This window comes from Shewanella sp. GD04112, assembly GCF_029835735.1.
Taxonomy (GTDB): domain Bacteria; phylum Pseudomonadota; class Gammaproteobacteria; order Enterobacterales; family Shewanellaceae; genus Shewanella.
Genome location: NZ_JAOEAL010000001.1, coordinates 2,420,022 through 2,881,394, shown reverse-complemented (window position 1 = coordinate 2,881,394; position 461,373 = coordinate 2,420,022). Strand labels below are relative to the sequence as shown.

382 protein-coding genes, 15 tRNA genes and 7 pseudogenes (2 of these 404 running past the window's edge) are annotated in these 461,373 nt (G+C 47.0%); 200 read left to right on the top strand and 204 right to left on the bottom strand.

What is annotated here, in order from left to right:
* Positions 1–866 carry the 3' portion of an alpha/beta fold hydrolase gene (locus N7386_RS12755; RefSeq protein WP_126511503.1) on the top strand. The gene continues 601 nt to the left of window position 1, outside the view, so the window shows 866 of its 1,467 coding nt (coding positions 602–1,467); the start codon falls outside the window, past its left edge; it ends in the stop codon at positions 864–866.
* Here N7386_RS12755 and N7386_RS12750 read toward each other — a convergent pair.
* Positions 863–3,043 (bottom strand): diguanylate cyclase, encoded by a 2,181-nt coding sequence (locus N7386_RS12750; RefSeq protein ID WP_279768837.1) that lies wholly within the window; start codon positions 3,041–3,043, stop codon positions 863–865. The genes N7386_RS12755 and N7386_RS12750 overlap by 4 nt on opposite strands.
* Before the next feature lie 365 nt (positions 3,044–3,408).
* On the opposite strand from N7386_RS12750, the gene N7386_RS12745 reads away from it, so the two are divergent.
* A tRNA-Pro gene (locus tag N7386_RS12745) sits at positions 3,409–3,485 on the top strand.
* A 228-nt stretch (positions 3,486–3,713) separates the two neighbouring features.
* Here the strand turns inward: N7386_RS12745 and N7386_RS12740 are convergent.
* Positions 3,714–4,145, bottom strand: a complete 432-nt coding sequence (locus tag N7386_RS12740; protein ID WP_279768835.1) for a hypothetical protein — start codon at positions 4,143–4,145, stop codon at positions 3,714–3,716.
* Positions 4,146–4,746: 601 nt separating this feature from the next.
* Positions 4,747–5,199: an Lrp/AsnC family transcriptional regulator gene (locus N7386_RS12735; RefSeq protein ID WP_279768833.1), complete on the bottom strand. Its 453-nt coding sequence runs from the start codon at positions 5,197–5,199 to the stop codon at positions 4,747–4,749.
* 109 nt (positions 5,200–5,308) lie between these two features.
* Between N7386_RS12735 and rarD the strand changes: the two genes are divergently transcribed.
* The gene (gene rarD, locus N7386_RS12730) at positions 5,309–6,208 is read left to right on the top strand and encodes an EamA family transporter RarD (RefSeq protein ID WP_279768830.1); all 900 of its coding nucleotides are present in this window, start codon (positions 5,309–5,311) and stop codon (positions 6,206–6,208) included.
* 265 nt (positions 6,209–6,473) lie between these two features.
* Here the strand turns inward: rarD and N7386_RS12725 are convergent, their stop codons facing one another.
* Both N7386_RS12725 and N7386_RS12720 read right to left on the bottom strand, forming a co-directional pair.
* Positions 6,474–7,424 carry a GGDEF domain-containing protein gene (locus tag N7386_RS12725; protein ID WP_279768827.1) on the bottom strand — a complete coding sequence of 317 codons (951 nt, stop codon included), beginning with the start codon at positions 7,422–7,424 and terminating at the stop codon, positions 6,474–6,476.
* A gap of 194 nt (positions 7,425–7,618) precedes the next feature.
* Positions 7,619–8,485: a LysR family transcriptional regulator gene (locus N7386_RS12720; protein ID WP_279768825.1), complete on the bottom strand. Its 867-nt coding sequence runs from the start codon at positions 8,483–8,485 to the stop codon at positions 7,619–7,621.
* 101 nt (positions 8,486–8,586) lie between these two features.
* On the opposite strand from N7386_RS12720, the gene N7386_RS12715 reads away from it, so the two are divergent.
* Positions 8,587–9,699 (top strand): NADH:flavin oxidoreductase/NADH oxidase, encoded by a 1,113-nt coding sequence (locus N7386_RS12715; RefSeq protein ID WP_089067631.1) that lies wholly within the window; start codon positions 8,587–8,589, stop codon positions 9,697–9,699.
* 128 nt (positions 9,700–9,827) lie between these two features.
* On the opposite strand, the gene N7386_RS12710 is transcribed toward N7386_RS12715, so the two are convergent.
* The gene (locus tag N7386_RS12710; protein ID WP_279768822.1) at positions 9,828–11,618 is read right to left on the bottom strand and encodes a DUF3413 domain-containing protein; all 1,791 of its coding nucleotides are present in this window, start codon (positions 11,616–11,618) and stop codon (positions 9,828–9,830) included.
* Between the two features lie 66 nt (positions 11,619–11,684).
* A complete protein-coding gene (locus tag N7386_RS12705) occupies positions 11,685–11,903 on the bottom strand; it encodes a YejL family protein (protein ID WP_011622981.1) in 219 nt (72 codons plus the stop codon).
* A gap of 77 nt (positions 11,904–11,980) precedes the next feature.
* Here N7386_RS12705 and yejK point away from each other — a divergent pair, with 77 nt between their 5' ends.
* Positions 11,981–13,009 carry a nucleoid-associated protein YejK gene (yejK, locus tag N7386_RS12700; RefSeq protein WP_011622980.1) on the top strand — a complete coding sequence of 343 codons (1,029 nt, stop codon included), beginning with the start codon at positions 11,981–11,983 and terminating at the stop codon, positions 13,007–13,009.
* A 138-nt stretch (positions 13,010–13,147) separates the two neighbouring features.
* Here the strand turns inward: yejK and N7386_RS12695 are convergent, their stop codons facing one another.
* Entirely contained in the window at positions 13,148–14,149 is a 1,002-nt protein-coding gene (locus N7386_RS12695) for a cytochrome-c peroxidase (RefSeq protein WP_086904216.1), read from the bottom strand.
* Between the two features lie 582 nt (positions 14,150–14,731).
* Here N7386_RS12695 and N7386_RS12690 point away from each other — a divergent pair.
* Both N7386_RS12690 and N7386_RS12685 read left to right on the top strand, forming a co-directional pair.
* Positions 14,732–15,607, top strand: coding sequence for a 6-carboxytetrahydropterin synthase (locus N7386_RS12690; RefSeq protein WP_279768820.1), 876 nt, complete (start codon positions 14,732–14,734; stop codon positions 15,605–15,607).
* Between the two features lie 68 nt (positions 15,608–15,675).
* Entirely contained in the window at positions 15,676–16,587 is a 912-nt protein-coding gene (locus tag N7386_RS12685) for a M23 family metallopeptidase (protein WP_279768818.1), read from the top strand.
* 70 nt (positions 16,588–16,657) lie between these two features.
* On the opposite strand, the gene N7386_RS12680 is transcribed toward N7386_RS12685, so the two are convergent.
* From N7386_RS12680 to N7386_RS12670, 3 genes are all read right to left on the bottom strand, one after another.
* Positions 16,658–16,918 (bottom strand): DUF5062 family protein, encoded by a 261-nt coding sequence (locus N7386_RS12680; RefSeq protein ID WP_011626406.1) that lies wholly within the window; start codon positions 16,916–16,918, stop codon positions 16,658–16,660.
* A gap of 236 nt (positions 16,919–17,154) precedes the next feature.
* Positions 17,155–17,763, bottom strand: coding sequence for a VOC family protein (locus tag N7386_RS12675; RefSeq protein WP_279768816.1), 609 nt, complete (start codon positions 17,761–17,763; stop codon positions 17,155–17,157).
* Positions 17,764–17,846: 83 nt separating this feature from the next.
* On the bottom strand, positions 17,847–18,362 hold the full coding sequence (locus N7386_RS12670; protein ID WP_086904218.1) for a L,D-transpeptidase family protein: 516 nt from the start codon (positions 18,360–18,362) through the stop codon (positions 17,847–17,849).
* A 157-nt stretch (positions 18,363–18,519) separates the two neighbouring features.
* Between N7386_RS12670 and N7386_RS12665 the strand changes: the two genes are divergently transcribed.
* Positions 18,520–19,389: an ion transporter gene (locus N7386_RS12665; protein WP_109285798.1), complete on the top strand. Its 870-nt coding sequence runs from the start codon at positions 18,520–18,522 to the stop codon at positions 19,387–19,389.
* Positions 19,390–19,468: 79 nt separating this feature from the next.
* On the opposite strand, the gene ppx is transcribed toward N7386_RS12665, so the two are convergent.
* Both ppx and ppk1 read right to left on the bottom strand, forming a co-directional pair.
* Complete coding sequence (gene ppx, locus N7386_RS12660) at positions 19,469–21,025, bottom strand: exopolyphosphatase (RefSeq protein WP_279768813.1); 1,557 nt, start codon at positions 21,023–21,025, stop codon at positions 19,469–19,471.
* 42 nt (positions 21,026–21,067) lie between these two features.
* Entirely contained in the window at positions 21,068–23,230 is a 2,163-nt protein-coding gene (ppk1, locus tag N7386_RS12655; protein ID WP_011626401.1) for a polyphosphate kinase 1, read from the bottom strand.
* Between the two features lie 324 nt (positions 23,231–23,554).
* Between ppk1 and yegD the strand changes: the two genes are divergently transcribed.
* Both yegD and N7386_RS12645 read left to right on the top strand, forming a co-directional pair.
* The gene (gene yegD / locus N7386_RS12650) at positions 23,555–25,009 is read left to right on the top strand and encodes a molecular chaperone (RefSeq protein WP_279768811.1); all 1,455 of its coding nucleotides are present in this window, start codon (positions 23,555–23,557) and stop codon (positions 25,007–25,009) included.
* Positions 25,010–25,036: 27 nt separating this feature from the next.
* Positions 25,037–25,534, top strand: coding sequence for a CreA family protein (locus N7386_RS12645; RefSeq protein ID WP_279768808.1), 498 nt, complete (start codon positions 25,037–25,039; stop codon positions 25,532–25,534).
* A gap of 112 nt (positions 25,535–25,646) precedes the next feature.
* Here N7386_RS12645 and N7386_RS12640 read toward each other — a convergent pair whose 3' ends face one another.
* The 3 genes from N7386_RS12640 to pdsR all read right to left on the bottom strand — a co-directional run bounded on the left by N7386_RS12640 (position 25,647) and on the right by pdsR (position 29,855).
* The gene (locus tag N7386_RS12640; RefSeq protein ID WP_126511489.1) at positions 25,647–26,846 is read right to left on the bottom strand and encodes a cystathionine beta-lyase; all 1,200 of its coding nucleotides are present in this window, start codon (positions 26,844–26,846) and stop codon (positions 25,647–25,649) included.
* Positions 26,847–26,970: 124 nt separating this feature from the next.
* Positions 26,971–29,130: a proteobacterial dedicated sortase system histidine kinase gene (pdsS, locus tag N7386_RS12635; RefSeq protein WP_109285803.1), complete on the bottom strand. Its 2,160-nt coding sequence runs from the start codon at positions 29,128–29,130 to the stop codon at positions 26,971–26,973.
* A 32-nt stretch (positions 29,131–29,162) separates the two neighbouring features.
* Positions 29,163–29,855: a proteobacterial dedicated sortase system response regulator gene (gene pdsR, locus N7386_RS12630; protein ID WP_011622965.1), complete on the bottom strand. Its 693-nt coding sequence runs from the start codon at positions 29,853–29,855 to the stop codon at positions 29,163–29,165.
* Positions 29,856–30,100: 245 nt separating this feature from the next.
* On the opposite strand from pdsR, the gene pdsO reads away from it, so the two are divergent.
* The 3 genes from pdsO to N7386_RS12615 are packed head-to-tail and all read left to right on the top strand — an operon-like array spanning position 30,101 to position 33,919.
* Positions 30,101–30,895 carry a sortase-associated OmpA-like protein PdsO gene (gene pdsO / locus N7386_RS12625; protein WP_279768805.1) on the top strand — a complete coding sequence of 265 codons (795 nt, stop codon included), beginning with the start codon at positions 30,101–30,103 and terminating at the stop codon, positions 30,893–30,895.
* Between the two features lie 45 nt (positions 30,896–30,940).
* Positions 30,941–33,226 carry a marine proteobacterial sortase target protein gene (locus N7386_RS12620; protein ID WP_279768803.1) on the top strand — a complete coding sequence of 762 codons (2,286 nt, stop codon included), beginning with the start codon at positions 30,941–30,943 and terminating at the stop codon, positions 33,224–33,226.
* Between the two features lie 9 nt (positions 33,227–33,235).
* Positions 33,236–33,919, top strand: coding sequence for a class GN sortase (locus tag N7386_RS12615; protein WP_279768801.1), 684 nt, complete (start codon positions 33,236–33,238; stop codon positions 33,917–33,919).
* Positions 33,920–34,147: 228 nt separating this feature from the next.
* On the opposite strand, the gene N7386_RS12610 is transcribed toward N7386_RS12615, so the two are convergent.
* Positions 34,148–35,173 (bottom strand): GGDEF domain-containing protein, encoded by a 1,026-nt coding sequence (locus N7386_RS12610; protein WP_126511484.1) that lies wholly within the window; start codon positions 35,171–35,173, stop codon positions 34,148–34,150.
* A gap of 160 nt (positions 35,174–35,333) precedes the next feature.
* Here N7386_RS12610 and N7386_RS12605 point away from each other — a divergent pair, with 160 nt between their 5' ends.
* A complete protein-coding gene (locus N7386_RS12605) occupies positions 35,334–36,959 on the top strand; it encodes a M28 family metallopeptidase (RefSeq protein ID WP_279768799.1) in 1,626 nt (541 codons plus the stop codon).
* Positions 36,960–37,016: 57 nt separating this feature from the next.
* Here the strand turns inward: N7386_RS12605 and N7386_RS12600 are convergent, their stop codons facing one another.
* The 3 genes from N7386_RS12600 to N7386_RS12590 form a co-directional block, all read right to left on the bottom strand.
* A complete protein-coding gene (locus N7386_RS12600; RefSeq protein ID WP_279771016.1) occupies positions 37,017–37,880 on the bottom strand; it encodes a DUF481 domain-containing protein in 864 nt (287 codons plus the stop codon).
* A gap of 299 nt (positions 37,881–38,179) precedes the next feature.
* Positions 38,180–39,196 (bottom strand): RimK family alpha-L-glutamate ligase, encoded by a 1,017-nt coding sequence (locus N7386_RS12595; RefSeq protein ID WP_279768797.1) that lies wholly within the window; start codon positions 39,194–39,196, stop codon positions 38,180–38,182.
* Positions 39,197–39,216: 20 nt separating this feature from the next.
* Positions 39,217–39,669, bottom strand: coding sequence for a DUF413 domain-containing protein (locus N7386_RS12590; RefSeq protein WP_086904201.1), 453 nt, complete (start codon positions 39,667–39,669; stop codon positions 39,217–39,219).
* Between the two features lie 108 nt (positions 39,670–39,777).
* Here N7386_RS12590 and hdfR point away from each other — a divergent pair, with 108 nt between their 5' ends.
* Positions 39,778–40,635 carry an HTH-type transcriptional regulator HdfR gene (gene hdfR / locus N7386_RS12585; RefSeq protein ID WP_279768796.1) on the top strand — a complete coding sequence of 286 codons (858 nt, stop codon included), beginning with the start codon at positions 39,778–39,780 and terminating at the stop codon, positions 40,633–40,635.
* Positions 40,636–40,803: 168 nt separating this feature from the next.
* Here the strand turns inward: hdfR and N7386_RS12580 are convergent, their stop codons facing one another.
* Positions 40,804–41,175, bottom strand: coding sequence for a diacylglycerol kinase (locus N7386_RS12580; protein ID WP_279768794.1), 372 nt, complete (start codon positions 41,173–41,175; stop codon positions 40,804–40,806).
* Between the two features lie 252 nt (positions 41,176–41,427).
* On the opposite strand from N7386_RS12580, the gene N7386_RS12575 reads away from it, so the two are divergent.
* The 5 genes from N7386_RS12575 to N7386_RS12555 all read left to right on the top strand — a co-directional run bounded on the left by N7386_RS12575 (position 41,428) and on the right by N7386_RS12555 (position 48,842).
* Positions 41,428–42,342: a DNA ligase gene (locus N7386_RS12575; protein ID WP_279768792.1), complete on the top strand. Its 915-nt coding sequence runs from the start codon at positions 41,428–41,430 to the stop codon at positions 42,340–42,342.
* A 101-nt stretch (positions 42,343–42,443) separates the two neighbouring features.
* Complete coding sequence (locus N7386_RS12570; RefSeq protein ID WP_086904197.1) at positions 42,444–43,466, top strand: hypothetical protein; 1,023 nt, start codon at positions 42,444–42,446, stop codon at positions 43,464–43,466.
* Positions 43,467–43,537: 71 nt separating this feature from the next.
* Complete coding sequence (locus N7386_RS12565; RefSeq protein WP_164717958.1) at positions 43,538–43,987, top strand: low molecular weight protein-tyrosine-phosphatase; 450 nt, start codon at positions 43,538–43,540, stop codon at positions 43,985–43,987.
* Between the two features lie 942 nt (positions 43,988–44,929).
* Positions 44,930–45,745, top strand: coding sequence for a Hachiman antiphage defense system protein HamA (locus tag N7386_RS12560; protein ID WP_279768789.1), 816 nt, complete (start codon positions 44,930–44,932; stop codon positions 45,743–45,745).
* On the top strand, positions 45,735–48,842 hold the full coding sequence (locus N7386_RS12555; RefSeq protein ID WP_279768787.1) for a DEAD/DEAH box helicase: 3,108 nt from the start codon (positions 45,735–45,737) through the stop codon (positions 48,840–48,842). Before N7386_RS12560 ends, N7386_RS12555 begins: the two co-directional genes overlap by 11 nt.
* A 530-nt stretch (positions 48,843–49,372) precedes the next feature.
* Here N7386_RS12555 and N7386_RS12550 read toward each other — a convergent pair.
* Genes N7386_RS12550 through N7386_RS12530 form a run of 5 tightly spaced genes read right to left on the bottom strand, consistent with a single transcriptional unit; the run spans position 49,373 to position 54,501 of the window.
* Positions 49,373–49,783 carry an ion channel gene (locus N7386_RS12550; RefSeq protein ID WP_086904866.1) on the bottom strand — a complete coding sequence of 137 codons (411 nt, stop codon included), beginning with the start codon at positions 49,781–49,783 and terminating at the stop codon, positions 49,373–49,375.
* A 1-nt stretch (position 49,784) separates the two neighbouring features.
* The gene (locus tag N7386_RS12545; protein ID WP_086904867.1) at positions 49,785–50,810 is read right to left on the bottom strand and encodes a DUF2955 domain-containing protein; all 1,026 of its coding nucleotides are present in this window, start codon (positions 50,808–50,810) and stop codon (positions 49,785–49,787) included.
* An 8-nt stretch (positions 50,811–50,818) separates the two neighbouring features.
* Positions 50,819–51,913, bottom strand: coding sequence for an HlyD family secretion protein (locus tag N7386_RS12540; RefSeq protein WP_086904103.1), 1,095 nt, complete (start codon positions 51,911–51,913; stop codon positions 50,819–50,821).
* Positions 51,906–53,459, bottom strand: coding sequence for an efflux transporter outer membrane subunit (locus tag N7386_RS12535; protein ID WP_086904104.1), 1,554 nt, complete (start codon positions 53,457–53,459; stop codon positions 51,906–51,908). Before N7386_RS12535 ends, N7386_RS12540 begins: the two co-directional genes overlap by 8 nt.
* On the bottom strand, positions 53,449–54,501 hold the full coding sequence (locus tag N7386_RS12530) for an AI-2E family transporter (RefSeq protein WP_256657287.1): 1,053 nt from the start codon (positions 54,499–54,501) through the stop codon (positions 53,449–53,451). The genes N7386_RS12535 and N7386_RS12530 overlap by 11 nt, the downstream gene beginning before the upstream one ends.
* Before the next feature lie 672 nt (positions 54,502–55,173).
* Here N7386_RS12530 and N7386_RS12525 point away from each other — a divergent pair.
* Positions 55,174–55,614, top strand: a complete 441-nt coding sequence (locus N7386_RS12525) for a hypothetical protein (protein ID WP_086904106.1) — start codon at positions 55,174–55,176, stop codon at positions 55,612–55,614.
* Positions 55,615–55,950: 336 nt separating this feature from the next.
* Here N7386_RS12525 and ylqF read toward each other — a convergent pair whose 3' ends face one another.
* The gene (gene ylqF / locus N7386_RS12520) at positions 55,951–56,892 is read right to left on the bottom strand and encodes a ribosome biogenesis GTPase YlqF (RefSeq protein WP_279768780.1); all 942 of its coding nucleotides are present in this window, start codon (positions 56,890–56,892) and stop codon (positions 55,951–55,953) included.
* A gap of 135 nt (positions 56,893–57,027) precedes the next feature.
* The gene (locus N7386_RS12515; protein ID WP_011622948.1) at positions 57,028–57,867 is read right to left on the bottom strand and encodes a 2OG-Fe(II) oxygenase family protein; all 840 of its coding nucleotides are present in this window, start codon (positions 57,865–57,867) and stop codon (positions 57,028–57,030) included.
* A 377-nt stretch (positions 57,868–58,244) separates the two neighbouring features.
* Here N7386_RS12515 and N7386_RS12510 point away from each other — a divergent pair, with 377 nt between their 5' ends.
* Positions 58,245–59,150 carry a bifunctional methionine sulfoxide reductase B/A protein gene (locus N7386_RS12510; RefSeq protein WP_279768776.1) on the top strand — a complete coding sequence of 302 codons (906 nt, stop codon included), beginning with the start codon at positions 58,245–58,247 and terminating at the stop codon, positions 59,148–59,150.
* A 92-nt stretch (positions 59,151–59,242) separates the two neighbouring features.
* Here the strand turns inward: N7386_RS12510 and hemB are convergent, their stop codons facing one another.
* Complete coding sequence (gene hemB / locus N7386_RS12505; RefSeq protein ID WP_279768774.1) at positions 59,243–60,241, bottom strand: porphobilinogen synthase; 999 nt, start codon at positions 60,239–60,241, stop codon at positions 59,243–59,245.
* Between the two features lie 389 nt (positions 60,242–60,630).
* Here hemB and tsaB point away from each other — a divergent pair, with 389 nt between their 5' ends.
* From tsaB to rnd, 7 genes are all read left to right on the top strand, one after another.
* Positions 60,631–61,341 (top strand): tRNA (adenosine(37)-N6)-threonylcarbamoyltransferase complex dimerization subunit type 1 TsaB, encoded by a 711-nt coding sequence (tsaB, locus tag N7386_RS12500; RefSeq protein ID WP_279768772.1) that lies wholly within the window; start codon positions 60,631–60,633, stop codon positions 61,339–61,341.
* 141 nt (positions 61,342–61,482) lie between these two features.
* Entirely contained in the window at positions 61,483–61,791 is a 309-nt protein-coding gene (locus N7386_RS12495) for a hypothetical protein (RefSeq protein WP_126513206.1), read from the top strand.
* Positions 61,784–62,491: a M50 family metallopeptidase gene (locus N7386_RS12490; protein ID WP_089067654.1), complete on the top strand. Its 708-nt coding sequence runs from the start codon at positions 61,784–61,786 to the stop codon at positions 62,489–62,491. The genes N7386_RS12495 and N7386_RS12490 overlap by 8 nt, the downstream gene beginning before the upstream one ends.
* A gap of 130 nt (positions 62,492–62,621) precedes the next feature.
* Positions 62,622–63,434: a class I SAM-dependent methyltransferase gene (locus tag N7386_RS12485; protein ID WP_011717317.1), complete on the top strand. Its 813-nt coding sequence runs from the start codon at positions 62,622–62,624 to the stop codon at positions 63,432–63,434.
* A gap of 21 nt (positions 63,435–63,455) precedes the next feature.
* Positions 63,456–64,322, top strand: coding sequence for an alpha/beta hydrolase (locus N7386_RS12480; protein WP_279768771.1), 867 nt, complete (start codon positions 63,456–63,458; stop codon positions 64,320–64,322).
* A 199-nt stretch (positions 64,323–64,521) separates the two neighbouring features.
* Positions 64,522–66,195: a long-chain-fatty-acid--CoA ligase FadD gene (gene fadD / locus N7386_RS12475; RefSeq protein ID WP_086904114.1), complete on the top strand. Its 1,674-nt coding sequence runs from the start codon at positions 64,522–64,524 to the stop codon at positions 66,193–66,195.
* A gap of 71 nt (positions 66,196–66,266) precedes the next feature.
* Positions 66,267–67,376, top strand: coding sequence for a ribonuclease D (gene rnd, locus N7386_RS12470; protein ID WP_041413058.1), 1,110 nt, complete (start codon positions 66,267–66,269; stop codon positions 67,374–67,376).
* Between the two features lie 162 nt (positions 67,377–67,538).
* Here rnd and minE read toward each other — a convergent pair whose 3' ends face one another.
* From minE to minC, 3 genes are read right to left on the bottom strand one after another with little or no spacing between them, the layout of a single operon-like run.
* Complete coding sequence (gene minE / locus N7386_RS12465) at positions 67,539–67,796, bottom strand: cell division topological specificity factor MinE (protein ID WP_011622938.1); 258 nt, start codon at positions 67,794–67,796, stop codon at positions 67,539–67,541.
* A 2-nt stretch (positions 67,797–67,798) separates the two neighbouring features.
* Positions 67,799–68,608 carry a septum site-determining protein MinD gene (minD, locus tag N7386_RS12460; protein WP_011717313.1) on the bottom strand — a complete coding sequence of 270 codons (810 nt, stop codon included), beginning with the start codon at positions 68,606–68,608 and terminating at the stop codon, positions 67,799–67,801.
* 27 nt (positions 68,609–68,635) lie between these two features.
* Entirely contained in the window at positions 68,636–69,301 is a 666-nt protein-coding gene (minC, locus tag N7386_RS12455) for a septum site-determining protein MinC (RefSeq protein ID WP_011717312.1), read from the bottom strand.
* Positions 69,302–69,424: 123 nt separating this feature from the next.
* Here minC and N7386_RS12450 point away from each other — a divergent pair, with 123 nt between their 5' ends.
* The 3 genes from N7386_RS12450 to N7386_RS12440 are packed head-to-tail and all read left to right on the top strand — an operon-like array spanning position 69,425 to position 71,226.
* Complete coding sequence (locus N7386_RS12450; protein ID WP_011717311.1) at positions 69,425–69,703, top strand: YcgL domain-containing protein; 279 nt, start codon at positions 69,425–69,427, stop codon at positions 69,701–69,703.
* 24 nt (positions 69,704–69,727) lie between these two features.
* Positions 69,728–70,729 carry a lytic murein transglycosylase gene (locus N7386_RS12445; RefSeq protein ID WP_011717310.1) on the top strand — a complete coding sequence of 334 codons (1,002 nt, stop codon included), beginning with the start codon at positions 69,728–69,730 and terminating at the stop codon, positions 70,727–70,729.
* Between the two features lie 56 nt (positions 70,730–70,785).
* A complete protein-coding gene (locus N7386_RS12440) occupies positions 70,786–71,226 on the top strand; it encodes a YcgN family cysteine cluster protein (protein ID WP_041413056.1) in 441 nt (146 codons plus the stop codon).
* A gap of 244 nt (positions 71,227–71,470) precedes the next feature.
* Here N7386_RS12440 and N7386_RS12435 read toward each other — a convergent pair whose 3' ends face one another.
* Positions 71,471–71,971 (bottom strand): peptidylprolyl isomerase, encoded by a 501-nt coding sequence (locus N7386_RS12435; protein WP_011717308.1) that lies wholly within the window; start codon positions 71,969–71,971, stop codon positions 71,471–71,473.
* Positions 71,972–72,016: 45 nt separating this feature from the next.
* On the bottom strand, positions 72,017–73,492 hold the full coding sequence (locus N7386_RS12430; RefSeq protein WP_279768770.1) for a DEAD/DEAH box helicase: 1,476 nt from the start codon (positions 73,490–73,492) through the stop codon (positions 72,017–72,019).
* A gap of 311 nt (positions 73,493–73,803) precedes the next feature.
* On the opposite strand from N7386_RS12430, the gene N7386_RS12425 reads away from it, so the two are divergent.
* The gene (locus N7386_RS12425; protein ID WP_279768769.1) at positions 73,804–75,594 is read left to right on the top strand and encodes a DUF885 domain-containing protein; all 1,791 of its coding nucleotides are present in this window, start codon (positions 73,804–73,806) and stop codon (positions 75,592–75,594) included.
* Between the two features lie 202 nt (positions 75,595–75,796).
* Here N7386_RS12425 and N7386_RS12420 read toward each other — a convergent pair whose 3' ends face one another.
* Entirely contained in the window at positions 75,797–76,117 is a 321-nt protein-coding gene (locus N7386_RS12420; RefSeq protein ID WP_279768768.1) for a hypothetical protein, read from the bottom strand.
* A gap of 219 nt (positions 76,118–76,336) precedes the next feature.
* Between N7386_RS12420 and N7386_RS12415 the strand changes: the two genes are divergently transcribed.
* Genes N7386_RS12415 through N7386_RS12405 form a run of 3 tightly spaced genes read left to right on the top strand, consistent with a single transcriptional unit; the run spans position 76,337 to position 79,356 of the window.
* Positions 76,337–76,831, top strand: coding sequence for a putative 4-hydroxy-4-methyl-2-oxoglutarate aldolase (locus N7386_RS12415; RefSeq protein WP_279768766.1), 495 nt, complete (start codon positions 76,337–76,339; stop codon positions 76,829–76,831).
* Positions 76,832–76,873: 42 nt separating this feature from the next.
* Positions 76,874–78,694: an AsmA family protein gene (locus tag N7386_RS12410; protein WP_279768764.1), complete on the top strand. Its 1,821-nt coding sequence runs from the start codon at positions 76,874–76,876 to the stop codon at positions 78,692–78,694.
* 2 nt (positions 78,695–78,696) lie between these two features.
* Positions 78,697–79,356 (top strand): BsuPI-related putative proteinase inhibitor, encoded by a 660-nt coding sequence (locus tag N7386_RS12405; RefSeq protein WP_011717302.1) that lies wholly within the window; start codon positions 78,697–78,699, stop codon positions 79,354–79,356.
* Positions 79,357–79,619: 263 nt separating this feature from the next.
* Here N7386_RS12405 and N7386_RS12400 read toward each other — a convergent pair whose 3' ends face one another.
* Complete coding sequence (locus N7386_RS12400; RefSeq protein ID WP_011717301.1) at positions 79,620–81,167, bottom strand: LysM peptidoglycan-binding domain-containing protein; 1,548 nt, start codon at positions 81,165–81,167, stop codon at positions 79,620–79,622.
* Between the two features lie 252 nt (positions 81,168–81,419).
* Positions 81,420–82,223: a hydroxyacylglutathione hydrolase gene (gene gloB, locus N7386_RS12395; protein ID WP_011717300.1), complete on the bottom strand. Its 804-nt coding sequence runs from the start codon at positions 82,221–82,223 to the stop codon at positions 81,420–81,422.
* Positions 82,224–82,398: 175 nt separating this feature from the next.
* On the opposite strand from gloB, the gene N7386_RS12390 reads away from it, so the two are divergent.
* Together N7386_RS12390 and N7386_RS12385 are read left to right on the top strand one after the other, a co-directional pair.
* Positions 82,399–83,133 (top strand): class I SAM-dependent methyltransferase, encoded by a 735-nt coding sequence (locus N7386_RS12390; RefSeq protein ID WP_011717299.1) that lies wholly within the window; start codon positions 82,399–82,401, stop codon positions 83,131–83,133.
* Positions 83,134–83,156: 23 nt separating this feature from the next.
* Positions 83,157–84,056, top strand: coding sequence for a LysR substrate-binding domain-containing protein (locus N7386_RS12385; RefSeq protein ID WP_011717298.1), 900 nt, complete (start codon positions 83,157–83,159; stop codon positions 84,054–84,056).
* A 36-nt stretch (positions 84,057–84,092) separates the two neighbouring features.
* On the opposite strand, the gene rnhA is transcribed toward N7386_RS12385, so the two are convergent.
* Complete coding sequence (gene rnhA, locus N7386_RS12380) at positions 84,093–84,569, bottom strand: ribonuclease HI (RefSeq protein ID WP_011717297.1); 477 nt, start codon at positions 84,567–84,569, stop codon at positions 84,093–84,095.
* Positions 84,570–84,639: 70 nt separating this feature from the next.
* On the opposite strand from rnhA, the gene dnaQ reads away from it, so the two are divergent.
* The 5 genes from dnaQ to N7386_RS12355 all read left to right on the top strand — a co-directional run bounded on the left by dnaQ (position 84,640) and on the right by N7386_RS12355 (position 89,635).
* Entirely contained in the window at positions 84,640–85,368 is a 729-nt protein-coding gene (dnaQ, locus tag N7386_RS12375) for a DNA polymerase III subunit epsilon (protein ID WP_011717296.1), read from the top strand.
* A 10-nt stretch (positions 85,369–85,378) separates the two neighbouring features.
* Entirely contained in the window at positions 85,379–86,959 is a 1,581-nt protein-coding gene (locus N7386_RS12370; RefSeq protein ID WP_279771013.1) for a TIGR03503 family protein, read from the top strand.
* A 167-nt stretch (positions 86,960–87,126) separates the two neighbouring features.
* A tRNA-Asp gene (locus tag N7386_RS12365) sits at positions 87,127–87,203 on the top strand.
* Positions 87,204–87,259: 56 nt separating this feature from the next.
* Positions 87,260–87,336: transfer RNA gene (locus tag N7386_RS12360), tRNA-Asp, on the top strand.
* Positions 87,337–87,622: 286 nt separating this feature from the next.
* Positions 87,623–89,635, top strand: a complete 2,013-nt coding sequence (locus tag N7386_RS12355) for a sodium:proton antiporter (protein WP_279768752.1) — start codon at positions 87,623–87,625, stop codon at positions 89,633–89,635.
* Between the two features lie 138 nt (positions 89,636–89,773).
* On the opposite strand, the gene fadE is transcribed toward N7386_RS12355, so the two are convergent.
* On the bottom strand, positions 89,774–92,221 hold the full coding sequence (gene fadE / locus N7386_RS12350; protein ID WP_248968403.1) for an acyl-CoA dehydrogenase FadE: 2,448 nt from the start codon (positions 92,219–92,221) through the stop codon (positions 89,774–89,776).
* A 243-nt stretch (positions 92,222–92,464) separates the two neighbouring features.
* Between fadE and N7386_RS12345 the strand changes: the two genes are divergently transcribed.
* Positions 92,465–93,244 (top strand): class II glutamine amidotransferase, encoded by a 780-nt coding sequence (locus N7386_RS12345; protein WP_279768748.1) that lies wholly within the window; start codon positions 92,465–92,467, stop codon positions 93,242–93,244.
* A 159-nt stretch (positions 93,245–93,403) separates the two neighbouring features.
* Here the strand turns inward: N7386_RS12345 and N7386_RS12340 are convergent, their stop codons facing one another.
* Both N7386_RS12340 and N7386_RS12335 read right to left on the bottom strand, forming a co-directional pair.
* Positions 93,404–94,216: a DUF3108 domain-containing protein gene (locus tag N7386_RS12340; protein ID WP_279768746.1), complete on the bottom strand. Its 813-nt coding sequence runs from the start codon at positions 94,214–94,216 to the stop codon at positions 93,404–93,406.
* A gap of 129 nt (positions 94,217–94,345) precedes the next feature.
* Complete coding sequence (locus N7386_RS12335; RefSeq protein WP_279768743.1) at positions 94,346–94,783, bottom strand: MGMT family protein; 438 nt, start codon at positions 94,781–94,783, stop codon at positions 94,346–94,348.
* A 214-nt stretch (positions 94,784–94,997) separates the two neighbouring features.
* Between N7386_RS12335 and def the strand changes: the two genes are divergently transcribed.
* The 5 genes and pseudogenes from def (at position 94,998) to N7386_RS12310 (ending at position 102,431) form a co-directional block, all read left to right on the top strand.
* Positions 94,998–95,489 carry a peptide deformylase gene (gene def, locus N7386_RS12330; RefSeq protein ID WP_011626351.1) on the top strand — a complete coding sequence of 164 codons (492 nt, stop codon included), beginning with the start codon at positions 94,998–95,000 and terminating at the stop codon, positions 95,487–95,489.
* Between the two features lie 210 nt (positions 95,490–95,699).
* Positions 95,700–96,547, top strand: a pseudogene (rhlP, locus tag N7386_RS12325) (rhombotarget lipoprotein).
* Positions 96,548–96,843: 296 nt separating this feature from the next.
* Positions 96,844–99,000, top strand: a complete 2,157-nt coding sequence (locus N7386_RS12320) for an AAA family ATPase (protein WP_279768741.1) — start codon at positions 96,844–96,846, stop codon at positions 98,998–99,000.
* A 152-nt stretch (positions 99,001–99,152) separates the two neighbouring features.
* Positions 99,153–100,708, top strand: a protein-coding gene (locus tag N7386_RS12315) for an IS3-like element ISSpu6 family transposase (protein WP_086937296.1) whose coding sequence is annotated in 2 segments (ribosomal slippage) — positions 99,153–99,615 and positions 99,615–100,708 — 1,557 coding nt in all. Because the reading frame shifts where the segments join, the coding sequence is not laid out codon by codon here.
* Between the two features lie 167 nt (positions 100,709–100,875).
* Positions 100,876–102,431, top strand: a protein-coding gene (locus N7386_RS12310; RefSeq protein WP_086937296.1) for an IS3-like element ISSpu6 family transposase whose coding sequence is annotated in 2 segments (ribosomal slippage) — positions 100,876–101,338 and positions 101,338–102,431 — 1,557 coding nt in all. Because the reading frame shifts where the segments join, the coding sequence is not laid out codon by codon here.
* Between the two features lie 41 nt (positions 102,432–102,472).
* Here N7386_RS12310 and N7386_RS12305 read toward each other — a convergent pair.
* The 6 genes and pseudogenes from N7386_RS12305 to N7386_RS12280 all read right to left on the bottom strand — a co-directional run.
* A pseudogene (locus N7386_RS12305) lies at positions 102,473–103,582 on the bottom strand (IS4-like element IS10A family transposase); the annotation flags it as partial.
* A gap of 520 nt (positions 103,583–104,102) precedes the next feature.
* Positions 104,103–104,399, bottom strand: coding sequence for a hypothetical protein (locus tag N7386_RS12300; protein WP_279768740.1), 297 nt, complete (start codon positions 104,397–104,399; stop codon positions 104,103–104,105).
* Positions 104,400–104,521: 122 nt separating this feature from the next.
* Positions 104,522–104,905, bottom strand: coding sequence for a VOC family protein (locus N7386_RS12295; RefSeq protein ID WP_279768739.1), 384 nt, complete (start codon positions 104,903–104,905; stop codon positions 104,522–104,524).
* Between the two features lie 117 nt (positions 104,906–105,022).
* Positions 105,023–107,152 (bottom strand): alpha-amylase family protein, encoded by a 2,130-nt coding sequence (locus N7386_RS12290; protein WP_279768738.1) that lies wholly within the window; start codon positions 107,150–107,152, stop codon positions 105,023–105,025.
* An 87-nt stretch (positions 107,153–107,239) separates the two neighbouring features.
* The gene (locus tag N7386_RS12285; protein ID WP_279768737.1) at positions 107,240–109,237 is read right to left on the bottom strand and encodes a glycoside hydrolase family 13 protein; all 1,998 of its coding nucleotides are present in this window, start codon (positions 109,235–109,237) and stop codon (positions 107,240–107,242) included.
* Between the two features lie 129 nt (positions 109,238–109,366).
* Positions 109,367–112,186: a TonB-dependent receptor gene (locus tag N7386_RS12280; protein WP_011622897.1), complete on the bottom strand. Its 2,820-nt coding sequence runs from the start codon at positions 112,184–112,186 to the stop codon at positions 109,367–109,369.
* A 498-nt stretch (positions 112,187–112,684) separates the two neighbouring features.
* On the opposite strand from N7386_RS12280, the gene N7386_RS12275 reads away from it, so the two are divergent.
* The 4 genes from N7386_RS12275 (at position 112,685) to N7386_RS12260 (ending at position 119,483) form a co-directional block, all read left to right on the top strand.
* Positions 112,685–114,307 (top strand): alpha glucosidase, encoded by a 1,623-nt coding sequence (locus N7386_RS12275; RefSeq protein WP_279768734.1) that lies wholly within the window; start codon positions 112,685–112,687, stop codon positions 114,305–114,307.
* Between the two features lie 126 nt (positions 114,308–114,433).
* Entirely contained in the window at positions 114,434–115,705 is a 1,272-nt protein-coding gene (locus N7386_RS12270; RefSeq protein ID WP_086903252.1) for a sugar MFS transporter, read from the top strand.
* Between the two features lie 152 nt (positions 115,706–115,857).
* A complete protein-coding gene (locus N7386_RS12265) occupies positions 115,858–117,072 on the top strand; it encodes an RsmB/NOP family class I SAM-dependent RNA methyltransferase (RefSeq protein ID WP_279768732.1) in 1,215 nt (404 codons plus the stop codon).
* Positions 117,073–117,224: 152 nt separating this feature from the next.
* Positions 117,225–119,483 (top strand): EAL domain-containing protein, encoded by a 2,259-nt coding sequence (locus tag N7386_RS12260; protein WP_279768731.1) that lies wholly within the window; start codon positions 117,225–117,227, stop codon positions 119,481–119,483.
* A 78-nt stretch (positions 119,484–119,561) separates the two neighbouring features.
* On the opposite strand, the gene N7386_RS12255 is transcribed toward N7386_RS12260, so the two are convergent.
* Positions 119,562–120,572, bottom strand: coding sequence for a D-alanine--D-alanine ligase (locus N7386_RS12255; RefSeq protein ID WP_011717239.1), 1,011 nt, complete (start codon positions 120,570–120,572; stop codon positions 119,562–119,564).
* A 264-nt stretch (positions 120,573–120,836) separates the two neighbouring features.
* Positions 120,837–122,237, bottom strand: coding sequence for an asparagine--tRNA ligase (asnS, locus tag N7386_RS12250; RefSeq protein WP_220055373.1), 1,401 nt, complete (start codon positions 122,235–122,237; stop codon positions 120,837–120,839).
* 151 nt (positions 122,238–122,388) lie between these two features.
* Here asnS and N7386_RS12245 point away from each other — a divergent pair, with 151 nt between their 5' ends.
* Positions 122,389–122,724: a hypothetical protein gene (locus tag N7386_RS12245; RefSeq protein ID WP_088211276.1), complete on the top strand. Its 336-nt coding sequence runs from the start codon at positions 122,389–122,391 to the stop codon at positions 122,722–122,724.
* A 24-nt stretch (positions 122,725–122,748) separates the two neighbouring features.
* On the opposite strand, the gene N7386_RS12240 is transcribed toward N7386_RS12245, so the two are convergent.
* The gene (locus N7386_RS12240; protein WP_279768725.1) at positions 122,749–123,336 is read right to left on the bottom strand and encodes a CoA pyrophosphatase; all 588 of its coding nucleotides are present in this window, start codon (positions 123,334–123,336) and stop codon (positions 122,749–122,751) included.
* Between the two features lie 25 nt (positions 123,337–123,361).
* The gene (pabB, locus tag N7386_RS12235) at positions 123,362–124,765 is read right to left on the bottom strand and encodes an aminodeoxychorismate synthase component I (protein ID WP_279768722.1); all 1,404 of its coding nucleotides are present in this window, start codon (positions 124,763–124,765) and stop codon (positions 123,362–123,364) included.
* A gap of 121 nt (positions 124,766–124,886) precedes the next feature.
* Here pabB and N7386_RS12230 point away from each other — a divergent pair, with 121 nt between their 5' ends.
* The 5 genes from N7386_RS12230 to N7386_RS12210 all read left to right on the top strand — a co-directional run bounded on the left by N7386_RS12230 (position 124,887) and on the right by N7386_RS12210 (position 131,501).
* The gene (locus N7386_RS12230; protein ID WP_011622887.1) at positions 124,887–126,431 is read left to right on the top strand and encodes a fumarate hydratase; all 1,545 of its coding nucleotides are present in this window, start codon (positions 124,887–124,889) and stop codon (positions 126,429–126,431) included.
* Between the two features lie 274 nt (positions 126,432–126,705).
* Entirely contained in the window at positions 126,706–128,757 is a 2,052-nt protein-coding gene (locus tag N7386_RS12225; protein WP_176370314.1) for a S9 family peptidase, read from the top strand.
* Positions 128,758–128,894: 137 nt separating this feature from the next.
* Positions 128,895–129,353 (top strand): GNAT family N-acetyltransferase, encoded by a 459-nt coding sequence (locus tag N7386_RS12220; RefSeq protein WP_011717233.1) that lies wholly within the window; start codon positions 128,895–128,897, stop codon positions 129,351–129,353.
* 55 nt (positions 129,354–129,408) lie between these two features.
* Positions 129,409–130,344 (top strand): M14 family metallocarboxypeptidase, encoded by a 936-nt coding sequence (locus N7386_RS12215; RefSeq protein ID WP_279768715.1) that lies wholly within the window; start codon positions 129,409–129,411, stop codon positions 130,342–130,344.
* A 419-nt stretch (positions 130,345–130,763) separates the two neighbouring features.
* On the top strand, positions 130,764–131,501 hold the full coding sequence (locus N7386_RS12210; RefSeq protein WP_279768713.1) for a hypothetical protein: 738 nt from the start codon (positions 130,764–130,766) through the stop codon (positions 131,499–131,501).
* A 127-nt stretch (positions 131,502–131,628) separates the two neighbouring features.
* Here N7386_RS12210 and N7386_RS12205 read toward each other — a convergent pair whose 3' ends face one another.
* Complete coding sequence (locus N7386_RS12205; protein ID WP_011717230.1) at positions 131,629–133,005, bottom strand: L-serine ammonia-lyase; 1,377 nt, start codon at positions 133,003–133,005, stop codon at positions 131,629–131,631.
* Positions 133,006–133,389: 384 nt separating this feature from the next.
* Between N7386_RS12205 and nagZ the strand changes: the two genes are divergently transcribed.
* The 3 genes from nagZ (at position 133,390) to N7386_RS12190 (ending at position 135,909) form a co-directional block, all read left to right on the top strand.
* Entirely contained in the window at positions 133,390–134,418 is a 1,029-nt protein-coding gene (gene nagZ / locus N7386_RS12200) for a beta-N-acetylhexosaminidase (RefSeq protein WP_279768711.1), read from the top strand.
* 81 nt (positions 134,419–134,499) lie between these two features.
* Positions 134,500–135,039: an alpha/beta hydrolase YcfP gene (ycfP, locus tag N7386_RS12195; protein ID WP_279768708.1), complete on the top strand. Its 540-nt coding sequence runs from the start codon at positions 134,500–134,502 to the stop codon at positions 135,037–135,039.
* 597 nt (positions 135,040–135,636) lie between these two features.
* Positions 135,637–135,909, top strand: coding sequence for an acylphosphatase (locus N7386_RS12190; protein ID WP_011622502.1), 273 nt, complete (start codon positions 135,637–135,639; stop codon positions 135,907–135,909).
* Positions 135,910–136,036: 127 nt separating this feature from the next.
* Here the strand turns inward: N7386_RS12190 and N7386_RS12185 are convergent, their stop codons facing one another.
* The 3 genes from N7386_RS12185 to N7386_RS12175 form a co-directional block, all read right to left on the bottom strand.
* Entirely contained in the window at positions 136,037–137,062 is a 1,026-nt protein-coding gene (locus N7386_RS12185; RefSeq protein WP_279768706.1) for a peptidoglycan binding protein CsiV, read from the bottom strand.
* Complete coding sequence (gene mfd, locus N7386_RS12180; protein ID WP_279771012.1) at positions 137,062–140,544, bottom strand: transcription-repair coupling factor; 3,483 nt, start codon at positions 140,542–140,544, stop codon at positions 137,062–137,064. Before mfd ends, N7386_RS12185 begins: the two co-directional genes overlap by 1 nt.
* Before the next feature lie 86 nt (positions 140,545–140,630).
* A complete protein-coding gene (locus N7386_RS12175; RefSeq protein ID WP_279768704.1) occupies positions 140,631–141,251 on the bottom strand; it encodes a hypothetical protein in 621 nt (206 codons plus the stop codon).
* 94 nt (positions 141,252–141,345) lie between these two features.
* Between N7386_RS12175 and N7386_RS12170 the strand changes: the two genes are divergently transcribed.
* The 3 genes from N7386_RS12170 to lolE all read left to right on the top strand — a co-directional run bounded on the left by N7386_RS12170 (position 141,346) and on the right by lolE (position 144,618).
* On the top strand, positions 141,346–142,578 hold the full coding sequence (locus N7386_RS12170) for a lipoprotein-releasing ABC transporter permease subunit (RefSeq protein WP_011622506.1): 1,233 nt from the start codon (positions 141,346–141,348) through the stop codon (positions 142,576–142,578).
* 97 nt (positions 142,579–142,675) lie between these two features.
* Positions 142,676–143,371: a lipoprotein-releasing ABC transporter ATP-binding protein LolD gene (gene lolD / locus N7386_RS12165; protein ID WP_041412654.1), complete on the top strand. Its 696-nt coding sequence runs from the start codon at positions 142,676–142,678 to the stop codon at positions 143,369–143,371.
* The gene (gene lolE / locus N7386_RS12160) at positions 143,368–144,618 is read left to right on the top strand and encodes a lipoprotein-releasing ABC transporter permease subunit LolE (protein ID WP_086903269.1); all 1,251 of its coding nucleotides are present in this window, start codon (positions 143,368–143,370) and stop codon (positions 144,616–144,618) included. The genes lolD and lolE overlap by 4 nt, the downstream gene beginning before the upstream one ends.
* Positions 144,619–144,742: 124 nt before the next feature.
* On the opposite strand, the gene suhB is transcribed toward lolE, so the two are convergent.
* On the bottom strand, positions 144,743–145,546 hold the full coding sequence (gene suhB / locus N7386_RS12155; protein WP_011622509.1) for an inositol-1-monophosphatase: 804 nt from the start codon (positions 145,544–145,546) through the stop codon (positions 144,743–144,745).
* Between the two features lie 154 nt (positions 145,547–145,700).
* Between suhB and trmJ the strand changes: the two genes are divergently transcribed.
* The 14 genes from trmJ to N7386_RS12085 all read left to right on the top strand — a co-directional run bounded on the left by trmJ (position 145,701) and on the right by N7386_RS12085 (position 155,992).
* A complete protein-coding gene (gene trmJ / locus N7386_RS12150; protein ID WP_086903270.1) occupies positions 145,701–146,426 on the top strand; it encodes a tRNA (cytosine(32)/uridine(32)-2'-O)-methyltransferase TrmJ in 726 nt (241 codons plus the stop codon).
* A 45-nt stretch (positions 146,427–146,471) separates the two neighbouring features.
* A complete protein-coding gene (cysE, locus tag N7386_RS12145) occupies positions 146,472–147,293 on the top strand; it encodes a serine O-acetyltransferase (RefSeq protein WP_011626050.1) in 822 nt (273 codons plus the stop codon).
* Between the two features lie 350 nt (positions 147,294–147,643).
* Positions 147,644–148,105, top strand: coding sequence for a Fe-S cluster assembly transcriptional regulator IscR (gene iscR / locus N7386_RS12140; protein WP_006081858.1), 462 nt, complete (start codon positions 147,644–147,646; stop codon positions 148,103–148,105).
* 78 nt (positions 148,106–148,183) lie between these two features.
* Positions 148,184–149,398 carry an IscS subfamily cysteine desulfurase gene (locus N7386_RS12135; protein ID WP_086903271.1) on the top strand — a complete coding sequence of 405 codons (1,215 nt, stop codon included), beginning with the start codon at positions 148,184–148,186 and terminating at the stop codon, positions 149,396–149,398.
* A 37-nt stretch (positions 149,399–149,435) separates the two neighbouring features.
* The gene (iscU, locus tag N7386_RS12130; protein WP_011072277.1) at positions 149,436–149,819 is read left to right on the top strand and encodes a Fe-S cluster assembly scaffold IscU; all 384 of its coding nucleotides are present in this window, start codon (positions 149,436–149,438) and stop codon (positions 149,817–149,819) included.
* 14 nt (positions 149,820–149,833) lie between these two features.
* Positions 149,834–150,157 (top strand): iron-sulfur cluster assembly protein IscA, encoded by a 324-nt coding sequence (iscA, locus tag N7386_RS12125; RefSeq protein ID WP_011072278.1) that lies wholly within the window; start codon positions 149,834–149,836, stop codon positions 150,155–150,157.
* Between the two features lie 15 nt (positions 150,158–150,172).
* Positions 150,173–150,697, top strand: a complete 525-nt coding sequence (hscB, locus tag N7386_RS12120) for a co-chaperone HscB (RefSeq protein ID WP_279768696.1) — start codon at positions 150,173–150,175, stop codon at positions 150,695–150,697.
* 67 nt (positions 150,698–150,764) lie between these two features.
* The gene (gene hscA, locus N7386_RS12115; RefSeq protein ID WP_279768694.1) at positions 150,765–152,627 is read left to right on the top strand and encodes a Fe-S protein assembly chaperone HscA; all 1,863 of its coding nucleotides are present in this window, start codon (positions 150,765–150,767) and stop codon (positions 152,625–152,627) included.
* 8 nt (positions 152,628–152,635) lie between these two features.
* A complete protein-coding gene (fdx, locus tag N7386_RS12110; RefSeq protein WP_011622515.1) occupies positions 152,636–152,971 on the top strand; it encodes an ISC system 2Fe-2S type ferredoxin in 336 nt (111 codons plus the stop codon).
* Positions 152,972–153,126: 155 nt separating this feature from the next.
* Entirely contained in the window at positions 153,127–154,026 is a 900-nt protein-coding gene (gene rimK / locus N7386_RS12105) for a 30S ribosomal protein S6--L-glutamate ligase (RefSeq protein WP_011622516.1), read from the top strand.
* A 68-nt stretch (positions 154,027–154,094) separates the two neighbouring features.
* Positions 154,095–154,292: a Fe-S cluster assembly protein IscX gene (iscX, locus tag N7386_RS12100; RefSeq protein ID WP_011622517.1), complete on the top strand. Its 198-nt coding sequence runs from the start codon at positions 154,095–154,097 to the stop codon at positions 154,290–154,292.
* A gap of 197 nt (positions 154,293–154,489) precedes the next feature.
* A complete protein-coding gene (locus N7386_RS12095; RefSeq protein ID WP_041408760.1) occupies positions 154,490–154,657 on the top strand; it encodes a hypothetical protein in 168 nt (55 codons plus the stop codon).
* A 220-nt stretch (positions 154,658–154,877) separates the two neighbouring features.
* The gene (gene ndk / locus N7386_RS12090) at positions 154,878–155,309 is read left to right on the top strand and encodes a nucleoside-diphosphate kinase (protein WP_011622518.1); all 432 of its coding nucleotides are present in this window, start codon (positions 154,878–154,880) and stop codon (positions 155,307–155,309) included.
* A 239-nt stretch (positions 155,310–155,548) separates the two neighbouring features.
* Positions 155,549–155,992, top strand: a complete 444-nt coding sequence (locus N7386_RS12085) for an Hsp20 family protein (RefSeq protein ID WP_011622519.1) — start codon at positions 155,549–155,551, stop codon at positions 155,990–155,992.
* Positions 155,993–156,124: 132 nt separating this feature from the next.
* Here the strand turns inward: N7386_RS12085 and ilvN are convergent, their stop codons facing one another.
* From ilvN to N7386_RS12070, 3 genes are all read right to left on the bottom strand, one after another.
* Positions 156,125–156,619 (bottom strand): acetolactate synthase small subunit, encoded by a 495-nt coding sequence (gene ilvN, locus N7386_RS12080; protein WP_011622520.1) that lies wholly within the window; start codon positions 156,617–156,619, stop codon positions 156,125–156,127.
* Positions 156,619–158,337, bottom strand: coding sequence for an acetolactate synthase 3 large subunit (locus N7386_RS12075; protein WP_279768688.1), 1,719 nt, complete (start codon positions 158,335–158,337; stop codon positions 156,619–156,621). The genes ilvN and N7386_RS12075 overlap by 1 nt, the downstream gene beginning before the upstream one ends.
* 467 nt (positions 158,338–158,804) lie before the next feature.
* Positions 158,805–159,959, bottom strand: coding sequence for a multidrug effflux MFS transporter (locus N7386_RS12070; protein ID WP_279771011.1), 1,155 nt, complete (start codon positions 159,957–159,959; stop codon positions 158,805–158,807).
* A gap of 562 nt (positions 159,960–160,521) precedes the next feature.
* Here N7386_RS12070 and N7386_RS12065 point away from each other — a divergent pair.
* Positions 160,522–162,396: a choice-of-anchor I family protein gene (locus N7386_RS12065; protein WP_011717215.1), complete on the top strand. Its 1,875-nt coding sequence runs from the start codon at positions 160,522–160,524 to the stop codon at positions 162,394–162,396.
* Between the two features lie 132 nt (positions 162,397–162,528).
* Here N7386_RS12065 and N7386_RS12060 read toward each other — a convergent pair whose 3' ends face one another.
* Positions 162,529–163,887 (bottom strand): PLP-dependent aminotransferase family protein, encoded by a 1,359-nt coding sequence (locus N7386_RS12060; protein WP_041413048.1) that lies wholly within the window; start codon positions 163,885–163,887, stop codon positions 162,529–162,531.
* Between the two features lie 92 nt (positions 163,888–163,979).
* On the opposite strand from N7386_RS12060, the gene N7386_RS12055 reads away from it, so the two are divergent.
* Positions 163,980–164,606, top strand: a complete 627-nt coding sequence (locus N7386_RS12055) for a LysE family translocator (protein ID WP_011717213.1) — start codon at positions 163,980–163,982, stop codon at positions 164,604–164,606.
* A gap of 193 nt (positions 164,607–164,799) precedes the next feature.
* Positions 164,800–166,557, top strand: coding sequence for a SulP family inorganic anion transporter (locus tag N7386_RS12050; RefSeq protein WP_279768684.1), 1,758 nt, complete (start codon positions 164,800–164,802; stop codon positions 166,555–166,557).
* Between the two features lie 90 nt (positions 166,558–166,647).
* Here N7386_RS12050 and N7386_RS12045 read toward each other — a convergent pair whose 3' ends face one another.
* Together N7386_RS12045 and N7386_RS12040 are read right to left on the bottom strand one after the other, a co-directional pair.
* Positions 166,648–166,872, bottom strand: a complete 225-nt coding sequence (locus tag N7386_RS12045) for a hypothetical protein (protein ID WP_011717211.1) — start codon at positions 166,870–166,872, stop codon at positions 166,648–166,650.
* 121 nt (positions 166,873–166,993) lie between these two features.
* Positions 166,994–167,665: a glutathione S-transferase gene (locus tag N7386_RS12040; protein ID WP_011717210.1), complete on the bottom strand. Its 672-nt coding sequence runs from the start codon at positions 167,663–167,665 to the stop codon at positions 166,994–166,996.
* 273 nt (positions 167,666–167,938) lie between these two features.
* On the opposite strand from N7386_RS12040, the gene N7386_RS12035 reads away from it, so the two are divergent.
* The 3 genes from N7386_RS12035 (at position 167,939) to N7386_RS12025 (ending at position 170,330) form a co-directional block, all read left to right on the top strand.
* On the top strand, positions 167,939–168,931 hold the full coding sequence (locus N7386_RS12035; protein WP_011717209.1) for a rhodanese-related sulfurtransferase: 993 nt from the start codon (positions 167,939–167,941) through the stop codon (positions 168,929–168,931).
* Between the two features lie 484 nt (positions 168,932–169,415).
* Entirely contained in the window at positions 169,416–169,880 is a 465-nt protein-coding gene (locus N7386_RS12030; protein ID WP_041413047.1) for a hypothetical protein, read from the top strand.
* Between the two features lie 93 nt (positions 169,881–169,973).
* Positions 169,974–170,330 carry a hypothetical protein gene (locus N7386_RS12025; RefSeq protein WP_244096561.1) on the top strand — a complete coding sequence of 119 codons (357 nt, stop codon included), beginning with the start codon at positions 169,974–169,976 and terminating at the stop codon, positions 170,328–170,330.
* Between the two features lie 142 nt (positions 170,331–170,472).
* Here N7386_RS12025 and crr read toward each other — a convergent pair whose 3' ends face one another.
* The 5 genes from crr to N7386_RS12000 form a co-directional block, all read right to left on the bottom strand.
* Entirely contained in the window at positions 170,473–170,982 is a 510-nt protein-coding gene (gene crr / locus N7386_RS12020; protein WP_011622534.1) for a PTS glucose transporter subunit IIA, read from the bottom strand.
* A 72-nt stretch (positions 170,983–171,054) separates the two neighbouring features.
* The gene (gene ptsP / locus N7386_RS12015; protein ID WP_011717206.1) at positions 171,055–172,758 is read right to left on the bottom strand and encodes a phosphoenolpyruvate--protein phosphotransferase; all 1,704 of its coding nucleotides are present in this window, start codon (positions 172,756–172,758) and stop codon (positions 171,055–171,057) included.
* A gap of 32 nt (positions 172,759–172,790) precedes the next feature.
* Entirely contained in the window at positions 172,791–173,048 is a 258-nt protein-coding gene (locus N7386_RS12010) for an HPr family phosphocarrier protein (protein ID WP_011717205.1), read from the bottom strand.
* Positions 173,049–173,071: 23 nt separating this feature from the next.
* A complete protein-coding gene (locus tag N7386_RS12005) occupies positions 173,072–173,467 on the bottom strand; it encodes an ACT domain-containing protein (protein ID WP_011717204.1) in 396 nt (131 codons plus the stop codon).
* 160 nt (positions 173,468–173,627) lie between these two features.
* Positions 173,628–175,265 carry a methyl-accepting chemotaxis protein gene (locus tag N7386_RS12000; RefSeq protein WP_011717203.1) on the bottom strand — a complete coding sequence of 546 codons (1,638 nt, stop codon included), beginning with the start codon at positions 175,263–175,265 and terminating at the stop codon, positions 173,628–173,630.
* Between the two features lie 349 nt (positions 175,266–175,614).
* Between N7386_RS12000 and N7386_RS11995 the strand changes: the two genes are divergently transcribed.
* Positions 175,615–176,331, top strand: coding sequence for a DUF3334 family protein (locus N7386_RS11995; RefSeq protein ID WP_011717202.1), 717 nt, complete (start codon positions 175,615–175,617; stop codon positions 176,329–176,331).
* A gap of 217 nt (positions 176,332–176,548) precedes the next feature.
* Positions 176,549–177,595, top strand: a complete 1,047-nt coding sequence (locus N7386_RS11990; RefSeq protein WP_279768675.1) for a LacI family DNA-binding transcriptional regulator — start codon at positions 176,549–176,551, stop codon at positions 177,593–177,595.
* 104 nt (positions 177,596–177,699) lie between these two features.
* On the opposite strand, the gene N7386_RS11985 is transcribed toward N7386_RS11990, so the two are convergent.
* From N7386_RS11985 to rmuC, 18 genes are all read right to left on the bottom strand, one after another.
* Positions 177,700–178,338, bottom strand: a complete 639-nt coding sequence (locus N7386_RS11985; protein ID WP_041412652.1) for a 3'-5' exonuclease — start codon at positions 178,336–178,338, stop codon at positions 177,700–177,702.
* 170 nt (positions 178,339–178,508) lie between these two features.
* Positions 178,509–179,816: a PAS domain-containing methyl-accepting chemotaxis protein gene (locus tag N7386_RS11980; RefSeq protein WP_279768670.1), complete on the bottom strand. Its 1,308-nt coding sequence runs from the start codon at positions 179,814–179,816 to the stop codon at positions 178,509–178,511.
* 533 nt (positions 179,817–180,349) lie between these two features.
* A complete protein-coding gene (locus tag N7386_RS11975) occupies positions 180,350–181,003 on the bottom strand; it encodes a class I SAM-dependent methyltransferase (protein ID WP_011717198.1) in 654 nt (217 codons plus the stop codon).
* A gap of 80 nt (positions 181,004–181,083) precedes the next feature.
* Complete coding sequence (locus tag N7386_RS11970; RefSeq protein ID WP_011717197.1) at positions 181,084–181,479, bottom strand: hypothetical protein; 396 nt, start codon at positions 181,477–181,479, stop codon at positions 181,084–181,086.
* Positions 181,480–181,546: 67 nt separating this feature from the next.
* The gene (gene recD / locus N7386_RS11965) at positions 181,547–183,652 is read right to left on the bottom strand and encodes an exodeoxyribonuclease V subunit alpha (RefSeq protein ID WP_011717196.1); all 2,106 of its coding nucleotides are present in this window, start codon (positions 183,650–183,652) and stop codon (positions 181,547–181,549) included.
* On the bottom strand, positions 183,649–187,440 hold the full coding sequence (recB, locus tag N7386_RS11960) for an exodeoxyribonuclease V subunit beta (RefSeq protein ID WP_279768666.1): 3,792 nt from the start codon (positions 187,438–187,440) through the stop codon (positions 183,649–183,651). The genes recD and recB overlap by 4 nt, the downstream gene beginning before the upstream one ends.
* Complete coding sequence (recC, locus tag N7386_RS11955) at positions 187,440–191,147, bottom strand: exodeoxyribonuclease V subunit gamma (protein WP_279768664.1); 3,708 nt, start codon at positions 191,145–191,147, stop codon at positions 187,440–187,442. The genes recB and recC overlap by 1 nt, the downstream gene beginning before the upstream one ends.
* Positions 191,148–191,256: 109 nt before the next feature.
* Positions 191,257–193,401, bottom strand: coding sequence for a DUF3488 and transglutaminase-like domain-containing protein (locus N7386_RS11950; protein WP_279768661.1), 2,145 nt, complete (start codon positions 193,399–193,401; stop codon positions 191,257–191,259).
* Positions 193,398–194,483, bottom strand: coding sequence for a DUF58 domain-containing protein (locus N7386_RS11945; protein ID WP_279768658.1), 1,086 nt, complete (start codon positions 194,481–194,483; stop codon positions 193,398–193,400). Before N7386_RS11945 ends, N7386_RS11950 begins: the two co-directional genes overlap by 4 nt.
* Positions 194,484–194,533: 50 nt before the next feature.
* The gene (locus tag N7386_RS11940; RefSeq protein ID WP_011626077.1) at positions 194,534–195,445 is read right to left on the bottom strand and encodes an AAA family ATPase; all 912 of its coding nucleotides are present in this window, start codon (positions 195,443–195,445) and stop codon (positions 194,534–194,536) included.
* A gap of 446 nt (positions 195,446–195,891) precedes the next feature.
* A complete protein-coding gene (locus tag N7386_RS11935) occupies positions 195,892–196,326 on the bottom strand; it encodes a hypothetical protein (protein WP_011717190.1) in 435 nt (144 codons plus the stop codon).
* Positions 196,327–196,408: 82 nt separating this feature from the next.
* Entirely contained in the window at positions 196,409–196,825 is a 417-nt protein-coding gene (locus N7386_RS11930) for a hypothetical protein (RefSeq protein WP_041412650.1), read from the bottom strand.
* A gap of 91 nt (positions 196,826–196,916) precedes the next feature.
* Positions 196,917–197,714 (bottom strand): hypothetical protein, encoded by a 798-nt coding sequence (locus N7386_RS11925; protein ID WP_041412649.1) that lies wholly within the window; start codon positions 197,712–197,714, stop codon positions 196,917–196,919.
* Positions 197,715–197,858: 144 nt separating this feature from the next.
* On the bottom strand, positions 197,859–198,311 hold the full coding sequence (locus tag N7386_RS11920; RefSeq protein WP_011717188.1) for a GNAT family N-acetyltransferase: 453 nt from the start codon (positions 198,309–198,311) through the stop codon (positions 197,859–197,861).
* 126 nt (positions 198,312–198,437) lie between these two features.
* Complete coding sequence (locus N7386_RS11915; RefSeq protein ID WP_011717187.1) at positions 198,438–198,806, bottom strand: ribonuclease E inhibitor RraB; 369 nt, start codon at positions 198,804–198,806, stop codon at positions 198,438–198,440.
* Positions 198,807–199,626: 820 nt separating this feature from the next.
* On the bottom strand, positions 199,627–200,328 hold the full coding sequence (locus N7386_RS11910) for an EAL domain-containing protein (RefSeq protein ID WP_279768651.1): 702 nt from the start codon (positions 200,326–200,328) through the stop codon (positions 199,627–199,629).
* A gap of 222 nt (positions 200,329–200,550) precedes the next feature.
* Positions 200,551–202,476 carry a transglycosylase SLT domain-containing protein gene (locus N7386_RS11905; protein ID WP_279768649.1) on the bottom strand — a complete coding sequence of 642 codons (1,926 nt, stop codon included), beginning with the start codon at positions 202,474–202,476 and terminating at the stop codon, positions 200,551–200,553.
* A gap of 93 nt (positions 202,477–202,569) precedes the next feature.
* Positions 202,570–204,135 (bottom strand): DNA recombination protein RmuC, encoded by a 1,566-nt coding sequence (gene rmuC / locus N7386_RS11900; protein WP_279768647.1) that lies wholly within the window; start codon positions 204,133–204,135, stop codon positions 202,570–202,572.
* Between the two features lie 274 nt (positions 204,136–204,409).
* Here rmuC and msrP point away from each other — a divergent pair, with 274 nt between their 5' ends.
* Together msrP and msrQ are read left to right on the top strand one after the other, a co-directional pair.
* The gene (msrP, locus tag N7386_RS11895) at positions 204,410–205,444 is read left to right on the top strand and encodes a protein-methionine-sulfoxide reductase catalytic subunit MsrP (RefSeq protein WP_011626083.1); all 1,035 of its coding nucleotides are present in this window, start codon (positions 204,410–204,412) and stop codon (positions 205,442–205,444) included.
* A gap of 113 nt (positions 205,445–205,557) precedes the next feature.
* A complete protein-coding gene (gene msrQ, locus N7386_RS11890) occupies positions 205,558–206,205 on the top strand; it encodes a protein-methionine-sulfoxide reductase heme-binding subunit MsrQ (RefSeq protein ID WP_279768644.1) in 648 nt (215 codons plus the stop codon).
* Positions 206,206–206,297: 92 nt separating this feature from the next.
* Here the strand turns inward: msrQ and gloA are convergent, their stop codons facing one another.
* Positions 206,298–206,708, bottom strand: a complete 411-nt coding sequence (gloA, locus tag N7386_RS11885) for a lactoylglutathione lyase (RefSeq protein WP_011626085.1) — start codon at positions 206,706–206,708, stop codon at positions 206,298–206,300.
* Positions 206,709–207,436: 728 nt separating this feature from the next.
* Here gloA and dmeF point away from each other — a divergent pair.
* The 8 genes from dmeF (at position 207,437) to N7386_RS11845 (ending at position 217,894) form a co-directional block, all read left to right on the top strand.
* The gene (dmeF, locus tag N7386_RS11880) at positions 207,437–208,645 is read left to right on the top strand and encodes a CDF family Co(II)/Ni(II) efflux transporter DmeF (RefSeq protein WP_279768642.1); all 1,209 of its coding nucleotides are present in this window, start codon (positions 207,437–207,439) and stop codon (positions 208,643–208,645) included.
* Entirely contained in the window at positions 208,645–209,106 is a 462-nt protein-coding gene (locus N7386_RS11875) for a MarR family transcriptional regulator (protein ID WP_279768640.1), read from the top strand. Before dmeF ends, N7386_RS11875 begins: the two co-directional genes overlap by 1 nt.
* Positions 209,107–209,367: 261 nt before the next feature.
* Positions 209,368–211,461, top strand: a complete 2,094-nt coding sequence (locus tag N7386_RS11870) for a prolyl oligopeptidase family serine peptidase (protein ID WP_279768639.1) — start codon at positions 209,368–209,370, stop codon at positions 211,459–211,461.
* A gap of 258 nt (positions 211,462–211,719) precedes the next feature.
* Positions 211,720–213,345, top strand: a complete 1,626-nt coding sequence (locus tag N7386_RS11865) for a phosphoethanolamine--lipid A transferase (RefSeq protein ID WP_011717178.1) — start codon at positions 211,720–211,722, stop codon at positions 213,343–213,345.
* A gap of 155 nt (positions 213,346–213,500) precedes the next feature.
* Entirely contained in the window at positions 213,501–214,529 is a 1,029-nt protein-coding gene (locus tag N7386_RS11860) for a GGDEF domain-containing protein (RefSeq protein ID WP_011717177.1), read from the top strand.
* 240 nt (positions 214,530–214,769) lie between these two features.
* Positions 214,770–215,204 (top strand): MarR family transcriptional regulator, encoded by a 435-nt coding sequence (locus N7386_RS11855; protein WP_011717176.1) that lies wholly within the window; start codon positions 214,770–214,772, stop codon positions 215,202–215,204.
* A gap of 57 nt (positions 215,205–215,261) precedes the next feature.
* On the top strand, positions 215,262–216,317 hold the full coding sequence (locus N7386_RS11850; RefSeq protein ID WP_011717175.1) for an HlyD family secretion protein: 1,056 nt from the start codon (positions 215,262–215,264) through the stop codon (positions 216,315–216,317).
* Positions 216,314–217,894 carry a DHA2 family efflux MFS transporter permease subunit gene (locus N7386_RS11845; RefSeq protein ID WP_011717174.1) on the top strand — a complete coding sequence of 527 codons (1,581 nt, stop codon included), beginning with the start codon at positions 216,314–216,316 and terminating at the stop codon, positions 217,892–217,894. Before N7386_RS11850 ends, N7386_RS11845 begins: the two co-directional genes overlap by 4 nt.
* A gap of 123 nt (positions 217,895–218,017) precedes the next feature.
* Here N7386_RS11845 and N7386_RS11840 read toward each other — a convergent pair whose 3' ends face one another.
* Positions 218,018–220,732, bottom strand: coding sequence for an acetate--CoA ligase family protein (locus N7386_RS11840; protein WP_011717173.1), 2,715 nt, complete (start codon positions 220,730–220,732; stop codon positions 218,018–218,020).
* 274 nt (positions 220,733–221,006) lie between these two features.
* Here N7386_RS11840 and N7386_RS11835 point away from each other — a divergent pair, with 274 nt between their 5' ends.
* Genes N7386_RS11835 through N7386_RS11790 form a run of 10 tightly spaced genes read left to right on the top strand, consistent with a single transcriptional unit; the run spans position 221,007 to position 231,665 of the window.
* Positions 221,007–222,143, top strand: a complete 1,137-nt coding sequence (locus tag N7386_RS11835; protein WP_011717172.1) for a methyl-accepting chemotaxis protein — start codon at positions 221,007–221,009, stop codon at positions 222,141–222,143.
* 14 nt (positions 222,144–222,157) lie between these two features.
* Positions 222,158–222,451 carry an STAS domain-containing protein gene (locus tag N7386_RS11830; protein WP_011717171.1) on the top strand — a complete coding sequence of 98 codons (294 nt, stop codon included), beginning with the start codon at positions 222,158–222,160 and terminating at the stop codon, positions 222,449–222,451.
* 24 nt (positions 222,452–222,475) lie between these two features.
* A complete protein-coding gene (locus tag N7386_RS11825; protein WP_244096560.1) occupies positions 222,476–224,149 on the top strand; it encodes a fused response regulator/phosphatase in 1,674 nt (557 codons plus the stop codon).
* The gene (locus N7386_RS11820) at positions 224,150–224,515 is read left to right on the top strand and encodes a response regulator (RefSeq protein ID WP_011717169.1); all 366 of its coding nucleotides are present in this window, start codon (positions 224,150–224,152) and stop codon (positions 224,513–224,515) included.
* Between the two features lie 18 nt (positions 224,516–224,533).
* Positions 224,534–226,648: a chemotaxis protein CheA gene (locus tag N7386_RS11815; protein WP_011717168.1), complete on the top strand. Its 2,115-nt coding sequence runs from the start codon at positions 224,534–224,536 to the stop codon at positions 226,646–226,648.
* Between the two features lie 14 nt (positions 226,649–226,662).
* Positions 226,663–227,175, top strand: a complete 513-nt coding sequence (locus tag N7386_RS11810) for a chemotaxis protein CheW (RefSeq protein ID WP_011717167.1) — start codon at positions 226,663–226,665, stop codon at positions 227,173–227,175.
* A gap of 5 nt (positions 227,176–227,180) precedes the next feature.
* Positions 227,181–229,154, top strand: a complete 1,974-nt coding sequence (locus N7386_RS11805; RefSeq protein WP_011717166.1) for a methyl-accepting chemotaxis protein — start codon at positions 227,181–227,183, stop codon at positions 229,152–229,154.
* Positions 229,155–229,985, top strand: a complete 831-nt coding sequence (locus N7386_RS11800) for a CheR family methyltransferase (RefSeq protein WP_011717165.1) — start codon at positions 229,155–229,157, stop codon at positions 229,983–229,985. It abuts the gene before it with no gap.
* Positions 229,986–230,606 (top strand): chemoreceptor glutamine deamidase CheD, encoded by a 621-nt coding sequence (gene cheD, locus N7386_RS11795; RefSeq protein WP_011717164.1) that lies wholly within the window; start codon positions 229,986–229,988, stop codon positions 230,604–230,606.
* A gap of 3 nt (positions 230,607–230,609) precedes the next feature.
* Positions 230,610–231,665, top strand: coding sequence for a chemotaxis response regulator protein-glutamate methylesterase (locus tag N7386_RS11790; RefSeq protein ID WP_279768630.1), 1,056 nt, complete (start codon positions 230,610–230,612; stop codon positions 231,663–231,665).
* Positions 231,666–231,833: 168 nt separating this feature from the next.
* Here N7386_RS11790 and N7386_RS11785 read toward each other — a convergent pair whose 3' ends face one another.
* A complete protein-coding gene (locus tag N7386_RS11785; RefSeq protein WP_011717162.1) occupies positions 231,834–233,465 on the bottom strand; it encodes a diguanylate cyclase in 1,632 nt (543 codons plus the stop codon).
* Positions 233,466–233,782: 317 nt separating this feature from the next.
* Here N7386_RS11785 and N7386_RS11780 point away from each other — a divergent pair, with 317 nt between their 5' ends.
* On the top strand, positions 233,783–234,844 hold the full coding sequence (locus N7386_RS11780; protein WP_011717161.1) for a nuclease-related domain-containing protein: 1,062 nt from the start codon (positions 233,783–233,785) through the stop codon (positions 234,842–234,844).
* Between the two features lie 98 nt (positions 234,845–234,942).
* Positions 234,943–235,392, top strand: coding sequence for an SRPBCC family protein (locus tag N7386_RS11775; RefSeq protein ID WP_011717160.1), 450 nt, complete (start codon positions 234,943–234,945; stop codon positions 235,390–235,392).
* Between the two features lie 157 nt (positions 235,393–235,549).
* On the opposite strand, the gene N7386_RS11770 is transcribed toward N7386_RS11775, so the two are convergent.
* The 3 genes from N7386_RS11770 to N7386_RS11760 all read right to left on the bottom strand — a co-directional run bounded on the left by N7386_RS11770 (position 235,550) and on the right by N7386_RS11760 (position 242,196).
* Positions 235,550–237,142: an ABC-F family ATPase gene (locus N7386_RS11770; protein ID WP_011622847.1), complete on the bottom strand. Its 1,593-nt coding sequence runs from the start codon at positions 237,140–237,142 to the stop codon at positions 235,550–235,552.
* Between the two features lie 232 nt (positions 237,143–237,374).
* Entirely contained in the window at positions 237,375–239,336 is a 1,962-nt protein-coding gene (locus tag N7386_RS11765) for a phytase (protein WP_279768625.1), read from the bottom strand.
* Positions 239,337–239,361: 25 nt separating this feature from the next.
* Positions 239,362–242,196, bottom strand: a complete 2,835-nt coding sequence (locus N7386_RS11760; protein ID WP_279768623.1) for a TonB-dependent receptor — start codon at positions 242,194–242,196, stop codon at positions 239,362–239,364.
* Between the two features lie 630 nt (positions 242,197–242,826).
* Here N7386_RS11760 and N7386_RS11755 point away from each other — a divergent pair.
* The 8 genes from N7386_RS11755 to N7386_RS11720 all read left to right on the top strand — a co-directional run bounded on the left by N7386_RS11755 (position 242,827) and on the right by N7386_RS11720 (position 252,181).
* Positions 242,827–243,792, top strand: a complete 966-nt coding sequence (locus N7386_RS11755) for a GGDEF domain-containing protein (protein WP_347815252.1) — start codon at positions 242,827–242,829, stop codon at positions 243,790–243,792.
* Positions 243,792–244,946, top strand: coding sequence for an AraC family transcriptional regulator (locus tag N7386_RS11750; protein WP_279768620.1), 1,155 nt, complete (start codon positions 243,792–243,794; stop codon positions 244,944–244,946). Before N7386_RS11755 ends, N7386_RS11750 begins: the two co-directional genes overlap by 1 nt.
* A gap of 394 nt (positions 244,947–245,340) precedes the next feature.
* Positions 245,341–246,549: a multidrug effflux MFS transporter gene (locus N7386_RS11745; RefSeq protein WP_279768618.1), complete on the top strand. Its 1,209-nt coding sequence runs from the start codon at positions 245,341–245,343 to the stop codon at positions 246,547–246,549.
* A 217-nt stretch (positions 246,550–246,766) separates the two neighbouring features.
* Entirely contained in the window at positions 246,767–246,964 is a 198-nt protein-coding gene (locus tag N7386_RS11740) for a hypothetical protein (RefSeq protein WP_166485356.1), read from the top strand.
* Complete coding sequence (locus N7386_RS11735; RefSeq protein WP_279768616.1) at positions 246,927–247,895, top strand: helix-turn-helix domain-containing protein; 969 nt, start codon at positions 246,927–246,929, stop codon at positions 247,893–247,895. Before N7386_RS11740 ends, N7386_RS11735 begins: the two co-directional genes overlap by 38 nt.
* A complete protein-coding gene (locus N7386_RS11730) occupies positions 247,892–249,094 on the top strand; it encodes an EAL domain-containing response regulator (RefSeq protein WP_011717152.1) in 1,203 nt (400 codons plus the stop codon). The genes N7386_RS11735 and N7386_RS11730 overlap by 4 nt, the downstream gene beginning before the upstream one ends.
* Positions 249,095–249,381: 287 nt before the next feature.
* Complete coding sequence (locus N7386_RS11725; protein WP_011717151.1) at positions 249,382–251,307, top strand: ATP-binding protein; 1,926 nt, start codon at positions 249,382–249,384, stop codon at positions 251,305–251,307.
* 91 nt (positions 251,308–251,398) lie between these two features.
* On the top strand, positions 251,399–252,181 hold the full coding sequence (locus tag N7386_RS11720) for a CLCA_X family protein (RefSeq protein ID WP_011717150.1): 783 nt from the start codon (positions 251,399–251,401) through the stop codon (positions 252,179–252,181).
* 10 nt (positions 252,182–252,191) lie between these two features.
* Here the strand turns inward: N7386_RS11720 and N7386_RS11715 are convergent, their stop codons facing one another.
* Entirely contained in the window at positions 252,192–253,142 is a 951-nt protein-coding gene (locus N7386_RS11715; protein WP_041412646.1) for a hypothetical protein, read from the bottom strand.
* Between the two features lie 292 nt (positions 253,143–253,434).
* Positions 253,435–254,331 carry an MBL fold metallo-hydrolase gene (locus tag N7386_RS11710; RefSeq protein WP_011717148.1) on the bottom strand — a complete coding sequence of 299 codons (897 nt, stop codon included), beginning with the start codon at positions 254,329–254,331 and terminating at the stop codon, positions 253,435–253,437.
* Positions 254,332–254,533: 202 nt separating this feature from the next.
* On the opposite strand from N7386_RS11710, the gene N7386_RS11705 reads away from it, so the two are divergent.
* From N7386_RS11705 to N7386_RS11680, 6 genes are all read left to right on the top strand, one after another.
* A complete protein-coding gene (locus tag N7386_RS11705) occupies positions 254,534–255,703 on the top strand; it encodes a PepSY-associated TM helix domain-containing protein (RefSeq protein WP_011717147.1) in 1,170 nt (389 codons plus the stop codon).
* Entirely contained in the window at positions 255,703–256,167 is a 465-nt protein-coding gene (locus tag N7386_RS11700) for a hypothetical protein (protein ID WP_011717146.1), read from the top strand. Before N7386_RS11705 ends, N7386_RS11700 begins: the two co-directional genes overlap by 1 nt.
* Positions 256,168–256,263: 96 nt before the next feature.
* Positions 256,264–256,530: a hypothetical protein gene (locus tag N7386_RS11695; protein ID WP_011717145.1), complete on the top strand. Its 267-nt coding sequence runs from the start codon at positions 256,264–256,266 to the stop codon at positions 256,528–256,530.
* 1,037 nt (positions 256,531–257,567) lie between these two features.
* A complete protein-coding gene (locus tag N7386_RS11690; RefSeq protein ID WP_011717144.1) occupies positions 257,568–257,870 on the top strand; it encodes a hypothetical protein in 303 nt (100 codons plus the stop codon).
* Positions 257,871–257,892: 22 nt separating this feature from the next.
* Positions 257,893–258,120 (top strand): hypothetical protein, encoded by a 228-nt coding sequence (locus N7386_RS11685; protein WP_279768611.1) that lies wholly within the window; start codon positions 257,893–257,895, stop codon positions 258,118–258,120.
* A 27-nt stretch (positions 258,121–258,147) separates the two neighbouring features.
* Positions 258,148–259,703, top strand: a protein-coding gene (locus N7386_RS11680; protein ID WP_086937296.1) for an IS3-like element ISSpu6 family transposase whose coding sequence is annotated in 2 segments (ribosomal slippage) — positions 258,148–258,610 and positions 258,610–259,703 — 1,557 coding nt in all. Because the reading frame shifts where the segments join, the coding sequence is not laid out codon by codon here.
* A gap of 229 nt (positions 259,704–259,932) precedes the next feature.
* Here N7386_RS11680 and N7386_RS11675 read toward each other — a convergent pair.
* Together N7386_RS11675 and N7386_RS11670 are read right to left on the bottom strand one after the other, a co-directional pair.
* Positions 259,933–260,146, bottom strand: a pseudogene (locus N7386_RS11675) (transposase); the annotation flags it as partial.
* Positions 260,147–260,300: 154 nt separating this feature from the next.
* Positions 260,301–261,194 (bottom strand): WYL domain-containing protein, encoded by an 894-nt coding sequence (locus N7386_RS11670; RefSeq protein WP_011717142.1) that lies wholly within the window; start codon positions 261,192–261,194, stop codon positions 260,301–260,303.
* 191 nt (positions 261,195–261,385) lie between these two features.
* Here N7386_RS11670 and N7386_RS11665 point away from each other — a divergent pair, with 191 nt between their 5' ends.
* Genes N7386_RS11665 through N7386_RS11655 form a run of 3 tightly spaced genes read left to right on the top strand, consistent with a single transcriptional unit; the run spans position 261,386 to position 265,726 of the window.
* Positions 261,386–262,189 carry a hypothetical protein gene (locus N7386_RS11665; protein WP_011717141.1) on the top strand — a complete coding sequence of 268 codons (804 nt, stop codon included), beginning with the start codon at positions 261,386–261,388 and terminating at the stop codon, positions 262,187–262,189.
* Positions 262,182–265,193: a hypothetical protein gene (locus N7386_RS11660; RefSeq protein WP_011717140.1), complete on the top strand. Its 3,012-nt coding sequence runs from the start codon at positions 262,182–262,184 to the stop codon at positions 265,191–265,193. Before N7386_RS11665 ends, N7386_RS11660 begins: the two co-directional genes overlap by 8 nt.
* Before the next feature lie 2 nt (positions 265,194–265,195).
* The gene (locus N7386_RS11655) at positions 265,196–265,726 is read left to right on the top strand and encodes a hypothetical protein (RefSeq protein ID WP_279768607.1); all 531 of its coding nucleotides are present in this window, start codon (positions 265,196–265,198) and stop codon (positions 265,724–265,726) included.
* A 21-nt stretch (positions 265,727–265,747) separates the two neighbouring features.
* Here the strand turns inward: N7386_RS11655 and N7386_RS11650 are convergent.
* Positions 265,748–267,303 (bottom strand): IS3-like element ISSpu6 family transposase gene (locus N7386_RS11650; protein ID WP_086937296.1). Its coding sequence is split into 2 segments (ribosomal slippage): positions 265,748–266,841 and positions 266,841–267,303, totalling 1,557 coding nucleotides; the frame shifts between segments, so codons are not numbered across the junction.
* A 217-nt stretch (positions 267,304–267,520) separates the two neighbouring features.
* On the opposite strand from N7386_RS11650, the gene N7386_RS11645 reads away from it, so the two are divergent.
* The 7 genes from N7386_RS11645 to N7386_RS11615 all read left to right on the top strand — a co-directional run bounded on the left by N7386_RS11645 (position 267,521) and on the right by N7386_RS11615 (position 278,012).
* A complete protein-coding gene (locus N7386_RS11645) occupies positions 267,521–268,270 on the top strand; it encodes a hypothetical protein (RefSeq protein ID WP_279768605.1) in 750 nt (249 codons plus the stop codon).
* The gene (locus N7386_RS11640; RefSeq protein WP_041412645.1) at positions 268,267–268,824 is read left to right on the top strand and encodes a hypothetical protein; all 558 of its coding nucleotides are present in this window, start codon (positions 268,267–268,269) and stop codon (positions 268,822–268,824) included. Before N7386_RS11645 ends, N7386_RS11640 begins: the two co-directional genes overlap by 4 nt.
* A gap of 378 nt (positions 268,825–269,202) precedes the next feature.
* Positions 269,203–270,675 carry a hypothetical protein gene (locus N7386_RS11635; protein WP_263189160.1) on the top strand — a complete coding sequence of 491 codons (1,473 nt, stop codon included), beginning with the start codon at positions 269,203–269,205 and terminating at the stop codon, positions 270,673–270,675.
* Positions 270,675–274,085 carry a hypothetical protein gene (locus N7386_RS11630; RefSeq protein ID WP_011717136.1) on the top strand — a complete coding sequence of 1,137 codons (3,411 nt, stop codon included), beginning with the start codon at positions 270,675–270,677 and terminating at the stop codon, positions 274,083–274,085. Before N7386_RS11635 ends, N7386_RS11630 begins: the two co-directional genes overlap by 1 nt.
* Entirely contained in the window at positions 274,085–276,856 is a 2,772-nt protein-coding gene (locus tag N7386_RS11625; RefSeq protein WP_011717135.1) for an RNaseH domain-containing protein, read from the top strand. Before N7386_RS11630 ends, N7386_RS11625 begins: the two co-directional genes overlap by 1 nt.
* A gap of 48 nt (positions 276,857–276,904) precedes the next feature.
* Positions 276,905–277,693 (top strand): HNH endonuclease, encoded by a 789-nt coding sequence (locus N7386_RS11620; protein WP_041412644.1) that lies wholly within the window; start codon positions 276,905–276,907, stop codon positions 277,691–277,693.
* A gap of 112 nt (positions 277,694–277,805) precedes the next feature.
* Positions 277,806–278,012 (top strand): hypothetical protein, encoded by a 207-nt coding sequence (locus tag N7386_RS11615; RefSeq protein WP_279768602.1) that lies wholly within the window; start codon positions 277,806–277,808, stop codon positions 278,010–278,012.
* Here the strand turns inward: N7386_RS11615 and N7386_RS11610 are convergent.
* Positions 278,009–279,564 (bottom strand): IS3-like element ISSpu6 family transposase gene (locus N7386_RS11610; protein WP_086937296.1). Its coding sequence is split into 2 segments (ribosomal slippage): positions 278,009–279,102 and positions 279,102–279,564, totalling 1,557 coding nucleotides; the frame shifts between segments, so codons are not numbered across the junction. The two genes, N7386_RS11615 and N7386_RS11610, sit on opposite strands and share 4 nt — an antisense overlap.
* Positions 279,565–279,864: 300 nt before the next feature.
* On the opposite strand from N7386_RS11610, the gene N7386_RS11605 reads away from it, so the two are divergent.
* The gene (locus N7386_RS11605) at positions 279,865–280,161 is read left to right on the top strand and encodes a hypothetical protein (protein WP_041412643.1); all 297 of its coding nucleotides are present in this window, start codon (positions 279,865–279,867) and stop codon (positions 280,159–280,161) included.
* 145 nt (positions 280,162–280,306) lie between these two features.
* Positions 280,307–281,212, top strand: a complete 906-nt coding sequence (locus N7386_RS11600) for a hypothetical protein (protein ID WP_011717132.1) — start codon at positions 280,307–280,309, stop codon at positions 281,210–281,212.
* Between the two features lie 229 nt (positions 281,213–281,441).
* Here the strand turns inward: N7386_RS11600 and N7386_RS11595 are convergent, their stop codons facing one another.
* The 17 genes from N7386_RS11595 to N7386_RS11515 form a co-directional block, all read right to left on the bottom strand.
* On the bottom strand, positions 281,442–281,864 hold the full coding sequence (locus N7386_RS11595) for a hypothetical protein (RefSeq protein ID WP_011717131.1): 423 nt from the start codon (positions 281,862–281,864) through the stop codon (positions 281,442–281,444).
* Positions 281,865–281,873: 9 nt separating this feature from the next.
* A complete protein-coding gene (locus N7386_RS11590) occupies positions 281,874–284,192 on the bottom strand; it encodes a hypothetical protein (protein ID WP_041412642.1) in 2,319 nt (772 codons plus the stop codon).
* Entirely contained in the window at positions 284,189–285,835 is a 1,647-nt protein-coding gene (locus tag N7386_RS11585) for a hypothetical protein (protein ID WP_279768598.1), read from the bottom strand. Before N7386_RS11585 ends, N7386_RS11590 begins: the two co-directional genes overlap by 4 nt.
* Entirely contained in the window at positions 285,832–286,959 is a 1,128-nt protein-coding gene (locus N7386_RS11580) for a site-specific integrase (RefSeq protein WP_279768596.1), read from the bottom strand. Before N7386_RS11580 ends, N7386_RS11585 begins: the two co-directional genes overlap by 4 nt.
* 308 nt (positions 286,960–287,267) lie before the next feature.
* Positions 287,268–287,903 (bottom strand): endonuclease III, encoded by a 636-nt coding sequence (nth, locus tag N7386_RS11575; protein ID WP_279768595.1) that lies wholly within the window; start codon positions 287,901–287,903, stop codon positions 287,268–287,270.
* 66 nt (positions 287,904–287,969) lie between these two features.
* Positions 287,970–288,668 carry an electron transport complex subunit E gene (locus tag N7386_RS11570; protein ID WP_011622832.1) on the bottom strand — a complete coding sequence of 233 codons (699 nt, stop codon included), beginning with the start codon at positions 288,666–288,668 and terminating at the stop codon, positions 287,970–287,972.
* The gene (gene rsxG, locus N7386_RS11565) at positions 288,661–289,299 is read right to left on the bottom strand and encodes an electron transport complex subunit RsxG (protein ID WP_083757899.1); all 639 of its coding nucleotides are present in this window, start codon (positions 289,297–289,299) and stop codon (positions 288,661–288,663) included. The genes N7386_RS11570 and rsxG overlap by 8 nt, the downstream gene beginning before the upstream one ends.
* A 53-nt stretch (positions 289,300–289,352) precedes the next feature.
* Positions 289,353–290,402, bottom strand: a complete 1,050-nt coding sequence (gene rsxD, locus N7386_RS11560; RefSeq protein WP_011622830.1) for an electron transport complex subunit RsxD — start codon at positions 290,400–290,402, stop codon at positions 289,353–289,355.
* Between the two features lie 80 nt (positions 290,403–290,482).
* Entirely contained in the window at positions 290,483–293,083 is a 2,601-nt protein-coding gene (rsxC, locus tag N7386_RS11555) for an electron transport complex subunit RsxC (protein WP_264888134.1), read from the bottom strand.
* 3 nt (positions 293,084–293,086) lie between these two features.
* Positions 293,087–293,668, bottom strand: coding sequence for an electron transport complex subunit RsxB (rsxB, locus tag N7386_RS11550; protein WP_011717122.1), 582 nt, complete (start codon positions 293,666–293,668; stop codon positions 293,087–293,089).
* Complete coding sequence (rsxA, locus tag N7386_RS11545; protein WP_011717121.1) at positions 293,669–294,247, bottom strand: electron transport complex subunit RsxA; 579 nt, start codon at positions 294,245–294,247, stop codon at positions 293,669–293,671.
* Positions 294,248–294,372: 125 nt separating this feature from the next.
* Complete coding sequence (locus N7386_RS11540) at positions 294,373–296,277, bottom strand: GGDEF domain-containing protein (RefSeq protein WP_264888129.1); 1,905 nt, start codon at positions 296,275–296,277, stop codon at positions 294,373–294,375.
* Between the two features lie 208 nt (positions 296,278–296,485).
* Positions 296,486–296,561, bottom strand: a tRNA-Asn gene (locus N7386_RS11535).
* A 46-nt stretch (positions 296,562–296,607) separates the two neighbouring features.
* Positions 296,608–296,683, bottom strand: a tRNA-Asn gene (locus tag N7386_RS11530).
* Between the two features lie 46 nt (positions 296,684–296,729).
* Positions 296,730–296,805, bottom strand: a tRNA-Asn gene (locus N7386_RS11525).
* Between the two features lie 31 nt (positions 296,806–296,836).
* Positions 296,837–296,912: transfer RNA gene (locus tag N7386_RS11520), tRNA-Asn, on the bottom strand.
* 47 nt (positions 296,913–296,959) lie between these two features.
* Positions 296,960–297,035, bottom strand: a tRNA-Asn gene (locus N7386_RS11515).
* Positions 297,036–297,549: 514 nt separating this feature from the next.
* Between N7386_RS11515 and N7386_RS11510 the strand changes: the two genes are divergently transcribed.
* Both N7386_RS11510 and uvrB read left to right on the top strand, forming a co-directional pair.
* Complete coding sequence (locus N7386_RS11510) at positions 297,550–297,753, top strand: hypothetical protein (protein WP_041412641.1); 204 nt, start codon at positions 297,550–297,552, stop codon at positions 297,751–297,753.
* A gap of 695 nt (positions 297,754–298,448) precedes the next feature.
* A complete protein-coding gene (gene uvrB, locus N7386_RS11505; protein WP_088212331.1) occupies positions 298,449–300,470 on the top strand; it encodes an excinuclease ABC subunit UvrB in 2,022 nt (673 codons plus the stop codon).
* 140 nt (positions 300,471–300,610) lie between these two features.
* On the opposite strand, the gene rrtA is transcribed toward uvrB, so the two are convergent.
* Together rrtA and queC are read right to left on the bottom strand one after the other, a co-directional pair.
* Positions 300,611–301,228 (bottom strand): rhombosortase, encoded by a 618-nt coding sequence (gene rrtA, locus N7386_RS11500; RefSeq protein ID WP_264888123.1) that lies wholly within the window; start codon positions 301,226–301,228, stop codon positions 300,611–300,613.
* Entirely contained in the window at positions 301,225–301,944 is a 720-nt protein-coding gene (gene queC, locus N7386_RS11495) for a 7-cyano-7-deazaguanine synthase QueC (RefSeq protein WP_279768584.1), read from the bottom strand. The genes rrtA and queC overlap by 4 nt, the downstream gene beginning before the upstream one ends.
* Positions 301,945–302,132: 188 nt before the next feature.
* Between queC and queE the strand changes: the two genes are divergently transcribed.
* Positions 302,133–302,801, top strand: coding sequence for a 7-carboxy-7-deazaguanine synthase QueE (gene queE / locus N7386_RS11490; RefSeq protein ID WP_248967990.1), 669 nt, complete (start codon positions 302,133–302,135; stop codon positions 302,799–302,801).
* 178 nt (positions 302,802–302,979) lie between these two features.
* On the opposite strand, the gene N7386_RS11485 is transcribed toward queE, so the two are convergent.
* The 3 genes from N7386_RS11485 to N7386_RS11475 form a co-directional block, all read right to left on the bottom strand.
* Positions 302,980–303,064: transfer RNA gene (locus N7386_RS11485), tRNA-Tyr, on the bottom strand.
* Positions 303,065–303,194: 130 nt separating this feature from the next.
* A tRNA-Tyr gene (locus N7386_RS11480) sits at positions 303,195–303,279 on the bottom strand.
* Positions 303,280–303,318: 39 nt separating this feature from the next.
* Positions 303,319–303,403, bottom strand: a tRNA-Tyr gene (locus tag N7386_RS11475).
* Positions 303,404–303,528: 125 nt separating this feature from the next.
* On the opposite strand from N7386_RS11475, the gene N7386_RS11470 reads away from it, so the two are divergent.
* The 3 genes from N7386_RS11470 to N7386_RS11460 all read left to right on the top strand — a co-directional run bounded on the left by N7386_RS11470 (position 303,529) and on the right by N7386_RS11460 (position 306,947).
* Positions 303,529–304,017 carry a VC2046/SO_2500 family protein gene (locus tag N7386_RS11470; protein WP_086904921.1) on the top strand — a complete coding sequence of 163 codons (489 nt, stop codon included), beginning with the start codon at positions 303,529–303,531 and terminating at the stop codon, positions 304,015–304,017.
* Positions 304,018–304,287: 270 nt separating this feature from the next.
* Positions 304,288–304,575: a DUF406 family protein gene (locus N7386_RS11465; RefSeq protein WP_279768579.1), complete on the top strand. Its 288-nt coding sequence runs from the start codon at positions 304,288–304,290 to the stop codon at positions 304,573–304,575.
* Positions 304,576–304,763: 188 nt separating this feature from the next.
* Positions 304,764–306,947, top strand: coding sequence for an EAL domain-containing protein (locus N7386_RS11460; protein ID WP_279768577.1), 2,184 nt, complete (start codon positions 304,764–304,766; stop codon positions 306,945–306,947).
* A gap of 77 nt (positions 306,948–307,024) precedes the next feature.
* Here the strand turns inward: N7386_RS11460 and N7386_RS11455 are convergent, their stop codons facing one another.
* Complete coding sequence (locus tag N7386_RS11455; RefSeq protein WP_279768575.1) at positions 307,025–307,519, bottom strand: YchJ family protein; 495 nt, start codon at positions 307,517–307,519, stop codon at positions 307,025–307,027.
* Positions 307,520–307,546: 27 nt separating this feature from the next.
* Positions 307,547–308,125 carry a hypothetical protein gene (locus N7386_RS11450; RefSeq protein ID WP_011717111.1) on the bottom strand — a complete coding sequence of 193 codons (579 nt, stop codon included), beginning with the start codon at positions 308,123–308,125 and terminating at the stop codon, positions 307,547–307,549.
* A 132-nt stretch (positions 308,126–308,257) separates the two neighbouring features.
* On the opposite strand from N7386_RS11450, the gene smrA reads away from it, so the two are divergent.
* Positions 308,258–308,848, top strand: coding sequence for a DNA endonuclease SmrA (gene smrA, locus N7386_RS11445; RefSeq protein ID WP_089067744.1), 591 nt, complete (start codon positions 308,258–308,260; stop codon positions 308,846–308,848).
* 169 nt (positions 308,849–309,017) lie between these two features.
* Here smrA and N7386_RS11440 read toward each other — a convergent pair whose 3' ends face one another.
* A complete protein-coding gene (locus tag N7386_RS11440; RefSeq protein ID WP_279768573.1) occupies positions 309,018–310,877 on the bottom strand; it encodes a M2 family metallopeptidase in 1,860 nt (619 codons plus the stop codon).
* A 218-nt stretch (positions 310,878–311,095) separates the two neighbouring features.
* Here N7386_RS11440 and N7386_RS11435 point away from each other — a divergent pair, with 218 nt between their 5' ends.
* Complete coding sequence (locus tag N7386_RS11435; protein WP_011622813.1) at positions 311,096–311,734, top strand: TetR/AcrR family transcriptional regulator; 639 nt, start codon at positions 311,096–311,098, stop codon at positions 311,732–311,734.
* 15 nt (positions 311,735–311,749) lie between these two features.
* Positions 311,750–314,029, top strand: coding sequence for an acyl-CoA dehydrogenase (locus tag N7386_RS11430; protein ID WP_279768570.1), 2,280 nt, complete (start codon positions 311,750–311,752; stop codon positions 314,027–314,029).
* Between the two features lie 140 nt (positions 314,030–314,169).
* On the opposite strand, the gene pyk is transcribed toward N7386_RS11430, so the two are convergent.
* Together pyk and N7386_RS11420 are read right to left on the bottom strand one after the other, a co-directional pair.
* Positions 314,170–315,609, bottom strand: a complete 1,440-nt coding sequence (gene pyk, locus N7386_RS11425) for a pyruvate kinase (RefSeq protein ID WP_011717107.1) — start codon at positions 315,607–315,609, stop codon at positions 314,170–314,172.
* 184 nt (positions 315,610–315,793) lie between these two features.
* A complete protein-coding gene (locus N7386_RS11420; protein WP_011622810.1) occupies positions 315,794–316,648 on the bottom strand; it encodes a MurR/RpiR family transcriptional regulator in 855 nt (284 codons plus the stop codon).
* 312 nt (positions 316,649–316,960) lie between these two features.
* Between N7386_RS11420 and zwf the strand changes: the two genes are divergently transcribed.
* From zwf to N7386_RS11400, 4 genes are read left to right on the top strand one after another with little or no spacing between them, the layout of a single operon-like run.
* The gene (gene zwf / locus N7386_RS11415; protein WP_011717106.1) at positions 316,961–318,433 is read left to right on the top strand and encodes a glucose-6-phosphate dehydrogenase; all 1,473 of its coding nucleotides are present in this window, start codon (positions 316,961–316,963) and stop codon (positions 318,431–318,433) included.
* Positions 318,434–318,442: 9 nt separating this feature from the next.
* Complete coding sequence (pgl, locus tag N7386_RS11410; protein ID WP_011622808.1) at positions 318,443–319,141, top strand: 6-phosphogluconolactonase; 699 nt, start codon at positions 318,443–318,445, stop codon at positions 319,139–319,141.
* Between the two features lie 12 nt (positions 319,142–319,153).
* Complete coding sequence (edd, locus tag N7386_RS11405) at positions 319,154–320,980, top strand: phosphogluconate dehydratase (protein ID WP_279768568.1); 1,827 nt, start codon at positions 319,154–319,156, stop codon at positions 320,978–320,980.
* A 20-nt stretch (positions 320,981–321,000) separates the two neighbouring features.
* Positions 321,001–321,642 carry a bifunctional 4-hydroxy-2-oxoglutarate aldolase/2-dehydro-3-deoxy-phosphogluconate aldolase gene (locus N7386_RS11400; RefSeq protein ID WP_011622806.1) on the top strand — a complete coding sequence of 214 codons (642 nt, stop codon included), beginning with the start codon at positions 321,001–321,003 and terminating at the stop codon, positions 321,640–321,642.
* Between the two features lie 70 nt (positions 321,643–321,712).
* On the opposite strand, the gene N7386_RS11395 is transcribed toward N7386_RS11400, so the two are convergent.
* The 3 genes from N7386_RS11395 to N7386_RS11385 form a co-directional block, all read right to left on the bottom strand.
* The gene (locus tag N7386_RS11395) at positions 321,713–323,053 is read right to left on the bottom strand and encodes an anti-phage deoxyguanosine triphosphatase (RefSeq protein ID WP_279768567.1); all 1,341 of its coding nucleotides are present in this window, start codon (positions 323,051–323,053) and stop codon (positions 321,713–321,715) included.
* 25 nt (positions 323,054–323,078) lie between these two features.
* A complete protein-coding gene (yfbR, locus tag N7386_RS11390; protein ID WP_089067750.1) occupies positions 323,079–323,666 on the bottom strand; it encodes a 5'-deoxynucleotidase in 588 nt (195 codons plus the stop codon).
* Between the two features lie 253 nt (positions 323,667–323,919).
* The gene (locus tag N7386_RS11385) at positions 323,920–325,134 is read right to left on the bottom strand and encodes a pyridoxal phosphate-dependent aminotransferase (RefSeq protein WP_279768566.1); all 1,215 of its coding nucleotides are present in this window, start codon (positions 325,132–325,134) and stop codon (positions 323,920–323,922) included.
* Positions 325,135–325,873: 739 nt separating this feature from the next.
* Here N7386_RS11385 and N7386_RS11380 point away from each other — a divergent pair.
* Positions 325,874–327,256, top strand: a complete 1,383-nt coding sequence (locus N7386_RS11380) for a Na+/H+ antiporter NhaC family protein (protein WP_011717101.1) — start codon at positions 325,874–325,876, stop codon at positions 327,254–327,256.
* 269 nt (positions 327,257–327,525) lie between these two features.
* Here N7386_RS11380 and efp read toward each other — a convergent pair whose 3' ends face one another.
* The 6 genes from efp to N7386_RS11350 all read right to left on the bottom strand — a co-directional run bounded on the left by efp (position 327,526) and on the right by N7386_RS11350 (position 331,358).
* Entirely contained in the window at positions 327,526–328,086 is a 561-nt protein-coding gene (gene efp, locus N7386_RS11375; protein ID WP_011622801.1) for an elongation factor P, read from the bottom strand.
* Between the two features lie 44 nt (positions 328,087–328,130).
* Complete coding sequence (earP, locus tag N7386_RS11370; RefSeq protein ID WP_279768565.1) at positions 328,131–329,312, bottom strand: elongation factor P maturation arginine rhamnosyltransferase EarP; 1,182 nt, start codon at positions 329,310–329,312, stop codon at positions 328,131–328,133.
* 79 nt (positions 329,313–329,391) lie between these two features.
* Complete coding sequence (fldA, locus tag N7386_RS11365) at positions 329,392–329,919, bottom strand: flavodoxin FldA (RefSeq protein ID WP_011622799.1); 528 nt, start codon at positions 329,917–329,919, stop codon at positions 329,392–329,394.
* Between the two features lie 55 nt (positions 329,920–329,974).
* Complete coding sequence (ybfE, locus tag N7386_RS11360) at positions 329,975–330,247, bottom strand: LexA regulated protein (RefSeq protein ID WP_011622798.1); 273 nt, start codon at positions 330,245–330,247, stop codon at positions 329,975–329,977.
* An 11-nt stretch (positions 330,248–330,258) separates the two neighbouring features.
* A complete protein-coding gene (locus tag N7386_RS11355; protein WP_007648263.1) occupies positions 330,259–330,480 on the bottom strand; it encodes a DUF2788 domain-containing protein in 222 nt (73 codons plus the stop codon).
* Positions 330,481–330,581: 101 nt separating this feature from the next.
* Positions 330,582–331,358 (bottom strand): alpha/beta fold hydrolase, encoded by a 777-nt coding sequence (locus N7386_RS11350; protein WP_279768564.1) that lies wholly within the window; start codon positions 331,356–331,358, stop codon positions 330,582–330,584.
* A gap of 295 nt (positions 331,359–331,653) precedes the next feature.
* Here N7386_RS11350 and seqA point away from each other — a divergent pair, with 295 nt between their 5' ends.
* Positions 331,654–332,205 carry a replication initiation negative regulator SeqA gene (gene seqA, locus N7386_RS11345; protein WP_279768563.1) on the top strand — a complete coding sequence of 184 codons (552 nt, stop codon included), beginning with the start codon at positions 331,654–331,656 and terminating at the stop codon, positions 332,203–332,205.
* 71 nt (positions 332,206–332,276) lie between these two features.
* Entirely contained in the window at positions 332,277–333,929 is a 1,653-nt protein-coding gene (pgm, locus tag N7386_RS11340; protein WP_279768562.1) for a phosphoglucomutase (alpha-D-glucose-1,6-bisphosphate-dependent), read from the top strand.
* A gap of 118 nt (positions 333,930–334,047) precedes the next feature.
* On the opposite strand, the gene msrA is transcribed toward pgm, so the two are convergent.
* Positions 334,048–334,527, bottom strand: coding sequence for a peptide-methionine (S)-S-oxide reductase MsrA (msrA, locus tag N7386_RS11335; RefSeq protein WP_011717096.1), 480 nt, complete (start codon positions 334,525–334,527; stop codon positions 334,048–334,050).
* A 278-nt stretch (positions 334,528–334,805) separates the two neighbouring features.
* Here msrA and astE point away from each other — a divergent pair, with 278 nt between their 5' ends.
* From astE to N7386_RS11315, 4 genes are all read left to right on the top strand, one after another.
* A complete protein-coding gene (gene astE / locus N7386_RS11330; protein WP_279768560.1) occupies positions 334,806–335,840 on the top strand; it encodes a succinylglutamate desuccinylase in 1,035 nt (344 codons plus the stop codon).
* Positions 335,841–336,002: 162 nt separating this feature from the next.
* Entirely contained in the window at positions 336,003–337,181 is a 1,179-nt protein-coding gene (locus tag N7386_RS11325; RefSeq protein WP_279768557.1) for a thiamine pyrophosphate-dependent dehydrogenase E1 component subunit alpha, read from the top strand.
* 3 nt (positions 337,182–337,184) lie between these two features.
* A complete protein-coding gene (locus N7386_RS11320; protein ID WP_011622791.1) occupies positions 337,185–338,162 on the top strand; it encodes an alpha-ketoacid dehydrogenase subunit beta in 978 nt (325 codons plus the stop codon).
* Between the two features lie 9 nt (positions 338,163–338,171).
* Positions 338,172–339,776 carry a dihydrolipoyllysine-residue acetyltransferase gene (locus tag N7386_RS11315; RefSeq protein WP_279768556.1) on the top strand — a complete coding sequence of 535 codons (1,605 nt, stop codon included), beginning with the start codon at positions 338,172–338,174 and terminating at the stop codon, positions 339,774–339,776.
* 64 nt (positions 339,777–339,840) lie between these two features.
* Here the strand turns inward: N7386_RS11315 and N7386_RS11310 are convergent, their stop codons facing one another.
* Positions 339,841–341,172 carry an IS4 family transposase gene (locus tag N7386_RS11310; RefSeq protein WP_218211666.1) on the bottom strand — a complete coding sequence of 444 codons (1,332 nt, stop codon included), beginning with the start codon at positions 341,170–341,172 and terminating at the stop codon, positions 339,841–339,843.
* 185 nt (positions 341,173–341,357) lie between these two features.
* Between N7386_RS11310 and nadA the strand changes: the two genes are divergently transcribed.
* The gene (nadA, locus tag N7386_RS11305) at positions 341,358–342,431 is read left to right on the top strand and encodes a quinolinate synthase NadA (protein ID WP_279768554.1); all 1,074 of its coding nucleotides are present in this window, start codon (positions 341,358–341,360) and stop codon (positions 342,429–342,431) included.
* A gap of 291 nt (positions 342,432–342,722) precedes the next feature.
* Entirely contained in the window at positions 342,723–343,235 is a 513-nt protein-coding gene (gene sodC, locus N7386_RS11300; RefSeq protein WP_011622788.1) for a superoxide dismutase family protein, read from the top strand.
* Between the two features lie 124 nt (positions 343,236–343,359).
* On the opposite strand, the gene gap is transcribed toward sodC, so the two are convergent.
* Together gap and N7386_RS11290 are read right to left on the bottom strand one after the other, a co-directional pair.
* The gene (gene gap / locus N7386_RS11295) at positions 343,360–344,370 is read right to left on the bottom strand and encodes a type I glyceraldehyde-3-phosphate dehydrogenase (protein ID WP_011622787.1); all 1,011 of its coding nucleotides are present in this window, start codon (positions 344,368–344,370) and stop codon (positions 343,360–343,362) included.
* Positions 344,371–344,583: 213 nt separating this feature from the next.
* The gene (locus N7386_RS11290; protein WP_279768551.1) at positions 344,584–345,474 is read right to left on the bottom strand and encodes a DUF2989 domain-containing protein; all 891 of its coding nucleotides are present in this window, start codon (positions 345,472–345,474) and stop codon (positions 344,584–344,586) included.
* A 206-nt stretch (positions 345,475–345,680) separates the two neighbouring features.
* On the opposite strand from N7386_RS11290, the gene N7386_RS11285 reads away from it, so the two are divergent.
* The 6 genes and pseudogenes from N7386_RS11285 to N7386_RS11260 all read left to right on the top strand — a co-directional run bounded on the left by N7386_RS11285 (position 345,681) and on the right by N7386_RS11260 (position 350,068).
* Positions 345,681–347,114: a glyceraldehyde-3-phosphate dehydrogenase gene (locus N7386_RS11285; protein WP_011622785.1), complete on the top strand. Its 1,434-nt coding sequence runs from the start codon at positions 345,681–345,683 to the stop codon at positions 347,112–347,114.
* Positions 347,115–347,227: 113 nt separating this feature from the next.
* Positions 347,228–348,003 (top strand): annotated as a pseudogene (locus N7386_RS11280) (IS3 family transposase); the annotation flags it as partial.
* Between the two features lie 269 nt (positions 348,004–348,272).
* Positions 348,273–348,348, top strand: a tRNA-Gly gene (locus N7386_RS11275).
* A 23-nt stretch (positions 348,349–348,371) separates the two neighbouring features.
* Positions 348,372–348,445 (top strand) — tRNA-Cys (locus N7386_RS11270).
* A 49-nt stretch (positions 348,446–348,494) separates the two neighbouring features.
* Positions 348,495–348,581: transfer RNA gene (locus N7386_RS11265), tRNA-Leu, on the top strand.
* 293 nt (positions 348,582–348,874) lie between these two features.
* Positions 348,875–350,068: an aspartate/tyrosine/aromatic aminotransferase gene (locus tag N7386_RS11260; protein WP_279768547.1), complete on the top strand. Its 1,194-nt coding sequence runs from the start codon at positions 348,875–348,877 to the stop codon at positions 350,066–350,068.
* Between the two features lie 164 nt (positions 350,069–350,232).
* On the opposite strand, the gene N7386_RS11255 is transcribed toward N7386_RS11260, so the two are convergent.
* Complete coding sequence (locus tag N7386_RS11255; protein ID WP_011626149.1) at positions 350,233–351,156, bottom strand: YvcK family protein; 924 nt, start codon at positions 351,154–351,156, stop codon at positions 350,233–350,235.
* A gap of 317 nt (positions 351,157–351,473) precedes the next feature.
* On the opposite strand from N7386_RS11255, the gene N7386_RS11250 reads away from it, so the two are divergent.
* The gene (locus N7386_RS11250) at positions 351,474–352,286 is read left to right on the top strand and encodes a glucosaminidase domain-containing protein (RefSeq protein ID WP_011622782.1); all 813 of its coding nucleotides are present in this window, start codon (positions 351,474–351,476) and stop codon (positions 352,284–352,286) included.
* Entirely contained in the window at positions 352,279–352,902 is a 624-nt protein-coding gene (locus N7386_RS11245) for a DUF2987 domain-containing protein (protein WP_011622781.1), read from the top strand. The genes N7386_RS11250 and N7386_RS11245 overlap by 8 nt, the downstream gene beginning before the upstream one ends.
* A gap of 59 nt (positions 352,903–352,961) precedes the next feature.
* Here N7386_RS11245 and ttcA read toward each other — a convergent pair whose 3' ends face one another.
* The 11 genes from ttcA to ccoN form a co-directional block, all read right to left on the bottom strand.
* Entirely contained in the window at positions 352,962–353,930 is a 969-nt protein-coding gene (ttcA, locus tag N7386_RS11240; RefSeq protein ID WP_011622780.1) for a tRNA 2-thiocytidine(32) synthetase TtcA, read from the bottom strand.
* Between the two features lie 77 nt (positions 353,931–354,007).
* The gene (gene uspE, locus N7386_RS11235) at positions 354,008–354,940 is read right to left on the bottom strand and encodes a universal stress protein UspE (RefSeq protein WP_011622779.1); all 933 of its coding nucleotides are present in this window, start codon (positions 354,938–354,940) and stop codon (positions 354,008–354,010) included.
* 142 nt (positions 354,941–355,082) lie between these two features.
* Complete coding sequence (etrA, locus tag N7386_RS11230; protein ID WP_011622778.1) at positions 355,083–355,835, bottom strand: electron transport transcriptional regulator EtrA; 753 nt, start codon at positions 355,833–355,835, stop codon at positions 355,083–355,085.
* Positions 355,836–355,890: 55 nt separating this feature from the next.
* Positions 355,891–356,583 (bottom strand): sulfite exporter TauE/SafE family protein, encoded by a 693-nt coding sequence (locus N7386_RS11225; RefSeq protein WP_011717086.1) that lies wholly within the window; start codon positions 356,581–356,583, stop codon positions 355,891–355,893.
* Positions 356,584–356,591: 8 nt separating this feature from the next.
* Positions 356,592–356,792, bottom strand: coding sequence for a cbb3-type cytochrome oxidase assembly protein CcoS (ccoS, locus tag N7386_RS11220; RefSeq protein WP_011622776.1), 201 nt, complete (start codon positions 356,790–356,792; stop codon positions 356,592–356,594).
* 20 nt (positions 356,793–356,812) lie between these two features.
* On the bottom strand, positions 356,813–359,212 hold the full coding sequence (locus tag N7386_RS11215) for a heavy metal translocating P-type ATPase metal-binding domain-containing protein (RefSeq protein WP_279768539.1): 2,400 nt from the start codon (positions 359,210–359,212) through the stop codon (positions 356,813–356,815).
* A gap of 22 nt (positions 359,213–359,234) precedes the next feature.
* Entirely contained in the window at positions 359,235–359,714 is a 480-nt protein-coding gene (locus N7386_RS11210) for a FixH family protein (protein ID WP_011622774.1), read from the bottom strand.
* A gap of 110 nt (positions 359,715–359,824) precedes the next feature.
* Entirely contained in the window at positions 359,825–360,793 is a 969-nt protein-coding gene (ccoP, locus tag N7386_RS11205) for a cytochrome-c oxidase, cbb3-type subunit III (protein WP_248967962.1), read from the bottom strand.
* On the bottom strand, positions 360,793–360,969 hold the full coding sequence (locus N7386_RS11200) for a CcoQ/FixQ family Cbb3-type cytochrome c oxidase assembly chaperone (protein ID WP_011072349.1): 177 nt from the start codon (positions 360,967–360,969) through the stop codon (positions 360,793–360,795). The genes ccoP and N7386_RS11200 overlap by 1 nt, the downstream gene beginning before the upstream one ends.
* A gap of 11 nt (positions 360,970–360,980) precedes the next feature.
* Positions 360,981–361,607: a cytochrome-c oxidase, cbb3-type subunit II gene (gene ccoO, locus N7386_RS11195; protein ID WP_011622772.1), complete on the bottom strand. Its 627-nt coding sequence runs from the start codon at positions 361,605–361,607 to the stop codon at positions 360,981–360,983.
* Between the two features lie 12 nt (positions 361,608–361,619).
* Positions 361,620–363,056 carry a cytochrome-c oxidase, cbb3-type subunit I gene (gene ccoN, locus N7386_RS11190; RefSeq protein ID WP_011072351.1) on the bottom strand — a complete coding sequence of 479 codons (1,437 nt, stop codon included), beginning with the start codon at positions 363,054–363,056 and terminating at the stop codon, positions 361,620–361,622.
* Between the two features lie 223 nt (positions 363,057–363,279).
* On the opposite strand from ccoN, the gene N7386_RS11185 reads away from it, so the two are divergent.
* Positions 363,280–363,765, top strand: a complete 486-nt coding sequence (locus N7386_RS11185) for a hypothetical protein (RefSeq protein ID WP_279768536.1) — start codon at positions 363,280–363,282, stop codon at positions 363,763–363,765.
* Between the two features lie 108 nt (positions 363,766–363,873).
* On the opposite strand, the gene N7386_RS11180 is transcribed toward N7386_RS11185, so the two are convergent.
* Complete coding sequence (locus tag N7386_RS11180) at positions 363,874–365,451, bottom strand: DUF3369 domain-containing protein (RefSeq protein WP_011717081.1); 1,578 nt, start codon at positions 365,449–365,451, stop codon at positions 363,874–363,876.
* 170 nt (positions 365,452–365,621) lie between these two features.
* Between N7386_RS11180 and N7386_RS11175 the strand changes: the two genes are divergently transcribed.
* Both N7386_RS11175 and N7386_RS11170 read left to right on the top strand, forming a co-directional pair.
* The gene (locus N7386_RS11175) at positions 365,622–365,840 is read left to right on the top strand and encodes a hypothetical protein (RefSeq protein WP_041412636.1); all 219 of its coding nucleotides are present in this window, start codon (positions 365,622–365,624) and stop codon (positions 365,838–365,840) included.
* A gap of 61 nt (positions 365,841–365,901) precedes the next feature.
* Complete coding sequence (locus N7386_RS11170) at positions 365,902–367,197, top strand: site-specific integrase (RefSeq protein ID WP_011717080.1); 1,296 nt, start codon at positions 365,902–365,904, stop codon at positions 367,195–367,197.
* 297 nt (positions 367,198–367,494) lie between these two features.
* Here N7386_RS11170 and N7386_RS11165 read toward each other — a convergent pair whose 3' ends face one another.
* From N7386_RS11165 to N7386_RS11155, 3 genes are all read right to left on the bottom strand, one after another.
* Positions 367,495–367,716: a hypothetical protein gene (locus N7386_RS11165; RefSeq protein WP_279768532.1), complete on the bottom strand. Its 222-nt coding sequence runs from the start codon at positions 367,714–367,716 to the stop codon at positions 367,495–367,497.
* A 79-nt stretch (positions 367,717–367,795) separates the two neighbouring features.
* Positions 367,796–368,101, bottom strand: coding sequence for a hypothetical protein (locus tag N7386_RS11160; RefSeq protein WP_279768530.1), 306 nt, complete (start codon positions 368,099–368,101; stop codon positions 367,796–367,798).
* 396 nt (positions 368,102–368,497) lie between these two features.
* A complete protein-coding gene (locus tag N7386_RS11155) occupies positions 368,498–368,701 on the bottom strand; it encodes a hypothetical protein (RefSeq protein ID WP_279768528.1) in 204 nt (67 codons plus the stop codon).
* Between the two features lie 134 nt (positions 368,702–368,835).
* On the opposite strand from N7386_RS11155, the gene N7386_RS11150 reads away from it, so the two are divergent.
* The 8 genes from N7386_RS11150 to N7386_RS11115 all read left to right on the top strand — a co-directional run bounded on the left by N7386_RS11150 (position 368,836) and on the right by N7386_RS11115 (position 375,362).
* Entirely contained in the window at positions 368,836–370,980 is a 2,145-nt protein-coding gene (locus N7386_RS11150) for a replication endonuclease (RefSeq protein WP_279768527.1), read from the top strand.
* 59 nt (positions 370,981–371,039) lie between these two features.
* A complete protein-coding gene (locus N7386_RS11145; RefSeq protein WP_279768525.1) occupies positions 371,040–371,360 on the top strand; it encodes a hypothetical protein in 321 nt (106 codons plus the stop codon).
* A gap of 12 nt (positions 371,361–371,372) precedes the next feature.
* Complete coding sequence (locus tag N7386_RS11140) at positions 371,373–371,588, top strand: hypothetical protein (RefSeq protein WP_279768523.1); 216 nt, start codon at positions 371,373–371,375, stop codon at positions 371,586–371,588.
* A gap of 15 nt (positions 371,589–371,603) precedes the next feature.
* On the top strand, positions 371,604–371,807 hold the full coding sequence (locus N7386_RS11135) for a major capsid protein (RefSeq protein ID WP_279768521.1): 204 nt from the start codon (positions 371,604–371,606) through the stop codon (positions 371,805–371,807).
* 70 nt (positions 371,808–371,877) lie between these two features.
* A complete protein-coding gene (locus N7386_RS11130) occupies positions 371,878–373,449 on the top strand; it encodes a virulence factor TspB C-terminal domain-related protein (protein WP_279768519.1) in 1,572 nt (523 codons plus the stop codon).
* A gap of 9 nt (positions 373,450–373,458) precedes the next feature.
* On the top strand, positions 373,459–373,809 hold the full coding sequence (locus tag N7386_RS11125; protein WP_279768517.1) for a DUF2523 family protein: 351 nt from the start codon (positions 373,459–373,461) through the stop codon (positions 373,807–373,809).
* The gene (locus N7386_RS11120) at positions 373,809–375,137 is read left to right on the top strand and encodes a zonular occludens toxin domain-containing protein (protein WP_279768516.1); all 1,329 of its coding nucleotides are present in this window, start codon (positions 373,809–373,811) and stop codon (positions 375,135–375,137) included. The genes N7386_RS11125 and N7386_RS11120 overlap by 1 nt, the downstream gene beginning before the upstream one ends.
* 51 nt (positions 375,138–375,188) lie before the next feature.
* A complete protein-coding gene (locus N7386_RS11115; RefSeq protein WP_279768514.1) occupies positions 375,189–375,362 on the top strand; it encodes a hypothetical protein in 174 nt (57 codons plus the stop codon).
* 461 nt (positions 375,363–375,823) lie between these two features.
* Here N7386_RS11115 and N7386_RS11110 read toward each other — a convergent pair whose 3' ends face one another.
* The 3 genes from N7386_RS11110 to N7386_RS11100 all read right to left on the bottom strand — a co-directional run bounded on the left by N7386_RS11110 (position 375,824) and on the right by N7386_RS11100 (position 377,030).
* Entirely contained in the window at positions 375,824–376,045 is a 222-nt protein-coding gene (locus tag N7386_RS11110) for a hypothetical protein (RefSeq protein WP_279768532.1), read from the bottom strand.
* Positions 376,046–376,124: 79 nt separating this feature from the next.
* Positions 376,125–376,430 carry a hypothetical protein gene (locus tag N7386_RS11105; RefSeq protein WP_279768530.1) on the bottom strand — a complete coding sequence of 102 codons (306 nt, stop codon included), beginning with the start codon at positions 376,428–376,430 and terminating at the stop codon, positions 376,125–376,127.
* Positions 376,431–376,826: 396 nt separating this feature from the next.
* On the bottom strand, positions 376,827–377,030 hold the full coding sequence (locus N7386_RS11100) for a hypothetical protein (RefSeq protein WP_279768528.1): 204 nt from the start codon (positions 377,028–377,030) through the stop codon (positions 376,827–376,829).
* A 134-nt stretch (positions 377,031–377,164) separates the two neighbouring features.
* On the opposite strand from N7386_RS11100, the gene N7386_RS11095 reads away from it, so the two are divergent.
* From N7386_RS11095 to N7386_RS11060, 8 genes are all read left to right on the top strand, one after another.
* Entirely contained in the window at positions 377,165–379,309 is a 2,145-nt protein-coding gene (locus N7386_RS11095; protein WP_279768527.1) for a replication endonuclease, read from the top strand.
* Positions 379,310–379,368: 59 nt separating this feature from the next.
* A complete protein-coding gene (locus tag N7386_RS11090; protein WP_279768525.1) occupies positions 379,369–379,689 on the top strand; it encodes a hypothetical protein in 321 nt (106 codons plus the stop codon).
* Positions 379,690–379,701: 12 nt separating this feature from the next.
* Positions 379,702–379,917 (top strand): hypothetical protein, encoded by a 216-nt coding sequence (locus tag N7386_RS11085; RefSeq protein WP_279768523.1) that lies wholly within the window; start codon positions 379,702–379,704, stop codon positions 379,915–379,917.
* Positions 379,918–379,932: 15 nt separating this feature from the next.
* Entirely contained in the window at positions 379,933–380,136 is a 204-nt protein-coding gene (locus N7386_RS11080; protein WP_279768521.1) for a major capsid protein, read from the top strand.
* A gap of 70 nt (positions 380,137–380,206) precedes the next feature.
* Positions 380,207–381,778 carry a virulence factor TspB C-terminal domain-related protein gene (locus tag N7386_RS11075; RefSeq protein WP_279768519.1) on the top strand — a complete coding sequence of 524 codons (1,572 nt, stop codon included), beginning with the start codon at positions 380,207–380,209 and terminating at the stop codon, positions 381,776–381,778.
* Between the two features lie 9 nt (positions 381,779–381,787).
* Entirely contained in the window at positions 381,788–382,138 is a 351-nt protein-coding gene (locus N7386_RS11070) for a DUF2523 family protein (RefSeq protein ID WP_279768517.1), read from the top strand.
* Positions 382,138–383,466, top strand: coding sequence for a zonular occludens toxin domain-containing protein (locus N7386_RS11065; RefSeq protein WP_279768516.1), 1,329 nt, complete (start codon positions 382,138–382,140; stop codon positions 383,464–383,466). Before N7386_RS11070 ends, N7386_RS11065 begins: the two co-directional genes overlap by 1 nt.
* A gap of 51 nt (positions 383,467–383,517) precedes the next feature.
* Positions 383,518–383,691: a hypothetical protein gene (locus N7386_RS11060; protein ID WP_279768514.1), complete on the top strand. Its 174-nt coding sequence runs from the start codon at positions 383,518–383,520 to the stop codon at positions 383,689–383,691.
* A 426-nt stretch (positions 383,692–384,117) separates the two neighbouring features.
* Here the strand turns inward: N7386_RS11060 and N7386_RS11055 are convergent, their stop codons facing one another.
* The 5 genes and pseudogenes from N7386_RS11055 to N7386_RS11030 all read right to left on the bottom strand — a co-directional run bounded on the left by N7386_RS11055 (position 384,118) and on the right by N7386_RS11030 (position 388,317).
* On the bottom strand, positions 384,118–384,588 hold the full coding sequence (locus N7386_RS11055) for an HNH endonuclease signature motif containing protein (RefSeq protein ID WP_049795964.1): 471 nt from the start codon (positions 384,586–384,588) through the stop codon (positions 384,118–384,120).
* Between the two features lie 259 nt (positions 384,589–384,847).
* Positions 384,848–385,711: pseudogene (locus N7386_RS23505) on the bottom strand (restriction endonuclease); the annotation flags it as partial.
* Between the two features lie 48 nt (positions 385,712–385,759).
* A complete protein-coding gene (locus N7386_RS11040; protein WP_011717078.1) occupies positions 385,760–386,101 on the bottom strand; it encodes a hypothetical protein in 342 nt (113 codons plus the stop codon).
* Positions 386,102–386,244: 143 nt separating this feature from the next.
* Positions 386,245–387,800, bottom strand: a protein-coding gene (locus N7386_RS11035) for an IS3-like element ISSpu6 family transposase (RefSeq protein WP_086937296.1) whose coding sequence is annotated in 2 segments (ribosomal slippage) — positions 386,245–387,338 and positions 387,338–387,800 — 1,557 coding nt in all. Because the reading frame shifts where the segments join, the coding sequence is not laid out codon by codon here.
* 208 nt (positions 387,801–388,008) lie between these two features.
* Positions 388,009–388,317 (bottom strand): HD domain-containing protein, encoded by a 309-nt coding sequence (locus N7386_RS11030; RefSeq protein ID WP_279587704.1) that lies wholly within the window; start codon positions 388,315–388,317, stop codon positions 388,009–388,011.
* 78 nt (positions 388,318–388,395) lie between these two features.
* On the opposite strand from N7386_RS11030, the pseudogene N7386_RS11025 reads away from it, so the two are divergent.
* A pseudogene (locus tag N7386_RS11025) lies at positions 388,396–388,569 on the top strand (transposase); the annotation flags it as partial.
* A 286-nt stretch (positions 388,570–388,855) separates the two neighbouring features.
* Here N7386_RS11025 and N7386_RS11020 read toward each other — a convergent pair.
* The 5 genes from N7386_RS11020 to N7386_RS11000 all read right to left on the bottom strand — a co-directional run bounded on the left by N7386_RS11020 (position 388,856) and on the right by N7386_RS11000 (position 397,956).
* Entirely contained in the window at positions 388,856–390,166 is a 1,311-nt protein-coding gene (locus tag N7386_RS11020) for a hypothetical protein (protein WP_011717075.1), read from the bottom strand.
* 190 nt (positions 390,167–390,356) lie between these two features.
* Positions 390,357–391,304: a Wadjet anti-phage system protein JetD domain-containing protein gene (locus tag N7386_RS11015; RefSeq protein WP_041412634.1), complete on the bottom strand. Its 948-nt coding sequence runs from the start codon at positions 391,302–391,304 to the stop codon at positions 390,357–390,359.
* On the bottom strand, positions 391,304–395,860 hold the full coding sequence (gene mukB, locus N7386_RS11010; RefSeq protein ID WP_166485354.1) for a chromosome partition protein MukB: 4,557 nt from the start codon (positions 395,858–395,860) through the stop codon (positions 391,304–391,306). Before mukB ends, N7386_RS11015 begins: the two co-directional genes overlap by 1 nt.
* The gene (locus N7386_RS11005) at positions 395,850–396,632 is read right to left on the bottom strand and encodes a chromosome partition protein MukE (protein WP_011717072.1); all 783 of its coding nucleotides are present in this window, start codon (positions 396,630–396,632) and stop codon (positions 395,850–395,852) included. The genes mukB and N7386_RS11005 overlap by 11 nt, the downstream gene beginning before the upstream one ends.
* Complete coding sequence (locus N7386_RS11000; protein ID WP_041412633.1) at positions 396,625–397,956, bottom strand: hypothetical protein; 1,332 nt, start codon at positions 397,954–397,956, stop codon at positions 396,625–396,627. The genes N7386_RS11005 and N7386_RS11000 overlap by 8 nt, the downstream gene beginning before the upstream one ends.
* Positions 397,957–398,132: 176 nt before the next feature.
* Between N7386_RS11000 and N7386_RS10995 the strand changes: the two genes are divergently transcribed.
* Positions 398,133–398,999, top strand: a complete 867-nt coding sequence (locus N7386_RS10995) for a WYL domain-containing protein (protein ID WP_041412632.1) — start codon at positions 398,133–398,135, stop codon at positions 398,997–398,999.
* Between the two features lie 627 nt (positions 399,000–399,626).
* On the opposite strand, the gene N7386_RS10990 is transcribed toward N7386_RS10995, so the two are convergent.
* From N7386_RS10990 to N7386_RS10955, 8 genes and pseudogenes are all read right to left on the bottom strand, one after another.
* The gene (locus N7386_RS10990) at positions 399,627–399,797 is read right to left on the bottom strand and encodes a hypothetical protein (RefSeq protein WP_166485353.1); all 171 of its coding nucleotides are present in this window, start codon (positions 399,795–399,797) and stop codon (positions 399,627–399,629) included.
* Positions 399,798–400,745: 948 nt separating this feature from the next.
* A complete protein-coding gene (fdhE, locus tag N7386_RS10985; protein WP_279768504.1) occupies positions 400,746–401,645 on the bottom strand; it encodes a formate dehydrogenase accessory protein FdhE in 900 nt (299 codons plus the stop codon).
* Positions 401,646–401,647: 2 nt separating this feature from the next.
* Positions 401,648–402,271, bottom strand: a complete 624-nt coding sequence (locus N7386_RS10980) for a formate dehydrogenase subunit gamma (protein WP_023265795.1) — start codon at positions 402,269–402,271, stop codon at positions 401,648–401,650.
* Complete coding sequence (gene fdxH, locus N7386_RS10975) at positions 402,268–403,170, bottom strand: formate dehydrogenase subunit beta (protein WP_088212379.1); 903 nt, start codon at positions 403,168–403,170, stop codon at positions 402,268–402,270. The genes N7386_RS10980 and fdxH overlap by 4 nt, the downstream gene beginning before the upstream one ends.
* A 2-nt stretch (positions 403,171–403,172) precedes the next feature.
* Positions 403,173–406,190, bottom strand: coding sequence for a formate dehydrogenase-N subunit alpha (fdnG, locus tag N7386_RS10970; protein WP_279768500.1), 3,018 nt, complete (start codon positions 406,188–406,190; stop codon positions 403,173–403,175).
* Positions 406,191–406,817: 627 nt separating this feature from the next.
* Entirely contained in the window at positions 406,818–407,714 is an 897-nt protein-coding gene (locus N7386_RS10965; protein ID WP_279768499.1) for an SMP-30/gluconolactonase/LRE family protein, read from the bottom strand.
* A 99-nt stretch (positions 407,715–407,813) separates the two neighbouring features.
* A pseudogene (locus tag N7386_RS10960) lies at positions 407,814–408,678 on the bottom strand (DMT family transporter).
* Positions 408,679–408,776: 98 nt separating this feature from the next.
* Positions 408,777–412,142: a LamG-like jellyroll fold domain-containing protein gene (locus N7386_RS10955; protein ID WP_279768497.1), complete on the bottom strand. Its 3,366-nt coding sequence runs from the start codon at positions 412,140–412,142 to the stop codon at positions 408,777–408,779.
* Between the two features lie 586 nt (positions 412,143–412,728).
* Here N7386_RS10955 and N7386_RS10950 point away from each other — a divergent pair.
* Both N7386_RS10950 and N7386_RS10945 read left to right on the top strand, forming a co-directional pair.
* Positions 412,729–415,566, top strand: coding sequence for a TonB-dependent receptor (locus N7386_RS10950; protein ID WP_279768496.1), 2,838 nt, complete (start codon positions 412,729–412,731; stop codon positions 415,564–415,566).
* A gap of 179 nt (positions 415,567–415,745) precedes the next feature.
* Entirely contained in the window at positions 415,746–416,501 is a 756-nt protein-coding gene (locus N7386_RS10945; RefSeq protein ID WP_011717060.1) for a sulfite exporter TauE/SafE family protein, read from the top strand.
* A 179-nt stretch (positions 416,502–416,680) separates the two neighbouring features.
* On the opposite strand, the gene N7386_RS10940 is transcribed toward N7386_RS10945, so the two are convergent.
* Entirely contained in the window at positions 416,681–418,585 is a 1,905-nt protein-coding gene (locus N7386_RS10940) for a family 43 glycosylhydrolase (protein ID WP_011717059.1), read from the bottom strand.
* Positions 418,585–419,655 carry an arabinan endo-1,5-alpha-L-arabinosidase gene (locus N7386_RS10935; protein WP_011717058.1) on the bottom strand — a complete coding sequence of 357 codons (1,071 nt, stop codon included), beginning with the start codon at positions 419,653–419,655 and terminating at the stop codon, positions 418,585–418,587. Before N7386_RS10935 ends, N7386_RS10940 begins: the two co-directional genes overlap by 1 nt.
* Before the next feature lie 208 nt (positions 419,656–419,863).
* On the opposite strand from N7386_RS10935, the gene N7386_RS10930 reads away from it, so the two are divergent.
* Together N7386_RS10930 and N7386_RS10925 are read left to right on the top strand one after the other, a co-directional pair.
* A complete protein-coding gene (locus N7386_RS10930) occupies positions 419,864–421,309 on the top strand; it encodes an MFS transporter (protein WP_011717057.1) in 1,446 nt (481 codons plus the stop codon).
* 106 nt (positions 421,310–421,415) lie between these two features.
* Entirely contained in the window at positions 421,416–423,803 is a 2,388-nt protein-coding gene (locus N7386_RS10925; RefSeq protein WP_279768492.1) for a glycoside hydrolase family 127 protein, read from the top strand.
* 269 nt (positions 423,804–424,072) lie between these two features.
* Here N7386_RS10925 and N7386_RS10920 read toward each other — a convergent pair whose 3' ends face one another.
* The 10 genes from N7386_RS10920 to N7386_RS10875 all read right to left on the bottom strand — a co-directional run bounded on the left by N7386_RS10920 (position 424,073) and on the right by N7386_RS10875 (position 435,566).
* Positions 424,073–424,663 (bottom strand): DUF4303 domain-containing protein, encoded by a 591-nt coding sequence (locus tag N7386_RS10920; protein ID WP_279768489.1) that lies wholly within the window; start codon positions 424,661–424,663, stop codon positions 424,073–424,075.
* Positions 424,664–424,944: 281 nt separating this feature from the next.
* Positions 424,945–425,946 carry a family 43 glycosylhydrolase gene (locus tag N7386_RS10915; RefSeq protein ID WP_279768487.1) on the bottom strand — a complete coding sequence of 334 codons (1,002 nt, stop codon included), beginning with the start codon at positions 425,944–425,946 and terminating at the stop codon, positions 424,945–424,947.
* A gap of 61 nt (positions 425,947–426,007) precedes the next feature.
* Entirely contained in the window at positions 426,008–427,144 is a 1,137-nt protein-coding gene (locus N7386_RS10910) for a family 43 glycosylhydrolase (RefSeq protein ID WP_279768485.1), read from the bottom strand.
* Positions 427,119–428,081 (bottom strand): galactofuranose ABC transporter, permease protein YjfF, encoded by a 963-nt coding sequence (gene yjfF, locus N7386_RS10905; protein ID WP_011622755.1) that lies wholly within the window; start codon positions 428,079–428,081, stop codon positions 427,119–427,121. Before yjfF ends, N7386_RS10910 begins: the two co-directional genes overlap by 26 nt.
* The gene (locus N7386_RS10900; RefSeq protein ID WP_279768482.1) at positions 428,078–429,295 is read right to left on the bottom strand and encodes an ABC transporter permease; all 1,218 of its coding nucleotides are present in this window, start codon (positions 429,293–429,295) and stop codon (positions 428,078–428,080) included. The genes yjfF and N7386_RS10900 overlap by 4 nt, the downstream gene beginning before the upstream one ends.
* Positions 429,296–430,795 carry a sugar ABC transporter ATP-binding protein gene (locus N7386_RS10895; protein WP_011626167.1) on the bottom strand — a complete coding sequence of 500 codons (1,500 nt, stop codon included), beginning with the start codon at positions 430,793–430,795 and terminating at the stop codon, positions 429,296–429,298.
* Between the two features lie 31 nt (positions 430,796–430,826).
* The gene (locus N7386_RS10890; RefSeq protein ID WP_011622752.1) at positions 430,827–431,768 is read right to left on the bottom strand and encodes an ABC transporter substrate-binding protein; all 942 of its coding nucleotides are present in this window, start codon (positions 431,766–431,768) and stop codon (positions 430,827–430,829) included.
* Positions 431,769–431,866: 98 nt separating this feature from the next.
* Positions 431,867–432,922 carry a galactose mutarotase gene (locus tag N7386_RS10885; protein WP_279768479.1) on the bottom strand — a complete coding sequence of 352 codons (1,056 nt, stop codon included), beginning with the start codon at positions 432,920–432,922 and terminating at the stop codon, positions 431,867–431,869.
* Positions 432,923–433,001: 79 nt separating this feature from the next.
* Complete coding sequence (locus N7386_RS10880; protein ID WP_011717047.1) at positions 433,002–433,772, bottom strand: SDR family oxidoreductase; 771 nt, start codon at positions 433,770–433,772, stop codon at positions 433,002–433,004.
* 60 nt (positions 433,773–433,832) lie between these two features.
* Positions 433,833–435,566 (bottom strand): IlvD/Edd family dehydratase, encoded by a 1,734-nt coding sequence (locus tag N7386_RS10875; RefSeq protein ID WP_041412631.1) that lies wholly within the window; start codon positions 435,564–435,566, stop codon positions 433,833–433,835.
* Between the two features lie 176 nt (positions 435,567–435,742).
* Here N7386_RS10875 and N7386_RS10870 point away from each other — a divergent pair, with 176 nt between their 5' ends.
* Complete coding sequence (locus N7386_RS10870) at positions 435,743–436,690, top strand: glycoside hydrolase family 43 protein (RefSeq protein WP_011717045.1); 948 nt, start codon at positions 435,743–435,745, stop codon at positions 436,688–436,690.
* A gap of 109 nt (positions 436,691–436,799) precedes the next feature.
* Here N7386_RS10870 and N7386_RS10865 read toward each other — a convergent pair whose 3' ends face one another.
* The 5 genes from N7386_RS10865 to N7386_RS10845 all read right to left on the bottom strand — a co-directional run bounded on the left by N7386_RS10865 (position 436,800) and on the right by N7386_RS10845 (position 442,348).
* The gene (locus tag N7386_RS10865) at positions 436,800–437,516 is read right to left on the bottom strand and encodes a FadR/GntR family transcriptional regulator (protein WP_011622747.1); all 717 of its coding nucleotides are present in this window, start codon (positions 437,514–437,516) and stop codon (positions 436,800–436,802) included.
* 235 nt (positions 437,517–437,751) lie between these two features.
* Complete coding sequence (locus tag N7386_RS10860; RefSeq protein ID WP_011622746.1) at positions 437,752–438,360, bottom strand: beta-phosphoglucomutase family hydrolase; 609 nt, start codon at positions 438,358–438,360, stop codon at positions 437,752–437,754.
* Positions 438,361–438,436: 76 nt separating this feature from the next.
* Positions 438,437–439,939, bottom strand: a complete 1,503-nt coding sequence (araA, locus tag N7386_RS10855; RefSeq protein WP_088212400.1) for an L-arabinose isomerase — start codon at positions 439,937–439,939, stop codon at positions 438,437–438,439.
* A 38-nt stretch (positions 439,940–439,977) separates the two neighbouring features.
* A complete protein-coding gene (locus N7386_RS10850) occupies positions 439,978–440,673 on the bottom strand; it encodes an L-ribulose-5-phosphate 4-epimerase (RefSeq protein ID WP_011626173.1) in 696 nt (231 codons plus the stop codon).
* Position 440,674: 1 nt separating this feature from the next.
* Positions 440,675–442,348, bottom strand: coding sequence for a ribulokinase (locus N7386_RS10845; protein WP_011717042.1), 1,674 nt, complete (start codon positions 442,346–442,348; stop codon positions 440,675–440,677).
* A 369-nt stretch (positions 442,349–442,717) separates the two neighbouring features.
* Between N7386_RS10845 and N7386_RS10840 the strand changes: the two genes are divergently transcribed.
* Positions 442,718–443,248, top strand: coding sequence for a hypothetical protein (locus tag N7386_RS10840; RefSeq protein WP_011717041.1), 531 nt, complete (start codon positions 442,718–442,720; stop codon positions 443,246–443,248).
* 403 nt (positions 443,249–443,651) lie between these two features.
* Here N7386_RS10840 and N7386_RS10835 read toward each other — a convergent pair.
* Both N7386_RS10835 and punC read right to left on the bottom strand, forming a co-directional pair.
* Positions 443,652–443,742 (bottom strand) — tRNA-Ser (locus tag N7386_RS10835).
* Between the two features lie 80 nt (positions 443,743–443,822).
* Positions 443,823–445,094, bottom strand: a complete 1,272-nt coding sequence (gene punC / locus N7386_RS10830; RefSeq protein ID WP_279768472.1) for a purine nucleoside transporter PunC — start codon at positions 445,092–445,094, stop codon at positions 443,823–443,825.
* A 115-nt stretch (positions 445,095–445,209) separates the two neighbouring features.
* Here punC and punR point away from each other — a divergent pair, with 115 nt between their 5' ends.
* From punR to N7386_RS10800, 6 genes are all read left to right on the top strand, one after another.
* Positions 445,210–446,112: a DNA-binding transcriptional activator PunR gene (gene punR / locus N7386_RS10825; protein ID WP_041412630.1), complete on the top strand. Its 903-nt coding sequence runs from the start codon at positions 445,210–445,212 to the stop codon at positions 446,110–446,112.
* 259 nt (positions 446,113–446,371) lie between these two features.
* Positions 446,372–447,031, top strand: coding sequence for a Bax inhibitor-1/YccA family protein (locus tag N7386_RS10820; RefSeq protein WP_011717039.1), 660 nt, complete (start codon positions 446,372–446,374; stop codon positions 447,029–447,031).
* A 59-nt stretch (positions 447,032–447,090) separates the two neighbouring features.
* Positions 447,091–447,480 (top strand): sulfurtransferase complex subunit TusD, encoded by a 390-nt coding sequence (tusD, locus tag N7386_RS10815; RefSeq protein ID WP_037419061.1) that lies wholly within the window; start codon positions 447,091–447,093, stop codon positions 447,478–447,480.
* Positions 447,481–447,494: 14 nt separating this feature from the next.
* Positions 447,495–447,851, top strand: coding sequence for a sulfurtransferase complex subunit TusC (tusC, locus tag N7386_RS10810; protein ID WP_011622737.1), 357 nt, complete (start codon positions 447,495–447,497; stop codon positions 447,849–447,851).
* Positions 447,851–448,132: a sulfurtransferase complex subunit TusB gene (gene tusB / locus N7386_RS10805; protein ID WP_011622736.1), complete on the top strand. Its 282-nt coding sequence runs from the start codon at positions 447,851–447,853 to the stop codon at positions 448,130–448,132. The genes tusC and tusB overlap by 1 nt, the downstream gene beginning before the upstream one ends.
* Positions 448,126–448,464, top strand: coding sequence for a TusE/DsrC/DsvC family sulfur relay protein (locus tag N7386_RS10800; RefSeq protein ID WP_011622735.1), 339 nt, complete (start codon positions 448,126–448,128; stop codon positions 448,462–448,464). The genes tusB and N7386_RS10800 overlap by 7 nt, the downstream gene beginning before the upstream one ends.
* 67 nt (positions 448,465–448,531) lie before the next feature.
* On the opposite strand, the gene N7386_RS10795 is transcribed toward N7386_RS10800, so the two are convergent.
* The 7 genes from N7386_RS10795 to lrp form a co-directional block, all read right to left on the bottom strand.
* On the bottom strand, positions 448,532–448,654 hold the full coding sequence (locus tag N7386_RS10795; RefSeq protein ID WP_011622734.1) for a hypothetical protein: 123 nt from the start codon (positions 448,652–448,654) through the stop codon (positions 448,532–448,534).
* Positions 448,655–448,672: 18 nt separating this feature from the next.
* Positions 448,673–449,959: a serine--tRNA ligase gene (serS, locus tag N7386_RS10790; protein WP_011622733.1), complete on the bottom strand. Its 1,287-nt coding sequence runs from the start codon at positions 449,957–449,959 to the stop codon at positions 448,673–448,675.
* Positions 449,960–449,977: 18 nt separating this feature from the next.
* Positions 449,978–450,352, bottom strand: a complete 375-nt coding sequence (crcB, locus tag N7386_RS10785; protein WP_011622732.1) for a fluoride efflux transporter CrcB — start codon at positions 450,350–450,352, stop codon at positions 449,978–449,980.
* Entirely contained in the window at positions 450,345–451,676 is a 1,332-nt protein-coding gene (locus N7386_RS10780) for a replication-associated recombination protein A (protein ID WP_279768465.1), read from the bottom strand. Before N7386_RS10780 ends, crcB begins: the two co-directional genes overlap by 8 nt.
* Before the next feature lie 8 nt (positions 451,677–451,684).
* Complete coding sequence (gene lolA, locus N7386_RS10775; RefSeq protein ID WP_011717033.1) at positions 451,685–452,305, bottom strand: outer membrane lipoprotein chaperone LolA; 621 nt, start codon at positions 452,303–452,305, stop codon at positions 451,685–451,687.
* A 69-nt stretch (positions 452,306–452,374) separates the two neighbouring features.
* Entirely contained in the window at positions 452,375–455,128 is a 2,754-nt protein-coding gene (locus N7386_RS10770; protein WP_011717032.1) for a DNA translocase FtsK 4TM domain-containing protein, read from the bottom strand.
* Positions 455,129–455,449: 321 nt separating this feature from the next.
* Entirely contained in the window at positions 455,450–455,956 is a 507-nt protein-coding gene (gene lrp / locus N7386_RS10765; RefSeq protein WP_007647640.1) for a leucine-responsive transcriptional regulator Lrp, read from the bottom strand.
* A 180-nt stretch (positions 455,957–456,136) separates the two neighbouring features.
* Here lrp and ald point away from each other — a divergent pair, with 180 nt between their 5' ends.
* Together ald and trxB are read left to right on the top strand one after the other, a co-directional pair.
* Complete coding sequence (gene ald, locus N7386_RS10760) at positions 456,137–457,252, top strand: alanine dehydrogenase (protein WP_011717031.1); 1,116 nt, start codon at positions 456,137–456,139, stop codon at positions 457,250–457,252.
* 250 nt (positions 457,253–457,502) lie between these two features.
* Positions 457,503–458,456, top strand: a complete 954-nt coding sequence (trxB, locus tag N7386_RS10755) for a thioredoxin-disulfide reductase (RefSeq protein WP_011717030.1) — start codon at positions 457,503–457,505, stop codon at positions 458,454–458,456.
* A gap of 193 nt (positions 458,457–458,649) precedes the next feature.
* Here the strand turns inward: trxB and rplT are convergent, their stop codons facing one another.
* From rplT to thrS, 4 genes are all read right to left on the bottom strand, one after another.
* Entirely contained in the window at positions 458,650–459,006 is a 357-nt protein-coding gene (gene rplT, locus N7386_RS10750) for a 50S ribosomal protein L20 (RefSeq protein WP_006081652.1), read from the bottom strand.
* Positions 459,007–459,022: 16 nt separating this feature from the next.
* Positions 459,023–459,217 carry a 50S ribosomal protein L35 gene (gene rpmI / locus N7386_RS10745; RefSeq protein ID WP_011072303.1) on the bottom strand — a complete coding sequence of 65 codons (195 nt, stop codon included), beginning with the start codon at positions 459,215–459,217 and terminating at the stop codon, positions 459,023–459,025.
* An 85-nt stretch (positions 459,218–459,302) separates the two neighbouring features.
* Entirely contained in the window at positions 459,303–459,845 is a 543-nt protein-coding gene (gene infC, locus N7386_RS10740; protein ID WP_084294816.1) for a translation initiation factor IF-3, read from the bottom strand.
* 3 nt (positions 459,846–459,848) lie between these two features.
* A protein-coding gene (gene thrS, locus N7386_RS10735; protein WP_011622724.1) for a threonine--tRNA ligase crosses the window boundary here: on the bottom strand, positions 459,849–461,373 show its 3' portion. It continues 404 nt past the right edge of the window; the window shows 1,525 of its 1,929 coding nt (coding positions 405–1,929); the start codon falls outside the window, past its right edge; it ends in the stop codon at positions 459,849–459,851.

The window sequence follows — 461,373 nt, the reverse complement described above, 5'->3', positions numbered from 1 at the left end:
CGGGCGCCGCGGTAGCGCTAAACCATGAACTTGAGCTTATCAATCAAGAAAAAGCGCCCGATTACGCGGGGATGATTTTTATGTCGCCCGCCATTGGGCTTGCTCCGATTGCGGCAGCGGCCCGTTGGCAAAGCTGGATTGGCCGTTTACTCGACTTAGATAAGTTGCAGTGGAACAGTATTCAGATGGAATACGATCCCTTTAAATACACTTCTTTTGCGGTAAACGCGGGTGATGTGGTTTACCAATTAGCGCTGCGTAATCAGAGCCTATTGAGTGGCTTAACGCCTTCGCAGCGTGGGCAGATCCCTGACATTTTAACCTTTCAATCCGTCGCCGATGCTACTGTTTCAAGTGCCGCCGTGGTGGATTTGCTTTACCAAGTTCTGCCCGAGAAGGGCCATGAATTAGTACTGTTTGATATGAACCGAACCGTGATAAACAGTAAGTTGATGGTCAATGATCCGTTGCCGAGTTTATTACCGACGTCGCGCGATAGCATCCATTACCGTGGCACCTTGATTGAAAATCAAGACAGCGAGACGACGCAGGTTCAAGCGCGGGAGTTTGGGGTTATGCCGCAGGATAACAGCGAACCTGAGGTGGAGTCGTTATCCTTGCACTGGCCAGCGGGTGTGTATTCCTTGTCCCATGTGGCCTTGCCATTCGATGAGGATGATGGGCTGTATGGCATTAAAAATAATGAAAAATTACTCAGGATCCAAATTGGCGCGGCTGCATCCCGTGGCGAGCGAGGGGTGTATAGCGTGCCCGCCTCGGAAATGTTACGCCAAAAATGGAATCCGTTTTTCCCCTACATGCTAACGCGGATTGACCAGTATCGCGCCGCGCACATGCCGAACTAAGCGCTGATAAGGGTGCAAACCACGCAGTTGCGCCCTTGCTCCTTAGCCTTATACAGGTTCTCATCCGCCTGCTTTAACCAGACTTCAAGCGTTGAGCTGTAAGCTGCATCGGCAATGATGGCGCCTATGCTTACGGTGACGCTAAAGGTTACTTGATCGGCCGGGTTAGTAATCACCACCCTAGCGAGTTTCTCACGGAAATCATTAAGATGTTGCTCAACTTTCAAGGTATTACACATAGGTAATATCAACACGAACTCTTCACCACCGTAACGGCAGAGCAAATCGACATCGCGCTTAAAGTGACTCGATAATACTTCCGCCATTACCCGTAGGCATTCATCGCCGGCAAGGTGGCCGTAGGTATCATTCACTTTTTTGAAGAAGTCGAGATCCAGTAGCACCACGGCAATCGCATCTTGGCCACGCTCACACAGATCTTGAATATGCAGGAACTGTTTCTCGGTATAACGGCGGTTATACAGATTGGTGAGTGAATCGCGCTCCGCCATGTCTTTGAGTTTGCGATTCGCGATTTCCAAGTCCATGGTGCGCTGTTTGACTTTATCCTCTAACTCGAGTTGATAACTGAGCAGTGCTTGTTGATTGGCTTCTAAGCTCTCGTACAGGCTGTAGATTTCTTTAGGGGTACTATTATCTAACAGCTCATGCTCAAACTTTTCTTCATTAAAACTGCCATCTTTGGTCTGGCTAAAGTGCTGTGCGAGTAAGGCGAGGGGCGTCGTGGTTAAGCGACTGATAGCCTTAGCGATAATCACGGCACCTAACATACTCAGCAAGAGCAGCACTATGGTCTTGGTATACTGTTCCTGAGCCAAGGTGAGTAGCGGGACAAACGGCTCAACCACATACAGATGCCAGCCATTATTCAGTTGGTGATGAGCGTAAATATACTCAGGGGTATCCGCCTCGGTTTGATTGATATCCATCAGTTTTAATCGCGTGCGGTACTCAGTGCTGCCGGTGACGAAATTAAAGGGGGCTAATGGGGTGAGCCCGAGCCTTTCGGAGGCATAAACGATATTTTTCTTCTCATCTAATAAGATGATGGATTGTGTCTCATGGTGTTGATTTTGTTTATCAATACTCGAGAAAAAGCTTAAGTCGAGACTGCCTTGCACTATGCCTACGGTGTCATTTGTGCCTTCTTTGAAAATCGGTGCACTGATGGCAATGATAATTTCTTTGCCAATAAATCGCCCCACAAATACTGGCGACACAAAGGTGTTGTGGTGATTAAAGGATTGAATAAAGTAGTCCCTATCCTTCACTGTAAACATTTTTCCCATTTGCTTTAATTGCTGAAACTTTTCGATTGGGCTACCCGCGACTATCTCACCCCGTTCATTGGCAATAAACATGGTGGTAAAGCTTTGCGTGAGTCCTTGTACACTGCTAAGTGTGGTTTGCCACTGTTCAAAGGGAATGCCAGACTCACTGATAAATTTACCGACACTGGCAATGGTTCGGGTGTTGACCGCGATATAGCTCTCGGTGGCATGCCCGAGAGATATGCCAGTGTCATCGAGATTCCGATTAATTAACACCTGTTGTTTATCCATAAAATAATGGTTAAACACTAAAGATGAGGTCAGTAAGCTGATGGTAGTGATCAAAATAAACAGATAGCTAAGCTGCGCACTCATAGTGCGACGAGTGTGATTCACTAACTTATCTTTTAAATGCCACAAACTGGGGAGCGCCACCACGCAAAGCTCGCCGAGAGTGGTGTAAAAAATCCCATTAAAGGCTTGTTTTATCGTGGTGAAGGGGATGTGGTAACTCGGCATGCCAGTAATTAACCACAGGTACAAACTCATCAATGGCAAGCCGAGCAGTAACCAATAACCTATGCTGGCATACAAGATAGGCACATCTTTGCGCCTAGCAAACCCTAACCACAGCGCTTCGAGCAAAAAGACCAGATACACGTGGGCACTCGACCAGGCCAACATCAAGCCCGTTGCCGTAAATAAGGCGGTAAACAGGGCATACCAAGGCCCAAGCAGAATGGCCACTATCACCACCGCCGCATTACCTAAAATAAGCTGGACGTTGGCAAAGAGCGGAATAGGGTAGATGTTGAGCACTAAACCCAGTAGGCCTAGAAAGGTGGCTAACTTTAAATGGGCGCTATTCACAGCAGGTAGACGCAATGATAATTCCTTTTCATCAAAAATTTATGCTTAAAAAGCAATCTATTGCATTGAAACGATTAATGATAACTAGCTTAGCAGATGTTTCTTAATTTGATATTGAATGCGAAAACTTAAGTTTCGCCTCAGGTCACAGTCTGGGCCTCTCCGCCGCATTTAGGGGCAAAAGAGGCGATGGTTTTTGTAAAAACTCACCATTCAGACCAGAAACTAAGCAGTTGGTCAAACTCATTTCACTAAGCACTTGCGTTGATGCAATCCACTTGATAAAGTCTGCGTCACTTAAGGTGAACCCCACTCGATAGCATCTTAAGTAACAAGTGCTTAAGCTTAACCAAGTCAGTTTATTTAAGCACGAAAATTTTCGGTATGTAGCGCAGCCCGGTAGCGCACTGTCATGGGGTGTCAGGGGTCGGAGGTTCGAATCCTCTCATACCGACCAAATTCATAAACAATAAAGCCTGCAATCTAAATCAGTTGCGGGCTTTTTTGTGTCTGTAATCTGGCTTTTTACTGCTATCTAGAGATTGAAAGGAAGTAATGGGTTTAACCAGTAAGGCGATAAACTTAGCAATAACTTTAATTAATCGAGTGCGACTTTCAACTTTAGCTAGGTGTTGTAACACTGAAGGTTGCTGAATACGAAGCAGCTCCAGTGTCCTGACTGTTTTTACAGGATCACCAATTCCCCAGTTTGTGTTATGCCACATGGCCACACACCGCTATTATATAATGCTAAAATTGCTACCCACTTTCCTGGCTGATTGGAAAGGACCTCTTTAGCTGCGTGTTTGCAAGCGAACAGCGCGCTACCTTTCATTGCCTCAGTGTAGTTATGGGGGCCATCGACGAGTTTAGGATGAGCCTTACCAACGCTTCGCAACGATCTCAATGCGGCTTTATAAACCATTTTCTCAGCCTCTTTGTCGTAGATCAGTTCGTCTGGTTTAGTAGGATATGTTCCTTCGAAAGGATCGGATTGATCTCTGCTGCTCGGTAACCAATCCCATTCAATTTGTAATTGAGAAATCGCTAAGATGTGCTCTGCTTGGCTAAGCCAATCAGTATTCTCTATTTGTTCAATTAGTGCTTTGATGTCCATTAGCTGTTACGCCTGAGTCGGTTCTAGGTTTGCAAAAATAAAGTCCTAACACTCATTTGGATTAACCTCTGTTACCCTTGGAAAGCGATAGCAAATTTGGCGATGAGCACAAGCGGTTTTCAACTCCGTTGGGGCGTCTTGGAGTATCCAAGGGCTAAGGTTAACGGTCATTTTGAGCGTGAGATAGGGATATCGAACTGGTAGTTTAACATGGACGTTTTTGATAGGACGAGCAGTCCTCCTTGGTCGGCTCTTGATTATAAATCAGGGGGGAAGGCCTCACGACTTTGATTAAAGCATTCAAACTACAAAAAGATGGAATGCATAACTTCTAAGTTGAACCATCAACTTTTTTATAGGCAAAACGTTACTTGGCCAATACCCTTTTGAACTGCAAAACACACTTTGGGGCATTCCTGATGTAAATGGAAAATATCAATGAAATACAGCCGCTTAAGTGGATGCAGTAATACTTAGTATGAGATATTATGGCGCTGCACTATTACTGGCTATCCGGTTGGAGCAATTGACGCCGTAAACAATGGATGAGCCCATTGTAATGTCGTAGCAAATTTAATAAAAAACAATATATTATGCGACGTTACAATACATTTAACGTCGTCTTAACTCGGTCTAACGCCACTATGGTTCTGAACCATTTTACATTCGGATTATTGTGGAACATTTGATCACAAAGTGCTTGGAAACGTTGCATGTGCGGTACTAGCAGTACCAGCATAAAATCGGCATCCCCAGTAACGTAGTAGCATTGCTGAACTTCTGGACCAGAAAAGTCTTGTTTCAATTGCCTGAGCGCATTGATATCGGTTTTCTCAACCTGAACTTCAACGAAAATGGTTATGACTTTATTCAGTTTATCAGGGTTTAAAATAGCGACTGTAGATTGGATATAACCGTCGTCTTTCAGCTTTTGAATGCGGCGCTGAACTGAAGCCGTAGACAAGTGAACCGATTCTGCCAACTCTCGTAAAGAAGTTTGACAGTTCACTTGCAGCAAGGCTAGAAGAGCATGATCGTATTTATCGAGCGACATATTAGCATCCAAGTGAGAAATTTTATCGAAAATAGCATCAATTTAGAGAAATAATCCCTAAGTTAACACAATAAAATACCACTCAATTACCCATTTTCTGTTGGACGTTATGAAATCAGCTCCTAATACCTTGTTCGGTGTCAGCTTAAATGTGGCCGCTTCGGCGCTCTTTGCGATAATGTTTGCTTACACGGCTCTGCTCGACGCGCTCAGCGGTGAAGAAATCTATGGTTGGCGCATTTTATTCACCATGCCAATGTTAACCCTCTTCATCCTTGTTCGTGGCTACTGGTCGCAAGTCATCGTTATTTATCAGCGAGTCATTCACGAAAAACACTTTTGGTTAACTCGAATCGCATCCAGCTTTTTAATCGGCATTCAACTTTGGTTATTTATGTGGGCTCCTGGCAATGGGTACGGCTTAGCTGTATCACTGGGATATTTTATTATGCCTATTACCATGGTGTTGGTTGGCCGATTCGCCTTTAATGACAAGATGTCTAAAATGCAGTGGATCGCCTGTCTGTTAGCTTTACTTGGGGTAGTGAATCAGGTTGGTATTTCTCAAACCTTGACTTGGCCAACACTGGCTATCTGCTTAGGATATCCAATCTATTTTTGGCTAAGGCACAAAACCGATACCAATAATATTGGTGGCGTCTGGTTTGATATGCTGCTCAGCGTACCATTCTGCATTTACTTCATCTTAAATGGCGGCTACGTGATTGGCAGCTTTGGCGAGAGCAGCTTGCCGCTGTGGTTAGCCATAGGTTTAGGTGCCATCAGTGCTTTAGCCCTTGGGTTGCAATCATTATCTGCGCCGCACTTGAATCTGAGCCTGTTCGGGTTACTTATCTATGTTGAACCCTTATTGTTACTCGTTGTTGCAATCATGCTGGGCGAGACAATTAGCCGAAGTGAATGGCCGACTTATATCGGTATTTGGTTTGCCGTTATTGTATTGATGCTAGAAGGTGGGCTTAAGATCTTTAAATCAAGAAACTTTTAGAGCTGGATCATGAGCTAAATAAGGGCTATTCCTTGCGACGACATTAAATTTAGTTGATTACGCACCAGCGCAATGGAGACAAGCTTTTAAGCCGTTTAGCCATGCTTTGGGGTCTTAAACTGAACCCAATGGCGGCCAAAACGGCTTTATTGGTCATCAAGTGAAAGCTTTTTATCTCATCACGTGTCTTACAGCGTCTTAAATGGCTTAACTTCCTTAACTTCCTTGCAAAGGACATGTTTGCAATGGACATGTTTGCAATAGGTCAAGCCGCATCACAGACTTGATTCCTACCAGCGCGCTTAGCTTGCATCATGGCCTGATCGGCATTATTGAAAAGGGTCTCTAACAGGGTTTGTGCCTCATCGGGATGATTGACTTGAGGCAAGCTTAAGGATGCAATGCCAAAACTTGCGGTGCAGTGAATGCTGTGGCCGTCAAGCTGCAGTGGCTGCGTATCAAACCCGTGGCGAATCGACTCCGCAACTTGACATGCTTGCTCATGGTGAGTGTTGGGTAAAATCAGGCCAAATTCTTCACCCCCGAGGCGGGCGAGAATATCCTGGGATCTCAGTTTGGTTTGCGTCAATTTTGCGATATGGATAAGCGCTGCATCCCCCATCGCATGGCCCCAGTGGTCGTTAATTCGCTTAAAATGGTCAATATCGAACATGATAAAGGCCAGCGGTTGTTGGGCTTGCTGCGCGATTTGACGACCGAGATTGAAAAAAGCCCGGCGATTATAGAGCTGGGTCAGTTCGTCTGTATCGGCAAGGCGTTCGGCCGTGGATTTTGCCTCTATTAGCGCTTGCTCCATCTGCTTGCGTTCGGTGATATCGGTGGCGATTTCTATTCTCACTAATCGGCCATCGGTCCAATGAATGGCTTGATCGCGACATTGGTACCAACGCTTATTTTGTGTATTTTGAAACTCCCACACATGGACGCCAGCAGGGTTTCCCTTGTCATCCAGCAGCTTAGGGTTAGTACAAAATTGACAAGGTGAACTTTGTCCAGATTGCAGCACTTGATAGCATTTTTTCCCTTTTGCCTCACCCCAAGCCGATACACCGTAGTCATTGAGATAGAGCAGATCATAGGTCGCTAAATCAGAGACATAAACCAGCGCATCGAGGCTATTCAAAATAGTATCAATGGCCTGACTATGGTTGGAATCGGGACCCGCTTCTGTGTGTTGTGGGGCATTTTTTGTCATGGATCGCAGCCGTGCAATGAATGAGTTCTAACAACATGGGGTACTCTTTATGGTTATTAATATAACCCATTAAAATAAATCTGTCCGATATTCAATTAATTATGTTGCTCTAAAATGGCTAGTTTTTTATTGCGAGGCGTTCAGTTTGCCGTTTAACGCCTTTCGCCGTGGCATTTCTATCTCTCTGTTTTTGGTTAAATCAGGCTTTTTAAGTAAGCGATGGCCGTTTGTGCCCGGCGAGACAAAGGCCACTCGGCTCTGTGGATCAGCCAAATGGTGTCCACCACTGGACTGCCACACTCAACCACATAGATTTCATCTTGTCGTTCAAAGGCTTTACGGGCATAACGAGGGATCACGGTAAAGCCGAGTCCCTTGGCGACGGGCTCGAGAATTAAGCTGATCTGATTGATAAACCCTTTACAGGGGATCTCTTGGATGCCTGGACTTCCTGGATATTTGCGGCTCAATAAACGGGTGGCCATGGCTTCGCCATCGGGGTGGGAGATAAATCCGAGGCGCTGCAAATCTTGCCAACGGATAATTTTTTGCCCCGCAGGCACAACCAGCTCGAGGGGTTCTTCAGTAAAATGGCTGCTGCTGATACAAGGATCCGACGGTTTAAAGGTCACCATCCCTAACTCATGTTGATTAGCGAGAATGGCTGAGAGGATTTCATTATCGGGGGCAAAACGATGATGAATTTTTAGCTGCGAAAACTCCGTTTGTAGCTGTAACAGTAACGGGTAGAGCGTTAAGCCAATACTGCCAGGCGTGATAAGGCTTATCTCGCCAATATGGGCATCGTCTTGAATGAGTTTTTGCTGTAATCGCTTCTGTGCGCAGTTTATATCTTTGACGTAACTCAACAAATGCTCACCAACGGGGGTGATTTCGAGTTGGCGGCTACGGCGCAAAAAGAGAGTGCCGTATTCTTCCTCTAAGCGACTGATATGTTGGCTGACTGCTGCTTGGGTGATACCTATGGTTTCGGCCGTGCGGGTAAAGTTTCCCTTTTCCACTAACACTGCAAAGGTATTGAGCCATTGTGGGTTTATCATAATGAAATTTTATAGAAGCTATAATATGGTGATGCTTTTAATTATGGCACGTTCGTTTTAGTCTGTCCTCATCATAGTTAACCCATGGTTAGGACTGTCAGATGACCCAGCTATTTTCTCCTTTCAGATTAAAAGATATCACGCTTAAAAACCGGATTGCTGTGGCACCTATGTGCCAGTATCAGGCTCACGACGGGCTGAGTAACGATTGGCATCAAGTACATTACACAAGTCTTGCTCGCGGCGGCGCAGGCTTAGTGGTGGTTGAGGCGACCGCCGTATCGCCAGAGGGGCGGATCACTCCGCGCTGCTTAGGATTGTGGAACGAGGAACAAGCAGCAGGCTTAGCCAACATCGCCTCGGCGATTAAAGGCGCTGGTGCGGTGGCGGGGATCCAAATCGCCCATGCTGGTCGTAAAGCCAGTGCCAACATTCCTTGGGAAGGGGATGACCATATTGAGGGGGAGCAAGGCTGGCAAACGCTGTCGCCATCGGCCGTGGCATTTGGCGCTAACCTTGGCAAAGTACCGACAGCCATGACGATTGATGATATTCAACGCGTGAAAGCCGATTTTGTGGCGGCGGCCAAGCGGGCGCTCGACGCTGGATTTGAATGGTTAGAGCTGCACTTTGCCCACGGCTATTTAGCGCAAAGCTTCTTCTCTACCTATGCCAACCAAAGAACCGATGAATACGGTGGCGATGCCGAAGGACGAGGCCGTTTTCTTATCGAGACAGTGGAGGCGGTGAGGGCGGTTTGGCCTGAGCATTTGCCGTTAACGGCGCGCTTTGGTGTGATTGAATTTGACGATAAAGACGAGCAAACCCTGAGTGAGTCCATCGCCTTGGTGAAGCAATTTAAGCGCGCGGGCCTCGATATGCTCAACGTCAGTATTTGTTTTTCAACCCCCACGGCGAACATTCCTTGGCGCCCGGCCTTTTTGGCGCCTATTGCCGAGCGAGTGCGTCGAGAAGTAGGTTTCCCGGTGGCAACGTCTTGGGGCATGGATAATCCTCACCATGCGGAGCAAGCGATTCAAGATCAGCAAATGGATTTAGTGATGATAGGTAAAGCGTTCTTGGCTAACCCTCACTGGCCTTATCAAGCGGCACAAACCTTAAAGGTCTCCCGTCCATCTTGGGTGTTACCTTCCTCCTACGCCCATTGGTTAGAACGTTATTCCACCGTGAAAGTGGAATCATCCATAGATTGAGATGAGTTGTTCGCCAAACAAAAAGCCCCACGATTAAGGTGGGGCTTTTTGTTTATTCTCGCTTTAACGCAAACTTTTACAGGGGGGATATCGGCCTGTAAAAGTTTGCTCGCTTAGTGACGCTTTACTTAATGATTGTAGAGGCGACGGCCTTCTCGCATCACTTGGATAAGCTCAGGTGCACTCATCTTCTTGTGCAGTCTGTGCTCAAAGTTTTCATCGTATATACGGTATTTACCATGACGGTCGATGACGGTGATTTCCGACTGTTGGTAAATGGCAAATATGCGACTGTCGCCGATGTAAATCCAGGTTTCTTGGCTTGGTTGCAACAAACTACGTCCCGCGCTGTAGTCGGTGGTGTTATTGGTGCAACCTAAGATATGGGTCATCAAGGTAGGCACTACGCCATAGTGACTCGTGCGGTATTTAACCTTACTGGCACCGACATTGGGCCAATGGATGACCATAGGCACTCTGACACTCTCGGGAGACAGATTGCGCTGGGCTTCGTCGCTGTTGCTGGTGAATATCTTGCCATTAACGCCGGTGATTACCACTAAGGTATCGCTCGGCAACTCACTCACTATCGCTTGGATTTGCTTATCAATAAAATTCAACGATTGGCGATATTGGTTAAACAGCACCTTTTGCGCTGGTTTCAAATTTGCATCGGCCTTGACGGTTTCGATGCCAAGGAAGCCGACTGGGGTATCAAAATTCTCCGGCGCCTTCAGGTTGACGAGGGCAAACCATGGGCTCTGCTGCACGCTTTGCCATTGCTTAAAGTGGCTTACGCTGCGTAAATCCGCATCGGCACTGCCATTGGTTTCTTTGGCGATGACGGGGGTAAAGTCATTAAACATGGCCTGCGCCGAGCGTAAATTCAGATTGGTTTCGGGGATAAATAAGCCAAGCTGATAACCCGCCTGTCTAAAGCTTTGGGTCATGATTGGGCTAGTGCTATTGAAGATGCGCGCATCGCCATAGCTGCCTTGTAAGCCATAGAGCAGGGAGAACATGCCGGTTCTAAATTGATTGCCGCCACTGTAATGCTGAGTAAAACTCTGATTCTGCTCAGTGTATTGATGCAAAAACGGCATGGTCTTAGCGTCCACCATGTCGGCACGTAAGCTATCCATAGTCAGCATTAACACATTGGGTTTGCTGTCGGCTTGGCATTGTAGTGGCTGTGCGGGGTAACTGAGCGTGCTTGTCGCATGATTGGCTTCATCATCCGATTGCGAAGAACCATCAATCCCATGACTTTCCATAAAAGAGCGAGCCGTGGCGGGGTATGACAGCGGATAAGTATCATCGAAACGGGTAATTTCGGTGATATCGGCCGCGTCGGCCCAAATGTGGATCAAATGGCTGCTGACAAAACACACCCCAATCAAGGTAATGACCTTATTGCCAAGATTCAGCTTTTGGATTTTCTCAATCCGTTTCCACAGGAAGTTAGCCGCCGTTAGCTCAATCACCAAAATGGCAATGGGCGTGACAATATAAGAGGTGCCGTGGAGCAGCGCATTTAAATCAGCCCAGGCTAAGTCAAAGGCGAAGGGGCTCAAGTGCATGCCATAATCGGCATACACTATGGTGTCATACAATAAGATACACAGGCTTAAGGTGGCGATAACTGCCGCTAAGCCCCTTAAAATCTTGGAGTAAGGCAAGATTAAGGTCAGCGGGAATAGGCAGATCAAGTAGGCGATAAAAGCAAGAAAACTGAACTGGCCAATGGTGCTGACGGCGAGGTAACCCCAGCCAAACCAGGTTTCGGGATAACCCACACTGCTCAGATAGCGTGTGCCGACAATCATGGCCAACAGGCCATTAAAGAAGGCGAACCAATGTCCCCAGTTGATGAGTCGTGACACGCGATCGCGGCTCATTTGCTTTTTTCGCTCGACCATAGTGATCCGCTTATTCCTAAAAGACGTTGTATCTTATGTTGTTTTAACGATTGTTACTCGACTAACTTAATTGGATTTCACCGATTGTGCGAGTGCTTTCGCAAATTGTTCAGCGACTGCTTGGCGAGATTCGCTTGGCACTTTGCGCTCCAGCAGGTGAGTGACACAGTTGCCCAGTGCCATCAGGCTTAAGTCAGTAGGGGCTTTGTGCTTTTCAAGTACCGCTAAAATCTCGGCGATTAATGATTCAACTTGTGCGTTTGAGTATTTCGATTGGATTGCCATAATCAAAAAATGTTTCACTTTGGAATGGATTAGCGGCATATAATAGCGGATTTATTCCAGCATCACTATCAGGGCTTATGAGTATTAACATCGAACAAGCAATTATTCACGAGATTTCCCAGGACAGTCAGGGGCAATTACGCTGCCGTTTACGTCCTCAACCTCTGCTGAACAGTCAGGCTGTCGAGATGATGCTGGAAGAATTGCATCAGACTTATACCAGCAAATCCGGCAAAGGATTTGGCTATTTTGGTATCCATGGTGATGACGGTGAGGCTAATCCGGCGTTTTCGAATGCGCTGCAGGAATACCGTGCAGGGGATTTAGGCTTCGTCGAATTTACCGGCCAAGCCAGTAAGTTGTTGCAGGAAGAGTTGGCAAAATATGATTTTAGCCAAGGCGGATTCCTGTTGATGTCCTGCTATACCAGCATGGCGAGTGACTTTTTGTTTGTGGCGCTGCTGAGTGCCAAGTCATCGATGACGGTACTCGATGATATGGAACTGTCGCAAAACAACCACTTAGATTTAAGCAATATTCAATTAGCGGCGCGTATCGATCTTACCGAATGGCAGGCCGATAAGGATTCCCGCAAGTACATCTCCTTTATCCGTGGTCGAGCGGGCCGTAAGGTGGCGGACTTCTTCCTCGATTTTATGGGCTGTGTCGAAGGCGTAAATACCAAGGCGCAAAATAAGACCCTAATGAACGCGGTGGAAGATTTTGTTGCCAGTAGCGATCTTACTAAAGAAGAACGTCAGCAATGCCGTAACAAAGTGTTTGAGTATTGCTCTGAGCGTTTCGATGAAGGCGCTGACATTGAGATCAAAGATTTAGCCGATGAACTCGCCGACCAAGGTATGGAGTCTTTCTATGACTTTGCCCGTGGCGGTAGCTATGAACTGGATGAAGAATTCCCCGCCGATAAATCGACCTTAAGACAGCTAAAGAAGTTTTCGGGTACCGGTGGCGGCGTTACTATTAGTTTCGATGGTGGCCATTTAGGTCAGCGGGTGATTTACGATCCGATTTCCGACACGCTCTTGATTAAAGGCGTGCCCGCAAACTTAAAAGATCAGTTAGATAGACGTCTTAAGGGCGAATAAGCCGTCTTGGATAATATCGCTTAAGCTTTAAGCGTTAGTTTTTTTAGCATCAAACATTAAACACAAAGGCCGGGGATGAATCCTCGGCCTTTAACTTTTGTGCGAAAGCGACTTATCTGAAGTGCCGCTTAGCTCGACTTACTTGGAAGCTGCTGCAAATGGCACAGGACGTGGAGTCGCTTTATTCGATGGTGGCAGGATTGGTAGGGCAATCTGCGGCTGTTCACCCGTGAGCGAATTTAAGAAGGCCACCATCTCCTTAGTTTCTTTGTCGGTAAGCTTTTGTCCTAACTGAATATCCGCCATGGTATTTACCGCTTCTTCGAGCGTCCAAACACTGCCATCGTGGAAGTAGGGATAAGTGAGCTCGATATTACGCAGCGTCGGTACTTTAAACACATATTTATCGGCTTCTTTGCCCGTCACGCCTTTACGCCCTTCGGCAGGATTATTGGTGTGGAATGGTTTGATGAGGCCCATCTTCATAAACATAGTGCCACCGACCGCGGGGCCATTGTGGCAGCTGACACAACCTTTGTCCTTAAACAGTTGGTAACCCGCTTTGGCCTCGCTGCTAATCGCATCCTGTTTACCTAAGAGATATTGATCGAATGGGCTATTCGGCGTGACTAAGGTTTTTTCGAAGGCGGCAATGGCATCGGTTAAACGATCGATATCGACTTTTTCATCGCCATAAACCTTAGCGAAGCGGGCACGGTATGCGGGCATTGAGGCAATGGTTTCGGTGGCAAGTTCATGGGTAAAGCCCATTTCCTTTGGATTGGCAATCGGTCCTGCGGCTTGCTCTTTTAAGTCGCTGGCGCGGCCATCCCAGAATTGCGCCAGCATAAAGTCGGCGTTCAGCACGGTTGGGGAGTTAATTGGACCTTCTTGCCAATGGTGGCCAATCGATGTGGGCAGGGCATCCACGCCGCCAGTAGAAAGATTGTGGCAAGAATTACAGGAGATAAAGCCTGATTTCGACAGTCTGGGTTCGAAAAACAGCATCTTACCTAGCTCGACTTTTTCTGGCTCAGTGATTTTAGCTGGCGTAATCACTTCAATCGGTTCGGCAGCAACCGCGTAGTGTCCGCCTAACATGGCCATAATACTGATCGCGATAGCGGTGAGTTTTATCATCTGGTCTCTCCCTTATTAACCTTGTTTTATGTATGGTTTATAGGGCGATACTAACGGCTTAATCGCCTTAGGGATAACGCCTTGTTTCGATTGGGTCTATCGCAGTTGTGGATTAAGTTTTTGTGAGCTAATTCTCTGTTTTTATTTGATTATCTCGATAGGGTGAGTGGTGTGTCGTTTAGCCATTTATTTGCTAATCGCGAGTATCTATTAACCAGCCTGTATTTACGCTTGTCTATTCATCGCTATTGGCTCCGCGGTGATATCCTTGACGCCTTTATCGAGATTTTTCCGCGTTGTTTGGCGGGGCGAGTGACGTAAGTGCATTTTGCTTTTTGCTCACTCAGTCATCGAATTAGCCAGCGAATTGGCTAACTCATACGCGATGCTTGTGCATTTGTTGTGTCATCCAGATAAAAAGCGCCTAACAGCGGATTCATTTGTCGCGGGGCGAGGCAGAATTGATTAGAATCCTTATTTACTGTTTGGGTAAGCTTGGTTATGGCCAAGTGAGCGTGCTCGGCCATCGCTAAGTGGCGCAATCCCTATTAAGGCGGACTGTTTTTCTGCCGAGGAGAGTCAATGCAACTGTTTGTAAAAGATTTAACCGTGATCGATTTTTCCTATCTTTGCCCAAAGCGTGGCATGGTAGGGGAAAGCTGGATTGTCGATGTGGTATTAGAAGGCGGTTTAGACGAGCAAAATATGGTGCTCGATTTCGCTAAAGTGAAACGGACCATCAAGCAGACAATTGATGCGGTGGCCGATCATCGTTTATTGGTACCGACCGCCTACAGTGGTGTGCGTTGGCAGCAACAGGGCGATCGGGTATGGATGGATTTCGATAGCGCGCTCGGTGAGATCCACTTAGCTTGTCCTTCTCAAGCCTTTGCACTCGTTCCATCTGAACAGATTGATATTCCAAGCGTTAACGCCTTTTTACAAAAAGCACTGCGGGAAACTCTGCCCGATAATGTTGAAGGTATTAGCCTCACCTTAAGGCATGAGATCCTCAATTCGCCTTACTATCATTACAGCCATGGTTTACGTAAACACGATGGCAATTGCCAGCGGATTGCCCATGGTCATCGCAGCCCAATTCAAGTGTTTGAAAACGGTATTCCGGCACCGAAATGGGATGAATATTGGGCCAAGCGTTGGCACGATATCTACCTCGGTAGCGAGGAGGATTTAGTGTCAGTGAAGACCTTAAACCTATCGCCACAAACGCGGATCAGTGATGACAGCCATTATGGTTTCCACTATCAAGCGCCGCAGGGGGATTTCCAACTGGCCATGCCCAAGGAATGTTGTGATTTGATCCCGCACGATACCACGGTTGAATTGCTGGCCGACTATATGGCGACCACGTTAGTAGCAAAAGTGCCATCGAGCCAATTTACTGTGATTGCCTACGAAGGTGTGGGTAAAGGTGCCATAGTGAGCAAAGGCAATTAACCCTGTCGATTTTTTTATAACGCCCTAATCTTTAGGGCGTTATTGTTTGAATAAGGATTTTTGAGAAGATGCTAAACGCCGTACCCAATGCCCTACCTAAGTTGTTAAAAACTTTACCGAATACACCATCGCTTAGTTGTAAGGCGGCAGTCTTGTCGCTCTTAAGCCTGTTTAGCTTATCGGCTCAGGCGCAGGTGAGCTTTGAAGGGCAATTTGAGCAGGGCGCGTTAATTCGTGGTAAAGCGCCGGCGGGCACGCAGATAAGTCTTAACGGTGAGGCTTTAAAAGTGACGCCAGATGGTCATTTTGCCTTTGGTTTTGATAGGGATGCGCAGCTGAGTCAAGAACTACGCTTGGTCTATCCCGATGGCTTAACCGAAGTCAAACCGCTCAGTGTCACTAAGCGCGAATACAATATTCAGAGCGTTAAGGGCATCAGCAATAAAATCATGAAGCCCGATCCCGTAGCGCAGGAGCGAGCGGCCAAAGATACGGCGCAGGTGAAAGCGGCCCGTGGCACGTTTAGCGAGCAAACGGCATTTTTACAGTCGTTTATTTGGCCATTAACCGGCAGGATCTCAGGCGTCTATGGCAGTCAGCGGATTTATAACGATGTGCCTGGCACCCCCCATTTTGGGGTGGATGTCGCTGCGAAAACCGGTACTGTGGTCGTCGCGCCTGCCGATGGCGTGATCAGCCTGTCGGTTCCCGATATGTTTTATTCGGGCGGCACTATGATTATCGACCATGGCTATGGCGTGAGTTCAAGCTTTTTGCACTTAAGCAAACTCTATGTCTATGCGGGCGAAACCGTTAAGCAGGGCCAAGCCGTGGCAGAAGTCGGCGCGACAGGGCGAGCGAATGGCCCGCATTTAGATTGGCGTGTGAACTGGTTTCAAATGCGACTCGATCCGACAACCATAGTGCCATCTATGGCGACTGTGCTGGCGGCGGAAAAAGCACAAAAAGTCGCGAAGTAACTCCCGAGTCTATCTCTTATTTACATACAGGGCGCCCAATCATTGGCGCCCTGTTTTTATGTTTGAGTGCTTATTGCAATAACGGGTGATCCGTCGGCAGATGGCGGATGATCCACAGTACCAGCTTGTGCTTCATATTTGGGCCATCTTCCTTATCTTTGGCTAAGGGTTGGATCAAATTATCGGTCACTAACAGCCGATAAATACATTCCACTTTATCCTTGGGCGACACACCTTTGTCAAAGTCATCAAAACCGCGTTTTTTAGCGTAGCCGATACCAATCTCCAAGGCGAGTTTGAGTAGCTGTGCTTCATGCTTGTGGGGTTTCATGCGCTGCGTCCTTATGGATATCACGGGAAGCCTGCTGGCATTCCCGTGGTCGATAACACAAAACTCGATAAAACCTAATGGCGAATCAAAGCGTTAATAGTCATACACTAGACTATTTCCCCCTTTATTGTTGCTGACTTTTTCTCAAACTGCCTGTTTTGTGCAAGCGATTGTCAGTAATTGGTATAGGGCTCACACTCCCTGCGAGAAGGAGCGCACATAGATTGCGGTTTCCGTTAGTCCTGTTCGCTGGCGATAACTGCTTTAATGCTGTGCGGGTGAATTTTGATACAGACATCGGCTTGTTTAAAGGCAATGGTGGGGTTGGCTAAGCGTTCTTTATCACCCTTGGGCGAGCTGAATTTCACTTTTATCGGCGCTTCGGTTAAGGATGCCGCTTGCCCTTGGAGTAAGGGCACAAGTGATGGACTCAACTGAGCCAGCTCTTGGCTTAGACCGTCGCAGTCCTGTGCCGTCGATGGCAGTACCAGTTCGATATGTTCCCAGCCTTCTTGTGGATAGAGGGTATCGCCGGGATAGGGCAGCTCGACGCAGTCAATGCTAAAGCTGCCTAATTTTAGGGGCTTATCCAGTTCGATGATAAGGATCGTGCGGCCATTAATTTGATTATCCGAGATGATCCGCCCGTGTGCGCTAAAGGCCTGCTTGAGTGCATCGGCAGCTGCGATGCTGTTCACTCTCAAGGCGACATGATCGCAATGCAGTGCCTTGTCCGCTAAGCCTAATCTGCCAAGAAACGTGAGGATCTTCGCCTCAAACTCTGGCCATGTCTGTTCTAAGGTGGTGTAGCCGAATACCGCAGCCTCTGTAGTGATTGTTGACATAAAACATCCTTAAAGCGGGGAATACAAATAAAAACGCCCATTTGACTGGGCGTTGAGTCGCATAGGCTAATCAAGCTTAGCGCTTAGGGCCAAATCTCAATGGGCGTGCCTTCATCGACGGCTTTCCACACTTCATCCATCTCGGCGTTGGTAATGGCGATACAACCGTCGGTCCAGTTGTATTGCTGCGCCTGCTCGGGCGAGAGAGGTGAACGAGGGTTCTGGCCGTGGATCATGATCATGCCGCCCGGGCGGATCCCCAGCGCCTTGGCTCTTAACTTATCTTCTTCATTGGGATAAGAAATGTGGATCGACTTGTAATAGGCGCTATCGGATTTTTTATAGTCCAGAATATAACGGCCCTGCGGCGTACGTTGGTCGCCTTCAGTTAACTTGTGGCCCGTCGGCAAGTCACCCATGGCAATACGATATTGCTTGAGGATTTTGCCGTCCCTTAACAGCGCCATATTGGACTCAGACTTAGTGATCACCACTAAATCGACTTTACCTATACCCGATGAGGCGAGCACTTGGGGTGAAATCAGTGCGGCGAGAGTCATGGCCACAGTAATTGTTTTAGTGAGTAGGGGTACGCGCATGTCTTCCTCTAAAAATGACGCAGATATAGGTTTTTCGCGCATCATACCGCAATTTTATGTCTATGTGAGTAGATAATTTTGAGCTAGTGGCAATTGCATGGCAGACTTTGGGGATTTGGAAAAGATAACGCTTTTTATCGCAAGGAAGTTTTCCCCTATGTCAGATCTGTCGCCTGAAAAACCAGACACCGAAAGCCCATTAAAACGCCAGCTACGCACTATTATTTTTGGCACAGATACGCCCGCAGGGCGCTATTTTGATATTGGCTTAATGGTCTGTATTGTGCTGAGTGTTGCGCTGGTGTTCCTCGATACAGTCGAAGCGGTTCACCAAGATTATGGGCACATCATTCGCGTCTTAGAGTGGGTGTTCACGCTGATTTTTACCATTGAATATGGTTTAAGGTTGTACTGCGCGACCCATCCTGTGTTGTATGCCCGCAGCTTTTACGGTTTAGTGGATTTATTGTCAGTATTGCCGAGTTATCTGGCGCTGTTTATTCCAGGGGCGAATTTCACCTTAGTGATCAGGGTGCTGCGCCTCTTTAGGATCTTTAGGGTACTGAAACTACTGCGCTATTTAAGCGAAGGTAATCTGCTGCTCAAGGCCATGTTGCAATCGAGCCGCAAGGTGTTTTTGTTTTTCTTCTCGGTGAGTTTAATCATCATGGTGTTAAGCGCCGTGATGTATGTAGTCGAAGGTCCTGAGAATGGCTTTAGCTCTATTCCCAAATCCGTCTATTGGACAATTGTGACAATCACCACTGTGGGTTACGGCGATATCACGCCGAAAACCGAATTAGGTCAAGCGATTGCGGCTTTTACTATGTTGCTGGGTTATTCGATTATTGCGATCCCAACGGGGATTTTAACCGCGGAAATTTCCCAAGAAGTGGGCCGGCATAGGGATCTGCGTTCCTGCAATCAATGTCATAAGATGGGCCACGATCTCGATGCCACCTATTGTAATCGTTGCGGTTGTGAGTTGGATAAGCTCGAAGCGCCCCACGGGAAAGGGGATAAGTAATTGGAGAGTCTTTCATTCCTTAGTGCGTTAACGGCACTAAGGGATGAAGGATTAGAAGGGATGAGAAAGGACGAATAGATTAGCTGGCGACGGCGTTCAGTGTGTCGTCTTTTACCTCGAGATTTTTATCCTGATTCAGCCCAAGGCTAGAGACTAAACGCAGCTGCATCCCTAAAGCCGCCATCTGTTTTTGTTCACGCTGCAAATCTTTCATAAACAAACTGATTTTACGTTTATGGCTGGGTAGCACTAGCATGAGGCCATCAGGAACCACTTGGATTTTCTCAAGCACTAGGGCTTTGGCAATTCGGCCTAAATGCACTAACACCGCCAAGCGCAGCAGACAGGCGAGACGAATGAGGGTGAGTTTGTGGCTAGGTTCTAATTCGGCCAGTAGTAATTCATTGGGTTTCTTACGGTGGTTGGCAATCAGTCTGGCTAAATCCTGTTGCAGCGCCTCGCTAAAGCCGGGTAAGTCGCTGTTGCTAATGATATAAGCGCCGTGTTTATGCAATGCCTTTGAGTTAATGTGCAGCCCTATCTCATGCAAGGTGGCGGCGTAGGAGAGCAAACGTGCATGGGGCCTTAATCCCCATTCATCGGCGACCTGCTCAAACAGCGCCATGGCGGTGTCCCGCACTTTGGCCGCATGGGGCATATCCACATGGTAAAGCTGGGCGATGCTTTCAACTGTACGGTGGCGAATATCTTGATATTGGCCGATTTTCGCTAATTCGTAGAGTACGCCTTCGCGCAGGGCGCCCGGACTAAACTCCAATTGCTCAATGGGTAAGCGCCTAAAAAAGCTGATTAAAATGGCAAGGCCAGCGGGCACGAGCGGCGTGCGTTTATCATCGACATTAGCAAATTGCACTTGGCTGATGTGTCCGCACTTAATCAGTTTCAGCTTTAATTGTTTGAGGCGGGCGAGGGTGACGATTTCATCGCCATGGTCTTCCTGAATCGCTTCGCAAATGGCTTTGACTGTGCCTGAGCTACCAAGCACTAGGTCCCAATCGCCGCTGAAATATTCCTTTGAGAGCGAGGCAAATTGTTTATCGGCGGCGCTTTGGGCTCCGCGAAATGAGGCTGGCGTGATTTGGCCATCGATAAAAAAGCGCTCGTTAAAACTCACGCAGCCACAGCGCAGGCTCGATAAATGGGTGGGGGTATTTTTTTGCCCGAGAACCACTTCGGTCGAGCCGCCACCAATGTCGATCACGATATTGCGTTTACCAAGCACTTGGCTTTGGGCAATGCCGTTATAGATAAGGCGCGCTTCCTCGTGGCCAGAAATCACCTCCACCGGATAGGGCATTATGCTGAGCGCCGCTTCAATAAACTGCTCACGGTTTTTGGCTACCCTCAGGGTGTGAGTGGCGACTAAACGCACTTGGGCTTGGTCGAGATTGGAAAAACGCTGATTAAAGTCCCGCAGGCAATTGAGGCCGCGCTCGATAGCATCCACGCTGAGGATGTTCTGCGTATTGAGGCCTGTCGCTAACTGAACTTGTTGTTTTTCTTTGTGCAATATTTGCAAGCTGCCGTCTTGCTCACGGGCGATAACCAGATGAAAACTGTTCGAGCCCATGTCGATAGCGACAAAGTGTCGCGGTTGTGAATGTGTGGCAACCAATCGGATTATCCTTAGGCAATCGAGACGATGATAAAGCCAGCATTAGCTGGCTTTGGCCTGTAATTCGGGGTTGTGGGCAAGTTCCGCCGCGTGCTCCGCTTCAAGCTTTGCGGCTTCGCGCTGGGCACTAAATTCTTGCTGCAACCGCTTCTCATAATTAATCAGATATTGATAAATGGCAATTTGAGAACGCACTTTACGTTTATTACCGCGGTTACGATAAGGATTGCTCTGTTCCTTATTGATGATGCGCGCCTTAGTGTTGTCATTGAACTGTAACGATAAAATATCCATCACCATTTGTTTTAGACGCGGATCATAAATAGGCACACTCACTTCGACGCGGTTATCTATGTTGCGGCTCATCCAATCGGCGGAGCTGATAAATAATTTATTTTCACCACCGGCGTGGAATAGCATTACCCGCGAATGTTCTAAAAATCGGTCGACAATACTGTAGATCTCGATGTTGTCGCTGATCCCAGGAATTTGTGGAATAAGCGAGCACATACCGCGGATCAACAGTTTGATTTTGACCCCCGCAGCCGAGGCCTCGTAAAGTTTTTGGACTAAGGATTCATCGAGCAGGTTATTCAATTTTAAGGTGATCGCCGCCTTAATATGGCTCTGGGCGTTGACGATTTCGTTATCAATCAAATGGGTGAGTTTTTGTCTCGCATCATAGGGCGACACAATCAAATGCTGGAAGTTATCGCGGCGGTAAGGATGTTCAATCAAGTCGAACACTTGCTCCACTTCGCGGGCGATTTCCTGATTGGCAGTAAACAGCGATAAGTCGGTATAGACCCGCGCCGTGCCTTCGTTGAAGTTGCCTGACCCCACGTGGCAATAGAGTTTCATCTCGCCTTGCTCTTCGCGGCCAATCAAACACAACTTAGAGTGTACTTTTAAGCTGGTGATCCCATGGTGAACCTTCACCCCCGCCTCGGCGAGCACCCGTGTCCACTCAATATTGGATTGCTCGTCAAAGCGTGCCCGCAGTTCAATCACGGCGGTGACTTGTTTACCATTTTTCACCGCATCGATAAGCGATTGCATCACATGGGATTTTTTCGCAACACGGTAAAGGTTGATCCGAATAAAACGCACCGCAGGATCGTAGGCGGCCTGACGCACCATTTCGGTAAAGTGGGAGAACTTATGGTACGGGTAGTTAACCATAATATCGCCCATCTTGATCGCATCGAAACTGTTGGCGCTGCGGCCAAAGCCCGAGCTATTAAGCGCGGGCAATTTTTCATTTTCGAGGTAATCACGGCTAGGGTTAGGGAAACCGATAAAGTCCTTAAAGCTATGGTAACGCCCGCCCGGGATCAAACACTCTGTCGAGCTGATGTTTAAATTTTCTTTTAGCATTTCGAGCATGTGCTCGGGCATTTCTTTGTCGTACACCAAACGCACTGGTTCGGCGGTCAGGCGTTTTTTCAAACCCTTAGTCATTTTCTCGAGCTGGGTTTGTTCAAGTTCGTCGGTAATATCGAACTCGGCGTCGCGGGTCAGCTTCATCGAATAGACTTCAATGGCTTCGTACTCGAAGAAGGGACCAAAGAGGTCGTCCACACAGTGGCGAATAATGTTATCCAGCAGGATCAAGTATTTTTTCGCCTTCGATTTTTCGGCGGGTAACTCGATGAAACGCGGCACATTTTTAGTGGGCACTTCCACGAGGGCATATTGTCTGCGGGATTTAGTGAATAAACACACGCACAGATAGGTGGCGTCGTCGTTGATATGCTTCACTAGGTCGCGATTGTTGTTGACGATAAGCGGCGCGATATGGCGTTTAAAGTGATCGCGAAAATGTTTTTTAAGCCAGTTACTGTGGAACTCGCTTAATTGTTTCTCGTTGATTAATAAAATATTGCGGCGGACTAACTCACGCATCAGCTCGACGTAAATGCTGTCGAAACGTTCCTGCAATGCCATCACTTTGGTCTGAATTTTGGCCATTAGGTGGCGGCTATTGCTGCGACCTTCCTGCAGCGCGGAGAGCAGAATTGAGCGTCTGACCGCGGCCACCCGCACTCGGAAGAACTCATCCATATTATTGGAGAATATGCCTAAAAAGCGCACCCGCTCCACGATAGGCACATTGGGATCACAGGCCTCCTGCAGCACCCGCTCGTTGAATGACAACCAAGAGATTTCTTTATCGATCGACAGTTTATCGGTATTCGGGGACACTGCACAGCTCCTTTAAGCAAGCGTCATGGCGCAATATACAATAGCATTCATCCATCGGAGTGCAATCAGATTTGCTACTGAAAAATGAAGGGATTTACAGACCATTTCCCCTTCAGGCGAAAGTGATATGCGCTCAAAGATACGAGCTGAATATGTCAGATTGATGACAAGTGTGACAGAAATGTGACTTTAAAATGAACTTGCATTTAGCCGCAAATTTACAAGGTAAAGCAGGGGAACTGTGCGGGGCTTCCTTTGGGATTGGGGCAAACTGTGTTACCTTGCTCGGCTTTTTGATTGTGGTTTGACTGTAGGGGTAAGCGGATGTTTGTCGGATTTGATTATGGCAGTGCCAACTGTGCCGTTGGGATCATGCAGGGAGATGAAGTTTCACTGTTACCCTTATCGAGCGATTCAGCTTATTTACCTTCCACTGTGTATGCAATGGATAGAGAGCTTATTGCCGAGGCCGTTTACCGTGGCTTGCCGCAGGCGTTGAAAGCGGATTATGCCAAGAAGCGCGCCGCGCAATTGAGCCGCGCCCGTATGGTGCGCCATGAATTAGATCTCGATGCTGAAACCCAAGCGGTGTTTGTGGGTGAGCAGGCCGTGGCAGCTTATCTTGAAATGCCGGAAGAAGGTTTTTATGTCCGTTCGCCAAAATCCTTCTTAGGGGCAACGGGCCTGAGACCCGAACAAGTCGCCCTGTTTGAAGACATAGTCACCTTAATGATGCAGCATATTAAAGTGCGCGCCGAAGCCGTACTCGCTGAAAAGGACGTCACATCAGAGGGAGAGACAAGCATTACCCATGCGGTGATTGGTCGCCCTGTGAACTTTCAAGGCATTGGTGGGGAAGAGAGCAACCGCCAAGCCGAGGCCATTTTAACCTTAGCCGCGAAACGGGCAGGGTTTGTCGATGTGGCATTTCTGTTCGAACCACTGGCAGCTGGGATGGACTATGAAGCCAGCCTCAGTGCCGACCAAACCGTGCTGGTGGTCGACGTGGGTGGCGGTACGACCGACTGCTCCGTGGTCAAAATGGGGCCAAAGCATCAGGGGAGTTTCGATCGCAGTGCCGATTGCCTCGGCCACAGCGGCCAGCGGATTGGCGGGAATGATTTGGATATTGCGCTGGCGATGAATGCCTTTATGCCGCACTTTGGTTTAGGCTCGCTAATGAGTAACGGTAAGCCTATGCCGAGCAATCCCTTTTGGAATGCGGTCGCCGTCAACGATATTAGCGCTCAGCGTGAGTTTGCCACCCTAAGCACTCGCAAGTTGATTGATGAACTCATTAAAGAGGCCGAGCAGCCGCAGCTGCTAAAAAGATTGCTCAAAGTGCAGCAACAACAGTTAAGCTACCAAATTGTACGACTCGCTGAGCGCGCCAAAATTGCCTTGTCGGAGGTGCAAACGACTGAGAGTGCGCTGGACTTTATTGAAGCATCACTTCAGGCAGAAGTGAGCCGCACGGGGTTTGAAACGGCGATTGAGCCTTCGCTCACCAAGGTTGAGGCGTTGATGCACCAAGCGCTGACTCAGGCGGCAAAGAGTCTTGCGGGTAATGGTTTAGCGCCAGAGGAGCTGTCCGTGGATGCCGATAGTCTAGAGTGCAAACCCGATGTGATTTATGTGACGGGCGGCACCGCGCGCAGCCCCGCGATTTACGCTAAAATCACTAGCCTTTATCCCGAAACCCCAGTGGTCGTCGGGGACCACTTTGGTTCGGTGACGGCGGGATTAACGCGCTGGGCACAAAAGTGTTTTGCTCAATAGGGAAGGATGATGAATAAGGATAAACAGATGAAAAGAGTCAATAAGGCTTTAATGTCTTTGCTGGCCGTGACGCTGGCGGGGACGCTACTCACAGGCTGCGGCGATGACGTAGGTAAAGTGAGCCTTGGGTTATTTACCACTAAAGATGTGATTATCGATGCCAAGCAGGACCCAAAAATCCCTGGGGTCACTTGCCATATTAGCCGTATTGAAGCGAACCTCGATTTTGCCGATCCTTCGGATATGGGCATTAGTTGTCGTCAAACGGGGCCGATTTCCGCCGCCGATATTGCTAACATCGATAAGAGCAAACACGGTGAAGTGGTCTTTACCGAATCCTTAAGTATCTTATTTAAGAGCTTAAAAGTGCGCCGAATTTACGATGCGCCTAATCAAACCCTGCTGTATTTATCCTATTCGACCAAAGAGACCAATGGCAGCCACAAACATGCCTTATCGACCGTGCCTCTATACGGTTCTCAGGCGTGGATTGACCCCGCAATAAGTGTGGCGCAGCCCAAATAGTAAAGGTGAATTGAAGGTTTACTAACGACGAACGTAGAACAAAACGAAGGCGGGGCAAAATGAAGGCGGGTAAGCTCCCGCCTTCGTTGTTTTCACATAATTTGTGTAAGCTTTATTTGGCCTTGGCGGCGAGTACGGCATTAAAGCGATCGAAGCCTGCGCTGAGATCGGCAATTAAATCATCGGGATCTTCGAGGCCAATATGCACACGGATCAACGGCTTGCTTGCATCCCACTGAGTGGCGCTGCGGATTTTTTCAATCCCGAAAATCCCTAGGATCAGACTCTCATAACCGCCCCAAGAAAACCCCATTTTAAAATGCTGCATATTTTCAACGAGCGCGGTCACCGCCTCCTGGTCCCCTTGCTTTAACACAAAGGAGAACAGGCCATTGGCGGCACTAAAGTCGCGTTTAAAGAACTCATGTCCTGGGCAGGTATCAAAGGCGGGGTGACGTAAATGGTCAACCTCGGGGCGAGTTTTCAACCAGTTAGCCACTTTAAGGGCATTTTTCTCATGCTGCGCCATGCGCACGCCTAGGGTGCGTAATCCGCGCGTGGCGAGATAGACATCGTCGGGGGAAGTCGTTTGCCCCAATAAATAACTGCGCTCACGCAGCTGCGGCCAGTGCTTTTCGTTGGCAGTCGCGGTGCCAATCATCACATCAGAGTGACCGACGATATATTTGGTCGCGGCTTGAATCGACACATCGACGCCCATCTCGAAGGGCTTGCTATTGATTGGCGAGGCCCAAGTGTTGTCGAGAATGGTCACTAATCCATGTTCATGGGCGATACGGCACAGGGTCGGGACATCCTGCACTTCCATGGTGATGGAGCCGGGAGACTCTAAAAACAGCACCTTAGTATTGGGGCGGATAAGCTCGCGAATACCTTCACCAATCAGGGGATCGTAATAGGTGGTCTCAATATTAAAGCCCGCCAGAATATGGCTACAGAGATCGCGGGTTGGCTCGTACACACTGTCGACCATCAGCAGGTGATCGCCCGCCTGTAAAAACGATAACAAAGCCGCGCTAATCGCCGCCGCACCCGAGGGATACAGCGCCGTACCTGCGCCACCTTCGAGCTCACTGATCGCCGCCTGAAACGCAAAATGGGTCGGGGTGCCACGGCGGCCATAAAACATTTCGCCATTGGTTTTGTTTTTGGCGGCGTGACGCATATCTTCCATTGTGTCGAAGACGATAGTCGATGCGCGAAATACGGGTGGGTTAATCACACCCTTGGTCCATTTTTTATCTCGACCGACGCTGACGATTTGGGTGGCTAGCTGATGTTTATCTGTCATAGGGCTTACCTTGGCGAGTCAGTTTTTATGTTGTTATCCATTGTGATGGCCGTCATCTTAGCATCTGCCCGTGAAAATGGCAGGAGGCAAACAGATGAGTTTGCCTCAAGTTGCAGAGCGTGGATTAGCTCAGCGGTAGGGTGACCAGAATATCGACCCCATCGTTTTCGCTGCGGTTGCGAGCCAAAATTTTACCCTGATGGAACTCAGTCACGAGCCGCGCAATATACAAACCTAAGCCTAGGTGAGGTTTGTCTTGGGCTTGATTGATCCGCACCGAAACCATGGAGTCGAAGATCTGCTCCGACATATCCACTGGCAACTGTGGTCCTAAGTTGCTGATAAGCAAAGTGGCTTGTTTGCCAACTTGGGTGAGGGTGACTTCGATCGCACTGCCTTGATGACAAAACTCGATGGCGTTGGCGATAAGCTTGTCCATCAATTGGGCGATGTATTCGGGCACGCCCTGCATCATCAAAGGTTGCTCGGGCACTTTGACGCTAAATTGCTGCTCAGGGTAGGTCATTTGATAGCCCTGCATACAACCGCTCACCACTTGGGATAGCGGGAACTTAGCCACATCGGCCTGAGTAAGGCTCTGCTCAAGGCGCGTTGCCTCACTCATGTTGTTTAAAATCATGCTTAATCGGCTCACCCCTTCTTGGGCACGGTCGACGTACTTTTGCGTGTCTTTATCTAAGGTTTGCAGATTTAAATGCTCTAAAGAGGAGCGCACCACGGCCACCGGCGTACGTAACTCATGGGACAGGCGCGACGACATATTCTCTAAATAATGGGTGTATTGGCCCAAACGGCCAACAATGCTGGCAAAACTGCGGGATAAGTCGCCAATCTCGTCCCGCGCCTTAGAGGGTTTTAAATGGTTACGCACGCGGCCTTGGCTGTCGATGGCATTCTCGGCCTCATCGCGCAGTTTGCGGATACGATTGGAAATACTCGAGGCGAAGAAAAACAATGCTAAGGTGCCCATGCTCATAATGGTCAAGATCACGTTAAACAGTTTTTCCAGCGCACGGTTACGCAGGGTGCGAATACCGTGGGTGGTTTCTTCGGCCACCACGGCGCCCATCACATTGTTATCAATCCAAATGGGGCTCGCGGCCGCAAGCACCACTGCTTTATTGTCCGGCGTAAGTCGCCAGGTCGAGCTTTGTTGTCCCGCGAGCGCCTTTTGAATATGGCTGCCGTCGAGTTCGGTTGAGTCTTGCAGGGAATCGATAAAATCCTTCGGTGGTTTGGTGAGGATTTTATAGTAGAGCGGGTGCAGGTAGTCGCGCTGAAAACGCTGCCACATCGAGTTGCTGTTTTCATCATCGAGGGTGCGCGTCCACACACTGTTGCTGTCACGGATATCGCCAGACTTCGCGAGCACACGGCCGTGTTTATCGACCACCCAAATTCGTGAGCTGTAGTGGCTCATCCCTTTGATAATATTCTCAATTTCGGGTGATGGCACTAGGACTGTACCGAGTTTATCTACGGTATCTAAGGCGGAGGTGCCGACAACCGCGGTCACATCGCGGTATTTGCTGTCGTTGACATCGGAAATCGCAAATCCCAGTTTGCTGCCCACCATATCTAAGGGGATACGCAGCTCGATATTGTAACCCACATCCGTGGTGGCCCATTGTCCTTGAATCCGGACTTCGGGTGTCACTGGCACGGTTTGCTTAGGGTTGGCGGGCAGCTCGAAGGCACTGATCCAGCCGGGCTGGGTCGTGGCAACGATATAGCGTTTAAATTTATTGTCGGGGGCAAGGGTCGCAATCGACAGGTGATCGTTTCTATCAACGCTTAAGGCATTCTTGCCGCGAAACACCACATTGGGATCGACCACCTGAAAAAAGGCATACAGATAACCATCGTACTGACCCACCATATGGGTAAAACTCAAGGTGAGCGGCGTGCTGGGATCGGCGCGCATGATGAGATTCGCCTCGCCGTACTGGATAAATCTGTGCTGATATTCCTGCCATTCATTGAGTTTGCCATCGAGCAGAATCGCGCCCGCTAAGGGGTAAGCATAGAGATCGCGACTCTTTTCAACCTGCTTTAAAAAGCTCGCCTGACCGTCGAACAGCTTGGGCCGCTCGTGCAAGGCGGTCGCTAAGGCTTGGGTGGTGCCCTCTAAGGTGCGCTCCTGACCGTGGCGCAGGTATTTTTCCATCTCCCACACATATTGGTACCCCAGCCAAGGTAGGCAGAGTAAAAACAGGCTGAGGCCAATAACTTTAGTGCGAAGGCCGAAGGGAAAACGTGTCATAGAATGCTGGCTAATCTGCTACTTGGCATGGTTTAGGCTAGGCTGTCCCAGCGATAGCCCATGCCATAAACGGTATCAATACAATCAAATTCGGGCGCGGCGGCCATAAACTTCTTACGGATGCGCTTCACATGGGAAGTAATAGTGCTGTCATCGACAAAAATCTTCGCCTCTTGCATCAGCTCATGGCGACTACGGACGTGCCCCGGGTGCTTGGCAAGGGCGTGCACCATCCAAAACTCGGTAACGGTTAACTCAATCGGGATCTGGTTCCAAGAAACCTGCATCCGATTGGCGTCGATAGTAAGCGGTCCGCGCTCCAGTAAATTTTCCTGCGGCGTTTGGCTGGTGGCTAACTCAGAGCGGCGAAACAGCGCGGCTAAACGCGCGGTCAAATGGGGGAAGCTCACTTCTTTGCTCAGGTAATCATCGGCGCCTAAACGCAGGCCGCACACAGTATCAAAATCGCTATCCCGCGCGGTTAAGAAGATGATTGGCAATGTGTTCGACATGGCACGCAGGGACTGACACAGCATAAAACCGCCGTCAATCTCATTGCCAAGGCCGATATCGATAATGGCTAGATCCGGCAGACGGGTATTAAACGCCAACATGGCAGATGGCCTGTCGGCATAGGTTTGCACACTGTAACCGTGTTGCTGCAACACATCCTTGTAATTTTCGCGAATGGCCGCTTCATCTTCCACAATGGCGATACGTTTCATTAGCCATCTTCCTATTGACTGCTGGGACTAAGTGTCTGGGGATAAGTTTTCGTGACTATACAGGAATTTATTTCTGAGAAAAGCTCCCAAATGCAATTGCCATTTTGTTGCCACAATTGATAGTCGCATTGCCATTTTCCATCCCCGCTTATGCCATGGCGCTTGTGTTTAATAAGCTCATTCCGTTTTACCCGCCGCGCTAATGACTTAGGCGGGTAAGCGCAGCACAAATCAAAAGGAATGAGATGATGAAAAAGACGCTGATTAATATCTTGGTACTGAGTGTATTCGCCGCGCCCATCGCTAGCGTATCGGCAAGGGTTTCCTTGCAAAATCAACCTGTGCTCTCCGAGCCACAGACTGAGATGCTTGAGCAAGATGAGGATGATGGCGAAGCGCTGATAGGTCTTGGCGGCGGAGCGTTACTTGGCGCCCTAGTGGGCGGGCCCGTTGGCGCCATTATCGGTGGATTTACCGGCACCTTAATTGGCCAATCGGTCTCCGATACCGACACGGTTAAAACCCAGCAACAGCATATTGCCCTGCAGCGCCAACAACTGGCGAGCTTATCGGCCAAACAACAGGCCAGCGAGCAACGCGCCGCCGAATACGCCTCAACCCAAAAGCAACTGGATGAACTGCTCGCCGAGCAACAACAACTGTTAAGTGAGTTGGCGCTGGGTATGAATGTGCAGTTTCGTACAGGTTCGTCGGAGCTTGAAAGCCATTTTTTGCCCCAATTAGACAATGTCGCCAAGATGATGAAGCGCTCGAGCGAGTCCAATCTCGAGCTGAAAGGTTATGCCGACCGTCGCGGTGATCTGGCCTACAACCAAGCGCTCTCGGAGCAACGTTTGTTAGAAGTGCGGGGATATTTGATTAAGCAAGGCGTAGCCCCTGAGCGGATCACCACCCAAGCCTTCGGCGCCAGAATGCCACTCAATGATCAGCAAGATAGTGAATCCGATGTGTTCGATCGCCGAGTCACTCTGACTATGCAGCCTAACCAAGGGCTGATGGCGAGCCGTGTGACCGAATAATTCAACAATATCAATCGTATTCAATCAAGATCAGGAGCCTTCGTGATGATCACAGGGAAAAGGGTAAAAGAAGTTTGTCAAACACTGGCGATGCTAGTGATCGGCGCCTCCATTTGTTGGGGGCTACCATTTGCGGTGTTAGCCTCACCGAACAGTGTGGGCACCTTATCGGCGTCGCAAAATATTGCCGCAACCTTTGATGAACACACGGCGAGCACATTGCCAGCGTTTAGTTTCGACGATGTCACCCAAGGGATGCTGGTGTATCAAACCGCCAGCGGCCGTTTAATGCCGTCCTTACCCGTGGACACGCAAGTGTCGATGCTGGTCTCGGGGCTGACCAATAGGGTGAGCGTAAAGCAGGTTTTCAGTAATCAAACGGGATTTGTCCTCAATGGTCGTTATCTGTTCCCTTTACCCAATGAGGCGGCTGTGGACTCACTGCGTTTGCACATTGGTGAGCGGATCATCGAAGGTCAAATTCACCCAAAACAGCAAGCAAAACAGATTTTCGAGCAGGCCAAAGCCGAAGGGAAACGCGCCAGTCTAGTCAGCCAAGAACGGCCCAATATGTTCACGACCGAAGTCGCTAACCTCGCTCCCGATGAGGAGTTGGTGGTCGAAATCAGCTATCAAGAAACCATTCATTATGAAGATGGTCTCTTTAGCCTACGTTTTCCGTTGGTGGTGGCGCCGCGCTATATCCCTGGGTTAACGCTAGGCGGAAACAATGGTGAGCGCGTGACCAGCAGCCAAGTCTTCGATGCTGACCGAATTATTGCCCCGATCCGCGATGCCAATAGTGAGGCCGATCCCGTGCTTAAAGCCGATATTAAGGTCAAGCTCGGTGAAGGCGTGGATAAATCCGCCGTAGTGAGTCCGTATCATCCCATTACGATTGATGAAAAACAGGGCCAACTGACGGCGGCCTTGGCTAATCGCGTGCCCGCTAATCGTGACTTTGTGCTGCAATGGCGTCTTAAGCAGGGCACCAGTCCCATGGCTTGGGTATTCAACCAAGCGGGCAAAACCCATGTTTCGCAGGACGATAATGCGAGTGCGGATAGTCATTCAACTGCCAGTGTCGATGGGAATAGCAATAGCAACAACACAGATAACTACAGCTTAGTGATGGTCCTGCCGCCCAAAGTCGATGCAAGTGAACAACTGAACTTGCCCCGTGAGCTTATTTTAGTGATTGATACTTCGGGGTCGATGGCGGGAGATTCCATCATTCAGGCGAAAAATGCCCTGCGTTATGCGCTGCGCGGTTTAAGGCCACAGGATAGTTTTAACATTATCGAATTTAATTCCGATGTGTCTTTATTATCGACAACACCACTGCCCGCGACCACGACTAATCTCGCCATGGCACGTCAGTTTGTGAATCGTTTGCAGGCCGATGGCGGCACCGAAATGGCGCAGGCTTTAAATGCCGCGCTGCCAAGACAGGCGTTTAACACAGCGTCGGCTGAGGATAAGTCGCTAAGACAAGTGATCTTTATGACTGATGGCTCCGTCGGCAATGAGTCGGCGCTATTTGAGTTAATCCGCAATCAAATCGGCGACAATCGTCTTTTCACCGTTGGCATTGGCTCGGCGCCGAACTCCCATTTTATGCAGCGTGCGGCTGAACTTGGGCGCGGTACTTTTACTTACATTGGTGATGTGGATGAAGTGGAGCAAAAGATCAGCCAGTTGCTAGCCAAAATCCAGTATCCGGTACTGACCGATTTGCAGGTGCGCTTTGACGATGGTTCTGTGCCTGATTACTGGCCCGCACCTATACCCGATCTTTACCGTGGTGAGCCGGTATTGATCAGCCTAAAGCGCCACCCTCGTGAGCCTCAGGAACTGGTGATCTCCGGTCGTCAGGGCCATAAAAACTGGCAACAGTCGTTATCTTTGCAAGCCAATGACACAAGTCATTCTGCAACTGATGTAGCGCAGCCAGCTGCGGGACTCGATTTACTCTGGGCCCGCAAACAGATTGCGGCCTTAGAGCTGAGTAAAAACGGCGCTAACGATGACAAGGTCAAACAACAGGTCACGGCGTTGTCGATGAACTATCACTTAGTCAGCCCCTATACCAGCTTGGTTGCGGTGGATTTAACCCCCATCACCAGCAATGCCATGAGCCGCGATGCTGTGGTGCGCCAGCATTTACCTTTGGGGTGGCAGCCAATGGGCGTTTTGCCACAAACATCGACCTCGAGCCGTTTCGACATGCTCTTAGGGGGCAGCGTGTTACTGCTTGCCTTGATGTTGGCACTGTCGATTCGTCGCCAGCAGCGGCAGCAACGCGCGCTGTCATTAGCGCTGAACGGCTGAGTCATGTCCATGAGTAGGCGCATGACTCAACAGATACAAATAGGGTTGCTGGTGGGATTGGTATTACTCGGCATCACGTTGTTTGGAAAAGGATTCTATATGCAAGCGAAAGCACACTTTGCCCAATATTTGATTGAACAAGCCTGGGCTAAAACCTTAATCGATGGTCAATCCCATAAACCTTGGTCCTGGGCCGATACCTATCCCGTGGCTAAGCTCTCCATCGAGCAGGCTAAAAGACCGAATCACTTCGATGGTCCGGCATCCAACGACAGCTTATATGTGCTGGCGGGCGCATCTGGTCGTAATTTGGCCTTCGGGCCAGCTTTAGTGCTATCGAGTGCGCCCGCTGGCGCGCAAGGTAACACTGTGATTGCAGGGCACAGGGATACGCATTTTGCGATGTTAAATGGCATCAGTGTTGGACGCCGTTTGGCGCTGCAAACCGCGACGGGCAAAGAAATTGTTTACCAAGTGGTGGCGACCGAAGTAGTGCACGAATCACAAACTGAATTGATGGCGCCAAGTGAGGATAATCGTTTAACCCTGATCACTTGCTATCCCTTCGATGCGCTGCAAGGCGGGGCTGAACTGCGTTTTGTGGTGCAGGCTATTCCGATCGAACCCGAGCCCGCTGCAGTACAATCCGCTGAAACGATGGCCACTCAGGCGATGGTTCAAAAGGTGGCCTAGCGGCAACGCTTTTATCCAAAAAATTATTTAAAAGCGTTGAGTTGACAGCTTTGTGCAAGTTCTAACATGAAGATAAGCATGTAAATAAGTCGGTGAGATAAGGGGAGGGAGCTAAGCTGCTAAAGCTCACGACAATCAAAGCATGATAACCATGGTGTGATGGGCATGGCGTGAAAACCGGCGTGATGAACAAAAAGGCAGAACCAGAGTTCTGCCTTTTTGTTCGAGCTAGTTGCTCATCGGCATCACCCGATTTCGACCTAAGCGTTTGGCTTCGTAAAGTAGCATATCCGCTCTTTCGATGAGGTGAATAGCGACTTGTTTTTCCTGCCACTGGGCGACACCGAAGGAGGCGGTGATATTGTCGATACGTTGGTCTTTGCGCCTATCCTTGAGGCTGAGTTTCTCGAGCCCACGGCGCATGGCCTCGGCCAGTTGCCGCGCAATACGCAGTTGGCTTTTCGGCACGATAATCGCAAACTCCTCGCCGCCGAAGCGGTACAACTTACAGCCATCCCGACAGGCTTCCTGCAAACGCTTTGATACAGCTCTTAATACTTGATCGCCCAGCTGGTGGCCATAGTTGTCGTTAAAGGCTTTAAAGTGATCGATATCGACCAAGATAAGACAGGTGCCCTCGGGGGCCTGTGCCAACATGCCGGCGAGGTCGGCGTCGAAGGCGCGGCGGTTTAAACAGCCCGTGAGTGCATCGTAAAGTACATCTTTCTCTGATTTTTCAAGCTTTTGTTTTAACGCATCAATCTCAGTCTGCGCTTTTTGTAACTGGGAAGTGAAATACTCAGTGCTCGAGCGAATATTCTCGGACTCTTTCACCAAATTACGCACTAAATCCAGCACTTGCTCGACGCTAAGCGCGCCTTCTTCAATGCCATTGAGTTTGGCAAAGTTGTTGTTAATACAGGTCTGGAACTCAGTTGCATCGAGATTGGTATCCCGAATCGATTGCGACAGCTCAGTGGCCATGGCCTCAAGGTTGAGCCGCATATCGCGAACATCCAACTCAACCGGATCGGCGACATACTGGCGAAACAACAACTCGCTACTGACTGGCGGGCAAGTGTTGTAGTGGGCGATAACCGTATCAAGCTGTGCGTTTAACGCTGGGTTTTGTTCGCCCACGTAGGTATACCACAGGGCATAATTGATTGGAGTGGTGGGAATTTGATGCTTGAGCATTAAGGGAACCGCTTTTTTAAGATTTAAGGCTGCGGTTTGTAATAAATCTCGTGACATGGATACATCCCAATAAAAATAACTCGATAAACTTGGTATACCACATTTGGGTAAAAAGTTTTGCTCGTTAAATCCCGTTACAACTAATGCCCAAATGCAGGCTGAATTACCTGCCAAAAGCGTTGGGGGATATGATAGAGTTTATCGCTAAAATTAAATAATGATAATAACTTGGGAGAAAGTCTTGAAAAATTTCATCCTTGCCGGTGCCCTAGGTTCCTTACTGTCACTGCCTGCTATGGCCGCATCTTCCTTCAGTGACAGCTTGGATCTCGGCCAGTATCGCACCGACGTTAAAACCTTAGCCAGTGATGCCTTCGGCGGTCGCGCGCCCTTATCTGAAGGCGAGCAGCTGACGATTGATTACCTTGAGAAAGCCTTTAAAGAGATGGGGCTTAAGCCGGGGTTTGGCGACAGCTATTTGCAGGCGGTACCGCTAGCGAAAATCACCGCCGATCAAAACATGCAACTGGATATCGGCGGACTCAAGTTTGCCAATGGCAGTGAATTTACGGCTAGAACCCAGAGAATTAGCGATAAAGTCAACCTCAGTAATAGCGATGTGGTGTTTGTCGGTTATGGCATTAATGCGCCTGAATATGGTTGGAATGACTATCAGGGCCTAGATGTCAAAGGCAAAACCGTGATTGTGCTCGTCAATGACCCAGGTTTTGCTACTCAAGATCCCAAGGTATTTAAAGGTAATGCCATGACCTACTATGGTCGCTGGACTTACAAATACGAAGAGGCCGCGCGTCAAGGCGCCGAAGCGGTATTTATCGTCCATGAGACGGCACCTGCCGCCTATGGCTGGGGCGTGGTGCAAAACTCCAATACCGGCACTAAATTCACCTTGATCGATGCCAATAATAATCAAGGGCCGGTGGGCGTGATGGGCTGGGTGCAACATGATGTCGCCAATAAGATTTTTGCTAAGGCCGGCATGGACTTCGATACCTTAAAGCAACAAGCCGCCAAGCCAAACTTTAAGGCCATTCCCTTAAAGTTAAAGGCGAATGTGAGTTTAAATAATACGATTGAGCGCGCCGAATCCCACAATGTGGCGGCACTGTTGCCCGGCAAGAGTCGCCCCGATGAAGTGGTGATGATGCATGCCCATTGGGATCATCTGGGTACAGTCATTGAAGATGGTAAGCCTGAGATCATCAATGGCGCCGTGGATAACGCCAGTGGCGTGGCGGGTGTGTTGGCGCTGGCACGTTACTTTGCCAAACAAGCGCAAAGTGCGCCGCTTGAGCGTTCGATTCTGTTTAGTGCCTTTACTGCCGAGGAAACCGGCTTAATTGGCGCCCAGCATTTCGCTCAGCATCCGAGTGTGCCGACCAAAAATATCGTGTCGTTTTTGAATATCGACGGCATGAATATGAACCAAGGTGTGGATTATATTCTGCGCTATGGTGAGGGGGTATCTGAGTTAGAAACGTATTTGGATAAGGCCGCTAAGGCGCAGGGACGGGTGGTGAAGGGCGATCCAAGACCACAAAATGGTTTGATGTTTAGATCGGATCACTTCGCGCTGGCCCAACAAGGCGTGCCCGGCTTGTTATTTATGAGCCTTGGGGATACGGATCCTGACTATATTGCCCACAAATACCACAAGGGCGCCGATGATTATGATCCTAACTGGACCCTCGAAGGGGTAAAGCAGGATTTAGAGCTGATGGCGAGCATGCTAACCACCTTAGCCAATGGCACCGATTGGCCACATTGGGTAGAGGCATCAGACTTTAAGACCAAGCGTGAGCAAGACGGTCGTAAAAAGTAATCATATTAAGCATAAAAAAGGACGCCTAGGCGTCCTTTTTTTATGCTTATCAATCTATTAGAAGGTATAGCTGACCGAAAGCATCGGGCCGATAAAACTGTAGTAAATGTTGTAGTCGGCGATTTGAGTATCTTTATTCGGTGATTTTTGGGCGATATCCACATCGACCTTGTAGTAGTTGTAGGCCACGCTCATGCGCCAGTTATCGGTGATATTGGCATCGATGCCGAGTTTAACATCTACCAGTTCGCCCTTTACATCATTGAGTTTGATGTAGAAATACTGGGCATGGGTCGTCAGCTTCCAGCCGGGGATAAATTCATAGTTGGCATAGATGCCAAAATCCGGCAAAGGTGCGGTGACATTTTCATCGACGATGCGGGGGATGGCTTGGCTACCACAAACATTGTTCAGCAGCTCAGAGGCATGGCAGACACCGATGACGCCTTCAAAGCCTGTCTTGATAAACATGGTGTGCAAACCAAGGGAAATGCCCACATCGTAGTCGCTGCCTTGGATGGCATCGTAACCGTAACCGAGGCGCAGAATATCAATATTTAAGGTGGAGTTGAGCTTGCCGCCAGCTTTAATGTCGTAAATGGTGTCGTTTATTTCGATTTGAAAGGGTTTGGATAAGGCTTGGGTTTCGGCGCTGCGGTGAAGTTGTTTCCAGTCGAGGTAAATATTATGCCGCTCGTTAAAGTGATAATTGACTTCAACAAAGGGTAAAAACTCATTCTCGGCCAGTTGCAGATCGGATTCATAGTCTAAGGTGAAGTTATTGCCCGTGGTCGGGTTCGTCACCTCCATATTGGTATCAGACTGTGAATAAAATCCCCCTAACTCAAGGCTCAATTCCCCCGCCAGCACAGGACTGCTGCCGAGTAGAGCGATCAATAGGGGTGTTAGACGAGTAGAAATCAACGTTACTCCAGTATTCTTCTTATTATATCCAGCGATAACATCAGACTTTTGTGCCATAAGCCATGGACATTTGGAGTGTAACAGCAAATTTCAAAATGTGAATAAAATGTTTTATAAATTGCCGTGTTTTGTGATTTAAAACAAAAGTAGTACGGCTAATAAGCTTGGTATGATGAGCTTGTGGGGCGGATCACGGTAATTTGCATCCCAGTGATTTGTGACGAAAATGTATAATCAGGCCAAAAAATGCGGCCCAGTAAAGACTGGGCCGCAGATAAGAGCTTAAGGATGCAGCATCACTTGCTATGCGTGTTAGCGGTAGGTGTCGAGGCGCTGGTATTCGTCGCGGTGTTCACTTCTGGCTCTGCCATTTGAGCGGGTGTTGACTCGCTGCTTTTCTCGTCCTTGTTAAACATGCCTAAACGGATGCGGATAAAATGCAGGATTTGTGCAGCAATATCCACGTTTAAGCAAGATTCTAGACCCTCGAAACCAGGGGATGAGTTGGCTTCACAGATTTTGTAGTGGCCGTTATCGAATAACAAATCGATACCCGCAACATCTAAATCCAGAATATTAGCGGTTTGTGTCGCCAGCCATTCGATTTCAGGTGTGATCTCGAAGGGGCGCGCCGAACCTCCCGCGCTGACATTGGCTTTAAAGCTGTCTTCTTGCCCACGGCGCTCATAGCAGCCGGCTACGCGTCCACCAATGGTAAATACCCTGAGATCGCGGCCGTGGCTGTTGGCGATAAACTCCTGCAAAATAATGTTGGCGTTTTTATTGGTCGCTTCGATTAATTGCATTAAATCATCAAATTCGCGGGCCTTATGGGACAAAAATACGCCGCTACCCTGAGAGCCCGAGAGGGTTTTAATCACCACGGGAAAACCTAAATGGCGTTCAACCAGTTCGATATCGACGGGGAACTTCACCAACATGGTTTTGGGCGTGGGTAAATTCTTCTCGGCCAGTAATTGCTGGGAAAAGAGTTTATCTTTAACGATTTCAATGGCTTTTGATGGATTTAAGCAGTACACCCCTAAGCGTTCTAAATGGCGAATGATCGCCAACGCAAAGTAAGTGGTGCCGGAGCCCATTCTCGGGATGATAAAATCGGGTAATTCAACGGGTTGACCGTTTAACAAAATACTCTTGTTGTCTTCTCTCGTCACGGTGAGATCGAACTCATCCGGAGCATACACTTCTAACTCAATATTGTCGGCCTTGGCTGCTGCCAATAGACGTTCAATTTCATACAATTCAGGTTTTAGCTGAGTCGCGGTTTCTTTATATAAAATCCACCCACGCATTTAATCGCAAACCTTCATTTTCATTCTTTATCCTCGGGTTCAGCTTCATCCTGAACATCATCGTCAATTTCGACATCCACATCGAATGCCGCTTCGGGCTCGGCCTCAGGCTTAGTGGGGGGCAAATGTACTGTGCCAACCACGGCATAAAAGGGTTTACCTAGGGCGAGTTTGCGGTACTTTAACCAGATCTGCTCTAACAAGCTACTGGGAGCGATGTTTCCTTTGATGACTTCGACAAATTGCGCTTCATCGGCGGTGACGGGGAGTGTCTTGCCTTCGTCGAGATTTTTCATGGCATGACCATGTATTTCAAGTAGTTCGGCTTCTTTACTGGTGAAGTCGCCACTGCGCTTAAAACCTTTCGGGAAATTTGTATCATCATAAAAACGTTTATGGGATACAAAGCTGGCAGCTGAGCCGTTCACCGTCTCAGAACCCTTGTTAGCGTTTGAAAAAGACTGTTCAGACATGGCTGTTACCTTCTAGTTTTTGATATACAAAGATTTGCAACTGGAGTATTGGCTAGTATTATTGATTTATAAATCAAAAAAATTTGCCAATGTTGGTCAAGAATTTTTATGGATACCGATTTACTTAAGACCTTTTTGGAAGTCTCCCGTACCCGTCATTTTGGCAAGGCCGCGGAAAATCTATACCTTACCCGCAGTGCGGTGAGCTTTCGGGTCAAGCAGCTTGAAAGCATTCTTGGCGTCGCTTTGTTTGAGCGCCAACGCAACAATATTCAGCCCACGCCAGCGGGCGAACGTATGCTTGGACATGCTGAAGCGGTATTAACCGCTTGGGAGCGCGCCAAGCAGGATGTCTCCCTCAGTCAGTTACAATCGACTCAACTCGCCATTGGCGCGGGACCAAATATTTGGGATGCCTATTTGCAAGGGCATTTACAGCATTTGCATGTGGGATTACCCGGCGTTGCCCTGCGGACCGAAGTGTTGCCATTAACTGTGATGACACGGCAATTGATGGACCGCACCCTTGATTTGGCGATTTCCTTCGACCCACCCAAACTCGACCAATTCGAGCTGGTGCAATTAGGCCAAATTAATCTTCTATTGGTGTCCAAGACCATGGATGTGGGGGTGAATGCGGTGCAGGCCGGACAATATGTCAAAGTGGATTGGGGGACGGCCTTTAATATCCTGCATGCGCAGGAATACGCCGCCTTACCCGTGCCGACTTTACATACCAGTTCGGCACGTATCGCCTTGGATTTTATCTTGAATAACGGTGGCTGCGCGTTTTTACCCGAGCATTTGGTTCAGCCATTGTTGAATCGCGGCGAGTTACATTTAGTTTCAGGAGCGAGCCCCATTTCACGCAGCGTGTATGTTGCCTATTGGGCCGAGAATGACCGCTTAGAACAAATCAAACAAGCGATTGGCTTTTTAGCCGATAAGTCAGCGGAAAATCGCTAATCAGTTAAAGCGATACATAAAAAATGCCGCATAAAAAACGCCTTTAGATGCTAATCCAAAGGCGTTTTTTGCAGCAGAACAAACGGCTAATAAGTGATACTTGGCTTTGCCAGATAAAAGCGCTCGTTAAAGACTGCGCTACATAACAGGCATAAAATCAACAGCGTATTAAATAACTAGCGGTAGCAGTACGACAAGCCAAGTAATACCGCAGAGCGCTAGGCTCATAAACACAGCGGCGGAGGCGATATCTTTTGCTTGCCCACTGAGGTGATGGATTTCACTGCCAACACGGTCAACCACGGCTTCAATCGCCGAGTTCAATAGCTCCACAATCAACACGATAAACAAGGTTAAGATCAGCATTAGTCGTTCCATGGTACTGATATCGACCAACAGGGCGATTGGTAGCATGACTACGGCCAGCATCAATTCCTGTCTAAAAGCGGCTTCGTGGATCCAAGCGGCTTTTAAGCCCTTCATCGAAAATCCCGTCGCTCTAAAGATGCGTTTAATACCGTGGTTGTTTGCTGGTTTCATAATAATTCCATCGACTTGGGCGATTGTTCGCGAAGCTTTTACCCATTCAAATCGCCTACGACTCGCGTGTTAACATTTGAACGAGCTTAAAAAAGAGGCCGCAGTATAGCCCGATAACCCCAGCGTATAAATAGCTAAGCCGACAAATTCGCAGTCCTGCTAGGGTGTTAGTGGGGCATTGCAGGATTCGCCGTCGCTCAGGCTTACGGCTAAGCTTGAAATTCCATACCGCTTTATTGAAGAGGCAAAGGAATGACTCTTACAACTCGCTTACCTTTTTTAACATTTGCATTTGTGCTGCGTTTCGCTGTTTTATTCGGAAATTACTGCGGAATTTGCGCTTTATTCATGGCCGTGAGTTACGCCAATCCCCAAGCGCCGAATATTCAATTAGCGACTGAGTTTTCAAAGGAGAATAGTGCCCATATCAGTGATTTTCTCGTCAGCGAAAAACTCGATGGTGTGCGCGGTTATTGGGATGGAAAACGTTTAGTGACTCGTCAGGGGAATCCCATCTTAGCGCCACGTTGGTTTACTGCGGATTTTCCGACCAGCCCAATGGACGGTGAGTTATGGATCGGGCGAGGGCGATTTGAAGCCATATCTGGCCTTATCCGCCAAGCATCAGCGAATGAGAGCGAGTGGCAGAATGTGCGTTTTATGGTGTTTGATTTACCCAAGGCAAAAGGAAGCTTTGAAGCGCGGTATCAGCAGATGCAAACTTTGCTTGCAGGTAAATCGGTTTACCTGCAAGTGATTAAGCAAGTGAGCATAGAAAGTGTCGAGGCGCTCTACCAGACATTAGACACTATAGTGGCGCAAGGCGGTGAAGGCTTAATCTTGCATCGACGCACGGCGTTATATATGCCGGGTCGTAATCCTAACGTGATGAAGTTAAAGCCCTATTTAGATGCCGAGGCCAAAGTGATTGGGCATATTGCGGGTAAAGGGCAATTTGCTGGGCAACTGGGGTCATTGAGAGTGCAAACCGCAGATGGCCGTGTCTTTAGTATTGGCACGGGTTTTAGCTTGGCCGAGCGTCAGCATCCGCCCGCAATTGGCACGCTTATCACTTACAAATATCTTGGATTAACCGTCAATGGCTTACCGCGCTTTGCGAGCTTCTTGCGGATAAGAAGCGACATACCGCCAGAGGATAAAGAATAGGTTGCGAAATTGTTGAATTTTGATAAAGATCGAATGCTTAACAATCGTTTTGCCGAGTATCGTATTGATTATTAATGGGCAATCAAATCAAGGAGTGAGTTTTGGTCGACAGTCAACATGGATTAACCCTTTGGAAGCAGCGTGTGCAGCAAGCCTTGACTGTGCCTAAATGGCTTAAACATCCATTCGTGACACTTAAGCAATTTTGGCTGAGCTTAAATCTTGCCCAGCGTTGTTACCTGTTAGCGTTACTGGCGTTAATGCTATTCCAGCCCGAAATTTGGATAGCCGCCATCATCACCGCTGTTGCCTTGATTATTGAGTTTTGGCCCAGATTTGCCATGGCTTGGCATACGCTAGCGGGCAAAGCTATTTTCCTGCTGTTTTATGCGGTTATTGCAAACTTCGCCCTCGCGGCCAGCGGCAGTGTCGTGAACGAAATCACCGGTGTATCGGCCTCGCATTTGTCCTACACCCATAACTTTGCCATTCTGCTGTATCTGCCGATTTGGTTTGTGTGTATCTCCATCCTTGCCTTACTCCTGCTGCAATTGGTGATCCCTTGCTATTTGTTTTTCCATATCGGATTGCGGATTTTAGGACTCGAAGCCAAGCAGCAAGGCAGTAAAAAACGATTTGTGGTGACAACCGCGCTGGTGCGGATGATTCTGTCTGTGGTGTTGTTATTAAACCTAGTTGCGATTACCGATGGTGAAAACTGGGTAGGGGATTTAGCTAAGAAAACCCAAGCGTTAAAACATGATTCGCTCGATAAACGGGTGGTTAATGAAGGCGAAACTATTCTCAAAGCCGAGGATAGTATTGAACAAGCGGGAACTGAACTCTCGCAGCAACCCAATCAAACCGACACCACCGAGACACTTAAGGCCTTTGGTCATAGTTATTACAAAGGGATCCGAGATTTAATTGCCTTATTTGCCTATAAATTTGAAGCCGATGGTCGCAGTCGTTGTGATAAATTGGCCGACTCAGTGGTGATTGAGCTAAATGACTATGAAATATTGGAAATCACCGAGTCTGCCCATGAGCAGTATGGTTACCATTTTGAAGTCAAAAAATGTATTTCCCCCGCCTTTGGACAGATGGCATCAACAGCTAAGTAGTAACACGAGAGGATGTTAAGTTGTTAGAAGATAAAGCGTTAGCAAAAGAGCAGCATGTACGACGTATCTTAATGGTCTGCATGGGCAATATTTGTCGTTCGCCCACCGCCGAGGCCGTTTGCCGCGCTAAAATTCGCGAACGCCGTCTTAATATCGAAGTCGATTCGGCGGGTACTATTGGTTATCACCAAGGGGATAACCCCGACAGTCGCTCGATGGCGGCAGGTAAAAAACGCGGTTTGAGTTTCGACGGCATGCGCGCAAGACAAGTGATTGATGCCGATTTTGAGCATTTCGATCTTATTTTAGCGGCAGATAATAGCAACCTCGCGGATTTACGCCGCCGTTGCCCACCCGAATATCAATACAAATTAAAGCTGATGTTGTCCTACGGTGATTGCGACACGGATGAAGTACCGGATCCCTATTACGGTGGTACGCAAGGATTCGAATTAGTCCTCGATCTACTCGAACAGAGTATGGATGCCTTATTAGATCAGTTAGCTGGAAAAACAAATTAGCCAGCAACAAATGCGTTGGGAAGGATTTAAGGCTTAAGTACGGTTGGATGCGGTGCAATTAATCGAAGCCAGAAAGCGTAATTCTTTATCGCGTGATAGGCATGGCTGTGTTTCTCCTGTGACACGCCGCCGTTTTTTTAAGTAGAAGCATCCCTGAGGCTTCTACTTAAACATCCTCGTTTTATAAGGTCACTGTGCCAACAATGTCAGTTTGTCGACTATTAAACTGTTTTTGTCTGGCTAAAAAGCATTTGTTCCAAAGCGAGATAAGTTTGTCGTCAGGTGTGTAGGATGAATTGTCATTGTTTCCCCAGTGACACGCCGTCCTTTTATTTTACAAGAAGTATCCCTATAGGCTCGGCGGCGGCATCTGCAACACATGGAAGTGTAAATGCCGCGTTCACAGCGGCCATGTCGCCAACGGTCACTGTTGCAACAATGGCTATTTTAATAACCATTGAACTGTTCATCTGGCTAAAAGCTTTAATGCCTCAAAGTGAGTTAACAAGTTGTCTGTGGTGCAGTCAAAAGCAGGCTTTCTTGCCGAAAAATTTTCATCCTTAATAACTCAACTATTGCAATTCATACCGATGACTAAAGGCTGGATAGGTATACAGTCATATTTAAAAAATGATAATTTTTATCCTAACTTTGTGAGCATTTTCACATTTGACTACAAATAAATTTTTTTAAAATCATGCATATATAAACAGTATGGATTAGATAATAGGTTTGGAAAATGCGCATGCGCGTTTTTCCAGATGGAGTATTTGGTAGAAAGCTGATAAGTTCTTTGCATACAGATAGTTAACTGTGCGCGTTTTCACTGGTCTAACGTGATAAACGCGCATGCGCACTAATAAAATGTTACACGGCACCTATCGAGATTGGCACTCTGGTCAACACGAATAATTAAACGTAGAAGGGCTCGGTATACTGCAAATGCCATGGACTAAAGAACATATTCAGTGGCTTCACGATACTGGTGAAGTAATCGCTATTTCAACAGGTGAGAACGTCCCTGTATATGAGTTCGCTTACGATGTAGCCAATAAAGAGGTCATGTCACACTGGGCAAGGCATTTCAGGAATCACTATTGTAGTGATGATGAAATAGAGATACTCAAACCTGAAGGGCAGACAAAAAAAGACTATTTGTTAAATCTAAAGTTTCCGCATAAAACTAAAAGCCCTGGACCAAGTATCCGTGCTGGAGATTTTGCTGAAATTTTGGTTGCTGACTATTTGATGTTTCTCCACGATTACTATGTTCCAAGAACTCGCTACGACCGGAAAATAATTGGTAATGAGTCATCCAAGGGTTCAGATGTTTTGGGTTTTAAGCAAAAGAATGAAACCCCATCCAGAAAAGACGAATTATTAATATACGAGGTCAAGGCTCGTCTTTCTGAGAACAATGTCAAAAACACTTTGCAAACCGCAATTGACGACAGTTCAAAGGATGAGGCTAGACTTGCGGAGTCATTAAACGGTGCAAAGCAAAGGCTGTATGATCAGAGAGATTTAGCTGGAATGGCTATCATCTCAAGATTCCAAAAAAATGTTGACCACCCATATAAAACAAAATTTGGGGCCGCAGCGGTTTTAACTGATAGTTCATGTTGCGTCGAAACTTTAGCTGAAGCTTCAACTAATGAGCATTCATACCCAAAGCATTTGGAGATGATTGTGATTAGAGGCCCTGTATTGATGTCTTTGGTTCATGCTCTATACGAGAGGGCAGCAAATGAAGCTTGAGTCGTCCTCAAAGAAAATGCTGGCAATTACAAAGTCGAAAGCAAAGATGTATGAATTTGCTATTGATGAAGCATCTCATATTGAGTTACCTGTTGACCCGCGTAAATTATTGATTACGACTATAGGGATATTGGGCGACCTGTCAGCTCTCGAAGCTCGTGGAGAACAACAGGTTGAAGAGACGGATGAGCATGAAGAGCTAAAGTCTGAGCTAATCTCAGTTGGGCAATATTTTGATGCTTTGATTCAGTCTCATCTGGCTGATGAGATGACTATTTATCTAAAGATTATAGGTTCGGCGGCTTACTATTTAGCGAACATGCCCGGTAGCTCCATCGTTCTGGCCAAAAGTTTGGCCTATAAGACAGAACTGCTCACTGATACTAATCTTGAGGGAATTCTGATATGGATATTGAAGTCTAACTTCGAAGAGGATTGGTATCGCGTTAAAGAAACCTATTTAACTCAGGCAATAGATGATGTCGGCTACGCCACTCGTAGTTTCTTTGGTTTAACACTTGATGCCCAGAGCTTTAAACAGAAAATACAGACCTTGAGGAATGAAGTGTACGAGAAAGGTTCTGATAGAGAGCTTCTATTTGCCGACATTATTTCTTCTATCTTGCTACGAAAACTAGAAAACTCGTCAATAGTCTGTTTGCCGAAATACACACAAATTCCAATAAAACAATGGTTTAATTTAATTGTTAAACCGACATTTGTTCAAGAGTTTTGGCCTGCTCAGAGGTTGCTGGGCGAGCAAGGAGTTTTTTCTGGTGTATCTGCTGTTGTGCAAATGCCTACGAGTGCAGGAAAGACAAAATCTACAGAATTAATAATTAGAAGCTCGTTTTTGTCTGGGCGCTCTGACGTTGCTGTAATAGTGGCGCCATTCAGAGCCTTATGTCGGGAGATTACAGCGACATTTGAACTGGCATTCGAAAGTGAAGATGTAAATATCAATGAATTGCAAGATGTTCTGGATATTTCCGCAAGTGATGACGAGCTTATAAGACTTTTAATCGGAGAAACTGATCAGGATGGATTAGCTACCAAGTCTATAGTTGTTACCACACCGGAGAAACTTGTTTATCTTCTTAGACATGAACCCGCTTTAGCAGACTCAATCGGCTTGCTTATTTTTGACGAAGGGCATCAGTTTGACACTGGAAGGAGAGGTGTCACCTACGAGCTATTGATGGCCTACCTCAAATCTCGCGTAGGTGATGATGTTCAGAAGGTATTGATCTCCGCTGTAATGGCGAACGCAAACTCAATTGGTGAATGGCTTAATGGAGAGACTGGTATTGAGATTCAAGGAGCAGGATGTTTACCAACAGTACGAAGTACAGCCTTCGCAAGCTGGCAAACAGCAATAGGTCAACTTCAATATATCGATCAAGATCGTGAGGCAGATAGAGATTTTTTCGTTCCTAGAGTGATTGAGCAAATAAACCTTGGAACGAGAGGCCGAGAGAGGAACGCTCGGCTTTTTCCCGCCAAAAACGACAACCCCAGCGTCGCAGCTTATTTAGGGGTAAAATTATGCCATCAAGGACCTGTTGCTATCTTCTGCGGTGTAAAGAGTACTGTTACGTCAATATGCGAGCTTTTAGTTGATTACTACGAAAGAGGGCTTCCTTTACCGCCACCTAGCACTTCTAGCGAACAAAGCGAATTAGACAAAATTGCTTACCTTTCCAGTTTGCATTTTGGAGATGAGTTTATACTTACTCGTTCGATTTCCCTTGGAATATTGCCGCATAGCTCAAACATTCCCAATGGTATCCGCGTTTCTGTAGAGTGGGCAATGGAATCCAATAAGTCAGTATTGGTAGTATGTACCTCAACCCTTGCCCAGGGTGTGAATCTTCCAATTAGATATTTAGTTGTTTCAAGTACATTTCAAGCAGGACAAGAAATCACCACGCGAGACTTCCACAATCTCATCGGGCGAGCAGGCAGAGCTGGATACCATACCGAAGGGAGTGTCATTTTTGCGGATACAGATGTTTTTGATAAGCGCAATGATTTTCGTGAAAGGTGGCGATGGCAAAGAGCGATGCATTTGCTCGATTTTACTAATGCGGAGGACTGCGCTAGTAGCCTACTGGACTTGATCTCGTCTTTTGATTTTGCAGCACTTAATGTTGATGTTATCCAGTTCATCGCAAATCCCGGCGACTATAGACAAATCTGTATAGATGTAGGAAATCAAAACGCTATTGATATCAGTTCGCTACTGGATCAGATGGATTATAAGGAAGCTTTAATCGAAGCAATAGAAAGCTATTTTTTGTCCTATTTGAAAGACAATCCAGGTGCGTCTCAAACGTTCTTTGATGAGTTGGCCCAAGGAACACTGGCTTACTTTTTGTCAGACGAAAATCAGAAACACCAGCTACGGGCAGCATTTTCACTTGTCGCAGGTAGAGTTCTTTCCGTGCCCGAAGAGAAAAGAGCATTCTTCGGAAAATCATTGCTGGGGTTGAAAAATCTATTCTTAATCGAAAATTGGCTTGATGAAAATTGGGAGGAAATAGCACAAGCGCAAAGCTCTGGTGAAGTTCTTTTGATTTGCTGGCCTTTGCTATCTCAGCTCAATAACAACAAGATGTTTCTCAAAATAAAGCCTAAAGACGTAATACTAGAATTTGCCAAATTATGGATTTCAGGAACTAGCTATGCTGATCTGCATGGTCACTTGGTTCAATCAGGCGTTTATTATCAAGCAGGGGCGCAGCAAAGAACTATTAAAATGGACCACGTAGTAGACTTGGCTGACGGTGCAATCTCTTTTGATTCTATGTTGTATGTCGGGGCTATTGCTGATGTGGCTGAGGGTAAGGGATTGGCCGACGATGTATTGGAGCATCTTAGGAGCTTGCAAACACGTTTAAAACTTGGACTGTCAAATCGCCTTGAAATGTGGCTCTATTCTCAGGGCTATGTTGATAGAGAGGTTTGCAAGCGCCTTGGTTCTGTTCTTAATGGCCAAGGAGTAGATTCTGATGTGTTCGATTCCGATATATTAAAGACCTACCATCAGGTTGTAAGTGAGTGTATTGGCGAGTTCCCATCATATTTTAGTGGTTAAGCCGCCGTGTAACAAAGCGCTACTATCGGACAAGTTTCCGCTGCGCTCCAAATTTGCCGCAGAGCGCAGCGTTACCCATAGATATTTTTATCTGAAGCAAACGCGTTTGAGTTAAGGCTTTAACTAGAAAATGTCCCCAAACGAGTTATATATTTTCTTTAAAACGTACAGATTACGCAGGTGCTAAGAAGGTGAACCATGGTCTTCGGGAGTTGATTGTCCGCCCTATGGTCACTTTGTGGCATCTATGCCATCGCGACTTTTGTTAATCTGTACAGAAAAATGGGCTGTCGAGCGTAAATCATTCGCCGATAAGTTTGCGTAAAGCCACAGTGTTAAAGCGTTCCTGAAAGTGAATGATTGAACTTGAGGTCACTGTGGATTTGAGGCTCATTAAGGTGAGCTAACCAAGGGAATGCGGGTTGTTAATTTTGCGGGTGAGGGCGATACAAAGTCTCTTGCGCGTAAAAAATCCTACCTAAGCACTTGAATTGGGATGACAAAGGGGCTCTACCAAGCGCCCCTTTGTGTTATTTTTTCTGCACGTATTGCTGTAATACTGCCAGCATAGAAGCACCTGATAAACCTATCATTAGCGCGCCATTCACGGCTTCGATTGGCCCCAGTAGTTTCCATTTTTCGCTCATCACAATATCGCCATACCCTAAGGTGGCGAAGTTAACTCCTGAGTGATAAATGGCATCGTGCAGATTATCGAACTCGCCTAAAAAAACAAACAAGCCGCCCCAGGTCACTATCTGTAACAGATTGCCCAGTATCACAATGGTGGTAATGCCAAATAGGCCTAAAACCCCTGCGACTAAGCTATCGCGGTCCAATACCCGCTTGTTGTAGAAGCGGATACACCACATGGTAGCGAGCGATTGCAACAACATATTGATTAGGATGATGGGTAAGCCAACCACTAATGCTGATAACATTTTATTCTCCAACCGGGGTTTCTGATGCGGGCCGACCCGCGGGCCAGCGCTGCTCGAGTACCATAAAACACAACCAACCATAGCCCGCGACTAATAAATACAGGCTACAACGCATCGCGGCGGCTAGCCACACATCCTTACCATTCGCACTGTCGGCAATGGCTGGGCCAAATAGGATGAGGGCAGTGATCCAACTATTGCTCCAAAACGAGGGTGGAAAGCGCGTAGGCACGACTTGAATCAGCCGTTGTGCCAGCCATATCGTCATTAGCGTCAGCAGCAATACCAACATCAAGAGCGAGGGCCAAATACTTAACCCCATCCATAGGGCGAATGCCAACAGGGCGCCCATAAGGGTCGAGAGCACCAGTTCTTTGCCCGCTTGTTTGGCATTGAGTAGCGTACTTTGCTGCGCGAGCATCACCGTTTTCATCACGGCGGGAATGTAAAATGATGGATCGCTCAGTGCCAGTAGCCACACAGGGATAACAATAATGGTGGCGCGAAGGGCCAAGCGCTTTGGACGTTCAGGCGGTAATAGTGTTGGTTGCTCTGCGGCGGCGATGGGTGAGGGCGGAAACAACGCGTGGGCGATGCCATTGACTAACGTGCCAATCAACACTCCGATGGCAATCAACTGGGCGATGGCCAGCGCCAATGCTTGTTCGATTAATCCCGCCACCGGGATCAGGGTAATCGCCATTGTCAGCAACATGGCTAACACGCCTTTGCCTGTGACCGACATCAGCATCAAGATATAGAGAAACAACACGACCAGCAGCACGGCCGCAAAGGTGTAATAGTTCAATAGCGGGACTAACAATACGCCGGCGGTCATAATGAGCGATAACATCACGCCACCGATAATGCCCTTTTTTAAACTCAACGCCTCACCGGGGCGACATAGGATGACCCACGCCATGATACAGCCAAGGTGCGGCATCGGTAGTGCGAGACCAAAACACACGAACACCGCAAGAGCAGTGCCAAGGCCAATTCTGAATACTGTGCTATCGGCGTGATGCATGTCTGGCCTCAATACAGGTATGAGAAGAGACTCATGATCCGAATATAGAGGGCGCCGAGCGGGTTCATCAGGCTGTGTTCTTCGGTATACACTAAGATATCCGCCTGACCACCCACCCGTAAGTTGGCCGCGGGTGGCATATCATCCGCAGAGAACGACACTTTGACTGGAAAGCGCTGCGCCTGTCTTAACCAATCGCGATTATTGCTGACGGTGGGGAGTGACCCAACTGCCTGTTTTTTACCATCGTCCACCCCGTAGCCGACACTGCGTATTTGTCCGCTAAAGAGCCGCCCTGGCATGCTGTCGAGTAAGATAGCGACGCGGTCACCTACTTGAATATTGCCGAGGTTGTTTTCAGTGAGATCTGCCGAAATCCACACATCGTGAATGGCGATGAGGGTCATCGCCGGGGCGCCCGCATTGATAAATTGCCCTACATCAGTATGTAAATCCGTGATAACCCCACGGCTAGGAGCAACAACATGGGTATTTTGTCTGTCGCGCTCGGCTTTATTCACTGCCGAACGGGCGCTTAATAGCTGTGAGTTATTTTCACCATTTACGCCAGCAGCCTCAATGGCGCGTCTAACATCGGCTTCGGCGGCGGTGACTTGGCTGCTGGCGGTTTCCCGTGATGCCTGAGCAATTTCGAGTCGACGCACTGAAATGGCGCCTGGGTCTTGGCGATAGAGGCGCTCTTGCCGTTCGGCATCTTTTACCGAATTACTGTAAGACGCCCGCATGGCTTGTAGTTTCGCCTCGGCCGCTTTTACGCCCTCGTTATTAGCTTTGACGCTATTGAGCATGGTTTCATAATCAGACTTGGCTTTGGCGAGCGCAATATCATAGGGCTCAGGGTCGATATCGAATAGGGGAGAGCCCTCAGTCACATCCTGATTATCCTGTACATAGACCTTCAAAATCTGCCCCGTGACTTCGGCGGCTATCGGCACGACAAAGGCTTGAACCCTTGCCTGTGAGCTATAGGGCGTCATTCTGTCGGCCAACAGATACCAGAACAGTAAGATAACGATGAGTGCCAGCAGGCCAAGCGTGGCATATTTGCTGGCCTTTCCTGGTGTGGGTGTACTGTCAGTCATTCACAATTCCCTTTTGAGTAGTCGTTGGTGGCTGGGGAGTTGGTGCTGTGCCGGCTTGGGGCGGGTTCGCATCCAATAGCGGCACCCATTCATCACGGGCGCGAAGCTTTTTATCTACCTCGGGGCTCACGAGTGGGCGTTGTCGGCCTTGCTCCCATCCGCCTCCCAAGGCTTTGTAGAGGGTGATGAGGTTGCCGATATGGGCGCCACGACTGTTAACCAGACGTTCTTGTTGGCTGAAGAGGGCGCGTTGAGAGTCGAGTACCCGTTGGAAATCTGCCATGCCTTCACGGTATTGAGTGTTGGCTATCTCAAGTGAGCGACTCGCGGCTTCACCAGTTTGTGTCAGTAAGGTGATTTCCGTCGCGCTGTTGGCGTAGGCAATGGCGGCATCATCGACTTCACGCGCCGCTTTGAACACGGTTTCACGGTAGACTTCGTGTAATTGCTCAAAGCGTGCATCTTGCACTAGGATTTGATTGCTCAACCGACCGCTGTCGAGGATATTCCAGCTAATCGATGGCCCCATACCCCAAGAGAAAATACTGTGGCCGCTGCCCGTGGCATTTAATCCCAGAGTCCCAGCCAAAGTGATAGAGGGATACAAATCGCTCTCGGCAATGCCAATCTGCCCTGATTGGGTCGCAAGCTGGCGCTCGGCGGTGCGTACATCAGGGCGCCGACGTAATAAATCGGCAGGCATCTCAGTGACTAAGGTTAATTGCCCTTCTGGGATCACGCCGGTATTGCTTGCCATTTCGGCTAAGGGGCCGGGCGCTCTGGCCAGCAGAGTACTAAGGGCATTTTGGCTTTGGCGCAGATTCGTCTCTAAGGTTGGAATGGTTGACAGCGTGCTCAAGTACTGGGTTTTGGCTTGTTGCACATCGAGCTCAGCCGTATTGCCGCTGTGAAACTGGTGCTGGGTGATTTCTAAACTGCGTTTTTGGATTTGCGCATTCTCATGGGCAATTTGCAGCCTAGCCTCCAAGGTGCGAATGGTGACATACAGCTGCGCCACTTGAGCAATCATCAACACTTGCACATCATCGTATTGGGCGATAGTGGCAAAGTAATTGGCATCGGCAGACTCGATACTGCGCTGAAATTTACCCCAAAAATCGAGTTCCCAGCCCAGATTAAATGCCGCGCCGTAACTGCTGCCCGAGGTGCTGTTGCCGCTTTGGGTTTGGCCCGCACCGAGCCACTGGGCCGTGGCTTGGGTTAATTGGGGATTACGCAGGCTTTCGGCGATACCAAGCTGTGCTTGCGCTTCGAGTATCCGCAAGCCTGCGATCCGCACATCCGGATTTTTCAGCAAGGCTTCGTCAATCAAACGGCTGAGCACGGGATCGTTAAGCTTGGACCACCATTGCCGATAATCGCTAGCAGCAGGAACCGTGCTAAACAGCTTCGAACTGGCGCTTTGCCATGTTTGGATTTCTGGCACGTCGGGCCGTTGATAGTCAGGGCCAAGCACAGTACAACCGCCGAGCAGAGCGCAAACCCCGCCCAAGATTAAGCGGGGAATGAAATGGTCAATTGTCATCTTGCTCTCTCAACGGCTCTTCGAGACCTTCATCCACCCATGCCATAAAGATACGGTAGCCGATCGATAAGAGTGTGGCGCCAATAAACATTCCCAGAATACCGCTGGTGGCCATGCCGCCTAACGCGCCTATCAGTACCACAGGCATTGGGGCATCGACTCCTCGACCTAGGAAAATAGGTTTGAGCACGTTATCCACCGCACCCGCAAGAATCAGCAACACTGTATAGATAATGCTGCCTACCGTGCCGTTGTCGCCAGTCATCCAGATATAAGCTATCGCTGGAAGAGTCACTAATAGCGCGGGAACTTGTGCAATCCCTAATACCAAGACCAAGATAAAGAAGATACCCACCAAAGGGATACCCGCAAGGGTCATAACAATACCGATCAGCAATGCCTGAATAAAGGCTACACCTATAACTCCAAGCGCCACTGCACGAATGGTAGAAGAGCAGATATTGACCAATTTTGCGCCGCGTTCAGGGCCTGCTATTCGAGTGGCAATACGAGTCGAACTTTGTTCACCGGCGCGGCCATACGCCATCATGATGCCAGCGATGATGAAGGAAAACATACTCATCAACAGACTGCCACTGATGCTTGCCAATGCATGAATGACTTGCTTTGTTACTTCGCCTAAGTGCGGTTGTAAACTTTTGACTAACGAGGGCAAATCGGTCGATGCTTTCTGCCAAACGTCATAAATTTTTGCTCCAACAAAGGGAATATTGGCAATGCTTTCCTTTGGTGCAGGGACTTCAAGGGTGTTTTGATTAACACTTTCTACTAGGCTGCCCATATTATCGGTCATGGAACTGACCATCATAATAGTTGGTAACACCAGTAGCATTAATCCTAAAACAATCAACAGAGTGGCGGCGCGGCCTTGTTTATCATTGAGCCGCTTAGCAATTCGCTGGTGAAAGGGGTAAATCACAACCGCGAGGATCACGGCCCAGAGCATGATATTTAAAAATGGGGAGAAGATGGTATAGCAGAAGGATGCTAGCGCGAGGAGCATGCCAAATTTAATGAACATGTCCAAAAACTTAGTGACGATACGATTTTCAACCGCGATTAATTCGTTGTTTTCGATTCCGTTGTTACCTCAACGAGTTATAAGCCGATAACTTGAATCACCTGCATGAATACAGAACGGCAGATCCCTAATGTTACAGTGTTGGTTAGGAGGGTAACTACTTCATCGCGACAGGATAGCCGACACCTTATTTAATGTTTGAGGCATTCGCTTTCCCTGTGTTGACTCCCATTCCTGCCATTATGCATGTTACATATTAGTTCAACTTTATGAAGAATTTGAGTTTATTTCATTATTAAAGTGTGAGGGTTATAGCATTAATCAAAAGTTCACTGAGTCAGAAGATAACCGCGGCCTAACGTAAGTTGCACAATAAAGGCACTCAATCGCAGGCAAGTTTCCTAACGTGGAACACGTTAATCCAAGGGCTTTTGTTCGGATTAAGGCTGCGCTTTATGGTTCTACCGAGTTTGTTGGAGAGGCGCAATTAACAACATGCGTGATGTCAGACGGATAAATCGGCTGCGGATAGATGTCGCTGTATCGGGAGATGTTTTAATTTTTTATCCCAACTATTTCCACTTTTAGTATTTCATCCCTAGGTGGTATGGGCACCAACGGGGTTTATCCGTATCTTGCCATGGACATTTGGCCCATTCTAAGGGAGGTATTATGGCCGAAATTAATGCAATATCTGAGGAAATACACAAAGAACTCGAACACTTAGCCGAAAAAGGACTCGCATTACTCAGTTTGACGGAGACGACTCCGCCGCAGGAGATAGTTGCTGCCATTACGGAATTGACGCGTGACTATCGGGCAAATCAACGAATGATGGATGATGATGTACTGTACGCACTCGGTACCTTGCTTGGCTGGCAATATGTGAGAGGGCTCAACTGGCACTGGGGCTCAGTTGTTTGGGACTTTGATGAAGCCAACGGCGCCATTGGGGTATTAAATCAGGATAACTCCTTGTTCAATAATCCGATTGGCTGGATGGATAATATTATGGCCTCGGAGGGGGGAGTACCATTTATGTTGAGTTACAACATGATAGCGGCGGGCCAAGCCCCAGTGTTCGAAGCCAATAGTGCTTCTGGTTTGTACTGATGGAATCGCCCCTAAGCATAAATCGCTTAAGGCTTATATTGTCGCGAATCGATGAATGCCTACGTCGCAGTTAATTTTGCTGTAGATTGAGTGAGATTGTTCAGCCAACCATGAATACGTGGGAGCAAATAAAAAGCCAGCGCTGAGATGGCGCTGGCTGATACATCAAACTGAGGGCTGTGAATACATTCTGCTGTGCGATAATTATTAATATAAATAATGACTTTTAATCTAAATCATCACTTTTAATCTAAATCATCACTTTTAATCTAAATCATCACTTTAATGAGTGACCTTAGCCCGCTATTAACGGGCTAAAATGATTAAAAACAGCGCTTAAACGTTATGTCGTTTACCTGAGCGTTTCAGTTTTTCCGCTTCTAGCTTAGCGGCTTTCTCGGCAGCTTTTTCAGCCAGAATGCGTTCCACTTCGGCTTTCTCGATTTCGGCCATCGCTGGAGTTTCTAGGGATAATAGGCCAATTCGACCAGAGCGATAGTCGTGTAACACGACTTCCGAAGCTTTATGTAAATCGATGCGACCACCGGGACGCAGGGCACCGCGTTTACGGCCGATTTCTTCGAGTAGCGCCATATCATCCTGAGGTAACTCGCTGATGTTATAACGCTCGCAAATTTCCTTCGGGTACGCCTTTAAGAAATAACCTGCGGCAAACAATGCCACATCTTCGTATTCCATGGCGGTATCTTTAATGGCACCCGTGACGGCGAGGCGATAGCTACTGGCTTCGTTATCGACTTTAGGCCATAAAATCCCTGGCGTGTCCGAGAGCACAATGCCGTTGCGTAGGTTAATACGTTGCTGGCTTTTAGTGACGGCGGGTTCGTTACCGGTTTTGGCGATAACTCGACCGGCTAAGGTGTTGATAATAGTGGACTTTCCCACGTTAGGGATCCCCATGATCATAGTACGAATGTCCTTTTGGGTCTTATCGCGACTCGGCACTAACTTACGGCAAAGATCCGGCAGCATTTTCAACATACCCGGTTGCAGTGTGGTAATCGCAGTCGCTTTTACCCCTTGTTCACGCTCAAGGTATTCAATCCATTGGGCGGTGATGTCAGGATCGGCTAAGTCAGATTTATTCAGTAGCTTGATACAAGGTTTGTCGCCGCGAAGCTTTGACACCATGGGGTTTTCACTACTGTAGGGAATACGGGCGTCCAGCACCTCAATCACCAGATCGACTTGAGGCATAGCCTCTTCGATCTCTTTGCGTGCCTTGTGCATGTGCCCCGGATACCATTGAATTGCCATGATAGCGCCTTGTTCTGAATGACCTAAAGACGCTTATTCTACCTTGAAGGCGGCGAATGTCATAAAAAAAGCGCCCGAAGGCGCTTAATTGCTTAATCTTGATGCGAATTTGAGCATCTATTGCTTGGGGCTGAGTTAAAGTACGCCCAGTTCGCGCAATCTTTCCATTAAGTAGCTGTCGGCGGTGTAACGCTCAGACAGCACGACCGAAGGATTCGGGTGTAAGAATAAGGGCAGAGAAATACGCGACTTAGTCTTATCCGTGCCTTCTGGGTTAATCACGCGGTGTGAGGTTGATGGGAAGTATCCGCCCGAGGCTTCCTGCAACATATCACCAATGTTGATGATAATGTTGCCAAAATCGCTTGGCACATCTAACCAAGAGCCGTCTTTGGCTTTGACTTGCAGCCCTGGTTCGTTGGCCGCGGGCAGTACAGTGATAAGGTTAATATCTTCGTGGGCGGCAGCGCGGATTGCGCCCATTTCCTCATCGCCCGTCATCGGTGGGTAATGCAGAATGCGCAGCAGGGTTTTGTGGCTGTCGGCAATCATTTCTGGCAGCGGGATAGAGAATTTGGCTTTAACCTCGTCTGGCGAGTAGGTTTCAATCCACTCTAACAGTTCAGAGGCCAGCGCATTGGCTTTTTCATAGTAGGCCAGAATATTGGTACGCAAAGAATCTGGAATACGACCCCATGGGTACACGTGGTAATACTCTTTGATGTCTTTAACCGTGTGGCCTTTTGCGGTTTCAGAAATCGACGCGGGGAAGAAGCCATCGTGGGTTTCACGATTGAACATAAACTCGTTCTTAGCGTCAGAATTGAAAAAGGCTTGCCACTCAGCGTAAATACTTTCGACCAGCTCTTTATCGATAGGGTGGTTAGAGAGCACACCAAAGCCCGTTTCACGTAGGGATTCGACAAAGCGTTTGGCGCTATCGGCTGCGCGATAATCAATGGTTTCTAATTTCATATTGTTTCTACTTGTTATATATGGTTGTTAACCAAACACTTTCTAAGGATAAAGGTAAGGAGTCATTGCCACTTATCTCATTATCGGTATGGTGCGCTAAGCCCTAGTGCAAAGCGGCCAAAATAGAAAGCATTTGGGTAGAGAATTGACCCGCAGCAAGTGTAGCTTTGCACTCTGTTTGGTGCAAACACTCAAGACGATGGACTGAGATTATTGCTGAATTTTCCTCCAGTTATTTAAGCAATGGCTCAATCAACAGGATTTTATCGACTAAAGCGGCTACTATGCCAAAAAGCCAATTCAGGCCGAGGCGGAATAAACCTGAGGAATAAACGGTCTTATGCAGGCGAACACTTTAGGAGCTAAAGGAGACTTTTATGAACAAACTGACTGATTTTGAACGCTATGTCATAGAAGAAAAGGGCACTGAACGTCCCTTTAGCGGTGAGTATTATAAACATGACGCCAAAGGCGTGTATTTGTGCAAAAAATGCCATGCGCCTTTGTATCGCTCTGAAGATAAGTTTAATGCCCACTGTGGTTGGCCAGCCTTCGATGATGAAATTCCGGGGGCGGTGAGTCGTCATGTTGACGCCGATGGTCGTCGTACCGAAATCGTTTGTAGCCAGTGTGGCGGTCATCTTGGCCATGTGTTTGAAGGGGAATATTTAACGCCGAAGAATATTCGTCACTGCGTTAATTCTGTCTCCATGGTGTTTCAAGTGGCCGATGAGGCGGCTGCATCGACGCATAAAACGGCCTTTGCGACCTTTGGTGCGGGCTGTTTTTGGTGTGTTGAAGCGATTTTTAAGAGTTTGAAGGGCGTGCTGAATGTCAGATCCGGTTACTCGGGCGGCGAGGCGAGCGATGCCGATTATAAGTCGGTGTGTTCGGGATTAACTGGGCATGCTGAAGTGGTGCACATCGAGTTTGACCCCGCGCAAATCAGCTTTACAACGCTGCTGCAGGTGTTATTTGAGAGTCACGATCCGACCACGCTTAATCGCCAAGGCAACGATAAAGGGCCGCAGTACCGCTCAGTCGTCTTTGCCCATGATGCGGCTCAGATTGAAGAGACTAACGCCATGATTGCAAAGTTAACCGAGGCAAGGGTATTTGATGCGCCTATCGTCACCCAAGTGGTGGCCTTTGAGTCTTTTTATCCCGCTGAGGATTACCACAATGATTACTTCGCCCTGCATGGAGAGCAGCCCTATTGCCAGATTGTGGTGCGGCCAAAGGTTGAAAAGGTAAGAGCCCTATTTGCCGAGCTACAAGCATAGGCTTAATGTGCGGGCAAATTGATGGATAAAAACGCCACCGAGAGGGTGGCGTTTTCGTTAATGCTTGGCTGATAGGCAGAATACTCAGCGCATTAGCGGGATTGCGCTAACCACTCGGCATATTGTTTCGCGTAATAGCTGACAATTAAATCGGCGCCCGCACGCTTTAATCCGATAAAGGTTTCGGTGACGACGGCGCGCTCATCGAGGGCGCCAGCCAGAGCGGCAAACTTAATGCCGGCATATTCGCCGCCAACCTGATAAGCCGCTAAGGGCAGGTGGGTTTCCTGTCTTAGTCGACTTAACACATCCAAATAGGGCGTGCCGGGTTTGACCATCAAAATATCCGCGCCTTCCTCTTCATCGAGCAGTGCTTCGAGCAAGGCTTGGCGACCATTGGCGTAATCGAGCTGGTAGCCTTTACGGTTTCCGCTAAGTTCACAATCCACCGCGGCCCTAAAAGGCCCATAGAAGGAAGAGGCGAACTTGGCTGCATGGGCCAAAATGGCAATGTGCTCAAAGCCTGCTTCATCCAGCCCTTGGCGAATGGCTTTAATTTGGCCGTCCATCATGGCCGATGGTGCCAGCATATCGGCTCCGGCTTTGGCGGCGGTAATGGATTGTTTAACTAAGTTAGCCACGGTTTGATCGTTACAGACTTCGTCATGGTGCAATACGCCGCAGTGTCCGTGGTCGGTATATTCGCAAAAACAAATATCGGGGATCACCATCATCTCTGGCGCGGCGGTTTTGATAGTACGGATCATCCGTGCGAGTAAGCCATTGTCATCCCAAGTGTCGCTGCCCTGTGCATCTTTGGTGTGGGAAATTCCAAAGGGCATCACATAACGGATGCCTAGGGCGTAAAGCCTTTGAATTTCATCGGCAAGCGCACTCTCGGGCAGACGGCTGATCCCCGGTAAGGTTGAAATGGGCACGGCTTGTGTGATGTGCTCCTCAATGAAGAGCGGGTGAACTAAGTCGCTTAGGGAAATCTGGGTTTCACGCACTAGGTCACGCATGGCTTTGGTGCGGCGCAGGCGTCTTAAACGGCGAAGGGGTTTAAGGGTATTTTCTTGTGTACTGCTCATTGAATTTCCTTATTAACGGTGTGAAAGCATCACGCGAAGCTTCGTGTAAGTGGGAGAGAGTAAAAACGATGCTTAGGACCTGCTTAGCTGGTGTTTTGCAGTTGCATAGAGGTGCTAAGTGACGTGAGACAAAAGCTTCAGCACTGTTTGCTCAGACCCAAAATGGAGGAAAAGTTTCCCAATATTTGGACAAAGGCCTAAGAGGTTTTTGAGTTAGTGATGGCGATCACAAACCCAGCGCTAAGCTAATCGATCTATTAGCCGCCGCTTTTAAGCCTTTGCTTTCGATTATTTGATGTTATCATTTGCGCCAATTTACACTTGGTATAGTGCAGGACCTAATAAGTCACTTTTCGTCTGTCCAACTATACCCACAGCGCGGTTTTTATATGACAACACCCCAAGACTCTGTTTGTATTCTCGCCCTCGACACTTGTACCGAAGCTTGTTCGGCTGCCCTGTATTATCAAGGACAGGTTTTTGCTGAGTTAGCCGATGCGCCTCGGGAGCATAGTCAGCGTTTATTGCCTATGGTGGAAGGTGTATTAAAACAAGCCAATGTCGGCTTAGATAAACTGGATGCCATTGCTTACGGCCGTGGGCCAGGCAGTTTTACGGGGATCCGTATTTGCACCAGCATGACACAAGGTTTAGCCCTAGGGTTAGACTTACCCGTTATCGGCATTTCCACCTTAGCGGCCATGGCACAAATGGCGATTGCTGAGCACTCTGCCGAGCAAGTGCTCTGTTGTATCGATGCGCGCATGGGAGAAGTGTACTGGGGTCAATTCGTTGCCGTCGATGGCATTGCCACCTTAGTCGGTAAAGAGGTAGTGAGTGCGCCAGAGCAGGTTGAACTAGCATTCGATCTTAATAAAGCCATTGTCGGCTGTGGCACTGGGTTTGATGCCTATCCCGAGTTATTAGCGTTAGGCAGCGGCATGACCTCCTTAGCGGCGGTGAAGTATCCCGATGCCCGTGCCATGTTAGCGTTAGCCGAAGCGGGTATCAAAGCGGGATTAACCACCAGTGTCGATGAACTCGAACCTGTGTACCTACGTGATACTGTGACATGGAAAAAGTTACCGGGACGTGAATAAACTGTTCATTCTCGCCTATGATACGTTAGAATCAAACTGTCTGCATGGATTCTCGATGCAGACATTAATTCCTAGTTAGGCACTCGTCACAACCGCCTAACAAGGTTAACTAGGCTTATAGGATATAAACTGGGCATTTCGATGCAGGTAAATTCGCTTCAAACGAGTTTGACACAAGCGGTTGCGAGTAATCGCCCCGCAGTCATACAGGGAATGTCGCCCACGGAAGCGCCGCGCCCTGTGATTGAGCTCGATGCGGTTTCTGCCTTAGCCTTTGATGATAACGCGGATGGTTCATCACAAAACCTACAATCCAGACTCGGTGCCCAGCTCGAATACGAACAAAGCACCCGAGGTCATCAAGGGGCTATTGCCCAATACCTACAAACGCAACATGCTGCCAAACGTGAAGAAATTCAGCAGATGGTCGGCGTGGATATTTATGCCTGATAGTGCGCCCGTGTCTTCTCAATCCCGTTTTACTCCTCGTCTAACTGGCGGTCTTCCTAGCCGCGGTTTGTTTATCATCGAACTGATGCTGGCACTCATATTGACGCGCATTCCTTATCTGAGCGTGCCTTTTAAGTGGTTAGAGAGCTATTTCCACGAGTTGTCCCATGGGATAGCGACAGTGCTCAGTGGCGGCATAGTGAGTCATATACAACTCTTTCCCAATGGTGCAGGGTTTTGCTTTAGCCAAGGTGGCTCGCCACTGGTGATTGGATTTGCGGGCTATTTTGGCGCAGCCTGTTGGGGATACCTTATTTATCTGCTAGCAACGTGGCCTAAGGGCATTCGCCTAAGCTTTGCGTTTTTAGGCGGTTTAGTGGTGTTAAGTGGCCTGCTGTGGGGGCGAGATTTACTGACTTTAGCCATTTTAGCAGTGCTGACGATAGTGTTATTACTGCCGCTAAAACTCAGCAAAAATAAACTCCTCACGCAATTTTTACGCATTATTGGCCTGATGATCATGCTCAATGCGCTGGCAAGCCCGACGGTGTTGCTCGGGCTCGAAGGGCAGGGCGATGCGGTACTGTTGGCCGAGCGTTCATGGATCCCGGCATGGATTTGGGTCGCCATTTGGCTATTTTGCAGTATCTGCGCCTTGTTTATGGCGTGGCGCCGGGTGGACTCAGCCATCTCTCGCTAATCTATGGCGGCATCATGCCGCTATGACTTCACAAATATTTACAGCCTAAATAGTCAACTTGTGCGGCTAATTCTTGGATTTTTTTATATAGACTGCTAGCTTAAGTCTTCGGTATCCAAGGAGAATTATTATGAAAAAAGTCACACTCGTCGCCAGTATGCTGATTGCTGGTTTATGTTCAGGTATGGCCTATGCCGATGAAGGCTTGGATAAGGCCATTAAGAGCGAATTTCGCCAAGCGAAAAACGCCAGCCGCGATATTTATCGTCATCCCGCAGAAACCCTCACATTTTTTGGTATCACCCCGACGCAAACCGTCATTGAACTCTGGCCCGGCAATGGCTGGTACACTGAAATTCTTGCCCCTTACCTTGCGCCTAAGGGGCAGTATATTGCCGCCAGTTTCGAAACTACCCCCAGCACGGACACTCCGGGTAATCGCTATCGCGCCAATGCGGGCGTGAAATTCGATACTTGGATGACGGCCAATAAAGCTTTATTTGGTAATGCAAAAATGGTGGTTCTCGACCCTCCGGCCAAGATGAATTTAGGCGCTGATGGCAGTGCGGACTTGGTATTAACCTTCCGTAACTTACATAACTGGGCCTCAAGCGATCAGCTCGAAAACGTGTTTGCCGCCTCCTATAAAGTGCTGAAAGATGGCGGCGTGTTTGGCGTGGTCGAACATAGAGCCAATAAAGGCATGAATATGAGCACGGGCTACATGGACCAAGACGAGATGATCGCGCTGGCCAAAAAAGTGGGTTTTACCTTAGCCGAAAGCTCAGAAATCAACGCCAATCCGAAAGACACTAAGGACTACGCCAAGGGCGTCTGGACGCTGCCACCTTCGTTTGCCTTGGGCGATACCGATAAGGAAAAATACCAAGCAATTGGTGAGAGCGATCGCATGACGCTCAAATTTATCAAAAAATCGCGCTAATCACCTGACATTAGAGGCAATATGTGGCAATCTTTCGCCCCCAAAAATCAAGTCGAGTTTGTGTTACCCCATATCAAGCTGAGTGGTCGATTGTGGGGAGCGAAAGATAAGCCGTTATTGCTCGCGTTGCATGGCTGGTTAGACAATGCGAACAGCTTTGAGCCTATCGCTGAGTATTTGCCTCATTATCAGATACTTGCCATAGATTGGCCCGGTCATGGCTTTTCAGCGCATCGGCCGGGACATTATCCATTGCATTGGATTGACTATTTATACGATCTCGATGCGTTACTGGCGATGTTGCCGCAAAAGCCGTTGGCCATCATAGGGCATTCGTTAGGGGGCATTATTGCCTCGGCATACACCGCAACCTTTCCTGAAAAGGTCAACAAACTGATTTTGATTGAGGCGTTAAGCCCATTGTTTGAGTCGGCGACTCAAGCGAAAACGCGGCTGCGAAAGAGTTTTTATCAGCACGAGAAGTTTTTAGCGCAAAAGCATAAACAGCTAAAAGTCTACGACAACATGGACACCGCAGTAAAAGCCAGAGTGCACTTAACGGGGCTGGCCGAGCCTTGGTGCCGATTGTTACTCGAGCGCAATATGCAACCTACCACCGATGGTGTTGCGTGGCGCAGTGATCCAAGATTAAGGCTCGACTCGCCCATGCGGCTGACCTTTGAGCAGGTCGATGCATTGATGCAGCATATTTCGGTCTCGACCTTATTAATCTGCGGTAAACAGGGTTTTAGCCAGTTGCAGGCGGCGCTGCCTAAGGCGAGGAAATGGTTCACACACTTGTCTGAACATATGCTCGAGGGCGACCATCATGTGCACATGGATAACGCCAAAGGGGTCGCGCACTTGATCCAGCAGTTTGTCGAATAATCGCTTTTGCTTACATAAAAAAGACGCTAGGTTTTTTGTTTTTTTTATGTGATGATGATCAAAATTAAAACGCCCGTATGATTTATGCGGGTCAATCAATAACAATAAAATGTAAGTCGGTATTTTAACTCGGTATTTGTCGAGTATTGACGGTAGTAGGGATACCGTGTCCGCAGTTGTGGGGATTTAGGAGAAAGTAGTGGATCAGCCTTGGATTAATCATTTGCCAAAAGATGTACCTGCTGAGATTAATGCGGATCAGTATTCATCGCTCGTCGATATGTTCGAGACGGCGGTGGCCAAATATGCAGATCAACCGGCATTTATCAACATGGGTGCCACGCTAACTTACCGTAAACTTGAAGAACGCAGCCGTGCGTTTGCCGCTTATCTGCAAAATGAATTAAAGCTACAAAAGGGTGACCGTGTCGCCCTGATGATGCCGAACCTGCTGCAATATCCCATTGCGCTGTTTGGTATTTTACGTGCGGGCATGGTGGTGGTGAACGTTAACCCGCTTTACACTCCCCGCGAATTAAAGCACCAATTAGTCGACTCTGGCGCTAAGGCCATTGTTGTCGTATCAAACTTTGCCCGTACCTTGGAAGAGGTTGTCGACCAGACGCCAGTTAAAAGCGTGATTATCACCGGGCTTGGGGATCTGCTGAGCGCGCCAAAACGCACCTTAGTTAACTTTGTGGTCAAGTACATCAAAAAACTGGTGCCTAAATACGATTTACCCCATGCACTTTCAATGCGCGAAACCCTCTCAAGAGGGCGCAGAATGCAGTATGTCAAACCCGTTATCACGGGTGATGACTTAGCCTTTTTGCAATACACAGGTGGAACGACAGGGGTGTCAAAGGGCGCCATGTTGACCCACAGAAACGTGGTCGCAAACGTTTTACAGGCCAATGGTGCCTATTCACCTGCACTGCGTGATGGCAACGAATTTGTGGTAACAGCCTTGCCGCTTTACCATATTTTTGCCTTAACAGTGAACTGCTTACTGTTCTTACATAAGGGCAGTCAAAATCTGTTAATCACCAATCCTCGGGATATTCCAGGCTTTGTGGCCGAACTGAAAAAATATCCTTTTACGGCGCTGACAGGTGTCAACACCCTGTTTAATGCGTTAGTGAACAGTAGCGATTTTGCGGAACTGGATTTTTCTCGCCTAAAATTATCCATTGGTGGCGGGATGGCGGTACAAAAAGCCGTAGCCGATAAATGGCAAAGCATCACAAAAACCCGTTTACTCGAAGGTTATGGTTTAACCGAAGCGTCGCCGCTACTCACTTGCTGCCCCTATAATTTAGACGGTTACAACGGTTCTATCGGTTTCCCTGCGCCATCAACCTTAATTCAAGTGCGTGATGATGCGGGTAATGTGTTGCCGCAGGGTGAGACTGGGGAGCTGTTTGGTAAAGGTCCGCAGATCATGAAAGGCTACTGGCAGCGTCCAGAGGAAACGGCCAAAGTGATCGATAAAGATGGCTGGCTTGCCACTGGTGATATCGGCAATATGGATGAACAAGGTTTCTTCTATATTGTCGATCGTAAGAAAGACATGATTTTAGTGTCGGGCTTCAACGTCTTCCCCAATGAAGTTGAAGAAGTGGTCGCGTTACATCCTAAAGTGATTGAAGTGGCCGCCGTTGGCGTACCAAATGACGCCAGTGGTGAATTAGTGAAGGTGTTTGTGGTTGCAAAAGATAAATCTTTAACCGCTGACGACATCATTAAGCATTGCCGCGCGCATTTAACGGGATATAAAGTACCGAAGCTGGTAGAATTTAGGGACGAGTTACCTAAAACCAACGTGGGTAAGATCTTGCGACGAGAACTTCGAGACGAAGTGAAGCGCGCGTAAGATTGAAGCCGGCAATGAGCCGGCTTTTGTTTTTATGGACGGTGCTTAACCCACAGGAACTGGAGAAGAATTTGTCAGTGTTTCAGTATGTGAGCGACGAAGCGAGCCTCAATGCCCTCGTCGCTCAATATCAACAGAGTCCGCTGCTCGTGTTAGATACCGAGTTTGTGCGCACACGTACCTATTACGCTAAGCTTGGCCTCATTCAAGCCTATGATGGCAAAACCTTAGCCTTAATTGACCCGGTTGCGCTGCCAGATCTCAGTGCATTTTGGTCTTTGCTGGATAATCCCAACATCATCAAACTGGTGCATTCGTGCAGCGAGGACTTAGAAGTCTTCGCCCACTATGGTCAGCGTCAACCTACGCCTTTGTTCGATAGCCAAATCGCAGCCTCTTTATGTGGCATGGGCCATGGCCTAGGTTATGCCAAGTTAGTGGAAACCTGCTTAGGTGAAGTGATTGATAAAGGTGAGTCGCGCACCGACTGGATGCGCCGTCCTTTGACTGAGGCGCAGCTGAGCTACGCCGCCAACGATGTGTTGTATCTGTATCAACTCTATCCGCAACTCGCCGACAAGCTTAAGGCACAAGATCGCTTAGGCTGGTTGTATGAAGAAGGTGAACGGATGACAGAAGGGCGCTTAGCAACGCCAGATATGGATACTGCGTACCTGAGAGTCAAAAACGCTTTTCAGCTCACCGAGCATCAATTGGCTTATCTTAAAGTATTGGCTAAGTGGCGTTTAGAAAAAGCCTTAGCGCGGGATTTAGCCTTGGGCTTTGTGATTAAGGATCACGGCCTGATCGCGCTAGCGAAAAAGCAGCCAAAGAGCATGGGCGATTTGCTCAAATTGAACGATTTGACCGAGCAAGAGAAACGCATTCACGGTAAAGATATTTTACGGGTGATGCAGACTGCGGATTTAAGCAATCCACCAGAATTAGTGGATGTCTTAGCGCTAAAACCAGGTTATAAATCGGCCTTTAAAAACATTAAAACCTGCTTATCTGAACTGTGCGAGCAGCATGCCATCCCGATGGAGATGCTGGGCTCGAAACGTCATATTCATGAGTATTTACAATGGCGTTGGGATAAACAGCAGGGTGAGTTACCGACAGTCTTAAGTGGCTGGCGTGGACAAATCGCCGCCGAATCGTTGGCAAAGCTTGACGTCTAATTTTAGGGCTGATTAATACATAATCTGCAGTAACATAGAGGTCTTGGCGTGTTGTTAAGACCTTTATCGCGTATATCAAGGCTTAGCTTATTTCGCCTAAGACTCTACAAAAGCGCAGCAGAAAGCGTCATCCCCGCGATGAGGATGACGCCAACGCTCGACTTATCTGTCAGGCAATGTGACGTTAAGTTCGAGTACCGACAGGTTATCGTCGTTCTGATCTAACTGCACAGAAACTTGATCATCAGAAATATGCACATATTTGCGGATAACGGCGATAATTTCTTGTTTCATCTGTGGAAAATAATCGGGTGTATCCCGTTGTCCACGTTGATGGGCCACAATAATTTGTAGTCGCTCTTTTGCCATTACCGCAGTGCTAGGCTTTTTCTTGCTTTTGAAATAGTCGAGTAAAGACATAATTAGCTACCAAATATCCGTTGTAAGAAACCTTTTTTCTCTTCCGTAATGAAGCGTACTGGCACATCTTCACCCAGTAAACGCGCGACCGTATCACTGTAAGCCGCACCTGCATCACTCTCTTGATCGATAATCACAGGCACACCCGAGTTAGAGGCCTTGAGTACAGATTGTGATTCAGGGATAACACCAAGTAATTCAATGGCAAGGATTTCTTTTACATCGTCAACACTTAACATTTCGCCCGATTTTACCCGACTCGGCGAATAACGAGTCAGCAGTAAGTACTCTTTTATTGGCTCTAAATTCAGTTCGGCGCGGCGTGACTTGCTTTGCAGCATGCCCAGAATACGGTCAGAGTCACGAACCGAGCTCACTTCAGGGTTGGTGGTCACAATAGCGATATCGGCAAAGTACAGTGCCATCATTGCGCCTTGCTCAATCCCTGCAGGAGAGTCACAAATAATAAAATCAAATTCTTTGGCTAAATCATCGAGTACACGACCCACGCCTTCTTTGGTCAGTGCATCTTTATCGCGGGTTTGCGATGCAGGCAGTACAAACAGTTTTTCACAGCGTTTGTCTTTAATCAGTGCCTGATTTAAATTGGCTTCACCGTTGATCACATTGACAAAATCATAGACAACGCGGCGCTCGCAGCCCATGATCAAATCTAAGTTACGTAAGCCTATATCGAAATCGATAACAACAGTTTTATGCCCTTGTATTGCAAGTCCAGTTGCAATCGCCGCACTGGATGTGGTCTTACCAACACCACCTTTACCTGAAGTGACAACAATAATTTGTGCCATGTTTCTCTCTATCCTTCTTTATGCCATTTAGAGGGGCAATGATTCAACGATAAGCGACTCGCCATTTAAGCGAATGCAGCCGCTTTTATCTGAGCTATGTTGTTGTAGATTTTCAGCGAGCCAATATTGCCCTGCTATTGAAACTAATTCGGCCTCGAGGGAATGGGCGATGATTACCGCGCTGCTGTCGCCGGCCGCGCCCGCCATGGCTTTTCCCCGTAATGCGCCATAGATATGAATGCTACCATCGGCAATGACTTCAGCGCCATTACCTACGGCACCAAATATGATTAAATCACCATTTTTTGCATAGACCTGCTGGCCTGAGCGGATATTTTGCTTCAAAACCTTCGTTTGACGCGGTGCAGGCGGGGGCGTCACGCTTTGTTTGCCCGCTTTGACGATAGCAAGGCCTAGGGTCTTGGCTTGATTGCTGAGGGCGGTCGTTGCCCCGGTGATCCCCACGATAACGAGCTGGCGGGAAAGTAATAACTCTTTTAAGCCATGTAAATTGAAATCATTATCTTGGATGGCGCTGAGATTGACGACTAAAGGGGCACCCAGAAAAAATTGAGGGGCTTGTGCCAATTTGCTATCTAATTCAGCCATGACAGCATTTAAGTCGCTGCTATTGATATGAAGCACTGAAAGAGTAAAAGAAGCGCCTTTTAACTCTAAGCTAGGTTTTGACATCCCGGCACTATTCTCCAGAAATCATCAGTCGGTTCGCTGATTTTACAATTAAATTACTAGGCGACCATGTTATAGTGTGCCCCATTGACTGGCAAGTTTGAACTATTGGATATTTATACTCTTATGCTATGTGCGGTTTATAAAAGTAGTCGAAAGGCTGACACTTACTTATTTGTGAACAAAAGGGACTGTTTTGATGATGTTCCCCAAGCGTTGTTGGAGATGTTTGGTGTGCCTCAGTTAGTGATGGTGTTCCCCATCGCTAAGCGTGAATCCCTCGGTATCGCCGATATTCAAAAGGTCAGAGCAGCGCTCGAGGAAAAGGGTTTTTATTTACAAATTCCGCCACCGCAGGTTAATTTATTGGCCGAACACAGAGAAAGCCTTGGGATTAAAGACTAGCCCATAAACTGCGGACAAAGGTATATGCCAAAGACCCTCCTTCAACGCGTTGCAGCATGTACATTGATTTTCTTGCCCTTGATAAGCCATAGCGCGCTAGGGCAAGACGCCTCCTTCAACGATTACCTCCTTAAGCTTAAGCAAGAGGCGAGTGCCCAAGGCATTAGCCAAGCGACGATCAATACGGCTTTTCCGCAGATAAAACGCTTTAAAAAAGCCAATGTGGCCGCAGCGCCAAGCCAATCTAAAACCCTTGAAACCTATTTGCCAGAAGTGGTGCCGGAATGGAAGGTGGATACGGCGCGCGTACTCTTTAACGAGCATGAAGTGCTATTGAGCAATATTGCCGACAAGTATCAAGTGCAGCCGCGGTTTTTAGTGGCGCTCTGGGGCTTAGTGTCTAACTTTGGGGATGCGTCGGGGGATTATCCTGTACTGTCTGTGATGGCGTCGTTAGCCTTTACTGGCGAAGATACGGCGCGTTACCAACGGGAGTTTATGGCTGCGCTTTCCATCATGGATAAAGAGCAACTTAAGTTTGATGATCTTAAAAGCAATGACAAAGGCTTTATGGGGCAAACCCAATTGCTACCGAGTGAATATTTAGCCTACGGCCAAGATGGCGACGGTGATGGTAAAAAAGACATTTGGCATAATGTGGCCGATGCGTTTGCCTCTGCCGCGAATCTGCTTAAGCAGCAGGGCTGGAATGGTGAAGATACTTGGGGACGTCAGGTTCAAGCACCGGCGGATATTAAGACCGAGTTTATCGGACTCAATCAATCACAGACCCTAGCCAAGTGGCAACAGCTCGGTGTCAGGCGGTTCGATAATACGGATTTACCGAATCGTGAGGATATTCATGCTTCGCTTATCATGCCCGACGGTGTTAAGGGCCGAAAATATCTGGTCTATGGCAATTACCGCGCCTTAATGCACTGGCAAGCGGTGAATTATTTAGGCGAGGGCGATTATTTTGGCATCTCTGTGGTGCATTTATCGGAGAGAATTAAGACTCCCCAGTAAATTGGTGTAAAATGGCCCGCATTAAGCGGGTTTTTTATATGAAGATAAGCGTAAACATGGCATTTTGGCAGAATAAAGCGTTAACCGAGTTGACGTCGCAGGAGTGGGAGTCCCTCTGCGATGGTTGTGGTAAGTGTTGTTTAAACAAGTTGATCGATGATGAAACCGAAGAGCTGTATTACACCAATGCGGCTTGCCTACTGCTCGATCATCAAAGTGCCAGCTGTAAGCATTATAGTGACCGTTTCAGCCATGTTCCCCAATGTACTGTGATCACTCCGCAAAACGTCCATGAACTGACGTGGTTACCCGATAGCTGCGCCTATCGTCGTTTAGCCGCTGGTCGAGACTTGCCAAGCTGGCATCTATTACTCACGGGCTCTAAAGAGGCCATGCACCTTGCGGGTATGTCGATTCAAGGCAAGGTGGTGGATGAGCGCAGGGTGAAAGATATTGAAGATCATATCGTGCTGTGGCCGCTGAAAGATCTAGATTAACGCTATTACAGCAGCTTTTGTCTCTAATAACTGACGTTAATAAACAATCAGATGTGAATAAACAAAAAGGAGCAACTAACCATTGGGTTGATTGCTCCTTTTTCTATCTAGGGGTTAAAACCAAAGTCTTATCTATGAAGGAATGGATGCGTTATTGCTGTACCACAGCTAAGTAATGCCACTGTATTCATCGATTAGATAAAGTACTTATTCAACGATAATGACTATTTTTCAACGGTAATTACTATTTTTCAATAATAGTCACTTTTTCGATAATAATCGGCTCACGGGGCACGTCCTCATGGCCTGCAACACGGGTGGTTTTTACGCCTTCAATTTGCAGCAAGACCTCGAGTCCTGCGGTGACTTTACCAAATACCGCATAACCCCAACCGTTGTTCGTGGTTGCAGTGTGGTCGAGGAACTCGTTGTTGGCCGTATTGATAAAAAACTGCGCGGTTGCCGAGTGCGGTGCATCGGTGCGGGCCATGGCAATTGTGGCAAACACATTCGATAGGCCTTTATTGGCTTCGTTAACAATCGGCTCGTGGGTGGGTTTTTCCTTCATTTTGGCGGTAAAACCACCGCCTTGGATCATAAAGCCTTTGACCACTCGATGGAAAATAGTGTGCTCATAAAAACCTTCCTGGCAGTAGCGGATAAAGTTTTTGGCGGTAACGGGCGCACGCTCCATATCGAGTTCGATACTGATATCACCTAGGTTGGTTGTAAAAATAATCGTCATATTTGCTTCTGCTCTTTTGAGTTAATTCGTTGATAAGCTGCTAATTCACTTAGTGCTTTTGTGCCAAGGATTTGCATGGGGTTCGCTATCGCCCTGTGGCTTGATGCTGTTTTGCCATGGATTACCTTGCAGTGGATTCGCAGGGCGGCTATTTGAGCGAGCACCTGAGTGAGTATCTGAGCGACTATCAGTCCCTGTTTTTTGGGCTTTAGGCGCTGGAGCCGCCTTGGCACTGCGATGCTTCTTGGCTTGTGTCGCCTCAAAGGTGCCCGGTTTGCCACTCGAATAGGGGCGAGATTGTAGGTTGGTCTCGGCGGGGCTATTAGGCTTACGCTCTGTTTTAGACGCGGATTTAGGCACAAAATCGAGTATAGAAATCGGCACGACTTTTTTCGGCTCAAAGCCAGCAATCTCCCTGCGCACGATAACATGACCTAAGCGACGTTCGATGGCGCATAGGTTTCTGAAATCATCCTTAGAAACAAAGGAAATCGCTTCCCCTTGGTTACCCGCACGTCCGGTACGGCCAATGCGGTGAATATAGTCGTCGGCTTCATCGGGTAAGTCGTAGTTAATCACCCGCGCTAAGGCATCGATATCAATACCGCGTGAGGCCACACCCGTAGCGACCAAGAAGGAGACTTTACCCGCTTTAAAATCGATAAGCAGTTGTTCGCGCACCGCTTGGCTACGCCCACTGTGAAAAGCTTCTGCAACAATGCCACGCTTTTCTAACTGGCTAACCAATTTGGCAGCGCCGTGTTTGGTTTGGATAAAAATTAATGCCTGTGACCAGTTTTGTTCTTGGATCAAATGGCTCAACAGCGCCGACTTTTTATCTTTATCGACCGTGGTCAACCATTGGTCAATATGAGTCGATGCTGCGCTCTTACGGCTGATTTCAATCTCGATGGCGTCCGGAATCGCGGATTTCGCCAGCGCTTTCACCTGTTTCGATAAGGTGGCTGAAAATAAGAGGTTTTGTCGCTGCTCGGGCAGCTTTTCGATGATGCTATTAATATCTTCGATAAAGCCCATATCGAGCATGCGGTCGGCTTCGTCGAGCACCAATACTGAGACCTCATCGAAACGAATGGCCCTTTGGGTATACATGTCGAGCAAACGACCTGGCGTGGCCACCAGTAAATCGACGCCTTCAATCAGCCGTTTCTTTTGCGGCGCGGCGTCGACACCACCATACATCGCCATGGCCGTTAAGGGTAAATACTTGGCGTATTGGTTGATATTTTCTTCGACCTGAAGCGCCAATTCACGTGTGGGGGTGAGTATGATGGCTCGCACGCGCTTAGGGCGGATCTTGGGCGCGTCAGCGAATCTGTGCAGTAGCGGCAGCACAAAACTGGCGGTTTTACCTGTGCCCGTTTGCGCCGCGGCAAGCACATTCTTGCCCGCTAAAATGCTGGGAATGGCCTTTGTCTGTATCGGCGTGGGGTTCGTGTAACCCAGTTCAGTCACCGCTTTGACAAGCGCGCTGTGTAATCCAAGTTGGGAGAATGGCATTGAGAGTCTCAACTAAATGATTTATTGGCAAACTGTAGGCCTGAGGCGAACAGCGAAGCAGGTCGCTATTATAGCAGTAGCGATAGTGAAATAGGGGATTATCTCATGCAGTCTGATAGTTGAGCACTATCGACGCTTGGGCTTACAAATTTGTAACTGGGCATGTATTCGCTTGCAACACAGCTGCAATTAGGCGGCTGATATGATTAACTTAAGTCCTTTTATTGGCGTCTGATGAGTTAAGTTTTAGACGCTTACGGTCGCCTCGAGGCACTGGAATTAACGCATAAATATAAAAAGGACGAAAAAGAATGAAGAAAACCGCCATCTCTCTTGCGATCTTGTTATCGCTCACAGGCCTTGCGGGTTGCCAATCGCAATCAACTCAAGCGTCAGCCGATATCGCCAAATCAAGCGCGGTCAGTGCTGATGTCAAGACCAGCGCCTTTGCACAATTTAGCCAGACCTTTATCGATGATCTGTGGCAATTAGCGCCAACCTGGGCGCTCTACAGCGGCAAACATGTTAATGATGGCTATTTAGAAATCCCCAATGAAGCGAGCCGTGTTAAGTCGCTTGCCTTTGTAAAAGCCCAGCAGGCAAAGCTGAAACAGTTTGAACTTAAGTCACTGAGCTCTAACGAAACCATCGATTATCACTTGATTGATAACCTGCTAAACAGCATGGCGTGGGAAATCACCGACTTTAAATCTTGGCAATGGGATCCCTCGAGCTATAACGTGGCGGGCGGTTTTGCACAAATCATCAATGAAAACTTTGCGCCACTGGATGACAGATTACGTTCCGTATTGGCCAGAATGGAAAATATCCCTGCTTATTACGCCGCGGCGCGCAGCAATATTCAGCAGCCAACCCTAGAACACACTGAATTGGCTGTGATGCAAAACCAAGGTGCGTTTTCGGTCTTCTCCGATGATTTATTGAAGCAAGTGGCGGATTCTGGTCTGTCAGATGCGGAAAAATCGCTGTTTAAATCCCGTTTCGACACGGCAACGCAAGCGATTAACGAACATATTACTTGGTTAAATGCACAGGTCAGCCAACTGAAAAAAGACGGCGCTCGCAGTTTTAGAATTGGTGAAGAATTATACGAGCAAAAGTTTGCCTTTGATATTCAAGCGGGTATGACAGCAAAACAGCTTTATCAAAAAGCCATGGCGGATAAAGAAAGAGTGCAAGGTGAAATGGCGAAGATCACCGACAAGCTGTGGCCAAAATATTTCACTACGCCAAAACCTGCCGACAATAAAATCGCGATTCGCCAATTGATTGATAAATTATCGACAGAGCACGTTAAGCGTGATGACTTTGTGAGCGAAGTACGTAAACAAATTCCTGAGTTGATTGAATTTGTAAATCAAAAAGACTTAGTGACCTTAGATCCTAAAAAACCATTAGTCGTGCGTGAAACCCCTGAGTATATGCGGGGTTATGCGGGAGCTTCGATTAGTGCGCCTGGCCCCTATGATAAATTAGGCAATACCTATTATAACGTGACGCCACTCGATGGAATGAGTGATGAATCCGCAGAAAGCTATTTACGCGAATATAACCACTGGATATTACAGATTTTAAATATCCATGAGGCGATTCCTGGACACTACACCCAATTAGTTTATTCCAATGAGTCACCAAGCTTAGTGAAAAGCTTATTTGGTAATGGCGCTATGGTCGAAGGTTGGGCCGTTTATACCGAACGCATGATGCTTGAAGAGGGTTATGGTAATTTCGAGCCTGAAATGTGGTTGATGTATTACAAGTGGAATTTACGTGTTATCTGTAACACCATCTTAGACTACAGCATTCATGTTAAAGGCATGACTGAAGAACAAGCCATTAGTCTGATGATGGATGAAGCGTTCCAGCAACGTGCTGAGGCGGAAGGAAAATGGCGTCGTGCCACCCTAAGCCAAGTGCAGCTGACCAGTTACTACTCGGGTTACCGTGAAATTTACGATTTCCGCGAAGAATATAAGCAACTTAAAGGCAAGGATTTTGACCTAAAAGCATTCCATGAGAAGTTCTTAAGCTATGGTAGTGCGCCGGTGAAATATATTCGCCAATTAATGTTAGAGCAGTAATCCATCATCCAGATATAAGGCGCTAACTGAGCGCCTTATATCTATTCGCTAAACGCCATTCACTAAAATCATGCATTGGTCATGAATGGTTTTTCATAACGTCCTTAAACCGCCAAAATCACTCAAGCAACAATCCTGAGATGCCGTACTGAATCGAGATGTTCGCAGACAAAGGGTAAGAAGTGCTGATTATCGAAGAGGGTTATTTCTTAGTGCTAGACTCTGTCATGATGGCTAAAACTTCTTCGTAGGAAAGGTTTAATTCGCGAGAGAGGTTGATGATTTTGGTTTTATAGGTTTGAATGTTTTCTTGTTGTGCGAGCTGATGTTTCTTTTCTTCTACTAATTCGTTAACAGTTTCTTGCAATATCAATAATCGACGTAAACTGTAGTCTAGGGATTTGATATATTTCCCCATTTGTTGTTTATTACGGGCTTGCTCAAGATCCGTTGAGGCTTTTTTCTCATATCCATATTCATCGAGCGCGGCAATAGCGCTTTGCAAATCAAGATCTGTTGTCATTTGGTGTTCACTTTATTACAAGAAGTTGAGAAGCTAAATAATGAATTAACGTACCCAAGCGGGTGTCATAGGAGGTTAACTATCGCAGATTATCATGTTTATGCCAATGCTCATAAACTATTTAAAGTGTAAACCTCATTAAAAAGTCGAGTTTCGCATTGGGCTTGTAGGGGTCTACAATAATGGTTAGTCTAAACTTTTCACTTCGCGGAGATCCAAATGCTTGATCTATTGCCTGATTTGTTCGATCACTACCCTACAAAACTGTCGCTGTTACCGCTCGAATTTTGCAGTTTTGGTGGTAAGCGTTTGTTTTGGGGTGAAGTTGTAACGGTCAAATGTTTTGAAGATAACTCCAAAGTGAAAGAAGTGCTGGCCCAGCCCGGTCATGGAAAAGTATTGGTCGTTGATGGTGGCGGATCACCCCGGCGAGCGTTACTAGGGGATTTGATCGCGCAAAGTGCCCTTGATAACGGTTGGCAAGGTGTGGTGATTAATGGCTATGTCCGTGATGTGGCAAGGCTTTCTACTTTTAATCTTGGCGTCTATGCATTAGGGGCAATGCCCATCAAGACCGAAAAATTAAACCAAGGCCAAATCGATGTGCCGATTGAGTTTGGCGCTGTGACAGTAAAACCCGGCATGATGCTTTATGCCGATGAGAATGGCATTGCCGTGAGCGAGGCGTCATTAAATTTTGCCTTTCTAAGTTAAGTGTTATCAAAAATTCAAGATGTTATTGATAAGGATGTTTCTATGAAATTCATTAAGTGGCTTTTAGCTCTTCTGGTGACCTTAGTGGTTGCAGTCACCTTATATCTCACCGTATTTTTCGACCCTAATGATTTTAAACCAGAAATTGTCAACGCCGTTAAAAAGCAGACTGGGCGTGAGCTTGTCATCGGTGATGATTTGTCGTGGACATTTTTCCCGACGGTTGGGATTAATCTAGGGGGGATTTCACTCTCTAATCCCGAGGGATTTACACCCAAATCTATGCTTGAAGTGAATAAAGCTGTGGCAGAAGTCGAGCTTATGCCACTGTTTAGCAAGCAAATTGAAATCGCGCAGCTAAGCCTTGATGGTGCAAAAATCAATCTGGTCACCCGTAAAAATGGCAGTTCGAGCCTCGATGGCTTAACGGGCAAGGGCGCAGAAAAAACCGCAACGCCTGCCGAGCCAAGCGCCAAAGCACAATTAACCAGCATTGATGTGGGCGGCGTTTCGATTACCAATACCGAAATCAATTTGATTGATGAAGCCAAGGGACAAACCCAAACCTTAACCTTGAAGCAATTTACACTGGGGGCATTTTCACTCGATAAATTTGCACCTATGGCCTACGAATTCGCCGCGACCCTACCTGATATGACTGTAAGCAGTAAAGGCGAAGGACAAATCAAGTTAAGCCATGATTTTAATCAGCTGGTGATTGAGAAGTTGGATATTGAGACTCAAGTTGAAGGCGAGGGGATCCCCAATAAAAAACTGACCGCAGAGGTTAGTCTAAATAGTCAAATCGCATTAGATAAAAAGCAGTTGTCGGCGGACATCAGTAAATTAACGGCGATGGATATCAATGCAGCGGGAAAGTTGGCGGTGAATTACGGCGGTAAAGTGCCGCAAATTAACGCGGATTTGCAAGTGGGTGACATTGACCTCGATGCCTTATTGCCAAAATCGGATACGGCGGAAAAACAAGCCGCTGCCACGCCTTCACAGACTCAGGCGGTTGAGCCAGATCTTACCGCGCTCAATGGCTTAGATGCCAAACTGACATTGGCTGTGAAATCCATCAAGGTGGCGAACCTGTCAACGCAGAACTGGTTGATGGATTTAGGCATTAAGAATGGTGTGGTTGATCTTAAGCAACTGACGGCGGATCTTTACCAAGGTAAATTGATGCTCAATGCGCAAGTTGATGCCCGCTCAAAAGTTGCCAGTTACCAATTTGATAAGCAAATCTCGGGTGTACAAATTCGTCCATTACTTAAGGATGCCGCTGAGCTGGAAATCCTAGCAGGTACGGCCAATTTCAACGTTAAGGGTAAAGGTAAGAGTTTAATTCCAGAGCAGTTGAAGAAAAACCTACTTGCTAATGGCCGTTTTGATATTACCGACGGTGCCCTTTACGGGGTGAATATTCCACAAATGATCCGTAGTGCTCAGGCCAAGTTAAAAGGTGACATGTCTGCCGACACCAAAGAAGAGCGTAAAACCGACTTCTCGAGCTTGACGGGTAACTTCAGCCTAGAAAACGGTGTAGCGACAAATCCTGATCTTGCCATGTCATCACCGCTATTACGGGTGGCGGGTAAAGGCAGTGCAAACCTGTTGACCGAAGGCTTGGATTACCGATTGACCACGACCTTAGTCAATTCCCTCAAAGGTCAGGGCGGTAGCGAGAAAGATGCATTGGCTGGCATTGATATTCCACTGGCGATCACCGGCACCTTCCAAAAACCTGAGTATGCCTTAGATACCCAAGCGCTGCTGAACAATCAGTTGAAGGAAGAAACGGATAAAGCCAAGGATAAATTAAAGGACTCCCTACTGAAAAAACTCGGTGGTTTTTAGGCATGGGAAAACACATCGCTAAGCATGTTTCTGCTAGCAAGCGTCGACCTAAGCAGACATTAACACGCATTGCGCGCCCACTTGGGATGGCATTGGTGGCGGGGCAGCTGTTTGGCTGCTTTGCCCCGCAGGCCCAGCCTAATCCGCCAAAAACGGATATTCGTACCGAGGCGGCGAAACAACCTGAAGTGGTACAGACCGCCGATTTAGCGGCCAAACTACAGGGAATTGAAGCAAAATCCAGCTTAAAAGTGGAACAGGTTTCGAACAATCAGTCTCAGGCTTTGCTCACTGGTACGCTTTCCCTCGATGCTTTTGTGGATTTTAAACAACCCCTTAAGGCGACATTAACGGTTCGCAATCCCTCGACTCAGGCGGTTGCACTGCGTTATCACTCGGGCATGACAGCCGATTTGCTACTGACCACAGTGCAAGGAAAGCGTCTTTGGGCTTGGTCTGACGATATGATGTTTACTCAAGCCCTGCGTGATACTCAGTTAGCGGCTGGTGAGGAGCTGGTGGTCAGGTTTGCGATCCCGGCAAAAGCCTTGGCTGGGATCCCAAATGAAGGAGCCCATCTTGAGGCGCAATTTGCCGCTAAGGCGCTGGAGAGTGAATTGCCAGCAATGGCGCCCGTGGTGTACTTGCTCACCCTCGAGTAGCGGTTGCTAAACATAGCGCCATTCTTGCAAACTACTGTGTATTTAACATTGCAGATTGAAAGACAGCAGGCTCGAAGTACAAGTCTCGAGGGGATTTTGGACGGATCTTGCGAATAAAAAAGGCAGTAACCAAGTGTTACTGCCTTTTTGTTTGCCCTATTAAAAGGCTTAAGTGTTTAATGCTTGCCGAACCTGCACTGCTTTTGTACAGATTAATGGGCTTAACTCAATATCTAAGCAGCTATGTCGCTAAGTACTAAACATCACGCATTTAAATTGCTTTCATCCACCACCAGCTTTAACACTTGGCCGGGTTGAATGTATTGCGATGAGGTTAAGCTATTCCACTCGAGCAGCTCGGCAACCGTCACTTTAAACTTGCTGGCAATGCGCGCTAAGGAGTCGCCAGATTTCACCTTGTAGCTGACGGTGCGAATCTGCTCCGCTTCCGCTTGGGTTGGCGGCGCAACGATGGTCAGTTTTTGGCCCATCTGCAATTTACTGTCTTTGTTTAAATGGTTCCAAGCGGTGAGCTGTTTCACCGATACCTTATGATTCTGCGCGATTTGCCATAGGGTATCGCCGGATTTCACTTGGTAAGTCAACTTATTGCCAGAGGTTGAAGTTGCCGCTTTTTTAGGTAACTTCTGGCTGGTTGACATGGCATACAGCTGTTTATCGTCGGCAGAGACCGGAATAATTAGGTGTCTACCCGCAACGATATTGTTATTTTTCATACCATTAGCCGCACGGATCGCATTGACTGTGGTATGGTGTTTCTTGGCAATGGCACCGATACTGTCACCGGATTTAATGGTGTATCTGAGCCAACTCACACGGGCTTCACTCTCGGTTTCGGCCAGTGCTTTTTTAAACTCTTCTGACTTATCAATCGGCAATACCAGCGTATGGGGTCCCGTCGGTGCAGTGGCCCAGCGGTTGTATCCAGGATTGAGTTTTAATAGCTCATGGGTCGTCATATTGGCGAGCCCAGCCGCCATGGCCAAGTCAATTTGGCTATCGATATCAACCACTTCAATAGAAGGGCTGTTGTCAATTGGCGCTAGCGTAATGCCGTATTCGTCGGCATGTTTAATCACTTCGGCGAGGGCCAACAATTGTGGCACATAACGCTCAGTCTCTTTTGGCAGATCCAGTGACCAAAAATCGGTTTTAAGGCCTTTATCTTCATTGCGTTTAATCGCATTGAGGACGCGAGACTCGCCCGAGTTGTAAGCTGCAATCGCATAAAGCCAATTATTATTGGTTTTGTCATACAGGTATTCGAGCATGTCCAACGCGGCCACCGTGGAGGCGGGCACATCGCGACGGCCGTCGTACCACCAGTTCATCTCTAACCCAAAATGGCTGGCCATTGGGGTTGTAAATTGCCAAAGCCCTGAGGCGGCACTGGCTGAGGATGCACTGGGATCGAAGGCGCTTTCGATAATCGGCAGCAACGCGATCTCAATGGGGAGATGGCGCTTTTCAAGCTCTTCGACGATCAAATACATGTAAGGCGCCGCACGCTCAGAAATCACTTCGAGGTGTTTGGGGTTCTTGATGTACCAATCGCGATAATAGTTAACTAATTTTTTGTCAGGAACGGGGAGTTGCATTCCTTGACGAATTCGCTCCCATACATCAGTAATTTGCGCCGACTCAGGTTCGGTTGCGAGATAATACTGTGGGACGGTATTTTCAGTTGTGACGGTTTCAGCTTCAGGTTTGGTCACCTGATGGTTGTCTAAAGTCTGACAACCTGTGAGCAGGGCAAATCCCCCTGCTACAACATAAAGTGATACTCTCATGGAAAACGATAGTCCTCTGTTAGTGCATTGCCACTGCACAATCTCATCGAGCCTCATTGAGCTAACAAATTGATTATTATGTAAATAGTGGCAACACAGAGCGCAAAGTATTCACGCAAAAACGAGCCATTCTATGGGATCTTTTTGATCTTGTCCCTAAATTATCGTACATCTTGTAGGGTCACTTTTGATTTACATCATCAAAAGTGGGAAAAACTGTATAAATTTCAGCCATAAATAGATCGTTTTTTACTAAAAAATATCTTTCCACTGCCTGAGTAGGGTAAAACAGGTCAGTTCATCTGCTTTAGTCAGATCTTGATCACAAAACTGATTTTTTATGCTGTTGACTATGGTGGGCGACAAAGGGCGCAGAAAGGGATTAATGGCTCGCTCCAATCCGATCGTGGAGGGAATGGTGGCTTTGCCTTGGGCACGAAGGGTGCTTGCTTCCTCCACATAGGCGTTAAGCGCTTCATTATCAGTATCGACCGTTTGGGCAAACTTCAGATTTGATAAAGTGTATTCATGGGCGCAGTAGACTCGGGTTTCATCGGGCAGCGCCGCGAGCAGACTTAAGGATTGCCACATTTGGCTTGGTGTGCCCTCAAATAAGCGGCCGCAACCTGCGCTAAAGAGGGTATCACCGCAAAATAATGCGTCATCAACCAGATAGGCAATATGCCCAGCCGTATGACCAGGAACGGACAGGATACGCACTGGCGCGTCAATAAAAGGCAGAGTGAGTGAATCACTCAGCGTTGGCTCAATTGGCTGATTGATGCCTTGAATATCTTCACTTTGTGGACCATAAACCGCTAAGTCATGGCCTGTGGTCTGTTTTACGTGGTCCGTTAGGGCGGCGATCCCACCCGTGTGGTCCCTATGGTGATGGGTGATCAAAATACCCGCTAACGAGAGTCGCTGGGCGTGCAAGTAGTCGAGCACGACATTGGCATCACCTGGGTCAACCACATACACGGCTTGCTGGGAGTCTTGTCGCAACACCCAGATATAATTGTCATTAAAGGCATTAATCGCTGTTATAGTGAGCATAGCACCGCCGATCGCTGTATTTCGTTTTGAAGATAAGGTTATTATCCATAAGAGGGGCTCACTTGGCGACTGTTGCGATTGCCCATGACAATTGCTCATGGCAAACGCCAAAGCGGTAATGGGCAAGATGGATGATTTGCATTAAGCACATGGGTAACGGGAAGGGAGGAGACTTGTGTCGTATAACAGTTCTATGCGCAAACCCGAGCAATGGGACGATTTGCCCAATGGTCCTGCACTCCAACAAGCCGTTTCCGATAAGCTTGCCGATTGGTGGCCAAGGGTGTTTGGCTATCATCTACTCAAACTCGGTCCCTTAAGCGCCGATCTCTCGAGCATGGCATCCCCCGTTGCCCACCATTTCTCACTGTGCTCAGAACCCAATGCCTCGTTAATTGGCGATTTTTGCCATTTACCCCTACAGAATGGGGTGATCGATGCGGTGCTGATGAGCCTGCTGCTTGAATTTGAGGCAGATCCTTACCGTATCCTGCGGGAAACCGACAGGGTACTGATCGCCGGCGGCTACTTATTTATCGTGGGCTTTAATCCCCTAAGCCCAGTGTTTCTCGGTAAGTTATGGCCAAAATTTCAGGACAATCTACCCTGGTGCGGGCGTTTTTTTATGCCCTCTCGAGTGCGAGACTGGTTAGGCTTATTAGGCTATCAAGTGGTCAGCGATGAACGTTTAGTCTACCACCCGTTAATTGGTGAGTTTAATGATGGCCGTTTTATGCAGCAAACCTTGGCCTCATGGCTACCCAGTGCGGGCAGCTTATATTTGATTGTGGCACGTAAATTAGAGTCGCCATTAACGCCCATCCGCGACAAACGTAAAGTATTACAGCCGAATTGGACCACAGCCCCGAGCGCGGGTCGAACCGGGCATTTATCCGAACATACCAAATAATTTCATTCATTAATGAGTCTGTTATGCGAATAACCTTAAGGCAACTTGCGGTATTTGAAGCCGTTGCACGCAGTGGGCAAGTGGCAAAAGCGGCAGAGCAAGTTAATCTATCGCCGCCTGCGACCTCCATGGCCTTGGCCGAATTAGAAAAACAGCTCAATGCCCGTTTATTTGAGCGGATTGGCAATCGATTACAGCTCAACTCCCAAGGGAATTTGTTGTTGCCACTGGCGACGGACTTGTTACATCGAGTCGAGCAAATCGAGCAAGCGTTCACGCGCCAAGACGGTGATTTAGTCGGGCATTTAAGCGTGAGTGCTAGTTCCACTATTGGTAACTATTTGTTAGCAAAAGCGGCGGTGGCCTTTTGTCAGCAACATACGCAGACCCATGTGGATGTGGCCATTACCAATACCCAAGAAGTGATCCAATCGGTCGCGCAATTTCGCGCCGAAATGGGGTTTATCGAAGGACATTGCACCGATAATCGCTTGAATATTGAGCCTTGGCATAAGGACAGGCTACTCGTCTTTTGTCATCCCGCGCATCCCCTTGCGGGGCAGACGGTTAAACCCGCGGCGGTCAAAGGCCAATCCTGGGTATTAAGGGAGGAAGGCTCGGGCACGCGTGAATATTTTGTCAATGCAGCCAATGAATTAGGCATGCAGCCTGAGGCGAAATTCTGCTTTACCACGCCCGATGCCATTAAGCTTGCAGTAAAACAAGGCGCTGGACTGGGCGTGCTCTCGGAGTTGGCGCTGGATAAAGACATCAGCCGAAAAGAGCTGGCACTGGTAACCATTGAAGGCCTAGTGCTAGAGCGACAGTTTTATCGGATTACCCACAAGAGCCGCCAAGCCACGTCATTAGGCCTAGCCTTTGTGCAGTTTTGCGGTAATTTTTTCCATTTATCTCGGGAGTGATCGGCGCAACGTTTAGCGCCGAAATGAGGGCCAGTTTTAGGACTCAGGCTGATAGCCTTCATCGACTTGGGTAGGGCTCGCTTCAGCGGCGGCGCGGGCGAGTTGATCGCAGCGCTCGTTTTCAGGGTGTCCGGCGTGGCCTTTCACCCAACGCCAATCAATTTGATGGAGTTGGGCGGCTTTGTCTAAACGTTTCCAGAGATCAACATTTTTCACTGGCGTACGATTCGAGGTCATCCAGCCTTTTTTCTTCCAGCCATGGATCCAGGTGGTGATCCCTTGGCGCATATATTGGCTATCGCTGGTTAAAATGACCTTGCAAGGCTCTTTTAACGCCTCGAGGGCGACGATGGGGGCTAATAATTCCATGCGATTATTGGTCGTCAAGGCAAAACCATCGGACATCTCCTTTGTATGGCCCTTATAATTCATTACAATGCCATAGCCACCGGGGCCAGGGTTGCCTAAGCAAGAGCCATCGGTGAAGATGTGGATCAGTTTTAGTTCAGTCATCAAATGGTTATCCGCAGCGTAAATACCGGCCGAGTATAACCAAAAAATGTCATAAGAAGCGCATAAAAGTATGAATATTATCTCAAACGCAAGCCGTCAGGTTATTTTGGATACTGAAACCACGGGTATGAACCAAGGCAGTGGTGCAGTGTATTTAGGCCACAGAATTATTGAGATAGGGTGCGTTGAGGTGATCAACCGCCGTTTAACGGGCCGTTATTTCCATCAATATATCAATCCCGGCCAAGCGATTGACCCAGAAGCGATTGCGGTTCACGGCATCACCGATGAGCGCGTTGCCAATGAGCCTAGGTTCCATCAGATAGCGCAGGAATTTATCGATTTTATCAGTGGCGCCGAAATTGTGGCCCATAACGCAAACTTCGACGTGAGCTTTATGGACCATGAATTTTCGCTGTTGCAGCCATTAGGGCCAAAGACCAGTGAAATCTGTGAGATCTTAGACTCCCTCGATATCGCAAAATTTTTGCATCCCGGCCAAAAGAACAACTTAGACGCCCTGTGTAAGCGCTACGGTATCGATAACTCCCGCCGCCTGTACCACGGAGCATTACTCGACGCCGAGATCTTAGCCGATGTGTATTTGGCGATGACAGGCGGACAGACCAAGTTCAATCTCTCCAACGATGAAGTCGGTCAAGAGGCGGGGGGCATCCAACGCTTTGATCCCGCATCACTTAATCTTAAAGTGATCAGCGCATCGGCCGATGAACTCGTTATGCATGAAAAGCGTCTTGATTTAGTCGCAAAATCAGGAAAATGCCTCTGGAGAGGATAATTTATTGCCTATGACGATGTCGCTGCGAAAATCCCTACTGAATACCACGTTAGTGCTCGGCGGTCTCTGCTTGAGCACCTCTTTGCTGGCGGCCGATGCCGAACCTGCCGTTAATACCGCTCAGTCGCCCGCCAATATGGCGTCAAAGGCCCAAGAGGCGCAGCCCAGTGCCGCTAAACCCAATGATGCTCAAGTCAGTGCGTCTAAGGTTAGTGAGCTCAAAGTCAGTGAGCCAAAAGTCACTGAGGCTAAAACGAGTACAGATAAACCCGCTGACGTGAAAGCGAGCGCCGAAAAGCCAGTTGATGCTAAGCCGAATCAAGCCAAACCGACCAAGCCAGTGACTCGAAAAGTAGTCCCCGTCGATACCGCCTCTGAGCTTAAAAATCGCTTTCGGGTGGATCATATGGTCAGCAGCATGACGCTGTTGATCCAGCGGGAGTACGGCTCTGCGCCAGTGGTCATCGTATTGCCCGATGGCAGCAAGTGGTACGCCAATCGTCACCCTGAAACGGTTAAATGGGTCGATGGCATTACTGGCGACATTATATATATCGAGTCGCCTCAGCCTGGCCCTTGGCAGCTGGTGGGTAAGGTAGTGCCAGGCTCGCAACTTAAGCGAGTCTCTAAGCTTGAGATTGAAGTACAGCAACTGCCACAGCCGTTATTCCAAGGTGAAGAAACCAAAGTCGTTGCTCAATTGATGGGGGATGCGGAGCGTGTGCGCATGCCGGGGCTCGATTATCTTGTCGAGTGGACCGCGCATTTTGTGAGTAAACATCGCGCCGGGGATGAAAACTTTGCCGCCGGTGACATTATCGTCGGCTCTTACAAAGATAATGGCGAAAAGTTCGATGAAAGACCCGATGATGGCATGTTTACCAGTGATATCAATCTAAAACAGCCCTGGGGCGAGTACGACTTTGTGGTCCAAGCCCGTAATAATGTGTTTGAACGACAGGTTTCTTTTCCCTTTACCTTATCGCCACGCCCTGTGAATGCAGAGGTGATCACCCCTGATGATCCGTTAACGGGGCGATGGAAAATAATGCTGCACGCTGATAGCAGTGTGCTGCAACTGGCTGAAACCCATTTTTCATTCGAGCTTGTTGGACCAGCAGGTTTGCAACTTCCCCTAGTCGTTCATGGGCTTAAAGAGAGCGACACTGAACTGCCAATACCGCCTGTGACTGAGTTTGGCAGTTATCGAATTAAAGGTACTGTGGCGACCACCACAGTCACAGGCCGTGAAATCCTGCTCGATTTGCCAGAACTCTTCTTTAACTTAGTGCAGCCACCCGAACCGCCACCGAGTGCCGAGGAGTTAGCTGCGGTTGCAGCGCAAAAGGCCGCTGAAGAAGAAGCAGTGGCAAAACAGGATGCACTGTTTTGGATCATTACCATCAATGCTGTGTTACTACTGCTTGGGGTTGTGGGGCTGATAGTCTGGCGTAAGCGTCAAAGTCTTGCGCAGGCACTGGCCGCCGCAGAGCAACGGATGTTAGATGAAGCAGGGCAGAATAAGCCAGAGGCGCCATCGCTCGATGAGATTGATTTGACCATGCCAGATGAGCCGGATCATCGCCGCTAAATCAACGGTCAACAGTCAGGCGTTTTAGACGCCAGTTTGAAGATATTTTGTTCATTTATCATGGGGTTTTGTTAAGTTTGGCGAAATTTTAACTAAACGATGCAATTGAGTGAAAAAAACGGTTGACGCTTCGAACGCTCAACCGTATCATTCACCGCAACTTGAGTGGAGCGGTAGTTCAGTTGGTTAGAATACCGGCCTGTCACGCCGGGGGTCGCGGGTTCGAGTCCCGTCCGCTCCGCCAGTCAAGTTATTGAAAGTTAAAATTATAGTGCTCTAGTAGCGGTATAATAAAAGTTTGGAGCGGTAGTTCAGTTGGTTAGAATACCGGCCTGTCACGCCGGGGGTCGCGGGTTCGAGTCCCGTCCGCTCCGCCAAATAGAATAAGCCTCATCGGAAGATGGGGCTTTTTTCTATCTATCTTTTCAGAGTATTTGCCTCTGTATTTCTGCTTAATACCTTTACCTAATGCCTAAGGTATTGTTTCTTGTTACCCCTTTATTTCTACTGAAAGCTGAATATTCGCTGTCAATCGGCATATTCGAGTTACAGGACTGCATTTTTTGCTGCTATTGTTATCACCAATAGTTCATTTTTCTGTATGAAAAAAGCGTGTTAGGTTGGGTTAATACTGACCACTCCATGCCAACTAAAGGAAGTTATATGGTTGAAAAAATCACTGGGATGTTAGCACTTATCGGGGTGCTTTCGTTATTTTGTCAATGGGTTGGTTGGAAGCTTAGGTTACCTGCAATTTTACCGTTATTGCTCTGTGGTTTGATGTTAGGCCCAGCATTTGGGGTGCTCAATCCCGATGAGATCTTTGGGGATTTATTGTTTCCTATCATTTCACTCGGTGTAGCCGTGATCCTGTTTGAGGGCGCATTGACCCTCAATTTTAAAGAGATTAAAGACCACGGCCGCATGGTGACCCACTTAGTGAGCATCGGCATGGTGATCACCTGGGGCTGTATCAGTGTCGCTACCTTTTATTTGCTCAATTTTAGCTGGGAGGTCGCATTGTTATTTGGCGCCCTCGTGGTGGTCACGGGGCCGACCGTGATTGTCCCTATGCTGCGCAGCGTACGGCCAAAGTCGCAACTGGCGAGCATTTTACGCTGGGAAGGGATTGTGATTGACCCTATCGGTGCGCTACTTGCTGTATTAGTGTTTGAATACATTACGGTATCTGGTGACCCCACTAGCCATGTGCTCTATGCACTAGGCTCCATGCTCACGCTTGGTTTAGGCTTAGGCGCGGCGTCAGGTTACCTCATTGGCCAAGTGATCCGCCGCAATTTATTGCCGCATTATTTACGTAATACCGCAGTATTAACCCTTATGCTGGGGATTTTTGTCGGCTCCAATCTACTGCAGGAAGAGTCCGGATTACTCACAGTGACTGTGATGGGGATTTGGCTAGCGAATATGCGCGGTGTGGATATTGCTGAAATCCTTGAATTTAAAGAAACGCTAACAGTGCTGTTGATTTCAGCATTGTTTATCTTGTTAGCCGCAAGACTCGATTCGAGTGCGATGATGGATTTAGGCTGGGGCGGCGTAGGAGTGCTCGCCGTGACCATGCTGATTGCACGGCCGCTCAGTATTTGGGTATCAGGCATAGGGACGTCACTCTCAAGAGCCGATAAATGGTTCCTATGTTGGATTGCCCCGCGGGGGATTGTGGCGGCGGCCGTATCTTCCTTATTCGCCATTAAGTTAGAGGCAACCAATGTGCAGGGCGCCGATGCCATCGTGCCCTTGGTATTTTTAATCATTATCGGCACTGTCGTTATCCAAAGTTTAACCGCGGGCCGCTGGGCGAAATACCTTGGAGTGACATCGGGTTCGGCGCAAGGATTATTAATTTTCGGAGCCTCGAAGTTTTCCCGCGAACTGGCAAAAATCTTAAAAAGCAAAGATGTCAAAGTGCTACTGGCCGATAGCAACTGGGATAACATTCGCCTTGCGCGTATGGATAATATTCCGGTCTATTTTGGTAATCCTGCCTCAGAACATGCTGAAACCTATATGGATTTAACTGGGATTGGCCGAGTGCTGATCATGTCGCCTTATAAGCAGTTAAACCCGCTGGTGACCTTTTATTTTCAAGATGTGTTAGGTTCTAAAAAGGTCTTTGGCCTTAATAATGCCGAGCAGGGCAGCGCTCGCCATCAATTATCTGAGACTTACAAACAGCGATTATGTTTGTTTGGTGATGCGGTGTCCTACGCCAAAATTGCTAGTCAAATGGCGAAAGGGGCGCAGCTTAAAGTCACTAACTTAACTGAAAACTTCACCTTCGAGCATTTCCGTAAACGTTATGGCGAAACGGCATTGCCGTTAGTGTATCTGACCAAAGAGGGCAAAGTGGTGATTGTTTCAGGCAATGATACCCAATTCCCCAATGGCATAGAGTTAATCAGCCTATTGCCCGTTGAGGCGCTTGAAGAAGCAAAAATCCAGCAGGCGATTGCCGAGCAAGAGGCGATAGCTGCACAGGCCAAAGCGGCGGAAGAAGCGGCCCTAGTGAAAGCCAAGGCCGATGAGGAAGCTGAAGCTGAGCGCCAACGGCTTGAGCAGCAAGCGAAAATCAAGGCCGAAGAGCCATCGCAATCTGAGGTTGAAGCACAAGATAACATCAATACCTCGGAAGAAACGTTGGCGAAGGGATAATGGCAAGGCTAAGGTTAGCTAAGGTGAGCTTGGTATTTGCGAAGAGATAAGCCTGTTAAGCTAGGCGAAAATAAAAAAGGCACTACTATGTAGTGCCTTTTTGTTTATTAAAATGGGCTTAGCAGTACAGCTTAGCGATTAAGCGGCGCGTTCCTGTGACGTCGTTGCGACGACTTCAGGGCGTAGCTCTGCTGGGTCAAAGTCATCCACATTGATTGACTTCATTCGGCCGATTTCGGCACGTTCCAACAGTTGTACTTCGCTGTCGCTCAATACACCTAAGGCTTTACCTTCAGCGGCGACTTTATCTAACCACATGAAAGGTAAACGCTTGCCACTGGCCTTACAGACTTTGTCGAATAAAGGTTCGGCAGCCAGAATATCCTTCAGCGTTTGCTCTTGGATGCCCACAGCATTGTGCTCAGAGTTAGTCCAGAACTGGCCTTTACCTAAACGATCACGGCTTTCACAAGGGGTTTGCATGATCTTAGCCACTTTATGGTCTAACACATCGCTTGGACGTTTCAGTGGACGGCCGAATGGGAACATGATGGCGCGTAATACGCCGCCTAGACCCATAGGGAAGTTATCCAGTAAATCGTCTAATGAAGCCTGTAACTTGTACAGTGCATCTTCAACCGCCCATTGTACCAGTGGCAGATCATCGGTTTGACGGCCTTCATCTTGGTAACGTTTTAAGGTCGCAGAAGCGAGGTATAACTGGCTTAACAGATCGCCTAAGCGGGCAGAAATACGCTCTTTACGTTTTAAGTTACCGCCTAAGGTTGCCATGGCTAAGTCTGACAGCAGGGCTAAGTTGGCACTGAAACGGTTCATATGTTGATAATAACGCTTGGTTTTATCTGAGTATGGCGCGTTAGAGAAACGGCTTGATGTCAGACCTAACCAGAAGCTACGGACAAAGTTACTGGTCGCAAAACCAATGTGACCGAAGATGGCCGCATCGAAGTTGGCTAAGCCTTGGCCAGACTCTGTGTCAAACGCTGACTCCATTTCGGCCAATACATAAGGATGACAACGGATTGCACCTTGACCATAGATGATCATCGAACGTGTCAGGATGTTTGCACCTTCAACAGTAATCGCAATCGGAGCAGCTTGATAGCCACGACCTAGGTAGTTGTTAGGGCCTAAACACACACCTTTACCACCGTGGATATCCATGGCGTCGATAACGCATTTCTGCATACGATCGGTCAGGTGATATTTCACGATAGCCGAGATAACCGAAGGTTTTTCACCTAAGTCGATACCAGTGGTGGTTAATGAGGTCACTGCATCCATCAGGTAGGCGTTACCACCGATGCGTGCCATTGGCTCTTCAATCCCTTCTAACTTACCAATCGGCAGTTTGAATTGACGACGAATACGCGCATAGGCTCCCGTTGCAAGCGCTGCGGTTTTTACGCCACCGGCAGAGTTTGATGGCAGCGTGATACCACGGCCAACAGACAAACACTCAACCAGCATACGCCAGCCTTGGCCAGCCATTTTTGGACCACCGATGATAAAGCTTAATGGTACGAATACGTCTTTACCGCGAGTTGGACCGTTTTGGAACATACAGTTCAGCGGGAAGTGACGACGGCCTGTTTCAACGCCTTCAACGTCAGTTGGGATCAGCGCACAGGTAATGCCCAGCTCTTCTTTATCGCCTAACAGGTGATCAGGGTCACGCAGTTTAAACGCCAGACCTAATACAGTCGCAACTGGCGCTAGGGTGATATAACGCTTGTTCCAAGTTAAGCGCATACCTAAGACTTCTTCGCCTTCCCATTGACCTTTACACACGATACCAAAGTCAGGAATAGAACCCGCGTCGCTACCAGCCTCAGGGCTAGTTAATGCGAAACAAGGGACTTCTAAACCTTTGGCTAAACGTGGCAGGTAATGGTTTTGTTGCTCAGGCGTACCATAGTGTTGTAACAGTTCGCCAGGGCCTAAGGAGTTAGGTACACCTACAGTGGATGCCAGCTCGCTGCTTAAACCCGCAAGCTTTTGTAGCACGCGTGATTGGGCGTAGGCTGAGTACTCTAAACCGCCGTATTTTTTCTTGATGATCATGGCGAAGAAGCCGTGATCTTTCAGGTATTGCCATACTTCAGCAGGCAAATCAGCCAGTTGATGTGATACTTGGTGTTGGTTCACCATGCGGCACACTTCTTCAACTGGACCGTCTAAGAAGGCTTGCTCATCGGCACTTAAACGAGCGACAGGGTAGTTGTGGAGTTTTTTCCAGTTCGGGTTACCCGCAAACAGATCGGCTTCCCACCATGTGGTACCGGCTTCAATCGCTTCTTTTTCGGTAGAAGACATTTCGGGCATGATGCCACGGTACATCTTCATCAGTGGGCGACTGATAACATTTTGTCTAAATGCACTGATATTGAGGGGCAGCGCGATCACCAGGAAGATAATCCAAGAGATAGGGCCAACAACATCGAGTGTCCATCCGGCTGTCATCACAACAGCGGCTGCAATAGTGGCAGTGAGCAAAGATACCCGAAGGTAAGCTAGGGCTCCTAGCACTAAGATCATGGCGATGATCCAAAGTAGGGTAGTCACTGTATTTCTCCTTAAGTATGACCGAGTGCCAATCACAGGTCATAACGAGTTTTGTTGATTGCGATCACAATTATAGTTTGTGGTCTGACCTGTGTCGCATAAAAGTTAAACCTAAGGCAGTTTTAATACAAGTATTTTTCAAACAATTGTTTAAATTTTTTGTCACCTTTGATCATTCCACAAATGTCATCAACTAGTTACAATGCAAAACCGTGGATATTTGGATTGAGAAAGGCGAGAAATATGTGTGAGTTACTGGCGATGAGCGCCAATGTGCCGACCGATATTGTGTTTAGTTTTACGGGATTAGCACAGCGTGGTGGCGTCACTGGGCCCCATGTCGACGGTTGGGGGATCACTTTCTATGAGGGCCGTGGCAGCCGTACGTTTAAAGATGCCTGCCCGAGTAGTGAGTCGCACATTGCAAAATTAATCAAATCCTATCCGATTAAAAGCGAGGTGGTGATAAGCCATATTCGTCAGGCCAATCGCGGCTGTGTTTCCCTTGAAAATACTCATCCTTTTACCCGTGAGTTGTGGGGTCGTTATTGGACCTATGCCCATAATGGTCAGTTAAGCGACTATCAGGCGAAGTTTCAGGTGTCCCGTTATCAGAGTGTCGGCGATACCGACAGCGAGCTGGCTTTTTGCTGGATACTGGAGCAAGTCGCGGCCAAGTTTGGTGACCGTCGTCCAGAGGACATGCAAGCGGTGTTTCGATTTGTGGCTACGCTTGCCGAACAAATCTGCGCCCTTGGGGTGTTTAATATGATCCTCAGTGATGGTGAATACTTGATGAGCTATTGCAGTAATAATCTGTGTTACATCACCCGCAGGGCGCCGTTTGGCAAGGCAAAATTAATTGATACCGATGTCGTGATTGATTTTGATAAAGAAACCACGCCACACGATGTAGTGACTGTCATCGCCACTCGGCCGCTCACCGAAAATGAAGACTGGCAGGTGATGCAACCTGGCAATTGGAAGTTGTTCCGCTTAGGTGAACTGCTTATCGACTTGTAATTGGGGCGTAGTCATTCCACTTTGACGGAATTAAATCAGAAACAAAAAGGCCAAACGGAGTCACTCACGTTTGGCCTTTTGTGTTTTGTGCAGCGTTGTTACGGCATGTCAGCGACAGCACTCAATCCGTCTTACACCAGCGATTACGGTATATCAGGCTTAATTCGCGCCTGTGCCTAGGAGTTTAGGGACTTTCTGCTCCGTCGCAACATCTGTTTCAACGGTAGCGGCTTCAACGGCTGCGGGTACGACTTCAACTGGCACATCGTCGAAATGATAATTCAGTAGTTTGATATCCAGCTGTTTACTGCCTTTTTCAAAGTGCGTTAGACGAACGGGGAGGTAGGCTAAATCCGGTGCCATCCAGAAGAAGGTTTGGCGTTTATTATTGTCCCGCACGACCTCAATTTTGACTGTATCGTAACTGCCGCTCTCAATTGTCATTCGCTCCTTACCTATCACATGGAACTTATACTCATCGAGTTCGTTAGATTTAATCATCTTATAATCAAGAACTTCTTTACCTGCGCTGATATCGAGACGAAACTGCAGCTGCACCATTAACGGATCGAAAATATCGCCTTCGAAGGGGAATTTACCTTTTTCATCTTTATAACGGGTGTGGATCATCCCCTGAGCCTTGGCAAAGGCGGTTTGCTCGATAAAATTCGGGCCAACACCTTTACGCTCATGCAAATAGCGCATTGGTAATAATTGATTACCCTCTTGGCCAAATTCACTCAGTACATGGCGCACATCGGTCAGTAATAACAGGCTAAGATCGCTGTCGAAGCGATATTTGTAGATCCCATCCTCCATGGCGGGCAGTTGATATTTGGCCTTACCCAACTCAATATCACCATAATTAACTTGATATTCAGCAGTTTGAGGCGTTAAAGGCGTTGGCGCCGCCATCGCAAATACGCTGTGGGTGAGTGCGAGACTCACGAATAACGTTGGAATTGTGCGCAAGTAATGCTCCTTTATATCGCAAACAGATTGCGGCAAACACTGTTTATCCCATTGGCTGAACTGCCAAGCTTAATTGTTTATAGCTGAGGTCATATCGGGTGTAAACAGTTTATAGATCAATATATTAAACTAGAAGGGGATTGACATCACTAAGGTTGCCATATCCGGTTGCCACTCAAACTCAGACAAGTCTACTTTGCCACAGTTCACTGTAACGCCTTCAATACGCAATAATTCCATCTGTTCCTGAAAGGAGACTGAATGCTTTTCGAAGGAGATTTTCCCTTGGCTGTTGAGTACTCTATGCCAAGGAAGTGACAAATGTTCGGGGGCCGATTTGAGCGCCTTCGACACATAGCGGGCACGCCCAGGTAAACCAGCAAAATCGGCCACCTTGCCATAACTGCTGACTTTGCCAGGCGGGATCATCGCGACAATATGCCAAATCTTCGCCATCGGCGAGAGGGTGTTTTGTGTCTCTTGTGTGCTGTTCGTTTCGTCTGGTGTAATGGCCTTATCTTGCTCTAAGTAGCGATAAAGTGGGGATTTATCTTTTGCGAACCGCATTTTTGATGCCAAATAAAACCATGAATGAGGTGAGCCAGTGTAGCGTTAAATAGCGCCTAAGTGAAACAGAGGACGCGTGATACTGTTGCAATTTAAATCTAAAAAATCGATTGTAATGATTTTTATTAAACTATTTAGTTTTGAATATTGAGAAAACACAGGAATAGTTCATAATAGCGCCAAATTTTTTGACTCACTAAGAGATGAAACAGGCATGGCTGTACTCGATATTCTGACAATTCCCGATGAGCGTCTAAAGCGCAAAGCACAACCCGTAAAAGACATTGAAGCGATTCAGGGATTTATCGATGATTTAATCGAAACCATGTACCACACCGACGATGGTATCGGTCTGGCCTCTACCCAAGTGGGCAGCACAGATGCGGTGATTGTGATCGATTTATCCGAAAATCGCGATCAACCCTTAGTGCTGATTAATCCAGAGATTGTTGAAAAGTCTGGCGAATATGTGGGTGAAGAAGGCTGTCTTTCTATCCCTGGCTATCGCGCTAAAGTGAGCCGTTTTGAAAAGGTCAAAGTCACCGCCTTAGACAGACAGGGCAAAGCGATTGAAATCGAAACCGATGACTTTTTAGCCATTGTTTTGCAACACGAAATCGACCATTTACACGGTAAAGTGTTTATCGAACATTTATCGACCTTAAAGCAGCAAATCGCGTTGAAAAAAGTGCGTAAATACGCCTAAGCAGATGAATTTGCGCAACTGATTGTCGTCATTATCTAAGTCAAAGCCGCATTCCGATGCGGCTTTGTTGTTTATAAGCATTTAAAAGCCCATACAAATGCGTGATATGTGAAGTTAACGGCTTGTTTTTACAGCAATGACTCGCTAAGGTAGCGGCAATATGCACGGGTTGCATGGCCTGTGCGCAGTAAGGATACGGTAGGGAAACAGATGAAGACAAAATTCATAGCGCTTGTGGGTGCGCTGGCATCGATTAGCATCTTGCTTGGTGGTTGCAGTGCTTTTTTTAACGGTAACACCACCGAAAAAAACGTAGTTTCCAGCAGTCTGGTTGAATATCTCTATCCCGACGATAAACAACGTGAGGCGCAACAGCCTAGTATTCCGGTATTGCGTCTTCCCATCACGGTTGGCATCGCCTTTTTACCTTCCACCCATTGGCAATCCGAAGCCCTCGACAGCAGCTCGCAAATTGCCTTGCTGGATAAAGTAAAACAATCCTTTGTTAAATATGACTTTATTGACCGTATCGAATTAATCCCCAGCACTTACCTTAAAAATGGTAAAGGCTTTAGCACCTTGCAGCAGGTCGCCCGCTTGCACGATGTCGATGTGATGGCGCTAGTGTCTTACGATCAACTGTTACAAAGCAGCGAGAATAAGGCGTCACTGCTGTATTGGACCATAGTTGGCATGTATATGGTGCCCGGCAATGAAAACGCGATCCAAACCTTTGTCGATACCGCAGTATTTGATATGCGCAGCCAAAAATGTTGTTTAGGGCGCCAGGCATCAACCAACTTACCGACACGTCAACCGCGGTGAGCGTCACCAACGTGCTACGTGAAAAATCCGCCGAAGGCTTTGAGCTAGCGGTAAACGATATGATCACTAACTTAGACGCCGAATTAGCCCGCTTTAAAACCCGCGTAAAAGAAGAACATATTGCGACCATTGAACATAAACAAGGTTATAGCGGCGGTGGCAGTTTATCCCTATTAATCCTTTCGCTACTGGGCATATTTGCGCTTCGCCGTTTAACTATCTGCAGAGAATAATTAAGTTCATTGGTTTTGGCTTATTTACTGAGATAGGGGAGGTTAGTTAAGATGATATTTATGCCATTAAGAACACTGCTGTATTGATGGCATTCTTAACTAACCATGACACGGTTAATTCCGCGAAAAGCTTTTTTCATTTTTAATTTACACATAATTAATTTACCGAATTACTGAGCCGTGATTTGACATACTTTTTCTCAATCTAAAAGTGGATGTAATATTTGTGGCGCATCAATGGTTGGTTCAAATCAACATAACTAATAAGTTCAATTTCCAGTTGGTAAAGGCAGAATATGATTACACAAATAAACCTTGGTGATGTAGCAAGTTATCGAAACACAACAACTCTCAATACAGATAAAAAAGTAAACATCATTTATGGCTTAAATGGTACTGGAAAAAGTACATTCTCAAACTACTTTTATGCGCCCGATGATCCTAAATATAAAGACTGTTCTTACACAAACGATGGGTGTAAGGTTCTTGTTTATAATCAGAGGTTTATTCAAGATAACTTTTATTCCAAAGATTCTATTAATGGTATTTTTAGCCTATCCAAAGAGAACAAAGAAGCTAAGGAAAAGGTAGAGCAGCTTGGGAAAGATATTGATCAACTGAGTGAAAAAAGCAAGGGCTACCAAGCTGACATTGACAAAGAAATTGGTGCTTTGAAGAAAGCGAAAGATACGGCAGAAAAAAAGGCCTGGGAAATAAAGACGAACTACTCTGGTGGTGATCGCGTTCTGAAATTTTGCCTTGAACGGTTAATGGGGGACAAAACCGTTCTATTCGATCATCTTGTTTCTGTCCCTTTGCCAACCGTTAAACCAGTTAAAACGATTGAACAGCTTAAAGAGGAAGTTACTGCAATTGATGGTGATAAAGCCACTACTTACACCGTCTTACCTAAGATTTCATTGTCAGAGCTTTTACCAGAGGAATTAGAACTACTCAAAGAAATAGTGATTGGTAATGAAGATAGCCCAATCGCAAAACTGATTAATCAGTTGAAAAACTCTGACTGGGTTAGTGATGGTTTGCAGTACCTTGATGATATTGAAGATGAAACGTGTCCGTTTTGCCAGTCTAAGACGATTACGCCTGAGTTAATCGCGCAGATCAAAGACTACTTTGATGAGATGTATGAAGAAAGTAAGCAGAATATAGGCAAAATACTTACCAAATACCAAAAGATGGTTGATTCTCTTACTGATTTAGAAATCTACAAGACATCGCCTTTTTCTATCGAGTTCCTTGCAGAAATGACAGAGTCTTATGCGTCAATTGCTGGAACATTAAAATCCAATTTACTCAAAGTTCAGAAAAAAGAGCAAACGCCAAGCCTGAAAGTTGAGTTGGAAGAACTTAGTGAGCACGTTGCCTCTTTTAATAAACATGTAGATGCTGTTAATGCCAGCATCGGTATTCACAACCAAAAAATTGCTAATTCAACGCAAGAATTGAAACGTATTAAAGACGAGTTTTGGAAAATCGTTCGCTGGGAATACGATCAGACCATCAAAGGGTATGAATCAAGTAAAAAAGACAGTAATGACAAAATAATCAAGTGGAAAGCAGATAAGGAAAATGTCGATACTGAGATAGTTCAACTCGAAGCTGAACGAACCGAGCAACAAAAACAAACAGTTAACATTGACGATTCGATTAAAAATATCAATAAAGGCCTTGTTGATATTGGGATTACTGATTTTCATATTGAGAAGCACGAAAAAGCCCTATATCGACTTGTAAGAACTGGAACAGAGGGACCAATCTTTTTGTCGCTGTCCGAGGGTGAAAAGATGATAATTAGCTTTTTGTACTTCCGAGAATTGTTTAAAGGTAAACAAACGGCTGATGAGGCACACGTTAAAAAAATTGCGGTAATTGACGATCCAGTTTCAAGCTTGTCTCATATCTTTGTTTACAATATCGGGCAGCTAATAAAGAACGATTTCTTCAATAGTGATGGGGTGGAGCAAGTTTTTATCCTCACGCACAGTCTTTACTTCTTTTATGAACTTGTTGATTCAAAGCACGACCGCAGAGCAAAAAACCAATCTCTGTATCGATTATCTAAAAATACGAAAGGTACAACGATTGAAAAGATGAAGTATGAAGAAGTACAGAATGACTATCAATCTTACTGGTCTGTGATTAATGACAAAGATCAACCTGCTGCTTTGATCGCAAACTGTATGAGAAACGTAGTTGAATACTTCTTTAACTTTGTGCAGAAATCAGATTTGAGCAACGTAATGCAAAAACAAGAGCTTCAAGAAGTGAAGTATCAGGCTTTCATTCGATATATAAACCGAGAATCACACTCACTTGGTCAGAATATTATTGATTTTAAAGAGTTTGATTATGGGGCGTTTAGAGAAGGTTTAAGGTTATTATTTGAAATCACGGGTTATCCTGAACACTATCAGAAAATGTCTCAGATATAGATACGTTAAATACTGAAGGATCCCCTCATAAATCAGCCATAGCATAGCCATATTTGAGCAACTGATTGGCGAATAATCCCCCTGTGTCAGGATTGTTGTCACCCCTAAATAATCATTATGTTTAAAGACAGGGTGCGGCAAAAGAGAACGATATGGCTCGGTATTCACCAGAACGTAAAGAAGCGATCCTTAAAAAATTATTACCTCCTCACAACTTAACGGTCGCAGAGGTCGCTCGGGAAGAAGGCATCGCGGTGCAAACCTTGTATCATTGGCGAGATATTGCCAGAAAAGAAGGTCGCCCCGTGCCAGGTAAAACATTAACAGCCGATGATTGGTCGGCTGAAGCAAAACTTGCCGTGATTATTGAAACAGCGCCGCTGTCGGAAGCGGAGATAAACCAGTATTGCCGTGAAAAGGGCTTGTTCCGCGAGCAAGTACAGCAGTGGAAACAGGATTGTTTAGCTGGTTTTCAAACCTCAGAAGTACAAACTAAAACCATTAAACAGCAGGCTAAGGCTGACAAAGCCGAAATCAAATCGCTGCAACGGGAATTGCGCTATAAGGAGAAAGCGCTGGCTGAAGCTGCTGCGTTACTGGTGCTCAGAAAAAAGCTCAATGCGCTCTGGGGGGACGACAGCGAGGAGAGCTAACCCCCTTGCCTGAGCGCATAGCATTGATTGCCTTAATCCAAGAGGCCTATACCAATGGTGCTCGCCTTTATAAGGCTTGTGCTGAAACGGGCCTCAGTAAGCGTACCTATCGACGTTGGTATCGAGAAGGTCAAGTGCAAGCTGATTTAAGGCCAACAGCAGCTCGACCAGAGCCAGCAAATAAACTCGAAGAACATGAGCGACAACAGATATTAAGTGTGTGCAATCAAGCGGAGTACGCCAGCTTACCCCCGTCGCAAATTGTGCCAACATTATTAGATAACGGGATTTATATCGCCTCGGAATCCAGCTTCTACAGAGTGTTAAATGCTCATGGTCAACTTAACCATCGTGGCCGCACTCAGGCTGCGGTCAATCGAAGCAAACCGTTGAGTTATCGGGCAGATGGGCCGAATCAAGTGTGGTCATGGGACATCACTTATTTAGCCTCAATCGTCAAAGGCCAGTTCTACTATTTGTACCTGTTTGAAGATATTTACAGTAGAAAAATAGTGGGTTACGAAGTTCATGAGCAAGAAAGTGGGGAATATGCCGCTGCGCTAATCCAACGCTGTCTGTTACGCGAGCAATGCTTTAACACGCCATTAGTGCTGCATTCTGATAATGGGGCGCCGATGAAGTCACTGACCATGAAAGCCAAGCTGGAAGAGCTTGGTATTACGGCATCATTAAGTCGGCCGCGGGTGAGTAATGACAACCCCTTTTCAGAGTCGTTATTTAAAACGTTGAAATACCGCCCACAGTGGCCGGCATCAGGTTTTAGCTGCTTAGCAACAGCAAGAGAATGGGTGGAAAAGTTTGTAACCTGGTACAACGATGAGCATAAACACAGCCAGCTAAATTTTGTCTCACCAGGGCAACGTCATGCACTGCAAGATGGCGCTATTTTAGCGAAGCGCAAGAAAGTGCTTGAGGCGGCGAAGGAAAGAAAACCGATGCGTTGGTCTACAGAGATCAGAAATTGTGAAGCGGTTGGCGCTGTAACACTCAACCCAGATAAGGCACCAGAAGAAGGCGTAATAAATGCAGCTTAATATTTAAACAAAGAGTGACAACTATCTTGAAAAACACCGTAATACCCAGGCCGCCAGCAATTCTTTCTCCGTGATTTGATAATCAGGCCGCCCCCCCTGTGTCAGGATTGTTGTCACCCCTAAATAATCATTATGTTTAAAGACAGGGTGCGGCAAAAGAGAACGATATGGCTCGGTATTCACCAGAACGTAAAGAAGCGATCCTTAAAAAATTATTACCTCCTCACAACTTAACGGTCGCAGAGGTCGCTCGGGAAGAAGGCATCGCGGTGCAAACCTTGTATCATTGGCGAGATATTGCCAGAAAAGAAGGTCGCCCCGTGCCAGGTAAAACATTAACAGCCGATGATTGGTCGGCTGAAGCAAAACTTGCCGTGATTATTGAAACAGCGCCGCTGTCGGAAGCGGAGATAAACCAGTATTGCCGTGAAAAGGGCTTGTTCCGCGAGCAAGTACAGCAGTGGAAACAGGATTGTTTAGCTGGTTTTCAAACCTCAGAAGTACAAACTAAAACCATTAAACAGCAGGCTAAGGCTGACAAAGCCGAAATCAAATCGCTGCAACGGGAATTGCGCTATAAGGAGAAAGCGCTGGCTGAAGCTGCTGCGTTACTGGTGCTCAGAAAAAAGCTCAATGCGCTCTGGGGGGACGACAGCGAGGAGAGCTAACCCCCTTGCCTGAGCGCATAGCATTGATTGCCTTAATCCAAGAGGCCTATACCAATGGTGCTCGCCTTTATAAGGCTTGTGCTGAAACGGGCCTCAGTAAGCGTACCTATCGACGTTGGTATCGAGAAGGTCAAGTGCAAGCTGATTTAAGGCCAACAGCAGCTCGACCAGAGCCAGCAAATAAACTCGAAGAACATGAGCGACAACAGATATTAAGTGTGTGCAATCAAGCGGAGTACGCCAGCTTACCCCCGTCGCAAATTGTGCCAACATTATTAGATAACGGGATTTATATCGCCTCGGAATCCAGCTTCTACAGAGTGTTAAATGCTCATGGTCAACTTAACCATCGTGGCCGCACTCAGGCTGCGGTCAATCGAAGCAAACCGTTGAGTTATCGGGCAGATGGGCCGAATCAAGTGTGGTCATGGGACATCACTTATTTAGCCTCAATCGTCAAAGGCCAGTTCTACTATTTGTACCTGTTTGAAGATATTTACAGTAGAAAAATAGTGGGTTACGAAGTTCATGAGCAAGAAAGTGGGGAATATGCCGCTGCGCTAATCCAACGCTGTCTGTTACGCGAGCAATGCTTTAACACGCCATTAGTGCTGCATTCTGATAATGGGGCGCCGATGAAGTCACTGACCATGAAAGCCAAGCTGGAAGAGCTTGGTATTACGGCATCATTAAGTCGGCCGCGGGTGAGTAATGACAACCCCTTTTCAGAGTCGTTATTTAAAACGTTGAAATACCGCCCACAGTGGCCGGCATCAGGTTTTAGCTGCTTAGCAACAGCAAGAGAATGGGTGGAAAAGTTTGTAACCTGGTACAACGATGAGCATAAACACAGCCAGCTAAATTTTGTCTCACCAGGGCAACGTCATGCACTGCAAGATGGCGCTATTTTAGCGAAGCGCAAGAAAGTGCTTGAGGCGGCGAAGGAAAGAAAACCGATGCGTTGGTCTACAGAGATCAGAAATTGTGAAGCGGTTGGCGCTGTAACACTCAACCCAGATAAGGCACCAGAAGAAGGCGTAATAAATGCAGCTTAATATTTAAACAAAGAGTGACAACTATCTTGAAAAACACCGCGCCTGAGTACCTCCAATCCCAAGCGAATCGTTGAGAGTACCGTTCGATGCCCAATGGTATTGGCCTGAAAATGCTTATCCCAGCCCTGTTGCTGTGCGTGTAAACCAACTAGCCACAACAGGCATTGAACCATCAACGCTATCAGTAGGATGATGTCGAATCGCTCTGGACTGTTGGTACGACTTTGGCGTAAGCCAAAGCCGTATGCCGGGCTTTTGAGGTCACGAAAGGTTTCCTCTATTTGCATACGTTTGGCGTACAGGTTTACCAGCTGCTTTGGGCTCCGAGATTCTGGTGGTAAATTGCTGGCTAACACCCAAGGCTCTTTCGCCGATGTTGAGTACGTTTTTGCCGATGGATGGTGGCAATTAGTCCTCGTTGAACGCTGATTTGTACGCCCCTTAGGTTTGCTACGATAAAGCGTGAGATGGCAATTGATAGGGTTAGTTTTGGTCAAGGTCTTACAACCCAGGCTCTTCGCTTGACCGTTGGCCAAGTCATGTGTACTGCGAACTGCACGCCAATTTTCAGCGCCAATATCTGCAAATTGAACTGTACCGCGAATACGGCTTAGCCAAAACCAACCATGCGCCTCAACCTCTTTGTACCAAGGCACTTTGAACCCCGCGTCAGTCACGATGAGAGGGGTAACATGCAAAGGTAAAATCTTGGCTAAGTCCGCTAAAAAACCGTTGTGGGAGGCCTTAGAGCATTGTTCTGATAGGGGATAGGACTTCTCATACAGGGTAATAGAGCGGCCATTGAAGGCTATTGAGGCGCGCAGAGCCATGATGCGTTTATGCTCTCGGATGTCTGACCAATCGACGAGCACAATCGGCATAGGGTTACCAGAACAGATGAGGCTGGCATGCCATTGGTAGACAGCTAACCGTTCTTGATGCAGATGCGTGTTGCCGAGCAAACGATCAATGCGCTTGATGTTGTGCTTGGTTCGGGCCGTGGTTGGTAAATTTCGACCTAACTCAGTCAAGGTCAGTGTCTTACATTCAATCAGTGCCTTAGAGGCCAGCATCAAGCTGTTTAATCGTTTTAGGTGAAGTTCTGGGCAGTATTGGTGTAAAGAATGTTGTAGGATATTGGCTTCGCGCATCTTGTTGTCCAAGTGTAGTTTTTAGCGAAACCATTTGATCATGCAACAAGATGCGCTTCCACCCTAATTTGATGATTTATTTGTAAATCATCAGGGGATTCTTCAGCGTTAAATAGTGATCTGAATCATCGGAATTAGGCAATAAATTAGGTGATTTTTCATAAGTGAAGTTACTCATGAATTGCTAAGTTAGCAAAAAAACTAAATTGAAATTGTCCTCAAACTGTTTTGTATTTCTTTAAAAACAAAAGATTATGCCGCTGCTAAACAGGTGAGCCATGGTGATTTGCGAGACGACCGTCCGCCCCATGGCCGCTTTTTGGCATCCATGCGATCGCGGCATTCTTGAATCCATTCATATCAGACGGGCGGCCCTACATCCGCGGATGGACTTGTTGCGCGTCGTCGAGCAAATGCATAGCTTACTCTCGGTAGGAGCAGCATGTTTGCCCGTCACTCAAAAATTTTCTCTTTTCTTATCTCAACGTATTCCTAGTTTTTAGATCTTCATTTATTAAAATCATATTTTTACAAAATAGGGGAGTGCGATAAGGGCGATGCCGATGGCGATAAGTAGTGCGAGATTGGTGACAAAATAAGGGTAAATCATCAGGGTGAGGCCGACGGCCAGTGGGATGGGGGCGGCTTGGCGTTTGCCGTAGGTGAAAAAGCCAAGACCAAAGAGGCCAAAGACTAAACTCCATAACAATAATGCTGGATTATCAAACACCTTGAGTTCCTCAATGATTAGCGCTTGGTAAGCGCAGGTCTTTAACTCAGTCATATTGGTCAAACGATGGACTAGTGCTGCGCCCATGAATTGAGTCTACTGCTAAATATCCCTTGGTGTTATTAAGTTTTATTCATCTTATTCGTTGCGTGAATCCACTATTTTAGTGCGCTGTTTTATTTATATTTTTAATACAGTGAGGATTCTGGTTATAGCTCATATAACTCTAGGGGTAAGCCGTCGGGATCGCTAAAGAAGGTAAATTTTTTGCCAGTGTATTCGTCGATGCGGACGGGGTCGACGGCGATATCATGGGCCGTAAGATGCTCGATCGCCGTTTCAATCGATGCGACGCGAAAGGCAAGGTGCCTAAGACCGCAGGCTTCGGGATAGCTTGGGCGTTTGGGAGGATTATCGAAGGAAAACAACTCGATTTGACTCATATCCGGCAGTTGTAAATCGAGTTTGTAAGACTGGCGCGCCTCTCGATAATGCTCTGCAAGCACGCTAAGGCCAAGAATCGTCACATAAAAGTGTTTGGACTTTTGATAGTCACTGCAAATAATCGCTGCATGGTGAATGCCGAGTAACATGGCTTGCCTCTGTACTGTTTAACTGATGTTTACGCTAGTGTGTTTTAAAAAAGCCAGAGTCACAACTAAGTGTGACTCTGGCGCTAACCTAAGATTTTTTCTTACTTCGCTAACGGGCTAATGGACGAGTTCAAATATCGCGGAGGAGAGAGGTGCAAGCTGCAACTGAACTTGTCCTTCACCTCGCTCGACGATTAACTGCGCCGTATGATCTTCCAGTAAATCCTTAAGCGGATAGTTTGTATCGGTTAACTGCCATTGCGCAATCAGAGATTGGGGCAGTTTAAGGGAGAATGACTTGGCTTGGGTTTGACTAAAGTTACTGACAATAATCAGCTTTTGACCTTTGTTAGCGGCGGTATTGGCCTCAAAGCGGACAAAGGCAAAGGTTGAGTCATCATAACCCGTTGCGCTGCCATTGTTTGTCTTATTGTTAGCCTTATTGCTAGCCTTTGCAGCTGATAACGCGCTGCGGTTAGCTGCATCCAGCGAGTCATATTTCCCTAAGAGCGCGGGCGCATTTTTCCCCGTGCTGAGGTTCAATAATTTTTGGTAATAGGTGCGTAGCGCAACTTCTGTGGCAGTTGATTGGCCGCCATCAAACTTACCTTGATTCATCCAGCGCTGATGGGCGGGTACACCCACATAATCAAAAATACTGGTGCGCGAAGCATGGCCAAAGCCTAGGTTTTGCGTCGCCGCTTCTCCCACTTCTTGACCGAAATAAATCAAGGTGGGTGAGGTACTTAAGGTCGCAGACACCACCATTGCAGGCTGGGCGTAGCGGGGATCGACCGCATCTGTTGAGGTGTTACCAGTTAAGGCGCCTAAGAAGGCGGCATTGGCGATGCGTTGCTCGTCGTGATTTTCTAAAAAGTGCAGCATATGCGAGTCGATATCTTGGACTTTGGCCTGATCCGCGGCGATCTGCGCGGTACTTTTTTGCCCTGCCATAATGGCTTTGAGAGTGTCGTAAAGATCGACCTTGTCGTAGAGGTAATCCATTTTGCCGAGCTGAATATAGTCGCGATACAGCGCTGGGTTATAGACCTCTGCTAAGATAAAAGCTTCTGGATGACTATGTTTTATATGGCTATTTAAATAACTCCAAAATTCGACGGGCACCATTTCGGCCATATCGTAACGAAATCCATCGACTCCCATCGCTAACCAATACTGGGCAATTTGATTGAACTTGATCCAAGAGTTAGGTAATTCATGACTATGTTGCTGCCAAAAAGCATAGTGCTGCTCGGCGCCGAGTGTGGCATAGCGTGGCGGCAGTGTAGGGAAATCATGGCTGCCATCGGGGCGGACACCGTAATTGATTTTAACGGTTTCATACCAGTCGTTCATATCCGGCTTGGCAAGGCGTGAGCCGTTGCCCGTCCATTTGGCGGGGATTTCCTTAAATTGACCATCACTTAGGGAATGCGCTTCGCCGCCTAACGGTTTGAGGCTATCAGGCAAATCGGGCACTTGAAAGCCAGAGGATTGCTTTTTATCAGTCACATAGTAAAAGTTATTATGCTTTGCATATTCAAGGGTTTGATTATCGTCTTCACCAAAATCGCGCACGCCCTCGGGCTTAGTGATGGAATGGTAATTACGCGCCACATGGTTGGGCACTATATCGATAATCACCTTTAAGCCTTGCTTGTGGGTGCGCTCGATAAGTGCCTGAAACTCCTGTAAGCGCTTGGCGGGGTAGACTGCTAAATCGGGGTTTACGTTGTAATAATCTTTAACCGCATAGGGCGAACCGGCTCGGCCCTTAACCACATCGGGATCATCGTGACTGACGCCAATCGCACTGTAATCGCCAATTAAGGCGTGGTGGGGCACACCCGTATACCACACATGGGTAACGCCTAAGTCTTTGATACTTTTGATCGCTGCGTCATCAATATCATTAAATTTACCCACACCGTTTTCGCTAATCGTGCCCCAAGGTTTATTGGTGGTGTTTTTATTGCCATAGAGTCGGGTAAAAATTTGATAAACAACGGGCTTAAACTTGTCTGCTTGCTCGCCATTATGATGGGCTGGCAGGATTTCGCCTTCGGCCACATTTGGATTGGCAGCCATGGTTTTAGCCGCCACCGCTTGTAACGCCGTTGCTTGAGTGGTGATTGCTGGTGCGGCCATGGTGCAAAAGGCGCTAATGCTACTGAGGGCCAGTACGCTAAATCCCTGTTGCCAGCGATAAGCGCGACGTTTGCTGCTGTTAGATAATAGAAAATTCAACCTAGATTCCTTTACTGACTTGGCGGCCAAACTATGGTTTGGCCGCGCTGTTAGCTAAGCATGCTTAGCTGTTTGATTGAGTATGGGTTATTGGTGATTAAGCTCAAGCAACATAACGCCAGCATGTGGCAGAGTAACTGATTGATTAAGCATGAACTTATCACCTGTGAAGACTGAGTTTGCCGAAGTATTGCCTGCCAATACCTTACTAAAGCGGCTTAACTCCAGCGTTTGTGCTTGGTCATTCTTGTTGTAAATCACCATCACTTTATCCGCATCGGCTTGGTAGCAGGCATTTCCCGCTGTGGCATGTTTTGCCGCGCAGCGAAATTGAACATAAATGCCGTTTTGCGGCACAAAGTGCAGTAAATCGCCCGTTTGCAGCGCGGCTGAATGTTTGCGGTAATTGAGTAGGGCGCGCACAAACGCAAGCGCTTGCTGCTGTTTTGCGTTTAGTCCTTTACCGCTAAAACCGTTGACCTTGCTATTGGCAAAGCCACCCGGAAAATCGCTACGCACTACACCGTCGTGGCGGCCTTCGGTTGGGCTGGTCATTAATACTTCTGTGCCGTAAAACAGCTGTGGAATGCGTTTGGCCGTTAACACATAGGTGAGGGCCATTTGGTACAGCGGCAGGTTTTCTTTCAGCAGACTATAAATCCGATTGGTGTCGTGGTTGCCTTCAAAGAGGACTAACTGGCTTGGGTTAGCATACACCACATCATTCGCTAACATCTCGTAAAGCTTGATAAAACCAGTATCCCAGCCTTCGGGCTCGTTCAGGCTTTCAACCAGCTTTTCATAGAGTGGAAAGTCCATCAGGCTTGGTAAATCCGAGGTATAGCCATCGGCATTGATTTTGCCTTTTTGCCAATAGGAGACAGTAATGGGGTTGGCGGTCCACTCTTCGCCGACAATATTAAAATGTGGGTATTCGGTCATTAAGGCCTTTGACCATTGGGCTAAAAAGGTTTTATCGGCGTAGGAATAGGTGTCTTCGCGAATGCCCGAAAGCCCTGCGTATTCCACCCACCAAATGCTGTTTTGAATAAGATAAGTCGCAAGCTTTGGGTTGCGCTGATTGAGATCGGGCATCGAATCGACAAACCAACCGTCGACAAAGTCACTTTTATCCTGTGTGTCGACGTAGGGATCTTGCACTGTGGTGCGCCTATGACTGGTAAAGTTCGGGCTGGTAGAACTAGGGCTGGTAGAACTGGCCGCAGGAGCCGTTTGGGCGTCAGTTGTATCGGGCTTTAGTGGATAATTGAGCCAGTCACTGCTTGGTAAATCCTTTAACCACCAATGGTTTGAGCCAATATGGTTAAGCACTACGTCTTTAATCACCCCAAGGCCATGTTGTTTGGCCTCTGTGACTAACTTTTGGTAATCCTGATTGCTGCCAAAACGCGGGTCGACCCGATAGAGATTGGTAATGGCGTAACCATGGTAGGAGTATTGGGCTTGGTTATTTTCAAGCAGTGGGTTGATCCACAGCTGAGTGACACCTAATTTGGCTAAGTAATCTAAGTGCTGGCGTATACCTTCGATATCGCCGCCATGGCGACCATCGGAATTATCAGGCGCCGCATGCTCGAGCATATCGGCCTGATTGTCATTGCTTAGGTTGCCATTGGCGAATCGGTCTGGGGTGATAAGGTAAATAACATCTTTATTGCTAAAACCTTGGCGTTCGCGGCTGCCATCTGCCCGATCAGCTAAAGTGTAGGGCAGTTGGAAGAGCTGCTTGTTGCCAGCGACAATGCGGATATCAATGGTCTGCGATTTGGCTTGGCGCAAGTCTAAATTGATAAACAAATAATGGGGATTATCCGTTTGCTCAACCCCTTCAAACACCACATCTTGGCCAGTAATCTCAACCTTAAGTTGCGTAGCATCCGCGGGCAGTGCATTGCTGTGGAGCATCAGTTGCAACTTAGGATTATGCATGCCCGCCCACCAAGAGAGTGGCTCGAGATGAAAAGATGCTGTACTGCTGACGGGGCTATTGTTGGTCTGTGCCGAAATAGATAAGGGAGAAGAGGCGGTTAACACAAGGGCGAAGAGTAGACTGTGACGTATCATACTATGGGCCTTTTATCGGGTAGGTTTTAAGTGTGACTTTAGAAATAAAGAGCGGCGTATCATCTCACTATTATTATGGGTAAAAAGAAAAGCCTGCTTCACAGTGAAGCAGGCTTTTACGATGACAACTTACAGAGAGTAGGTTAAACCCAGGAAATATTGTCTACCGAAGTATTGAATTGTTCCGGTTTGATGCTCTTCACCAAAGTAAGTTTTATTAGGCTCATCGGTGAGGTTATTAATTTGGAACAGGAACTTAAGGCCGTTGTCCAGCGCATAAGAAGCCTGATAATCCACAATCGTTTCTGCATCAAAGAACGCCAATTGAGATTCAACCGCAACTTGCTCTGACACATAACTACTACGGTATCTCATGCTCACACGGGTATCGAAACCATCTAAGGTGTAGAACAGGGTAGTGTTCAGCACGTTTTCAGACAGACCTGGTAATGGAATGGTCAGGTTAGAACCGCTTAAGTCTGTGGTGAATTCCACTTCACTGTCTGAATAGGAATAGCTACCAGTGAAACCTAAACCATCTAAAGGTGACGGCAGGAAATCAAACACTTGGGTATAGCCTAACTCGATACCACGGATATAACCGCCTTTATCGTTGTTGATGGCTGTTTGATATTGGCCTTCATCTTTAACAACTGGGAACTCAACGCCATTGTCGATAATGGTATCGGGCACGATAAAGCCATTCGCTTCAAAATCAAATGGTTGAATAGTGAAGTTGTTGATGAAAGATTTAATATCTTTATAGAACAAGGCCACAACGACCGCACCCTCAGACTCTTCAAAGTAGTGCTCGTAGGACAAGTCATATTGATCCGCATAGAAAGGATCTAATAACGGACTGGTGTTACCCCACGCATTGTACTTTTTGTATCCTGGCGTAGCAGAATCGTCATACCAAGAACCCATACCTGACTTTAACTTGTCGATTGGTGGGCGTGACATCACAGAGGCCGCTGCAAAACGCAGTTGATCGTTTTCAGTCAGGTGGAAAGTTAAGTTCAGTGACGGTAAGTAGTCGGTATAGGTTTTGCCGACCTTGTTACGGATATAATCCGTGCTTACGACGCCTTGTTCATCGGTAATGGCTTCACCTAAACCATAACCCACCTGTTGCAGACCCGTACTGCTTTGATCTGTGTGTACGACACGTACACCTAAGTTACCTGTGACTTTAACATCGCCGATATCGAAGTCTAAGTTTGCCTGCACGTAACCGGCTAATACATCTTCATTGACCGCGCCGCTTTGGATCATGGTCCAGTTATTTGACCAGTTCGCCGTTGGAGTGAAAGGTGATTGGCCAGTTGCTGCCAGTTGTGCGTTCACCAGTTCAATGGCTTTGTTAAAGTCAATGGCGAGGAAACTTGGGTAACCTGCTAATTCACCACCAAAATCAACCACTTTGGCCATATCGCCGTTCAGAGCTAGGACTGGTTGATTATCAGGGTTTTTACCAAACTCGAAACCGTAACCTGCCTGTGAACGCTGTGCGTTGAATTCACGTTCAGCATAACGCACACCAAAATCAACAGAAGAGACAAAGCTGGTGTCTAAGACATAGTTAAAATCGAGCTTGTAGGCAATCAGATCGTTTTGCTGATTATACGGCCACATACCCACTTCTTTCAGACCTAGGGTCGAGGTATTGGTATAGTCGTTAGCAAAGCTGACATCCGCAGGATTTAAACCATTCAGTTGATAAGTAACAGATTCAGCTGAACGAACTTCATTGCCTAGATCATCGTACAATACGGCGCGAGTACCGCCGTTAACGAATTCACCATCGGCTTTGGAATAGCTGACATCGGCCGCCACTGTCAGTGCGCCACCGTTATTCCATTCAAGGTTCAATGAGCCTGAAGTCAATTCTGAGTATTTTGAGTCGTTATCGTTGATCACGAAAACCGCAAAGTTATCCGTGCCATCAGTAGAGACTGTACCACCCGTCATAGAACCGTTTTCGACAACGGCATCACTGATAGTGCCGTTTTTCAATGACTTGACGCGGAAACCTCGGGCAAAGTTTTCAGAGGTAAATTTAGAGTGGAATAGATCGCCCTTCACACTTAGGCTATCACTCGGTTGCCAATGGATAGCAGCCATATAACCATCACGGGTATCGTCACCGCCTTTTTGTTGCAGTTCAAAACCTTCACTAATCGCTTCGGTTACACCGTCACCGTTAACGTCTTTTTTATCATCATTAAAACGTAACCCAATGAATTGGCTTGCAACATAAGGTTGATACAGGTGGGCATAGCCTACTGCCACCCCTAAGGTGTCTTCGAGGAATTTACCTTGATAAGCGAGACTTAAACGATTGCCGTATTGCTCTGCATCGGAGATTTCATCGGCGCGATCGTTAAAACTGCCACGGGCATTGATATTGAATGATTGATCTTTGTCATTCTTCAGCGGATCGGCGGTTTTTAATTCAACCGTACCGGCCACGCCGCCTTCGATCAGCGAGGCTTTAGGTGTTTTGTAAACCGCTGCCTGACTAATTAATTCGGATGGATATTGGTCAAACTCAATGGCACGTTTACCACCAGTGGTCACCTGTTCGTGGCCATTGAGGGTTGCAAACACGAAATCGCCATCCAGACCACGGATGTTCAAACCACTAGCTTGGCCGCCAGTACGAACAGCGGTGACGCCTGGTAAACGGGTTAACGCATCGGCGATAGATTGGTCGGGCAGGGCGCCGAGGTCGTCGGCAGAGATAGATTCAGATACGGTATCGCCAAAACGTTTTTCATTAAGCGATTTGATCACACTGGTTCTGAAGCCTTTAACTTGGATTACTTCAATTTCGGCATCTTTGGCTTTTAGGTCTTTTTCTTTTACATCATCTGCTGCGTAGGAGTGCATACTGGCGCCAGCAGCAACGAGTGCTAAGGTCAGCAAGCTGGGTTTAAATCGCATCATTTCTATCTTCCCCTTGAAGTCGCTTTTTACCGCTTATGTAGAGCGTTTTATCGTTATTACCGCATTGTTTTTGCGGCCTTTTTTTGGTATCTCGGCGCTTAATTGACTGCATAAGTGCTGCGTTTGTGACCAAATTGTTATGCAACGGTGAAGATACTACTCCCGAGAATCTTGGCGTCACAATATTGTGCATACGTATTCAATAGGTCATTGGCCTGCCAAAACCGGCATTTCGGCCAAAAAAACTCCGATTTTATCTCCGGCTATTTCAACGCAACCTTATGTTAGTAAAGGGTTAATTTTATCTTTATCAGACAAGTCTAATGATAGTCTGTTTTGCATACGTATGCAGGCGTATTGAACCTTATTTCCCTGTTCACGTATGCTCGTTGCCACTAATACAAGCCGTAGCGCCTTTACTCCGCAGTAACATGATTGTAACTGCTCATGTGAGAGTTTTTGGGTTAGCGCGCTGAAGAATAAGGATAAAGGGGCAATATGAGTGAGTTAACTTGGTGGCGTGGAGCCGTGATCTATCAAATCTATCCACGTAGCCTTTTGGATACTAATGGTGATGGCGTTGGCGATCTGCGCGGTATTATCACCAAGTTGGACTATATTGCCAGCCTGAATGTGGATGCCATTTGGATTTCGCCGTTCTTTAAATCGCCCATGGACGATTTTGGTTACGATATCAGTGACTATCGTGAGGTCGATCCCTTATTTGGTTCGATGCAGGATTTCGATGAGCTGATTGAAAAAGCCCATCAACGCGGCATTAAAGTCATTATCGACCAAGTGCTCAGCCATACCTCAGATCAGCATGCTTGGTTTTGTGAGAGCCGCGAGAGCCGCACCAATCGTAAGGCCGATTGGTATGTGTGGGCCGATCCTAAAGAAGATGGAACGGCGCCAAACAACTGGTTAGCGATTTTCGGTGGTTGCGCCTGGGAGTGGGAACCGCGCAGACAACAGTATTATCTGCACAACTTTTTACGCAGTCAGCCCGATATAAACTTCCATAATCCTGAAGTGCGTCAAGCCGTGTTAGATAATGTGGAGTTTTGGTTGAAGAAAGGTGTCGATGGTTTCCGCTTAGATGCCATTACCTTCTGTTATCACGATGAGCAGCTACGGGATAATCCGGCAAAACCTAAGGATAAACGCCAAGGTCGCGGATTCAGTGAAGATAATCCCTATGCCTATCAGTACCATTACTACAATAATGATCGTCCGCAAACGATTCTATTTATTGAAGAATTACGCCAGTTGATCAATCGCTATCCGGGCGCCGTGACTTTAGGCGAAGTCTCCGCTGAGGATTCTCTCGCCGTGATGGCTGCCTATACCAAGGGTGAAGACCGCTTACATATGGCCTACAGTTTTGAGCTGCTGACCGATGACTATAGCGCCGCTTATATTCGCCAAACCGTCGAGGCACTCGAAGCGAGTATTGGTGATGGTTGGCCTTGCTGGGCGATTGGTAACCACGATGTGCAGCGCGTCGCCAGCCGTTGGGGACGGGGCAAGCAAACCCACGACATGGTGAAAATGCTTAATGCCATGCTCAGCTCACTTCGCGGCAGTGTTTGTAGTTACCAAGGGGAAGAGCTCGGCTTAACCGAGGCGCCAATTGAATACCATGAATTGCAGGATCCCTTCGGTAAAACTTTCTGGCCAATGTTTAAGGGCCGTGATGGTTGCCGCACTCCGATGCCGTGGGAACAGCACGCCGATTTTAGCGGCTTTAGCCAAGTAACACCTTGGTTGCCTGTGGCGAATGCACACAGAGCATTGGCGGTCGATGTGCAAGAAGCCGATCCCGCATCAATGCTGCAGGGTTATCGTCAGTTCCTCGCGTGGCGCAAAGGCTATCCTATTTTAATCGAAGGGGAGATTGAGTTCCTCGACGCGCCTGAACCTTTATTGGTATTTGTGCGCACGCTCGGTGAGCAAAAGTTACTGGTGTGCTTCAATCTGTTAGATCAGGAAATTGAATGGTCACTGAAGGAGCTCAACCTACAGCAAGAAATTACCGGTCACGGGTTGAAAACTGCGCAAAGGGTCGCCGACACATTGACATTTTCGGCCTACGCCTGCTTTTATGCGCTGTTGAACTAGTTTTCAACCGGGCATAACACCACTTCGGATAGGCAGCACAAATTCATTGTGACTGCCTGTCGTGGTACGAAAACGCCTAAGGGACATTCCCTTTAGATAATAAAAACATGATTAGAGAGCACAACTATGGCGTCATCTATAAACACCAGCAGCCACACGAGCAGCGTGAGCGAGGCGGGAAACGGTAATTATCGTTTTGCGTTAGTCTCATTGACCTCACTGTTTTTTATGTGGGGCTTTATTACTTGTCTGAACGATATTCTGATCCCCCATCTTAAGGCGGTGTTTTCACTCAATTACACCCAAGCGATGTTGATCCAGTTCTGCTTCTTTGGCGCTTATTTTCTGGTGTCGATCCCGGCGGGGCAGTTAGTGAAACGACTCGGTTATCAAAAAGGCATAGTCACAGGGTTAGTGATTGCGAGTATCGGCTGTGGTTTGTTCTATCCCGCCGCGTCCTTTGCGACCTACGGATTGTTCCTCGGTGCGCTGTTTGTTCTGGCCTCAGGGATCACGATTTTACAAGTGGCGGCTAACCCCTATGTTAACGCGCTAGGCAGCAGCCAGACGGCATCGAGCCGCTTAAACCTGACGCAAGCCTTTAACGCACTAGGGACTACAGTTGCGCCATTTTTTGGCTCGATTTTGATTTTGTCCGTTGCAGCCACGGCATCCTCTGAATTAGCGCAAGCCAATGCCGAGGCGGAAGTGGTTAAGTTGCCTTATTTGTTGTTAGCGACCGCGCTAGCCGTACTGGCGGTGATTTTCGCTAAGCTCGATTTGCCAGTGATCCGTGAACACAGCGAAGCCGCTGCGGGCGAAGTACAAACTCATTTAGGCAAGACTAGCGCACTGCAAAGCACCCATTTGGTGTTAGGTGCGGTGGGGATTTTTGTTTATGTGGGCGCAGAAGTGTCGATTGGTAGCTTCTTAGTTAACTTCCTCGGCGAATCACACATCGTCGGCATGCCAGAAGAGCAAGCGGCCCATTACATCGCCTATTACTGGGGCGGCGCTATGGTCGGGCGCTTTATCGGTTCGGCGGTAATGCAAAAAATCCCTGCTGGCACAGTGCTGGCTTTCAATGCCTTGATGGCGGCATTGTTGGTGCTGGTAGCGATCACCAGCAGCGGCACGCTGGCGATGTGGGCGATTTTGGGTGTGGGATTATTTAACTCCATTATGTTCCCCACAATTTTCAGCTTAGCGCTGCGTGACCTCGGTCCGCACACGTCGCAGGGTAGCGGTATTCTCTGTTTAGCCATTGTGGGTGGTGCTATTGTGCCATTGTTACAAGGCGTATTAGCCGATAACTTAGGCATTCAATTGGCCTTTATTCTGCCAGTGGTGTGCTATGGTTTTATCCTGTTCTATGGAGCGAAAGGCTCTAAGATGTAAAGGCATTGGCCGATTCGATAAAAGCGATCCCCATGGATCGCTTTTTTATTGGACTTTTTTGCCTCTAAAAGGCAACTGGGCATCTGTTTACTTGCGTATTAGTGCCTGACCTCCTATGATCCCCCGGTTTTATTACTCACGGTGACCTGTAAATGTTGAATTCTCCGCTTTCTGCCAGCTCGAATGAATTAGTGATCAGTATCTTAGCTATGGTACTGAGCGAAGGAAAACCCTTAGACCGGGCCTATTCTCAGCATTTTTCGGGGTTAAAGTTAGTACCCGCCGAACAGGCGCGTATTGCCACTGTGACGGGCGATATTCTGCGTCGGTTAAATCTGTATTGTTTCTTAGCCGAAATTAAGCCGGAAGAAATGGAGCGCTTAGGCTCCAAGCTGCTTAATGTGTGGCATTTATTCCACAAGCTAGAACTGCCTAAGATGCAGTATTCCTTGCCAGTCGATGCCGAGCGTTTAGCCGAGCGTATCGAGCAGGCGCAGCGCCAACCCGTACTTTGGGACGGTTGCCCAGAATGGTTAGATGCTATGGGTCAAGCCCAACTTGGTGCATCTTGGGAGAAGGAGCGCGCCGCCTTAAGCACTCCGCCTAAACGTTTCCTGCGGGTCAATGGTCTTAAAGTGAGTCGTGATGAGCTAGCGCAAAAACTGGCAGCCGAGTTTGTCACCACCCAAGCGGTGGAGGGCGTTGATTCAGCCCTTGAAGTGACCTCTGATTCCGCGCTGTTTCGCACTAACAGCTTTAAAGACGGTCTATTTGAGCAGCAAGATGCGGGCTCACAACGTGTGGCCGCCGCGCTCGATGCCAAACCGGGAATGCGAGTGATCGATGCCTGTGCGGGAGCGGGTGGCAAGACCCTACATATCGCCGCGCAGATGCAGGGCAAAGGCCGTTTATTGGCGATGGATGTGGAGCAATGGAAACTCGACAACCTCAAGGAACGCGCCCGCCGTAATGGTGCCCACAATATCGAAACCCGATTAATTGTTGGCTCAAAAACCATTAAACGCTTAAAACTCAGCGCCGATCGTGTACTGCTCGATGTGCCTTGCTCTGGCCTAGGGGTTTTAAAGCGCAATCCCGATGCCAAATGGCGTGATACCGCCGAACGTTTGCCGGTACTGATGGAGCTGCAAAAGCATATCTTAAGCAGTTATAGCCGCATGGTGAAGGTTGGTGGCATTGTGGTATACGCGACCTGCTCAATTTTCCCCTGTGAAAACCGCGGCCAAGTTGATGCTTTCTTAGCGGAAAACCCCAATTTCCGTTTACTCGAAGATGAAACCATCAGTCCCGCCGAGACGGGTTTCGATGGCTTTTATTTAGCAAAACTTGAGCGAATTCAAGAATAAACCCGCATTTTATCTCGCCACTAAAGCACGTTTTCATCCATCATTGAAAAGTTGCTTTAGTGCGCCTAAATACCTAAAATTCACCCCTGATTTACAAAGATTGTTCATCTTAGTAAGGTCGTTAACTTAAGCGCTAATTGACTAAGGGATGTATGGACGAAGGAATTGCGGTTACGGGCAGTATCGGCGAGATTAATGCTCATTTTAATCAAAGCGTTAGCTTAGAATGCTATAATGGCATCTTGTCTATGCTGCTCAATAGCGCGCCATTAGCAGAAATCCTCCATGCTTTAGTGTTAAAAATTGAAGATCAGCGTTTAGGCACGCATGCCTCCGTATTGCTACTCAGCGAAGACGGCAAAAAGCTGCTCACGGGCGCAGCGCCCCATTTACCCGATAGTTATAACCAAGCCATTCATGGGGTCGAAATTGGTCCTGGGGTTGGCTCCTGCGGTACCGCGGCATTTACTGGTCAGCGGGTGATTGTCGATGACATTGAACACCATCCCTATTGGGCACTCTATAAAGAGTTTGCATTAACCCACGGGCTGAGGGCTTGTTGGTCTGAACCCATCAAAGATACTCAAGGCAAGGTTCTAGGTAGTTTTGCCATGTATTATGAGGAGGTTAAATCGCCGACTGCCGCGGATTTAACCTTGATTGCCGAGGCGGCGAGACTGGCGAGTTTAGCGGTAGAGCGCAGTCGGTCACTCGAGTTTCAGCGCCTTGCGGTGAAAATATTTGATCGCCTACCTCTGTCGTTAGTCATCACCAATGCCAGCCATTCCGTGCTCTATGCTAACGATGCGTTTACCCAGATGGTTTATCCTGAAACCACTGATATTCATGATTTTTGCCCCGAACACTTTTTCTCTCCCTCTGAGCCCCACGAAATCGATTCGCTGTTTCAACATCTGTCTGAGGGCAAAATGTGGCAGGGTGAGTTGATTGGCCTGCGCAATAACGGTGAAACCTTTTACCTCGATTTAACCGTGACCGTGTTTCGTGAGCCCCATAGCAACGAGAATGGTTTTGCTTGGCTATTTTCTGATATCAGTGAGCGTAAAAAGGCGGCTCAGTTAATTAAGTATCAAGCCAACAATGATTCCCTCACTGGGCTGGCAAACCGTAATGCCTTGTTTAGACAAATCCAAGAGCTGATCTCCGCCGACAGCTTAACCCCAGGTTTTAGCTTTATGCTGATGGATTTGGACAACTTTAAACAAGTGAACGATACCTACGGCCACGACAAAGGGGATGCGCTGCTGGTGCAGGTCGTGGAGCAGATTAAGACCTGTTTAAATGAGCATGCGGTATTTTCACGCCTAGGGGGCGATGAGTTTGCGCTGCTGCTGCCGGGCCTTGTGACACAAAGAGAATTGTCACAACTGGCGGAGAAAATTAACCAGCAGGTTTATCGCCGTTATGAGCTGTCCCAAGATAAAGGGGTGTATAGCTCTGTGAGTATTGGGATTGCGCGCTTTCCCGAGGATGCGCTGGATTTGGAACAGCTCTTAAACTGCGCCGATCAGGCCATGTATATCTCCAAGGCCAATGGCCGTAACCGCTACCATTTTTTCACCGAGCAAATGCAGCAGAATGCCGAGCGTATTGCGAATTTACATACACTGTTGAAACAAGCCTTAGAGCAAGAAGCCTTCGAGTTGTATTTTCAGCCGATTGTGGATGCGACAACTGGGCTGGTTTTGCGGGCCGAAGTGCTACTGCGTTGGCAGCACGAGGGGCAGTTTATTTCCCCCGATGAATTTATTCCTATCGCCGAGAACAGCGGTTTAATCGTTAATATTGGTCGCTATGTACGTAAAGCTGTGATGCAAACCATTATCGACATGCAAGCACTGGGGTGGCCAATCAATTTAGCGGTTAACGTGTCGACCTTTGAGTTTTGGTCCCACGAGTTGCAGGATGCGTTTTGCGACTCCTTCGCCGATATTATCGAAGAGCTGGGGTTAATTGAGTTTCCCTACGAGCTTATCACCTTAGAAATCACTGAATCGCTGTTGATGAAACAGCATGTGCATTTAATCCAAGTGCTGAACGAGTTACGCGGACGAGGCATTAAAATCTCCCTCGATGACTTTGGTACCGGTTATTCTTCCTTATCCTATTTGGCGAATTTTCCTATCGATCAAATCAAAATCGATAAGAGTTTTATCGATAGGTTAGATGAAGGGGAGCGCCATCTCGCATTGATAGAGGCGATTGTGCGCTTAAGTCATGCGCTGAATTTGAGTGTGACGGCAGAAGGGGTCGAAACCCAGGCGCAGCTTAAGGTGATGATGGAAAACCATATTCAAGAAATTCAAGGCTATATCTTTTATAAGCCCATGCCCAAGGCGGCATTTTTTGAGTTACTTGCCGAGCAGGCTGCGGCTCATCACCATTCATAATGAGTTCAAACCAACCTCAAAAAAGAAGCGCGCTATATAGGCGCGCTTTTCAGTTTATTTAGCCTATCACTCGGTCTATCACTTAGCCGCTAACTGGCCGTTAATCACCAAACTTAAGTATTCGGTAAAATCATGACCATGGTTTTGCAACATCTTAGGGAACATTGAAATCGGCGTCGAACCCGGGAAGGTATTGATTTCGTTGAGTAGAATTTCATTATCTTGGGTTAAGAAAAAGTCGATGCGTGACAGATGGCGCAGCTTCATGCCCTTAAAGGCTTTAATCGCATAGGCGCGGATCTGCTCACTAATGTCAGTTGGCACATTTTGCGCGACCACATCGGTGCGTGCCTTACTGCTCTTGGCGTATTTCTCATCGAAGGTGTAGAAGGTATTGCTATCACAGATGATTTCGCCCGGCAGGGTCGCAACCACTTCGCCTTGATACTCATAGACCGCGACTTCCAGCTCACGGGCCTTAATGGTTTTCTCGACGATCACATAGGGCGCGTAGCCAAAGGCATCTTTTAACACGTCAGCCACTTTGCTGCTGTCATCGACTTTATAGCAACCGACCGATGAGCCTTGGGATGCGGCTTTAACGAAAATCGACCCCCAGTTTTCGAGCGCTGCTTGGGTTTGGGCAATCGCGTCATCATCGTATTGATTTAAGAAGATATAAGGTGTGTTAGGAATGCCTAAGGCGCTGAACCACATCTTAGCGGTGATCTTGTTAAAGCAGTTGCTGCTGGCTTCGGATTCGCAACCAAAGTAGGGCAGTTGGATAAGATTAAAGTAAGACTGAATGTCGCCCGTTTCCCCCGGATAGCCGTGAATACAAGGAATGACATAATCCACAGGCCATGCGGGCTTGGTCTCATCACGGAAGCGAATTTCGCGGTTATTGGTCAGTTCACAGTCATCGCCTGCGGCGGTTTGGTATTGGCCAAATTTATCCAGTACCACGCGCAGTACATTAAACTGCTCGGATTTTGCTAATGAGGTTTCAAAATAATTAGCCGACAGTAGGGAAATATCGTGTTCCGCACTTCCACCGCCGCACAGCAAAAGTAAATTGATTTTTGACATTATGATTCCTCGATTGAGCAAAATGCTGTTGAGTTGCCTTTTGCAACTCGCTTACTAACGACAACTTCGTCACTTCCTGCAACAAGGGCTGTTATCTGCGCTAAGCACATAAGTTAGCCGCAGCCATCTTAGATTTCTTGCCCCCTAAAGTGCAAGGACTCAGGCGAAGGAGTTTGACCGAGTGATGAATTTTAACGCATTTTTACAGGGCAATAAAAAACGCGCCGAGGCGCGTTTTAAAGGATGTGTCTGTTAACGGACAAATTAGAAGTTCGCAGTGCGTGGCGCGCGTGGGAATGGGATCACGTCACGGATGTTCGATACGCCCGTTACGTAAGACACCAAACGCTCGAAGCCCAGACCGAAACCTGAGTGTGGCACTGTGCCGTAACGGCGCAGATCGCGATACCACCAGTAATCTTCTTTATTCAGATCCATTTCTTCTAAACGCATATCCAGCACGTCTAAACGCTCTTCACGTTGTGAACCACCGATGATTTCACCTATGCCTGGGGCTAACACGTCCATCGCGGCAACGGTTTTACCGTCTTCGTTAAGGCGCATGTAGAAGGCTTTGATATCTTTTGGATAGTTCTTCACAACCACAGGGGCTTTGAAGTGCTCTTCGGCCAGATAACGCTCGTGCTCAGAGGATAAGTCGATACCCCAAGACACTGGGAATTCGAACTCACGACCACATTTTTGCAGAATGTCTACTGCATCTGTGTAATCTACCTGGGCGAAATCACTCGATACGAAAGATTGCAGACGCTCAATCACGGTTTTATCCACGTGCTGGGCGAAGAATTCCAGATCGTCCATACGCTCGGCTAACACGGCGTTGAAGGCGTATTTCAGCATGCCTTCGGCAAGGCTGGCGATATCGCTTAAGGTGGCGAAGGCGACTTCGGGCTCAACCATCCAGAATTCCGCTAAGTGGCGGCTGGTGTTTGAGTTTTCAGCACGGAAAGTCGGGCCAAAGGTGTAGATTTTTGACAGGGCGCAGGCGTAGGTTTCGCCGTTCAGCTGGCCTGATACGGTTAAGAACGCCTCTTTACCGAAGAAGTCTTTGTCATAGTCCACTTTGCCATCGTCGGTGCGTGGCAGGTTTTCCATATCCAGTGTGGATACACGGAACATTTCACCCGCGCCTTCACAGTCTGATGCGGTGATCAGCGGTGTAGACACCCACACGAAACCGTTTTCGTGGTAGAAACGGTGAATCGCTTGAGACAAACAGTTACGTACGCGGGCAACGGCACCAATGATGTTGGTACGTGGGCGTAAGTGCGCCAATTCGCGTAAATGCTCGATAGAGTGACGCTTAGCCGCCATTGGGTAAGTGTCTGGATCTTCAACCCAGCCAGTTACTTCAACGTGAGTAACTTGCAGCTCATAGGCTTGGCCAGCGCCAGGAGATTCAACAATCTCACCGGTTACGATCACAGAGCAGCCAGCTGTCAGCTTTAACACTTCGTTGTCGTAATTTTCTAAGCTATTTGGCACAACACCTTGAATAGGATTAAAGCAGGAGCCGTCATAGACAGCTAAAAAAGAGATGCCAGCTTTAGAGTCACGACGGGTTCTGACCCAGCCACGGACTGTGACTGTCGAACCAACTGCGTGCTCACCTTTAAATACAGAAGCGACCGATGCAATGCTCATTGTTGCTTAGTTCTCCAACGAAACGTTTTATATGAAAATTTTTGGAGGTTTATATTACCTTGCTGGTGGCTTTTCTCAAGCTGAAAAAGGTATCCTGAGGTTAATATTACTAATATTGAGTGATAGGGTGCCTTAAAACTTGGGAGGCGGTATGCGGAAAGTCAAAATATTTCAGATGATCCTCGCCACATTATCCATTCTGGGCTGGACCTTGGCGGTGTACGCGCTAATGGTGTTTGGCGAGGCTCGTCCCGAACGAGAGGTTGGATCCTACTTGAGTCGCGGTGAAACCTTCAGACACTATTGGGACCCAAGCGAAACCGAATTACTGCAATACATCATCTGGGGCTGCGGTGCGATAAGCCTGATAAGTCTGGCGTTTAATTACTATGTCGCTCACCACAGCAAACTCGGTTATTGGTTTAATATTCCCTTGCTGCTGCTAACCTCGCTGGCGGCGGGTCTATACGTGCATTTTGTGATTTGAATTATCCAAAAGGGGAATGCGGGTTTACAGCATCTTCTCGGGAAGACTCAAATGCCGACAGAGGTGATCGATAATCGCCGCCGTCGCGCCCCAGATAAAACGCTGCTGATAGGGAATAAAATGCACGCTGTAATAACGCCCTTGGCGTAAAAACTGTTTGCGGTGGCGATTTTGCGGCTCGATAAAAAAGCTTAAGGGCACGGTAAAACAGTCGGCGACTTCGCCGGGATCGAGCCTTAAGGCAAAATCCTGCTTAATCATGCCTACGACTGGAGTGATTTCAAAACCGGTAAAGGTGTTATGGGCGGGGAAGGTACCAATCACCTCTACATTTTCCCGGCAAAGGCCAATTTCTTCTTCCGCTTCCCTAAGTGCGGCCGTAATGGCGCTGCTGTCACTGGGTTCAATCTTGCCGCCAGGAAAGCTAATTTGCCCAGGGTGCGCCCTAAGGTGCATCGGTCTTTGGGTTAAAATCAGATTGAGCTCGCCCTGGATTTCCTGCAAGGGGATCAGTACCGCGGCTTTACGCAACCCAAGGTGAGGGATAGCCGCGGGATCTTGCGTGGCTAAAGGATGCAGATTAAATCTGAGTCTAAATTCCGCTTGATCCATAGGCTTCCTATTCGTTTCCTGACGCTTATTGAGGGCTATCGAGTAAGGGTAAGATGCGGCTTATCTTATCGAAGCTTTCTTGGTACTCTGCATCGACATTGGAATCCGCGACAATACCGCCGCCCGCCCAGCAATAGAGTTTACCTTGCTCTGCCACGATTGTGCGGATGGTGATACTGGTGTCCATTTGCCCATCTTGGCTGATATACCCCATGGAGCCACAATACAGACTGCGGCGTGAGGGTTCCAGCTCTTCAATAATTTCCATCGCGCGGATTTTAGGCGCACCGGTAATCGAACCGCCGGGAAAGGCCGCCCGCAGCAAGTCACAGGCGTGGTATTGTGGGTCGAGTTTGGCGGTAACGGTACTGACTAAATGGTGCACCGCAGGAAAGCTTTCAACGGCAAATAGATGTGGCACTTGTACAGTGCCGGGCGCGGCGACTTTACCTATGTCATTGCGCAGTAAATCCACAATCATCACGTTTTCGGCTCGATCCTTGGGTGAATGGGCAAGGGCTTGCGCTGCTTGCTTATCTAGCATCGGGTCGCTATGGCGCGGCAGCGTGCCTTTAATCGGTTTGGTTTGAATATCGTCACCGCGCAGCTGAATAAAACGCTCGGGCGAAATCGATAAAATCGCGTTGGCATCAAGCCGCATAAAGGCGGAGAAGGGCGCTTGATTGGCACTTCGTAGCTTGCAGTAAGCGCGCCATTCATCGCCTTGATACTCCGCTTCAAAGCGCTGGGTCAAATTAATTTGATAGCAATCGCCGCTATGCAGATACGCTTGTACTTGATTAAATTTCGCGGCGTACTCAGCTTTGGTCAGCTGCGCCGACCAAGGGCTTGTGAGACGAAATTCGGCCTGCTTTGTGGGTTTGGCTATTTTTACTTCAATTATTTTCAATTGAGTATCGAGGGCGGCATCCCCTAAATAGTGCACCATAAACCAGCTTTGCTGCTGATAATCGAAAATCAATGCCCAGTCGTAAAAGCCAATATTCATCTCGCCGAGGTGAATATCCTGCGCCGCAGTGCAGGGGAGCTGTTCAATTCGACGGCCTAAATCATAACTAAAGCTGCCCATGGCGCCGCCACTAAAGGGCAAATCGCAGGCAAAAGAGTGTGGATACCAATGGCGCAGCAGCTGTTTGACCAGGGTAAAAGGGTCATCCTGCGGGCTGAGGTGAGTCGGTTTGGCTAATTCAGGCTGATGAACTTGAATGTCAGTCTGCTCGCCTTGGGTGATGAGGGTGGCGATGGGACCTGCGCAAATCATATCGAATTTAGCGTCCTGATGGGGCGCATTGGCCGAGTCGAGCAGTATCGCCCAAGGTTCAGCCGCAAAGTGTTCGAAGATTGCTGCTGTGCTGAAAGTCCAGTCAAGTTGGCGTACTGCCAGCGGTAATGCCGCCCTATTTGCCATCAATTAACCCTATCTAAAAATGTGATGTAGCCCAAAAAGATGGGAAAGAGTATCATATTGGCCCAGAAAGAATTACACAAAAAACAAGTAAGGCCCTAAAGGCTGCTGGAGCGCACCTACTATGTCATCTCACCATGAAACGTCTGAAAATGTAGTGATTAAACAAGCCGACTTTATTGAAAGTGTGGCCGATGCCCTGCAATACATCTCCTATTATCATCCCAAAGATTTTGTGGATGCCATGAGCGAAGCTTATGAGCGTGAGCAAAGTGCGGCGGCGAAGGATGCGATTGCGCAAATTTTGATTAACTCGCGTATGTCTGCCGAAGGTAAACGTCCACTGTGTCAAGACACGGGTATTGTGACCACCTTCGTTAAGATTGGTATGGGGGTTAAGTGGGACAAAACCGATATGACCGTGCAACAAATGGTCGATGAAGGTGTGCGTCGTGCTTATACCAATCCAGATAACCCACTGCGTGCATCGATTGTGGCCGATCCTGCGGGTAGCCGTAAAAACACCAAAGACAACACGCCATCCGTCGTGCATATCGATATGGTGCCAGGCAATCATATTGAAGTCGCTATCGCGGCCAAGGGCGGCGGCAGTGAAAACAAAGCCAAGATGGTGATGTTAAACCCATCTGACGATATCGCCGCTTGGGTTGAAAAAACGCTGCCAACTATGGGTGCGGGCTGGTGTCCTCCAGGTATGCTTGGCATCGGTATTGGCGGCACCGCTGAAAAAGCGGCCGTACTCGCGAAAGAAGCCCTGATGGAAAGCGTGGATATCCATGAGTTAATGGCGCGCGGTGCAGAAACCAGCGAAGAAAAACTGCGTTTAGACATTTTCGAGCGTGCTAACAACCTCGGTATTGGTGCGCAGGGTCTTGGCGGTTTAACCACAGTGTTAGACGTGAAAATCAAATCTGCACCTACTCATGCAGCATCAAAGCCTGTGGTGATGATCCCTAACTGCGCGGCAACTCGCCACGTACACTTCCATTTAGATGGTACTGGCCCTGCTGATCTTGCGCCGCCGACACTGAGCGACTGGCCAGAAATCACCCGCGAAGTGGGTAGCGATGTGCGCCGTGTTAACTTAGACACAGTTACTCAAGCCGATATCGAGCAGTGGAAGAGCGGTGAAACCATCCTGTTAAGCGGTAAAATGCTCACCGGCCGTGATGCTGCCCATAAGCGTATCCAAAGCCTGATTGAAAGCGGTGAAGGTTTACCAGAAGGCGTGGACTTTACTGGCAAGTTTATCTACTACGTGGGTCCAGTTGACCCAGTCGGTAACGAAGTTGTGGGTCCTGCTGGCCCAACTACCGCGACCCGTATGGACAAGTTCACCGATCTGATGCTGGATAAAACCGGACTGATGGGCATGATTGGTAAGGCTGAACGTGGTCCAGCGACCGTTGAGTCTATCAAGAAGCACAAAGCTGTGTACCTGATGGCTGTGGGCGGCGCGGCTTATTTAGTGTCGAAAGCCATTAAGAAATCCCGCGTAGTGGCGTTTGCCGACTTAGGTATGGAAGCGATTTACGAGTTTGACGTACAAGATATGCCAGTGACTGTGGCGGTAGACTCAAACGGCGTGAATGCCCATGAAACTGGCCCAGCGATTTGGAAAGTGAATATCGCTAACGCCAAAGCCTAAGCAAATGGCCTAAGCGAATGTCCTTCTTGCAAAAAAGTCGCTTTTTTGAGCGGGATTCGAGCGGGAAAGGGCGGCGAGTGGCACTCAATGACGCCATTCGATGCAGACTGACAATTTGTCACAAAAAAATACGCTCAAGTACGCCTTTTGGCTTGCTTGAGCGTTTTTGTTTCGTTAGTGTGGCAAACTTATCTTCACAAAGACGATTGATGATCGTTTTGACCGTTCATTCGGTACAACTACCGAATGTGTTTAACAAAAGATGGATATAACAATGAAAATAGCTCCTCTCCTATTGGCGCTTGGCGCGGCTGGTTTGGCCTGCTCAGCCCACGCGGCCGATCCTAAGCCTTTTACTGTGCAACAGCTGGTTAAACTCAACAAATTGCATTCAGCCGCGGTGTCCCACGATGGCACTAAATTGGTCTACGGTCTGAAAACCGTTAATGACAAGGGAGAGGCGAGCTCAGATTTATATATTCTCGATTTGACGCAAGCGGACGCTAAACCGATGCAGATCACTTCTGCTGCGGGTACTGAGCACGATGTCAGCTTCGCAAACGATGACAAATCGATTTATTTCCTCGCCAGCCGCAGTGGTTCAAGCCAACTGTTCCAACTGCCATTAACGGGCGGTGAAGCGCAGCAAGTTTCTGATCTGCCATTGGATATCGATGGTTACAAACTCTCTAACGATGGTAAGCAAATCGTGCTTAGCATGCGTGTATTCCCAGAGTGTAAAGACTTAGCTTGTTCAAAAGACAAATTTAAGGCCGAAGAAGAGCGTAAATCGACGGGTCGTGAATACAAGCAGTTGATGGTACGTCACTGGGATACATGGGAAGATCATGCCCGTAACCACTTATTTGTGGGTGTCCTTAACGGCGAGAAGCTGACCAAAGTGGTGGACATCACCCAAGGTTTAGACACAGAAACCCCACCTAAGCCATTCTCAGGTATGGAAGAAGTGACCTTCACTCCTGATGGCAAATATGTGGTGTACAGCGCCAAAGCGCCAAGCAAAGATCAAGCTTGGACGACAAACTACGATCTGTGGCAGGTGAGTGTAAACGGTGGCAAAGCCACTAACTTAACCGCCGATAACATTGCCTGGGACGCTCAACCAACATTCTCCAGCGATGGTCGCTACATGGCGTACCTCGCGATGACTAAACCCGGCTTCGAAGCTGACCGTTACCGCATCATGCTGCGTGATACTAGCACTGGACAGTCGAAGGAAGTGGCACCGCTGTGGGACAGAAGTCCAAGCTCACTGATGTTTGCACCGGACAATCGTACTCTGTATGTGACGGCACAAGACATTGGCCAAGTGTCTATTTTCAAAGTGAATACTCAGTTTGGTGATGTGCAGTCTGTCTACAGTGACGGCAGCAATAGCCTGATTGCGATCGCCGACGATCAACTGATCTTCGACAGCAAAACCTTAGTTGAGCCGGGCGATCTGTATCGCATCAACACCGACGGCCAAGGCCTGAAACGTCTGACTGAAGTCAACAAAGACAAACTGGCCGAAATCAAATTTGGTGAATTCCAACAATTTAGCTTTAAGGGTTGGAACAACGAAGATGTTTACGGTTACTGGATCAAACCTGCTAACTACCAAGAAGGCAAAAAGTATCCGATTGCATACCTAGTCCACGGTGGTCCGCAGGGGTCATTTGGTAACGCTTTCAGTGGTCGGTGGAACGCCCAGTTATGGGCTGGCGCGGGTTATGGCGTTGTGATGGTGGACTTCCACGGTTCAACCGGTTACGGCCAAGCCTTTACCGATTCTATCAGCCAAGATTGGGGCGGTAAGCCATTAGAAGACTTACAAAAAGGTCTGGCAGCGGTGAGCCAACAACAAAAATGGCTCGATCCACAAAATGCCTGTGCCTTAGGTGGCTCTTACGGCGGCTACATGATGAACTGGATCCAAGGCAACTGGAACGATGGCTTTAAGTGCCTCGTTAACCACGCGGGTCTGTTCGATATGCGCTCTATGTACTATGTGACCGAAGAAGTATGGTTCCCAGAGCATGAGTTTGGCGGTACTTACTCAGATAACAAAGCCTTATATGAGAAGTTTAACCCAGTAAACTATGTGGAAAACTGGAAGACGCCAATGCTGGTTATCCATGGCGAGAAGGACTTCCGTGTGCCTTATGGTCAAGGTTTAGCCTCATTTAGCTATATGCAACGCAAGGGTATTCCATCAGAGCTGCTGATTTTCCCTGATGAAAACCACTGGATCTTAAAGCCAGAAAACCTCGAACAATGGTACGCGAACGTGTTCCGTTGGATGGACAGCTGGACGAAAAAGTAACCGAGGATGATGGACTTAAATCCACTGGATATTAAGTCCCGTTAACCTGTTGCCAAAGCCAGAACCCTGTTCTGGCTTTTTAATACTAGGATTGTGAATCTAAGTCAGTTACACACTGGACTTATCAAGGAATGAAGATGCTGATCAGAGCAGCGACTACAACAGATATTGAAGCGATAAGCGCATTAATCACGCAGCTTACACAAGTTTATATTGCTCCCACCTGCACAGATGTGGGCGCTGAAACCTTAGTCAACGCTATGTCTGTTGAGTCAGTGGCTCATTATTTTGCATTAGGTTATCAATATCATGTTGCAATTAATGAGACTGGCGAACTTGTCGGTGTGGTGGGGATGAAGGATAACAGTCATCTTTATCATTTATTTGTGGCGGATATTGCCAAGGGGCAAGGCCTGTCGCGTCAGCTGTGGGAGCTTGCCAAAGCTGAGTGTCTCGCTAAGGGGAATCCCGGCACTTTTACCGTTAACTCGGCGGTGAATGCGCTGCCTGTTTATCAGCACTTTGGCTTTGTTGCACAAAGTGATATTCGCGAGCGCGGTGGGATCCGCGATATTCCAATGCAACTCGTGCTTTGATGTATAGCGATCTTTAACCATAAGACCAAAACATAAAATCAGAAGAAGAGAACCTATGGCGAATGTGAGTTTTTACCCAATCGGGACTGTCGGTGAAAAATGGGGCGATGAAGAAAAGGCCGCATGGTTTGCTAGCACGCAAATTAAACGTTCTTACCAAGACAATGTTGTCACGCCACTAAAGGCGATGGCGTCACAACTGACCGAATTAGGGCTGAGTGTGGTGCAATATGGCGCCTTATCGATTGACTCTGCGCGTTATCCCTTGTTTGCGGTTAAATCTGCTACGTTCGATCCGAACAAGAAAACCGTCTTAGTCACAGGTGGCGTACACGGCTACGAAACCAGTGGCGTGCATGGCGCCATGGCTTTTTTGGCTAACAACGCGGCTCTCTATGCGAGCCGGGTTAACTTAGTGGTGGCAGTGTGTGTGAGCCCTTGGGGTTATGAGACCATTAATCGCTGGAACCCGAAAGCTATCGATCCAAACCGCTCGTTTTATGCTAATAGCCCTGCAGAAGAGTCGGCAGCACTGATAGCACTTGTGGCAAGCGTTCCACAAGGTTTTGATGTCCATGTGGATTTACATGAAACTACCGACTCGGATGAAGATGAATTTCGCCCAGCCTTGGCCGCGCGTGATGGCAAAGACTTTATCCCCGGCATCATTCCAGATGGATTTTACGCCGTAGGCGATACCGAAAATCCGCAGGATGCCTTCCAAAAGGCGATTATCGACGGGGTGAGTAAAGTCACTCACATCGCGCCCGCCGATGAAAAGGGCGAGATTATCGGCTCGACAGTGGTGCAACACGGGGTGATCAATTACCCATTGAAAGCGCTAGGTTTATGCAGCAGTGTGACGGGCTGTATTTATAACACCACCACCGAAGTGTATCCCGACAGCCCATCGGCCACGCCCGCAGAGTGCAATCTAGCCCAAGTCGCCGCAATCACCAGTGCCATCGACTATGTGTTAGCGTTGAACTAGTGGAGTTTTTTGATACTAAGCTTGAACAATCGTAACGCTTGCATGGCGTGAACAGTTGATTTTTCTTAAGTTTCATCCATAAAAAAGCCCTCAAACGAGGGCTTTTTTATGGTCGTTATCAACCGCTGTCGCACTGTACTAATGGTTACTTTAGTGGATACATTTTAATCGTATATGTACCACCATATACATTTCTAAATCTGGCAGATTCTTTTATTCAAGAATAGTTTATCCAATCACTTGTACGCTGAGCGGATACACATATCGCTTTGGATTTACCGTACCGCACAGATAATTCAAGGTGAGGATTGTTAAAATCATTCATCAACAGTAAGTTAGTGATACTTGATGGAGAGGTTTAAACGATTAATTGGCGTTAGTGGCGATTGCCAAACAGCGGTTCACATAAAGGAGTTGTGATGAGAAAGATAAAACAAGTGGCGTTACTGAGTCTACTCTTGTTGGGAGGCTGCGCTTCCTACACTACGCCCGGTGGCAGTGTGGTTATTGGTAGTTTGGCGGAATCGGATATTAATACGCTGATGTCAGTCCAAGCGGCTGCCACATTCCCCGCACATATTGCTGTTGCACGTATTCAGGCGCCGGGTTATGCATCCTATCGTTTAAGCAGTTTTGGGACTGGGCGTTACAGTGTGGTGACAACCCGTGAAGTCGAAACAGAAGCCGATTTTACTCAGCTAGCCAAAATGCCGCAGGTGGCAGGGATTGCACCGTTAAACCGTATTTTATTGCCGGAGCAGTTAGATTCTATCAAATCACTGCGGGAAGCCGCGGCAAGGCTCAAGGCGGATATCTTACTTATTTATACCTTCGATACCTCTTTCCATGCGGGTGAGCAGCAATTTGCGCCGTTAAATGTCATTTCCCTTGGGCTGCTAAAGAATAAAGAAGTGAGTGTGACGACAACCGTATCGGCGGCTCTATTTGATGTGCGCACCGAATATTTGTATGGATTAGCGGAGTCGACGGCTAAGGATAGTCGCAACGCGTCGGTATGGAGCACCTCTGATGCGGTCGATGATTTGCGTAGGGTGACCGAAAAACAGGCGTTTGCGCAGCTTATTCCTGAAATTGAAAAAACATGGGCAGGAGTGATTGCCGAATATGTGAATTCATCAATGAAGGTGACGAACTAAACTTTGATGCGTTTTCAGATAAACAAATGCCGCGCTTAATCGTTTAGGTTGGAACGGTTAAGCGCGGCATGACAGTGTTAAATCGTTAAATCGTTAAATCGTTAAGTCGATTAACAGTTTGAGTGGATTAACACTCAACAATGTTCACTGCGAGGCCACCTTTGGCGGTTTCTTTGTATTTACTGCGCATATCTTTACCTGTATCCATCATGGTTTTAATCACTTTATCCAGTGATACCTTGTGGTTACCGTCGCCGCGCAGCGCCATGCGTGATGCGTTAATCGCCTTGATTGCACCCATCGCATTACGTTCAATACAAGGAACTTGTACTAGGCCACCTACGGGATCGCAGGTCAAGCCTAGGTTATGTTCCATGCCAATTTCGGCCGCGTTTTCAACATGTTCGACAGTACCGCCCATGATCTCGGTCAATGCGCCGGCTGCCATTGAGCAGGCTACGCCAACTTCGCCCTGACAGCCGACTTCCGCGCCCGAAATCGAGGCATTTTTCTTGTACAAAATACCAATCGCTGCAGCGGTTAGCAGGTAACGGGCGCAAACATCGATATCGACTTCTTGCACGAAGGTATCGTAGTAGCACAGCACGGCAGGGATAATACCCGCGGCGCCGTTTGTTGGTGCGGTGACAACGCGATCGCCGGCAGCGTTTTGCTCGTTCACCGAGAGGGCGAATAAATCGACCCAATCCATTGCGGTTAACGGATCGACGTTGTTACGGCCTTCGGCTTTGAGACGACGATAGAGTGCTGGTGCGCGGCGGCGCAGCTTTAAACCGCCAGGCAGAATACCTTCCTTCTGATAACCCCGTTCGATACAGGTTTTCATGGTTTGCCAGATATTCCACAGTTTTGCTTTGACTTCTTCTTCGCTGGCGAGGCTAAGCTCGTTGGCCATCATCAGGGAAGAAATGCTCAGGCCATGCTCAGTACATAAATCCAGTAATTGGGCACTGCTATTAAAATCGTAAGGTGCAGATTCAATTTGTGATGCTGGTGAGGCATTGCGTTGATGGATTTCATCTTCGTCTAAGATAAACCCGCCGCCGACAGAGTAGTAAGTGCGCTCAAAAATACATTCGCCTTTGCTGTAGGCATACAGTGTCATGGCGTTGGCATGGGCGGGGAGCGTTTTACGTCTGTGGTAGGTAATGCCGTCTTCACGGGTAAACTTGACTACTTTGCCGCAGCTGAGGGTGAGGGTCTCGTTTTTAGACACTTGCTCTAGAATGCCATCGATGCTGTCGGTGTCGACGGTTTCTGGATCTTCACCCATTAAGCCTAAAATAACGGCTTTACCCGTGCCATGGCCTTTACCGGTTTGGCCGAGTGAGCCAAACAGTTCTGCTCTTAATTCATCCACTTGGGCAATCTGGCCCGAATCAGCAAGGTGCTGCATAAAAATTTTGCCCGCTTTCATTGGGCCAACAGTGTGTGAACTCGAAGGGCCAATGCCGATCTTGAACATATCGAATACGCTAATCATGATTGAAGTCCTGTTGTGTCTCGATTTTTATTTTAGTCTGTGCGTGGAAGATCTTTGCAGTTACCGCGCCAATACGCTGGTTTTTATGTCGTAAACTCTGGCAAACTGCAGGCATCAACCACACAAAATGTGCTTGTGTGATACGTTTAAGGTCAGTATCCCACAGTTTAGTATCAAGATTCACATTAGTTTTTTTGATTAGAAAGACTTCGGATAAGCTGAGCTTAATTAGCTTATGGTGAATGTCGAATTTATCGGCAACATAATTGCTTTATGGCAAAGTCTGACAGCGAATGGCTCGCTTTTCGGGGATTTTTGTGAACCCAGTGGTCAGTATCGCTATGGTTATTTTTTGAGTATGAATAAGAATTTTTAGGGAGAAATATGAGTTATCTAATGTTGGATCTGCTGTCTTTAGACGTTAGCGAAGCTGAAGCCGAGATGCTGCGCCATCCGCAGGTGGGTGGTTTGATCCTGTTTTCCCGCAATTTTTCCAGCCGTGAGAAGTTAATTAGCTTAGTGCAACAGATCCGCCAAATTCGTCCCGAGATTTTGATTGCCGTTGACCATGAGGGCGGGCGAGTACAGCGTTTCCGTGATGGATTTACCCTGATCCCGGCCATGGCTGATATTTTGCCGGCAGCTAAGGGCGATATGGTTCTCGCTAAACGTTGGGCCTGTGAATTAGGCTTTTTAATGGCCATCGAATTACTCGCCTGTGATATCGACTTAAGCTTTGCACCTGTGCTCGATCTTAATGGCATTAGCCAAGTGATCGGCAAACGTAGTTTTAGTGCAAAGCCCGATGAAGTAATTGCATTAGCGCAGAGTTTTATTGAGGGTATGGCCGAGGCGGGCATGGGCGCTGTGGGTAAACATTTCCCCGGTCATGGTAGCGTGGCGGCGGACTCCCATATCGCGCAACCTATCGATGAGCGTGAAGCTGAGGCGATTTTTAATCAAGATATTTTGCCGTTTAAAGAGTTGATTGCTAAGGGGCAATTATCGGGTATTATGCCAGCCCATGTCATTTATCCTAAAGTTGACCCTAATCCTGCGGGCTTTTCAAGCTACTGGTTAAAGCAGATCCTACGCAAAGAGCTGGGCTTTAACGGGGTAATTTTCTCCGACGATCTGGGGATGAAGGGCGCTGCCTTTGCAGGGGATTATTTAGGTCGCGCTCAAGCTGCCTTGGATGCGGGTTGCGATATGATTTTGGTCTGTAACGATAATCCGGGCGTTATGTCACTGTTAAATGGCTTTGTGTGGCCCGCCTCGGCGCCACAACATCCGGCGAGTTTACTCAAACCCGATGCGGCGCAGACAGCTATCGCACTAGAAAATGCTAGCCGTTGGGAAAATGCCAAGCAGCTGGCTGAGCAAATCCAGCTCGCACAACAGGCAAAAGTTTGATGTAGCGCAAGGTTCTGCAATGAATATTTGCTAGGGTTAGTAGCATGCGCCGTGTTTGGCAGATTGTTAAAAGGTCTCAATATGATTTTTTATCTTCATGGATTCGATGCAACTAGCCCTGGTAATCACGAAAAAATGCGTCAGTTGCAGTTTATTGACCCAGATGTGCGGCTTATCAGCTACAGCACTTTGCATCCCAAGCATGATATGCAGCATTTATTGAAAGAAGTCGCCAAGCAAATGCAGTATTGCGACGATCCCGCACCGTTAATGGTCGGGGTCGGCTTAGGGGCGTATTGGGCTGAGCGAATTGGTTTTTTAAACGGATTAAAGTCAGTGTTAATCAATCCCAATCTTCATCCCGAAGAGACGATGCAAGGGAAAATTGACCGCCCGGAAGAGTATGCCGATATCGCCAATAAGTGTGTCTCTGAATTCAGGTTGAAGAATACCCATAAAGCCATGTGTATTTTGTCTCGTGTAGATGAAGTGCTCGACAGTGAGGCTACGGCCGAGGCGCTTAAGCCTTATTACACCATCGAATGGGATGAGACGCAGGCTCACAAGTTCCCGCAGTTAGCCGCCCATTTACCTAAGATAAAAGCCTTTAAGTTGGGTTAAATCGTTATTCGCTTATCTTTTCGTTAAAAAGGCTTATCGCGGAATATTCTGGCGATAAGCGCTTTTGCATCTGTTCATGTATTCCCTTCAAGAAGCATCCTATTTTCAAGCTGTTGGTGTTTGGTTACCTCGTATGAGTGAACTTAGACCTGCGATGAAGTTATGCTGTTATTTGGAATTGTAGACGGTATATATGGTTGGTTTAGCTGGTTATTTCAGCAAAAAGCATTAAATAGACTCTGTTTGTATGGCTTTATCTATCATTTTGTTGAAATTAATCATGAATTGTGTAAAGTAGCCCCTCTTAATAGTTTGTTACAAAATGCTACAAACTTTTATGCCAATTTGTCCATTCATGGATAACCTTTTGCGTATGTCGCCCGACACAGCTAACAGCGGTCTCGTTAGCTGTTTTTTTATGCTTGCTTTTTTACTCTTAAATCCATTACTTAGCAAAACTCTCCCTTATAACAGCTGAAAACTCGGCTATGCTTAGGCTGGAATCGTTTTTACGTGAGCGACGCAAAGACGCATGATAATAGCCGCATGATAATAACCGCATGCTAATAACAAGGCTCACCTTACAGGGGAGGCGCAATGAAACGGGTGCTTATTCAATTAACGGGAAAAGTGCAGGGCGTGGGCTGCAGACATGCGACCCTAACAAAGGCTCGCACGCTTGGTGTCACAGGTTATGTGACTAACTGCGCCGATGGCAGTGTTGAAATTCTTGCCCAGGGCAGTGATCCTGCGGTGGATAGTCTTATCGCCTGGTGTGAGGTCGGAGTACCTTGTACCGATGGACTGAGGGTGACGGTGAATGAAGACCAAGGTGATGATATTTATTTGGATTTCTCGATAGTGCGCTAATTTTATTTTTATACTTTCGGCGTCGCCTGAATGGCTGTTCACCTCTTAGGCAATAAAAAAACTTAGGCAATAAAAAAGCGGTATGCATTGCATGACCGCTTTTTTATTCGAGCAGGGCTAATAGGTTTTAAGCGTTAGGTTGCGCCATCTTACGGATTTGGATCACCATGCCCATTTCGGGATGATCGAGATAGTGGATCTCATCACTTTTCACTCGGCGATTTTGCTCCAACGGAATAGACATTAAATAAGGCGTCATCACTTTAGCTGGGGCTGCGGCAGTACTTGTTGCTGTATTCATGCTAGCTTCATCGGCTGCCACAGGCATCAATTTGCGGCCTTCTTTACGCAAATTGAGCGCGGTTTCGATATACAGATAATGGCTAAGATAAATATTGAGCGTGCCATCGAGTTGCCACACGGGAGAGGGCTGTAATGGCGCTGTTTCAGTCATCATGCCAGTCGTGCCGTTAGCACCTAGCATTGAGGTGGCCATGGCTTGCTGCACAATTTGACGACCATCGAAGTGATAACTGGCGGAATAATCTTTACCCGCAAACAGGCGAATGGGCACTGAGCCACTCTTACCCATCATAGGTTGTTGCCACGTCATATGCAGTAAGCTGCGGTTACCACGTTCTCTCGATAGGCTATTGATGATACTGGCAAATTGGCCTTGACTGCTGGCGAGTAATACTGGGCCACTGCCTTGAGACGCATAGGCTTGGCTACCACTGCCGATTTCCGATGGGATCACATTCGGATAGCGATAGCTGGTCACCGCATTTGAGCTTGCAGTGCTTGGGCCTGAAATGGCTAAAGTACTGCCGTTACTCATCTCGGGAGTGGCGTCCGTATTTGCTCCAGTGCTGGTGTTTTCAGCGCAATGGCTATTGGCATCGGCGTCATACACTAAGGTGCAGGGCGCAGATTCATTGCTCATGGAGACCACAGCTTGACCCACAACCGGTGAAATCAGATCGATAGCGCGGTTGGTTTTGGTCTCAATTGGCGCCATCGGCCATTGTTCAGTCGATTGGCTTTGGCGTTCAAAAATATAGACTTCAACCTCGAACCAAGCTTCAGCACGGGCAAGTGAACTGTGTGAAAGTGCAATAAGTGTAGCGATAGAGACCGCGAGTTGACGTAACACTATTTATCTCCAAGACGATGTTGCGATAGTTGTTCGAGCAAGAGTTTGACCAAAGCGAGCCTATCTTTTGCCGTTTCGGCATTGAGGATGAACTTTAACTTATTCGGCCCATCCATTCGATAGATTTGTGGCTGACTTTGCAGTAATCCGATGATAAAGCCGGGATCAATCACATGATCATCATTAAATTCGATGCTGCCGCCCTTGGCATGTACCTCAATTTTAGTCGCGCCCAGCCGAGTTGCCTGATGTTTATATAACGTCATTTCCATCAGGTTTTTGGTGGCGTCTGGCAGCAGACCGAAGCGGTCGATAAGCTCAACCTTGAGTTCATCTAAGGCTTCTTCACTGTCACAACTGGCGATGCGCTTATAGAGTGACAGGCGAATATTCACATCACCGACATAGTCTTCCGGCAATAGCGCAGGAATTCTTAGCTCCATCTCACATTGCTGATTGAGCATTTGCGCCAGCGATGGCTCTTTACCCTGTTTGAGCGCCTTGACCGCCGACTCCAACATTTCCATGTAGAGACTAAAGCCGATTTTAGAAATATGCCCGCTCTGTTCATCGCCCAATAACTCGCCCGCGCCGCGAATTTCTAAGTCTTGAGTTGCGAGCATAAAGCCAGCGCCTAAATCCTCTAGGGCGTCGATGGCTTCGAGACGTTTGCGAGCATCGCTGGTCATGCGTTTAGGATGCGGCGTCATCAAATACGCATAGGCTTGATGGTGAGAGCGTCCGACGCGGCCACGCAGTTGGTGCAACTGGGCTAAGCCGAAGGTGTCAGCACGTTCGATAATAATCGTATTCGCACTAGGGACGTCGATACCGGTTTCGATAATAGTGGTACAGACTAACACGTTGAATCTTTGGTGATAAAAGTCCGACATCACCCGCTCAAGATCCCGCTCACGCATTTGGCCATGGGCCACCACCACCCGCGCTTCGGGTAGCAGGGTACTAATATCTTGGGCGCATTTCTCAATGGTTTCGACATTGTTGTGTAAATAATACACTTGGCCACCACGGAGGATTTCACGCAGTATGGCCTCACGCACGGTAGCGGGATCGGATTCGCGCACAAAGGTCTTCACCGCCAAGCGCTTAGCGGGAGGAGTCGCAATAATCGATAAGTCGCGCATCCCCGACATCGCCATGTTTAAGGTGCGGGGGATCGGAGTGGCTGTGAGGGTCAAAATATCCACGTTGGCGCGTAGCGCCTTGATTTTCTCTTTTTGTCTTACGCCGAATCTGTGTTCTTCATCGATGATAAGCAGGCCTAAGTTTTCAAATTTTGCCTCGGATTGCAGCAGCTTATGGGTGCCAATCACTATATCGACTTTGCCTTCTTCGAGCAGTTTCAGCACTTGAGTCTGCTCTTTGGCGGTTCTAAAGCGTGACATCACCTCAATTACGACGGGCCAGTCGGCAAATCTGTCTTTAAAGTTTTCGTAGTGCTGCTGGGCGAGTAGCGTGGTAGGCACCAGCACCACCACCTGCTTACCCGCATTCACCGCCACAAAGGCGGCGCGCATCGCGACTTCAGTCTTACCAAAGCCCACGTCACCGCAGACGAGGCGGTCCATGGCGACGGGGGATTGCATATCGGCAAGTACGGCATGAATCGCGCTTTCCTGATCGACGGTTTCTTCAAAGGGGAAACCTTGGGCAAATTGCGCATACTCTTCATCGTTGATGTCGCAGCTCTCACCTGGGCGAGCTTGACGGCGAGCGTAGACATCGAGCAGCTCGGCAGCCACATCGCGGATTTTCTCAATCGCTTTATTCTTTGCCTTGGCCCAAGTGTCGTTACCGAGTTTATTGACGTGAGCCTCGCCATCGGCGCCGACGCTGTAGCGGCTGATCATGTGCAGGTTAGACACGGGCACATAGAGTTTATCGCCGCCCGAGTATTCCAGCTGTAGGTATTCGGCCACTAATCCGCCGGTATCTAAGGTGACTAAGCCTTGATACAGCGCCACACCGTGCTCTAAGTGCACAATCGGCTGGCCGACTTTGAGCTCGGCTAAGTTTTTGATCAGAGTATCGTTGCTGATCTGGCGCTGTTTTTCACGGCGGCGCTGCTGGGAGATACGATGACCAAAGAGTTCGGTTTCGCAGATGATGCTGACGGCGGTTTGCTTTCCTAGCCCGAGTAAACAACCACGGGAGAGGGGAGAAACGATTAAACCCAGTTTGGCATCACTTTGAATAAACTCATCAAAATGGCCGAATAACGCTGGTTTTAACTGGATTTTACTTAAGAGTTCGAGCAAGGCTTCGCGGCGGCCTTCCGATTCGGCACTAAATAACATTCGCGGCGCACGCTCGGCGTAATCTTGCAGCGCAATCAGTGGTTGCTTTAACTTGTGATTAGCGCTTACCTCGGGCAACACACTGGCATCAATCTGCACTGCGCCAGCGACGGCATCGGGTTGTGGCGCAATAAACTGATAGCGAGGCAGCGGCTTAAAGGCGGCAAATAATTCTTCTATCAGTAAATACAGCTCTTTGGGTGCCAACAGCGGCCGCAATGGGTCGACCCGTCTGTCTTCATAACGGGTTTCCACCTCCTGCAAATGAGCACGGGCGGACTTTTCGATATCGCCTAAGGTGACTAACTGAGTGTCCTTCGGCAGATAATCGAACAGTGTAGCGACCTCATCGAAAAACAGTGGCAGATAGTTCTCAATGCCCGCGGGCATCAAATTGCGGCTCACCAGTTGATAAACTGATTCAGGCTCTTTGACTATGACCTCAAAGCGTCGGCGATAACGTTGCCTAAAACCTTCGATGGCGCTGCTGTCGGTGGGGAATTCCTTGGCGGGTAACAGGCGCACCGCATCGACGGGAGTGGATGAGCGTTGGGTTTCAGGATCGAAATGACGAATGGTCTCGACTTCATCATCGAACAGTTCGATACGCAGCGGCATATTCACGCCGGTGGGGAATATATCGAGAATCGAGCCACGAATGGCAAACTCGCCATGTTCGTAAACCTGTTCGACCAAGTGATAACCCGTGTCAGTTAACTGTTGGCGCACATCATGGAGTTGATATTTATCGCCTTTTTTAAGCACAAACACATTGGAGCTTAAATAGGATTTTGGCGGCAAGCGCATCATCAGCGTCGTCACCGGCACTATCACTACGCTGTGCTCGGCTTGGGTGATTTGCGACAGGGTTTCTAAACGCTGGGAAATCAAATCCTGATGGGGCGAAAAACTGTCGTAGGGCAGAGTTTCACGGTCAGGGAACAGTCGCACCTTAATCGCACTTTTGGCCAACAAATAGTTGAGCTCTAACTCGATACTCAATGCCGTCGGTGTATCACTGGTCACAATCAGTGTTGTGCCCTTGTGTTGGCGAACTAGGCTGGCGAGGGTAACGGCTTGACCAACCCCGGCGAGACACGACAGGGTTTGCATCTGAGTTCCATTTTTGACAACGGGCGGTGTTAGGGCTGAAATTTGTGTCATTGGCGTGGGATAAACTGATTCATTCACAATAAGTTGCGTTCATTGTAGTGACTTGGGCGCTAGGGTGCCAGCAAAAACGCTAGCCTTTATTGGCGCTCGTCACGGGCCTGTTTACGCAGTTTAAGTTGTTTTTGTTGCACATTGAGGCTCGCTTTGACCAGTTGCTCGACATCCGCATCCAATATTTGACTAAACTCGAGGTCAACGAGATAGGGCGATGCGGCGTTGGGGCTCTGTACTTGCAGCCCATCGGATTGGCTATCCTGTGAAACTAAGCAGGCCGTGACCTTGGCAAAACATAAAATGGCGACCAATTCCTCGTGGATAAATAAGGTCACTTTATATTGGCGACCAAGGGGGAGGGCCTCTTTGCTCATCAGGCGAATACCACTGCCACCAAACTGACAACCGCTAAACTTCTCGCCTTCTTGCACTTCTTTTTCGAGCACATGTTGCAGGACTAAATCGACCTTGCGGGATTGGAGTTTGAGAAAGTCCACCACTACCTTGGCTTCGTTGTCTAAATGCCGCAGTTGCAGCAGGCAACTGGCCTCGAGGGCTTTGACTTCGCTCAGTAGCTGGATCCCTAAGGATTGCATTGATCTTAAAGCCATTTCACTGGGTAGTGGCTGGTTTTCGTCCCAAAGGCTTAAGTAAGCGGTGAAGGGATGAGGCACACTAAAATACGGATTGGTGTCAGTGAACAAGGCTTGCCTCTTTATTTATAGGACCTAAACCCCTATTATCGTGCCCATCTTTATGATTTAGCAAGTTCAGCACACAGGACGCAGCCCTCTTTCAATGGATCTTCGATTTCCTCTCTACGTTGGTTACCGTTATTGGCGGGCCAGAAAAGCAAACGCCTTTGCTTCTTTTATTACTTTATTTGCCGTTTCGGGCATTTTTTTAGGGGTAGCGGCCTTAATCGTGGTCAGCTCAGTGATGAATGGCCTCGAAGGACAATTAAAACAGCGCATTCTAGGCGCCGTCCCCCAATTAACCGTGGTGACTGAGGCGCCCTTAAGCGATTGGACCATTCCTGCGGACAAACTCAAAGCCTTACCGGGCGTGCAGGGCGTGACGCCGAGTGTGTCGACTCAAGCTATGGTGCAGTCGGCGGCTAATATCCGCGCCGTGCAAGTCTTTGGGGTGTTTCCAGAGCTTGCCGAAAAACTCTCTATGGTGGCGCAGCATACCTATTCGGGCGCGTTTAACGAGCTAACTAGCGGCCAATATAAGGTCATCTTAGGCAGTGAGCTTGCCCGCCAATTAAAGGTGAGCCCGGGTGATACCGTGCGCCTGTTAAGCGGCGATGGCGTGGTATATTCGCCGCTCGGCCCAGTCCCTAGCCAACGCAAGTTTTTAGTGTCTGCCGTGTTTGAGATGGGCTCTCAGGTGGATGCGGGCGTTGCCTATATTCATTATCAAGATGCCAAACGTTTAATGCGTCAACCGAGCGATGAAATCAATCAGTTAAGACTGTATTTGAGCGATCCTTTTATGGCGCCAGCACTGGCTAAGGATGTAAAGCAGGTTCTTACTCAGCAGGGCATTGAGGCTACGACCAGTGATTGGCGCGACACCTATGGTCATCTGTTTAGTGCCGTGAAGATGGAGAAAAACATGATGTCGCTGATGTTGAGCCTGATTGTGGCCGTAGCGGCGTTTAATATAGTGTCAGCGCTGGTGATGATGGTGGTGGATAAAACCACCGACGTGGCGGTACTCAAAACCCAAGGCTTACGTACCTCGGCGGTGATGGGCATTTTTGTGGTGCAAGGTTTATTGAATGCGGTATTAGGTTTAGTACTGGGGCTGGTGGTCGGTATTCTGCTCACCCTTAATTTGAATGGCATTATGGCGACCCTAGGGATTTCCATTTTAGGCACTGGGCAAGTGCTGCCGGTTAAATTAGAACTGGGACAATTGTCGATGATTATTGTCGGCACCTTAGTCGTGACCTTAGTGGCGACCCTTTACCCCGCATTGCGAGCGGCACGGGTGCAACCTGCCACGGCGCTGCGTTACGAATAGCAGCGATGTAACAAATTACAACGTCGCTCCCATGATGAGAGGCGTGTTTGGACATGGGGTTTATACATGTCATTTAGAATCAATAGCGAGAATCTCAATGCAAGACGTGTTACTGCAAGTGCAGGCGGTGAGTAAGAGTTATCACGATGGCGATGTGACCACTCAGGTGTTGTCTGAGGTGGATTTACAGGTATTTAAGGGCGAGCAACTGGCGATTGTCGGCACATCCGGCTCGGGCAAGAGTACGCTGCTGCATATTATGGGCACCTTAGATAAACCTTCTGCCGGCAAAGTATTGTTAGCGGGTGAGGATTTATATCAGGTGAGCAGTGCTCGTCAGGCGCAGATCCGCAACCAAGATTTAGGTTTTATCTATCAGTTTCATCACCTTTTGCCTGAATTTAGTGCGCTGGAAAACGTGGCTATGCCGGCGTTTATTCAAGGCAGAGACCGCGCTCAGGCTCAGGCCGATGCCAAAGTGTTGCTCGAAAGAGTAGGGCTTGGGCACAGAATGAGCCATATTCCTGCCGAGCTTTCGGGCGGCGAGCGTCAACGGGTGGCAATCGCACGGGCGCTGATCAACAAACCCAAACTCGTACTGGCCGATGAACCGACGGGAAACCTCGATGCCAAGAGCGGCGAGGCGGTCTATGAGCTGATCCGCGAATTAGCTAATCAACTCGGAACGGCGTTTGTGGTGGTGACTCACGATCCTAAATTAGCGGCGCGGATGGACAGACAACTCACCATGAAGAATGGTTATCTGCAAGCTGTTGCGGAACACGCCCAATGAAAGGACCATTAGCCCTCTCCATTGGCTGGCGTTTTTATCGTGCGCGCCAATCCAATAGTTTTATTAGTTTTATCTCCTTTGCATCGACTGCGGGCATTGCGCTAGGGGTTGCAGTACTGATTGTGGTGCTCTCGGCCATGAATGGTTTCGAGCGTGAGTTAGAGCAGCGCTTGTTAGGCGTGATCTCCCAAGCCGATGTGGTCGGCGTGAATGAGCCGATTGCCGACTGGCGTGCGGTTGAGCAAACCGCCATGCAGATTGAAGGCATTACGGCGGCGGCACCTTTTATTCGGATGCAAGGATTAGTGCAAAAGCCCGGTGGTTTTCAGGGGCTTGCCGTTGTGGGAATCGACCCTGAGCAAGAGGCAAAAGTCTCGACCCTCTCGCAATTTATGTCGAAAGAGACTTGGCAAGGCTTGAGCGAGGATGACAATCACATCGTCCTTGGCGAGAGTCTGCTGAAAAAGTTAGGCCTCGAAGTTGGCGATACCCTCGCTCTGTATGTGCAAGATCTTGACCCTGAACATGCCGGCAGTTTACGGGCGGCCAAGAGCCATCGTTTTGTGGTGTCGGGTGTGTACCGCCTAGGTGGCGAGCTTGAGTTAACCACGGCGTATATTCCGATGCGCTATGCGGCGAATATTCTGAATTTACATCAAGGTGTCACTGGGGTGCGGATCAGTGTGGCGCAGGTGTTTGATGCGCCAGCGAAAATTCGTGAGTTGGGTTATGCCTTAAACCAGTCCGTTTATATCAGTGATTGGACGCGCACCCAAGGGCATTTATACCAAGATATTCAATTGGTTCGCACCATTATGTATCTCGTTTTGGTATTAGTGATTGGCGTGGCCTGTTTCAATATAGTCTCAACGCTAGTCATGGCGGTGCGGGATAAAGCCAGTGAAATCGCCATTCTGATGACCATGGGGTTAAGCCGCTTGTCTGTGATGGGGATTTTTATGGTGCAAGGCGCGTTAAATGGCCTTGTAGGCTGTGCCCTTGGCGGCGTGATCGGGATTGCGACTGCGGTGAATCTCAGTGGTATTGCCCGTGGTATTGAGCAGTTGCTCGGTATTCAACTCCTGTCGGCCGATGTGTATTTTGTGGATTTTCTGCCGTCAGAGCTGCATATGACGGATGCTGGTTTAGTGATAGCTACGGCGTTTGTGATGAGTCTTATCGCAACCCTGTATCCCGCGTGGAAGGCGAGCCAGATTGGCCCTGCGCAAGCATTGGCGGGTAGATAGAAAGTCTTTGAGCTGACATTAGCCAAAGCGCGGAATAGCTAAAACAGAATAACGAAAGCAGCAAACAAAAAGGCCAGTGAATTCACTGGCCTTTTTAATATGCGTTACGCTTGGAAGGGCGTGATTAACGCTTTAAACCTTCGTTCAGCAAAGGACGCATGGTTTTCACTAACTCAGTGGTCACCTTTGGTGAACCTGCAACGATGTTGCCAGAGATCAGGTAGTTATGACCGCCAGTAAAATCGGTGACTGTGCCACCCGCTTCGCGGCAGATTAAGTCGCCAGCGGCGATATCCCATGGCTTTAAACCGATTTCGAAGAAACCGTCTAAACGGCCAGCCGCTACATAGGCTAAGTCTAATGCAGCAGAACCTGCGCGGCGTAAGTCAGAACACTGACCGAACACTTCGCCAAAGATTGCCATGTAGCTTTCGGTGTGTTGACGGGCTTTGAATGGGAAACCTGTACCGATAATAGTTGGAGCCAGTTCAGTCACATTGGTTACGCGGATACGGAAATCGTTTAATTTGGCGCCTTTACCACGGATAGCGGTAAATAATTCTTCACGAACAGGATCGTACACAACGGCAACTTCAGTTTTGCCTTTGTGTTGCAGTGCAATAGAAACTGCGAAGTGGGGAATGCCTCTAACGAAGTTGTTAGTGCCATCCAGAGGATCAACTATCCATACATAGTCTTTATTTTCGCCACGGTTTTCGCCTTTTTCTTCACCCACGATAGTGTGATCAGGGTAAGATTTGCGAATTTGATAGGTAATGGCGGCTTCTGCTTCCTTATCTACACTGGTAACAAAATCGTTGACACCTTTAGCACTGACTTCAACTCGGTCAAGTTCAGTGTAGGCGCGCATAATAGTTTGGCCGGCCGCGCGGGCAGCGCGAACAGCAATCGTCAGCATCGGATGCATTGCAATCCCCTGGATGTTAAAGAACGTTAAAAATAGCGGGCGGCATTATACTCGATTTGAATGTTATATCAAATACCGATTTTCATATAAGCATTCACGCACGCCTGTGATAGTATTCGCTCCCTGTGTTTTGTGAATTAAATTAAGTCGTTTCATGCTAAGTAATATTCGTGTGATTTTAGTGGGGACATCGCACCCCGGCAATATTGGCTCGACCGCCAGAGCGATGAAGACCATGGGGTTATCGACCCTGTATCTTGCCGAACCAAGATGTGAAGTGGATGGTCAATCCATCGCCTTGGCGGCTGGTGCGTCTGACATCTTAAAGCATTTGGTGAAAGTGGATTCCTTAGCAGAAGCCATCGCCGATTGCAGTTTAGTGATTGCCACCAGTGCTCGCAGTCGTACCTTAGATTGGCCAATGCTCGATCCGCGTGAAGCGGGGCAAAAGCTGGTCACTGAGGGCTTATCAGGACCTGTCGCCATTGTCTTTGGCCGTGAAAACCATGGTTTGACCAATGAAGAATTGCAGCAATGTACATATCATGTGGCTATTCCTGCTAATCCTGAATACAGCTCATTGAATTTAGCGCAAGCAGTGCAGATTATTTGTTATGAGACGCGTGTCGCACACTTAGCGCAAACAGAGGCGCCACAGGTGGAGGAAGAGTATCCGCTTTCTGCCGATCTTGAGCGTTTCTTTGTGCACTTAGAAAGCACCTTATCATCGACAGGTTTTATTATTAAAAACCACCCCGGCCAAGTGATGACTAAGTTACGTCGTCTGTTTAGCCGTGCACGTATCGAAAGCCAAGAGATGAATATTCTTCGAGGCATTCTAACCTCGATAGATAAAGTGGTGGGTAATAAACAAAAATAGCCAAAGCACATTTGGCAAATAACGCTAATCGCGAAGGATTGAAGCATGGGTGTGATAGCTAGGCTAAAAGAAGACATTGAATCTATATATCACCGTGATCCCGCGGCGCGCAGCGCCTTTGAGATCTTGGTCAACTATCCTGGCATGCACGCCATTTGGCTGCACCGGATAAGCCATAAATTATGGAAGCGTGATTGGCGCTTAATGGCCCGTTGTTTATCGACTTTTTCGCGCTGGTTGACGGGAGTGGAGATCCATCCCGGTGCCACCATTGGCGATCGTTTCTTTATCGACCATGGTATGGGCGTGGTGATCGGTGAAACCGCCGAGATTGGCGATGATTGTACTTTATATCACGGCGTGACATTGGGCGGCACCACCTGGCAAGCGGGTAAACGCCATCCAACACTGGGTAATAACGTGGTCGTGGGCGCAGGGGCTAAGATTTTAGGTCCTATCACTATGCATGATGGGGCGCGTGTCGGCTCTAACTCTGTGGTGGTGAAAGATGTGCCTAAGGATACGACTGTGGTCGGGATCCCGGGGCGCGTAGTGGCCACACCTTCGCCACAATCGAAAGAGAAGTCTGAGCGTCGCAGCGCCATGGCCAAGAAATATGGTTTCGATGCGTATGCTGTGTCCCCCGATAATCCGGATCCCGTCGCGAACGCTATCGGGCAAATGCTGGACCATATGCATTTAATGGATTCAAAAGTGCAGGAATTGTGTCAAGCCATTCAGCGCTTAGGTGGCGATGTCTGCACCGAAAGATTGCCAGAGCTGAATGTGGGTGAGTTTAACGACGCGGAAAAAGCCGCTGCCGATAAGCGCCAGAGTGCGCTCGACGAGTTTGACCCCAGCATTTAATAAGGTGTTTGGCGCAGTGGCATGTTGATATTAATCCACATGCTTCTGCCACCGATGATTGCCATTCAATCACTACTGTGGTTGGGCAGTTTTTGAACAGAGTGGACCTAGGTGGTTAGCATTCATTCTAAGAGAGTGCGTTAGATCCCGATATGGGGGCGATTAGGACGATTAATTGCCCCTTTAGCATTGAATCTTAGGGCAGAAAAAGGTTAAATACCCCACCAAGATGAAAGGGTATTGGTTCACTGCACGCTTATATACCTGAGTGTTTTACTAGGTTTTATACTTGACTGAAATACTCGGGTATGTTGAAATAACCCCATACCTGTTTGGGAGCTATGGTAGTTATGAAACTTACATCTAAAGGTCGTTATGCAGTAACCGCAATGCTCGATGTGGCCATCCACTCGGCTTCGGGACCGGTTCCCTTAGCGGATATCTCTGAAAGACAAGGGATTTCGCTTTCCTATCTGGAACAACTCTTCGCAAAGTTACGTAAACATGGCCTAGTGGCCAGTGTCCGTGGTCCAGGTGGTGGTTATCGCTTAGGCCTCGAAGCTAATGATATTTCTGTTGGCATGGTGGTCCATGCCGTTGACGAGTCTGTCGATGCGACTCGTTGTCAAGGACTAGGCAATTGCCAGAGTGGAACTCGCTGCTTAACGCACTCGCTCTGGGGCGATTTAAGCAAACAAATTTCAGATTTTTTAGATGGTATCAGTCTTGCTGGCTTAATGCAGAAACGAGATGTGCAGTTTATCTCGCTTAAGCAAGACACTATGCAAAAGGAGCAAAGAGTCAGCTTATAGGCTTTTTGTTATACGATAAAAATTATTTTTGTACGTTGTATGTAGCCTCGGCAGAGACTGCTAAGTACGGAGTGTGTTATGAAGCTTCCTATCTATTTAGATTATGCCGCCACCACGCCAGTTGATCCGCGAGTCGCGGAAAAAATGTTCCAATACATGACGATGGATGGCATCTTCGGTAACCCAGCATCACGTTCTCACCGTTATGGCTGGCAAGCGGAAGAAGCGGTGGATGTGGCGCGCAGCCAAGTGGCAGATCTGATCAATGCCGATCACCGTGAAATCGTGTTTACCTCAGGTGCAACCGAATCAAACAACCTGGCGATCAAAGGCGTAGCGCATTTCTACAATAAGAAAGGCAAGCACATCATCACCAGCAAGACTGAACATAAAGCGGTACTCGATACCTGCCGTCAGCTTGAGCGTGAAGGTTTTGAAGTCACTTACTTAGAGCCAGATGCCAACGGCATCATTCCGATGGAACGTTTAGAAGCGGCGATGCGCGACGACACCATTCTTGTCAGCATCATGCATGTGAATAACGAAATCGGTGTGATCCATGATGTGGATGCCATCGGCGAGTTATGCCGCTCAAAAGGCATTATCTTCCATATGGATGCTGCACAAAGCGCGGGCAAATTACCTATCGATGTACAAACGACTAAGGTCGACCTGATTTCTATCTCTGGCCACAAAATGTATGGTCCAAAAGGGATTGGTGCTCTGTACGTTCGCCGTAAGCCACGTATTCGCTTAGAAGCCCAAATGCACGGCGGTGGCCATGAGCGTGGTATGCGCAGTGGTACTCTGGCGACTCACCAAATCGTTGGTTTAGGCGAAGCGGCTGCGATTGCAAAAGCTGAAATGGCAACGGACAACGCCCGTATCGCTAAGCTGCGTGACAAGTTATGGAATGGCATCAAGCACATCGAAGAGACGTATGTAAACGGCGATATGACTCACCGTGTGAGCGGTAGCCTGAACGTCAGCTTCAACTATGTTGAAGGTGAGTCGCTGATGATGGCATTAAAAGATTTAGCGGTTTCATCGGGTTCTGCCTGTACGTCAGCCAGTCTCGAGCCAAGCTACGTGTTACGTGCGCTCGGTTTAAATGATGAAATGGCGCATAGCTCAATTCGTTTCTCAATCGGTCGTTTTACCACCGAAGAAGAAATCGACCACGCTATCGAAACTATTACACAATCTATTGATAAATTAAGAGAAATGTCTCCATTGTGGGAGATGTTCAAAGATGGCATCGACCTGAATCAGGTGCAGTGGGCACATCATTAATTCGACCATTTACAATAGATAATTTTGGAGCAGTACCATGGCTTACAGTGAAAAAGTGATAGATCATTATGAGAACCCACGTAACGTTGGTTCTTTCGACAAGAACGATCCTTCGGTCGTGACCGGTATGGTGGGAGCGCCTGCCTGTGGTGACGTGATGAAGTTACAGCTGAAAATCGGCGCTGACGGCATCATCGAAGACGCTAAGTTCAAAACCTACGGTTGTGGCAGCGCGATTGCGTCTAGCTCACTGGTAACCGAGTGGGTGAAAGGCAAGACTATCGAGCAAGCGGCGGCCATCAAAAACACCGATATCGCGGAAGAATTAGCCTTGCCACCAGTGAAAATCCACTGTTCCATTTTGGCAGAAGATGCCATTAAAGCGGCTATCGACGAGTACAAATCGAAACAAGCTAAGTAACATCTGGAGTTAAGATGGCGATTACAATGACCCCAGCGGCAACTGAGCGTGTCAGATCTTTCTTAGCGAATCGAGGCAAGGGCATCGGCCTGCGTCTCGGCTTAAAGACCTCTGGCTGTTCCGGTATGGCTTATGTGCTTGAGTTTGTTGATGCGCTGAATGATGACGATGAAGTGTATGATATTGATGGTGTAAAAATCATTATCGATGCGAAAAGCTTCATCTATCTACAGGGCATTGAGTTGGATTTTGTTAAAGAAGGCCTGAACGAAGGTTTCCAATTTAACAATCCTAACGCAAAAGGTGAGTGCGGTTGCGGTGAGAGTTTCACTGTTTAATTGCCGAATTGACGCATGAATTATTTCGAGCTGTTTAAGTTTTCCCCTGCCTTCGATATTGACACCGCTGTGCTTGCAGAACGCTACCGCGAACTGCAACGGGCGGTGCATCCCGATAAGTTTGCCAACGATACCGAGCAACAACGTTTATTGTCGGTGCAACGCACTGCGCAAGTGAATGACGGTTATCAAACCCTAAAAGATCCTATCCGCCGTGCCGAGCATATGCTGTCGCTACGTGGTATCGATTTAAGCCACGAAACCACTACAGTGAAAGACACTGCATTTTTAATGCAGCAGATGGAATGGCGCGAGGCGTTAGAAGACATTCGCGATAGCGCCGATCCTCAAGAAAGCATTGATGAGTTATACGACTCTTTCGCGGCATATCGGACAAAGTTGACGAAATTGGTCACCGCACAGCTAAGCAGTGACAGCGAAGAAGATGCCTTGTTAGCGGCAGATCAAGTACGCAAGCTTAAATTTATGGCAAAATTACACGATGAGCTGACGCGTATCGAAGACGCGCTGCTCGATTAATTTTCCCTATTGCAGTTATTTAGCCGATTCAGACGGGTCTGAGTCGGCGTTACTAAGTTGGATACATATGGCCCTTTTGCAGATTGCAGAGCCCGGACAAAGCGCCGCGCCGCACCAACATAGACTTGCCGTTGGCATCGATTTAGGTACCACTAATTCCCTCGTGGCCGCAGTTCGCAGCGGCGTAACGGCGACCTTACCCGATGAATATGGACAGCATTCTTTACCTTCTATCGTCCGTTACACTCAAGATGGCATTGAAGTCGGTCAGGTGGCGGCGTTAAGTTCTGCGCAGGATCCAAAAAACACTATCGTATCGGTCAAGCGCTTTATGGGCCGCAGCCTCACGGATATTCAATCTGGTGAGCAAGCGTTCCCATACCAGTTTGAAGCCAGTGAAAACGGTTTACCGCTGTTTGTTACGCCCCAAGGGCAAGTGAATCCGGTGCAAGTGTCGGCGGAGATTTTACGTCCTCTGGTTGAACGCGCTGAGAAAACCCTTGGTGGCGAGCTGCAGGGCGTCGTGATCACTGTGCCAGCGTATTTCGATGATGCACAGCGTCAAGGGACAAAAGATGCCGCGTCTTTGCTCGGTGTTAAAGTATTGCGCCTGCTCAACGAGCCTACTGCGGCGGCAATCGCCTACGGGTTAGATTCGAAGCAAGAAGGTGTGATCGCGATTTACGATCTCGGCGGCGGTACCTTTGATATCTCTATTCTGCGTTTAAATCGCGGCGTTTTTGAAGTGCTGGCCACGGGCGGCGATTCGGCGCTGGGCGGCGATGACTTTGACCATCTGTTGCAGGCGCATATGCAGCAAGTATGGCAATTGACGAACCTTGATCCGCAGCTAAGCCGTCAGTTATTGATTGAAGCGCGCCGCGTGAAAGAAGCCTTAACCGATGCGAGTGAAGTCGAAGCGAGCCTGACACTTGCCGATGGCACTGTGCTCAAGCAAGTCGTGACCAAAGCTGAATTTGATAACTTAATCAGCGCATTAGTGAAGAAAACTATCGCCAGCTGTCGTCGTACCCTACGTGATGCGGGCGTAACGGCTGATGAAGTGTTAGAAACCGTGATGGTGGGTGGTTCAACCCGCGTGCCATTAGTGCGTGAACAGGTTGAAACCTTTTTCGGTAAGGCGCCATTAACCTCTATCGACCCAGATCGCGTCGTTGCGATTGGCGCGGCGATTCAGGCCGATATTCTGGTCGGTAACAAACCCGAGTCTGAATTATTACTGCTCGATGTGATCCCTTTGTCATTAGGGATTGAGACCATGGGCGGTTTAGTGGAGAAAGTGGTTTCTCGTAACACCACGATTCCTGTGGCCCGCGCCCAAGAGTTTACCACCTTTAAGGATGGTCAAACGGCGATGGCCTTCCATGTGGTGCAGGGCGAGCGTGAGTTAGTCGATGATTGTCGCTCACTCGCACGCTTTACGCTTAAAGGTATTCCCCCGTTAGCGGCTGGCGCAGCCCATATTCGTGTGACCTTCCAAGTCGATGCCGATGGGTTGCTGAGCGTTACCGCGATGGAGAAATCCACCGGCGTGCAATCGAGTATTCAGGTCAAGCCTTCGTTTGGTTTATCGGATACTGAAATCGCGACTATGCTCAAGGACTCGATGAAACATGCGAAGGAAGACATTAGTCGTCGTATGCTGGCCGAGCAGCAAGTGGAGGCGGCAAGGGTACTTGAGTCGTTAAATGCGGCGCTTGCAAAAGATGGCGACCTGCTAACAAGTGATGAGCGTCAGCAGATTGATTCAGTCATGGCGCAACTTGCAGAAATTGCCCGTGGTGATGATGCCGATGCGATTAAGCAAGCGATTGAAGTCCTTGATGAACATACTCAGGATTTCGCCGCGAAGCGTATGGACAATTCTATTCGAGTGGCCTTTAAGGGTCAGTCAATTGACAACATATAGGTGATGTGATGCCCCAGTTAGTCTTTCTTCCCCATGCTGAGTTATGTCCTGATGGCGCAGTGTTGGAAGCCAAAGTAGGTGAAACGATTCTCGATGTGGCGCTGCGTAACGGCATCAATATTGAGCATGCCTGTGAAAAATCCTGTGCCTGCACCACATGCCATTGCATCGTGCGTGAAGGCTTTGATGAGTTAGAGCCAAGCGATGAGCTTGAAGATGATATGCTCGATAAGGCATGGGGACTCGAGCCTGAGAGCCGTTTGTCTTGCCAAGCCAAAGTTGTCGATAGCGATCTGGTGATTGAAATTCCGAAGTACACTGTGAATATGGTGAGCGAAGGTTAATCAACCCGATGCGATGATATCGTCAAAAACCAGTCCATGTGACTGGTTTTTGGCTTCTGGCGCCCAGCATTTGCGCAAGCAATAATTGCCATGATTGATTTATCCTAATCCGAGCGTATGATGCGCTCAAAATGAAATGGTTGTCGGAGACCAAAATGAGAATCGCGATCCTATCGCAAGGGCCTGAGCTATATTCCACAAAGCGACTCGTTGAGGCTGCGACATTACGTGGTCACGAAGTCAAAGTGATCAATCCGCTCGAATGCTATATGAACATCAATATGCGTCAGTCGAGCATCCATATTGGTGGGGAAGAATTGCCGCCTTTTGATGCGGTGATCCCGCGTATTGGTGCATCTATTACGTTTTATGGCTCAGCTGTGCTGCGCCAGTTTGAGATGATGGGCGTGTATGCGCTCAATGATTCCGTAGGCATTTCTCGCTCCCGCGATAAGTTACGTTCGATGCAGTTGATGTCACGCCGTGGTATCGGCTTGCCGATCACCGGCTTTGCCAATAAGCCAAGCGATATTCCTGATCTTATCGACATGGTGGGCGGCGCGCCGCTTGTGATCAAGTTGCTTGAGGGCACGCAGGGCATTGGGGTGGTGTTAGCCGAAACTCGCAAAGCGGCTGAGAGTGTGATTGAAGCTTTTATGGGATTAAAAGCCAACATCATGGTGCAGGAATACATTAAAGAAGCCAATGGCGCCGACATTCGCTGCTTTGTGCTAGGCGATAAAGTGATTGCAGCGATGAAACGCCAAGCCATGCCTGGGGAGTTTCGCTCAAACCTACACCGTGGCGGCACCGCAAGTTTAGTTAAACTGACCCCCGAAGAGCGTTCAGTCGCAATTCGTGCAGCCAAAACCATGGGCCTCAATGTGGCGGGTGTCGATTTACTGCGTTCAAATCATGGCCCTGTGGTGATGGAAGTGAACTCCTCGCCAGGTCTTGAAGGGATTGAAGGCGCCACCGCAAAAGATGTTGCTGGTGCCATTATCGAGTTTGTTGAAAAGAACGCCCTCAAGGCAAAAAAGCCCACTCAAGCGTAGAGTTAACGCGTTCTTAAGCTACACTCAGGAGAGCAAGGTTTAGCTGCAGATGGCACAAGGGGGAGCGGATGTCGTTAAAGTGGATTGACTCATTAGATATCGCCTTAGAATTGCTGGAGAAGCATTCTGAGGTTGACCCCCACAAGCTGCATTTTACTCAGTTATATGAGTGGGTATTAGCCCTCGATGATTTTGATGACGATCCTAAGCATTGTAATGAGCGGATATTAGAAGCCATTCAGCAATGCTGGATTGAAGAGAAATAACCATCGCCCTGATGGGGCATCTTGTCCCGCAAAAAGCGCACTTACGTGACAATTGTCACGTTTAGTGATCTCTTAAAGGGGATTTTTGTAGGAGTTTGATCGGCATCAAATTCATTTTAAGTGAATGACGTACCTTGTTATGTATCAGTTAAGTGGTTAAGCGCTTAATGTTATTCTGGCTACGCAAGGATGTTCACATGAAACTTTTGTTTGCTTTGTTATTCACACTGTTACCCGCCTTGGCATGGGCTCATCCTGGTCATGGTGGTGTTGGTATCTTCCATCATTTGCTCGATTTAGCCCCTGCCATTATTTTGGTCGCCTTGATTGCGTGGGCGAGCATTTGGGCAAAAAATAAAAAATAACCCCTGAGTCTTTGGCAAATATGCCAATTTAGTTGTGTTGTTATCCTTTCGCCAGTCCAGTCGAATGACAGGTCTGGCGTTTTTGTGTGATCAATCTGGTTACAAATCCAGCCAATGTGCGCAATATCTCAGACTTATTTGCTTTAAAGATAGGATTTGTTTTTTAAATTTCGTATAATCCGCGCGAATTTTTCAAACTTGCTGACAAAGGAAGCTTGTTATGGCGATCGAACGCACATTTTCTATCATTAAGCCTGATGCAGTTGCTAAAAACCACATCGGTGCAATCTACAACCGTTTTGAAACTGCTGGTCTGAAGATCGTTGCAGCTAAAATGTTACACCTGACTAAAGAACAAGCTGAAGGTTTCTATGCTGAGCATAGCGAGCGTGGCTTCTTCGGTGCTCTGGTTGCTTTCATGACTTCTGGCCCAATCATGGTTCAAGTATTAGAAGGCGAAAACGCTGTTTTAGCTCACCGCGAAATTTTAGGTGCAACTAACCCAGCTCAAGCGGCTCCAGGTACTATCCGTGCTGATTTCGCTCAAAGCATCGACGAAAACGCAGCTCACGGTTCTGATTCTTTAGAATCAGCAGCACGTGAAATTGCTTACTTCTTCAGTGCTGAAGAACTGTGTCCACGTACTCGTTAATTTGAGTGCCAGACCGAAGAAGGGAGCCTAAGGGCTCCTTTTTTATTTAGTTTTTAAAAAATTTTAAAAAACTTCCTTGAAATCCGCTTTCCTATCCTTATATCTATTGCAGGATCGCTCGATGAGGATCCCAATCGATTCTGTGCCGCTAGGACAGAAGTTAATTTAGGCGAGGTAAATGCGTTTTCAATTGAAAAACGTTCGCCACTTTCCATATTGCTTAAGACAAGGATATGAATATGCGTACTTATGATTTAACTCCTCTTTACCGTAGTGCTATTGGTTTTGATCGTTTAGCCCAGATGGCAGAACATGCTGCCGCGAATAATGGCAACTCAGGTTATCCTCCATATAACATTGAACTCCTTGGCGAAAATCGTTATCGCATTACTATGGCCGTGGCCGGGTTCTCGATGGAAGAGCTTGAGATCAGTAGCGAAGGTGAGAAATTACTGGTGAAAGGCAATAAGGCCGAGAGCCAAACCGAGCGTAAATACCTATACCAAGGTATTGCCGAGCGCGGGTTTGAACGCACTTTCCAACTGGCGGATTATGTGACTGTATTGGGTGCCAGTTTAGAGAATGGTTTATTGAACATTGATTTAGTGCGTGAAATCCCAGAAGCGTTAAAACCACGCAAGATTGAAATCACCACCTCGCGCCTATTAGACGGTCAATCCTAATCCTGAATCGCAAGGATAAAGAAGGGGAGCTTAGTGCTCCCCTTATTGTTATCCCACCAATTAAAATCCCATGAGGTCTATGTCAAAGCCTTGCGATGGCAAGCTCACATAGGGTTAATGGGGATATCAGCGCTATGCTCTCATCGCTTTCTCGCCGCGGGCCAGACCCACAACGCCCGAGCGCGATACTTCAACTACCTTGGTCACTTCACCCATGGAGTGAATAAAGGCATCGAGTTTCTCGGTCGTGCCCACCAATTGAATGGTGTAGAGATTGGCGGTGACATCGACAATTTGCCCACGGAAGATATCGGCGGTACGCTTAATTTCTTCCCGTAATTCCCCTTGGGCGCGGACTTTAACCAGCGCCAACTCCCGCTCGATATAAGCCGATTCGGTGACATTCGACACCTTAAGCACATCGACTAACTTGTGCAGCTGTTTCTCGATTTGCTCTAGCACTTTTTCGTCGGCCACTACGGTAATATTGAGGCGCGATAAGGTGTTATCATCGGTTGGTGCCACAGTTAAACTTTCGATGTTGTAACCGCGCTGGGAAAACAGGCCGACAACACGGGATAGGGCGCCGGATTGGTTTTCGAGTAATACAGATATAATTCGACGCATTAGCATTTCTCCGTTTTGCTTAACCACATTTCATTCATCGCGCCGCCGCGGATAAGCATGGGATACACGTGCTCAGTCTCATCCACCATAATGTCGATAAATACCAGTCTGTCTTTCATGGCAAGGGCTTCGGCCATCTTAGACTCAAGCTCAGCAGGATCGCTAATCGTCATGCCAACATGGCCATAGGCTTCGGCAATTTTGGCAAAGTTGGGGACGGAATCCATATAGGAATGGGAATGGCGACCCGAGTAGATCATATCCTGCCATTGTTTCACCATACCAAGGAAACGGTTGTTTAAGTTGATAATTTTAACAGGCGTATCGTATTGCAGAGCGGTTGAAAGCTCTTGAATATTCATCTGAATCGAACCATCGCCCGTGACGCACACAACGGTTTCGTCCGGCATTGCCATTTTGACTCCCATAGCAGCGGGTAAGCCAAAGCCCATGGTGCCAAGGCCACCGGAGTTAATCCAATGACGAGGTTTATCAAAGGGATAATAGAGCGCGGCAAACATTTGATGCTGGCCTACATCCGAGGCGACATAGGCCTCACCCTTAGTGAGTTTGTAAAGGGTTTCAATCACTTGCTGTGGTTTTATCCGGTTGCTTTCCTTATCGTATGCCAAGCAGTTGCGGTTACGCCACACTGTGATTTCTTGCCACCATTGATTAATTGCCTCGCTATCGTTGCTCTCCTTCGACTCCTCGAGCAGGGCTAGCATGCTGTCTAATACGATATCGGCCGAGCCAACGATGGGGATATCCACTCGTACGGTTTTTGAAATCGATGAAGGGTCGATATCAATATGTAAGATGGTGGCATTAGGGCAGTATTTTTCGATGTTGTTGGTGGTTCTATCATCGAAACGCACACCAATCCCGAAGATAAGATCGCAGTTATGCATGGTCATGTTGGCTTCATAACGACCGTGCATCCCCAGCATTCCTAAGCTGTTTTTATGGGTGCCAGGGAAGGCGCCAAGCCCCATCAAGGTGCTGACAACGGGGATATTTAACTTTTCCGCTAGGGCTAAGATCTGCTTTTCACTGCTTGAGATAATGGCGCCGCCACCCACATAAAGCACAGGTTTTTTCGCGGCGAGCAATGCCTGCAATCCACGGCGAATTTGACCCTTATGGCCCGATGTCGTTGGATTATAGGAGCGCATTTTAATGCTCTCGGGGTAAATATAGTCGTGCAGTAATGCAGGATTGAGGCAATCCTTTGGCAAGTCGACAACCACGGGGCCGGGGCGACCCGTGGAGGCAATATAAAAGGCTTTTTTAATGATCTCAGGAATTTGAGTGGGATCTTGTACTAAAAAGCTGTGTTTGACGACAGGGCGTGAAATCCCAATCATGTCGCATTCTTGGAACGCATCGTTACCGATTAAATTGCTCGGCACTTGGCCAGATAACACCACTAATGGAATTGAATCCATATAGGCGGTGGCGATGCCGGTAATAGCATTGGTGGCACCTGGGCCTGAGGTCACGAGTACCACGCCCACTTTACCCGTGGCACGGGCATAACCATCGGCCATATGCACGGCGGCTTGTTCGTGACGAACCAGAATATGTTCAATACCGGGGATAAGGTGCAGGGCGTCGTAGATATCTAACACTGAGCCGCCAGGGTAACCAAATATGTGCTTTACACCTTCATCGATAAGGGATCGCACAATCATGCTGGCGCCGGATAACTTCTCCATGTGAAACTCCTATTGCATAGTACCGTTACGGTAAACAGTATCTTGTTACAGCGACGGTAATCGCTCTAAAAATAAGCCTGAAGGGTAATTCAGACTCCGATTGCTGAGCTTGAAATCATCGATTTCAAGCGCTCATCCCTTTGGATGCAGCAGCTGTTGCAATGAACAGAATTTCATCATATTCAAAAAAGAACACATTTCAAGGCTTTTATGTAAAAAATAACCAACTTGAAACAATTTCATGTTTGGGCGCGATAAACGCTTATGAAACGGGAGTTTTTGTGTGGGATAGTTTTATTTAATTACTTTAATTAGAATGGGTTAGCTGATTTACAATGAAAAACGGCACCCAAGCTACTATATATAACCTAAGTGCCGTTTATTTAGAAAACGCTTAATTTGTTACAAATCAACTACAAAAGAGAGATAAACCATAATTGCTTGGTTTAGGTGGCATAAAGATGCCATCACTCTTTCGGCTTGGGTTGATGAGCCGAACGGTTAAATTGACAGAATCCCACTAACAATACCGCCGTCAGCATCAATGCTGAGAAGGGCACTGCGGTGCCATTATAAAACAGCGCGAGTAATGGGCCTGCTAAGGCGCCGCAGCCAAATCTTAAGGTGCCAATTACCGCCGTGGCCGTGCCCGTTTCCTGCTTAAACTTCATCAGCACAATGGCATCGGCGTTGACTGACATAATACCAAGACTGCCCATAAGTGGGATAAGCATCAACACGGTGAAGTGATAACTGAGCCCCAGTAAATTAACCCCCAGTAAACCGACCGCCGCCAGCGCACCGAAGAAGGTCGATACGTGCAGCATCCTTAACGAGCCATAACGCCCCACAATTCGGGTATTGATAATATTTGCCAGCATCAGCGCGCCCACATTGGTACTAAAGAGTAGGGCAAATAAGGATTTATCTAAGGAAAAAACCTCCATATAGACAAAGGGCGATGCGGTTAAATAACAGAAAAACGCAAAGGAGGTGAGTACACCGCTGGCAATATTTAATTTAACGCCGGGACGTGAAAACACCGTCGCATAAGCCCCTAAAAAGGATTTTTGACTGCGGCTACTCAGATCTTTATCGCTGGGCATTCTTAACAGCGTAATGACCAACAACAGCAACAACATGGCATAGGCCGATTGGATAAAGAAGATCAAATGCCATTCACCAAGCTCGAGGATAAGGCTACCGATGCTTGGGGCTAATAATGGCGCTAACATCATGATTAAACTGACATAAGACATGCCTTTAGCCGTGTTTTCACCATAGACTTCTTTGATATACCCAGGGACAACCACGGTGGCCGCGGCGCCGATAAAGGCTTGTAAAAAGCGCAGGCCCAAAAACACTTCAATCTGTTCGGCTAAGCCGAGCAATAGGCTGACTAACATAAAGCCTGAGAGGCCCATTATTACCAAAGGGCGACGGCCAATACGGTCGGCAAGGGGGCCAAAACACAGCATGCCGAGGGCATAGCCTCCTAGGTAAACACTCAAGGATTGTTGGACTAGGGTGATATCGGTATGAAAACTCTGGGCAAGTGTTGCCATAGCGGGCAAATACATGTCGATCGCGAGCGGCGTGATCGCGACAATGGCGGCGAGCATAGGGATCAGCAGAGCCAAGTGGGGAATGCTGCTCGGTTTAGTCGGATAGCTTGACGGTTGTGGATCCACAGTTACCTCGGGTGGCGAAAGAAGGCGATATTAAGTGTTATGTCACTCGAAAACCGAAATTGTAGGGTTACAATTTTGCCTAATGGCGACTCATTTTGCCTCAATTACCATAGCGTAATTTCGCCATGAACATTGGAGGAGTATAGGGAAGAAATGAGTGGCCGGCGAAGAGTCTCTCAACCGTCATAGGCACAGTTGATTTAAGTCCTCGGCTTTGTATCGAGTCTAAGGATATTAAGGCATAACATAGTAAAACGCTCAGGCAAATAAGCCAATCTCGATGACGATATCTTTACACTTAAATTGTAACCAAAATGGATTTTATGTCCTTGTATTGCATTGATGTGCTCAGGCACGCCTTAGCGTCATTCATTCGACTGAGATTGTCACTCCAGTGTCATCTGTATGTCATCTAACCGTCTTGAATGCGGATTAGTTTAATGGGCTTTAGCTTAACCCTACGACTAATAACAACACATTCAGGAATGATGCAATGAACACAAAACGACTGCCGCTGGCCGGTGCGATACTGGCAAGTATACTCCTTGGTGCCTGTAATGGTGATGACGGTACCAATGGTGAGCAGGGGGATAATGGCTTCAATTCATTAGTTAAAGTGACCGCACTCGCCATAGGTGATGCGAACTGTCCCGCCAGTGGTCAACGTATCGATACAGGGCTTGATGCGAATCGTAATGGCGAGTTGGAAGAAACTGAAATCGATGCGGCGCAAACACAATTTATTTGCCAACCTCAAGCTGCGGGAGTCACAGCTGAGCTGATTGGCCGTCATCAAACGGGCGTTTATGGCCTGAGTGCCGCTGAGATTGTCGAATATCACAGTGCTTCTCAGCGTATTTTTGTGGTTAATGCGAGAAGCGGTAAAGTCGACATTATCGATGCTCACTTACTTGGTAATGCGACCACGGCAACTGCGCCATTAGCCTTGAATAATCTTGATAAGCTCGGCGAGCTGGATGTCGCCAAGGATGTGGGCTTAAGTTTTATGGGCAGCGTTAACAGCGTCAGTATTTCTGGTAACTTGTTAGCGGCGGCCATTGAGCGCGGCGATGCGGCGGGCAATAAGACTCAAGCCAATGGTTATGTGGCTTTCTATCAACTCAACGGCAATGACACGCCGCAGTATCTTAGCGCGGTTGAAGTTGGTGCATTACCGGATAACGTGGTGTTTAGTCATGATGGTAAAACGGTACTCGTTGCCAACGAAGGCGAACCAAATCAAGACTATAGTGTCGATCCTGAGGGCAGTGTGGCCATTATCGCCATTGCGGATGGTAAACCCGCAGCGACGGCAACGCTAGTGACATTCACCGAGTTCAATCAGGGCAATGCTCGCTATAATGAAATCACCAAGGACATTAAAATCAATGGCCCTATGGCCACTGTCGCGCAGGACTTAGAGCCTGAGTATATCAGTGTCAGTCCCGATAACAGCCGTGCCTTCGTGAGTTTGCAGGAGAACAATGCCATCGCCGTGATTGATATCGCCAATGCCAAAGTGGCGAAGATTTTACCTTTGGGACTGAAGGATTACGGTCTTGATGTGAATAAAATTGATGCAAGTGATAAGGACGATATGATCAACCTTCAGGCCTATGCGGGCGTATATGGCATGTATCAGCCTGATACCGTAGCGAGTTACCGTTGGAATAATGCTGATTTTATTGTTACCGCAAACGAAGGGGATTCCCGCGACTATGCTGGGTTTTCGGAGGAAGCCCGCGCCGGTGACTTAACCTTAGATCCTAATCATCCACAATTTGCCGCCGCGAAAGATAAGACTCAATTAGCCCGTTTGAAAGTGACTAAGAGTATGGGGGATGAGGATAACGACGGCGATTATGACAAAATCGTGAGCTTCGGCGCGCGCTCCTTCTCAATCTGGACGGCTGATGGTCAACAGGTGTTTGACAGTGGTAGCGATTTTGAGCGGATCACCGCAGCCTTATTAGGCAATAACTTCAACAATAACAACGAAGAAAACAAAGGCGATAGTCGCAGTGACGATAAGGGACCCGAGCCTGAAGCCTTAGCCCTCGGCAAAATTGGCCAGAAACTCTATGCCTTTATCGGGCTTGAACGTACCTCTGGTTTTATGATTTACGATGTGACCAATCCCTTTGACGTGCATTTTGTTGATTATGTGGTAAACCGAGATTTTGAGGCGGATTTCAGCATAGATACAGATACTGGCGAAGTGAAAGGCGATGCCAGTTTGGCGGGAGATTTAGGGCCAGAAGGCATGAAGTTTGTGAGTACAGAGAAGAGTCCAAATGGTCAACCTCTGCTGATTATCGGCAATGAAGTCAGTGGCACAACCAGCGTGTACCAGATTAAGGTGCAATAGCCATAGTTTGTGTTCAAGGTGCTATAACGTTACATCTCGACACCTAAAATGCTTGTGATTAACCAAGTTTAAAACGCCAGAGCATCACTCTGGCGTTTCTTTTTGCTTCTTTCTCGCGATAAAAATGCAACGTTAAACGACTGAATAGGCGTTTTGCTTGAGGGCATTAAAGGTGGATTCGATACATTCGAGCGCAAGCTGGAATTGGGTATCGTTTTCGGCGCCACCTAAACTTAAACGGATAAAGTTATCATGGCAGTTAAAGTCATCCCCATTACGGATCAGCACACCTTTCGCCGCTAAGGCGGTCACCAGATGATGGGCTTTAATGTCTTCGGGCAACTGAACCCAGCCATTTAAACCACGCCAGCGTTGAGTTAACCCCAGCCTGTCGCCCAATGCCATGCACTGCTGTTGACGCGAACGAACAATGGCATCGCGATTGGCGGTGATTTGCCCGCGCTTGATCAGTTGACAGGCGAGCTCCACATTGAGTGGCGAAACCATCCAGCACTGGCTATGAATGGCGAGGCGCAATGGCGCGATGAGCGGCTCGGGCACGAGGATAAAACCTTGCCTTAAGCCCCCTGAAAACAGCTTAGACAGGCTTGAAATGTAAATGACCCTCGGGCAATTCAGCGTCTGTGCTAACTGCCACAGCGGAGGGTGCCATTCTTCAGGGAGGCAATAATTCACATCATCTTCAATGATATAAAACTGATACTGCTCCGCGAGTGTTAACAGTTTTTCTCTCTGTTGCTCACTGTATTCAATGCAGGTAGGGTTTTGATTGTTAAGGGTTAAATACACCAGCTTAGGTTGGTGGATTTGCACTAAGGCTTCGAATCTAGCGAGGTCGACCCCGTCAGAGGTTAACGGCACGCCAATGCTATTGATACCTAATTGTTTTGCGCAAATTCGCACTCCGGGATAGCTGTACTGCTCGTGCAGGAGTACCTCGCCCTTGGTGAGGAAGGCATTAAGGCAGGCAAAAATGGCCTGTTGGCCACCATGGGTAAAGATCAATTGCTCGGGTTGCTGTTCAATCCCACGTTGTAAAAGCCAGTGGTGAAATACCTGCTGATGCTGATCTAAGGGGCTGGCGCGATAGCCAAGGAGTTGACTCAGTTTTGCAGGATCCTTAGCCAGTTGGCTTAGACAATCACTCAGGGTACTAATTTGATCCGTCAGCGGCTGCTGACACGTCGCCATATTGAGCTGCAAGTTACTGAGCTCTGGCACGGGAGAAGCGTTGACATAAGTCCCATCACCGATACGTGCTTCCACATAGCCGCGCTGCTCCGCAAGGGCGTAGGCCCGTGTGACAGTGCCTATGGTCACCCCTAACGCATCGGCTAAACGTCGCTGTGGTGGGAGTTTTGTACCATGGGGCAGGATTTTACGCAAAATGCCTTGCTCAATGGCACTGACGAGACGTTGATATTTAGGACCAGTAAATACCTCTAGATCTGGCGTCCAAATTGTACCCATGACAATAAATCCATTGATCTCCATTAATCTACCTATATTATTTATTGTATCGTTTATTGTCAAATATTGTATGCGTACAATTTAAGGTGTTTATGGATATTCAACTTGTCAATGACCCACAACTCTGGACCTTGATGGCCTCTGCAGCACTCTTTTGTGCAACCATGACCATGACTCCTGGGCCGAATAATATTTTACTCGCCAGCTCTGGCGCCCATTTCGGGGTGATGCGCACCATTCCGCATATTGCGGGGATCCGCTTAGGCTCGACTTCTCTGCATCTGTCGGTATTACTGGGACTTGGTGCTTTGTTCGAGGCGTTTCCGGTGTTGCATCAAGTGCTAAAGTATGCGGCATTAGTGTATTTACTGCACCTTGCCTATCGATTAGTGACCTCTCCCGTTAAGGCGGCACATTTGGATGAAGGGCGTAAGCCGATGAGTGTGATGGAGGCGGCGCTGTTTCAGTGGATTAATCCCAAATCTTGGATGTCGACCATTACCCTTTGCAGCGCGTTTACTTTAGGGGGCGATGGCTTTTGGCTCAGTGCGGTATTGGGCGTGCTGGTGTTTAATCTGGTGGGATTTCCCGCGTCCTTCACTTGGGTATTTGTGGGCGCTGCAATCAGTAAAAAGCTGAATACGGATAAACGTCGACGTCATTTTAACTGGTTTATGGGCAGTTTATTGTTGGTGTCCTTACCTATGATCCTGCGTTAAAGAGTGCTAATTGCGCTAAAAGCTTAAATATTCTGGGATACTGACTCGCGTAAGGATTGGCTTTATGCCATAACCAACATACTATTGGTGGCTTTTTTAGGTAACGGCCTTTTGGGATCCCATTGAGGCTTAGTTATACTTAGCCACCGCAAGTTAGTGATTAACTTGGGAGTGAGTATATGGAGGTTACTGCGTGAAGTTTCCCAGTTTAGTATCGTTAATGCCCGGTTTGGCGCAGATGCTGCAGTATGAGAAGCAATGGCTCAGGGATGATGTGAGGGCGGGATTATCTGTGGCGGCGGTTGCTTTACCCGTTGCTATCGCCTACGCCCAATTGACCGGGGTTAATGCCGCCGTGGGTTTATACTCCTGCGTGCTGCCCATGTTGGTATATGCACTGTTTGGCACATCTAGACAATTGATTGTTGGTCCCGATGCCGCCACCTGCGCCGTGATTGCCGCAGTGGTGACGCCGCTTGCAGCAGGCGATAGCATGAAGCACTGGCAATTGGTGATGACCATGACGGCGATGACCGGCTTTTGGTGCTTAATCGCCAGCCGTTTTCGCCTTGGGGTATTAGCTGACTTTCTCTCCAAACCTATCCTAATGGGGCTACTCAATGGTGTGGCGATCACCATTATCGTTGGCCAATTCTCGAAAATTTTTGGTTTTACCTTCGATGAACGTTATTTGATTGAGCGTTTATCCGGTGCGCCTTCCTATTTAACTCGAACCCACTGGCCTACCTTGCTGATGGGTGTGGTGACCTTAGCAACCTATGCCTTAGTGAAACGATATCGTCCACAGTGGCCAGCCTCTATGTGTGCGATGGCTATGGCGGCGTTTTTAGTCTGGGCCTTTAACTTAACCAGCTTAGATATCAATGTGGTGGGTGAGGTGAGCGCTGGCTTGCCATCGTTCCAAGCGCCTGTGTTCGATATCGGTATTGCCCGTGAACTGGTGGTGCCCGCACTCAACTTAGCCATGGTGAGCTTTGTGAGCATGATGCTGACGGCGCGCAGTTTTGCGGCAAAAAATGGCTACGATATCGATGCGGATAAAGAGTTTCGCGCCCTAGGGATTGCCAATATCGCTTCGGCTTTATCTCAGGGTTTTGCCGTCAGTGGCGCCGATTCGCGCACTGCGGTTAACGATGCAAACGGCGGTAAGAGTCAGTTGGTGTCCATCATCGCAGCGGTATTAATTGCATTAGTCACGCTATTTTTTACCGCACCACTGAAATATATCCCCAGTTCCGCGCTCGGCGTGGTATTGGTGATTGCTTCGATTTCCTTGATTGATTTAAAGGCGTTGTGGAACCTGCGCGTGCGGGATCGCTCCGCCTTTTTACTCGCCTGTACAACGTTGTTTTCGGTGCTGTTTATTGGGGTTATTCCTGGCATTACCTTGGCGGTACTGCTGGGCTTATTCCAATTTTTAGCAACAGTGATGCGCCCAACCGACCAAGTCCTCGGGCTGGACCAAAAAGGGGTGATTCGCAGTGTGGATGATTCTGGCAAAGCCAAATCTGTACCAGGCGTGTTTATCTACCGTTTCAACTCGCCGTTAACCTACTTCAACGCCACTTACTTTAAGCGCCGCCTACTGGAGAAGTTTATCCGCGAGCCAGAGCCCGTTGATTGCATTATCATCGATGCTGTGCCGTGTTTTACTCACTTAGATTTGAGTGTGATGGCCATGCTTGCGGATTTACATCAACTACTGAAGAAGCGCGGCATACGCTTAGTTTTAGCCGGTCGTAAACGACAGATGCTCGGCTGGTTTGAACAAGCGGGAATGCAGTCCGGTGAAGGCGGTATCTTGATCAGACCCGATTTATATCTGGCGCTGAAAATGAACCAAAGTTACAAACAAGCGTTAGCCGAGGGGCAGGCGCCAGTGATCAAAAAAGATCCCGAGGATGATGTGTTATTGCACAGTCATTTATAGAAGCAAACCTAATAAAAAAGCGCGATATTGTTCGCGCTTTTTTATGGCTCATTCAACACCCTTAGAAAACATCGGTGAGCTTAAATTAACTTAGTCATTTGGCAGTTTATCTAAGGGGATTAATCCGTGGTAGGCATAGTAGCCTATGGGTCCTAAAAATAAACTCAGTAGACACCAGAGGCATTTTTTATTGGTGCTAAGGTTAGCTTGACTCTTAAATACCCTACGCGCAAAGACGCAATGTAGTAGGGTTAGCCCTATGAGCATCGCAATGATCTTAATATCCGTATTTTCCAAGTACCTGATCCCTGTCATTCATCGTGATGATTTAGCATAAAATGTTAAAAACGATTAAGTTACTTTACCTAAGTGCTACGTACTTTACTCGAACATTTTACCGATTGCTATTATGTATATCAAAAATAAACGTTAATTCTTATTCACTTATAGACGTTCCTAACAAGTAAGTCGGCGGATTGCCAGCCTGCCAGATCACATATTTTTCCATTGCTTGTAGAAATATCTCACTGCTGGTTAGTGTCGTTAACCAGTTCATTAGGCGTGGAAACGCAACTGTCAGATCCCGTTTGCTATCCACCGCCGTAAATTGGCGGATAAAAGGCACAATAGCGTAATCAGCAAGGCTTAACGTGGCTCCGATTAGATAAGGATGTTGCTGAAGCTGTGCTTCGAGTCGTTCAAGAAAAGTGCTGGCCTTGGCAAAATAATCCGCCTGGGTGTATTCAGGATAACGGTCGGCATATTTGTACTTATCCAGCCAAGGTTTAAATTCAACATCATTCTGCGCGATAAGTGCAGTAATCAAGTTTTGCGCTGACGCGGTTTCTCCGAGTAACGGCTGTGTGGCTTGTGAATGAGTATTTGTCAGTGCCCAGCGCATAATCTCTAAGCTCTCGGCAATCACCTCACCTGTAGGGAGCTGTAATACCGGCACTGTGCCCTTGGGGGAGATGGCTAACATTGCTGTGGGTTTTGCTTTAAGGGTGATTTCCCGCACTTCTACCTGGCATTGGCCGAGCAATAGGCCAAGGCGAGCGCGCATGGCATAAGGACAACGGCGAAAACTGTAGAGTATGGGTAAGGGCATAGTTGTGTTCCTTAAAGCAATCATAAAAGCAATTTGCCACTGCTGCGGCTTAAAAGTCGGCAATAGTAGTGACTTTAAAACAGAAATACTGCGTTTATTACTGATTTTTCCACCGTTTGGCTTGTAAATAAACAATGACCTTGGTTTTTGTCTGTGTTTATCTGACTGTGACTCAGGTAGAATTTCGGCCGATTTTTGCGACCCGGCCTAGGCTTAGGTTGGTTATTAGTTAATGCACTGGAAATTAAGCTCCAGCCAGCAGTTGAGGGTGTTATGTCTAACGTTGTTGTTTGTGCTTTATATAAGTTTGTTTCATTACCGCATTTTGAGTCGCTGCGTGAGCCACTCCTGTCCATGATGGAACAGGCCGATATTAAAGGCACATTATTGCTGGCAAACGAAGGGATCAATGGCACTGTGGCCGGCTCTCAAGCCGCCATCGATGCACTGCTGGCTTGGTTGAATAACCAAAATGGCCTCGAAAACATCGTTTACAAGTTATCCTTTGACGATGAAATGCCTTTCTACCGCACTAAGGTGAAGCTGAAAAAAGAAATCGTCACTATGGGCGTTGAAGGTATCGATCCGCTTAAAGTGGTGGGTACTTATGTTAAGCCACAGGACTGGAATGCGCTGATTTCCGATCCAGAAGTCATTCTAGTGGATACCCGTAACGACTACGAAGTGCAAATTGGCACCTTTAAAAATGCCATTAACCCAGTGACCGAAACCTTCAGAGAATTCCCTGAGTATGTGAAGCAGAATCTCGATCCTGCTAAGCATAAGAAAGTGGCGATGTTCTGTACTGGCGGTATCCGCTGCGAAAAATCAACCGCTTATTTAAAAGAGCAGGGCTTCGAAGAAGTCTATCACCTCGAAGGTGGCATCCTTAAGTACCTCGAAGAGGTGAAACAGGAGGAAAGCCTGTGGGAAGGCGAATGTTTCGTCTTCGATAACCGCGTCGCCGTTGACCATGATTTAAAGAAAGGCCAATACGATCAATGTAATGCTTGTCGTATGCCGATCACTGAAGCCGAAAAATTAAGCCCTGCCTATGTGCAAGGCGTTAGCTGCCCACATTGTATCGATAAGATTTCGGACGAGCAGCGTAAGCGTTTCGTTGAACGTGAGCGCCAAGTGAACTTAGCGAAATCACGTAACGAAGCCCATATTGGTAGCGATGTGAATCAAGTGATTGAAGCTCGCCGTCAAAAGAAAGAAGCGCTGCGCCAGCAATCGGCCGAAAAGAACAAAGCTAAGCAATAAGGTAAGTAATAAGGTTTTTACCTATCTCTTGAGCGCGTACGTTTTCGACTATGACCACTATGGCCCGACATGTTCGGGCCATTTTTTTACTAAATGTCTTAGGGCGTGTTGACGTTTCGAGATTAGATTTTGTTCGTTCTGGCAAGCACGTGCTTGCGAAACGAGGAATGAAGTGTAGTTATTCTACTCAAATGACGAGCGGCTCTTATGACAGAAAGTAAGAGCAAGGGCTTGCCAGACGAACCCTTCGGGCAGCATTTGGCTGACGTTTCTGCTGCGTTATCGTCCGTTTATGTAGAATAACTACACTGCACGGACGTTGCCTTGCATAAAAGTCAGCCAAATTGCTGTAAAAACAACCCGGAAACGTCAACACGCCCTAGTAACAGTGTTAGCATTTTTAACCCTATGATAAATTTGCCTTAATAAAATCATGTCTCGGCAAAGAACCGCAATGCCAGACATCTTGCAGCAGGGACAGGGCATGAGTATTTGGAAAGAGTTATACGACATTTTTGATAAAGAGCGCAGCCGCTGGCAGCAATCTACGGCGGGTAAGCAGGCCATCAGCTTCGAATTAAAGGCTAATTTAGGCTTTCTCGCCGATGCCTTGAGCAGTGGTTTACCGCAACAGGCGATAATTCAAGGGCTTGAGTGCACTCTCTTTGAGGCAAAAATCAAAGAGGGTTTAGCGCTGACCAGCCTGAATCGTCGTAAAGTGACACTGAAATTTATCGGTGAATTTGCCGAGTTTGCTAAATATGTGGGTAAAGAGAATGCCGAGTTGGTGGAGAATGCCTACTCAAAAATCAAATCTTTACAAAAGCTCGCATCGGCAAAACCCGATAACAGTTATGATCTTAAAATTAAATCACTGTTTCGGTTTTTGGTGTTTATCGTGGCACATCTTGAGGAGCGTCCGCTCACTCGTCAATCTGCTAAAGGTTAATTTTTTACACGGGATTGAGCTTGAGTGTCGGGCACTACAAAGACGATTACCAATCCAAAGTGCTGCCAGCAGGAGAGTGTTTCAAGGATGAAGATGAATAATACTAAGTGGCGAGAATGTTTGAGTATCTTGGCCGCGCATCGGGTTTATCTGCAACTGCGCTTAGTGGGAGATGCTGATTTTTCGCTGGATTATGAAGCCGCTTATCGAGTGATTAGCCAGATTGATTCTCGAGATTTTGTGTTTGTCCGCAAGACCATCCCCTATAAAGACATTGCCGCGCTGCGGATTGTGAAGGATGCATTTCCCGCCGCCGAGACGCATAACTTAAACCAAGCAAGTGCGACGCTTTTTACTGCAGAACTTGCTGAGTTAAGAGGTAAGCTGATGCAACTGGGGCAATTACCGCTGACAGAAGATGACGAGTCTATCCTGATCACGGCTTATTGATGCCGCGAATCGGCGCTGGCGAAAACAGTTGAGCAAACCCTGATGTCAGTGGTGGAGAGCTGTGCGTTGTTTGGGAGAGCGACTGGCAGGCAAGGGGCTCTGCCAGTGATCGTTCGTAAGCGGGCGGTAAAGCGATTAACGGTTAAAGCTGAACAGTAAAAATCGCGTCTTTACCTGCGGTGACGCTACCTTGGGCCTTATCTAAGTATTTCACATCTTCCATATTGGCCAGCACAACGGGAGTGAGTAGGCTATCTACTTGATCTTTTAGGTAATCAATATCAAAAGACAGAATAGGATCGCCCACTTTGACCTCTTGGCCTTCCTCCGCTAAACGGCTAAAACCTCGCCCCCTTAGCTCAACGGTACCAACGCCAAAGTGCACGAAAAGCTCTAATCCCTGTGGCGACTCAATACTAAAAGCATGATTAGTCTCAAAAATTTTACCTATGGTGCCATCGATTGGGGCGACAATCGTGTCTCCCTTGGGGGCGATGGCGATACCATCACCCACAATTTTCTCTGCAAATACCACATCGGGGACCTTTTCAATGGCCACAATTTCTCCGTTCACTGGGGCGTAAACCATAATGCCGCCAGCCAGTTGTGGTTGCCCTGATACCAATCGCCTTATTCGGCTTAAAAATCCCATTATCCTGTGCCCCTTCGCTTGTTTTTGTTGTTATCTTTTTAGTCTGTAAAGCAGCATAACCAATAAAATGTATTATTTATAGCTTGTTATACACTGCTGTAGTTCTGAAATTCTATTCTGTTGCATGGCGGTGTGCGCTAACGCAGAAAATTTCGTCAATTGCCCTTGGCAAACGGCGGCCTTTACCTCCAGCAATGCGCTTAAGTTTACGCTGAGTTCATCGAGTCCCATACCGATAAGGAGCGGGACCATCAGCGGCGAGCTGGCAAGTTCGCCACAGAGTGACACTTTGACTCCAGCGGCTTTGGCTTGGTCGACGGTCATCTTGATGAGCCCTAAAATCGCCGGTGACAGGGAAGGATAATCCCGTGTCAGTTGTGGATTTGTGCGATCCGCCGCCATGGCATATTGGGTTAAGTCATTGGTGCCTATGCTCACAAAATCTAATCTTGGCAGCATAGAAGCAAGATTCATCACGGCGGCGGGGGTTTCAACCACTATGCCGTAACTGAGTTCGCCGAAGCCTTTTTCTTCCTCTTCGAGGGCGTCTTGGCATTCGGCGATGAGGGCAAAAATCTGATCGAGTTCTTCAACCTGATTCACCATGGGAAACATGAGTCGAATGGGGCCATGGTTGGCTGCTCGCAAAATCGCCCTAAGCTGGGTCTTAAACAACTCAGGATGCGCCAAGGTATATCTAACTCCGCGTAGCCCAAGGGCGGGATTGTCCTCGACCTCCTGGCAGAGGCAGGGCAGCTCTTTATCGGCACCAATATCTAAGGTTCTGATCGTAAAGGTTTTACCACCTAACGCATGCAAGGCTTCGCAGTATAGATTGTATTGCGCTTTTTCATCCGGCAGTGTACTGGTGTGCATCAGCATAAACTCGGTGCGAAACAGACCAATACCATCGGCACCCACATCGCCAACATGGGTGATATCGTTCAAGTTGCCCACGTTGGCCATCAGGCCTACGAGGTGGCCATCTTGGGTCTTGGCGGGCACATCTCGGTACGCTTGCAGGGCGGCGCGTCTGGCTTGCTCATGGTGCAATGTGACGGTTAAGCGTGCCTGTAGCTCGGGTGCTGGGTTAACAAAAAGCTCACCACTGAGGGCATCGAGCACCAGTGGTGTGCCATTGGGAATAAACTCGGCATCGAACTGGCAGCTAAGAATAGCGGGGATCCCCGCCGCGCGGGCTAAAATCGCCGTATGGCTGGTTAAGCCGCCGGTTTTAAGTACTATGCCGCTGAGCTGCTCTTTAGGTAATAACGCAAATTCGGCGGGAGTGAGATCTTGCGCCAGGAGGATCGTCGGCTCAGTTAACTGGGCTAAGCCTTGATCTAAGCGACCGTTAATAGCCGTGACTAATCGCTGGCCTAGGCATCGTACATCTTGGGCACGATTGGCAAGATAGGGATCGTCTAAGGATTCAAGCTCATTCGCCTGATGGGCGAAGATCCGCTCAACCGCTACACTGGCAGATAACTGCAGGGTGCGGATCGCTTCCTTCACTTGGTCGATAAGCTCTTCGTCCTCAAGCAGTAACAAATCGGCTTCAATTAACTGATAGTTTTCGCTTTGTGGGTCGAGCTTAGTTTGGCTGTGGCTGAGTTGTTGCTGCAGTGCCTGTAGGGCTTTAACAAATTTACTCTGTTGCTGCGGGATCCGTGATAGGGGAATAGGGCGATAATCGAGGTGGTGTTCGGCCTGGGTAAGGTGGAGCGCCTGTCCGAAGGCAATCCCCGATGACACTATGATCCCCGTAATCGACATATTCGTTCCTATCAAGCTGGCTAAGATGCCGTTTAACTTAAAGTGATGAGCAGTTCCGAGACTTTCTCGACCGCTTCCTGTGCCTGCTCACCTTCGGCAAACACTTTGACGGTGACGCCATGATACAGGCCTAATGTTTGCAATTTAAATAAGCTTTTGGCACTGGCCTGTTTGCCATTGCATTCAACTAGCACATCGCAGTTGAAGGTTTTCGCTTCTTTCACTAACAGGGCGGCTGGGCGGGTATGAATACCATGTTTTGCGGTGATAGTGACAGATTTTTCGTACATAGTGGTTTAACTCTTTAGCAATATTATGGCGCTTCGTTCGACTCAATAATCTTGTAACCCGCCTTTTTTAAGGCGGCAACGGCGCTTTGGAGGCAATTTTTCTTGACCAAAATATAGTCGGTATCGAAGGTGGAAAGGGCAAAAATACTGATCTGCACATCGGCTAAGGTACCGGATATTTTCGATAAAATGCCTGTCATCGAAAATCCCAGCGGGCCTAAGACTTCAAAACAGCACCAATGGGGTTCTTGCTCTAAACTGTCGAGCTCAAGTTCACTCGATACCACGACTGTCAGCCCTTCCTCGGTTCGGCCGATAAAGTACACTTCTTCGGCAAAGACTTCGCTAGGTAATTGAGCATTAGGACTAAAACTATGGATGGTATACTGCCGCAGGTGAACGGCTAAGGTCATGCGCATGGACGTTCCTCAATCGGCAATAGGGTAAAGTCATATCCTAGTTTATAGCATGGATACCCGTCTAGATTGCATCTAACCTAGTTGAGTGAAGTATTTTAAACTAAAAGAGGACGTTCTAATACGTCCTCTTTTATGGCGGTTGCTTATCTCGTCCTGCGAACTAGATTTTGAATTGGCCTAAGGTATGAGACATATCTTGGCTGATATCCTGCAATGACTGTGCCGCGCGGCTGTTACCTTCGTTAGCTTTGACTGAGACTTCGGTTAATTCCGAAATATTACAGATATTGCGGTTGATTTCCTCCGTCACCAGCGACTGCTCCTCGGTCGCACTCGCGAGCTGGGTGTTCATATCGCTGATATGGGCGATAAGCTGCAAAATCGCCGCCATGGCATTACCCGCTTCGCGGGCTTTGGCTTGTAATTCATCGGATTGAGTCTGTGTTTGGCTATTACTCTTCATTACAGAGTTCACGCCCATTTGAATATCCGAGATGATTTTTTGGATCTCGTTGGTAGAGTCTTGGGTGCGATTGGCCAGTGCGCGCACTTCATCGGCGACCACGGCAAACCCGCGGCCATGGCTCCCCGCGCGGGCGGCTTCGATGGCTGCATTGAGAGCTAACAGGTTCGTTTGTTCGGCAATAGAGCGAATGACATCGAGGATACTGCCAATTTGCGCCGAGGATTGTCCGAGTTTTTGGGTGATCACTTCTGATGCCCTTAGCTCTTGCACCAGTTTTTCGGTATCACGCACCGTATCATCGATTACCGCTTGGCTTTGCTGCGCCTGATTCTTCACACTGTTGGCTGCATCGGCAGCCTGCTGGGTGTTGCTCGCCATCTCATGGGTGGTTGAAAGCATTTGATTCACGGCGGTGGCTACGCTACCGGTTTCACGGTGGATATGCTCTGCGCTTTGGTTCGACTCTTCAACGGCCAGCATTAACTGCTTGGCATCATTGTCGAGGGACTGGCCCAATGGCTGTAAATGACCCACCATGTCGCCAATTTTCTGGGCAAACAGGTTAAAGGCGTGGGCAAGGTGCGCCACTTCATCCTTGCCTTGGGTGCTTAAACGCTGGCTAAGGTCGCCTTCGCCTTGGGCGATATCCTCAAGCGCATCGATAGCGTCGTTTAACGGTGAGGTAATGGAGTGATTCAGCACCAGGAAAAACGCGAAAATCGGTACAGAAATTAAAAACATGATAATCAGATAATCGATGATCACGGCTTTAAGACTTTGTTTCACATCGCTTAAGTAAGCACCAGTGATGAGCGTCCAGCCCCATTCAGGATAATAACGGGCTTCGACCAGCTTATCTTCAATGTTCTTCGACACGGGATTTGCAATTGGATATTCGAGCATGGTTTTGCCGTTTTGGCGGGCTAGCGGCAACATAGTGGCAAGGGGATTCGTGCCATTTTGCAGCTTAAAATTGAGCGCCGATGTGCCAATAAGATCGCTGCGTTCGCCATGGGCGAGGATCTGATTATTATCATCGATCACAATAAAGTAGCCGACACCGGCGTAACGGGTTTGGTCAATCAGGTTTGCCGCCGCTTGTTGCGCTTCTGCTTCTGACAGCTTGCCGCTTAGGGCATCTTGGCGATGAATATCGATTACACTGAGGAGGCTGCCGAGCTGGCCATCAATCTGTTGCCACTTTTGCTCAATAAGATTGCTGTATTGCTCTTTAATGGAAAAACTCGCAAAACACACAGTACCTATAGCCGCCATCACTAACATCATCATCAGTCGTTGGAGAATAGTGAATCGGCGCAAGAATGTGATCATGTGGGGTCCTTTAGGCGCAAAAAGAATGGTGTCCAATATACCTTCGAATCGGTATCAAATGAATCAAACTTGAGTTTATTTCGTGTAAAGACGTTAAGAATATTGGGATTCTTTGATCTTAAGCAGAATATTGTTTAGCACTGTGACTGATTGATGCTTTTATCGCTAATTCGTGTATCACCAAGGCGAATAAGACGTTAGACTGAATCGCGTATTTTATGAAATTCAAGTAGTTAGCCTTTAGATATACTTAATATTTCAGAGCCAGACTGCTAATTAATTGTTTTGGTTTTGATTTTTTATGCTTTTACGCGCAAGATTAATCATCGGTTTAGTTTGAGAATGGATTATGACAACAAACACTATTGTGACTTCGGATGATATTTTACTGAAGTTATGCCACTCGGTCGCCCATGTGTTATCGAGCACCAGTGCCAGCCATGTGAGCCACGCGGGCATGGTGCAAAGCATTACTCGCACCCGCTTAAAACCCGACCTAGGCTGTTTTTCGATTTTTGATGGCGGCTTTTCAGGGTTAGTGGTAATCAACTTTTCAGCCCCAGCGGCCATCGAAATCTATCGCCGCTATATGCTCAATATGGGCATGCCAGAGGAAGAGCTCGCCTTTTCCCACACGTCCGATGAAGTGGGGAACGTGATGGGCGAGTTGATGAACCAAATCTTGGGCGACTTTATTAATAAGGTTTCCAAGGAACTGCAAACCTCTATCAGCCAAAGTCAGCCTAAAATGTTAACCATAAACAAAGAGTTGACGATTTCTATCGATGCAAACTTAGACGATGCTGTCGCAAGACGCGTGTCCTTTAAAACTGAAAATAATCATATTTTCTACCTCGAATTTGCCATGGATAAGACCGAGTTTATAAAACTCGATGAGTTTGAATACGACGAAGAGTTCGACCCTGACAGCTTGCTCGAACAACATGGTCTTGGCGCTAATGCGTCTTCGCACCCAGATACCGCATCACCCTGGAGCCGTATGACGGATAAACCCGCCATCGCCAGTACGAATGCCGATGATTTGCTCGATGAGTTAGGAATTTAACTTTTGTTTAGCGCTGTTGGGTGTCGGTATAAGCCTTAGTTGTATCGACACTGCTTTGTTAGCATGGGTGAGGGCGTTTGTTGTACAAGCTTTGCAGCCATTTTCATCAAGGTTTTCATCCCTGCTAACTTGTTAGTCAGTTGTAAACCCTTCGGCTATACAAGTCATTCGAACTGTTTTAGTATCGCCTCAAAATAATAATTATGGTGACCTTGCTATGGCATCGAAAGCGACCTCGATTGATATTGCTTATCGTGCTGGTGTATCCCAGTCTACGGTTTCCCGAGCCCTGAGAAATAGTCCGTTAGTCAATTTAGAAACCCGTCAACGGATCCAAGCGATTGCGAAAGAACTCAACTACAAAGTCGATAAAAACGCCAGTAATCTACGCACCCAAAATAGCCACACCTTAGCCCTGTTGTTGTGTGAAGATCCCACCAATGATGATTCACTGATCAATCCCTTTTTTCTGTCGATGTTAGGCTCAATCACGCGGGCAACGGCGCAGCAAGGTTATGATTTACTCGTGTCATTTCAACAGCTTTCCAGTGATTGGCATGCCGATTATGAAGATAGCAATAAAGCCGATGGCATTATCTTGTTGGGGTACGGCGACTACATGGATTACGAGCAAAAGCTCGAAAAGTTGCTGGCACAGAACACCCATTTTGTGATTTGGGGCGCCGAGCATAACAATAAATCCGTGTTATCCATCGGCTGCGATAATCACCAAGGCGGCTTAATTGCCACTGAGCATTTAATTTCCCTCGGTCGTAAGGATTTTGCATTCCTAGGCGGGGCATCGAGTCATTGCCCTGAATTTAGGGACAGATATTTAGGCCATGTCAAAGCATTGCAAACCGCCGGGCTGACAGTCGATCCTCGTCGGCAGATTTCGGCGATTAGCACTGAGGGGGCGGGTTACTATGCTACTTTGGAGTTGCTCGATAAAGGATTGAATTTCGACGCGATTTTTGCCGCCAGTGATTTAATCGCCATAGGTGCGATCCGCGCCTTAAAAGAGAAGGGGATTTTAGTGCCCGAGCAAGTCGCAGTCGTCGGGTACGATGATATTCCCGTGGCAAGCTTTGCCAATCCGCCGCTAACCACCATTAAGCAAAATACCCAGTTAGCGGGGGAGATTTTAGTGGAAAGTCTACTTAAGCTTATTCGTGGTCAAGCGGTGAGCCCGCAGTTGATCCCAACGACATTAGTGGTACGTAGCTCCTGCGGGATTGACTGTACGCCGCTTGCGCTTGCTTAAGTCGCATCTATTTTGATTGAATCATTAAGCCGAATGATTGATAACACTCGGCTTTTTTATTGATGCGCGATACTCATTTTGCCTGATGGAGGACCAAAATAGGGCTAACCTCTGGCGTATTGGCGTAAAAACTTAGGCACCTCGGCCTTTGTCTTAGCCATAATTTTCTGCATCAGGCTAAAGGGCGGCTCAGTGATCGCATACCCTTGTTTAAGATCAGCCAGCATGCGCAGCCATAAATGTCCGGTCATTTCCGCATCTGCCAAGGCGCGGTGATAAGTTCCGTTAGTCGGTAGCTGTTTATGGCGAACTAAGGTCGCGAGTTGATGATTAATGGCCTCAGGATATAAGCGCCTTGCCAGCAGTAACGAACAACCAAATTGGCCGGGATATTGATGGCCTATCTGGGAAAATTCGGCATCGAGAAAGCGTTGATCGAAGGTGGCATTGTGGGCAACTAAGTGATGTTTACCGATAAACTCAGCAAAGCGGGCCATGACTTCTGCACAGGGCGCCGCATGGGCGAGCATCTGATTGCTGATCCCTGTGTAATCTTCAATAAAACTGTTTATCCGAAACCCCGGATTCATTAACTCAGAAAAGCGCGCGGTAATTTGCCCTTGCTCAATTAATACTGCGCCAATTTCAATGGCACGTGCTCCTTGATTGGGTGAAAGCCCAGAAGTTTCAAAATCGAGTACGACCACAGTATTGGCAGGCGAATAGGTTGGCGTTTTAGACATAGGCTCCACACATATCAACGTAAGTCGCAGAGGACATTCAAACGTTGGCATTGTAACAGAGTCATGGCACGAGTTCGCACGGTTTTATCCATCCACAGCAAAAGAATACCGCTATTCACTGATGCTAACCTATTGTTAATTAAGTGTACTCTAAGGTTCATTACCGCTGATTAGGGCCTCAGCTGTTCAACCATAGCGACAAATTGGCTGACACCATTGCCGACATCGGCAAGGCCAGCGGCGACATGATTGATACTGTCCTCCCCATGCAATGCCACATTGGTGATGTTGCTCAGTTGATGATCGATGTTTTTGATTAGGTCGGTATTTTGTTGAACCACATTCGCGATTTCGCTGGTCGCCGTGGAGGTGCGAGAGGCTAACTTTCTGACCTCATCGGCTACGACGGCAAAACCTCGACCCAAATCGCCCGCTCTAGCCGCCTCAATCGCCGCATTAAGGGCGAGCAAATTGGTTTGTTCTGCAATGCCACGGATGGTGATCACTATGTCGTTGATATTTTTTGATTGTACGAGTAGCTCACCACCAATATTCGAGGCATTTTTAACTTGCTCGGCAATTTGATGCGAAGTACAGACGGCTTCGTTCAGCACTTGCACTGCATTTGTGGTGATTTGTGAGGTTTGCTCTGACGTCGCCGCCGCCATGTCCACCGCTTGCAGGGCGGTATTGACTCTATGGGAGATATCCGAAGCAAACTTTACGATCTTATACACCTTATTTGATGCATCACGGATCGGATTGTAGGTAGCTTCAAGCCAAATCACATTGTTATGTGCATCGATGCGTTTAAAGCGTCCGGTGAAGTGTTCGCCTGCGGCAAGTCGTTTCCAAAAGTCGGGTCTAATACGGTAAAACTCGTTGTCGCAGAACATCTTATGGTGCTTACCTTGGATTTCATCTAGTTGGTAATGCATGATATCCAAGAAGTTTTGATTCGCGGTGATCACTGTACCATCGGGTAAAAACTCAATAACGGCTTGGGAGCGATCGAGGGCATCGAGAATGGCATTCTTAGCAATGAGGTTAAGTTGTGACGCCGTAACATCATTGGCGATTTTGATGATTTTCACGACGTCACCCGCACTGTTTTTTACGGGGAAATAACTGGCCTCGACATAAACTGGGATGTGGTTTTTCTTTAAACGTTGGAATGTCCCCGTAAACGCATTGCCTGCAGCAAGTTCCTGCCAAAACTTTTGATATTCCAGCGAGCCCGAGTATTGCGTCGTACAAAACATTCTATGGTGTTTACCAAGGATTTCATTGGCACTGTAACCCATTACATCTAAGAAAATATCATTGGCTTCAATGATTTCACCCTTAGGTGTGAAACAAATATAGGCAGTGTAGGCACGAATCGCCGCCAGTTCATTCTCAAGCGTTTCGGCTGCTGTAAAACCTGATGAATGGTTGTTCGCATCCCTGTTATTTGATTTAACTTTCCACCAAAACATAATGTCATTCCTTTATTAATCATTTGGTTATTAACAAGAAAGCATCACAACGGCACTCTGCTATCTGCTTATACACCACAGGTTCATCAAACCTATATGTAGGAGTAAGGTTTAGACACGTCGTCGAATTAACCTATTATTAACATATAGTATGATGTTCTTTATATCCATCTGATATTCATTATATTTTTAGCTGATTGTTTAGTGTGCTATTTAGTCGCTCCGAATTGGCTTTCAACAAAAGCCTAGTCTGTCATGCTCCTATTTGCCGAGTTTATAAACAAAAAATCTACCCATGATCGACAAAGAGAAACAAACTGTGCCTTGATTGGATAGCTTCTTACGCTTGGTGGCTAACTAAGTGATGTTATTTTGTGCAGTAAAGGGCTGCGGTTCAACACAAAGGTGAAGCATTTTTACCTATAGATGATTAACGCAATATTGATAGGCCTTATCGGTTAATAGGGCGGTTGTGAGTGAATGATTAATGATTGCAATGGGCTACGTGTTTACTCGGTTTAGGGCTACTTATGCTAAGCACCCGCTTGCGCCAGAATAAAGAGATCCGTTGTTCCTTCAGATGCTGGAAAGAGCTGACGCTTGACATCTCGTATCTGAAAACCATTGGCCGCAAGTTGTTGTTCAATAAAATCATATTGATGGTAATGCACATAGACACTGTCGCCAGTGCTACCAGTTTGTAAACCAGAACGGCTATCTTCACCTTCCATGGTGCTAAGATACACAATGCCCTGCGGCGCAATCAGGGCGCGAAGATGTGCAAAAAACGCGACCAGATCCGTTTGGGATAAGTAAGGCAGTGCAAAGCCGCAGGCGATAAGATCAAACGGCGGCATGTTTCGGTCAATAAGCTTATGAAGATGACGGCAGTCCATGAGCTCAAAGTGACCCGAGGGGACATTTTGTTTCGCGAGCGAGATCATTTGCGGGGCGAGGTCGATACCAAAAACCGTTAATTTAGGTTCCTTCGCAACCAGATAGCGGCTGATACCGCCTGGCCCACAACTGATATCGAGTAGGCGACTATGTTCGGTGAGATAGCTCAGCAGGCAATCATAGCTTTGGGTGTATGGGGCAAATTCCAGATATTTGTCCTGATACTGTTTGGCATGTTTATCAAAGGTCGCCACTGTGATTTGATAGTTATCTTTTACTTGCGACTTCAAATCTTGCTTCCTTTATCAGTGACCAAAGACTTCGATGATAACCAGTCTAGTACAATGCATTTCAGCCCAACAAAGTGAGACTAGACGGGATAATCCAAATCGAGCTTGATATTGAGCCCTAACTGATAGGCGTGTTCTTGCATCAGCCTCGTCATTAACGCGGTATCCGTCAGTTGCGACAAGGTGATGGGGCGAGCTTCCCATCGCGGCGCGTGACCAGCATAGTTGCAATGGGCAAGATATAAGCGGTGCTGACTCTGATACAGGGTAAAAAAACGCATATCACAGTTTGCTGCAACGGTTAAATAAGGTTCAAAATCAAGCTCGTATACTTGCATTGCCTCAAATTCTGACCAACGAATGTAACGTGAGCATTCGTAGCATTGTGCGGGTAATTGCGCCTCAGCTTTAATGCCATCAAATAAATTGATGACATCTTGCATCTGGTGCAGTTTGATCATGGCTTGTTCCGTCAATCTTAAGATCCTTTTACTTGTTGATTCTTAATGTTAATCAATAAGTTAACTATTCATTCGTTATCACTTAATCGCGCCAGAGCCTATCGGCTAAACCTGAGGCCCGTTGGGTGGCTTGCTGGCTTGCACGCTCGAAGACTTGCTGTGTTCCTAAACAGCTAAAGTGTTGTTTTGCACGGGTAATCGCGGTGTAGACAAGCTCCTTGGTGAGCAATTGCCACTGTACTAGGCTCGGATTTGGCGGAAGTACGAGGGCGACGCGATTAAATTCACTGCCCTGACTTTTATGTACCGTCATGGCGTAGCAGGTTTCATGGCTAGGTAGCCTTGCCGGGAGCACTTTAAGCAGTTTGCCATCGGCTTTGATAAAGTGGGCCATCAGTCGCTCTGGCCTGTCTTCATCCTGCAAAATCAAGCCAATATCACCGTTAAACAGGCCCAAGTTATAGTCGTTGCTTTGGATAATAATCGGTCTGCCGAGGTAAAACTCTTGCTGGGGATGGATCAGCTTGGCCTGAGACAGCGCCTTAGTCACAGTTTGATTGATACCTTCGACACCATAATCGCCACTGCGCATGGCGCATAGGATGCGATACTGGTTAAAGCGGGCAATGGCTTCGATGGCGCTTGGCACACTGCTTGGATCTGAAATTTGCAGCGGACGTAAATACTCAGCGTATTGCTCACAGGCCTGTGTTAGCAGGGCATGAAGTCCGCTGTTGTTTGCAGGCTCGCTGATTTTGGCTTGGGTCTGGCTCAGAGCCATACTGTGTTCTAGCCAAGTAAGCTCGGCCAGTCCCCGTTGCCATACGGTCAAAATCCCCGCCAGATCGGAGCGATTCACCGCACTGGCTAATAGGCCAATGCCCGCATCGCCCTTAAATCTGTGGCTGTGGGTCAACATACACAAACTGTCGCCAATCTTTGGCTCGCGGTGAATATAGGCGCGCAGATCAAAGCTGGTGAGCTTGCTCAATTGTTCGGCCTGAGCTTGGCTATAACGCATTCGCCATTCAGAGTGTTGGTCTGACTCGTATTTTAGTCCTGCGCAAATATCGGCTAGCACTGCGCCTGCTTCAACCGAGGCGAGTTGGTCCTGATCCCCAAGCAGTATCAAACCCGCCTGTTCGGGGAGGGCCGTGAGCAGCTTATACATCATTGGCAAATCGACCATTGAGGCTTCATCGACAATCAAGAGATCTAGCCGCAGGGGATTGCCCTGATGGTGACGAAACTGCGCCGAATTGGGGATAACCCCCAGCAGACGATGTAAGGTTGATGCCTCTTCCGGCACTTGCTTGAGCGCGGCTAACAGCGCTTGGGTTTCGTGACTTTGTACTTGTTCGTTTGTCGCTTGAGCCTGTTTGAGTTCCTGCTCGAGTCTTGCTTTCGAGGCCTTTATCGATTCACTTAAACGGGCGGCGGCCTTACCTGTCGGGGCGACGAGTCTTATCTGTTTTGGTGAACCTAATTGCTGTAGCAACAGTAACTTAGTCACTGTGGTGGTTTTGCCTGTACCAGGGCCGCCGGTGATCACCGCAAGCTTCTTGCCGAGCGCCGTTGCCGTTGCCACCTTTTGCCAGTCGATATGAGGCTCAAGGGTTGTGGCTGCATGGGAAGATGCGGCGTTTGGAAATAAGTAATCGAGCTGCCTGCGTAGCGGCGCGTCTGAATCTTTATCATTGCTGTTGGCGGGTTGACTCGAAGATAGCCTTGTCAGGGCGTTGGCCACCTCGGTTTCGAAATGATGATAACGCTCAAGATAGAGTCGGCCGCCATCAAAAATCAGTGGTTTATTGCTGTGAGGTTCGCCAACGGCCTCAAAATTTTGCAGCCTTGCAATCAGCTCTGGCAGGCTCAAACGGATTTGGCAGTGATTAACCGACTCTGCCATCGGATTGGCTGGCACTATATGTTCGAGCACTAGGCAGGTATGTTGGGCCGAGAGCTGTTGGCTTAACAGGGCGCACAGCAGCATAAACAGTGGCTCTTGGGCGTCATTGGGGTGAAGCCTAGCCATCTCAAGGGCAAAATGGCGATCGAGCGGGGTGATCAGCCGCTCCTTTTCCCAGTATTTGAGTAGCTCTGCGAGCGGCGCCTTGAGTCTGAGTGCGCCAGCTTCAACCCATTGGGTTGATTCTTTTGGGGGAGTCAGTTCGGTGCTGTGGTTCATGCCATTGCTCCCGTATCCTGTTGATTCACAGTGCTTGTCTCTAGGCTGCGCTGAAACAGCGCATCTAATGCCAAAATCAGCGCCTTGGGCGGTTTATCGTAATAAATACCAAAGCCTGGATATTGCACCGACATTCCCCGTAAAAACAAATAATAACAGCCGCCGATATGGGTATCGTAATCATAATTGGGCAAGCGCATCGCTAAATAGCGGTGCAGCGCAAGGGAGTAGAGAATATATTGCAAATCATACCTATGATCGCCAATCGCCTGTTTCAGGGCGCTATGATGATAGGCTTGAATATTATCCCCCAGATGGTTCGACTTATAGTCGGCAATATAAAACTTGCCTTGATATTCAAAGGTTAAGTCGATAAAGCCCTTAAGCATACCCTGTAATTCGTCAAACTGCAGCTCGGTATCGTAGCCATATTGCCCAAGGAGTTGATTAAGCTCCGTATCCTTTAAGCGATTCAGAGGTAGGTAAAACTCCATCTCAACTAAGGTGTGCTGCGGCGCGAGTGCGGCTAAACACAGCTCGGGATTGATAAGCTGATTATCCTGCGCCATTAATGCCAGTGGTGCTTGCAATACCTCAAGATACCAATCCTCTAATACGGGCTGCCATTCGGGGGCAATGCCGTATTGCAACATGGCCTTAGGTAGCTCTCGGGGTAAGTCGATTTGAGCTTGGGTAAAATCAATTAACTCAAGCACTAAGTGCATAAAGCTACCCGCGTTGGCGCCGCGCTCAAAACTAAAGCGATTGAGCAGAGGTTGTGCTTGCAGATCGGCAGCTTCTTGCCACCAGTGGTCTGGCCATATGGGATCAATTGCGCTATTTGTGGTATCAGTGCCCAATACGGCATTGACCTCATCATCGGCGCCAGGAGTGGCTTTAGCGTGTGGTGCATTTTTAACTAAACCGGAATAACTGCCGACGCGCCATGGAGTGCGATACTGACGGCTGACCTTACGGGCACTCAAGGTATGAGTATTCGCTCCACCTGTTTGCAGTTTATTAGCCTCAATGTCGTCGGCCACCACCTCAATGCTGATCGCAGGTTGACTCGACTCGAGACCCGCGACCAGCGCCTTGGCGGCATTTTGCAGACGCGAAAAATCACAATCCGTGTCAGTGATCCCAAGTAGATAACCGATGGCGGTCTCATGCAGCTGGCTTTTAAGCCCCGTCTTTAACATGCGGCTATGGTTGGCTATGTACAAATAACACAGGTACACGGGGCGGGTGAGCGCCACATAGAGCAGACGCAGATCTTCGGCTAAGGTTTCCTGCTTTGCCTGTTCCCAACCTTCGTCCGTGCCTTCTAAATCCCACACCAGCTCCTGCGCGCCATCGGCATTGGTTCTGTGGTAGAGCATGGGCGTCGGGCGGCGGCGATTGTCCCGCGCAAGGCTGACAAAGGGCACAAAGCATACTGGGTATTCCAGCCCCTTACTCTTATGGATGGTGACGATTTGCACTAAGTTTTGCTCGCTTTCAAGGCGCAGCTGCTGTTCATCAGTTCCTGTGTTATCAATCAGTTGTTGCTCATACCAGTTGAGCAGGGCACTGATCCCATCAATTTCGGTCGCCTTTTGCTGCAACAGCTCGGCTAAGTGGCGAAAATCCGTGAGTCGACGTTCACCATTGCTCGCCTCAAGCTGAGCGGCTGCATCTTGCTCCGCTTGGTCAGTGCTTGTCGCAGCGGGGGAATGCAGCAGACGCGCAACCATCTGGGTCGCATTGGCTAGGCTGAGCAGCGCCGGCATAATGCCGCGTTTTTGCCAGATCTGGTGCAGCTCAAAAAACTGCTCCAGCAGTCTTTGGCGCTGCTCTTCATCTTGGTTAAAGGCATGGATTTGCTCGGCGCGATAACCAAGCAGGGCGGTTGCAAGGGCGCTACGCAGGGCGCGCTCGTCCTTGGGACTGGCCAAGGCGCGCAGAATGAGCGCCATTTCCCGCGCTTCGACTGTTTCAAATACGCTGTCGCGACTTAAAAAGACGGCGCCAATCTGGCGCTTGCTCAGCGCGGTTTTCATCACGGCCGCTTCGTTTCTATCGCGCACTAAGATGGCGATATCTTTAGCAATTAATGGCCCTTTGGGCGTGCGGCATTGACCATTGGCGGCCTGCGTCAGTAAACGGGTGATTTCGGCGGCGGTGTCTTCAGCCAAGGTTTGTCTAGCACTGGCTTTATTAAGCCCCGTTTCGCCTTCACTCAAGAGTTTTAACCGCAGCGCGGCACTATTGGGCGCTTGCTCGACGAGTTGTTTGGCCGCCGCACTGGCAGGCGTTTTGACTGGATCGAAGGGAATCGATTGGCTAATAAAAGGATCTGAATGCTGGGCAAATAAATGATTTACTCCGGCCACCAGATTGCGGCTCGAGCGATAGTTAGTATCGAGAAAATAGTGCGTCTGGGTTTGTCTGCGCGCCTCGATATAAGTGTAAATATCGGCGCCGCGGAAAGCATAAATCGCCTGTTTTGGGTCACCAATCATCAGCAGGCTTAATTTGCTATCCGTGCGAGGCTTAGGTTCAGCCGCCGAATTTTGAGTATCAAGCCCCAAACGGGTTTGATAAATCCCTGAGAAAATAGCAAATTGCAGAGGATCCGTATCTTGGAACTCATCGATTAAGGCCACGGGGAAGCGACTCGCCACCGCCTTTGGCAAAGTGTCGGGATTGGCCTGCATCGCCGCTGCCAAGGTGGTGAGCAGATCATCTGGTGTCAGCACATTTTTTTGCTGTTTTTGCTTGGCAAAACGCTCGCTGATCCCTTGTTTGGCGCTATAAAGAAATGCGGGTTTAATCGCGTTAATCAATGCGGCTAACTGCTCCATATGGTCAAGCAGTGGCGCCTCGCTCGCACTTGGGAGCACGCCGCCCTTATTCAGCTTAAGCTCGGATAACGACAGCGCTTCGAGCACTTTAAGCGGCGGTAAGCCATGACCAAAGGCTAAAAAGTTATCCAGCTGGTCGAACATTTCCGCCAGTTTAGGGTAATTGTCGCTCGCCTTACCAAAACGTTGACCGTTAAGCGGCAGGCTATGCAGTAACTCTAACAGCGCGTCGCGGCCACGCGGCCAGGCGAGTTTAAAGCGCTGCACACTCTGGCTTAAGGACTCTGCCAAACGAGCAAAGGGCTGCACAGGTTTAAGCGGTTTGGCCTCACTGGCACCGAGCAAGGCTCTCAACTGCTTGACTAATCCGTCGGGATCGCCAAATTCGCTGGCAATGATTTGGGCTAAATACTCAGGTAGCGGATAGCAGGCCTCGCGCCAAAAGTCCCGCACCGCATGGTGTAAAAACTCGCTGTCGTCTAAGGTGAAATCCGACTCGAACAACAATGATGATTCGAAGGCGAGATCGGCCAAAATTCGTTGACAAAATCCATGAATCGTAAAAATTGCCGCTTCGTCGAGGGATTTGAGCGCCAAATCGAAGCGTCTCAGGGCGATAGCGCGCTCGGCTTCAGGGGTCTTATCGTACAGCGCCTGCACAAAAGGATCGTTAATCTCTAATCCTAAGAAACACTTAAAGGCAACCTGAATGCGGCGGCGAATCCTGTCCCTCAGTTCCTCAGTGGCGGCATTGGTAAAGGTCACGACCAGAATTTGTTCACAATTGAGCGGTTCGCTTAAGCCATCCCCAAGCAGTAATCTGAGATACAGACCTGAAATGGTGTAGGTTTTCCCCGTGCCCGCACTGGCCTCGATTAAGCGACTGCCACCAAATGGCAGGGTGAGCGAATCTAACGGCAAAGCGGGTGATACCTTAGTCATCAGTGCGCTCCCTCTGTCGTGGCGGTTTGGGCTTCATTCAGGGCAAATTCCTCGAGTTGGGCGAGGGTATCCTTGTGATACAGGCTAAGCATTGGCCGATAGATGTCATCGGCGAGCTTGCCAAAATGTGCCTCGGTAAAGTCGTCGGGAAAATGAAACAGCCGCTGATAATGGGGATCTGTGCCTTCGCCAAGTTCACCTTGCTCGTCCAGCCATTCGCTCTGCGCCGCTTCGAGCCGTGCTTTGTGCGGGTCTGTGCTTGTGTGCGAGTCTTGCGCTTCATGCGCCTCAGCGCTGGCATAGGCGAGGGAGGTTCTTGGCATAAAGCACAGGGGATGAATTTGGCCCTGATAAAAATACTTTAATAAGTTGGCAAGCTGCGCATGGGCAAGCGCTGGCGTAATGGGCGCGAGGGCATGAAAATGCCCCATATCCAGCAGATAGCTAGGTTGCAGGTAGCTAGGTTGAGCCACTCCCGCGGCCATCAAACATAAATGACGCAAATACAGGGCTAAAATGTCCCGCCCATGGGCACTGCCGGGGCGGCAAGTGACCAATCCCTTAGGGCTGATATCATCGATACGGCCTTCGAGGATCACCCGCTTGGCCTTTAACTGAGTCCCTACGCTCTGAGTGTGGGGCAACTCAAAGCTGAGCCGAATATCGGCATGGCGGGGAGCAACATCGCCGCGCATAAACAGGGTTCTGCCAATCAGCGGCGCGATATCATGGCTGTATTGGCGCAGTAACAGATCATCAAAGGGCTGCATCGGCAAATTACCACTGGCCTTAAGGCGTTGTAACAGTTCAGTGCTGGGCTCGTTTTGCCCCTGTTCGAGCGCATCGCCAAGGAGCTGGGCCTGTAATAAATAACGCTCTAACGCATTAAGACTAAAGGGCTCATCGTTATCATCCGCTTGAATATTCAGGTTTAAATCGACTTTCAGGGTTCGATTAAAGAAATACTGCGCGGGATTGCGAAAGAAGCGAATAAAGGCCGAGATATCGACATGCTCTGCTTCGCCAAGGGCCTCAATATCCTGAACACTGTCACCTATTGCCTCATCTTCGAGCACTATCTGAGTATCTAGCTCAATAAATCGGCCATGCTGCAACTGGCTGTGGCTATCGGGCGGACACCACTGCTGACTATAACTCTGTTTTATCCCGTTAGAGGCGGGCGTTTGCGCCAGTGCTGCTTGATACAGTTTAGGATCAAAAGGTTGCAGCGGCTGATGGCTCACAATAGCCTCAAGTAGTGCTTGCTGAGCATCTTCGTTACTAACATTAGCTGCTTCTGCCGCAAGGGATTCAGGCAGATAACACAACTGACAATATTCTATTAGTTCGGAGACCAGCATAGATGGAATACGCTCTGAGTTATCCCGTTCGCTACGACCAATATAACTGATATACAGCTGCTCCCGAGCCGAGAGTAACGCTTCTAAAAACAGGTATCTATCATCTAATCTGCGGGAACGATCGCCTTTGCGCGCACCAAAATGGGCCATCAGATCAAAGCCCACAGGATGTTGCACCCTAGGATAGACACCATCATTCATACCCAACAGACACACGACCTTGAAGGGAATTGAGCGCATCGGCATTAAGGTACAAAAATTCACGCTGCCAGCGAGGTATCGCTGGCCGACACGTGACTCGGTTAAGCGTTGATTAAACCAGAGCGCCAGCACTTCGATGCTTAAATCTAAGTCGTTGGCATGTGCCCCCATATCGGCAGGGCTGGCGGCAAGCAGCTCTTGCTCTAAGGCGGCAATCGCATCGCGAATTTCCTGCAACTGCTCACGCTCATCCTCATCGGGGGCGTAAAAGGCATTTAACAGTTCGGTGAGTTCGAGTAATCGCAATGAGGGCGCTTGCGCCTTGGCTAATACTTGGGTGGTTTCATCGAGGACTTCAATAAAGTTCAACAGCTTGCCAAGGGCCTGTGCCGATTGGCCCTCTACCCCAGCCACGGTTAAATAGTGCATTCCCTGCGGGGATGATTGATAAAGCGGCGCATCGTCCCGTAAGGCATAGCCTAAGATTAAGCGTTTTATGCCAAAGGCCCAGGAGTTTTGCTCGAAGGCGGGCACGCCCTGTTTAAGGCGGCTCTGTTCATCGCGGCCCCAACGCACACCGGCTTCATCTAACCAACGGCGAATGAGTGGCAGCTCGTCTTCTTCGAGCTGAAAACGTCGCAAAATGGCCGGCACTTCGAGAATGCTTAAAATATCGGTCAGTCCGAAGCGGCTTTGATTAATATTAAGTAAATTCAAAAAGCTATTAATGAGTGGCGATTCCTGCGCCGCGCCTCGGTCGGCAATGGCGTAGGGGATATATTCCAGCCCCTGTTTGGCCGCAAACACCGCATCGATATAGGGCGCGTAGGCGGCGACATCCGGCATCATCACCACTATGTCTTTGGGCGTGAGTTGGTTGTCGTTATCCAGTAGGTCGAGTAAATGATCGTGCAGGGTTTCGACTTCCCTAAGCGGGCTGTGGCAACTCTTGATTTGAATCGAATCATCGTCGGCTGTTAATACCCGGCGATTCGCGACCTCTTGATATAGCTCAGCATCTGGCCCGAGTACGCGATCGAGTGTCTGCATTTCTAAGATATCGTATTGCACCCCGGCCAACATACTGGCGCGAGCGTGGGGATCGTTAGGATCGCCGCAGGGCTCGCAGTACACATCGTCGCCAAAGTCACAGTGTTCTGGGGGCAGTTCGAGCAGCATATCGAGTAATTCGCGGCCCATCTTGCCATTGTTAGCGAGTAGGGGATTGCCGACTTCGAGTTTATCTTCCCATTGCTCGGCTAATTGGCGTTTTCCGGCATATTGCAGTGCCATACGCGCCCGATGGCGTGGGTCGATAATGTCGCCCCAATAATGCTGACAGGGGCTAAGGCTTAAGATAATCACGTCGATGCGGCTCGCGAGCTGGTGGAGCACATCGATAGTTTGGGGCGCCATGGAGGAGATCCCAAACACAAATAAACGCTGCGGCAATTTTGCGAGTGAATTGGCGCTATCGCCCAATGCGGCAATTAAATCCTGATGCAGATTGGCCCTGTGGTAGTGGCTTTGACGCAGCTCATCGCGGTTGTAGGCAATCAGTGCGCGCCAGAGGATGGGTTGCCAGCTTTGCTCCTCATTCAATTTGAGCGATTCGAGCGGTTCATTGGCTTCCCACGCGGCAATCCAGTCGGGGCGGTAAACCAAATATTGGTCGAAGATATCGGCGATGCGGCCGCAAAGTTGGTAAAGCTTAATATCATCGGCGCTTACGGCACCATGTTGATGGTTGCTATGGGTGTCAGCCGTGCTCGATTCGAGATTCTCTAAGGTATGGCCCAAATAATGGCGCAGTGGCCCAAAAGAAGGTTCATCCAGTAGCCGTGGCAGTAGTTGCATCAGCTTCCAGGTCATTGCCGCCTTAGTGAAGGCGTTTTCCTTGGGGACATTGGGGAGTAAATCGTGGCACAGTTGCCAAATAAAGCTGGAAGGTAATGGGAACTCCAGCGCGGCGGCAATACCATTTTGTTTTGCAATTTCAAGGCGTAACCAAGTCGACATCCCGGGGCTTTGTACCAAAATATGCTCACTTTGCAATAACGCGGCGCCGGGTAGCGGCTGGCGCAAATACGCGGCAAGATGGGCACAGAGCACTTCCATTTGATTGGATTGGATTAACTTCAGCATATTCGACTCACGATTGGGGATTGCTGTTATGCATAGCAAACGGGCTTGGCAATTCTATGTGACTGATTTATAAGATTCAACAATCTTGTCTGCCTGCGGTTTATCCCGCCTATTTTAACTGTTTACTCGGGCCAAATAGTCGCCAGTTTAGGGCTTTAGCGGCAGCATTAAAGCGCTTGAGCGCCGCTTGATAGTCTCCGTCCGCAAGCTGTTGGTATTTCAGCGCGACATAGCTTTGGGTCAGAGTATCAAACTCACGGCAAAACTCTGGGGATTGCTGCTGGTGCGTGTCAATAAGCTGCTCGGCAAAGGCATTCGGGCCTAAGTGAGCGGGGCGATTGATGCCAAATTTACTGAGGCGCTGACAAATGCGTTGGTACTTAGCGCTGATGGGATCCTGCTCCCGCTTAAAGCGAAACAGCCCCACACTGTAGGCGATATAGAGGCCGATAAGGCTAATACACACACTCATAAACACCGTCACCTTGGTTTTTGTGACATCCCCTAAAATGCCACTTAGCACTTTGTTTTGCCGTTCCTGATTAAAACCGAGCACCCAGAGACTCCAGTAATAATCGAGGCTGGCAAAGCGCTGCCTTAACTCGTTGAGCCAAGGCATAGATTTAAAGCGTAAGCTGCTAAAGGGGCTTTCTTGCAGGTAGCTTTGTTCGGGGGAAAACTCGGCATCGAAGCCTTGCTCAATACGATTGGGCGCGACCATGGCTGTTGGATCAAACCGTACCCAACCTTCATTCTCGAGCCAGACTTCTGCCCAAGCGTGGGCCATATATTGATACACACTCAGGTAATCGGCCTGTGGGTTGTATTCGCCCCCTTGATAGCCCGTGACCATTCGTGCGGGTAAACCCGTCGCGCGCGCCAGAAAGATAAAGGCGGAGGCGTAATGGGCGCAAAATCCGGCTTTATTTTCAAACAGAAAATCATCTATTTGTTGCCGGCCAATTGGCGGCGGGGTAAGGGTGTAGAAAAACGGTTCATGATTAAAATAACCCATCATGGCCCATAGACGCTGCTTGGGTTCTGGGTATTTGGCCTTAAACTTGGTGGCGAGCTTCAGTGTGCGGGGATTGCTGTCTGCTGGTAGCTTTAAGTTAATTTGCCGTTGTTTGGCGCTTAAGGTGAGATCCATCTTTGCTTTAGGCCAAGAACTGGCATTGTAACCCATTCGCTGGTCGACATTACGCAGCGCATAGAGTCTATAATCCGGTAGATTAACTACTTTATCATCCTGACTATAGGCCACATCAAGGCCATATAACCAAGATTGATGGCTAGGTTCGGCAATCACTTGATAGTGATAAACGGGTTGAGGATTATTGGTCTCCTGTTGTGTTAACGGGGTGAACTGCCGCGCGGGAGTCGGCCTAGAAGGCGGAAAGAAAAACGCATCTTTTTGGATTTGTTTAATACCAGTGTCTTGGCGCCAGGTTTGACCGTCGTAATCTTCGAGCACCAGCGCGCGCCAATAGAGTTCGGCTTGGATGGGACTCGCATCGGTAAAACTTACCCTAAAGGCCAGTGCTGATGAGCGGGTGAGTTTGCTGATATCGCCAACGGCAAGGGTTTCTGAGAGCCCGGTTTGGGCCTCCTTCATATTTGGGACCAGCCAGAGCGGGGCAAAGCGGGGTAAAACCAAAAATAGTAATAACGCTAAAGGGAGGCTTTGCAGTAGCAGTTTGGCACTAATCCATGCGGTATGCTGCCAGTTGTGTTTGCTTTGATACAGGGTCACCAGCACGCAGGTATTGATAATGGTCACACCCATTAAATGCGCGGTATTGAGCATGGATTGGTGGTCGATAAAGGTTAGCGCAATTAAAAAGTAGCCCACAATTACCACGGCGCGCACATCTCGGACACTTCGCATCTCAATGTATTTTAAGGCATAACCTAAAATCAGTAGGTTGACTAAAGCATTTAACAGCCCAATCTCACCCGATACTAATGCGAGCGTAATTGCCGCGCCAACGGCAAGGCTGGTGACTAAATAGCGCGGTGGTTTTGCCACTTTGCCGACATAAATACCAATCCGCCATAGAAGGCAAATCGCACAAATCCCAAGGGTCCAGGGTGTCGTTTTATCAAATAATGGGCTGAGTACTGCAATATTGGTGAGCAGCAGCCAAAACAGTGTTTGGCGACTGATATTGTCCCCCGTCTGCGGCCCATTGGCATGGTAGGTCTTAAGTTTGGGGCTATTCACCTTTTGCGGTGTTGAAGTTTGCATTGTCATCGCCGCGGCTCCATTTTTGCCGCATGAACGCCTTGCCCATGGGGAGGAAGCGGGCGTTTATGGCTAACGCCTTGGTTATTTGTCAATTTATCGGTTTTATTCAGCGTACTTAAATCTTGCCCGTAAAGTGCCAGTGCCCTTTGGCAGGCGATGCGATGGGCATTGCCCGTATCGGGTGTGAGGATCAGATCTTCCGCACCGACACGCTGTAGCCACAGACCAAAATATTGCTCCTGCTGACTCAAATGGTTAACTTGCCAACTGAGCTGACCTAATTGCTGTTCAAGCTGCGTCGGGTCGGGGACTAAGGTTAACCATACTGGATCGCCCTGAGGCTGTTCGAACTCCTTGGTTAGCATGCCGCGCCCTTGGGCCCATTGTTTCCATGCCACTTGTTTAAGGGATTCACCGAGCACATGGGGCTTAAGCCCTTTGTATTCATCGATGCCTGCAATGTATTTTCCGGCTCTTTCTAACCGTTCGTCTTCACCGGATTCGGTGGCTGCTTTTAGCTGCAAAGGGCTTTCAATCGGGTGGGCGTAGACGATGTGCGCATTATCGAGATCAATATGTGACCAAGCTCGGCAAAGCCCTAAGGGATAAAAGGATTCAATCTTAAGTCGCCCTGGCGATACTAGGCCGCGGCGATCATGGGCAAACGAGACCAAGGCTTGCACCTCATCGGCGCCGACCTGTTTGAGTAAGTAAGCTAAATTACTGGGGTAATTTAAGCTGATATTGTGGCTGCTGTGACTTGAGGTGAGCAGAACCGGAAAGGTGATGGTTTCACCCGCATACACCTCAGGTGCTGTGAGCGCGCGAAGGCGCAAACCCGCGAGATTTTTATAGCTGTAGAGGATGCAGGTATTAAATAGACTGAGTAACAAAATACTCAGGCCAATCACTAGATTGTTTTGATAGTTAGTGCCAAACAGATACAGCAGCAGTACCAGTCCAATCCAGACTAAACCAAAACCACTGGGCAGAATAAAGATGCTGCGATGGCTGAGGACAAACTCGGAACTGGGCGGCATGCGCCTTGCCAACCAGCGTTGCCAGAAAGCCGTCAATACTCGTTTCATCTAGTCCTCATCATAGTCTGAGCATCCTTTTCGATATGATTAGCAAGGCATTACATGATGGGATTGACGCTGGCGAGGATCCGCTCCGAGAGCGCTTCCCCCTGTAATTGGCTGCTAGTGCGCAGTCGATGTTCGGCCACGCTGCAAAACACCGCTTGCACATCTTCGGGGACTAAATAGTGTCTGCCCTCTAAAAATGCCCATGCTTTAGCTGCCTGTAATAGGGCTTTGGTCGCGCGGGGCGATAGGCCGACGGCATCGGTTTGATTGCGCGAGTCATGCACTAAGGCCAAGACATAATTGAGCAGCGCATCGGACGCCGCGACTTTATCGCATTGTTCCTGCAACTGGGTTAACGCCAGCGGGGTTAAACATTGGGGTAAATTATCGAGGGTTTGCGGCGTTTGGTCGCTTTTCAGCATCGCCAGCTCCGCATCATGGCTGGGATAACCGATAGAAATTCGCATCATAAAGCGGTCGAGTTGGGATTCGGGTAGCGGAAAGGTACCCGATTGCTCCGTGGGGTTTTGTGTGGCAATCACAAAAAACGGATTGGGTAATCTGTGGGTGACGCCATCGACAGAAATTTGCTGCTCAGCCATTGCCTCGAGCAGTGCGCTCTGAGTCTTAGGGCTGGCGCGGTTAATCTCATCGGCCAGCACCATCTGTTTAAAAATAGGGCCAGGATGAAACACAAATTGCGCTTGGTGTTTATCAAAAATCGATACCCCGAGAATATCGGCGGGCAGCATATCACTGGTAAATTGAATACGTTGATAGCTAAGGCCGAGGCTTTGGGCTAGGGCATGGGACAGGCTGGTTTTGCCCATGCCGGGCAAATCTTCAATTAATAGGTGCCCACGGGCGAGAATACAGGCGAGGGCTAAGCGAATTTGCCGTGGCTTGCCTAATAAAACTTGTTCAAGTTGTTGTAATAGTTGGCTTAAACCAGAATGTGCCACGGGAGACTCCTTGTGCATGGATAAGGTCATTCGCTCTACCACTATGGCGGAATATGTCGCGCTTAGCCAGTCGCTTTTACTGTGAAATCAATCGGCTTAGTGAGTCGTTGCTAAGTAATCTCATGCAGGATCTTACTGCTTTGAGCTTGAAGCTTAGGTATATAGGTGAGCCGTGGCATTTGCTCGCCGACGCGCAGTAAGTCCATCCGTGGATGCTCGACCGCCCCGTCCGTGGGGGCGGACGGTCGTCTCGCTAATCGCCATGGCTCACCTTCCTAGCATCGGTGTCGCCTGTGGGTTTTAAAGAAAGACAGAACAACTTTGGAACAAAAATCAGTTAGGTTATTAACTCTAACTTATGAGTTTCGGATTACAATTTCTATGGAGTGATGCTTTAAACAGCGGAAAACGCTAGCGCAGCGAGTGGTTTTCCGCTGTTTAACTTGTTAGGCATTTGACTCACCAAGAAACTCAGAGATTAAATGCCATTTCTCCTCATATGCTTCGTAGTTGGGAATATCTTTGAGATTTACTTTGCCCCAGTCTTTGCTGCGTGGAGCAGACTCAATTACACCAACAGGAAAAACATAATACCTTGGTGGCAGAACTTCTTTTTTGCCATCTTTTGAACCGCGATTAAGCAAAACCACAACAACGAAATCACAGCCGAAGTTTTTGATGGGAAAGCCGCCAGCACCAGTGCGCCACCTACTTTTGACCTGAACCATGGCAGATTTATTTGATTCAGGATTTGTTGCAACCAAATCATAGCCCGGCATGTTCGTATACGTTTTATACGAGGCGATCTTGTGTAACAGAAGCTGGCCTAGAACCAAAAATTCAGCCCCCTCAGCTTCCAACCTTGTATCTAATCTTGGCATGTGACTCCTTGATGCTTAACGCCGCGCACAGGGGCCGACAATGGCGGTCCCAGCGACCAACGGGAGCGACTTCTGCGGTTTGTTAGGGCTCTTCATTGCCTCTTGACTCGATCGGCACTTGAAGGTCTTGGATTGTTAATTCCCCAACAGTTTTACCATTACCTACTTGAATAGAAAATGCTGTTTGTACAAAAAGATTTATGCCAAGCATAAAAACCAACGAGGGGATCACGTAATAGAATAAACTACCTACGTTTCCGGCTTTATGCTCTCTCCTGACTATGCTGTTGAAAGACTTTATATTTAAGGTGAACAAGTAGATCGAAAGAGCAAGCATTAAACCACCTGTTAAGTAGTTTACGTATATCATGAAGTGCACTGTCATGGGCTTGCTAAAGTAGTGCATAGCAACATAAAAAACGACACCACATAAAGCAAAGTTTCTTATGCTATCAAATATATCTTTTGCCTTCGCTTTATCATCATTCCATTGTGACATGGTACTTAGTACTCCATTGCCCTAACGATAAGCTGTGGGGCGCGTGACGCGCAGCGGCACAGCGTCCCACACGAGCGACTTGTTAGCCTTTTTAGAAAAGTGTTTTGGTAAATTTTTCAACGCCACTTATGAGCTCCTGAACCTCATCTTTGGTTGGCTCGCGATCTTTACTGTGATCACATAAATTTCGAATGTCACCAAGCCGCTGAATTTGGCGCCACGCAGGCGTATCTAGCACTTCTGCGCCTTTCAAAAGGTCATTAAAGTCACTAATCGTTGGATTTTTCTTTCTAGTTGTGATGTTATGGTTTTCTGCCACCTGGCCAAGGTGCTTTTCTAATACTACTCCGGCTACCGCACCTGCACCTCGGGAAAAACCGCTCTTTAGTAACTCTTGAGCCGCAGCAATTTCTGAATCAAACAAATCTGCCTGTACAAGTTGGCGGATATCGAATAGTGAACTCTCAAACCGAGATGAGACTGCTTTGACGATCGCTAGTTGCTGCTCTAAGTGAGGAATAGCCGCATCAGGTCCCACTACTTTCTCTTTCTCCCAGCCTCGTGTAACTCTCAAACCTTGAAGATAATCTTCAATTCGGTAGTTCTCGTAACTTATATCTTTTCTAGGCTTGGGCTTCTCATAATGGCGCGCAAAATCAGCTAGTCTGTCGGGAAGAAGCTGCTTTATTAAAGCCTTCGATTCCGAATACCAAGATTGATAGTCAGTGCCAAATTTCGGCAGTACCTTTTTAAGAGCGGCGAAATCCTTTCCATAGGCTTTCTCAACTGCCTCTGGATGGCAGTCATACTGCATGGCCAACAACAAAAGCTCCCCCGTTCTAGAAAGGGCCTTCAAATCTTTTTTGAATTTTTCCAAGTTGGCTTGCATGGTATCTCCATTACGACATTTGGCTAACGCCCGCCTAAGGGGCTGGCAACGCATTAACAATAAACTCAATCACAACAACCGTAACCACCGTGGCTCATTGGGACTGGAAACGCCGCTCGTTGACAGTCCCTCTTGAGGCGTTTGTTATGCCAATTTTACCCGTTGAGTGTAATGTTCAAAGGCTGTGACTTTCACATAACCTTCAGACTCATAAAGCGATTTAGCTTTTTCATTGGATACCGCTGTCGCCAGTTTGACTGTTATCGCGTCTGTGTTTTTGGCAAAAGCAGCAACTTTCTGTAGTAAAGCTCTGCCGACACCTTTTTTACGTGCATTCTCAGACACATACAGATCGTTTAAATACCACATCCTTTTCATCGCAACTGAGGAAAAGGAAGGATATAGCTGTGCAAAACCTAGAGGCTCATTATCTTCTGATAAGGCTAGAAAAATCACTGAGTCACCATTTTTCATGTGCATCTCGATAAAATTTCTAGCACCTTGAATATCACTTTCTTGCTCATAAAACTGACGATAGGCATCAAATAAGATCGCAATGTCATCTAAATTTGAAACACTCGCTTCAACCACTTTCATCTGAACTTCCTTGTTCATAATTGGCATAACGCCGCCATAAACGGATGCGGAAGCAACGCGTAGGCAGTCCGGTGGAGGCCGCGTTTTTTTGCGGCCGTAACGAATTTAATGGCCTTGTTAAAAGTTTTATTTGGCTACAGGGCCAATATCCATACCATCATATGAATCAAGGCCAAACTCATGAGCAAAAATATACAGTTCATCATTTCTTGCATCTAGAGTCTTGGGTGAGTGAGTCTCTATACGCTCAACATGCAACCAAAACATGTCAGGTTCATTCGGTTCTTCTTTATCGGATAGATATATATCCACAAAGGTATACCCTTTTGAAATCAATGCTTCTTTGGCTTCTTCAAGTTTCGTAGGTTCGTTGTGAGTAAAGAAATAACCCCACAGCATGTTACCCGAAATGTTCCAGTCAGTGTTTTCACGAATATTCGAAAACATTTCCTCAAGTTGATTTATGGAAATATTCTTTCCCGGTATTTCAGACATCCCTTTCTCTCCCGCATATAGAAAGCTTGAAAACGTAAATAATAGTACTGTAGCTATGAGTTTCATGGACTTTTAACATTTTATTCGTGCGCATGCGCGTTTACCTCGTTGGACCAGTAAAAACACGCATAGTTAACTATCTGTATGTAAAGAAGTTATCAGCTTTTTATAAAATACACCATCTGGAAAAACGCGCATGCGCGTTTTCCAAACCTATTAACTAAAATTCAGTTATTATATTCACCTGATTTTAAAGAGTTTTATTTATTGCGGATGGAATTAGTGCGCTCTGATTTTGTCTGAAAATCATACCAAAACACCTAAGTTTAAATACGACTGTATACCCATACGTTGTTAGCTGATTTCTGGTAAGGCCAAACATAGGCAAATAGATAAGAATTTGTATGGCAGCAGGAGTGGGAATTTTCGGTTGAGCTAACGAGCCGAAATACAGAATGGGGCAAAAAGCTTTTAGCCAATGAACAGTTCAATGATCGTAAAGATTGCTATTGTTGCAACTGTGACTGTTGGCGGCATGGCCGCTCTTTCACATCTGACCCATAGGGATATGGGAAATGCCACTATGATGTAGGGAACATCATAGGCCATGTGAACGCGGCATTCGTACATCCATGTACAGCAGATGTCGTCGTCGAGCCCTCAGGGATGCTTCTTGTGAAATAAAAGGGCGGCGTGTCACAGGGGAAACAATGACAATCCATATCTGCGCTAGGTGACATTAAATTTGAAGAATCTCAGAGTTACCAATGGCCATGAACATGATTAATTCTTCCATACCAGTATGTGACTGCATCCTTCCCTAACAAATTAACCTTTCACTTTGCTCGGGGCGGATAAACCAAGGTTTGAATAGAAATCCCTGTACTAGATCGATATTTAGCTCGCGGGCTAGCTGGAGTTGTGCCTCGGTTTCTATGCCTTCGAGGATGCATTGTTTGCCCGTGCGTTTGCCAAATTCAATCAGGGCGCTGAGCAGGGCGATACCATGGGGCGCGTCGATTAATTGAAGCCAGTAGCGGTCAAATTTTAGGTAATCCACATTCATCATTAAATCGATGGAGAGCATGGAGTGGGGCGCACCGATATCATCGAGTGCCACTTGAATATTGGCCGCTTTAAATTGATGGAACAAGCGATTCGCGAGCTCGGCATCACTCACGCAAGTGTTTTCGATGATTTCCACCGTCAATTGCGGATGCTGCGATAGCAGTTCGAGTAACTTTGGGGTATGCGCTCCATCTACGGCGTGGGGATCCACATTCACAAATAAACGCAGGTCCCGTGGGGCGTGTTTGAGCTGAAAGGCTTTTGCCTGAAACTCAACTGCCGCCAGTTGTTCGCTGGCTTCGTGTAATTGCTCAAAGATGAGATTCGGGGCGATGGCTTGACCCTGCTCGAGGTAAAAACGGGCGAGTGCTTCATAGCCATGAATGCGTTGAGTGTGGGGACAGACAAAGGGCTGGTATTCGCAACTTAAGGATAAACCGCTGAGATTGAGCATCGAAACTGGGGGTAAATGGCTAATCGCTAATTATTCGCATTTAGTGGCCAAGAGTGCAAACAAGTTTACCTCGCTTGAGTGCGTTTGCCGATTTAATACTCATACGGTTAAGCGTGAGTGTAAACGGCATTTTGATACCGCCAAAAATAATCAAGGTGGCCAACGCCACCTTGATTATTATTCGATTACTACTCGATTAGTATCCCATTTCCGCCATGCGGCTTAGTAATGGAACTTAAGCTCAGCCTCGTTGAATAAAGGCTGCGGCTTTTGTTTTTGCGCTTCGTAAATCAACCGATAACTTAACACGGCTTGCACATATTCACGGGTTTCGGTGAAGGGAATGGACTCGATAAAACTCATGGCATCGAGTTGACCATTCGACTCCGCTAACCAGCGGCGAACCCGCGAGGGGCCTGCGTTGTAGGCGGCTGTCGCTAACACGCGGTTTTGATTGAAATCATTCAACAATTGCGCGTAATAGGCACTGCCTAAATTTAAGTTAAGCTCGGCGCTGTAGAGATCCTTCGGATCGCTGTACTTCGCCCCGTGTTTCTTCGCGGTTGCCTTGGCGGTGGCAGGCATGATCTGCATTAAACCGCGGGCACCGACACCAGAGGTTGCGTAGAGGAAAAACGCACTTTCGCGGCGGCTAATGGCACGGATTTCATCAATATTGACCTTGTGCTTTTTACTGGCATGTTCAAAGCCTGATTGATGCGCCATCGGGAAGCGCAGGGGAATATCATCCCATAGCTTGCCTTGGATACTGGCTTCCACGCCAAAGTCATACCAGCCTTGATCGTGGGCATAACGACCATAGCGGGCGCGCATCTCATTATTGCTGCGTTTTAGCAGGGCAACCCATTCATAGCGGGCATCGAAGTAACGGTCGAGCGCCATCAACTCCAATACGCGCACAAAGCCTAAATCGTCTTCGAGTTTTTGGCTGGTCCCATCCACCACAGGTTCAGGACTTTGATTTAAGGACACGGGCTTATTCAATAACTGTGACGCGGCAAAACCGTAAAAGTTACGCTCATTACTGACCGCCGCTAACGCCTTAGTGGCGCTTTCGGGGGCGTGTTTGGCGTTGGTACGATACAGCCAATATTGCCAGCGTTCTTTGGCTAAGGTCTCGGGCGATAATAAATCTAAGTAGCGCGCGATATGGGTATTGTCCTGCTCGCGGATCGCCCAGCGTAAGCGGCGCTCGAACATATCATCGCTTTTCATCTCGGGCAGCAGGTTATCGGCCCAGTCTTTAAAATTATCATCCTGCTCAATCAACACGCGGCGTACCAAGTACTTTTGCAGCTGTTGATCCTGTGCTGGGGTAAAGCGTTTTGCTTTTTGATACCGAGTATACAAATTGATGGCTTGGTCGATATCCTTACGGGCAAGGCGTTTTAAACCTGCAGCGACGATATCGCCAACAATAGGATTTTTATCCTTAAATTTTTCGGTATGGCGCAGGCTATTGGGATCTTTAAATACCGCCACTAAGCGTTTTGCCTCGGCGCTATGCACGGTGATTTTTTGCGACAAGTAACTCAGCAGGCTGGTTTGGCCCTCATCGAAACTCAGTAACATCCGCGCCCAAATCACATCTTGGGTGCGTTTACCGGCCTTGGTCCAAGCATTAAAGAGGGGATCGCATTCCTTGGGACGGGAATCGCCATAGACCCAAAGTGACTGCGCCGCCGTGTAGGCGGTTTGGGTTTCGCCCTTGGCGAGTTTGGCCTCATAAAAATAGCACTGTAGCCTGACATCGGTTGGCGCGTCTTGAGCGAGGCTCAAAAAGTCGTTCCAACGCTTTTGGCCGCCGGCATTTAATAAATATTTTGAACGCAGGCGCTGATACATAGGCGTGGTTTGATATTTATCTATCATGGCCTTAGCGTCGTTGCCGCGTAAATCGTTAAGCTTGCCAATGTCGATATCATGGTCGAGATAAATCGCCAGTGGATAATCGCCTAACTTAGCACGCAGGGGCTTGTAGGTGGCATAGTCTTGTTTCTTTAAGGCTTTTTCAGCCTCAAGAAAGGTCTTCTGGGTAGAAGTTAACGCGAAAGCCGCAGAGGCATTAAATGCCCCTGCGATGATAATTGCGCTGGATAACACCATCTTTGTCAATGGGTTGCACATGCAGAACTTGCCTCCGGGCATCAAGGTTACAATCGACTTTTCCCTATCGATTCAGGATTATGAGTTATTGGCTTTTAAACTGCGTGTTTATCGTTATTGTTCGAGTGCGGTGGCATCCTCAGTATGGGTCAAAAGCGTATCGCGATTTGTTTCATCATCACTGCTGTCCTGGGCATCACTCTCGTCTAATGCTTCATTGAGCGCCTTCTCAAGTAACATCTTATCGAGTTGTTTGCTGGTATCAACACCTAGTTGCTGCATTAAATGCGCTTGACGCACTAAATTGCCTTTGCCCGATGACAATTTGTTCATGGCACTGTGATAGGTTTTTTCGGCATTATCCAAAGCACGGCCGAGTTTTTCCATATCGTCGAGGTAGCCACAGAGTTTGTCGTAGATGCGACCCGCCTGTTTGGCAATGGTTTGGGCATGCTGGTTTTGATACTCGTAACGCCAGATATTATTGATTGTTCGCAGGGCAACCAAGAGGTTGGTTGGACTGACCAGCATAATATTTTGCTCAAGGGCAAAGTTCACTAGGCTTGGGTCATGCTCTAGGGCCAGCAAGAACGCGGGTTCAATCGGGATAAACATCAGCACATAATCTAAGCTTTTGAGGCCGTGTAAACGCTGATAATCCTTTTGACTCAAGCCCTTAATATGATTGCGGATCGATAATACATGTTCATTGATGGCCTGTTCACGCACCAGCGGATCTTCGCTATTAAAATAGCGCTCGTAACTGATGAGCGACATTTTGGCATCGATAACCACGTCTTTATTTTCAGGCAAATGCACGATCACATCCGGCTTAAAGCGTTTGCCGCTGTCGTCCTTAAGATCCCGCTGGGTGTGGTATTCGTGACCTTCGCGCAGGCCACTTTCTTGCAGCACACGGTCTAAAATCACTTCGCCCCAGTTGCCTTGCTGCTTGTTATCGCCCTTTAAGGCTTTGGTCAGGTTAATGGCATCCTGGCTCATTTTTAAGTTGAGCTCGCGCAGGTGTTCTAATTGATGTTTAAGGGCGCTGCGTTCCGATTGTTCATGGTTGTAGGATTCGCGAATTTGCTGTCTAAACCCTTCTAATTGCTGCTTTAACGGCCCGAGCACGCCTTCTAACTGGTTAGCATTTTGATGTTTAAAGCTTTCGCTGCGCTCTTCGAAAATTCGATTGGCAAGGTTCTCAAACTGGGTTTGCAGGCGCACTTCGGCCATTTCTAAAGTGGCGATTTTTTCCTGCATTGCAGATTGCTGGGCATCGGCCTTAGCCTGGATGGTTTGTTGCATCGCATTGGATTTGGATAAGGCCAGTTGTAGCTCGAGTTGGCGGCGATGGCTGTCGGCAAGTTGTTGTTCTAAACTCGGCAGGCGCTCGGCCATGGCTTCGGCTTTGCCCAGTTGTTCTATCTTTTGCTCTAAGCGCTGTTGGCACTGGCGCAGTTGGCTGTCTTTATCGTCGACTAAAATTTGCTGCTGGGCGAGGGATAGCTCGGCGTCTTCGTTTACCTGCCGCATTTCTTGCTCTAATTCGTCTTTAAACTGTTGCCAGCGAGAACGGGTGAGACGTTGATTGAGCAGGGCACCGATTAACAGTCCTAAAAAGGCCACGGCGAGTAGGCCGATGATCTGGGCGAGGGAAAAAGATTGAGAAAATGGCATCTTACTAGCACTCCTTTAGCTGTGGCGCCTAGGGTCGCATGCCCCTAAAAAGGCTTCAAGTGCTTTAATAAACAATCTGTTTAGACGATGACTCAAATGAGCAAGACTTAGTCGCTTAAGTTGAGATACTGTGAGGGATGAAATTTTTTTGCTGTTATCTGTGTCTATATCCCTACAGCTTATCAACACAGGTAAATGTACCTGAGGTTTTTGGGCGAGCGCTGAGGGTGAGTTAAGCGTCGGTAGATAACATTTATTTTTGCAGAGGTGTCCATTGGCTAATCAATCACGTTTTACACCGGGTATTTTGAAAAAAGCGCGCTGGCATATCCAAGATAATCAAGTGACACCCGAATCGGTGTTTAAGGCTCGCCGCCATATAGTCAAAGCCATGGGCCTTGGCGCGATTGGGGCTAGCATTCCGGGTTATGTGCAGGCGGGATTATTCGATCTGTTTGGCGAACAACCCAAAACCAGCTTTATAACCACGCCATTAACCTTTGAGGCCAATTCACGCTTTGGCAAGGACGAAGTGCTAACGCCCGTCGATAAGGTCACCACCCACAATAACTTTTATGAGTTTGGTACCAGCAAGCAGGATCCGTCTGATAACGCCCAGCAGTTTAAGGTCGACCCTTGGCAATTACGCATTGAAGGCGAAGTGGAGCGCCCGATGACGCTCGATTATCAAGATCTCACTAAGCTATTTCCGCTAGAAGAACGCATTTATCGGCTGCGCTGCGTCGAAGCTTGGTCCATGGTGATCCCTTGGGTGGGCTTTCCACTCGCCGCTTTATTGAAAAAAGTCGGGGTGACCAGTAAAGGTAAGTATGTTGCCTTTGAAACCGCCTTCGATCCCGAGCAAATGCCGGGACAAAAGAGCCGTTTAATGGGCGGCGGTATTCATTATCCCTATGTGGAAGGTTTAACCATTGCCGAGGCGATGAATGAGCTGACGCTGATGTCGGTCGGACTCTACGGTAAAACCTTGCCGCCGCAAAACGGCGCGCCAATCCGCTTAGTGGTGCCTTGGAAATACGGTTTTAAGAGCATTAAATCCATTGTCCGCATTCGGGTGATGGACAAGCAGCCGCCCACAAGTTGGAATCAACTCGCGCCCCATGAGTATGGCTTTTATGCCAATGTGAATCCTGCGGTGGACCATCCCCGTTGGTCGCAGGCGAGCGAGCGGCGCATCGGCGAGGGTGGGTTGTTCTCGGCAAAACGCATCGATACCTTGCCCTTTAATGGCTATGGTGAGTTTGTCGCCTCTTTATATGAAGGCATGGATTTAAGGCAATTTTATTAAGCGATGGCGACCGTATCCTAGGCGCAATCGATTGCGCCTAGTGAACGAGTGGCAATATCTATCTCGCGAGAGAGTTGTTAGCACCTTTAAAGGGCAAGAACAGTAGGAGTCTTATGTTCAACATCACGGCGTTAAGAGTCACGCCAAAACAGCTGCTCTGGGTCAAACTAGTCTTTCATTTGATTGGGCTTATCCCGATTGCTTGGTTGGTTTTTACTGTGCTGTCGGACCGTGCTGGCGGCGATCCCGTGCAGCATATTATCCACTTTACTGGCATTGGCGCGTTGAATGCGTTAGCGGCGACGCTGTTGATTTCGCCCCTTGCTAAGGGATTAAAGTTAGGCTGGTTAATGCAGACGCGCCGCTTGGTTGGCTTGTATGTGTTTGCCTATGCGACTTTGCATATTGTGGCGTTTTTTAGTTTAGATCTGCTGTTTGCCTGGGAGTTATTCTTCAGCGAGGTGGCGAAACGGCCTTATATTTTAGTCGGCGCACTGGCCTATGTGATAGTCACCGCGCTCGCGCTGACGTCCTTTAAAGCCTTGATGCGTAAGATGGGTCGCCGTTGGCAAACGCTACACAATGGGGTGTATGTCGTGGCGATTCTGGCGCCCATTCATTTTTATTGGTCGGTAAAATCCGAGATTATCGAACCGAGTTTGTATATCCTCGGCTTTGGTTTGTTGCTCGCGTGGCGTTTACCCATTTGGCAGAAGAAACGCAGCAGCCGTATCGCGATGGCCGCCGAGGGCAAGCGATAATCTGCAGTGTTGGCATTTATCAATGAGCAAAGAAAACGGCGTTTGCAGGGCATGCAAACGCCGATTTTATATCAGGCGGGAAGATTAAAGGCTTAACCTAAACCTTGGGTCGCCGACTTCATTTGAATAAATTCAATCTTATAACCGTCGGGATCTTCCACAAACGCGATTTCAGTGGTGCCGCCAGCAACAGGGCCGGGCGCGCGAGTGACTTTACCACCCGCAGCGGCAATGGCTTCGCAGCGGGCATAAATGTCTTCATCACCGATGGCAATATGACCAAAGGCCGTGCCGAGATCGTATTTTTCCGTACCCCAGTTGTAGGTTAACTCGATGACGGCCTGACCCGTTGATTCTTCACCGTAACCCACGAAGGCGAGGGAATATTTGTACTCTGGATTTTCGGAGGTGCGTAGCAGCTTCATGCCCAGCACTTGAGTGTAAAAAGCGATACTGCGTTCTAAGTTACCGACGCGAAGCATGGTGTGTAACAGTTGTGACATAGGATTATCTCGGTCAATGAATTACGTCGGCAGTATATCAAAATTTGCCAAAAATCATGCCGGAATGTTAATCGAATAAATGGATTGCCCAATCTTGATTTCGATAATTACGTGCGCTAGGGAAGAGGGTGTAATGTGAGCGGTATCACTTTGTCAGCCCGAGCGGTGTGAAAAGTGCACTATTATTTAGCTCTTGCTCACAAAATAACTATCTCAATATAGGCATTTTTCTCAGCCTTGATAATAATGGGTTATACCAACTAGGAGAGTGAATATGAACACCGAACTAAAAATGGCGCTAGGTACGACAGTTGTAATTGCTTTATTTTTCAGTGCATTCTTTGTATCCATATTCTGATATTGCATTCAAATCCCTTCCCATGCAGAGGCGCTTAAGTCGAATGATTTAAGCGCCTTTGTGTTATTTCTCCCATAGCGTTTATCCCGTTCTTTATTTCAATGTCATGAGCTGTCGTGCTTAGGGCCGACTAAGCGATGGCGTAATTGCTAAACACCCGCGGGGCTGGTTTTGCCTGGGTTAAATCCTGTGATATTTAGCAACAGTTGTGCAAATAGTTTGAAAAATGATTATTTTGATATTTATATATTTTGATTTTCAAACTAAACTGACGACAGAAGTCATCAATCACCACAGCGTGTTTGCTCTTGCTGCATGAATTTACGCTCACTCATTTATGCAAGTTAGGGAAATCGCTTAGGAAAAAATAATGAAAACAACATCTTCAACCGAGAAGCCGATGCAGAGTACCGGGCTTGGGCATTCTGTCGCGCAGTGGCAGCATTCCCATGGATTTTCTAACCAAAATACGGCGGGCGAAAAAAACACTCGCTATGTGTTGTATCTCACCGTGATTACCATGGTGGCCGAGATTGTGGCGGGGACAATTTATGGCTCTATGGCCTTGCTGGCCGATGGTTGGCATATGGGCACCCACGCCGCCGCCTTTATGATCACCCTGTTTGCCTATTCCTATGCCCGTAAGCATGCCAATGATCCGGCCTTTGCTTTTGGGACTGGAAAGGTGAGTGTGCTTGGCGGTTACACCAGCGCCATCGCCTTAGGCTTAGTGGCCTTAGTGATGTTAATTGAATCGGGCATGCGCTTGATTAATCCTGAGGATATTCACTTTAATGAAGCGATTTTTGTCGCCCTGATTGGCTTAAGCGTGAACGTATTGAGTGTGTTCCTGTTGAAAGACCACCATTCCCACGACCATGGGCATTCACACGGCCACTCGCATGGACATTCACACAGTCACTCACACGACCATGATCACGACGATGATGATCATAAAGAGCATCAAGATAATCATTGCTGCCATGGGCACGATCATCATGCTGCTGACCATGACCATGACCATGACCATGACCATGACCATGACCATGACCATGACCATGACCATGACGACCATTCACACAGCCACGCACAGGGCCATTCCCATGGGCATTCACACGGGCACACGGGCCATGATCACAACCTGAGGGCAGCCTATTTCCACGTTTTAGCCGATGCGTTAACCTCAGTGCTGGCGATTGCGGCGCTGTTATTCGGTAAATATATGGGCTTAACTTGGCTCGATCCGATTATGGGGATTGTTGGCGCGATTATTATCAGCCGCTGGTCATGGGGTCTTATCCAACAGACCAGTCCAATTCTGTTGGACGGTGGGGTAAAAGCCTCGCTACAGCGCAAAGTGCGTGAGACCATAGAGGCGGTACCGGATCATCAAGTGGCCGATTTACATATTTGGCGCGTGAGTGCCGATCACCATGCTATTATGGTGTCCATTGTGTCTCACTCACCGAAAGAAGCCAGTTATTTTAATCAGTTACTGACTAAGTTCCCTGAGTTATCCCATATTACCATTGAGCTGCATACTTGCCGTCAACGTGAGTGTGTGGCTAAGGAAGCCTAATGACAGTTGCACACCCGCATGATGCTTTATCTGCCACGTCCGCTCATTCTACGGATCAGGCCTTGAACCATGTGATTATTGAGTTTTATGAAAAATTATCATCGTGGGAGCATGCTATTGTGCGCGATAAGGGTTTTAGCTTGTCGCAGGTACACACGATAGAGTTGTTGGGTGTGCACGGTGCGATGCGAATGAAGGAACTGGCCGACAAAATCGGTGTGACCACAGGCACGCTCACCGTACAAATCGATAAAATGGTCGAGTCCCAGTGGGTGATGCGCCGTCCCCATGAGAGTGACAGACGCTCGATTCTGGTTGAGCTCACCGAGAAAGGTCAGGCGCTGTTCCTCGAGCATGATGCACTGCATTTGCAATTAACGACCGATCTCACCGCTAAGATGAGTGCAGAGGAGCGAAGCTTACTGCTGAGTCTGCTGACGCGGATGAATCAAGAGTTTTAATGGCAGCGTTAACTCGCCATTCAGTATTGATTACAGCGCCCTAATGGACGCTTTTTTTATGGCATAACATCTCGAATATTTTCGATTCATTCTCGATTAATCATCCGTGATTACAATATCTTACCTTTTGTTACATTCTTGTTGTATTAAAGGTTGAACTGGAGGTCAATTAAGGTAATGTAGGGCAGAAATCAAGATGGACTCAATCTAAGGGCTCTGGTCAAAGACTATATTTAAGGGCTCTGTTTAAAAAGGAATAACATGAATCGTAAATTACTGCCTTGGTGCATCGCAGGGGTACTCACTATGAGTGGTCAACTCCACGCCGAAGAAGACAAATACCTTTGGCTTGAAGAGGTTGAAGGCGCAAAGCCAATGGAGTGGGTTAAGGCCCAAAATGCCACTTCAGCCGCCGAAATTAAAGCCTTCAAAGGCTTCGATACCTTAGTTGCCAACAGCCTCGCTATCCTCAATGACAAAGAGCGTATTCCTTACGCCACCCATATTGGCGATAAGCTGTATAACTTTTGGAAGGATGATACCCATGTGCGGGGGATTTACCGTCGCACTACGATGGAAGAATACGCCAAGGCGGATCCAAAGTGGGAAACCGTGCTCGATGTCGATGCCTTAGGTAAAACCGAAGCGGTCAACTGGGTGTTCAAAGGCATTGATTGCCAGTATCCACAGAATCAGCGCTGTTTTGTGTCCTTATCCCGTGGCGGCGCCGATGCGGTCGAAGTGCGTGAATTTGATTTAAGCACCAAAGACTTTGTGCCCGCGAAAGATAAACCTTTCTTCTTAAAAGAAGCGAAATCTAGCCTTAGTTGGATTGATACCGATCAGGCCTTTGTCGGTACCGATTTTGGCGATGACCAAAGCATGACGGACTCGGGTTATCCCCGCGTAGTGAAGTTATGGCAACGTGGTACGCCGCTTGAGCAAGCGAAAACCATTTTCAGTGGCGACAAAACTTCGGTCGCGGTATCGGGTTGGGTGATGTTTGACGACAAAACTCCGCTGAGCCTAGTTACTGAGGCGCATACCTTTTACACCGCCACTCAATATGTTTACCAAGACGGCAAACTGACTAAGCTGCCGCTCCCGCAAGATGCCGAGATCAAAGGCTATTTCCAAGGCAAATTGTTTATTGAGCTCAAGAGTGAGTTAGCAACCCCTGCGACGACATTCAGCCAAGGCGCCGTGGTGTATGCCAATGTGGCGGATTTAATCGCCCAAAAAGCATCCTTTACTGAATTTGTCAGCCCAACGCCGACCGCATCAATCGCCCAGTTAAGTTTCAGTAAGAGCGCGATTTTTGTAAATTGGCTCGATAACGTGAAGAGTAAACTGGTTCGCTACGAGCAAGACGCGAAGGGCGCATGGCAAAGCACGCCCGTCCCCTTTGAGGCCAATGGCGCGCTAACCGTGATGGATATGGAGCGCGACAGTGATGATTTCTTTGTTAATTACACGAGCTTTCTTGAGCCATCGACCCTGTATACCGTCAATGCTAAGGCGCTAAAACCGCAAAAAATTAAAGGTATGCCTCAGCAATTTGCAGCGGATAAATTTAAAACTGAGCAGTATTTTGCAACCTCAAAGGATGGCACCAAAGTGCCGTATTTTGTGGTGATGGCAAAGGATCTTAAGCTCGATGGCAGCAATCCCACTCTGCTCTATGGTTATGGTGGTTTTGAAGTGTCACTGCGCCCAGCCTATTCGGCAACCATTGGTAAAAACTGGTTAGAGCAGGGCGGCGTGTATGTGCTGGCCAATATCCGTGGTGGCGGCGAGTACGGCCCTGCGTGGCATCAAGCGGCACTTAAGCAGAATCGTCATAAGGCCTATGAGGACTTTGAGGCTATCGCCGAGGATTTAATCGCCCGTAAAATTACCTCGAGCAAGCATTTAGGCATTCAAGGTGGCAGTAATGGTGGTTTGCTGATGGGCGCCGCTTTTACCCGTCGTCCCGATCTCTACAATGCAGTGGTCTGCCAAGTGCCTTTACTCGACATGTACCGCTTCAATAAGTTACTGGCCGGCGCAAGTTGGATGGGGGAATACGGTAATCCCGATGTTCCTGAAGAATGGGCCTACATTAAAACCTATTCGCCATACCATAATCTGCACAAGGACACCCACTATCCTAAGGTGTTCTTCACTACCTCAACCCGTGATGACAGGGTACACCCAGGCCATGCGCGTAAGATGGTAGCCAAGATGAAGGACATGGGCATCGATGTGCTTTACTATGAAAATATCGAAGGTGGACACGCAGGCGCTGCAGATAATAATCAAGCTGCGGAACTAAATTCGATGGCGTTTGCCTACTTATTACAGCAGTTAAAATAATCGTGATGCGTGACAGAAAATATTAACAATTCGCGATTAATACCGAGCAAGTCCCTATAGGTTGGGGAGCAAAAAACGGTCGAATGCCTTGAGGTTCGGCCGTTTTTTTAATCCGTATTTTAACTTGTTAATAATATTACTCATTTTATTGAGTAGGCCAAGTTCAGTTGCTAAGATGACATTCATTTTTAGGCATAAGATTCCCTTAAGAAAACTAAGCTAGTTTCGGCCCACTATTTATTTAAGAGAGCATTACCAGTGCTGACGAGATTTAAAACTCTAACCGTGAACCGCTTCACCTTTATCACCGCATTATTTTACGTTTGCGTTTTTAATATCCCACTCTTTGAAGTCATCAAGAAAGGCATTGAAAAACAGCCCGATGTGGATCCGATTTTTATCGCATCCATGCCGCTGTTTTTAACCTTTGCACTGAGTTTTGTGTTTTCACTGTTTACGGTGAAATACCTAGTAAAACCCTTTTTCATCATTCTCACGCTGCTGTCATCGAGCGTGTTTTTTGCGGCGCTCAAATACAATGTCGTGTTCGACTACGGCATGATTGAAAACACCTTTCAAACCAACAGCGCCGAAGCCTTGATGTATGTGAACTTTGCTTCCATCCTCAACATGCTGCTCACGGGGATTTTACCCGCCTATTTGATTTACAAAGCCAATATCCAATACAAGCCATTTTTTAAAGAGTTGCTGCATAAAGTCTTGTTTATGCTGGCGATGTTGGCAGGGCTTGGGATTATCGCCTTCTTCTATTTCCAAGATTACGCCGCCTTTGGCCGCAATAACGATGAGATCAAGCGTTATATTGTGCCGACCTATTTTATTGGCGCGGCCGCTAAGTACATCAATGTGCACTATTTGCAAACGCCGATTGAATACCAACAACTGGGTTTGGATGCCAAAAATGTTACAACCAATGCCAACGGTAAACCTAACCTGTTAGTGCTGGTGGTGGGCGAGACTGCTCGTTCAATGAACTATCAATACTATGGTTATGATAAACCGACCAACGCTTACACAGAGGGCCAAGGCTTGGTCGCCTTTAAAGATACCCATTCCTGCGGCACGGCCACTGCGGTCTCGCTACCTTGCATGTTCTCGCGGATGGGACGTGAGGATTACGATTCTCGCCGCGCCTATGCCCAAGACACGGCCATCGATGTGTTAAATCACGGCGGGATTAAAGTGCAGTGGTTTGATAATGACTCGGGTTGTAAAGGGGTGTGCGATCAGGTTGAAAACATCACCATTGACTTGAATAGCGATCCAGAACTCTGCTCGGGACAATATTGTTTCGACCAAGTGCTGCTCAATAAACTCGACGAAGCCTTAGCCAATGCGGAGCAGAAAGACACTGTGATAGCCCTGCATGTGATTGGCAGCCATGGGCCGACGTACTTCCTACGCTATCCGCCAGAACACCGTAAATTTACGCCGGATTGCCCGCGTAGCGACATTCAAAACTGCAGCGCCGAAGAGCTGATGAACACCTATGACAACACGATTTTGTATACCGATTACATTATCAGTGAAGTGGTCAATAAGCTTAAACAGCAACAGACTAAGTTTGATACCGCCATGTTCTATGTGTCGGATCACGGCGAATCTCTGGGTGAGAAAGGCATGTATTTGCATGGCGCGCCGTACGGTATTGCGCCGATTGAACAGACCAGTATTCCTATGCTGGCCTGGGTGTCGGAGGATTTCAGCCAAGACAACCATTTGAATATGGCGTGTTTAGCCAAAGAGGCCGAGAAGGGCGGCTTCTCCCACGACAATCTGTTCGACAGTCTGCTGGGATTAATGAATGTTCAGACCCAAGTGTATCAATCTAAGTTAGATATTTTTGCTCGCTGCCGCGGTTAAGTTCAGCGTGCAGGTGAATACATAAAGGAGGATGGCAACATCCTCCTTTATTTTTTTGCGCCTTATCATAATAATTATTGTGTCCCGTATCCAAATCGAAGCAGTTGAGTTAACTTAAGTTATACAAAAAAGTAACAACATTAGGTGCGCGACTCATGTCATCTCCTGCTGCCACTAAAGAGCTCGATTCAGCGGCGCAAATTTTGCGTTTGGCCGTGCCACAAATGTCGGCGCTCGATATTCCGGTCACCCCAGAGAATTACACGGTTTGGTATGAGTATTTTGCCCAGACGAATCTCGATTTAAATCGCGCTATCGATGGCTTTCTGGCGAATAAAGTGGTGTTCACTAAGGAGGTGAATACCAGTCTGTACAAGAATTTTATTCAAGAGAAATCCCCCGAAGTCATCGAGAACGTTCAAATCGAAACTCAAATATTGATCAACTCGCTGATCAGTAAAATCACTCAGTTAAATCAGGGAACGGAGGCATTTTCAAGCACTCTGGCGGACTTTGGCCTACAGCTTCAGACTAAGCCGGATGTGTGCACGCTCAATCAGTTAGTGGATGGGGTGATTGATGAAATGCAAAGTTTACTCGTCAATAACCAAACCATGGAGCAGAGCCTGAGCGCCATGGGGCAAGAGGTACAAAACTTAAAGACCGAAATGGAAAATTTAAGTTTGGCGGCGATGACGGACCAATTAACCTCATTACATAACCGCCGCGCCTACGAAATTGCGATTCAAGATCATATCCACCGCGCCGAGCAGCAACATACCCGTTGCAGCTTATTACTCATTGATATTGACCGCTTTAAAGTGTTTAACGACAACTATGGCCATCAAGTGGGGGATAAGGTGTTAGCCTATGTGGCGCTCGCCCTCAAACAATGTGTGCGGGGGGATGACTTTGTCGCCCGCTATGGCGGCGAAGAATTTGTGGTGCTGTTGCCCAATACCCATTTCCACGATGCGTTGCAAGTGGCCGAAACCCTAAGGGAGCGGATTTCTGAGCGGCGCTTAGCCATAGGTAAAGATAAAAAACTCTCCTTGGGCGCCATCACTGTGTCTATCGGTTTAGCGTCTTTGCAGGAAGGTGATGATGCCGATACCTTGTTTAGCCGAGCGGATAAAGCCCTGTATGAAGCCAAATCCGATGGGCGCAATTGTGTCCGTGGTTGAGAGTTACCGCAAAGCGTCAGGTCATACACGCTCTTAACTTATTCCTGTGCCTTTAAGTGCTTTGAGTCAGATAGTCGTTGGAATCACTCGATGAACAAAGATTAATGCTCTATTTGATCAATAGCTTAACCCTTTACTCCGTCTGACTTTGCATTTTGTTACCTTTGTTGATTGTGCTGGCAATTGCTTTACATTCGATGTCATCCATATAATAAGCAATGCTTACTATGTGGATGGCTTATGAAAACCTCATCAAATACCCTAGGCGCACTCTTAAGTGATATTACCCGCATGATGCGCCGTGTGTTCCAAGAAACCTACAGGCCCACGGCGGATTGCTCACTGACGTTATCGCAGGCAAGAGCCTTATTGCATATCGCCCGTAATGAAGGCCTTAAGCAGATTGAGCTGGCGGATCGCCTCGAAATTAAACCTATCACGGCCGCGAGATTAATCGATGTGCTGTGTGATGCTGGGCTGGTTGAACGCAGACCCGATGCCAAAGACAGACGCGCTTTTCAGTTATTTTTGACGGAGGCGGCCGCGCCCCATTTAGCCGAAATTGAACGTGCCGTGACCATAGTGTACACCCAAGCCTTTAAAGGATTCGATGAAGCCGAGTCAGAGACTGTTATCCGGCTGTTATCGCAAATCCATAAAAATTTTTCAGCTTAATCAAAGCAGATAAACCCATCCCCGTGATAGACATTTAGTGAAGTTGGAGTTGTTGTAATGAGTGACGCAAATCCTCAAGCACCTAAAGCGAATACGCGTAAAAAGCGCGGCATATTACTGATTGTGGTGCCGCTGTTATCCGTGCTGGCCATAGGTGCGGTTTACCTGCATGGCGGCCGTTATATGGAAACCGATAACGCCTATGTAAAGGCGGATAAAGTGCCCGTAAGCGCGCAAGTGGCTGGGAATGTCGACAGCTTGTATGTGGTTGAAAACCAAAGGGTTGAGAAGGGGAAAGTGTTGTTTCGCCTCGACGATGCCATGTTTAAGGTGATGGTCGATAAGGCGAGTGCCAAATTGGCACAGGTCAAGACGGATTTAGCGGTACTCAAGGCGAGTTACCATGAGAAGCAAGCCGAAATCACTCTGGCAGAGACCAAGTTAGCCTTTGCGGAGAAAGAGCAAAAGCGGCAGGAGAATTTGATCGGTAAACACTTTGTGTCTGAATCTCAGCTTGAAGATGCAAGGCAAAATACCGATATTGCGCGGCAGAATATTCAGACCCTGCAAAAAGACTTACACCGCATCGCCGAAAGCTTAGGCGGCAGCCCCGATTTTCCGATTGAACAACATCCCAGCTATTTAGAAGCCTTAGCCCAATTAAATGAAGCCAAGCTTGATTTAAGCCGCGTGGAGATTAAAGCCCCAGTATCAGGCGTCGTCAGCCAACTGCCAAAGCTAGGACAATATGTGAATGTTGGCGCCATTGCCCTCGCGCTGGTAGCCGATCATGCCCTCTGGATTGAGGCGAACTTCACCGAAACCGATTTAACCCACGTCAAACCCGGGCAAAAGGTCAATATCCATATCGATACCTTTCCCGATAATCACTGGCAAGGTACGGTCGAGAGTTTAAGTCCCGCAACGGGTGCAGAGTTCTCGCTGATCCCCGCGCAAAATGCAACCGGCAACTGGGTGAAAATCGCCCAGCGCGTTCCGGTGCGAATTGCCATTGATACCGCGCTGCCCGAGGCGCCGCTGCGCGCCGGATTAAGCGCCGTGGTGGATATCGATACTGAATATCAACGTCAGTTGTTGGGTTTTAGTCTGTGAGTCAGCAAGTGATGGCAGGGCAAGACCATGCCCAAGCTGAGGCCGTTAACGCGAGCGGTGCTTTGCAAACCGATACCAAAAAGCACGAGCAACATCTTGGGTTTATCACGCTTTCGGTGATGCTAGCGACCATTATGCAGGCGCTGGATACAACGATTGCCAACGTGGCCTTGCCCCATATGCAGGGCAGCATGGGGGCGACTCAGGATCAGATCTCTTGGGTGTTAACCTCCTATATTGTGGCCGCGGCGATTTTTATGCCGCTGACGGGTTTTTTAACCGCCAGGATTGGGCGTAAACGGGTATTTATGTGGGCAGTGGTGGGCTTTACGATTGCCTCTATGCTGTGCGGTGCGGCGCAAAACCTTGAGCAAATTGTGTTATTTCGCTTATTGCAAGGGGTGTTTGGTGCCAGTTTAGTGCCTTTATCCCAATCGGTATTACTCGACAGTTACCCGCCAGAGCGCCATGGTTCGGCCATGGCCCTTTGGGGTGTTGGTGTGATGGTCGGGCCGATTTTGGGACCATCCCTCGGTGGTTGGTTAACTGAGTATTACAACTGGCGCTGGGTGTTCTATATCAACCTGCCTTTTGGGCTATTGGCTTGGTTTGGTCTTGCCGCCTATGTGAAAGAAACGCCGCTGGACCATAGCCGCAAGTTCGATTTACTCGGTTTTGCCATGTTGAGTCTGGCCATTGGCGCCCTGCAAATGTTGCTCGATAGGGGAGAATCCCTCGATTGGTTTTCCAGTCGTGAAATCGTTATCGAAGCCATAATTGCTGGCATGGCGTTTTATCTGTTTATTGCCCATATCTTTACCCATAAACATCCCTTTATTGAGCCTGGGCTGTTTAAGGACAGAAACTTCAGTGTCGGGCTTATCTTCATTTTTATCATCGGGATTATTCTGCTGGCGACCATGGCCTTATTGCCGCCTTTTATGCAGACCCTGTTAGGTTATCCTGTGATTGATGTGGGTTACTTGCTGGCGCCAAGGGGCGTCGGCACTATGATCGCCATGATGACTGTGGGTAAGCTCGCCGGCAAAGTGGATGTACGTTACCAAATCTTTTTAGGTTTGATGCTCACCATTTTGTCCCTATGGGAGATGACGGGCTTTAACACCAATATTACCGGCTGGGATATAGTGCGAACTGGGGTTATCCAAGGCCTTGGCTTGGGCTTTATCTTTGTGCCACTCTCGACCATTACCTTTGCAACCTTAGCGGCAAAATACCGTAATGAGGGGACTGCGCTCTTTAGTCTGATGCGAAATATCGGCAGCAGTATAGGGATCTCCGTGGTGATCACCTATCTTGCCCAGCACACACAGATGAATCATGCGGCGTTTGCCGATTACATTCATCCCTTTAGTTTTGCGCTCAAGCACGCCGTTGATCTTCATGCCGTTGATTTATCGACGACACAGGGCATAGCCTTACTCAATGCCGAAGTGAATCGTCAGGCGGCGACCTTGGCCTATTTGCAGGACTTTAGGTTAATGATGTGGGTGACGTTATCCGCCGTGCCCTTAGTGTTTCTGCTTAAAGGCGTGCATAAAAAACCAAAGCCATAGGACGAGTATTCGTCGGAGTTGAGGGCATCACGCTAGCGATAAATGCATGATAAATAGAAAAACGCCGCATCTTTTGAGTGCGGCGTTTTTTATTGTGTCCAGCGGGGCGAAGTTTGCTTCGCGCTATTGACTCTTATTGGCGTTGGGCGCCTTAAGATCCATATGCATTTTGATCAAATGTTCTTCCATATCGAAGGTAACCTTAAAGCCTAAGCTCTTGGCAAGGCTTGCCATATTGCGGTTTTCAAACATGGTAAAGCCCGTTAGCACTGGGGTGTCATTGGCTTGATAGTATTTAATCAATTTTTCGAGCAGTAATTTACCCAGCCCAATACCTTGGTGATCGCCCCGTACCGCCATGGCAAATTCGGCTTCGGTATTGTCGGGATCGATGGAGGCCCTGACCGCACCTAGGGTGATGTCATCACCGTCCGGTCCCTTGGCGGTGGCGATAAACGCCATTTCGCGGGCATAGTCGATTTGGGTCAGTACCGCCATTTCCTCGTGGGTCATCTTAGAGCGCACGCCAAAGTAGCGTTTGTACCTGTCTTCATCGGAGAGGGAATTATCAAAGGCCAAATGCTTGGGCTCATCCTCGGGCAGGATCGGACGCAGCATGACCTTAAGACCATTTTTAAGCTCGGCAAACTCCTCTAATTCCTTGGGATAGGGCATGATGGCAAGACGCGAGGTGTTATCGGTATTGGCATCGTGCAGACGGATATTCACATCGAGCAGGGTGATGTTTTCTCCCGCCGCCAGCACAGGGTTAAGATCTAACGATGCTATTTCTGGGCAGTCAATGATGATGTGGGAAATTTGCGTCAGCATCACGCATAGGGCGTTCATATCCAGCCCCAGTGGTAAATGCCTGTCCTTTAATTTATGGGTCTTTAAGGCTTGGATCACCATGTAACGGGCCAGCGCCATATTGAGTGGCGGCAAGGCGACCGCAGCATCTTGAGTCGGATCCCACTCCGAGCCGCCTTCACCTAAACAGATGGCCGGACCGAAGACGGGATCGCTAATCACGGCGACCCGAATTTCCTGCGCGCCTGCGGTCAAGGCCATCTTCTGCACTATCATGCCCTCGATAATCGCGTCGGGATTGGCCTGATGTACCCGCTGGGTGATTGCGTTGGCGGCATGGCGAATATCTTCCGCCGAGGTGAGGTTAAGCATGACGCCGTGGACATCGGATTTATGCAAAATATTCGGCGATTGCACCTTGAGCGCGAGGGGATAACCCGCCTCATTGGCAATAGCGACGGCCTCATCGGCATCTTTGACAAACCAAGTGTCGATAGTATTGAGGCCATAGGCGCGTAAAATCGGGCTGGCCTCGTGGGTTTCGAGTACCGCTTTGCCCTTGGCCTGTGCCGCTTGCAGCAGTTTTCGCGCCGTTTGGCTATCGGTCGGAATATTGTCGGGGATCGACTGCGGCACTTCCTGCAACAGTTTTTGGTTACGGCGATATTCCACCATATGCATAAAGGCGCCGACTGCACCTTCGGGGGTGCGATAGGTGGAGATGCCGCCCTTGGTAAAGCGTTTGCGGGCTTGATAGGCCGAGTCTTCACCGCTCCAGTTGGTGAGGATATTTAAGCGGTTTTTCTTCGGATGCGCGTGGATCACTTTAATTAAGGCATCGGCAATCTCGACACTTTCACCAAGGGCGGACGGCGAATGCAGCACCAAAATGGCGTCTAATTCTTCACAATCCATCAGGATATTGAGTGCGCTGGCGTAACGGCTGGCGTTGGCATCGCCGATAATGTCGACGGGGTTTTGTTTCGACCACGTATTGGGCAACACGGCATCGAGTTTGGCGATGGTCTCTTGGGATAATTCCGCCAGTTTACCGCCGCGCAGAATAAGTTCATCGACGGCCAATACCGCTGGGCCGCCACCATTACTGATAATCCCTAATCGCTCGCCCTGCAATGGATTAGAGTGGGCGAGGCTTTCTACCGCGGCAAAAAGTTCAATTAAATCATTTACCCGCAGCATACCTGCGCGCCTAAAGGCGGCTTCGTACACGGCATCGTTACCGCCAATGCCACCCGTATGCAACTTGGCAGCCCGCACTCCTTCGGCGCTGCGACCGGATTTAATCACTAATATGGGCTTATTGCGGGAGGCTGCGCGGGCGGCAGAGAGAAAATGGCGTTTCTCATTGACAGAGTCGATATACAACATGATGGCACTAGTACGGCTATCACGGCCGAGGAAATCGAGCAATTCATCGAAGTTAATATCGGTGGCATCCCCAAGGGAGATAAAGGATGAAAAGCCAATACCTTTGTTGTTGGCCCAATCCAGTACCGTGGTACAAATCGCCGCAGACTGCGACACAAAAGCAATTTTGCCGGGCAGGGCGCTGGCGTGGGCCAAACTGGCATTGAGCCCTAACGGCGGTAACAACATCCCCAAACTATTGGGGCCAAGAATGCGCATGCCGTAGCGTTTTGCATGTTGCATGGCCAAGTTGAGCAGGCTGACACCTTCTTCATTCATCTCCTGCGCCATGCCGGAGGCCATGATAATCGCCACCTTACAGCCGAATTGCGCCAGGGTTTCGACGATGGCGGGCACGCGACTGGCGCGGGTACAGATGACTGCCAGATCGGGCTTTATCGGCAAGGCTTCAATATTGGGATAGGCAAGCACACCCATCACGGCGCGGTATTTTGGCGTCACGGGCATGATGGGGCCAGAAAATCCGCTCGAGAGCAGGTTTTTCATCAGCACATTACCGGCGCGTTTCTCACTATTGGAGGCGCCAATAATGGCTACGGATGTGGGTTTAAATAAGGAGTGTAATGTACGTTGACTCATAAATGATCCCATCCCAGTCGAAGACAACGCCAGTGTAACCTAGGCTTTGCAGGCTGCACAGCTAAGTTTATGTATCCACTAGACAAGTCTATGAGTTAATCAGCCATTCGCCTGATAAAAAAGCCGTTCTACTGATTTAGTTGGCGCCAAATCACTATTCGTACAATTTTTGCGCACGCCGTGCTGATTTGAGCGAAAAAAATCAGTTAGTCGTTTGAAAACCCCTGAATATGAAACTACTTTTTAATCACAGATCAATAATTGCGAAGTCTCTATGACATACAAGGATGGCATTGTTGCAGTGTTTGCAGCAGTAATAGGATATTTTATCGGCAGCTTAGTCAGTTTTACGCTGAGTACCTTAGTTGCCGTGATTATCATGCTCGGTTGGCAATTCTATCGACAATCCTCAGCCTCTCAACCCATACCTCACTCCTTTGCCACTTCCGCAGCGAGCGGCGACTGGCAAGATCAGCTTAATCTCTATCAAGAAGTGTCAGTGTCATTAAAGACCTGCGAGCAGAGTATCGACGATGTGCTGTCGGTACAGTCGGATGCGGTTGATTTACTCGGTGGCGCCTTCGATGGCTTAGGTAAATTAATGCACGAGCAAAGCGAGTTTATCTCAGCATTGGTTCATAGCGCCGATGATGAAGAAATCTTTCACTCAGAGCAGATGAAGCTATTTGCCAATAACACTTCGATGACGCTAGAGCGTTTTATTCAATCGACCATTGAGATGTCTGCATCCAATATCGATCTGCTCGAAAAGGTCAATGTGATTTATGAATCTATGCCTCAGGCGATGAAGGCACTCAAGGATATAGACCAAATCTCTTCGCAAACTAATCTATTAGCCTTAAATGCGGCCATTGAAGCCGCCCGCGCGGGCGATGCGGGCAGGGGCTTTGCCGTGGTGGCCGATGAAGTGCGCGCCTTATCTAATCGCAGTGCAGGCTTTAGCGAAAGTATTCAAAAACAGTTACATACCATTCAAGTGCAAATCGAGCAGCTCACCCATCAAGTGAGTAAAGTGGCTGCTCAGGATATGTCTTACATTATTGAGGCGAAAAAAGATCTCGATACCGCGCTGGAGCAAATCATTGTTAAAGCAGAAAAAGATGCCGCAGTGATTGACAGAATTGATGCCTCTGCCCATGAATTGGAAAGCGCCATTGCAGACGCTATTCGTGGCTTACAATTTAGCGATATCACCTCCCAAAGTATGATTTACACCAATCAGACGCTGCAACATTTGCGGGAGTCCTTAAATAGTGTCACCGCGATGTCGCCTGAAGAATTCGACGAACAGTGTGATGGTCTGGTATCCCAGATCAGTGGTCGGCGTAAAAATACCCATAACCCAGTATCAGCAAGTCAAATCAGTTGCGGTGAAATTGAGCTTTTCTAAATAGGGACATTGTGATGGCTAATATTTTCTACATCTCTTTGCCGGAACGTTTTGATTTTTATCACCATAAAAAATTCACCAACGATTATCAAAAGGCCTTTCTCGAAGAGGACATTAAGCACTTAGTGCTGGATTTTAGCCGCGTGCTTTACATTGATAGCTCGGCCCTTGGAATGATGGTGTTGCTGCATCGAAAAGCGTTGGAGCGACAGATCAGCACGGCGATTCGAGGTTTGCACGGTCAAGCGGAAGAAATTATCAACATAGCTAATATGGGTCGTTTGTATCTTGTCGAACGGGATGTATAAGTGCCTAAAAGCCAACGCTATATTTTGGTCATTGAAGATGACCTAGTGACAAACCAAATTATTACCGCGTTTATTCACAGTAAAGGTTGGGGGGTGATCACTTGTTGTAGTTTAGAAGAGGCCAGTGAGGAAATTTACCAGCAGAATATTGAGCTTATCTTATTGGATTATTTTCTACCCGACGGTTCAGCTTTAACGTTATTAGAAAAATTAAGATATTGCGAGTCACCTGTACCAGTGATTGTGATCAGCGCTGATAATGAGTATCAAAAAATATTATCTTGTTTTAGATTAGGCGCCCTCGATTACATTATTAAACCAATTAATTTAGAGCTATTTTGGCATAAAGTTGAAGGCCTGCTCGCACATTTTTCCTTAGAGAAACAAGTTAAGCAACAACGCTCTATTTTAGAAAAGATGCTATATCAAAAAGCCCGCGAAGAACAAATGGCGAGGCACTTATTTGAGCATCTGGTCAATATCGGTAATGTCACTTACGATTTTGTCAAAACGTTTACTCAAGCCAGTGCCAATTTTAGCGGCGATATTATTCTCAATACCGTGGGACCTAACGGTAATTTCTTTTTAATCATAGCCGACTCCACTGGCCATGGTTTAAGCGCGGCCATGCCGATTTTACGGGTGGCGAATACCTTCAGAGCTATGGTAGCGAAAGGCTTTAATTTGGTGAGTTTGATTTACGAGCTCAATGCCAACGTGTATGAAGACAGCCCCGGCGATCGTTTTGTTGCTGCTATGGTATTGGAAGTCGATTTCTTTAAGAATCAGATACATCTTTGGAATGGCGGTATGCCGGATGCACTGCTTTACCAAGATGAGTTTGAGGGTTCAACCGGGCATAGCGAGCTGGACCATATACAAAGATATCGCTCTAAAAATATGGCGCTGGGTATTTTATCGCCTAGTTCGTTTATCGCTAATATTGCTACATTCCCGATCCCTAAAACTGGCCGAATTTGTCTACTTAGTGACGGTTTAATCGAGCAACAGAGTAAAGGCGGTGTTTTTTTTGGCATGGATAGCGTGATTTCACTGCTGAGTTTTTACGGCCGCGATTTAACCGAGCACCTTAAAGCAAAACTCAAAAGTATTTTTGAACATGAGATAACCGATGATATTGCCGTCTGCGTACTCGATTTTGAGTTATTAAATAACTGGTATCGAGAACGAGAACATAAATCGAGTCAAATATGCATGAAAGGGGAGTTTGCTTGGGCGATAAAAATGATGGGGTCAATGCTGTTAAATGTCGATTATTTAAATTCACTGAATCAGTTTTTGAATATTTTTGGGTTTTCTACTACGTTTAGTCAGAGGGTATTTACTGTTGTTTCTGAGTTAGTTACCAACGCAGTGGACCATGGTGTGCTTAAGTTAGACTCGCGACTTAAAAATGATCCCGAGAGCTTTGAACTGTACCACAGTATACGTGAAGGCAGCATAGACAAATTGATCGCTTCTGACTGGGTCAAGGTCGAGCTCGAATGGCATGCACAGTTAAATGAACTCAAGATTATCGTGTCCGACAGTGGTGAGGGTTATATCCCCAAAGAGCAGGCTGCATCAACAGATTGGTTTCAAATTTCGGGTCGTGGGCTTTTATTAGTCAAGTCTCTTTGTAAGAGCTATGAATTAGTGGCTCCAGGAAATAAAACTAAAGTCATAATGGAATTGTAAATGAGCAAAAAAATATTAATTGTTGATGACTCGGCCGCGATTAGACAGATGGTCGAGGCGACATTAAAGTCGGCCAATTACCAAGTCGTATTAGCAAAGGATGGCCGTGAAGCCTTAGATTTATGCGGTGGGCAACGATTCGATTTTATTTTGACGGATCAAAATATGCCCCGTATGGATGGCTTAACCTTAATCAAATCCCTCAGAGGCATGTCGGCCTTTATACGCACGCCGATTGTGATGCTGACCACTGAAGCCGGTGAAGATATGAAGGCCCAAGGACGAGCCGCTGGCGCCACGGGATGGATGGTCAAGCCCTTTGACCCCCAAAAGTTATTAGCTATCACAGCCAAAGTGCTGGGCTAACTTAGGTCGGGGTGTGCTATGTCCATTAATATGGCAGAGTTCCATCAGGTTTTTTTTGAAGAAAGCCACGAACATCTTGAAAATATGGAGCAATTGCTCCTTGCATTAGATTTAGCCGCCCCCGATCCCGAAGAACTAAATACCATCTTCCGTGCCGCCCATTCGATTAAAGGGGGCAGTGGAATCTTTGGTTTTACCGCGCTGACCAGTGTGACTCACGTAATGGAGAATTTGCTCGATAAAACCCGAAAGGGCACGTTTGAGCTGTCATCCTCCGTCATTGATCTCTTGCTTCGTACCGTCGATACCCTGTCGCATATTTTAAATCTCTATCGAGAGGAAGAACCTATCGATTGGCAACAGGTGGAGTTTGCTAAAAACCAGTTAGTGGCGGCGTTAAATGGTGAGCCGTTTTCGACCCAGGCGGCCAAGGTTGTCGAGACCGCTAACCAAGAGAAACCTGCTGCGGTATCAACCAATTCGGCATCACAAGAAGATGCGAGTTTTGGTTTTTTTGAAGATGAAGTCGAGCTGGGGCTGGTCGATGAAACGGAACATTTCGGCTTTTTTGACGAGGCTTATACCGCAAAGGAAATCCGCGTCGAGGATATTCATTCAAACGCTGCAGATTCCGCAACCCATGCTGCTGTGAGTGACGATGAATTAGGTTACGGCTTTTTTGAATCACTGACAGCAGAGAGTTTTGCAAATGAGTTGGACGCGTTATCAACACCGATTCAGAATGTGCAAGTAACTGATAAGCCGGTATATAAAACCTTGGTTGAACAATCTGACGCCAAAACGGCTCGTTCAAAAAAGCCGCCTAAAGACAGCGCCCAACTTAAATCTCAAGCGACTACGGATGTAAAACTGGAGGCGCAAACCCATTTAGCTTCATCCCCTGCGATGAATACGACATCAGCAACACCAGCTGCCTCTAGCCAAGTGGCGAAAAAGGCGAGCACATCGACTCAAGATGCCACCTTGAGGGTGGAAACCTCCAAGATAGATACCTTAGTTAATCTGGCGGGTGAATTGGTGATCACCCAATCCATGCTCACTCTTATAGGCAATGAACTGGGCGGTGAATTAGGTGAGCGGCTTAAAACCGCGCTCAATGAGTTAGAGCGCAATACCCGGGAAATGCAGGAAGCCGTGATGTCGGTGCGCATGTTACCCGTGTCGTTCGTGTTTAACCGTTTCCATCGTTTGGTGCGGGATTTGTCGGAGCAGCTTGGCAAAAATGTCACTCTGGTGATTGAAGGCGGTAACACTGAAATTGATAAGGGAATGATCGAAAAGTTGGTCGACCCTTTGACCCATCTCGTACGCAACAGTCTAGACCATGGTATTGAAAAGCCAGAAAAAAGAGTCGCGGCAGGTAAAAGTGAGGTCGGTGTGTTGTCCCTTAAGGCGAGTCAGCGTGGCGGCAGTATAGTGATCGCCGTTCACGATGATGGCGGCGGTTTAAACCGCGAGCGCATTTTGCAAAAGGCCCGGGAAAATGGCATGGCACTGCCTGAGAACATGACGGACAAGCAAGTATGGCAATTGATCTTTGCCGCGGGGTTCTCAACGGCCGCTGAGGTCACCGATGTCTCTGGTCGCGGCGTGGGTATGGATGTGGTGCGCAAGAATATTGAGGCCTTAGGCGGTCGCATCGATATTGATTCCGTTGCGGGCGAGGGCGCGACCTTCGAAATCCAGCTTCCTCTTACCTTAGCCATAGTCGATGGCATGAGTGTCAGCGTGGGCAATCAAATCTATATCTTGCCCTTAGTGCACATTATTGAATCGATACAGCCACAAACCGAGCAGCTTAAATTTTTGGCTAAAGAGCGGTTACTCAGGGTGCGGGAAGAATATTTACCCCTGCTAAACCTCTATCAATTAATGGAAATAGAACCCCAAGCCAAGACGCCAGAAGCCGGCATAGTGGTCTTGCTCGAAAGCAATAATAAACGCTTTGGCCTGTGTGTCGATGCACTCGTCGGGCAGCAACAAGTGGTGATCAAGAGCCTTGAAAAACACTATCGGCGGATCCCCGGTGTATCGGGGGCGACCATCATGGGCGATGGCAGCGTGGCCTTGATCCTCGATGTTGAATCACTTGCACTGCATATCAAAAATTAACTAAGGATGTCGCAATGGATAACCGCACGAACACGGCGAGTAAGCAGGAATATAGCGTCCACGATGAGGTCGAGTTTTTAAGCTTTGTGCTGGGTGAAGAACATTACGCGCTCGACATTATGTCGGTGAAGGAGATCCGCGGTTATGAACCCGTCACCAAAATTGCCAATGCGCCGAGTTTTATCAAAGGCGTGCTCAATCTCAGGGGCGATATCGTTCCGATTGTCGATTTAAGGATGAAGTTTGCCGTGGGCAGTGCGACCTACAACGAGTTCACCATCGTCATTATGTTGAATGTGTTTGACCGTATCGTCGGGATTGTCGTCGACGCGGTGTCGGATGTGATTAAACTCGCCGCCGAAGAAATTCTACCCGCTCCCGAGTTTGGGGTGGCCTTCGATAGCCGTTACCTTAAGGGGCTGGCCACGGTAGAAGACAAGATGATCATTTTGGTAAATATACAGGCTCTGATCAGCAGTGATGAGCTGGGTCTAATTGATGCAAATAGTCTGTCTGATCAGGAGTAATCATAATGGGTATTTTCAATGTGTTTGGAAATGAAGAGGCGCGCCAGCAAAAGGAAGAAGAGCTGCAACGCTATTTCCAATTATTAGATAACAGCGGCAACAGCTTTATGATCGCCGACAGCAACCGCAATATTATCTACGCCAATAAAGCGGTATTGAATATGTTATCCGAGGCCGAGGCGGATATTCGCAAAGAGCTGCCGCAGTTCTCTGTGGCCAAGGTGGTGGGCAGTAATATCGATATTTTCCATAAAAATCCGGCTCATCAACGCAATATGCTCGAGCGCCTTACCCAATCCCATACGGCGCAAATCACCATAGGTAAACGGACTTTTAAGCTGATCCTCACACCCATTATCACACGTGAAAATAAGCACTTAGGCACGGGCGTTGAATGGATTGATAGAACAGAGAGCATAGAGTCCGAGCGGGCGACGCAGCGCATTTTAGAGGCGCTGAATAATACTAGTACCAATGTGATGATCGCCGATGCCAACCGCACCATTATCTATATGAACCGCTCGGTGGAATCGATGCTGCGCCAATCTGAGAGTGAGATAAGACAAGCGCTGCCGCATTTCTCCGTGGATAAAATTCTTGGCAGCTCGATGGATATTTTCCATAAGAATCCAGCCCATCAAGCCAGTCTGTTAGACAAGCTCGATCGTAAATATGAATCGCAGATCAAAGTGGCCAGTTGTCACTTCCGCTTAACCGCAAGCCCGATTATTTCTAAAACGGGTGAGCGGTTAGGCTCTGTCGTCGAATGGCTGGACCGTACGGTCGAAGTGCAAATCGAGCAAGAAATCTCGCGCATCGTCAATGCGGCTGCGGCGGGGGATTTCTCCCAACGGGCCGAGACGCAAGGTAAGCAGGGCTTCTTCTTGATGCTCGCCAATAGCCTCAATGCCTTGATTGAAACCTCGGATCGCGGTTTGCAGGATGTGGCGCGGGTGTTGATGGCGCTCGCCGAAGGTGATTTAACCACGCGTATCTATAACGATTACGAAGGCACCTTTAATGATTTGAAAAACTATTCAAATCAAACGGCTGAAAAGCTCTCTTACATGATAAGAGACATTCAAAAAGCCGCCGATACCATCAATACCGCCTCTTCTGAAATCGCCCAGGGCAATGCCGATTTATCGAGTCGTACCGAGGAGCAAGCATCGAGTCTTGAACAAACCTCAGCGAGTATGGAAGAGCTGACGGGCACAGTGAAGTTAAATGCCGATAACGCCAGTCAAGCCAATGCACTTGCCTCTAAGGCCGCCGACGTTGCCGTCGATGGGGGCGAGCTTATCCAGCAAGTGGTGCAAACCATGGCATCGATTAACGAATCGGCACGTAAGATCGCCGATATTATTGGGGTTATCGATGGCATTGCCTTCCAAACCAATATCTTAGCGCTTAATGCCGCGGTCGAAGCGGCCAGAGCCGGCGAGCAAGGCCGTGGATTTGCGGTGGTGGCCTCAGAGGTGAGAAGCCTGGCACAACGTTCGGCCAACGCGGCCAAGGACATTAAGGCCTTGATCTCAGACTCTGTGACCAAAATCGAGAGTGGCAACAGTTTAGTCGGCAAATCCGGCGATACTATGAAAGAAATCGTCATCGCCATTAAACGGGTGAACGATATTATGGCCGAAATTGCCTCGGCCTCGAATGAGCAGGCCATCGGCATCGATGAGATCAGCAAAGCCGTAGTACAAATGGATGAAATGACGCAGCAAAACGCGGCCTTAGTGGAAGAAGCCGCCGCCGCAGCCGAAAGCATGCAGTCACAGGCGCAGCAGTTAGCCGACAGTGTGGCGAACTTTACCGTGGATGAAGACACCAGCGCTGCGCCCAAATCCGTGGCGAGCACCAAAAAGTTAGCGGTTAAGCAACCGCCATCGACAGTGACTCGCATGCCCGTGAAACCTAAGGCGATGGCGCCAAAGGTCAATAAAGCCGACCAAGACGAATGGGAAGATTTTTGATTGAGCGAACATCAACCTCTAGGGAAAGAGTTTGTTTTTACGGCGGCGCACTTTAATACGGTGAAGACACGGCTGTATCAATTTGCCGGGATTAAGTTAGCCGACAGTAAAGACGCTATGGTGTACAGCCGCTTAGTCCGGCGGATCAGGGCGCTGAAGTTAGCGGGATTTACCGCGTATTTCGAGTATTTGCAGGCAAACGAGGGTGAGCACCAGGAGTTTATTAATGCGCTGACCACTAACCAGACGGCATTCTTTCGCGAGCCGCATCACTTTGAGATTTTAAGGCAATATTTGCAGGCTCATCCGCACACCAAAAGGATCTGGTGTGCGGCCAGCAGTACTGGGGAAGAGCCTTATTCGATTGCCATGGTGGTTGCGGAGCATTTTGGCCGTTTTAACACTCCCATCGAAATCGTCGCCTCCGATATCGACAGTCGGGTGTTATACAAGGCGCAAACGGGGATTTACCCCATCGAGCGTATCGAGGCGGTGAGTGCCGAGCGCAAGAAGGCGTTTTTTCAGCGTGGACGTGGGGCACAACAAGGCAATGTGCGCGTGGTCCCTGAACTTAAACAGATGTTGCATTTTACGCGGCTTAATTTGGTCGATGAGTTTTGGTCAATCAAGACGCCCATCGATGTGATTTTTTGTCGCAATGTCATGATTTATTTCGATAAAATAACGCAGGAAAGCATTCTTAAACATATGATGCTTTCCCTTGCCGACGATGGTCTCTACATCGCTGGCCATTCGGAGAACTTTAATATGTTCCCCCAGATCATTAAGCCCGTGGGCCAAACAACCTACAAGGCGGTAAAGGGAGCTTGAGTGCCAAAACCGAATATTGAGTACCCTGTTATCGAGCCGAATCGGTATTTTGACCATCATTTTGGCTGTGACGCCGTAAAAATTCTACCAGGAGAATTCTACGCCACACGGGATCAAACCATGATAGTCACAGTGTTAGGCTCATGCATTTCAGTATGCCTCTATGATCCTGACTTAAGAATTGGGGGAATGAACCATTTTTTATTACCGAGCGATAATGGCAACAGTTCTGGGATATTAACCGATTCGGCCCGCTACGGTGTATACGCCATGGAGTTGCTGATTAACGAGTTGCTCAAACTCGGTGCGCGGCGCCGCGCCTTGGTCGCTAAAGTGTTTGGTGGCGGCAACATGCTCAACGGGATCACCGCCCATAATATTGGGGAGCGCAATGCGGAGTTTGTGCTCGAGTATTTGCAGGTGGAGCAAATTCCAATATTGGCAGCGGATTTACTCGATTTTTATCCTCGAAAAGTATATTTCTTCCCCGGGACGGGATTAGTCAAAGTACGAAAAATCAAAACGATGCATAACAGCACCATTATGGACAGGGAAAGTGAATATCGCCTACGGATCAGGAATTTGCCCAGTGGCGGAGATGTAGAATTTTTTGGTGACTAAGCGATGACGATAAAAGTACTAGTGGTAGATGATTCGGCACTGATCCGTAACCTATTGGGCAAAATGATCGAGGCTGATCCTGAGTTATCTTTGGTGGGTATGGCCGCCGATGCTTATATGGCCAAGGATATGGTGAAACAGCATCGCCCCGATGTGATTACATTAGATATTGAAATGCCCAAGGTGGATGGGCTGACCTTTTTAGACCGATTGATGAAGGCCAGACCTACAGCGGTGGTAATGATTTCCTCATTAACCGAAGAGGGCGCCGATGCCACCTTCAACGCGCTAGGATTAGGTGCGGTGGATTTTATCCCTAAACCGAAATTAGACTCCCCCCAGGATTTTAATGAATATCAAGATTTGATTCTGGAGAAAATTAAATCGGCGGCGAATGCTAAGCTGAAAACCCAACGCACTCAACCCGTTGCTGCGACTCCGCCAAGCCTAAAACCCAACCTTGCAAATCGCGTGATCAATACTCAACTACTGGCAATTGGCGCTTCGACGGGCGGCACTGAAGCCATTTTATATCTGTTGCAACAGTTTCCTGCAGTCATGCCACCGATAGTGATCACCCAACATATGCCGCCGGGCTTTACCCGCACCTTTGCTGAGCGGCTAAATAAACTTACCCGTTTGAATGTTAAGCAAGCCGATGATGGCGAACGTTTATTGCCCTGTTATGTGTATATTGCGCCCGGAGATCAGCACTTAGAAGTGATTAAGGTCGGCGGCAGTTTTAAGACCCGTTTGACCCAAGGTGATAAGGTTAGCGGCCATAGGCCCTCGGTGGATGTGTTGTTTAATTCGGTTGCGGCGTGTGCGGGGGCCAATACCACGGCGGCTATCCTCACAGGAATGGGCAAAGATGGTGCCGATGGCATGGCATTAATCGACCAGCAGGGGGGCAAAACCTTTGCTCAGGGGGAACAGAGCTGTGTGGTGTTTGGTATGCCAAGGGAAGCGATTAAACGCGGCGTTATCCATCATGTGGTCGAACTGCCGCAACTGGCGGATAAAATGCTCAACTATTTAGCCTCGCTTAAGCGAGACTAAAAGCGCTTATAAATAGGTTTTGGTCTTATCAATGGCAAATCACGCGCTATTTTGTCATTCCTCGTAACAGTCTTATTTGTATGCATCAGTTTCGTCATTTATGCAACTGATAGCCATAAGTCACTTTTTAAAGTCCTGTCTTAGATTAACTCGTTGATGCGTTGAGGCTTATTTTAAAGTGGTGATTAAACGGTTGCGTCCAGTTCGCTTCGCCTCATACAGATTTTTATCCGCCAGCAATAAACAATCTTGAAACTCATTACATTCGGTCGAGAAGGCCAAGCCACCGCTTAGGGTGACTTTAAATTCAGCGCCTTCTTCAACAAATACGATATGACTAAAGCTCTCGCGAATGGCATTAAGCTTGGCAATGGCTAAGGGCGCGGGTAGATCGGGCAAGACCAACATAAATTCCTCGCCACCGTAACGCCCCATAAAATCCACAGGACGTAGAGATTGCTGCAACAGGTGGGCAAAGGCTAAAAGGACTTTGTCGCCGCCAGAATGTCCATAGGTATCATTTACTTGTTTAAAGTGATCTAAATCCAGCATGGCAATGCACACTGAAGAGTTGATACGTTTGGCGAGGTTATAACAGCGGCGTGCAGCAACCAGGATCTGAGTGTGATTGAGCAGCCCGGTTAAGCTATCACGGCTGGCGGAGCTGCGAATATCATGGCCACGCTGGGCGCGGGAAATCACTTGGGTCACAAACAGACTCGGCGCGGTTTGCTTTGAGATTAAATCGTCGGATCCCGCCTGAATGATGCTGACCTTGTTCTGCATGGTGTCGTCGGAGCTGAGCACGAGTATCGGACTCGAGCTGTACTTGTCTAATTGGCGGATCATTTTTGCCAGCTCTAAACCATTCACATCGGGCATATACAAATCAAAAATAAACAAGTCTGGCTCAAATTGCTCAAGGGTCGGCAATACTTGTTCGGGTTTGGTCATGCCTTTTACCATTAGGCCATGACTGCGAAGTAGGCTGGAAAAATAATCGACCATGGATTGCTGATCGTCCACTAGCAGAATTTTGAGCGGCTGTTTTTCTGACATTTTAAGCCATTGGTGGATCTTGCGTACCAGTAGCGTGGTTTCGGCGGGTTTGACAAAATACTCGCTGACATTGGCGCGGATCGCCAGCAGTCGCATCTCGAAGTCGCCGCGGGAAGAGAGAACAAACACGCGGGTGTTGTTTTTTTCAAATTCAGTCGCCGCCGTAAATAAAGCGGCCTCGGTATAATCGGGCAAGATAAGATCGAGTAAGACTAAATCGAAGGGCGAGGTATTTTGGATCCCCAGAAAATCGGTGAAATTTAAAAAATGCTGCACATTAAAACCAAACTCATGCAGCTGTTTAGTGATCATCGCCCCGACATTACTGTCATCCTCCACAATCGCAATTCGATACTCATGCCGTGCTTTGGTGGGCTTATAGGGGCTTTGCTGCATTTGCGCTTCCACCACGGGTGCTGCGGGTTCACTACGTAGATTATTTTGCAGCAGTTGATGGAATAGGGTGTCTAACCCCTTGATGACGGGCAGTTCTGGCGCAGGAGCGTCCAGTAGGTTTTTTAGCTGTAATTCGAGTCTATCGACGATATCTTTGGTTTCGGTTAAGCCGAAAGTTTCACAGGAGCCCTTTAAATTATGCACCTCACGGTATACGGCCGACAGCATATGGCTTTGCCAGTTTTTCCGTAGTGATATCCATAAGGTAATGATTTGCTTCTTTTTATCTGGTAGCGCATGCAAGTACTGACGTTTTAATTGTTCTAAGGATTCTTCAAGACTCATAAACCATCACCATGATAAGAATTTACAGAATAAATTGGTGCACAGCTGGCGCGTATGCAATACCCCATAAGGTTTAATTCACCCAATTCATTGAGTTGTGCTTTGTGGGTGCTTTAAGAGTGTAAACCAAGGCAGAGAAAATGCGGGCAAAAATACCAGTCTTGGTTGATTGTGATTAGAAATCTATTTCGCAGATGGGTTAACTAATTATCTCTCGAGTTCGTTATAGCAATTTATGGCGGTTGAAAATAATAAATCAGATCAAGTAACGTATAACCGTTGCAATGATAGCAAACAATAACAGGAGTTATTTCAAGGTGAAGGGATGCGTAAAGAATATCAGGCACAACGCCAAGTTCTGCATGTTGTTGGCTGTAATGGCCAGTGTCGTTGGTGTAGGCCTTTATCCTTTTTCGCTAAAGGCATTAGAGAAACAAGACTCTGAAGCCATCTGTATTCTTATCCAAAGTGAGATGCAAGATTGGCATCCAACCACGCCGCGTTATCAAGAGCTTAAGGCAAGATTCGATGCGCGTTGCCAGCAACCCGTCGCCAACGGTGTTAAATCCACGGTAAAGCAGCCTGCAATGCCAACTACGGCTCGCCAAGACAAGCCGCAGAACCCCAATCAGCTAACCGTGGTAACAGCTAAACCTACGCCCGCTCAAAGCACGATTTCGCCCATCTCTTCAGTACTCGAGTCGTTGTCGATTCTGATTTTTATACTTGTGTCTGCGATAGTCTCCTTGCTATTTCGTCCGACACTTAGGCAATACCGAGCAGAAAGGTTAGGTCAACAGGGTGAAAAGCGGGTCGCTAAGTTACTGAAACAGGGATTCAAAGATGAGGACTTCCGACTTTATCGCAATTTAATTTTACCTATGGATGAGATAACTGAAGGTACGTCTGCTTTGACAGAGGTGGATTTAGTTTTATTGACCCATTTTGGCGTGTTCGTTATTGAAGTTAAAAATTACTCCGGCTGGATATTTGGGGGAGAGAAGCAGGCCCTGTGGACGCAAAAAATTTTTACTAAACAAACCCGCTTTAAAAATCCTCTCCATCAAAACTATAAACATTGCTTAGCCGTTGCCCACTGCTTAGGGTTAGTGGAGGGACTCCATTCGGTTGTTGTTTTTAGCGATGAGGCGAGCTTTAAAACGCCGTTGCCTAAAAATGTGGTGAATGAGTCAGGACTTTTGAGCTTAATCGCTCAATATAAAGGGCAAATCAGTCAAACCACGCATAACACAAATCTGGCATTTACTCGCGCCGCAGAACGGCTGGATATTGCCCAGCAGCAATCAGACTCTGATGCTAAATCATTGCACTTAATGCAGTTTAAGCATCGCCGCGTCGAGCCAACCATCTCAAGCTGAGGGGATACTTAATATTCTCGCGCAGGTGATAACGAATGGGATTCTTGCGCTATCTTTAAGAACATCATTGGCCCATAAGCAATTGGAAGGATAAGGATATGTCGGATAACACAGGTACAGTGAAGTTACATAGAGTGCTGCGTGCGCCCGCGGCGTTAGTCTACAAAGCCTTTACCGATAAAGCGGCGTTAGAGCGTTGGTTACCACCTTACGGCTTTGTGGGGACGATTCATGAGTTTGAATTGGCCGTTGGGGCGGGCTATAGCATGAGCTTTACCCAATTCGCGACGGGATACAGTCACTCCTTTAAGGTGGTCTATACCGAGCTTATTCCCAACCAACTGATTAGACATACTGACCAGTTTGATAATGAGAATCTGCCTGGTGTGATGCAGGTGACTATCGAATTAACTGAGGTTTCCTGCGGTACCAATTTGCAGATCATTCAGGAGGGGATTCCAGCCGTTATCCCTGAGGAGATGTGTTATTTAGGCTGGCAGGAGTCATTACAACAATTAGCGGCTTTGGTGGAAGCGAAAACCGAGTAACGCAGTCAGTCACTGCGTATATGAAAGGCTGATACAAAAGGGGAGTATAAAAAAGACGCTAAGCTCGAGTAGAGTGAAGCGTCTTTTCTTTGGGTCTTTTGAAGTCCTTTAGCAAAAGGGCGTTTATCAAAAGCGCTTTTGCAAAAGCCGTTGGCGATTAGGCACTGGCAAGGTTTGCCAAATACTCATCAAAGGTCCCTTGGAAGTTGACTAATTTTCTATCGCGAATATCGATAATGCGGGTTGCTAACGAGGACACAAATTCGCGGTCGTGGCTAACGAAAATCAATGTGCCTTCAAAATCTTTGAGGGCATTATTTAAGGATTCAATCGCTTCCATATCCATATGGTTGGTCGGTTCGTCCATAATGATGACGTTGATATCTTGCATCATTAACTTGCCGAAAATTAAACGGTTTTTCTCACCACCTGAGCAGTTTTTGGCTTTTTTGTTGGCATCATCTTCGGTAAACAGCAAACGACCTAACATGGCACGCACCATCAAATCGTTGTGTTTTGGCTGACGCCATTGGTCCATCCATTCAATAATAGTCAAATCATTATCAAAATCGCTGGTGCTGTCCTGTGGGCAGTAACCAATGGAAGCGTTTTCAGACCACTTAATCACGCCTTGATTATGGATTAACTCATTGACTAAACAGCGTAATAAGGTCGTTTTGCCGACACCGTTCTCACCGATAATCGCAAGCTTTGCGCCGGCTTCGAGGATTAAATCGCCGCCTTCGAATAGCAATTCGCCGTCAAAACCGTGGGCGAGGTTCTCAAGCACCAATGCCTGACGGTGCATCTTCTTGCCTGGCGCGAAGCGGATTGACGGCGCGATACGGCTGGAGGATTTGACTTCATCCAACTTAATTTTGTCCATGCGCTTGGCGCGTGAACTGGCGAGTTTTGCCTTAGAGGCGTTAGCACCGAATCGGTTAACGAAGTCTTGCAGCTCTTCAATTTCAGCGCTCTTTTTGGCGTTGCTCGACAGCAATTGTTCGCGCTGCAGCGCCGATTGCTCAAGGAAGTATTCGTAGTTGCCAGGGTAAATCCGCAGCTCACCGTAATCGATATCCGCCATATGGGTACAGACAGCATTTAAGAAGTGTCTGTCGTGGGAAATAATGATCATGGTGCATTTGCGCTTATTCAGCTCAGTTTCGAGCCAACTGATGGTGTGAATATCCAAGTTGTTGGTGGGCTCGTCGAGCAGCAATATATCGGGGTTCGCAAACAGTGCTTGGGCTAACAGCACGCGCAGTTTCCAACCGGGGGCGACCTGTGACATTGGGCCATAGTGGAAGGATTCTTCGATACCGGCTTCAATCAGAATTTCGCCCGCGCGGCTCTCGGCGCTGTAGCCGTCCATCTCGGCAAATTCACTCTCAAGATCGCCCACACGCATGCCGTCTTCTTCGGTCATATCGGGTTTGGCATAAATCGCGTCACGCTCTTGCTTGATTTTCCACAGCTGGGTATCGCCCATGATCACCGCATCGATAACCGTGTATTGCTCGAAGGCGAATTGATCTTGGCTTAGGGTGCCGACCTTTAAGCCCGGCGTGATCGACACGTTGCCCGAGGTTGGGGCGAGGGCGCCACTTAAGATCTTCATAAAAGTCGATTTGCCGCAGCCGTTTGCGCCAATCAAACCATAACGGTTGCCGTTGCCAAATTTTGCCGAGATATTTTCAAATAATGGCTCTGGGCCGAATTGCATGGTGATATTTGCGGTAGAGATCAAGGGTATGTCCTAGGAAAAAGTCGTTAATAACGGCTTAAAAAGCTGGCAACCGCAAACAGTATTGCAATATCGAGCTAGTTATTGGCCAAATGATTTGGGCGCGGAGTATAGCGATTTCAGACTCAAGATGCGAGTTTCAAGCAAAAAGGTTCAAGGCAAAAATAAACCGAGCCACTCGGACTCGGTTATCATTCCTCTCGCCAGATCATGCAGCTTTCAACTGGCTCAATACTCAGTTAAGCGATAATTCCTCGATAATATTGCGCCAAGGCAGCCATTTAAAAGATTGATTATTATCGGGTAAATGATTGTGTCCATCCTGTACCACCAGCATTCCCTGTTGCCAAGCTCCGGTTCCAACGCTTAAGTGAGTCACGGCCAAGCCATCGGTTTCGCTACTGCCATCGATACTGGTTTCGCGGCCATTTTCCATGCCGTTAAGGTTGACTCCAATACGGAACTTACCTAATTGGGCATAAGGCGACTGTGCCTGATACAGCAAGTAACTGTTGTCGCCTTGACTCGACACCACCAGCAGATCCTGCTTTTTACCGTGAATATTGGCGCCTTGATAGAGTGAAATGCCTTCAACATCGGGGACTAAGTCGCCCTCGGCTTTAATGATGAGTTCACCTTGGGTACCGCCATTGGCCTTGGCATTAAAGCGCCAAATGCCTTTATCTTCTTCACCGATAAACAGCGCGTGCTGAGCCTCATCGACCACACAGCCTTCGACTTGGCTTGGGGTATGGATATCGCGCACCAGCTTGATGCTTGGGCCATTTGTTTGCCAATCGACGCGGTATTGGGCGATGCGGCCGGACTTTTCATTGGCGAATACATACAAGTTGTTAGCATCTTGGTACAGGCACATGCCATAAATATCCACCATATTGGTGGCTTGATTGGGATACTCGCTTAACTTGCCTTGAGCGTCGATTTCATAGAAGGCGAGACTGTCGTTATCCCTTAATGTGGCCACGGCGATATCGCGTTTTTTACCGCCCAGCATCACTTGCTGGCGTAAATCGACGTTATTGATGCGCCCCGATGGTATGGCTTGAACCTGCTCGCCACGCATATTAAAACTCAATAGCCCCCAACGTTTGTTGGTGCCAAGCACTAGGCTTTTTTCCGGTTCAGTTGGATGGACCCAAATCGCCGGATCGTCCATGGTATCGCCGGGTCTATCGGAAGGAGCGCTTTCAACCCAAGCGGGAATTTCGACAATCTCCTTTTGAGTTTCTTTTGCGTTAGGTTCAATGCTAGCTGCGGATAATGATGCCTCGGTAAACCAATATTGATCGGTTTTATCATCATAAAGCGAGAGCTGAAGGGTGGTGTGATTGTCTTTAATGTTGCTAATATTACCGCCGCTGCGATAACCGCTTAGCCCTTGCACTTTACCCAAGTGGTAGTTTGCAATCGGTTGTTGATCTAAGGTCAGGACGCCTTTTTTATCGCTTAACAATAACTTGCCATCGATGACTTGCATGCCCGCGATATCATTATTGAGGGCGGCGAGAATCAACTTAGCGCTATTATCGGCGAAGGGGCTGGCATCAAATTGCCAGACACCGGCTTCGGGCTCACTCACTAACAGTTTATCTCCATCGATGGCGCAGCTGGTGCTGTTGACGGGAATCGCCTGACTACGCATTTTTTTCGGCATAAAGTGTCCGGCATCGCCTAATAGCCATTGCTCGCTATAACCGTCTTCGCCGCCAAACCAAGCGTAGATATTGCCATCCTGCGGCCTTGGCTGAATACAGATCCAATTGATTTCAAACGATGCCATCGGCAGCAGTGGCAACACGTTGGTCGCAACTTTGTCCTCAATCTGTTTAATCATGATAGGGCGAATGCGATCGGCACGGCGATCGAGCGTTAAGGCATAGGGATCGCTAAAGGCCAACAGCTCAAACTCACCTTTGACTAAGGTTTTGGCGGCGGGTAGCGACGTTTTATCAGCGCTTGGCATGCTTTGTAACATCAAACCATTTTTTTCACTGACCCAAAGCCAATCAACGGCAGGGATTATTGCGTTGTTATCCTTGGTAAACAGCAAGGCTTGGGCTTGGCTGCCTTTGTGGGCTGGGGCTGTGATTGGTTGAGCGAATGCGCTCAAGGGCGCACTGATAAGGCCTGCTAAGCTAACGGCTATGGCACTAATTTTGGTAAATGTTGTTGTCATATCTTTGTTCTTATTCAATAGGTGATTAATAGTTGGTGTACTGCACGCCTAACTGGAAAGTGCGGCCATAGGCTTCGTATTGGGCGTTGTAGCTGCTTTCACCCGTGTAGCTGTAATAGGGCTCGTCGGTCAGATTCACCCCTTTGAAATACAAGGTTAAATTGCTGGTTAAATGGGCCTTGGCGACAAAATCCCACTGCAAGTGATTGTCTTGATAGAGATCGTAACGCTCATCACTGAGCTCAGTGACTTCCTGTAAATATTCGGATTTATAGGCTGCTGACAACCAGACACTGGCGTAACTGTTTTCATAGCCAAGCGACAGGTTAGCGGTGAGATCCGATTGACTTGGCATGGGAATATCGCGGCTCAGTAACTGGCCATCCTCCAGCCAACTGATCTTGGCGCTGGAGTCCGTGTAGGTAAGGTTAGAGTTGAGCACCAGTGCATTAAAGGGCTCGGGCAAAAAGTTAAACTCTTGCACATAGCTGAGTTCCAGGCCGTAGATATCGGCACTGTCGCCATTGACAAAGGTCACGGCGCTATGGGCATCCACATAGTCGCCACGGCCAGCTAAATCCGCCTGATAGATAAAGTTGTCGATATCTTTATAAAACAGCCCCGCCGAAATTAAGCCGATATTGCCAAAATAGTGCTCGAGGCTTAAGTCAAAGTTCATCGATTCGAGCGACTTAAGCTGTGGATTACCGAAGGTTAAATCGATGTCACCATCATCCTCCTCGAGCAAATATCCCGGCGCTAATTGGCCAAAGGTCGGACGGACTAAGGTGTTGGTCCAAGCGGCGCGCAGCACGGTATTGTCGCTATAGCGGTAAGTGAGATGCAGTGCGGGCAGCCAATGATCCTCATCGCGGGAGTGGTTGATATCGATAAACTCGCCCTTGGCGCCATCGTAACCGTAGCCGCTGGATTCCCATTGATTTTGCTCGAAACGTAGCCCAGTTAAGATACGCAGTTTATCGATATCAATATGACCCATTAGGTAGGCGGCGTTGATATCTTCGCTGATATCAAAATCGTTAATGGTGGACTCGATATCATCGCGATTGCTCTCGGCATTGAGGCTGTCGATAAGCTGCCACAGCGGCGTAGCATCGATCCCGCTGCCAAAGCGGCCGAGGTCATAGTCAAGCTCATTGCCCGCATATTGACTCAATAGCAAATCGTCATCGCTCACGCCTTGATCGCCTAAGTCGCTGTAGATCCAGATATCTTCGCGATTGGATTTATCGCGGCGACTTAGCTTGACCCCGGTTTTTAGCTCGACACTGTAATCCGCGAGGGTTAACTGGCGGGTGAGATCCAGTTGACCACTGTTTATGGTGTCTTCGGCCTTGGAAGCGGCGATTTCAATCTCATCTAGCTCAAAGTTAGCATTTTGAAAGTAATCTTCGGGGGCGATAATCTGTGGCTGTTTGGTATTGCCAAAACCCGTGTTATCAATCTTGGCGACAAAGTCGGCGCCGGCGATATCCCGCGGTTTTTCGGCGCTGGCGGTGCTGTGGCTCGCCTGATAGTCGAAGGTCCAGCGTTCGAAGCGGGTTTGACCGCCCAGCACAAAGGAGGTGATGTTTTGATTTTCGGTGCGTGATTTTAGCGAGCGGGTGGTTTTGCCTTGGCTGAGAGCATTGGCTTGTTGCGGCGATTTCCACTTGGTTTTAGCGCTGTTACGGGTTTCAGTATCATCAAACTCACTGTAAAGGGTGCGCAGATACAGATCGGTATCATCGCTCGGACGATAATCGAAGTTCACCCCTATGCCTAAACGTTCCCGATTGATTTCATAATCCCGCGCATCGATGGATTCGAGCGCCGCATCCTCAAAGCCGTTATCCCCAGCAAACTCCCATTTACCGCCGGTTTCGACGTTATCTGAGCCAAAGTCGCGGTTATACCAACTGGCACCTATGGCTACCCCTAGTTTGTCGGCAAAGATATCGCTGTAGCTGGCGGCGAGTTTGGGATTGGTATTGTCGGTTAAGGTATCTTGGCTCGCCTCGGCGTTGAGGTTGAGATAAGTATCATCGCGATCGAAGGCCGACAGACTTTTAACCTCAATCGCGCCGCCCAGTGCATCGGCATCCATATCCGGCGTTAAGGTTTTGCTCACTTCCACCGATTGCAATAGATCCGATGGTACTACATCCAGGGCAACCGCACGGCGATCGCTTTCGGGTGAGGGCAAGCGGGTGCCGTTCATCGACACTGAGTTATAGTCCGGCGCCATACCGCGCACGCGCACAAAACGACCTTCGCCCTGATCCCGCTCGATAGATAGCCCTGGCACCCGTTGCAGCGATTCACTGATATTGCTGTCGGGGAAATTCCCCAGCACATCGGCGCTGACCACACTCAGCACATTGTCGGCGCCGCGTTGGCGGTTCATGGATTTACTTAATGCGCCTTGTTGGCCGACGACACGAATATGCTCGACATCTTGGCTGCTTAAGTTGATATCTTGCAGCGTGGTTTGTTTATCGCGAATGCTAACGCTATGTTCCAGCGGCATAGCACCGAGGTAGTTGACTACTAAGGTGTAATCGCCATCCTGCACGCCGACAAAGAAGAAGCGGCCATCGCGGCCTGCCTGTTGACTCAGGTTGAGCTCTTTTAAGGTGACGGTCGCGCCAGCAAGGGGTTGTTGACTGACATTATCGCGAATTTGCCCTTCAAGCTTGCCTACGGCAAGGGCGTGAGTGCTAAAGCCTGCGACCATCATAGCCAAGCTTATTGCCGACAGACGTGCAGCCAATCGGGTTTTAGGGATGGCATGTTGCTTTCGCGGCGCTTGGGAGCCTTGTTGTAACTCTTGTTGTAATGGCGGGGTACGAGATTGCATCTTGAGTTCCGTTTAAGTTGTTTCTGTTGAGTGTTATTGCAAGCCTTGGGTGAAGGCCTATTTGTGATGGCGGCCAAGTTAGGGGAGCAAAATGTCAGATTTGTGACGGGATAATTGATCTACCGTGTTTGGCGCTTGTTAACGGACGAAAATGGCGCTTTTCGGCCGTGAGTGAGCCAAAATGACGCTGGAAAATCATCGCAAAAAAATAGGCATGGATTAATCAAAATCGCTCAGCAATGATGCAGATATGAAGAGTATGATTGGCAATAATGGCTTTATTTATAAAGCGTTATATCGCTGTCGGTCGAAAAGCAAAGAGATGCAGCAAAGGTTTAGTAAAGCCCGCGCAGACATAGAGTTCAGCATCAATCAGCTCAATATGGTTTTTTTATCCTTACCACTGAAAAGTGCCTGAGCTAATTTGCCGCTGTGGTCGGCACGAATAGTATGTGGTTAAGATTTTTATTTTATTAAATTCAATACATTAAGTTTGATTTGTTTATGTTTATTAGTTGGGCGCCACTAAATGGCGTCACGGCGTTGTCATAAAAGCCCGCTAACTTGCCATCCCATAAAGCATTAACGTTGTATTTGCCCGTTTGGGCTTCACAGAACAAGGTGTGTATTTTGGGAACTTCTGCAAAATCATTACGGCTCGCCAGCGTCTATGGCTTAAGTCTGCTTATTATCTTTATCGTGCCGCTGTTTCTTTGGCAAAGCACCACGGCAAAAACCGTGGCGGCGGTGGATTGGTTTGATGTCATTACCGAGGGCGCCTTATTTATCCTCGGTATGTGTTGGTTGATGGTGATAGTGTCTGTTCGCCCCTCTGGCCGGGTGACAAATCTGTTGATCGCTGGCCTCTCAAGTTACTGCTTGGGCTGCTATTTAGATTTGCTGGATGAGATTTTTATCGTCAAAACCATTCCTGTATATAACTGGTTTGAAAAGATGCCCACGCCAGTTGGGCTGCTGGTGCTGACCTGTGGCCTATGGCTATGGCGAGATGAGCAAACCGTCGTCAATCGCCAGTTGCAAACTCGGGAGCAATTTCACCGTGAACATCAGTTAACCGATGGCTTAACCTTGCTCAATGATGCTAAAGCCTTTGAACATCATTTAATAAAACAATTATCGCAAAATCAAGCATTTGGTCTGATTATGCTTGATATCGATAATTTTCATCAATATAACCAAAATCAAGGGATTGAAGAGGGTGATAGGCTCTTGTCGCAGTTGGCATTGTGGTTAAGCTCAACCCTTAGGAATCAGGATTTAGTCTGTCGCTACGCTGGTGATCGCTTTATCATTCTGTTGCGCGGTGCGATACCGCCCCTAGTGAGTGTGATGGCGGAGCAGATACAGCAGGGTATTAGTGCGTTCGGTTGTAGCGCCTCCGTGGTCTGGGCACTGCCATCACCTAAAGTATTGCCGTTGCAAACGCATAAAACGTCTGCCAAGGAAGAGGCCGCTACGCTGCTGCAATTGTTGAATCAAAAAATGTCACAGCAAAAAGAGAGTCGTAGTCCGGCAGCTACACCGGCTCAAGCGAGTAACATTCAAAATTCGTCGACCTTGGGTGAGCTTAACTGATGCGCGCGCTCGCCACTTGGCAGGATAAATGTATCGACAGCCAATTGCTGGTGGCGAGCATCGTTGGGCTTTTTAAGCAACGTGGGCTCGATAGCGATAAGTTGTTACGGGGCACAGGGATTTTTACCGCAGACATTCGTAAACCCGATCACCTTATTAGTCCAAAGCAGTTATCTCGGCTGCTGGACAATGCCTTATCCCTGTGGCCAAGTGGTGATTTAAGTTTCTTATTGGGTCAGCTGTGGCTGCCATCCCAAAGTGGCGCGCTCACGGCGGGGATATTTTGCGCGCGGGATCTGAAGTCGCTCGGGCATTTTTGGCATAAATATCATTGGCTCACACAACCTTGGCTGCAAACTTGGCGCTGGCAAGGAGAGCAGGAATGGCACTTTCTACTCAGCCTCGACCTAGGTATGCAGCAGCACAAACAGTTTTTCATCGAATTAAGCCTGTCGTCCCTCACGGCATGCTGCAAACAATTACTTGGCCAAGCATGGCGCGGCAGTATCAGTTTTCCTTACCCCGCACCAGCGAACTTAGCCCATTACTATAAGTATTTCGGCACTGAGTTAAGTTTTAATGCGCCACTTTGCCGGATTTCGATGGCAAAATCCCTGTTGTGCCAACCTCTGTTGTTTGCAAGCCACTCCGAGACCCATGCGATCGATTTTGCAGGCTCCAAATATACAAAGCCGCCGAATAAGCTCGCTGCGTTGCAACCTTGGGATCACCCTAATGCGAGTACATTGGATCGCCATTTTAACGAGCCGCTTGCGAGTACTGTGTTAAGGCCGCAACTGACGATGGCCAAGAATGCCCGTCAAGCCTTGCTCGCGCATGGGTTTCGCCATGGATTAGCGGCTGGGATCCGCCTTAAATTGATGCAAAATACATTAAGCCTGCCGGAAATGGCGCAATTGTTAGAGATGAGTCCTGCCACGTTAAAACGGCGTCTTGGGGAGATGGGGCTGAGTTACGGACAATTAGTCGATGAATCCCGTTTGATTAAGGCGCTGTATTTTCTCGCCGAGCCAGAGCAGGATGCCAATAGCATTGCGCATTCCTTATCCTTCAGTGACGCCAGTAATTTTAGACGTTCCTTCAAACGCTGGACTGGCCAATTACCCGCCTATTTCCGCTTTTGGCTCGCCTAAGCAAGCGCGATAAGTATTTACGGCTCAAAACAGTAACAATTTCAACTGTTTTTGAATGGATATTCGCGATTTTGCATAATGGTTAGAAGAATCCCCGGAGTTATATTTTTATTTATGCAAATTAAAGCATATTCAGTCATTTATAAACTCAGTGGCGATTGGGGGCTGATTGGGGAATAAGTCATAGCAATCGAGGGGGGATTTGTGCCATGATCCGCCATCTTGTACTGCAAGATGCATGGTGACTCGTGCGGTAACAGGCGTTGTAATAAGTACGCAGCCAGAACAGTAATAAGTTATTCGACAGGTTAAAAACGGAGGTTAAAGATGAAGAGGGCGGTGCCTTTTATCCAATTATCGCTGTAAACATTCATAGCAATAATTGGATTTTAACATGACAAAAATTAATCAAAACCCGCAAGACCGCAAATGGAATTATACCTTTGCGTACTCACTTCTATTACTTATTCCCTTCGATTTACTCGCTTCTCTTGGCATGGATCTGTATCTGCCTGCCATCAATGATATTCGCCAGAGTTTTAGTGTTAGCCAAGGTCAAATGCAGCTGACTTTAACCCTCTATATGGCGATTTTAGGCTTAGGCCAGTTGCTATTTGGACCGCTATCCGACGCAATAGGGCGCAGGCGAGTGGTGATTGCCGGAGCCTTAGTTTACGCAGGTTCCAGTTTGGCGATGGCATTGACCGACAGCTTCAGTGTGTTTCTGCTCCTTCGGATTGTCCAGGCACTGAGCGCCTCGGCCGTGCTAGTGGCGGCATTTGCGACAGTGCGAGATGTGTTTGCCGATAGGGAAGAAGGCGTCGTTATCTATGCCATTATGGGCTCAGTGCTCGCGGCCGTGCCTGTGGTAGCACCTTTTATTGGCTCGCTTATCGATGGGCTTTGGCATTGGCGAGGGATCTTCTACACCTTAGCGATATTTGCTGCCCTAGTAGGCTTGCATGCCTTACTGAAATGGCCTGAAACCCGCCCAGCGCAGACCCATCCCTTTGAGTGGTCGAGATGTTTTAACATCATTCGCGCTAAGGCGTTTTTAGGCTATACCTTGGCCTACGCCACGGCCATGGGGGCCTTCTTTGTCTATTTTTCGGCATCACCGAGCATACTGATGGACAAATTAGGACTCGATAAGGTGACCTTTAGCCTGTGGTTTGGCTCGGTTGCGATAGTCATGATAATCACCACCCGCTTTGTTAAGCATCTTGTCAAACGTTGGGGCACACAGGGAACTGTGCTAAGAGGCTTGATTGGCATGATGCTAAGTAGCGGCTTATTGTATGGGCTGGAATGGCTAAATGGGCTGAGTTTACTTGGCTTTATGCTGCCTATGTATTTCATCGGAGTGCATATCGCCTTAACCTGCGCCGTAACCGCTAATGGTGCCTTAGCGGCGTTTTCCCATTCTGCGGGGCTGGCAACCGCTCTGTATTATGCCATTGAGAGTCTGTTCTTAAGTGCCTTAGTCAGTCTGTTGATTTGGCTGTTGCCCTCGGGTACTACGCTGGTGATCTGTAGTTATATTTTGATCTCGGCGTCACTATCACTGCTATTTATTCTCTCCATTAGAGCAGATAACAAATAGCCTCAGCTCCATTATCGTCCATTAAAAGCCGAGAATAGCTCGGCTTTTTTTGCATGCTTTATTGGTTGTTATTTGCTCGAAATTACCGTACGTATCACTAGACACTTTTTTTCGTTGTCCAATGTTACTGTGCCATGGTTTTAGGTTAAAGCTGGCATTTATACTGCAATTCCTGTGGCAAACGCATGGTTACGACTCGGAGCAAATGGAGGGACAAGTGATGCAAGAAGAGAAAATCACGGGGCTCTATTTTGTGGAAGAACAGCAACGCATTTGGATTATTTATACCCTAAGACATCCAGAGCCAATAGATGATGTGAACCATGAGACATATATGGAGCTGCTTGAGAAAATAAAAAAGACTGATGGAACACGTTATGATTTGTACGCCTATCTCCTATCCAAGCAAAACTAGTGCACAGACATTCTCCAATTTCTTAAAACACACTCGCACTGAAAACCAGTTGTCTCAGGAAGAGCTATGTTGCCAGCTACGGCAAAAGAGTTGTTTGTTCGATACCTTAGATGCCATCACTATCAGCCGCTGGGAACGCGGGGTGAATATTCCCTCATTGGCCAAGCAGGCGGAAATTGTCGAAATTTTTGGCTCTGAACTATTTGATATTTATCGTGAAGATAAAACGTTTATCCATGAAGGCTTATCACTGATCAATTTATTTGAGTCCAGTATCGAGCGTAGTGAACATCCTTACTATCGAAATAAACCCTATCGCGTCGAGTTTATTGATAGTCAGGATGACAACTTTATGACCTTGCTGCAGTTGAGCTTGGTTTATGAGAGTAATCCACGGCTTTCCTTGACGAATCGTCAATTAACTCAGCCCTTCATTTGCGGATTATCGCTGGTGGTCGCCTTTAGTTTTGGTGAGCAGATCGTGGGGCATAGTCTGTTTTGCCGCACTCAGGCTAAGGTTGCGCTCGAATTTATGAATGACGAGGTGGATTTATTCGAAGTCATAGGCCATCACTCCCAGTCGATTCCCGATACCTTGATGGTGTTTTCATCCTTTGGGGTGACGCCACATATTGAGAACTACATGATGTCTGTTTACCTCCATAAGATGGCCTTAAGTCGCTCGATCAAGTACTTAAGTTTTAGCATTTGTGATGAAGCCTTAAAGCGTAAACTCACCCAGTTTAAATTACCGCTTTTTAAGATCCGAACCTTAGATAACTATCATAAACCCTTAAAAAATTACTCCTTTTTTGCAAGTCGAACCGAAGTGATGGCGAATCGAAATTTGCTGAAATTGTCTGTCATTCCTTCGGCTAAGTCACAGACAATCGATCCCATTTTCTTTATGCAGTTAGGGACCAGCATATGAATATACTTATCATCGATGATCAAAAATTTATCCGTGAGACGCTCAAAGCAGATATTCATCGGTATTTAGCTGAGGACGATATCCATATTTATGAGGCGAGTAATGGCAACCAAGGGATAGAGTTGCTGATGGCGCTGGATGTATCACTCGACTTAGTGATTATCGATTTAAAAATGGAGCAGGGGGATGGTATCGCTGTCATTAATATGCTGGCGACAACGCCTCGTTGGCTGACTGTGCCTATTGCGGTGATCAGTTCCTCCGATAAACGCACACTGGAATTGGTTGATTGCATTATTCATACCTTGAGACTCAACTTGGTTGGCGTGTTTGCCAAACCTGTTAATGCGAGCGATATCTTAACCCCATTACTGGCAACAGAAGCCGAAGATATTGAGCCAGACAATCAGGCTAATCGACGTCAGCGGCATGCAAATATCAATGTGCAGCAACTACTTAAAGATGAGCAGTTGATCCTCTGTTATCAGCCTAAGATTAACTTAATCACTCAGGAAATCGTGGGGTTTGAGGTGTTATCGCGACTGTGCGATCGTCATCATGGGTATATTTACCCCGATGCGTTTTTACCCTTAATCAATCAGCAGGGCCTAAATAGCGTTTTCACTCGTATGGTGATTTCTCAAGCGTTGCAATGTTGGTTACGTCAGCCTCTCTTAGCCAAGTATTCACTATCGATTAATATTACTGCCGACGATCTTACCTGCGATGAGTTGATTGAATACATTATTGAATCAAGCCGGAATCATGATGGTATTCGGTTGATGTTAGAGTTGACCGAATCCCAAGAGATCATCAATCAGGATAGAGTGCTCAATTCAATTGCACGGCTGATTATTAACAATATTGATATTTCCCTCGATGATTTTGGCAAAAGCTATTCCACCTACGATCGCCTCGATGCTATTCCGTTTAAAGAAATCAAAATCGATAAAAGTTTTGTCTCTGATATGGATATCAATCATCAACATTATCTGATTGTTGAGTCAACCATTGCCCTTGCGCAGAAGATGCATGTCAAAGTGGTCGCAGAGGGGGTAGAAACAGCGGCCATTGAGGCTATTTTGACTGCCCTAGGATGTGATGTGGCACAAGGCTATTTGTATAGCCCTCCCATTGAAGGTCGATATCTTATTGACTGGATAGGCCAATATCAGGGCGAATTAATGCATGCACAGTGATGTATTGGAGCCTCAAGTACGGCGGGCAGTATGGTTTTTTATGAGCCAATACTCCCCCGTTCAACAGCAAGTGCTTAGGCGAGCCTTACTCACTGAACTTGACTGTTTACATCATCAACTGATGCAACTCACTTTAGGTGAGAGTATTGCTGAACTTAAACATAGTTTTTTAGGTATAACCCGTTGTCTCGCCTTACACGAGATCTTATCCGTCCCAAGCATAACATCCATCGAACCCTTGATGGCGCGAGTCAGACTATTGCTTAAGGTTGTTCGGGAGGAAAACCATGGGCAGTAAATATACTCCGAGTATTCATTTGTTAACGGGATTACTGGTTACCTTGCTATTGATTTGTTTGACTCTGGCCCATACAACCCACGAGTTTAAAGCGGTTTATCAAAAAAAAGCTCAAGCAGTATTCGCCTCATCTCAGGATATGTTTTTACAGCATCGCATAATGCTGGATGCGCTCAGATCGTTTTTTCATGCATCAGAGGCGGTGTCACCCCAAGAGTTTGAAATCTTTGCTAAAGATCTATTGAGGATAAAATCGGCGCTGGCTTTTACTTTAAGACCGGATCTTCAACTTGCGTATCTCTCGGATCCTTCTCGACTCTCCGAGTTGCAACGGCTACAACTGCATCGCACTGAGCAAGGCGAGCTACAGGCTCAATTAATGGATTATCTCCTCGTCTCCCTTAAGATTGATGAACCTAACATGCCTTATCTTATCTATGCCATCTCGCAAAAAAGGATTTTGACCCGCATCGATCAGGAACAAAACATTTGCGTAACCTATCAATTTGAGCACTCGATAGTGCGAAGTTCAGCCTGTGACAAGCCTCCTGCAGTAGGCTTTTGGCGGCTATTTACTTATTCCGATGAGCAGTTTGTGGTACTGAGCGAATATCAGACTCAGTTTAATCTACAGGTTTACTACCAAGTTCCTCGTGCCGAAGTGATTGAAATCTTGGTGATTATCCTTTCTATTGCGTCGCTCGGGCTGGCATTTTCAGTGCTGTGGTTTGTGAAAGCGAGGCATCGACAAGTAGTACAACGTATTGAGTGCGAAAACCGCTCTAAGTTAGCGTTACTCGCCAGTATTAACCACGAGATCCGAACACCAATTAACGCATTACTCGGTTATAGCAAGCTGTTAAAGAAAACCCTCTCGCGACAGGAGGCGCAATTAAGGTTGCATCATGCAGAGCAAGAAGATAAAGCATTAAGTACGATCGTCGATAAAATGATCTGGTCAGCGAATTTACTCTATTCAGTTGCCGAAAATACCTTAAATTACAGTAAGGCTGAGGTGGGAAAGCTACAGCTTGACCAACACCCTGTGAACCTACGGGAATATGTCGAGCGAATTCAAGAATACTATCGAGCCTTTAATAGCACTTCAGGTAAAACCCTTAGTGTGACTATTAGTGATACCTTACCGGACTGGCTGGTGCTGGATGGCACTAAACTGTTCCAACTCATTACTAACATTATTAATAATGCCTTTAAATACAGTACTGGCGAGCAAGTGCATTGTTATATGGATTTGCCCATGTTATCTCTACAAGTTTCGACTTCCCCCATGTTAAGGATATTAATCCGCGATTTTGGTGAAGGCATGTCTTGGCGGGCAAAACAGGCTTTGGATGAGCCCTTTAATTATCAATCGGTATCAAGTCACGGCATATCAGGAATGGGGCTTGGGTTATATACCTGTAAGCGCTTATTAGAGCAGATAGGTGGGAAATTACGTTTACGCAGCCAGGAAGGGCAAGGCACTACCGTACTGTTGCGCTTTCCCTGTCAATTGCATTGCGGGGTGCCAGTGCCAACAAATCACTATGCACAGCAGTCATTACTTTTGGTCGACGATAATTTATTTAATCTTGAGATTTGCCGTAGTGTGCTCGAGTCGCATTTTACGCATATTCACAGTGCTGATCGGGCTGAAGAGGCTTTAAGATTATTTAGCACCCAGCGACCATTTATCGTGATTGTCGATTACCGCTTAAAGGATACGGACGGGTTAGCCTTAATCAAGCAAATGGTTATCGCCCAAGCTGAGCATTTTTGGGCATGTCAGTTCTTTATGCTATCAGCGAATGATCGCCACGAGATCCCTGATTTGGCACAGTTCCCTGAGGTGATCTTTATGCAAAAGCCCTTTAGCCTCGAAGTGTTCTTTAGCAAATTAGCGGTGGTTCAATAGAAGTAAGATTGTTGTCTGTGAAGCTATAAATCGATTCTGCTTTCACATAGAATCACTTCCATACTATGTTCACCCACGACTTTAACCGATAGTGTTACTCCATCAGCAATATACCCGCCATGGCCCCGATTATCGCTTCGGGGAGCAAATGACCTTTCTGGATGTAAAGCAAACCTTTGGTTTTAGCCATGTACGTGTGGGGCGTTGGGTTACGCGGGAAGAGTCATTGATTGCCGCGAATTTAGTGTTTGATTCGCTTGCCGATCTTGCTTTTATCCTCAATTTACCGCCGTTGACTTTAGGGTTGAGGCAAACCCTAAGCCTTGCTTTTGGCCATGGTGGACAAAAGGGCGTGCAGGCTCACTATGCGCCAGGGGCGCGAGAGCTGGCGTTAGCCAAAAATGCGGGTGCTGGGGCGCTGGCCCATGAGTTTTGGCATGCCTTTGACCATTATGTGGCACTCAAGGCGTTTTCACGAGTCTCGGGGCGTTTTAAGTGTGCTAGCGATCTTTGGCTTGCGGATCTGCCACTTATCGAGCATCCGCTCAATCAGCGGTTGGCCGAAATTTTTAGGGTGACATTACTCTCCGAGGACAATTTGGAGCCAAGCGATTATGTGCGTCGCGCCATAGCCTTAGATAAGCGTTATGGCGCGCAGTATTTTGCTAAACCGACGGAAATGATGGCCCGCGCGTTTGAAGCTTGCATCGAATCCTATCAAGGGATCCAAAATCCCTATTTAGTCTCTGGCACGCACCATTCTGCGTTGGCGAAGGAAGGGGCTTATCCCGATGAGCAGCATAGGCTGCGTATCTTTAATGCTTTGATTGCTTACTTTGAGCCATTAGGCATGGCCTTAGGGAAAGCGGGATAAGCTGACTGGCTTAGTCCGCGAGTTGCTGACAGTAGGCCAGCTGGTGGCGAATCGCATCGAGATATTGCGAGGCGTGATAATCCATCAGGTACCAAGGACTCGTTTGGCTTTCGGGAAGATGATTAAAGAATAAAGGCTCGCTCGCTTTAAGTTTGCTGTGATCGGCACATTGTTGCCAAATCTCATAAGGCGTGTGTGCAAGGGTCGCTAAGTGGTGACGTAGGGTTTGTTTAGTCTCCTCGCTTACACTTGGGGCGAGGTTGGATTGTCTGAGTAATTCCAGCTGTTCGAAGGGATCCTCAGATAAAGTCTGTTTATTCTTACTGCTATCTGTTTCACTGACTTCATCTGTTTCACAGTCCTTAGACATTGGCTCCCAAGGCATCAATGTAAACTCGACCCAATCTAAGCGTTCACACAACAGCGTCTTTGCGATTCTTCTTTCCCCTAGCCAGTTATGCACCATGCAGGGTAAATGGAGTGTCTCCGGCAGTTCAATACTGCGCTGTAAGCTTGGCAACAGCGACATCCGCTGAACCTGTACGTGATTCGCCAATTGCAGCATGAGTACAACTGTCGTTAAGCCTGAAGATGGCCAACAACCAAGGGATGCGGTGAGATCGGTAGCGACTTGTGTCAATGCTTTCGCCAGTTGCACAGCTTGCGGATGACCTTGAACTTCAAAGGCATACTGCGACTCAGCAAAGCCGCCATTGGCAATATTGACCACTTGACCTTGGGGAGCATTCTGCTGCGACCACTGCGTGCCATTAAAGATAAAAGTGAGGCCTTCGGCCGCGGGCTGCCACTCGCCAGAGGCATTGCCAATAATGGTCACTTGCTCAAGCTTAAGTTGCTCTGCGAGTGTGCGAAGGCAAATCCTAGGTTGTGGCTCAGCCAATTGACGGTGCATATGCGTATGGGACTGAGGCGCATCGGCTAAGGGCTGTGGATAGGACATACTCGCAAGGACTCTCTAAAACAAAGATGGGTATTGTAGCGGATCTTCTGTTTTGACTAAAGAATTATTCCCCCGAAGCGACAGGCAAGCTAATTGATAAAATTTCATAATAACAGTACGTTAGACCGTTTTTGTTTCGGCTTTTCTCCCTGGTTAATCTCCTCAAGCGTAGGTTGATGTATTTAGGATTGAGGGCTATTGAGCTGCGAATAGTATTGCCCGCTAAGCCGTTGGAGCCTTTGTTTTGTAAACTCTAGCTATGAACTTTCGTCCTCAAAATAGTATTTATCCGTTATTTTCCCGATGTTTGACGTTCTTTTTCTATCACGGCAATGGTACGTTCGATAAATTTCCTCAAGGCTTTTGGCGGCAGAAAAGGGGATTTGCCCTCCTGATTAAAGCGCGCAACCCGCTCTGCGATCTGTGGATGTTGGGTTATCTGTTCCACACTCTTGCCTGAGTCAATTAGCGACTCGATATGTTGCACCCAGTCATTGGTGTTTTGCTGAAAGCGGCGCAGGGATGCCTTACTACTTGGCTTACCATGGCCAGGTACGATAAGGCTGTCCTCATTACCTATGGCTAAAATATGGTTGATGGCGGCATTAAATCCGCTAATACCACCAGCATAAAAAGTCGGATGCCAGCTGTTATCGACAATATCGCCGACAAACAGGCTGTTGCTCCATGGATGAAAATAAATCCAGTCAGCTGATGAATGGGATGATACTTGGGTGGCCAATATATCGGTTATCACGGGTTGCATTGGCACAGTTTTTTGCGCTGCCACCGTGTTCTGCATCTGGGCTGTATTTTGCAACGGTACTTTTAGTGAAGATACGTTTTGCGATGGAACTGTGTCTTGCGTTGGCACTAGGCTCGCACCCTGTTGGATAAAGTGCTGATTACCGCCGGTATGATCGGCGTGTTCATGGGTATTTAAGATGAATTTAACGGGTTTGACATAGAGAGATTGAATCGCATCATCCAGAGCACCTAAGTGTTCATCCCCAGGCATAGGATCGATAAGCACTAAACCATCCTGCGTCAATATCAGTCCAATATTGGTGCCGTAATCTATGCCTTTTAAAAGATGTACTTGTTCAGAGACTCGCTCAACACTGATCGAATTGGCTTGAACAATGAAGCTATACGTTAAAAGAACGAGGGTAGCGAATACCTTATGCATAGTGAAATCACTCTCTGGTTTAGCCTAATCGATGGGTTCTTTAAGCATTATCGACCGCATTCGAGTTGCGAGCTATTGCGCAACTCGGCCTAATTTGTGACAAATCTTATAAACCTATCGTATTATCAATATGCTGTATTGATAACAATTCGCATTACCTTTACACTGTTGTGATTCTAAAAGAGGTAGGAAACAATCCCCCATGGCGAAAATAAGTAATCGCTTCTGGTTTATGTTACACGGTTGGGTATCTTTGCCCATCTGGATTTTATTCAGTTTTATCTGTTTAACGGGCACTGTGGCCGTGTTGAGTCATGAGTTGACTTGGCTGACCAATCCAGCGGCTCGTGCGACTAATCCTAACGAATTACCCGCAAAACCCGTTGACGAGTTGATGCTGGTGGTCGAAAAGGCGTATCCAAATGCGCAAGTGATGGGGGCAATGACCCTTGAGCCTTATTTAGTCAATGCCATTACCTTTACCGATGCCGATAAACCCTATGCCATCGCCTATGTGAATCAATATACGGGCGAGATCCAGCAGATCAATGAAGGGTTAACCTTTATCGGTTTTATGCGCTCATTACATGGTTGGTTGTTGTTCCCCTGGCAGAGCGGTTATAGCGTGGGCTATTACCTTGTGTGCTCTATGGCACTTTTGATGCTTGCCTCATTGATAACGGGACTCATCGTTTATAAACGTTTTTGGCGCAGCTTTTTTGCACCAAAACTTAGACTCACCCAAGGGAAGAAGACTCTATTGTCGGATCTGCATAAATTATCCGGCGTCTGGTCGATTTGGTTTATCGCGATTATGAGCCTCACAGGGCTGTGGTATTTAGTCCAAGCCATCTTTTGGCATGCCGATATCGATATTGAATCCCATGCGCCTATGATTGCCGCCGAGCAAGTGCCTTTGATGCAAGCTGGCGATACGCAACTGCCAAGCGCGAATGTCTCTTTTACTGAGGCCTTAAGTTTAGCCAAGCAGCGTTTCCCCGATTTTCAACCAAGCTATGTGATGCTGCCTGAACATCAACGGGATATGTACCATTTAAGTGGTAGTGGCGATCATATTTTTTACGATCAATATTCCTATAGTCTCAGCATTAATCCATGGACTGGTGAAATTGCCAGTGCTACCTCGCCAGAAACCATGACAGGTATGCAAACCTTAATGCATATTGCCGATCCGCTGCATTACGGCACCTTAGCTGGTATTTGGACTAAATTGATTTGGTTCTTCTTTGGACTGGTGCTTTCTGGGATGTCGATCACTGGTTTTATGATGTGGGGATTGCGCCATGTCCGCGCCTTTAAACAGGCCGAAACCAAAGACTTAGCCGCAGATATGATAGGGGAGGCTCGCTAATGGCATCATCGGTATTTTGGCTAAAGCATAAATATAAGCTCAGTGGCTTGATTTTGATTTTACCCTTTGTGTTTCTCTATCAGTCGCTTAGCCCAAGCTTTCCGCCCGCTTGGCCGAGCCAGCAGCTTGGTGAATTTAAAATCGCGCCAATGCCCTTAGATTTAAAGGCGCCTTACAAACACCACGATGATTACGTAAAAGATTTTATGTTGATCTTTGAACAGGGTGATGTCGCCCATATTCGCCAAGGTTATGCCAATATCGGCCCAGAGGCCTTGCCATTAGAAGTCCTGCAAAAAGGCGAAAATGGTGTGTTGCATGGCAGCAAACATGGCCAGCATGTGCATGCGATAACCGGCGCTAAGTTAGCGGCAACGGACAGCCTGTGGGTGTCGATTCAAAATTGGCAGGGCGAATGGTTAGTCAGCCAATGGCCTATCCCCGAGGCAGTGTTAGTTCAGTAATACCGCTAGCAAATTGTTTGCAGTAAAACCGCCCTCAGGTGCAAACTGTGCTTGAGGGTTATTTTTATCGGATAGGTTTACTGCAAAGGATTGGATATGGCATTTACTCAAACGGAACTCGCGTTAATCGCTGCCGCGAAACAAAAAGTGCAGATGGCGCAGCGAGTGCGTGTTGGGGTGATTATGTTGCTTATCTTAGGCACGCTTACGTTGCTGGCAGGATTTTGGAACCATCCGTACGCGATTTATATTGCCTTTGCGCTGGTGGTGTTTGCGGTAGCGCTACCCCAGTTTGGCCAGGGACCCAAATATGAAGAATTGCTCGCCCTATTGCAGCAAAAAGCCGCTCAGCAAAACGATTAACCTGCACCACAAGGTTAATATCAATAGTGCTAAGAACTGTGCTAATGACAGCGCTAATAACGAAGGGCTTTCAGCAAAATCTTAACTAGCCTGAAAGTATTCTCTAGCCTAAAATCCCTTGTTACTTACTCATTCCGTTAGTGAAAGCACTTAACGACAGCCTTGTAGCGCCCTTACTCTTCGGGATAGACCTTTTCCTTAAACTCACATTATATTTACTAAAAATGCATTCTCTTTGGTGGGTGAGTGAGTGTGTACCTAGCTATAACAGGCTCTATAGATAGTTTAGATGCTTATAATTCATTACAAATATTTTATATTTTTGTATAGATAGTCTTTTTTGACTCGAAATCATAGAAAATATCACCTGATTTTCTTTACAAAAAACAATAACAAATGAACCCAATGCCCAATTTAACTTTTTAGTTTAAAAGACTAGCAAGGCATGGTTTAGCTGTCTATAGCCACTGATTTCCTAAATACCTTTTAGTTAGATTAGGGGGTCTTGGCGGTTTACTATAGTAACGGTATTTAGGTTGCTCCTTCATTGGAGGATTGTTAACATCAATATCGCGGAAGAACATAAAATGGCTGAGGTATATGATGAGTGAGCTACAACTATGGTCTATCTTAATTATGTTCGTGACACTCGGTTTAGTTATCGCATCCGGAGTGATCTTATACAAAGGGTTCAAGGAATAGCTCTTACTCAACAAAACCGAATCAAGGGCTTTAGTTTTATGTGCTACAGGCAACAAATTGATTTCGTTAGACAATAATGTGATTTGCTACTAACCCGGTAAACTTATTGCTCTTATAGGTTGAGCAACCATGCGGTTAACTTTACCAAGTATAATAGCCATCTCTGGGAACATAATGCTGGGTCTCAATGTGTAAAGTAGGCCACCCCAGATAAATCAGACAACCTTATTTTCTTGGATATATTAGCTCTATTCTGGTGCTCGACTCCTTCCTAGTGAGCCCGCTATCTAGCAACCTAAACATTTTGAAAATGTTTAAAATCAAGGAGGTGAATTGTGAATAACAAAGTTAAAGGAATTCCATTTGCAGAAGTTAAAGCTGCTGCGCTCGCCGATCCTACCGTTCTTGATGCTTACTTGCGTGAACAAGGCGCACTATCAAATCGAGTTGATGTTGAAATGTTTATTACTAAGCTAATGACAGCCTTAAACGACCTTCCTAAAAAGGATATTGATGTATGTGATTTGGCTAATGAGGTAGGTATAGCTATTGCCTCATTAGCCGGTAGTGAAAAGCATATAGAAAGAGAGTGTCTTAGTGGAATTAAGCATGGCTTTTCAATGATTAGAGAAGAATGAATTGTGATCGGGAGGTTTTTTAATGGATAAAACATCGTTGAATGCGTTTTGGGCCCATGCGTTGCCTTGTGTGATCATCTCATCTTGTATGCTAGGTTTTGCCTGGCTTGCGATTCAAGAGTCAGATGTCATCTCATCGATCAACTATCTTGTGACGGCCTCCGTTTCGTTTACTTTTACGACGATAGGTTATTGGGGGTATCCCCCTGTGTCAGGATTGTTGTCACCCCTAAATAATCATTATGTTTAAAGACAGGGTGCGGCAAAAGAGAACGATATGGCTCGGTATTCACCAGAACGTAAAGAAGCGATCCTTAAAAAATTATTACCTCCTCACAACTTAACGGTCGCAGAGGTCGCTCGGGAAGAAGGCATCGCGGTGCAAACCTTGTATCATTGGCGAGATATTGCCAGAAAAGAAGGTCGCCCCGTGCCAGGTAAAACATTAACAGCCGATGATTGGTCGGCTGAAGCAAAACTTGCCGTGATTATTGAAACAGCGCCGCTGTCGGAAGCGGAGATAAACCAGTATTGCCGTGAAAAGGGCTTGTTCCGCGAGCAAGTACAGCAGTGGAAACAGGATTGTTTAGCTGGTTTTCAAACCTCAGAAGTACAAACTAAAACCATTAAACAGCAGGCTAAGGCTGACAAAGCCGAAATCAAATCGCTGCAACGGGAATTGCGCTATAAGGAGAAAGCGCTGGCTGAAGCTGCTGCGTTACTGGTGCTCAGAAAAAAGCTCAATGCGCTCTGGGGGGACGACAGCGAGGAGAGCTAACCCCCTTGCCTGAGCGCATAGCATTGATTGCCTTAATCCAAGAGGCCTATACCAATGGTGCTCGCCTTTATAAGGCTTGTGCTGAAACGGGCCTCAGTAAGCGTACCTATCGACGTTGGTATCGAGAAGGTCAAGTGCAAGCTGATTTAAGGCCAACAGCAGCTCGACCAGAGCCAGCAAATAAACTCGAAGAACATGAGCGACAACAGATATTAAGTGTGTGCAATCAAGCGGAGTACGCCAGCTTACCCCCGTCGCAAATTGTGCCAACATTATTAGATAACGGGATTTATATCGCCTCGGAATCCAGCTTCTACAGAGTGTTAAATGCTCATGGTCAACTTAACCATCGTGGCCGCACTCAGGCTGCGGTCAATCGAAGCAAACCGTTGAGTTATCGGGCAGATGGGCCGAATCAAGTGTGGTCATGGGACATCACTTATTTAGCCTCAATCGTCAAAGGCCAGTTCTACTATTTGTACCTGTTTGAAGATATTTACAGTAGAAAAATAGTGGGTTACGAAGTTCATGAGCAAGAAAGTGGGGAATATGCCGCTGCGCTAATCCAACGCTGTCTGTTACGCGAGCAATGCTTTAACACGCCATTAGTGCTGCATTCTGATAATGGGGCGCCGATGAAGTCACTGACCATGAAAGCCAAGCTGGAAGAGCTTGGTATTACGGCATCATTAAGTCGGCCGCGGGTGAGTAATGACAACCCCTTTTCAGAGTCGTTATTTAAAACGTTGAAATACCGCCCACAGTGGCCGGCATCAGGTTTTAGCTGCTTAGCAACAGCAAGAGAATGGGTGGAAAAGTTTGTAACCTGGTACAACGATGAGCATAAACACAGCCAGCTAAATTTTGTCTCACCAGGGCAACGTCATGCACTGCAAGATGGCGCTATTTTAGCGAAGCGCAAGAAAGTGCTTGAGGCGGCGAAGGAAAGAAAACCGATGCGTTGGTCTACAGAGATCAGAAATTGTGAAGCGGTTGGCGCTGTAACACTCAACCCAGATAAGGCACCAGAAGAAGGCGTAATAAATGCAGCTTAATATTTAAACAAAGAGTGACAACTATCTTGAAAAACACCGGTATTGTAAATATTACGCTTCCAAAAAAACACATAGTGTATTATATGCTGCTGTTTACACTATTTTATTTCCATTTCTTTATCTACCAAGTATTTTTATTAGAAGACGCAGATAATTTTGCAATACAAGTTATGTTGTAAGGTTGTAAAGATGCCGTTTTCTTAGAGGGAACCTTTGATTTGCCCTGAATCATTTGCAGCGATAATTGTTCTTCTTGTTCAAGGTCTTACATATTGCCTAATAATTTCTTCATAAACCTCTAGTCTATCGACAAAATAACCTCTGGCCCCAAAACAATTAGCCCATAGCCTTTTACGAGCATGAGGGCATTTTTTGAAGAGCCTTGTGGTACTGATTCCTTTCAGTACTCCCATTAGAGTTGATACAGATAACTTAGAAGGAATATTCTAAACGCAGTTAAATAAATCATTCAGTTACTTTCTGGTCAATTATGCTCGTTAATACTGGTCATAAACGGCGCTAGGAACAAGCGTTCGTATTGCTTTAGAAAAACTTTGGACTCAATTAATTACTACGAAGAGTTATTTTCAATAATACTCACAATCTGCTTCTATTATCAGTGCTCGATGTAAAGCCAGGAGCAAACTGCATAGACTCAACAGAAAGTAGTTCAGTACGATTTTTTAGAGCCAACGGATACTCTATAAAGTTGAGTTTGTGGCTTGTAGAGCAATCCACTCTCATATCATTAAGTACAAAACCTATTAAAGCCTCCGAAACAAGGATTGATCGGTGCTCACCGTCTTTAATACCTATATCAGATAATTGTGCATCTGGGATCGGATTTCTCGGATGTGCCATAAGTTCTACCATTCTTTGACGGTTCCAACTATCGTCACGAGCCTTGGAATAATCGTTGGACGAGTCAGGATGTAATTGGAATACTTTGATAACTCGACTGAGTTTAAACGTTCGAAACTCATATGCAGACTTATCATATGCTCGGAAATACCAAAACCCTCCGGCCTCAAATATAGAATGGGGGGTCACCACTCTATCTTTAATACCAGAGGTTGTAGATGCATACTGAATGTGCAAACTAGCGTTATTTACTATAGCTCTACAAACAGGCGCCACATTAGCTACATCAAGTTGCTTGGCAAACTTATTGATGACTATTCCATACCGTTGTACATCTAGTATTTGAGTAAGAGTGCCGTAAGCTGTGTATTGCAGTCCTGTAACTGCGTTATGCTCATATTTATGTTGATAGAATGGATTCGCTCTATAACCATACCTTGGCCCCAAATACTCCGTCTCTTCAGGATACTTTTCCAAAAAGGAGGCTATAGTTCTACTTGCTGTAGCTTCACCAATGCTGAATCGTTTAACCAGCTCTGCACGAGTTAGCTGACCTTTGAACAGCAGTAGGAAATCTATAAACCTGTATCGCTCAGCTAAAACAGGATCAAGTTCTTTAGTTGTTGTCATAACGACTCAATTAAGCTCCGCACAGTTGTTCCAGATAAGTTAGTTACGGCCAGTCCTTCTAAAGATATTACCATTCTTTAGTATCTTTTGATACATATATAGCACGAAAAATCATGACATATTGACACTTAACAATCAAAATACTAGGATTGCTATGTATCAAATGATATATAGAATGAGTGTGAACGGTGATGACACCAGCAGTAAAGAAGTTTTTGAAGCAGATCGAAGCAGGTAATCCGGTCAATTGGAAAAAAATAGAGCGAGCCCTAGTCAAAACTGGCATTCCCTCTGCTTTGCTAAATCAGGCGTTCGATGTGCTCCCATACGGAAGCGATACATATCAAGTAACTGTCCGTGATGATTACGCCTATACAGAAATCAGCTCTCTACTTAATAAACCTAGAAACAACGACCGCACCTCTGCAAGTGTTGCCGGCAATAGCCATGCAGTGTCAGTAAAAGGGGCTATGTTGATTACTTGGGCTGCTGGTGAAGAGTCACCCAAGGTATGCGTTTTCAACGATGACACCCAAGCTCAATTTCCTGCGAAACCGAATGTGCTGATCATTGAAAACGAAGAGTGTTTTTTAAATAAAGAGGACACATTCCAGTTTGTTGATAAATTTTGTGGTACCGATTGCCCAATAACTGACATCGAGTTCGTATTCGGATCTGGAAATAGCATTTCAAACAAACGTATCCTCCCTTATCTCAAAGCTGCTACCGGGCAAATATACTGTCTGTTCGATGTAGACTTCGGTGGCTTACGGATTTTTGCTAACCTCTTAGCTGGCGGACTATCAGCTGAACAAACGCATTATCTAATACCATCAGATCTGGAATGTAGATTAAAGCGATCTAAACGCATTGCTACTCAAGCAGAGCTGGAAAGCTTGGCTCATGTTTATGGGATATCGACAAAAACCGACAGGATCATATCGGCTATTCGCTATTACAAAACAACTCTTGAACAGGAAAGCTACCGTGCATAACTTGGATAATACCTTCGAGCTGGGCTTTTCCAGCGAATATCAAATCCACGAGCTCATTTTTATTAACAGTGGGTCGAACTATTATGTTCGATTGCCAGTTGACCATCATGCTGCGCTAATATCTGACAACAACAGCGGTAAGACGTCCTCTCTTTCAGCCTTAAAGTTATTCTTACTTCCGGAAACCTCTTTCAAAAAGCAAAAAGACAAATTTGGATTCCAGTCGGGAGGAACGTTTTATCAGGATCTATCGTCATATACTTATTACTTTCCTGGGTCTGAGTCTTACATCATATGCAGCGCCTCCAATCCCAGAGGCAGATTTTGTTGGATTCTTCACAGGACCACTGATCTTGGTTATGAGCGAATCGCCGTTCCAGAGGAATATAATTCAATCGAACACCTGTTCTGGAATGCAGATTCCGAATTAAACGAATCAGCCGGCACCCTGCACTCAGGCATAGGAATAGCTGCTATAAAGAAGCAGTTGGTTTCAAACTTCAAAGCAAAAGTGTTTAACGACCGTAAAACTATTGGTGACGCAATATACAGCAGAGCAACTAATCAGGACGACGACACTCGTTTCTGCCTGCTGCCGATGGCAAAAGGCTTTACTACAAGTGGAACTGAAACCATTCGTTCTTTATTGGGAATGGCATTTAGCCTGGGTAATGCCTCTACAACATCCCTGCCTAAGGCTATAAGCTCAATTCTTGACGGCTTAGGAATGAGTGCAGTGAAGAAAAATAATGGTGAAGGTATCTTACTGGATTTGGATAGTCAGCTTCATGAATGGCAAACACTGAAAACAGAAGATGCGAGACTTATACTCGTTGAGTCGCAAAAAGGCACTTTCGATACACTTCAGTCAGCACGAACAAAATATTATCAGCTACGCGGCAGCCTCCTAGATTCATTTAACAAAACTGTATGGTCGATAGAGTTAAGCAAAACCGCTTTGACATCTAAACAAGAGACGCTTAAAAAGTCTGTTTCTGATTTACACGCGGAATTACAGGCATTTAAACCAGAACATGATCGTCTGAGGAGCATGGAATCTGAGGCTAAAAGCGATCATAAATCTGCAGTCAACAGGCTTCACGAAATCGACACCGCTATAAAGATTGTTGAAGAGTGTCGTAGTAAGCTTCTACCTCTTTGCCCTGCAGATTCGCGAAATGATCAATCGCTTTTAGCGGTGCTTGATGAACAGATCAAAGACTGTGAAACTGAAATCGCCAGCTTGCTAGACCAAGCCGCAGCTATTGAGAGAATGAAAAATTTCACATCTGTGATAAACCGCAACAAGGAGGAGCTCGAGTTACGTCGGAAGGCACTTGAAAATATAGACTCTAAATTATCCTTTCTCGATACCATCACCCCAGACGCGGCATCGATTCTACTGAGTATTAATAACAATTTTGCTAAGTTGGAAATAACACCCAGCGCTGAACAAAAAACCGTTATTCAATCTTTTGCAGCACTATTTGCTTCTGAAGCTGAAGCAGTCTATTTCTGTGGCGCCATACTGCCTGGCGTTAACTTGAAGCGATTCAATAATGCAGATATCAAACGAGAATTGGAAAGTGTTATCGATGTTCTGATAGCTAAGATTGAGCATGATGAAAAGCAACGAGCGACCATCAGTCAAAACTGTAGGTTGTCAAAAGAACGCCAGGCTGAAAAGCTAAAAGAATGCACTGAAGATTTAGAGGAGCTGCGTCTGCAGAAACAAAATCTACAAGGCACTGAGCTACTAAATACTCAAAAGACAAAAGCTGAATCAGACGTTATTCGGTCGAAAGAAGAATTTGATAAAGCGACTCGCGAGTTTAAATCGGCTAGTGAAAAATTCGAAAATCTAAGCCGGCGATACAACTTGGCAAATGAAGAACTTACATCGGTGGGAAACCCGCTCAGAGAGCTCAATAATCAAATTAGTCGTCTGGAGGATTTAGAGAGCAATTCCGGCCGAATACTTAATCTGGAGCAAGCAAAGCTCGAGACTCGTCATTCAGAGGTCATCAGCCAACCTATAAATCAGATAGCGGTGTCAGTTCAGTCATTGAAGACCCAGTTATCTTTGGTCGGGGAAGTTCGGCAAGAGTGTATTGATACGATGAATTTTCTTCTTCAGTATCAAATTATCCCGGCTACACCAGAGGAGCGACACCAAATAACCACCAACTCTCAGTTTTTTGAAGACATGTATGGAGCGCTCCAAACTGTATTTCTGAACCTTGACCAGGCAAAAGTTAAGTACAGGGAAACGTTATCTCACCACAACAATACTGCTGCCGCTGCAGCTCGCATTATTGAGAATGTAGAAGGCATTATTACCAACTTCATCAGCAACATTAACGATGAGATAAAAGGCTACAAAATATCAAATCTGTCTTCCGTTATGCTCGTTCCTGAACTTCACGCTCAATACGTTGATATGACTCGCACACTCAATCGTATAGGCAACAGAATAGATGAGCTACTGTCAGAGTCGTTCTATGTCCAAATTAGCAACTTCCAAAATAATTTTTATAACAAACAGACCGGCAAGGTTGAAATCGACAAAATCATTGAAAAAGTGCGGTACCAATTTGTACGTAACGACACTGTAGAGGACACGCCGCAGTCAAATGGGACAAACTGCATGATAAACAGTGTGCTACTCGCACTGTTGTTACAGCGACTGGTTCCAGACGATTTGAGTTTAAGCATGCCTGTTGTGTTTGATGAGATTGGTAGTCTTGATGAGAAAAATTTTCAGGAGATCCTGAAGGTTATGGAAGAACATAATCTCTATCTTTTTGTGGCAAACCCTGAGCAAAATGGCCTAATCGCCAGCGTCCTCGATACCTATCACGACCTTTCTCTTTTCAAAGCCTCTGATGTAGGCGTACTAAATAAAGCTGAAGCCATTTATTACCCTGGCATGGAGGAGCGGCTGGAAAATATGGAATTTGAGTCTGAATTAGAAAACGTAGATGAAGCCATGATGAGTGCCTGATAATGGATACGAACGCACAAAATACACTTGTCATTATCTTCCAGCATGTCGAGATCTTTTTCACGATGCTGGACCATTACACAGGCAGCAGTAAAACGGTAATCGGATTTCAGGTTTCAGCTTATGAGAATGTTATCGAATCTTATCTGAACAGAAAGGAGTTGAGTAAACAGGATTGCCAGCGTATCAGAGCGGCGCTATCGATTAAAAACATGAATGAGTGCTGCTTACTTAGTTTTGTCGATGATCAGCGTGGCCAGTTTGCATTGCAGCGAGGGCTGTTGCAAACCATTCAGAATTTAGACTCTAAACGAATCCGGGAGGTTGGCCAACCCGATTTGGACAGCATCTACGAGCAAATCAAACGCTTATATGATTACTTCATCTCAAAGGCTGGGATATACGAGCGTGAAGATCTCGATTTTAAAGAAAATCTCGCCGCTTTAATGGATGTTCTGCACGAAACACTGAACAAAATTGACCACAATGTCCGAGCACTAGAAGGTAGCTCCAAGCGGTGTTTTTCAAGATAGTTGTCACTCTTTGTTTAAATATTAAGCTGCATTTATTACGCCTTCTTCTGGTGCCTTATCTGGGTTGAGTGTTACAGCGCCAACCGCTTCACAATTTCTGATCTCTGTAGACCAACGCATCGGTTTTCTTTCCTTCGCCGCCTCAAGCACTTTCTTGCGCTTCGCTAAAATAGCGCCATCTTGCAGTGCATGACGTTGCCCTGGTGAGACAAAATTTAGCTGGCTGTGTTTATGCTCATCGTTGTACCAGGTTACAAACTTTTCCACCCATTCTCTTGCTGTTGCTAAGCAGCTAAAACCTGATGCCGGCCACTGTGGGCGGTATTTCAACGTTTTAAATAACGACTCTGAAAAGGGGTTGTCATTACTCACCCGCGGCCGACTTAATGATGCCGTAATACCAAGCTCTTCCAGCTTGGCTTTCATGGTCAGTGACTTCATCGGCGCCCCATTATCAGAATGCAGCACTAATGGCGTGTTAAAGCATTGCTCGCGTAACAGACAGCGTTGGATTAGCGCAGCGGCATATTCCCCACTTTCTTGCTCATGAACTTCGTAACCCACTATTTTTCTACTGTAAATATCTTCAAACAGGTACAAATAGTAGAACTGGCCTTTGACGATTGAGGCTAAATAAGTGATGTCCCATGACCACACTTGATTCGGCCCATCTGCCCGATAACTCAACGGTTTGCTTCGATTGACCGCAGCCTGAGTGCGGCCACGATGGTTAAGTTGACCATGAGCATTTAACACTCTGTAGAAGCTGGATTCCGAGGCGATATAAATCCCGTTATCTAATAATGTTGGCACAATTTGCGACGGGGGTAAGCTGGCGTACTCCGCTTGATTGCACACACTTAATATCTGTTGTCGCTCATGTTCTTCGAGTTTATTTGCTGGCTCTGGTCGAGCTGCTGTTGGCCTTAAATCAGCTTGCACTTGACCTTCTCGATACCAACGTCGATAGGTACGCTTACTGAGGCCCGTTTCAGCACAAGCCTTATAAAGGCGAGCACCATTGGTATAGGCCTCTTGGATTAAGGCAATCAATGCTATGCGCTCAGGCAAGGGGGTTAGCTCTCCTCGCTGTCGTCCCCCCAGAGCGCATTGAGCTTTTTTCTGAGCACCAGTAACGCAGCAGCTTCAGCCAGCGCTTTCTCCTTATAGCGCAATTCCCGTTGCAGCGATTTGATTTCGGCTTTGTCAGCCTTAGCCTGCTGTTTAATGGTTTTAGTTTGTACTTCTGAGGTTTGAAAACCAGCTAAACAATCCTGTTTCCACTGCTGTACTTGCTCGCGGAACAAGCCCTTTTCACGGCAATACTGGTTTATCTCCGCTTCCGACAGCGGCGCTGTTTCAATAATCACGGCAAGTTTTGCTTCAGCCGACCAATCATCGGCTGTTAATGTTTTACCTGGCACGGGGCGACCTTCTTTTCTGGCAATATCTCGCCAATGATACAAGGTTTGCACCGCGATGCCTTCTTCCCGAGCGACCTCTGCGACCGTTAAGTTGTGAGGAGGTAATAATTTTTTAAGGATCGCTTCTTTACGTTCTGGTGAATACCGAGCCATATCGTTCTCTTTTGCCGCACCCTGTCTTTAAACATAATGATTATTTAGGGGTGACAACAATCCTGACACAGGGGGCAAGAGGCTCTCTGAAATTCTGGATAGCCATGATTTCAATCAAATGGTTATAAACGACCGGGTGCGTAATGCTTTGCAAGAAGTAATACAGATATCAAAACGCAACATACAGCCCACTCTCATTTTCTTAAATGAGAAAGTTATGGCTGCCGGCACGAGTGCTATGAAGCTCATTCGAGAAATCAAAGAATGTTTTGCCAAAACCAGCTTTCACATCGAGTATGCGAACATCTCAATTATTGAAATGAAGCTACTGTCCTATGCAGATGTGATTGGTGACACTCGACGCCGCATGAATCGTTATGTAGAGATGGACCGCAAGCAACGTGAGTTGTACAACAATATCGAACTACGGTTTAACGAACTACATGAATTAGTTGTCTCGAGATTAGACAGCAAGTTAACAGGAAAGAGAATACCCGCGGACGCACCTATATTTGAGCCTGCTCGCTCTTTTAGAGGATTGGTTAGCTGGACATCGTCTAACCTTACGGGTGCGCTGATTGAGTTACCTCACTACGCTGATGAGCAGTATGTTCACGAGTATATCCGCAGTCAATTAGATAAAGTTGATGTTATTAACTCCAGTAAACGGACACCTGTTAAAGACCCCGCATCTGCCAAGGAGCGCCTCGAAAAGAAGCAACGTATTCAACGTATCAAGCAAGTTATGGCCAGTTTCAGTAACCAGGCCGCAGAGCAAGATTTGTACCTGGCGATACATCAGTTTCTAAAAGAAAATCTAAAAGATTATAAGTTGAAAGACGTATTTGATGCTTTGCATTTTGCAGAAGAGAGCAAGCTCTACAAGCCTACCCTGTTAAGGGGGGAAATCATCTATAAATCACAGAAGTTGTCATACCTGATAAGAAGGAAACAAGCCGTCATATGAACAATAACTACCTTGACCTGAATGTGTTTGCTTCCCGGCTTATATACAAGGATTTCATAGCCGGAGCGGTAATAAACAAATATGAGGTCATTGAAGGAGAATTACAGTCTTCACAAAAGTTCCGGGCACTGATAGATGACATCGATAAATATCGTTACGTTTACAGTCTCCTTGGCTTCACTATCCAAAGCATCGGTGAGGAATCATTTTTCGTAACCCGAACAGACAGGGCGGAAGAATACAACGAGGTTGCTGCGAATATCCAAGTGCTACTTTTAGTGATATTAAGAGGGGTGTATTCCCTTGGGATCGCACCAGGTATTCTTTTAGACCCAACTGCAGGGCTAAGCCGTATGCAAATTGATGACATTGGCAATATAAATGAGCAGAAGAGAATCCTGGAAGCCTGCAAAATGAAACTGCCCCTCTCGGAGTCAGTGAACTCATTGCTTGTTAATCGGGGAATTTGCTTTAAGACCAAATCAGACAGATATATCTTATCAGCAGCGGGTAAGTATTTGTTTCAACAACTAACTGCGTCGGCAAACCTATAACTGGATTCAAAGCTTGGAGTTTGACTCGGTCATTATCATGGCCGTCGAGAACGAAATCTTCTTTTAAAAAAATGAAACTGAGCTGGCTGCGAATTTATGCTCTTATTTTGTAGGAGTGTCACGTGCAAAAAGGCGGCTTATTTTGACGTTCACAAAACAGTGGTAGCAGTCTACATATATACAAAACGTTCATCGAACTGCACAGACTGGATTTTTTGGTTATGTTATACCGTTTGTGGAACACAAATAAGCAATTGCAGTAGTTACTAGCAAAACTTCACAGCAGTGTGATTGCAGCTGAATTGATGTACTAACTAACGAAATAACACTAAATGGTGTTAAATCAAATTCAATATAACACTAAATGGTGTTAAATCAATGATCGAAATCCTAACTCACAAAGCAAAATGGTCCGGCACAGCGGAAGATTTAGTTGATACCATCAACAATGTTGAAGCTCTTTCCTGTGTATCCAGAGCTCGAGAATTCAGTAAACGCACAATCAATTATTACCGTACTAAAGGTGTCATCGATGCCACAACCAGCAAAAGATATTCCTATAGGCATTTAGTTCAATGCTTATTGGCACGCAAGCTTACTAATGAAGGATGGAAAGTTCAGCAAATAGCTGATTCAGTTCCACTACTATCAATAAAACAAGCAGAATTTTACCTTGAACAACCTGTCAAATTTGAAGAGCTGTTCAAACAAGCAACGACTGTTGATAAAATCAGTGAAGACGAATCTATAACAGCAACTCTAGAACTAACGGAAGAGTTACTCACAGCCCGAATGTTGGCAAAAGGGGTTTTAAAGCAGTATCTATTGGTTGAGCATGGTGAGCTGGTTGATGGAACTCAAATACCCATAGAGTTACGTCAAGCCATGTGTTTGCTTGGAAAACTAAGAATTAACAATGGTAAAATCGACAACTGCGCATCTGTACACGAGGTATTATCTCGTTGCATAAAGCCTTTTGGTGATGATGAGTGGGGTATTGCAGAGTTTAGCTCAAATTCGTTTTTGCATCGAACTGTATCTCTGATTGACCCGGACCATAGATGCCCTACATTTGATTGTATTGAGTTAGCTGATATACGCTCTGATGCTGATCTTAGAGAAAAATACAGTTTTGAAGAATTTTCACAGCTGTGTACAAGCTTTGGTGCCATGCGACACCAAGTTTATTCACAAATTCGCCGTTTTGTTGCTGAGAATCCAATTGTCGAAAGTTCGGTATTGTTGGATTTCCTCAAGGAAAATAGAATTCAAAAAGCCGATAGGTTTCTTCGGCAGGCTTGTTATCGGTCCTTACAAGAAGCTGACCTAATCAACAGAAGACTGCATGTATGTAAAAGTTGCGGCGTGCCTATCAAAATGGAACGCCACGGAGTTGGTCGTTGCTCTATTAAACAGTGTAGTCAATTCTCAGTTGACCAACCCTTGTCAAAAAACGTTGAACTCACGTCTTCATTACTTATACTCAAACCTCATTTACTCATTTACTGGTTCGGGCCAGCAATTGATGAACTAAAAATATTCTATCAAGCAGAGTCTACAGGTCTAAGTTGTAGCCTTTTCCCAAACAGCGATCAATGTGATATATCAATAGATGGATATGATGTTGGCATAGATGTGAAATCGTATCAAAGCCCACATTTTCTGGCTCAGAAGCTATCGGGTTCGATTGGAGGGTTATCAGAGTATCATCACAAAATAATCGCTGTAAACGACAACCTTATCCATCATCAGCGAGAGTATCTAGAGATATTGGCGAGGTACTATCGCGGTAATGTGAAACTTGAATTCATGTCTGTCGCTGAAGTTGTTCGCTGGTTGGAGGATATGTAATGGTTCCCAAGTGGAAAGGCCCTAATGTGATCAATTGGCTTTGTGTTTTTATGTCTCACTATTTAGGGACTTCTTGCTTAAAAATGGCTCCATTGCTGCTGTCTGGCTATCGAAGTGTTGCTAGCACACCACAGATGTCTGGTCATGAAGAAGCACTCGTTAATATCAGACGAATATGCTTCCACTTAAGCAACATATCAGCAATCCGAAAATGCATCATTAGGTACAATGAACATCATGCCTCGAATCAGACAATGGGCAGCGTAGACAGAAGACTTTTCAAAATCAATGAAAAGACGCTCGAATTCGAGTTTGCCTTTGATCACCCTCCTGTAGAATTTAACGACGCTGTGCAGCACTTAGCAATGACATATCAACCCTCTGCTCACAGCGTTCAGTTTATCTCACCCGGTAACGCAAAACACTTCATTCAAATAAAAGACACGAATACATCTTTTACATATGAGATCAAGGGATTACCAAAACAGGTTGCTCCACTTCACCATGATTTATCCCCTCCCAAAAAGGACCCTATAAAGATTCCTGTTTCAGAGTTACGTGAATTAGCGCGCCAAATGGATGATGTTGACAAAGAACGTGGGTATCGTCTTGGTAATTGGGAGAACCGACTCAAGAACATAATATGTGAAGTCCCACAAGTCGATGGAAAATTTTTAGTTACAGAAGTCATTACACTAGATGAGATGAAACATCTTATCGGCTTACCAGGTTCAGGAAAAACCACATTGCTCGTTTGTATAACTAAATGGCTGTCAGAAAAAGGCTTTCGGACGGTGATGTTTTTTCCCTCTATAGAAGTATGTCGCCAGTATATGACAACGTTACAGCGTTACGACGTAAAAGCCAGTTTGTTAATGGGCCGAAGTAGAAACACCCGCAAGCGCCATGCGCATCAGTTGGCAGAGTCTCTGGCAAGTGGAGACCATCTCAATGGTTTCGCCAGTACTTTGCCAGGGGCTAAATATTTCGCTACAAGTTGCCCGCTACCTGCATATACCACAGCGTTTGATGCAGGGTTAGTGCCTGAAGAAGTATTTTGCGAAGATGTTCTGGAGAAAAATGAAGACTCGAGCAGTCGAAGTAGTGCAGCAAAAATGCAGTCAAGATTATGTCCACTTTGGTCGCAGTGTGGTTATCAGCTTGCTCCAAGAGAGTTAGTAGAGGCCAATGTTTGGTTGGGGCATATTGCTTCTGCGGACACTGAGGTACCAAAACATACGTTGACGCAAAAAATGCGCTACTTCGAACTAATTGCCAGACGAAGTGATGTAGTAATATTTGATGAAGCAGACAAAGTTCAAAGTCACTTGGACGAGCAAGGGATTGCAACGTTGTCATTGACCGGTGATGCTAATTCATTTAATGCCGACTTACTTAACAGACATAGAGAGTTAGCTGCTGGTCACAATTATACGCTTGGGGACCCGCAGATATTCTCATTTTATGTCAGTACACTCGATTTCAGCCGTTGTAGTCACTTATTGGTTAATGCCATCCAGTCACTTGACCGATTACAAATGGCTCGTTACGAAGGGAGTTTATTAACGCCCGCAAGAATTTTGGGTGAACTAATTTCAGGTAATAACAGTAAAAAAGTCAAAGTTGCCTCTGATCGTGACTCTCTATTTCGTAAAAAAGATGCGTTATCGCAGTTATGGGAAAGTGCCGCGGTCCATGCATTCATAAACAGGCTTGGGTTGTCCGAGGAGGTTATTGGTAAGAACTTGGATGTTGCATTTATAGCTAGTAGCCTGTTTATTTCCAAAGAAGATGTTAAAGAGCGCCATAATGTATTAGTTAGAGCTTTTCGGATTTGGTTGAGTGAGGAGCATGATGCAGGGCTAGATGATGCTCTGACTGAGATTTTGGATACCATCAATCCGTATATCCCAGAAGATCGGGTAGTGCAGAAAATACAGCAAGTACGCCTTTTAACTGCTGTGTCGTTCACAATATTAGGTTATCGAAAGTTAGAGCCTCATGCGAATGCTCTTATAGAACAAGGATTTATTGAGCCATTAAATATTGACCAGCGCTGCTCTGCAGACTTATTGAAACATACCAATGACAACATTCTTGGCGGTCTTTCAGGAGTACGATTTTTCTCGTCTGAAGGTGCTACATCTGGAAACAGAGCAGGATCAAAGAATATTCGGCTTCAATATGTGTTATTTGCAGGCTCTCCTAGAGCATATATGTACAACCTGCATAAATTCAAAATGAATGCAGGCTCTAACCCTAAAGTCTTGCTTACTAGTGCTACCAGCTTCCTAGAACAAAGTCCTGCATTTCATGTCACGAAGGAGCCTGATTATATCGTCCGCGGGCTCGAAAAGAAAAAAGCAGTTACTCAAAGTCGCTTTGTCTTTTTGCCAATCAAAGCTTCAGCACAGGGTAAAGAATATTTGCGCTACAGTGGAGAAACCTTAGAGAAAAAGCGCAAAGATAATCTAGAACGTATGGTTTTTCATCTGCTTAATAATCGTGTCGTTGAAGATGCCATAAATACATTTGATTCAGGATTAAAAAAAAGAAAAGCAGCTTTCGTGGTCAATAGCTTTGCTCAATGCGAACAATTAAAAATGTTTATTGATATGCGGTTTCCTGAGTGGCGATCGAAAACGGTGGCCTTAACCAAAGACGTAGAAAAACATTCGGGTAAGACGGGTTATATTACTGCCTCTCAGGTGGAAGCAATTGGCGATGATGATTCAATAGAACTTTTGATTTTCCCTATGGGTGCTATAGGTAGGGGAGTAAATATCGTTTTTACAAATGGAGAGCGTCCACGTGATGCGGCAATTGGCTGTTTGTTTTTTTTGACGCGACCCCATCCATCTGTCGATGATCTCTCTTTGCTTGTAAGTATTGCTGGTCGCCGTTCTGAAGCGTTTAACCAACGGAATTTCAGTTCTGTTGCAAGTCTTGAAGAAGTTGCAGAGTGTCTGAAAATAAGTCGTAAGGAAACTTACTTCCAAATTGGACGATTGCTTCGTAATCCTCTTATGGCCAGTCGTCTTGGTAAGCTACTTGAACCATTTACAGCCAATATTGCTGTGGAGTTGTTGCAAACAATAGGCAGAGGCATGCGCAATGGATGCCCAGTTCAATGCTTTTTTGTAGACGCTGCTTGGGCACAAATGTCATGTCATGGCGAGAAAGATACGCCAGTAAGCAGTATGTTAGTTCAACTTATCGATATACTGACCGAGTGCATAAACCATCCTGACCCAAAACATGCAGCCATTTATACCAGACTTTATAGGTCTTTTCTGGACCCTCTTGTTGAAACTGAAAATTTGTTATACAGCCGACAAAGCGATTATGAAGACCCAACAGTTCAAGAGAACTACCAGCCAGGATGTTTCTTTCAGGAAGGATTAGAGTAATGAGCACCGAAAAGGATATTGAACAAGTGAACAGACAAGACCAAAACATTATACAAGATCTCGCGATGGCATTTAGTCCGCCAGTATACCCTCAAGTATTGAACGTTCAGGTGACTAAAGCGTATTGGACACCACATGCTATGGCCTTGTTTGCTGACATCTATAAACTGGCCGAACAACACTTTATAAAACAAGGAGCTAAAGACAAAAATGTAACATTACCTACATCGGCATTACGTAATTTGTTACATGGCAGCTTGCCCAACCTACTTTCGACCAATCAGTATCTAGGACTAGGACCACACTCTCTATATCGCAAAGACATATCACTGTGTGGCTTGTTTAAGCAAAATATACATACTGTAGAACGATTCTATGCATGCTTGGATGAGTGGATTGAGCATGACATGACAGGTTTTATTGAACGCTATGATATTCCGGATCATTTCCGCGAGGAAATGTACGGTTTGGCAGATAACACCTCGTTAGTAACTTTTACGGATGATTCACTTTGTCTCTATCCATGGATTTCCCCGCATGTTGATACGGCACCATCTCTTGGAGAGCGTTTGACTATATCAGCCAATGACATCGCTGTTCTGCTGGAAGGTGAAGTGATTTTTCCTGAGTTACCACCTGTTCGTCGTGTTGCTGGGCACGGAGGTAATCGAGCAGAATTAGTGACACTTCCCATTAATGATCACCAAGAGGGACGATTCAGTTTGGTTTGTGAAATCTCAGTCGAAACCTTGCCAACTGATAATACTCCAATAATCAACATTAACTTCAAAAAACGCAGATGGTTGGAAAGCTTAAATAATGATTACACCCGAGCACTCACAAAAAGTGGATATCTCATAGAGTCTGAAGGTACTCGCGCTTATCATTTTTGTCTGGAAAAAAATCAAACTAATAATTGGAAGTGGACACCAGATAGCGCATTTTCCGCCTTGGAACGTCGCTTTGACCTTACATTTACAGAGGCTTTGATGTTTCAGGAGCCTTCTGACCAAAGCGATTTCATTGGAATAGTGCATGACTATGAAAATGAAGGTGATCAAAAAAACGAAATTGGAGCTGGAGTCCCCGAAAAGGATAGAAAAGACGCATTTGATCTCATCTCTCAAATTTTGTCAAAATTTGGCTTTACACCGTTTAGTGCATTTGAACGAGTCAAAAGCCCGATTAAAGCGTTTTCTAACGTGACTTATATGAGCAAGTTAGTCAAAGATAAACCGACGGATATCAAGCTTGAGGCGGCAGACTCACTCTATCTCGGACAACCCCTTCCACCCTCTTTGTTTGAATATGATGATATCGATGCATTAACTGCCGGTACAAAAGTATATTTGCCCGACTTAATCCAAGGGTATCTGAGCGATGAAAATGTTACGAAACACGTGAAATCACAGACGCTTTTTCTCGTTTCACAATCTGCAGCTGAAGGGGAGGTGCTCAAACGAATTGCATATACCCTTTTTGGTGATTGCTTAACAATAAAATCTGTTTCGCTTCCCGAGCTCGTTCACGGGCCGCGGGTAGACCTACCCAGCAGTGAGGTGAAAAATAAGCACACACGAAAATCGGCTCGCAAGAAGCAATGGGAAGGTTTCGTCAAAAGTCTCTCCGAAGATTCAATGTCGTCTATATGCCTAATCCAGGCGCCTATGTTTTATGAAACGAGTTCAGGGCCTAAACCTGACGACGAGGTGAACAAACCAGCGGCTAAATTAGCTTTTTCCAGTGAACAAGGATTCCCGGTTCAATACTTGCTACCTCCAGATACAAGGAGCAGCTCGACTACCAAACTTGAAAAATACATTATGCAGGCTCAGCAAGCTTTGCTGGATTTGATTTTCGGACATCTTGGTAAACTGCCGAACCTCTCGAAACGCACCTCTCATTACCATTCTGATGAAAAAGCACCTAAGTACCTATATGGCATTAATATGTTTACCGCGACAACTGAGACTCGTGCGAGCAAAGCTGAGATTATCGTTGCGTCCAGAGTTTGTATAGAGTCGGGATTAACCGAAATCAAAATTGCTCATAGTACAGCTCAAAATGTGATTACAGATTGGATGCCATTTAGGAATGCTATTCAATATTTAACAAAAAGATCTGAAGCAACTTTGTCCTTGGGTAAGTCATGGGGTGACAAACAGCACTTGGTGAAAGAGTTTTGCTCGTCGATTTTAGATGAAGCACAAAAAAGTACACCTCATGCATATGTATATATCAAAGCTGAAGGCTGCCGCAGTTATTGGAATTGGTTAGGTGATAGTGGTGTGGCTGATTTTGCCACACATGCTAAGAGTAAGTGGTCTCTGTTGAGAATCGTCAGAGTTAGAGATCAGGCACCCAAATTACTTCAGCACAAAATAGTCGACGGGCATGATAAACCTACAACGACCCCCAGTCTATTCAAGTTGCATACAACAGACTTGCCTGTATATTGGTCGCTTGGTGAACCAATCCAACAATATACACGAGGGTTAAGTTGCTACAGGACATTAACAGTGAGTCAGGCAAATCCCAAAACCAAAGAAAAAGTAGTGAAAACATTCTCACCAGATATAAAGCAGGCAATGCGACCAAATGCCACTGAGTTTACACTAATCAGTTCTTTACCCGAAGATGAACCGGATACAATATCACAGTTTTCAGCTTCGCTTAGGCGCGGGTTGATGCCTGCAAGACTTGAGACTTGGGTGAAGTCTCCTTCCCCAATCTTTGTGATGAATAAATTAGAGGAGTACCTTAAACTTTAATTACTAACTTTTCCCTAAATATAAGTGTTTGAAGTGGAATTGGAGATTATGGGTTCTATTAAAATATCTGCTATAAAAAGACTGTTTGCGATGTCTGCAAATGAATGCGCTTTTCCTGAATGCAGGTCGCCAATAATTGAATCGTCAGGCACCGTTACCGGGGAGATAGCTCACATCAAGGCTGCGAATAAAAATGGTCCTCGATATGATGCCTCGCAAACAGATGATGAAAGGAACTCGTTTGACAACTTGATATTGCTGTGCAGTCGTCATCATACGATTGTTGACTCGGAAATAGATTTATATCCGGCGGATTTAATACAAAAATTTAAAAGTGAACATGCGCAAAAAAGTGTTGTAGGAATATCACCACTCACAGAGTTTGCATCAAAGATGCTGCTTGACAACTACAATCAGAACGTTGTAATTCATAGTAATTCTGGACAAGTTGTAATAAATAGCCCTGGTGCAATTCAGGCAAAAACCGTAAATATTAAGTCTCAAAAAGTAAAAGCTGTCTACCCAATACCAGAAGGTGCAGTATCTGGTGTCCTAGGAATGAATTCTTACATTGAATATCTAATTGGAAAATATAAAGATTTTCAAAAACAGGATATTTCCAAACAGAGCAACTACAAGTATATGGCTATTTATAACGCAATGAAGAGAGAGTTTGGAAGTAAATGGCAATTACTACCAGCCTCTAGTTTCGAGTTGATTGTCGTTTTCCTTCAGAAAAAAATTGATAACTCGAGGGTTGGCCGAATCCGTAAAAAGAGTGGGCAAAAGAACTATCATAGCTATTCAGAGCATCTTGAACGGATAGGTGCATTATAATATTTTATATTATTCAATGCGTTAATTGTAAGGTGTTGAAACTGATTGGATCCAACAATCTCAATAAATAAGCACTAAACTGACCAATGGTAATTCTGAGGGGGATTGATATATGAGTACCAAAGAGTGGGTTTATCAAGATAATGAGCCGTTTGGGCTTTATCAGGAAATAACCTTCGATAAGGATAATGACAATCCTGCTGTTATTGAGATAACCAATCCTATTGATTTCAAAATAATTTATGAGTCGGATGCTGAAGGTAAGTTTTTCGGAAGCGGTGTTTTTCAAGATAGTTGTCACTCTTTGTTTAAATATTAAGCTGCATTTATTACGCCTTCTTCTGGTGCCTTATCTGGGTTGAGTGTTACAGCGCCAACCGCTTCACAATTTCTGATCTCTGTAGACCAACGCATCGGTTTTCTTTCCTTCGCCGCCTCAAGCACTTTCTTGCGCTTCGCTAAAATAGCGCCATCTTGCAGTGCATGACGTTGCCCTGGTGAGACAAAATTTAGCTGGCTGTGTTTATGCTCATCGTTGTACCAGGTTACAAACTTTTCCACCCATTCTCTTGCTGTTGCTAAGCAGCTAAAACCTGATGCCGGCCACTGTGGGCGGTATTTCAACGTTTTAAATAACGACTCTGAAAAGGGGTTGTCATTACTCACCCGCGGCCGACTTAATGATGCCGTAATACCAAGCTCTTCCAGCTTGGCTTTCATGGTCAGTGACTTCATCGGCGCCCCATTATCAGAATGCAGCACTAATGGCGTGTTAAAGCATTGCTCGCGTAACAGACAGCGTTGGATTAGCGCAGCGGCATATTCCCCACTTTCTTGCTCATGAACTTCGTAACCCACTATTTTTCTACTGTAAATATCTTCAAACAGGTACAAATAGTAGAACTGGCCTTTGACGATTGAGGCTAAATAAGTGATGTCCCATGACCACACTTGATTCGGCCCATCTGCCCGATAACTCAACGGTTTGCTTCGATTGACCGCAGCCTGAGTGCGGCCACGATGGTTAAGTTGACCATGAGCATTTAACACTCTGTAGAAGCTGGATTCCGAGGCGATATAAATCCCGTTATCTAATAATGTTGGCACAATTTGCGACGGGGGTAAGCTGGCGTACTCCGCTTGATTGCACACACTTAATATCTGTTGTCGCTCATGTTCTTCGAGTTTATTTGCTGGCTCTGGTCGAGCTGCTGTTGGCCTTAAATCAGCTTGCACTTGACCTTCTCGATACCAACGTCGATAGGTACGCTTACTGAGGCCCGTTTCAGCACAAGCCTTATAAAGGCGAGCACCATTGGTATAGGCCTCTTGGATTAAGGCAATCAATGCTATGCGCTCAGGCAAGGGGGTTAGCTCTCCTCGCTGTCGTCCCCCCAGAGCGCATTGAGCTTTTTTCTGAGCACCAGTAACGCAGCAGCTTCAGCCAGCGCTTTCTCCTTATAGCGCAATTCCCGTTGCAGCGATTTGATTTCGGCTTTGTCAGCCTTAGCCTGCTGTTTAATGGTTTTAGTTTGTACTTCTGAGGTTTGAAAACCAGCTAAACAATCCTGTTTCCACTGCTGTACTTGCTCGCGGAACAAGCCCTTTTCACGGCAATACTGGTTTATCTCCGCTTCCGACAGCGGCGCTGTTTCAATAATCACGGCAAGTTTTGCTTCAGCCGACCAATCATCGGCTGTTAATGTTTTACCTGGCACGGGGCGACCTTCTTTTCTGGCAATATCTCGCCAATGATACAAGGTTTGCACCGCGATGCCTTCTTCCCGAGCGACCTCTGCGACCGTTAAGTTGTGAGGAGGTAATAATTTTTTAAGGATCGCTTCTTTACGTTCTGGTGAATACCGAGCCATATCGTTCTCTTTTGCCGCACCCTGTCTTTAAACATAATGATTATTTAGGGGTGACAACAATCCTGACACAGGGGGGAAGGCTGGACGCTGAAATACCAGCAGATGTGTTTGATAAAATTGCTATTGCTTGGTGCAAAAAGAGAAAGTTACAAGGTGCTTTAGGTGGTCCAATTGGTTTGGAGCTTGGGGGGCCAGACTGTGATTGGGATTAGACCTGATTTATATCTTATATAAGTGAGAGTGAATATATGAACTATTTTGAAGAGGACCCCTTCTAGGTAACGTAAACCTGGAGGGTATATGAAAAAACTAAAATCACACTACGTACAGAGTGTAAATGAGGAACATTCAAAATATTTATGGAGGCAATACCCTAATATCCGTAGCGGGTTTCATAAATATTTTAGTACTAAACAAGAAAAAAGCTTTTACTTTATGCATTTAATTGAATGCAAAGGGTACCCAATTAAACTCCGTGCAGCTCGTGGGAAACAGCTAGCAGATCCTTGGGATGATTACCCGGCACATGTCTTTGATGTAGCAAAAAGTTGGAAGCATAACTCAAAAAGAAAGTTTCAGTACTACCGTTTAGTTTGAACTGTCGGAAAGCTTAGTTCATCTAATGGAAAGCTGAAAAGTTCTTTGTATACTGATAGTTAACTGTGCGCGTTTGCACTGGTTCAACGAGGTAAACGCGCAGCACATAAATACTAAGACGTTACATATCAATCGAGACCTATAAATGATTACACTTAATAGCGAACAAGGGTTTGTTAAGGTTGAAAGCTGGGAAGATATTGAAACCCTTCCAGGCTTCACTACGAATTTAGATCCAAAAGAGCACCAGCTAAATCAAATTATTGGCAGGTACATATTTAAAGATTATATAAAATGTGGTTTATCTAACTGCCACACTCCTCATGGAAGAGGATATATTGTCAGTACAAAATCAGGGCCTATTACGAACATTGGACATAATTGTGGAAAGAGCCATTTTGATGTTGAGTTCGATCAGCTATCTAAAGTATTTGAGAGGAACATTGCACTTCATACATACAGTGAAAATATTAGAAGCACGCTTAAATCGCTTGATTTTTACAAAGAGAAGATCGCAAGCATTCGAAGTGGGCCTCAAGGTGCTGACGCATTGTATAAGAAATCTCTACTCCTATTTAAAGGGAAATCTGGTTGCCCAGAGGCGGCTACATCGATTATTTCCAAAATGGTTCGTGGTCGAAATTCAGTTATAAGTATCGAGAAAGAGGCTAGCAGAAAGGAGATTGACTACCTCGAGGCAATTCAAGGGAAAAAATTACCACGTCCGTACTACATTGAAGAAAAAGTTGGAGAGTTATCTGGACTGTCATTTCTTTTCGAAGAAAATAGCTTAAGAGATATATTAGTTTTAGATCTAGATAATAGTTTCAAAAGTTTGTCAGAACTGGACGTTGATAACGGCAGTTTTAACGAGTTAAAGGAATGGTCCGCATGGTGTTCTGTTATAGGGCGAAAAATAGAAAACATAGAGAACTTAATTGACGTCGGAATAAAGCTTTTGCGAAAAGATAATTTACTTCAGATTTCTGCAGCTATATCAGATAAAAAACAAAAGGATGAATATATTAAATTCATCAATGCAAACATGTAACATACAAACCGTAGCACTCCGACTCATTCTACCACGATCGTTTTTTGTGTCGCGGTGTAGTGGCCAAATTCACTATGCCACTACACTTCCTGGGAAATTAACAAGTAAGGGGAGCTAATCTCTTCGTTAGTCCAACTTCTAATTTTATCAATGTCAAATTGACTCATTGATGACTCATCCAATTAAAGTTCAATAAAATGTACAAACATTTAAAAGCTACATGTGATGTTTACTTAGTGCTACTTTCAACGTCTCGTAGGGTCTTTTGAAACACATCCATGACACTTGGGTTGGTTTTGCTAATGCTGGATAACTTTTGAATGAAAGCTTGAAGTTTGCCTATCTCAGAGTGTGCTACTGCAAGCTGTGCTTCGAGTTGGATCAGCTTCTCCGCTAATTCCACGTCTTTTTGTAAATATGAAATCAGTTCCTTATTATCAGGCGAAACGGGCTTACCCCTTAAAACTTGCTTTTTTTGCTTGTATTCGTGCTTGATATTGGCGTACTTGTCGAGTGTTTGTCTCGTGGTGGCAATACCTAAACTGGATTCAATTTTTGTGACTAACAAGTCCCAGGTTAATTTTCCTTCCCAGCTTCGAATGAGGGCTTGTATGGAAATTTGCTGTTCAGTTTCGAGTGATTTAAGTGCCATATTGCCTCCCTAGAGTGAACCTAGAAAGCCTAAGAAATTATTCGTGGCTGCATCTTGGCTTTTAGCTTTTTTTGCCTCAAGCGCGGCTTGAAGGGCTTGCTCGGCATCAGGTAGCGCTAACTTGTGTTCTGCCACTGTTTTTGTCTCTAAACTGGTGATTCTTATGCTATTTGAACGAGTAAGTAAACGTACCATACTGCCTTTTTCGATGGCGTCATCGGATAGCACTTCAATGAGGTGCTTTAGCATGCACGTGTTGCGATAATGGGTTTTGTACCACATCTGCATGCTTCGACTGGTGACAAAGTTGATGGTAGTCTGAACCTTTTCCAAGTTATGCGTCTGTACTTTTAGATCCTTCATAAGCAAGGCAATTGCCTCACTATCATGGGCGATATGGCACGACGATGAGCACAGCGCACATTGTGTTTCAAACTCTGACATGTAAGTGCAAGGTGATAGGGCGAGGTTCTGAGTGCAAAACCCTGTTTCATGGACAAAAGTAGGCGTTTCATTGTCGATAGCCTCATTGTATTGGTTCATGGTTCTAATACGAAGACTGACTTTCTCTTTAACGTCCCTTTCTGGCTCATTAGAGTAAGAGATATCCCAAATCACCGAGGCGTTCTCGGCATCTGTGGTATGGATATACGTCAGGGTTTGCTCTGCGCTTTTTCGACCGGACAGCAGGGTGATGAGATGGTGAGGTAGCCCTTTTTTCGCAAGGTAATCATTTTGCCAGTGGCGAAGTTGGTGAGGCTTGAGCACAAAATCGCTGGCAAAGCCGTGTCGCTCAAAAATCGTCAGCCTGTTTTTACTGGCTTTACTTAAATCGTCAGCAAAGATCCGACTGAGCGAGCCAATCGGCACCAAAAGAAAAGGGTGTGTTACCTTGCCGCCCATTTGCTTTTCTGTATACATAAACAAGGCGTGCTCTACATCTACAGACTTCGTTTGCTGCTTATTGTAGCCACTCAGTTGAGATTGATTTATCTCGATGGTGTGATTTTGAAAGGCGGCCACGGTAAGTGCTTGTTGACCCGCAGTATAATTTTGGTATTGACATTGCTTTGCAAAATTAGATCCTGTTAGCGCCCGAGCGTAAGGGCAGCGAGGCTTAAATACCAATGTATCGAACGGCTCAAGTTGGGCAATGGGTTTGATGAACTTTGGATTATGCGGTTTATAAGTTTTGTCGATTGCCCCTTTTGTGTCAGGGGTAACTCGCACACATTTGTCACTGCCTTCAAAAAAGCCTAGCAGCAAGCCAAGATGCAAAAGGTGGGTGGGTTTGTTCATGGATGGCTTTAGCAGGGCAATGTTCTCATCGCTAGGCTTAAAATCACCCAGCACTTCTTTCAATGGGCGATTTGGCTGTCGATAGAACCGAGCCAGGGCTCTGGCAGGTTCTGTCGCTAGGATGGTGAAGTGCAAGGCTCGGTCTAGACTCTCAACCATTTCGGCATTGATGTGATTTTGATTGTCCTTAAAGCCCTTTGAGCCTCGCCAGTTCAGATAATGCACTGTTTTTTCTTGTCCATCGACAACTTGCGAATGGCGCTGTATGCGTTGTGTAGTCAGAAGCACTTGCTCTGCACCGATGCGATTAGGTGACGCCATGCCTAGCGCTGCCATGGTGCAAATAAAGCTGTCTCGCTGCGTTTGCGTCGATGCGATAAGCGGTTGCCAAGCATCAATATCATTTTGGTCATCATCCAGATAGGGGGGGATGACATCATGAAAGATAGCGCCGAGCGCTAACAGCGATTTTTCCGAAGGCAGTTTGCCTTTCTCCGCCGCCAGTGCATCATCACCACTTTTATTTCGAGCTGCTTCAGTGGTGGTATTTATGTAGGGCTGACAGCTTTTGGGCAACATTTTATGATGGTGTAGCCAGTTGATGAAATTCGTTAGGGGGCGAGAGTATTTCAGCGAGTCGATGACGTGTTGAATTTTATCAAGGGAAGCAGAGGCGACATTCTCATTCAAGCGGCAAAGGAAGTATCTTGCTGTCGTGATTTTATCTTGCCTTCTATTTATGGTTATGTTTTCCTTCAATACATCAAGCATATAGGCAAACAATAAATCATGTGTTTCAGGCGCTAATCGGTCATCGTCTGTGAAACGCGTACCTATATTTGGAAAGTTTTTATTCAGATTGCAAAAGAGAATATTGATGGTTCTACTGTCACTGTCGGTGAATGTCACCGCCATATCATCCCATGACGCAGGCTCCCCCTGAGAGTTAGTAAAGCCCATTAATGGCTGAGTTTTCTTTTTGGCCACGTAAGCACACTGGTTATCAATGTAGCGATTTATCGTGCTCATATCTGCGCACCTACTTTCAGGATTTTTCGCTCTTCACACAGCGCAATTGTCACTCGGATATAAGTAATGATGGTTTGCAGCCGTTTGACCGTGGCGGGATGCGCTGATTGACTGTTAATCGCCAGTTTACGCTCGGCTTTATCCAAATACGGTTGATGATTGGCGGTTTCTAACGGTCGAAAGTTATCACAGGGATAGCACCCCATCGGGGCGGCCCCTTTTGACTGACAACTGGCACAATTGGAGGGGTTCAGTTTGTGCCCCATTTCTTCGTCAAAAGGACTTTTAACCACAAAATCATGGTGTTGCTGTAACTCTTTCGAAGACATGCTATCAAAACGCTGGATAACACTATTCCCCGCAAAGGCTTGGTCAATTTTGACCCGTTCAGGTGCTTTTAAATCAAGATAAGATAGGATAGCTGCCACTGTGACACCAGTAATGGCGGCAACTTGTGCGGGGCTTAATCCCATCCAAGCCGCCAGGGTTAACTGGGTGTGGCGCCAGCGATTATTTTTAAAGACAAGGGGCTGATGGGCGATGCGGTCACTTTTAATGTCGAGTTTTTTATTGAAGAGGTAAGCAATATTTTTTAAAAGACTCACAGAAGAGAGATGAAATGCTTCGGATGTGTCGCTTACAGAGCGAAAGAGGCTCTCTATCATCTCAAATTTTGCTGAAAATAAACTTTGGTCCGGAAGCAGTGGCAGTCGTTGCATCAGTGCTTTGATGTCACTCTCAGATAATGCGATATTGCACTTGCTCAAGCAGACACATAGATAGGTTTCATACGCTTGGTAATATTGGAGTAGCAATTCAGACAGGTTTGGATCGAGTCGATGTGAGCGTGATTCGGCATTGCGTCTAAATCCTCCGTCTTTTCCTTTAAAGGTTCGCAAGTGCAATTGCTCCACATCAGAAAAGTGATGCTGTGTCAGAGGTTGCCAATCACGGTTATGTTCCTTGTGTGAGGTAAACGCTTGACCTACTCGCAAGAGGTCACACCATTTAAGTTGCACTAATTGTATCGGTCTTCTTACGATGGCGACCATCAACTGACAAGCCAGAACACTTCTCAGGCGTATAAAAGGGGATGTGGTGATGAACTCATTCTCGAGCGCATGGAGCGTTTCGATTCTAAGGGCTTCTAGAAGGTTATCACGCTCGATTTCACTGTACGCACCTATTTTTTCATCAAGGATGCCTTTATGAAAATTGCTTCTCCCTAGGTTTTCTTCCTTAACGAGATTATAGAGCGGAGTCAGGATAGAGCTACGGTACTCATGGCTTCTCTGACAAAATGCGTATAGTGTATCTCTTGTATGCCTTTTATAGTCCGTCAGTGTTAGCCACCACGCTTCAAACGTTGCGGGCTCTATATACTGGCAAAGCGTTTTTAAGGTGCTGACAAAACCATTTAGACTTTTATAAGCATAATGTTTTGCTGCGTGAGCGATAGCCAGTCGCAAATCGAGAAAAACGTTGCTGTCTAACGTGTGCATCCAGCCAAGGTAAAGGGTTTTCTTGTAACCGAGCATCCACTCATCTGAAAAGAGCTCGAAATCATAGCCCTCCATTTTTGACTGAAAGGTACTTGTTCCTTCAAAACGATTAATTAAATCATTTAATTCAAGGATGTTCATTGGTCACCTCTCAGGTTAGGCACGGATTGGCTCTGGTTTTTCGATGAGATTTCCGCCACCGTTACGGCTAATTGGAATTCGTTGTAGACGGAGGCCATTTTTGAATTTTCCACCCAACCCATCGCATATTTGCGAAGGTCTTCAATTTTATCTGGTGAAAATCCTTTCTCTTTTGCTTTATCTTCAAAGATTTCATTCCATTTATGACGAAGTAAATGGGGGTGCAGTGCTATTCCAATCGCGTCCCCAAAGGTCTTTATGACTTTGTGAATGGCGTTGTAAGAGATTGGCTTTCCTATGGATTTTCCTTTCTCCGAAATGAAGACAAAGTCATGCTTATGAGCGTTTGGGGTACTTTGGCGCACGGTTTCAATGTAGAGCTTAATGAGTTTCATCAAGTCACGAGAGATGGAAACTGAGAGTGCTTTTGTTTTATTCGCGGCGGGAAGCCGCCTTATGTCCGTAGGGTCGTTAGGTGTTCGGGTTAGTCGGAATCGAGGGTTGCCCCAATCATCCACTAAATCACTCACCTTCAATTTCAATACAGCACCCACACGAACGCCAGTATCAATCAATATTTGGGCGATGATTTGATTTCGAAGCTTGCTCGACTTGAATGGGTTATTTGGCGAGCGCTCTTTAATAATTTCTAATAAATCAAAGAACTTATTCGCTGAAATCACGGATTCAAAGGGATCTTTAACAACCGTGTTGTCTTTTCTAGAGTGAGATATCACCGAGCTTATGTAGAGTTTAAATTTATTAAATTGAGCATCCGTACTGATTTGCTGATCAGTTTCAGCTCTATCGTAGTGATGGCACACATATAGGAATTCAATGTAGGCTTTCAGTCGATTGAGGCGTTGATTAAACGTATGCACTGACACTTCTGGTTGACTGATGGATGTCGCATGTATCGCATCTCTGATCCTTTTATCAGTCAGGCTGACTACCGTGCTGTCTTTGTTATCGTCTTTTGTGTCCACATAGAATTTACATGCACGAATGTAGTCATCAATTTCCTCGATCGATAAAAACGATCCACATGCTACACGCTCAACAAGGTCAATACCGTTCTCCATGAAGAAGCAATATAAAAACTTCAACTCATAGGCATATTTCATTCGAGTGTAGAATGACGCTGACTGTTTTGAGGTGTGTGATCTCGCATTGGAAAGTGGGGAGTTATGATTGCCGTTTAGGTAAGCATTCAGGTACAAGCAGCATGGGAGGAAGCCGTTCCTAACTACGACTGGAAACGAAGCGCCTTTTATATCCTTATATATCCTAACCTGAACATTATCCCTCAAATTATTCATTACATAATTCAATATCGCTTACACATAAATACACTATGGTAGGTCTTTAGCTTTTTGTAAAGATAAAAAACAGATTTACTAAGGAAACTGTTATACAAACTAAGTCTGATTCTTTACTTTTCTTTTAGTGGGGAGTATTCGCAAAGGTCCTCAATAATGCAGCTGCCACAGCGGGGTTTGCGGGCCAGACAGGTATAGCGGCCATGCAGAATAAACCAGTGATGCACATCGACTTTAAATTCGGCGGGAACAACTTTTAACATGCGCTCCTCGACTTCGACCACGTTTTTACCGGGGGCGAATTTAGTGCGGTTTGCCATGCGAAAGATATGGGTGTCGACGGCGATGGTCGGCCAGCCAAAGGCGGTATTGAGCACCACGTTAGCGGTTTTACGGCCGACACCAGGAAGCGATTCTAGCGCTTCTCTGTCCTCTGGGACTTCGCCATTGTATTTTTCAATCAAGATCTCACAGGCTTTAATCACATTGATGGCCTTGTTGTTATACAGGCCAATGGTCTTGATATATTCCTTTAATCCATCCACGCCTAAGGCATAAATGCTGTGGGCGGTATTGGCGACTGGAAACAGTTTATCGGTCGCCTTATTCACGCTCACATCGGTCGCCTGCGCCGATAAAGTCACCGCCACCAACAATTCAAAAGGACTTGAGAAATTCAGCTCGGTTTCGGGTTTGGGATTGTTTTCACGAAGGCGGGTGAGGATTTGGATGCGTTTTTCTTGATTCATAGTGATCCTTGTAAGCAGTGGGTTTAACGCTAAACCCACTGCTTAAGCTGTTATCTCAATAAGGGCTTAACTCACTTTGGTGATCCGTGCCCGAGTTACACTTGGTTGTACAGCCGCTTCGGGTTGACGCTCTTTAAGCTTTTTATCGATAACGTTTTTCAGGGCGATAAGTAGGCCCATCACAATAAAGGCGCCGGGTGGTAACATCGCCAGCAGGAAGGGGGTATCGACTTGCCATACCTGAATCGTTAAGGCTTTAGCCCATGGGCCGAGCAGTTGGTCGGCGCCATCAAACAGGGTGCCTTGGCCGAGAATTTCGCGCGTGGCGCCAAGAACCGCTAAGACTAAGGTAAAGCCAAGCCCCATCATCAGTCCATCGAAGGCGGCGCTAAAGGCATTATTACGGGAGGCAAACGCTTCTGCGCGGCCAATGATAATGCAGTTGGTCACAATCAGCGGCAAGAAGATCCCTAAGGACAAATACAGACCATAGGCGTAGGCGTTGATCAGCAGTTGCACCGCCGTCACCAGCGCGGCAATGATCATCACAAACACGGGGATACGGATTTCCTTAGGCACATAGTCACGTACCAACGAGACTAAAATGTTTGAGCCTATCAGCACCAACATAGTGGCGACCCCAAGCCCGAGGGCGTTGGTGAGGGTGGCCGTTACGGCTAACAGTGGGCACAAGCCCAGTAATTGCACTAAGCCAGGGTTGTTTTTCCACAGTCCTTGCCAGGCAATTTCGCGATAATTAGTCATGGTTGGCCTCACAATTCAGAGGTTGGCTGAAAATCTCTGCTTGATGCTGAGTAAAGTACCATACGGCGCGTTTAACCGCTTTCACATAGGCGCGTGGTGTGATTGTCGCGCCGGTAAATTGGTCGAAATCACCCCCGTCTTTTTGCACTTGCCATTGCTTATCATCTTCTGATTTAAGCACTTTACCGACGAATTGGGTCACCCAGTCGGATTTACGTAAATCGATTTTATCCCCAAGGCCTGGGGTTTCTTGGTGGGCAAGTGTGCGCACGCCTAATACTTCACCTTGGGTATTGATGCCCACAATCAGCTTAATATTGCCGTTGTAACCATCGGGGGCGATGGCTTCTAGGGCGATAGCAACGGGTTTACCAGCAGCGGTAGCGATATAGGCGGGCATGGCATCTTCGGTGCCGAGCGCCTCTTTATCCTGCAACAGGGTACATTGCGCGGTTAGCTCATTGTCATGGAGCTCATCAGGGATCAGCTGATGCAGTACGCGCATCAATTCCTGCTGCTCTTGCTGCTTAATTTTGTCTAAGGTCTGTTGATTGACCACTGCGACTAAGCCCGTGCAGAGCAGGGCAAATAGCGCAAGTAACAGACCATTTTTAATCATTGGATTATTCACTTTTATTCCTCAAGAATCTTTGTTCAAGCATGCTTGATTCTTTTGCCACAGGCCTAGGGCGCTGAATGGCCATAGGTACGCGGACGCACATAGTAGTCAATAAATGGCGCGCACAGGTTTGCGAGCAGCACGGCAAAGGCGAAGGCATCGGGGTAGCCACCTTGGGTACGAATGACATAGACCAAGACGCCAATTAATGCGCCGAAAATCAAACGGCCGCGCGGACTGGTCGCCGCGGTGACAGGATCGGTCGCAATAAAGAAGGCGGCGAGCATGGTCGCGCCCGAGAATAAATGGAACAGTGGGCTTGCCTGAGTATCGGGCGACAGTAAAAAGCCAATGCTCGATGCCACAAATAATCCCGCCAATACGCCGGTGCTGATATGCCAACGGATGGCTTTTAATTTAAGTAGCACTAAACCGCCAGCAAGATAAGCCAAATTGACCCAAAACCAACCAACGCCAGTGCCGCCATCGAATATGCTTTTAGCCATACTCTCAGTGGTGGTGAGCCCTAAGGACAGATCGGTTTTGAGGGTATCGAGCGGTGTCGCCATACTGATCCCATCGATACCGAGGCGGAATTGCTCCATGCCACCATGGGCGCCGACATTGAAGATCAATTGCAAACTATCGATCACACTTGGGGTATTGAGCGCAACTGTACTTGGCGCAATCCAACTGGTCATCTGCACAGGGAAGGAAACCAGCAGTAACACATAGGCGGCCATCGCGGGGTTGAACAGGTTATGGCCTAGGCCACCGTAGAGGTGTTTGACGATAACAATCGCAAACACTGTGCCCATAACGATCATCCACCAAGGTGCCAGCGGCGGGATTGCAACCCCGATTAAGATCGCCGTCAGCATCGCGCTGTTATCGCTTAAGCTCGCTTTGATGCTGCGGTTACGCAGTTTCATCACCGCGGCTTCACAGCTTAGGGCAACGATAATTGCCAGTAACACTTGAATAAGTGTGCCCCAGCCGAAAAAAGCGCATTGCACCACAAGGCCGGGTAACAAGCATAAAATGACCCTTTGCATAACCGTTGATGTATGCAAGTTACGGGTAACATGGGGTGATGAGGCTATTTTAAACGCCATTGTGATCCCTTTTATCTAATCTTGAGTCACTGATTTTTAAGCTAATCATTTTTAAAGCAATGAGGTTAAAACCCGCAGTGCTATTCATTTGCGTCGCTGATCGCATTCGCTTCTCTGGCCGCTTTTTTGGCTTTCGCGCGGGCAACGGCCGCAGCGATCTTGGCCTTTTTCTCATCTTCAGGGCTGAGTGGTGCGTTTGGTTCAGCGACTGAGCTTGATTCATTTCCTGATTGAGAGTCTGATTCAGAACCTGACTCAACGTCTGATTCCGGCTTAGCCTCTGCTGCTAGCTTGGGCTGAACTTCGGCAACCTCAGTCAATTCAGCTTGCTGTGCGGCGGCTTTCTTTGCTTTTGCGCGGGCAACGGCAGCTGCGACTTTGGCCTTTTTCTCATCTTCAGGGCTGAGTGGCGCACTTGGTTCAGCGACTGAGCTTGATTCATTTCCTGATTGAGAGTCTGATTCCGGCTTAGCCTCTGCTGCTAGCTTGGGCTGAACTTCGGCAACCTCAGTCAATTCAGCTTGCTGTGCGGCGGCTTTCTTTGCTTTTGCGCGGGCAACGGCAGCAGCGACCTTGGCTTTCTTCTCATCTTCGGGACTGAGTGGCGCACTTGGAATTGAGCCTGACTTTGATTCTGGCTGAGCGTCTGCAGATAGCTTGGGCTGCTCGTCAACAACCTCAGTCGATTCAGCCTGCTGCATGGCGGCCTTTTTGGCTTTCGCACGGGCAACAGCTGCAGCGACCTTGGCTTTTTTGTCATCCGCTTCTGCGTTAGCCGTTGTTTCTGTTGCTGACTTATCTGTGTTGCCAGTCGCGGCGTCAGTGTCGTCATTGGCATCCGAATTGGCCTTCAACGCCGCTTTTTTCGCTTTGGCGCGAGCGATGGCAGCGGCGACTTTATCTTTTTGCGATAGTGTCTCAGTCTGCTCAGTTGGCTCGTTTTGCTCAGAAGATACTGTTTGTTCAGAAGAGACTGATTGCTTAGATGATTCGGCATCATCCGCACTTTGAGCCGCAGCAGCGGCTTTCTTGGCTTTAGCGCGGGCAATCGCGGCGGCAACGGCCGCCTTACCCTTAGGCGCCTCAGTGCTGCTTGCATCAGCCGCAACGACCTCGACCGGCGTGTTATCTGCTGTGGTTTCTGCCGCAGCCGCTTTTTTGGCCGCAATCCGCGCCATGGCTTCGGCGACGGCATTTTTATCCGTTGAGGTCATGGTCGCTTGGCGACGCGCAGCGGCTTCTTTAGCCTTGGCTTCGCGGGCGAGTTTTTCTTCCTCGAGGCGTTGAATACGTGCCTCGAAACGTAGTTTGGCGCGCTCGGCTTGATGTTTTTCATCGGCGGCTTGTTTTAATGCCGACTTAGCGATGCGGTAGTATTCCACCAGTGGGATATCACTGGGGCACACGTAACTACAGCAACCGCATTCGATACAGTCCTTAAGGTTGTAGCTGGCCGCCTTGTCATACTCTTCCGCTTTTGCATGCCAAAACAGTTGCTGTGGTAGCAGAAGTGCAGGGCAGGCATTGGCACATTCGCCGCAGCGGATACAGGCCTTTTCCTCTGGCGTGGTTCCAATCTCTTGACTGCTGGGCACCAAAATACAGTTTGTGCCTTTTAAAATCGGCACTTGGATGGTTGGTAACGCATGGCCCATCATAGGACCGCCAATAATCACTTTTTGATCGGCTTCGGCGTTAAATTCTGTGTGTTTGAGCACATGCTCAACGGGCGTGCCTATGGGTAACCAATAGTTGCCGGGCTTACCCACATTTTGGCCAGTAACTGTCACCACTCGTTCAATCAGTGGTTTACCTTGGGTCACGGCTTGATGAATCGCAAACGCGGTTCCCACGTTATGCACGACAATGCCAAGCTTAGCGGGGATAGCGCCCGAGGGCACTTCACGCCCCGTGATGATCTGAATAAGCTGCTTTTCACCGCCAGAAGGATACTTTGTTGGGATAGCCGTTACCCGCGTGCTGCCCGCAGGGAGCGTGGATTGGCTCACCGCCTGTTGCATGGCTTTGATGGCTTCGGGTTTGTTGTCTTCAATCGCTATCACAATGCGCTTGGGCGCTAGGAGGCGATGGATAATCCCAATACCCGCCAGAATGTCTTGGCTGTATTCGCGCATTAAGCGATCGTCGGCGCTGATATAAGGCTCACACTCTACGCCGTTGATAATCACTAATTCGATTTCACTGACGGGATTCAGCTTGATATGGCTTGGGAAGGCGGCGCCCCCCATACCGGCAATGCCCGCGCCATGGATTTTGGCAATCATCTCATGATTGCTGAGCTCAATTGAGCCTGGCGTTAACTCGCACCAGCGGTCTTCACCATCGGCGGCAATCACGCAGGTATTTACTGGTAAGGCCGAGGCGTGATTGCTGGCTCTTGGCTCAATGGCGATTACAGTACCAGAGGTTGGCGCATGCACGGGTAAATGCCAAATTGAGGTGCCTTGAGTTAATGGCGCGCCTTTTAATACTTTGTCACCCACTTTGACTGCAAGAGTGCAGTTTTCGCCAACCTGTGGCACAGGTACAAGGTATTCCTGCGCTAATGGCAGTTGGCTAATCGGTGTGGAGTTGGAGAGGAATTTGACTTCAGGCGGATGAATGCCACCGGGTGAGCGCCAAAGGGTTCCTTTATCTAATTGATCTAATAAAGTCAGCACCGCTTATCCTCTCTTTTCTTCGTGCGGGGTCTCTTGGATAAGAGTCACGGGAATGGCGTTTAAGCGCCAGTTCCAGTTTTTTAGATTTTGGCCCACAGGGATCATATCGATACAGTCAACGGGGCAGGGCTCGACGCAGAGATCGCAGCCTGTGCAGTCGGCGGTGAGCACGGTATGCATGAGTTTGCCCGCACCGATAATGGCGTCGACAGGGCAGGCCTGAATACACTTAGTGCAGCCGATACATTCATCTTCGCGAATGTAGGCGACTTTTTTGACTTGGGACTGAGCCTCTGCATTGAGCGGCTCTGGCTCGACACCCATTAAGTTGGCAAGTTTTTCCATGGTCGCAGTGCCGCCGGGAGGACACTTGTTGACTTTATCGCCATTGGCAATGGCTTCTGCGTAGGGGCGGCAACCGGGATAACCACATTGACCGCATTGGGTTTGTGGCAGGATAGCTTCGAGTTCATCGACAATGGGATTGCCTTCAACCTTAAATTTTAAGGCGGCAAACCCGAGTAATACCCCAAAGAACAATGCCAATAGGGTCAGTAAGATAACGGCAATTAACATGGTGGACATCTATTTAACCAATCCTGTGAATCCCATAAAGGCTAAAGACATTAAGCCTGCGGTGATCATGGCGATAGCGCCGCCCTTAAACGGCATGGGCACATCAGCGGCCGCTAAACGTTCGCGCATCGCGGAAAACAGAATTAACACTAAGGAAAAACCTACTGCAGCCCCAAAACCATAGATAGCTGACTGAATAAAATCGTGTTTCTCGTTCACGTTTAACAGGGCCACACCCAGTACGGCACAGTTAGTGGTGATCAATGGCAGATAGATCCCGAGCGCTCGGTGTAGGGAGGCACTGGTTTTTTGCACCACCATCTCAGTAAATTGCACCACCACGGCAATGACCAGAATAAAGCTCATGGTACGCAAGTAGCTGAGGTCAAAAGGCAATAATAGATATTGGTTGACGAGGTAACTGAGAATGGATGCCAAGGTCAACACGAAGGTGGTCGCCATGGACATGCCAATAGCGGACTCCAATTTACTGGAGACCCCCATAAAAGGACATAAACCTAAGAATTTCACTAATACGAAATTGTTGACCAGTACGGTGCTGATCAACAACAGGAGATATTCACTCATCTCAATACTTGTCTAAACGGATCTTGGCCGTATTATCGACTTTTCCGTTTGCATAAACAACATATAGAATGCAGGGTTAACTATCTTTACTGTAAATTTGCGCGCTCCATTAACCCTGTGCTGGCTTAAATTTGGTCAGTTAAGGTAATGGCCTGTGGCTGGGCAATATAATAGCCCTGCAAACCATCGACGAGGAGTTTTTCGAGGGTCAGTTTTTCCTCTTGGCGCTCGACACTGGTGGCGATTACTCGAATGCCGATGCGTCGTGCCACATCGACCATCATCCGTACGAAGAACTTATTATTGCTGTCTTCATCGATTGATGAGGTGTAGCTGCCATCGAGCTTAATGTAGTCTGGACGCACTTCACTGAAGAATTTGAAGGAGGTAAAGCTCATTCCAAAGCGCTCAATTGAGACCCGTGAACCGACACTATGGACTTCTCGAACAAACTTATAGCTGGCGCCTAAATTGGCCTGCATACCGGATTCGTTGATCTCAAACACTAGGCGAGAAGCGATGTATTTATGCTTACTCAACACATCCCTTAACCAGCCAACAAACAATTCTTGATGGGCCGAAAAGGCGCTGATATTGACGCCAAAGTTGCCGCTAATGGTCGGATTTTCTTTAAGCATTCTTAATGTGCTGATCACCACTAATTTATCTAATTCGGTGCTCATGCCGTGGCGTTCGGCCATGGCGATGACTGTAGTGGTGGGTAAAAACTTGCCTTCGTTGTTGTAAAAACGTGCGAGTAGTTCGCGATAGACCTCGACATCATTGCGGCAAGGTTGAATCGGCTGTTGGAAAAACTTCAACGCTTGGCGGGTGATTAAATCATTGATTGCCACTTTCCAACGGTCATCCCCAAACTGCTCGTCGCCGTTGAGTTTCTCTTGAATATGGAAACTATTGGGACCTAAGGTTTGCGCAATACTGACGGCGGTGTCCGCTAAGGAGAGCAAATTAACGGGATCGGTCCCCTGTTGATAAGGTACTAAGCCAATGTGCGCCACCGATTCGGCTCTGGTCATCTGCTGGTATTCATCGAGGAACACTTTAAGTTGTTCTAAAAACTTAGGGCCGTCTTTTAACACTAAGTCAGGTAAAAAAATCGCAAAATCTGCACTGGAGACACGGTAACACTCAGAATCGGGATATTTTGAACAAGCCTTACGAATGCAATTGGCAACACTCGCAAGATAATCATCACCCGCAGAGCGGCCTTGCAATTGGTTCACATGGGAAAGCTCAGTCGCTTTGACCATGGCTAACAGCCCGAGTTGTGGGATGCTGCGGTTACTGATGCTTTCTAATTTAGTGGTAAAAGGTGGGCGACTGCCAAAACCAGTCACAGGATCTTGATAGGCGGCTTTATGTAATTTTTGATTTTCTTGGGTCAGTAAATCCAGTTTAGATTTGAGCTGAGTTCGGCAGTCTTCTAAGGCTAATTTCACTGGCGCCATTTCACCGTTCAGCTTCGAAGATTCAATGGCAGAAAAATTCATGTCAGGAATATGGGAAATATACTCTGCCGCATAACGGATAGCTGATTTTAATTTGTTGATAAGCAGGATAAAAACAACCATCAACAGGATATAGGTCAGCACCAATACCAATCCCAATTGCTGGGTACTAGTGATCGCATTTTCAATCGCTTGATCGGCACTTAACTTAACTTGTAAACGCCCCGCAGCCAGTTTTTGCGTATGGGATAAATCTAAGGCAAACAATCCGGCTAGCGGGTGAGGGCTTTGGGAGTTGAGATCGCCCTGAGTAAAATTAAGTTGTCCGTCGGTATCATCGACATATTGGAAAAATTGCAGCGGATAATGACTGGCAATACTTTGGTAAAGCTCGGCGCCATTGCCTTGCCATTGGGTAAAGTTACCCATGTACTGTTTAAAGTTATTAAGCTCTTGCTGTTGCTGCACCTGGAGCTGATTATTTTCGTTGTGATAAATCCAACCAAACAGCCCTAAAAAAATCAGCAATAAAAAGATGGGATATGATTTAGACATCGCCATAAAAACCCGCTCTCAATGTGGTGAAGTATTTGCGGACAGAATATTAAGAGAGTGCTCAGTCAATATCCCTATCTGCGTGATGATACTCGGAATTTTGGTTAACAAACTGCTTACAGTGTAACCGTATTTGGCGTAAAACAGAAATGAAAACACACGCCTAGATGACGAGTTATCGAAGCTTAGAAGATTGGATGGAATCGCAAGAAAGTGGCTCCCCTGACTGGACTTGAACCAGTGACATACGGATTAACAGTCCGCCGTTCTACCGACTGAACTACAGGGGAGTAGAGGGTGCGATATTGCTATCGACTTAAGATATCATCTTGAAAGTGGCTCCCCTGACTGGACTTGAACCAGTGACATACGGATTAACAGTCCGCCGTTCTACCGACTGAACTACAGGGGAGTAGATGATGCGATATTGCTATCGACTTTAACTTGTCTTGCGTTAGTGGCTCCCCTGACTGGACTTGAACCAGTGACATACGGATTAACAGTCCGCCGTTCTACCGACTGAACTACAGGGGAATCGTTTTAACGCAACAGCTTGATAATTAAGTGGCTCCCCTGACTGGACTTGAACCAGTGACATACGGATTAACAGTCCGCCGTTCTACCGACTGAACTACAGGGGAATCGTTAGTTACCTAACTGTATCCTCACTTTTATCGAGATTGAAATTTGGCTCCCCTGACTGGACTTGAACCAGTGACATACGGATTAACAGTCCGCCGTTCTACCGACTGAACTACAGGGGAATCGTTTCTCTCGTCTCGATGACTCGTTGAGAACGGAGCGCATAGTAAAACGCTCTGTGGGATGAGTCAACTCGAGTTACTAAAAAAAGTGTAATTATGCTGTTAAGTGCTCATCTAATGTGCATTGCGGTGTAGAAATCAGCATTTTGATGAAGAAATAACTTATGTTTTCGTAAGATAGCGTATGCAAACATCCAAACTCAGTTGGCTTTTATCCGTCGGTAAAAATCCCCAAAAGGCTTAATTGATTAAATTGACAGCAGTTATTGGGGTTAATGGTTAATTTGAAATTTCTAAAAGCTCGGTCTTAACTAGATAAAGTTCAAATTCGTGGCAACGAAACTGCACTATTGAGGTCGAATTGAGTATGCGGCATTCAATTTGACCTTTGTGCCGATGCAAAGCAATGGGTAAAGCGATAACCCAAGACACTTCACATTATCCCTATAGCGACAGATAGACGCCATTTTTAACAATATAGGTGGCATCGAAAACATCCCGAGAGGTGATAACCATGGCAATGAGTCGATTAGCGCAAGCGGAAGCCTTACTTCAGGAACCGTTGACCTTAGATGTACTGCGTCAATACCGCGAATTATCCATGCACTTAGATGACCCTGATTTTCAAAAAATCCAAGACTTAGCCGAAATCCTCTTTGTGGTTGCATCGGCGGATGAAGCACTTTTTGCCGCCGCGTTGGCAGAGGACTTAATTTAGCGCAGTTATCCGCAGCGGTGATCAATCAGGAGAACGAGCCTTATATAAAGGCTTTGCCCACATTAATACGTCGTGAATGGGTAAACGCTGTCATTTTATGCTGCAATGCCAAGGTTAAAGCCTAACAGTTGGACATGTATCAGATTTTTCGAATGCTCTAGGTCGTAACAAGTAGTAACATTTATCAAATGTAATTAAATTACCAAAGCCGTCCATCAGCTGACGCTAGGGTGAAATACTCCTCAATCCCGCATGGTTTCTCACTTATTTCGACTTATCAACAAATTCTGTGGATAACCCTGTGAGTTGCGGCTTGAAACAGGCAGCAAAGCCTTGCCGTGCGGGCGATGGACTTAAATTGCACTATTTTGGCGATAAAAATATTAAGCCATATTTTTCAGATAGATAATAATTGCAAGTCTTATCTTTTTTGGAGTCGATTCAGGTTGCAATTTTGTAAGCAAGTGAAAGTCAACTCTTGTGTATTAATTTGGCATTTCTCCTGAGTTTTAGGGCGTTTTATCGCCAATTTGAGCATTAAAACCTCGTGGTCAAAAAGTTTCACTTTCTGTCCATCAAACTGTCATTTACTTGAGCTAGTGCAAATCTGTACTCATGGTTTAAGAAGGATAACTGCTGGAGCTTAATGGACGACTTGATTAGAATGAGTCGACTAACCACAAGGATATGTTCGCGTGTCAGAATCTGTTTTTCAGCTTGAATCCCAATTCGCCCCCGCAGGGGATCAGCCCACGGCCATCGCCAAGTTGGTCGATGGCCTCGAATCTGGCCTAGCTTGTCAAACCCTTTTGGGGGTGACGGGCTCGGGTAAGACGTTCACCATCGCCAATGTGATAGCCCAGCTTGGGCGCCCGACGATTATTATGGCGCCAAACAAGACACTGGCGGCGCAGCTTTATGGCGAGATGAAAGAGTTTTTCCCCAATAATGCGGTGGAGTACTTCGTCTCTTATTACGACTATTACCAGCCAGAAGCCTACGTACCCGCATCGAACACCTTTATTGAAAAGGATGCGTCGGTGAACGCCCATATCGAGCAAATGCGTCTCTCGGCCACGAAAGCGCTGCTGGAGCGTAAGGATGTGGTCTTGATTGCCTCTGTATCGGCAATTTACGGTCTTGGCGATCCCGATTCCTACATGAAGATGCTCTTACACCTACGCCAGGGCGATACCATGGGACAGCGGGATATTCTTAAGCGCTTGAGTGAACTGCAATATACTCGCAACGATCTCGAGTTGCAGCGCGGTACCTTCCGCGCCCGTGGAGAAGTCATCGATATTTTCCCCGCCGACTCGGATCGCTACGGTATTCGGGTAGAGCTGTTTGACGATGAAATTGAACGTTTAAGCGAGTTTGACCCGTTAACGGGGCAGATAGTTAAGCGCATTGCGCGCACCACTGTGTATCCGAAAACCCACTATGTGACGCCGCGGGAAAAAATCCTCGAAGCGACCGAGTCAATTAAAGAAGAGCTACGTGAGCGCAAGCAGTATTTACTCGACAACAATAAGTTGATTGAAGCGCAGCGGATCCACGAGCGGGTGCAATACGATATCGAGATGATGGTCGAACTGGGTTATTGCTCCGGTATTGAAAACTACTCACGCTACTTGTCGGGTCGTGCACCGGGTGAGGGACCGCCAACCTTGCTCGATTATTTACCCGCCGATGGTTTGTTGATTATCGACGAGTCCCACGTCACTGTGCCGCAAATTGGCGCCATGTATAAGGGGGACCGCTCCCGTAAAACCACGCTTGTGGAATATGGCTTCCGTTTGCCTTCGGCGCTCGATAACCGGCCGCTGAAGTTTGAAGAGTTTGAGCAACTGATGCCGCAGACCATTTATGTGTCGGCAACACCAAACCCTTACGAGCTGGATAAGAGTGGCGGTGAGATTGTTGAGCAAGTGGTTCGGCCAACGGGTTTGCTCGATCCCGAGTTGGAAGTGCGCCCGGTCAGCATTCAAGTGGACGATTTACTCTCCGAGGTGGCCAAGCGCGTTGCCGTTAATGAGCGGGTACTTGTCACCACCTTAACTAAACGTATGTCCGAGGATTTAACCGAATACCTCGATGAACACGGTGTCAAAGTGCGTTATTTGCACTCGGACATCGATACCGTGGAGCGGGTGGAGATCATTCGCGATCTGCGCCTCGGTAAGTTTGATGTGCTGGTCGGCATCAACTTGCTGCGTGAAGGTTTAGACATGCCCGAAGTTTCCTTAGTCTGTATTCTTGATGCCGATAAGGAAGGCTTTTTACGTTCGGAGCGCTCGCTTATTCAGACCATAGGTCGCGCCGCACGTAACGTCAATGGCAAGGTTATCCTCTATGCGGATAGGATCACCCAATCGATGGCCAAGGCGATGGGTGAAACCGAGCGTCGTCGTGAGAAGCAGCATGCCTACAACCTTGAGCATGGCATAGTGCCAAAAGGCGTGGTCAAGCGTATTACCGATGTGATGGATGTGGATGATGGCAGAGACACTGAAAAGGGTTATCGCCAAGCGTCACTGGGTAAAGTGGCTGAACCTAAAGCCAAACGTTATCAAGCCGATGCGGCGCAGCTGAGCCATGATATCGACAAGCTCGAGAAGCAAATGCATGAACATGCGCGTAACTTGGAGTTTGAACAGGCAGCGGCCCTGCGTGATGAGGTGAAACGTTTACGGGAGTTGCTGATCACCGCCTAACTAAATCAGAGTCTTAGCTTGTTAGACGTAGGACTGCGATGTTAATCAAGCAGATACCAAGTTAACTACTTAATAAAAAGCCGCCAACACAACAATGTGAGGCGGCTTTTTATTGTATGAATTAATCAAAATAGTAGGTATTAGCGCGACGTTTCCTTGGCTAATCTGCTTCGTTGGTACACAAACACCATAAGCGCGCAGACTAAGCCGCAGATCAGGCCGACTAAATGCGCCTCAGTGGCCACGCGTGCACCAATCATTGCGGTCACATCATCACTGGCACCATAAAATTGTTCATGGCCGACTTTAACTATCACGCCGAGCAACAGCAGATAACCCGAGCGCATTTTGCGGCGAATATCCTGCACTGCACCAAAGGTGAATAGCCCGTGTAACATGCCACTCAGCCCCACATAGCCTAAGAGTTGCGGATAACCCAGATATAGGCCAATGCCTTCAAACAGACAAAGCAGGACAAACAGCGCGGTTAATCCGTTAAGTCGGTAATGAAAGTGGTGCAAAAACAACACTACCCATAATCCCGCGAGATTCATCAGCAGGTGCCAATGATTGGTATGCAGCAGATTGCCTGTGAGTAGACGCCACCACTGGCCGTCACTGATGGCGCTGCGGCGATAGGCGAGCAGGTTATCTATGCTCGGGGTAAAAAGTCCCGCAACATACAAGAGCGCACAGAGCAGACTGACGATAAGCGCCAGCCAATAGGGGCCGAGTTTTTTTAACGTTACCAGTCTCACGCCTGCGGTTTACCCGTTTCAGTTGCCTTGTCCAGCGAGGCCATCACCTCTGCTTTATTTTGCAGGTAATCCTCTAAGCCCCGTTTGCGAAGATGGCAGGCTGGGCAATCACCGCAACCATCGCCGACAATGCCGTTATAACAGGTCAGGGTATGGTGGCGAACCAAATCGAGCTGCTGATATTTATCGGCCAGCGCCCAGGTTTGGGCTTTGTTGAGCCACATTAATGGCGTGATGATCTCAAGCTTTTTATCCATGCCTTGCATCAGTGCCGATTCCATCGCGCGCACAAAGTCGTGGCGACAGTCGGGATAACCGGAAAAATCGGTTTCGCAGACACCGGTAATAATCGCCTCGGCCCCTAATTGATAGGCGTAGATCCCCGCCAAAGTCAAAAACAGGATATTGCGGCCGGGCACAAAGGTGTTGGGTAAGCCATTTTCCATTAATTCGTGGGATACGGGGATCGCATCTCGGGTGAGGGCAGAAATCGCTAACTCATTGAGTAAGCTTACATCCATCACTTTATGGCTAGTGATCTTTAAGCGCTTGGCGAGGAATTTAGCAACTTCAATTTCTTCACGGTGACGCTGACCATAATCGAAGGTGATCCCGTGGACTTCATCAAACTGAGTTAAGGCTTGAATAAGACAAGTCGTTGAGTCTTGTCCGCCACTGAAAACCACTACCACCTTTGAAACTGATGCTGCTGACATAGGATCCACTTAAATTGACACATAAAATAGGGCGTAAGTGTAACTCAGGCGCTAGGGCTTGCAAACTCTTTGCTGGCGCGTGGCGCCGGGGATGCGGCACTTGGTATCACAATGGCTGAGGCGGTAAAAACTTGCAGCTGCAGCTAAAATCCTCTATAAATGCCGCCCCAGAAAAACGGAACGCTAGCATGAATTACCCAGTCAACGAAGTCTTTGAAACCATTCAAGGTGAAGGTGTCTTTACCGGAGTGCCCGCCATTTTTGTACGTTTACAGGGTTGCCCTGTGGGATGTGCTTGGTGTGATACGAAACAGACTTGGGATCTGCTTGAGGAAAATAAGGTGTCACCCGAACAAGTGATCACCGTCGATGGCTCCGTGGGGCGCTGGGCGAATCATACGGCGCAGAGTCTTATTGAGGCGTTTAACGCTAAGGGATACACGGCGCGCCATGTGGTGATCACAGGTGGTGAGCCTTGTATGTACGATCTGAATGAATTAACTCACACGCTTCATGCAGCCGGTTTTGCCACTCAAATCGAGACCAGTGGCACCTTTGAGGTGAAGTGCGATGCTGATACCTGGGTAACTGTTTCGCCCAAGATCAATATGAAGGGTGGTTATCAGGTGTTAGCGCAGGCCTTGATCCGCGCCAACGAGATTAAGCACCCGATAGCGACCGAAAATCATATCGACGAACTCGATGAGTTACTCAAAGGGATTGATGTGTCAGCGAAAACGATTTGTCTGCAACCGATCAGCCAAAAACCAAGGGCGACGGAATTAGCCATGAAGGTGTGTATTGCCCGCAACTGGCGTTTATCGATTCAGACCCATAAGTACTTGAATATCGATTAATCGCCACTTAGCGCTATGTACTCTTCTCTAACGCTCCGAATGGGGCGTTTTTTATCAGCAAAATCTATGGATTAAAGACAATTGTTTTAAGTAAGCGATAAAAATAATTTTGGATAAGCTGGAGTGCTAGAAAAAAACTGGGAAATAAAGCGGCATAAAGAGTGGGATGAGAAAGAAGTGGTGGAGGGAGAAGGATTCGAACCTTCGAAGGCGGAGCCGTCAGATTTACAGTCTGATCCCTTTGGCCACTCGGGAACCCCTCCACATATTTTCTTCAACTTTTAAGTCTGACTCATCGAGTCTGATTTAAAAGTTATCTTAAATCTTGGCCGGATTTAAGGGTAAAGCAAGTGTACAACAGACTAACGATTGACGAACCACATAAGATAAAAGTGGTGGAGGGAGAAGGATTCGAACCTTCGAAGGCGGAGCCGTCAGATTTACAGTCTGATCCCTTTGGCCACTCGGGAACCCCTCCACGAGTATCTTTTATAGCATCGCTAATTGTTAGTGCAAATGGTGGAGGGAGAAGGATTCGAACCTTCGAAGGCGGAGCCGTCAGATTTACAGTCTGATCCCTTTGGCCACTCGGGAACCCCTCCTCAATTGCGGCCGCCATAGTAGTCAGAAACGTTTGGCATGTAAAGTCTAAATATGAAAATTTTCCTAAAGTTCTGGTTCAACTGGTCGATTAACTAACAACGAGTTGTTTTAATGATGTTTTTTTATGCAGATCGATGTTCCTTTAATCAACGAAGCCCAAATTGGCTCCCGCTTAAATGCGGCAATCGAACACAACAGGCGAGGAGAGTTCGCCCTGTTGCTGTCGCTATTGTCTGCAGACGCGAGAGACATGGCGCAGTTTCAATGGCAAAAAGAACTCGATAATGCAGAAAAATTACAACGTCAGTTCGAGTTACCCCCCAAGCAAGCGCTTGTGGCGGATTTATCGACGGATAACAAGGTTACCGACAATAGTGCTGTTTTTGCTGAGCAAGGGGCGAGGGCGTTTCAACTGCAACAGGCATTGCGCCCAGAGGCATTAGTGATCCGCGGTGGTGAGCCTATCGCAATGGCCGAAGCCTTAAGCAATTGCGATCTCACCACACGTCTGCGCCAACGTGGCCAGTTACCCTCCCCGAAAATGGACGTCATGCATTTTGCCGATCAACTGGCGATTCAACGTAACTTAGTGCCGTTATTGGCCAGCGCCTAGCCTGTATGTCGTCTTGCCTCCAAGTCGTCTTGCCTCCAAGTCGTCTTGCCTCCAAGTCGCTATCGGGCTGTTAAGCAAGATTCTGTCTTTTAAAGCAATGCTAGGGATTAAAGGAACTTGTTGGCCAAATAGCCGTCAACTGTGTCGATGCACAATAATAAGCGTGAGCTAAAGCTGAGTCTCTGCCGCCACTGTTACCTATAATAAGGCGTTAATGATGCTGGTTTAAGTTGATGCATCACCCTTACAGCGATTAGAGAGGAAAAACAGATGAAAGGTATCATTGCAGGACAAGCGGCTACCGTGAACGACACTTGCACCGATTGCGGCAGTTTTGTGGATATTGGCGCTGTGATTGATGAGCAGGATACAGTGCTGGAGTTATCCTTCGCGTGTGCAGAGGCTGAGGTCGAAGCGACTAAGATGTTGGAGCGGGCTCAAGCGCGTTTTAGCCAAACCCAAGGGAATATTGTGCAGGATGAAGCGGGTGTTACCCTCAAGCTGGTCTTCGATGTGAGTGTCGAGAAAATGATTTTCCAATTAGAGAATGGCCTATGATGCAAGCGACCGTGAAGTCCGTTAGCGTTAATTTGTAATAAAGTGTGGCCGATGTTGCTGTTTTAAATGTAGATAGTGTAATCTGCATCAACAAAAATAAAGATAAATAGGCTCTATTAACACGCTTCTTTAGTGTGTTAGTCGCAGCAGTACCGTTTTACCCAACACGAAGTTTTGTAGGGATCAGAGTGAAGCGACGTCAGCATCAGCATTTATTAGAGTCTTTAGTGCATTCCACGGCTAAACAGCAGGGTGATTTTACTAAGACCGCAGAGTTAGCCACTGAGCTACTTTGCCAAAATTTAGCCGTTTCTCTGGTGTCGGTATGGATTTTTTCCGCCGATCAATCGAGCCAATCCCTGGTAGCGCAATTTGGCGCTATGGCCCTACAAGACACTCATCGTCCTTCGCAGTTGCAGACGCTGCCACGCTATTTAGATGAACTCAAAAATCATCGCCATATCGATGCGAGTAATACGCTTATCGATCCGCGCTTGACTGAGTTAGTCGATAACTATTTTATCCCTCGGCAAATTTTATCTAGTCTCGAGATTGGCATTCGCATTAATGGCCATCTCGAAGGCGTGCTTTGCCTTGAGCGAGCGCAACTGACTCACCATTGGCACGACAGCGAAATTCACCTTGCCTGCCAAATGGCCGATCAACTGGCCCTCACGCTGGCCACCAAACATACCTATGATAAAGAAGAGCGCTTAAGCCTGTTTCGCTGTGCCACCGAGCAGTCTCGTCAAATGAGCATGCTGATTAACCTGCACACCGAAAAAGTGGAATACGTGAATCAAGCCCACGAGGAGATCACTGGCTTAGCGCGTGAAAAAAGCATAGGCACTAATTTACGCGAGTTAAGTTTCTTTAAGCAGCACAGTGAATTAGCCGAGCAGACCTTGGCTAAAATTTTCAGAGGCGAGCAGGCTAAAGGCGAAGTGCAATTTAATCGAGCCGATGGCAGTCGCTACTGGCTCAAGTATGTGGTCAGCCAATTTATCACCGATCGCGGCAATCATTACGCCTTAGTCTCCGGCGAAGAAAGCACAGATGAGCACAACTATAAGGCGGAGCTTGAGCGTTTAGCCTGGCGTTGTAGCCTCACTGGGCTGAATAATCGTAGTCACTTCAATCGCGTATTGGAGCGCACCACCAATGGATTATTGCTGTTGGTCGATTTAGTCGCCTTTAAGCGTTTCAACGATACCTATGGTCACGAAAATGGCGACAGCTTGCTGATTGAAATTGGCCGGCGCTTAAAACATTTTTCTGAAATTAATAAGGCAACCGAAATTGCCCGCGTCGGTAGCGACGAGTTTGCCGTGTTGCTCACCGATGATAACGCGGTTTACGATCTGGATTATTTCAGTACCCGTCTATATCAGCATTTAGCCATGCCGATTTTAATCGGTCGTGAGCAAATCGAACCTAAACCTGCACTAGCGGTTGTCGATATCGCCTCGGTGGCCAATCTGTTCGCGCCGCTGACCTGCGCCGATATTGCGGTGCAATACGCGAAGAAGAAAAAGGGTACAGCTATTCAAGTGTTTAACAGCACCTTGCTCAGCGCCTTTAAGGAAGATGCGCAAATCGAGCGTGATTTGCATAGCGCCATTCGCGGCCGTCAATTCGAACTCTATTATCAGCCCTTACGGGATCTGGAGCAGAAAACCTATATCGGTGCCGAAGCCTTGATCCGTTGGCATCACCCGAAAAAAGGTGTGCTGTATCCCGGCGCCTTTATCGATATTGCCGAGCAATCTGGGATGATCAACGCCATTGGCAGCTGGGTGCTTGAGGCCGCGTGCCGACAATTGAATATATGGCAACACCATAATGCCGATTTAAGCATGCATGTTAACGTGTCGGCGCGGCAGTTTTTTAGCGGAAACCTGTATGAGCAAGTCTGGCAACTGCTGACGCGCTATCGTTTAAAGCCTAAAACCCTGATCCTTGAGATCACCGAGACGGAATTAATGGGTGACATTCGCCATGCCACGCTCTTATGTCAGGAATTGGCAGAGCTGGGTGTGGGGCTGGCCATCGATGACTTTGGTACGGGCTACAGCTCGATGCGCTATCTTAAACAATTCCCGATCAGTAAGTTAAAAATCGACCGCTCCTTTATCTCCGATCTCACCATTAGCCGCGAAAGCCAAGAAATCGTCTCGGCCATTATTGCGATGGCAAGCGCGCTTAATATTTCCTTGACCGCCGAAGGGGTTGAAACCGCCGAGCAGGAGGCGTTTTTAGCCAAGAGTTTTTGCCATCAGGCGCAGGGGTATTTATACAGTCCTGCGTTGCGAGAGCCCGAATTTGCGCAATTCTTATTGGCGGCAAAAGAACCTAATCTTGTCACGCATTAACCATTCAGATTAGTCGTACAGGAGATATAAAAACAAAAGGCAATCAATCGATTGCCTTTTGTTATCTGTGGACTAGGTTAACCCTTCATGCAGCACTGCTTAAACTTCTTACCGCTGTGGCAGACGCAAGGATCATTGCGCCCCGGTAATTTGGCATGCATTTGATGGCCTTTAGTGTAAAACCAACGACCTTGCTCGAAGATAAACTCAGAGCGCTCGTAAATGGCATCAATCTCGCCACTCATTTTATACCAGGCCTTAAAGGTCACAGTACCGAACTTGCTGCCATCGGGCTGGGTAGTGTCATTGGCGGATAATACATCGAGCCCTAACCATTGGGGATGAGGGCCTTGTTGGAGCTGCTCAAGGGTTAAGCCATCGAGGTAAGCTGCATGGTGTGTTTTGATAATGTAATCAAAATTTTTCAACACAAAAGCGCAGTAGCGAGAGCGCATTAATTGCTCAGAACTCGTCGCCAGTTGTGCTCCTGAATCGAGCCCTAGATGCAGTATTTGACAGCAATCTTGATAGATTTTTTGGCTGCCGCAAGGGCAGGTTTTGTCGTGTGTCATAATGGTAATGCTTTAAAATATAATAGATTACTGCTTTTTCTTTTGGCTGTCCGGTAATGGAGGGAACTGGCGGCCATAGTAAAGATTGGGTACAGGTTTGGCATTCAAATAGAAACTGGGTTCGGCACGGTTATTCATATCCAGTGTGACGTTCCAGCGCTGCTGAGAGTCTTTTTGGGTGCCAATCACAAATTTGCCAGCAAATTCACTCACTGGTTCGCCAGTTTCTTCTGCGGGGTAAAAACGCACTAAATAATAGCCAGTGTCGAACGCGCTGTTGCCCGAAAGCTTACGGTTGAGCACCCGGAAATCGATATCGATACGGGCCTTTTTATTGCGGATTTTATCGAAAAAACGTTGGTAAATAGCAACGATACTGTCGCGGCCATAATAGATTTCTTTACTTTGGCTTTCAGAGAGATAGCTTGCATCTTTCGCATAAATCTCTGCGGTGACTTCGGGGGCAAGCTCAGTAAATGCTTTAGTGAACAGCGGATAATTAGCATTGATCAGCTGATCGGTTGTCATGGTTGTTTTGGCTTTTGCAGGAGTTGCAAAACTTGGAAGCGACAATAGGCATATCAGGGCTAGCAGCAAAAATCTCATTACATTATTCTAATCAAGCATTCATGGCGCCACTATAATGGAGGTGCCCGCTGAACTAAAGGGTTGAATGTTTACAAAGTGTGTTTCTGTTCTAAAAGTACACACTGAGCGTTAAGAGTGGAGGAGCTTGCCATGCTAGATGATGAATCAGCACTGTTTTTTGAAGAAATGGCGGGGGTTGTGCCACTTAAGGGTGATGTGAAAGCGGTGAATTTGCAGCCTAAGGCACTAACGGAGGAGCAACTTCAGCGCCGTGATGCGTTGCAACGCGAGGCTTATTTAGCCTGTATGCCCTTGGATTTGAGTTTGATCCCGATAATAGCGCCCGATGATATTGCCAGTTTTAAGCGCGAAGGGGTGCAAGGGGCAGTGTTTAAGCGCTTAAGGCTAGGGCAGTACAGCATTAAGATGGAATTAGATGTACATGCCTACCGTTTAAGTCAGGCCCGTGATGCGTTGCTCAATTATCTGTTAGCGGCGCAGGCCCATGGGGAACGCTGCGTCATGCTTATCCATGGTAAGGGTCATAACAGTAAACCCGTGGCTGGTCTGTTGAAATCTGCCGTCTGCCATTGGTTGTCTCAACTTGATATGGTGCTGGCCTATCATTCGGCGAAAACCGAGCAGGGCGGCACGGGCGCCTTGTATGTGATGCTCACTAAATCCGAACAGCTTAAGATTGAGAACAAAGAGGCAAATCGTAAGGGAATGGGTTGGCGTTAATAGGCTTCTGAACGCATTGATTTTATCTGATTGTTACTCGCGTTCGTTATTAATGCCGAAGCTTAAAAGAAAATGCCCAACATCGTTGGGCATTTTTATCGGTTACATTTTCACACCTAAGAGCCTAGGTGTTACTGACGTCAGAGGCTTCATTCCGTCATGGTTTTAATTACCAACCACATTGACGATTCGCCGCTGTGTTTTGCTCATCGAGCCAGGTTTTAAGCGGCGCAAAATAATCGAGTACGGCTTTGGCATCCATTCCCTCAGTACCTGTCACTTCTTTTAAAGCAACTGGCCAAGGTTGACTTGCACCTAGCTCTAACATTTTATTGAGTTTTTCCCCAGCGGCTTGATTGCCATAAATACTGCATCTGTGTACAGGTCCTTTATCGCCGGCGGTATCACACAGTGCCTTATGGAACTGGAATTGCAGAATATGCGCGAGGAAGTAGCGCGTATAAGGCACGTTACCGGGCACATGGTACTTGGCACCTGGATCAAAATCGGCTTCGCTGCGGTCCGTTGGCGCCTTAACGCCTTGGTATTTCTCTCTTAATTCCCACCAGGCTTGGTTATACTGCGCTGGAGTGATTTCACCGCTAAAGACTTTCCAGCGCCACTGGTCAATCATCAAACCAAAGGGCAGGAAGGCGATTTTATCTAAAGCTTGTTTCAGCAGTAAGCCAATATCCTTAGAAGCATCGGGCACATCTTCGAGCAAGCCAATCTGTTTTAGATAGCTTGGGGTAATAGATAGCGCGATCGTGTCACCAATGGCCTCATGGAAACCATCATTGGCACTGTTTTTAAACAGGAAAGGCTGCTGTTTATAGGCACGTTGATAGAAGTTGTGTCCAAGCTCGTGGTGAATAACGGTAAAGTCTTCAGCGGTTTTCTGGATACACATCTTGATGCGAATATCGTCGAGGTTATCCAAATCCCACGCCGAGGCATGACAAACGACATCACGATCCTTGGGTTGCAAGAATAAAGAGCGACTCCAGAAACTGTCTGGCAGCGGCGCAAAGCCTAACGAGGTGAAAAAGCTTTCGGCCTGTTTAACCATCTTGTGTTCATCATAGCCCTTCTGCTCGAGCAATTCCGTCACATCATAGCCAGGATCGGCATCGTCAGGGGCGACGAGATCGTACACATTGCCCCATTGCTGCGCCCACATATTTCCCAGTAAGTGTGCGGGAATAGGGCCGGTTTTTGGCGCGATGGCATCACCGTATTCGTTATTCAGCTCGCCGCGAACGTAACAATGCAGGGATTCATAGAGGGGCTTAACTTGTCCCCATAAACGATCTAACTCCTGTGAAAATTCATCGGGTTTCATATCGTATTGGCTGCGCCATAACTCAGAGAGGTTAGCGTAACCTAGATCTTTTGCACCTTCGTTGGCGAGTTCAACTTCACGTTGAAATAGTGGGCGCATCGGTTTTGCAATTTCGCGCCAACCTTTCCATGCCTCAAGCAGTTTGGCTGGGTCACGCGATTCCGCCATCAGGCTCGACAGCTCTGGCTGGGTCATACACTTGCCATCGGCGAAACAGTATTTGCCTTTACCATAGAGTCCATTGAGCTCGGAGCTGATTTGCGCCAGCTCAGCATTTTTGGCGGGATCAAGCGGCGCAGGTAACACGAGTGCGCTGCGCAGAATATTCAGTTTGCGCGCATTGGCTGGATCGAGTTCCACATTGGCGTACTTGGCAGCTTCGGTGGCAAATTTTACCGACGCGGCACTGACTTTTTCACCGACTGCGGCCGAAAGTGCAGCGGTATCTTCGGTGATGAAGTTACTGTAAATCCATTCGGCGCGATTCGCTTCGATAGAGAGCTGCGCCATCTGGGCTTCAGCATCTTGAATAAAGGCGATGGCCTGAGCTTTATCGGGCGCAGCATTAGTTGCAGCAGGTGCTGCAGTGGTTTCGGCCTTGCTTTGGGCATCATTACAGGCGGTTAGGCCTAAGGTTAGTGCTATGGTGAGCGCAAGAGTGGTGGGACGATTCAATAGAATAGCCATGTATTGCAGTCCTTTGTTGTTTTTGTGTTAAGCATTCTACCTAAGCACAGTGTTTTTTGCACAGGACTTGATGACTTTTCATGGTTTTTTGCAACGGATGTGAGTGGCCTGTTAATCCATGTCAGCAAGGCGCAGCTTATTTGGCCATTTTTCGTTTGACAACTCCCATACCAATGTTTAATTTAAACGAGTGTTTTAAATTAATTCAAGGTCACGGAATGGCAAGTCGATCCGATACAAAAACTAGAATACTTGATGCCGCAGAGAAGCTATTTGCCGAAAGGGGGTTTTCTGAGACGTCATTGCGACTTATCACGAGCAAGGCGGAGGTTAACTTAGCCTCGGTGAACTATCACTTTGGCTCTAAAAAAGAGTTAATCCGCGCCGTGTTAGCCCGCTATTTAGACGTGTTTATGCCCGCCGCATCGACGGCCATAAAACGTTTACATACTGCGCCAACACAGGCTTCGTTAGAGGAGATTTTCTCTGCGTTAGTCGATCCATTATTGGATTTGAACGAGCTGCGCACCGAAGGCACGACAATTTTCCTACAATTGCTCGGTCGCGGTTACATTGAAAGCCAAGGGCACCTGCGTTGGTTTATCACCACCCATTATGGGCAGCATTTAGACACCTTTGTAAAAGCTGTTTCGGCCAGTGCACCGCATATTCCTCCTGCTGAAATGTTTTGGCGCTTACACTTTACCCTAGGCACGATTGTTTTCACCATGGCGTCAGCCGATGCGCTCAATGATATTGCCGCGGCCGAATTTGGTGAGCATAACGACATCGAAGCCGTGATCCGTAAAGTGATCCCCTACATGGCTGCGGGCGTATCAGTCCCCGTGGCTTCTTAATAAAAGGTCTTGATTATGTTGACGATTATAATTATTGCCCTGATTGCGATTATTGCACTGTTTGCAGTAAAGAGCCTTCGGATGCAATTTATCACCCAGCCTGTGTTTCACTTCTTTAAAAAAGTATTACCGCCATTATCCGATACCGAGCGCGAAGCGATGGAAGCGGGTGATGTGTGGTGGGAAGGCGAGCTATTCCGCGGTAATCCGAATTGGAATACCCTGCACAGTTACGGTAAACCCACTCTTACGGCTGAAGAGAAAGACTTTATCGATAATCAGGTGATGACCGCCCTGAAGATGATCGATGATTTTGATATCGTGCATAATCGTAAGGATTTGCCACCAGAGCTGTGGGACTACTTTAAAAAAGAAGGCTTCTTTGCACTGATCATCCCGAAAAAGTTTGGTGGTCGTGCGTTTTCTGCCTACGCCAACTCGACGATTGTGAGTAAATTAGCCAGCCGCAGTGTGAGTGCCGCGGTCACTGTGATGGTTCCAAACTCATTAGGCCCAGGTGAGCTTTTGACTCATTATGGTACCAAAGAGCAAAAGGAGCGCTGGTTACCTGCATTAGCCAAGGGTGATGAGATCCCATGCTTTGCATTAACTGGCCCTGAAGCCGGTAGTGATGCGGGCGCTATCCCCGATGTGGGTATTGTTTGCCGTGGTGAGTTTAACGGTGAAGAAGTTTTAGGCCTGAAATTAACCTGGGACAAGCGTTATATCACCCTCGCACCTGTGGCAACCGTATTAGGTTTAGCCTTCCAGATGCGCGACCCTGATGGTTTGCTTGGCGATAAAAAGAATTTAGGTATTACCTGCGCCTTGATCCCTACTGATCATCCTGGTGTGGTGATTGGGCGTCGTCATAATCCGCTTAACATGGCGTTTATGAACGGGACTACTAAGGGCGAAGAAGTCTTTATTCCGCTGGATTGGATTATCGGTGGTCCTGAGTTTGCGGGCAGAGGCTGGCGTATGCTGGTTGAATGTTTATCGGCGGGTCGCGGTATTTCTCTGCCTGCATTGGCTACCGCTTCTGGCCATATGGCGACCAAAACCACCACGGCTTACAGCTATGTGCGTCAGCAATTTGGTATGGCGATTGGCAACTTTGAAGGTGTGCAAGAAGCGCTGGCGCGCATTATCGCTAATACCTATCAATTGGAAGCGGCGCGCCGTTTAACCACAACGGGTATTGATCTTAAAGTTAAACCTTCAGTGGTGACGGCGATTGCTAAGTTCCACATGACTGAACTTGGCCGCGCGGTGATGAACGATGCGATGGATATTCAGTCGGGTAAGGGTATCCAATTAGGACCTAAAAACTACTTAGGCCACCCTTATATGTCGAATCCTATTTCGATTACCGTTGAAGGGGCGAATATTTTGACGCGTTCCTTGATGATCTTTGGTCAAGGTGCGACCCGTTGCCATCCTTATGTGTTGGCTGAAATGGAAGCCGCGGCGATGGAAAACGAGCACGATGCGCTCGAGCGTTTCGACTCGCTGTTAATGGGCCATATGGGTTACGCCACTCGCAACGCGTTCAGTGCCTTATTCAACGCCTTGACTGCCAGCCGTTTCGGCAGTGCGCCAGTTAGCGGCGAAACCAAGCAATATTACAAAGACATGTCGCGCATTTCATCGGCATTAGCCTTGATGACAGATATTTCAATGCTGATCATGGGCGGCGATTTGAAGCGTAAGGAAATGTTGTCGGCACGTATGGGAGATGTGTTAAGCCAGCTGTACTTAGGCTCAGCCACCTTAAAACTGTTTGAAGACAATGGCCGTCAACAGGACGATTTACCCGCGGTGCGCTATGTAATGGCAAATCGCTTGCACTTAGCAGCTAAAGCGCTTGAAGAAGTGATCCGTAACTTCCCGAACCGCCCATTTGCATGGCTGCTACGTGCGCTGATTTTCCCCATCGGCAACCATTTCAATGCGCCTAGCGATAAAATGGCGACTGAATTGGTCTCTGGCATGTTAAAACCGAGTCCTGCTCGTGAACGCATTACTTTCCTATGCCCAGAGTTTGAAGGCGACGTGGGTGGTATTGCAGAGGTTGAACAGGCCTTCGTGGCGCAATATGCCTGTAAAGAGATTTACAAGAAGCTCAAGAAAGCACAACGCGCCGGTGAGTTGCCAGCCAAAGTGCCTAACTTAGTGTTATTTGCTAAAGCGCTGGAGCAGGGCACTGTGACTCAAGATGAGCATCAAAAGCTGTTACATGCCGATAAGCTGCGCTTAGCGGCCATCAATGTGAATGATTTTGAAGCCTTATAATCTGATCGGCTAGCACGACTACAATCGTTTCTAGCCTGACAAGATATAAAAAAACCACCTCAATTGAGGTGGTTTTTGTTTTTAAGCTTGATGACGGTTAGCCTTACTCTTTACGTCTAGCTAACGCCAATCAGCAAAAATTATGCAACGATCAACACTTTACAAGTGTTAGTGCCGCCGATAGTTTCCATCGCATCGCCCTTGGTCATTAATACCAAGTCGCCACTCTGCAGATAACCCGCAGCTGTTAATGATTCCAACGCTTTTTGCGCTAACTCATCGGCAGGATAAATGGTTGAGTCGAAGTAAATCGGTAACACACCACGGTACAGTGCCATCTTCGCCAGCGTTGTCTCATGGCGTGATAAACCAAGAATTGGTAAAGATGAACTGATACGTGACATCAGTTTAGGTGTTGCGCCAGACTCAGTTAAGGCAATAATCGCTTTAACGCCTTCTAAGTGGTTAGCGGCATACATAGTAGAGAGTGCGATCGTTTCTTCAACTGAAGTGAAACGTGCATCTAATCTGTGCTTAGACACTTTCACGCTTGGATGAGATTCGGCACCGATACACACATTCGCCATCGCCTTAACGGTTTCTTCTGGGAAGTCACCAGCAGCGGTTTCGGCAGACAGCATCACAGCGTCAGTACCATCGAGCACGGCGTTGGCCACGTCCATGACTTCCGCGCGAGTTGGCATTGGGCTCGAAATCATTGACTCCATCATTTGAGTCGCAGTGATCACGATTTTATTCAGTTGACGAGAGCGGGCGATAAGCTTCTTCTGCACTGCAACCAGTGCTGCGTCACCAATCTCAACCCCTAAGTCACCACGGGCAACCATGACTACGTCAGAGGCTAAAATCACATCATCCATCGCTTCTTCGCTAGCAACGGCTTCAGCACGTTCTACTTTTGCGACGATCAGTGCATTACTGCCAGCTTGTTGCGCTAAAGAACGCGCGTATTCCAGATCGGCGCCGCTACGTGGGAAAGACACGGCTAAGTAATCTACTTGGATCATGGCCGCAGTCAGAATGTCTGCCTTGTCTTTTTCAGTCAGAGCCGCTGCCGAAAGACCACCACCTTGTTTGTTGATCCCTTTATTGTTTGATAGAGGGCCTGCAACGGTAACAGTCGTGTGCACTTTACGACCTTCAACGCGCTCAACACGCAGTTGAACGCGGCCGTCGTCGAGCATCAGGATATCGCCAACATTCACATCGTCTGGCAATTGCTTATAGTCGATACCGACTTGATTCTCGTCGCCTTCGCCTTTACCTAACTCGGCATCCAGAATGTAGGCTTGACCTAAGTTCAGTTGAACTTTCTTGTTGTCTTTAAAGGTAGATACACGGATCTTAGGACCTTGTAAGTCACCTAAAATAGCAACATGGACACCTAATTCTTTTGCAATTTCGCGAGCTTGAGTCGCGCGTTTGAGATGATCTTCGGGGGAGCCGTGGGAGAAGTTAAGACGAACAACGTTTGCACCTGCCGCGATAATACGGCGTAAGTTATCGTCACGGTCAGTGGCGGGGCCCAGAGTGGTGACGATTTTGGTTCTGCGGAACATAAGATACTCCGTTAAAGTTAAAAAATCTTGGGGCTATATTACCATGCAATTCCAAATTATGTAGTAAAGTTACAATCAAATTGATCTAAAGTTATGTTTCAAATTTGTGAGGTATCGCTGAAATTTGCTTTAAAAAAGGCTAGACGGACGATTTGCACTAGCCTTTTTTAAGATAGGAAGTGAATTACAGTATCGGATCTTTATTGATACGAGACTCTTTCAACACTTCTTTCACACGTTTTAAATTGTCACGGAAACGCGGGCCGCGGCGTAGGGTAAAGCCAGTCGCCAATACATCTATAGTCACCAATTGCGCTAAACGCGAGGCCATTGGTAAATACATATCGGTATCTTCAGGCACTTCCATTGTCACGGGCAGTGTACATTCCATGGATAGCGGTGAATTACGAGCCGTAATACCAATCACAGCCGCGCCGTTTTCTCTGGCTAAACGCGCTATTTCAATCAATGACTTAGTACGACCTGTATGGGAAATCAGCACCACAACGTCGCCTTCATTGCTGTTAATACAGCTCATGCGCTGCATCAGAACATCGTCAAAACAGATGACAGGCACATTAAAACGGAAAAATTTATTCTGGGCATCATGGGCAACGGAGGCCGAAGCGCCTAAGCCAAAGAAGGAAATAGTTTTGGCTTGAGTCAGAATATCCACGGCTTTATTGATGGCAGTGACGTCTAAGCTTTGACGTGCTGTATCTAAGGAAGCCATTGATGATTCGAAAATTTTTGTGGTGTAAGACTCTGGAGAGTCATCTTCTTCCACATGGCGGCTCACATAAGGCGTACCGTTTGCGAGACTTTGCGCCAGATGTAACTTAAAATCAGGAAAGCCTTTAGTATCTAAGCGGCGACAGAAACGGTTCACAGTAGGTTCACTCACATCTGCCATCTTAGCCAGAGTGGCAATACTGGAGTGAATAGCTGTTTGCGGAGAGGCTAAGATCACCTCTGCAACCTTGCGTTCTGACTTACTAAAATGGGTGAGGCTTTTTTGAACCTTTTCTAGGGTATTCATACGCGTACGTCCGCTAAATTGAGAATGTAATTTTATTTATTTTTGTTTAGTGCTGCTGATCTGTTTCAGGATCTCACTAATCGACACTGCTTAAGTAAGTTTTAAGTACATTTTTGAAATAAGAATTTACTATCATCAGTAATTTAAGCACAAAAAGCATATCAGATTTATGCCCTAGGTGCCTAGTTAGCAAGAATGTTAATATTGATAAAAATAGATGCATTTAACAAATTCTGTTGTTATATTACAACAAAAGTGTGGATTTCTTCATTGGCTTGAAGGGACACGACATACAAAGGAGAGCGTAACGCAATGGGCAAAACAACATCAGGCGCCAAAGCTTGTGACTTCGTACTCTTTGGTACTAAAGGCGACTTGGCACGACGCAAGTTGTTACCTTCTTTATACCAGCTAGATAAAGCTGAACTTCTGGATAAAAACACCAAAGTCATTGGGGTTGCCAAAGATGAGTTCAGTCAGGATGAATTTAGAGAACTCGTCATCCTTGCGTTAAAAACCTTCGTAAAAGAAGCCCTCTGCGAAGAGACTGTCCAACGCTTCTTGTCCCGCTGCCATTATGTCGGCACGAATTTCACCGAATCAGCAGGCTACAGCGCCTTCCATGAATTGCTCAAACCAGAAGAGCGCGTCATGGTCAGTTATTTTGCCACCCCTCCTGCGATTTTTGGCGATATCTGCCGCTGTCTACACGAACAAAATCTTATCCATAGCGATTCTCGCGTGGTACTCGAAAAGCCCATTGGCTCTGATCTCGCTTCTTCCCGCGTGATTAACGATCAAGTTTCTGCCTACTTCAAAGAGAACCAAGTTTATCGTATCGACCATTACTTAGGTAAAGAGACGGTCCAAAACCTGATTGCGCTGCGTTTCGCTAACTCGTTATTCGCGTCTAAATGGGACAACCGGACCATTGACCATGTGCAGATCACCGTTGCTGAAGAAGTGGGTATCGAAGGCCGTTGGGGTTACTTCGATAAAGCCGGTCAGATGCGCGATATGATCCAAAACCACTTACTGCAAGTGTTGACACTGGTTGCCATGGATCCACCGGTTAACTTAGATGCCGACAGTATTCGCGATGAAAAAGTGAAGGTACTGAAGTCGCTACGCCCAATTAATGCTGACAATGTGTATGAGAACACTGTCCGTGGTCAGTACAGTGCAGGCTTCCTAAAAGGCAGTCCTGTTCCTGGCTATTTGGAGGAAGAGGGCGCCAATCTTCAGTCCCACACCGAAACCTTTGTGGCGCTGCGTGTCGATATCGACAACTGGCGTTGGGCGGGCGTGCCCTTTTATCTGCGTAGCGGTAAACGCATGCCGTTCAAGAGCTCTGAAATTGTGGTGTATTTTAAAAACCCACCCCACAACTTGTATCGCTCAAGCTACCGTAACTTGCCACCTAACAAGTTAACCATCCGTCTGCAACCACATGAAGGGGTTGAGATCCAGATGATGAACAAGGTGCCGGGGCTAGAGCAGAAACAACGTTTACAAACCACCAAACTCGACTTGAGTTTCTCGGATACCTTTAAAAACGAGCGTATCGCCGATGCTTACGAGCGTCTGTTGCTCGAAGCCATGCTCGGTAACCAAGCACTGTTCGTTCGCCGTGACGAAGTAGAGCAGGCTTGGACTTGGGTGGATGGCATCATCCAATCATGGGAACAAAGTAACGAGAAACCGAAACCTTATCCTGCGGGCACTTGGGGACCTGTAGCGTCGGTCGCGCTGATCACCAAAGACGGCCGTTCGTGGGATGAATAGGGGGCTTTGATGATTAAAGAAACCGTATTTAAATCCTTTGATACACCCGCAGCGCTCGAGCAACAGTTGGCGAATAAGATCGCCAGTCAGTTGCAAGAGGCTGTGGATGCCCGAGGTAAGGCAAGCTTAGTCGTCTCCGGCGGCTCAACACCGCTGAAACTGTTTGAGCTCCTCAGCATGAAATCCATCGATTGGAGTGATGTTTATGTCACGCTCGCCGATGAGCGCTGGGTAGATGTGGAAGACAGTGCATCGAATGAGCGTTTAGTGCGTGAACATTTACTGCAAAATCGCGCGGCCAATGCCAAGTTCCGCGGATTAAAGAATATGTTTTCCACCGCCGAAGCGGGCGCCGATATGACCGCCGAGTCGCTGTCTAATTTTCCGCGTCCCTTCGATGTAGTGGTGCTCGGTATGGGCAACGATGGTCACACTTGCTCATGGTTCCCTTGCAGCGCCGAGTTAAATGATGCCTTGAGCACTCAGGCCCTGTGTGTGGCAACCAATCCCACCACAGCGCCCCACGGCCGGATCACATTATCTAAGAATGCGATCCTCAATAGCAGACAGATTTATCTGCATTTGGTCGGGGAACAGAAATTATCCGTATATCGTCAAGCCTTAGAAAATGATGATGTTAATGCTATGCCCATCAGAGCCGTATTAGCGCAGCGTAAAACGCCCGTTGACGTGTTCTGGAGCGCTTAAGGAGTCACTCTCATGCACTCAGTCGTTCAATCTGTTACCGACAGAATTATTGCCCGTAGCAAAGCATCTCGTGAAGCGTATTTAGCCGCGTTAAATGATGCTCGTAACCATGGCGTACACCGTAGCTCCTTAAGCTGCGGTAACTTAGCCCACGGTTTTGCTGCTTGTAGTCCAGATGACAAAAATTCATTGCGTCAACTGACCAAAGCTAACATCGGGATTATTACCGCATTCAACGACATGTTGTCTGCACACCAACCCTATGAAACTTATCCTGAATTGCTGAAAAAAGCTTGTCAGGAAGTGGGCAGTGTTGCACAGGTCGCAGGTGGTGTACCCGCGATGTGTGACGGTGTGACTCAAGGTCAACCCGGGATGGAACTGAGCTTGCTGAGTCGTGAAGTGATTGCCATGGCGACGGCGGTGGGCTTATCCCACAACATGTTTGATGGCGCCTTATTACTGGGTATTTGCGACAAAATCGTGCCGGGCTTATTGATTGGCGCCTTAAGTTTTGGCCATTTACCTATGCTGTTTGTGCCTGCAGGCCCAATGAAGTCGGGGATCCCAAACAAGGAAAAGGCCCGTATTCGCCAGCAATTTGCCCAAGGTAAAGTCGATAGAGCGCAGCTGCTTGAAGCCGAGGCGCAGTCTTACCACAGCGCTGGCACTTGTACCTTCTACGGTACGGCTAACTCAAACCAGCTGATGCTCGAAGTCATGGGCCTGCAATTACCGGGTTCGTCATTTGTGAATCCTGACGACCCACTGCGTGAAGCGCTGAATAAAATGGCGGCCAAGCAAGTGTGCCGCTTAACTGAACTGGGTACTCAATACAGCCCAATCGGTGAAGTGGTTAACGAGAAATCCGTGGTGAATGGCATAGTGGCGTTACTTGCTACGGGTGGTTCAACTAACTTGACCATGCACATTGTGGCGGCGGCGCGTGCGGCTGGCATTATCGTGAACTGGGATGATTTTTCTGAATTATCTGACGCGGTTCCATTATTGGCACGTGTTTATCCAAACGGTCATGCGGACATTAACCACTTCCACGCCGCAGGCGGTATGGCTTTCCTTATCAAGGAATTACTTGATGCGGGCCTACTGCACGAGGATGTCAACACAGTTGCAGGTTTTGGTCTACGTCGTTACACCCAAGAGCCCAAATTACTCGATGGCGAGCTGCGCTGGGTCGATGGTCCAACCGTGAGCTTAGATACCGAAGTATTAACGTCTGTGGCTACGCCTTTCCAAAACAACGGTGGCTTAAAACTGCTTAAGGGCAACTTGGGCCGTGCTGTGATTAAAGTGTCAGCCGTGCAAGAAAAACACCGTGTAGTTGAAGCGCCTGCCGTGGTGATTGACGATCAAAACAAACTCGATGCGCTGTTTAAATCCGGCGCGTTAGACCGAGATTGTGTGGTGGTGGTAAAAGGCCAAGGGCCGAAAGCGAACGGTATGCCAGAGCTGCACAAGTTAACGCCGCTGTTAGGCTCTCTGCAGGACAAAGGCTTTAAAGTGGCTCTGATGACCGATGGTCGTATGTCGGGCGCATCGGGCAAAGTACCAGCAGCGATTCACTTAACGCCAGAGGCTATCGATGGCGGGCTCATTGCCAAAGTGCAAGATGGCGACCTTATTCGTGTCGACGCGCTGACCGGTGAGCTGAGCTTATTGGTCTCCGATGCCGAACTTGCCGCGAGAACCGCTGCAGAAATTGATTTACGCCACTCACGCTATGGAATGGGCCGTGAGTTGTTTGGGGCACTGCGTTCAAACTTAAGCAGTCCAGAAACCGGTGCGCGCAGTACCTGCGCCATTGACGAACTTTATTAATACAAAGGAAGAATACCGCAATGCTTGAGAATAACTGGTCATTACAACCACAAGATATTTTTAAACGCAGCCCTATTGTTCCTGTTATGGTCATTAACAAGATTGAACATGCGGTGCCGTTAGCTAAAGCCTTAGTTGCTGGCGGGATCAGCGTTTTGGAAGTGACATTACGTACTCCATGCGCCCTCGAAGCTATCACTAAGATCGCCCAAGAAGTGCCTGAGGCACTTGTTGGCGCGGGTACCATTTTAAATGAAGCCCAGCTCGATCAAGCGATTGCCGCAGGTGCACAATTTATTATTACCCCAGGGGCGACGGTCGAGCTGCTTAAAGCCGGTATGCAAGGCCCTGTGCCTTTGATCCCAGGCGTTGCCAGCATCTCCGAAGTGATGACGGGCATGGCGCTCGGTTACACTCACTTTAAATTCTTCCCTGCGGAAGCCTCGGGCGGTGTGGATGCGCTAAAAGCATTCTCTGGCCCATTAGCGGATATCCGTTTCTGCCCAACGGGTGGTATTACGCCAAGCAGCTATAAAGATTACTTAGCGCTGAAAAATGTGGATTGTATCGGCGGCAGTTGGATTGCCCCAACCGATGCAATGGAGCAGGGCGATTGGGCGCGTATCACCCAATTGTGTAAAGATGCGATTGGCGGACTCTAAGCCGTTTACTTGCGGAACGCACTGATAATAAAAAACCACCTTGCGGTGGTTTTTTATTGCCTGTTCAGCGCTACATCTCTTTGCTGAGTTCCACGTTCGAGCCGGCCTTGGGGCTAAACAATTGCTGGTATAGTCGTCCGGCAAATTCATCCGTCATGCCAGAAATATAATCCGCCAACACCCTGTGGCTGTTTTGGCCTTGCTGCTCGCTGGTACGCCAACGTTCTTGGGTATTGAGTGGTAATAACCGCTCAGGATCCGAGGCAAACGCCTCAAAGAGCCCCATTACAATTTGTTGGCCCTTGTATTCCAGCATCTGGATCTCAGGTTTACGGATAACGTATTTAAACACTAACTGCTTTAGCACATTGAGCGCATTAGCAAATTCGGGTTCGAGGCTGGCATTAAACCGCAGCAACGGTTCCTCGAAAGCCGGATCGTCGTTGATGATAATGGCGGTGACAAAACCATTTACTAAGGTACCGATGGCATCCTTTCGCAGATGATGTTCATGGGAGAAGAGCTTAGTGCCAATATCGGCAAGCTCCTGGCGGATCCAAGGATCGCCACTGTGCTTAAGTGTCGGCGCCACATCCTGTTGCCATTGCGAGGCGGTGACTATACCCATGACAATGGCATCTTCAAGATCGTGCACCGCGTAGGCGATGTCGTCTGCCAGTTCCATAATCGAGCAATCGAAGGATTTAAACTGAGTACGTAGATGCGGGTAGTTTGGCTGCAGGCTCTGCTGAACTGAGGTAAAGCGCGCTCTATCGGCAACGGATAACGGTTCCAGTACCCAATCGAAAATGTCGCTATCATCGTCGAATATGCCTTTAACAGGCGGCCATTGTGATGGTTTAAGCTGTCTGTGATTGGTGATTTCAGGATGCGAACCTGCCACAAACAGCAGTGACTGCGGTGCGGGATATTTTAAAATGCCGAGCATAGTTCGGCGGCATAGGTTCATCCCAAAATCTAAGGTGTAGGGCTCGAGTTTCGAGAGAATACGAAACGTCTGGCCATTGCCTTCAAAGCCGCCGTGGTGGCGCATCATATAGTTGAGCGCGACTTCACCGCCGTGACCAAAGGGCGGATGGCCAATATCATGGGCTAGACAGAGGGATTCGAGCAGGCTCATCGAGCCTAATAAGGGCTTATGCTCGGGATACTTGCGGCTAAGCTGCGCCGCAATGCCGGTGCCGATTTGAGACACTTCGAGTGAATGGGTTAAGCGCGTGCGATAAAAGTCATTCATGCCCACCCCAAGCACTTGGGTTTTGGCCTGTAGGCGGCGAAAGGCGGCGGAGTGGAGGATCCTTGCTCTGTCCCTTTGGAAAGGGCTTCGATGATCATTACGTCTTTGTTTATCTTCGCCATGGCGGCGTTCTTGCCAAACACTTGAGCTCATATGCATTCCTAGCGAGAGTGATACATCACAACATCTTGTTAATTTCGTCTAAATTCAAGGTGAAACTTGGCACAAAGCAATCCATAAAATATTTCACCGCCGGATCGGGATTGGCCGCCAGCATGGCTTCGAGTCGTTTACGCGCGGTATTAAATTCGGTGTTGCCAGCGCGGTTTTCCTCTAGACATTTAAGGTAAGCGCACAGGGTATCGGCGGATTTGACTATGGCTTTGTAAATCGGATCGGCGTAATCGCTAATAAACAGGCTGCGATAATCCTCTTTAAATTCATCGGGTACCATATCGAGCATGCGTTGCTCGGCAATGGCCTCAATCTTCTTATACTCGGCTTCGATTTCTTTATTAAAGTACTTTACCGGAGTCGGTAAGTCGCCAGTTAAAATCTCACTGGCATCATGGAAAATCGCTAAACTGGTCGCCTGATGGGCATCGAGCGTGGTGCCAAATTTCTTATTACTGATAATCACGAGGGCATGGGCCACCATGGCAACTTGCAATGAATGCTCTTGAACGTTTTCGGTGCGCACGTTGTACATTAAGGGCCAGCGCTGGATAAGTTTCATTCGGGCGAGGTGGGCAAATAAATGACTCATAATGCTCCTTTATATGAATGCCGGACCGCATAACACTCAACTCGAGATATATCGGCGAGAAGCGTGGCTTAAAAATACGGCTTTAAAATACTGCATAAAAAGTACGGCGATGAAGCTTTAGCCTAACACAGGCAAGAGGATAAGTGAGTGGAATGATTGAAGAGTTTTTACGCACTGCAAAAAATAAAGCGACCCAGAGGATCGCTTTAGTCGAGGTTAACCTAATGGTCATCTTGGCGGTGAGACTAAAACATTATTGTTTGTAGGTCTCGAGGAAATTGCCAAACTCTGTCAATGCTTTAGTCAAATCTTCCTTATAGGGTAAAAATACGACTCTTAAGTGATCTGGCTCTGGCCAGTTAAAGGCGCTGCCGTGCACGAGAAGGATTTTTTTATCCCTGAGTAAATCGAGTACTAAGCGTTCATCATCCCTGAGGTTGAACTTTTTCATGTCCAATTTGGGGAAGGCGTACAGTGCGCCCTTGGGCTTTTTCACGCTCACACCGGGAATTTGGTTCAATAACTCAAAACAGGTATCGCGCTGCACGGTTAAGCGGCCGCTAGGTAAAATCAGCTCATTAATGCTTTGGTAACCGCCGAGCGCGGTTTGAATCGCATGTTGATTCGGCACGTTGGCACACAGGCGCATCGAGGAAAGCATCTCTAAACCTTCGATATAACTCTTGGCAGCCTTAAGATTGCCAGACAACATCATCCAACCGACACGAAAGCCCGCTGCGCGATAGGCTTTTGAAAGACCATTAAAGGTCACGGTTAAGATATCGTCAGAGAGGCTCGCCGCCGGAATATGTTTGGCCTCGTCGTATAAAATCTTATCGTAGATTTCATCAGCAAATAAAATCAGGTTGTGCTCGCGGCAGAGTTCGATAACTTGCAGCAGTAATTCTTTGCTGTAGACCGCGCCCGTTGGGTTGTTCGGGTTAATCAGCACAATACCACGGGTACGAGACGAAATTTTGCTCTTAATATCATCAAGATCCGGGAACCAATCCGCCTCTTCATCACAGCGGTAATGTACCGCTTTACCGCCGGCTAAATTTGCCGCGGCGGTCCATAGCGGATAGTCAGGTGAGGGGATCAGCACTTCATCATCGGTGTTTAATAAGCCCTGCATGGCCATCATAATCAGCTCTGACACACCATTACCGATATAGACATCTTCGATATCGACGCCCTTAATGCCCTGCGCTTGATAATGCTGCACAATCGCCTTGCGGGCAGAGAATAATCCTTTCGACTCACAGTAGCCTTGGGCGCTGGGAAGATTGAGGATCACATCGCGCACAATTTCTTCCGGCGCTTCAAAACCGAAGGGGGCGGGGTTACCAATATTGAGTTTGAGGATGCGGTGTCCCTCGTCTTCTAAACGTCTGGCTTCCTTGTGCACTGGGCCGCGGATGTCGTAGCAAACAGTATCCAACTTGTTGGACTTGATGATAGGGCGCATTTACACCTCGAAACATGCAGTTAATTTAGGCTTAAGTTTGTGCACCATAACGAAATTATTTGGCTTAAGGAAGGGGGCTTGAGCACAAATGACAAGTTTTTTTCATCAAACTCGCCAGTTAAATATGCTTTAACCAAGCTTTAAATAAATTAAAACAAGTTTTAAATGCTGAATATTTGCATAATATTAAACTAATGCACTGTTGGTTTTGATGGGGTCAGCCTTTGCGACTATCAAACGGCTTACTTGAGCCTGTGCTCGCATTTTTTGAAACTGAAAATCCATTCATAGGTTAAATGTTAATAAAATTGTTAATCAGTTTTTGCTTAACCACTGATTTACTGGCGGTGATTTTAGTTAATGGGGTTTTATCGGGCATTCAGCGATTTTTTGATATTTAGGCAGATTAACTGAATGCTTATTAAGCATTTAAGGTCAAATAAAGATTTCGTTATACGGGTTTAAAATTATTTAAAATCATGCACATATATCAATACTTATTTCAGTAACAAAAATTATTTATGGTTAGCATAAATTTATGGTTGACTCGATATTCGATGCGCTTTATTTTCTGCGCGATGTTTTTGGCAAGGCACCTAAGATAACAAGCTTTTAGCAGGTTTTATCAGCGGAGTTAGTCATCATGAAGCAGCAATATTGGCGTCCGTGATCGAGGTGATTTCAGGCGCTGTTCTAAAAACTTTTGCCTTTAGGCAACTTATTTAGAGGACCTAAGTGCATGTCTGAACCGACAGCGTTAAGTCTTATTCCACCTCTGGTGGTATTGGTGTTGGCCATTTGGTTACGCCGCCCCATTCTTTCTCTGATCATTGGTGCGGTAACTGGTTTTCTGTTACTCGATCCGTCACAAGTCTTAAATAATTTCGCCAGTACTTCATTAAAAGTCATGGCCGATGAAACCATCGGTTGGTTGATTTTAGTCTGTGGTTGTTTTGGTGCGTTAATTGCCCTGTTAGTGCGTACTGGTGGTGCACTGGCGTTTGGTCGAAATGCACTGAAATTTGCTAAAGGCCCTAAATCCTCCCTGTTTATGACCTTTATTCTCGGGATTGTGATTTTTATCGATGACTATCTGAACGCGTTAACCGTGGGTGAAACCATGAAGCGTGTGACCGATAAGTTTAAAGTGTCCCGTGAAATGCTGGCCTATGTAGTTGACTCTACAGCAGCACCAGTGTGCGTGCTCGTGCCATTATCCACCTGGGCAGTATTCTTTGGTGGCTTGCTGGTCGATAACGGTGTGGCGGCAGAAGGTCAGGGCATTAGCGTATATATGCAGGCGATCCCCTACATGCTTTACGCTTGGTTAGCCGTAGCCATGGTGTTACTGGTGGTGTTAGGTGTTGTGCCTGCCATTGGTCCGATGAAAAAAGCCCAGCTGCGCGCCGCACAGGGTGAACCTGCTGAGGCGCAAGTCGATTTAGACCAGGTACAAACTTCAGACGAATACGCGATTGCTGCGATTGAAGAAGAGTTTAAGCATGCCGACAATCAGGGCAAGCTGCACAACTTCTTAGTGCCTATTCTGCTACTGGTTGCCTTTACCGTTTATTTTGATATCGACGTGTGGAAGGGCTTGTTAGCGACATTAGTTATCACGCTGCCCTACTATGCAGTGCAACGTTTAATGCCACTGTCAGAAATGATGGATCAGATGATCGATGGTTTTAAGAGCATGTTGCCCGCCATTGGTACCGTGATCGCCGCATTCGTGTTTAAGGATGTGTGTGATGCGCTGCTGCTGCCACAATATGTGATTGAATCATTGAGCCCATTCATGACGCCTAAGATGTTGCCAGCGGTAGTATTCCTCTCTATGGCGATCCTTGCTTTTGCGACGGGTTCAAGCTGGGGTATTTTTGCGGTGACCATTCCAATTGTGATGCCACTGGCACAATCGGTTGGTGCTGATATTCCACTGGTGATTGGTGCGTTGCTGTCGGCATCATCATTTGGTAGCCAAGCGTGTTTCTACTCAGATTCAACCGTATTGGCCGCACAAGGCTCTGGTTGTAACTTAGTGAGCCATGCGGTGACTCAGTTACCCTATGCGTTAATTGCCGCTGTGATTGCGTTTTTTGGCTTTATCTTGATTGCCTAAGCTGCGATGCAGTAAATATAAAAAACCAGCTACGGCTGGTTTTTTTATTGCCAACGTTTATTGCGAAGGTTTATTGCTAACGTTTATTGCTAACGTTTATTGAGCGTGTTGACTGGCTCGCGCCACTAAAGAACGCCTTTGCTGCTTAACCTCGATACCCAATTCGATGTGATAACTGTCCGGCAGTAAACCGCTAGAGTCATCAAATTCGAGGCAATAAAAAAGCCAGTGCAGGCACTGGCTTTTTTATCTGGGAGTGGGAAGGGCGATTATACGCGCTTCTTGAATTCGCCAGTACGAGTGTCGATTTCAATCTTGTCGCCAACTTTAACGAAGTCAGCCACGCTGATTGTACCGCCGCCAGTGATAGTTGCTGGCTTCATCACTTTACCTGAAGTATCGCCACGAGCTGATGGCTCAGTGTAGATCACTTCACGTACGATAGTTGTTGGCATTTCAACAGAAATTGCTTTGCCTTCGTAGAAAGTTACTTGGCAAGTTTCTTCCATACCGTCAACGATGTAAGCCGCTGCGTCACCTAAGTTCTCAGCTTCTACGTCGTATTGGTTGTATTCTGCATCCATGAATACATACATAGGATCAGCAAAGTAAGAATAAGTACAATCCAGACGATCTAGGATAATATCGTCAATCTTATCTTCACCTTTAAAAGTGGTTTCAGTACCAGAGTTAAGCAGTAAGTTTTTCAGCTTTAACTTAACGATGGCAGCGTTACGGCCAGAACGAGTTGTTTCTGTTTTCTGTACAACCCATGGGCTGCCTTCAAACATGATCACGTTACCAGGACGGACTTCATGAGCAGTTTTCATTACACAATTTCCTATATGTCGATTTTCTATTTCAGCGCAGCATCTTAGCTTTTTTTGACGAATTGGACTAGCCGAGTCGCAAGATCTGCAGCATTTATTGCGTCAATTGGCCAATCTTTAGCATGTTGCAAGAGTGGCAAACTGACAGGATTTAGGTTTTGCCAGTGAGTTTTCACGGCAGATTGCTCGCCTTGGTTAAATGCAACATTCAATTTAGACCAAGTGTCGGCAATATCAGGGGGCAGATTATCGCAGTAAAGTTGGATAAAAGCTTCTAATTTTATTAGATGATAATCATCTTCTTGCGGATAAATATGCCAAATGAAGGGTTTAGCGGCCCATTGCGCCCTCAGGAAGCTGTCTTCACCGCGGACAATATTAAAGTCGCAGCTCCACAGCAGGCGGTCGAACCCTTGTTGGTCTGTCATCGGCAAGATATGCAGGGTCAAATGACCTAGCTTAATTTGCTGTCCTGGGCTGAGCGCCTCAACCTTGCAGGGTAATAAGTGTTGTAAGCTGTTTAAGCTGCGTCCCTTAGGAATAAGCGCATGGATTTTGGTATCGTTTGTTGCACTGGCTTGCCAGAGCTCACACAAGGCCGGCAGAGAATCTGTTTCATAGCTAAAAACGCTGTAGACAGTATCTTGCGCCTGAATATCCTTAAGACCAAGACGCTCAAATAATAGCAGTTTATTGGCGCTATCCTGTTGCCATGCATCGCGTTCGGCAAATAACTCCCGTTCACAGATCAGTCCACCCGTCTTTGGGGTAAAACCCGGGAAAAAGAAATACTTTTTGATGCCACTTGCCTGCATCGAGGGTAGCCCATGGCAGCCATCGACCCAGTCTTCGGCGCTTAAATATTCTAAATTCAGCCATACAGGCACCGCTTGCGGTGTGGTGCTGTGCAGTGCGATGAGTTGTTGTTTGACCTCGTCAGGCAGTTCGCAGGCAAAGGCTTCAATTAACACGGCGCCTGGCACAAATGCCACGGGCAGGGGCGTTGTCCAATGATTGATGGTGACGCCATTAAAGACTTGGCTGCTTTGGTTTGGATCAAGGCTTGGTAAAATATGCGAGAAGCTGTTTAAGTCATCGACCCAGAGTGTAATGGGGAGCTGATATTCATTGACCAGCTGTTTGGCTAAGCGCCAAGTGACGCCGATATCGCCGTAATTATCGACGACGCAGCAAAAGATGTCCCAGTGGGGAGCGGTGGTTGCCATTGAGTGTATCGCTTTCATTAATCGGGAGAGCACACATAAAAAAAGCGGCGTTTCGGCCGCTTTCTTTACGGAACTGAGCTTAGTCTTCGAACTCGGCTAAGCACATTTCTTCGTAGATTTGCTTAACCCAAGCATCCACACGCTCTTCAGTCAGCTCTGGTTGACGGTCTTCGTCAATGCCTAAACCGATGAAGTGGTCATCATCGACTAAGCCTTTTGATGCTTCGAAGTTATAACCTGCCGTTGGCCAGTGACCGATGATGATACCGCCACGAGCTTGAACGATATCGCCCACCATGCCCATGGCATCGAGGAAGTATTCTGCGTAGTCTTCTTGGTCACCACAACCGAAAATGGCAACCAGTTTGTCTGTAAAATCAATCTGTTCTAATTCAGGGAAAAAGTCATCCCAGTCGCACTGTGCTTCACCGTAATACCAGGTTGGGATGCCGAACAGCAGCAGGTCGTATTCTGCGATCTGTTCTTTGGTGCTCTTGGCGATATCTTTCACCTCAACCATTTTCTTACCCAGTTTCTTCTGGATCATCTTGGCGACAGCTTCGGTGTTGCCTGTGTCGCTACCGAAAAAAAGACCTACAGTTGCCATTGTCTATCCTTTATGTCTAGTTCACTTATACGTTAATCTTGCTTCTATCGATTGCTCAGCATTCAATTTTTTGCTGAAGAATTAATTCGATTAACTGGCTTCGGCTGATGTTACTGGCCAATGCCTGCTCATTCAAGGCGTCATATAAATCTTGTGACACCTTTAACTCTATTCGCTTTAATCCTTTGGCTTTATCCCGCTGGATCTGGTTGCGCTTATTGACCTTAAGTTGCTGGCTACGGGACAAAGGATTGCTACGTGGGCGGCCCCGGCGCTTTTCATTGGCAAAAAGGTCAATGGTTGTTCTATCTGTTGCTTCTTTTGCCATGTTCTTATTGTTTAACCGATGCCCGAACCTTCCCAGGACATCTGGATAATACCTTTTGCAATAAACCCGGCGCAGCCGAGAAATAACACTAACCACACAATAAATCGACCAAATTTCGGCACATTACCTTGTTTAAGCACATCGTGGATGGCCATGCCGATAAAGAAAAATATCGCGGCAAAAAACAGGTTCAGGCCGATGGTTTCAATTTGTTCCATGTACTGAGATAACATACTTTCTTAGTCCTCTAGAGTCTTCTAAGGCTAAAAGAGGCGCGAATATATCACATCAGCAGGGTGTCGGCTATATGATTTAGGTCGAGAATCATTGTCATTTACACTGAGTGTTTGTCAATAAATTCAGACACAATACGATTAAACACCGCTGGTTTTTGAGCATGTAGCCAATGGCCACAACCTTCTAATGTTTTGGCCTGTGCCGCGGGAAATTGACGCATGATCTCGTCGCGATGTTCGGCGGTCACATAATTGGAGTCGCCACCACGGATAAAAAGGCTCGGTCCGTTATAGACTTGCTGCGATTTGTGGTTTTCATTTGGCCAACCAATGATGTTGGGATAACAGCTTTTTAAGCCAGTCAGGTTCATCTTCCAACGAAAGCCGGTGTCGGTGCGCTGGAGGTTTTTGAGTAAAAACTGCGCGGTCGGTTCATCGATGCCACCCGCTAATAAATGCGATAACGCAAAGCGGCGGTCGGTGTGGCCTTCAAGTGGCAAACTTTCGAGTGCCGCAAATACCGCATCATGGCGCGGCTGGTAAGCAACTGGGGCAATATCGGCGGCTACCATGCTGATGATGCGTTCTGGATAGGCAAGGGCGGTTGCCATGGCGATTTTACCGCCCATGGAATGGCCAACAATGTGTACACGCTCAAGCTCTAGTTCATCTAACAATGCCACCATGGCCTTGGCTAAGCTTGGGTAATCCATCTCCTGCCAATGTTCACTCAAACCATGATTAGGCACATCAACGCGGATAACCTGATGATTTGCTTCGAGGACTTGTCCTAGCCCCTTAAGATTATCTAAATTGCCAAAGAGTCCGTGGATAAGGAGGACTGCTTCCCCTTGACCTGTGGATGCAAAATTCATGGAATCGCCTGTGCTGTGGTACATAAAGTGCTGCGGATTGTGCCCCTAATGGGCTAAGTTTGACAAGTCTTGAGGCAATTTTGAGGCATAGTGCGCCGAACTTGCTGGCTTTTTCAGCGATTAACGCGCTTGTGCTAATTTGATGTGCGATTTCACGCATTTTTAGATTAATGATGCTTTATCAGATTGATAGAGATAGATACACTGGGGCAACGATCGCACAGATCCTTTGCGAGGATCGCCTGTGGTGCACTTTTTCGGTTAAGCCTATCGAATAACAAAGGATAATAAGGTTATGAAATACATCGAAGTGGATGAAGAGCTCTATCGTCATATTGCCAGCAAAACGGAACGTATTGGTGAGAGCGCCTCTGACATTCTCCGTCGATTACTCGGCCTGTCCGTCGATGCGGTTGAACAGGCGCAGCCACAGGCTATTAGCCAACCGAGTTTAGAGGCAACGACGCCTGAGCCACAAATAGCGCCTCAGGTCGAAACCTTCGTCTCTGCGCCCGATTTCAATCAATTGGTGGATGAGCATAAGTTAGAACAGCAAAAAGGCGCCGTGGGTCGTTTCTTATTCTTGCTTGAGAGTTTATATCAACAGAACCAAGCGCAATTCTCGCAAATTTTACAGATCCAAGGTCGCGATCGACTCTATTTTGCGCGTTCACGGGAAGAGTTACTCAAGGCCAGTGCTACCGCTAATCCGAAGGAAATCGGTAATACCGGATTTTGGGTGACGACCAACAATAACACCGCCAAAAAACGGGCAATTTTAGTCGAAGCCTTAATGCAATTTGGCTGCGATGCCCAAATCGCCAACGGCATTGCCGAACGCGTATAACACCTTTATCGACGCCGCAATGATGCGGCGTTTCCATTTAATTAACCGATTTTCCAGTAGGAGAGGATCAGGTGGCAATACATCAACGGGCAGGACAAACCGCGAGTCAGACGGATCTGGTGAATATTCCAAAGCTGATGAGCCATTATTACAGCATCAAACCTAATGTGGATGCTGCCGAGCAACGTGTGACGTTCGGGACCTCGGGTCACCGCGGAACTGCGTTTCAAGCAAGTTTTAACCAAGACCATATTTGGGCGATTACTCAGGCCGTGGTGGATTATCGCCAATCTGTGAATATCGACGGCCCGCTATTTTTAGGTATCGATACCCACGCCTTATCTTATGCGGCTTACGTGTCGGCGATTGAAGTGTTAGCGGCCAATAAGGTGACTGTGCATATTCAGCAAAATGATGGCTTTACCCCCACGCCAGTGGTGTCCCATGCCATTATTTGCGCTAATCGTGAAGCGGCGCTGAGTGGCGCCGCGTTAAGCGATGGTTTGATTATTACGCCATCCCATAATCCACCGCAGGATGGTGGCATCAAGTACAATCCTCCCCATGGCGGCCCAGCCGAAGGCAATATCACCGCTTGGGTTGAGTCCCGTGCTAATGATTACCTGCGCGCAGGGCTTAAGGGCGTTAATAAGCTGGCTTATGCCGATGCGTTAACCTCGGGTTATGTGCATGCCATCGATTTGATCACGCCCTATGTCGCGGATTTAGTCAATGTGGTCGATATGCATGCTATCGCTAAGGCTAAGCTGAAATTGGGCGTTGACCCATTAGGCGGCTCGGGTATTCATTATTGGGCGCCGATTGCCAAACACTATGGCATCGATATCACCTTAGTTAACGATAAAGTCGACCCAAGTTTTAGCTTTATGTCGCTCGATAAAGACGGCAAGATCCGCATGGATTGCTCTTCACCCTATGCGATGGCAGGCTTACTGGCCCACAAAGAATCCTACGATTTATGTGTTGGTAACGATCCTGACTACGACAGACACGGTATCGTGTGTCCTGGCACCGGACTGATGGATCCCAACCACTATTTAGCGGTAGCCATTGATTATTTGCTGACCCACAGACCCGAATGGAGCGAGCAGTTAGCCATCGGCAAGACACTGGTATCGAGCGCGCTTATCGATAAAATCTGTGCCTTCCATGGCAAAAAATTACTCGAAGTCCCTGTCGGCTTTAAGTGGTTCGTCGATGGATTAGCCGAGGCAACTATTGCCTTTGGCGGTGAGGAGAGTGCTGGCGCGGCGTTCCTGCGCCGTGATGGCACGACTTGGTGTACCGACAAAGACGGTTTTATTCTGGTACTGCTTGCGGCCGAAATGCTTGCGGTTACTGGCAAGACACCGGGGCAACGCCATCAAGAATTAGTGGCGCAATTCGGTCAAAGCTTCTACAAGCGTATCGACAGCCCCATTAGCCTTGAGAACAAAGCCAAATTTGCCAAGCTTAATGCCGAGACCTTAAACGCCACTATGCTGGCGGGTGAGAAGATTGATGCCGTATTGACCCACGCCCCTGGTAACAACGCCTCGATAGGTGGCATTAAAGTGACGACGGCCAATGGTTGGTTCGCGGCGAGGCCGTCGGGCACTGAGGCGTTATTTAAGATTTACGGTGAGAGCTTTATCAGTGAGCAGCATCTTGCCGATATCATTAAGGACGCACAGGCCTTGATTGATAAGGCGCTTAGCGCCTGAACTAGCATTTAAGCTTTGTTTTTCCGATAAAAAACGCACTCATGGAAATTCTATGAGTGCGTTTTTATTTGTAGCGATGAGAAGCCAAGCCTCTCACGAAGATGCTAAATGGTTTTGATCAATACTCGAGATGGCAACTAGGTAAGTTGTTCTTATCGATATAGTTTTGATGATATTCCTCTGCCACATGGAATTGCTGCAAAGGTACAATTTCAGTCACAATGTGGCGTAATCCCCAGCGGCCCGAGCGGGCAAAGGCCAGTTTAGAAGCTTCGGCCGTCGCTTTTTGCTCACGGTCATGGAAGAAAATGGTACTGCGGTACTGAGTGCCGATATCGCCGCCCTGCATATTGAGTGTGGTGGGGTTGTGGTTCTTCCAAAACACATCCAGTAACTCGTCGTAGCTGACAATCGCAGGGTCAAATTCCACTTGCACGACTTCAGCATGGCCTGTCTTGCCTTTTTTGACTTCCTCATAGGTGGTCGCTTCGTTATTGCCACCCATATAGCCACAGGTCGCGTTGGTCACGCCGTTGACTTGTCTAAAGAAATACTCCACGCCCCAAAAACAGCCGGCACCGAAAGTTGCTAACGCCATGATAAATCCTGATAGAAGTCTAGATGGCTAAGGATTGTGATAAAACTCATCCCTAAAAGCAAGTGTGTCGACAAAATTAATCCTATGTCGACCAAATGCGGCTAAGATGCTGCTGTTTTGCCGCGAAATGCGCTTGTTTGACCAGAATGACAGAGTAACGGCCCAAAAACTTGTGTTAGTATGGATGCGCTTTTTAAGGCGGGTAGCGATAAGTGCCATGAAACAGGCAGTTATTGCCATCACACCCGTCTTTAACACGCTATTATAAGGAGAATTCTGTGTTACAAGCTCTGTTAGATTCGAAGGATTTTCTCGCGCTGACCCTTGCCAATCCTGAAACCCTCGGGGATGAGTTTAGTTTCACCTTAGGGGAACATACTCGAGTCGAAGTGTGGGACACCGGCGTCATCGTCTTTGAGCCAGCACAAGCCCAAGGTAAGGATGTCATTCTCTCCTGCGGTGTCCACGGTAATGAAACCGCCCCCATCGAACTCTGCAATACCTTAATCAAACAGCTTCTCCAACAAAAAATCATCGCCAAACAACGCACGCTCTTTCTTATTGGTAACCCTTTAGCGATTAATAATGGGACTCGCATTATCGACGAGAACATGAATCGTCTGTTTAGTGGTGAGCATTCAAATCCACCGGGATTAGTGAATCCTGAGCGGGTGCGAGCAAAAAAATTAGAAGCTTATGTCGACCGTTTCTTTAAGGGCGCAGCCGCAGGGCGCCAGCGTATTCACTATGATTTACACACGGCGATGCGGGCGTCAAAACACGAAAAGTTTGCGATTTATCCCTATCGTCCCGGCCGTGCTTACAGCGCCGAGCAAATCATGTTTTTAGCGGCTAGTGGCGTCGATACTGTGTTATTTCACCATGAGCCGACGACCACCTTTAGTTATTTTTCCTCCGAGCAGTATGGCGCCGATGCCTTTACCATTGAATTAGGTAAGGTGTATCCCATGGGGCAAAACGATATGACGCGTTTTATTGCCGCCCAAGAGATGTTTATGCGCCTTATCACAGACAAACCCTTAGCGCTTGAGCCATTCTCAGCGGATAAGGTGAATCTGTATCAAGTATGTCGGGTGATTAACAAACATTTTGATGATTTTGAATTTACCTTCGCGGCCGATGTCGAAAACTTCCGATCGTTCCCGAAAGGCTTTGTATTGGCCCGAGAGGGTGGGCAGGAAATTAAAGTCGAACAGGAATTTGAAGCGATTGTCTTCCCCAATGCTAAGGTGCCCATCGGCAATCGCACTGTGATTTGCTTGATCCCTTCAGTCGCGCCAGATGTTCGCTAGTTTTGTAAAGCATTATATACATGCCCACAGGGGATTAGTTGTCGTTTGAACTGTGCCAACGGTTGATAGGTAGTTTACGTTAACGTAATGTTCATCCGGCATATTCGTATAAATTAGGCGTTGTGGATTTTCCATGGCGTAACGAGATAACAAGAGCACAATATGAGCAAAGCAACACTCAACACTGATACAGTGCACCGTGTCGGCTTCTTGGATAAGGCATCGCTTCACATTCCTATCCTTCGAATTCTACAAGCAGACGGCACTACCTATGAAACCGCGGTTTTGCCTGTAATAGATGAAGCCTTAGCCACCAAAATTTACGATACTTGCGTGTTCACGCGGGTACTCGACGAACGTATGTTAGGCGCGCAGCGTCAGGGACGGATCAGCTTCTATATGACCTGTACGGGTGAAGAAGCGGCGATCGTCGGCAGTGTCGCGGCGCTTGATCAAGAAGACGTGATCCTCGCGCAATATCGTGAACATGCGGCGCTACGCTACCGTGGATTTACCACTGAACAGTTTATGAACCAAATGTTCAGTAATGAGAAGGACTTAGGTAAAGGTCGCCAAATGCCAATCCACTACGGCTGCGCGGCGTTAAACTACCAAACCATTTCATCGCCACTGGCCACGCAAATCCCGCAAGCGACAGGTGTCGGTTATAGCCTGAAAATGCAGGGTAAACGTAATGTCGCTGTCTGTTATTTCGGTGAAGGCGCTGCGTCTGAAGGTGACTTCCACGCCGGCTTGAATATGGCTTCGGTGTTAAAATGCCCGGTGATTTTCTTCTGCCGTAACAATGGTTATGCGATTTCCACCCCAACCGAAGAACAGTTTGCTGGTAACGGTATCGCTAGCCGCGGTGTGGGTTACGGCATGCACACTATTCGTGTCGACGGTAACGATATGCTGGCGGTGTTAGCCGCGACGCAACAGGCGCGTGCCTATGCGATTGAGCACAATGCCCCCGTGTTGATTGAAGCCATGACTTATCGCCTTGGCGCGCACTCATCTTCTGACGATCCTTCTGGCTATCGCTCCAAAGAAGAAGAGGCAAAATGGCAGCAACACGATCCAGTCAAACGCTTCAAGTTATGGTTGATCAACAAAGGGTGGTTGGCCGAGGCCGATGATGCCCAGCGTTACGAAAAGTACCGTGAAGAAGTGTTAGCCGCCGTTAAAGTCGCTGAAAAATTACCTATCCCTATGCTGGATGAGATCATTGAAGATGTGTACGACAAGCCAACACCAGCGCTGAAAAAGCAGCTGAGTGAACTGAAAGAACACATCAAGAAATATCCGCAATCCTATCCCAAAAGTGCAGGGAGGCTATAAGCCGTGGCAGAAATGAATATGTTACAGGCCGTCAATGAGGCCTTGTCTATCGCCATGCAATCTGACGAGCGCATGGTGGTATTTGGTGAAGACGTTGGCCACTTTGGCGGTGTGTTTCGCGCAACCTCAGGTTTACAGGAAAAGTTTGGTCGCAGCCGCTGCTTTAACACGCCGCTGACTGAACAAGGCATCGCGGGTTTTGCCAACGGTTTAGCCTCTAATGGCATGACCGCCGTAGCGGAAATCCAGTTCGCCGATTACATCTTTCCTGCGTTCGATCAGATAGTGAACGAGTCTGCTAAATTCCGTTACCGCAGTGGTAATGAATTTAATGTGGGAAGCCTAGTGTTCCGTACACCTTATGGTGGCGGTATTGCGGGCGGCCATTATCATTCACAATCGCCAGAAGCTTATTTTACCCAAACCCCAGGCTTAAAAGTGGTTGTGCCACGTAATCCTGAGCAGGCCAAGGGTTTATTATTAGCCTCTATTCGCGATAAAAACCCTGTGGTGTTCTTCGAGCCAAAGCGTTTATACCGTGCTTCAGTGGGTGAAGTCCCTGCGGGTGATTATGAAATCGAGCTGGGTAAAGCCGAAGTGGTGCGTGAAGGGAAAGACATCACCTTAGTGGCCTGGGGCGCACAGATGGAAATCATCGAAAAAGCGGCCGACATGGCGGCAAAAGAGGGGATTTCCTGTGAAATTATCGACCTACGTACACTCGCGCCTTGGGATGTAGATACAGTTGCTGATTCTGTGAAGAAGACAGGCCGCTTACTGATCAACCACGAAGCGCCATTGACGGGTGGTTTTGCCGGTGAAATCGCGGCGACGATTCAGCAGGAATGTTTCCTGTATTTAGAATCACCTATCAGCCGTGTATGTGGTTTAGATACCCCATATCCACTGGTCCACGAAAAAGAATATATGCCCGATGCGCTCAAAACCTTTGAAGCCATTAAGGCATCGGTGAACTTCTAGGAGTCCGGTATGATTAAAGATTTTATTTTGCCGGACATTGGTGAAGGCGTTGTCGAGTGTGAACTCGTCGAGTGGTTGGTGCAAGAGGGCGATACGATTGCTGAAGATCAGCCCATCGCCGATGTGATGACTGACAAAGCCTTAGTGCAAATTCCGGCGCCTTTTGCGGGAGTCGTGACCAAGCTGTATTACGCCAAAGGCGATATCGCTAAGGTGCATGCGCCGCTTTATGCCGTGCAGATTGAGTCTGACGAAGCCGTCCCCGTTGCTGCATCTCAGACTGAAGCACACACAGCGACGCAAACACCTGCAATCCAATCCAGCGCGGCGGGTACGAGCGTGGAAGAATTTCTGCTACCCGATATTGGCGAAGGCATTGTTGAATGTGAACTGGTCGAATGGTTAGTCCAAGAAGGCGATACTGTGGTTGAAGATCAACCCATCGCCGATGTGATGACAGATAAAGCCCTAGTGCAAATCCCTGCTATCAAAGCGGGCAAAATTGTCAAATTGCACTACCGTAAGGGCCAGTTAGCTAAGGTACATGCGCCATTATTTGCGATCGAGGTCGAAGGTGGCGTTAGTGCGCCAGTCAGCCATGCACAGGAAGCAAGTGCCGCCGCTGTGAATACCGCAGCACCAGCCGCTTGCGCGGCGGTGTCCTCGGAGCCTGCTCGCCAAGGTAAAGCCTTAGCCAGCCCAGCCGTTCGCCGTATGGCACGTGCCTTAGATATCGATTTAAGTCGCGTCCCTGGTAGTGGCAAACACGGCCGAGTATATAAGGAAGACATTACTCGCTTCCAAGCGCAGGGTGGCGCTGTGTCTGCCGCTGCGCCAGTGGCTGTAGCACCGACTCAATCAGGTGTGACTCAATCAACCGTCTCTAACGTCGTGGCAAGTTCTGCACGGGGTGACATTGTTGAGCCTATCCGTGGCGTGAAAGCCGTGATGGCAAAAATGATGGTGGAATCGGTATCCACCATTCCACACTTCACCTATTGCGAAGAGTTTGATTTGACAGACTTAGTCGCTCTGCGTGAAAGCATGAAGGCCAAGTATTCCTCCGACGAAGTTAAGCTGACCATGATGCCATTCTTTATGAAGGCCATGTCGTTAGCCTTAACGCAGTTCCCTGTGCTTAACAGCCAAGTGAATGCCGATTGTACGGAAATCACCTACAAGGCGCGTCATAACATAGGTATGGCGGTCGACTCTAAGGTCGGATTATTGGTACCAAACGTCAAGGATGTACAAGATAAGAGCATCCTTGAGGTCGCGGCCGAAATCACTCGCTTAACCAATGCCGCGCGCAGCGGCCGTGTGGCGCCGGCGGATCTTAAAGACGGCACCATTTCGATTTCGAATATTGGCGCCTTAGGTGGCACAGTCGCAACGCCTATTATCAATAAGCCGGAAGTCGCGATTGTCGCATTAGGTAAGTTGCAAACCTTGCCGCGCTTTAATGCGAAAGGTGAAGTTGAAGCGCGTCAGATCATGCAAGTGAGTTGGTCTGGGGACCATCGCGTTATCGATGGCGGCACCATTGCTCGTTTCTGTAACCTTTGGAAACAATACCTTGAGCAGCCGCAGGATATGCTATTAGCCATGCGCTAATCGGCTGTCAGCCAATACATACAGCCAATCCAGCAAAAAAGGACGCAATTTAGCGTAATGCCAGTCAGTTAAGAGCTGACTGGCATTTTCTTTTGACTGGGTATTTCCTTGGTTTCACTCTGACACACCGAGGGTAAGCTCTTGAATCCCCTCGTATTGGTAGCACATGCTGCTCGGTTTCTGCGAGTAAACTATCCATCCTTTTAGGGATGGTTCCGGCGGCTTCCAGCCAAAACCCATAAATCACATGGATTATCGCAACCGCGCATGTCGTAAAACTCAGTTGGTTAGCGTATAAACCCGGCTTGCTTTGCGCCATTTTCACCATCTGGTAGCGGATAATATTGTAGCTCAAGAGAATGCCCCATAGCTCTTGTTTTACCATCTCCGGTTTCTTGCTCCTCAACGTAAACTCGCTGTTGAGCAAACTCTGCTTCATCTCGCGATAGCCCAGCTCAATTTCCCAGCGATGACTGTATAAATCCACGATTTCTGCACCAGGGAAACGCAACGGGTCTGTCATTGAGGTGAGGATATTGACCTCTTTGCCTTTCACTGTTTTTGTCAGCAATCGGACGTCAATAAATTCAGGTAACTCATTAAATTGTTTACGAGATTGTGCTGTGGTCGTCAGCCGAATGAGTTTATCGTGTCGACCGAGTTTTGTGATGACTTCAAACTGTGTGCCTTTCTTCATCGGCATTAACCAATGTCTGGATTTGCCCGCTTGATGCCAACGGTTTAGCAGCCCCAGTGAGTAAAATCCTCGGTCAAATAGGGTGAGTGAGTTGTCGGGTGTGCTATCAATCAGTTGCTCTGCCAACTTCATTTCATTGATTTTGGCATCGTCAAATGCGCTGGCAACTAACATGTGGCTCGTCAATTCCATCTGGCAAACCATGCGTACTTGCGGATAGCCAACATCACCGTGCTGGTTTTTGCTGTAGGTAAAGGCTTGCTGGTTGTTGGGAGTATCGGGCGTTCGCCAAATGACGCCATCAACCCCAAGCAACGTTAAGCCACACCAGTCAGGATGCTGGGCATCTTGGTTCCAGACGCGCTGACTTTGCGAAAAAATTTCTTTAACGGCATCAACACCTAAACGTTGTCTGGCTTGAACAACGGCGCTAGGAGCCACAAGGGGCTTCTTACCAGGCAACATCAATTGTGCTTTGGCGACAATGCTCCAAACAGGCTCTTGGCGATACATTGCCATCGCAATGACAGCCCAAACAGCCTGCTCTAGAGGAAGTCGACGTTTGCGTATGGTTGCTACACCAGATGTTTCAAGGCATTGCGAGATGAAATCTGGACACAAGATATCACTTAGTTTGCCGAGTTGTTCAGTGTTGGGAGCGTAGCCATTAGCCAGTGCAAGCGCTGTAGTCAGTTGCATAAAAAAATCCGATGACGAGTGGTCATCGGATTTTGATCTTTTCAATGAGATCGTCAAGTGTTCTGGCTTAACTGATCGGCATTACGCAATTTAGCGTCCTTTTTTATTCGCAGGCCATAAATGGGTTAATCTTTTGATCCCAATTACGTATAATTCGCGAACGTTGTTATCCTGATGGATTTGTTATGAGCCCCAGCCCATTTGCCCCAACAATCGAAACTATTGATTATCCGTTTCCGCCTAAGCCAATTCCTCTGTCCGATGCCGAAAAGGCGGACTACAAGGCTCGTATCAAGCAGCTGCTGATTGAAAAAGATGCGGTATTGGTTGCCCATTATTATACCGACCCTGAAATTCAAGCGCTGGCCGAAGAAACCGGCGGTTGTGTTTCCGACTCACTCGAAATGGCGCGCTTTGGCCGCGATCATCCCGCTAAGACGTTAATCGTCGCCGGGGTGAAATTTATGGGTGAAACAGCCAAAATCTTAAGCCCAGAAAAAACCATTCTGATGCCGACCTTGGAGGCGACCTGTTCATTGGACTTAGGTTGCCCCATCGATAAATTCAGCGCCTTCTGTGATGCGCATCCTGACCATACCGTGGTCGTTTATGCCAACACTTCGGCGGCGGTAAAAGCCCGTGCCGATTGGGTGGTCACCTCAAGTATTGCCCTTGAAATCGTTGAGCACTTAGACAGCGAAGGTAAAAAAATCATTTGGGGCCCAGACCGTCATTTAGGCAGCTATATTGCCAAACAAACCGGCGCCGAGATGTTGATGTGGCAGGGCGACTGTATTGTTCATGATGAGTTTAAGGCCAATGCGCTGCGTGATTTAAAGCGTGTATACCCCGATGCGGCGATTCTAGTACACCCAGAGTCACCCGCGAGTGTGGTGGCGATGGCGGATGCTGTCGGCTCCACCAGCCAGTTGATCAAAGCTGCGCAAACCATGGCCAACGAGCGTTTTATTGTGGCGACCGATCGCGGTATTTTCTATAAAATGCAACAAGCGGCGCCGGGTAAAACACTGATTGAAGCGCCTACTGGCGGTAATGGTGCCACCTGTAAGAGCTGTGCCCACTGTCCATGGATGGCAATGAACGGCTTAAAGGCGATTGAAGCGTCTTTAAGTAACAGCGACAAAACGACTCACGAAATCTTTGTCGATGAAGATTTACGCGTGAAAGCCTTAATCCCGCTGACCCGTATGCTCGATTTCGCTAAGACACTGAATATGAAAATGAAAGGCAACGCTTAATTAAGCGTTCATAACACTCACGAAAAATGAAATCCCTGCCACTTGGCGGGGATTTTTGTATCGGTTCAAATTGATCAGCAGCTAAGCTGCTAAGTATGTGCTTAATAAGGTGCGCTAGCTTTTAGACGCCATTCTTCATAGATGCATATATGCTTCAATTTAAAGAAATACACGCTCTTTTAGTTACTGGATCGGTGTTGTTGGCCTAAATTTGATATAGCAAAGCGTAGGTGAGTTCACTCACTGCGCTGTGTTCATGCAATTTTGTATAAGATAACCATGGAGAAGGGTATGAAAAACATCGTGTTACTGCTTGCATCAATGTCTGCTGCCAGTGCATTTGCAGACGTGAGTGTGCCAATGAATCTTGTCAACGAAAAAGGCGTGGGTGAAAGTGTCGGTCAAGTGACCATTTCTGAGTCGCAGTATGGAGTGGTATTTACGCCATCACTTAAAGGCTTAATGCCGGGATTACATGGTTTCCATCTACATGAGAACGGCAGCTGTGATCCAAAGGAAAAGGACGGAAAAATCGTCCCTGCTGGCGCGGCAGGTGGACACTATGATCCTGCCGCCACGAAGGCCCACGGCACGCCATGGGGAGAAGGGCATTTAGGCGATCTGCCACCATTGTTTGTCGATGCAGACGGTGCTGCTAGCCAGGCCGTGCTGGCACCGCGCTTAAAAATGGGTGATCTTAAAGGCCATGCGATCATGATCCATGCCGGTGGTGACAACCATTCCGATCACCCAGCGCCTTTAGGTGGCGGCGGTGCGCGTGTAGCCTGCGGTATTATCAATTAATGTATCGCCACATTCAGTTGTTAGCGGCGAAATACTCGCATTGGTAACGACAGTGGATTAATGAGCCGTGAAATCGGTATAAAAAAGCCCCGCAAGAGCGGGGCTTTTTGATAAAGAAGAATGATTACTTCGCGTTCATCAGCGCAACCGCGTTATCTAACATACGGTTACTGAAGCCCCATTCGTTATCGTACCATGCCATTACTTTAACTAAACGGCCGTTAACGCGGGTTTGCGTTGCATCAAAGTTAGATGAAAATGCATTGTGGTTAAAGTCGATAGACACCAGTGGCTCTTTGTTAACCGCTAACACTTCGCTCAGTGGCGCAACAGCAGCGGCACGTTCGATAATGGCGTTAACTTCTTCAACAGTAGTATCACGTGCAGCAATGAAAGATAAATCCACTAAAGACACGTTAACAGTCGGTACACGTACTGCTAAACCATCGAATTTACCTTGCAATTCAGGTACAACTAAACCTACTGCCGCGGCAGCGCCAGTTTTAGTTGGGATCATTGACAGTGCTGCAGCGCGGGCACGGCGTAAATCTGTGTGGTATACGTCAGATAAACGTTGATCGTTGGTGTAAGCATGAATGGTGGTCATCAGACCAGATTCGATACCAATTTCGTCATTTAACGGCTTAGCGAAAGGCGCTAAACAGTTAGTGGTACATGAAGCATTAGAGATAACTGTCATATCCGCGGTCAACACATTGTTGTTCACACCGTAAACGACGGTTGCATCAACGTTTTTACCTGGTGCAGAAATAATGACTTTCTTCGCGCCCGCCGCTAAATGTGGCTGTACAGATTCTTTAGAAGTGAAGATACCAGTACATTCGAACACGACGTCAACTTGTAAGTCGCCCCAAGGTAATTTACCTGGATCGCGTTCTTGGAAGGTGAGGATCTTGTCGCCGTTGACATAAATTGCTTCAGCATCATGCTCAACTTTGGCATTGAAACGACCATGTACAGAATCGTATTTTGTCAGGTGAGCGTTGATTGAAGCGTCGCCTAAATCGTTGATGGCAACAATTTTGATTGGGTAAGCTTTTTCGCTTTCATACAGGGCGCGTAATACGTTTCTACCGATACGGCCATAACCATTTATTGCTACACGGATAGTCATCTCATATCCCTCTGGTGATTATAAAATTCAACTGGTAGTAAAATTACCAAACTGACAGCTATCGTCAAGTGAATTCGGCAATTTTGCCGGGATTCGGTTAACAAATTAGGTGTTTTTTTTTACATTGCTCGCGAAAACACCATTTTCAGCGCTGTATTTGGGTAAAAAATTACAAGGTGGCAAACATTTTGCCGACGTTCTTCAAAACGCAAGTTAAGGCGAATTTGGCTTCTCTGGCTCGACAGTTGTTGTTGCCGCAGGCGGTGTGACCTCCGTCTGGGGCGGAGCAAGCCAGAGCGCAACCGGACTGGTTGAATAGAGGCCATCTTCTAACGCGTCGATTAAGTTCTGGGCGTATTGATCTAATTTGGCCGCAAGCGTCTTGTCGCCACCGATTAAGGCTAGCATCTTATCTTCAGAATACTTCTGCTGCGTAAGTAGTAAATTGGCTTTGGTCAGCATATATGTTTTTTCAAACGCTTGGGTTTGACGATAGGCTGAGGCGAGCCCAAGCAACCAGTTGGGATCAAAGTCGGCATATTGAATTTCTGCAAACACTTTAAGATAGAGTTGTTGCGCTTTGATGGCATTTCGATTGCTGTAATAGGTGGCGATTTGAGCTAAGAGAAAAGGCTCTGTGACTTCACCAGCATTTTCTTGCGCTAATAGTCGGTTTAAGGCATCAGTGTCGGCAAAACGTGTCCATTGATAGTAAGACATAAAGGGGTCTTGGCGTTCGCGGGTTTCTTCCTGTAGACGGCTGAGGTTTTCTGTACTTAGGCGAAAGGCTCTTGCGCGGTCAGCCGTGCGATTCGTATGGATGATATGTTGCACCCCTGAGGCCAATTCAATACAACGGCTGTAATCTTCAAGGTAAGTTAACTGTTGATAAAGTTGCTTACCCGTAGGATTTTTGTTGTCTAATAGGTCGAATCGGCTCTGGATCAGCAGGGTTTTCTCGGTTAAACACCATCCATCCTTATGCAAATCGGCACAAATTTCAGGATTATTTTTACAAATCGTTTCGATATTTCGGCCATTATCACAACCGAAAAGGCTTATCGCGAGGGTAAATGATGTAATTATTACTAGATTTTGTCTCAAAATACGCTCCAAAATGCAATTTTCTCTAATAAAATTACAGATTTACAGAAAATATCTTACTGGCAAGCTGGGTCAGTTTTCATTACAATGGCGCCGACCAAAACACAGGGTTTTCCCTAAAACCTCCATAAGATTATTGGTCTTTTCGTCATGTTACTCAAACCTTTCAATATATTTTATTGAAAAGTGAGATAAAGGATCTGTAAATGAGCGCTGATAAACACCTACAAAGTTGGCAAGAACGTTTTGAAATGGCAGAGGCAATGCAACCTTTGCTGGGCAAGTTGTACCGTAACCAAGGCGTCGAAGTTGTGGTTTATGGTAAGCCATTACTCAATGCTTCTACTATTGAGATTATTAAAGCGCACCGTTTAGTTCGTCGTCATGTCGGCGAGAAATTACGTTTACGCGAGAGTTTCCCGTTTGTTCAAGCCTTAAGCAGACTCGCAGTTAAACAATGTAAAGTGGATATTGGTAAGCTTGCCGTTAAATACTGGGCTGAACATACCGATACCAACGAAATTGAAAGCTATATGGCACGTGAATTAGCGGCGGCGATTGATCATGCTGATGATATCGCCCCGCGTGATGTAGTGTTGTATGGTTTTGGTCGTATTGGCCGCTTATTAGCGCGCTTACTGATCGAACGTACTGGCCGTAGCAACAAGTTAAGACTGCGCGCTATCGTGTTACGTGGCGGTAAAAAGGGCGATTTAGAAAAACGCGCAAGCTTACTGCGTCGTGACTCTGTTCATGGTCCATTTAACGGTTCAGTTGAAGTGGATGAAGAGAACAACGCTATCATCGCTAACGGCACTTATATCCAAGTTATTTACGCAAACTCGCCAGATGAAGTGGATTACACCAAATACGGTATTACAGATGCCTTAGTGGTAGACAACACCGGCATTTGGAAAGATGAAGCAGGCTTAGGCTTACACTTGAAGAGTCCAGGTGCGAGCAAAGTGTTACTGACTGCACCTGCAAAAGGCGCCATCAAGAACATCGTTTACGGCGTGAATGAAGGCGACATCACTGCAGAAGATATCATTGTGTCTGCGGCGAGCTGTACCACTAACGCCATCACACCAGTACTGAAAGCGGTAAACGACAAGTACGGTATCGAGAATGGTCACGTTGAGACTATTCACTCATACACGAACGATCAAAACCTGATCGACAACTACCACAGTGCTGACCGTCGTGGTCGCAGTGCACCATTAAACATGGTGATCACTGAAACGGGCGCGGCTAAAGCCGTAGCTAAAGCTCTGCCAGTATTAGCGGGTAAACTGACGGGTAACGCGATTCGCGTGCCAACACCAAACGTGTCTATGGCGATCATCAGCATGAACCTCAATGCTGAGACTAACAAAGATGAATTGAACGAATACCTGAAAGACACTGCGCTGCAATCACCATTGCAGAACCAAATCGATTACACAGACTCAACTGAAATCGTATCAAGCGATTTAGTGGGTTCTCGCTATGCGGGCGTGGTTGATTCACAAGCGACTATCGCCGAAGGTAAACGTGCCATTCTGTACGTATGGTATGACAACGAATTTGGTTACAGCTGCCAAGTCGTCGGTGTTATGCAGACCATGTTAGGCCTGACGACTCTGTCTCTGCCAGCATAATCGCTACGCACATAAAAACGTCCAAGAAAAAGCGCCCAGTAGGGCGCTTTTTTTATGACATTGACCCGTCCTAAATAGCGTTGACACTTTTCAAACTCATTTTGGAGAGTGTAATGACTTCAACAATTAAACGAACTCAACGCGATTATTCCCTCGCTTTTAAATTGGCGGTTGTCGACCAAGTGGAAAAAGGCGAGCTGACCTATAAGCAGGCGCAAGACAAGTATGGTATTCAAGGTTGTTCCACCGTGTTAGTGTGGTTACGCAAGCATGGTAAACTGGATTGGTCCCTAGGGACGCCGCCAACATCAATGCGAGGACAGTTGATGACTGAACCCACCACGCTCACCCCCGAGCAAAAGATAAAAGCCCTCGAAGCCGAACTTGAAGATACCCGCATGAAAGCGGCGTTCTTCGAAGCCATTGTCGAAAAACTCAGAACTGACTACGGGATATCCGTCGTAAAAAAGCCACCCGCGAAACGCTCCAGGAAAAAACGGACGTAGGTTATCGCGTCACCCAATGCTGTCGCTATCTTGGCATCAGTCGTCAGGCGTATTATCAGCAATGCCAGCGGCAAATCGTCTCAGAGCTAAGGGAGCAACAGGTGTTGCAAACAGTACAATATGAACGGTTATTTCAACCGCGAGTCGGTACGCGTAAACTGCAGTATTTACTCAACAAAATGCATCAAATAGTGATAGGACGAGACCGGTTATTTCGCTGTCTTAGGGCGCATCGTTTGTTGGTCACGCCTAAGCGGGCGTACCATAAAACGACCCATAGCCATCATCGATTTAGGTGTCATCCCAACTTGCTTAAGCCCAGCGAGCAGCAAGTGGACATCAGCCGCTCAGAACAAGTCTGGGTGGCGGATATTACCTATCTACCACTTGACCCGTCCTAAATAGCGTTGATAAGGCTGGGTAACATCACTTCAACTCTTGTTGTTGCAAAGAAAATCATCAAATTGATTATTCCATCGGCAAGTTTTTATCTCTGTGGCTGAATATTGGGCAAACAGTGCTTCTAAGCGCAATATTTCAAATTTGTTGATTGACTCTGAAGGTTAAATCGGTAGAATGCCAATCCGCAGTCAGGGGAAAGCGTAGCAACGTAACTCCTAAGCTTAATGACTCATTAAGCTGTGACATCGATGCGACATTAGCTCAGTTGGTAGAGCGATACCTTGCCAAGGTATAGGTCATCGGTTCGAACCCGATATGTCGCTCCAACTCTTTACGAGTTTGGAAATCTGGCGCGATGGCAGAATGGCTATGCTGCGGATTGCAAATCCGTCGATCTCGGTTCGACTCCGGGTCGCGCCTCCATAGATTAAGGTATTAATGACACGATTCCCGTCGTTAATATAAAGAGTTTGCCCGAGTGGTGGAATCGGTAGACACAAGGGATTTAAAATCCCTCGCTGGTAACAGCGTGCCAGTTCAAGTCTGGCCTCGGGTACCATAACATAGAGAAGGCCTAACAGATGTTAGGCCTTTTTTATTGCCGCAAATCCCGTTCTAACCCCTACAAATTAATCCTTAAACAAATAGTGATCAGCCTCTTAAAAATCACAATTATCAAAAATTTCAGCCTCAAGACAATTGATCTCTCATTTAGTTGTTATTTATTTTAATCAATCCATAATACGCAAACTATTTCCTTAAGATGCGGCAATAGGCGCTATTCCCCCTCTTAAGACAGTGGTATAAATAAGCCGAATTTCCCCTACACGTGAACATTTAGGATAAGTAGTCATGATTTTCTCTCAGGTAGTACTCGCACCCGCTGATCCCATCCTTGGTTTAACCGATACCTTCAAGGCCGATTCACGCCAAGATAAAGTGAACCTCGGTGTTGGCATTTATAAGGATGAAGCAGGGCAGACTCCAGTATTACAGTCAGTGAAGAAAGCAGAAGCCCTATTGCTTGAGCAAGAGAAGACCAAGAACTATTTAGGTATCGAAGGGGTTCAAACCTATAACCGCGTGGTACAAGAGCTATTATTTGGCGAGGGCAGTACGCTTGTGACGTCAGGCCGTGCCGCGACCGCTCAGGCGCCAGGTGGTACTGGTGCACTGCGTATTGCCGCCGAGTTTCTACTGCGCAACACGCCATCGCGCACTGTGTGGGTCAGTAACCCAACTTGGGCGAACCATCAGAATATTTTTGAAACTGCAGGTTTAACGGTTAAAGAATACGGTTACTACAATGCCAGTGCCCACGATATCGATTTCGATGGCATGATGACAGATCTCGCCAATGCACAGGCGGGTGACATTGTTCTACTGCACGGTTGCTGCCATAACCCAACGGGTATTGATTTGACCTTAGCCCAATGGGAATTGGTTGCTAACCTGTGTGCAGACAAACAGTTAGTGCCATTGTTTGACTTTGCTTACCAAGGTTTTGGTGCTGGGATTGAAGAAGATGCCGCAGGCCTACGTTTAGTGGCTGCAAAAGTACCTGAGTTGTTAGTGGCTAACTCTTTCTCTAAAAACTTTGGTCTTTATAACGAGCGTATCGGCGCTGTGACTGTAGTGGCACAAAATGCCGATGAAGCGGTGCGTGCCTTCAGCCAAGTGAAACGTACTATTCGCGCCAATTACTCAAACCCACCAGCACACGGTGCGTTAATTGTTAGCACCATTTTAAGCGATGCGGCATTAAAAGCACTTTGGGTACAAGAGTTGACTGAAATGCGTGAACGTATCGCCCAGATGCGTACTCTGTTCGTCCAAAGCTTAAAGGATGAAGGCGTCACCCAGGACTTTAGCTTTATTTCCCGCCAAAACGGTATGTTTAGCTTCTCTGGCTTAAACAAAGAGCAGGTTGCACGCTTAAAAGACGAGTTTGGTATTTATATCGTCGGCTCAGGCCGCATTAGTGTTGCCGGTATGACCAAAACCAATATGCCTGTGATCTGTAAAGCGATTGCCCAAGTTCTTTAACTTAGTTCTTTAACTTAGCTCTTTAATTTAGCTCTTTGATTTAGTCCTCTAATATCAGAAGAGGGCTCACTAAAAAGGACAGCCTAGGCTGTCCTTTTTGTATTTTGAGCTGTCCTTTAGCATTTTGAATCTGTTGGATGCTAAAGGATGCGGTTAGTCTGTCGTTATGACGCCAAGGTTTCTAGCGGTAAATCCGACTTAATTCTCAATACTGCACTGAGCGCATCACGCAGCCCTGCCTGATCGTGTAATTGCGGATTGTGGCGATTCCTTAACGGGAAGTAATTCATTAAAGTGCCAAGGCGCACTTGTTCTGAGTGACGTAGCACTTTAGTGATCACAGGCTTGCCAATCACTTGATGGCACCAAGCTATCCGCTGCTCAATACTAAACTGGCCAGCTGGTGAAGTTTCTTCATTCAGATTATCGATAAAAACCACGGGCGCAGTGGTCATCGCTAAGGCTTTAGCAAAGCAGGGCAGTAACAGCGGTGGCATAATACTGGTCAGGAAGCTCCCTGGGCCTAGGATAATCAGATCCGCACGGCTGATGGCCTCACAGGCTTCGGCAGTTGCATCGACCTGTGGTTCAAGACATAAGGCAATTGGCGCCTCATTCATCTTATCGACATTAACCTCACCAAAGACCTTACAACCAGAGGCCTGCAATGCCACTAAATGGGTTGGTTGTTCTGACATAGGGATGATATTGGTTTCAATCTTAAGCATATGACGTATAAGATTGACGGCCTCGAGGGGCCTAACGCAAAGCTTATCGAGGGCAAGCAGCATCAAATTCCCTAGATTGTGGCCGCTTAGTTCGGTTTCGCCCTGAAAGCGGTACTCAAATAATTGCGAGCTCACCGATGGGCGATGGGCTAGTTGAGACAGACAATTACGCAGATCGCCCCAGGCAATACAGTCCTGTTCGGCCCGTAATCTGCCCGTAGAGCCACCATTATCTGTGGTTGCAACAATGCCTGTGAGACGATTGCCCAGAAAATCCAGCGATGAGAGTACTCGACCCAAGCCGTGACCACCGCCAATGGCGACCACGTGTCTGTATTGATTTAAGATTTGATGCTGCATGAGGGTTCCTTCCTGAATACCCAAAAAATCCTGTCCTGTTGTTAAGCGGTGTTGCGAAGCCTCGTTTGGGCTCAGTTGCCAATACCTGCGTTAACGGAACCTTAGTATAAAAGCTCAGTCAAAAGCATGCACTAAATATTCACGCTCAAATTGTGCCAATGTGTATGAGTTAAGCGTGGGATCGCATTTTCAGCACAGATACGCTTTGACTGCGCTTGGCATGGGCGGTTTTGTCGTCAGATTTCGTGAATTTCAAGATATGACATATAATCTGGCGCTTATTTTGCCACTCGTGACTCAATATCAAAGGTGACTTATTGAAAACAGGTAGAATTGGTTCGTTTACACTCGCGTTAGCCCTAGTGATCTTAGCGATTTTTTCGCTGAGAGTCTGGCTCATTCCTACTATTGATGAGCCTGAATCTATCGTTAACCAACTGGAAAACTCCGTTGATCCCGTTACTCAAGTGCCTGACTTTTCTGCCATCAATGATGTGGCGGAAAAAAAGCGTGCCTTTTTTGATTTTCTCAGGCCGATCATTCAACAACAAAATGCCATTATTGCCACCGAGCGTGACTTTATCACCGACATGTTGGCCTTAGTGGAGAACGACAGTACTCTGTCGGATAAGCAGTTAGCGCAGCTCAATCAGTTATTTGATAAATATCAATATGCTGCCCGTAATGTGGATGCAAAATCCCTGAACAGTTTACTGAAACGGGTCGATATTATTCCCGAATCTATGGTGCTTATTCAGGCGGCCAATGAATCGGGATGGGGCAGTTCGCGTTTTGCCCGTGAAGGCTTTAACTTTTTCGGCGAATGGTGTTTTAGCAATGGTTGCGGCATAGTGCCATCCTCTCGTGGTTCGGGCAAAACCCATGAAGTGAAAGTGTTTCCCTCGGTGGACGCTTCAGTGTCTTCCTATATGCGCAATTTGAATTCGAATACGGCATACACGCTGTTTCGCTCAATACGTGCAGATTTACGCTCTCAGGAAGCCGAATTAAGTGCCGACCAACTGATCTATGGACTAGTGAATTATTCTGAAAGGCAAGAGGCTTATATCGACGAGTTACTCGATATGTTACGTCATAATGAAAAATATTTGGTGAAGGCGGATGCATAAAAAATGGTGGTTAGTGGGGCTTTGCTTGTGTGCGACAAGTCTGCAGGCAGAAACGATTTCCCTCGAATATAAAGGCTTTTATGACAGATTAAAGCAAGTCAATAAGGGAAATTATCAGTTAGTCGAAATCGCCTTTAGTGTACCAATGCTACCTAATTGTCAGATCCAGAGTGGAAGCATTTCGAGTGAATTAAATTCAACGCCACTCACTTATACTGCGGCGCAGCGGTTGTTTATTCCCTTTGATGACGCGCTTAAAGATCAACGCGCATTAGTGAATCTAGAGTTTGAGGGCAAGGCTGAGGGCTGTGGTATTGCAATGCAAGTCAGAGCTAAGCAGACTTTAGCCACATACGACAAGGCGCGACTAGCGCAAATCGCCAGCGAAATGGATGCTTTACTCGGAGCCATGCAGGGCTTCCCGATGCGCTATTTTAAGGAGCCAATCGCGGGATTAAACTTTGAATTTGCTCAAGACCAAGCCGTTACTGTGACGCTTGATGGGCGTGAGCAACAGGTGAACAGCAGCTTTAAGTTGAGTGTTGAGCAGCTTAACAGCTTGACGTCGTTGCAATTTAGCCAAGCGCCGACCGTGTTGAGCCCTTGGGTTAAGTAAGGATAGATTTAAGCTATAAAAAAGCCCACTCTCGTGGGCTTTTTTTATGCGTATCGCGTTTACGCTTCGTAAACGTTGACGATATTGATGCGTTTTGCCGCATCTAAATCGATATGGCCGCTGTTGGCGATATCCAAAAAGTCAAATGCGGGTAAATCGGCTTCGGCCACATCACCCTTCATTGGCGCGTTGGGATCGCGTTTCAACGACACAAAGTCAAACTGCTCACGGTCAACACCCTGTGAAGGGGCAGTGTTTTGCATGGCGGTGAAAATAGTTTCAATACGGCCTGGGTAGAGTCTATCCCACTGATTGAGCATGTCTTTCACTGCTTGACGCTTGAGGTTTTCCTGCGAGCCACAAAGATTACAGGGAATGATGGGGAATTTTTTCAATTCCGCATATTCTTCTAAATCCTTTTCGCGGCAATAGGCGAGTGGACGAATAACCACGTTAGCGCCGTCGTCCGAGAGCAACTTAGGTGGCATGGCTTTCATCTTGCCGCCGTAGAACATGTTGAGGAACATGGTCTCAATAATATCGTCTCTGTGGTGGCCTAGTGCGATTTTGGTTGCGCCAATGCGCTGGGCAAAGCCATAGAGAGTACCGCGACGCAGGCGAGAGCACAGCGAGCAAGTGGTTTTGCCTTCAGGGATCTTTTCTTTCACAATCGAGTAAGTGTCTTTCTCGAGGATGTGATAGGGAATATTAAGGCTGTCTAAATAGGCTGGCAGTACGTGTTCAGGGAAACCCGGCTGCTTTTGATCTAAATTAACGGCAATAATTTCGAACTGTACGGGCGCGCGCTGCTGTAGATTAAGCAGAATATCCAGCATGGCGTAACTGTCTTTACCGCCACTTAAGCAGCACATGACTCGGTCGCCATCTTCAATCATGTTGTAATCGGCGATGGCACTACCCACTTCACGGCGCAGACGCTTCTGTAATTTATTCAGACGGGTAATTTGTTTTTTTGATAATTCTTCAGGCATTTGACTCGCCGTAACTTCAGACATAGCTTCCAACATAAAAAAAGCGCCCAGTAACTCAGTTTCAGGGCGCGTATTATTCCAGCTATCGACGGCGGGGTAAAGAGCGGCGTGCGTTATGCCTCTTCAAGCGGTGATTTATAACCATCGGGTTTGATGGCTAATAAATCACAGTTAATGCTATCAATCACATGCTCTGCGGTATTGCCGATAAGCGCCGCCGAGAATCCAGTCCGACCGACAGTACCTAAAATGACCAGCTCGGCATCGAGTTGCTCGGCAAGTTCAGGGATCACATCCTCTGGCAAGCCTTCTTTCACATGGCAGTGCAGGGTATCGATACCATAGGCATTGGCAAGGTATTGCACTCGTTGCTCATGTTGCATGCGAATGGTGTCGTTATAGGTTTGTGCATCGAAATCAGGCAGTTCAATGGCAAGATTCACCGGTGTGCCGGGATAACCATTGACTAAGTGCACTTCGGCGGCAAATTTTGCGGCTAAATCCTTGGCATGTTCGATAATCTTGCCGTTTAGCATCTGATGATCGGTGTCTTCGGTTGCCACGTTGACGGCGCAGAGGATTTTACCCGCTTCTGGCCAATCATGATCTTTGACCATCAACACAGGCACAGGCGCTTTACGCATTAAATGCCAATCGGTTGGAGTAAAAATAACGGCCTTTAACTTGTCGTGGGCGTGGGTGCCTTTGACGATCAAATCATATTGCCCTGCAATCGCATGGTTGATGATGCTTTCAAATGGGCGATTGTGCCAAATAACTTGAGTATCAATATCGAGTTGCAGGTGGTTATAGGCAGTCAGTAGATCTTGGATCCACGCCAGACGCTGATCGATCACACCTTGGCGCATGGCTTCGCGCTCTTGGCTCGATAGAATCGATGTCATTTCATAGGAGAAGTCAAAAATAGAGAGAAACACAGTCACATGGGCGTTACTTTTACTGGCCAAGGTCACCGCTCGGGCGAGTGCAACTTGATGCTCTGTCGTGGGGTCGACTACTACCAGTATTTTTTGATAATCCTTCATAACATGTTCCTTTAGTCATAGGCTCATGTTCATCATGAGCCTTTGGCAATTATCTGTATTGTTCTAGATCAAAACTCTTTTCAAAACCAGTGCCTAGCGCATTAATTACGAATATTAAAGCACAAATCTAGGAAGGTGTGACTTATCTGGCGATCCTGGCATTACCTGCCAAGAGATTCAGTTCGTGGTGGTCAAGGATAGTGATGTACTTGCCTTTCACTTCAATCAAACCTGACTTTTGGAAACGGCCTAACAAGCGGCTGATGGTTTCTACGGTTAAGCCAAGGTAGTTACCAATGTCACCACGGGTCATGGTTAAACGGAATTCTTTCGGAGAAAAACCACGGTTGCCAAAGCGATTAGCTAGATTGCTGATAAATGCGGCGAGGCGTTCCTCGGCATTTTTCTTGCTCAGCAATAAAATCATTTCTTGATCGCTCATGATTTCATTGCTCATTAAGCGCATGATTTGTTGGCGTAACTTGGGCATGCTGCCTGAAAGCTCATCGAGAATATTGAAGGGGATTTCACATACCATTGAGGTTTCTAAGGCTTGGGCAAAACTCTGGTGGGATTGAGCATGAATACCGTCAAAACCAATCACATCGCCCGCTAAATGGAAACCGGTGATCTGTTCATCGCCCTGTTCGGTAATCGTATAACTTTTTACAGTACCAGAGCGGATGGCGAACAAGGACTTTAATGGATCGCCTGATTTAAAAATCTGCTCACCTTTTTGAATTGGCTTTTTACGCTCAATGATATCGTCGAGCTGATCGAGCTCGTTGGCATTGAGGGTAAACGGAATACAAAGGGTACCCATACTGCAATCGTGACAATGAATTGCGCACCCACTCGCGGCGGGACGACGGTTTTTATTCTGCTCTATTGTCATGTCGGTTCTCAAGTTAATCCACTGCAGCCATGTTAAACCAATTCACTCGCTTGGGCTAGTTTAGCTGCGACAGGGCGATATATAAAGTTTGTGCGCCAAAGGCAATTAAAAGTAAGCCACTCAATAATCTAACGGTTTTTTGCTGTACCCAATTGGCCAAACGTTTGGCCGCAACACCGGCACTCAGGAGTGCGGGGAGTGTCCCTAATCCAAAGGCGAACATAATCAAAGCGCCTTGACTGGCAGAGCCTGCCGCCACCGACCAGGTTAAAGTGCTATAGACCAAGCCGCAGGGTAGCCAGCCCCAAATGAGTCCGGCGGTGATGGCCTGCATTGGCGTATTGATGGGGACGAGGCGTTGGGCTAAGGGTTTCAGATAGCGCCATAACACTTGGCCAAGGCGCTCAATCTGCACTATACCCACCCAGATTTTTGCAATGTAAAGCCCGGTTGCAATCATCATCACGCCAGCAATGATCCTTAGGATCAACAGGTAACTGTCGAGTTCAAATAAGTGCCCAAGCATGGCCGATGAACCGCCGACTAAGGCGCCTGCGAGGGTATAACTTAAGATCCGGCCGAGGTTATAGCTTAATAAGTAGGTGAGTTGATGGGCTAAGTGATTGCCCTGTTTAGGATTCGGCAGTTGGGAAGAAAAGGCACCAACGAGGCCGCCACACATGCCAAAGCAGTGGGCAGCGCCCATTAACCCCACCAGAAATGCCCCTGTGACGTTATATTCAATCACAGAGCCAATCACTGAGGCATGCCTTTATCTTGTGCCTGTGACGATGGATTGGCTTGAGTCGGTTTGTCTGCATCCTCATCGAAGAGAATCGACACACTTTGACGGTCTAAGTCATCGAATTGTTCGGATTTTACCGCCCAAAAGAACACGGCTACGGCGATCAACACAAAGATCATCGCGATAGGGATTAGTACATAAATGATGCTCATAACCTAAGCCTATTTCATTGTTATAATTTAATTCGTAATAATCTCAAACTGTTACCCACAACAATCAAAGAGCTTGCCGACATGCCAAGGGCTGCAATATAAGGCGCAACATGCCCAGTTACCGCCAGCGGTAAAATCAGCGCGTTATAGCCTAAGGCCCAAGCGAGGTTTTGACGAATAATTTGTGTGGTCAGTTTAGCAACCTTGACCGCTTGGGTGAAGCGAGAGAGGTGATCGCCAAGCAGAATGAGATCGGCGCTGTTTTTAGCAATCGCGCTGCCGCTCCCCATCGCCACAGATAAATCGGCGCCCGCCAGTACTGGCGCATCATTGATGCCATCGCCGAACATCGCCACCGGTGTCGATTGCTGTAGTTTGGTCACCAGGGCCAGTTTATCGGCTGGAGTCAGTCCACTGTGGACATCGCTAATCCCGAGTTCTTTCGCCAATTGATGCACATGCCCTGAGCTATCGCCACTGGCGATACTGACCTTGCAACCTTGTTGCTTCAAAATATCGACGGTTTCTTTGCTATCGACACGGATATTATCTTGGATCTCAATCGTGGCGATGACTTCAAGCTGGCCATTATGACTGCGGGCGAGCCAAATCAGCTGGTTTGCAAGTTTGGGCTCGGCGGCGGCCCCCGTAAAGCTTGAATTACCAATGCGGTACTCAGTGCCATTAATCAAGCCTTTCACCCCAAAACCCACTTCATGGTGAACTTGCTCGGCAACAACATCGACTTGGGCAAAGCTGGCAAAGGCCGCAGCGATAGGGTGGCGTGAGCCTGATTCTAGCGCTGCTGCGATTGCCAGTACCTGTTTTTTCTCGATATAGCTATGGCATTCAACCTTGGCAATTGATAGGGTGCCGCAGGTGAGAGTACCAGTTTTATCAAATACCACATGTTTGATTTGTGGCAGTTTTTCAAAGACGCCGGCTTTACGGGTAATAATCCCAAGGCGAGTAAAAATCGCGGTCGCGCAGGTGACGGCGGTGGGGGTGGCTAGCGCAAGCGCGCAAGGGCAAGTTGCCACTAATACCGACAAGGTGACCCAAAAGGCATCTTCGGGGGAGATTTGCAGCCACACCAGATAGGTGATCGTCGCAATCGATAAGATAGTGCCTGAGAAATAACGCGACAATTTATCGGCCAACATAGCGACGGCAGGTTTAGTGTTTGAGGCTAATTCCTGCAGGCGAATAATTTCGGCAACCAATTGGTCTTGCCCAAGGGCGGTCACTTTTACCTTAATGGGTTGGTCTAGGTTAATGGTGCCAGCAAATACTTGGCTATCGACGGGCTTTTCAATCGGCATTTGCTCACCGGTGAGCATGGCTTCATTGATGCTGGTGTGGCCGTCAACGACGATTCCGTCGGCGGCGACCATTTCGCCGGGTTTAATAAGAATAATGTCCCCGAGGCGTAATTTTTTCGCGGGGATCTCTTCTTGCCCCAGGGCCGTGACTAAATGCGCCGTTAACGGCACTAATTTGTGGAGATTACTGGAGCTAACGGATGCCTTTTGTCTTGCCTTTTGCTCGAAATAACGTCCTAGCAGCAGGAAGAAGGTAAACATGGAGACGGATTCAAAATAGACTTCGCCCGTGCCGTTAACTGTCGCAAAGCAACTGGCGATATAGGCGCCGCCAATAGCGATAGAGACAGACACATCCATATTGAGTTTGCCACTGAGCAGGGTGCGAATGGCGCTGAAATAGAAGGGCTGCGCCGAGTAAAGCACCACGGGTGTGGCAAAAATCATGCTCACCCAACGGAAATAATCCCGATATTGCACATCCAAATCGGTAAAGTAACCGGTATAGAGGGCGAGGGCGAACATCATCACTTGCATGGTAGCAAAACCCGCCAAGCCTAAGCGCAGTAAGAATTTGCGGCTATTTTGCTTGGCGGTCAGTTCTTGCTCATCCACTTGATAGGGCGCAGCTTGATAACCAATACGGCTAATTTGTCCAAGAATATCACTGAGTTTAACTTGCTGTTTATCCCAGCTGATCATCGCCCTTTGGGTGGTGGAGTTGACCATCACTTGGCTGACGCCAGGCAGTTGTTTCACTTTATGTTCGATTAACCAAGCGCAGGCCGCGCAAGTAATGCCGTCGATGGACAGCGACACTGAGTCACTCTTTTCCTCCGAGTGGACAAAGTCCTGCTGTACTTCGGGCAAATCGTAGGCACTAAACTGATTTAATTCATCGGGTACCAGTGCCGTCTGTTTACTGCCGGGTTCGGTTCGAAACTTGTAATAGCTTAATAAGCCTGCATCCACAATGGCTTGGGATACCGCTTGGCAGCCTGGGCAACACATGAGTTCATCGCGGTCATTAATGCGGGTGACAAACTGAGTCCCAGTGAGCACGGGCTCATTACAGTGAAAACAACTTGGATGTGTCATAGCAATATTCATTCAACCACAATTAGTTCAACCACAATTGGACGTTGTCTTTGAGTTCGACACGTTGATGAATACGCCATTTACCGTCAAAACCTTCTAGGCGGACTTCCCAAGCACCCGTTAATACATCGGGCAGTGTAATGCGATACACATGGTTAGCATCGGCCGTTACCGTCATCTTGATGTCTTTTTCGGCAATCGTTGGGTGATAAAATTCGACTTTTAACGCGGCTTGATAGGCTGGTCCACCGTGTTGGGTGAAGAGTACTTCGTGGTGATTTTGTTCGAGTTGCCATTGCATGCCAAGTTGCTTGGCATATTTGACTTTACTCAAGTCCATGTTGATGGCTTTGCCTTCTTTGTAATAATCCTCGGCGACAAGAGAGTCAGAGTTAGAGAGGGCAATTTTTAGCGTGGTAAAACTTGCGACGACGGCACACAAAGGAAGAATAATTAAAAACCAAGGCCAAAACTGCTTATACCAGGGTTGTTGTTCGCTCATGTTAAATACCCATAATAAAAATTTGCGCCATTTTACCGTTAAAAGGTGGCTTTAGCACTTTAAAAAAAAGGCCTCGACGTTATCGAGGCCTTAGCGTTACTCACATCTAATTACTTGTTTGACAAGCTATAAACATAAGCTGCGATCACGTGGACTTTCTCTTCACCGAGAACGTCTTTCCATGCTGGCATCACGCCTGCACGGCCGTGTTTGATCGTTTCTTCGATCACACCACGGCTACCGCCATATAACCAAACATCGTCAGTTAAGTTAGGTGCGCCCATGAGTTTGTTGCCTTTTGCGTCCATACCGTGACACGCAAAACAACCTTTCATGAATGAACCTTGACCTTGAGCGGCGAGTTTCTCGTCGTGCTCACGGCCAGATAACTTAACTACGTACTCGGCCAGACCAGCAATTTCGCTATCGTCGATTGGCAAACCACCTTTTGGTGGCATCATGCCATGACGACCGTTCATGATAGTGGTCTTGATGGTTGCTAAATCGCCACCGTATAACCAATCACTGTCGGTCAGGTTAGGGAAGCCTTTGCTACCACGTGCGTCAGAGCCATGGCACTGCGCGCAGTTTTGTAGGAACAAACGGCCGCCCACTTTCAACGCTTCTTGGTTTTTCACTAACTCTTCGAGTGGTGTAGCCAAGTAAGCCGCGAAGATTGGGCCATATTTTTCGTTAGCGTGTTTAACTTCTTGGTCATACTGAACGTACATGCCTTCTTTTGCTGCCAGCTCAACCGCTGCTGCAGAATCGGCTTTAATACCTTTCTCTGTACCAATGCTCTGGTTAGAGCTGGTCCAGTTCAGTAGACCTTTATAGTTACCTAAACCTGGGAAGAGGGCTAAGTAAACCAGGCCAAACACGATAGTGATATAGAACATATAACTCCACCATTTTGGCAGTGGGTTATTGAGTTCTTCGATACCATCGAAACTGTGACCCATAGATTCGCCTTCTTTGACATCCGTGGTGTTCTTTGAACACACACGCAGCAACAGAAAACATCCTGCGATCACAATTAACGAGAGTACGCTAATCCAAATACTCCAGAAGCTACTCATCACTTATTCTCTCCTGAGTCCTTCGATTCCTTGCTGATTTCCTCATCGGAAAACACAAGATTCGCTGCTTCATCAAAGGATTTTTGACGACGCGAGCTATATGCCCAAGCAAATATACCGACGAAGGTCAGCATCACAATGATGGTTAAAATACCTTGTAATGTGCCGTAATCCATATATTGCCTCCTTATTTGAGTGCGTGACCCAAAGACTGAAGATATGCAATCAAGGCTTCCAGCTCTGTTTTACCTTCAACAGCTTTCTGCGCGCCTGCGATTTCTTCATCGGTGTAAAGATCATTACCTTTGTAACCGCCTTTGTGCATGTTACGCAGAATAGTCATCTTGTCGCCGGTTAACTTGCCGTCTAACTTGTTTTCAGCAAGCCATGGGAAGCCTGGCATATTCGATTGAGGGACCACAGCACGAGGATCGATTAAGTGAACTTCATGCCATTTATCGCTGTAGCGACCGCCAACACGGGCCAAGTCTGGACCAGTACGCTTAGAACCCCATTGGAATGGGTGATCCCAAACAGATTCACCGGCAACAGAGTAGTGACCGTAACGTTCAGTCTCTGCACGTAAAGGACGGATCATCTGGCTGTGGCAGTTGTAGCAACCTTCACGCACATAGATGTCACGGCCTTCAAGTTGCAGGGCAGTGTAAGGTTTCAAACCTTCAACAGGCTCAGTGGTATCTTTTTGGAAAATCAGCGGCGTGATTTCTACCAAGCTACCGAAGCTGATAGCGATAACAGTGAAGATCGCTAACAAACCGATGTTTTTTTCAACTATCTCATGATTAAATTTCATCGAGTTTGCTCCTTAAGCCGCTTTTGCTTCAGCCAGTGCTGGCAATGAATCTTTAGAGGCTTTCACAGTACGGATCACGTTGTATGCCATGATCAGCATACCGGTTAAGAAGAAACAACCGCCGAGGAAACGTACGAAGTAGAAAGGATAAGAAGCTTCCAGACTTTCAACAAAGCTATAAGTCAAAGTACCGTCAGCGTTAACTGCACGCCACATCAGACCCTGCATTACACCCGAAATCCACATAGACACGATGTAAAGAACAGTACCGATAGTTGCTAACCAGAAATGCACGTTAACTAACTTGATGCTGTACATACGGCCATGGCCGAATAGTACTGGGATCAAGTGATACAGAGAACCGATAGACACCATTGCCACCCAGCCTAGCGCGCCTGAGTGAACGTGACCTACAGTCCAGTCTGTGTAGTGAGATAAAGCGTTAACTGTCTTAATGGCCATCATCGGACCTTCGAAGGTCGACATACCGTAGAAAGACAGCGAAACCACTAAGAAACGCAGTACTGGGTCAGTACGCAGTTTGTGCCATGCACCAGATAAGGTCATGATACCGTTGATCATACCACCCCAAGATGGTGCGAACAGGATCAGTGACATCACCATACCTAACGACTGAGTCCAGTCTGGCAGGGCAGTGTAGTGTAAGTGGTGAGGACCTGCCCAAATGTACAGTGCGATCAGTGCCCAGAAGTGCACGATAGACAGACGATATGAGTAAACAGGACGACCCGCTTGCTTAGGAACGAAGTAGTACATCATACCTAAGAAGCCTGCGGTTAACAGGAAGCCTACCGCGTTGTGACCATACCACCATTGCACCATGGCATCGACCGCGCCACTGTACATAGAGTATGACTTGAACAAGCTAACAGGAACGGCCATAGAGTTCACGATGTGAAGCACGGCAACCGTAATGATAAATGCACCAAAGAACCAGTTCGCTACGTAAATATGCGATGTTGTTCGTTTGATAATAGTGCCGAAGAACACTATTGCATAGGAGACCCAAACGATGGTGATGGCGATATCGATTGGCCATTCTAATTCAGCATATTCTTTACCACTGGTGTAACCCATTGGCAGAGTGATTGCTGCTGACAGAATGATGGCTTGCCATCCCCAAAACGTAAATGCAGCTAATTTAGGTGCAAATAGTCGGGTTTGACAGGTGCGTTGTACGACATAATAGGATGTTGCAAAGAGGGCTGATGTTCCGAACGCGAAGATAACCGCATTGGTATGTAATGGTCGCAAGCGACTATACGTAAACCAAGGAGTATCAAAGTTCAGATGTGGCCAGATTAACTGAGCCGCAATTAATACACCGACTGACATACCAACAATACCCCACAAAACTGTGGTTAAGGCAAATTGGCGGACAATGGTGTAATTGTAATCAGCGCCTGTTGGCTGGGAATGGTTCATCATAATGCTTCCACTGCTTATTACTTTTACTTTTAGTAAAGACAAGCTTTACCTGTTATATATGACACAAAGCCCACTTCCCTATTAGGGTTGTGAAGCCATGTCAATGCGTTACCCTACACATTTGTGCTCAAATATGAGGTTTCGCAATGATACTTGAGCCATGTCAAAAAAGATACCAAAGATGGGGTCTGGAAAGTTGATCTAGATCAACCTACGCCATAGAATGTTAACATCTTGCATCACAAGGTTAATTTTTGTGCTTACTCGCAAACTTCTTCCGCTATCCATCATGCTAGTTATGATGAATCTCACAGCTTGTAATGAAAAAGCCACGCAACAGGTCGAAACAAAGGCTGTAGACCCAACACTTTGTGCTTTTACACAGGGGGATTGCATTAAAAACGTCGCGGGTGTTGAACTGCGAATTAGCCTGTCACCAGCCCATGCGCCGAGCGAAAAGCCATTAATATTGAAGCTATTAACCTCAGAGCCGATTGACAATCTTCAGATACGTTTAGAAGGTCGAGATATGTTTATGGGCATTATTCCTGTCAATCTTAATGAACTGAATAAAACTCACTATGAAGGACAGATGATTTACGGTTCTTGCAGCAGCGGATACATGGTGTGGCGAGGATTTATCCGTTTTAACCGAAACGGAGAGGAGCACGCCGTTATTTTTGACTTTCTTGCCGATAATCCTCACTAAGCAGGGGAATTAACTCCTATTAAACCCCTGTTGGTCAATTTAAACGAATAAACGCGTTGATATGGCGAATAATGATGAATTTTCTACTGATTTTTAAGCTTATTTTCATTATTCGTCATGATCCTTCCAACTCTCTTTGACCCGCACGAAAATATCGATGTTATTGATAAAGAGTTCCAGCAAATCGGGGTCAAAATGCTTACCCGCACCTTTGCGCATTTCATCTATCACTTCGTTTAATGGCCATGCGGCTTTATAGCAACGGGCGTGAGACAGGGCATCGAACACATCGGCGATAGCAACGATGCGGGCGAAAATGTGAATTTGATCTTGTTGTAAATTGCCTGGATAGCCAGAGCCGTCATATTTTTCATGGTGTTGTAGGGCGATAATCGCCGCCGCTTTAAGGATCGGCCGCTCGGAATTTGCGAGAATTTGATAGCCAATAGTCGGATGTTGGCGCATCACTGACCATTCTTGATCATCTAATTTACCGGGTTTGAGTAACACCGCATCGGGGATCGCGATTTTACCTATATCGTGCATAGGTGAAGCGCGGCGCAGCAAGTCGGCTTCGATTTCGGTTAACCCAGCCAATAACGCTAGCTGGGCACAATATTCCGCCATGCGTTTAACATGATTGGCGGCCTCTTTAGAACGACTCTCAACCACATCGCCTAAGCGCAGGATCAGTTCTGATTGGGTATCTTCAACTTCCTGATTCAGGAGTAGATTCTCAAACGCAACCCCGACGTTTATCGCAAAGATATCGACCAGTTTTTTGTCCAAATCATCTATTTTATCAATGCCATCCATATAGAGTAGATTGATAAGCCCGCTCTTTGTCGGGAAGTAACCCACAAAACAATTGTCTTCGTATAGGCAGCGTTTTTGGATTAAGGCGCTACGTAGTAATTTACCAATATGCTCAGGGAGTTCTTTATGAGGAGGGCTATTGGCAAACTGGCCTGTTCCCGCGAGGATTTCGATTTCGGCCGAATCCACATGGCCGCTGATCGCATCCATCGCATTGCAGGTGAGTAATAAGGTTTCAGTATCGAGGTTGAGTAGGGTGGCGACTTGTGTAAGGAGTCCATCGGCAAACTTATGTAGCGTTCGCAGTTCAAACAAGCCCGAGGTGGCCTCAAGTACCCGCTCTAAACCTATTCTGTGATTCATTTGCGCGCGTCTTGCTTGTTCGATTTCCATAATATCGCGGTACGAGCGTAATGAAGAGTAGACGCTGGTCATCAGCTTACGGGAATCAAGCTCAGATTTTGCTTTGTAATCATTAATATCGTAATTGACTATCACATCTTCTTCGGGGGCTTGTCCTGGCTGGCCGGTGCGCAGAATGAGTCGAATATTTTTGTTCACTTGCACTTCGCGGATCCATTTGACCAGCTCGAGCCCAGCATGGTCGCTCTCCATCACCACATCGATAAAGGCGACGGCAATGTCTTGCTCCTGTGCGAGCAGTTCTTTGGCCTGTTCACCACTGTAGGCATTAATAAAGGTGAGGGCACGGCCATCGAGTCGAAAACGTGAAAGAGCAAGTTTGGTGACTGTGTGGACATCGGGTTCATCATCAACAACAAGGATCTTCCACGGAGCGGCAGCGGGGGATATTTCTGTGGCTTTCTTCGCGGAGAACAACGGCTTTTTGTTTGCAAGATCAATCACCATCCGATACCTCATCACATAAAGGAGCATCACACAGTTAGAGTGTAGTAGAAGCCAATCGGATAAGTTGAAAAAATTAATAAAGTGGGGGAGTTAGCATTATTGAATTAAGATTATTGAGAATTATTCTCATCTTGGTATTATCGAAACAGGATTATTAGCAGGGGATTTATATGGCCGAGCGGATCAATTTATCGATTTCTGAGGAGAAACTCGCGCAGCTTATCCGTGAAGGTAAGTTATGTGCGGCGGATTTCTCGTGTCTCGATAGTCAATCTAAACGTAAAGTCTGGCAGCTTTGCCTGATTTGCTGTCAAAAACGCATTAGTTGCCAGCAATGTACGCAAACAAACTGTTCGCAAATTGAGTTTTTGGTTAATGCCGATAAATAACGTTATCGGCATTTGCGTTTAAGTATTATCATGCAATAAATAGTTAAATTTTAAAGTTAATATGCAGCTACCTCCAGTTTTACCTCTGTTTGATTCAATTGAATTCATACAATATGGCAACAGTGTGGTGAATCAATACATCACTCAAGTCAGCTTATCTGATGTGCCCGATGCGGGTTTAGTGATGGAACACGCAACTGATTGGTTGTTCGAGCAAAAACACAGTGAAAACAACTATAAAGCCTATCGAAGTGAACTGACCACGTTCCTGCATTGGTGCTTTGATGTCGCGAAAATGTCACCCACACAGGTGCTACGTAAGGATATGAGTCGTTATGTGGATTACTGCTTGGCGCCGCCGCTGGAACTGATCGGTTATTTTAATGTGCCACAATTTAAATTGGACAAATTGCGCGATGAACGGGTACCAAACAGTCTTTGGCGGCCATTTGTGGGCAAGAAACAGTTAGGTCAAATTCAACCCTATGTGTTGAGCGATAATGCGTTAAAAACCAAGATTGCCATTTTATCCTCGTTTTACAGTTACTTAATAAGTGAGGAGTTTTGCGAGCGTAATTCCGCGCAAATTTGGTTGAATCACAGCCGTTTTGCGCAGAATAAGCAGTATCAAAGGCAAACAGAGGAAGAAGAAAATAGCTTGGCTTTCACAGAGTTACAGTGGTCCTATGTTATGAGTACCGTCACTCAATTGGCTACTGAGTCCCCAGAGTTGCATCAACGTAGTTTATTCTTGATTTCATTGATTTATTCCTGTTATCTGCGCATTTCGGATGTTTCGGCGCGGGTTGGCTATTCACCGGTTATGGGGCAATTTAGGCAAAATCCACAGACAGGTATTTGGAGTTTTCACATTCCACTCAGTAAAGGCGGCAAAAAACGCAGCGTGGCGATTTCTAAGGCATTACTCGATGGTTTAGTCAAATATCGGCAATTTTTAGGGCTGCCTGATTTTCCAAACCAAGGCGAACATCATCCTTTGTTCGTACGTCATCGCGCCGCCGGTCGTGGCCGCGACGCGGGTCTTGTGAATGCCAATCTTGGGATCAGGCAAATCCGCGAAGATATTCAGACCATTATCAATCTCGCGGCAGATAACGCGCAAGCCGATGGCTTTAATCACGATGCCGAGCAAATGCGAAAACTCACCGCGCATAATATCCGGCACACAGGGATCACTCATGACATCAATATCAATCGTCGGCCGTTGTCACACGTGCAAGCCGATGCTGGCCATGAGAGTATCGACACCACATCGAAATATTTGCACACCACACAAATCGAACGACACGAAAGCGCCTTCAATAAGCCATTAGACCATCTACAAGGCATTGACTAGTGCTGTGTTGGCATCCCAAATCCCTCTCACACAAAGTTGCGCACAATGTGGTAGACGTTATGTTGAGGGTTTGCGGTTTGTATAATGCGCAGCACTAACCGATAAAAATATTCGTGGAGGGTGGGCGAGCTTGCGAGAATCGCTCTAGAGGATTTTTACCCGTAACATAATGTGCGTTGTGCGCGTCCCTGCTATTAATATTTAATCCTGGGACGCGCATTTTGCTATCATTTTTATTTCGCTGCAGAAAGCATATGCTATCAATATTTAATCCTGGGACACGTTAACTGCTATCAATTAACGCTTACCGGTTTTAACTTTTGCTATCATTTTCTCTAGATCTTTCACTTCGGCCTCTAATCGCTTTATCTCACAGAATGCTTGGTGATTTTTGATGATTTCTTTACTGTTTTCTATCATGTAAATGATTGCACCCGATTTTGTCGCTTGCTTCAAAAGATCCATCATATCTTGAAGTTGTTTTTCCTGTTCTTCTGTTAATCGTACTGTGATTGCCATTTTGTTTACCTCTGTTTGGATGTTATGGGGTTATGGTTTAGGGGGTAGGGGTTCCAGTTCTCCAGAACCCCTTTCTTTCTTATATTTCTGTGTAAATCCATTCCCCATCTTTCAGTGTTACTACGTTGTCGTAGTTGTCATATGCCCATTTTGGAATTTTTAAGAATTCTGCTATCTTTTCTGCTACTTCTTTGCTTAAGAATAATTCTGCTCTTTCAATTCCTGTAATTAGTTTAAATGTTTCATTTTCTTCATCCCAATACATGCTCATTTCTTCAATTCTTGAATGTAATGCTAAATGCTTGCTAACTTCGATTCTTGCTTCTGCAACTCCCATAAATTCACTTTTTTCGATTACTAAACCGTCTATATTTAATGTGTTCATGTTGTTTCCTTTTGCTATCATTAATTGTTTTCCTTACCATGTAATGATAGCAAAACCACAGTCGAAGTCAATAAAATGATAGCAAAATAGCTAAATATTTTGCTTTTTTGCTATCAATTCATGGTTACACCATTTTATTTATGTACGGGTATCTAAAAGAATACGGCTTTTAAGGGATTATTAAACCGTAGGTTTGATGGGAGCGAAGCGATACGCTTTTGCGGGAACTTATAGCGACTCTGGACGTTTAAACCTTTACACCATTTTTTACAGCGCTTCTTTTGCTTAGACCCGTCCTGCTAGACGCTTTTAGCTACTGACTTTCAGCCCGTTTGCTGTTGTACGGTCGGAGACAAAACCAGTTATCAGCGCCGCTTTTTGCTGAATTGAACACCCTTACTTTTTTTGTACTTTGTTGCTTTCTATCCACTCATTGAGTTGCACTTTCTTAATTTCGCGCTCCAATATCCAATGGATTATATCGGCCTCTTTTACCACCTCCTTTGTGCCTATTGTCAGCTCGACGGCCTTGTCTCTTAAAAGTTCTGCGTGGGTTTCTTTTACTCGGAATGTGGAGATTAATTTTGCCATTTCGTTCATCTGTTGTTTGTCCTGCTGTGATCTTAGTTTTTCTGTTGCATATCACAAGTAACTATTGACATGTAACATATCACAAGTGTATTTTTGCGCTTAATGTAATTTGTTACATGTAACTATTTTTACTTAGGTGCACTATGTTTAGCTATGAGAAGGGTTCTCTTTACAGCAATATGACAAGGAAATCGGCATTACGCCCCGTTCCTAGTGCGCTTGATTCAAAGTTCATTTCCAAGGCTCCTATTGCGTTGCAGCGTATTGAGCTTACTTATCAGATTTGCCTTTCATGTGGTCACGAATTTGAAGCCGATACCCTTTGCCCGTGTCCTTCTTGCTCGTCCCAAACTGTTTACTCCTCTGCTGACTTTTCGCCCGAACCTTTGCCAAAGTCTTTTGAGGTTTCCGACAATCGCTCGGATTTTGTGTCGGGGATTTATAATCGTTTGGCCGCCTATGATTTGCCTATTCGGGATAGTGTTGAACGTGCCGCCAGTTCTACCAATTGGCGCAAAGCTGTTTTTGACACAGTTCGCCGCCATGGTGACTTTGCACCTACCATGTTGAACTCGTTTATTTCGATTTGTTCAAAACAATCCTATATCGAGGCGGTGAGGGCAGTCGAACTCGCCTCAACTCGCCTTAGATCACTTAACCAAAATGTTACGATGACCGAATCTGAGGTTAAGGAGTTGGCTAGGGTTAAATCTCAGAATTTACGCCGCCGCCTATCCACTGTAGAAGGCTCTGAACAGTCTTTCGAGGTTGCTCAGAACTTTTTGGCACATCTCGGACTTTCATTTGATGAACAGTTAATTAAACAAAAACGCGTATCTGGTGAGCTTTTTTCTTTAGTTAATCGTGCTTGTGATGAACATTGGCTCGGACGCCAACTAAGACGCCGCTTTTTGCGTATTGTCGAGAATGTTGCGAGAGATTTAGGCGTTGTTCATAACGGCAAGCAAGCATATTGCAGCGATTATGCAATAGCTCGCCACCGCCAACGACTTTCAGATAATGCCGAAGTTTTGGATAACACTATTGCAGTCGATGAGGATGACCAGTCCAATGCGTTCTCATTATCTGAACTTTCTCGCAAGTCTATCTCTAATCCAGAAATACGCCGCGCTGAAATGTTCGTTAGGCTCAAAGGTTTTGAACAAATAGCCAAGGAACTCGGCCATGCTGCCGTTTTTACCACAGTTACCTCGCCGTCACGTTTTCACGCCGTGAGTAATGGCACGTTAAACCCCAAATTTGTCGCTGCTGATAAACCCACTGCCGAAGATGCCCACGTTTATTTAATGGGTGTTTGGTCTAACTTCCGTAAGTCGATGGATAAAGCGGGTATCAAATTTTATGGTATGCGCATTGTCGAACCGCATCACGATGCTACCCCTCACCACCATATGATCATCTTCGCGCTGCCTTCTGATGTTGATTACCTTGTTTCTCAACTTCGGCACTTTGCCATGCTCGATTCGCCAGATGAAAAGGGCGCCAGTGAGCACCGTTTTAAGGTTGAGCACATCGATACCGAGAAGGGTTCCGCTGTAGGTTATTGCGCTAAGTACATTTCTAAGAGTGTTGATGGTCTCCACGTAGACACTGACCTTAACACCTCTCTTACTGGTGTTGATGCTGCTGAACGTATTGTTAGTTGGTCTCGCGTTCATGGCATCCGCCAGTTTCAGTTTTTTGGTGGCCCAAGTGTTACCGTCTGGCGTGAAATGCGCCGCCTACGCGAACAAATATCCGAGGATGATGCCGTGTTTCAAAACTTAAATTCTGATGAGCATTACCTTTTAGAAAAGGTTCGCCGCTCTGCTGATGAGGGCGATTGGGGCGCTTTCTGCATGGCCATGGGCGGTATTTTTGTTCGCCGCGCCGACCAAACTGTAAAAACCCATTATGCCGTTCCCGCGGTTATCTCCAAACTTTTTGATGCGCCAGAACATGCAAAAACCCGCTATGGCGATGCTGCTCACGCTCGCGTTAATGGCGTTCTTTTTCACGGCGTTTTCAAGGCTACCCGCTTCAAAAATTGGAAGCTTGTCAACAAAGAGGAGTACATAGCAGCCCGTAAGCAAGTCATGTCTGGCGTTGTTGATATTTTCGACATTCTCGAAATGGAGCGCGAATATCAACGTATGGCCGAACAGGACTATGCCGAATATGAGCGCCATGTGCAGGAGTATGAAGAAATGCAAGCTTTATGGCTTGATGCTTTAGCTAATGATGAAACACCAGCGAGCGAAGCGAGCGCTATGGTGTTTCGACATTAGCCTTGGACTCGTGTCAATAACTGTCCCGACCCATTTTTTTAACTGAAAGGAAATACAAAATGAAAATTGAAGGCAGAATCCCCGATTTAACTGATATTCAAATTAAACCAAAAATCAAAAATTACCAGACTGGTGAATCTGTTGATGTTGGTGTTTTCCGTTTTTTAGCATCTTCACCTTCACAGATATTAGATGTTCATGTTTCAGAGGCTCTTGTAAAAGATAATAAAACTATTGAGACTTTGAAGGCTTCCGTTGACCAGCGGATTACTCTTTCAATCGAATATAAAGAATTGTCTTTTGCTAATGCTGAAGGCAAGCACGTTTCTATTAACGGCTTCCATCTTTTTGAAGCGCCTACTGCTGTTCGCAAGGCGTAAGGATTCAAAGCAATGGCTCTCTGTGTTGTTGAGGTTCCCAACGGCCTAAGCGGTACTCTTTTACAGGTATCTACCGCTGACCCTTGTGACGGTTATCTACTTGTTGAAGCTAAACAGCTTGATAATCAAATCACTCAGCCCGAGGTCTTTGCTTTGTTTAGTGCTATTGCGGGACTCTACGCAATTGCATTTGTTATAAAACTCGTCCGCCGTCAAATCGGCTTCTAACTAAATAGGTGATTTATGAAAAAGTACCTTGTATCCGCTGTGGCTTTAGGTTCTGCCGTTGCTGCTTCTTCTGCTAGTGCTGCTATCGATGTGACTGCTGCTACAACAGCGATTACTACCGATGGTTCTGCTGCGTTAACTGCTGTCGGTGGTGCCATGCTTGGCCTTGCTGCTATCGCGGTCGTTTTTAAATGGGCTAAAGGCGCAATCTTCGGCTAATAGTCGTTTTCTCTGTGAGGGGCTTGCCCCTCCTTAGGGGTTTTATGCTTATCACATTACAGGATTTAATATGGCTTTTAGTCCTTCTCGTTCTTACAGATTGCGTGCGGCGTATCTTCTTTTAGCTTGTTTAAGTTCTCCTGCGTTCGCTTATTCCCCACCTGCAACTCCTGGCGTTGAAATTTCCTTTGATTTTACTGGCGCTACTGCTGAGTCTGACGCTAATGCTTTTTTCCATACCCAATGTGATTCAAACGATTTTTCATGGAAGGGCACAAATTTAGTTTGTGCAACTGGCGACCCGCAAAACCCATTTTGCACTGTTTGGATGGTTTACTTTGAAACTGACGTTAACAACTGTCAAGACGGAGGCGGTGGTACTAATCCAGACCCTGACCTAAATCCTAACCCAAATTTTCCCGACCCTAGTTCTGATAACTTATCGCCTTATCCTTGGGTGCCAACTACTTTTACAACTGAACTTAAGGATATTCACACGGATTTAGGCGTTATTTATGACGCACTTTTAAAGGGTGCGAGACAATCCTCTTACACTAAAACATCTATTGACCAATTAAGATGGCAGAACTTTAACCAGTTCACTGATTTAATTAATCGTACCGATGGTTTAGGCAATGCTCTTGCCAGTGGTGTGAGTGGCGTTCGCTCGGATATTCAATACCAAACGCAATGGGTTTCACAGAATCAAGTTATCCTAGCTGAAATTCGAGATTCTATTAAAGCCCAATCTGGCGGCGGTTCATCTTCTACTGGTGAATATATGCAAGTTTTGGGTTATATGGCAGACAAGTTAGGTCAAATTAGCTCCGATTCTTCTAATATAAATAATAATTCTGCCTCAATCCCTGCTATAAATAATACTCTTTCAAATACTATTACTGATTTATTAGGCCGTATTGCTCAAGGTGGAGGTGGAGGTGGTGGTGGTGACTTACAACTCGAAATGCAGAAGCTAGAAATGATGATGGCTCAATATAATGAGTTAATGAAAGTAAATAGTACTCTGTCCGATATTAAAGGCTCTGTTGGTGGTGCATCTTCTGATAATTCCGATGTTGTCGAGCAGCTTTTAGATGCAAACAGTAACCTTACAGATATTGCTGTTCGTATGCGTGATATTGAAGGCGCTATTGGTAAATCCGAGCAAAGTATTGTCGATGCCATTGGAAAGATTGGCGATGGCTCTGGCTCTGACCCTGATGCTATTACTGAGAACGGTTGCGAAACTTTTGTATGCTCTACCAATAGCCCACAATGCTATATCGCTCGTAAGGAGTGGGAGTCCCGTTGTAAAACTATTGCCGATGAACTTTCTGCCTCTGAATCTGTTAATGCTGCCACAAATTCACTTACTGATTTTATAAATAGTGAAGATTCTGATATTAAAAATTTAGATGCTGGCACTGTAGACATAAAACAATTTACTGAGCATTACAATTCTTCTAACGGTGTTAATTTTGGTGGTTCTGATACCTGTCCACCTCCTTATGTTGTTGATGCCAAAATTACCACCTTTACTATCGACTTATCACCATTCTGTGACTTGGCAACTGTTATTAAGTTCTTCTTAATTGCGTTTGCTTCTGTTGCTTCTGGTTTAATGATTGTCAAATATCACTAAGGGGTAAATATGCAATTCATACCTTTATTACTTGCTTCTATTTTTCCTTTCCTTGGTCAATTTATTACCGCTTCTGTTGCTCGTATTGGTGTTGCTATTGGCTTTGGTACAGTTACTTATGCGGGAGTAGGTTTTATTTTTGACGAAATAATTAACCGTTTAAATGCTTCTGCATCTTCAATTATATTTCCTCATATAGCCACTTTTATTCACCTACTTGGGATTGATACGGCTTTAAATATTGCAATGTCTAGCGGCGTTGCGCTTATGGTATTAAAAGGAGTCTCCAAAAGCGGCTACTCTAGGCAGCTTGTTTGGCGTAAGCCGGGCGACAAATCACCTGTTGATTGGAGCGCATAATGTTAGAGTTAGTTACAGGGAAGCCGGGCGCGTCTAAATCGCTGAATACCATTGCTTATCTTGTTGGCGCTAATAATGGCACTAGGCCAATTTTTTATAATAACATCAAGTTGTTGATGCTTGATTTTGAGGTTGCCTCTAGTTTTTCTGGCTGGTTCTACGGTCTTTATATGTACCGTTTGAAGAACAAACAGGCACTAAAGCGCATTCGTAAAATTATCAAACGGGTTCACGATAACGGTGATTTGATTCAACTGTCTGACGTTCCTTGGCTTGAGCCTTATTACAATACGGCCAACCATCTAGACACTTGGCTGTTTTGGGTTAAAAAACTTTATTCATCAAAGCAGACGGCTCTGCTTGATGAGTTCCTAAGCAATATGCCTTACGATAAGGTTGAGTTCTCACACCTTGAGCACTTGAATTTACATTTTACTCATTTTGCTAACCCTAAGGATTGGTTCAATCTACCAAAGCAGAGCATTATCCTAATTGATGAGTGTCAGCAATTTTTCCCGCCTCGTCCTGTGGGTTCTACAGTTCCACCTCATATTTCAAAATTTGAGACTCACCGCCATGATGGTTACGATATACATTTAATTACACAGGATAGAATGCTTTTAGATAGTAACGTAAGGCGTTTAGTCAATCGCCATGTTCACTATCATAATGCGTTTAACTCTAACCGTGTCGCTCGTTATCAGAACTCAAAAAGTTTTGATGTTGATGATTATCACGATGTCAAAAATTGCCAAAAGTCATTAATTAAGAGGCCAACGAATTTCTATGGCTCTTATTTTAGTGCTGAACTGCATACCCATAAATTTAAGATGCCCAAGATATTTTATATTTTGATTATTCTTATTTTTGTTGTTGTTTTTTCTGTTTACTCATTTGCCAATACATTGTTTTTTGATAAAACCTCTGCTGTCCCTGACTCAGTTCTCCAAACGCCTGAGACTGCATCCCCTAATGAGCCCAAGTCAAAAGTTTCTCTTTTGCCTAAATCATCATCTTTACTTGATGATGCTGAAACACAGCTTTTAACTAAGTTCGTTTCTGATGCTACAAAGGATGTTTATATTTCAGGTTCCCAGTATGTAAAAAAATCCAATGGCTTAGTTCATTATGATTATTCCTTTTACAATCCCGTTACTGATGAGGTTTTTTTACCTAGTTCGGTTGGATTTGTTGTCTCACCTATAACTGAATGTTTAGCCAGACTTAAATTTAATGACTTTACTACTTTTATCACTTGTCAGCCCTTGATTAAGGTCAAACCTGAAACTAATCAATCTGACCGTGAATACTCGCTTGCAAATAGGTAGGGAGGGGGAGGCAAGCGGAGCGCCCCCTCCCAATAATTGGAGATTATATTTATGGATATTCAAGAAATACTTTTTGTTGTTTTTGTTTTACTTGTTTTTGTTTTCTTAGGTTTTGCTCTCGGTGTTATCTATACTCATAACACTTATTTCGATTTTATTAATTCCTTTTGCGAGTTGATACCTGTTGAAGGTGCTAAGAATGCCCCGTCACTGGTGACGCCATGAGTCGCAACTCTAAGTATGAAGCTAAGAAGCGCGCCTCTGGTCTAACTAAAGTTACTCTTTGGGTTCCTATTGAATCTGAAATTGAGTTTAAATCTATGGCTGAGTTCTATGTCTCAATCGTGATCATGTTCCCTATATGGCACGTTCTCTTAATACTGGCCGACTCAAAAAGGCTGTGTGAACATTCCTCAAAAAAAAGGATGCGCACAATGTGGTAGACGTTATGTTGAGGGTTTGCGGTTTGTATAATGCGCAGCACTAACCGATAAAAATATTCGTGGAGGGTGGGCGAGCTTGCGAGAATCGCTCTAGAGGATTTTTACCCGTAACATAATGTGCGTTGTGCGCGTCCCTGCTATTAATATTTAATCCTGGGACGCGCATTTTGCTATCATTTTTATTTCGCTGCAGAAAGCATATGCTATCAATATTTAATCCTGGGACACGTTAACTGCTATCAATTAACGCTTACCGGTTTTAACTTTTGCTATCATTTTCTCTAGATCTTTCACTTCGGCCTCTAATCGCTTTATCTCACAGAATGCTTGGTGATTTTTGATGATTTCTTTACTGTTTTCTATCATGTAAATGATTGCACCCGATTTTGTCGCTTGCTTCAAAAGATCCATCATATCTTGAAGTTGTTTTTCCTGTTCTTCTGTTAATCGTACTGTGATTGCCATTTTGTTTACCTCTGTTTGGATGTTATGGGGTTATGGTTTAGGGGGTAGGGGTTCCAGTTCTCCAGAACCCCTTTCTTTCTTATATTTCTGTGTAAATCCATTCCCCATCTTTCAGTGTTACTACGTTGTCGTAGTTGTCATATGCCCATTTTGGAATTTTTAAGAATTCTGCTATCTTTTCTGCTACTTCTTTGCTTAAGAATAATTCTGCTCTTTCAATTCCTGTAATTAGTTTAAATGTTTCATTTTCTTCATCCCAATACATGCTCATTTCTTCAATTCTTGAATGTAATGCTAAATGCTTGCTAACTTCGATTCTTGCTTCTGCAACTCCCATAAATTCACTTTTTTCGATTACTAAACCGTCTATATTTAATGTGTTCATGTTGTTTCCTTTTGCTATCATTAATTGTTTTCCTTACCATGTAATGATAGCAAAACCACAGTCGAAGTCAATAAAATGATAGCAAAATAGCTAAATATTTTGCTTTTTTGCTATCAATTCATGGTTACACCATTTTATTTATGTACGGGTATCTAAAAGAATACGGCTTTTAAGGGATTATTAAACCGTAGGTTTGATGGGAGCGAAGCGATACGCTTTTGCGGGAACTTATAGCGACTCTGGACGTTTAAACCTTTACACCATTTTTTACAGCGCTTCTTTTGCTTAGACCCGTCCTGCTAGACGCTTTTAGCTACTGACTTTCAGCCCGTTTGCTGTTGTACGGTCGGAGACAAAACCAGTTATCAGCGCCGCTTTTTGCTGAATTGAACACCCTTACTTTTTTTGTACTTTGTTGCTTTCTATCCACTCATTGAGTTGCACTTTCTTAATTTCGCGCTCCAATATCCAATGGATTATATCGGCCTCTTTTACCACCTCCTTTGTGCCTATTGTCAGCTCGACGGCCTTGTCTCTTAAAAGTTCTGCGTGGGTTTCTTTTACTCGGAATGTGGAGATTAATTTTGCCATTTCGTTCATCTGTTGTTTGTCCTGCTGTGATCTTAGTTTTTCTGTTGCATATCACAAGTAACTATTGACATGTAACATATCACAAGTGTATTTTTGCGCTTAATGTAATTTGTTACATGTAACTATTTTTACTTAGGTGCACTATGTTTAGCTATGAGAAGGGTTCTCTTTACAGCAATATGACAAGGAAATCGGCATTACGCCCCGTTCCTAGTGCGCTTGATTCAAAGTTCATTTCCAAGGCTCCTATTGCGTTGCAGCGTATTGAGCTTACTTATCAGATTTGCCTTTCATGTGGTCACGAATTTGAAGCCGATACCCTTTGCCCGTGTCCTTCTTGCTCGTCCCAAACTGTTTACTCCTCTGCTGACTTTTCGCCCGAACCTTTGCCAAAGTCTTTTGAGGTTTCCGACAATCGCTCGGATTTTGTGTCGGGGATTTATAATCGTTTGGCCGCCTATGATTTGCCTATTCGGGATAGTGTTGAACGTGCCGCCAGTTCTACCAATTGGCGCAAAGCTGTTTTTGACACAGTTCGCCGCCATGGTGACTTTGCACCTACCATGTTGAACTCGTTTATTTCGATTTGTTCAAAACAATCCTATATCGAGGCGGTGAGGGCAGTCGAACTCGCCTCAACTCGCCTTAGATCACTTAACCAAAATGTTACGATGACCGAATCTGAGGTTAAGGAGTTGGCTAGGGTTAAATCTCAGAATTTACGCCGCCGCCTATCCACTGTAGAAGGCTCTGAACAGTCTTTCGAGGTTGCTCAGAACTTTTTGGCACATCTCGGACTTTCATTTGATGAACAGTTAATTAAACAAAAACGCGTATCTGGTGAGCTTTTTTCTTTAGTTAATCGTGCTTGTGATGAACATTGGCTCGGACGCCAACTAAGACGCCGCTTTTTGCGTATTGTCGAGAATGTTGCGAGAGATTTAGGCGTTGTTCATAACGGCAAGCAAGCATATTGCAGCGATTATGCAATAGCTCGCCACCGCCAACGACTTTCAGATAATGCCGAAGTTTTGGATAACACTATTGCAGTCGATGAGGATGACCAGTCCAATGCGTTCTCATTATCTGAACTTTCTCGCAAGTCTATCTCTAATCCAGAAATACGCCGCGCTGAAATGTTCGTTAGGCTCAAAGGTTTTGAACAAATAGCCAAGGAACTCGGCCATGCTGCCGTTTTTACCACAGTTACCTCGCCGTCACGTTTTCACGCCGTGAGTAATGGCACGTTAAACCCCAAATTTGTCGCTGCTGATAAACCCACTGCCGAAGATGCCCACGTTTATTTAATGGGTGTTTGGTCTAACTTCCGTAAGTCGATGGATAAAGCGGGTATCAAATTTTATGGTATGCGCATTGTCGAACCGCATCACGATGCTACCCCTCACCACCATATGATCATCTTCGCGCTGCCTTCTGATGTTGATTACCTTGTTTCTCAACTTCGGCACTTTGCCATGCTCGATTCGCCAGATGAAAAGGGCGCCAGTGAGCACCGTTTTAAGGTTGAGCACATCGATACCGAGAAGGGTTCCGCTGTAGGTTATTGCGCTAAGTACATTTCTAAGAGTGTTGATGGTCTCCACGTAGACACTGACCTTAACACCTCTCTTACTGGTGTTGATGCTGCTGAACGTATTGTTAGTTGGTCTCGCGTTCATGGCATCCGCCAGTTTCAGTTTTTTGGTGGCCCAAGTGTTACCGTCTGGCGTGAAATGCGCCGCCTACGCGAACAAATATCCGAGGATGATGCCGTGTTTCAAAACTTAAATTCTGATGAGCATTACCTTTTAGAAAAGGTTCGCCGCTCTGCTGATGAGGGCGATTGGGGCGCTTTCTGCATGGCCATGGGCGGTATTTTTGTTCGCCGCGCCGACCAAACTGTAAAAACCCATTATGCCGTTCCCGCGGTTATCTCCAAACTTTTTGATGCGCCAGAACATGCAAAAACCCGCTATGGCGATGCTGCTCACGCTCGCGTTAATGGCGTTCTTTTTCACGGCGTTTTCAAGGCTACCCGCTTCAAAAATTGGAAGCTTGTCAACAAAGAGGAGTACATAGCAGCCCGTAAGCAAGTCATGTCTGGCGTTGTTGATATTTTCGACATTCTCGAAATGGAGCGCGAATATCAACGTATGGCCGAACAGGACTATGCCGAATATGAGCGCCATGTGCAGGAGTATGAAGAAATGCAAGCTTTATGGCTTGATGCTTTAGCTAATGATGAAACACCAGCGAGCGAAGCGAGCGCTATGGTGTTTCGACATTAGCCTTGGACTCGTGTCAATAACTGTCCCGACCCATTTTTTTAACTGAAAGGAAATACAAAATGAAAATTGAAGGCAGAATCCCCGATTTAACTGATATTCAAATTAAACCAAAAATCAAAAATTACCAGACTGGTGAATCTGTTGATGTTGGTGTTTTCCGTTTTTTAGCATCTTCACCTTCACAGATATTAGATGTTCATGTTTCAGAGGCTCTTGTAAAAGATAATAAAACTATTGAGACTTTGAAGGCTTCCGTTGACCAGCGGATTACTCTTTCAATCGAATATAAAGAATTGTCTTTTGCTAATGCTGAAGGCAAGCACGTTTCTATTAACGGCTTCCATCTTTTTGAAGCGCCTACTGCTGTTCGCAAGGCGTAAGGATTCAAAGCAATGGCTCTCTGTGTTGTTGAGGTTCCCAACGGCCTAAGCGGTACTCTTTTACAGGTATCTACCGCTGACCCTTGTGACGGTTATCTACTTGTTGAAGCTAAACAGCTTGATAATCAAATCACTCAGCCCGAGGTCTTTGCTTTGTTTAGTGCTATTGCGGGACTCTACGCAATTGCATTTGTTATAAAACTCGTCCGCCGTCAAATCGGCTTCTAACTAAATAGGTGATTTATGAAAAAGTACCTTGTATCCGCTGTGGCTTTAGGTTCTGCCGTTGCTGCTTCTTCTGCTAGTGCTGCTATCGATGTGACTGCTGCTACAACAGCGATTACTACCGATGGTTCTGCTGCGTTAACTGCTGTCGGTGGTGCCATGCTTGGCCTTGCTGCTATCGCGGTCGTTTTTAAATGGGCTAAAGGCGCAATCTTCGGCTAATAGTCGTTTTCTCTGTGAGGGGCTTGCCCCTCCTTAGGGGTTTTATGCTTATCACATTACAGGATTTAATATGGCTTTTAGTCCTTCTCGTTCTTACAGATTGCGTGCGGCGTATCTTCTTTTAGCTTGTTTAAGTTCTCCTGCGTTCGCTTATTCCCCACCTGCAACTCCTGGCGTTGAAATTTCCTTTGATTTTACTGGCGCTACTGCTGAGTCTGACGCTAATGCTTTTTTCCATACCCAATGTGATTCAAACGATTTTTCATGGAAGGGCACAAATTTAGTTTGTGCAACTGGCGACCCGCAAAACCCATTTTGCACTGTTTGGATGGTTTACTTTGAAACTGACGTTAACAACTGTCAAGACGGAGGCGGTGGTACTAATCCAGACCCTGACCTAAATCCTAACCCAAATTTTCCCGACCCTAGTTCTGATAACTTATCGCCTTATCCTTGGGTGCCAACTACTTTTACAACTGAACTTAAGGATATTCACACGGATTTAGGCGTTATTTATGACGCACTTTTAAAGGGTGCGAGACAATCCTCTTACACTAAAACATCTATTGACCAATTAAGATGGCAGAACTTTAACCAGTTCACTGATTTAATTAATCGTACCGATGGTTTAGGCAATGCTCTTGCCAGTGGTGTGAGTGGCGTTCGCTCGGATATTCAATACCAAACGCAATGGGTTTCACAGAATCAAGTTATCCTAGCTGAAATTCGAGATTCTATTAAAGCCCAATCTGGCGGCGGTTCATCTTCTACTGGTGAATATATGCAAGTTTTGGGTTATATGGCAGACAAGTTAGGTCAAATTAGCTCCGATTCTTCTAATATAAATAATAATTCTGCCTCAATCCCTGCTATAAATAATACTCTTTCAAATACTATTACTGATTTATTAGGCCGTATTGCTCAAGGTGGAGGTGGAGGTGGTGGTGGTGACTTACAACTCGAAATGCAGAAGCTAGAAATGATGATGGCTCAATATAATGAGTTAATGAAAGTAAATAGTACTCTGTCCGATATTAAAGGCTCTGTTGGTGGTGCATCTTCTGATAATTCCGATGTTGTCGAGCAGCTTTTAGATGCAAACAGTAACCTTACAGATATTGCTGTTCGTATGCGTGATATTGAAGGCGCTATTGGTAAATCCGAGCAAAGTATTGTCGATGCCATTGGAAAGATTGGCGATGGCTCTGGCTCTGACCCTGATGCTATTACTGAGAACGGTTGCGAAACTTTTGTATGCTCTACCAATAGCCCACAATGCTATATCGCTCGTAAGGAGTGGGAGTCCCGTTGTAAAACTATTGCCGATGAACTTTCTGCCTCTGAATCTGTTAATGCTGCCACAAATTCACTTACTGATTTTATAAATAGTGAAGATTCTGATATTAAAAATTTAGATGCTGGCACTGTAGACATAAAACAATTTACTGAGCATTACAATTCTTCTAACGGTGTTAATTTTGGTGGTTCTGATACCTGTCCACCTCCTTATGTTGTTGATGCCAAAATTACCACCTTTACTATCGACTTATCACCATTCTGTGACTTGGCAACTGTTATTAAGTTCTTCTTAATTGCGTTTGCTTCTGTTGCTTCTGGTTTAATGATTGTCAAATATCACTAAGGGGTAAATATGCAATTCATACCTTTATTACTTGCTTCTATTTTTCCTTTCCTTGGTCAATTTATTACCGCTTCTGTTGCTCGTATTGGTGTTGCTATTGGCTTTGGTACAGTTACTTATGCGGGAGTAGGTTTTATTTTTGACGAAATAATTAACCGTTTAAATGCTTCTGCATCTTCAATTATATTTCCTCATATAGCCACTTTTATTCACCTACTTGGGATTGATACGGCTTTAAATATTGCAATGTCTAGCGGCGTTGCGCTTATGGTATTAAAAGGAGTCTCCAAAAGCGGCTACTCTAGGCAGCTTGTTTGGCGTAAGCCGGGCGACAAATCACCTGTTGATTGGAGCGCATAATGTTAGAGTTAGTTACAGGGAAGCCGGGCGCGTCTAAATCGCTGAATACCATTGCTTATCTTGTTGGCGCTAATAATGGCACTAGGCCAATTTTTTATAATAACATCAAGTTGTTGATGCTTGATTTTGAGGTTGCCTCTAGTTTTTCTGGCTGGTTCTACGGTCTTTATATGTACCGTTTGAAGAACAAACAGGCACTAAAGCGCATTCGTAAAATTATCAAACGGGTTCACGATAACGGTGATTTGATTCAACTGTCTGACGTTCCTTGGCTTGAGCCTTATTACAATACGGCCAACCATCTAGACACTTGGCTGTTTTGGGTTAAAAAACTTTATTCATCAAAGCAGACGGCTCTGCTTGATGAGTTCCTAAGCAATATGCCTTACGATAAGGTTGAGTTCTCACACCTTGAGCACTTGAATTTACATTTTACTCATTTTGCTAACCCTAAGGATTGGTTCAATCTACCAAAGCAGAGCATTATCCTAATTGATGAGTGTCAGCAATTTTTCCCGCCTCGTCCTGTGGGTTCTACAGTTCCACCTCATATTTCAAAATTTGAGACTCACCGCCATGATGGTTACGATATACATTTAATTACACAGGATAGAATGCTTTTAGATAGTAACGTAAGGCGTTTAGTCAATCGCCATGTTCACTATCATAATGCGTTTAACTCTAACCGTGTCGCTCGTTATCAGAACTCAAAAAGTTTTGATGTTGATGATTATCACGATGTCAAAAATTGCCAAAAGTCATTAATTAAGAGGCCAACGAATTTCTATGGCTCTTATTTTAGTGCTGAACTGCATACCCATAAATTTAAGATGCCCAAGATATTTTATATTTTGATTATTCTTATTTTTGTTGTTGTTTTTTCTGTTTACTCATTTGCCAATACATTGTTTTTTGATAAAACCTCTGCTGTCCCTGACTCAGTTCTCCAAACGCCTGAGACTGCATCCCCTAATGAGCCCAAGTCAAAAGTTTCTCTTTTGCCTAAATCATCATCTTTACTTGATGATGCTGAAACACAGCTTTTAACTAAGTTCGTTTCTGATGCTACAAAGGATGTTTATATTTCAGGTTCCCAGTATGTAAAAAAATCCAATGGCTTAGTTCATTATGATTATTCCTTTTACAATCCCGTTACTGATGAGGTTTTTTTACCTAGTTCGGTTGGATTTGTTGTCTCACCTATAACTGAATGTTTAGCCAGACTTAAATTTAATGACTTTACTACTTTTATCACTTGTCAGCCCTTGATTAAGGTCAAACCTGAAACTAATCAATCTGACCGTGAATACTCGCTTGCAAATAGGTAGGGAGGGGGAGGCAAGCGGAGCGCCCCCTCCCAATAATTGGAGATTATATTTATGGATATTCAAGAAATACTTTTTGTTGTTTTTGTTTTACTTGTTTTTGTTTTCTTAGGTTTTGCTCTCGGTGTTATCTATACTCATAACACTTATTTCGATTTTATTAATTCCTTTTGCGAGTTGATACCTGTTGAAGGTGCTAAGAATGCCCCGTCACTGGTGACGCCATGAGTCGCAACTCTAAGTATGAAGCTAAGAAGCGCGCCTCTGGTCTAACTAAAGTTACTCTTTGGGTTCCTATTGAATCTGAAATTGAGTTTAAATCTATGGCTGAGTTCTATGTCTCAATCGTGATCATGTTCCCTATATGGCACGTTCTCTTAATACTGGCCGACTCAAAAAGGCTGTGTGAACATTCCTCAAAAAAAAGGATGCGCACAATGTATATTATGTTAAATTGAATGTGAGTAAATATGGAAAGCACTATTCCCTATGCGTGACAATTCTCACTGAGAATCAGAATGTTCTCACTATTCTGATTTAGGTGCTCTATTCTGAAATACGTGAGAATTTTGTGTCTGAGTGTTTATAACAACAGTCGCTCTGATTTATGAATACTTCGACACGTGCCCGTGCCTCACTAACCCTTGTGTTGGACTATTTAGTGCCACGTACAGAGTTGGCTTGGCACCACTGAGCCCAATCGCGCTCAGATGTATTGGATTTCATTTGGTTGTGTTCTTCACAAAGAATCTGAAGATTGTTGATGTCATCTTGAAGTTTTGGATATTTCGAACGAGGTTTTTTATGATCTACATGAAGCACTACGCCATCTTTTGGACCTCTACCACAGCAGGCACAAAAGTTTCCATATAACTCAAAGGCCTGTTGTCTCAGTCGACGCCATTCCTTAGTCTGCAAAAAGTCTAAATTTTCAGGTTCACTGAATGGAAGTTCTTGCCAGCCTTTGATGACTCTTGGCTCAGAATACATAGGACCAATAATCACTGCATAGGCGTTATCGTCTTCTGTTGCTTTAAGCCATTTCCATACGGCCTTCAAAGCTCCATTTTCAGACTTGAATTGACGTGTACGCCTCGAGTTTTCGTGAAAAGTTACTGATATCATGAAGATGCTTCCTTGTAAAAAATGTATGGCATTTGTCAATGTAATAAGCATCTTAAAACACTAATTTTGTGACTACTTTTATTCCGCCCTATTCTTTCATTTGTATTAAATGCTCTATCAAGTAATTGGACAATTCCGAGTTAAAGCCTTAACTCTAACTCGACATTTTCGGATAAAAATTTCTATGGGTTAACGCAAAGCTAAGATGCAAAAAACGCCAAGCGTTTTTTGTCATTCTTGAGCGCCTTGTTAGGCGAATTTATATAGTTTGTTCAAACAATACTTCCGATAAACCGCTAGTAGGAGACCAAATACCAGATTTAGACTTAACGTATTGTGTACATAATGTAACGATTTTTTTCTGATCGCCGAACTTTAAATGTTTTCTGTCAATTTCAGTCAACATTTCAAACGCATTCTCACAATAACCATATGAAGAAAGAAATAACCCACCATTCACTTCTTCATTAACAATCACTTTCAGGAAACCTCTAGCAGCTTGTCCACCTACTTTTTGTTGGGATCTCCAGTGCTTCAGCTCTACGTAATATGTATGATCTTGCCCAGAAATCCTACAGGTAAGCACTAAATCTTTACCGCCATCTTTGCTTCCTGGGGTAAGTTCTGCGCTGAACCCTAGCTCTTCAAAAACGGTTTGAATAACATACTCAAGCTCTCTCCATTCAATATCCATTAGATATCGCGGATTTTTAGCTATTAGCACTGCTAACCGCTCGCTAATATTGGAACGAATAATATTTACTAGTTCGAAGTCATAGTCTTCAGTTTTTTCTGCTCTCTGCACCCACGCTCTTAGAGCATCTAAGTCAATTAGTTCAAGCTTGACTGGTAAAGCCGAATTCGCAAGCTCAAGGGCAGCTTTAGTAAAACGAGATTTGGTTACTAAAATTAAACGGTCAAAGTTGTGAGTAAATGTTGTTCCCAGTAACCGGCGAACAGCATCGACACCTACAGCAGATTTATAGTGCTTATATTCGATTCCCACTTGCTCTAGGTTAGTGGAAAGTTGCTTCTCAGCAATAAAATCTACTCCAATGTCACCGCGAAAAGGAGTCTGAACAATGTTATACCCATCTTCATTTAATAACGGAACTAAGATGTCGCTTAATTGCTTCTCAGCATCTTGAGGAGATAAATTTCCATTTTCTAACTAACTTTTGCTGGTGATCACGATGTCATCAGTGCCAGCTACAAACCAGTACCGGGTATGCTCAACGATAGGCACGGCTGCGCTGATATTGTTCCGGATCAGCGCTTTGGTGCTGACCGCTTGCCCCCTGACCTTATCCGCCTGGTAGCTTAGTAAATTATCTTCTGCGCATAAGGCCTGAAACTGGTGCCTGGCCCATATTTCATCAATAAAGCTTAGGCCTGCCAGCAGCGGCAACAGCAGCAGAGAAACCATTGTTTTCTTGCCCCCAGCAGGCATTTTCCATAGCAGAATCTGGCTTAAAAAGAGTAGGACGCCCAGGTAAACCAAGACAATCGGCAATAATGCCTATCATAGGTGCTTCCTTTCAGATATTTAAGAATAATTAACTTAATGATTATTAGTAGTAAGCGGCGCAGAATCGCCATAGTTAGAGTCGGCGACTTCGGTGTTTTTCAAGATAGTTGTCACTCTTTGTTTAAATATTAAGCTGCATTTATTACGCCTTCTTCTGGTGCCTTATCTGGGTTGAGTGTTACAGCGCCAACCGCTTCACAATTTCTGATCTCTGTAGACCAACGCATCGGTTTTCTTTCCTTCGCCGCCTCAAGCACTTTCTTGCGCTTCGCTAAAATAGCGCCATCTTGCAGTGCATGACGTTGCCCTGGTGAGACAAAATTTAGCTGGCTGTGTTTATGCTCATCGTTGTACCAGGTTACAAACTTTTCCACCCATTCTCTTGCTGTTGCTAAGCAGCTAAAACCTGATGCCGGCCACTGTGGGCGGTATTTCAACGTTTTAAATAACGACTCTGAAAAGGGGTTGTCATTACTCACCCGCGGCCGACTTAATGATGCCGTAATACCAAGCTCTTCCAGCTTGGCTTTCATGGTCAGTGACTTCATCGGCGCCCCATTATCAGAATGCAGCACTAATGGCGTGTTAAAGCATTGCTCGCGTAACAGACAGCGTTGGATTAGCGCAGCGGCATATTCCCCACTTTCTTGCTCATGAACTTCGTAACCCACTATTTTTCTACTGTAAATATCTTCAAACAGGTACAAATAGTAGAACTGGCCTTTGACGATTGAGGCTAAATAAGTGATGTCCCATGACCACACTTGATTCGGCCCATCTGCCCGATAACTCAACGGTTTGCTTCGATTGACCGCAGCCTGAGTGCGGCCACGATGGTTAAGTTGACCATGAGCATTTAACACTCTGTAGAAGCTGGATTCCGAGGCGATATAAATCCCGTTATCTAATAATGTTGGCACAATTTGCGACGGGGGTAAGCTGGCGTACTCCGCTTGATTGCACACACTTAATATCTGTTGTCGCTCATGTTCTTCGAGTTTATTTGCTGGCTCTGGTCGAGCTGCTGTTGGCCTTAAATCAGCTTGCACTTGACCTTCTCGATACCAACGTCGATAGGTACGCTTACTGAGGCCCGTTTCAGCACAAGCCTTATAAAGGCGAGCACCATTGGTATAGGCCTCTTGGATTAAGGCAATCAATGCTATGCGCTCAGGCAAGGGGGTTAGCTCTCCTCGCTGTCGTCCCCCCAGAGCGCATTGAGCTTTTTTCTGAGCACCAGTAACGCAGCAGCTTCAGCCAGCGCTTTCTCCTTATAGCGCAATTCCCGTTGCAGCGATTTGATTTCGGCTTTGTCAGCCTTAGCCTGCTGTTTAATGGTTTTAGTTTGTACTTCTGAGGTTTGAAAACCAGCTAAACAATCCTGTTTCCACTGCTGTACTTGCTCGCGGAACAAGCCCTTTTCACGGCAATACTGGTTTATCTCCGCTTCCGACAGCGGCGCTGTTTCAATAATCACGGCAAGTTTTGCTTCAGCCGACCAATCATCGGCTGTTAATGTTTTACCTGGCACGGGGCGACCTTCTTTTCTGGCAATATCTCGCCAATGATACAAGGTTTGCACCGCGATGCCTTCTTCCCGAGCGACCTCTGCGACCGTTAAGTTGTGAGGAGGTAATAATTTTTTAAGGATCGCTTCTTTACGTTCTGGTGAATACCGAGCCATATCGTTCTCTTTTGCCGCACCCTGTCTTTAAACATAATGATTATTTAGGGGTGACAACAATCCTGACACAGGGGGACTTTGTCGCATTACTTAGTTTGGGTCAACATTAGGCTAGTGATGCTCATCTCAAGTCGTGTTGATAACTTTGAATGGGGCATCGACAAGTTACGGGCCTAGTCTGGATAGACAAGAAACAACCAATGAAAGATCATGCTTTAAGCCAACCTTGTTCAACGGCATATTCGAGCTGTATAACAAACCATGAAAAAATTTCAGGACTTTCCTTCTCGATAAATTGGTGCATATTCAACACTTGGGCTTTATGTATTCCATTATCCCTCCAAGCTTGGCCTTCGCTAGTCATGTTATGTAAGAATGGCAATAAGCGGTCAATTACCTTCAATAACTTTGCTTCTTTAGTCACACCGATTTCCTGTTCTTCCCAGAGTTCGACAATATTGCCAATCGGATTTCCAGGATGAGCAGCGATCCGCTCCACGCTCTCACGTTCTAATATATGAGTGTAGTGGCATAGTGAATTTGGCCACCTAATTAGAGCTGCTATGATGGCAGCATAACAACGTTAGGTGACAAAATGACAAAGAAAAAAGGCCCGAATTTTAGCCCTGAATTCAGACTGGAAACAGCACAACTGGTTGTTGACCAAGGTTATACGAATAGAGAAGCAGCCGAAGCCATGGGAGTTGGTTATTCAACTCTGGGCAAATGGGTTAAGCAATTACGGGAAGAACGTGCAGGTAAAGTCCCTATTAAGGCCAGAATCTTTCAAATATAGTTTTCGGATGTTATTCGTTTCATCGTAATAAAATGTATAAACATCATCGGTATTTTGAAGACCGTGATTCTGGATAAGAATATATCTACTTTCATTGACATCCATTTCATTCCCCTCATGTAATTCTCAAAAGAAGGCCAATTTTAGTAATCCCCATATAAATCACTGATTTTTTTTAAAGTCGGTTCTAGTGGACCTTCACAATATTTGATCAAATTAGACAGTGGAGTCGCTGCATTCGTGTCTAGCGAAGGCTGAACTATTCACAACTTCCACCATAAAGCATTGTACTGAACTGTTCTTGCAGCTTCATCTTGTGCTTTGGGGATTGGTTATAGTCTTCATCAATAATGCGCCTGATGGCATTGCGAACCACGTTTTCAGCCAAGTCATTATCAATGATATGTGAGGAGTGTAATCTCGGCGTTATAACAGACTTCAACTCTTCCAGTTGTATCAAGCTATGTGGAAAATATACATCTACCGTCTCATCTTGTTCTTTGGCTTCTTTTATTGCTTCCTGGCCAAGATGGTTTGCAGCATTGAAACATTCGTTGCACACCTTAATTTCTTCAGCAAAAGACTGATGCTCAGAATCATGAGCTAGAATGGCCTTTACTTCAAACACCCAAGGGTTATTTTTAGACGGCTTAAGACATTCCCGCTTTAAACGACCACAACATGGGCATTGCCAGCTGTCGTCGTACCTGTTCCAGTACCGCCCCCTGGTGTTAGATAAATGTGCTATTTGTCCATCAGTTGGTCTCGTACTTGTGAAAGGCTTGGGATTCAATCTCCATGATGAGTGGTTTCCCTTGAAAGGCGTTGTATTGTATAGAAGCTTTTCAGGATCATCGTGAAGGTCTCTTAATCCACGCAAGTTAAACTTGTAATTGGCAGAATCATTGACTTGCTTGGCTGTTGGTTCTGAGGGTTGATACCAATGTGAATCGCTGGCAGCCAACTCCGCTATAACTTTTGCCAACTGCATACGCTTATTGAACGTTTCCAGATTCTCGTTCCAAATTTCCTTGGCGATATCCGCGTCAATTTCATGCTCTCGATTATCTGATGGTTTTACAAATCGCCCAATTTCTGCTGGAGAGTATGAAAAGTCACTGTGAGTTTTGACCATCCGTTTTGCAATACCGTCTGCTTTATTACAATCCGCGCAAATCACCGTGTTATCGTAAGCGGAAATTGCAAAGGACGTCCTGATTGCAAACCGCTTAGCTAGCTCAGTTGCAACAACGACTTCTCTGTTCGAAGATATTTCTTCGAACAACGTGCGCACCGTATCCTTCATGTGATCGTGATGCTCCTCCAGTTTGCAGGAGGCATATCTACGATTATCTAGTTTGGCTATTTGGGGCTTAGTCCTTTTACAGGCGGGACACTTCCAATCCATGGCGGTCCTTACCCACCACTTATTGAGAAAGGCTCCTTTTGCATCCAATGCTTCGACGATACTCTGAGTCTGAGGAGAAAATTCTGCATCAAACCAAGGGTTACCTCCTTCTTCGAAGAACTGTTTTAGTTCCTCCACGCTTCTAAACTTCTCAATACTCATTAAGTATCCTTATTCTTAAGAAGTAAACTAGTCAGATAACTGCTTCTTATGGGCATAGCTAGGCTATTGTTCGCCAGGCAATGAATTGAGACTTTCCCTGTAGCGGAATTGTCGACACACTGCACGAACATCAGCTTCGCCGAGTACAATGTTTGATTAACTGCCGCCTGAACTGTCAATCGTAAAATCTTTAGTATTGAAGAGTTATTAGCCGGAGCTTAGGCTCACTAACAAGCTCACTGACGGCTTTGACGCTTCGTTGATCTAAGACGAGAACCTCTTGCTCAACCCAATGGCTTGTTTCCTGCAAACTTGCGATTTCAGGGCAGGCAGGGGCTTCCCCCCATACCTTTTTTCCTTTACCAGAAACCAGCGGCTGAGCTCGGACCCTATCCCAATGAGGTGGAATCCAAACATTGCAAGGTTTGTTGAGGGTATCTGCCATTTGCGTTGATATGATCAGACCATTGGGATCAAGGTCCGGGAAGTGTGCCCAGGTCACCTCTTCCAAGAAGCGCTTGATAAAACAAACCGATGATGCAAAGTTATTCCCTGATGAGTAAACCAATACGAGTCCATCCACCATGGGGAAGTCAACAAATGTGCCCAAGTTTTCGACAGTCAACACCAACTTTACCCCAGCGACACAGGGCGCATGAGCGTCTTTGTACAACCGTTCTGGTAAGCTGACTTCAGTCCTTTGCAGAGTCTCCAAGTCAGTATCAATCGTGGCGTTATCGCTGTATATTACGAACCCGGTCTTCTGAGTGCGGACCCGTACTACATCGTCTGTACTTATCAGTTGACCTTTCTGAAGAGCCTCGCCTTGCCCACTTTTGCTATGTCCTCGCCAGGCAGCAGCACTTTTATGATGTACAACGGGCATCTTTCGTAAGATACCAGGCCTGTTTTTTTGCAAAGTATATTGCGTTATTTGGTTACGAACACTCTCAATGCGTTGGGGCTCACACAGCTGCCAGTAACTCCCCACTCGTTTCACTATGCCAAGTTGCTCAAGGCGCTCAATCAGTAAACTATCTCTCTGGTTGGGCAACACTTTCCCGCGCTCAATAAGCTTATCAATAAGTGCCAGTGCCTGCTTAGGTGTTAACTTTACATCCTCCAGTAGTCCATGCATCAATGCGCCGCCCCACTCACAACCGAATCGATAAATGCTTCTTCATCAATCCCTAAACTGTCAGCATCCCGGATCCCACTAATGATTACACGGCTCTCTTTGTTACCTGCTTTAGAAGCACTTCTGACAAGTTGATAGCCAACACCTGATATCTTTCCTTGCGACTCAGGTGCGGCAATTACAATCTGACTTCCGGTCTTTACCGCCAACTGGTGCACCGTTCTCTGAGCGTCGGAGTCCAAACGTGATGCTTCATCCATTACTAACGGGATTAAGAAAGGTTGTTTTTCATGTGAGACCCGTCCCCAGTTTTTTAGAATTGCTATTAAGACAACCAATCCAGAGCCAATTCGCTCTCCTGTTGAAAGTGTTTTGTCATCCAATAACTCAAATTCTTCACTACCAACTCTCTGGATTTCTGTTACCACATTGATGTAGTTCTTATGGTCAAGCAGCTTTTCTCCCTCGATCCGGCCACCAGTGGTTTTTTGATATAGTGTTGCGAGCGCTTCTTCTACATCTTCAGCATTATTGAAGAGATCGTCCATGACATCGTCGCTTCCTCTCAAAGCCTTCAAAGTAGCTTCGAAATGAGGGACGCTTTTAGGTACTAGACGAATAGCCGCAACTTGCCCAAAGCTTATTCCTATCATTTCAGCACTTAGCCTTCTTATGGCTTTCTGCTCATCCTGTACACGACGGGCAATGGCATTTCCTAGTTCATTTCTATCTGTGAGAAACTGCTCTTCGGCGCTTTCAAGTGTTCTCCTAGCGAGACTACACGCACTATCCAATTGTGTAAGCATCTCTGTCGGCTCGGAACTACGAATAATGTCCCCTCGGGCTTGCCGACGAAACAAAGAAATAGCGTCACTATGCAGCTGGCAAAGACTAGGCAGGGTGGTCCCTCCCTCTAGATTAAAACTATTTATTTTTTGGGAGAACTCATCATCTCGACTCAAACCATAGCGATTGACCAATCCAGATATTGCGTAAATCCCATTAGTGTATTGGACGGCCTCACCTTCATGCATCAGTTTAAAATAGACGTCCATTTCTTGCTCTAGCTTATGTTTTGTGGCTCCGGCAGGCAGAGCATCCAGCACCTTTTGCTTTATACCATTTGCATTTTCACGCGCCTCTTCTGCAATCACTGATGTACTCTGTAGGGATTCTACTTGCTTGAGTAGGGTGTTATGGCGTTCGGTTAATGATACTTGCTTAAGTTGGAGTGATTCACATTGCTCTTGAGCCGCTCTCAATCGTTTAGATATCGTTTCGCTATCGAGTGAAAGTTGTTTTTCGAGTCCTTCGCAATAAGGGTAAGTCAGCTTTGACAAACTACGTTTTGATTCCGCAACCTGCTCTTCTAACACAGAATATTCCGATTGAAGCTTAAGATGTACCTCTTTGTTTTTGCGTGCTTTATCTTCGCTTTCTCTCAACTGAACCTTCAACTCATCGAGCATGACACGTTTCTGTTTGTGCCTCTCACGCAATGAACTTACGTTTCCATCTTCTTTCGCAAGATCGTTTTGTGCTTGCTCGTAATCGTCAGCGAGATGATTCGCCACTTGGTTAAGCGAGGTTAAATCGCGCTTGCGGTTGTTGGTATTGCTAAGATCTTGTTCAGCGAGTTGATGTTGTCGCTTTAGCGTGTCTATGTCAGATTGATAATCTTCTCGAATCTTCGGGTATTGCTGCTTTATCTGCGAGAAGGTACCGCCGTACCTATCGACATACTTTTTAGCCTTTTCAGAACGTATGATTTGTTCCTCTGCTTCCATAATCTCCTTGTCGAAGTTAACGTCTAGCAAATCACTTGAATCCGCATGCTGTTCAAGCAAACTGCATTGTAGTTCTAAGGTTTTTACGCGATTGGTCGCTTGCAACGTTTGAGAGTACAGGTCAGCTACCTTATTACCTTGTTGTTGTAATTTCTGTTTTTTGAGCTCAACATTAGGCTCAACAGCGAAAGCCAATGAGGGATTAACGTTGATTCGATTGGCTTGCTCTAGGCCACTTTGCAGCAGCGATATATTCTCATCGTTACTGTCAAACAAAGTTTGCTTTGAATTTAACTCAATTTGTAGATCTGCTATCAGCTTATCCCGAGCCTCTTTACCCAAAACTGGTTCAGTAGGCACCCCGCTAACACGTATACCGCCAAAGGGTTCACTGAGAACTACCCAAGGAACATCATTTTCGTTGTGATTAAGGTCTAGATCAGCACCTACAAACTCTTGACTAAGATCTTTAAAAAACAGGTCCGCGTCATAGCCACCACTCCGTAGTTGATCAGGACTGTGGTTTTTTACAGTCATTAAGATCACGTCAGGTAATGGCCAGTTATCACCATATTCAGCTAATAGCGTTCTAGCCGCATCGCTCGGGTCATTCACTACGATAGCGCACATAAGCTGACCTAAAGCCGCTTCGGTGAATCCAGCTTCTTCTAACGGTATATCGCTATACAAGTCCGCTACGGCCACTCCGCCAACATCGCTGGCAAAACGTTGGAGGGTTTCCAATGACCCAGTTTCCCTGTTGCTGAGTGAAAGGATCCTCTCTTTCAAAGAAAATATATTGCTCTCTATTCGGGAGTTATTCTCTCGTAATGACCTGAGTTCTCTCTGCGTGTTTTTAATCAACCCATCTAACATCTCTGCCGTGAATTGAGTATCAGGGAAGCATTCATATAAACGTGCAACCGCAGGTTGATAATTTTGCCACTCTGTTCGCAGCGATTTGAGACGTGAAACCTCGATCTTTAGCTCTTCCTGGATATGTCGCTCGTCCTCATACCTAGCATCGACACTCGCTTTCACCTCCTTCGCCGACTCAAGAGCTTCTCCTCTGTCTTCCGTAAGCTGTTGGTACTCAGATTCATTGGAAGGCATGCGTGGTAACTTTGCTTGCTTAAAGCGATCAAGCATGCGGTTCACAGTACGATGATTCCTTTTCAACGCACTCAATCCATTTCTCATCTGTTCAAGGCTAACGGCTAGCGGGCGTTCCTCTTCGAGTCTAAGCTCTGTAGAGATAAACCAATTCTTTGCGACGTTTGGGTCAATGCTATCGCCAGCGCGTCGAATCAGTGATGCAGCTTTAGCATGAATTTCATTGATATTCTCTGCACTATTGAGCTTGTTTCCCAGCTGGTCCGCCTCTAGCGCTAGCTGTTTGGATTGTGCAGTGTATTCTTCAATCATGCCCTTAAGCTTCGCTAGTTCAAAGCTATCGCCACACCAGCTCTTGACGCTATCTAATAACGACTTCGCATTTCGGTATTGCCCCGCCTTTTTCTCAAGAAGGATAAAACGTTCTTGCACATCTGCGAGCTGTGCTTGGATATCCAAGATATCTTGATTAGCTTGTTCAACTTTGTTGCGCGACGCGTCAGCGCCTTCGTCAGCCAACTGGGACAAACTCAAACTCTCGTAAAGTTGAGCTTCCTTCTTTAATAGACTCACAGAGGCTTGTTTACCCTGCTTGTAGAAGATTTCGCCCTCAACAGCAGAAGCAAGTCTTGGCTTTAGCTGTTCACTTTCCTGCTCGAGTGATGTTCTATTCTCAACGCTTGTATCTAGTTTCGAACGACACTCCGTAAGATCCTGATCACTCTTCTCAATAGAAACTTTGCACTCTGAAACATCTTGTCGACAGGATGTAGCTTCTTTATCTGCTCGAGAAAAATTGTACTCGGCTTGAGCCCATGCTTTAGCTGATACAGTGAAGGACTTCTCTAACAACTCCTTGAAAAACGCATAGTCTTTGGAGTTGTGCGCCAGATCATCTCTTGTCTGCCTAAGCTTTCGCATTGTTCCAGACAACACATCGACCACACTTTTGATATTTGTCCTTGAGTGCGTCATTAGGAAATCAGCTAGATCTCGGCCGATAGCTTGATCTCTTTTTCCTGACATGGCGCTGTGAAAAATCTGACCTAATTGGTAACGCTCATTAGAACGGTTGAATGTTCTGGGCAAAATACCATCGTTAAACAACGCCAGCATGTATTTATCAATCTTGTCGAAGCTTTGTAGTCGGCAGCCATGCTCGGCAGCTATATCTCGAATACCATCTATAGTTCTGGGCGTAACCATGTTGCCGTTACGAACGATAAGAAAATCAAGTGGTGCTAAACTATCGAACAACCCAACCCTGAACGTGTCAAACTTCAAGCGGGACCCCGTCTCTCGCTCAGAGCGAACAATAAACAGCGCTCTTTCACCAGCACGAGATACAACCTCTAACCCAATAAGAGACGGATTACCCAAGCGCTCAAACATTTCTGCGTCCTGCATCTTCTGCGTCTGAGTAAAATTATCCGATGTTCCCAAACTGACCGAGCGAATATCGGGTAAGAGAGCCAACATAAAGGTCCCAAGTAGCGTCGTTTTCCCTGAACCATTTTTGCCTAAAAGGCTAACCACGGTGCCATATTGCCTATCAGTCTGATGTTCATGAGGATTAACTAAATCGAGGGTTCTGGCAGAGACTCCGTTGACGCCCACAAGCGACAGGCTCTTTATGTATGGGTAATTACGCATCATATTCCTCCGCATCAAACATATCGCGAGTATCACCTTCGATAGTTAGGCCTTCTGATGACCAATGTTCAGACTCTGTTCTTGGCGTGTCTCTTAACTCTTCTCTGGGCGAAGGTGAGTCGGTAAGAAAACCCTCTTGGATTAACGAACTTATGCGGCCTGGCAACTCGTCTTCGCTGCTCAAGCCTTTCAAAGGTTCGATAAACCTGTAGATCGCATTAGTTGCCCAGAAAGTCTGCTCATCTCTGTTGAGCCTAATAAAACTCAGACGTGACAGTCTAGAGAGTCTCTTCAACGTTTCCTCTCTCACACGCCCTACATCATGGTCTGTCTGAATGCCCGGCTTACGGCGATACAACTCAGCGAACCGTTCGTCCGACAGCTGAGACTTCAATCGTTCAATAAGAAAATCAACGGGGATCCATTCGAAATCAGTCGCATTTTTTTCCCATTGCATTGCAACTATCGTTAGACCCATAACCATTTCTAATTGGTTCAATCGGGTCGTAGGAACATTTGAACGACGCTGTGGCCTTAGGTAATAAACTTTCTCAGGCGTGACTTCTAGAGCCAGGTGTAACTTGCCGTAAAACTTGCGAAGCACACTCTCCGTCTCTCCTAGAAAGGTATGTAACCGGTCATCTTCACTAGTAATGTTTACCCCGCCCCTAAGGCGATAATCTACATCCGCGAATAGGGGGTCATCAATTACATCATCTAGTGTAAGGTACTGTTTCTTTGAGTCTTGAGCGTGTGTAAATAGATGATCAGTCATATTTTTTGAACCACTGTTGTTCAATTTCAACGTTATTATCGTGTGCTAATTGTACCCACTCAGGGTGATAGGCAGGGCGTGTCCAATCTCCGTTTTTTATCAACTCATCGAAGATGAAAAACAGCAACCGATGGCGGTCTTTATATTGAAACTCTTCATTGGAAAGGATCTGGTCGGCAACTTTTGAAATATCGACCTCGTTATCGCTCTCATACATTCTCGCAACGAGTCCCTTAGCTAATTTTTCTAGGTAGTCGCTAGGGGTCTTTCTAAGGATGACTTCAGGGTCGCCATCATTTGGCAGTTCGTTTTCCAAAGGTGGAGGCGGAGCCTCCCAATCCCTGAGCTCCACAACAGGATCTGGCGCAAGAATAGAGATTGACCAAGGCATCCGATCCATTTGCAGGACTGCTTTTTCAATCAATAAATTGAGATTCGCGTTTGGATCTAGGGTGATTTTTAGGCGGATAGTGGATAAAACTTGCTCAAAGAACTCTGCTAGCTCCAGAAGAGAGTGCCCAGAGAACTGACGAATAGAATCCAGCTGGTCATGAATATCAGCCATAGCATTGGTAAGTCTGATCGGAGCATTTCTGTTATGTGCCATCTCTTTGATTTCATGAAGTAGAGAAAGCACATTGTCCGCCCCATTCAGTATCAACGATTTTAGGTCCCTTATTTGGCCTGCAATCTCGTCAATTAACTCAATCAAGTGCTGCATTTGTTGCGCAAGAGAGCCGCTGGCTGCTGACTGGATCGAGCTGCGTTGAAGCTGAAACCCTTTTATTAAGGCCTCCTGGTTTTTGTTAATACCATCGAGAAGGTCCCTAAATGAAGGTAGCTGAGCCTTAATCTCATTAGCCCACTCTTCGTCATCCTCTATCTTCAAGACGAGTAGGTTCCCAAGCAAGATCTCCAACCGTACATATCTCTGAGAAAGTGACTCTTTCTGTATCAATGTGTCGCCGGTAAAGGGCTTGAGGAGGTCGTGACTCAGCTGAGTAAGTCGATAGAAGCCATCAGCGTTTCTTAACGAGCTTCCGGCCTGCATTACGAGGCCCTGTTCAACAGCTCGTTTTAGAAAATTACTTGTCCGGAATGAGGTGATGTCGTCTTGACCCAGCCACCTGTCAACGTAGGAGAATATTTCGTTGCACTGTTCCTCCTTATATCCTGGGTCGACAAGTCGGTAATCGTCATCGTCGTTTACATTCCATAAGCTCATGGCTGCCAAATAAAGGTATTCGTTTGGCTCAATGTGTAATGCAGGCTCGTTCATTCGAACCTGGTTTAAAAGAGCTGATAGTCTTTCTGTTTGGAACATAGGAAACTGCGCAAGCTCCTCGTTTTAGATCACTATTTTTACCATGTTTCTCGAATACCAATTTTTCTATCGCAAATTTAGTAAGTTGAGTTTGGTAAGTGGTATACCCAATATACTTGTGGTTTTTATTGATGTATAGTCTGTATACATTAACATGTAGCAAAAACAGGCATTACATGGTTACCGCTGACGTTAAATGGGAGCAGCTTCTTAGATTTCGACTCATTGAAATCGTTGCCCTTTGGGAAGGCAGGCTCACAACCAATCATCTTTGCAATTCATTCAACATCGGGCGGCAGCAAGCATCGAGAGACATTGCTAACTATCAGAAGCTTTTCGAAATACCTCCGCTTGTTCATGACCGGGGGATTAAAGGCTATAGACCCACTAATGACTTTAAACCACGTTTTACGCAGGGAACGCCAAACGAGTACCTGTCTCTATTAAACAAATACACTAACGAAAATATTGATGGTTTTGACCTTCAAGGGCTAGGGCAAGCAAACTCGATCGTGCTCAGTGTACCTGACCGCCATGTTGCACCAATTATCGTTAGGCGTTTGCTTCAAGCAGCAAGAGAGCAGCGATGTGTTGATGTTGACTATGTTTCGTTAGAGCACCCTTCTGAGCGAGGAAGAAACATTGCACCGCACACCCTTGTTTTCGATGGTTTTAGATGGCACGTACGAGCTTACTGTGAAGAGAAGAAGGGATTTCGAGACTTTGTTCTAAGCCGATTCAGGAATGAACCTGAAATCCTCGATAAGTCTTCTTTGACCAAAGAAGATGATGACGATTGGAACATCGAAGAAACTTTCGAAATCACAACGAACCCCTTTCTTACTCAAGAACAGCAACTGGTTGTAAAAGCAGACTATGGGATGCTTGAAGCACAGTTTTTCGTATCTTGCAGAAGAGCTTTGATTAAGTATTACGTAAAACGCCTAAACATATGCCTTGACACAAAAAAGCTGAAATCTTCACCTCAAGCTAACCAGCTCACGGTCGCTCAGCCACATAGTTTAAAACGGTGGATCTTGTGATTCATAACTCCACTACGGCTTGTGAAAACAAACTGAGTAAAAAAGCGTGGAGGATGAATTGATCCTAGTTTGTCGGAGGCTAACTTTCTTGAGAGAATTAGCCAATGAGAAAAAGAATTACTTATTCCCCAGAAGTCAGCGAACGTGCGGTTCGTATGGTTTTAACAGCAGAGCGTGAGCACCCATCTCGGTGGTCTGCTATCAAGTCTATCGCTTCAAAGATCGGTTGTACCCCAGAAAGCCTTCGAGTATGGGTTAACAAAATGGAACCGCCCTCTGGAGAGAAAACTGGAGTCACAACTGATACGGCCACCAGGCTTAAAGAGCTTAAACGTAAAAACTGAGAGCTAAAACAAGCTAACGAAATTTTGAAGAAGGCAGCGGCTTTTTTCGCAGTCGCGGTGCTAGATTGCAAACCCCAGAAATGATCGATTTTATTGACCTCTATCGGGGACTCTGGTTAGCCTCTAGAACAGTAGGCACTTGTAGCATTACTAAAATTAGGTCAACGGTTCAATACCAAGCTGAGCTAACTTGGTCATGCGAAACAAAGAAAGGGGCAAATTAATTTCAAGTTGGTTGAATCACCACTACTTCGCTACCTAGTTTTATCCATTTCTTTTGCCACTAATTTTTTCTTTCTGGAATCAGAAATTCGACAGTAGCCTCATTATGACCACGCGATTTAGTCACATCTTTCATGCTCATTTCAGCGAGAATTTCTTCTGCTTTAGCTCTAGCAGCCAATTGCACTTGTGGCTTAAGCCTCTTTCTAAGTTCGTTCAGTGATTTAGCCATAATAACCTCCTTTGAATCGCCACTGTTCGGTGTAGAGCAACGAAAAAGACATGGATAAGTGTTCTATCAATCGGGCAGCCAGTCGCTAATTTTCATAGATGGACCATTCATATTTTGGTTGGGCACTCATTCTAGATTCCAATGCTCTAAGACGAACAGGATATGAATTTAGCAAAGGGTACGAAATTGCTCAGGAACCCATTTAAAACAATAAGTTAATATCAATCTGATACTAACCTTACATTTATGAATTTTGGATAATAACCAACAATATTTGGACAAAAATACTGAAACTTTTGCATTGATTTAACAAAAAAACGGAGAAATTTTGTAATAAAAATGTCGGTGTCCAGACAGTTGTTTTTTTTACGGATGAAGGGGGCATAATGGAAAGGTATTGCCAATAGCATCTACTCAATCTTGTGGTCAGTCACTTCATTGAAAACGTTACCTATGTGGGTTTATCTATAACGGCCTGCACCACTTTTTAAAATAAATATAGAAATTTCAGATAGTTAATATAAATATATAGCTCATTCTGATTTATGTGAGAATCTTCGTTTTGATGCATTCTGAAATAGAGGTATAACTATCTGATTTTATTGAAGGCTCATTCTGATTCTCGGTGAGAATTTTCATGCGTCTAATTGTCCGCCCAATAAAGGGTTAAGATTGTCCTCGTTTAGCGCTTACCGTTGATTTTTGTTTAATCAAGGGATAGATACATTTGATGGGTTACTTCTACGCTATTTTCAAGGCGTTCCTACGTGAATATTTGGCAAGATTGCCCCTGCAAGTTTTGCAGATTTCACGTAGCGCACGAATAAGATTTGAATCAGTTAGTTTGATATCACAGTCGATGACCATTCGGTCACACTAAGTGGTGACCGAATGGAACATACAGTATCAAAACCATCCATGGCCTTGTTTATTAATCCTTTTTACTATTTAGGCTTCATGTGCAAGTAACAGTGGATTTACCGTTGTGGCACCATAGCCCTTTGCATTGAGCTCGGCATCCAATCCCATCGATGCGATATCGTCCGCTGCCGCATCTAACAATGGCAAACGGTTGGTAAACAACATCTTAGTGTATCCCTTGCACGCCTCGCAGCTCTCAATCCGCACGGCTGCCTTATGGTCATCAAACGACCAAATTGACATCTCCCGGGATTGCTCGCAGCAGGTACAATGGGCGCGCACATAGTGCCACTCGCTTTCACACAGACTGCAATGCAGATAGCGCAGCCCTTCCCGTGGCTCATCGACAATCATGCTGGCGACGGGATGACTGCCGCACACCGGGCAAAGGCTAGACTGTTTAACCTTATTCACATCCATTCGTGCAATCACCATGGGGGCCCAGTGTGACCAATACAAGGACAATCCCGCCCAAATAAATAGGCTGTACTGCGCAGGCACGGCACTAAACTCCCCTTGCCTCAGTTGAGTGCCCCACTCTAGCAATTGAGTTGGCGACTGCTGTTGTAACTCCTGTAGAACAGGCACTAAATGCGTGGGCACTTGAGATACCAATTTTGTTAGCAATGCTTGCAATGCTTTTAACCAATCCTGAGCCGTTTGAGTTTGGCTTAGGGACAACGGATATGGCACCTCAGCGTCAATCATTGGTACTGGGCCCATATCCGTTGCCGCAAGTTTTTGCTGCGTCGACACTAGGATTTGGCAGAGCTTGAGATAATCCGCCAGCGGAGAATCCTGCGCTAATTGTGCTAAACGACGTGCTCTATGCTGATAAATTTTCTCAGGATGTGCCGCTTTTAGCGGTTTTAATGCTAAGGGGGATTTATCAACAAAACTTAACGGGATATCGCTGGCCATCTTCATCGCTATTTTTCCTCGTGTTCTTCTAACATGGCTGGGTGGTGCTTACGAGCCCAAGCCTTAGAGACTTTGCCGTAGAGCATCCCAGTGATAGATCCTTCAATCCAGCAGGCCATCCATACGTGTACCACCAGGGATAACAGCATTAATATGCCGCAGGCCGAGTGGACTAAGGTGGCCCAATTGACGGCTTCTGCCGAGAACATGGGGGCAAAATAAGGTTGCCACATCATGATGCCGCTGATCAGAAACGCCAGTACAAAAACCACAAAGGCGCGGAATAACATTTTCTGACCTGGGTTGTAATGGCCCACGGGCGGAATGTTCTCTTCTTTTTGCAGTAGCACCCACACCACGGCTTTCATCCAGGGCAAATCGTACTTATTCCACTTATTGTGCTGGTAATAGCGGATCAGCATCACCGCCAGCAGCAGACACATAGCGATCCCGAAGAATGGATGCATCACTTTTGCCAGTTGTGGTGTGCCAACAATGCCACTCAGCCACTGGAACGAAGGGTAAAAAAACGAGAATCCCGTTAAAAAGGTCACTAATCCCACAAAGACTATGGTCCAGTGACACAGACGATCAACGAGCTTATGGCGCACTATCATCTCTTTATGACTCATTGCTTTTCCTCCTCTGTGGCACCGGCATCAATGTAACCGGGCTGATCTTCCTCGACGATGTTGCGCCCTACCGCAATGCGGTGCATCAGGGCGAACGCCGCCGTTGCGAGCAAGCCTGCGGTGCCCAAAGGTTTGAGCCAATCTTGACGCCATTCGGTGGCGGCGGGGATTTGCGGATCCTTTGGCATGCCATAGGTTTCGGGTTGTGTGATGTCGTGGAGGATCATCATCATATGCGTACCACCAACGCCCTCGGGGTTATAAAGTCCCGCCTTGCTAAAACCGCGTTCCTTTAACTGCTCGACGCGTTTTTCGGCATAGAACAACATGTCTTCGCGGGTGCCAAAACGCAGCGCTCCCACGGTGCAGGTTTTAACACAGGAAGGCTCGAGGCCAACGGCGAGCCTATCGGAGCACAGGGTGCACTTATAGGCTTTGTTATCTTTGGCACTGATCTTAGGCACGTTGAAAGGACAGGCACTGGCGCAATAACCACAGCCAATACACTTGTTCGAGTCAAAATCCACAGTGCCATTGGCATGTTGCACAATCGCGCCGCTGGTAGAACAAGCTTTTAAGCAGGCTGGATCGGCGCAGTGCATACAGGCAGTGTGGGTAAATTGCCAACGCAACTTATTGTTATCCATCACTTCGTGATATTGCATTATGTTCCAGCTTTCTGGAGACAGTATCATCGGGTTCTGGTAACTGCCTTGGAAAGTGCCGACATCTTCACGAAGGTCATTCCATTCGGAGCAGGCAACCTGACATGCCTTACAGCCGGTACATTTGGTCGCATCAAACAGCTTAGTCACCTGCTGGACCGCACCAATGCGTGCTTGAGACGCGGGGGTGATGTCCGTGGTGCCTGAGATGCGGATAATATCTTGAGAAGCCATAATTAGAAGCCCTCCGCTTTGGCAATATTCACAAGGAATGCTTTATATTCAGGGGTTTGGGTGTTGGCATCGCCCACAGATGAAGTTAGCTCGTTGACGATATAACTCTTTTGCGTCAGGGCCTCGTAACTGCCATGGCGTGGAATACCAATGGTGTGGACTTTTTTGCCCTGAACCATCATGGGTTGGAGTCGTTTAGTCACATAGGCCTTAGTGACAATATGCGAGCGCTTGGAGCTTACTTTGACCCAATCACCGTTATTGATGCCCTTTTCCGCCGCTAACGTTTCATCGATTTCGATAAAGTGTTGTGGCTGGGTAATCGCAGCTAGGTGACAATGCGTGGTCCAGTTGTTGAAGTGCTCCGTCATCGAGTAAGTGGTGCCAACATAGGGGAATTCTTCATTGGTACCAAAGCTTTCACGTAAGCCTTTGAACATCCGCGCCACCGGATTATTGGTGACTTTAGGATGCAGCGGGTTACTCGCCAGTGGCGATTCGAACGGCTCATAATGCTCTGGGAATGGACCATCTTTTAAGTCACGCAGGGCAAATAAGTGGCCAACACCATCGGCTTGCATGATGAAAGGATGGGCCGAATCTTCGGCATTCAACTTGGCATTAAAGTCTGGCACATCAATGCCCTGCCACTTGTTGTCCTTGTATTCGAGCAGTACACGGCTCGGATCGCGCGGCTTACCTTGCACGTCGCAGGAAGCGCGGTTATACAAGATACGGCGGTTTGCAGGCCAAGCGAATGACCAATTCGGGGTAATGCCTTTACCGGATGGATCGCTATTATCACGACGCGCCATGAGGTTGCCCGCTTCGGTCCACATTCCCGAGTAAACCCAAATACCGCATGAGGTTGAGCCATCGGCTTTTAACTCGGAGAAGCCATTGAGTAGCTTACCGGTCGTGAGATCATAACCATTCATCTCCTGCGCGATTTCCTCGGAGCTGGGTTCATGCTCCATCGCGTAATCCCACTTGATGGCTTCAATCGGCTCAGGTAAACGGCCGCCCTCTTCACGGTATAAACGTTTTAATTCCAGCATGATGCCAGAAAGAATTGCCGGATCTGATAAGGCTTCGCCGGGTGGATTGGCGCCCTTAAAGTGCCATTGTAACCAACGGCTCGAGTTAGCAATTGAACCACTTTCCTCAGCAAAACAGGTTGTGGGTAAGCGGAAGACTTCAGTTTGAATGCTGGCGGTATCCACATCGTTAAACTGACCCGCATTGCGCCAGAAGCTGGAAGTTTCATTTGCCAGTGCATCGAGCACTACTAAGAACTTCAGATTAGATAAGCCCTTAGACACTTTTTGCTTATCGGGCTGGGAGTTAAGTGCGTTGATACCTTGGATAAAGTAGCCATTGACCTCACCGTGAACCATCATGTCGATTTGCTTATTGATATCGTACTGTTGGTCCCACTTTGGCAGCCAGTCATAACCATAATCGTTTTCTGCGGTGGCATGATCACCGAAAAACGCTTTTAACAACGACACGGTAAAGGCTGGGTAATTGTGCCAATAGTTGGTTTGGTTTGGTCTTAAGGCTTTTGGGGTGTAATGGGCTAAATAGTTTTGTAAATCAACATCTCTATCTTGAGGCAGTTTCAGGTAGCCAGGTAATCCTTGGCACAATAAACCTAAGTCTGTCGCGCCTTGAACGTTTGAGTGACCACGCAGCGCATTCACGCCGCCGCCCATGATCCCCATATTGCCAAGCAGCAATTGGATCATCGCCATGGTGCGGATGTTTTGCGCGCCGACGCTGTGCTGTGTCCAACCGAGGGCATACAGGAAGGTTGCGGCTTTATGGTCAACATGGGTCGCCCCAATTTGCTGACATACTTCAAGATAGGCGTCTTTAGGCGTACCCGTGATGCTGGACACTGTGTCAGGATCGTAGCGATCAACGTGTTTTTTCAACAGGTTAATCACGCAGCGTGGATGACTTAAGCTAGGGTCAACCTTGGCGTAGCCCTCTTCATCTAACTCATAGAACCAAGTGGATTGGTCGTATTTATGGTTAGCCTCATCGTAGCCACTGAATAAACCGTCGTTAAATTCAAAGTCTTCCCGCACGATAAACGTGGCGTTGGTATAGGCTTTGACATAGTTAAGGTTGATTTGCTGTGTTTCGAGCAAGTAGCGGATCATGCCGAGCAGGAAGGCAATATCAGTGCCCGAACGAATAGGCGCATATAAATCGGCGACGGCAGCACTGCGGTTAAAGCGCGGATCGACCACAATCAACTTGGCGTTGTTATGCTCCATCGCTTCTGTCACCCAACCAAAACCAACGGGATGCGCTTCTGCTGCATTACCACCCATCACAATGGCCAGATCGGTATTTTTCATATCCGCCCAGTGGCTCGTCATAGCACCGCGGCCAAAGGTGGGCGCCATTGCGGCTGGTGTTGGGGCGTGGCAAACGCGGGCGATGTTATCTATCCCTAGCATACCAATGGCACGGCCGAACTTATGGGTGATGTAGCAGCCTTCGTTTGCTTGGGCCGATGAGGTCATCATGCCTAGGCTGACTAAGCGGTTAACGGTTTGACCCTGGGCATTTTTTTCAACCAGATTGGCATCGCGCTCGTCTTTGATGAGTCTTGCGATACGCTTAAAGGCCTCATGCCAGCTAATGCGCTGCCATTTATCCGAACCGGGTAAACGCACTTCAGGATATTTCAAACGGTGGGGGCTGTTTACATAGTCAACCAAGCCTGCACCCTTAGGACACAGAGCACCGCGGTTAATTGGATTATCGGCATCGCCCTCAATATGAAAAATGCTCTGCTCCGCATTCTTCCCGTTGCTGCTCTGGCTGTACATCAACAACCCACAACCCACAGAGCAGTAGCAACAATTGTTACGCGTCTCTTTTGCGCGTAGCAATTTAAAACCTCTGACGGATGCAAATGCCTTTTCGGACATCAACCCCAGTGCAGAAATAGTAGAAGTCGCGGCTCCCACAGCACAGAGTTTAAAAAACTGTCGTCTATTCATTGTCATTTCACACACTCTCTTTTATGTGCTCACTAAGTTGCAGCGCGTACGCTGCAGGCTTGAGTAGAGAACTTAACCCTACTCATGGTGCGAGTATAAAAAAGTGACTAATAATGACAATTTCTAACAGGTGATCAAAATCACATTAAGACTTCAAAAGAATATTTAACCAAAATAAGTTGTTTATATGATGTTCGCTGGAATTAAAATCTATAAAAATTGCAGATTGCGATATTTAAGTGATTTTATCGACATGGACATTTTGATTAGCCATTTTGTCCACTTTGTACCAAGTTCCATTTGGGGTAAATCTTATTGTTGACGCGCATCACAAAAGTGACGGCGATTGGTCAAAATATGAATGAAAATACCGATTAGGCACTTTTAGAGCAAGATCACAATTTAAGAGAAATGATCGGCAGAAAACAACCGTTTTTCCAATGGATGTTGCTAACAGTGGTCTCTATCAATGTAGCTAGCAGTGAGTTAAGCGGTATAAACGGCAGCGAATAGTTGCCACTTGAGTGATGAAAACACCTTAGAAAATCACTTATCTATCCTCAGTGCAGAGCGTTTTGTAAGCAATAAATTGATTCAATAAAAGGTATTAGCGATTTTTATCGCAAACTAACCGTTAAAGCGCGGACTGTCTAAGCCACAAATTCCATTTAATTGGTAGATAAACACATCGCCGGCTTGCGGTTCTTGCTCTAATTGCGATGCCTCAAGTGAGTGTTTGGCACTGGTGACGATCAACAGATCGCGTCTTTCGCCGCCAAAGGCGATGCTGGTTGGATGGGTAACGGGCAATTTGAGGATAAGATCGACTTCACCATTGGGACGATAGCGCACCACTTGGCCACCGCCCCACTGGGCATTCCAGAGGTAACCCGCCGCATCGACATCTGAACCATCAGGGAAAATATGATGGCTGGTGGTCGCAAAAAGGCGCTTACGACTTAATAAACCCGTTTGGATATCAACATCATATTGATGGATTTGATGTGTTGGCGAATCGGCATGGTAGAGCGTTCGTCCATCTGGACTCCAGCATAGGCCGTTGGAGATTTCGAGATACGTTAGGCGTTGGTGGCAATACCCTTTCTCGTCAATGCAATACAGGGCGGCGTGTTGTGCTGCACTTTGACGTTGTTCCACCATAGTGCCTGCCCAAAAACGCCCTTGCCTATCGATGCGACCATCGTTAAAGCGATTTCCCTCAATCTGAGCCTCTGGCTGCGCCAGCCATGTCAGGCTTTTATCTTCAAGATCATAGAATGCAATACCGATATCGAATGCGACGATAAGTGTTGTAGGCATTACCGTGAGGCCAAAGGAGCCGACGCGATGCGGCATGGGGAAAGTATCTAAGGTGCGGTTGTCGAGATGAAAACGATAAATCACAGCGGATAAAATGTCGGTCCACCAAATGGATTGGTGTAACTCATCCCATAACACACCTTCACCAAGGCGGTTGCCAACAGGGATTGTCATCAACAGCTCGCCAACCGTGACCGTTTGCATGATTTACTCAAGACATCCTTTTACCCAGAATGGCCTTATTCTTAAACAAGGCGTTGGATGACGCAAGGGCAAAAGGAAAAGATAAATGTTTCTTTCTATTTAGCTTTTATTTTGTGGTGCAGATTTGCTGAGCACAACCAGTGCAATGCCACCGAGGATGGCACAGGAAGCTGCCAATAATCGAAGGCTCAGGGGTTCACTCAGCAATAGCACTCCCCCACGGCAATTAACGGCACACTCAATTGTACAGTAGCGGCGTAAGTAGATGACAATAAAGGTAATATAGAATACCAAATTGCATAACCTAAGCCTGAAGCGATGGCGCCTGAGACTAACGCATAGATAATTCCCATCTGACTTACCGCTAAGGGATCTCGAACTAATAGCAGTAATAACAGTGCCATCGGCACAGTGCGGATAAAGTTGCCCGCACTGATTGGAATGGGATGCTGGGCCCCTTTGCCTTTAATCGAGTAAATCCCCCAAGCGACTCCGGCGCTTATCATCAGCAATGAGCTCAAAAGCGGCGGCGCCGACAGCCCGGGTAACAACAGAAAAAGCAACCCCGCGGCTGCGCAGGCCAACCCAAACCATTGTCTGGTATTAAAGGGTTCTTTTCGGTACAGCCCATAGCCAATCATGGTGGCTTGAACGGCGCCAAAGAGTAGCAGTGCCCCCATTGAGGCCGTCATATTGATATAGGCGTAGGAAAACCCCGCTGCGTAGACAAACAATGCCAAGGCTGAGCTCCAATGGCCCTTGGCCTCCAATGGCCCTTGGCCTCCGGTGCAGGCTTGTTAAGGCTTAATAGCAAGAGCATGATGGCCCCAGACAACAAGCGGATCAGGGTAAAGCTGCAGGCATCGATACTGCCATCCTTTAACGCAAGCCGGCAAAGTATCGAGTTACAGGCAAAGGCCAACATGGTAAGCGTCGTTAGCATAAATAGACGAAAAACAGTCATCAAATTCCTTAGTCGCGGATAACCAAACTCAATTGCAATGTTGCAGACAATAAAAAAGCACCCGAATGGGTGCTTTCAGTATAGACAGCTAATCTAGATTATTGATTAGATTCGCCAAATAAATCAGCCACATCTTGTTCAGTAATCGCTTCGTCATAGAACTTGATTTCATCGATTGCCCCTTTGAAAGGCACATCCCAGAAGTTAACCCCGACCGCAAACTTAGTGGTCGGTACTGAGAATATGTTCGGGAAGTTCGCGCCGGTAAACTTCAATTCACCATTGATATAGACCTTCACCTCGCCGCCATTCACTGTGTACGCAAGGTGCGTCCATTGGGATTTTGGCATCACAAAACCAGTTCTACCGTCGTACCATGCTGTGCCTGACCATAACACCATGCGCTCATAATCATTTTGACCGCCTGGTAAGACGCTGGTCCAGCTGGAATCCGTCGCATAACCAAACAAGGCTGTAGTGTACTTATTCAGCTGCTCAGGGTTGAGCCACATTGACACTGAATAGGTGTAGTCTTTGATAAGGTTATTCGGCAATACAATACCAGAGGCACCATCAAAGACCGCCGCCTTGCCTACCGCGCCATCCACATAGCTGATTTTACCGCCTTCAACGCCAATCAGGTTACCCACTACAGTGCCCGCGCCGAAGTTAGCGGTACTGTCGTTAAGATTGTCTTCAAAACTATAGATTGCGACCGGTGTTGGCGGATTCTTAGCTTTAACGGTTGCCGTGAAGACTTTGGTTTGGGTCGCATTACCCAGTTTTAAGGTCGCCGTTAAGGTGACAACCTTGTCTTCTTCACCACGAACAGGTTGCGTTACGCCACCATGAGTATCAATAGTCGTTGGATCTGACGATTCCCATGAAATGGCCGAAGCATAAGGACCCGTTACTGGCAGTTCGATGTTTTCACGCACCGCCGATAAGTCGCCTAGCTCCAGAATGGCCGTTGCTGAGGACAAGAGTTCACTATCGGCTAACTTGTCGATATCGAGGGCTTTGACTTCTTCAGCCGTTAATGCCGCTTCATATACTTTTAGCTCATCGATAAGGCCGTTGTATGGAACATCCCAGTAGTTAACCCCAAGACCGAAAACGCCCTGAGCCCCCGTAAAGTAGTTGGCAAGGTTACCGCTGCTAAAGCGCTCAACCCCGTTGATAAAGACTTTAACGAGCCCTTTATTGACGGAGAACGCCAGATGCGACCAAGTGTTTTCAGCGATGCGCTCACCCGTTACACCATCAAACCAGGTCTCCAGTACTGAGCTGCCACTGGTATCGATATTATGGCTCCAGAACATGGTATTACCGTCCCAGCCCTGTGGCAGCAAGCTGACCCAGGTATTGGAGAACTTGCTACCATCTTCAGCGGTTTGCTCGTTAACTGCGCCGAAGAATGCCGTGGTAAATCCTGTGATAACCACAGGACTTGCCCAGAAAGACACTGTGTACTCGTAGCTGGAGATAATGCCCGATGGCAGTAACACCCCGTGGGCACCATCTAATGATAGGGCTTGTCCTTCAAAGCCTGTGGCGTAACCAATGGCATCACCCGCTTTGAAGATCCTATCGCCAGTGGGTTGACCATCACCAAATAAGCCTAGGGAATCCTTGAGGTTATTCTCGAAGCTGTAGTGGGCAATACGGTTATAGGTTTTATGGGCAAATACGGTAATTTGGAAGGTTTTAGTCACCTTCTTACCGTTGACCATAATTGTCGCGGTTAAGGTCACGACCTTATCGCCCTCGCCAACGTTGGGTCGGATAATGGTGCCATCGGTTCTGATTACTGACTCGTCGCTCGATTTCCACTCGATAGTTGACCCACGGGTACCTTGTGTCGGTAAGGCGAGCGTGCCTTCGGTGACTTCGGTCGGCAGGCTAATGCCATTTGCCGATGCCGATAAAATTTCCTCAGTGGTTTTATCGGTGAGCTTCACGCCCCAAATACTCACCCCATCATTAGAAATGGCGCTAAAGGTTGGCATGAGTTTGTTTTGCTCAGGATCCCATTGCCAGGCGAGTACGCCTTCAAAAGTGCCTAAATTGTCTAGTATTAAGGTGATTTGGTTGTCATCGCCCTGTTGGTAACTACCAGTCACATCGCCGGAGACAGTGCCTTTATTGGTCCAAGTACGGGATAACTTCACATGGACTGATTTGTGTGCCGCGGTATTAATATTTTTTGCGTGATTAATAAATTGATAATCACCAGTAACATCGATTTCATCGACAATGTTATCGCCGTTGATCGGTGCATAACGATGTGGTGAGGCAACTAGCCAACCATCGCTGTTGAGAAATAGTTCATGCACGCGCACGCTGTGACCTTCGTCGGTATCGGGGAAGCGCGTATGGAATACTAAGAAGTATTTGCCCGTTTGTGCATCATAAAAAGCGGAGTTGTGGCCGGGTGACAGGTAACCGTGATCATGACCCACATCGCCCGGGTGGGCCACAAATTGGAAACCGCCCATCAGTTTGACACCATAGTCGGCGATATTGCCTGCGGCCGTTGCGCCAATCATGTCCAGACCCGCAGCATCCACATAGGGACCGTTAGGATTTTTAGCGCGAGAGATACGAATGTTGTAACCGTCTTTCTGGGCGAAGCCGCCAAAGGAGGTAAACATATAGTAGTATTCAGATTCTGGGCTATAGATAACATAAGACCCTTCAATCGCACTATAATTGCCGCCCATGATCTTAGTGCCATAGCCCTGATCCGCTAACGGTTTACCCGTTGCTGGATCTAACTGCATCACCCAGATCCCGCCGGAATAGGAACCATAGGTCATCCACAGGCCGCCATCTTTATCGTAAAACACGGCGGGATCGATAGCGTTAGGGTCGACAAAGCCATCGTAAATTTGACCGTTTGCGCCAGGGTTTTCAGCCCCCTCTTGACCTGATTTCAGGATCAAGCCTTGGTTAACATAAGGGCCTAAAATATTGTCAGAGGTGGCCATCCCCAGATAGGAGCGCGATACGCAATCAATCTTATCGGGGCCGCCACAGAAGTCGTAATAGAAATGGTACTTACCGTCGGCAAGCTTTATCACATCCGGTGCCCACGAGCCAACAAAGCCACCCGTCCATGCGGTGCCTTCCGCGATTTCTGACTCATAGGTATTGAACAGGCTGCTCTCGGCTGCACCATCTGAGGCAATTTGTGTCCAGTTCATTAAATCAGTAGAACTGGCCACCGCGAGGTGGGAGCCGAAAACATAATAGGTGCCATCGGTATCTTTAATGATGGAAGGATCATGAACCACTGCATTTTTGTAGCTCACCTCACCTGCAATTATCGGATCCGCCGATGTCATAGGGGGAGGAAGTGTAAAGGTATTTGTGTCGTCTGCACTATAGCTGCTGTCGTCCCCACCACAGGAGGCTAGTGCCATGATCAAGCTTGCTGACACGAATGAGCGTTTAAGCACCATGAGCGTCGTTCCTTTTATTGTTGTGTTTGATAATTAGGTTAGCGTGTATCAATGTATCAAATGTAAAAGTAATACAATACTACTGTAACACTAAAGTTACATTAGCATTATGGGGATAGAAGTAAATATCTTGTGACAGAGATTTGTGAGATTTTGCAAAACATTTGACGTTAAGGTCAGCTTGCTTGACCAGTCTAACCTATTCAATCAAGACAATGCTTTAGTCGCCAAACCTTAACGCCATTCAATAAACTCGTTTAATTTCATGTTGATAGTGTTTATGCATCTTTTCGTCGCATTTTAGCGAAATGTGATCTTGCTTTCCTATTGCGTCAAACAGTGAGTTGACATGCAAATAGTCATACAATATTATTTTAACAGTTCTGATAAATTCTTAACCTCACCCGTTGAAGCGAAATTGGTTTAACGCGGTGCACTATACGCTACAAAATAGGCAACAAAATTCTAAATTTTCAGGGACACTGTGGGGATGTCCGTGACTCTGAAGTGGAATAAAAAAGACCGGGACGTCAGATGGTGTCTTAGGCTACCGGATCAAATAATAAAACTACCGGAGATTAACTAGATGTTTAAACAGACTTATTTGGCAAGTGCTATTCTGCTTGCTCTTGCTAGTCAAGCGACGTATGCGGCAGAAGCTGAAGCGACACAACCGCCTCAGACGGAAGAAACGTCACGCCCCTCTTCTGGCGGTAAAGCGCAAAATAACGAAGAGATGGAGATCATTCAGGTTCAGGGGATCCGTGGTAGTTTAAATAAAGCGGTAGAACTTAAACGCCAAAACATTCAAGTTGTCGATGCCATTATTGCCGAAGATATCGGTAAGTTCCCAGATAATAACGTGGTTGAAGCCTTGCAACGGGTAACGGGTGTTCAAGTGACTGACCGTGCATCAGGTGAAGCCAATACCGTGAGTATTCGTGGTTTAACCGACGTAACCACTACAGTTAACGGCCGTCAAGTTTTCACTGCAGCAGGTCGTGAAGTCGCTATTGCTGACGTACCTGCGGCATTACTCGGCAGTGTTGAAGTCTTTAAAACCCGCTCTTCTTCTCAAGTCGCCAGCGGTATCGCGGGTCAAATTGACATTCGTACCCATAGACCTTTTGATTTCCAAGAAGAAAAAATTTCGGTAGCAGCCAAAGGGATTTACTCTGATCAGCCTGACACTATCGATCCCAATTTCAGCGCCTTAATTAGCGACCGCTGGGATACCAGCATCGGTGAAGTCGGCGCATTAGTTAACGTCTCCTATATCCGCACCAACTATAATGATCAAGTGGTTGCACCTGGCGCATCAATGCCCTATTACGCTGAAACTGGTGTCCAAATCCCTGATACTTATTGGAAGCGTGGCCTAGCCCATGGTTTAGATACCAGTGAAGGGGCATTAATCAACGGTCAGGAATATCTGCTCATGCGCGACGCCGTATTCCAAAATATGAATAACGGTGAGCGTGAACGTCCAGCACTGAACCTATCATTGCAATGGGCGCCAACTGACACTTCCGAATATCTTTTTGAAGCATTCTATAACGGTTATCGTAATGATAACTTCAACTCTATGCTCTTTAGTAACGTAGATTCATCCGCTAACTGGAGCCAAGTGATTCAAGATGGTATTGAAGTTTATGATGGTACCAACGTGGTAAAATCGCGAACTGCCTATAACGTTGACGGATTTAGCAGTTCAGACCATAGCCATAACAAAACAGATAGTTATGTATTTGCCTTAGGAGGTAAGTGGGACTTTGATAATTTGACCTTAAAGTCTGAAGTGGTCTATCAAACCAGTACCTATGAATCACAATTTCTGGCGATGCGCGGTGTAAGCGCGAATAGCACTAAGACTTTCTACGGTGTTGATGTTGACTATAACAACAAAAGTGGTGGTGTACCTAGTTGGGTTTATTTAGATAATCCAGATACAGATATTAATGAGTCTGATTTAACTCAATATGCCCTATGGCAAACGGCTCAATTATACGATAGTGGCGCTAAGGACGAAGGTGATTCAGTTACTTGGACATTCGATGGTGACTATTTCCTCGACTACGGCATATTTACTAAGATGAAATTTGGTATTCGTGCAGAACAACGTGGTGCGAAACACGGACTTTACGATGCCGGTTCCTTAAACACCAACGTGTTATTTAGCGATCTTGACCCTAACATGTTCACCGTAACCTCCGGCTTCTTTGATGGCCGTGGTAATGTGCCGACAAGTTGGGCGATTGCCGATGGTAATTATTTATATGCTAATCGCTCAGCTATTGAAGCTATGTATAACGCCGATGAGCAAGCCCTTGCCATGTATACCAACTATGACATCACCGAAAAGTCATATGCTGCATATATTCAAAGTGATTTTGAAACCGAGTTATGGGGTAAGCAAGTTGATGGTCAAATCGGCCTTCGCTATGAGAAAGCCGATGCAGATATGGATTTCTGGGAACGCAAAAAATATGCTGCAGAGGATGTTGTTGATGACATTCGATACTATCTCGTTCATGACACAGATACCAATGGAAGTGCGGAGTTATTACCAAGCTTAATGGTACGCTTCTGGTTAACTGACGACTTGGTTGCACGTTTTGCCTACACTGAAACGATTCGTCGTCCCGCCTTTGGCGATTTAACCACTGCGATTTCTTATACAGAGGACTTAACAAAGCTTGGGTTCGGTCAAGCTTCAAGTGGTAACTCTAAGTTAGAACCTACTACTTCACAAAACTATGATTTCTCATTGGAATATTACTTTGGTGAAGGATCTTCCATATTCGGTACTTATTTCCGTCGTGATATTGAAGGTTTCGTATTTAACTCTTCTTCTACTATTACCCGTGAAGTTGACGGCGAAACCAAAAAATATATTTTAAGCCGTCCAGAAAACGCTTCAAACGGAAAGCTGACAGGATTTGAGCTAGGTACTGTATATTTCCCAGAGAATATGCCTAGTTACTTAGATGGCTTAGGTACTCAAGTCAGTGCAACCTTCTTAGATTCAAGCCAAGACATTCCTGAGTTTGACTCTGAGAGTGGTGAGCAAATTGGTACTACAACTCGTGAACTATTCGGTGTGTCTGATACTTCTATGAGTGCGGTATTGATTTACGATAAAGACGATTACAGCGCGCGTTTATCATACACTTGGCGTGATAAATTCTTAAGTGCGTATGATGCAGGTAGCTTTGCAATGCCACGCGGTATTTACCGTAAACCTGAGCAGTCACTTGACTTCCAGTTCAGCTACAACATCAGTGATGAGTTTGTATTAACCTTCGATGCGACAAATATTCTTGATGATATCTATCAAGAATACTACGAGGACTCAGTACTCTATAACCGTACGAACAGTATCTATACTCGTACTTTTGCATTGGGTGCGCGTTACTCCTTCTAATTGACCACTGTTGTTTAAACCGAAAAAGCTAATCCTGTGGATTAGCTTTTTTATGCTTTTAATTTAAATGCATAGCAAAAGCCTTAGCCGTGCTTACGTACTTGCTGGCCATCAAACTGCTTTTGTCTCTGGTCAAGCTTTGCTAGTTTTATGCTCCCACTCTTCCTCAAATATTGACTATGCATACCGCTTGGTTCGATTTTACGCTGATCCCTATCGATATCTTTGCCCTGCTGACAATGACTGCGGCGTTTACTTCGTTTTTTACCGCCTGCTTCGGGATTGGTGGTGGCGTAATGTTATTAGGCGTGATGGCGCAAGTCCTTCCGCCACAAGTGATTATTCCTCTCCACGGCGTGGTGCAATTGGGCTCGAATCTGGGCCGCGCACTATTAGGTTGGCAGCATGTGCAGTGGTGGCTTATCAGTCGCTTCTTACCCGGCGCGCTCGTTGGTGCCGCCTTGGGGAGCTTAGTGTTAGTCGCATTGCCGCCAAAGGTCATGTACCTCACCATCGCCCTGTTTATTTTGTACTCCTGCTGGGGACCCAAAATCCCCCGAGTGGTGCTGGGAACAGTCGGAACCATTATTGCCGGTGCTGTCACAACCTTTATTTCGTTATTTGTTGGCGCGACAGGCCCCTTAGTGGCGGCCTTTATCAAACAATTAGAGGTTGACCGTTTTCGCACTGTCGCAACCTTTGCGATGGCGATGTCCCTGCAACATGGCGTCAAAATTATCGTTTTTGAGGGGCTGGATAGTCCTATCCTGCCGTGGTGGCCGCTGCTGCTCTGCATGATTTTAAGCGGCGCCTTGGGAACCTGGCTTGGCTTTAAGATGTTAGCGCGGGTGACGGATAAACATTTCGGCGTCGCCTTTAATTGGGTGCTGACACTGCTGGCGATACGCTTACTGTGGCAGGCCTTGGTGGGATAAAAACTATGGTATAAAAGAGCCTGAATAAAAAAGAGCAGCAGTTGCAAGCACAACTACTGCTCTGGTGCCGAGCAAACTAGGCTCAACCAAGATGCCGATAAGCGACCTCAACTTAAACGACATTACAAGCACGCGTTTAGCCACCGCCGTGGTGATGCTCAGTTATTTAGAGGGATGAATTATTTCACCTCTCTAAAATAGAACTGTTGTGAAATGGTGTTTTTCCACACGTCCTCCACTATGTTATCGCCATTGGCATAGGAGCCATTGGCCACTTTCATCGACGAACCGCCCTTACGGGACACTAGCCTTAATGAGCCATTAGGCATCAACTCGCTACGGAACTCGCTGTCGATTGCAGTACAAGCCCCTAGCTCCAGATTACCTTCGTTGGTCACAAGGCATTGTTGCGCCTTGTTGTTTGAACGTTGGATGGATTGTAGACGGTAAAATCCATCGGTTGTCGGCATGGCTTGCCACTGCTGACAGGCATCGCCGGTGTATTCAAACTGAGCCACATTGGCATTAGGTTTAAGCTGACATTGTTCGGCGCTGACCACTCGGCCGCTATGGGCGTTGACTATGGCAAATGTTGAGACTGGCTCAATCCGCCAATCGGTGCATTCACTGACACGGTTTTCCCCGGCAATCACCTCGGCGCCAGCCTTTTTACTGCAGTTTTTCACCTGCAGATTGCCGATGGAGCGATCGTTTGCGAAACGGAACCAGCCCTCGCGAGTCGAATCCACCGACCAACGCTGACAACGGGAGGCGACCCAAGGCGCAGTATTCAGTGCCGTTGAAGACTCATCTTGGCACTGAGCCTGAGTTAAAAAGGTTCCCTGACCCACATTAGCAAAGCGATACAGGCCATCGTTACTCGGATCAATTACCCATTGGCTGTTGTCATCCTCGCACTTACCGACACTGACCTGCCCCTTGGCATTGGTCACTAGGCATTGACCGACTTCACGGCTCACGATGCGGTATTTCACGCCTTCCACCTGGGTGGTTATCGGACCAAACTCGCCACTTGGGACTGGCAACTGCTTTTTATCCGCCATTGGTTCGCCAAATTTAGGCAAGCCTTCGTTATCCCAAGTAAAGGGTTGAGCACGTGCCGCACGGGTACCACTACAGCCGTCGGAGGCCGAGGAGTTGCCATGGTAAATGAGCCAATCTTCTTTCCCATCGGGAGACTTGAAGAAACCATGGTGGCCAGGGCCATAGACACCATTGGCCTTGCTAAAGAAAGGCTTGTCGTACTTAGTCCATGCGGCGGGATCCATAGGATCGTCACCGGTGAGTTCAACCACGGCCAAGGAATAATCCTCAGTGTTACAAAAGCTTGCCGAGTGAACTAAGAAAGTTCTGCCCTCATGCTGGATGATTTCAGGGCCTTCGTTGACGTTTAAGCCTGATTTTTCCCAGTCGTGAATGGGCGCTGTGATCACCTTATGTTCGCCCTCGACGGTCCAAGGGTTGCTCATCTTGGCAATCAAGTTGACTTGATCTTGGCCATGCCATTCGGACCAGAGGAAATATAACTGGCCTTTATACTCCAAATAGCTGCCGTCGATATTCCAGTGGTCGGGCATTGGTGTGCCCTTAAACTTGTATGGCCCCATAGGGTCGCTGCCTTCACTCTCGAGGATATGGTTACGCTGGCCATCGAAGTTTTCTGCCACGCCCGAGGTGTAAATTACATACCAACGTAATCCCTGCGCAGTTTGCAGTGGGTGGAATTCGAACGCCCAAAAGTTACAGCAGTTGGATTTATCTGTGCCACTCCAAATATTGTGGGCTGGCGCATAGGCAAGCCCTGCAATGGTGGGCGATTTACGCATCACCAGCTCAGAGGTCCACGTGGTGGTGGTGAGATAATAGTTACCATTGTGGTATTCGAGCCAAGGATCGGCTCCATTTCGAAATAACGGATTGGCAAAGGTCGCTGCGGTAATGCGGTTTTCATCCGCGCCCTTCGCACTCTCTGCGGCATATAGGTTACCTGCCCCCAAGCAGGTCGCACTAAGTCCCATGGCCAGCGCAAGCGTCGCCATTCGTTTGTTGATTGTGTGAGTCATTATTGTTTTGTTCCTTCGGGTGCAACTAATACGCTCTGGTATTGATTGAGCGCCTTAGGATCGACCTCTGGCCAACCTTGGCGCCAGCTAAGTTCCGCCATCTTGAGTTTTTGTAAGCCATTATCGGCGGATTCGTAGGCATGAAAGACTAAGTAATCTTTGCCATCGAAGGCATAAACACTGTTATGGCCCAATCCAGGCCAAGCCTTAGTGCCATGCAGTAAAACTGATCCGCCGCCTTGCGCCATGTCTTTGCCCGCTTTATCGAGGTAAGGCCCGGTCACCGTTTTGGCGCGGCCCACGGCTAAGTGGTAAGTGCTGTCATCCCCACGACAGCAAAGGCCGTAGGAGACAAAAAGATAGTAATAGTCATCTTTTTTATAGATAAAAGGCGCTTCGATTTCAGCAGGACCTGGCTCGGTTTCACCAAGCAGTGCTGGGCGTTCTAACTTGGCAAGCGTGTGCCACTCCTCAGGTTTGGCGATGGAGATAAAGTCCGGATTGAGCTTGACCAGTTTTAACCCTTGCCAGAAGGAGCCAAAACTCATCCAAGGCGTACCCTGCTCATCGACAATAATATTGGGATCAATCGCGTTCCAAGCATCGCGATTTGGCACAGATTGAATAACGATCCCCTTATCTGTCCACTGATAGTCCTTTGAATTCTTGTCGAGGGTTTTATTGACTGTCACGCCAATGGCCGAGGTGTTTTTACCAAAGGCCGATACTGAGTAATACAGATAAAACAAGCCGTTATGCTCAATGATATCCGGCGCCCACAAATGGCCGTTAAACTCTGGCGCAACGCCTTTTGCCCAGCTAGGCTCAGTTTCGAATACCCGCCCAGCTAATTCCCAATGGATTTTATCCTTTGAGGAATAATAGGTAATACCGGGACCTGTGCTGAAGAGATAATACTGTCCGGCCTCTTTTGCCATCACAGGATCGTGAATACTCACCTGTTTGGCACTCACTTGGCCTAGGGTGCCCAATACGCCAAGCAGTGCACAATTGAGCATCTTAAGGTGACGTTTTAGGGCTGTTTTCGGTGTGACTCTCATAGCTGGCATCAATTCTCCTTATGAACCCCATCCCATATAACAAAATAGTTATTATGCTATTGTATGATGAATTAAGTTATCATACTATCAGGACAAGGAAGTAACAATCAAATGCAAAAAAATTAACAGGAGAAAAATGTGTTAACATTGCGGAGGCGTTAAATTGCAAAATAACACAATAACTCACTGTTTATAATAAATATAATAAGGATTTCTGATGAGTTATCATAAATTGTCAGTCATTGAAAAGATCGGTTACGGCTCCGGGGACATGGCCGTTAACGTGGTGATTTCGTCAATGATGTTAATTATTACCTTCTTTTATACCGATATTTTTGGGTTAAAGCCCGCCGATGTCGGGATATTGTTCCTGCTGGTTCGTCTTATCGATGCCATTACCGATCCTTTAATGGGCATTATTAACGATAAAGTGACGACCCGCTGGGGAAGATATCGCCCCTACTTCCTGTTTATGGCGATTCCCTTTGGTATTTCGGTGTTCTTAACCTTCTCAACCCCAGATTGGGATTACAATGCCAAACTTATCTGGGCCTATTCGACTTATATTCTGGTCACTATCATCTTTACCACTGTCACTATTCCGTATATTTCGATTATCAGCGTGATCACCGACGATCCAAAAGAGCGGTTATCCGCCAACGGTTATCGTTTGTTCTTCGCCAAGATTGCCGCCTTTTTAGTGACCATTATCGTGCCTATATTGGCGTCTGCCTGGGGCGGAGAGAACATTGCCGCGGGCTATCAAAAAGCCATGGGCGTGATGGCATTGATGGCAACCCTACTGTTTTTATTCTGCTTTTTTACTACCACAGAGCGCGTGGCCTACAAGGTGGAAACTAAGCCTGTTGGCATGCAACTGCGATTATTGTTCAAAAACGATCAATGGTTAGTACTAGTCGCGATTTGTGTGATTGGCACCATTGGCTATGTGATCCGCGGCTCGGTAGCAGCCTACTACGCGACCTATTACTTGGGCGGCGATGCCAAGATGCTCTCGGCATTCCTGTCGACCGGTGTTGGTGCAGCGATTCTTGCGATGGTCGCTTCAACTTGGATCACTAAGCGTTACTGCAAACTAAAACTCTTCCGCTACAGCCAAATCGTGGTTGGGATCTTAAGCGCCATCATGTTCTTTGCCGTGCAGCCGGGCGACATAGTGCTGGCCTTCGTACTCTACTTTGCGATTTCATTCGTGGTGGATTTACATGCGCCTGTCTTCTGGTCGGTGATTTCCGAGTCGGTGGATTATGGCACAGTCAAAACGGGCCACAGGGTCTCTGGCCTTGCCTTTGGCGGGATCTCATTCGCCCAAAAAGCGGGTATGGGCGCGGCGGGATTTGTGGTGGGTATGCTACTGACCTACTTCAACTATCAACCCGGTGAAACTCAAAGCGAATTTGCGTTGACCGGTATTTCGTTAATGCTAACGGTGATCCCTGGCGCATTCCACGCGCTGATGGGCTTACTGATGTTCAAATACAAGATTTCTGATCGCGTTTATGAAGAAATCAAACAGGCTTTGCCCGAGCAGGCGCATGTTAGCCAAACGGACGCCAAGCAGACGTCTAAGGCTATAGCCTCAGACACTGTAACTGCTGAGACAGTAACGCCTAAGACTGCTGCGCCCCAAGTATCGGCGTAATCTTTCTGCGATAACACCATAAGCCCCTACCCAGGGGCTTTTTTATCACGCAAAAACTGAGTTAATCCAAACGTAAAACTCCAATCCGTATAATAAGGGAGCCAAGATGAACACTGCCCGATTGTTTGGCCTTTGCCTGTTATTGCCATTAACTTGCCCATTCGTATCCCAGCCAAGCTTTGCTAGTCTTACCCCCATTCCGCTAAACGATGTGCGCCTAACCGCCGGGCCATTTCTGCATGCCCAGCAGACCGATTTGGCTTACATCATGTCGATGGATCCCGAGCGACTACTCGCCCCTTACCGCAAGGCCGCGGGAATTGCGACCACGGCCGACAACTACCCCAATTGGGAAAATACGGGCCTTGATGGCCATATCGGTGGGCATTATCTATCGGCATTGGCCCTAATGTATGCCGCCACGGGCGATCAGGCGGTGCTTTCGCGCCTCAACTACATGGTGGCCGAGTTGGAAAAGTGTCAACAGGCCCATGGCAATGGTTATGTGGGCGGTGTCCCTCATGGAGACAAACTATGGCAGCAGGTCGCCGCTGGCCATATCGAAGCGGATCTGTTTACGCTCAACCAATCATGGGTGCCTTGGTATAACGTGCATAAGGTATTCGCGGGCCTGCGGGATGCCTATCTTTATACTCAAAATCCCACGGCGAAGAAAATGCTCGTCGGTTTTGCCGATTGGATGCTAGATTTAAGTCGCAATCTAAGTGATGAGCAGCTGCAGCTTATGCTGCGCACCGAATACGGTGGCTTAAATGAAACCTTAGCGGATGTGTACAGCATTACAGGTCAAAACAAATACTTAAATCTTGCGAATCGCTATACGGATCAAAGCCTGTTACAACCCCTGTTGCAGCATCAAGATAAACTGACGGGCCTACATGCCAATACACAAATTCCTAAAATTGTCGGTGTGGCACGTATTGCCGAGCTGAGTAATAACAAGGAATGGTTAGAAAGCGCCGATTATTTTTGGCAGCAAGTAGTTCACCAGCGCACCGTTTCCATCGGTGGCAACAGTGTGCGCGAGTATTTTCATCCCAGCGAAGATTTCAGCAGTATGCTTGACTCGGTAGAAGGCCCTGAGACTTGCAATACCTACAACATGTTGAAGCTGTCAAAATTACTGTATGAAAACAAACGTGATTTACGCTATATCGATTACTACGAGCGTGCACTCTACAACCATATCCTCTCGTCCCAGCATCCGCAAACTGGCGGCCTAGTGTATTTTACGCCAATGCGCCCAGACCATTACCGCGTCTATTCCTCGGCGCAGGAAAGTATGTGGTGTTGTGTCGGCTCAGGCATCGAAAACCATGCTAAATACGGCGAGCTCATCTATGCCGAGGAGGACAACAATCTGTTTGTGAACCTGTTTGTTGATTCTGAGGTCCACTGGAAAGCCAAAGGCATCAGCCTTAGCCAAAAAACTCAGTTCCCCGATGACAATACTTCGCAGATGATTATCCATCAGGAGGCGGACTTTACCCTCAATCTGCGCTATCCCACATGGGCTAAGGGTGAGGTGACCGTGAGCATTAATGGCGAGCCGCAAAGGTTTACACCGACTCAAGGGCAATATATTCCCTTAACGCGGCACTGGCGCAAGGGCGATAGCGTGACTATCACCTTACCCATGGACATTAGTCTTGAGCAGCTACCCGATAAAACCGCCAATTACTCAGTGCTTTATGGACCAATTGTGTTAGCGGCAAAAACGGTGCCTATCGCTAACGAAGCCTTAAACTTTATCGGCGATGCCAGCCGCATGGGGCATATTGCCAGTGGCCCTATGTGCGAACCCAGTCAGGCGCCGATTTTTATCAGTGATGGTACCCGCTTTTTAACCGATATCCGCCGTGAGCCCATGAGTCAGCTGCAATTTACCACGGGGAAAGCCCGTACAAATCAAGGGAGCCCCATCACGCTGATCCCCTTCTTTCGCCTGCATGACAGCCGCTATACCTTGTATTTTGGCCAGAGCGCTCCCGATGAATGGCAACAGAAACAGCAAGAGTTAGCTCAAAAAGCCCAGATGGAAGCCAAGTTGATGGCGCAAACCTTAGATAGTGTGCAGCCCGGAGAGCAGCAACCTGAGTCGGATCATTTCTTTAAGGCATCAAAGAGTGAAGCGGGCCTTAATGGTAATCGCCATTGGCGCCATGCCGAGGATTGGTTTAGCTATCAACTCGATGCCAAAGGTGAACCGCAACCCATATTGCGCTTAACCTACTTTGGCTTGGATGCTGGGCGACGTTTCGACATTTTGATCAACGATAAACGCCTTGCCGAAGTCACTCTGCCTGCCGATAAGGGGCCGATATTTTACAACGTCGACTACCCTATTCCCGCCGACATGCTTTCGGATAGCACAGTGCCCTTCAGGGTAAAATTTGTGGCAAAACCGGGCTCGATTGCTGGCGGTTTATATGAGGTGCGCCTACTAAAAAGTGAGTCGACCTCGACTCTGTAAGCGAGCATCCCGAGCGCATGTAGGCACTCGAGCTTAAAACACTGATTCAGATAAGGGAAAGTGAAACGCTTTCCCTTGTTTTTATCCCCTAACCCAGAGTTTCTGCGCTTGGCACTACCTAATGTTTGCTGGTGGCCCTATGCGACTCGCCGTAAATAACAACCACTAGCCGTCAATATTTCAGTCAGCATTTCAGTCAATATTGAGTGGGACCTCGTCGGTAATAGACGAAATAAGCCAATTGAGTTGAAAATTTTTGTTGGCAATATTCAGCGCCATTGCTGATAAAAACTAGCGATAATCTCTTTATCATTACAATTTTGAACAAAATAATCGATATCAGCATCGCTTTGATCGCCAAAACAAACGGAGAACAATATTGTCTGCTGGTTTAGCGGGCGCATGGCTTTAACCTCATTGAGCGCCCTGACTAATATGGCGTACAAGGCTTTAAGGTAAGCATCGTATGCCTCTTCGGACTCGAGCGCCTCAGCGTCTTCTTGCAGCAATTGCAGTTTGTCGTTAATCGCCTCAAAAATATCTTCATTTTCATCGTGATGTGGGGAGTCGCAGGCTGACCAGCGCAGCGTTTGCTTAAGCTGTGTGAGGGATTTATGCCGAAAACTCTTATCGTTTTGATATTTCTTTGCGACGGCCGTCAGGCCTTCCTCGGTGAAAAGGGTGACACCTAAATATTCCACTAAGGGCGAGCTGTATAGGCAAAAACCGTAGAGGGTTTGCGCCGGATAGTGTGACAGCCACCAATCGTAATATTCAGCAAGCGCCAGAGTGAGTTCCTGAGCAAGCTCTTCCATCCTTGCTTCAATATCTGCACTAAGCTTGCCTTTGTTTATCGCCATTTCCCTACTCCTCGAACTTGGCAAAATCATCACTGATATTCACTTTCACACGCAGGCAGCACTTCTGCCCACCAAGTGAATGCTCGGGCGGCAATATAACATCAATAGGTTCAAAGGTTGAATCGATTAAGTAATTGAAATAGCGAGCGGAATAGCATGTTGTGTGTGCGAGCCTAACAATCGCGTTTTACCTAAGCAATAGCGCTTAAGTCAGGCATAAAAAAAGCGGGGCTGCTGAAGCGTGCCCCGCGGTTATCACATCATTTATGTCGGCAAATGAATTAATAGAGATTGAACAAGGGGCGTCCGCTCTCATCAAATGACACCGCTAACGTTCGCGCATGGCGATTGGGATCATAGAGTGGATCTTTAATGATTTGCGCTAATGGACGGGTATCTGTCTTTGGCACCACGCTAGGATCGCCCACCGCATGTTCATAATCACGGGCATGGTAAACACAGATGGGCGTTACACCATCTTCTGCCACGGTAAAACTGTTATGACCAGGGCCGAAGATTTGCTTGTCGACATCCGTGCACAGCACTGGCTGGCGGGTTTTCTTCCAGGAGTTACGATCGAGCAGATCAGCATGCTCATCGGCCTCCATATAACCCATGCAATAACAAGCACCTGTCGCGCTGGCCGAGAAGGTAATAAAGATTTTCCCCTGATGTTTAAGTACAGCAGGCCCTTCGTTAACCCAAAAATCGACGCGTTCCCAATCATAATCTGGGGTGGTGAGCATAAATTGCGCCGTTTTTAACTTGATGGGCGATGCCATTTCCGCAAGATACAGGTTGGATGCCGCAAATTGTCCACCGGTTTTCTCCGCCCAGCAGAAGTAGCGCTTACCGTTGTTTTCGAAAATGGTCGCATCTAAGGAAAAGTCGATAAAGGATTTATTATCACCCTCGGCCGCCTGCATCATGCCAAGTTCAATCCATTCATCATTTAATGGATCTTGTCCTAGACACTCAAGCACGTAGGGGCGTAATGCCCAAATATTTTCCTCTTCGCTGGCCGCGAAGTAGATGTACCATTTTCCGTCGAGATAATGGATCTCGGGCGCCCATACGTGGCGGCTCATTGGGCCGCTTTGGTGTTTAAACCAGATATCGAAGGTTTGGGCGTCTTTCAAGCCGTCTAAGGTCTTGGATTTACGCAGTTCAATCCGATCGTAGGTCGGAACTGAGCCCGTAAAGTAGTAATAACCGTCGCTATGTAGGTACACAAAGGGATCGGCGCGCTGCTCGACTAGGGGGTTGTTTGTTGCTCTTATCATGGAAAACCTGTCTATTTCGATTACTTAACTGTGCTATTCGTGTCTATTAAACGCTTTACGCTTATTCGCGGGATTGCGTGTCTTGCTGATTAAAGGTTTGGCTATCGCTGTGCTGATTATCAAATACTGGGAAACCGTCCGCCGACCAGCGAATGGCGCGGTAGTAAGTGTGTCGATTACCGTCAGTCAATGGTGTCCCCTGCAGCTCAAGGTAATTACGTGCATGGTAAAACATCAGCTCGGTTTTACCATCCTCTGCCAGCACAAAACTATTATGGCCAGGACCAAAACGATTCAGGCTAGGCTCAGTGGTAAAGACTGGGCTTGGCGATTTATGCCAACTCTTAGGATTGAGTAAATCGGCATTTTCATCGGCCCATAACAGCCCCATGGCATAACGGTCATCCGTGGCACTGGCGGAATAGGTCACGAAGACTTTACCGTTTTTAACCAACACAGCGGCGCCTTCGTTGACTTTAAAGCCTAAACGTTCCCAATCCAATAAGGGCTCGCTGATAATGGTTTCGTTATCAGAGAGTTGAGTTGGCGATAGCATTTTGGCAATCACTAAGCCGGTGTTGTAACGCTTGGCTTTGTCCTGCTGCGCCCAAATAAAATAACGCTCGCCCTTCAGGCTAAAGCTGGTCGCATCGAGGGAGAAAGCATCCTGTGCCGATTGTAACTTGCCAAGCTCTTGCCATTGGCCCGTCATCGGTGAGTCGCCCTCGAGTCCTAAAACAAACATGCGGTTATGAAAACGCACATCCTTATTGCTGGCCGCAAAATAGATATACCAGCGACCATCGATTTTGTGCAGCTCAGGCGCCCAAATATCGATACTCATGGGGCCGGTTTCATGCTTGTGCCACAGGGTTTTAGGTGTAGCTTGGCGTAAACCGTCGATGGTTTTGGCGTGGCGAAGTTCGATGCGGTCAAACTCAGGCACCGAGGCAATAAAGTAGTAACTGCCGTCATCGTCGCGTATCACCCAAGGATCCGCCCTTCTCTCGATAAAGGGCGCATTCGCATCGAGGGTTTGCGCCGTGGCGCTGTGGGATTGTGCGCGGCTAATCTCAAGTACAGGCACAGCTTGCGCTAATGGCAGCGCCAATGCGGCGAGTAAGCCACAGGTCAAAGGCAAGCGTCGAAAGACCGACAGATTAGGTTGACGATTATCCATGTTGTGTTTTGCGTCCATTCAAGAGTTTCTGTAACAGGATGAAGAAGAACAGTAACAGGCCAATGACAATCTTGGTCCACCAACTGCTTAAGCTGCCATCGAAGGTAATATAGGTTTGAATCACTCCCATCAAAATCACCCCGAGCACAGTGCCGAGCACAAAGCCACTGCCGCCAGTTAACAGGGTGCCACCAATGACCACGGCCGCAATGGCATCCAGTTCGACGCCAATGGCGCCAAGCGCATAGCCCGAGAAGGTGTAAAAGGTAAAGACAATCCCCGCCAGCGTCGCCAGAAAGCTACTGATGGCGTAAATACTGATGGTGGTTTTAGCGATGGAAATCCCCATCAGCTCGGCGGAATGTTGATTGCCACCAATGGCATACACATTCGTACCAAAACGGGTGTAATGCATAACCACGGCGATAATCACAAAGAACAGGATAAAGATCAGCGAGCTTAAATCGAGCGCGCCATTGCCTGGTAGTGCAATGCTCATCTCTGCCACCGCATCGTAAAATGGATGATCAATGGCAATCGACTCTTCGCTGAGCGTTGTCGCTAAGCCCCTCGCTAAGAACATCCCGGCAAGCGTCACGATAAATGGCTGCAACTTATACACATGGATAATAGTACCCATGAGTGCGCCAAACAGAGTGCCCAGGGGCAGAATAACCGCAAAGGCTAACAATGGATGCCACTGGTACTCGGTGATCAATAAACTGGTGACGACCCCACTTAAGGCGATGACAGCGCCAACCGAAAGATCGATCCCGCCAGAGATAATCACTAAGGTCATACCTAATGCGGTGATCAGCAGGAACGCATTGTCACGCAACAGGTTGGTGACCACTCGGCCACTGGCAAAACCGTCAAACTGAAAGGTGCCGACCAGAAACATGGTCAGTAATAATGAGGCGGTGATCCACAGCGGGATAAAACGTCTTGCTATCATAGTTTTTCTCCTGTTGCGGTACTGGCTTTTGCACTTGTGCCCTTTTCTGCTGGTTTGGCATCCGCTTCGCGCTTGGATGTGAACAGCGCCGACAATTGGCGCCTAAATTTAGCCGATTGCAACAGCAGCACGGTCAGGATAACGATGGCCTTGATCAACAGGTTAAACTTAGCAGGTAAACCACTGACGATAATGGTCGTCGCTAAGGTTTGAATGATCAGCGCACCGACGACCGACAGAATCAAGGAGAAACGCCCGCCCGTAAGCGCAGCGCCGCCAATCACGACGGCGAGCACGGCATCGAGCTCAAGCCAAAGCCCGGCGTTATTCGCATCTGAGCCTTGGATATCGGCGGTGCTGATCATGCCGGCCAACGCCGCGCACAGACCCGCAATGCCATAGGCGAACAGTTTGATGGATTTATCGTTGATCCCAAGGTAACGACTCGCCTTGGCATTACAGCCAACCGCTTCGATAAAAAGCCCTAAAGCGGTTTTACGCAGCAGTAATTGGCTGAAGGTTAGCATCCCAATCACAATCCACACTGGCATCGGCAGGCCTAAAAACTGGCCCACGCCAATGGCGGCAAAGCCTGGGTGCTGGAAGGTGATAATTTGCCCTTGGTTGATAAGCTGAGCGACACCGCGCCCCGCCACCATGAGCAGCAAGGTCGCGACAATCGGTTGAATGCCTAAGAAACTCACCAGACCGCCATTAATACAGCCAGCTAAGAGCCCAACGATCAGGCCTGCTGCAATAACGGTGACTAAGCTGATATCCGGCACTAACAGTAGATTGGCGCAAACCGCGCCCGCAATCGCCATCACGGCACCAACCGACAGGTCGATTCCGCCAGTGGCAATCACGAGACTCATACCAATGGAGAGCAGCGCCACGGGTGCACTGCGATTTAAAATATCAATCAAAGAGCCATAGAGTCTGTCGTCTTGATAGCTGATATTGAAGAAACTGCTGTCAATAAACAGATTGGCCAGTAACAGAATAGTTAAGGCCAATAGTGGCCAGAGGTATCGACCAATGGAGGTCGACTTGCCCGCTTGGTAACGGGCGTTTTTTTCTTGAACCATGGTCTTATGACTTTCCTGCATCCGCGGTTGCCGCTCAGATGAATGCGCCTCAGATGCGTTCATCTGGGGTGAGAGCAAATCGGCGGACATGCGTGTGGATGATAGGGTTTCGGCTGAGCTTTTCATTTATCCCTCCGCAATCGCTTGCATTACGTGTTGCGAGGTTAATTCCGCTCCTGAAAGTTCACGTACTGCATATCTGTCGCGTAATACCACGACTTTATTTGAAAAGGCCACGAGCTCATCGAGCTCAGACGATGCAACCAGCAGCGACATGCCTTCATCACACAAGGTTCTGATAAGTTTTACGATTTCGGCGTGGGCGCCAATGTCGATGCCGCGGGTCGGCTCATCCAGTACCAATAAAATCGGCTCTATGGCTAACCAACGCGCGAGGATAACCTTCTGCTGATTACCGCCACTCAATTGCTCTATGGGTTTATCTGCGTCCGGTGTTGCAATCTGTAATTTATCGATAAAGAACTGGGCAATTTCCTGCTGCCGAGCTTTAGATAAATACCGCCACCAACCGATACGTGCCTGCAGCGCGAGTATGATGTTTTCACGAATCGATAAAGGGCCGATAATGCCGTCAATCTTGCGATCTTCCGGGCACAGGGCGATCCCAGCGCTGATCGCATCCACGGGTTGCGACAGATTCAATTTCTGCCCAGCTAAATGGATACTGCCGCTATCGACCAAGTCCAGCCCAAATACGGCGTTGCAGACTTCGCTGCGCCCAGAGCCTAACAGCCCCGCAAGTCCAACTGCCTGCCCCTTTGGCACGGTGAGATTCATAGATTGGATTGAACCTTTTACCGACACATCTTTGAGGGACAAGAGCACGGCCTCAGCGCGGGTGACGGTGCGCTCCTTTTCCTGTTTATCAACCAATTGCTCCTGCAGAGAACGCCCGAGCATGGCTTCAATCAACTTAGGTTGTGGCAGTTCTGCCGTCAGATATTCGCCGATAAACTGCCCGTTACGTAACACGGTAATGCGATCGCTTATCTGATAAACCTGATCGAGGAAGTGAGTGATAAAGACAATAGCCACGCCCTTGGCTTTGAGCTGGTTTAAGATCCCAAACAGCACTTGCACTTCTTTGGCATCTAAGCTCGCGGTAGGCTCATCAAGCACTAATACCTTGGCCGACATGGCTACGCCACGGGCGATGGCGATCAGTTGCTGCACCGCGATGGAATAATCCGACAGCGGCGCGCTAACATCGATATCCAGCTTGAACTGGGTTAACACGGCCCGCGCGTCGGCATACATTTTTTTAAAATGGATCAGCCCAAGGCGGCGCGGTTCGTAACCGAGGAACAGGTTTTGTGCCACGGTCAGGTTAGGCACTAAGTTCACCTCCTGATAAACCGTGCTGATCCCCGCCTTTTGCGCGTCCATTGGTGTGTTGAAGTGTTGCGGCTCGCCGAGGAAAAGGATGTCGCCCATGTCTTTCGACTGGGCGCCTGTCATCACTTTCACCAGGGTTGATTTACCCGCACCGTTTTCGCCCAATAGGGCGTGAACTTCCCCTGCAAATAACCGTAAGCTCACATCCTCAAGGGCTTTGACGCCCGGATAATGCTTACTGATCTGCTTGAGTTCTAAAATAAGGCTCATAGCGCTATTCCCCAAGAAAGCGTCAATGGGATTATTGCTGGCGGCGCTTTTCGTACTCTGCGGCAGCGGTTTCTTGGGTAAATACATCACCCGTGGTGCTAATAAGCTTGGCTTGATCCTTATTGCCCTTCAGGTACGCATCGATAGCATCAAATGCTGGGCCGCCTAAGTATGGGCTAAGCTCAACCGTGGCATTAACATCACCATCGGCCATGGCCTTAAAGTAATCGGGAACACCGTCCACGGAGACAATCAGAATATCTTTGCCCGGTTTTAAACCCGCTTCTTTAATGGCTTGCACCGCGCCAAGGGCCATTTCATCGTTATGCGACCACACAGCGCACAGTGGCTGACCGTTTTGCGCCTTAAGGAAACCTTCCATCACTTCTTTACCCTTAGCACGGGTAAATTCGCCAGTTTGGCTACGAACAATCTTGGCATTGGGATAATTGGCAATCACTTGGTTAAAACCGGCGGCGCGATCAATCGCTGCGGTTGCACCTACCGTGCCCTGCAATTCGGCGATATCGCAGTTGCCTTGGGTTTTATCCATTAGCCATTGGCCAATCTTGCGGCCTTCTTCGGTAAAGTCGGAGGCGATACGGGTAAGGAATAAGGAGTCATCATCGACCTTGATATTACGGTCAACAATCACCACAGGAATGTGGGCACGTTTGGCTTCTTTGAGTACGGGTTTCCAGCCCGTTTCTACCACGGGAGCGATAATAATGGCATCCACGCCTTGGGCGATAAAGCTACGCACGGCTTTGATTTGGTTCTCTTGTTTTTGCTGAGCGTCGGCAAATTTTAAATCGATGCCACGCTGTTTAGCTTCGGCCTTGACCGCTTCACTAAAGCTGGTGCGCCAACCACTCTCGGAGCCAACCTGTGAAAAGCCCACCGTGGTGGCGTAGGCACAAGTTGCACTGACAGCCCATAATCCCAATGCAGTAATGATTTTATTATGTTTCATTATTATTCCCTTTATAATTTTAGGTAACAGAGATCCCCTAGCCTGCTGTTAACAGCAGGCTAACTCGTACAAATAAATGTTATTTCGCCTTGATTGAATTAAATATTCTTAAACTTATGTACCGTAATTTGTTGATATTGAGTATTTGCCTCAAGCATGACACTCGGGAAATGGTCAATGTTTACCGCATTCGGATAACCGTGGGTTTCTAAACACAGGCCATGGAATTGATTAATGCTATAACCTTCATCATCAATATGGCTGCCATCGAGAAAGTTGCCACTATAAAATTGCACGCCGACTTCAGTGGTACTAATTTCGAGTTCTCGGCCAGAAAGCGGATCTTTTAATACTGCAATAGTCTGCAAACTGTTTTTATTGTCTGGATTTCTATCCATCACAAAATAATGATCATAACCATTGGTTAATTGCTTAATATCCGTGGCAATTAGCTTCGGTTGTTTGAAATCGTATGCGCCATCGTCGACTAAGATTAATTCGCCCGTTGGGATCTGTTCATTATCGAGCGCCAGGAAATGACTGGCTTGAATGGAGAGTTCGTGCCCTAAAATGCCTTGCTGTTTGTTAGAGGCAAGATTCCAGTAAGCATGATTGGTTAAACAGACGGGGGTGGTTTGATCGCAAACGGCTTGATAGTTCAGGGTTAATTCATTGTTTTCATTGAGGCGATACTCGAGCTTAATGGCAAGATTACCCGGAAATCCTTGATCGCCATCGGGGCTGATAATGCTGAAAACCGCCGCCACACTGTCATTGTCCTGCAGCGTCTCAACCTGCCAAGTGCAATGGCTTAATCCTTTAGGTCCGCCGTGAAGTTGATTGTTGCCTTCATTGGCGACTAATTGAATTGTTTTATCTGCTAAGGGGAATTGTGCTTTACCAATGCGATTTGCGACACGGCCGGCAGTAATACCAAAATAATACGGATTAGTCGCCCAATCTTTAATATCTTGATAGCCAAGACTTAATGAAATAGGTTCTTGCCCTTGACCATAAAGTTTGACCGACCAAATACTGGCGCCGTAATTTGACAGAACCACTTCAAGCCCGTGGCTATTGGTGAGCGTGACTAATTGTAATTCATCCGCAAATGCGGCGTGTTGTAGGCTTTTTTTAGTAACAGAGAGTTGCATGGTGAGTGCTTTACCTTTTATTTAAAATAAACTCAGCACTCACCTCATTATTTAATGAACTGAAATTTTATTGTGATATTTAAATCCAACCACCATCGACAATAAAATTCTGTGCGGTGCAGAGTTTGCTATCATCTGCTGCTAAAAATAACGCCATAGCAGCAATATCTTCGGGCATTACATATTCTTTAATACATTGGTTATTTTCGATATGTTTTGCCGTATCTTTATCTACCCAGTGTGTGAGTTGACGTTTTGTCATCACCCAACCCGGCGTTAAGGTATTAATCCGGATTTTATCTTTACCTAAATCGGCTGCTAACCCTCGGGTTAAGCCCATGGCACCGGCCTTAGATGCGGTGTAACCCGCCATGCCCGCCTGCCGATTGTGCCAACTCATTGAACCTAAGTTGATCACTGAGCCTCCGCCGAGGCGCTGCATTTGCGGCCTGACCGCTTGTACGGCGAAAAAGTAATGCCGCAAATTGGTGTTTAGGCATTGGTCCCAATATTCTGGGGTCACTTCGTCGATGCTATGGCGTTGATCGCACGCGGCATTGTTAATTAATACTGATATTGGGCCTAAATCGTCCTCGACCTGAGCAATCACACGCTTGAGGGCGGCGATATCGACAAGATCGCAGTGATAAAATGTTACGCTGGCCTCTGGTTGAGTCTGCTTAAGGTCTGCGACGAGTTGAGTTGACTCCTCAACTAAAATATCGACAAATGCCACCTTAGCGCCCTGCTCTAAAAAAGCATTAACCAAGCAAGCCCCAATACCCGTTGCGCCACCACTGATAAAAATGGTTTTCCCTTGTAAACTCGGGTATTGATTAGTCAACTTCATAACTCAACCTTTTATTAAAATAATTATCTGGTTTTATTATAAAAGAAAACGAGTTCATATTTAATGGGAATGTGCTGGTATCTCTGCACCTCGACATCCCACGAGAAAATCAAAATCACAGCCCTCATCCGCCTGGAGAACATGCTCCTTAAAGAGCGAGAGATAGCCACCATTCACAGGAATGGATTTCACTGTCGCCAGTTTGGCAAGACGGGCTTGTAACTCTTGGTCACTGATCTCCAGCTGTAACGTTCCGGCATAGGTATCTAGCGCTATCATGTCACCATTTTGGACGGCGGCCAGTGGCCCAAGGGCTTGTGCTTCTGGGGCAACATGCAGCACAACTGTGCCAAAGGCGGTGCCACTCATGCGTGCATCGGAAATCCTCACCATGTCCTTAATTCCTTTTTTCAACAACTTCGGTGGCAGTCCCATATTGCCGACCTCTGCCATGCCCGGATATCCCTTTGGGCCACAGTTTTTAAGCACCATAATGCTGTTTTCATCGATATCCAATTCAGGATCGCCGATGCGAGCGTTGTAATCGTCGAAGCTTTCAAACACCACGGCTTTACCGCGGTGTTGCATCAGGTGTGCGCTGGCGGCTGAAGGCTTGATCACAGCGCCTCTAGGCGCGAGATTGCCGCGCAGTACGCGAATGCCGCCATTTTCAACCAAGGGATTTTCAAGTGACATGATCACCTCTTGGTTATAACACGGCGCCTCTTTGACATTGTCCCAGAGGCTAGCGGCATTGACTGTAAGCGTATTTTTGCTCAGTAAATCATGCTCAAACAGTTGCCTTAGTACTGCTGGCAGGCCACCTGCGTAGTAAAAGTCTTCCATTAAGTACTGACCCGAAGGTTTAAGATTCACTATGGTCGGTACTGTGTAACCATGGCGCCAGTCATCGAGTGACAGCTCAACCCCTATCCTGCCGGCGATCGCCTTTAAATGGATTACGGCGTTGGTTGACCCCCCAATGGCAGCATTCACTTTGATGGCATTGATAAAAGCATCACGGCTTAAAATTTTACTTAAGGTCAAATCCTCTTTGACCATGTCCACAATTCGCATTCCCGACATATGGGCCAGCACTTGGCGGCGAGAATCCACCGCAGGAATGGTTGCATTGTGTGGCAAACTCACCCCAAGGGTTTCCACCATACAAGCCATGGTCGATGCCGTCCCCATAGTGTTACAGGTGCCCGTTGAGCGTGACATATCCGCTTCGGCATTCATAAATGCGGCAAGGCTGATATTGCCCGCTTTATATTCTTGATGCAGTTCCCACACGAGTGTGCCCGAACCAACATCCTTACCCTTATGCTTACCATTGAGCATGGGACCACCAGTAACAACGATTGTCGGTAAATCACAACTGGCCGCGCCCATTAATAAAGCCGGAGTCGTTTTATCGCAGCCTACTAACAGCACAACACCGTCGATGGGGTTGCCACGAATGGCTTCTTCCGTGTCCATGGCCGCAAGGTTACGGGTCAGCATGGCACTTGGACGCAAGTTGGACTCACCATTCGAAAACACCGGAAACTCCACCGGAATGCCACCCGCTTCCCGAATGCCATTCTTTACTCTTTGCGCCAATTCCCGTAGATGACCATTACAGGGCGTCAATTCTGACCAAGTATTGCAAATACCAATCACAGGCTTATTTTGAAAGTGATGCTCGGGTATGCCTTGGTTTTTCATCCAACTGCGATACATAAAGCCATTTTTGTCATCACTACCAAACCAACTAGCCGAACGAAGTGTTTTCGGTTTTTTATTATTCATATGACACCTTCGTCTTCCAAGGCACATGCCCTACCCGCACGATTGAGTAACACTCAACATAAAACGAACGGATGAAGCTGATGCCCTGAGTTAACAATTTGTACTTTAATATTGCTAGCACGTAAAAGTATTGGTATTACTATAATACCAAAATATCAAAAAACAATAGAGGAAGTATGAAAAAGGCATTTTTGAGTGTGTGTTTGGCATTGAGTACGAGTGTCAGCACTGCAGCGATTGCTGCTAACCCTCTGTTTACGGATGTATTTACCGCCGATCCTGCCGCCATAGTGCACCAAGATACCGTCTATCTTTATACTGGCCATGACGTTGCAAAGGACAATCGCACCTTCTTCGAAATGCATGATTGGCTCGTTTTTAGCTCTAAGGATATGCACAATTGGACGGCCCATGGCAGCAAGTTATCGGTGAAGGATTTCAGCTGGGCTAAAGGAGATGCATGGGCTAGCCATGTGATCGAAAAAGAAGGTCAGTTCTACTGGTATGTGACGGCAAGACACAACAAAATCAATGGCTTTGCCATAGGTGTCGCTGTTGCTGATAGTCCACTTGGCCCCTTCAAGGATGCCCGCGGCACTGCCCTTATCACCAATGACATGACCACAGATACTGAGATTGATTGGGATGATATCGATCCTGCGGTCTTTATCGATGATGACAAGCAAGCTTATATTTTCTGGGGTAACACTAAGCCAAGATTTGCCAAGTTAAAACCCAATATGATTGAACTCGATGGCCAAATTCATGCCATTGATGTGCCTAACTTTACCGAAGCGCTCTGGGTACATAAAAAAGATAAAACCTATTATCTTTCATACGCTTCAGGCTTCCCTGAAAAAATTGCCTATGCCACCAGTGATAGCATTCTTGGCCCGTGGAAGTACCAAGGCATCTTAAATGAAGTGGCGGGTAACTCGCCGACAAACCATCAAGCGATTATTGAATTTAAAGGTAAATCCTACTTTATCTATCATACCGGCGCATCGCAGGATGGCGGCGGTGAGTTTAGACGTTCAGTTGCCATTGACCCGCTGCATTACAATGCCGACGGCACCCTACAGCGCGTTCATATGACCAGCGAAGGCATCAGCGAGCCGCAGTAACCCTATTTTCTGCTCGCAGTAAAACAAAAAAGGTGAACCTAAGTTCACCTTTTTTATTGATCGAGGGACGTTAAAGATAAGTAACTCGTTACTTATGCTAGATACTTTGTTATTTTCGCTCGATATTTTTATGCACAGTATCTTGAGACGTCGAGAGTAATTTATTCATTTCGGCTTTCGCGCCTTCACTGTCCCCTGCGGCAATCGCAGTATAAATGGCCTTATGCCCTGGGAGTGATTGGATAAAGTCATCCTGAATTGTGCTACTGAGTCTAAAGATTTCGAGCAGCGCAGATTGGATCGACACGCCGAGGGATACCATAAACTCGTTATTGGTCGCATCTAAAATCGCCATGTGGAAATCGATATCCGAGGTATAGACTTCATCCGTACCTAATTCGGCCGCTTCCATCTTTGCATAGGCTGCCGCAATCACCTCAAGCTGCTCAGGGGTGCGTTTTTTCGCCGCCAGTTCCGCCGCTGCGGGTTCAAACACTTCACGGATTTCATAGAGAGAAGTGTAAAACTCGGGCGAAGGCTTAGATTGGGAAAACCAGTTTAAGATCACCGGATCAAACATATTCCAGTGGCGACGCTCACGAATACGAGTGCCAAGTTTAGGGCGAGATTCAATAAGCCCCTTTGCCGTGAGTACCTTAAAGGCTTCCCTTAAGGAGGTGCGTGACACTTCCAGCTCTTCACAGATAGCATTTTCGTTAGGGATATATTCACCTGGCGCATAAAAGCCGCCCACAATGCGAGAACCTAATTCGCTTGCCACCCAGTTATGGATATTCTGCGGACGGTTATTTGCCTGATTTGCCATAGTGCCCTCTTTAACTCTCTATCTCTGTGCTCAATCCAATCGGCTGGATAAGGTGCTTAACGCTGATAAACAAATGTTATGATACTACCTTTCCTGATAAAGGTAATAAAAATTTTGTTAACGCTAAGAATTTATGGGAATTTCCTCAAACTTACTGTCCCTACCTTACCCCAAACTTTTACATTGTAAAGCCTAATTTTGCGTTTTGACCAGTGATTGGACAAGCTCGCAACGGCTACTGAGCGCCTAGGAAATAGTCATTTTCAATCTGTAATTCGGCATGCACATCGACCACAAACATCCCCGCAGCTTCGGCGGCTTGGATGCCCGCCTTTGCATCTTCAAATACGATACAGCGCTCGGGCGCTATGCCCATCAGTTCGGCGCAGCGTAAAAAGGTGTCTGGCGCGGGTTTAGGTGACGCGACCTGATCGGCACCCACCACATAATCGACTAATTCCAGTAATCCACACAGGGTTAAGATTTGAATGGCTTCCTCTGTGTAGGCACCTGTGCCGACCGCCATTGGGCGTTTGCCCTGATTCTGCTTGGCAAATTCGGCTAATGCCGTCGGTTTCACATATAAATGCATAGTGTCGCGCACTAGGGCTTCTTTATACTCGTTCATGGCCTCGCAACTGGCCGTAGGCGTGACGCCAAAATGGGCGATTAGGATCTCTAAGGTACCAATAGTCGGCACCCCTGCTAAGGAGCGCATCAGTGCAGGCTCTACGGGGATCCCAAAGTGATTCAAGGTTTGTCGCCATGCCTGCTCATGCAACTGACCACTGTCGACTAAGGTGCCATCCATATCGAAGATAATGCCGTCAAATTCTGTATACATCTGTGTTAACCCTATGAAATGAATGGTGCCAGAAAAATGAAAGCCGCCCGAAGGCGGCTTTATTGCTGCGCGAGGATTATAAACCTCTTGCTAAACCGTAATAAACGGAATTTTGGCGAAGCTCATTCTTAAACTCGCGGATCTTAGTGTCGGCATCGATAATAACCAGTTCAGCACCGGCCATTTCAGCAAAGTCGACAATCTGATCCGTCGTGATGGCTTGGCTATAAGCCGAGTGGTGAGCACCTCCGGCGTGGATCCAAGCTGCGGCTGCAACCGCTAAATTTGGACGAGGCTCCCACAGCGCAGACGCGACAGGCAGATTTGGCAGGTCCTGTGGTGGCGTTACTGTATCTAATTCATTGAGAATGATACGGAAACGGTTGCCTAAATCGATAGTCGATACGTTGATTGCTGGGCCTGCTTTACCAGTGAATAACAGACGTGGCACGTCACAGCGCACACCAATGGTGTGGCGGTGAACTTCTAAACGCGGTTTTGCAGCGGCAATCGATGGGCACACTTCTAACATGTGGGCACCAAGAACTTGGTCAGTCGCACCAAAGTTATAGGTGTAGTCTTCCATAAATGAAGTACCACCGGCACGGCCTTGGCCCATCACTTTCATGATGCGCACCATGGCAGCCGTTTTCCAGTCACCTTCGCCGCCGTAACCAAAACCGTTCGCCATCAGACGTTGGGTAGCCAGTCCCGGTAATCCTGTCATACCGGTCAGGTTTTCGAAGCAGTTGGTAAAGGCACCAAATCCACCTTGGGTTAAGAATTGGGTTAAGCCGAGTTCAATCTTGGCTTCTTTTCTTAAACGGTCTAATTGGTATTCATCGCCAAAAAGTTCGTTACCTACTTGGTATTCGCTGGCGTAACGATCAAGCTGTGCGGTTACATCGCCTTCGGCAATGGCTGCAATCGCCTCATTGAGTTCACCTAAGCTGTAGGCGTGCACTTCGTAACCAAATTGAATTTGTGCGGCAACTTTGTCGCCTTCGGTCACGGCCACTTGACGCATGTTGTCGCCAAAGCGGGCGATACGCAGGTTTTGGCTCTCGTGCCAACCCGCCGCTGCGCGGCACCAATCATCGATTTGTGCCTGTACATCGCCCGATTGCCAGTGACCCACAACCACTTTGCGCTCTTTACGCATACGAGTGCCGATAAAACCAAATTCGCGGCAACCGTGAGCACTTTGGTGGGTGTTCATGTAGTTCATGTTGATTTCGCTCCAAGGGAGCTCGGCATTGAACTGAGTATGTAAGTGCATGAATGGCTTGCTTAATTCATTAAGGCCAGCAATCCACATCTTGGCAGGAGAGAAAGTGTGCATCCACAGGATCACACCAACACAGTTTTCATCGCTGTTGGCTGCTTGGCATACGGCGTGAATTTCCCGTGGGGATTTTACAGTTGGTTTATACACCACTTCGATGGAAATGGCGGATGATTCATTAAAGCCATGAACAATTTGCTCACTGTTTTTAGCGACTTGCTCTAATACTTTCGGGCCGTATAAATCCTGCGAACCCGTGATAAACCACACTTGTTTTTGTTTGAAGGCTTTCATATTACTCTCTCTAGTTTGAAATGAGACCCGACTGGCAATTACTTGCTTTGGCCGTAATAAGCGTCTTTTCCATGCTTACGCAAATAGTGCTTATCAATAAGCTCTTGTTTTAACTGACTGATACCTGGTGATAATGTTTTGGTGAGATACGCCATCCGAGCGATTTCTTCGAGCAACACGGCGTGATATACGGATTTAGCCGCATTCGCGCCCCAAGTGAACGGTGCATGACCTGCAACGATTACCATGGGCGACTCGTTAGGATCTCGGTCGGCGAAGCAATCGAGGATCTGCACGCCGGTTTCTTCTTCGTAGTCGCGGCTGATCTGATCGTTGCGCATCACCGCTGTGCATGGGATTTCACCGTACACATAATCGGCCTGTGTTGTACCTAAACAGGGAATCGCAATCTGTGCCTGCGCCCAGGCAGTGGCGTAGGTCGAGTGGGTATGGGTAATGCCACCAATACTCTGCCACTGGCGATACAAATAGGTGTGTGTCTTGGTATCGGATGAAGGACGCATGCGCCCTTCTACGATTTGATTCTCAAGGTCAACAATCACAATGTCTTCAACCTTCAAATCTTCATAGGGCACGCCGCTGGGCTTGATACCAATGACGCCGAGTTGGCGATCAATTTGTGAAACGTTGCCAAAGGTGTAAGTCACCAGTTTGCGCTTCTCAAGCTCCATGTTGGCTTCGTATACTTCGCGTTTTAGCTCTAAAAAAGACATCTTATTTCGCTCCATCAACATAGTGGCCAAGGGCTAAGTACCCTTGGTAAAGCGCTTGATATTTCTCAGCGTTTTCTGGATTTGGTTGATAGGTTTTCGCAACGTTCGAGGCCATGGCTGCCTGGGCACTTAGCACATCGGGATAAACCCCGGCTGCGGTTGCGGCATAAATGGCGGCGCCCAATGCGCAGCTTTGCTCGCTCTCGAGTACGTCGATGTTGCAATTCCACACATCGGCGCAGGTTTGCATAATGAAGTCGGATTTTTTTGAGATCCCACCGATGGTGACCACATGGTCAATGCAAACGCCTTCCTGTTTGAAGCGCTCGATAATGGCCCGTGCGCCATAGGCGCTGGCTTCCACTAGGGCTTTGAAGACTTGCGGAGCTTGGCTACCCATGGTTAAGCCTGTGATCGCCATGGCAACAGATTGGTCGGCATCGGGGGTGCGACGTCCGTTAATCCAATCCAGTGCGACAATGCCCGTCTCGCCAACGGGGATTTTCGCGGCCGCATTGCCTAACATTGTCAGAGTTTCAGATTCGAGTTGCTGAATGAGTTTGGCTTTGATGTTTTCATCAAATAAGACTGAAGTGTCAAGCTGTTGCATCGGCCATGCTGTGAGATCCCTAAACCAAGCGTAGAGATCGCCAAAGGCAGACTGACCCGCTTCTAGCCCTATCATGCCGGGCAATACTGAGCCATCGACTTGACCACAAATGCCTTTGATACAACGCTCACCTATATCTTCATAACTGGCGACCGTGATATCGCAGGTAGAGGTTCCCATTACCTTGGTTAAGACGCCGGGCTTAACATTGGCCCCCACCGCACCTGCGTGGCAGTCGAATGAGCCAAAAGACACGATAACCTCGGTCGATAGCCCTAAATGCTGTGCCCACTCAGGGGTTAGCTGGCCGCAAACCTTGTCAGATGTGCAGGTTTCTAGCGGTAACTTGTCTCTCAAGCCATCGAGTAAGGGGTCGATGCCAACGAAAAAGTCATTCGGCGGATAACCATTCCATGACTCGTGCCACATCACTTTGTGACCAGCGGCGCAACGCCCTGCTTTAAAGACCTTTGGATGTGAAGTGCCCGTCATTAATGCGGTGATCCAATCACAGTGCTCGACCCAGCTATAGGCCGCTTGTCTGACTTCTGCGTCATGGCGTAGTACAAATAGCGCTTTGGCCCAAAACCATTCTGAGGAGTAAATTCCCCCTTCATATTTCAGGTAATTTTCGCTTGAATCGTTTGCCGCAGCGGTAATTTGCTTGGCTTCGATGATGGCGCTGTGATCTTTCCAAAGCAAAAACATGGCATTGGGGTTATTCTCAAACTCTGGTTTTAAGGCTAAAGCAACACCAGATTCATCGACCGCAATCGGGGTTGAGCCTGTGGTATCAACACTCAAACCGCAGACTCTTTGCGCGGCACCACTCGGGGCTTTTGCCCATAGCCCTTGCACTACCTCGATAAGGCTTTCGATGTAATCGAGGGGATGTTGTCTAAATTGATTCTTCGCGGGTTCGCAAAAAAGCCCCTTCTTCCAACGTGGGTAGTACACCACATTCGTTGCTACTTCTGCGCCCGTTTGGGTATCCACCAATAACGCGCGAACTGAATCAGAGCCGTAATCAAGCCCTAACGCGTAAGCCCCTAAAACATTCGACATTTGCATCCCCGTACATTTTGTCTGCGTCCGATCCGGTTTACGCAGGTAGAGTGAATATTATTTAGTACTACAATATTACTACAGCTTAATAGTAATACAATATGATTTTAGTTATTGAGTGATAAAATTTTTAACATTAAGGCTGAGCATGTAACGATTCGGGGGATGAAGCGGAAGGAAGGTCGAAGCAGTGCTGAGCTTGACTCGAGCATGAAGAAGTCGAATAATGGCGCCAGGTTGCAGAGACGCCTATCCGCAGAAGATGACATCACTCTGACTCATATCTCGATGTTCGCATCACATGTATGACACGACAATTTATTAGGTTTGGCTTAGCGGAGATGCCAATAAAACTTAGGAGAATTGTTTGTGATACAACAAATTACCCCAGTACCACGCGCCTTAAACGAAGTCAAAATCCTCGCTAAAAAGCGCCTTAAAGCCTGCCAAGCTGGCGATGCAGTGGCGCTAGATAAACTTGCCTCCTTGATGAACAAGCAAGGTTTAACCCAGCTGGATATCCAACTCAAGCATTGCCAAGCCGTCTTGGCCCGAGAGCTCGGTTTTACTGATTTTAATCACTGCCAAAGAGTGTTATCGGGGCAAGCGTTAATTGGTGAAGACTTAGGTACCCTATTCCATAACAGGCGCTGCGATACCTTGCTTAATCATTGGTTTAGCGGTTTTGATGAGGCGCAGGCTTTTTTAAAGCAAGCACCGCAGATGGTGTTGTTGCCCTATAAAAAGCAGTTCTTTGTGGTCAACGGCAGCGACTATATTGACGCTCTGGGACTTGTATTGAACGATCCCGACTGCATTTATTGCACATGGTTGGGAAGTGAAGCGGTTGCTGCCTATGAAGCTTTTGCGCTAAGCCTTATCAGGCATAAGCTCACTTAGCCTAGCCTTACTTAACCTAAGCTGCTTTGCTATTTGAAAAACCAAGGCTAATGGGAAATTAAATCTAGTGCGAAATAAAAAGGCCGCTAAGTCTTTAGCGGCCTTTTTATTTGAATACGGTGAAGGATCTGCGCTTAGGATCAGTAGCCTTAAGGTCAAATTCCATAAACAAAAAACTATTATTGTTATGGATTTTCCGTGAGTTCTGGTGGATGAACGACGCTTAGGGTCAGGAACCCTAGGGTTCAACTTCCGTAACTCCAAAACAAAATGTCATGATTACTGATGGTTTATTTGTGGAATATTGCGGAGGAGCTGCGGTTAGCATGAGGAACCCTAGGTTCAACTTTCGAAATTCCAAAAACAAAAAAGCCATCATTGCTGATGGCTTTTCCGTAGAATATGGCGGAGGAGCAGGGATTTGAACCCTGGGTGGGCTATAAACCCACGCCGGTTTTCAAGACCGGTGCATTAAACCACTCTGCCACCCCTCCGAACGATGCGCATAATATAAGTTAGTTTACGGACTGTAAAGCACTAACTGATAATTCTGCGCTAACTGCTCGTATTACATTCAATCTGCTTGATTTTGCTTCGTATCTGCATTGATCCCAAGACGAGCAGGATCCGGCGCAGTAAAGTGTTTGGCAAAATCAGCCCAAGTTTGCTCGGTTTTTAACAGGTAACCTAAGATCACTACTAATGAACAGCTCAGAATCCCCCAACCTATGGCGACTTCTCCTGAACTTGCCCAGAGCGCGACTAAACTTGAAGCGCCAAAGGCGATGGTAATTTGCAAAAAGTTCTGTAATCCTGCCGCCTTAGCCGCATTTTGAGTGAATTGCTGCAAAGCACTGTTTACCACAATGGGATAAATCGCCCCGTTCGCCGCTGCGAGTATCGAGAAGGAAATCAGCAGTGGGAAAATAGTTTCCGCCTTCATTAATAAGGTGAAAAACACAATTGAGATAACGCAGAGTCCAAAAATGGCCAGTAATACGTTGAGTGTACGGTCGGCACCAATGCGTTTTATCAATAACTTACTCGCGTATCCGCCCACAATAAACATGATGGTTTGCGGAATAAAGCTCAGCCCAATCTCAGTTGCCTGATAGCCGTGTTGCTCCATCACAATCGGCCACACAGTAAGATATGCGAAAAACGCACCCGAACAGGCACCAAATATCACCACATTGCCAAGGTAACGAGTATTTTTCAAAATCTGCCCGTAGGAAATCGCGCTTGGCCTAGTATCCTGATGCTCTGCGTGGCTCGGCACAAAGTATAAGGTCATCAATACCAACAAAAAGGCAATCACACACAATGAGATAAAGATTGCACGCCATCCAAAATCGTTCAGAATATAAGCGCCAAGGATGGGGGCTAATGCGGGTGATAATGCCACTAACGGCATAATGTTACTGAAAATCCCCTGCGCTTTTTCGGCATCATACTGTTCGACCACAATTGCTTGCCAGATGACCCCTGCACTACAGGCGCCTACGGCTTGGAAGAAGCGAGCGATGTTCAGCATCAGTATCGAGTCGCTATTGGCGATGGCCACACTGGCAAGCGCAAAAATGCCGAGGCCGAGAATAAGAGCATAACGTTTGCCGAGTTTACTGACCAAAGGGCCATAAATCAGTTGCCCTAAGGCTAAACCAGCCAAGAAACAGGTGAGCGACATCGCCACTTGAGACGGTGTAGAATTAAACGAACTTTCAATTGCTTTGAAAGCAGGCAAATACATGTCAGTGGCAATAAAACCTAACATGCTTAATAAGGCCAAATAGAATAAAAATATAAAAAACTTCATATTTACAAAGATATTACTAGACGTTTTCATAAAATAATCATGTCAAAAGACTTAAGGCGTGCAGTCTAAATACTTGTTAATTTGATTGGAAACGTTTATTTTTGACAGATGCTATCAATTATTTTCATCACAATGGATGTCAGCTATGCTCTCGGAACAAGCGTTAGAACTCATTGATATCGTGGCCCGGGTGGGGAGTTTTACGGCGGCAGCCAATCGACTGCACAAGGTCCCTTCTGCGGTCAGTTATGCCGTTAAACAAATCGAAGAAGAACTTGGTGTAGTGTTATTTGAGCGCCACCACCGCAGCGTGACCTTGACCCCCGCGGGAGAGCATTTTGTTAAGCAAGCCAGAAACTTGCTGACTCAAATGGATGAGATGAAACGCGGCACCCAGCGTGTGGCCAACGGCTGGCAACCCACGCTGTCTATCGCCTTAGATAACATAGTGCGCGCCGACAGAATTAGCGTATTAATCGCCGACTTTTACCGTCATTTCCAAGATATCGAGCTCATCATCCGCATCGAGGTCTTTAACGGCGTGTGGGAGGCGCTTGCGACTGGTCGCAGTGATATCGCCATTGGCGCAACCACTGCTATCCCTGTGGGGGGCGTATACCAATATAAGGACATGGGCGATATTCAATGGGCATTTTTGGTGAGTAAAAACCATCCTTTAGCCAGTATTGATCGCCCCTTGACCGATGATGAACTGCGTCCCTTCCCCTCCATTTGTTTGGAAGATACCTCGCGGGAAATTCCTAAGCGCATGACCTGGTTATTGGAGAATCAACGCAGACTCGTGGTGCCGGATTGGATCCGCGCGATTAACTGCTTTAGAGAGGGATTAGGTATCGGCTATATGCCAGTACATTTGGCCAGCGTATTTATTAAAGCGGGCGCCTTGGTTGAAAAGCAGCTTGAAAATCCGAAATTAACCAGTCCCTGTTGCCTCGCTTGGAACGCCGATAAGATGTCGCCCGCCCTTGCTTGGGTGCTCGACTACTTAGGGGATACTGATAAATTACACCGTGAATGGCTGGCGTAATATTTCCGTATTACCACAGGATTAAGCTTGTTTTAAAGTCTTTGTGTTGCACTGGTGTAACGAAATACGCCTTAAGCGTTAGGCCGCACAGAAAAATCAGTCATTACAACTTGTTATTTGTGGCGTGAATCCTTTAAGCACAGCGCTGTTTTCGGTAGTATTCACCCAGTTTTACTGGATTTGCGATATTGATGGGAACTCTCGTCCCCGTTAAAAATCAAAATGATCAGTTTGGATTTAAAAGCTAATGGAGAAAGATATGACTCAGCAAACCTTGTACTCAGCGAGTGCATCCACCTTAGAAGTGAATAAACTTCTTAAAAATACCTATTTATTGTTGGCCATGACCCTCGCCTTCTCGGCATTGTGTGCAGGCTTAGCGATGGCACTCAATATCAGCCCTCTGATGTCACTCGGTTTATCTATCGGTGGTTTAGTGCTGTTGTTCGTTACCCTACGCAAAGCTGACTCGGCTGCGGGCATCTTCTGGGTATTTGCCTTTACTGGTATGGAAGGCGCCTCATTAGGTTACATGCTTAACCACTACGCTGGCATGACCAATGGCTCTGAGCTTATCATGCAAGCTTTAGGATTAACCTCGGTTATCTTTATTGCGCTCTCGGCCTATGCTGTCACGACGAAGAAAGATTTCTCTTTCCTACGTGGTTTCCTGTTCGCCGGATTGATTGTGGTCATCGCCGCTGCGCTGATTAACATTTTCGTGGGTAACAGTGTGGCCTTTATGGCGATTAACGCGGGTCTTGCGCTGTTAATGACCGGCTTTATCCTGTTCGATACTAGCCGTATCGTGAATGGTGGCGAGACTAACTATATCCGCGCCACTATCTCCTTGTATCTGGACTTTTTAAACCTGTTTATTGCCATTTTGCATTTGCTTGGTATTGGTAACGATGATTAATCCCCTTTTCGGGAAACTTACGCTAAAATGGCCCTACTTTTAGGGCCATTTTTTTTATGATGAGCAAATTTATTATCCAAGTAAACGGGCCAGCCTATGGCACGTCGGCAAGTGTGAATGCCCTACGTTTCACCCAAGCCTCCCTGCAAAGCGGACATGAGATTGTCTGCGTGTTTTTCTATCAGGATGGCGTGTATAACTCGACGGACTTTAACTTACCCGCATCCGATGAATATGATGTGGTTAAAGGTTGGAAACAACTGGCAGCCGAGCATCAAGTCTCGTTAGTAAACTGTGTCTCAGCGGCATTACGACGTGGCATAGTCTCGCAGCAAGAGGCGCAAGAGAACGGCCTAAGCCACTGGAATGTAGAACATTCTTTTATTATGGGTGGACTGGGTGAACTGGTCACGGGAATTGAATCAGCCGATCGTTTGATCTGCTTTTAAGCTTCGGAAATGTTATGAAAAAAATCTGTATATTGTTCCGAAGCGCGCCCCATGGCACCACTAAGGGCCGCGAAGCCTTAGACTTTGCCCTGTTAAGCGCCAGCTTTGAGCAAGAAGTGAGTTTAGTGTTTGTCGACGAAGGCGTGTTGCATCTGCTAAAAGACCAACAACCCGAGCTAATCGGCGGTAAAGATTACCTCGCCGCGCTAAAAGCGCTCCCGCTGTACGACATCGAATCAGTGTTCGCCTGCAAACAGTCCTTAGGTGACTACGGCTTAAGCCATGGCTTGCTGTCGATTCCGGTGACTATCTTAAACGATGAAGCCATCTCGGCTCACTTAAAAGCCGTCGATGAGGTCTTAGTATTCTAATGATTTTACATCATATCCAAACCTCGCCCAGCCGAGACAATGCTCTCAAACTTTGCCTGCGTTATGCTTGCAAAGAGGATGCGATTTTACTCTCGAGCGATGGCGTTAACGCATTATTACTGCGCCAATGGGCCATGGCGCTATCGCCCTTTAAGGTGATGGTACTGAAAGACGATGTCATCGCCCGCGGCTTAACGGAACGTCTTAAAAACATTAGTCAGATTGATTACAACGAGTTTGTCGCTCAATCTTTGCAGCACGATAAGGTGATTACGTGGTAAATCCGCTTATATTCAATGGCGTCGAAATTGAACGCGACCATCAAGGCTATTTGAAGAATATCGCCGACTGGCAGCCGGATATGGCGCCGCTGTTAGCCCAAGAAGAACAGATTGAACTGACCAGTGCCCACTGGGAAGTGATCCACTTTGTTCGAGATTTTTATCTTGAATATAAAACCAGCCCTGCGATCAGGGTGTTAGTTAAAGCCATTGGTCAAGCCTTAGGGCCGGATAAAGGTAACTCTAAGTACCTCTATACCCTCTTTCCGGTTGGTCCTGCTAAGCAGGCGACAAAGATTGCGGGTCTGCCTAAACCAGCAAAGTGTATTTAAGGTTTAATCACTTCTGCTAACAAAAAAGGTATATTCCACTGGAATATACCTTTTTATTTGAGTCGTGCTATTTCACGTTTTCTAACACAACCCAGACGGCTTTACCTAGGGTGGCCAACATCACAGCGCAAAACACGGCGATGACAGCGGTGTAGGAAAGCCAACGAAGATAACGTTGACCTTTATCCATGGTGTTGTGTTACGCCAATTAACCGATCTGAGTCAGTCCGCCCATGTATGGACGCAGAGCTTCAGGAATGGTCACACTACCATCGGCATTTTGATAGTTCTCTAAAATCGCAACTAAAGTACGACCTACCGCTAGGCCTGAGCCGTTTAAGGTGTGCAGCAAGGCTGGCTTGTTATCGGCCTTAACGCGGTAACGGGCTTGCATACGACGGGCTTGGAAGTCTTTCATGTTTGAACATGAAGAGATCTCGCGGTAAGTGTTTTGGCCTGGTAACCACACTTCGATATCATAGGTTTTGCTTGAACCAAAGCCCATGTCACCGGTACACAGGATCACTGTGCGGTATGGCAGGCCAAGGCGTTGCAGTACGGTTTCAGCGTGGCCCGTTAATGCTTCGAGCGCCGCCATTGAGTCTTCTGGCTTAACCAGTTGCACTAATTCCACTTTATCGAATTGGTGCTGACGGATAAGACCACGGGTATCTTTACCGTATGAGCCCGCTTCACTGCGGAAACAGGCGGTATGCGCGGTTAACTTAATCGGTAATTCGTCTTCATCGACAATGCTGTCGCGCACTAAGTTCGTTAATGGCACTTCTGCGGTTGGGATCAGGCTTAAACCTTGGCCTTCTTCGGTCGCAGGTTTAGTGTGGAACAAGTCTTCACCAAACTTAGGCAATTGGCCTGTACCCAGTAAGCTTGCTTCGTTAACCAGTAATGGCACGTAAGCTTCGGTATAACCGTGCTCAGTAGTGTGCAGATCTAACATGAACTGACCTAAAGCGCGGTTTAAACGGGCGATTTGGCCTTTCATAACGATAAAGCGTGAGCCAGTGATTTTCACGGCGCTCTTAAAATCTAAACCGTTTAGGCCTTCACCTAAGTCAATATGATCTTTAACAGGGAAATCGAAGCTGCGTGGTGTGCCCCAACGGCGGATCTCGACGTTTTCAGTCTCGTCAGCACCGATAGGCGCTGACTCATCCGGCAGGTTTGGCATCGACATGGCAATCGCGTTCACTTCTTCAAGTACCGCGGCTAGCTCGACTTTCTTCGCATCTAATTGCGCACCTAAATCGCCAACCTGCGCCATGATGGCATCTACATCTTCGCCGCGGGCTTTTGCTTGTCCGATGGACTTGGAAATAGCATTACGCGAAGCTTGTAACTCTTCAGTCGCCACTTGCAGTGACTTACGTTTTTCTTCTAATTGAGTGAGATGAGCGACATCTAAAATAAAACCACGGGTAGCTAATCGCTCAGCGGTAACTGCTAATTCGTTGCGCAAAAATTTAGGATCTAACATGTGATATATTCTTAATAGTTAAATGCGAGAAAAAACCAGTTGTTGGCCTAAGTAAACCATAAACAAACATAGACTTAGGTTCAACACCACATTCAAAGCCGCCTTCAACCAATCTCCTTCTTGCATCAGCAATAAAGTTTCGTTTGAGAAAGTTGAAAACGTTGTCAAAGCGCCTAACAGGCCAACGCCGATCAGGGCTTTGAGTTCTGGGCTGATATGACTCATTTGTCCCAGTGCGTAAATGACGCCCATTAAAAATGAACCGAGGACATTGACCAACAGTGTACCAAAAGGAAAACTGCTGCCAAATACTTGGATCATGAATATTGAAATAAGATAGCGAAAAACCGCACCAATGGAACCACCCAAGGCCACAAGTAGGAGATTATTCATACCTTTTTCTCCCACTGGCTTGATCTAATTGCGCTAATTGCGCCAATTTGTCCTTAATCCGCTTCTCAAATCCGCGTTCGGTCGGGAAATAAAATTGAGATGCTTGTAAGGATTCGGGGAAATAATTTTCGCCGCTGGCATAGGCATTGGGTTCATCGTGGGCATAGCGATATTCGGCGCCAAAGCCCATCTCCGCCATGAGTTTGGTCGGCGCATTGCGCAGATGATAAGGCACGGCCTCTTGGCTGGTTTCGCGTGCCAGCGCCCTCGCCGCTTTAAAGGCGGTGTAAACGGCATTACTCTTAGGCGCACTGGCTAAATACACAATCGCTTGGGCAATCGCCCGCTCACCTTCGGCAGGTCCGACGCGGTGGAAACAATCCCAGGCATTGAGCGCGACTGTCATGGCATTAGGATCGGCATTACCCACATCTTCCGAGGCTATAGCTAATAAGCGTCTGGCGACATATAACGGATCGCCGCCGCCTTCTAGAATGCGGCAGAACCAATACAGCGCTGCATCGGGCGCCGAGCCGCGAATCGATTTGTGTACCGCCGAAATCAAATCGTAAAACTGATCGCCATTTTTATCGAACCCCGCCACTTGATGGCCTGCGACTTGTACCAGCATTTCAGTGGTAAAACTGCCGCCATCGGCCACCATATCGCTCATCAACTCAAGCAGGTTTAGCGCCTTGCGCGCATCGCCGTCACAGAGCTGCGCCAGCTTATTAAGCACATCCGTTGGCATAATTAACTGACGCTGCCCTAAACCACGTTCGGTATCCGTTAAGGCTTGGGTGATGATATGTACTATCTCGTCTTGGCTTAAGCGCTTGATAAGATAGACACGTGCCCGCGACAGTAAGGCGTTATTGATTTCAAATGAAGGATTTTCAGTGGTCGCCCCAATAAAAATCACAGTGCCATCTTCAATGAAGGGCAAAAAGGCGTCCTGCTGACTCTTATTAAAGCGATGCACTTCATCGACAAACAGCAAGGTGCGTTGGCCACGAGACTGGGCAACGGCTTGGGCCTGCTCGATAGCGGCGCGAATGTCTTTTACCCCCGAGGTGACCGCCGAGATGCGTTCAACATGGGCATTGGAATAATGGGCGATAAGTTCGGCAAGTGTCGTTTTACCTGTGCCCGGCGGTCCCCATAACATCATCGAATGGGCTCGGCCCGCTTCTAATGCTTGGCGCAGTGGTTGGCCTTCCCCCAACAAATGGGCTTGACCTATATACTCGGCAATCGTCCTTGGCCGCATACGCGCGGCTAAGGGACGAAAATCAGGCGCAAAATTAAACGATAAACTGCTCACGCGTAAACCTACTGGCTTTTAAGACGTTGATCATCCACATCAACGTTTTCTGGCAACACGAACTTAAATAACGCTTTATCCGCGGCGCTAATGCTGTGTTGATTGCTCAAATCAAACTGGCTCTGGTTGCCTTTATCATCGAGCACATTGAATTTATTCAGCGTGCCTTTGTTAAAACAGACATTGACCGAGGAGATCCCGGCATCCGTGGCCTTAGGTTTGATTTCATAACAGTCTTGCTTCTTGGCGACGCTATATTGTGACCAAGTGGCGTCATCGCGGTGAACCAATAAGGCGATCGGCGATGCATTAATGGCTTCAGCAAAATCCATGATCACCACTTCTTCGGCGAAGGGATTATAAATCCATAAATCTTTACCGTCGGCGACAATTTGGGATTCATCGGGCGCGGTTAAATGCCAATAGAACTGGTTTGGATGGGCAAGCGCGAATACACCCGCGCCCGTTTGGATAACCTTTTTATTGATATCGGTAACGGTTTGCTTGAAATCCGCCTTGAGTGACTCAGTGCCGTTTAAGGTTTCGCGTAATTGCTTTGCGTCATCGGCCAATACTGCATTGCTGTATAACAATGGTGATAACAACACAGCACACAACAGTTTTTTCATAGGTATCCTTTGGACTAAAAGTTGAACTCGCCGCATTATGGCGAGTTCAAACTGACATCTAGCTTAACATTAATAGTGTTTCGGGGCCGGCGGTGCCAGCACTTCGCGGTTACCATTATGGCCCTGCGCCGAGACCACGCCCTGCATTTCCATTTGTTCGATAATACGTGCTGCGCGGTTATAACCAATCTTAAATTTACGCTGCACACTCGAAATCGAACCGCGGCGGGTTTCGGTCACGAAGGCGACAGCCTCATCGTAAAGGGGATCGTATTCTTCATCGGATTCGGCGGTTTCACCCGGCAAGAGCACTTGTTCGCCCTCACTCACGCCATTGAGGATCTCATCAATGTATTGTGGCTTACCACGGGCACACCAATCGGCCACCACACGGTGAACTTCATGGTCATCGATAAAGGCACCATGGACACGGTTTGGCACCGCGGTGCCGGGCGGTAAATACAACATGTCACCCATACCCAATAAGGTTTCAGCGCCTTGCTGATCCAAAATCGTACGGGAGTCGATACGGGAAGACACTTGGAACGCCATCCGTGTCGGGATGTTGGCTTTAATTAAGCCCGTGATCACATCCACCGATGGACGTTGGGTCGCAAGGATTAAATGAATACCCGCAGCACGGGCTTTTTGAGCGATACGGGCGATCAACTCTTCCACTTTTTTACCGACAATCATCATCATGTCAGCAAATTCGTCGACGACAACCACAATCGATGGCAGTTTATCTAAGGCTGGCGCCTCAGGCTCCATGCTGTCAGATGACTTCCACATGGGGTCTAAAATCACTTCGCCATTAGCTTTCGCCTCGGCAATCTTGGCGTTATAGCCCTTGATGTTACGAACGCCCATCATAGACATTAGCTTGTAGCGGCGCTCCATCTCACCCACACACCAGCGCAGCGCATTGGCCGCTTCTTTCATGTCGGTAACCACTTCACAGAGTAGATGTGGGATGCCTTCATACACCGACAATTCCAGCATTTTCGGGTCGATCATGATAAAGCGAACATCTTCAGGGCCAGACTTATACAATAAGCTGGTGATCATCACGTTTACCCCGACCGATTTACCCGAACCTGTGGTACCGGCAACCAGTAAGTGCGGCATTTTGCCTAAATCAACCACCACAGGCTCGCCGGAAATATCTTGGCCAAGCACCATGGTCAGGTTCGACTTGCTCTCGGTAAAGGCTTCGCAATCGAGTACATCACGCATGTACACGGTTTCGCGGAACTTGTTTGGCAGTTCGAGACCCACATAGGATTTACCCGGAATCACCTCAACCACACGTACACGCTCGGCCAGCAGTGAACGTGCTAGGTCGTTGGCGAGGTTTGAAATCTTCGAGGCTTTAATGCCTGGGGCTAAATCCAGCTCAAAACGGGTGATCACAGGACCGGGATAAACCCCCACCACTGTGGCCACAATGTTAAAATCGGCAAGCTTGGCCTCGACTAAGCGGGCAACTTGCTCTAATTCCTCAGGGCTTATCGGATTCTTTTTACGATTAGGCACATCCAGCAAGCTGATGTTTGGCAGCGGATCCATAGGTTTTGCTGGAACAGGTTTATCTTCTTGTCCCGGTAAAACCACAATCCCATCGACAATCTTCGCCTTTGGCGCTTCTTTTTGACGTTGTGCCTGAGTCACCGCGCCCGTTGAGGCTTTAGTATCAAAATCGATGACATCTTCATCGTTAAAACCTAACTCGTCTTCATCCTCGTCATCGAGCATGGTTTCACGATGGAATACGGGTTCGTCATCGCCATCGTCATCTTCGAATACGTGCGCCTTGAACTCTGTTTCATCCTCTAAATCTAATTCGGCTGCTTTGGGCTTAGCCACCCAAGGCGGCGCCTCAAAATGGCCATGTTCAGCCACGGCGCTGGCTTGATCCAATTGGGGCTCAACTCGTTGTTGGCCTTTAGGTTCAGCCTTGGCTTTATTGCTGTTTAAGCTCAAGATTTTTGCGAGCGCCGACAGCTTGCCCTTACCTGTACTCGCTTCGGTGATGATTTCGTCGCTGACTTCTTCCTTTTCCTCCTTCACTGGGCGAGTGGTAAAGATGCGACTCGGTGCGACTTCAGGCTCACGCACTCTGGCTTTTTCAAGCTGGTGCTGTGAATCACGGCGCTGCTTAAACTTATCAACGACCGTCATAAAACCACGGGTATCTTCGGTTTCACGCTCACGTTTAAGTGCTTGTGGCAGACGTTTGAGCTTTCTGAAGCACCAAATGGAAACAAAGCCGACCTTCTCGACCACAGTTAACCAGCTGATCCCGGTTAACAGCGTAAAGCCCGAGCCTAAGAAGCACAGCAGCAACAAGGTCGTGCCGAGCTTATTAAAATACGGCAACATGGCTTGGCCGATAACATCCCCTGCCACACCGCCAGCGGAAAATTCATAGATGTTATTAGCATTCATGCTGGCTAATGCCGAAAAACCGAGGATAAGCAGCAGAAAACCTATGATGCGCAGTGCGACTGAAAAGTAGTCAATTTCCAATAAATCATGGGCGCGTTTGAAAAGCAGCCAACCTGTCGAGGCCACAATAATCGGCATGATGTAGGCAGTGACGCCAAAAAAGTACAGCAGAATGTCGGCAATCCACGCCCCTACTGCACCCGTCCAGTTTTTGATATCGCCTTGAAAATGAGACTGGCTCCAGCCCGGATCCGACGGACTAAAACTGGTTAAGGCAAGCAAAATATAGGTGGCTAAAACACAGCAAATGATGAGTCCGCCTTCGAGCAGACGCTGCAGGCCTGAGAGCGTGCGTACACTATTTCCTTGAGACAAACGACTTAATCCATAAAAATGAAAACAGGTGGGCTAACGATACCAGAATCCCACTAAATGTGGAGCATCTTAGGGCGTTTTTATCCTAAGAATTACTGGTACAAGGCAAAAAATCGGCGCTAATGACCTAAAGCACAGGTTTTCAACATTAACTGACTATTATGCAACCAATTTACCCGCTGAACAGAAGATAAAAACCAGATAAAAATTCGCCCTTAAGCTGGCAAACCTAAGGGCTAAGCAAGGTCATTTTTGAGTTCGAAACGGTGATCGTAGGAATAAATAAGGGGCCGAGGCCCCTTATTGTAAACGTTCAGGGTATTAAATATCGGAGAGCAGATGGTTTATCGCGACACGACTCGTGTGTTTCACTTCTTCCATCACCACGTAAGTACGGGTATCGGACACTGAAGGTAATTTCAGCAGCGTCTCACCGAGTAAACGGCGATAAGCTGACATATCAGAAACACGTGTCTTCAATAAGTAGTCAAAGTCACCAGAAACCAGATGACACTCTTGAATATCATCTAACAGTTGCACAGCGCGATTAAACTTATCAAATACTTCGGGAGTATCACGGCTCAAGGTGATTTCCACGAATACCAGTAGGGATGCACCCAAGAAATGAGGATTTACCAAGGCGGTATAGCCGTTGATATATCCTTGCTTTTCGAGTCGTTTCACTCTTTCTAAACACGGAGTGGGACTTAATCCTACTCTTTTAGACAGTTCCACATTTGAAATGCGTCCATCAATTTGTAATTCATTAAGAATGTTGCGATCGATGCGATCCAAGTCTTTTACAGGACTCTTTTTATTATATGCCATTTATTTAACCTTGCTTTATCACTAAAACAACATTTTATTCTACGTATGTCTAAAGTTCAGCAGCATAAACTGCGTCGCCGATACTATACTAGATATCCCTGAATTAATCACGTTCAGGTCACGATAAAATAACAATTATGCCCATTAAAAGTGGGTTTTTCAGGCAATTGAGGCTCAAAAATGATTATTGGTGTACCAAAGGAAATTAAAAACCACGAGTATCGTGTCGGTATGGTTCCTTCAAGCGTTCGCGAATTGACCATCAAAGGTCATGAAGTGTTTGTCGAAACGAATGCCGGCACGGGAATTGGTTTTTCAGATCAGGATTATGTTGATGCAGGTGCCGAAATATTAGCAACTGCTGCTGAAGTCTTTGCTAAAGCAGAGATGATCGTAAAGGTAAAAGAGCCTCAAGCAGTCGAACGCGCTATGCTGCGTCATGACCAGATTTTATTCACTTATCTGCATTTAGCGCCGGATTTACCACAAACTGAAGATTTAATTAAAAGTGGTGCCGTATGTATCGCTTACGAAACAGTAACCGATGACCGTGGTGGCTTACCTTTGCTGGCCCCAATGTCAGAAGTGGCTGGTCGCATGTCTATTCAAGCGGGTGCGATGGCGCTGGAAAAATCTTCTGGTGGCCGTGGCATGCTTTTAGGCGGTGTACCAGGTGTCGAGCCTGCAAAAGTTGTGATCATCGGCGGTGGTATGGTTGGTACCAATGCTGCACAAATGGCTGTGGGCATGGGTGCTGATGTTGTAGTGCTTGACCGTAGCATCGATGCACTGCGTCGCTTAAACGTACAATTTGGTTCTGCAGTTAAGGCTGTTTACTCAACTGCCGATGCGATCGAGCGCCATGTATTAGAAGCTGATCTCGTGATTGGTGGCGTATTAATTCCAGGTGCTGCGGCGCCTAAGCTTGTGACACGTAGCATGATCGCTCGCATGAAGCCAGGTAGTGCTATCGTTGACGTAGCAATCGACCAAGGTGGTTGTGTGGAAACTTCACATGCAACGACTCACCAAGATCCAACTTACATCGTTGATGATGTAGTGCATTACTGTGTCGCGAACATGCCAGGTGCTGTTGCCCGCACTTCAACCTTCGCCCTGAATAACGCGACTCTGCCTTATATCCTTAAGTTAGCTAACTTAGGTTATAAAGCTGCCCTACTACAAGACAAACACTTACTGAACGGTTTGAACGTGATGCACGGCAAACTGGTTTGTAAAGAAGTGGCGCAAGCATTAAATCTTGAGTACACAGCGCCAGCAAGTTTATTAGCCTAATCATATGAGAGCCTAGGTCCTTCAGACCTACTCTGCTTTGTTCGGCCTCACTCTGTTGAGGCCGATTTTTTATGCTGATCACAAATATCTTCACCCGTGCGGGGTTTAAGCCAAAGCCTTAGTAAACTCAGGCTGACAATTTGCCTTAGGATTCGATTAGCATAATCTAAAAGAATCACCAAACAGCGCTTTACCCCTACAGGTAAATTCCCTACAATCCATGCAATTTGCTAAAGGCACGGAGAGAAAAATGAGCCAAGTCAGACACAGTAACCTATTGATTTTAGGTTCAGGTCCCGCAGGATACACGGCCGCAGTTTATGCTGCGCGCGCAAACTTAAAGCCTGTGATGATTACAGGTATGCAGCAAGGTGGTCAGTTAACCACCACGACTGAAGTTGAAAACTGGCCAGGTGATGCAGAAGACTTAACGGGTCCAGCATTAATGGAACGTATGCAAAAGCATGCGGAAAAGTTTGATACTGAAATCCTTTTCGACCATATCAATGAAGTCACACTGACTGAGCGCCCTTTCCGTCTAAAAGGCGATAACGGTGAATACACCTGTGATGCGCTGATCATTGCGACAGGCGCCTCAGCTCGTTACTTAGGTCTGGAGTCAGAAGAAGCGTTCAAAGGACGCGGCGTATCGGCTTGTGCGACCTGTGATGGTTTCTTCTATCGCAATCAGAAAGTTGCAGTCATTGGTGGTGGTAACACAGCCGTTGAAGAAGCGCTGTATTTGAGTAACATCGCCGCCGAAGTGCACTTAATTCATCGCCGTGACACCTTCCGCTCAGAGAAAATCCTTATCGACCGTTTAATGGATAAAGTAGCTAACGGCAACATTATCCTGCACCTAGATCAAACCATGGAAGAAGTGGTTGGTGACGCTATGGGTGTGACAGGCCTGAAAATGAAGAGCACCAAAGATGGCGCTATCACAGATCTGGCTGTTGCCGGTGTGTTCGTGGCCATTGGTCACAGCCCAAATACTGGGATTTTCGAAGGCCAGTTAGAGATGAACAACGGTTATCTGAAGGTGCAAAGCGGCCTTCAAGGTAATGCGACCCAAACCAGCATTGAAGGTGTGTTTGCCGCGGGTGACGTTATGGACCAACATTACCGTCAAGCGATTACCTCTGCGGGTACCGGTTGTATGGCAGCATTAGATGCTGAGCGTTACTTAGACGCTAAAAAATAATCACGCGCAGAAACCATCGGATCTGGTTCTTAGTTTTAGCGAGATTCAAATAGAAATAGCAGGCATCAGCCTGCTATTTTTTTATCTGTATTTTGTGACTCGCCTGAAGCAAGCCTCAACGCTATTTTGGACGGGTCACAGCAACAAAAAAAGGGACCGAATGGTCCCCTCTTAAGTGCGGCAAACTAATTGCTTAGTTTAACGCTTCTTTTGCTTTTTCAACTAAAGTTGCGAATACAACTTTGTCGAATACAGCGATGTCAGCCAAAATCTTACGATCGATTTCGATAGACGCCTTTTTCAGACCGTTGATGAAACGGCTGTAAGACAGACCATTTTGACGAGCTGCAGCATTAATACGTGCAATCCACAGTTGACGGAATTGACGTTTTTTCTGACGACGGTCACGGTAAGCATATTGACCAGCTTTAGTTACTGCTTGAACAGCAACGCGGTAAGTACGGCTACGAGCGCCATAATAACCTTTAGCTAATTTTAAAACTTTCTTGTGACGAGCACGTGCGGTTACACCACGCTTAACTCTTGGCATTTTCTAATCTCCTAAATTAAGCGTATGGTAATTGACGCGCGATTGCTGGAACGTCAACTTTAGCAACTAAACACTTGTTACGTAAGTGACGCTTACGCTTAGTGCTCTTTTTGGTCAGAATGTGACGTAAATGGGCTTGCTTGCGCTTGAAACCATTAGCGGTTTTCTTAAAACGCTTCGCTACACCTCTGTCGGTTTTCATTTTAGGCATTACTAAAACTCCGCATTGGGATGTTAAATAAAAAGCAAGGCGAGCGAAGGCATATAGCCTTCGCTACTTTTATAGGTTGCCCTACTTATTTCTTTTTAGGCGCGAGCACCATAATGGCTTGTCGGCCTTCCATTTTCGGGAAGGATTCAACAATTGCATACTCATCCAAATCTGTTTTGATACGGTTCAATAGATCCATACCTAGGTTTTGGTGAGCCATTTCGCGGCCTCGGAAACGCAGCGTAATTTTCGCTTTGTCCCCGTCTTCCAGAAAACGTATCAGGTTGCGTAGTTTTACCTGATAGTCGTTTTCGTCAGTTCCAGGACGGAATTTGATTTCCTTAACCTGAACCTGTTTTTGCTTCTTCTTTTGTTCCTTTTGAGCTTTCGCTTTATCAAATAGGAACTTACCGTAGTCCATAATGCGACATACTGGAGGTTCAGCGTTTGGACTAATTTCGACTAGGTCTACACCCGCTTCATCTGCCAAATTCTGAGCATCTCTGATGCTCACCACACCAATAGCTTCACCATCAATGCCGGTTAAGCGTACTTCTGGTACACCTGTGATTTCTTCATTGATTCTATTAGGGGCCAGCTGACGCCCTGCTGTTTTCTTGATCTTTATGACCTATTCCTCCAACAATTTGAGACTACGGAGCGAAATTTGTTGATGGATCTTAGCGGCGAAATCTTCAATTCGCATCTTACCTAAGTCAACGCCATCACGTGTACGCACCGCAACTTCCTTATTTTCCATTTCCTGATCGCCAACGACCAATAAATAAGGAACACGCCTTAAGGTGTGCTCGCGTATTTTAAAGCCTATTTTCTCATTCCTCAAGTCAAATGAGGCGCGAATACCTTGTTCTTTGAAGAATTTGACCACTTCTTCAACATAATCAGCCTGTTTGTCGGTGATATTCATCACGACAACTTGCATTGGAGCCAACCAAGTTGGGAAACGACCTGCGTATTCTTCGATCAAAATACCTAAGAAACGCTCCAACGAGCCTAAAATCGCACGATGGATCATCACAGGCGTTTGACGGCTGTTATCTTCGGCGACATAAGTTGCACCTAAACGGCTCGGTAATGCGTAGTCTAATTGCACAGTACCGCATTGCCATGCACGGTCTAAACAGTCGTGCAGCGTGAATTCAATCTTAGGACCGTAGAAGGCACCTTCACCCGGTAAAATGGTGAATTCGATATTGTTCGCACGTAAGGCTTGCTTGAGTGCTTCTTCGGCTCTGTCCCACATTGCATCGTCACCGATACGTTTTTCAGGGCGAGTTGACAGTTTTACAACGATGTTCTCAAAGCCAAATGTCGAGTAAGTGTCGTATACCATTTGGATACAAGAGCTAACTTCTGCTTGAACTTGATCTTCAGTACAGAAGATATGGGCATCGTCTTGAGTAAAACCACGTACGCGCATCAGCCCATGCAGTGAACCTGATGGCTCATTGCGGTGACAGCAACCAAATTCCGCCATACGCAGTGGCAGATCACGGTAAGATTTCAAGCCTTGGTTGAAGATCTGTACGTGGCCTGGGCAGTTCATTGGCTTAACCGCATATTCACGGTTTTCACTGCTGGTTGTGAACATGGCTTCTGAGTATTTATCCCAGTGACCGGAACGTTCCCACAAAACGCGGTCCATCATCAACGGACCTTTCACTTCTTGGTAAGTGTATTGATTTAACTTACGGCGAATGAAACGTTCTAATTCGAGGAAGATGCTCCAACCGTCGTTATGCCAGAACACCATGCCTGGTGCTTCTTCTTGCATATGGTAGAGGTCAAGTTGCTTACCTATTTTACGGTGGTCACGTTTAGCCGCTTCTTCGAGGCGGGCTAAATGGGTGCTCAGGGCTTTTTTATCCGCCCATGCTGTACCGTAAATACGTTGCAGCATCTTGTTTTCAGAGTTACCGCGCCAGTAAGCGCCAGCAATGCTCATCAATTTGAAATGGTGGCAGAAACGCATGTTTGGCACGTGTGGACCACGACACATGTCGGTGTATTCTTCGTGATGATACAGCGCTGGAGTTGCATCTTTGCTGATGTTCTCATCCAGAATCGCGATCTTGTATTCTTCACCGCGTGCGGCAAAGGTATCACGGGCTTCTTGCCAGCTCACAACGCGTTTG

Excerpts from the sequence above, each read along its gene's own strand:
- N7386_RS12740 (WP_279768835.1), bottom strand. The coding sequence starts at position 4,145 with ATGGACATCAAAGCACTAATTGAACAAATAGAGAATACTGATTGGCTT.
- N7386_RS12735 (WP_279768833.1), bottom strand. The coding sequence starts at position 5,199 with ATGTCGCTCGATAAATACGATCATGCTCTTCTAGCCTTGCTGCAAGTG.
- rarD (WP_279768830.1), top strand. The coding sequence starts at position 5,309 with ATGAAATCAGCTCCTAATACCTTGTTCGGTGTCAGCTTAAATGTGGCC.
- N7386_RS12725 (WP_279768827.1), bottom strand. The coding sequence starts at position 7,424 with ATGACAAAAAATGCCCCACAACACACAGAAGCGGGTCCCGATTCCAAC.
- N7386_RS12720 (WP_279768825.1), bottom strand. The coding sequence starts at position 8,485 with ATGATAAACCCACAATGGCTCAATACCTTTGCAGTGTTAGTGGAAAAG.
- N7386_RS12715 (WP_089067631.1), top strand. The coding sequence starts at position 8,587 with ATGACCCAGCTATTTTCTCCTTTCAGATTAAAAGATATCACGCTTAAA.
- N7386_RS12710 (WP_279768822.1), bottom strand. The coding sequence starts at position 11,618 with ATGGTCGAGCGAAAAAAGCAAATGAGCCGCGATCGCGTGTCACGACTC.
- N7386_RS12705 (WP_011622981.1), bottom strand. The coding sequence starts at position 11,903 with ATGGCAATCCAATCGAAATACTCAAACGCACAAGTTGAATCATTAATC.
- yejK (WP_011622980.1), top strand. The coding sequence starts at position 11,981 with ATGAGTATTAACATCGAACAAGCAATTATTCACGAGATTTCCCAGGAC.
- N7386_RS12695 (WP_086904216.1), bottom strand. The coding sequence starts at position 14,149 with ATGATAAAACTCACCGCTATCGCGATCAGTATTATGGCCATGTTAGGC.
- N7386_RS12690 (WP_279768820.1), top strand. The coding sequence starts at position 14,732 with ATGCAACTGTTTGTAAAAGATTTAACCGTGATCGATTTTTCCTATCTT.
- N7386_RS12685 (WP_279768818.1), top strand. The coding sequence starts at position 15,676 with ATGCTAAACGCCGTACCCAATGCCCTACCTAAGTTGTTAAAAACTTTA.
- N7386_RS12680 (WP_011626406.1), bottom strand. The coding sequence starts at position 16,918 with ATGAAACCCCACAAGCATGAAGCACAGCTACTCAAACTCGCCTTGGAG.
- N7386_RS12675 (WP_279768816.1), bottom strand. The coding sequence starts at position 17,763 with ATGTCAACAATCACTACAGAGGCTGCGGTATTCGGCTACACCACCTTA.
- N7386_RS12670 (WP_086904218.1), bottom strand. The coding sequence starts at position 18,362 with ATGCGCGTACCCCTACTCACTAAAACAATTACTGTGGCCATGACTCTC.
- N7386_RS12665 (WP_109285798.1), top strand. The coding sequence starts at position 18,520 with ATGTCAGATCTGTCGCCTGAAAAACCAGACACCGAAAGCCCATTAAAA.
- yegD (WP_279768811.1), top strand. The coding sequence starts at position 23,555 with ATGTTTGTCGGATTTGATTATGGCAGTGCCAACTGTGCCGTTGGGATC.
- N7386_RS12645 (WP_279768808.1), top strand. The coding sequence starts at position 25,037 with ATGAAAAGAGTCAATAAGGCTTTAATGTCTTTGCTGGCCGTGACGCTG.
- N7386_RS12640 (WP_126511489.1), bottom strand. The coding sequence starts at position 26,846 with ATGACAGATAAACATCAGCTAGCCACCCAAATCGTCAGCGTCGGTCGA.
- pdsS (WP_109285803.1), bottom strand. The coding sequence starts at position 29,130 with ATGACACGTTTTCCCTTCGGCCTTCGCACTAAAGTTATTGGCCTCAGC.
- pdsR (WP_011622965.1), bottom strand. The coding sequence starts at position 29,855 with ATGAAACGTATCGCCATTGTGGAAGATGAAGCGGCCATTCGCGAAAAT.
- pdsO (WP_279768805.1), top strand. The coding sequence starts at position 30,101 with ATGATGAAAAAGACGCTGATTAATATCTTGGTACTGAGTGTATTCGCC.
- N7386_RS12620 (WP_279768803.1), top strand. The coding sequence starts at position 30,941 with ATGATCACAGGGAAAAGGGTAAAAGAAGTTTGTCAAACACTGGCGATG.
- N7386_RS12615 (WP_279768801.1), top strand. The coding sequence starts at position 33,236 with ATGAGTAGGCGCATGACTCAACAGATACAAATAGGGTTGCTGGTGGGA.
- N7386_RS12610 (WP_126511484.1), bottom strand. The coding sequence starts at position 35,173 with ATGTCACGAGATTTATTACAAACCGCAGCCTTAAATCTTAAAAAAGCG.
- N7386_RS12605 (WP_279768799.1), top strand. The coding sequence starts at position 35,334 with ATGATAATAACTTGGGAGAAAGTCTTGAAAAATTTCATCCTTGCCGGT.
- N7386_RS12595 (WP_279768797.1), bottom strand. The coding sequence starts at position 39,196 with ATGCGTGGGTGGATTTTATATAAAGAAACCGCGACTCAGCTAAAACCT.
- N7386_RS12590 (WP_086904201.1), bottom strand. The coding sequence starts at position 39,669 with ATGTCTGAACAGTCTTTTTCAAACGCTAACAAGGGTTCTGAGACGGTG.
- hdfR (WP_279768796.1), top strand. The coding sequence starts at position 39,778 with ATGGATACCGATTTACTTAAGACCTTTTTGGAAGTCTCCCGTACCCGT.
- N7386_RS12580 (WP_279768794.1), bottom strand. The coding sequence starts at position 41,175 with ATGAAACCAGCAAACAACCACGGTATTAAACGCATCTTTAGAGCGACG.
- N7386_RS12575 (WP_279768792.1), top strand. The coding sequence starts at position 41,428 with ATGACTCTTACAACTCGCTTACCTTTTTTAACATTTGCATTTGTGCTG.
- N7386_RS12565 (WP_164717958.1), top strand. The coding sequence starts at position 43,538 with ATGGTCTGCATGGGCAATATTTGTCGTTCGCCCACCGCCGAGGCCGTT.
- N7386_RS12560 (WP_279768789.1), top strand. The coding sequence starts at position 44,930 with ATGCCATGGACTAAAGAACATATTCAGTGGCTTCACGATACTGGTGAA.
- N7386_RS12555 (WP_279768787.1), top strand. The coding sequence starts at position 45,735 with ATGAAGCTTGAGTCGTCCTCAAAGAAAATGCTGGCAATTACAAAGTCG.
- N7386_RS12550 (WP_086904866.1), bottom strand. The coding sequence starts at position 49,783 with ATGTTATCAGCATTAGTGGTTGGCTTACCCATCATCCTAATCAATATG.
- N7386_RS12545 (WP_086904867.1), bottom strand. The coding sequence starts at position 50,810 with ATGCATCACGCCGATAGCACAGTATTCAGAATTGGCCTTGGCACTGCT.
- N7386_RS12540 (WP_086904103.1), bottom strand. The coding sequence starts at position 51,913 with ATGACTGACAGTACACCCACACCAGGAAAGGCCAGCAAATATGCCACG.
- N7386_RS12535 (WP_086904104.1), bottom strand. The coding sequence starts at position 53,459 with ATGACAATTGACCATTTCATTCCCCGCTTAATCTTGGGCGGGGTTTGC.
- N7386_RS12530 (WP_256657287.1), bottom strand. The coding sequence starts at position 54,501 with ATGTTCATTAAATTTGGCATGCTCCTCGCGCTAGCATCCTTCTGCTAT.
- N7386_RS12525 (WP_086904106.1), top strand. The coding sequence starts at position 55,174 with ATGGCCGAAATTAATGCAATATCTGAGGAAATACACAAAGAACTCGAA.
- ylqF (WP_279768780.1), bottom strand. The coding sequence starts at position 56,892 with ATGGCAATTCAATGGTATCCGGGGCACATGCACAAGGCACGCAAAGAG.
- N7386_RS12515 (WP_011622948.1), bottom strand. The coding sequence starts at position 57,867 with ATGAAATTAGAAACCATTGATTATCGCGCAGCCGATAGCGCCAAACGC.
- N7386_RS12510 (WP_279768776.1), top strand. The coding sequence starts at position 58,245 with ATGAACAAACTGACTGATTTTGAACGCTATGTCATAGAAGAAAAGGGC.
- hemB (WP_279768774.1), bottom strand. The coding sequence starts at position 60,241 with ATGAGCAGTACACAAGAAAATACCCTTAAACCCCTTCGCCGTTTAAGA.
- tsaB (WP_279768772.1), top strand. The coding sequence starts at position 60,631 with ATGACAACACCCCAAGACTCTGTTTGTATTCTCGCCCTCGACACTTGT.
- N7386_RS12495 (WP_126513206.1), top strand. The coding sequence starts at position 61,483 with ATGCAGGTAAATTCGCTTCAAACGAGTTTGACACAAGCGGTTGCGAGT.
- N7386_RS12490 (WP_089067654.1), top strand. The coding sequence starts at position 61,784 with ATGCCTGATAGTGCGCCCGTGTCTTCTCAATCCCGTTTTACTCCTCGT.
- N7386_RS12485 (WP_011717317.1), top strand. The coding sequence starts at position 62,622 with ATGAAAAAAGTCACACTCGTCGCCAGTATGCTGATTGCTGGTTTATGT.
- N7386_RS12480 (WP_279768771.1), top strand. The coding sequence starts at position 63,456 with ATGTGGCAATCTTTCGCCCCCAAAAATCAAGTCGAGTTTGTGTTACCC.
- minE (WP_011622938.1), bottom strand. The coding sequence starts at position 67,796 with ATGTCTTTACTCGACTATTTCAAAAGCAAGAAAAAGCCTAGCACTGCG.
- minD (WP_011717313.1), bottom strand. The coding sequence starts at position 68,608 with ATGGCACAAATTATTGTTGTCACTTCAGGTAAAGGTGGTGTTGGTAAG.
- minC (WP_011717312.1), bottom strand. The coding sequence starts at position 69,301 with ATGTCAAAACCTAGCTTAGAGTTAAAAGGCGCTTCTTTTACTCTTTCA.
- N7386_RS12450 (WP_011717311.1), top strand. The coding sequence starts at position 69,425 with ATGCTATGTGCGGTTTATAAAAGTAGTCGAAAGGCTGACACTTACTTA.
- N7386_RS12445 (WP_011717310.1), top strand. The coding sequence starts at position 69,728 with ATGCCAAAGACCCTCCTTCAACGCGTTGCAGCATGTACATTGATTTTC.
- N7386_RS12440 (WP_041413056.1), top strand. The coding sequence starts at position 70,786 with ATGGCATTTTGGCAGAATAAAGCGTTAACCGAGTTGACGTCGCAGGAG.
- N7386_RS12435 (WP_011717308.1), bottom strand. The coding sequence starts at position 71,971 with ATGACGATTATTTTTACAACCAACCTAGGTGATATCAGTATCGAACTC.
- N7386_RS12430 (WP_279768770.1), bottom strand. The coding sequence starts at position 73,492 with ATGCCATTCTCCCAACTTGGATTACACAGCGCGCTTGTCAAAGCGGTG.
- N7386_RS12425 (WP_279768769.1), top strand. The coding sequence starts at position 73,804 with ATGAAGAAAACCGCCATCTCTCTTGCGATCTTGTTATCGCTCACAGGC.
- N7386_RS12420 (WP_279768768.1), bottom strand. The coding sequence starts at position 76,117 with ATGACAACAGATCTTGATTTGCAAAGCGCTATTGCCGCGCTCGATGAA.
- N7386_RS12415 (WP_279768766.1), top strand. The coding sequence starts at position 76,337 with ATGCTTGATCTATTGCCTGATTTGTTCGATCACTACCCTACAAAACTG.
- N7386_RS12410 (WP_279768764.1), top strand. The coding sequence starts at position 76,874 with ATGAAATTCATTAAGTGGCTTTTAGCTCTTCTGGTGACCTTAGTGGTT.
- N7386_RS12405 (WP_011717302.1), top strand. The coding sequence starts at position 78,697 with ATGGGAAAACACATCGCTAAGCATGTTTCTGCTAGCAAGCGTCGACCT.
- N7386_RS12400 (WP_011717301.1), bottom strand. The coding sequence starts at position 81,167 with ATGAGAGTATCACTTTATGTTGTAGCAGGGGGATTTGCCCTGCTCACA.
- gloB (WP_011717300.1), bottom strand. The coding sequence starts at position 82,223 with ATGCTCACTATAACAGCGATTAATGCCTTTAATGACAATTATATCTGG.
- N7386_RS12385 (WP_011717298.1), top strand. The coding sequence starts at position 83,157 with ATGCGAATAACCTTAAGGCAACTTGCGGTATTTGAAGCCGTTGCACGC.
- rnhA (WP_011717297.1), bottom strand. The coding sequence starts at position 84,569 with ATGACTGAACTAAAACTGATCCACATCTTCACCGATGGCTCTTGCTTA.
- dnaQ (WP_011717296.1), top strand. The coding sequence starts at position 84,640 with ATGAATATTATCTCAAACGCAAGCCGTCAGGTTATTTTGGATACTGAA.
- N7386_RS12370 (WP_279771013.1), top strand. The coding sequence starts at position 85,379 with ATGACGATGTCGCTGCGAAAATCCCTACTGAATACCACGTTAGTGCTC.
- N7386_RS12355 (WP_279768752.1), top strand. The coding sequence starts at position 87,623 with ATGGTTGAAAAAATCACTGGGATGTTAGCACTTATCGGGGTGCTTTCG.
- N7386_RS12345 (WP_279768748.1), top strand. The coding sequence starts at position 92,465 with ATGTGTGAGTTACTGGCGATGAGCGCCAATGTGCCGACCGATATTGTG.
- N7386_RS12335 (WP_279768743.1), bottom strand. The coding sequence starts at position 94,783 with ATGCGGTTCGCAAAAGATAAATCCCCACTTTATCGCTACTTAGAGCAA.
- def (WP_011626351.1), top strand. The coding sequence starts at position 94,998 with ATGGCTGTACTCGATATTCTGACAATTCCCGATGAGCGTCTAAAGCGC.
- N7386_RS12320 (WP_279768741.1), top strand. The coding sequence starts at position 96,844 with ATGATTACACAAATAAACCTTGGTGATGTAGCAAGTTATCGAAACACA.
- N7386_RS12300 (WP_279768740.1), bottom strand. The coding sequence starts at position 104,399 with ATGGGCGCAGCACTAGTCCATCGTTTGACCAATATGACTGAGTTAAAG.
- N7386_RS12295 (WP_279768739.1), bottom strand. The coding sequence starts at position 104,905 with ATGTTACTCGGCATTCACCATGCAGCGATTATTTGCAGTGACTATCAA.
- N7386_RS12285 (WP_279768737.1), bottom strand. The coding sequence starts at position 109,237 with ATGATACGTCACAGTCTACTCTTCGCCCTTGTGTTAACCGCCTCTTCT.
- N7386_RS12280 (WP_011622897.1), bottom strand. The coding sequence starts at position 112,186 with ATGATGCGATTTAAACCCAGCTTGCTGACCTTAGCACTCGTTGCTGCT.
- N7386_RS12275 (WP_279768734.1), top strand. The coding sequence starts at position 112,685 with ATGAGTGAGTTAACTTGGTGGCGTGGAGCCGTGATCTATCAAATCTAT.
- N7386_RS12270 (WP_086903252.1), top strand. The coding sequence starts at position 114,434 with ATGGCGTCATCTATAAACACCAGCAGCCACACGAGCAGCGTGAGCGAG.
- N7386_RS12265 (WP_279768732.1), top strand. The coding sequence starts at position 115,858 with ATGTTGAATTCTCCGCTTTCTGCCAGCTCGAATGAATTAGTGATCAGT.
- N7386_RS12260 (WP_279768731.1), top strand. The coding sequence starts at position 117,225 with ATGGACGAAGGAATTGCGGTTACGGGCAGTATCGGCGAGATTAATGCT.
- N7386_RS12255 (WP_011717239.1), bottom strand. The coding sequence starts at position 120,572 with ATGTCAAAAATCAATTTACTTTTGCTGTGCGGCGGTGGAAGTGCGGAA.
- asnS (WP_220055373.1), bottom strand. The coding sequence starts at position 122,237 with ATGAGCATTGCATCGGTCGCTTCTGTATTTAAAGGTGAGCACGCAGTT.
- N7386_RS12245 (WP_088211276.1), top strand. The coding sequence starts at position 122,389 with ATGCGGAAAGTCAAAATATTTCAGATGATCCTCGCCACATTATCCATT.
- N7386_RS12240 (WP_279768725.1), bottom strand. The coding sequence starts at position 123,336 with ATGGATCAAGCGGAATTTAGACTCAGATTTAATCTGCATCCTTTAGCC.
- pabB (WP_279768722.1), bottom strand. The coding sequence starts at position 124,765 with ATGGCAAATAGGGCGGCATTACCGCTGGCAGTACGCCAACTTGACTGG.
- N7386_RS12230 (WP_011622887.1), top strand. The coding sequence starts at position 124,887 with ATGTCATCTCACCATGAAACGTCTGAAAATGTAGTGATTAAACAAGCC.
- N7386_RS12225 (WP_176370314.1), top strand. The coding sequence starts at position 126,706 with ATGAAAATAGCTCCTCTCCTATTGGCGCTTGGCGCGGCTGGTTTGGCC.
- N7386_RS12220 (WP_011717233.1), top strand. The coding sequence starts at position 128,895 with ATGCTGATCAGAGCAGCGACTACAACAGATATTGAAGCGATAAGCGCA.
- N7386_RS12215 (WP_279768715.1), top strand. The coding sequence starts at position 129,409 with ATGGCGAATGTGAGTTTTTACCCAATCGGGACTGTCGGTGAAAAATGG.
- N7386_RS12210 (WP_279768713.1), top strand. The coding sequence starts at position 130,764 with ATGAGAAAGATAAAACAAGTGGCGTTACTGAGTCTACTCTTGTTGGGA.
- N7386_RS12205 (WP_011717230.1), bottom strand. The coding sequence starts at position 133,005 with ATGATTAGCGTATTCGATATGTTCAAGATCGGCATTGGCCCTTCGAGT.
- nagZ (WP_279768711.1), top strand. The coding sequence starts at position 133,390 with ATGAGTTATCTAATGTTGGATCTGCTGTCTTTAGACGTTAGCGAAGCT.
- ycfP (WP_279768708.1), top strand. The coding sequence starts at position 134,500 with ATGATTTTTTATCTTCATGGATTCGATGCAACTAGCCCTGGTAATCAC.
- N7386_RS12190 (WP_011622502.1), top strand. The coding sequence starts at position 135,637 with ATGAAACGGGTGCTTATTCAATTAACGGGAAAAGTGCAGGGCGTGGGC.
- mfd (WP_279771012.1), bottom strand. The coding sequence starts at position 140,544 with ATGACACAAATTTCAGCCCTAACACCGCCCGTTGTCAAAAATGGAACT.
- N7386_RS12170 (WP_011622506.1), top strand. The coding sequence starts at position 141,346 with ATGGATCTTCGATTTCCTCTCTACGTTGGTTACCGTTATTGGCGGGCC.
- lolD (WP_041412654.1), top strand. The coding sequence starts at position 142,676 with ATGCAAGACGTGTTACTGCAAGTGCAGGCGGTGAGTAAGAGTTATCAC.
- lolE (WP_086903269.1), top strand. The coding sequence starts at position 143,368 with ATGAAAGGACCATTAGCCCTCTCCATTGGCTGGCGTTTTTATCGTGCG.
- suhB (WP_011622509.1), bottom strand. The coding sequence starts at position 145,546 with ATGCATCCGATGCTGACGATTGCTGTTCGCGCTGCCCGCGCGGCCGGC.
- trmJ (WP_086903270.1), top strand. The coding sequence starts at position 145,701 with ATGCTAAGTAATATTCGTGTGATTTTAGTGGGGACATCGCACCCCGGC.
- cysE (WP_011626050.1), top strand. The coding sequence starts at position 146,472 with ATGGGTGTGATAGCTAGGCTAAAAGAAGACATTGAATCTATATATCAC.
- iscR (WP_006081858.1), top strand. The coding sequence starts at position 147,644 with ATGAAACTTACATCTAAAGGTCGTTATGCAGTAACCGCAATGCTCGAT.
- N7386_RS12135 (WP_086903271.1), top strand. The coding sequence starts at position 148,184 with ATGAAGCTTCCTATCTATTTAGATTATGCCGCCACCACGCCAGTTGAT.
- iscU (WP_011072277.1), top strand. The coding sequence starts at position 149,436 with ATGGCTTACAGTGAAAAAGTGATAGATCATTATGAGAACCCACGTAAC.
- iscA (WP_011072278.1), top strand. The coding sequence starts at position 149,834 with ATGGCGATTACAATGACCCCAGCGGCAACTGAGCGTGTCAGATCTTTC.
- hscB (WP_279768696.1), top strand. The coding sequence starts at position 150,173 with ATGAATTATTTCGAGCTGTTTAAGTTTTCCCCTGCCTTCGATATTGAC.
- hscA (WP_279768694.1), top strand. The coding sequence starts at position 150,765 with ATGGCCCTTTTGCAGATTGCAGAGCCCGGACAAAGCGCCGCGCCGCAC.
- fdx (WP_011622515.1), top strand. The coding sequence starts at position 152,636 with ATGCCCCAGTTAGTCTTTCTTCCCCATGCTGAGTTATGTCCTGATGGC.
- rimK (WP_011622516.1), top strand. The coding sequence starts at position 153,127 with ATGAGAATCGCGATCCTATCGCAAGGGCCTGAGCTATATTCCACAAAG.
- iscX (WP_011622517.1), top strand. The coding sequence starts at position 154,095 with ATGTCGTTAAAGTGGATTGACTCATTAGATATCGCCTTAGAATTGCTG.
- N7386_RS12095 (WP_041408760.1), top strand. The coding sequence starts at position 154,490 with ATGAAACTTTTGTTTGCTTTGTTATTCACACTGTTACCCGCCTTGGCA.
- ndk (WP_011622518.1), top strand. The coding sequence starts at position 154,878 with ATGGCGATCGAACGCACATTTTCTATCATTAAGCCTGATGCAGTTGCT.
- N7386_RS12085 (WP_011622519.1), top strand. The coding sequence starts at position 155,549 with ATGCGTACTTATGATTTAACTCCTCTTTACCGTAGTGCTATTGGTTTT.
- ilvN (WP_011622520.1), bottom strand. The coding sequence starts at position 156,619 with ATGCGTCGAATTATATCTGTATTACTCGAAAACCAATCCGGCGCCCTA.
- N7386_RS12075 (WP_279768688.1), bottom strand. The coding sequence starts at position 158,337 with ATGGAGAAGTTATCCGGCGCCAGCATGATTGTGCGATCCCTTATCGAT.
- N7386_RS12070 (WP_279771011.1), bottom strand. The coding sequence starts at position 159,959 with ATGCTCGCCGCCATTGTCGCGATCACGCCGCTCGCGATCGACATGTAT.
- N7386_RS12065 (WP_011717215.1), top strand. The coding sequence starts at position 160,522 with ATGAACACAAAACGACTGCCGCTGGCCGGTGCGATACTGGCAAGTATA.
- N7386_RS12060 (WP_041413048.1), bottom strand. The coding sequence starts at position 163,887 with ATGGGTACAATTTGGACGCCAGATCTAGAGGTATTTACTGGTCCTAAA.
- N7386_RS12055 (WP_011717213.1), top strand. The coding sequence starts at position 163,980 with ATGGATATTCAACTTGTCAATGACCCACAACTCTGGACCTTGATGGCC.
- N7386_RS12045 (WP_011717211.1), bottom strand. The coding sequence starts at position 166,872 with ATGACAGGGATCAGGTACTTGGAAAATACGGATATTAAGATCATTGCG.
- N7386_RS12040 (WP_011717210.1), bottom strand. The coding sequence starts at position 167,665 with ATGCCCTTACCCATACTCTACAGTTTTCGCCGTTGTCCTTATGCCATG.
- N7386_RS12035 (WP_011717209.1), top strand. The coding sequence starts at position 167,939 with ATGTCTAACGTTGTTGTTTGTGCTTTATATAAGTTTGTTTCATTACCG.
- N7386_RS12030 (WP_041413047.1), top strand. The coding sequence starts at position 169,416 with ATGAGTATTTGGAAAGAGTTATACGACATTTTTGATAAAGAGCGCAGC.
- N7386_RS12025 (WP_244096561.1), top strand. The coding sequence starts at position 169,974 with ATGAATAATACTAAGTGGCGAGAATGTTTGAGTATCTTGGCCGCGCAT.
- crr (WP_011622534.1), bottom strand. The coding sequence starts at position 170,982 with ATGGGATTTTTAAGCCGAATAAGGCGATTGGTATCAGGGCAACCACAA.
- ptsP (WP_011717206.1), bottom strand. The coding sequence starts at position 172,758 with ATGTCGATTACGGGGATCATAGTGTCATCGGGGATTGCCTTCGGACAG.
- N7386_RS12010 (WP_011717205.1), bottom strand. The coding sequence starts at position 173,048 with ATGTACGAAAAATCTGTCACTATCACCGCAAAACATGGTATTCATACC.
- N7386_RS12005 (WP_011717204.1), bottom strand. The coding sequence starts at position 173,467 with ATGCGCATGACCTTAGCCGTTCACCTGCGGCAGTATACCATCCATAGT.
- N7386_RS12000 (WP_011717203.1), bottom strand. The coding sequence starts at position 175,265 with ATGATCACATTCTTGCGCCGATTCACTATTCTCCAACGACTGATGATG.
- N7386_RS11995 (WP_011717202.1), top strand. The coding sequence starts at position 175,615 with ATGACAACAAACACTATTGTGACTTCGGATGATATTTTACTGAAGTTA.
- N7386_RS11990 (WP_279768675.1), top strand. The coding sequence starts at position 176,549 with ATGGCATCGAAAGCGACCTCGATTGATATTGCTTATCGTGCTGGTGTA.
- N7386_RS11985 (WP_041412652.1), bottom strand. The coding sequence starts at position 178,338 with ATGTCTAAAACGCCAACCTATTCGCCTGCCAATACTGTGGTCGTACTC.
- N7386_RS11980 (WP_279768670.1), bottom strand. The coding sequence starts at position 179,816 with ATGTTTTGGTGGAAAGTTAAATCAAATAACAGGGATGCGAACAACCAT.
- recD (WP_011717196.1), bottom strand. The coding sequence starts at position 183,652 with ATGAACCACAGCACCGAACTGACTCCCCCAAAAGAATCAACCCAATGG.
- recB (WP_279768666.1), bottom strand. The coding sequence starts at position 187,440 with ATGACTAAGGTATCACCCGCTTTGCCGTTAGATTCGCTCACCCTGCCA.
- recC (WP_279768664.1), bottom strand. The coding sequence starts at position 191,147 with ATGCTGAAGTTAATCCAATCCAATCAAATGGAAGTGCTCTGTGCCCAT.
- N7386_RS11950 (WP_279768661.1), bottom strand. The coding sequence starts at position 193,401 with ATGACAATGCAAACTTCAACACCGCAAAAGGTGAATAGCCCCAAACTT.
- N7386_RS11945 (WP_279768658.1), bottom strand. The coding sequence starts at position 194,483 with ATGAAACGAGTATTGACGGCTTTCTGGCAACGCTGGTTGGCAAGGCGC.
- N7386_RS11935 (WP_011717190.1), bottom strand. The coding sequence starts at position 196,326 with ATGCCAAGATTAGATACAAGGTTGGAAGCTGAGGGGGCTGAATTTTTG.
- N7386_RS11930 (WP_041412650.1), bottom strand. The coding sequence starts at position 196,825 with ATGTCACAATGGAATGATGATAAAGCGAAGGCAAAAGATATATTTGAT.
- N7386_RS11925 (WP_041412649.1), bottom strand. The coding sequence starts at position 197,714 with ATGCAAGCCAACTTGGAAAAATTCAAAAAAGATTTGAAGGCCCTTTCT.
- N7386_RS11920 (WP_011717188.1), bottom strand. The coding sequence starts at position 198,311 with ATGAAAGTGGTTGAAGCGAGTGTTTCAAATTTAGATGACATTGCGATC.
- N7386_RS11915 (WP_011717187.1), bottom strand. The coding sequence starts at position 198,806 with ATGTCTGAAATACCGGGAAAGAATATTTCCATAAATCAACTTGAGGAA.
- N7386_RS11910 (WP_279768651.1), bottom strand. The coding sequence starts at position 200,328 with ATGCTCAATCTCAGCGGTTTATCCTTAAGTTGCGAATACCAGCCCTTT.
- N7386_RS11905 (WP_279768649.1), bottom strand. The coding sequence starts at position 202,476 with ATGTGCAACCCATTGACAAAGATGGTGTTATCCAGCGCAATTATCATC.
- rmuC (WP_279768647.1), bottom strand. The coding sequence starts at position 204,135 with ATGCCATTTTCTCAATCTTTTTCCCTCGCCCAGATCATCGGCCTACTC.
- msrQ (WP_279768644.1), top strand. The coding sequence starts at position 205,558 with ATGTTCAACATCACGGCGTTAAGAGTCACGCCAAAACAGCTGCTCTGG.
- gloA (WP_011626085.1), bottom strand. The coding sequence starts at position 206,708 with ATGTCACAACTGTTACACACCATGCTTCGCGTCGGTAACTTAGAACGC.
- dmeF (WP_279768642.1), top strand. The coding sequence starts at position 207,437 with ATGAAAACAACATCTTCAACCGAGAAGCCGATGCAGAGTACCGGGCTT.
- N7386_RS11875 (WP_279768640.1), top strand. The coding sequence starts at position 208,645 with ATGACAGTTGCACACCCGCATGATGCTTTATCTGCCACGTCCGCTCAT.
- N7386_RS11870 (WP_279768639.1), top strand. The coding sequence starts at position 209,368 with ATGAATCGTAAATTACTGCCTTGGTGCATCGCAGGGGTACTCACTATG.
- N7386_RS11860 (WP_011717177.1), top strand. The coding sequence starts at position 213,501 with ATGTCATCTCCTGCTGCCACTAAAGAGCTCGATTCAGCGGCGCAAATT.
- N7386_RS11855 (WP_011717176.1), top strand. The coding sequence starts at position 214,770 with ATGAAAACCTCATCAAATACCCTAGGCGCACTCTTAAGTGATATTACC.
- N7386_RS11850 (WP_011717175.1), top strand. The coding sequence starts at position 215,262 with ATGAGTGACGCAAATCCTCAAGCACCTAAAGCGAATACGCGTAAAAAG.
- N7386_RS11840 (WP_011717173.1), bottom strand. The coding sequence starts at position 220,732 with ATGAGTCAACGTACATTACACTCCTTATTTAAACCCACATCCGTAGCC.
- N7386_RS11835 (WP_011717172.1), top strand. The coding sequence starts at position 221,007 with ATGACATACAAGGATGGCATTGTTGCAGTGTTTGCAGCAGTAATAGGA.
- N7386_RS11830 (WP_011717171.1), top strand. The coding sequence starts at position 222,158 with ATGGCTAATATTTTCTACATCTCTTTGCCGGAACGTTTTGATTTTTAT.
- N7386_RS11820 (WP_011717169.1), top strand. The coding sequence starts at position 224,150 with ATGAGCAAAAAAATATTAATTGTTGATGACTCGGCCGCGATTAGACAG.
- N7386_RS11815 (WP_011717168.1), top strand. The coding sequence starts at position 224,534 with ATGTCCATTAATATGGCAGAGTTCCATCAGGTTTTTTTTGAAGAAAGC.
- N7386_RS11810 (WP_011717167.1), top strand. The coding sequence starts at position 226,663 with ATGGATAACCGCACGAACACGGCGAGTAAGCAGGAATATAGCGTCCAC.
- N7386_RS11805 (WP_011717166.1), top strand. The coding sequence starts at position 227,181 with ATGGGTATTTTCAATGTGTTTGGAAATGAAGAGGCGCGCCAGCAAAAG.
- N7386_RS11790 (WP_279768630.1), top strand. The coding sequence starts at position 230,610 with ATGACGATAAAAGTACTAGTGGTAGATGATTCGGCACTGATCCGTAAC.
- N7386_RS11785 (WP_011717162.1), bottom strand. The coding sequence starts at position 233,465 with ATGAGTCTTGAAGAATCCTTAGAACAATTAAAACGTCAGTACTTGCAT.
- N7386_RS11775 (WP_011717160.1), top strand. The coding sequence starts at position 234,943 with ATGTCGGATAACACAGGTACAGTGAAGTTACATAGAGTGCTGCGTGCG.
- N7386_RS11765 (WP_279768625.1), bottom strand. The coding sequence starts at position 239,336 with ATGACAACAACATTTACCAAAATTAGTGCCATAGCCGTTAGCTTAGCA.
- N7386_RS11760 (WP_279768623.1), bottom strand. The coding sequence starts at position 242,196 with ATGCAATCTCGTACCCCGCCATTACAACAAGAGTTACAACAAGGCTCC.
- N7386_RS11750 (WP_279768620.1), top strand. The coding sequence starts at position 243,792 with ATGCGCGCGCTCGCCACTTGGCAGGATAAATGTATCGACAGCCAATTG.
- N7386_RS11745 (WP_279768618.1), top strand. The coding sequence starts at position 245,341 with ATGACAAAAATTAATCAAAACCCGCAAGACCGCAAATGGAATTATACC.
- N7386_RS11735 (WP_279768616.1), top strand. The coding sequence starts at position 246,927 with ATGATTTGTACGCCTATCTCCTATCCAAGCAAAACTAGTGCACAGACA.
- N7386_RS11730 (WP_011717152.1), top strand. The coding sequence starts at position 247,892 with ATGAATATACTTATCATCGATGATCAAAAATTTATCCGTGAGACGCTC.
- N7386_RS11725 (WP_011717151.1), top strand. The coding sequence starts at position 249,382 with ATGGGCAGTAAATATACTCCGAGTATTCATTTGTTAACGGGATTACTG.
- N7386_RS11715 (WP_041412646.1), bottom strand. The coding sequence starts at position 253,142 with ATGTCCTATCCACAGCCCTTAGCCGATGCGCCTCAGTCCCATACGCAT.
- N7386_RS11710 (WP_011717148.1), bottom strand. The coding sequence starts at position 254,331 with ATGCATAAGGTATTCGCTACCCTCGTTCTTTTAACGTATAGCTTCATT.
- N7386_RS11705 (WP_011717147.1), top strand. The coding sequence starts at position 254,534 with ATGGCGAAAATAAGTAATCGCTTCTGGTTTATGTTACACGGTTGGGTA.
- N7386_RS11700 (WP_011717146.1), top strand. The coding sequence starts at position 255,703 with ATGGCATCATCGGTATTTTGGCTAAAGCATAAATATAAGCTCAGTGGC.
- N7386_RS11695 (WP_011717145.1), top strand. The coding sequence starts at position 256,264 with ATGGCATTTACTCAAACGGAACTCGCGTTAATCGCTGCCGCGAAACAA.
- N7386_RS11685 (WP_279768611.1), top strand. The coding sequence starts at position 257,893 with ATGGATAAAACATCGTTGAATGCGTTTTGGGCCCATGCGTTGCCTTGT.
- N7386_RS11670 (WP_011717142.1), bottom strand. The coding sequence starts at position 261,194 with ATGACAACAACTAAAGAACTTGATCCTGTTTTAGCTGAGCGATACAGG.
- N7386_RS11665 (WP_011717141.1), top strand. The coding sequence starts at position 261,386 with ATGACACCAGCAGTAAAGAAGTTTTTGAAGCAGATCGAAGCAGGTAAT.
- N7386_RS11655 (WP_279768607.1), top strand. The coding sequence starts at position 265,196 with ATGGATACGAACGCACAAAATACACTTGTCATTATCTTCCAGCATGTC.
- N7386_RS11645 (WP_279768605.1), top strand. The coding sequence starts at position 267,521 with ATGGCTGCCGGCACGAGTGCTATGAAGCTCATTCGAGAAATCAAAGAA.
- N7386_RS11640 (WP_041412645.1), top strand. The coding sequence starts at position 268,267 with ATGAACAATAACTACCTTGACCTGAATGTGTTTGCTTCCCGGCTTATA.
- N7386_RS11635 (WP_263189160.1), top strand. The coding sequence starts at position 269,203 with ATGATCGAAATCCTAACTCACAAAGCAAAATGGTCCGGCACAGCGGAA.
- N7386_RS11630 (WP_011717136.1), top strand. The coding sequence starts at position 270,675 with ATGGTTCCCAAGTGGAAAGGCCCTAATGTGATCAATTGGCTTTGTGTT.
- N7386_RS11625 (WP_011717135.1), top strand. The coding sequence starts at position 274,085 with ATGAGCACCGAAAAGGATATTGAACAAGTGAACAGACAAGACCAAAAC.
- N7386_RS11620 (WP_041412644.1), top strand. The coding sequence starts at position 276,905 with ATGGGTTCTATTAAAATATCTGCTATAAAAAGACTGTTTGCGATGTCT.
- N7386_RS11615 (WP_279768602.1), top strand. The coding sequence starts at position 277,806 with ATGAGTACCAAAGAGTGGGTTTATCAAGATAATGAGCCGTTTGGGCTT.
- N7386_RS11605 (WP_041412643.1), top strand. The coding sequence starts at position 279,865 with ATGAAAAAACTAAAATCACACTACGTACAGAGTGTAAATGAGGAACAT.
- N7386_RS11600 (WP_011717132.1), top strand. The coding sequence starts at position 280,307 with ATGATTACACTTAATAGCGAACAAGGGTTTGTTAAGGTTGAAAGCTGG.
- N7386_RS11595 (WP_011717131.1), bottom strand. The coding sequence starts at position 281,864 with ATGGCACTTAAATCACTCGAAACTGAACAGCAAATTTCCATACAAGCC.
- N7386_RS11590 (WP_041412642.1), bottom strand. The coding sequence starts at position 284,192 with ATGAGCACGATAAATCGCTACATTGATAACCAGTGTGCTTACGTGGCC.
- N7386_RS11585 (WP_279768598.1), bottom strand. The coding sequence starts at position 285,835 with ATGAACATCCTTGAATTAAATGATTTAATTAATCGTTTTGAAGGAACA.
- N7386_RS11580 (WP_279768596.1), bottom strand. The coding sequence starts at position 286,959 with ATGAAATATGCCTATGAGTTGAAGTTTTTATATTGCTTCTTCATGGAG.
- nth (WP_279768595.1), bottom strand. The coding sequence starts at position 287,903 with ATGAATCAAGAAAAACGCATCCAAATCCTCACCCGCCTTCGTGAAAAC.
- N7386_RS11570 (WP_011622832.1), bottom strand. The coding sequence starts at position 288,668 with ATGACTAATTATCGCGAAATTGCCTGGCAAGGACTGTGGAAAAACAAC.
- rsxD (WP_011622830.1), bottom strand. The coding sequence starts at position 290,402 with ATGGCGTTTAAAATAGCCTCATCACCCCATGTTACCCGTAACTTGCAT.
- rsxB (WP_011717122.1), bottom strand. The coding sequence starts at position 293,668 with ATGTCCACCATGTTAATTGCCGTTATCTTACTGACCCTATTGGCATTG.
- rsxA (WP_011717121.1), bottom strand. The coding sequence starts at position 294,247 with ATGAGTGAATATCTCCTGTTGTTGATCAGCACCGTACTGGTCAACAAT.
- N7386_RS11540 (WP_264888129.1), bottom strand. The coding sequence starts at position 296,277 with ATGGCGATGTCTAAATCATATCCCATCTTTTTATTGCTGATTTTTTTA.
- N7386_RS11510 (WP_041412641.1), top strand. The coding sequence starts at position 297,550 with ATGGCAATGAGTCGATTAGCGCAAGCGGAAGCCTTACTTCAGGAACCG.
- queC (WP_279768584.1), bottom strand. The coding sequence starts at position 301,944 with ATGTCAGCAGCATCAGTTTCAAAGGTGGTAGTGGTTTTCAGTGGCGGA.
- queE (WP_248967990.1), top strand. The coding sequence starts at position 302,133 with ATGAATTACCCAGTCAACGAAGTCTTTGAAACCATTCAAGGTGAAGGT.
- N7386_RS11470 (WP_086904921.1), top strand. The coding sequence starts at position 303,529 with ATGCAGATCGATGTTCCTTTAATCAACGAAGCCCAAATTGGCTCCCGC.
- N7386_RS11465 (WP_279768579.1), top strand. The coding sequence starts at position 304,288 with ATGAAAGGTATCATTGCAGGACAAGCGGCTACCGTGAACGACACTTGC.
- N7386_RS11455 (WP_279768575.1), bottom strand. The coding sequence starts at position 307,519 with ATGACACACGACAAAACCTGCCCTTGCGGCAGCCAAAAAATCTATCAA.
- N7386_RS11450 (WP_011717111.1), bottom strand. The coding sequence starts at position 308,125 with ATGAGATTTTTGCTGCTAGCCCTGATATGCCTATTGTCGCTTCCAAGT.
- smrA (WP_089067744.1), top strand. The coding sequence starts at position 308,258 with ATGCTAGATGATGAATCAGCACTGTTTTTTGAAGAAATGGCGGGGGTT.
- N7386_RS11440 (WP_279768573.1), bottom strand. The coding sequence starts at position 310,877 with ATGGCTATTCTATTGAATCGTCCCACCACTCTTGCGCTCACCATAGCA.
- N7386_RS11435 (WP_011622813.1), top strand. The coding sequence starts at position 311,096 with ATGGCAAGTCGATCCGATACAAAAACTAGAATACTTGATGCCGCAGAG.
- N7386_RS11430 (WP_279768570.1), top strand. The coding sequence starts at position 311,750 with ATGTTGACGATTATAATTATTGCCCTGATTGCGATTATTGCACTGTTT.
- pyk (WP_011717107.1), bottom strand. The coding sequence starts at position 315,609 with ATGTTCCGCAGAACCAAAATCGTCACCACTCTGGGCCCCGCCACTGAC.
- N7386_RS11420 (WP_011622810.1), bottom strand. The coding sequence starts at position 316,648 with ATGAATACCCTAGAAAAGGTTCAAAAAAGCCTCACCCATTTTAGTAAG.
- zwf (WP_011717106.1), top strand. The coding sequence starts at position 316,961 with ATGGGCAAAACAACATCAGGCGCCAAAGCTTGTGACTTCGTACTCTTT.
- pgl (WP_011622808.1), top strand. The coding sequence starts at position 318,443 with ATGATTAAAGAAACCGTATTTAAATCCTTTGATACACCCGCAGCGCTC.
- edd (WP_279768568.1), top strand. The coding sequence starts at position 319,154 with ATGCACTCAGTCGTTCAATCTGTTACCGACAGAATTATTGCCCGTAGC.
- N7386_RS11400 (WP_011622806.1), top strand. The coding sequence starts at position 321,001 with ATGCTTGAGAATAACTGGTCATTACAACCACAAGATATTTTTAAACGC.
- N7386_RS11395 (WP_279768567.1), bottom strand. The coding sequence starts at position 323,053 with ATGAGCTCAAGTGTTTGGCAAGAACGCCGCCATGGCGAAGATAAACAA.
- yfbR (WP_089067750.1), bottom strand. The coding sequence starts at position 323,666 with ATGAGTCATTTATTTGCCCACCTCGCCCGAATGAAACTTATCCAGCGC.
- N7386_RS11385 (WP_279768566.1), bottom strand. The coding sequence starts at position 325,134 with ATGCGCCCTATCATCAAGTCCAACAAGTTGGATACTGTTTGCTACGAC.
- N7386_RS11380 (WP_011717101.1), top strand. The coding sequence starts at position 325,874 with ATGTCTGAACCGACAGCGTTAAGTCTTATTCCACCTCTGGTGGTATTG.
- efp (WP_011622801.1), bottom strand. The coding sequence starts at position 328,086 with ATGAAAACTGCTCATGAAGTCCGTCCTGGTAACGTGATCATGTTTGAA.
- earP (WP_279768565.1), bottom strand. The coding sequence starts at position 329,312 with ATGGCAACCACCGCTCCCCACTGGGACATCTTTTGCTGCGTCGTCGAT.
- fldA (WP_011622799.1), bottom strand. The coding sequence starts at position 329,919 with ATGGCAACTGTAGGTCTTTTTTTCGGTAGCGACACAGGCAACACCGAA.
- ybfE (WP_011622798.1), bottom strand. The coding sequence starts at position 330,247 with ATGGCAAAAGAAGCAACAGATAGAACAACCATTGACCTTTTTGCCAAT.
- N7386_RS11355 (WP_007648263.1), bottom strand. The coding sequence starts at position 330,480 with ATGTTATCTCAGTACATGGAACAAATTGAAACCATCGGCCTGAACCTG.
- N7386_RS11350 (WP_279768564.1), bottom strand. The coding sequence starts at position 331,358 with ATGAATTTTGCATCCACAGGTCAAGGGGAAGCAGTCCTCCTTATCCAC.
- seqA (WP_279768563.1), top strand. The coding sequence starts at position 331,654 with ATGAAATACATCGAAGTGGATGAAGAGCTCTATCGTCATATTGCCAGC.
- msrA (WP_011717096.1), bottom strand. The coding sequence starts at position 334,527 with ATGGCGTTAGCAACTTTCGGTGCCGGCTGTTTTTGGGGCGTGGAGTAT.
- N7386_RS11325 (WP_279768557.1), top strand. The coding sequence starts at position 336,003 with ATGAGCAAAGCAACACTCAACACTGATACAGTGCACCGTGTCGGCTTC.
- N7386_RS11315 (WP_279768556.1), top strand. The coding sequence starts at position 338,172 with ATGATTAAAGATTTTATTTTGCCGGACATTGGTGAAGGCGTTGTCGAG.
- N7386_RS11310 (WP_218211666.1), bottom strand. The coding sequence starts at position 341,172 with ATGCAACTGACTACAGCGCTTGCACTGGCTAATGGCTACGCTCCCAAC.
- nadA (WP_279768554.1), top strand. The coding sequence starts at position 341,358 with ATGAGCCCCAGCCCATTTGCCCCAACAATCGAAACTATTGATTATCCG.
- sodC (WP_011622788.1), top strand. The coding sequence starts at position 342,723 with ATGAAAAACATCGTGTTACTGCTTGCATCAATGTCTGCTGCCAGTGCA.
- gap (WP_011622787.1), bottom strand. The coding sequence starts at position 344,370 with ATGACTATCCGTGTAGCAATAAATGGTTATGGCCGTATCGGTAGAAAC.
- N7386_RS11285 (WP_011622785.1), top strand. The coding sequence starts at position 345,681 with ATGAGCGCTGATAAACACCTACAAAGTTGGCAAGAACGTTTTGAAATG.
- N7386_RS11260 (WP_279768547.1), top strand. The coding sequence starts at position 348,875 with ATGATTTTCTCTCAGGTAGTACTCGCACCCGCTGATCCCATCCTTGGT.
- N7386_RS11255 (WP_011626149.1), bottom strand. The coding sequence starts at position 351,156 with ATGCAGCATCAAATCTTAAATCAATACAGACACGTGGTCGCCATTGGC.
- N7386_RS11245 (WP_011622781.1), top strand. The coding sequence starts at position 352,279 with ATGCATAAAAAATGGTGGTTAGTGGGGCTTTGCTTGTGTGCGACAAGT.
- ttcA (WP_011622780.1), bottom strand. The coding sequence starts at position 353,930 with ATGTTGGAAGCTATGTCTGAAGTTACGGCGAGTCAAATGCCTGAAGAA.
- uspE (WP_011622779.1), bottom strand. The coding sequence starts at position 354,940 with ATGAAGGATTATCAAAAAATACTGGTAGTAGTCGACCCCACGACAGAG.
- etrA (WP_011622778.1), bottom strand. The coding sequence starts at position 355,835 with ATGACAATAGAGCAGAATAAAAACCGTCGTCCCGCCGCGAGTGGGTGC.
- ccoS (WP_011622776.1), bottom strand. The coding sequence starts at position 356,792 with ATGAGCATCATTTATGTACTAATCCCTATCGCGATGATCTTTGTGTTG.
- N7386_RS11215 (WP_279768539.1), bottom strand. The coding sequence starts at position 359,212 with ATGACACATCCAAGTTGTTTTCACTGTAATGAGCCCGTGCTCACTGGG.
- N7386_RS11210 (WP_011622774.1), bottom strand. The coding sequence starts at position 359,714 with ATGAGCGAACAACAACCCTGGTATAAGCAGTTTTGGCCTTGGTTTTTA.
- ccoP (WP_248967962.1), bottom strand. The coding sequence starts at position 360,793 with ATGAGTAGCTTCTGGAGTATTTGGATTAGCGTACTCTCGTTAATTGTG.
- N7386_RS11200 (WP_011072349.1), bottom strand. The coding sequence starts at position 360,969 with ATGGATTACGGCACATTACAAGGTATTTTAACCATCATTGTGATGCTG.
- ccoO (WP_011622772.1), bottom strand. The coding sequence starts at position 361,607 with ATGAAATTTAATCATGAGATAGTTGAAAAAAACATCGGTTTGTTAGCG.
- ccoN (WP_011072351.1), bottom strand. The coding sequence starts at position 363,056 with ATGATGAACCATTCCCAGCCAACAGGCGCTGATTACAATTACACCATT.
- N7386_RS11185 (WP_279768536.1), top strand. The coding sequence starts at position 363,280 with ATGTTAACATCTTGCATCACAAGGTTAATTTTTGTGCTTACTCGCAAA.
- N7386_RS11180 (WP_011717081.1), bottom strand. The coding sequence starts at position 365,451 with ATGGTGATTGATCTTGCAAACAAAAAGCCGTTGTTCTCCGCGAAGAAA.
- N7386_RS11175 (WP_041412636.1), top strand. The coding sequence starts at position 365,622 with ATGGCCGAGCGGATCAATTTATCGATTTCTGAGGAGAAACTCGCGCAG.
- N7386_RS11170 (WP_011717080.1), top strand. The coding sequence starts at position 365,902 with ATGCAGCTACCTCCAGTTTTACCTCTGTTTGATTCAATTGAATTCATA.
- N7386_RS11165 (WP_279768532.1), bottom strand. The coding sequence starts at position 367,716 with ATGGCAATCACAGTACGATTAACAGAAGAACAGGAAAAACAACTTCAA.
- N7386_RS11160 (WP_279768530.1), bottom strand. The coding sequence starts at position 368,101 with ATGAACACATTAAATATAGACGGTTTAGTAATCGAAAAAAGTGAATTT.
- N7386_RS11155 (WP_279768528.1), bottom strand. The coding sequence starts at position 368,701 with ATGAACGAAATGGCAAAATTAATCTCCACATTCCGAGTAAAAGAAACC.
- N7386_RS11150 (WP_279768527.1), top strand. The coding sequence starts at position 368,836 with ATGTTTAGCTATGAGAAGGGTTCTCTTTACAGCAATATGACAAGGAAA.
- N7386_RS11145 (WP_279768525.1), top strand. The coding sequence starts at position 371,040 with ATGAAAATTGAAGGCAGAATCCCCGATTTAACTGATATTCAAATTAAA.
- N7386_RS11140 (WP_279768523.1), top strand. The coding sequence starts at position 371,373 with ATGGCTCTCTGTGTTGTTGAGGTTCCCAACGGCCTAAGCGGTACTCTT.
- N7386_RS11135 (WP_279768521.1), top strand. The coding sequence starts at position 371,604 with ATGAAAAAGTACCTTGTATCCGCTGTGGCTTTAGGTTCTGCCGTTGCT.
- N7386_RS11130 (WP_279768519.1), top strand. The coding sequence starts at position 371,878 with ATGGCTTTTAGTCCTTCTCGTTCTTACAGATTGCGTGCGGCGTATCTT.
- N7386_RS11125 (WP_279768517.1), top strand. The coding sequence starts at position 373,459 with ATGCAATTCATACCTTTATTACTTGCTTCTATTTTTCCTTTCCTTGGT.
- N7386_RS11120 (WP_279768516.1), top strand. The coding sequence starts at position 373,809 with ATGTTAGAGTTAGTTACAGGGAAGCCGGGCGCGTCTAAATCGCTGAAT.
- N7386_RS11115 (WP_279768514.1), top strand. The coding sequence starts at position 375,189 with ATGGATATTCAAGAAATACTTTTTGTTGTTTTTGTTTTACTTGTTTTT.
- N7386_RS11110 (WP_279768532.1), bottom strand. The coding sequence starts at position 376,045 with ATGGCAATCACAGTACGATTAACAGAAGAACAGGAAAAACAACTTCAA.
- N7386_RS11105 (WP_279768530.1), bottom strand. The coding sequence starts at position 376,430 with ATGAACACATTAAATATAGACGGTTTAGTAATCGAAAAAAGTGAATTT.
- N7386_RS11100 (WP_279768528.1), bottom strand. The coding sequence starts at position 377,030 with ATGAACGAAATGGCAAAATTAATCTCCACATTCCGAGTAAAAGAAACC.
- N7386_RS11095 (WP_279768527.1), top strand. The coding sequence starts at position 377,165 with ATGTTTAGCTATGAGAAGGGTTCTCTTTACAGCAATATGACAAGGAAA.
- N7386_RS11090 (WP_279768525.1), top strand. The coding sequence starts at position 379,369 with ATGAAAATTGAAGGCAGAATCCCCGATTTAACTGATATTCAAATTAAA.
- N7386_RS11085 (WP_279768523.1), top strand. The coding sequence starts at position 379,702 with ATGGCTCTCTGTGTTGTTGAGGTTCCCAACGGCCTAAGCGGTACTCTT.
- N7386_RS11080 (WP_279768521.1), top strand. The coding sequence starts at position 379,933 with ATGAAAAAGTACCTTGTATCCGCTGTGGCTTTAGGTTCTGCCGTTGCT.
- N7386_RS11075 (WP_279768519.1), top strand. The coding sequence starts at position 380,207 with ATGGCTTTTAGTCCTTCTCGTTCTTACAGATTGCGTGCGGCGTATCTT.
- N7386_RS11070 (WP_279768517.1), top strand. The coding sequence starts at position 381,788 with ATGCAATTCATACCTTTATTACTTGCTTCTATTTTTCCTTTCCTTGGT.
- N7386_RS11065 (WP_279768516.1), top strand. The coding sequence starts at position 382,138 with ATGTTAGAGTTAGTTACAGGGAAGCCGGGCGCGTCTAAATCGCTGAAT.
- N7386_RS11060 (WP_279768514.1), top strand. The coding sequence starts at position 383,518 with ATGGATATTCAAGAAATACTTTTTGTTGTTTTTGTTTTACTTGTTTTT.
- N7386_RS11055 (WP_049795964.1), bottom strand. The coding sequence starts at position 384,588 with ATGATATCAGTAACTTTTCACGAAAACTCGAGGCGTACACGTCAATTC.
- N7386_RS11020 (WP_011717075.1), bottom strand. The coding sequence starts at position 390,166 with ATGAGTATTGAGAAGTTTAGAAGCGTGGAGGAACTAAAACAGTTCTTC.
- N7386_RS11015 (WP_041412634.1), bottom strand. The coding sequence starts at position 391,304 with ATGCATGGACTACTGGAGGATGTAAAGTTAACACCTAAGCAGGCACTG.
- mukB (WP_166485354.1), bottom strand. The coding sequence starts at position 395,860 with ATGATGCGTAATTACCCATACATAAAGAGCCTGTCGCTTGTGGGCGTC.
- N7386_RS11005 (WP_011717072.1), bottom strand. The coding sequence starts at position 396,632 with ATGACTGATCATCTATTTACACACGCTCAAGACTCAAAGAAACAGTAC.
- N7386_RS11000 (WP_041412633.1), bottom strand. The coding sequence starts at position 397,956 with ATGTTCCAAACAGAAAGACTATCAGCTCTTTTAAACCAGGTTCGAATG.
- N7386_RS10995 (WP_041412632.1), top strand. The coding sequence starts at position 398,133 with ATGGTTACCGCTGACGTTAAATGGGAGCAGCTTCTTAGATTTCGACTC.
- N7386_RS10990 (WP_166485353.1), bottom strand. The coding sequence starts at position 399,797 with ATGGCTAAATCACTGAACGAACTTAGAAAGAGGCTTAAGCCACAAGTG.
- fdhE (WP_279768504.1), bottom strand. The coding sequence starts at position 401,645 with ATGAAGATGGCCAGCGATATCCCGTTAAGTTTTGTTGATAAATCCCCC.
- N7386_RS10980 (WP_023265795.1), bottom strand. The coding sequence starts at position 402,271 with ATGAGTCATAAAGAGATGATAGTGCGCCATAAGCTCGTTGATCGTCTG.
- fdxH (WP_088212379.1), bottom strand. The coding sequence starts at position 403,170 with ATGGCTTCTCAAGATATTATCCGCATCTCAGGCACCACGGACATCACC.
- fdnG (WP_279768500.1), bottom strand. The coding sequence starts at position 406,190 with ATGAATAGACGACAGTTTTTTAAACTCTGTGCTGTGGGAGCCGCGACT.
- N7386_RS10965 (WP_279768499.1), bottom strand. The coding sequence starts at position 407,714 with ATGCAAACGGTCACGGTTGGCGAGCTGTTGATGACAATCCCTGTTGGC.
- N7386_RS10955 (WP_279768497.1), bottom strand. The coding sequence starts at position 412,142 with ATGGTGCTTAAACGCTCATTCGTGTCAGCAAGCTTGATCATGGCACTA.
- N7386_RS10950 (WP_279768496.1), top strand. The coding sequence starts at position 412,729 with ATGTTTAAACAGACTTATTTGGCAAGTGCTATTCTGCTTGCTCTTGCT.
- N7386_RS10945 (WP_011717060.1), top strand. The coding sequence starts at position 415,746 with ATGCATACCGCTTGGTTCGATTTTACGCTGATCCCTATCGATATCTTT.
- N7386_RS10940 (WP_011717059.1), bottom strand. The coding sequence starts at position 418,585 with ATGACTCACACAATCAACAAACGAATGGCGACGCTTGCGCTGGCCATG.
- N7386_RS10935 (WP_011717058.1), bottom strand. The coding sequence starts at position 419,655 with ATGCCAGCTATGAGAGTCACACCGAAAACAGCCCTAAAACGTCACCTT.
- N7386_RS10930 (WP_011717057.1), top strand. The coding sequence starts at position 419,864 with ATGAGTTATCATAAATTGTCAGTCATTGAAAAGATCGGTTACGGCTCC.
- N7386_RS10925 (WP_279768492.1), top strand. The coding sequence starts at position 421,416 with ATGAACACTGCCCGATTGTTTGGCCTTTGCCTGTTATTGCCATTAACT.
- N7386_RS10920 (WP_279768489.1), bottom strand. The coding sequence starts at position 424,663 with ATGGCGATAAACAAAGGCAAGCTTAGTGCAGATATTGAAGCAAGGATG.
- N7386_RS10915 (WP_279768487.1), bottom strand. The coding sequence starts at position 425,946 with ATGATAAGAGCAACAAACAACCCCCTAGTCGAGCAGCGCGCCGATCCC.
- N7386_RS10910 (WP_279768485.1), bottom strand. The coding sequence starts at position 427,144 with ATGGACGCAAAACACAACATGGATAATCGTCAACCTAATCTGTCGGTC.
- yjfF (WP_011622755.1), bottom strand. The coding sequence starts at position 428,081 with ATGATAGCAAGACGTTTTATCCCGCTGTGGATCACCGCCTCATTATTA.
- N7386_RS10900 (WP_279768482.1), bottom strand. The coding sequence starts at position 429,295 with ATGAAAAGCTCAGCCGAAACCCTATCATCCACACGCATGTCCGCCGAT.
- N7386_RS10895 (WP_011626167.1), bottom strand. The coding sequence starts at position 430,795 with ATGAGCCTTATTTTAGAACTCAAGCAGATCAGTAAGCATTATCCGGGC.
- N7386_RS10890 (WP_011622752.1), bottom strand. The coding sequence starts at position 431,768 with ATGAAACATAATAAAATCATTACTGCATTGGGATTATGGGCTGTCAGT.
- N7386_RS10885 (WP_279768479.1), bottom strand. The coding sequence starts at position 432,922 with ATGCAACTCTCTGTTACTAAAAAAAGCCTACAACACGCCGCATTTGCG.
- N7386_RS10880 (WP_011717047.1), bottom strand. The coding sequence starts at position 433,772 with ATGAAGTTGACTAATCAATACCCGAGTTTACAAGGGAAAACCATTTTT.
- N7386_RS10875 (WP_041412631.1), bottom strand. The coding sequence starts at position 435,566 with ATGAATAATAAAAAACCGAAAACACTTCGTTCGGCTAGTTGGTTTGGT.
- N7386_RS10870 (WP_011717045.1), top strand. The coding sequence starts at position 435,743 with ATGAAAAAGGCATTTTTGAGTGTGTGTTTGGCATTGAGTACGAGTGTC.
- N7386_RS10865 (WP_011622747.1), bottom strand. The coding sequence starts at position 437,516 with ATGGCAAATCAGGCAAATAACCGTCCGCAGAATATCCATAACTGGGTG.
- N7386_RS10860 (WP_011622746.1), bottom strand. The coding sequence starts at position 438,360 with ATGTATACAGAATTTGACGGCATTATCTTCGATATGGATGGCACCTTA.
- araA (WP_088212400.1), bottom strand. The coding sequence starts at position 439,939 with ATGAAAGCCTTCAAACAAAAACAAGTGTGGTTTATCACGGGTTCGCAG.
- N7386_RS10850 (WP_011626173.1), bottom strand. The coding sequence starts at position 440,673 with ATGTCTTTTTTAGAGCTAAAACGCGAAGTATACGAAGCCAACATGGAG.
- N7386_RS10845 (WP_011717042.1), bottom strand. The coding sequence starts at position 442,348 with ATGTCGAATGTTTTAGGGGCTTACGCGTTAGGGCTTGATTACGGCTCT.
- punC (WP_279768472.1), bottom strand. The coding sequence starts at position 445,094 with ATGAAAACGTCTAGTAATATCTTTGTAAATATGAAGTTTTTTATATTT.
- punR (WP_041412630.1), top strand. The coding sequence starts at position 445,210 with ATGCTCTCGGAACAAGCGTTAGAACTCATTGATATCGTGGCCCGGGTG.
- N7386_RS10820 (WP_011717039.1), top strand. The coding sequence starts at position 446,372 with ATGACTCAGCAAACCTTGTACTCAGCGAGTGCATCCACCTTAGAAGTG.
- tusD (WP_037419061.1), top strand. The coding sequence starts at position 447,091 with ATGAGCAAATTTATTATCCAAGTAAACGGGCCAGCCTATGGCACGTCG.
- tusC (WP_011622737.1), top strand. The coding sequence starts at position 447,495 with ATGAAAAAAATCTGTATATTGTTCCGAAGCGCGCCCCATGGCACCACT.
- tusB (WP_011622736.1), top strand. The coding sequence starts at position 447,851 with ATGATTTTACATCATATCCAAACCTCGCCCAGCCGAGACAATGCTCTC.
- N7386_RS10795 (WP_011622734.1), bottom strand. The coding sequence starts at position 448,654 with ATGGATAAAGGTCAACGTTATCTTCGTTGGCTTTCCTACACCGCTGTC.
- serS (WP_011622733.1), bottom strand. The coding sequence starts at position 449,959 with ATGTTAGATCCTAAATTTTTGCGCAACGAATTAGCAGTTACCGCTGAG.
- crcB (WP_011622732.1), bottom strand. The coding sequence starts at position 450,352 with ATGAATAATCTCCTACTTGTGGCCTTGGGTGGTTCCATTGGTGCGGTT.
- lolA (WP_011717033.1), bottom strand. The coding sequence starts at position 452,305 with ATGAAAAAACTGTTGTGTGCTGTGTTGTTATCACCATTGTTATACAGC.
- lrp (WP_007647640.1), bottom strand. The coding sequence starts at position 455,956 with ATGGCATATAATAAAAAGAGTCCTGTAAAAGACTTGGATCGCATCGAT.
- ald (WP_011717031.1), top strand. The coding sequence starts at position 456,137 with ATGATTATTGGTGTACCAAAGGAAATTAAAAACCACGAGTATCGTGTC.
- trxB (WP_011717030.1), top strand. The coding sequence starts at position 457,503 with ATGAGCCAAGTCAGACACAGTAACCTATTGATTTTAGGTTCAGGTCCC.
- rplT (WP_006081652.1), bottom strand. The coding sequence starts at position 459,006 with ATGCCAAGAGTTAAGCGTGGTGTAACCGCACGTGCTCGTCACAAGAAA.
- rpmI (WP_011072303.1), bottom strand. The coding sequence starts at position 459,217 with ATGCCTAAAATGAAAACCGACAGAGGTGTAGCGAAGCGTTTTAAGAAA.